Here is a 372,559-nt window from a genome sequence, read left to right on the forward strand (position 1 = left end):
TGCTGGCGCAGGGCGGCCAGCGGGTCGATGTCGGAGCCGTACTCCGGCCCGGTGCGCATCTCGAAGTGCAGGTGCGGGCCGGTGACGTTGCCGGTCGCGCCGGACAGGCCGATCTGCTGGCCGCCGGTCACGGTCTGGCCGGCGGAGACGGAGATCGAGGAGAGGTGGGCGTACTGCGAGAAGGTGCCGTCCGCGTGCTGGATGACGACCTGGTTGCCGTACGCACCGCCGTCGCCGGCCGAGTAGACGGTGCCGGGGCCGACCGCGTGGACGGTGGTCCCGGTGGAGGCGATGAAGTCGACACCGGTGTGGTAGCCGGAGGACCACATCGAGCCCGAGGCGCGGTACGGGGTAGAGATGCCGCCGCTGACCGGGGCGACCCAGCCGGAGGAGGAGGTGGTGGCCGCCGAGGAGGACGACGAAGAGGAGGAGGCGGAGGCCTCGGAGGAGGTGCTCGCGGCCGGGGCCGACGGGCGCTCGGCGCCGCGGGAGGCGCGGGCGGCGGCGTCGCCGGAGCCCTGCGCGTGGCTCTTGGCGGCCTTCGGCGCGTGGTCCGCCTTGGCGTGGTGCTTGCCGCCGAGGGTGAGCTTCATGCCGGGCAGGATCAGCGAGGGGTCGTCGCCGATGACCTGGCGGTTGTCGCGGTAGAGCTTGTGCCAGCCGCCGGCCAGGTGGTGCTCGGTGGCGATCTTGGACAGGTAGTCGCCGCGGACGACGGTGTACGTCTTCGCGGCGGCCGGGGCCTTGGCGGGAGCGGCGGCGGGGACCGCGGCGGCGACGGCCTGCTGCGGCAGGGCGGCCGGGGCGGCCTGCGCGCCGGTCGCGCCGATGAGCGGCAGGGCGACGACGGCGCCTCCGGCGCCGGCGGCGACGAACCCGCGGGTGATCGGGTTGGCCTTGGGACGGCGGTGCTTACCCTTCGCGGGCATGGCGAATTCCTCTCCGTCGCCTGCGAGGTGAGCTGTCGGGTTCGGACTGGAGATGTCCGGCCGCGCTCTCGCGCGACTTCACCCCGAGCCGTCCTTCGTCTTCTTCGAGGGATCGGCAAAGTACCTGGGTCCCCCGCTCCTGCCTGATACGGGTCGGTGCGGATTCTCCGGTCGGCGGCAGGATTAGGCGGTCCGTCCGGATTGAGCGCGACGCTAGACGAGCCGGGACGACGTAAACAAGCCATTGGTTCCCGTGGATAGCGGATCTCTTGTCCTCCGGCCGGAATTCCGGTGACCCTCCGTGGATGACGGCCTCTCGAATTCCCCTTGGCAAAGGGAATTTGAAAAAGACGATCAGCCACGGTCCGTCACGGTTATGACGCTGCTCACGCCCCGATTCCCATCTCGCCTTCAATCAGGGCGGGTTATACCCAACCATCCAATTCGGACAGATCACCCATTCCCGCTCGAGGGGCTGCGGGCGAGGTCGCGGACCCTCGATGATTGCCCCAGGAACCGATCTCGACAGCAGGAGCAACCGTGACGCAGATGACGACCGAGCCCGAGCTCACCGGCGTACGCAACTTCCGCGACCTGGGCGGACTGCCGACCGTGGACGGCCGGACCGTGCGTCCCGGACGGCTCTTCCGCAGCGGCCACCTGGCCCACGCCACGGCCGAGGACGCCGCCTTCCTCGCGACCCTGGGTCTGCACACGGTCTTCGACTTCCGCAACGAGGCCGACCGGCGCATCGAAGGACCGGACGTGGATCTTCCGGGCGTACGGAACGTGAACATCCCGCTCAACGACCCGGCCGACGGCAAGGAGTTCTGGAAGCTGGTGCGCTCGGGCGACCTGGCGCAGCTGCGCGGCATCCTGGGCGAGGGCAAGGCCGCGGCCAGAATGTCGGATTCGTACCGGAAGATGATTGTCGAGCGGACCGCCGAGCACGGCCGGATCCTGCACGCGATGGCCGAGGAGAGCGTCCCGGCCCTGATGCACTGCGCGGCCGGAAAGGACCGCGCCGGCGTGGCCATCGCGATCTCCCTGCTCGCCGTCGGCGTGGAGCGCGAGGCGATCGAGGCGGACTACGTGAAGTCCAACGCCCCGCACCGCCGCTACAAGGTGCAGCGCAGCTCCACCGCCCCGGACGCCATGTCGCCGGAGGTGATGGAGCTGCTGAGCCCGCTCTTCGACGCGCGGGTGGAGTATCTGCGGGCCGCCTTCGAGACGATGGAGCAGACCTGGGGCTCGGTCGACGCCTATCTCGCGGAGGGGCTGCGGCTCGCCCCGGAGACCCGCGAGCTGCTGCGGGAGCGGCTGCTCGCCGGCGCCTGAGGCCGCGCGCGACTGCCGTGCGGCGGGCGCGTCACCGCCGCCCCGGCGGACGGTTCGCTACTGGTTCTGCCCGCCCAGCATGAAGAGCAGGTAGAGGAAGCCGGCGAAGAGGTGCCCGGCGACCAGATAGGCGAAGAGGCGGAGCACCAGCCCCTTGGGGAACTTGCCGGCGCCGCGCTCCTCGCCGGTGACCGGTGCGGACTTCTCGGACATGTCGGTCCTTTCTGAGGTCGGGAGTCAGCGTCGGTGCGGCGTCCCGTCGCCGAGGCACAGCTCGGCGGCGGGGCTCTGCATCAGCGTGTGGACGAACAGCAGCTCGGCGCCGCCGCGGGTGGCCGCGCCGATGCGGTGCGGGGTGAGCGAGTCGAAGTGCGCGCTGTCCCCGGGATCGAGGACGTGCACGGCGTCGCCGAGCGCGAGCCGGACCCGGCCGTCGAGGACGTGGAGCCACTCCTCGCCGGCGTGGACCCGCACGATGTCGGCGCTGGTGGCGTACGGCACGTGGACGCGCAGGGCCTGCATGGCCCGGCCCGGGCCGCCGGCCGGGCGGTAGATCCAGCCGTCGGCCTCGACGGCCTCGGCCCGGCCGCCCCGGATCACCGGGTCGCGCTCGGGCGGCAGCTCGCCGAGCAGCTCGGAGACCGTCGTACCGTAGATACGGGCGAGGGCCAGCAGCATCGGCAGCGACGGCTGCCGGTTGCCCGTCTCCAGACGGGACAGGTGCGCCGGCGAGAGTCCGGCCCGCTGGGCGGCGGCCTCCAGGGTGAGGCCACGGCGGCGGCGCAGGGCCCGCAGCTGCGGGGCGACGTCCGGCAGGACGTCGGTGGCGGCCGCGCCGGCGGCGGCAGGGTCCGGGGCGGAGCCCCCGGGGACGTGGTCCATGCGTCCATTCCGCCAGGATCGTGCCTCTGAGGCAAGTTTCTTGCCTCAGAGGCAAAACCCGTGACCGGATCCGGTCAGCGCTGTGCCACGGCCTGCTTGACCAGCGTCCTGCCGAAGTCCCACATCAGTCCGCCGCCTGCGTGGGCGTCGTCCATCACCGCCGTGAAGGCGGTCACGAAGCGGTCCACGTCCGCCTCGTCGATGATCAGCGGCGGGATCAGCTTGATGACCTCCAGGTGGTCGCCCGACACCTGCGTCAGGATGCGGTGGCGCTGGAGCAGCGGCACCACGACCATCTGCGCGAAGAGTCCCTTGCGGGCCGCCTGGAGCATCGTCCAGCGGCTGCGCAGGCCCAGCGAGGTCGGCCGGCCGAACTCGATGCCGATCATCAGGCCCCGGCCCCGGATCTCGTGCAGCAGCTCGTAGCGCGGCACGAGCTCACGCAGCCGGGAGGCGAGCAGGTCGCCGATCCGGCGGACGTGCGCGACCGTGCCCTCCGACTCCATCACCGAGAGCACGGCGAGCCCGGCCGCCATGGCCTGCGCGTTGGAGCCGAAGCTGGCCGAGTGGACCAGGACCCGGTCCATCGAGGAGTAGACCTTCTTGAAGATCCAGTCCTTGCCGAGGGTGGCGCCGACCGGCACGTAACCACCGGAGAGCGCCTTGGCGACGCAGACCAGGTCAGGCTCGACGCCGTCCTCGTGCTGGTACGCGTAGAAGTCGCCGGTCCGGCCGAGGCCGGTCTGCACCTCGTCGGCGATCAGCAGGGCGCCGTGCCGGTGGAGCAGCTCCTGCGCGGCCCGCAGGAAGCCGGGCGGCGCCTCGTGGACGCCCTTGCCCTGGACGGGCTCGACGACGAAGCCGGCCACGTCGCCCTTGCGCAGCTCCCGCTCCAGCGCGTCGAGGTCGCCGAGGCCGATCGCGGTGTCGGGCAGGAGCGGGGCGAAGCCGTCCCGGAAGCCCTTCTCACCGTTGACGGAGAGCGAGCCGGTGGTCAGGCCGTGGAAGGCGTGGGAGCAGTAGACGATCCTCGGCCGTCCGGTGGCGTAGCGGGCGAACTTGAGGGCGGTCTCCACGGCCTCGGTGCCGCTGTTGCCGAAGAAGACCCGCTCGAGGTGCGGACTGTGGGCGAGCAGCCGCTCGGCGAGCAGCCCGGGCAGCGGCTGGCAGTCGAAGCGGGTGAGGTCGGCGAGCTGGGCGTCGAGGACGTCGTGCAGCGCCTTGCGGACGACCGGGTGGTGCCGGCCGAGCCCCATGACGCCGAAGCCGGCGAGCATGTCGAGGTAGTCGGCGCCGTCGGCGTCGAAGAAGTGGGCGCCCTCGGCCCGCTCGTAGACCTTGTCGAAGCCGATGGTGTGCAGCATGCGCGGGAGCTGGTGGTTGAGGTGGCGGGCGTGCAGCTCGTAGCGCTCGCCACCGCGCTCGGCGAGCAGCGCCCGCAGGTCGAACTCACCGGTCATGACGCGCTCGCTCACCCGTTGTTCCCGGACACGGTCTCGCGGACCGCGCGCAGCGACTCCTTGAGCGAGCCCATGGTGGCGAGGACGGCGGTCGGCTCGTAGCCGCAGTGCGCCATGCAGTTGGCGCAGCGCGGGTCCTTGCCGCGGCCGTACTTGTCCCAGTCCGTCTCTTCGACGAGCTCGCGGTACGTCGGGACGTAGCCGTCACTCATCAGATAGCAGGGGCGCTGCCACCCGAAGAGCGAGTAGTTCGGGATCGCCCACGCGGTGCACGGGAAGTCGGCCTTGCCCTCCAGGAAGTCGAGGAAGAGCGGCGAGTGGTTCAGCCGCCACCGCCGCCGGTTTCCACCCGCGAAGGCCTTCTTGAAGAGTTCCCTGGTCTGCTCGACGCCGAGGAAGTGCTCCTGGTCGGGAGCCTTTTCGTAGGCGTAGGCGGGCGAGATCATCATTTCGTCGACCTGCAGGTCGTCGTTGAGGAAGTTGAGCACCTCGATGATCGTCTGCGGGGTGTCGGTGTTGAAGAACGTGGAATTGGTGGTGACCCGGAAGCCGCGCCGCTTGGCCTCCTTGATCGCCGCCACCGCCTCGTCGAACACGCCCTCCTTGGCGACCGATTCGTCGTGCCGCTCGCGCAGGCCGTCGATGTGGACGGCGAACGCGAAGTACGGGGACGGGGTGAAGTCGTCCAGCTTCTTGCGCAGCAGCATGGCGTTGGTGCACAGGAAGACGTACTTCCGCCGGGCGACCAACTGGCGCACGATCTCGTGGATCTGAGGGTGCATCAACGGTTCGCCACCGGCGATGGAGACCATCGGCGCCCCGGACTCCAGGACGGCGCCGACCGCCTGGGCGACCGGCATGCGCTGCTTGAGCACGCCCGCCGGGTGCTGGATCTTCCCGCAGCCCTCGCACTTCAGGTTGCAGGCGAACAGCGGCTCCAGCTCGACGATCAAGGGGAACTTGTCCCGCTTGCGGAGCTTCTGTTCGAAGAGGTAGGTCCCGACCCGGACGGACTGACGGAGCGGCATGGCCATAACTCGCTCACCTCCTGGGGAGCAGCAAAGAACGGTGCCATTCGAAGAATGCGGGAAGGACGGCACGAAGGACGCGGAACGCCGATATTCCCCCGCGTACCGTGCCGATCCGGACCAGTTCATGTTCAGGAGCGTCCACGACCACTCGTACGGCCGCAACCGGACGCGGTCCGGCCGCGGTGGCGGTACGCAGCGTGGCCGCCGACTCCATGTCGACGGCGATCGCGCCGCCGGCCCGCAGCGCGGCCCGCTCGGGGCCGCGCACCACGTGGTCGGAGCCGGTCAGCGGGCCGGTGTGCACGGTGCGGCCGGGCAGGGCCCGGGTGAGTGCCTTCACCAGGAGCTCGGTGCCGACGCAGGCCGTGGCGCCCTCGGCGTCGCGGGTCTCCTCGGCGACGATCAGGTCACCCGGGTGCATGCCCGGCGCGAGGCCCGCGCAGAAGCCGGAGGCGATGACGGCCGCGTCGCGCCAGCCGTCCCGCTCCAGGGCCCGGGAGACGGCCCGCCGGGCGTGCTCCGGCCCCATCCCGCTCCGCACCACGGTCACGGGCGCGGGCGCCCCGCCGCGGTCGCCGCTGCGCAGGGCGAGCTTCTCGATGCCGAGCGCGCAGGCGACGAGCAGCGGCGGCACGGCGCCGGCCTCTCCCGCCGGCGCCGCGGCCCGCTCCCGAGCCGGGTCTGCGGCCGGGTCCGGTTCCCGGGCCGTCACGTGCGCTCCAGGCCGTGGAGGACCGGCTCGCCGTGCACGTAGCGCCCGAGCGCGGTGAGCGGGAAGACCTGCCGGTAGAGGTGGTAGTTGATGGAGAAGTCCCACGGGAAGCCGGTGCCGGTGAAGTACGGCTCGTCCCAGGAGCCGTCCTCCCGCTGCGTCTGTACGAGCCAGGCGACGCCCCGCCGGACCGCGGCGGACTCCCGCTCGCCGGCCGCGAGCAGGGCGAGCAGCGCCCAGGCGGTCTGGGAGGCGGTGGAGGCGCCGTGGCCGATCCACTCCGGCTCGTGGTAGGAGCGCAGGTCCTCGCCCCAGCCGCCGTCCTCGTTCTGCACGGACTCGAGCCAGGCGACGGCCCGCCGGATCGCCGGGTGGCCGCCCGGCAGGCCGGCCGCGACGAGGGCCGGGACGACCGAGCCGGTGCCGTACACGTGGTTGACGCCCCAGCGGCCGAACCAGGCGCCGCTCGGCTCCTGGGCGTTCAGCAGCCACTCGACGCCGCGGCGGGTGCGCGGGTGGTGGGCCTTGCCCTCGTAGGCGAGCATCTCCACCACATGGGCGGTGACGTCGGCCGAGGGCGGGTCGATGACCTCGCCGAAGTCGCAGAACGGCAGCCGGTTGGGAAGGCCGCTGGTGTTGTCGGCGTCGAAGGCGCCCCAGGCACCGTTCCTCGACTGCATGCCGGCGGTCCAGCGGGCGCCGCGGCGGACGGCTGCCTCGACCCGGGCCGGGTCGGGATGCCTGACCCGGCGCAGGGCGAGGACGACCTCGGCGGTGTCGTCGATGTCGGGGTAGTTGTCGTTGTGGAACTCGAAGGCCCAGCCGCCCGGCGCGAGTCCGGGCCGCCGCACGGCCCAGTCGCCCTTGCGCGTGATCTCCTCGCCGAGCATCCAGTCGGCGGCCTTCACCAGCGCCGGGTGGTCGGGGCGTACGCCGGCGTCGGCGAGCGCGATGGTGGCGAGACAGGTGTCCCAGACCGGTGACTGGCAGGCCTCGATCATGCGGGCGCCGTCCTCGCGCCACACGGCGAACCGGTCGAGGGACTCCAGCCCGGCCCGCATCACGGGATGCTCCAGGTCGTAGCCGAGGAGGTGGAGGGCGATGAGCGAGTAGACGGCGGGCGGCTGGATCCCGCCCCAGCAGCCGTCGTTCTCCTGCCGCTCGACGATCCAGCGGGCGGCCACGTTCATGGCGGTCTTCCGCAGCCGGCGCGGTGCGACCTTCCGGTAGAGGTGCAGTCCCTTGTCGAGGCGCTGGAAGAATCCGTCCCAACTGGCCGCGGGGGCAAGGGGTTTCGCCGGGCGGGGCCGGTCCGGGTCGGTGTGCAGCTCGTCCAGCGCGAACGGGGCGGGCCGCACCGGCCGCTTCGCGGAGACGACGGTGAGCGGCACGATGGTCTGCCGGGCCCAGCAGCCGAAGTCGTAGATGTTGAGCGGGAACCAGCTCGGCAGGAAGATCAGCTCGGGCGGCAGTTCGGGCAGGTCCTCCCAGCGCCACCAGCCGAACAGGGCGAGCCAGATCCGGGTGAAGACCCGCGCCTCGGCGATGCCGCCGTGCTCGCGGATCCAGGCCGAGGCGCGGGCCATGTGCGGGGCGTCGGGGAGGTCTCCGGCGAGCCGCAGGGCGACGTAGGCCTCGACGGTGGCGGAGAGTTCGCCGGGTCCGCCGTAGAAGGTGGACCAGGTGCCGTCGGCGCGCTGCTCGCCGCGGATGAAGAGGGCGGCGGCGCGGGTGGTGTCCGGGTCGAGGATGCCGAGGAACTGACGGAGCAGCAGGTCCTCGGCGTCCATGGTGACGTTGGTCTCCAGGTCGCCCTTCCACCAGCCCTCGGCGTCCTGGCGGCCGAGGAGGTGCTCGACGGCGCGTTCCGCCGCCTTGGCGGCGTCCTCCTCGAGGACGGCGGTGGGCGGCGCGCTCCCGGCCGGTGCGCTCCCGGCCGTCGTGGTGGCGGCCTTCGTGGCGGCCGTCGCGGCGGCGGCCGTCGTGCCGGCCGCGGTGGTCCCGGCCGTGGTGCTCGGCGCGGTGGTCGTGCTCGTCGTGGTGGTCGTGGTGGTCGTTTCGCTGGCCGCGGCTGCCCGGGGTCCCACGGCCCCGGCGCTTCCGTCGGTCGTCGCTGTCATGGCTTCCCCTTCGTGCAGGCGGTGTACTTCGTGAGTCAGTACTTCTGCTTCTTCGGGTCTGCCGTCGGCCGGCGCACGAGGGCACCGGCCGGCGACTGCGAACTCATATCAGAGCGATGGTGATCATCTCTTCCGAACGACGACGAAATCGGCCAGAGCGGTGAGCTGTTCGCGGACGTGGGCCGGCAGGTCCACCTCGTGCAGGGCCCGGACGGCGATCGCGTGCTGGCGGCGGGCCTCCTGGGACGTCCACTCGCGCCCGCCGGCCTCCTCGATGAGGGCGGCGCGGGCGGCGAACTCCTCCTCCGAGAAGGAGTCGAAGTCGGTGCTCTTGGCGTCGGCGGCGAGCAGTTCGCCGAGCCGCTCGGAGGCGGGGCCGCCGGCCGCGAGGGCGGCGACGACCGGCAGCGACTTCTTGCGCTGGCGCAGGTCGCTCCAGGTCTGCTTGCCGGTGGCCTCCGGGTCGCCCCAGATGCCGAGGAGGTCGTCGACGGCCTGGAAGGCGAGGCCGAGGTGGTAGCCGTACTCCTCCAGCTTGTCGGCGGTGCGGTCGTCGGCGCCGCCGAGCACCGCGCCGATGGACACGGCGCAGGCGAGCAGGGCACCCGTCTTGTTGCCCTCCATCTCCAGGCACTCCTCGACGGTGACCCGCTCGCGGTGCTCGTAGGAGATGTCCTGGGCCTGGCCGTCGATGAGCTTGCGGGTGGCGGTGGTCAGCCGGCGGGTGGCGCGGCCGGCCTCGACGGTGCCGAGCTCCAGCAGCAGCTCGTTGGCGAGGGCGAAGAGCGCGTCGCCGACCAGGATGGCCTGGGCGGGTCCGTGCACCTTCCACACCGTGTCGCGGTGGCGGCGCTGCTCGTCGCCGTCCATCAGGTCGTCGTGCAGCAGCGAGAAGTTGTGCACGAGCTCCACGGCGACGGCGCCCGGGATGCCGACCTCGGGCGCCTGGCCGGCGGCCTCGGCGGAGATCAGGGCGAGCGCGGGGCGGACGGCCTTTCCGCTGTCGCCCTCGGACGGGTTGCCCTGGGCGTCGATCCAGCCGAAGTGGTAGGCGGCCACGGTGTCCATGGGCGGTGCCAGGCGGTCGACGGCCGCCCGCATGACGGGCGTGGACAGGGCGCGGCCCCGTTCCAGCAGTGCGGCGACGTCCGCGGTGTCGACGGCCGGATTTCCCGGGGGCACAGTCGGCACGGTCTCTCCTCTAGTTCCGGTACTCACACTCATGCCGCCTCCTGCAGCGGATGTTCGTAGCGGCGGCCGAGTGAGGAGAGCGCCGCGCCCGCGGCGCTGAAGCCGCTGCGCACGGCGCCCTCCATGGTCGCGGGCCAGCCTGTGGCGGTCCATGCGCCGGCCAGGTACAGGCCGGGGGCGTGGGTGCGGGCGCCCGGGCGGAGCCGGCCGACGCCCGGGGTCGGGGCGAACGTGGCGGTCCGCTCGCGGGTCACGAAGAAGTCCCGGACGCCGGCGCCGCGGGTGGCGGGCAGCAGCCGCTCCAGCTCCGGAAGGTAGCGCTCGCGCAGGACGGAGACGGGCTCGTCGATGTCGTCGTGGGCGGCGGACTGGGAGAGGGCCAGGTACTGTCCGCCGCCGGTGAGGCCGGAGGAGTCGGTGCGGTCGAAGACCCACTGGACCGGCGTGCCGAGCGCGGCGAAGAACGGCTGCCGCAGCACCTTGCGGTCGTAGACGACGTGGACGTTGAGGATCGGGGCGGTGCCGATGTCGAGGAGCCGGTCGGGGTCGTCGAGGGCGCCGTCGGGCAGCAGCTCGTGGGTCTCGCGCTGCGGTACGGCGAGGACGACGGCGTCGGCCTCCAGCTGCTCGCCCGGCACCTCGACGGCCCAGCGGCCGTCGTCGGTGCGGGTGATCCGCTCGGCCTTGGCGCGCAGTTCGGTGCGCACGCCGACGGAGTCGAGGGCCTTGCGGGCGAGGGTGTCGTGGAGCTCGCCGAGCGGGACCCGGGCCCAGCCGATGTCGGCGGCGCCGTTCTCGGAGAGCAGGCCGGTCTTGAAGACCGTCGCGGCCAGGCCCATGGAGGCGTAGGGCGCGGTGGCGTTGAGGGTGGCGACGCCGACGAGGTCCCACAGGGCCTCGACGGCGCGGGCGGACTGGCCGTGGCGGCCGAGCCAGGTGGCGAAGTCGATGCCGTCGAGGGCCGGGTCGGCCGGGTCGAGCTTCTGCAGGGCGAGCGCGGCGCGGGCGACGGAGGCCCGCTCGGCGAGCGACAGGTGCGGATAGGTGGCGAGACTCTGGGCCAGGTGCAGCGGTACGGGCAGGGCGGTGCGCCGCAGCCGGCCGAGCCGGGGCCCGCGCGGGTGGGCGACGTCGAGCACCGGCACGTCGAGCCGCGGCTGCACGGGCGCGAGGTGGGCGCCCTCGATGCGGTCGAGGAACCAGCGGTAGGCGGTGCAGCAGCGCAGGTAGACGTGCTGTCCGTTGTCGACGGTGAGTTCGCCGCGGCGGAAGGAGAAGGCGAGGCCGCCGAGCCGCGGCCGTCCTTCGAGCAGCGTCACCCGCACGCCGGCCTCGGCGAGCTGCAGCGCGCTGGTCACGCCGGCGAGCCCGCCGCCGACGACGACGGCGTGCGGCGGCCGGCCGCCGTGGCCGGCCACCGGCCGGGAGGTGCCGCGCGGGCCGTCCGGGACGACGGTCTCGGCGGCGCGGTGTTCGTCGGCGGTCATGCGGTCTCCCTTCGGAGCGTCGTGCTCGGGGACGCCGGACCGGCGGCGCGGGTTGCGCGCGTCACGCGGGCCTCCTGGTGGTGCGGCGGGAGATGTGGCGGGCGTCGAGGCCGGAGAGGCCGCGGACGGCGACGTAGGCCTTCTCGCGGCCGGGGAGCGAGACCCGGCCGCGCAGCACGGCGGCCGGGTCGCGTTCGATCCGGTCGAGCAGGCGGCGGTAGATGCCGGCCATGGCGGCGACGCAGGCGCCGCTGCGGCGGTCGAGCATCGGCAGGAGCCGGTAGCCCTCGGCGAACAGGGCGCGGGCGCGGCGTACCTCGAAGTGGACCAGGCCGTCGAAGTCGGCGCCGGCCGGCGGGGTGTCGGTGCGGAAGCCGTCCGAGCAGCCGAACTTGGCGAGGTCGTCGGCCGGCAGGTAGGTGCGGCCGTTGCCGGCGTCCTCGCGGACGTCGCGGAGGATGTTGGTGAGCTGGAGGGCGAGGCCGAGGGTGTCGGCGTACTCGGCGGCGCGTTCGGCGCCCTGCGCGCCGGTCTGGGTGCCGAAGACGCCGAGCGAGAGCCGCCCGATGGCGCCGGCCACGCAGCGGCAGTAGACCTTGAGGTCGTCCCAGGTCTCGTAGGTCTCGCCGCGCACGTCCATGAGGACGCCGTCGATGAGTTCGTCGAGTCCGCCGAGCGGGATCGGGAAGCGGCGGGCGGAGTCGCTGAGGGCGACGGCGACCGGATCGGTGTCATCCTCCTCGACCTCGCCGGCCCGGACGCGGGCGAGGAGCGCGCGGGTGGCCTCCAGGCGGTCCTTCTTCTCGGCGGGCAGCAGCGGCCCGTCGCCGATGTCGTCGACCCGGCGCGAGAAGGCGTAGAGCGCCGACATGGCCTGCCGCTTCTCGGTCGGCAGGAGCCGGATCCCGTACGCGAAGTTGCGGGCCTGCTGCCCGGTCACGGCCTCGCAGTAGCTGTACGCGGCCTGGACCGGCGCGGACGGCTGCGACTGTTCCTCCACGGTGCGGCTCACCCCTCTCTCCGCGCCGTGAGCAGGACGGCGCCCGCCCGGCGCATCAGACTCGGTTTGGCCGCCTTGGGCGGCCCGGGCAGCACGTCGAAGCCGGCGGCGGCGATGGCGTCGAGCGCCGCGTGGCCGCCGGCGGTGAAGCCGGCGAGCAGCAGCCGGAGCCGGCCGTTGACGCTGCCGACGAGCGGGGTGCCGGCGTCGAGCAGGGTGCGGGCGCGCTCGGCCTCGAAGGCGATCAGCGCGCGCACCGAGGCGCCGGCGGTGGGCCGGGCGAGGTCGTCCTCGCCGACGTGGAAGCGCGCGAGGTCCTCGGCCGGGAGGTAGATCCGGTCGCGGGCGAGGTCCTCGGCGACGTCCTGGAGGTGCTCGACGATCTGCAGCGCGGTGCAGATCTCGTCGGAGCGGCGGATCCGCTCGGGCGTGAGGGTGCCGGTGATGCCGAGGACGAGCCGGCCGACGGGGTTGGCGGACAGCTCGCAGTACGCGAGGAGGTCGTCGTACGTCTCGTAGCGGCGGACCAGCTGGTCCTGGCGGTTGGCGGCGACCAGGCCGAGGAACGGCTCGGGGGTGAGCCGGCAGCGCTCGACGGTGGGGCCGAGGGCGCGGAGCAGCGGGTGGCGGGGCGGGCCGTCGGCCGGGTCGAAGACGCGCATGAGGTCGGTCTCGAAGGCGTCGAGGAGCGCGAGCCGGTCGTCGGCGTGCTCGGGCGCGACGCCGAGCCGGCGGGCGTCGGCGCCGCCGGGCGCGAGGTCGCCGTCGCCGATGTCGTCGACGAGGCGGGCGAAGCCGTAGACGGCCATGAGGTCGTCCCGCCAGGCGCGCGGCAGGAAGAAGGGGGCCACGGGGAAGTTCTCGTCCGCGGCCTTGCGGAGTGTGGTGTGCGAGGAGGCGTCGGGGCGCACCTGCCGGGTTCCCGTCACCGGCCGCTGCCCGACGCGGGGACGGCGACACCCTCGTGGAGCTGGAGATTCTGCGTCATGGCCGTCACATCTCCCGTTCTACACCGCGGATCGAATCCATCCTATTTCGGACACGCCGCCGAGCCCTGCCCGTGGCTCTCCGCCCGGTGGCCGGGCAGCGAGGCGTATCACCCCACTTGCCGCGAAACAGACCGGTACAGCTTACGTCGCAGGGGGCTCCGCGCCGCGCCGGGGGTGCGGGCGCCTGTGGACAACGCCGGGTGCGGCGTCAACCTTCCCGTAGGGGGCGGAAGTTCACACTTCCTTGACGGGGTTTTCGACCGTCACCGCGCGGCGCGGGTGCCGGAGACGACCATGGCGAGGGTGGATTCGACGACGTCGTCCCTGCGCTGGGCCGGCAGCCGGCGCAGCGGGCCTTCGAGCAGCAGCAGCGACAGCCCGTGCACGGCCGACCACGCGGCGGCCTCGGCGGCGGGCCGGGCGGTGCGCGGCGGTCGTGCGGTGGCGGCGACGGCCGCGAGGGCGTCGGTGAGCAGCGTGAACGCGCGCACCTCGACGCCGGCGGTGTCGGCCTCGGTGTCGGCGCCGCGGGCTCCGAAGGCGGACCGGTAGAGGCCGGGCTGCTCGACGGCGAAGGCGACGTAGCCGCGGCAGAGGGCGGCGAGCCGGGCCTCGGCGGCGCGGGCCGGGTCGTCGGCGCCGGGCGTACGGGCGGCGGCGCGCTCCATGGAGTCGGCGAGCGCGCGCCGGGCGTGGTCCCGGACGGCCGCGAGGAGCTCGCCACGGCCTTCGAAGTGCCGGTAGGCGGCGGTGGGCGAGACGCCGACCCGTCGGGCCGCCTCGCGCAGCACGACCCGCTCCGGGCCTCCTTCGGTGGCGAGGTCGACGGCCGCGCAGATGAGGGCGTTGCGCAGGTCGCCGTGATGGTAGGTCTTTCCGCCCGAAACCGCTGCCATGCGCACATCCTGCCCGATGTTGACCGCATGAACATTCCGCGTGCTCTCCCGACGCGCGAAAAACAGCCGCCTCTGCCGGTTTTCGTCGGCAAAGGCGGCTGGATACGGTCCGTGCGGGTCGGGCTACTTGCCGGTCTCGCGCTCGTAGGCGGCGATGACCTCGTCGGTCGGGCCGTCCATGAGCAGCTCGCCCTTCTCCAGCCAGAGCACGCGGTCGCAGGTGTCCCGGATCGACTTGTTGCTGTGGCTGACCAGGAAGACCGTGCCGGCCTCCTTGCGCAGCTCGCGGATCCGCTGCTCGGAGCGGATCTGGAACTTGCGGTCACCGGTCGCGAGCGCCTCGTCGATCATGAGGACGTCGTGCTGCTTGGCGGCGGCGATGGCGAAGCGGAGCCGGGCGCCCATGCCGGACGAGTAGGTCCGCATCGGCAGCGAGATGAAGTCGCCCTTCTCGTTGATCCCGGAGAAGTCGACGATGTCCTGATAGCGACCCTTGACCTCGTCGCGGCTCATGCCCATGGCCAGGCCGCCGAGGATCACGTTGCGCTCACCGGTCAGGTCGCTCATCAGCGCCGCGTTGACGCCGAGCAGCGAGGGCTGGCCGTCGGTGTAGACCTTGCCGCTCTCGGTGGGCAGCAGGCCGGCGATGGCGCGCAGCAGGGTCGACTTGCCGGACCCGTTGCTGCCGATGAGGCCGATGGCCTCGCCTCGGTACGCGGTGAAGGACACGCCGCGCACGGCGTGCACCTTGCGCACGCCGCGGTCGCTCTGGCCCTTGCGGCGGCGGACGATGCGGCTCAGCGCGGCGGTGGCGCTGCCCTTGCCGCCTCCGCCGCCGTTGACGCGGTACACGATGTGGACGTTGTCCGCGATGACGGTGGGCACCCGGCCCTCGGTGCGGTCAGCCACGGCCGTACCTCTCCTCGGCCTTCCAGAAGTAGACGAAGCCGCCGACGCCGATCACCACGGACCAGGCGAGCGCCACGAACCAGACGTGCGGCGGCAGGTTGGAGCCGCCGTAACCGTCGATGAGGGCGAACCGCATCAGGTCCATGTGCAGCGCCGCCGGGTTGTACTGGAGCAGGTCGGCGATCCAGGCCGGCTTGTCCTCCAGCATGACCGGGATGGAGAACATGACGCCCGACGCGTACATCCAGGTGCGCATGATGAACGGCATCAGCTGGGCGAGGTCGGGCGTCTTGGCACCCATCCGCGCCACGATCATGGCGAGGCCCGCGTTGAACACGAACTGCAGCAGCAGCACCGGGACGATCAGCAGCCAGCTGAGGGACGGGTAGCTGCCGAAGGCGACGGCGACGGCGAGGAGCACGACCATCGAGAACAGCAGCTGCTGGAGCTGCTGGAGCGCGAACGAGATCGGCAGCGAGGCCCGCGGGAAGTGCAGCGCGCGCACCAGGCCGAGGTTGCCGGAGATCGCGCGGACGCCGGCCATCACCGAGCTCTGGGTGAAGGTGAACACGAACACGCCGGTCACGAGGAACGGGATGTACACCGACCGTGTCATGCCCCGGTCCGCGCCGATGATCACGCCGAAGATCAGGAAGTAGACCATCGCGTTGAGCAGGGGCGTCACCACCTGCCACAGCTGGCCCAGCTTGGCCTGGCTGTACTGGGCGGTGAGCTTCGCCTGGGAGAAGGCCAGGATGAAGTGGCGCCGTCCCCACAGCTGGCGGATGTACTCCACGAGCCCCGGCCGGGCGCCGCTGACGGAGAGGCCGTACTTCGCGGCCAGCTCGGCCGGGCTCAGGCCGTCGTCGGCGGACGGTCGGGCGCTCGTCACGACCCCACCGTCCTGGGATGTGTCACTCACAAGTCGAAACTTTCGTGTTCAAGATGCGCGGCAAGTCGGGTTCCACGATGTCAGACGACGGGCGGGCGTCCCAGTCGGGTCAGCCGCCACACCGTACGCCACCTCATGGGATGCCGAGGCCCGCAGGGGGCCTTCCAGCCCTCCCGGAAACCGCCGAACCAGGCCTTGAGAGCGGGTACGGAGGGTCGCCGTGCCAGGGTGAGGAGCAGCCAGACGCCGAGATAGACCGGCACCAGGGGTGCGGGAAGATTGCGGCGAGCCAGCCACACCCGGTTGCGGGCCACGTTGAAGTGGTACGTCGCGTGCCGGGACGGCGGGGTGGTGGGGTGCAGCAGCACCATGTCGGAACGGTAGTCGATCATCCAGTCCGCGTCGAGGGCCCGCCAGGCGAGATCGGTCTCCTCGTGCGCGTAGAAGAACTCGTCCGGCAGTCCGCCGACCTCGGCGAACACCTTGGTGCGCACGGCGTTGGCGCCGCCGAGGAAGGTGGTCACGCGCGAGGAGCGCATCGGGTCCGAGGCGCGCAGCCGCGGCACGTGGCGGCGCTGGGTGAGCCCGGTCTCCGGGTCGGCGATCCGGAAGCTGATGATCCCGAGGCGCGGGTCGGCGGTGAAGGCCTGGCGCACGAGCTCCGCGGTGTCGCGGTTGGCGAGCAGGCCGTCGTCGTCGAGGAAGAGCAGCGCGTCGACGTCGGTGCCGCCGGGCCCGAAGGCCTCGATGCCGACGTTGCGGCCGGCGGGGATGCCGACGTTCTCCGGCAGCGTCACGGAGCGGACGCCCTCGGGCAGGTCGGTGATCTCGACGCCCTGGCCCACGACGACGACCTCGACCGGGTCGCCGTGCTGGGCCGCGACCGAGTCGAGCAGGGCGCGCAGGTCATCGGGCCGGTTGCCCATGGTGATGACGACGGCGCCCAGCTTCATGGGTCGGTGCATGGTGGACGTCCTCACTTCAGCCTGCTGGACGCGAGGATCGACACCAGGTGCAGCACGGTCTGCAGCAGCGCGATGCCGGCCAGCACGGCGACGCCGAGCCGGGAGAAGAACAGGTCGCCGCGGACCTGGTCCACGATCGCGAGCACCAGGATGAGCAGCGAGGCCTCGATGCCGAGGATCAGGCGGTGGAACTTGAGCGCGGCGGCGGCCCGGCGGGCCAGGGCCATGCCGGAGGAGCGCGGCTCGGCGGCGGCCTCCTGGACCGGCGGCAGACCGCCCTGGTGCCGGGCGACGCCGACGAGGTCGGTCTCGGCCTTGATCAGGATGGCGCCGAGCGCGGCGAGGGTGCCGAGGAAGGCCCACAGCCAGTCGATCCGGCCGCCGCCCCACAGGTCGGCGGCGCGCAGGCCGAAGCCGACCAGGACGGCCGCGTCGCACAGGTACGCGCCGACCCGGTCCAGATAGACGCCGCCGAGCGAGAACTGCTTCTTCCAGCGGGCCACCTCGCCGTCGACGCAGTCGAGCAGCAGGTAAAGCTGGACCATCAGCACGCCGAGGACGGCGCCGGGCACGCCCGGCACGAGCAGCGCGGGCGCGGCGAGGACGCCGAACACCGTCATCAGGTAGGTCAGCTGGTTGGGCGTGACGCGGGTGGTCACCAGCTGCCGGGTGATCCGCAGCGAGATCTCCCGCATGTACAGGCGGCCGCCCCAGTGTTCGCCGCTCCGCCGGTCCTTCACACCCGGCGGGTGGACGACCGGGCGGAGCTCAGCTACCGATGGCTTTTGCATAGTCGGCGTATGCGTCCCTGATCTCGTCGGTGGACAGGTCGAGGTGCTCGAGGATGGTGAAGCGGCCGGGCCGGGTCTGCGGGGCGAACTCGACGGCCCGTACGAACTCGTCGACGGTGAAGCCCATCTCCTCCGGCAGCACGGGCAGACCGTGCCGGCGCAGGGTGCCGACCATCTGGGCGGACTCCTCGCGGGCGCCGCGCAGGTGCATCGCGAAGGCCGCGCCGAGGCCGCACTGCTCGCCGTGGCTGGCGGCGCGGGTCGGGTAGAGCAGGTCGAAGGCGTGGCTGATCTCGTGGCAGGCGCCCGAGGACGGCCGGCTGTCGCCGCTGATCGACATGGCGATGCCGGACATCACCAGGCCCTCGGAGAGGGTGACGAGGAAGTCGTCGTCCCCGACGCCGCCGGGGTGGCGGAGCACGGCCTCGCCGGCGCTGCGGGCCATGGCGGCGGCCAGTCCGTCGACCTTCTCGCCGGTCTCGCGGTGGGACAGCTCCCAGTCGGCGATGGCGGAGAGGTTGGAGATGGCGTCGCCGATGCCGGAGCGGACGTAGCGGATCGGCGCGTCGCGGATCACGTCGAGGTCGATGACCAGCGCGATCGGCGTCGGCACACCGTAGGAGCCGCGTCCGTTGTCGTTGTCGAGGGTCGAGATCGGCGAGCAGATGCCGTCGTGCGACAGGTTGGTGGCGATGGCGACGAGCGGCAGGCCGACCCGGGCCGCCGCGTACTTGGTCACGTCGATGATCTTGCCGCCGCCGAGGGCCACGACCGCGTCGTACCGCTTGCCGCGCATGGCGTCGGCGAGGCGGACGGCCTCGTCGATGGTGCCGCCGGTGACCGGGTACCAGTCGGCGTCCGGCAGCTCGGAGGCGAAGCGGTCACGCAGCCGCAGGCCGGAGCCGCCGCTGATGGCGACGGCGATCCGGCCGTTGCTGGAGATCCGCCGGTCCGCGAGGAGCGCGGACAGGTCGTCCAGCGCTCCTCCGCGGATGTCGACGACGACCGGCGACGGAATGAGCCGGGTCAGTACTGGCACGCGATGTCACGGCCCTTCGCCAGGTCGTCGTGGTTGTCGATCTCCACCCACTTCACGTCGCCGATCGGGGCGACGTCGACGGTGAAGCCGCGGTTGACCAGCTCCTGGTAGCCGTCCTCGTAGTAGAGGTCGGGGTCGCGCTCGAAGGTGGCCTTCAGGGCGTCGGCGAGCTCCTCGGCGGCCTCGGCCTCGATGAGCGTGACACCGATGTACTCGCCGGTGGCGTCGGCCGGGTCCATCAGCTTGGTGATCTTCTGGACGCCCTTGCCCTCGGCGGTGACGACCTTCATCTCCTCGTCGGCGAGGTTCTTCACCGTGTCGAGGGCGAGGATGATCTTCTGGCCGTTGCCGCGGGCGGCGAGCAGCGTCTTCTCGACGGAGACCGGGTGGACGGTGTCGCCGTTGGCGAGGATCACGCCCTGCTTGATGACGTCACGCGCGCACCACAGGGAGTAGGCGTTGTTCCACTCCTCGGCCTTGTCGTTGTCGATGAGCGTCAGCTTGAGGCCGTACTTCGCCTCCAGCGCCTCCTTGCGCGCGTACACGGCCTCCTTGCGGTAGCCGACGACGATCGCGGCCTCGGTGAGGCCGACCTCGGCGAAGTTCTTCAGCGTGAGGTCGAGCACGGTCAGCGAACCGTCGCCGGCCGGGTCCACGGGCACGAGGGCCTTCGGAAGCGTGTCGGTGTAGGGGCGCAGACGCCGTCCGGCACCGGCTGCCAGTACGAGGCCAATCATGCTGTCTCTCCTTCGTCATGTACGGCGGGTGCTCCGGAGGAGACCCAGAAGCGGATGGACTCCACGAGCACCACGAGGCCCACGGCGACCGCGAGCGCGGTGAGGGCCGAGGTGAAGTCGTTGCCGCGGTTCGCCGTGAGAGCGGCGAGTACGGTCACCACGAGCGTGCGTCCCTCGTGGCCGCCGATGGTGCGCACCAGCCAGGCCGGCGGCGCGCCGGTGCCGCCGCGAATGCGGTACACCGTGTCGTAGTGATGGTAGGCGACCGCCGCGACCAGCCCGAATGCGGCGGGCAGCGCCTGGGCGGCGTCGGCCTTGGCGGCGAGGGCGAGAATCGTCACGTACTCGGCGGCCCGGAAGAAGGGCGGCACGAGCCAGTCGAGGGCGCCCTTGAGCGGGCGGGAGACGGCCAGCCCGGCGGTCATCGCGTAGATCACGGCGAGCGGGACCAGCCGGACGTCGCCGAAGGGCAGCGACAGCGCGCCCGCGATCATCACGGCGGCGCCGAGGGCGGCGACGAAGACGGGCGAGACGGCGCCGGAGCGGCCGCGCAGCAGGCGCGCCTGGAGCTCGGCGAGCGGTCCGGAGTCGGCGAGGTCGGCGAGCGCCCGGGCGGCGCGGTCGGTGCGGGTCGCGCGGCGGGTGAGCGAGCGCAGCACGCGTCCGGCGGTGGTGTAGCAGGCGCCGAAGGCGCAGCCGGCGATGAGCGCCCAGAAGACGATCCGCGGGCTGGTGGCGGCGGTGAGCACGGCGATCATGGCCCAGCGCTCGCCGATCGGCAGGATGATCATGCGCCGGACCCAGACGGTCCAGCCGACGCCGTCGAGCCGGCTGGAGAGGGCGGCGGTGGGGCTGGTGTTGGCGGTGGCGTCGTGGTTGGCCTCGTTGAAGGCGAAGTCCACCACGTGCCGGCAGGTCATGAGGACCATGGCGCCGAGCGCGAGCGCCCACACGTCGTCGCCGCCGCGCGCGGCGCCGAGGGCGAGCCCGGCGTAGAAGGAGTACTCCTTGGCGCGGTCGAAGGTGGCGTCGAGCCAGGCGCCCATCGTCGAGTACTGGAGCGAGTAGCGGGCGAGCTGCCCGTCGGTGCAGTCCAGGACGAAGGAGACCAGGAGCAGCAGGCCGGCCGCGACGTAGCCCGCGCGCTCGCCGGTGGCGGCGCAGCCGGCCGCGACCAGCGCGGTGAGCAGCGAGGCGGTGGTGACCTGGTTGGGCGTGAGGCCGCGGCGCGCGCACCAGCGGGCGATGTAGCGGGAGTACGGGCTGATGAAGAAGGTGGTGAAGAAGCCGTCGTGGGCCTTGACGGCGGAGCGCAGCCGGACGGCCTCCTCGTCGACGGCCTCGACGGCGCTGCGCGCCTGGTGGCGGGCCTCGGGCCCGGCCGGCACGGCGGCGACCAGGGTGCCGAGCTGCGGCCGGTGGACGGTCACGCCGTCGGCGTCGAGGGCCTCGGCCAGGGTGTCGGGAAGGCTGTCGACGACGGCCTCCGTGGCGCCGGCGGCGCCGTTCGCGGTGCCGCCCGCGGTGCCGTTCGCCGGGCCGCCGGTGGTGGTCGCGGCGCCGTTCGGGGCCGGTGCGGCGGTCGCGAGCGCGCGGGCCAGGGCCGGGCGGGCGTCGGGCTGCGCGGTGAGCGCGCCGGGCGCGGCGGCGGCCGGGAAGCGGGGGTCGGTGAGGGCGAGCCGCAGGGCGTGGCGGTGTCCGACGAAGCGCGGGTCCACGAGGGCGACGCGCTGTCCGGCGGGCACGGCGGCGAGCAGGGCGCCCGTCTCGTGGGGTCCGGAGGCGACCTCGACGTGGAAGCCGAGGGACCGCAGATCGGCGTCGAGCGACGATCCGGGTACCGGCGGACCGGTGAGGATGGCGGTCGACAGGACGAACTCACTCCTTGGAGCTGGCGGACGGGCCGGCGGAGCCCGCGGCCCGGCACCGGGCGGCGGCACGTCGGCTGAGGCTATCGGATGACGGAAGCGCGAGTTCACCGAGGTTTCGCGGCACGGACGCCCCCGGGCCCCCTCGCGTCCCCGCGGGTACGTCGCGTCCGGTGGAGATCATCATGGGCGATCGGCGGCCCGGCCGACAAACCGCGTCCGCGGGCTCTCGCGGGCGGGTTTCGGGCGTCGCCCGGAGCGGTCCGAATATCCGCAGGTCAGAGCATATGACAACGGTGTTCAGTACCGTGTTGCGCATACCCCCCACCCGTAGTTCACTGGCCACTCGGGGCACGGAAGACCACACGAGCGGGAGGCATCGGCATGGGGGCTGGACACGACCACGGGCACAGCCACGGCGGCCCGCCGCCGACCGGCACCGCCGCCCTGGCCCACCGGAACCGACTGCGGATCGCGCTCGGCATCACGCTCTGCGTGATGGTGGTCGAGATCGTCGGCGGCGTCCTGTCCGACTCCCTCGCGCTGATCGCCGACGCCGCCCACATGGCGACCGACGCCGTCGGCCTGGCCATGGCGCTGCTCGCCATCCACTTCGCCAACCGGCCGCCCGCGGGCAACCGCACCTTCGGTTACGCCCGCGCCGAGATCCTGGCCGCGCTCGCGAACTGTCTGCTGCTGCTCGGCGTCGGCGGCTACGTGCTCTTCGAGGCGGTCCAGCGCTTCCTCGAGCCCGCCGAGACCCGGGGCGGCCTCACCGTCGTCTTCGCCCTCGTCGGCCTGGTCGCCAACATCGTCTCCCTGACGCTCCTGATGCGCGGCCAGAAGGAGAGCCTGAACGTTCGCGGCGCCTATCTGGAGGTGCTCGCCGACGCGCTCGGCTCGGTGACCGTGCTCGTCGCCGCGGGCATCATCATGGCCACCGGCTGGACGTACGCCGACCCGATCGCCTCGATCCTGATCGGCCTGATGATCGTGCCGCGCACGGTGAAGCTGCTGCGGGAGACCCTGGACGTCCTCCTGGAGGCGGCGCCCAAGGGCGTCGACATGGCGGAGGTGCGCGCCCACATCCTGGCCCTGCCGGGCGTCGAGGACGTGCACGACCTGCACGCCTGGACGATCACCTCGGGCATGCCGGTGCTCTCCGCGCACGTGGTCGTGACCCAGGACACGCTGGACGCGGTGGGCCACGAGAAGCTGCTGCACGACCTCCAGGGCTGCCTGGGCTCCCACTTCGACGTGGAGCACTGCACCTTCCAGCTGGAGCCGGCCGGTCACGCCGAGCACGAGGCCAAGCTCTGCCTGTGACCTCGACTTGCTAGCCTGGTGGCGCACGGCGTGAGCGTGGACACCGGGGTGTGGCCACGGAGGCAGGGAGAGGAGCTGAGGTTGATGACCGTCGCGATGGAGGCTGCCCGCAGCGGCAGCGCCCGGTCGTCCTTCAGCTTCCGGGTCTCCGGCTGACCTGATCCCGGTTCTTCCACCGGTACGCCTTCTCGTCGGCCGGGACCCCTTTCACCCAAGGGTTTCCACGTTGTCCGACAACGACACCGCACCGCACGACGCCTTCTTCGCCCTGCACCACGGTCTGCCGCGGCAGGGCCCGGGCTCCGACACCACCACCCGCCGGCTGCTCGCCCTCGCCGGGCCGCTGCCGGAACGTCCGCGCGTCCTCGACCTGGGCTGCGGCCCGGGCCGCTCCGCGCTGCTGCTCGCCGCGGAGACGAACGCCGAGGTCACCGCGGTCGACCTGCACGAGCCGTTCCTGGCCGAACTGCGCCGGGCCGCCGACGCCCGCGGGCTCGGCGACCGCGTCCGCACCCTGCGCGCCGACATGGGCGCGCTGGGAGCCCCGCCGGCCGCTCAGGGCGGCCAGGGGCTGCCCGACGGCTCCTTCGACCTGGTCTGGGCCGAGAGCTCCGTCTTCGTCCTCGGCTTCGACCGGGCCCTGCGCGAGTGGCGCCGGCTGCTCGCGCCCGGCGGCACCCTCGTCCTCACCGAGTGCGTGTGGACCACCGACGCGCCGGGCCCCGAGGCCCGCGCCTTCTGGGAGGAGCACTACCGGCTCCGTACGGTCGCCGGAAACGCGGCGGCGGCCGTCGAGGCCGGCTATCACGTGCTCGGCACCTTCCCGCAGCCGGAGACCGACTGGGACGAGTACTACGGGCCGCTCGCCCGGCACGCCGACGCGGCGGACACCTCGGTGCCCGGCATGGCGGCGGCGGTCGCCGGGGCGCGTGCCGAGATCGCGCTGCGGCGCGAGCACGGCGGCGACTACGGCTACGCCGGATTCGCGCTCCGGCCCGCCGATCCGCGCTGGCGCACCCGCGAGGAGACCGCCGCCGACGTCCGGGCGGTCCGGGAGATCAACGCCGCCGCCTTCCCGACCGCCGCGGAGGCGGGCCTGGTCGACGCGCTGCGCGAGGACCCGGACGCCTGGCTGCCCGGCCTGTCGTACGTGGCCGAGGCCCCGGACGGCACGGTCGCCGCGTACGCGCTGATCACCCGCTGCCATGTGGACGGCGTCCCGGCGGCGGCGCTGGCGCCGGTCGCGGTGGCCCCGGCGTATCAGCGCACGGGCGCCGGGCAGGCCGTCGTACGGGCGGTGCTCGACGCCGCGCGGCTGCGCGGCGAGCGGCTCGTCCTGGTCCTCGGGCACCCGGAGTACTACCCACGGTTCGGATTCGTACGGGCGTCCGCGTACGGGATCAAGCCAGCCTTCGCGGTTCCGGACGAAGCGATGATGGCGCTCGATCTGGGCGGTTCCGGCGCCCTGACCAGGGGCACGATCTCGTATCCGGCGGCATTCGGCGTCTGAGGTGACGGCCGTTCCCACCGCGCCGGGTGTACTCCGGTGTGGTGGGAACGGTCATGTCCGGCCGCCGAAGTACGGACAAGCCGGTTTTGTACGGCAGACTGAGGTGGCCCCTCGAGGTGGCCCCTCAGGGCGAGGACCGAAGCGAAGGATGGGTATGCCGACCACATCAGCCACCGTGGACCACAGCACCTCGAACGGCAGTGCGCCGGCCGGGGCCGAGGCGCCGATCATGCTCGAGCTGGTCGACGAGAACGGTGTCACCATCGGTACGGCGGAGAAGCTGGCCGCGCACCAGGCGCCCGGGCAGCTGCACCGGGCCTTCTCGGTCTTCCTCTTCGACGAGGCCGGCCGGCTGCTGCTGCAGCAGCGGGCGCTCGGGAAGTACCACTCCCCCGGCGTGTGGTCGAACACCTGCTGCGGCCACCCGTACCCGGGCGAGGCGCCGTTCGCCGCGGCCGCCCGGCGCACCTTCGAGGAGCTGGGCGTCTCGCCCTCGCTGCTCGCGGAGGCCGGAACGGTCCGCTACAACCACCCCGACCCGGCCTCGGGCCTGGTGGAGCAGGAGTTCAACCACCTGTTCGTGGGCCTGGTGCAGGCCGGCCCGCGGCCGGATCCGGAGGAGGTCGGCGAGACCGCCTTCGTGACCGCGGCCGAGCTCGCCGAGCGCCACGCGTCCGCGCCGTTCTCCGCCTGGTTCATGACGGTGCTCGACGCGGCGCGTCCGGCGATCAGGGAGCTGACGGGTCCGGCCGGGGGCTGGTGAGCCCCGGCAGTCCCGGCGCGGCCGCCGGCATCGGTCCCGGCGCGGTCGCCGGTGGGGGCGCGGTCGCGGCTGCCGGCGGGGGCGCGGTCGCCGGCATCGGCCCCGGAACCGCGCCGGAGACGACCGGTCCGGTCGGCGCCTGACCCGGGACGAACGGGTTCAGGGGCAGCGCCGCCCAGATGATCTTGCCGCCGCTCGCGGTGTGCTCGACGTCGCAGGCGCCGCCGGCCTCCCGGGCGATCTCCTTGACCAGGTGCAGGCCCCGGCCTCCGGTCTGGCCCCAGTCCGCTTCCAGGGCCTTGGGGCGGTAGGGATGGTTGTCCTCGACGGACACCCGGATCCACTCCGCCCCGATCGCCACCTCCACCGCTATCTCCGGGGAGAGCAGCGCGGCGTGCTTGACCGCGTTGGTGACCAGTTCGGAGACGATGAGAAGCAGTCCCTGGACCGTGTCGTCGTGGACCGGGACGGCCTGCCGGATCAGAAGGTCACGTACGGCGTGCCGGGCCTGCGGCACGGAGACGTCGACCGCGGGAGCGGTGAAGCGCCAGACTCCTTCGTAGGACGGTGGCCGGGCGGGGACGCTCCCGCGACTCTCCATGGTCCGGCTCCCGCCCTCGTGCTCGATTGTCGCCACGAGTCGAGTCTTGGGAATCCGTAGGTGCACCTCTGGCTACTGACCAGAAGTCGACACTTATCGACCAACTTTTGATCGGGTGAGTATGCCAACGTCAGTTGTTCGACCGATCCTGACCTTCCGCTGACCCCTTCGGAGGCGCGGGCGTTGGTGTGACGATAGTGACGATACGGCGTCCGCCCGATCGTACGGAGCAGGCGCCCGGATAGCATCCGGCGCATGGAGCCGCAGCTGACCGTCAGCGTCGTCGACGAGGTCGCCACCGTCGTCATCGCCAACCCCGCCAAGCGCAACGCCATGACCGCCGGCATGTGGCGGTCCCTGCCGGGGCTGCTGGCACCGCTCGCCACCGACCCGGCCGTCCGCGCGCTGGTGCTGACCGGCGCGGGCGAGACCTTCTGCGCCGGGGCGGACATCTCCACGCTGCGCGAGCCGGGCGACGAGCAGCAGGCGCTCGCGGTGCGCGCCGAGGAGGCGCTCGCCGCCTTCCCCAAGCCGACCCTCGCCGCGATCCGCGGCTTCTGCGTCGGCGGCGGCAGCCAGCTCGCCGCCGCCTGCGACCTGCGCTTCGCCGAGGAGGGCGCGCGCTTCGGCGTCACCCCGGCCAAGCTCGGCATCGTCTACCCGGCCTCCTCCACCCGGCGCCTGACCGTGCTGGTCGGCCCTTCGGCCGCCAAGTACCTCCTGTTCTCCGGCGAGTTGATCGACAGCGAGCGGGCGCTGCGCACCGGCCTCGTGGACGAGGTCCACCCGGCCGGCGAACTGTCCAAGCGCGTCGAGGAGTTCACCCGCGTCCTCGTCTCCCGCTCGCTGCTCACCCAGGCCGCGGCCAAGGAGTTCGCCGACGGCCGCACCGACCGGGACGCCCACTGGGCGGAGCAGGCCCACGGCAGCGGCGACACCGCGGAGGGCGTCGCCGCCTTCCTGGAACGCCGCGCGCCCCGCTTCGGCTACGGACGCTGAGACCGCCGTGACGGCCTCACCCCTCGACCCGATCGGGGCACCCCCCGGCGACCGGCTCGCCGACATGTGGCGGGAGCACCTGCGCGCGCCCTACCCGGACGGCTTCCGCGGCCGGGACATCGCGGGCGTGGAGCTGATCCTGCTCGACGCCGACACCGCCGGCCTCGTCCTGCGCGAGCTGGAGCGCGGACTCGACGACGACGGCGTCGCCGCCCTCGCGAGCTGCCTCGCCGACCTCGACACGGTCGTGCCGCTGATCGACGAGGCGTACGGCGCCGCCTACTTCACCAAGCTGCGCGCGATGGCGGCCTTCGCGGCGGCGCGTCACCTCCCGCCGGCGGACTGAGGCCCGGTCGCGGTCAGCGGTCCTGGGCGAGGACCTTCTCGGCCTGGCCGCGCCAGTGGGCGACGATCGCGGCCGGGGCCTTGTCCGGGGAGCCCGCGTCGTACGGCGGCTGCGGGTCGTACTCGGTGAGCAACTGGACGGTCTGCGCGGTCTCGTGGCCCGCGATCCGGCCGAGCAGGTGCAGCGCCATGTCGATGCCGGAGGACACTCCCGCGGCCGTCACGTACTTGCCGTCGAAGACGACCCGCTCGCCGGTGGCCTCGGCGCCCAGCGGCGCCAGCTCGTCGAGCGAGAGCCAGTGGCTGGTGGCCCGCCGTCCCTTCAGCAGTCCGGCGCCGGCGAGGACCAGGGAACCGGTGCACACCGAGGTGGTCCAGGTGCTGGTGGCGTCGGCGGTCCGCAGCCAGTCGAGGATCCGCGGGTCGTGCATGGCCTGGCGCGAGCCGGGCCCGCCCGGCACCAGGACGATGTCGGGCCGCGGCACGTCGGCGAGGGCCCGGTCGGCGACGAGGGCGAGGCTGCCCTGGTCGCCGCGCACCGGGCCGGGCTCCTTGGCGACGAAGACGGTCTCGGCGCCGGGCAGGCGGCCGAGGAGTTCGTAGGGGCCGACGGCGTCGAGAGTGGTGAAGCGGTCGTAGAGCAGGACGGCGATCTGCATGCGAGGTGCTCCTCGGGTTTCATCGGGTGGCATCGGGTTTCAGCCGACAGGTGCGTGGAAGCGGCGCCGGTAGTCCGCGGGAGCGGTGCCGAACGCCTTGACGAAGGCCCGGCGCATGGTCTCCGGCGTGCCGTAGCCGGAGGCGCGGGCGACCTCCTCGATGCCGCGCGTGGACTCCTCCAGGAGCCTGCGGGCGTGTTCGAGCCGTACGCGGTCCACGTACCGGCCCGGAGTCGTACCGGTCTCGGCGTGGAAGGCGCGGGCGAAGTGCCGTGGCGAGAGCCGGGCGCGGGCGGCGAGCGCCTCCACGGAGAGGTCGCCGTCGGGATGCTCGGCGATCCAGGACTGGAGGTCCCGCAGCGGCTCCCGGCGGGCGGTCTGCGCGGCCAGCTGGGCGCTGAACTGCGCCTGGTTGCCGGGTCTGCGCAGGAAGACGACCAGGTGGCGGGCGACGGAGAGCGCGGCGTCCCGGCCCAGGTCCTCCTCGACCAGGGCGAGCGCGAGGTCGATGCCCGCGGTGACGCCGGCGGACGTGGCGAGCCGGCCGTCCCTGACGAAGATCGGCTCCGGGTCCACCGTCACCTCGGGATGACGGCGGGCCAAGTGGTCGCAGGCGACCCAGTGCGTCGTCACCCGGTGCCCGTCGAGCAGTCCGGCCTCGGCGAGCAGCAGCGCGCCGGTGCAGACCGAGACGAGGCGCCGGGCGTCCGGCGCGTGCGCCCGCAGCCAGGCGACCAGCGCCGGATCCGGCGCCCGCGTTCCCTCGCCGCCGGGAACGAGCAGGGTGTGCGGCGGCCCGTCGGCGACGGCGTCCGCGAGCGAACTGTCCGGGAGCAGCCGCAGCCCGCTCTGCGTACGGACCGGACCGCCGTCCAGCGAGGCGGTGCGGACCGGGTACGCGTCCGGCCGCCCGGCGGCGCGGGCGCCACCGGCGAACACCTCGACGGGTCCGGTGACGTCGAGGCTCTGCACGCCGTCGAAGAGGACGACGAGAACGGGTCGCTGCGTCATGCCTCCATCCTTCGGCGCGCCTCGGACGGCCGCAATGACGTACAACCCACCTTTCCTGCCATGGGCGGGAGGCCGGCGCGGCCGGGCGTTCACGTCGTACCGGCCAGTAGGTAAGGTGCGGGCATGACGAACCTGCCGCCCCTCGCGGGCCGCCGTTGCGCGCACCCGGTCAACCTGCTGCACGCGACCCTGTTCTTCTCGCCCGACCTGGACGTCGTCTTCAAGGACCTGGGAATCGAGGACGCCTCCGCGATACGGCTGGCCGCGCGCAGCGCGCCGCTCGGCGCGGTGGGTCCCGGAACGGTCGCCGCGAGCTTCTACAACTACAACCACACCTTCCTCGCCCGGCACCTGCCCGCCGTCTGGGAGGCCGCCTCGCCCGCCGCCGTCGTCGACGCCCGGCTCGAGGCCGTGGACCGCACCCTGCGCCGGCTGCTCGGCGAGGACGCCGTCGCCTCGCCCGAGATGGCCGAGGCCGCCGAACTCGCCCTGCGCGCCACCGAGGCCTGCACCCGGCCCGCCCGCCCGCTGTACGCCGGCAACGCCGACCTGCCGGTGCCCGACGCCCCGCACCTGCGGCTCTGGCACGCCACCACGCTGCTGCGCGAGCACCGCGGCGACGGCCACCTCGCCGCCCTGCTGACCGCCGGCCTCGACCCGGTCGAGGCCCTCGCCAGCCACACCGCCACCGGCAAGGGCATGGCGCCGCGCTGGGTCCTGCGCACCCGCGGCTGGGGCCGGGACGACTGGGACGCGGCCCGCGAGCGGCTGCGCGAACGCGGCCTGCTCGACGCCGAAGGCGAGCTCACCGAGGCGGGCGCGGCGCTGCGCGAGAACCTGGAGGCCGAGACCGACCGCCTGGACTCCACGCCGTACGAGCACCTCGGCGCGGACGGCGTGGCCCGGCTCACCGAACTCACCAAGAGCTTCCTGGTGGCGGCGGCCGGCGCGGGCGCCTTCCCGGCGGATCTCACCGGCAAGGCGTAGGTCCTGCACGGTCCGGGCCGTCCGGGCCGTGTCCGGGGCGGGTCCGGGCCGTTTCCGGGGCGGGTCGGTTGCCGCGTACGGGTGACCGACCCGGCAGAATGCTTCCGCAAGCTTGAGGCACGAGAAGGCGGGTCGGACATCGTGACGACGTCCATCGAAGCAAGGATCGCCGAGGAGCTCGGCGTACGCGAGCGACAGGTGAGGGCGGCCGTCGAACTGCTCGACGGCGGTTCGACCGTGCCGTTCATCGCGCGCTACCGCAAGGAAGCGACCGAGATGCTCGACGACGCGCAGCTGCGCACCCTGGAGGAGCGGCTGCGGTATCTGCGCGAGCTGGAGGACCGGCGGACCGCCGTTCTCGACTCCGTACGCGAACAGGGCAAGCTGACGCCCGAGCTGGAGGCGCAGATCCGGGCCGCCGACACCAAGGCGCGCCTGGAGGACATCTATCTGCCGTTCAAGCCGAAGCGGCGGACCAAGGCGCAGATCGCCCGCGAGGCCGGCCTCGAGCCGCTGGCCGACGGGCTGCTCGGCGACCCGACCGTCGAACCGCTCGCCGCGGCGGCCGCGTTCGTCGACGCCGGCAAGGGCGTCGCGGACCCGGCCGCGGCCCTGGAGGGCGCGCGGGCCATCCTCGCCGAGCGGTTCTCCGAGGACGCCGACCTGATCGGCGAACTGCGCGAACGCATGTGGGGCCGGGGCCGGCTGGTCGCCAAGGTCCGCGAGGGCAAGGAGGAGGCGGGCGCGAAGTTCGCCGACTACTTCGACTTCGCCGAGCCCTTCACCGCGCTGCCCTCGCACCGGATCCTCGCCATGCTGCGCGGCGAGAAGGAGGACGTCCTCAGCCTCGAACTGGAGCCGGAGGAGCCCGCCGACGGCCCCGCGGCGACCTCCTCGTACGAGCCGATCGTCGCCCACCGCTTCGGCATCGCCGACCGCGGCCGGCCCGCCGACAAGTGGCTCCTGGACACCGTCCGCTGGGCCTGGCGCACCCGCATCCTCGTCCACCTCGGCATCGACCTGCGGCTGCGGCTGCGTACGGCCGCCGAGGACGAGGCCGTCCGGGTCTTCGCGGCGAACCTGCGCGACCTGCTGCTCGCCGCGCCCGCCGGCACCCGCGCCACGCTCGGCCTCGACCCGGGCTTCCGCACCGGCGTGAAGGTGGCCGTGGTCGACGCGACCGGCAAGGTCGTCGCCACCGACACGATCTACCCGCACGTCCCGGCGAACAAGTGGGACGAGTCCCTCGCCAAGCTGGCCCGGCTCGCCAAGGAGCACGCGGTCGAGCTCGTCGCCATCGGCAACGGCACCGCGTCCCGCGAGACCGACAAGCTCGCCGGCGAACTCATCGCGAAGCACCCCGAGTTGAAGCTGACCAAGGTGATGGTCTCGGAGGCCGGCGCCTCCGTCTACTCGGCCTCCGCCTTCGCCTCGCAGGAACTGCCGGACCTGGACGTGTCGTTGCGCGGCGCGGTGTCGATCGCCCGGCGGCTCCAGGACCCGCTGGCCGAGCTCGTGAAGATCGACCCGAAGTCGATCGGCGTCGGCCAGTACCAGCACGACCTGTCCGAGGTGAAGCTGTCGCGTTCGCTCGACGCGGTCGTCGAGGACTGTGTGAACGGCGTCGGCGTCGACGTCAACACGGCCTCCGCGCCCCTGCTCTCACGCGTCTCGGGCATCGGCGCGGGCCTCGCCGAGAACATCGTCGCCCACCGCGACGCCAACGGGCCCTTCCGCTCCCGCCGGGCCCTGAAGGACGTCGCCCGGCTCGGCCCGAAGGCGTACGAGCAGTGCGCGGGCTTCCTGCGCATCCGCGGCGGCGACGACCCGCTGGACGCGTCGGCCGTGCACCCGGAGGCGTACCCGGTGGTGCGGCGGATGGTGAAGACGGCGGGCGGCGAGGTCGGCGCGCTGATCGGCAACACGGGCGTGCTGCGCTCGCTGCGCGCGGACGACTTCGTCGACGAGACCTTCGGTCTGCCGACGGTCACCGACATCCTGCGGGAACTCGAGAAGCCGGGCCGTGACCCGCGACCCGCCTTCAAGACGGCCACCTTCAAGGAGGGCGTGGAGAAGATCTCCGACCTGTCCTCCGGGATGGTCCTGGAAGGCGTCGTCACCAACGTCGCGGCCTTCGGCGCCTTCGTGGACGTCGGCGTCCACCAGGACGGCCTCGTCCACGTCTCCGCCATGTCGAAGACCTTCGTCAAGGACCCGCGTGACGTGGTGAAGCCGGGTGACGTGGTGCGGGTGAAGGTCCTGGACGTCGACATCCCGCGCAAGCGGATCTCACTGACCCTGCGGCTCGACGACGAGGCGTCGCCGGAGCCCGCGGGTGGCGACCGCGCGCCGAAGCGCGAGCGCGGCGGGCGGCCGCCGCAGCAGCGGCGGGGCGGTGGTGGCGGTGGCGGTGGCGGTGGGAACCGCGCCCAGGCGTCCCCGCCCCCTGCGAACAGCGCGATGGCGGACGCCCTGCGCAAGGCGGGCCTCCTGACCGAGGGATCGGGCACCCCGAAGCGGCGAGGACGCTGACACGGAGGGGCGCCGCCTCACGGGGCGGCGCCCACGGGCACGGCCTCGCGGCCTCGCGGCCCGGGGCGCACGACGCACGCCCCTCGCCCGCGAGGCCGTCCGGCCCTGGGCTCGCGCCTGCTTGCGCGGCGCCCCGGTCTACCTCCGTGTGGGCATTCGTCCCGCTGGGGCGGGACGGGTGGGCACACGGGACGGCGCCCTTGCGGGCGCGTTCCGCACTTGCGCCTGGACCCGCACCACCAGCGCGCCGCGCTCCGGGTGCGGGTCAGGGCGCGGGAGCCTAGGCCCGGCAAAGGGCGCCGTCCGTTGTGCCCACCCGTTCCGCCCCAGCGGAACGAATGCCCACAACGAGCGGGGCGGAGGGCACCGCCCGGCGGGCGGAGGGCCACAACGGCGGGCGGGGCGGCGGGCGCGGCCCTTGGCGGCGGGCGGCACAGGGCGGCGGCCCGCAGCGAGGGCTACGGGACGAAGCGGAGGGCCCAGTCGGCGCGGTTGGCGACGGAGAGGTCGTCGTCCTCCGTCAGCGGCCGCAGCAACCGCTCCGCCGCCCCCGGATCCGCCTGCACCAGGTCCACGATCTCCGCGGCGAGCCCGTCCTGGTCGTCGCCGAGATCGACCGCCGAGGCCCGCACCAGCACCGGCAGCGTCGCCGTACCGCCGAGCCCGGCGATCACCCCGCCCAGCAGCTCCCGCGCGTACGCGTTGCGCTCGGCGACCGCGCGTGCGAGTTCGGTCTCCAGGCGCGGGAGCACGTCCCGGTCGCCCGAGGCCGCGATCTCGTCGGCGAGGTCGATGGTCTCGTCGAGGTCGGCGTCGAGGTCGTCCAGCATCTCGAGGAGCCGGGTCACGCGGTCGTCGGTCATGGTGCCTCCTGGAATGCGCCGTCCACGAGGACGGGTACCACGGCCGACGAGTCGATCTCGGCGGCCACCTTCACGTCCTGCGGATGGCCGTACACGTACGGTTCACGGTCCGGGTCGCAGCCGTGCGGCGCGGCGAGCGTGGCCGCCGCGGTCGCCTCGGTCGCCTCGGTCGCCTCGGACGTCACAACGAGGCCGAGCCTCGCGCGCAGCGCGGCCGACGGGAGCGACCAGGGACGCACGGGGCCGTCCGCGCCGCGGGCGGGCACGGCGGCGGTCTCGTCCCGCCACCGGCACCGGTACCCGGCGGTGCCGGCCCCGATGGCGAGGGCCCGCGCCTCGACCGGCCGCCGGCCGCACGAGACGCCCGGGACGGCGTCGCTCACAGTTCGGTGACCTTGCCGTCCGCGACCTCGAGGCGCCGCGTGACGTGGACGGCGTCGAGCATGCGCCGGTCGTGGGTGACGAGGAGCAGCGTGCCCTCGTACGTGCCGAGCGCCGACTCGAGCTGTTCGATGGCGGGCAGGTCGAGGTGGTTGGTGGGCTCGTCGAGGACGAGCAGGTTGACGCCCCGGCCCTGGAGCAGGGCGAGCGCGGCGCGGGTGCGTTCGCCGGGCGAGAGGGTGGTGGCGGGCCGCAGCACGTGATCGGCCTTGAGGCCGAACTTGGCGAGCAGGGTGCGCACCTCGGCCGGTTCGGTGTCGGGGACGGCGGCGCAGAAGGCGTCGAGCAGGGTCTCCGTGCCGTGGAAGAGCTTGCGGGCCTGGTCGACCTCGCCGACGACGACGCCGGGGCCGAGGGCGGCGTCGCCGGAGTCCAGTGGGAGCCGGCCGAGGAGCGCGGCGAGCAGGGTGGACTTGCCGGCGCCGTTGGCGCCGGTGATGGCGACCCGGTCGGCCCAGTCGATCTGGAGGCTGACCGGCCCGAAGCGGAAGTCTCCGCGTCGGGTCTCGGCCTCGCGCAGGGTGGCCACGACGGCGCCGGAGCGCGGGGCCGCGGCGATCTCCATGCGCAGCTCCCACTCCTTGCGGGGTTCCTCGACGACGTCGAGGCGTTCGATCATGCGCTGGGTCTGGCGGGCCTTGGCGGCCTGCTTCTCGCTGGCCTCGCCGCGCAGCTTGCGGCCGATCTTGTCGTTGTCGCTGGCCTTGCGGCGGGCGTTGCGGACGCCCTTGTCCATCCAGTTGCGCTGCATGAGCGCGCGTGACTCCAGGGCGGACTTCTTGTCGGCGTACTCCTCGTACTCCTCGCGGGCGTGCCGGCGGGCGGTGTTCCGCTCCTCCAGGTAGGCGTCGTAGCCGCCGCCGTAGAGGGTGATCTGCTGCTGGGCGAGGTCGAGTTCGAGGACCTTGGTGACGGTGCGGGTGAGGAACTCGCGGTCGTGGCTGATGACGACGGTGCCGGCGCGCAGGCCCGTGACGAAGGCTTCGAGGCGTTCGAGGCCGTCGAGGTCGAGGTCGTTGGTGGGCTCGTCGAGGAGGAAGACGTCGTAGCGGGACAGCAGGAGGGAGGCGAGTCCGGCGCGGGCGGCCTGGCCGCCGGAGAGGGACGTCATGGGCTGGTCGAGGCCGACGGTGAGTCCGAGGGAGCCGGCGACCTCCTCGGCGCGCTCGTCGAGGTCGGCGCCGCCGAGGTCGAGCCAGCGTTCGAGGCTGACGGCGTACGCGTCGTCGGCGCCGGGCGTGCCGTCGACGAGGCCCTGGGTTGCCTCGTCCATGGCGGCCTGGGCGGCGGCGACGCCGGTGCGGCGGGCCAGGAACTCCCGCACGGTCTCGCCGGCGCGCCGCTCGGGCTCCTGCGGGAGGTGGCCGACGGTGGCGGTGGGCGGGGAGAGCCGCAGCTCGCCGTCCTCGGGTGTGTCGAGTCCGGCGAGGAGCCGGAGAAGGGTGGACTTGCCCGCTCCGTTCACGCCGACGAGGCCGATGACGTCTCCGGGGGCGACGACGAGGTCGAGCCCGGAGAAGAGGGAACGGTCGCCGTGGCCGGCGGCGAGGTTCTTGGCGACGAGGGTGGCAGTCATCAGGAGAGGAATTTTAGAGGAGGAATCCCGGGGGGCGGGGTACGGGCCGGTCCCGCCGGTCCGTGGGCGGGGGCGGCAGGGCTTCGCCGGTCAGTGGTGGCGAGGGCCGAGCACCGCGGCGGCCGCGGCGACGAAGGCCACCGAGGCTTCCTTGGCCTCGTGCCGCCGGGCGTCCAGTTCGGCACGGCCGGTGGCCTTGCGCAGGGCGTAGGTGGCGTCCGCGGCCTGCTGGGCGGGGCCGGCCAGCTCGGGGATCAGGACCTGCAGGCGGATGTGGGGCGCGGTGATCGCCGCCCGGGTCTCGTGGGACTTCGTCTGCGCCTCCAGCTGCTGCTCCGGTCCCGTCGGTGCCAGGGCCAGGCGTTCCCGGTGGAACATCGCCGAGCGGTGGGCGTCCAGGGCGGCCGCGAAGTCCGTGACGGCGTTGAGCTGGTCCTGGCGGTGGGCGTCGGCCCGCTGTTCGGCTCGCGCGGTGCGCGCCGCGCGAAGCTGGAGGAGTCCGGCGGTGAGGGCGCCGGCGAGGGTGCCGAGTACGGCGATGATCGAAGACCACATGGGGAACGGTTCCTCTCTGGTGGTGGGACGGCGGCGGCCAAGGGTGTCTCCTGGCTCCAGCGTGTGGCGGCTGGGGCCAGGGCACGGGAACTTGAGGTAGTTCAGAGGCTGTTCGGTGGATACGGAGGATACGGAGGGGGCGGTGGCCGTGGGTGAGGTGATCGTGGTGGGCGGCGGCGTCGTCGGTCTGACGACGGCGATCCGGCTGGCGGAGCGCGGGCGGCGGGTGCGGGTGTGGTCGCGTGACCCGGTGGAGGGGACGACGTCGGCGGTGGCGGGGGCGCTGTGGTGGCCGTACCGGATCGAGCCGGCGGAGCGGGTGGGCGGCTGGTCGCTGGCCTCGCTGCGGGTGTACGAGGAGCTGGCCGCGGATCCGGTGGCGACGGGCGTGCGGCTGGTGCCCGGGGTGCACGCGGACACGGTGCTCGCGGGTCTCGGCGACTGGGCGCGGGAGGTGCCGGGGCTGCGGCAGCTGGCGCCGGAGGAGGTGCCGGGGCCGTACGAGGTGGGTCTCGCCGCCCGGCTGCCGCTGGTCGACATGCCGGTCCATCTGGTGTGGCTGCGGGCACGGCTCGAAGCGCTGGGCGGTCGGGTGGAGCGGCGGGAGGTGACGGGTCTCGCGGAGGCGGCGGAGGCGGCCGGCTCCGGGCCCGGCTCCGGAGCCGGGGTGGTGGTGAACTGCACGGGTCTCGCCGCGCGGACGCTGGCCCCGGACGCCGGGATGCGGGCGGTGCGGGGGCAGTTGGTGCTGGTGGAGAACCCGGGCGTGGACAGCTGGTTCACGGCGGCCGACGGCGCGGCCGGCGAGACGACGTACTTCTTCCCGCAGCCGGGCCGGCTGGTCCTGGGCGGCACCGCGCAGGAGGACGACGAGCGCCTCGCGCCGGATCCGGCCACCGCCGCGGCCATCGTCGCCCGCTGCGCCCGCGTCCGCCCCGAGATCGCCCGGGCCCGTGTCCTGGCGCACCGGGTCGGTCTGCGTCCGACGCGCCGGGCGGGCGTCCGCCTCACCGCCGAACGCCTGCCGGACGGCGTCCTCCTGGTGCACCACTACGGCCACGGCGGCGCGGGCGTCACGGTGGCCTGGGGCTGTGCGGACGCGGCGGCGGACCTGGTCGACGCCGGCTGAAGGGCCGCGGAACGCGGGCGCCCGCCCGGCACCGTGGCGGTGCCGGGCGGGCGGGCGGCGGTGAAGGCCGGCGTCGTCAGGTGACGCCGGCCGGCACCGACGGTCAGCGGGGCCAGGGCTTGTGGTTCTCGTCCGCGTCGATGCAGTTCTGGATCCGGCGGTCGAGGGCGTCGGCCTGGGCCGAGACCTTCCGGGCCTCCTCGCGGGCGCCGAGCTGCTTCAGCTTGGCGGCCTTGACGCGCAGCTCGTGGGACTGCTGGCGCATCTTGGGGATGTCGCAGGTGATGGTGGCGGCGGTGGCGGCCCGGGCCGTCGGGGCCGTCACCGTCTGCCCGAGCAGCAGGCCCCCGGCCAGCAGCGTCGTGGCGGCGAGGGCCGAGAGGGCGCGGCGCAGCGGCGTCGCGTTCGTCATGGTGTCACTCCAAGTTCCGGGCCGTGACGGCCCGTTCAGGTATGGTCAATACCGGTGAGTAACCATAACCCGGAATGATCAAGACACTTCTCCCGGCCGACGCCGGTCACCAGGTCCTCAACACCTCTCCACAGGCTCTCCGCGAGTGATCGCGTACGCCGCCCGCGGGTCGAGCAGCAACGGCACGAGCGCCCGCAGCGACTGCCGCAGCGGTACGACCACCCCGTCGCCGTCCTCGCGTACGACGATCCCGTGCAACTCCAGTTCGTCGCCCACATCCGCGTACTGACCGCCCGTCAGCCGGTAGGCGCACGGCGGGTCCTGGAGGATTTCGGCGGGCTCGGCCGGATCGTTGTCGGCGCCGCCGAGCAGCACCGGGCCGTGGTCGGCGAAGCCGGCGACGCGGGCCCGGGCGACGGCCGCCGTGAGCGGTCCGCGCCGCTCGTCGAGATAGCGGAACGCGCCGTCGAGCGCCGCGTGCTGGGTGGCGACCCGGCGCCGGTGGTTGCGGGCCGGGTCGTCCTTCTCGGCGGGGTCGAGCGCGTCCTCGCGGGTCTCGACCAGCAGCCCCACGGAGTGCTTGACGCCCGCCGTGTTGCGCAGGATGCGCTCCTGGCCGTCGCCCGCGACCTGCTTGACCGGCTCGCCGGTGACGGGATCGGTCCAGATGCCGTAGATGCCGCTGCTGTGGCCGGCGCGTCCGGCGGCCGGCCGCACGTACGACTCCGACAGCGCGTGGGACTCGTCGTGGACGCGCCGGTCGGTGTTGAGGTTGCGCGGCCAGAGGGCGAGGAGGTCCTTGTCGTAGTACGGCGGTGTGGCGCCGTACTCGTGCAGGTCGTAGACGAGTTCGGGCCGCCGGTCGCGGATGACGGCGGCGAGCGCCCGGCCCTCGGCGGTGCGCAGCGCGATGTGGTCCCGGTTGATGTCGACGCCGTCGCTGTTGCCGCGCGTGTTCGCCTGCCGGCCGTCGGGGTTGGCGGTGGGGACGACGAGGACCGTGGTGCGGGCGAGGAAGCGGCGGGTGCCGGGATCCTGGGCGTAGGCGAGATCGCGCAGGGTGCTCAGACAGGCTTCCCGGCCGGACGGTTCGTCGCCGTGCTGGGAGCAGATGAGCAGCACGGTCGTCGCGCCGGTGCCGACGGTGGCGAGGCGGAGCGGGCGGCCCTGTGCGGTGGTGCCGATCGTGCGGACGGAGAGGCGCGCGCTGCCCCGGTCGACGGCGGCGAGGAAGGCGGTCTCCTCGGCCTCGCCGGTCCAGCGGGCGCCGTCGCTGGTCTCGAAGCCGGTGCGCGGGGCGGGCGGCGGGAGCGCGCTGCCGGCGGCCTGGGTGGGCATGGCGAGGAGCGGCAGCGTGAGGGCGGCGACGCCGGCCGCGACGGTGAGCGCGCGGCGGGAGTGACGGAGGGGCGCGCCGGCCGGTGTGCTCGGGGGCGTACGGCGGGAGGTTCGGGTCATCGGGCCTCTCCGGGGATCGGGGCGCCGGCGCGCGGCGGCACGGCGGCGGTGGGCGGGGCGGTGGTGGGCGGGGCGACGTGCTGCTGAACGGCGCCGGCGGCCGGAAGGTCACCGGCTCCCGCCGTGGCGCGGTCGAAGGCCCGCGGCCCGCCGACCACCGGCACGGCGGCCCGGGTGCGGGCCAGGTCGAGCGTGACGGTGGGCCGGGTGGACGGCGGGTCGAGCAGGTCCCTGTCGGTGCCGGCGACGATCAGCGCCAGCCGGTGGCCGGCGGGCACGACATGGTCCGTGGCGGCCAGCTTCAGCGTGATCGGGTACGCCCGTCCGGGGGTGAGCGGCCGGCCCACACGGCCGTCGGCCCAGGTGCCGAGGTCGGCCCAGCCGCGGCTGACGACCGTGAAACCGACGTCGGCCGTCCGCGCCTTCGTCTCCAGATAGCAGGCGCTGTCGCCCTCGGTGCTCGCGCCCCAGCAGGTGCGGTCGGTGAGGGTGGTGATGCCTTCGCCCGGCTCGGCGTAGGCGCGGATGGTGTCGGGTCCGAGGTCGACGAGGACGGCGGTGAGATGGGCGGTGGTGGTGCTCGGCGTGGCGGTGACGGTCACCTGGGAGGAGCCGGAGACGCGCAGGTCGCGGGCGAGCGGGCGGGTGGCGAAGCCGGCCTTGGCGGGCGTGGCCCGGTCGATGTCGGCGGCCCAGTCGAGTTCGCCGAGCGCCGGGTCGTCGGTGAAGGTCGCGGTGGCGCCGGGCGCCGCGGGCGTACGGCCGAGGCTGCCGGCGCCGGTCTCCGCGGCGGAGCCGGTCTCCGCGGTGGCGCCCTGAGCGGGGCGTGCGCCGGGAGCGGGCCGCCGGCCGTCGGCGGGGCCGGGGCGGAGCACGGTGGGTGCGGTGCCGCGCGGCGGCCAGCTGCGGTCGGTGGTCCAGCGGTCGGGCGCGCGCTCGATGTCGGCCACCGGTTCGCGGTCGATGCCGTTGTCGTAACCGAGGAGGTAGTGGTCGAACCAGCGGTGCAGGGTGCGGACCCAGTCGGCGCGGCGGTAGTCGAAGGGATCGACGTGTCCGGTCTGGGAGAGCCAGATCTTGCGCTCGACGCCGTGGGCGCCGAGCGCGTCCCACCACTGGCCGAACTGGTTGGCGCGCACGTTGAGGTCCTGCTGTCCGTGCACCACGAAGACGCTGGCCTTCACCTTCGCGGCGCCGGTGAGGTAGTTCCGCTCGCTCCAGGCGGGAGTCCAGTCGCCGCTGTACGGCGTGCCGGCGGCGATGCGCTCCTGGACGGCGCCGCAACGGGCGCGGGCGTCGGGATGGTCGACGTAGTCGGACAGCCAGGTCGGGTTGGCGTCGTAGAGCGGCGCGCCCTGGGAGTGGAAGTAGTCATACCAGGAGGAGATCGCGCCGATCGGGACGATGGTGCGCAGCCCGTCGACGCCGGTGGCGGCGACTCCGTTGGCGACGGTGCCGTCCCAGCTCTTGCCGATCATGCCGACGGCGCCGGTGGACCAGGTGGTGGCGAGCGCGGGCCGGGTGCCGGTGCGGGTGGTCCAGCCGCGGGCGCGGCCGTTCAGCCAGTCGACGACCGCCTTCGCGGACTGGATGTCGGAGCGTCCGCCGACGTCGTCGCAGCCGTCGGAGCGGCTGGTGCCGGCGAGGTCGACGGCGGCGAAGGCGTAGCCGCGCGGCACGAAGTAGTTGTCGTAGAAGAGCGGGAGGCGGACGGGGTTGCCGTCGGCGTCGTAGGTCTTCTTCTGGCCCTCGTTGCCGCGGCCGCAGCAGGCGTAGTAGGGGCTGGCGTCCATGACGACCGGGATCCGGCGGCCGGCCGCGGCGGTCTCGCGCGGGCGGACGATGTCGACGGCGACGCGGTCGGTGCGGCCGTCGGCGTCCGCGTCGAGTCCGGTGTCGACCCAGACGGACTCGCGGATCGCGTCGGCGTACGCGTACACGGGCCGCGACTCCCGTACGGACGGTACGGGTTGGGCGGGACGGGCGGCTTGCGCGGCGCCGGCCGGGGCGGGTTGGGCGGCTTGCGCGGCGCCGGCCGGGGCGGGTTGGGCGGCTTGCGCGGCGCCGGCCGGGGTGGGTTGGGCGGCTTGCGCGGCGCCGGCCGGGGTGGGCGCGAGGGCGGTCACCAGGGCGGCGGCGCCGGCCGTGACGGCGACGATCAGGGTTCTGCACGACGAACGAGCTCTACGGGATCTCCGCACACGTATCGGCATGGGCCGGAACGTACCCCGGTCGACCGGTGGGCAAAAGAGTGCCGCCGCGCCACGCCGTCACCCGTGCGCGGGCCGCCTTGTGTCGGCCGAATGGCGATCATGTGACAGGGGGTGCTCTGGACGTGACGGGCCGTCGGAGGCCTCAATAGTCTCGCTAAGGACCGACGACCACCCGCGCGTCTTACGACTCTCACGACTTTGGGGAGCACCTGTGCACCGCAGAATCATCGTTCCGAGCGCCCTCGCGGCCTCCCTGCTGCTGGCGATCCCGGCATCGGCGGCCGACTTCACCCCGGGCGCGTCGGGCATCGGCGACTCCTACTACCCGGCCAGCGGCAACGGAGGCTACGACGTCTCCCACTACGACCTGCGGCTGAAGTACCAGCCCGCGACGGACCTGTTGGAGGGCACGGCGACGATCCTCGCCACCACCAAGCAGAACCTGTCGCGGTTCAACCTGGACCTCGGCCTCCGGGTCAGCGAGGTGCGGGTGAACGGCCGCGTCGCGAAGTTCGCGGCGTCCGGCGACCACGAGCTGGAGGTCACCCCGGCCGTCCCGCTGGAGAAGAACAAGTCGATATCGGTGGTGGTCCGTTACGCGGGCAAGCCGTCCGAGCTGAAGATCGGCGGCTGGACCGCGTGGCACCGCACGCCGGACGGCGGTGTCGCGGCGCAGGAGCCGGACTCGGCCGTCTGGTGGTTCCCGTCCAACGACCACCCGCTGGACAAGGCGACCTTCGACGTCTCGGTCCTGGTGCCGGACGGCACCCAGGCGATCAGCAACGGCGTGCTGCAGTCGCAGTCGTCGAAGCTGGGCTGGACCCGCTACAACTGGCGTTCCAACAAGCCGCAGGCGACGTATCTGGCCACGCTGGCGGTCGGCAAGTTCGACATCACGACGGACCGGACCGCGAACGGTCTGCCGGTCCTCAACGCGTACAGCAAGGACCTGGGCGACAACGGCGGCGCGGCGCGCGCGTCGATCGAGCGGAGCACCGAGGTCGCGGAGTGGCTGGAGTCGGTCTTCGGGCCGTACCCGTTCAACTCGCTGGGCGGCTACGTGCCGAACGTGACCAGCGGATACGCGCTGGAGACGCAGACCCGGCCGTTCTACAGCCCGCGGCAGTTCGCCAACGGCGCGAACGTCTCGGTGGTCGTGCACGAGCTGGCCCACCAGTGGTACGGCGACAGCGTGTCGGTCGCCGACTGGAAGGACATCTGGATCAACGAGGGCTTCGCCCGCTACAGCCAGTGGCTGTGGTCGGAGAAGGAGGGCGAGGGCACGGCGCAGGAGCTGGCGGACTACGTCTACCAGACGCGGGCGGCGGACGACCCGTTCTGGACCGTGAAGCCGGGCGACCCGGGCGCCGACAACCAGTTCGACATCGCCGTGTACGACCGGGGCGCGCTGGCGCTGCAGGCGCTGCGCAACGAGGTCGGTGACGAGGACTTCTTCGCGATCCTCAAGGGCTGGCCGCAGGAGCACGCGTACGGCAACGCGAAGGTCTCGGACTTCGTGAAGTACGCGGAGCGGGTGTCGGGCAAGCCGCTGGCGGGCCTCTTCGACACCTGGCTCTACCAGCCGGTGAAGCCCGCGTCCCCGGCCGCCACGGCGGCGGGCCTGGCCCCGGCCCCGTCCGCCCGGACGTCGGCCGCGGCGAAGCCGGCGAAGCCGGTCCAGCCGAAGTCCTGGAAGAAGATCGCGGCGACGAACGAGATCCACGACCACGCCGGCCACTGACACCCCGACCGGCGCCCTCGTTCCGCGGTCGGGCGGAACGGGGGCGCCTCGGCGTGACCGGCGGCGGGGCGGGCGCCTTGGCGTGACCGCCGGCGGGGCGTGAGCCGGACGCGGTACTGGTGGTGACCCAGGTCAGAGGGTGGGCAGGGTGGCGCGGTGGGAGTGCCATTCGCGGGCGAGGACGGCCCAGATCTGCTTGTCGTGGCGGGCGCCCTCGCAGGGCCAGGCCTCGCGGCGGGTGCCTTCGAGGGTCATGCCGAGGCGCCGGGCGACCGCCGCGCTGCGGTCGTTGTCGGCCCGGCAGTGCCACTCGGCGCGGTGCAGGCCGCGCTCGACGAGGGCCCAGTCCAGGAGGGCGGCGCAGGCGGCGGTCACCAGGCCGTGGCCCTCGCCGGCCGGTTCGAGCCAGCAGCCCAGCTCGCAACTGCCGAAGGCCGTGTCGAAGGCGGTGAACATGACGCCGCCGACGAGCGTGCCGTCGCGCCAGATGCCGTAGAGCCGCGCGCCGTCCTGGGCCTGGCGCTCGCCGTACCGAACGAGCGTGCCGCGCGCGCCCTCGACGTCCGTGGTGACGAAGGCCGGTCCGACCCACGGCCGGATGTGCTCGCGCGCCCGGTCCAGGTGGGCGGCGAACTCCTCGGCGTGCCAGGTCTCGAGCGGACGCAGGACGGCGTCGTCCCGCAGCGGGAGGGCGAACATGCGGACCCCATTCACACAACAAGCGTTATGGCTATTACCGTAGCAGCATGCCACGTACCAAGGGCGATCATGAAGCCCGGCGCCGCGAGGTCTCGGAGGCGGTCTGGCGGGTGCTCGCCGCACAGGGCTTCCACGGGCTGACCCTGCGCGCCGTCGCCGCCGAACTCGGCGCCACGACCGGCCTGTTGACCCACTACTTTCCGGCCAAAAGAGACCTGCTCCGGCACGCCCTCGACCTGCTCGACGAACGCACCGCCGCCCGGCCGCGCCGCACCGCCGGGGCCGAGGGCCTCGCCGCGGTGCGCGCGGGCCTGCTCGACATCCTGCCGCTCACGGCCGAGGCCACCGCGAGCAACCGGATCTGGGTCTCCTCCTGGGACACCGCCCTGGCCGACCCGGTCCTCAGCGACGACCACGCCGGCCGGTACGCGCGCAGCCGGGTCCGGCTCGCCGGCCTGATCGCGGCGGCACAGGACCTCGGCGAGCTGCCCGCCGGCGATCCCGACCGGCTCGCGGCCGGCGCCCAGGCCTTCGTCCTCGGCCTGGTGGTCCAGTCCCTGCTCGACCCGGCGGCCTTCCCGCCCGACCGCCAGACCGCGCTCCTCGACGACTACCTGGCGTCCCTGGCGCGCGACGGCCGGGGCTCGGGTCCGGGCGGGGGCCGGGGCTCGGAGCCGGGTCCGGATCAAGGTCCGGCCCGGCAGGCCTGAGGAGCTGGCCCCGCTAGCGGTGCAGGCCGGCCCGGGCCGCGCGGCGGGCGTCGCGCGCCAGCGGGAGATAGCGCAGCCGCTCCGGGAGCACCGGCACCACGATCCGTACGATCCGGGCGAAACGGCGCAGCCGCCGCTCCTGGCCGGGCGTCCACTCCAGGCCGATGGCGGCGCGGGCGTCCGGCGGCATCAGGCCGACGGTGAGGAAGGCACGGGCGCGCAGGAACGGGCGGCGCAGCAGCGGCCACAGGAGCCTGAGGGCGAGCCGTACGGGCAGCGGGCCCCGGTCCGGAGCCGGCACGGGTGTGTCGGTGGCGATCAGTTCGCGGACGACGGGGCCGGCCTCCAGCTCCTCGTCGAGGACGCGGCGGTAGTACGGCCAGAACTCCTCGATCGTCTGCGGCATGTCCCGGTCGTGGATGCCGAGCACCCGGCCGACCTGGAGCCACTCGGCGTACAGCTGCCGCTCCTGGGCCTCGGTGAGGGGCCGGGCGAGCAGGCCGAGGCCGTGCCGGTAGACGGGATAGCCGGTGGCGTGGACCCAGGCGTAGTAGGCGGGCGTCAGGGCGTGGTAGCGGCGACCGTGCGCGTCGGTGCCCTGGATCTCCTTGTGGAGCGCGCGGAGCCGGCGCCCTTCCTCGGCGGCGGCCTCACCACCGTAGATCCACAGCTGGAGCGAGCGCAGGGAGCGCTCGCCGCGGCCCCACGGGTCGGCGCGGAAGACCGAGTGGTCGTCGACGCCGGCGCCGATGGCCGGGTGCGCGACCTGCATGGTGAGGGCGGCGGGCAGCATCAGCAGCGCGCGGATGTCCCCGGCGACCGTCCACAGCACACCGCCGACGGGCGGCGGCACGGGCTCGCCGCCGTCCCGGCCGCCCTGCCGGAGCCCAGGCCGGCCGGACCCGGCCGGAGGCGACCCGGCCGCAGGGGACCCGGCCTCGCGGGACCTGGCCGGAGCGCACCCGGCCGTGCGGAGCCCGGCTTCGGCCGGCCCGGCCTCGCGCGGCCCGGCCTCGATCGGCGCGCGGGACTCGCCGGCCGGGTCCGTGGTCCGGGACGCGTCCGGGGTCGGGTGCTGCTGCGGGCGGGGCATCTGCTCGTTCTCCCTCACGCGGTCCTTCTCATCTCAGGCTGCCCGGGCCCCGCCCGGCGGGCAAGGCACGCGCACGGCCGCGACCGGGCAGGGATACGACGCGGGGCCGCGGCCCGGGCCTGGTGCGGCCCGGGGCGCGGCCCCGTACGGGTGTGCGTGCTTCGTCAGGCGCGCTCGGCGCCGACCGGCTCGCCGACGATGCGGCCGGCCAGGGAGCGGGCCCAGGCGTCGACGTCACCGGAGAGCTCGCGCTCGGCGGCCTCGCGCTCGGCGGCGATCTTCTCGTGGCCGGCGGCGAGGATGGCCTCGCGCTCGCGCAGGCCCTCGGCGCGGGCGGCGGCGATGGCCGCGGCGCCCTCCTCCGTGGCCTGGGAGCGGATGCGGGCGGCGTCGTGGCGGGCCTCGGCCAGCTCGGCCTCGTACTGCTCACGGATGGCGGTGGCCTCGGCGCGCAGGTCGTCGGCGCGCTCGGTGCCGCCGTCGATGGCGTCCTCACGCTGCGCGAGCGTGCGGCTGATCTTCGGCAGGACACCCTTGGCCAGGATCAGGAAGGTCAGGCCGAAGAGGACGGCACCGAGGATGAGCTCGGCCCAGACCGGGTTCAGGGGGCCCAGGTCCGTGGGGAAGATCTGCTTGTTCTGCGCGAGGGTCATGCGCGCATCCTACCTGGTCGCAAAACCCGGAATTCAGGGCCTCGGCGGGACGGCGGCCGGAGAGTTGGCGCAGTTGTGCGAGCCGCGCAAGATTCGCGGCATCCAATGGCTACCGGAAGGTAACCACGCCTGATTTGATGTGCGGCGCCGCTCCAACCCCCCATCCTTTCACGGGAGTTCTCTGTGCCGTTCGCCGCGCTCCGCCGCATCCCCGGCGCCGCCCTGCCGCTCGCCCTCGCCGCCGCCACCCTGGCCGCGACCGCGCCCGCCGCCTCGGCCGCCCCGGCCGGCCCGCTCGCACCGGCCGCCGGGCAGGAGGCCACCGCCGCCGCCCCGCGCCTGAAGGTGCTGACGTACAACACCTTCCTCTTCTCGAAGAGCCTCTACCCGAACTGGGGACAGGACCACCGGGCCGCCACCATCCCGACCACGTCCTTCTTCCAGGGCAACGACGTCGTGGTGCTCCAGGAGGCCTTCGACAACTCCGCCTCCGACGCCCTCAAGGCGAAGGCGGCCGCGCAGTACCCGTACCAGACGCCGGTCGTCGGCCGCAGCAAGACGGGCTGGGACGCCACCGGCGGCGCCTACTCCGCGACGACGCCGGAGGACGGCGGCGTCACCCTGCTCAGCAAGTGGCCGGTCGTCCGCAAGGAGCAGTACGTCTACAAGGACGCGTGCGGCTCCGACTGGTACTCGAACAAGGGCTTCGTCTACGCCGTGCTCGACGTCAACGGCACCAAGGTGCACGTGGTCGGCACCCACGCCCAGTCCACCGACTCGGGCTGCGCGGCGGGCGAGGCGGCGCAGATGCGCAGCCGGCAGTTCAAGAACATCGACGCCTTCCTCGACGCCAAGAACATCCCGGCGGGCGAGCAGGTGATCGTCGCCGGCGACATGAACGTGGACTCGCGCTCGTCCGAGTACGCCTCGATGCTGGCCGACGCGGACCTGGCCGGCGCGGACAGCCGCACCGGTCACCCGTACTCCTTCGACACGGCGCTGAACTCGATCGCCCACGACCGCTACCCGACGGACCCGCGCGAGGACCTCGACTACGTGCTGTACCGGGCCGGAAACGCGCGGCCCGCGGGCTGGACGAACAACGTGATCCCGGAGCAGACCGCGCCGTGGACCGTCTCCAGCTGGGGCACGCAGTACACGTACACCAACCTTTCCGACCACTACCCGGTGATCGGCTTCTAGCCTGCCGGCCCTCGGACGCCGAAGGCGCCGCGGTGCTCCTGCCGAGCACCGCGGCGCCTTCGCGCGTGCGTCCGCGGCTAGTACGCGCCGCCGAAGGTGTCGTACGCCCAGAGGGCCACGATGCCGCCCACGCAGAGCAGCACCACCCACGAGGCGATACCGGTGTGCCGGCCCTTGCGCGGGCGCGGCACACTCGCCATGCCCTTCGCCTTGCCCTTCCCCTCGCCCTTGGTCTTCGCCCGGGCCGGGCGGCCGGGCCCGGCGGCGGACGGCGCGGCCTCGGCGGCCGTCTCGGCGAGCAGCCGGCGGCAGACCGCGGCCAGCTCGCTCGTCCCGGCCGTCAGGTCCACGACGGACTCCATACGGGCGGGCGCGGTCGTCCCGCCGTCCAGGATCCGCCCGGCCCGGACACGGGCCTGGTCCTTGCCCCCGGTCGGCGACAGGCTGATCCAGCGCCGTACGTGCTCGCCCCGGATGACCACACCGCCGTCGCGCTCGCGGTAGACGGTGTGTTCCTTCCACAGGACCGCGGCCAACTCGGTGGCTTTCTCCCTGAGTTGCGCCTGCATACCCCTCCCCTGGTCATGCCCCTGATTCGAACAGGCGCCTGACTCTAGCGCCAGCCGCGCCTGCGCCGTCTCCGGGGTGCCCTCCGTCCGGGGCCGGCCGGCTCAGGGGCGTCGCCGGGCCACCAGCGCGATGCCCGTTCCGACGCCCACGATCACCAGACCGATCCCGCCGAAGATCAGCGGCAGCAGCCACAGTGCGGCGAAGCCGTCGATCCGGGCGTCCTCGGGAGAATCCGGGCGGTACAGCACCTCGACGCGCTCACCCACCTCGTACGCCGGCGGATTGGAGCCCGTGAACTCCCGGAACCTCGTCGGCGAGCCACCGGCCGGCGTGAACGCGACCACCGGGTGCGCCACCGGCTCGTCGCCCGTCCGCCCCTTGCGGGAGCCGCCGCCGTGCTCCTCCCATTCCAGCGCCACCACCGTGCCCGGAGCGCGCTCCCCGTCCGTCAGATAGGAGACCGACACTCCCGCCAGGACGAGCCCGATGCCCGAGAACAGCGCCCCGAACGCGATCAACCCGCCCGCGACCCACCGCCGCGCCCGCCGCCCCCGCACCTCAACCTGCACGACATCCCTCTCACTCGTCCGAAGGAGAGGACGCTATCCCAGGCCGACAGCGCCGCCGGAGCGAGGTGCTCGGCGCCTCGCCCCGCCGCCCGTCACCCGACGTCGTACACCGTGACCGCTATCCCCCGCGCCACCAGCCTCTCCCGGACCAGCGGCTCCACCTTCGCCCACGTCCCACCCGCGAGCCCGCACCCGATCCGGGGCATGTGCACGGAGGCACCGAGCTCCTCGGCCTTGTCCGCGAGCCGGCCGAGAGCCGCGTCGATCGCCTCGTACCGCACCGGCACGCCGGTGCTGCGCCCCGTCCGTATCCCCCGCTGGCCCACCAGGTTGGCCACCCACACATACGGCTCCACCCGCACGAACTGCGCCGCGCCGAGCCCGAAGTCGTTGCCGGCACGCTCACGGTGCCAGCGCCGGTACGCCGCCTCGGGCTCGGGCCAGCGACGCGACACGGCGAGCACGAAGCCCTTGCCCCAGCCGCCCAGGTCGTTGCACACATGGGCCACGATCTTGACACCCTTCCCGCGCGGCGCGGTGGCGTCCCCCCGTACGTACTCGATCGCACTCATGACGCCACCCTACGAGCGGCCACTGACAACGCCTGGATCGTGGACCGGGCGTTCAGTCGACCTGTCCGGTGTGCCACGGGTGACCCTGTTCGACCATGGAGGGCGAGGCCCAGCAGAAGAGGTTGAAGCCAAGGGCCTTGAGGGCCTTGCGGGCGTCGGCGGTACTGTCCTCGCCGCCCGTGACCTGCCGGACGAGGTCGCGTACGTAGTGGAGTCCGCCGCCGACGAGGACGTACCACGAGGCGGTCACCGGATCGTTCTGCGTGAGCGGCGCGCGCTGGCGGGCGGCGTCCTCGATCTGCTCGCGGGTGACCTCGGCAAGGCGGGTGGGTGTGGCGGTCATTCGGGTCCTTCCGATGGTGAGGCCGGCGGACGGACCGGCAGGGGTGAGCCCCTGCCGGCGGTGGGGAAGCCAGGTGCCCGGTCGGGCAGCGCGGCCTGGTCAGATGCCGTTTCGCTGCTTCCGGCGGACGGGGTGGTCGCCGGGGGCGCCGGTGAGCCAGGAGCCGTCGCCCAGGGGCAGCAGTTCGTACGGGTTGTCCACATCGACAGGGAACTCGCCGCCGGGCGTGCCCGTGCGCACGTCGACCAGGTGGTAGCGGAACCACTCCTCCCCGTCCTGGTCCTCGCCGCCGAGGGTGACGATGGCCAGGTCCGGGGTCAGGTAGCCGCCGCTCCATTCCACGAACGTGTCGTCCGGGTCGTGTCCGAAGGCTTCCGTAGGAAGGGTGAAGAGGACGTCCCCGCTGGGGTGGTGGTGGAAGGCGACATCCGCCTGACCGTGGTCGACGGTCATGAACTGCTGCCCGTCCGGCGACAGGTCGATGAGGCAGCGGTCCGACCACGGATACGTCATGAAGTCCGGCTCGCCGGCAGCCCCGGCCGCGGCTCGGAGAATGACGGAGCCGTCCTGGCCCTCACCGACGTTGAGGAAGATGCTGCCGTCCACGGGGTGCACGTGGTGGAAGGCTCCGTGCCCGACCGTCTCCAGCTCTCTGCGGGCCAGGACCTCCCCGCTGCCGGCGTCGTGCGCGACCCACTGGTCCCCTCCCCCGCGTCCCGCCATCGCGTCCGGCCGATAGACCCACACCTGGCGACCGTCCCGGGACAGCACACAGCCAGGCCGGTGGCCGTGAGACCGGTCCGAGTGCGGCTCGAAGTCCGACCTCCACACAAGGTCACCGGCGCGGGTGAGGCACACGACGCTGTTCAGCGTCGTGTACACGACCCGCTGCAGGTCGGGCCGGACCGCCGACACCACGACCTCGTCGCCGGACCGCGGACGGAACACCGCGACAGGCTCCAGCGTGCCGAGCACGCCGGAGTCCGGCACGTACGCATGGATCGCCCCGTCACGATGGCGCGTGATCACCTGCGAAGGCCGCTCAGGAATCATGCGCCGAGGCTACGCGCAGCTCAGGCCGCCCCACAGCACGTGGGGAACCTGCCGCACGTCGGTGACGACGCAGGTCTTTTACATGCCTGGTGAGACAGCAATACTGTTGAACCATGCAGCGCGAGGACGAGCCCACCCAGGACATCGAGCCGGCCGGGCCCGCCGAGCCCGGCGAGCCCGCCCAGGACACCGAACCCGTCTACACCGTGGACGAGTTGGCCGCGCGGGCCGGGGTGACCGTGCGGACGGTGCGGTTCTACGGGACGCGGGGGTTGTTGCCGCCGCCCGTGATCGGGCCGCGGCGGGTGGGGCGGTACGGGGCCGCGCATCTGTCGCGGTTGGCGCTGATCGAGGAGTTGCAGCGGCAGGGCATGACGCTCGCGGCGATCGAACGGTACCTGGAGCAGCTGCCGCCCGATCTCAGTGCCCAGGATCTGGCGATCCACCGGGCGCTGGTGGCCTCCTGGGCGCCCGAGTCGGCCGAGGAGATCAGCCGGCAGGAGCTGGAGCGGCGGGCCGGGCGGGCGTTGGCGGACCGGGACGTGGACCGGCTGGCGGCGATGGGCGTGCTGGACAAGGGGTCGGGGCCGGAGGTGTTCCGGCTGGACGGCGCCCTGCTGCGGCTCGGCGTGGAGCTGCTCGACGTGCCCATCGAGCACGAGACGATCCTCGCCTCCCGGACCGTGCTCCTGGAGCACGCCCGGGCCGCCGCGCAGGAGCTGTCCCGGCTGTTCCAGGAGCAGGTGTGGAACCCGTACCGGGAGAGCGGCGAGGACCCGGACCACCTCGTCGCGATGAAGTCGCTGTCGGCGCACATGCAGCCGATGGTGATCCAGGCCCTCGTCACGGCCTTTCAGCGGTCCCTCAGCGAGGAGCTGAGGGCCGCTTTCAGGAGTCGGTGAAGACCTCGCCCCGCTCGGCCTTCTCCACCAGCAGCGCCGGCGGGTTGAAGCGCTCGCCGTAGGTGGCCGCCAGCTCGCGGGCCCGCTCGACGAAGCCGGCGACACCGCCCTCGTAACCGTTGACGTACTGCAGCACGCCGCCCGTCCAGGCCGGGAAGCCGATGCCCAGGATGGAGCCGATGTTGGCGTCGGCGACCGAGGTCAGGACGCCCTCCTCCACCAGGCGGACGGTGTCGAGGGCCTCGGCGAAGAGCATCCGCTCCTGCATGTCGCGGAACGGGATCTCGACCTCGGGCTTGGTGAAGTGCTCGCGCAGGCCGGGCCAGAGCTTGCCGCGCCGGCCGTCCTCGCCGTACTCGTAGAAGCCGGCGCCGCCGCTGCGGCCGGGGCGGCCGAACTCGTCGACCATGCGGTCGATGACGATCTCGCCCGGGTGGGAGATCCAGGTGCCGCCGGCCTCCTCGACCGCCTTCTTCGACTCGTTGCGGATCTTGCGCGGCAGGGTGAGGGTCAGCTCGTCCATGAGCGAGAGGACCTTCGCCGGGTAGCCGGCCTGGGCGGCGGCCTGCTCGACGGAGGCCGGCTCGGCGCCCTCGCCGATCATGGCGACGCCCTCGTTGATGAACTGGCCGATCACGCGGGAGGTGAAGAAGCCGCGCGAGTCGTTGACGACGATGGGCGTCTTGTTGATCTGGCGGACCAGGTCGAAGGCGCGGGCCAGGGCCTCGTCCCCGGTCCGCTCGCCCTTGATGATCTCGACCAGCGGCATCTTGTCGACCGGCGAGAAGAAGTGCAGGCCGATGAAGTCGGCCTGGCGCTCGACGCCCTCGGCGAGGACGGTGATCGGCAGGGTGGAGGTGTTGGAGCAGAGCAGCGCGTCGGGCGCGACGACGTCCTGGATCTCCTGGAACACCCGGTGCTTGAGGGCCGTGTCCTCGAAGACCGCCTCGATGACGGCGTCGCAGCCGGCCAGGTCGGCGACGTCGCCGGTCGGCGTGATCAGGGCGAGCAGCGCGTCGGCCTTCTCCTGGGTGGTGCGGCCCTTGGCGACGGCCTTGGCGCACAGCTTCTCGGAGTAGGCCTTGCCCTTGGCTGCGGACTCGGCCGAGACGTCCTTGAGGACGACCTCGATGCCGGCTCGGGCGCAGGAGTACGCGATGCCGGCGCCCATCATGCCGGCGCCGAGGACGGCGACCTTGGCCACCTTGCGGGGCTCGATGCCCTGCGGGCGGTTGGCGCCGGAGTTGACGGCCTGGAGGTCGAAGAAGAACGCCTGGATCATGTTCTTCGCGGTCTGGCCGGTGACCAGCTCGGTGAAGTAGCGGCTCTCGATGGTGAGGGCGGTCTCGAAGTCGACCTGGGAGCCCTCGACGGCCGCCGCCATGATGTTGCGCGGCGCCGGGTAGGGCGCGCCGTTCAGCTGCTTGCGCAGGTTGGCGGGGAAGGCCGGCAGGTTGGCGGCGAAGCGCGGGTTGGACGGCGTGCCGCCGGGGATCTTGTAGCCGGGCACGTCCCAGGGCTGGTGGGACTCGGGGTGGGCGTCGATGAAGGCGCGGGCCTTGGCGAGCATCTCCTCCGGCGTGGCGGCGAGCTCGTGCACGAGGCCGTTGTCGAGGGCGCGCTTCGGGTTGTACTGGGTGCCCTGAAGCAGCACCTTGAGCAGCGCGTCCGTGATGCCCATGAGGCGTACGGTGCGGGCGACGCCGCCGCCGCCGGGGAGCAGGCCGAGGGTGACCTCGGGCAGGCCGATCTTGGAGCCGGAGGCGTCGAGGGCGACGCGGTGGTGGGAGGCGAGCGCGATCTCGTAGCCGCCGCCGAGCGCGGCGCCGTTGATCGCGGCGACGACCGGCTTGCCGAGGGTCTCGATGCGGCGGAGCGCGTCCTTGATCTCCATGGCGGTGTCGAAGATCGCCTGGGCGTCCTCGGGACCGGCCTTGATCATGTCCTTGAGGTCGCCGCCGGCGAAGAAGGTCTTCTTCGCCGAGGTGTAGATGATGCCGCGGATGGAGTCCTTCTCGGCCACCGCGCGGTCGGCGATCGCCCGGATGGAGGCCCGGAAGGCCTGGTTCATGGTGTTCGCGGACTGGGCGGGGTCGTCGAGGACGAGGGTGACGACGCCGGTCTCGTCCTGCTCCCAGCGGATGGTGGTGCTCTCGCTCATGGCTGCTGCTTCTCCGTAAGAAGTCCGTCAGAAGGGGTTCGGACCGGCGCGTCAGACGCGCTCGACGATGGTGGCGATGCCCATGCCGCCGCCGACGCAGAGCGTGGCGAGGCCGTAGCGCTTGTCCTGGCGCTCCAGTTCGTCGACGAGGGTGCCGAGGATCATCGCGCCGGTGGCGCCGAGCGGGTGGCCGAGGGCGATGGCGCCGCCGTTGACGTTGACCTTGTCGAGGGAGACGCCCATGTCCTTGACGAAGCGCAGGACGACGGCGGCGAAGGCCTCGTTGATCTCGATCAGGTCGATGTCGTCGATGGTGAGTCCGGCCTTGGCGAGGGCCTTGCGGGTGGCCGGGGCCGGGCCGGTGAGCATGATGGTCGGCTCGGAGCCGGAGACGGCGGCGGCCACGATGCGGGCGCGGGGCGTGAGGCCGTAGCGCTCGCCGACCTCCTTGGAGCCGATGGCGACGAGGGAGGCGCCGTCGACGATGCCGGAGGAGTTGCCGGCGTGATGGACGTGGTCGATCTCCTCGACCCAGTGGTACCTCTGCAGTGCCACGGCGTCGAAGCCGCCGAGTTCGCCGATGTCGGCGAAGGAGGGCTTGAGCTTGGCGAGGGAGTCGGCGGTGGTGCCGGGGCGCAGGTGCTCGTCGTGGTCGAGGACGGTGAGTCCGGCGCGGTCCTTGACGGGCACGACGGAGCGGTCGAAGCGGCCGTCCTTCCAGGCGGCGGCGGCGCGCTCCTGGGAGAGGGCGGCGTATTCGTCGACGTCGCGGCGGGAGAAGCCCTCGATGGTGGCGATGAGGTCGGCGCCGATGCCCTGGGGCACGAAGTTGGTGGCGATGTTGGTCATCGGGTCGGCGAACCAGGCGCCGCCGTCGGAGGCCATGGGCACGCGGGACATGGACTCGACGCCGCCGGCGAGGACGAGGTCCTCCCAGCCGGAGCGGACCTTCATGGCGGCCATGTTGACGGCCTCGAGGCCGGAGGCGCAGAAGCGGTTCTCCTGGACTCCGGCGACGGTGTCGGGCAGGCCGGCGGCGATGGCGGCGATCCGGGCGATGTCGGAGCCCTGGTCGCCGACGGGGCCGACGACGCCGAGGACGATGTCGTCGACGGCGGCCGGGTCGAGGCCGGGGAAGCGGGAGCGGATCTCGTGGATGAGGCCGACGACGAGGTCGATCGGCTTGGTGCCGTGCAGGGCCCCGTTGGCCTTGCCGCGGCCGCGCGGGGTGCGGATCGCGTCGTAGACGTACGCTTCGGTGGTCACGGTGTTGCCTTTCGGGCGAGTCTGTCGGGGTGCGGGTCAGGCGGTCCTGAGGGGTCAGGCGAGCAGGAAGCGGCCGATGATCTCCTTCATGATCTCGGTCGTCCCCCCGTAGATGGTCTGGATACGGCCGTCGGTGTAGGCCCTGGCGACCGGGAATTCGCTCATGTAGCCGTATCCGCCGTGGAGTTGCAGGCAGCGGTCGGCGACCCGCTTCTGCAGTTCGGTGGACCACCACTTGGCCATGGAGGCGTGGACGGCGTCGAGCCCGCCGGTCGCGTGCTCCTCGACGCAGCGGTCGAGGAAGGTGCGGGTGACGGCGCACTCGGTGGCCATCTCGGCGATCTCGAAGCGGACGTGCTGGAGCTTGGCGAGCGGGCGGCCGAAGGCCTCGCGCTCCTTGACGTAGGCGGTGGTGAGCTCCAGGAGGTGTTCGGCGCCCGCGATGGCGGCGACGGCGATGGCGAGCCGCTCCTGGGCGAGGTTCGTCATGAGGTGGACGAAGGCGCCGTCGAGCTCGCCGAGGAGGTTCTCCTTGGGGACGCGGACGTCGTGGAAGAAGAGTTCGGCGGTGTCCTGGGACTTCTGGCCGATCTTGTCGAGGTTGCGGCCGCGTTCGAAGCCTTCCATGCCGCGTTCGACGACGAGGAGGGACAGGCCGTGGGCGCCGCCCTCGGGAGTGGTCCTGGCGACGACGATCACGAGGTCGGCGAGGATGCCGTTGGAGATGAAGGTCTTGGAGCCGTTGAGGATCCAGTGGTCGCCGTGGTCCTCGGCCGTGGTGCGGATGGCCTGGAGGTCGGAGCCGGCGCCGGGTTCGGTCATGGCGATGGCGGTGACGATCTCGCCGCTGCAGAAGCCGGGCAGCCAGCGCCGCTTCTGCTCGTCGGTGGCGAGCGAGGTGAGGTAGGGGCCGATGATGTCGTTGTGCAGGCCGATGGCGAGGCCGGGCGTGCCGGCCCGGGTGAACTCCTCGGCGAGGACGGCGCTGTAGCGGAAGTCGGGGTTCCCGCCACCGCCGTACTCCTCGTCGACGGCGAGACCGAGCAGGCCCTGCCGGCCGGCCGCCAGCCAGGCCTCGCGGGAGACGATGCCGTCCTTCTCCCACTGCTCGTAGTGGGGCAGCACCTCCTTGGCGAGGAAGGTGCGCACGGTCTGCCGGAAGGCCTCGTGGTCGGCGGTGTAGAGCTGGCGCTTCATGCCTGCTGCTCCTTGGTGGCGCGTGCGTCGGATACGAGTGCGGGTACGGCCCAGTCGCGGGCGACCTCGTCGGTGTCGGCGCCCGGCAGGGCGGGGCCGGTGCGGACGGCGCCGGGCGTGGCGGAGAAGCGGGGCGCGGGCGCGGGCTGGACGAGGCCGGAGTGCTCGACGAAGGTGCCGCGGGCGGCGAGGTGCGGGTGGCCGGGTGCCTCGCGCAGCGAGAGGACCGGGGCCACGCAGGCGTCGGTGCCCGCGAAGACGGCCGTCCACTCGTCTCGCGTACGGGTGCGGAAGCGGTCGGCGACGGCGGCGCGCAGGTCGGGCCAGCGGGCGATGTCGCGGCGTGCGGGTGCGGCGTCCTCGATGCCGAGGAGGCGGACGAACTCGTCGTAGAACTGCTGTTCCAGGGCGCCGACGGCCATGTGGCCGCCGTCGGCCGTCTCGTAGGTCCCGTAGAAGGGGCAGCCGCCGTCGAGCAGGTTGCTGGCGCGCCGGTCCTGCCAGCCGCCGGCGGCGAGCATGCCGTGGATCATGGTGGCGAGGTGGGCGGTGCCGTCGACGATGGCGGCGTCGACGACCTGGCCCTCGCCGTGCGCGCGGGCGTGCTGGAGGGCGGCGAGGACGCCGATGACGAGGTAGAGGGAGCCGCCCGCGTAGTCGCCGACGAGGTTGGCGGGGACGGTGGGCGGCCCGTCGGGGTCGGGGCCGATCATGCCGAGGGTGCCGGTGATCGCGATGTAGGCGATGTCGTGTCCGGCGGTGGGCGCGAGCGGGCCGTTCTGGCCCCAGCCGGTCATCCGGCCGTAGACGAGCCGTGGGTTGCGGGCGAGGCAGGGCTCGGGGCCGACGCCGAGGCGTTCGGCGACGCCGGGCCGGTAGCCCTCGATCAGGACGTCGGCGCGTTCGACCAGGTCGAGCACGGTGTCCGGGCCGCCGTCGGCCTTGAGGTCGACGAGGACGGAGCGCTTGTTGCGGTTGGTGAGGTCATGGGCGGGGTCGATGCCGAGGCCCGGGCCGCCGGGCCGGTCGACGCGCACGACGTCGGCGCCGAGATCGGCGAGGAGCATGGCGGCGAAGGGTCCGGGGCCGATGCCGGCGAGTTCGACCACGCGGACGCCGCTGAGCGGGCCGCGGGACGGGCGGGGTGTCGTCATCGGGGCCCCCAAGGACGCGCGAGATGGCTGCATGGGTGTGACAGTGATGATGTAACACCGAAGATGCTAGGAACGTGTTCCACTCGGCACAAGCCCCCGGGCCGAGCAAGCGCTTGGAAATTACCCTGGGGTACCACCCGGTCCGCCGGCGGGCCGGCGTCCGCTAGAGTCCGCCGACGACATGCGCGCCGGCGACGGCGCGGGCCGAGGCGGAGGGGCTGGGCGGGATGGAGACTGGGGCGGCTGTACGGCCGTACGACGTGGTTCTCTTCGGGGCGACCGGTTTCGTGGGCGAGCTCACCGCCCGCTATCTGGCCGAGCACGCCCCGGCGGACTGCCGCTGGGCCCTCGCCGGACGCAGCCGGGGCAAGCTCACCGCCCTGCGCGCCCGGCTCGCGCGGGAGTGGCCGAGCTGCGCCGAGGTGCCGCTGCTCGTCGCCGACTCCACCAACCCCGGTTCACTGCGGGAACTCGCCGGGTCCGCCCGGGTGGTGGCCAGCACGGTCGGCCCCTACGTCTGGTACGGGGAGGAGCTGGTCGCCGCCTGCGCGGAGGCCGGCACCGACTATCTGGACCTGACCGGCGAGGCGGAGTTCGTCGACCGGATGTACGTACGGTACGACGCCCGCGCCCGGGAGACCGGCGCCCGGCTGGTGCACGCCTGCGGCTTCGACTCGGTCCCGCACGACCTCGGCGTCTTCTTCACGGTCCAGCAGCTGCCGGAGGGCGTGCCGCTGCGCGTCGACGGCTTCGTGCGGGCCGGGGCGATCTTCTCGGGCGGCACCTTCGCCTCCGCGCTGACCGCCTTCGGGCGCGGCCGGGAGATCCTGCGGGCCGCGCACGAACGGCGGCTGCACGAACCGCGGTTGATGACCCGGCGGGCCCGGGCACCGCTCGGCGGTCCGCGCTTCAGCGGCGAGACCGGCACCTGGGCACTGCCGCTGCCCACGCTCGACCCGCAGGTGGTGGCGCGCTCGGCCCGGGCCCTGGAACGCTACGGCCCGGACTTCCGCTACCGCCACTACGCCTCGGTGAAGACCCTGCCGATGGCGCTCGGCGGCTCCGCGGTGGTGGGCGCGGGCGTCCTCGCGGCTCAACTGCCTTTCGTGCGCAGCTGGCTGATGGACCGTTACGAGCCGGGTCAGGGTCCCGACGCCGAGCGGCGGGCCCGCAGCTGGTTCTCCGTGCGGTTCGTCGGAGAGGGCGGCGGGCGGCGCGTCTTCACCGAGGTGTCGGGCGGCGACCCGGGCTACGACGAGACCGCGAAGATGCTCGCCGAGTCGGCGCTCTGCCTCGCCTTCGACACGCTGCCGAAGACCGCGGGACAGGTCACCACGGCGGTCGCGATGGGCGACGCGCTGCTCGGCCGGCTGCGGGCGGCGGGACTGCGCTTCCGGGTCGCGTACTCGGGCTGAGCGCCCGCGCCCGGCCAGGCGGGACGTCAGGGCCGGAACGGCCGGAACGCGTCCGTGCCCGACCGGCCGGAAGGTCAGGGCCTGACCAGGCGGAACGTGCGCGCCTGACCGGCCGGAACGTCAGTACCTGACCGGCCAGAACGTCCATGCCTGACCGTCCGGGACCTCAGTGCCTGACCAGGCAGAAGGGGTGGCCGGCCGGGTCCGCGTAGATGCGCCAGGACCGGTCGCCGCCCTCGGCGTCGAGGCGCCAGGCGCCGAGCGCGAGGACCGCCTCGTGGGCCGCCTCCAGGTCGGCGACACGTACGTCGATGTGGAACTGCTGCTCGGGCGAGCCCCAGACCGGCGGCCGGTGGTCGGCCACGCCCTGGAAGGCGAGCACGGGCGCCCCGGACGCGCCGTGGAGCGTGGCCCAGGCGTCGCCGACCGCCCACTGCGGATCCGGGCGGTTGATCTCGCCGCCGAGCAACCGCTGGTAGAACGTGGCCAGTTCGAGGACGTCGGGGCAGTCCAGGACGACGCACTGCAGCGAGCCGATCGGAGCGGGTCCGGCCGTGCCGGACGTTGTCGTGCCGGGGGAAGTCATGCGCTCCACTCTGCCGCGTGATGATCACGGTCGGATATCCGTACGGGTACTCAGTCGTCCCGGCCGTCACTCGGTGCTCGTGCTCAGGGCCTCCTGGAGCGCCCGGCGGCACAGGGAGTCGGCGTGGCGGGTGGTCTCGGGCAGCCGGAAGCGGGGAGTCAGGTGCAGGGTGTGCGCGCAGGCGCGGTCCAGCGACACCCGGTGGCCGACGGAGACGAAGACCGGCTTCACGCCGGTGCGGGTGCGCAGGGCGCGGCCGACGGTCTCGCCGTCGGCGACGAGCGCGCTGAACTCGCCGCGTTCGGCGCCGGGTTGCTCGTAGGAGAAGGTGAACGGGTTCTTGGCGACGCCGATCGAGGGGAGTCCGGTGAGCACGCCGAGGTGGCTCGCGAGGCCGAAGCGGCGCGGGTGGGCGAGGCCGTAGCCGTCGCAGACGAGCAGCCCCGGGTCGGCGTCGAGGCGCCCGAGCGCGGCCAGCACGGTCGGAACCTCCCGGAAGGCGAGGAGTCCCGGCACGTACGGGAAGGACACCCGCCCCACGGCGGTGGCCCGCGCCACCACCTCCAGGCTCCGCCCGTCGAGCACGACGGCCGCCGCGGCGACCAGGTCGCGTTCGTCGTCGTACGCCACGTCGACGCCGGTGACGTGTCCCGTCCCGGCCTCGGGTCCCTCCTCCGCCAGGACGAGCCGTCCGCGCAGTTCCTCCTGCACGGCGAGCGCCGCGCTCTCGTCGGCGGGCCATCCCTCGGGAATGTCGATGATCGTCATGGTGCGGCACCCTACGTCGGACCGGGCCGGGGCCGGTGGGTAGCCTGGCGGCCATGTTCGTGCTGGAGCTGAGTTACACCGCGCCCCTCGACCAGGTCGACGCCCTGCTGCCCGCGCATGTCGCGTGGCTGGAGGAGCAGTACGCCGCCGGGGTGTTCGTCGCCTCCGGGCGGAAGGAGCCTCGGGAGGGCGGGGTGATCCTGGCCGGCGGAGTGGGCCGCGCCGAGATCGAGCGGATCGCGGCGACCGACCCGTTCAGTGTGGCCGGGGTGTGCGCGTACCGGATCGTCGAGTTCCACGCCACCAAGACGGTGGACGAACTCGCGGGCTTCCGGGACGAGTTGCCGGCGTGAGGCGGGACGGCCGGGCAGCCTTCGGGAAGGCCGCCCGGCCGCGGACCGCCGGCCGACGACCGGTGGGACGGGATGCCGTCCGTGGTCAGCCGATGGTGCGGTCGGCGTCGACGACCACGCAGCGGGTGTACTCGGAGCCGTCACCGCTGCCGGTGTACGGGGTGCTCGCCTGGCCCTGCTTCGACGCGCCGCCCTCGACGCGGAGGTCCTCGACCTTCGCGAGCGCCAGGTTGACGGAGCTCGCGCCCTCGGCGCCCTTGAACTGCAGGGTGACGTCGTAGAGGTACGCCGCCGAGTCGCTGTTGGTGACGGTCACCTTGGCGACGAGGTTCTTGCGGTCGTCGCTGAGCGCGCACTCGTCGATGCGGACGTCCCGCTCCGCGCGGTGCTTCGACGAGCTGCCGGTGCCGCCCGAGGTGATGCCGCCGGAGCTGGAGCCGTTGCTGTCGGAACCACTGCTGGAGCCGCCGCTGGAGCTGCTGGAGCTGCCCGAACCGCTGGATCCGTGGCTGCCGCCGCAGCTTCCGCCGTGGGAACCACGAGCGCCGGTCAGGGCGACCACGGCGATTCCGAAGACGGCGACAGCACGGACATGACGAAGCTTCACGCTTCAACCCCCGTTGAGTGTTTGCAGATGCGCGTGTGCAGGATGAGCCCGCCTTGACGGGCGCACGTCACCCTACTGGATCTCGGGGGCGTGATCGGACACGCCTGGGCGCCGCGTCAGGACGGACGGCCCAGGGTGGCCCGTGCGATCCGGCCCTTCTCGCCCGAGGCCCAGCAGGCGCCGTCGCGGGTGCAGGTGACCGTGTCGTACGAGCCGGTGTCGACGGTGCGCCAGGTGCGGCCGCCGTCCGTGGTCAGGTCGGTGCCGGTGGGACCGACGGCGAGCGCCGCGGAGCTGGTGTGCGGGAGCCAGGCGACGCCCGAGCGGTAGGCCGGCGGCGGGGTCGCGGACGCGGTCCAGCTGCGGCCGGCGTCGCCGGTGACGGCAGCGGCTAGCGGCGAGGGCTGGTCCTTGCGGTAGTCGCCGCCCACCGCGATGCCGTGCCGGCGGTCGCGGAACGCGAGCCCGAAGACGCCCTTGGCGCCCTCTCCCGCCGGCACCGTGGTCGCGGTGGCGGTCCAGGTCAGGCCTCGGTCCGCGGAGTGCAGCACCCGCCCGGTCGCGCCGCCGCCGGTCGCCAGCCACACGTCCTTCGGGCCCGCCGACACCAGGCACTGCCCGCTCGCCGCGAAGCCGGCCTCGCCGGGCAGCGCGTCCGGCATGCCGTCGCTCGGCAGGACCTCCCAGGACCGGCCGCCGTCGTCCGTGGACAGGATGCGGTACCTGCCGTCCACCGGGTCGCTCATGGCGAGTCCGTGCCGGTGGTCGAAGAAGGTCATGCAGTCGTAGAAGGCGCGCGGGTCGGTGTTGCGGAAGGACTCCGTCCAGGTCGCGCCGCCGTCCTCGGTCCGCAGGACGCGGGAGGCCTCGCCCTCACCGATCGCGAGGACCACGGCCCGCCGGGCGTGGAAGGCCTCCACGTCCCGGAACTCCAGCTCGCCGGCCCCGGGCGGCGAGACGTCGCGCCAGCTCGCGCCGCCGTCGGTGGTCCGCAGCACCGTCCCCTTCGATCCGGCGGCCCAGGCGACGGACCGGCTCACCGCGGCCAGGCCGCGGAAGCGGGCGTCCGTGCCCGTCGGCGTCAGCCGCCACCCCGCGGTGGCGGAACCGGCGGCGGCCCCGGCCGCGGGCTCGGCGGCGGGCTCGGGCGCCGCCTGCGCCGGGGCCGTCAGGGCCAGGGCGAGGGCCGCCCCGGCCAGCACCGCCGTCATCACTCGTCTCGTCTTCCCCATGGACGTCATGGCGCCGGAAGCTAGCCCACCCCGAAGATCCCGTCCAGAGTGCCTGCCGGCGTGCGCACCGCTCGCGGACGCGGCTCACCGCCGCACCTCGGTGACACAGCTCACGTGACCTCCGGTGCACGTCCCACCGCCACTGTTCGTCTCTCCTGGTGCAGACAGATGCAGGAGCACGTATGCAGGAGCACGTAGCCGCGCGACAGGAGGCTGGCCCATGTCCACCGTCATCGAGCAGGCCGTACGGGCCCGCCTCGTCGCGGCAGCGCCCCGCACGGAGTCGGTCGCCGCGACCCTGCGGTACGACCGCGAGGACCCGTACGCGGTGAGCATGGCCTTCCCGCCGCCGGCGACGCTGGAGGGCGTCGAGGTCTCCTGGGCCTTCGCGCGGGAGCTGCTCGCGCAGGGAGTGGAGGGCCCGGCGGGCGTCGGCGACGTACGCCTGCGGCCCTACGGCTACGACCGCACCGTGGTCGAGTTCCACGCGCCCGAGGGCGTGGCCATGGTGCACATCCGCACCGCCGAGCTGCGCAGTTTCCTGGAGCGCTCGCAGCACCTGGTGCCGCCGGGCCGTGAGCACCAGTACCTGGACTGGGACCGGGACCTCGCGCACCTGCTGGAGGAGCACCCTTAATTCGATTGCGGCCCTCCGTCCCCCGGTCGTAACGTCTTTCCCGGCCCTGTTGTCGCCCGATCGGAGAAGGCCGTTGCTCGTCTGAGGTTTCGAGACACCGTGCCGCGCGTGCCGCCCCGCCGCCGCGTGTGCCGTCCTCGACCTCGGCGTACGAGCCTGCCTTTCCGCATGCCTGCCCGGTGTCTCACGCGATGCCCATGCCCACACCGCGCAACCGGGAGACACTCACTCATGGCGACTCGCCCCACCTTCATCACCTGCACCTCTCTTTCCTTCTCCTGGCCCGACGGGACCGCCGTCCTCGACGACTTCCGGCTCGCCGTCGGCCCCGGCAGGACCGGTCTCGTCGGCCTCAACGGCTCCGGGAAGTCCACCCTGCTCAAGCTGATCGCCGGCGAGCTGACGCCGACGGCCGGCACGGTCCGCGTCGCCGGCGAGGTCGGCTATCTGCCGCAGAACCTGGTGCTGCGCACCGGTCTGCGGGTCGACCAGGTCCTCGGGATCGACGCCACCCGGGCCGCCCTGCACGCCATCGAGTCGGGCGACACCGCGGAGGAGCACTTCACGGCCGTCGGCGACGACTGGGACGTGGAGGAACGGGCCCTCGCCGTGCTCGACCAGCTCGGGCTCGGCCATGTCGGCCTGGACCGCACCATCGGCGAGGTCTCGGGCGGCGAGTCGGTGCTGCTGCGGCTCGCCGCGCTGCTGCTCGCCCGGCCCGACGTGCTGCTGCTCGACGAGCCGACGAACAACCTCGACCTGCACGCCCGGCACCGGCTCTACGAGGCGGTGGACGCCTGGTCGGGCGTCCTGGTCGTGGTCAGCCACGACCGCGAACTCCTCGACCGCGTCGACCAGATCGCCGATCTGCGGGACGGCGAGGTCACCTGGTACGGAGGCGCCTGGTCGGACTATCAGGAGGCGCTGGCGGTCGAACAGGAGGCGGCCGAACGGATGGTGCGCGTCGCCGAGGCCGACGTACAGCGTCAGAAGCGCGAACTCCAGGACGCCCAGGTGAAGTTGGCGCGGCGCAAGCGCTACGGCCAGAAGAGCTACGAGAACAAGGTCGTGCCGAAGATCGTCGCCAACAACCGCAAGGCCGCCGCCGAGGTGTCCTCGGCCAAGCACCGCGCCCTGCACACCGAGCGGCTCGCCGAGGCGCGCTCGCGCCTCGACGCGGCGGTGGAGGCGGTCCGGGACGAGGACGAGATCCGCATCGAGCTGCCGCGCACGACGGTCCACCCGGGCCGGGGCGTGCTGCGGCTGAGCGATCTGGAGCTGCCGTACGGGGCCCGGGTCGACGGCGAGTTCGAGCTCCGGGGCCCGGAGCGGGTCGCGCTCGTCGGCCGCAACGGCGCGGGGAAGACGACCTTGCTGCGGACGATCGCGGGCGAACTCGCCCCGGTGGCGGGCGAGGTGGCGGTGCAGGTGCCGCTGCGTTTCCTGCCGCAGCGGCTCGACGTCCTCGACGACGAGCTGAGCGTGGTGCAGAACGTGGCCCGCTTCGCGCCGGAGGCCTCGGCCAACGAGATCCGGGCGCGGCTGGCCCGGTTCCTGTTCCGCGGCGCCCGGGCGGACCGTCCGGCCGGGACGCTGTCGGGCGGTGAGCGGTTCCGGGCGACGCTGGCGGCGCTGCTGCTCGCGGAGCCGGCGCCGCGGCTGCTGATGCTCGACGAGCCGACGAACAACCTCGACATGGCGTCGGTGCGGAGCCTGACCGCCGCCCTGGAGGCGTACGAGGGCGCGCTGATCGTGGCCAGCCACGACGTGCCGTTCCTGGAGTCCCTGGGGATCACCCGCTGGCTCCGGCTGGACGGCGGGCTGTCGCCGACGACGGCCGAGGAGGTACGGGCGTGGGGCCACGGCCCGGAGGAGGCCCGGGCCGTGGCCCGCGAGGCCGGGGCCTGACGGGGGCGCCGGTACGGCCGGGGCAGGTCCCCGGCCACCGCCGTGCGCGTCGACCGCCACGGCCCGCGGCCACGAGCTGCGCGGCCGCGGCGGTCGTGGCGCTCGTGGCGCTCGCGGCGGTCGTGGCATTCAGGGCGGTCGCGGCGCTCCTCGGCCGGGAAGGCGGGTGCGGGCGACGGTCCGCTCCGAAGGCGCCGCGCGGGCGCGGGCGCGTGAGGATACCCCGTGTGACCAGGGTCTCCCCCACCGAGACGGGCTTGGCCAGCCCCTTATGAGCCCTTTAACCTACGGTCTCGTAACCTACGAAGCCGTAGGTAATCCCGTATGCCCTTCTCCGTCCCCAGGAGTTCCCGTGACGCTCACCTCTCCCCACCTCGCCGATTCCGCCGGGTGGACCGACGCGCGGCTCCTCTACGCGCTGGAAGAGGTCGTGGCCAAGGAGCTCGACCGCCACCTGAAGGTCACCAAGGACTGGATGCCACACGACTACGTACCGTGGTCGGACGCCCGGAACTTCCCCGCCTTCTTCGAGGACGGCGAGGCCTGGGACAAGTCCCAGTCCAAGGTCACGGACGTCGGCCGGGTCGCGCTGGTGGTCAATCTGCTCACCGAGGACAACCTGCCGAGCTACCACCACGAGATCGCCACGCTCTTCGGCCGCGACGGCGCCTGGGGCACCTGGGTGCACCGCTGGACCGCCGAGGAGGGCCGGCACGGCATCGTGATGCGCGACTACCTGCTGGCCTCGCGGGCCGTCGACCCGGACGAGCTGGAACGATTCCGCATGGCACACATGAGCGAAGGGTTCGAGTCCGACAACCGGCACTCGATGCTGCACTCGATCGCGTACGTGGCCTTCCAGGAGCTCGCCACCCGCATCTCGCACCGCAACACCGGACACCACTCCGGCGACCCGGTCTGCGACCGGATGCTCGCGCGCATCGCGCTCGACGAGAACCTGCACATGATCTTCTACCGGAACCTGCTGAGCGCGGCCTTCGAGCTGGCGCCCGACCTCACGATGCAGGCGGTGCGTGACGTCGTGGTCCAGTTCCGGATGCCCGGTCACGGCATGCCCGGCTTCGAGCGCGCGGCGGCCCAGATGGCGATCGGCGAGATCTACAACCTGCGCATCCACCACGACGACGTGATCCAGCCGGTGCTCCGCTTCCTCAAGGTCCTCCAGATCGACGGCCTGGGCCCCGAGGGCCTGCAGGCGCAGGAGGAGCTCGGCCTCTACCTGGACGGCCTGGACAGCGAGGCGCGCAAGTTCGACGAGAAGCTCGCGGCGCGCAAGGCGCGGATGGCGGCCCGCGCGGCGGGCTGAGTACGGCCTGAGCGGATACGGCCTGAGCGGGTACGGCGAGGGCGGCCGGCGCCTCAGCCCCGGCGGCGCTTGAGCTTGATGCGCTCCTTCTCCGACAGGCCGCCCCACACCCCGAAGCGCTCGTCGTGCGCGAGCGCGTACTCCAGGCACGCCACCCGCCCCTCGCACGCCCCGCACAGCAGCTTGGCCTCGCGGGTCGAGGATCCGGGCGCCGGGAAGAAGAACTCCGGTCCCGCCTGGGCGCACAGCGCGTCCTGCTGCCAGGAGAGGTCGACGGTCGCGAGGGACTGCGGGGCGGAGGGCGCGGAGAGCGAGGAGAGCGCGGAGGGCATCGTGTCGGTCTGCATGGCTCCAGGCTGGTCCGACGCCGTAAACACGCCATCAACGTCCGCTCAACGCGGCGCACCGCCGCGCGTTCAACACGGCGCGCCGGGCGCGTGCGGCAGGGTTTCGGCCACGTGATGGCCTGCCGGTCACCGGCTCCCCGGGCGTCTCCCACGATGCGGGATCCGGCGTGAACGGCGTGTTTCCGACCTTCTCGGGCCCCTGATTCGGCTCCCGCGATGTGGGAGCGTGGACGGCGATCGGACGACCGCCGACGAGCTGTGACGGGGAGCGAACCACATGACCACCGAGGCCGCGACCGGGACCGTGTCCGCGCCCGCGGGGGCCCAGGCCGTCCGCCGGGCCCTGGATGTACTGCACTGTTTCCACGACAACGGACCCGACCTGAGCGCCTCCGACCTCGCGCGCCGGCTCGGTCTGTCGACCTCGACCGCCCACCGGCTGGCCCGGACGCTGCTCGCGGCCGGTTTCCTGGAGCAGGATCCGCGCACGGCCCGCTACCGGCTCGGCCCGGCCGTCACGGAGCTCGGCCGGCTCTCGTACCACCAGCGCGGGCTGCACCTGGCCGCGCCCGAGCTGCGCGACCTCGCCGAACGGACCGGGACCACCGTCGATCTGGCGCTGCGCAGCGGCGCGTACGCGGTGGTCGTGGCGGGCGGCCCGGTCACGCCGAAGGTGGGACTGCGCCGCCCGCTGCACTCGACGGCGCCCGGGAAGGTGCTCCTCGCCTTCGGCGACCGGCCGGGCGCCGCGGGCGCCGGAGCGCCCGGGCCGACGGGCCCGGTGGCGGACTGGGAGCGGGTACGGCAGCAGGGCCACGCCCTGACCGACGGCGAGTCCGCGCTCGGCGTGCGCACGCTCGCCGTGCCGGTCCTGGACCGGTCGGGCCACGCCCGGTTCGCCCTCGCCGTGCGGGCCGGCTCCGCCGTGATCACCGACGCGCGGCTCGACTGGTTCCTGGCCCAGGCCCGCACCTGCGCCCGGGCCCTGGAGGTGCTGCTGCTCCCGCCCGGCGAGCGCCGGTCCTCCGACGCGTAACAGGGCAGGCGGGGCGGGCCGGTCGCGCCGCACCCGGCGACGGGCCGACACCCGGCCCGGGCCCCGCCCGACGCACGCTCTCTCGCCTCCCGGGCCCGGCCCGCCGCGGCCTCACGCCTCTCCCGCGCCCGGCCCGCCGCGTGCTCACTCCTCTCCCGCCACCGTCTCCTCCTGGCCCTTCTTCGCCCGGCTCGGCTGCACCCGCTTCGGCTCGCCCGGCATCTTCGGGTACTCCGGCGGATAGGGCAGGTCGCCCAGGCCGTGCTCGGCCTCGTCGCGGCGGGCCAGTTCGAGCAGCGACTCCAGGCTGAAGCGCCGGTCGTCCATGTCCGCGTGCACGTCGCCGACTTCGGCGTACCGGGCCGGCATGGTGCGGATGTCGAAGTCCTGCGGCACCGCGTCGTCGACCTCCTCCCAGCGCAGCGGCGCGGAGACCGGCGCGTGCGGGCGGGGGCGTACGGAGTAGGCGGACGCGATGGTGCGGTCGCGGGCGGTCTGGTTGTAGTCCAGGAAGATCCGCTCGCCGCGCTCCTCCTTCCACCACTTGATGGTGACCCGCTCCGGCATCCGCCGCTCCAGCTCCCGGCCGCAGGCGATGGCCGCCCGGCGCACCTGCGTGAAGGTCCACCGGGGCAGGATCGGCACGAAGACGTGCAGGCCGCGCCCGCCGGACGTCTTGGGCCAGCCGCGCAGCCCGTGCTCGTCGAGCACCGCCCGCAGCTCGTGGGCGGCGCGGACGGCGTCGGCGTAGTCGGTGCCGGGCTGGGGATCGAGGTCGAGCCGGAGTTCGTCCGGGTGGTCGGTGTCCTCGCGGCGTACCGGCCAGGGATGGAAGGTGACGGCGCCCAGATTGGCGGCCCACAGCACGGCGGCCGGCTCGGTGGGGCACATCTCGTCGGCCGAACGGCCGCTGGGGAAGGTGATGTGCGCCGTCGGGATCCAGTCGGGCAGGTACTTGGGCGCGCGCTTCTGGAAGAAGGACTCGCCCGTCACGCCGTCGGGGTAGCGCTCGAGCGTCGTGGGCCGGTCGCGCAGGGCGCGGGTGATGCCGTCGCCGACGGCCAGGTAGTAGCTGACCATGTCGAGCTTGGTGTAGCCGGTCTCCGGGAAGTACACCTTGTCCGGGTTCGACACCCGTACGGTGCGGTCACCGGACTGGAGCTCCACCGCTGCGGTCTTGCCTGCCATGGCGGTCAGCCTAGGCCGGGCGCCCATAGCGCGCATATCGGCCGGAATCGTCTCTAGACTCACCGCATGGACCTGCCGGTGATGCCACCCGTCAAACCGATGCTGGCGAAGGCCGTCAAGAAGATCCCGCCGGGAATGCAGTACGAGGCCAAGTGGGACGGCTTTCGCGCCATCGTCCACCGCGACGGGCCCGAGCTGGTCATCGGCAGCCGCACCGGCAAGCCGCTGACCCGCTACTTCCCCGAGCTCGCCGAGGCGCTGCTCGCCCGGCTGCCCGAGCGCTGCGTGGTCGACGGGGAGATCGTCATCGAGCGCGACGGCCGGCTCGACTTCGACCGGCTGACCGAGCGGATCCATCCGGCCGCGTCGCGGGTGCGGATGCTGGCCGAGACCACACCGTCCCGGTTCATCGCCTTCGACCTGCTGGCCCTCGGCGACGAGTCCTTCCTCGACACGCCGCTCGCCGCGCGGCGGGCCACCCTCGAATCCGCGCTGGCCGGCGTCGACGCGCCAGTCCATCTCGCGCCCGCGACGAGGGACGCCGAGCTCGCCGCGCGCTGGTTCGAGCAGTACGAGGGCGCCGGCCTGGACGGTGTGATCGCCAAGCCGCTCGACCTGCCCTACCGGCCGGACGTCCGCCTCATGTACAAGGTCAAGCACGAGCGCACGGCCGACGTCGTCGTGGCCGGCTACCGCTTCCACAAGACCGGGCCGGTGGTCGGCTCGCTGCTGCTCGGCCTGTACGACGACCGGGGCACCCTGCAGCACGTGGGCGTGTGCGCGGCCTTCACCGCCAAGCGGCGCGCCGAGCTGATCGACGAGCTGGAGCCGCTGCGGATGGACCCGCCGACCGGCCACCCGTGGGCGGCCTGGGCCGACGAGGCGGCGCACGAGGCGTCCCGTCTGCCGGGCGCGCCGAGCCGCTGGTCGGGCAAGAAGGACCTGTCGTGGGTGGCGCTGCGGCCGGAGCGGGTCTGCGAGGTCGGGTACGACCACATGGAGGGCGACCGCTTCCGGCACACGGCGCAGTTCAAGCGCTGGCGGCCGGACCGTACGCCGGAGTCCTGCGGCTACGGGCAGTTGGAGGAGCCGGTCACGTACGACCTCGGCGAGATCCTGTCGTAGGAGCGGGGAGGCACGGCTGCGGGCCGCCGCTGATCGTCACGCTTCCGGCGCCGCTTTCGTGGCCGGTCTCGTCACGCCTCCGTCGCCGGTCCCGTCGCGCCTCCGTCGCCGGGTTCCTCGGGCCCCGTCGCGCCTCCGCAGGACGCGTCACGGCGTCGGGCGGGCGTGAGATGCCCCACATCAGGTTTGATCCACAACCCCTCCTTCTCGCCCTGAGGTTCGGTGAACTGACGGCCGATCGGACGGGCGCACCCGGGCGCACCTGCGGGAACCGTCCGGCGCCGGCTGCCCCCGGTCCGTACGCCTGGCCGAAGGCGGCACGCGGGTGTTGCCGGCCGGTGACGGTGCCGTCGTCGAACCGGCACCGGGATCCGGTACGTATGGAGGGGAGACACCCTTCCTTCGCCGCACCCACAGACCCACAAGGACCGACCGTGATCACCTCGCCCTCGCCCCTCGTCCCCGTGCCGATCCCCGACCGCGTCGCCGCGCTGATCGGCTCCTGCCTGCCGCTGCACGTGCTCCAGGCCGAGGTCGACGCCGACAGCGCGGCGCGCGAGGTGTACCGCTTCCGCGGACCGCTGTGCGCGGAGGACCGGGCGGACCGCGAGCACGCCCTCGCCGCCCTCGCCAAGGCCAACAAGATCCTGGCGAAGCACCACCCCAAGCTCCCGGTGCGCCCCGGCTACTAGGCCGTCTCGGGCGGACCGGGCGGCCGCACCGGTTCGGGCGTACTCCGCATGCGGGACACGGCCACCGGTGTGACGCTGCGAGAGTGACCACCACCAGCGAAGCTGCGCCCGCGCCCACCGCCGCCGAGCCTCCGGTGCTCGACCGACGCCGCCGCAACATCGTCTTCGGCACGATCATGCTCGGCGTGCTCCTCGCCGCCCTCGACCAGACGATCGTGGGCACCGCGCTGCCGACGATCGTCGCGGACCTCGGCGGCGCCGCCCACATGTCGTGGGTGGTCACCTCGTATCTGCTCGCGGAGACCGTCGCGACCGTCCTCGTCGGCAAGTTCGGCGACCTGTTCGGCCGCAAGGTGATCTTCCAGGTCTCGGCGGTCGTCTTCATCACCGGCTCGTTCCTGTGCGGTCTCGCGACCAACATGACGCTGCTCATCGTCTGGCGCGGACTGCAGGGCATCGGCGCCGGCGGGCTCATGGTCACCTCGATGGCGCTGATCGCCGACGTGATCCCGCTACGCGAACGCGGCAAGTACCAGGGCGCGATCGGCGCCGTCTTCGGCGTCTCGACCGTCATCGGCCCGCTGCTCGGCGGCCTGTTCACCGACCACCTGAGCTGGCGGTGGGCGTTCTACGTCAACGTGCCCGTCGCGATCCTGGTCGTCGTCGCCGCCGCCCGCACCATCCCGTCGGTACGCTCCGCGAGCCGTCCCGTCATCGACTACCTGGGCATCGCGCTCGTCGCGGTCGGGTCCAGCGCCCTGATCCTGGCGACCAGTTGGGGCGGCAACGAGTACGCGTGGGGATCCGCGGTCGTCATCGGGCTCTTCGTCGGCGGCCTCGTCGCGCTCGCGCTGTTCTGCTGGGTGGAGACCCGCGCGGCCGAACCCATGCTGCCCATGCGGCTGTTCCGCAACCCGGTCTTCACGGTGTGCTCGGTGCTCAGCTTCGTCGTCGGCTTCGCGATGCTCGGCGCGATGACCTTCCTGCCGACGTATCTGCAGTACGTCGACGGGGACTCGGCCACGGTCTCCGGGATCCGCACCCTGCCCATGGTCGTCGGCCTGCTCATCGCCTCGGTCTTCAGCGGCAACGTGGTCAGCAAGACGGGCCGGTACCGGATCTTCCCGATCGCCGGATGCCTCGTCATGGGCCTCGGGCTCTATCTGCTGTCGCTGATGGATCCCGAGACCGCCACCTGGCTCGCCTCGCTGTACATGTTCGTGCTGGGCGTCGGCATCGGCCTGTGCATGCAGGTCCTCACGATCGCGGTGCAGAACACCGTCGAGTACGCGGACCTGGGCACCGCCACGTCGGGCGTCACCTTCTTCCGTACGCTCGGCAGCTCCTTCGGCACCGCCGTCTTCGGCACGATCTACGCCAACTCGCTGAAGCCGAACCTCGCGGAGGGCGTCGCAGGGGCGTCGGTGCTCGGGGCGACCGCCGGCCTGGACCCGGCCGCCGTCGCCCGGGCGGCGCAGAGCCCGGCCGGGGTGCACCAGCTGCCCGACCGGGTGGCGGAGCCGATCGTGCAGGCGTACGCGGACACGCTGCACACCGTCTTCCTGTGGACGGTGCCGGTGGCGGCGGTCGGCTTCCTCGTGGCGCTCTTCCTCAAGCAGGTGCCGCTGCGCGACACGGCCCGCGCCTCCGCGCCGGACATGGGCGACGGCTTCGCCTCCCCCACCGCCACTGGCGACTCGGCCAAGCTCCTCGAACTCTCCGTCGGCCGGATCATCCGCCGTACCGACCTCGACACGGCCCGGCGGATCGTCGACGCCTCCGACACCCGGCTCGACATGGCCGGGGCATGGGCGGTCATGCAGGTGGAACTCTTCACCCGGCTGGTCGGCCACGCCAGCCTGGGCCTGATCTCGGCCGGCCGGCGGGTCCCGCCGGAAGTGCTGCTGCCGGTCTTCGACCGGATGGTCGACGAGGGCTTCCTCACGCGGGACGGCAGCCTGCTGTCGCACACCCAGGCCGGCAAGCGGGAGGCGGAGGTCATCACCAAGGCGTGGGGCGACTGGCTCAGCAGCCGCGTCGAGCAGGAACGCGGCCGCCCGAGCGGCCCGGAACTGCGCGCCGCGACCGACGCCATCGCGAAGAAGCTCATCGCGGAGGACCTGGCCCAGGGCCTGCCGCGCGGCGACCGGGAACCGGCGGGCGCGGCGGTGCGGTGACGGCCGCGGTGCGGTGACCCGGCCCCGGGCCTCAGTCCAGGAAGTCGCCGTCCACGTACACCCAGGCGCCCTCGTGGCGCGCGAAGCGGCTGCGCTCGTGGAGTTCGCCGGGCATGCCGGCGTGGGTGAAGCGGGCCCGGAAGGTCACGGTGCCGTGCTGGTGGAAGGCGGTGCCGTCGGTGGTGTCCTCGATGTCCAGGCCGGTCCAGCGCGTGCCCGGGTCGAAGTCGACCTCGCCGGGCCGGGTCCGCGGCGCCCAGGTGCGCAGGAGATAGGCCTCGTCGCGGACGACGAAGGCGCTGTAGCGGGAGCGCATGAGGAGTTCGGCGGTGGGCGCGGTGGCGGGGCCGGTGTGGAAGCGGCCGCAGCACGCGCCGTACGCGGCGTCGAGACCGCACGGGCAGGGCGACGCGGCGGTCACGGTCGGAAGGGCGGCGGCGGCCGGGCGGGTCTTGCGTCGGGACATGGCCCCATTGTCGCGTGCCCCGCCGCCCCGGACCGACGGGCCACCGCCCGCCCGGCACCCGCCCGGCCTCACCTCCCGGCCCGACCGCCCGCACCCGCCCGGCCCCAGCTCGCCGCCCGGCCGCCCGCACCGCCCGGCCTCAGCTCGCCGCCCGGCCGCCCGCGCTCACCCGCGCGCAGGATCAGCGCGCCTCGCGCCACATGCCCCAGAGCACCGGGCCGCCGCCCGGCAGTGCGAACTCCTCGCGCACGGTGAAGCCGAAGTGCTCGTAGACCGGCAGGTTGGCGGCCTTGGAGGACTCCAGATAGACCGGCAGCCCGGCCTCGTCGGCCTTGGCCAGTCCGGACCGCAGCAGCGCCGCACCTTGGCCTTGGCCCTGCGCCGCCGGGTCCGCGCCGATCAGCGCCAGGGACCAGTGGGGCTCCTGGGGCGTGTGCAGCGCGGCCGTCTCGACGGCCTCCTTGAACAGGCCGGCCCGCTCGCCGAGGATCCCGATCAGCTGCCGGATGGTCTCGTCGTCCGGCACGGCCTTCTCCTGCGCCTCCGCAGGCACCCAGAACGCGGCCGCCGCGTCGGTGCGCTCGCACACGCCGTCGCGGAGGTACTGCCGGGTGAAGAGGGTGGAGAAGTAGCGGCCGAGGGTCGCCTCGCGGGAGGCGTCCTCGGGGAAGAACCAGCGCATCATCGGGTCGTCGTCGAAGGCCCGGGCCAGCGTGCCGCTGATCGCCGGGGCGTCCTCGACCGCTGCCGCCTGGGGCATGCTCTTTGTCGCCATGGGCCCCATTCTGCCCCCAAACGATCTTGCTCCCCGCGCCGGGTCCGCACCACGCGACGGCCCGGCGGCTCCGCGCGGGTCAGATCGTCGGACGACTCCGTAGCGGATGATCCCGCGGCACCTCGATCACCGCGATCCGTACGCCGTCCGGGTCCGCGAGCCACATCTCGATCAGGCCCCACGGTTCGGTGACCGGCTCGCGCAGGATGCGGGCGTTCTTGGCGCGGAGCTCGTCGTGGGCCGCGTGGACGTCGGGGACCTGGAGCCAGAGGCGGAGGCGTTCGAGGTCGTGCTCGGGCGGCGGGGAGGGGGCGCGGCCGGAGAGTTCGAGGAAGCCGCCGCCGAGGAAGTAGACCGTGCCGCGGTCCGGGCCGGTGCCGAACTCCCGGTGGACGGCGAGGCCGAGCGTCTCGCCGTAGAAGCGGCGGGAGCGTTCCGGGTCCGTCGGGCGGAGCAGGATCCTGCTGCTCAGTACGTGCATCCGAGTAGCGTACGGGCATGAAACTGACGATTCTCGGAGGCGGCGGATTCCGGGTGCCGCTGGTGTACGGCGCCCTCCTCGACGACCACGCCGAGGGGCGGGTCACCCACGTCACCCTGCACGACCTCGACTCCGGGCGCCTCTCGGCGATCGCCCGGGTGCTCGCCGAGCAGGCCGAGGGTGTGGCGGACGCGCCGGTGGTGAGCGCGACCACGGATCTGGACGAGGCGCTGCGCGGCGCGGACTTCGTCTTCTCGGCCATCCGGGTGGGCGGGCTCGCGGGCCGGGCCGCCGACGAGCGGATCGCGCTGGCGGAGGGCGTGCTCGGCCAGGAGACGGTGGGCGCGGGCGGCATCGCGTACGGTCTGCGGACGCTGCCCGTGGTGACGCACATCGCCCGCCGGATCGCCGAACTCGCCCCGGACGCCTGGGTCATCAACTTCACCAACCCGGCCGGCCTGGTCACCGAGGCGATGTCGCGGATCCTCGGCGACCGCGTGGTGGGCATCTGCGACTCGCCCGTGGGGCTGGGCCGCCGGGTGGCGCGGGTGCTGGGCGCGGATCCGCGGGAGGCGTGGATCGACTACGTGGGCCTCAACCACCTGGGCTGGCTGCGGGGTCTGAGGGTCGGCGGACGTGACGTACTGCCGCGGCTCCTGGCGGACGACGCGCTGCTCGGCTCGTTCGAGGAGGGCAAGCTGTTCGGCACGGAGTGGCTGCGCTCGCTCGGCGCGATCCCGAACGAGTATCTGCACTACTACTACTTCAACCGCGAGGCGGTCCGGGCCTATCGGGAGGCGGAGAGGACGCGGGGCGCCTTCCTGCTGGAACAACAGGCTGGTTTCTACGAGGAGATGGGCAAGCCGGACACGCCGGCCCTCGCCGCCTGGCACCGTACGCTCGCCGACCGCGAGGCGACGTACATGGCGCACAACCGGGACGCGGCCGGCGTCGGCGAGCGCGACGAGGCGGACCTGGAGTCGGGCGGTTACGAGAAGGTGGCGCTGGCCCTGATGCGGGCCGTCGCACGCAACGAGCGGGCCACGCTGATCCTCAACGTCCGCAACGGGCACACCCTTTCGGTGCTCGACGCGGACGCGGTCGTCGAGGTGCCGTGCTTCGTGGACGCGGCCGGCGCCCATCCGGTGTCGGTGAGCCCGCTGCCGTACCACGCGGTGGGTCTGGTGACGGCGGTGAAGGCGGTGGAGCGGGAGGTGCTCGCCGCGGCCGAGAGCGGTTCGCGGACGACCGCGGTGAAGGCCTTCGCGCTGCATCCGCTGGTCGACTCGGTGACGACGGCCCGCCGGCTGGTCGAGGGCTACACCGCCGAGCACGCGGAGCTCGCCTATCTGCGTCGCTGAGATGGACGGCTGACGAACATCTTTACGCGGTCGGGGGCGCGGCCTAGGCTCGCGCCCCATGACTTCACAGCGACGTGAACGACGCTCCCGGTTCCGGGGCGGGACGGCCCGGCTCCTCGCGGGCTGTCTGCTGGCCGCGGGCCTGATGAGCACGGGCACCGCGGCCGTCGGCAGCCCGGCAGCCGCCGAGACGGGCGGGGCCACGGTCGTGCCCGTGCAGACCACCGGTCCGGCCGACCGGCGCTTCAACCTGGTGGTGATGGGCGACGGGTACACGGCCGCGGAGATGCCGGTGTTCCGGGCGGACCTGGAGCGGCATCTGAGCATGCTGTGGAGCGTGGAGCCGTTCGCCTCGTACCGCTCGTACGTCAACGTGTGGGCGGTGGAGGTGCCGTCGAGGGAATCGGGTGTGGACTGCGATCCCGGCCTCGACGCGCCGGCCCGTGACACCGCGCTCGACATGGGCTTCTGGGGCGGCTGCAACGCGGGCAGCGTGCAGCGGCTGCTCACCGTCGACAGCGGCAAGGCCGCCGGTTTCGCGGACCTGGTGCCCGGGACCACGCAGGCCAACCGGCAGATCGTCGCCCTCGCGCACAGCTCCACCTACGGCGGTGCGGGCGGGAGTTACGCCACCGCGTCCGGCGGCAACGCGCTGTCCGCGCTCATCACCCCGCACGAGATCGGGCACTCGCTCGGCGGCCTCCAGGACGAGTACGACTACTACGCGCGCGGCGTGCCGGGCGGAGCCTACGAGGGCACGGAGCCGACGTCCGTCCACCACACGCTCCTGACGGAGCGACAGATGCGTGAGCAGCGGGCCAAGTGGTGGCGCTGGCTGGGCGAGGAGAGCGAGTCGGGCGGTGTCATCGGCCGGCACGAGGGCGGTCTCTACAGCACGCGGGACGTGTGGCGGCCGAGCCGCCACTCCATGATGAAGACCCTCGGTTACGCCTTCGACCAGGTGGAGCGCGAGGTCATGGTGCGGGCGATCTCGGCCAAGGTGAACCTGGTGCAGGACCACACTCCGACCGCCGGGCCGATCGGCGCCGACCGGACGGTGTGGGTGGACACCCTGCACCCGCTGGGCGGTGAACTCGCCGTGGAGTGGCGTCTCGACGGCCGGTCGCTGCCGACCGGCGGCGCCCGCACGGTCGACCTGCGCGGGCTGGGTCTGGCCGCCGGCCGTACGTACGCGCTGACGGCGACGGTCACCGATCCGACGCCGTTCGTGCGTGACCCGGCGGTGCGCGGCTCGGCCGCCCTGACGCGTACGGTGCGCTGGACCGTGGACCCGGCGGTGCGGACGGCCGAGGACGGCACGGCGGCGGCGTTCACCGGGCACACGGCGACCACCGCCCCGGTCGGCGCGCGGTCCGTCGTGCACGCCGACACCACCCATCCGGTGCGGCGGATCCCGGGCGTGCGGTGGACGCTCGACGGGCGCGCGGTGGCGAACCCGGGCAACGACCGGGACCTGGACCTGGGCGCGCTGCGGCTGGCGCCCGGCGCCCACACGCTCACCGCCCGCATCCCGGGCACGCGCGAGACGCTGACGTGGACGGTGGACGCGCTGGCCGCCTCCGCCGCGTACGAGCTGTCGGCGCCGTTGCGTACGGTGCGGCGGCCGGGCCGGCCGGCCGAGTACGTGTACGACGGGGCGTTCACGATGCGGCTGACCGCGCGGGACGACCGGGCGGGCGCCGTGGTGAGCCAGTTCCGGGTGGACGGCGACGGCTGGTACACGTACTACGGCTGGCCGACGGACGCCTCGGCCCCGTTCCGCTTCTCGCCGTCGGGCACGGTGATCGACGACCTCGTCTACGGCAAGCTGGGCCGCAGCAGGGCCGTGCCGTGGGACGACGCGACGCCCGACTACGGCACGCACACCGTGGAGTACCGGACGGTCGACGCGGCCGGCAACGTGAGCGCCGCGCGGAGCTTCCTGGTGACGCTCGTGCGGCCGGACGAGGACAGGAACGGCGCCAGGGACTGACCCTGACCGCGTGCCAGAGGCCCAGCCTGACCGCACGTCAGGAGCCGCCCCTGACCGAGCGACCGGGCAGCGTGAAAGAGAAGGAGGCCCGCGGACAGGTCCGCGGGCCTCCTTCGCGTACGGGTGGGTGCTCCCTTGCGGGGCTCGTACGGGAGCGTCAGCGCTTGCGGCCGACCGCCGCCCAGCCCGGGATCGGGTCGTCGCCCTGGACCGGGACGGGCTCGCCGAGCTCCGGGTGCCACTCGGCGGTGAGGGACACGCCCGGCTCGACGAGGTCGAGGCCGTCGAAGAACGCGGCCAGCTCGTCGCGCGAGCGCGGCCGCAGGGTCAGTCCGCGTGCCTTGTACATGGCGGCGGCCTTCGCCGCGCCCTCGGGGTCGAAGTCGCCGGTGACGTGCGAGAGGACGAGATAGCTGCCCGGCGCGAGCTTGTCGACGAGCTTGCCGACCAGTTCGTAGGCGCCGTCCTCGTCGCCCACGAAGTGCAGCAGGGCGAGCATCGACAGCGCGATGGGCTGGTCGAAGTCAAGGACCTTTCCGGCCCTTTCGAGGATGAGTTCGGGGTCCCGGGCGTCCGCCTGGATGTACTCGGTGGCCCCTTGCGGGGTCGAGCGCAGCAGCGCGGCGGCGTGCGCGAGCACGATCGGGTCGTTGTCGCAGTAGACGATCCGGGACTCCGGCGCGACCTGCTGGGCGATCTGGTGCAGGTTGGGTTCGGTCGGGATCCCGGTGCCGATGTCCAGGTACTGGCGGACGCCTTCGGCGCTCAGCCAGCGGATGGCGCGGTGCATGAAGGCCCGGTTGACGCGTGCCATGTCACGGCCGCGGGCGTCGACGGTGAGGAGCTGGCGGGCCATCTCCTCGTCCACCGGATAGTTGTCCTTGCCGCCCAGGAACCAGTCGTACATCCGCGCGGGGTGCGGCTTGCTGGTGTCGATGCGTATGCCGCCCTGTGCGGATACGGGGTCCTGGGTCATCGGCTCTCCTCGGCGGACGAACGGTGGCGCTTACAGCAAGAGTTACGCGATGTGAGGGCTGGGACGGAAGGGTTCAGGTGAGGAGAAAGTCAGCCTGGCCTGATTTGGCTCCTTGGATGAACGCGGCGATCTCGCCGTGGGTGTAGATGAGCGCGGGTCCTTCAGGGTCTGCGGACTGTCGCACGGCGACCCTGCCGTCGGCCAGCTTCATGGCCTCCACGCAGTTGCCCCCGTTCCCGCCGCTCCACGGCTTGTGCCATCCCTCGGCACCGAGCTCGGCGGCGGGCATGCCGTTGTATATGCGATTCATTCACAGCTCCTTGCGGAGGTCCCGGAGGATCTCCTTCGTGCGTTGTGCAGTCGCGGCCTGGGCCGCCATGCGGTCCATGACCTCGAGGTGGGAGGCCACCTCGGGGCGCGCGTCGAGATAGACGGCGCCGGTCAGGTACTCGCTGTAGACCATGTCCGGGAGTTCGGGCATGGCGAAGCGGAACAGGACGAACGGTCCGTAGGTGCCGGGGTGGTGGCCGGACCGGAACTCCGCGATCTGCAGGGTGACGTTCGGCAGCTCCGACGCTTCGAGCAGCCGGTCGAGCTGGTCGCGCATCACTTCGGGCCCGTCGCCGACCGGTCGGCGGAAGACCGTCTCGTCCATGATCACCCAGAACTTGGGCGCGTCCTCCCTGGTCAGCAGGGACTGGCGCTCCATGCGGAGGGCTACATGGCGGTCGATCTCCTCGGCGTCATTGCTGCCGCCGACCGCCCCGCTGCGCAGAATGGCGCGGGCGTAGTCCGCGGTCTGCAGCAGACCGGGGACGAACTGGGGCTCGTAGGCCCGGATGAGGCTCGCGGCCCCTTCCAGGCTGACGTACATGGAGAACCAGCCGGGCAGCACGTCGTGGAACCGCTGCCACCAGCCGGGGAGGTTGGCCTCCTCCGCGAGGGCGACGAAGCCCTCCGCCTCGGAGTCCGTGATGCCGTACGCCTTCAGCAGCAGCTGCACGTACGGAATCTTCAGCGCGACCTCGGCCGTCTCCATGCGCCGGATCGTCGCCGGAGCGACCCGCAGGATCTTGGCGGCCTCTTCCCGCTTGAGGCCGGCCCGCTCGCGCAGATCCTGCAGACGCTTGCCGAGGACGACCTGTCCCACCGTGGGGGCGGACCGCGGCTCGCTCACTCTCAAGACCTCCCCGACGCGCTGATTTCGATGAGAGTGTGCCACGAACACGGCCAGAGAGAACACAGCACTCTGCATTTTTCAGAGTGCCACTTGCCAAGTGTCCGACTCGGGAGCAGAGTATTCCGGTGAACCAGTACGCATACCGCCGTGCGCAGCGCCACGGCGGGATGTGTACGGCACTCCTGCCCACAGTTGTGAGGATCGGTCGTGGCTTCTGGTAACGCGCACCCCTCAGGTCTCATGAGCCCCCGCGTCATGACCCAGCGCCCACGGCCCGACGTCCACGACCGCCGCTTCGCCTTCGAACTGCCCGCCCGCACCGAATCGGTGGCCCGGGCCCGCCGGCTCGCCGAGGAACGGCTCATCCTGTGGGGCTGCGGCCCGGAGATACGCGAGACGGTCGCGCTCGTCGTCTCCGAGCTGGTCACCAACGCCGTCGTGCACACCGCGAGCGCCCGGGTCGTCTGCGAACTGCGCGAGGGCGACGAACGGCTGCGGATAGCCGTACGCGACGAGGGCGGCCCCGCCGGGCCGCGCATCCGCGACTGCGGTGCGGAGGAGAGCGGCCGCGGGCTCATCCTGGTCGACGCCCTGTGCAGCGCCTGGGGCGCGGACCGCACGGGCCACGGCACCGCGCAGATCGTCTGGGCGGAGCTCGCGCACGGCATGGCGGAGCCGTGCTGAGGTCGGTGGCGACGTTGTTCGTCCCGCGCGCCCGCAAGAGCTCCGCGCCCTCCGCGACCGCCCTGCCCGCGCCCGTCGGCGTGACCCGACTGCCCGTTCCGCTCGACCTCCCGGCCACGCTGGGCTGCGACGCGGTCGGCGTCCCGGCCCGCTACGGCTTCCGGATCCTGTCCCGGCTGCCCGCCAAGGGCTGTGTCTACGCGGACACCGACTGGTGGTGGTGGCTGGTCCCGGCCGGCTCCGACCTCGACCTCACCTGGCCGCTGCCCGCCTGTTACGCGCCCGGCGCCGTGATCCCGGACCGCCGGCCCCGGCTGATCCACCACCCCGACGGCGGCTCCCCTTACACCCCGCCCATTCCCCTCTATCTGCTGACCTGCCAGCTGACCGGCATCGCACCGGGCTGGAGCGTGCCGCCGCAGGTGAGCAGCGCACTGTGACCCGCGGCGGCCGGGCGGGACTTCCCGGACGCGACCTAGGGCGGTGCGGGGCGTCGTAGGGTCGGAGCATGTTCTCTCCCGAGGGCCCCACCTTCCGTGAGCTGACCCGTCAGGCGCTGTCGTCCGTCGAGCACGGCTACGACCTGCTGGCCGGGAAGTTCGACGCCACTCCGTTCCGCACTCCCGACCGCGTGCTCGCGTCGGTCGCCGACGCCCTGGAGCCGCTCGGCCCCTTCGACGCCGGCCTGGACGTGTGCTGCGGCACCGGCGCGGGCCTCGACGTGCTGCGCTCGGTGTGCGCGGGCCGGATCGCGGGCGTCGACTTCAGCGCGGGCATGCTCGCCGAGGCCCGCCGCACCCATCCCGCCGCCACGCTCGTACGGGCCGACGCCCTGGCCCTGCCCTTCGCGCCGGTCTTCGACCTGGCGGTCAGCTTCGGCGCCTTCGGCCACTTCCTGCCGTACGAGCAGCGCATCCTCTTCGCCCAGGTGCACGCCGCCCTGCGCCGCGGCGGCACCTTCGCCTTCCCGCTCCCGGCCCCGCCCCGCGTCGGATCCGTCCCCTACTGGACGCTGTGGGCCTTCGACGCGGCGATGCGCCTGCGCAACGCCGTCTGGCGTCCGCCGTTCGTCATGTACTACCGCACCTTCCGCCTCGCCGACGTCCGCTCAGCGCTGCGGGCCGCCGGCTTCGAGGTGGAGCTGCGTGCGATGCCGGCGCTGGGCGTCCGGGATGACGGCAGTCCGCGGTGCCGCCTCGTGGTGGCGCGCAAGCCCTGACCGGCCCGGCCGGCGTCCGGGAAGGCCCGGTCCGGGACGACCTCGTCCGGGTAAACGAAGAAGACCCCAGCTCCGCTGGGGTCTTCCGCTGGTGTCCGAGGGGGGACTTGAACCCCCACGCCCGATAAAGGGCACTAGCACCTCAAGCTAGCGCGTCTGCCATTCCGCCACCCGGACAAGGTGTCTGTCGCTCTTCGTGGTGTTCCCCGCGGCGACATGGATAACTCTACCAGGGGTTCGAGGCGCCTTTCACCAGCGTTTTCCCTGGCCCGAGGGCCGTGGGGGCCGACGAACACGACGTGATCCCGCGGGCACGCCCGGTAGGCGCGGGCCGTACGCGACGGAGAGACCCGACGCCCCCCGACGCCGGCTCCGTAAGGCCACCCTTGGACCAGGGACCGGTCCGCGTCCAGCCGGGAGGGCGCGAGTCCGTCAGGTCAGCGGACCTCGGTGAGGCGGGCGGAGACGACCACGTTGCCCGTGTAGCCGCCGTCCCGGGCGTACGGGCCGCCGCAGGTGATCAGGCGGAGCTCGGGGCGGCCGGTGGAGCCGTAGACGCGTGCGGCCGGGAAGCGGTCCTTGGGGACGACCTCGGTCCCGTAGACGGTGAAGACCGCCGTCCGCCCGTCGGCGCGGGCGATCTCGACCCGCGCGCCGCGGGCGAGCGCGCCGAGGCGGTAGAAGACGGCGCGGCCGCCGCCCGGGGTGTCGACGTGGCCGACGACGACCGCGGTGCCGCGCTCGCCGGGGCTGACGGCGCCGGTGAACCAGCCGGCGAGATTGCGGTCGTACGGCGAGGGCGCCTCGATCCAGCCCTCGGCGTCCAGGCCCACCCGCGTCACCGGCGCGTCGACGCGGACGCCCGGCACCCGCACCCGGACGGGCTGCGAGGCGGGCAGCGGGGCGGGCGCGGCTCCGTTGGCGGCGGTGGCTCCGGGTGCGCGGCCGGGCGCGGCGGCGGCCAGGGGCTGCGGAGGGCTGTCGGCCGGCCACTCCCCCGCCCCGCCGCGTACGAGGTGGACACCGACGAGCAGGACGACGGCGACGACGCCCCAGGCGCCGCGCCGTCCGCTCGTCCCGTCCGCTGCCCGCACGCGCCTCCCGTCCTCTCCTCGCCTCTCGTGACTCGTGACTCGTGTGTCGGATGGCGCTCCTCCGCCCCGGTCCTCGTCACACCGGGGCGAAGGAGCCGTCTCAGGCCCCGGTGCGGTCGCGGTCGCGCTCGCGGCCACGTCGGCGGGTCAGCACCACGGCCGCGCCGAGCGCGCCGGCGATGAGCACACCGCCGGTGACCATCTCGGCGGTGCCGACGCCGCCCGAATCGCCGCCGAAGCCGGCCCTGACGCCCTTGTGGGCGCCGATGTCGGGTGCGGGCGAGTGCCCGGTGCCGTGCTCCGTGCCGTGCTCGGCGACGGTGAGGGTCGTGGTGCCGCGCTCGCCCTTGCAGACGAAGGTGACCTCGTACTGGGCGCCGGCCTTGGCCTCGAGGTCGACGGTGGCCGTGCCGTGGCGGCCCTCGGTCAGGGTGACGGTGTCGAAGACGCCGGACTCGACGGTCACCGAGGGCGCCTCGCAGCCCTCGGCCTTGAGCGTCACGGTGCCGCCCGGCGCGACGGTGCGGGGCGTGACGGAGAAGCCGAAGGACGTGATGCCGTGGCCCGTACCGTCCTTCGGGAAGCCCTCGCTCTGGAGGAGGGCGTCGGCCGCCGGGATGCCGCTGTCCTGGGGAACGTCGTCGTCCTTCGGAAGGCCGTCCTTCGGAAGCTCGTCCTTGGCGAGGCCGTCCTTGGGAAGCCCGCCGTCCGTGGGAAGCCCTTCCTTCGGAAGGCCGCCGTCCGTCGGAAGCGCGCCGCCCGTCGGCAGGACGGCGTCCAGCGGGAGGTCGTCGTCCCGCGCGAGACCGCTGCCCCGCGCCGCACCGCCCTCCTTCGGCACGCTGTCGTCCTCCGCCACGGCCGCCGGCGCGGTGAGTACGAGCGCGGCGGCGAGAGGAGCGAACAGGGCCGCGGAAGCGGCGGCACGGAGCGCGCGCATGGTGGTCCTCCCGGTCGGGACGAGGGTCATGGCCCCCTTACCTCGACCGAAGCTAGGCGCGCCCGGGACGCGCCGCCACCGGGCCCCGCCGAACGGGTCACCGGCCAAGGCGCCCGCTACGGCACCCGGACGACCTGGCCGGCGTAGGAGAGGTTGCCGCCGAAGCCGAAGAGCAGTACCGGGGCGCCGGAGGGGAGCTCGCCGCGCTCGACCAGCTTGGACAGGGCCAGCGGCACCGAGGCGGCGGAGGTGTTGCCGGAGTCGACGACGTCGCGGGCGACGACGGCGTTGACCGCGCCGATCTTCGCGGCGAGCGGTTCGACGATCCGCAGGTTGGCCTGGTGGAGGACGACGCCGGCGAGTTCCTCCGGGGCGGTGCCGGAGCGGGCGCAGACCTCGCGGGCGAGGGCGGGCAGCTGCTGGGTGGCCCAGCGGTAGACGGACTGGCCCTCCTGGGCGAAACGCGGCGGCGTGCCCTCGATGCGGACGGCGTGGCCCATCTCGGGGACCGAGCCCCACAGGACGGGGCCGATGGCGCCGGTGTCGGTCTCCGTCGCCTCGACGACCGCCGCGCCGGCGCCGTCGCCGACGAGGACGCAGGTGGTGCGGTCGGTCCAGTCCGTCACCTCGGTCATCTTGTCGGCGCCGATGACGAGGGCGCGGCGGGCGGCGCCGGCGCGGACCGCGTGGTCGGCGGTGGCGAGCGCGTGGGTGAAGCCGGCGCAGACCACGTTGAGGTCCATGGTGGCGGGCGAGGTCATGCCGAGGCGGGCGGCGACGCGGGCGGCGGTGTTCGGCGAGCGGTCGATCGCGGTGGAGGTGGCGACCAGGACGAGATCGATGTCCGCGGCGGTGAGGCCGGCGGCGGCGAGCGCCTTGCCGGCGGCCTGCGCGGCGAGTTCGTCGACGGGCTCCTCGGGGCCGGCGACGTGGCGGGTGCGGATGCCGACGCGGCTGGTGATCCATGCGTCGCTGGTGTCGACGAGGGCGGCCAGGTCGTCGTTGGTGAGTACCTTGGCGGGCTGGTAGTGCCCGAGCGCGGCGATTCGAGTGCCCGTCATGCCCGGGACCCCCTCCGTGGTTGGTTCCGTGGTGCGTTCCGTGGTGCGGCGCACGTGCGTGCGTGCGTCCGGCAGGACCACCCAGTCTCGCCAGCGACTGATGGGTAACAGGTGACGTAAACCACCAAGATTCACCCGAAGCGCCTGTCCGACCGCGACAAGAGGAGAATGGGCCGGTCAGGCCTCGCGGCATCCCCGCACGGACAGGAACGAGTGCAGCCTCATGGGACGGGTCACCGAGCGACGGCGTGTCGTGCGCATCAGGGGCGGGGCGGTGACCTCGCGTCCGGACACGCTCGTGGCGGAGGAACCGCTGGAGATCCGGCTGAACGGCCGGCCGATCGCGATCACCATGCGCACGCCCGGCGACGACTTCGCGCTCGCCGCCGGTTTCCTGGTCAGCGAGGGCGTGCTCGCCGCCGCGTCGGACGTGCGGAACATCGTGTACTGCGCGGGTGCGACGGCGGACGGCGCCAACACCTACAACGTGGTGGACGTCCAGCTGGCGCCCGGCGTGACCGTCCCCGACATCAGTCTGGAGCGGAACGTCTACACCACCTCGTCGTGCGGCCTGTGCGGCAAAGCGAGCCTGGACGCGGTCCGCACCACGGCCCGCTTCCCGATCGCCGACACTCCCCCGCTGCGGCTGACTCCGGAATTCCTCGCGGCGCTGCCGGACCGGCTGCGGGCGGCGCAGCGGGTCTTCGACCGGACCGGCGGGCTGCACGCGGCGGCGCTGTTCTCGGAGGACGGCGAGCTGCTCGACGTACGGGAGGACGTGGGCCGGCACAACGCCGTGGACAAGCTGGTGGGGCGGGCGCTGCGGGAGGGTCTGCTGCCGCTGGCGCGGGCGGTGCTGCTGGTGTCGGGCCGGGCCTCGTTCGAGCTGGCGCAGAAGGCGGTGATGGCGGGCGTGCCGGTGCTCGCGGCGGTGTCGGCGCCGTCCTCGCTGGCGGTGGACCTGGCCCTGGAGTCGGGGCTGACGCTGGTCGGTTTCCTGCGCGGGGACGACATGAACGTGTACGCGGGCGAGCACCGGCTCGTACTGGAGGCGGCCCGCTAGGACGCGGCCTCGGCGCCGGTCGCGGTGGCGGTGGGGGTCTCGGTGTCCCGGGTGGCGGGCCGGAGGATCAGGGCCGCTACGGTGCCGGCGACCGTGCCCCAGACCAGGGCGGCGGGAACGCCGTGCCCGAGGTTGCCGGAGACGTGGACCAGGCCCCAGCGCGGGCCCGCCCCGTCGGTGGCCATGCGCAGCAGCTGGCTCACGAGCAGCCCGAGCACCGTCGCGCAGACCGCGCCGGCCGCCATCGCCGGGACGGTGATCCGGGTGAGCAGTCCGGGCAGCAGCCGCAGCGCCCACCAGACGACGAGGAGCACGAGCGCGTCGACGAGACGCTGCAGGAGCCAGCCGCCGCCGGGCGCGCCGCCGGGGCCGGTCCAGCCGCCGAGCAGCAGCAACTGGCGCAGCAGGTCGCCCGGTTCGGCGAGCGGGCCGCCGTCCGGCGAGAAGGCCTGGATGGCGCCGGCGACCGACTCGTACGAGAGGACCACCAGGGACAGCGCGACGACCGCGGTGCCTGCGGTGGCGGCCAGCCGGGCGCGGCGGGCCGGGACGTCCGGGCGCGGGACCGGGCCGGCGCCCTTGGCGGTGACGCGGCCGAGGGCCACGGTGACCGCCGCCGCGAGCAGCGCGGTCGGCGTGAGGATCTGCCGCCCGGCGGCCATGACGCCCGCGAGCTGGGGCAGGAAGCGGTAACTGCCGTGCCCCTGGGCGGCGATGAGCCACGGCGCGGAGACGGTCACGGCGAGGGTCCCGGCCACCAGGCCCCACGTCCACAGCGCGAGCAGCGCGGCCGGCGTCCGGCCGCCGCCGCGCACCGGCGGCAGCCGGCGGAGCAGGAGGAGCGCGCCGGGCACGAAGAAGACGAAGACGGCGGCGAACCTGATCTGCATCCCGGTGGAGTGCAGCGAGAGGTACCGCTCGGCGTCGGGGCCTCCGGGTCCGTATCCGTCCGGCGCCGGCGGGTCGTACGACCAGGGCGCGAGCCAGTACTGGAGTTCGGCGACCATCCGGCCGCCGAGCGCGTCGCCGCTGCCCGGCAGGCGCAGCGCCTGTCCGCTGGCCCCGGCCCACCACAGCAGCGCGGTGAGCAGCAGTCCGCCGGCCACCGCCGGTATCGCCGCACGTCGGTATGTCATGTGTCCCCCGTTGTCATGGCGTTCGGCCGGCGCCGTCCGTCGTCGACCCGGGCCGGTCGGCCGGTGCGTCGACGGAGACACCTTAGGTGCGGGGCGGGTCGATCATCTGGAGTTCGAGGGTGGCGGGAGGCGGGGCGATGCCGGGGCCGCCGGCCTCGGTCCAGGCGAGGACCTCGTCGAGGCAGTCGGCGTCGGCGCTCCAGCCGATCCAGGCGGCCCGGCCGCCCTTGCGGCGGCCTTCGGTGGACGGCTGGACCACGAGCACGTTGGCCTGGGCGCAGGGTCCGAGGCAGTCGCTGGTACGGACGACGAGCCGGCCGCCCGAGGCCGCGGCGGCCTCGGTGAGCCGGGTCAGCTGTCCGGCGTGGTCCATGCCGGGGTTCTTGCGGGCGTCGCCGCAGCAGCAGCCGCGGCACACGACGAGGGAGCAGGGGCGGGCCCCGTACCGTATCGGCACGCGGGTCACTCGGCGCCGCCCAGGGTGATGGCGTCGGCCGGGGCGACGGTGCCGAGGCGCGGGAAGTCCAGCTGGACGGAGGCGCGGTGCTCGTCGGCGGTGAGGGCGGTCATGGCGTCCTCGGCGAAGACGAGGTCGTAGCCGAGGTCGGCGGCGGCCCGGGCGGTGGACTCGACGCCGAGGTTGGTGGCGATGCCGCCGAGGACGAGCGTGGAGACGCCGTGGCCGGCGAGGAGTTCGTGGAGTCCGGTGTCCTGGAATCCGCCGATCGTGCGCTTGACGACGACGTCGTCGCCGTCGTGGACGAGCCCGGCGACGAGTTCGCTGCCGGGCGGCTGGGTCTCGATGCCCGGCCGTTCGACCCGGATGTGGACGACGGGCGCGCCGGCGGCGCGGAAGGTGTCGGCGAGGCGGCCGGCGGCGGTGAGGACGTCGCTGCCGGGACGGGGTGCGAGGGGCAGCGCGACGATGCGTTCCATCAGGTCGACGAGGACGAGCGCGGTGCGGCCGGGATCGAGTGCGGGCATGGGAGCACCGTATCGGCCCGGATGATCACCGCGGGCGGGCCGGGGATGTGATCCCGCCAACGGAGCCGGCGGTCCGGTGGGGCCGGTGTGGCCCGAGGATCCGGCGGGGTCCGTGGATCCGGCGGGATCGCCGGGACCGACCGCGTCGGCCGGGGCGGCCGGCTCGGTCGGGTCTGCCTAGTTGGCCGGGTCGGTCGGGTTTGCCGGGCCTGCCGAGTTGGCCGGGTCGGTCGGGTCTGCCGGGCCTGCCGAGGTGGCCGGGGCGGCCGGGGCGGCCGGGCCTGCCGGGCCTGCCGAGTTGGCCGGGGCGGCCGGGCCTGCCGGGTCTGCCGAGTTGACCGGCGCGGCCGGGCCTGCCGGGTCCGCCGGGTCGAAGGCGATACGGCGGAGCATCGCGAGGAACGGGGCGCGCTCGGCGGGTTCGAGGGGCGCGAGGAGCTCCTCGTTGGCCAGGTCCGTCAGCCGGCGGCAGCGGTCGAGGAGGCGCAGGCCCTCGGGAGTGGCGGTGATGGCGTTCTTGCGCCGGTCGGCCGGGTCCGGGGCGCGGCTGACGCAGCCCTCGGCCTGAAGGTCGTTGAGGACGCCGACCATGTCCTTCGGGTCGATGGCGAGGCTGCGGCCGAGTTCGGCCTGGGCGACGGGCCCGCGTTCGGCGACGGCGGCGAGCACGGCGTGGTGCCACATCCGCATGCCCTCCTCGGCGAGGGCGGCGGCGACGAGCCCACGGCCGCGGACGGCGGCGCGGCCGAGCAGCCAGCTCGGCAGGTCGGCGAGGGCGCGGGGCGCGGGCGGGGTGTGGGCGGCCATGGCCGGAAGTCTACGACGGATCCCGAAAAACCATTGGGCTTCCCCACGATCTTCTAGTTATCGTTGGAGAACCCCATGAATGTCGGCTGTCGGAGGTGTCACCCATGCGTCGTGTCCGCCACACGGTCAACGGCGGTCCCGAGGTCCTCTTCGTCGAGGACGCGCCCGTCCCCGAGCCCGGCCCCGGCGAACTCCTCGTCCGCGTCGAGGCGATCGGCGTGAGCCTGCCGGGCGTGCGCCGGGTGCGCGGCGGAACCGGGCCGCAGCCGCTGGGCGGCGAGCTGGCCGGTGTCGTCGAGGCTCTCGGCCCCGAGGCCGCGGGCGCGGGCTTCGCGGTCGGCGACCGGATCACCGGCCTCTGCTTCGGTCACGGCTACGCGGAACGGGCCCTGGTGCACACCGCGACGGCCTCCCGCGTGCCCGACGGCGCGAGCGCCGTGGACGCCGTCGCGCTGGTCCGCAGCGGACTGGTGGCACGCGGGGCCCTGGACGCGGCGGGTCTGCGGCCGGGTGAGTCGGTCCTGGTCACGGCCGCCGCGAGCGGCGTGGGCCAGCTCGCCGTGCCGCTCGCGAAGCTGCTCGGCGCGGGCCGGGTCGTGGCGGCGGCCGGCTCGCCGGACAAGGCCGCGTTCCTGCGCGGGCTCGGCGCTGACGAGGTCGTCCGCTACGGCGAGGAGTCCTGGGGCGAGCCCGTCGACGTGGTCCTGGACGCCGTCGGCGGCGAGCTGCTCCCGCGCGCGGTGGCCGCGCTCGCCCCGGGCGGGCGGCTCGTCGCGTACAGCTCGGGCGGCGGCACGGTCGAGGCGTACGAGCTGCTGGCCGGCGCCAAGTCGGTCATCGGTTTCCAGATGGCCCACCTGGTGCGGACGCGGCCCGAGGACTACGCGGCCTGGCGCGACGAGCTCTGGGCGCTGCACGCGGCCGGCCGGCTGCGGCCCGCCGTCCACGCCCGCGTGCCGCTGGCGCGGGCCGCCGAGGCCCACGCGATCATCGAGCGCCGAGAGAACCTGGGCAAGGTCGTGCTGATCCCGTGACGGCTCCACGTACTCACGCCTCACCGCCTGACGGCCGGCGCCGCCCCCCAGGATCCGTGGCGGACCGGCTCAGCGGCCCGCCCGGCCTCCGGCGAGCTCGTCGGCGCCGGTCTCCGCGTCCTCCGCCCCCTCGACAGCGGCCGCGCCCCTCATGTCGGCGCCCCCGATAACCGCGCCCTCCGCCGGCGCCTCCACCCGTTCCGGCGTCTCCACCCTCTCCGCCGTCTCCGCCCCCGCCGCCTCCGGGTCGCGGGCCCGGCGGCGGGCGATCACCGCGCAGACCATGAGCTGCATCTGGTGGAAGAGCATCAGGGGCAGCACGGCGAGCGAGGCGTGCGCGCCGAAGAGCACGCTCGCCATCGGAAGTCCGGCCGCCAGGCTCTTCTTGGAGCCGGCGAACTGGATGGCGACGCGGTCCTCCCGGCCGAACCCGAGCCGCTTCGCCCCGTACCAGGTCAGCGCCAGCATCAGCGCGAGCAGCAGCGCCTCCACGGCGAGCAGGAGTCCCAGCCGGGCCGGCGTGACCAGCTGCCAGACGCCCTGGGTCATGCCCGCGCTGAAGGCGGTGTAGACGACGAGCAGGATCGAGCCGCGGTCGACGTAGCCGAGCACCTTCTTGTGCCGCACCAGGAAGCCGCCGACCCAGCGGCGGGTGAGCTGACCGGCCAGGAAGGGCACGAGGAGCTGGAGCACGATCTTGACGAGTGAGTCGGCGGACAGGCCGCCCGCGCTGTTGCCGAGCAGCAGCGCGGCGAGCAGCGGGGTGAGGACGATGCCGGCGAGGGAGGAGAAGGAGCCGGCGCAGATCGCGGCGGGCACGTTGCCGCGGGCGATCGAGGTGAAGGCGATCGAGGACTGGATGGTCGACGGCACCAGGCAGAGGAAGAGCAGACCGTGGTAGAGGTCGGGCGTGATGACCGTCGGCACCAGGCCCCGCGCCGCCAGCCCGAGCAGCGGGAAGAGCAGGAAGGTGCAGGCCAGGACGGTGAGGTGGAGCCGCCAGTGCCGCAGGCCGTCCATCGCCTCGCGGGTGGAGAGCCGTGCCCCGTAGAGGAAGAAGAGCAGCGCGACCGCGGCCGTGGAGGCGCCGTTCGCGACCGTCGACGCCGTCCCGGAGGCCGGCAGCAGCGCGGCGAGGCCGACGGTGCCGAGCAGCGCGAGGATGTACGGGTCGATCGGCAGCCAGGAGGGCAGCAGGGGCCTGCGGGGCGGACGGGAACTCATGCGTCCATCCTGCTGGACACCGGTGCGATCGGGAATCCCGCACAGCGCACTGACTGTCATCACGAATCGCGATAACGTCGAGGTCATGAGGGCCGGCCTGTACGAACCGAACCAGCTGCGCACCTTCCTCGCGGTCGCCCAGACGCTGAGCTTCACGCAGGCCGCCCGGCGTCTGGGAGTGCGCCAGTCGACCGTGAGCCAGCACGTGCGGCGCCTGGAGGAGGCGACGGGCCGGCCGCTGTTCGTCCGGGACACGCACGGTGTGGAGCTGACCGAGGACGGCGAGGCGATGCTCGGCTTCGCCCGGACGATCCTCGCGGCGCACGAGCGGGCGGCCGCCTTCTTCACCGGGACCCGGCTGCGCGGGCGGCTGCGCTTCGGCGCCTCCGAGGACTTCGTGACGACCCGGCTGCCGGAGATCCTGGAGGCCTTCCGGCGCGAGCACCCGGAGGTCGACCTGGAGCTCACGGTCGAGCTGTCCGGGACGCTCCAGGACCGTCTGGAGGCGGGCCGGCTCGATCTCATCCTGGCCAAGCGGCGGGGCGGCGGGCCGGAGGAGTCGGCGGGCGACGGCGAGCTGGTGTGGCAGGACGTCCTCGTCTGGATCGGCGCGCCGCGGCTGCGGCTCGATCCGGACCGTCCGGTGCCGTTGATCGTGTTCCCGCCGCCGGGCATCACCCGGCTTCGCGCCCTGGAGGCGCTCCGGGCGCAGGGCCGGCCGTGGCGGATCGCCTGCACGAGCACCAGCCTGAGCGCCAACGTGGCGGCGGCACGCGCCGGGCTCGGGGTGATGGCGCACACCCGCGGTCTGGTGCCGCCGGGCCTGGTGGAGCTGCCGGCCCGGGCGGGGCTGCCGGAACTCGGCGCGGTCGACTTCGTCCTGCGCAAGGGACGGCGGCCCGGGGCGACCGAGGAGGCGGCGAACGCGCTGGCCGCGGCGATCCTCGCGGGCGGTGACCGGCTGCACCGGCCCCGCTGACGCGGCGCCCCGGTGATCGCTCCGTACAGATTCCGTGGAGATTCCGGCCATGGCCACTTACCGACGGTTCGGCAACGGCGCCCACGACGCTGTCACTTGCCTGCTTTCTCTGCTCTGACCTGTGCATATGCCCAAGGTCCCGGCTTGGTGAAGGCCCTCCCGCCGGAATGCGCGGTGGGGTAGGTTCACCCGCGCCGTACGGAGCGCGACATCGAGCGGGCGAGGGAGCAGGTCAGTGCGCGAGTTCACCGTGCCGCCCGTCGAGGCGGCGCCTCAGGTCGGCGGTCTGGCGGACGCCGTGTTCGACCGCGCCGCGCGGGAACCGGAGCGGGTCGCCCTCGGCCGCAAGGACGCCGACGGACAGTGGCGGGACGTGACGTCCGCCGAGTTCCGCGACCAGGTGCTGGCGCTGGCGAAGGGCCTGATCGCACAGGGCGTGCGCTTCGGCGACCGGGTGGCGGTGATGTCGCGCACCCGTTACGAGTGGACGCTGTTCGACTTCGCGCTGTGGTCCCTGGGCGCCCAGCCGGTGCCGGTCTATCCGACCTCCTCCGCCGAGCAGGTCTTCTGGATGCTGCACGACGCCGAGGTGACGGCGTGCGTGGTGGAGCACGAGGACCACGCGATGACGATCGGTTCGGTGATCGACCGCCTGCCGCGGCTGCAGCGGCTGTGGCAGCTCGACGCGGGCGCGGTCGCCGAGCTGACGGCGGCGGGCGCGGACATCGACGAGGACGTGGTACACCGGCACCGGCGGGCGGTCACGCCCGAGTCGGTGGCGACGGTGATCTACACCTCGGGGACCACCGGCCGCCCCAAGGGCTGTGTGATCACCCACGCGAACTTCATGTTCGAGACGGACATGCTGATCGGCCGCTGGGAGCCGGTCTTCCATTCCAAGCCGGGCGACCAGGCCGCCACGCTGCTCTTCCTGCCGCTGGCGCACGTCTTCGGGCGGATGGTGGAGGTGGCGGCGATCCGGGGCGGGGTGAAGCTGGGGCACCAGCCGGTGCTCGCCGCCACCCAGCTGCTGCCGGACCTGCGGTCCTTCCGTCCGACGTTCGTGCTCGCCGTGCCGTACATCTTCGAGAAGATCTTCCAGGCCGCACGGCGGCGGGCCGAGTCGGAGGGGAAGCGGGGCCTCGACAAGGCCGTGGACGTGGCGGTCAAGTACGCGGAGGCGCTGGAGCACAAGGCCTTCGGCATCGGCCCGGGGCCGTCGGCGGCGCTGCGGATGCAGCACCAGTTCTTCGAGAAGACGGTGTACGGGAAGGTCCGCGAGGCCCTCGGCGGCCGGGTGCGGCACGCCATGTCGGGCGGGTCGGGCATGGACCGGCGGCTCGGGCTCTTCTTCGAGGGCGCGGGCGTCACGGTCTTCGAGGGTTACGGCCTGACGGAGTCCACCGCGGCGGCGACGGCCAACCCGCCGGAGCGCACCAAGTACGGGACGGTCGGCCAGCCGGTGCCGGGGACGACGGTGCACATCGCGGAGGACGGCGAGGTGTGGCTGCACGGCGCCCATGTCTTCTCCGGCTATCTGAACAACCCGCGGGCGACGGCCGCGGTGCTGAACGACGGCTGGCTGGCGACCGGCGACCTGGGCGCGCTCGACGAGGACGGCTATCTGACGATCACCGGGCGGAAGAAGGAGATCCTGGTGACGTCGGGCGGCAAGAGCGTGGCGCCGGCCGGCCTCGAGGAGCGGGTGCGGTCGCATCCGCTGGTGGCGCAGTGCATCGTGGTCGGCAACGACCGGCCGTACGTCGCCGCCCTGGTGACCTTGGACCACGAGGCGGTGGAGCACTGGCTCGCGATGCAGAACCGGCCGCCGCTGCCGCCGGCCGAGCTGGTGCGCGACGCCGCGCTGGAGACGGAGATCCGGCGGGCGGTCGTGACGGCGAACACGACGGTCTCGCAGGCGGAGTCGATCCGGACCTTCCGCATCCTGGCGCATCCGTTCAGCGAGGAGCACGGGCTGCTGACGCCGTCGCTGAAGCTGAAGCGGAAGGCGATCGAGCAGGCGTACGCGGCGGAGGTCGAGGCGCTGTACCGCTGAACGGCGGTCTCGAGGGCTGCGCGGTGCCAGGTGCGGGCCGATCCCCGGGTGCGGGCCGCCTCCCTGGGGACGCCGGGGACCACCTCGGGGACGACCTCGGAGAGGGCGGAATGCGAGCGGGACGGTGATCGTTGACCCTGGGAGGAGTAATCGACGACCGACGACGTAAGGAAAGACCGCTCGTGAGCACGGACAACAAGGTCCCCTTCCTCACCCTCAACAACGGCGTGCGGATGCCGCAGCTCGGTTTCGGCGTCTGGCAGGTGCCGGACGACGAGGCCGAGTCGGCCGTGACCACGGCCCTGGAGGCGGGCTACCGCTCCATCGACACCGCCGCCATCTACGAGAACGAGACCGGCACGGGCAAGGCCGTCGCCGCCTCGGGGCTCCCGCGTGAGGAGCTGTTCGTCACCACCAAGCTGTGGAACAGCGAGCAGGGTTACGACTCCACGCTGCGCGCCTTCGACGAGTCGCTGGCCAAGCTGGGCCTGGACTACGTCGACCTGTACCTGATCCACTGGCCGGTCCCGGCGAAGGACGCCTACGTCGACACCTACCGCGCCTTCGAGAAGATCCTGGCCGACGGCCGCGCCAAGGCCATCGGCGTGTCGAACTTCCTGCCCGAGCACCTGGAGCGGCTGATCGGCGAGACCTCGGTCGTGCCCGCCGTCAACCAGATCGAGCTGCACCCGCAGCTCCAGCAGGCCGCCTCGCGCGACGCGCACGCCCGGCACGGCATCGCGACCGAGGCCTGGTCGCCGCTCGGCCAGGGCCGGGGCCTGCTGGACGTGCCGGCGATCGTGGCCATCGCCCAGAAGCACGGCCGCACCCCGGCCCAGGTGGTGCTGCGCTGGCACCTCCAGACGGGCAACGTGGTGATCCCGAAGTCGGTGACGCCTTCCCGTATCCGGGAGAACATCGCCGTCTTCGACTTCGAGCTGGACGCCGAGGACCTGGCGGGCATCGCCGCGCTCGACGAGGGCCGCCGTCTGGGCCCGGACCCGGCCGAGTTCAACGTGGGCGCCTGAGCCGCGCCGTCCGGTCCTGCTCTTCCGGCCCAGCCTTCCAGCCCGGTTCCGCCGCGCGCGGGGCCGGGCCGGATGCGCTGTGCCGCCCGGCCGGGCTCAGCCGGCCTTGCGTGCCGTGTGGACGGTACGGGCGGACAGCACGAACACGTCGGGGCGCCGGTGCAGCGACAGCGGGTCGGCCGGGTCGAGCAGCCGGTCGACGGCGGCGAGGTCGTCGTCCGCGACCCGCTCGGCGAGGCCCTCCCGCAGCCGCGCGTAGTGCGCCACGACCTGCGCGCGGACGGCGTCCGGCAGCGGCGCCGGGACGTCCGACAGGAAGCTGCGGGTGCCGCTCGGGGTGAGCCCGGCGGCAGTGAGGAGGGCGGTCCAGTCGTCGATCTCCTCCTTGGTGCCGGGCAGCGCGGCCCGCATCTCGCCGAACCAGGCGGCGTGGGCCGCGTCGATGCGGGCCTCCAGGCCGGGACGGCCGACGCCCGCGTTCCAGGGCAGGTGCCGGGCCGGCAGACCGCCCTCGGCGAGGGCGATGACGCCGCCCGGGTTCAGGGCCTCCGCGAAGGACACGAGGGCGGCGCGCTGGTCGCCGATGTGGTGCAGCGAGTTGCTGGCCCAGATCAGGTCGGCGCGTCCCAACATGCCGAAGTCGTCGGGCAGTTCGGCGCGCAGGGTGGTGACCCGGTCGCCGAGGCCGCGGGCGTCGGCGCGCTCCCGGGCGAGGTCGAGGAGTCCTTCGGCCGCGTCGACGGCGACGACCTCGGCCTGCGGGAAGGCCTCGGCCAGCAGGGCGGTGACGACGCCGGGGCCGCTGCCGATGTCCAGGACCCGGCGCACGGAGGCGGCGGGCGCGAGCGAGGCGAGCCAGGCGGCCGCCTCCGCGTAGAGCGGGCTCTGGGTCTCCGCCTGCTGGGTGAGGAGCGGCGCGAGCTCGACCCAGTCCAGCTCGCCGCCGTGACGATGCCCGTGCCCCTGGCCGGCTCCGTGACCGTGGCCCTGTCCGTGGCCGTGCCCCTGGCCGTCCCCGTGGCTCTGTCCGTCCCCGTGGCTCTGTCCGTTGCCGTGACCGTGCCGGTGTCCCTGCCCGGAACCCTGTTCGGATCCGTGGCCGGTGTGGTGCTCGCCGTTCTCGCCGCCGCCGTGCTGGTGCCCCGGCCGGCGGCCGTGATCGATAGTGCTCATGGGAACAGCGTGCGCCGCCGCTGCCGTACGCGCGAGAAAACTTGCCGAAGCGGCAAGTCATGGCCCGGGCGTCACGCGGGGGCGCGGTGCTCCTGCGGGCTCACGCCGCGGACCCGCTTGAACGCGGCGCTGAGCGCGAACGCGCTGCTGTAGCCCACCTGACGGGCCACGGTCTCCACGGTGGCGTCCGTCTGCCGCAGCAGATCGGCGGCGCGCGCGATGCGCCAGCCGGTGAGATACGCCATCGGCGGCTCCCCGACCAGGTCGGCGAAGCGGCGGGCGAGCGCCGCCCGCGAGACGCCCGTCTCGCCGGCGAGGGCCGCCACGGTCCAGGGACGGGCCGGGTCGTTCTCCAGGAGCCGCAGCGCCCGGCCGACGACGGGGTCGCCCATCGCGCGGTACCAGGCGGGCGCGGCGGCGCCGGGCCGCGAGAACCAGGCGCGGACCGCGGCGATCAGGAGCAGGTCGAGCACCCGGTCGAGGACCACGCTCTGGCCGGGCTCGTCGCGGGAGATCTCCTCCTCCAGGAACGGCATGAGCGGGCAGTTCCACACCTCGGCCGACAGGTGGAGCAGGCCGGGCAGCGCGTCGAGCAGCCGGCGGCTGACCTCGCCGGCCAGCTGGTAGGTGCCGACGAGCACGGTGGTGCCGCCGTCGGGCGCGTTGCCCCAGGTCCGTACGCCCAGGCTCATCGACTCGGCGAGCGGCTCGCCGCTGAGGGTGCTGCAGTGGCCGCCCGGGCCGATGACCGCGGTCGCCGGGGCGTCGGCGGTGTGGGCGACGGTGTACGGCTCGGGGCCGCGGGCGATCGCGAGGTCGCCGGGCCGCAGCAGGACGGGCGCGCCGGTGTCGGGCACGATCCAGGCCTCCCCGTTCGTGACGCACATCAGGCACAGGGGCGCCCTGTCCTCGATCCGCACGGACCAGGGCGGGGCCATGACCATCCGCAGGACGAAGGCGCCCTTGGCCCGGGGCCCGTCGAGGAGACCGGCGAGTGCGTCCATGGCGGCAAGCGTAGACGGACGCGTATGCGGGTGAGCCGGTGGAGCATGGGAAACGAGGGCGCCCGCGACGAGTCTTGAGCCATGACGACGAACACGGACGACACCGACACCGGCCGCACGAACTCCGGCCACACCAGCACCTGTACCGGCCGCACGCAGACCGTTCTGGTGACGGGCGCGAGCGGCAAGACCGGGCGACGGGTCGCGGCCCGGCTCACGGGGCGCGGCGCCCGGGTGCGCGCCGGCTCCCGTACCGGCACCACCCGCTTCGACTGGGAGGACGTGTCCACCTGGGGTCCGGCCCTGGACGGCGCGGACGCGGCCTACGTCACCTATTACCCCGATCTCGCGGCACCGGGCGCCGAGGAGGCCCTGCGGACCTTCGGCGAGCTGGCGGCGGCGCGCGGGGTGCGGCGGCTGACGCTGCTGTCCGGGCGCGGCGAGCCGGAGGCGGCACGCGCGGAGGAGGCGCTGCGCGCCGCCGGCGTCGAACTGACCGTGGTGCGGGCCGCGTTCTTCGCGCAGAACTTCGACGAGGGCCTGCTCGCCGAGGGCGTGGCGGCCGGGACGATCGCCTTTCCCGCGGGCCGCACGGCCGAGCCGTTCGTCGACGCCGACGACCTGGCGGACGTGGTCGTGGAGACGCTGGTCCAGGACGGGCACGCGGGTCTGGTGCACGAGCTGACGGGCCCTCGGGCGCTGACCTTCGCGGAGGTGGCGGCGGAGCTGTCACGGGCCTCCGGCCGCGAGGTCGTCTACGTGCCCATGGGCGTGGCCGAATTCGCGGGCATGCTCGGCGAGTTCGGGATGCCGGAGCCGGACGCGTCCTGGCTGGCCGGGCTGTTCGCGACGCTGCTCGACGGTCACAACACTCCGGTGACGGACGGCGTGAAGCGGGTCCTGGGACGCGAGCCGCGCGACTTCTCGGCGTACGCGCGGCGGGCCTTCGCCTCGGCGGCGGCCCCGGTTCAGGAGTAGCGCGCGGCGAGGGCGCGGACGGTTGCGGCGATCCGCTCGCGGAGGTCCTCGGGCGCGAGGACCTCCACCTCCGCGCCGAGCGCGAGCAGGCTGTCGTGGGCGTGCTCGGGTCCCTCGACGGGCAGGGTGGCCAGGATCCAGCCGTCCGCCTGCGCGACGCCGTTCTCGGCGAGCGCCCGGGCCGCGGCCCCGGTCAGCCGGGCGGCGCCGCGCGGCGAGATGCGGACGACGGCGTCGCCTTGGTGCAGCCGGGCGTGGAAGTCCCGCTGGCCGGCCCGCCAGTGGGCGGCGAGGTCGAAGTCGTCCGGGACGACGGCCTCCTCGTCGGTGACGGTGAGGGCGAGGATCTGGTCGACCCGGTAGGTGCGCGGCCCGGGCCCGGCGACCAGGTACCAGCGGCCCGCCTTCAGGACCAGGCCGTACGGCTCGAGCCGCCGGTCGACGTCGGTGGGCTCCTTCCAGCGCCGGTAGCGGACGTCGAGGACGCGCCCGGCGCGTACGGCGTCGGCGACCAGGGGCAGGAACGGCGCCTCGGTGGGCTCCGCGTACCAGCCGGGCGCGTCGATGTGGAAGCGGGTCCGCATCCGGTCGACGTGCTCGCGCAGCGGGGCCGGCAGCGCGGCCCGCAGCTTCAGCTGGGCGTCGGCGAAGTGTCCGCCGAGGCCGAGTTCGTCGGCGGCGACCGGCAGGCCGGCGAGCACGAGCGCCTCCGCCTCGCGCGCGTAGAGCCCGCCGAGCCGCGAGCGGTGCCCGGCGAGCAGCCGGTAGCCGCCGCGGTGCCCGGCGTCGCCGTAGAGCGGCACTCCGGCGGCGTGCAGCGCCTCGACGTCGCGGTAGACGGTGCGGACGGAGACCTCCAGCTCGTCGGCGAGCTCGGCGGCGGTCATCCGGCCCCGGGTCTGCAGGAGCAGCGCGATGGTCAGAAGGCGACTGGACTTCACTGACACAAGGTGTCAGTGAAGCGTTCCTACAGTCCAGCCATGGCTTTCGCGGAGAAGAACATCGTCACGCTCGGGCCGGTCGAGATCGGTGGCCGGCACGTCAAGCGCTATCACGTCACCGCCGACCCGGCGGGCATCGAGCCGGAGGTGGAGAAGGCGGCGTACGCGCTGCTCCCGGAGCTCCTTCCGGAGCCGGACGGCACGCCGCCGGCGAGCTTCGTCGTGCTGCACCGCGGCGGCGACACCGGCGCGTACCTCAACGTCTACAGCTGGGTGTGGGACAACGTGCTCCACTTCTCGGGCGCGGCGGCGGGCCAGCCGGCCCTCGACTGCCCGGACCTGGACCCGACCCGTTTCGTACGGACGGCGCCGGGCGTGCGCAACTGGATCGGCTGCGTCTGGGAGCTGGCCCCGCTCGGCCACGAACGGGACGCCTGGGCGCGGCACGTGCTGGCCCCGGACGAGCCCGATCTGCCGGGCTACCTCGCGGACGCGCTGCGCTCCGGCACGACCGGCGGCCGCGGGTGAGCACGCCCAAGCTGCGGTCATCTCTCGGTCGGCACGGGGGCGTGGGGCAGGAGGGCGTGGCGCGGTTCAGCCGCGGCCGACGGGGCGCTTGACGAAGCGGGCGAGCCGGTAGACGGGATCGGCGCGGGGGCGGTCCTGGTCCGGCAGGGCGGCCAGGGCGGCGCAGAGGGCCTCGGTGTCGGCCGGAGTGCCGGCGTACCAGGAGGCGTAGTAGCCGGAGCGCAGCTTCTCGGCCGTGCGGCGCGGTGTGCTGCCCTGGCCGTGGCCGGTGAAGCCGGTGCCGGGCGCGGGCGTCAGACCGTGGGCGGCGGCGTACGCGGTGACATCGGCGGACCGGTCGGAGCCGGCCCCGGGCGCCCGGTACGGGCGGAGCACGGCGTCGATGTCGCTGCCGACGTCGTGGGCGGCGTCCTTGTCGACGGTGGTGACGAGCACTCCGCCGGGCCGGAGCACGCGGGCGGCCTCGGCGACGATCTCGTCGGCGAACGGCACGAGGTGCAGCAGCCAGACGGCGCTGACCGCGTCGACCGCGCCGTCCGCCAGCGGCAGCCGGCGGGCGTCGGCGCGCACCACGCCGCCCGGCACCCGGCCGGCGGCGGTGCGCAGCATCGCCTGGGCGGCGTCCGCGCCGTACACGGCGAGTCCGGGCCGGGCGAGGCGTTCGGTGACGAGGCCGGTGCCGCAGGCGAGGTCGAGCAGGGTGCGGATGCCGGGCGGCAGCAGCCGCAGCACCGCGGCCGCGGCGGCGGCCGCCCGCGGCACCCCGCCGCGGGTCTCGTCGTAGCGCGCGGCCTCGGCCTCGTAGTCGAGAATCGTCCGTCCGGTGCTGTCCCCCATGCGGGGATCGTACGACGGGGCTCAGCGCGCCCCGTGTCCGGGCGCCACCGCCTCGACGCGCTCGGCGAGTTCGAAGTCCTTGTCGGTGACGCCGCCCGCCGTGTGGGTGTTCACGGCCAGGGCCACGCTGTTGTAGCCGAGCGTCAGGTCGCTGTGGTGGTTCAGCTCCTGCTGGATCTGCGCCACGTGGACCACGAGCGCGGTCGCGGCGAAGTGGTCGGCGAGTTCGTAGCGGCGGGTGATGCGGTCGCCGTCGAGTGACCAGCCGGGGAGCTCCCGCAGACGGTCCTCGATCTCCTTCTGCGACAGCGGCTGTGTGGGCACGTGGTGCTCCCTCCGGTCGGGCTGCTGATGACGGTGCGGTGCGTGGTGACGGAGCGGTCCCGGGGGGAACGTACCCGGGTCCACCTCTGGGATACCGTCTGCCCATGACAACTGTCGTGACCGACACGGGTGTGGGCCCCCTGCTGCGTGGCTGGCGCGAGCAGCGCAGGCTCAGCCAGCTGGAGCTGGCGCTGCGGGCGGACTCCTCCGCCCGGCACATCTCCTTCATCGAGACCGGGCGTTCCCGGCCGAGCGAGGAGATGATCCTGAAGCTGGCCGAGCACCTGGACGTTCCGGTGCGGGAGCGCAACGCCCTGCTGCTGGCGGCCGGTTACGCGCCGCGGTTCGGCGAGTCGACGCTCGACGAGCCGATGCTGGAGACGCTGCGCGAGGGCATCGACCGGCTGCTCCAGGGCTACGAGCCGTTCCCGGCGCTCGTCGTGGACGGCTCGTACACGGTCGTGGCGGCCAATCAGGGGATCGGGATGCTCCTGGCGGGCCTGCCGGAGCATCTGCTGACGCCGCCGCTGAACGCCATGCGGATCACGCTCCACCCGGAGGGCCTCGCACCGCGCATCCGCAACCTGCGCGAATGGCGGGGCCATCTGCTGGCCCAGATGGAGCGTCAGATCGGGCTCGCCCGCTCCGAGGCGCTGCGCGCGCTGTACGAGGAGGTGGCGGCCTATCCGCTGCCGGAGGGCACGGCGGATCCGGAGGACCGGGAGGACCCGGAGCCGTACCCGTACTTCGCGCTGCCGCTGCGGATCGAGCACGACGGGCACGTGCTGTCGTTCGTGTCGTCGATCTCGACGTTCAACACGCCGCTGGACGTGACCGTCGCCGAGCTGGCCATCGAGACGTTCCTCCCGGCCGACCCGGCGACGGCCGCCTACCTCCAGTCGCTCACGGCGTAGCGGCCCGCAGGGCCGACCACTGGAGACCGGCGAAGCCGGCGACGGTGGCGGCCTGGAGGAGGGTCCACACCGCGCCGGCGGTGGTCGGCTCCAGCCAGGCGACGAGCGCGACGACGCTGAGGACCGTCCACAGCAGGTTGGCGTCCACGACGGCCTTGACGCCGAGGACGGCCGGCTGCGGGCGGCTCGCGAGCCAGGCGACGCCGGCCGCGTACACGGTGAGGAAGAGGCCGAGTGCGACGAGCAGTCCGCGCTCCACGCCGAGGAAGCTGCCGAGCGGGCCGGAGGCGGTGAGGTAGGCGAGGCCGTTGCCGCCGGTGACGACGGCGTCGAGGGCGAGGAACCGGCGCACCATGGACCGCGGCGAGGTGGTGCGGGAGAGACCGGCGAGCAGGGCCTGGGACATGGCGGATCACCCTCCTGGAAGGCGTGTCTGAGGATTCGGGGCCGGTGCCCGGGCGGAGTGCGCCGCCCGGGTCCCGGTGATTCGAGGATGCCGGGGGCCGGGGCGGGCGTCGATGACGTCCGAGGTAATGCGGCGGGGTGGCCGGCCCGGCGAGTCGGTGTGCCGTCCGGGCGGCGGACCGGCGGCGAGGCGCGGGAGGCGTGGCGGCGGGGGCCGGGGTAGGGTGCGCGGCTGGATGGCCGAAAGCGCGTGGTGGGCAAGGGGGATGCGGTGGCTGGCAGGGAACGGTCGCGGATGGTGGCGGCCGAGGGCGATCACAAGGTGACGCCCGCCGAACTCTTCTTCGACCTGGTCTTCGTCTATGCGATCACGCAGGTCACGGCGCTCATGGCGGCGGCCCCGTCGCCTGGCCGGGTGCTCGCGGCGATGACGGTGCTGGCGCTGCTGTGGTGGTGCTGGTGCTGTTTCGCCTGGCTGGGCAATGTCGTACGGGCCGACGCCGGTGCGCTGTTCGCGGTCCTGGTCACCGTGATGACGGTGGTGTTCGTGGTGTCGCTCGTGGTGCCGGAGGTGTTCGCGGACGCGCCGGGCGGGCTTCCGGCGCCGCTGGTGTTCGTGCTCTGCTACGGAGCGGTGCGGCTGCTGCACCTGATCTCGTACTGGATCTCCAGTCCCGGCGACACGGCGCTGCACGCCACGCTGCGGCGCACCGCGCTGCTGTCGGTGGGCCCGCCGCTGGCCCTGCTGCTCGTCGGCTGCGCGTACGACGGGACGCCGAGGCTGCTGATGTGGCTGGGCGCGGTGGCGATCGACTACGGCGGGATCTACCTCACCGGCGCGTCCGGCTGGCGGGTCAACTCTCCCGGGCACTTCGCCGAGCGGCACGGTCTGATCGTCATCATCGCCCTGGGCGAGTCGATCGTCGCGATGGGCGTGGGCGTGGCGCACTTCCCGCTGACGGGCGCGGTGATCGGGGCGTGCGCGGCAGGGATACTGCTCGCGGCGGGGCTGTGGGCGCTGTACTTCCGGCGGTTCGGGGAGCCGGCCGAGCACCGGCTCGGTGCGCTGGACGGCGACGAGCGGACCCGCTTCGCGCGCGACGTGTACACGTTCCTGCACCTGCCGCTGGTCGCGGGCGTGGTGCTGTGCGCGCTCGGCATGAAGAAGGTCCTCACCCAGGTCGCCGACACCGGCCACTACGACCTGGCGGATTCCCTGCACGGCACGGTGGCCTGGGCGTTGACCGGCGGCGTCGGCGTGTTCCTGCTCGGCGCGGCGGCGATCACCCGGCGTTCGACCGGGCGGCGGCCGGTGGCGCTGCTCGTGGGCGGTGTCTGCGGTCTCGCGGCGGGCCCGCTGGTGGAGCTGGTCCCGGCGCTGGCGGCGCTGGCGCTGCTGGCCGCCGCGGTGCTCGCCCTGGTGGTGGCCCTCGGCCGACGGACGGCTTCCGGGGCCGCCGGCGCCGCCGGCCCCGAGGAGTCGCCGGCGGCGTGACGCCGGGCCAGGCGGGAGTTTCCGGAGACCCCCGAGGGGCCGGCGGGCCGGGACCGGCCCGCCGGTGGTGGCGGATTCAGGCCGCCGGGCCTTCGGGTGCGGCCGGCCGGACCGGAGGGGCGGAGGCCGTCGTCGGCACGGCGGTGGGCGGGGCGGGCGGTTCCGCCTCGCCTTCCGGTCGGGTGCGGCGCCCGGCGCCGCGGTCGCGGGCGGCCTCGGCGCGCAGCAGTGCGTGGAGCACGGCGTAGGGGTCCACGGGCATGGTGAAGCTCCTTGCGGTGGAGGGGTGATGAGGAGTGCTGGGGAGGCCGGGCCTCTCAGCACCGCATCACCGCGGACCGGGGAGCGTGACCGTGCGGGGACGGTACGGGGACGGGCGCGGCGTCGCCGGCGGGCGCCGGGCGCCTGCCGGGCGGCCGGGGCGGCGCGGGACGCCGTACCGCGCGGACGGGCGCGACCGCCTCGCTCTCGGCGGCGTCGTGGGTCTCCGCGCCGGGGTCGGCCGCCGCGGACGCCGGCCGGGTCTCGGTCTCGGCGGCCGCGATCCCGGCGCCGGCTCCCGCGCCGAGCAGCGCGGCGAGCACGAGCAGCACCGCGAGGGCGAACCGGGCGAGGGGTCTCACGGAGATCCGTTCTGCCCCGCCGCGGCCGCCGGATTCCGGCCGGGCCGCGAGAACCGCCCGGGCGGCCTACGTCCGCGGCCCGGTTTTCACCCCTCGGGGTTCTCCGCCGGGGCCGCGGCCGCCCGGCTCCGGCGGGCCGCCAGCGCGGCGTGGACGAGGACGCCGACGAAGAGGAACAGCACGCCCTGGTAGACGGCCGCGTAGCCGGAGCCGGCGACCAGCCACAGCGAGAAGCCGAAGGCGGCGAGCGCGAGCACGCCGTCGCGGACGAGACGGGCACGGGAGACCTGGTCCGACCGGCCGGAGAGCAGGAAGTGGATCTGGGCGGCGGTGGACAGGAGGTAGGGCACGGTGGCGGTGAAGGTGGTGACGAGGACGAGGATCTCGAAGACGCCCTGGGTGCCGGCCGTGTAGTTGTAGACCGTCAGGCACGAGGCGAGGACGACGGTGACGAGGACGCCGGCGGTGGGGACGCCGCGCCGCTTGACCGTGAAGACCTTCGGGAAGAGCCCGTCGCGGGCGGCGGCGTACGGCGCCTGGGCGCTGAGCAGGGTCCAGCCGTTGAGCGCGCCGAGCATGGAGACCATGGCCATGCAGGCGACGGCGGCGCCGCCCCAGGAGCCGCCGAACATGGCGTTCACGGCGTCGGAGAAGGGCGCGGTGGAGGTGACCAGCTTGTCGTGGGCGACGGTGCCGAAGACGGCGAGCGTGCCGAGCAGGTAGACGGCGGCGGCGCCGAGGGTGCCGAGGACGGTGGCGCGGCCGACGTTGCGGCGCGGGTCGCGGACCTCGCCGGCGCTGACGGCGGCGGACTCCACGCCGAGGTAGCTGAAGAGCAGGATCGCGGCGGAGGCGGAGACCGCGCCGAGCGGGCTGCCGCCGCCCGCCTGGAAGGGCCCGAGGTTGGCGCTGTCGAAGAAGAACAGGCCGCCGACGGCGACGAGGATCAGCGGCACGAACTTGAGCACGGTCGCGACCATCTGCACCGCGCCGACGTAGCGGGTGCCGGCCAGGTTGGCGAGCGCGGGCAGCCACTGGAAGAGCAGGGCGGCGGCGATCGTGGCGGCCTTCGACTCGTGGACGGGGACGAGCACGTCGAGGTAGCCGACGGCGGCGACGGCGAGGGCCGCGTTGGAGACCCAGGCCGTGATCCAGTACGACCAGGCGGCCAGGAATCCGGCGAAGTCGCCGAAGGCGGCGCGGGCGTAGACGTAGGGGCCGCCGGTGCGCGGGAGGCGGTGGGCGAGCCGGCCGAAGACGAGGGCGAGGGCGATCGCGCCGAGGGTGAGGACGCCGAAGGCGACGAGGCTGATGGTGCCGAAGGGCGCGACGGAGGCGGGGAGCAGGAAGATGCCGCCGCCGATGATGTTGCCCATGACGAGGGCGGTCGCGATCGGGAGTCCGAAGCGGCGGGCGTGCCGGCCGGAGTCCTGGTCGTGCTCCTCGCTCGGCGGGGCCGCGGCGGGTGCGGTACCGGTGGGCGCCGCGGGCGGTGCGGGGTCGGCCGGTGCGGGGCTGGGCGGTGCGGTCGGGGCCGTGCTCATGGGGGTGGTGCGCCTCTCGTCGTACAAACGCACTCATGGTCCGGATATCGAGACGGCGCTCCAAATCACCCGTTTTTGTCCCGCGCGACGGGCTCCTCGACCGGAAGAAACGCTTCCGCATCGCGCGTGGACGGGGAAATCTCCAGCGGCACCTGCGGACCCGCGCTCTCCCGCAGCCAGCCGCGCAGCACCTGGTGCACCTGCTCGGCGCCCACCAGCCCGGCCGGCGGAGCGGGCAGCTCGCGCGGCCGCAGCAGGAACGCGCGCGACTGCTCACCGCCCAGACCGCCGTGCGAACCGATCTGCTCCTCGAAGGCGTGCACGGTGCCGGTCTCCGGGTCGTACATCGAGTTGACCATGATGTCGGCGACGTGCGGGAAGCCGTCGGTGCGCCGTACGGCCTCGGCCGCGCCCGGGCCGAACCCGGCGAGCGGCCCGTCGTCGCCGTCGGTCAGCTCGGCCACCGGCACCTCCAGCCCGTCGCGGGCGAGCACCACCGAGCCGTGCTCCTCGCTCGCGACCAGCAGGAAGCCGATCCCCGGGTGGTGGGCGAGGGTGCGCAGCAGCGCCGGGTGCAGGCGGTCGATCTCCTCGCGGGTCATCCGGTGCGGCACGCCGGGGAACGAGACCAGGCCGAGGTTGCCGGAGGCGAGCACGAGCGGCTCGGGAGCCCGGGCCGCGGCCACCGCAGCCGCCCGGGCCGCCTCGGCGCCCTCCTCGCCCTCCTCGTCGACGGGCCGGTGCAGCGCGCTGCGCAGCGCGTCCCGGGCGGCGTCCCGGGCCTCCGAACCTCCGCCGGACTCCGCCCTGAGGTGCCCCCAGCGGGTGCGCCGCACCCGGCGCGGCACGGGCAGTCCGCAGCCGACCCGGACCAGGTCGCGCAGCGTCAGCCCGTACGCGGACTCGAAGGTCTCGCCCGGGCTCTGGCCGTGGTCGGAGAGCAGCACGATCCGGTACGGCCGGGGCGCGTGCTCGGCGACCTTGGCGACCAGGGCGACCGCCCGGTCCAGCCGCGCCAGGACCTGGTCGGTGTCCCGGCCGCGCGGCCCCGAGTGGTGGGCGACCTCGTCGTAGGCGACCAGGTCGGCGTAGACGGCGGTCCGCCCGGCCAGCATGTCGCCGATCACCGCGGCGACCACCACGTCCCGCTCGACGACGGTGGCGAAGGCCCGGACGAAGGGATAGAGGCCGCCGCGCGAGACCCGCGGCGACGCGCGGCGCAGCCGGGCGCGGAGCGACTGGACCATCTCGCGCACGACCTCGGCGACGAAGGAGCCGGCGGTGCGGACGGCGTTGGCGGGATCGGAGAAGTACGCGAAGTAGCCGGCCCGCGAGCGGTTGCGCCGGCCGCGGCGGGCGGCCGCCGTCAGGACCAGCGCGAGCTGGTCGGCGCCGCCGCTGAACAGGTTGCCGCGGGAGGCGCCGTCGAAGGTGAGCAGCCCGCCGTCGCCGGTGCGTTCGACGGCGCGGCGCTGGAGTTCGACCGCGCTCGCCGGCCGGTTGGAGACCATGAGCCGGCCGGTGTCCTTCTCGTACCAGCGGAAGGCGGGCACGTCCTCGTTGGAGCCGTGCAGGATGCCGAGCTGGCTGGCGCCGGTCTGGCTGGACCAGTCGGTGCGCCAGGAGGTGAGCGTGTGCGTGGTGGCGAGCCAGCCGGCGAGCGTGGGCATCCGGCCGTCGGCGACGGCGTCCTTCAGCACCTGGTGGCCGACGCCGTCGAGCTGGAGGAAGACGGTGCCGGGCACGGGCTCGGCGCCGTCGGTGCGGGCGATCCGCGGGCGGGTTCGGTCGGCGAGCCGGTAGAGGCGGCGCCGGTAGGCCTCGTCGTCGCGGACGGCGAGCGCGGTGGAGGTGGCCGAGGCCACCGCCGACATCACCGCGGCGACGACGACGGCGGTCTCGGGAGCGGCGGCGCCGCGGCCGTCGGGGATCAGCCAGAGCGCGACGAGCAGCAGCGAGCCGTTGAGGAAGAACACCAACAGGCCGAGCACGAGCGCCGGTACGAGCAGCAGTGCCCGCACGATCAACGGCCAGACCAGCGCGCCGAGCAGTCCGAAGGCGCCGGCGCCCCAGGCGGCGGTGAGCGCGGTGCGGGTGACGCTGTCGCCGTCGGCGGACTGGAGCCGGAAGTCGGGGAGGAGGCCGGCCAGGGCGAGGAGGGTGAGCGTGGAGACCGCCCACACCGTGATCACCCGCAGCAGGGCGCTGCCGGCGCTCCGCCAGCGGCCGGGGCCGTGCCCTCGCCGTTCACCCACGCCTCGTTCACCTTTCACCCGTTTCCTGCCCCCAGCGTGGCACAACGGCCTCGGGGCGCGGCGCCGGCGGCCGTCGGACCTGTGGCCCGTCGGAGGCCGTCGTCGCCTGTCGCGGGCCGTCGTGGCGCGGTTAGCCGTCGTGGCGCGGGAGCCGTCGTGGCGCGGGAGCCGTCCTCCGCGAGAAGCCGTCCGGGAGAAGCCGTGGCTCAGCAGCCGTCGTAACCGGCGGTGGGCATGGAGAGCCTGCGGTGCACGCCGGCCTTCATCGGCGCGTCGTACGCCGGTTCGTCGAACCCGGCGGTTTCCAGCCGGACTCCGCGCCGCTCGCATTCGGCGAAGAACTCCGTCACGTCCGTCAACGCGCGGGCGAGCACGCGCTCGTTGGGAGCGACGAAGAGGTCCACGGCGCCCTCCTCGACATCGGCCCACAGCGCGTCGTGGTCGGGCCTGATGCCGTAGCAGAACAGCTGCCTTGTCACCACGTATCCCCGGGCGCGCGCCCAGCGGACGCACATGGCGTGCTGGCTTCGGGTGTCGACCAGGAAGGGGTCGTCGTCGAGCTCTTCGAGCGGGGTGAGGCTGGCGATCGCCGCCACCCGAACGTCGTCCATGGAGGGACCCTACTGCGTCGCGTGACGCCCGAGGAGAGGTTCGGTATACCAAGCACGCCGGTGCGGGGTCCGAGGGCGGCCGGCGGGGCGAGGACCGGCCCCTCCCGTGGTCCCGGACATCTACCCTCGTTACGGAGGGGGCCGGCCGGCGGGCACGGGCGGCCCGGGCCACGGACAGGAGAGGGCGGCGGCGCCGGTGGAGATCACCTGGTGGGGTCATGCCACGTGCACGGTCGAGGACTCCGGGATCCGCTTCCTGACCGACCCGCTCTTCGCGCGCCGGCTCGCGCACCTGCGGCGCCGGCGCGGCGCGCTGCCGCCGCCCGAGGCGGCGCGGGCCGAGGCCGTCCTCGTCTCGCACCTGCACGCCGACCACCTCCACCTGCCCTCGCTCGCCCGGCTCGCACCGGGCACCCGCGTGATCGTGCCGCGCGGCGCGCCCGCGGCCCTGCCCGCGCTGCGCCGGCTCGGCGCGGGCGGACTGCGGCTGACGGAGCTGGCGCCGGGCGAGGAGGCGAGCGTGGAGGGCGTGACCGTACGGGCCGTGCCCGCGCGGCACGACGGGCGCCGGCTGCCCGTGGGCCCGCACCGCTCGCCCGCGCTCGGTTACGTCCTGGAGGGCGAGGCCCGCACCTACTTCGCCGGTGACACCGGCCTGTTCGACGCCATGGCGGAAGCGGTCGGGCCGGTGGACGTGGCCCTGCTGCCGGTCGGCGGCTGGGGACCGTACCTCGGCCACGGTCACCTGGACGCGGCCCGCGCCGCCGAGGCCCTCGCGGCGCTGGCCCCGGCCGCCGCGGTGCCCGTGCACTACGGCACGTACTGGCCGATCGGGCTCGACGCGGTCCGGCCGCACGAGTTCCACTCCCCCGGCCACGAGTTCGTCCGCCACGCGGCCCGGCTGGCCCCGAAGGTGGCGGTCCACCTGCTGGGCCACGGTGAGCGCGTGCGGCCGGAGGTGGCCCGGTGAGGCACCCGAAGCCGCCGATGCGGGCGGCCGGGACAGGCCGTGCGGCAGCCGGTGCGGGCCCGGCGGGCGGAGCGGGCGGACCGGGCGAGACGCACCCGGCGGGCGGTGCCGGCGGCGCCGGCCTTGCGGCGGGCGGTGCCGGCGGGGCGGCGCAGGCAAGGTGCGGGCGGTGATCGAGCGGATGCTCGCGGCGGTGCGGGAGCTGCCGCCGGAGTCCACGCAGCAGGCGGTCGGCTATCCCTCCCTCTTCCTGCTCGTGGCGCTCGGCGCGCTGGTGCCGGTGGTGCCGACCGGCGCGATCGTGAGCTCGGCCGCGGTGGTCGCCTTCCACCAGACCGCGCCGCTCTCGCTGCTCTTCGTCTTCCTGGTGGCCTCCTTCGCCGCGTTCCTCGGCGATCTGGCGCTGTACTGGCTCGGGCAGCGCGGTGTCAGGTCCCGCAACGGCTCGCGCTGGCTGGCCGCCCTGCGCGGCCGGGTGACACCGGAGCGCCTCGCGCAGGCGCAGGAACAGCTGGAGAGCCACCAGGTGCCCGTGCTCGTCCTCTCGCGGCTGCTGCCGGCGGGCCGGATCCCGGTGATGCTGGCCTGTCTGCTCGCCGGGATGCCGCTGCGGCGGTTCGCGCGCGGTGATCTCCCGGCCTGTCTGGCGTGGGCGGCGACGTACCAGCTGATCGGCATCCTGGGCGGTTCGCTCTTCGCCGAGCCGTGGCAGGGCGTGGTGGCCGCGGTCGGGCTCACCGTGCTCGTCAGCGCCGTGCCCGCGCTGTGGCGCCGGCTGCGCCGCCCGCACCGGGGCGCGCGCTCACAACAGGCGGACCGCTCGGACCACTCAGGGAACGAGCACGCGTGAGGCGCCGACCGGGAGGTCCCACAGGTCCTCGCGGGGCAGTCCGGCCTTCTCCCAGGCGGCCCGGACCCGGCCGAGCGGTTCGAGCACGGGCTCGGAGGAGAGCACGAAGGTCGCCCAGTGCATGGGGGCCATCCGGCGCGCGCCGAGGTCCTGGAAGGCGCGCACGGCCTCCTCGGGATCGGTGTGGACGTCCCTGAGCCACCAGCGCGGGTCGTAGGCGCCGATCGGCAGCAGGGCGAGGTCGATGCCGGGCCTGCGGCGGCCGATCTCGGCGAACCAGTGGCCGTAGCCCGTGTCGCCCGCGAAGTAGACGCGCCGTCCCGCGCGGTCGGTGAGCACCCAGCCGCCCCACAGCGAGCGGCAGGTGTCGAGCAGGGTGCGCTTGGACCAGTGGTGGGCGGGGACGAAGTCGAAGCGCACGCCGTCGAGTTCGGCCGCCTCCCACCAGTCCAGCTCGGTGACGCGGCTGAAGCGGCGGCGGGTGAACCAGCGGCCGAGTCCGGCCGGCACGAAGACGGGCGTGTGGCGCGGCAGCCGTTTGAGCGTGGGCGCGTCGAGGTGGTCGAAGTGGTTGTGGCTGATGACGACGGCGTCCACCGGCGGCAGGTCCTCCCAGCGGACGCCCACCGGGGTGAGCCGGGCCGGGGTGCCGAGGATGCGGCGGGACCAGACCGGGTCGGTGAGGACGGTGAGGCCGCCGATCCGCAGCACCCAGCTGGCGTGTCCGGCCCAGGTGACGGCCACGTCGTCCGGACCGGCCTCGGGCAGCGGGCCGGGCTCGAACGGCAGCAGCGGGATGTCGCGGAGCCCTTCCGGCCCCGGGCGGACGGCGCCCTCCCGGGCGAGTCGCGCCATGGCGCGGACGCCGGGCAGCGGCGCGGTGAGGCGGTCGGTGAAGCTGCGCGGCCAGTCGCGGCGCAGCCGGCCGAGCGGCTGGAGCCCGTTCGCGGCGGGCCGCGGGTCGGCGTCCGGGGCCTGGGGCGTGCGGCCGGAGTGCGGGGCCCGGGATGGCCCGGCCGTCTGTTCCGTCATGTCGGCGGCCTCCGTCTGGTGCGTCAACCGTGGTGTCCGTCGGGCGTCGTCGTATCGGTCTTCCGGGCGGCGGCGAACCGCCGCCCCGGTCAGGTCAGTTCGTCGAGGGCGGCTCCGAAGGATTCCAACGCGGCCGCCACGTGGGGCAGTTCCTCGGGCCGCGGTGCGGTGAGGGCTTCCGTCCGTTCCTCCTCGGTCCTTCCCAGGAGGGCCGCGGTGTCGAACCGGACGCGCAGTGCGCCGAGTTCGTCGCCGAAGCGGTGGCCGCCGGGCACCGGGGTGCCGAGCCGGCCGGTGAGGTGGGTCTCGAGTTCGAGGGAGTCGGTGACGCCGCGGGCGCCGAGCCCGGCACGCAGCGGGCCGAGGTCGGCGTAGAGGTGCCGGCCGGCCTGCGGGGGCCGGGCGAGGGCGCCGGCCGTGAGCACCGCGTGGTGGGCGGCGGCGGCCACCCGCCCGTGCAGGTGGGCGGTGAGCCGGGCCCGTACGGTGACGTCCTCGGGTTCGTCGAGGGCGTGGGCGGCGGCCGGGGCGAAGGGGCCGGGGACTTGGGCGCCGAGCGCGGTGAGGATGTCGAGCGTACGGGCCCTGCGGTCGCCGTACCGGTCGCCGCGGGAGGCGGCGGTGGGCGGGAAGCGGGCGACGGCCAGGGGCCAGGCGGCGGGAGCGAGGGCGCCGGCCAGGTCGGTGAGCACGGTGACGTCGTCGGGGCACATCTCGGCGGGGCTGAGCAGCACGGTCTCCTGGGGCCGGTGCAGGGTGTCGCGCCAGGTCTCGTCGCTGATGATGTGCAGGCCCTCGGCGACGGCGGCCTCGCAGGCCTCGCGGACGATCTCGGGCGGGGCGACGGTGGCGGTCGGGTCGTCGGCGACGGACAGCAGCAGCAGCCGCGGGCTGCCGCCCTCGGCGCGCACCCGTCGCACGGTCTCCAGGAGCGCGTACGGGTCGGGCACGCCGCCGCACTCGGCCGGGGTGGGCACGTGGTAGGCGGGGCGGCCGAGGAGCCGGGCCTGCGGGGTCCACCAGGCGGGGCAGGGCCGGGGCAGCAGCAGGTCGCCGCCGTGGGCGGCGATCAGGGCGAGGAGCAGCGGTGGTGCGCCGGGCGCGGCGACGACGTCCTCGGCGTGGGTGCGCAGTCCGCGCCGCCACCAGTAGCCGGCGGCGGCCTCGCGCAGCACGGGGCCGCCGCCGGGTGGTTCGGGAGCGGCGCGGTCGGCCGCGGCGGCGAGCAGGGCGGCGAGGCCGGGCAGCACGGGCAGGCCGGGTTCCGGCGCCGGAGGCCCGTAGCGCACCGGGCCGCGGCCTTCCGGGACGGTCTGCCTCATGACCCGACTCCTCCTTGGCGCGCGCCTGCACCGGGGCGTCCGGGAGCGACGCCCCTGTGCCCTTTATACGGAGGTTCGGCGGGTTTCGCCGCTCATGCGACGGTGACGGGGTGCCGGACGATCCCGTTGAAGAGGTAGCCCTGCGTGTTGGGGACGGCTCGTTCGGGCTGGGTGTTGCCGGCCGCGTCGGTGGTGCGGGAGAGCAGGGTGGCGGGGCCGGTGCGGTGCGGGTGCCAGGGCGTGCTCCAGCGCACCCAGCCGTCGCGGCGCGGGGTGTCCAGGAGGCGGGCCGGGCGCCAGTGGGCGCCGCCGTCGGTGGAGACCTCGACCTGGCGCACGGGCGCGAGCGCGGACCAGGCGCGGCCGGTGAGCCGGTGGGTGCGGCCCGCCTCCAGGGTGGCGCCGAAGGGCAGCTCGTAGGCGCTCTTGAGGGTCTGGGTGGTGAGCGGCGCGCTGCCGCCGGGCGGGTGGGCGGCGCCGAAGAGCCGGTAGTAGTCGGTGGACCAGGGCGAGGCGAGCGGCGTGCGGGACACCTCGATGTCGCCCAGCCACTTGATCGACGCGATGCCGACCCAGGACGGCACGAGGAGTCTGACCGGGTGGCCGTGGTCGTACGGGAGCGGCTCGCCGTTCATCTCGTAGGCGAGGACGCAGTCGTCCAGGGCCTTGGCGACGGGCAGCGGGCGGCGGACCCGGCCCAGGTTGACGCCGCCGGTCACGTACTCGTCGTCCAGGCCGCGCGGCTGCACGTCGACGGCGTCGGCGGCGATCCCGGCGCGTCGCAGCACGTCGGAGAGCCGGGCGCCGCGCCAGCGGGCGGCGCCGACGGCGCCGAGGGTCCAGGAGGTGCCGGTGACGGTCTCGCCCTGCTGGGTGGTGTAGAGGCTGCGGCCGTTTCCGGCGCACTCGACCAGGGCCGTGCGGGTGACGGCGGGCAGGTCGCGCAGCTGTCCGTAGCTGAACTGGACCGGGCCGCGGCCGTGCAGTCCGTCGCCCCACACGGTGAGGCGCCAGGTGGCGGCGTCGAGGACCGGGGTGGAGGTGTGGTTGCGGACGAAGAAGCGGGCGGCGGGCGTGAGCGGTCCGGTGTCGGCGAAGCTCTCGAACCGCGCCTCGGCGTTCGTGCCGCGGATCGTGAAGTGCTCGGGCGGGAGCGGCTTGACGATTCCGGGCGCGGGCGACGCCGCGGGCGCGGCAGTGCCGGCGGCGGTTTCGGCGGCGGCGGCCTCCGCCGCCCTCGCGCCCGGGGCGGCGAGGGCGGACAGCACGGGAGCGGCGGCGAGCGACTTCAGGAGGGTGCGGCGGGCGGGCACGGGCTTCTCCTCGGCACGTCGAGTGCGGGTCGGGTGCGGATCAGCTGACGGTCGGGGCACACCCTAGGGGTGCGACGGGGGCCGGGACGGCCAGTTCACGGTCCTGTCACACGGAGATCCGTCAGGTCGGCCGGCACAACGACCGTGCGGGCGGGCGATGTTGGCCGGTGTCCACATGGTGAGAATGGGGTCTCACATATCGAATGACCGGCGTACGGTGATCACACCCACTCAGCCGAAGGAGTCCGGTCATGTCGCAGCCGAAGTCGCCGTCGCAGCCGAAGTCGCCGTCCACCACTCCGCACGAGACCGCCGTCTACACCCACGGGCACCACGAGTCCGTGCTGCGGTCCCACACCTGGCGCACCGTCGAGAACTCCGCCGCCTATCTGATCCCCGCGCTGCGGCCGGGCCTGGACGTCCTGGACGTGGGCTGCGGGCCGGGCACCATCAGCGCCGATCTGGCCGCGCGGGTCGCGCCCGGCCGGGTGACGGCGGTGGACGCGGCGGAGGACGTCCTGGCGAAGGCCCGGGCCGCGGCCGTCGAACAGGGCGTGGACAACGTGGAGTTCGCGGTCGCCGACGTCCACGCGCTGGACTTCCCGGACGACTCCTTCGACATCGTCCACGCCCACCAGGTGCTGCAGCACGTGGGCGATCCGGTGCAGGCGCTGCGCGAGATGCGCCGGGTGTGCCGGCCCGGCGGTGTGGTCGCCGCCCGGGACAGCGACTACGGCGCCTTCACCTGGTTCCCCGAGCAGCCGGGCCTGGACCGCTGGCAGGCGCTGTACCGGCGGGTGGCCGCCGCCAACGGCGGCGAACCCGACGCCGGCCGCCGCCTGCTGTCCTGGGCGCACGAGGCCGGCTTCACCGACGTCACCGCCTCGGCCGGCGTCTGGTGCTTCGCCACTCCGGAGGACCGCGCCTGGTGGAGCGGCCTGTGGGCCGACCGGACCGTCGAGTCGGTCTACGCCCGGCTGGCCGTCGAGAGCGGCCACGCCACCCCCGAGGACCTGACGGCGATCGCGGAGGCGTGGCGGGCCTGGGGCGAGGACGACGACGCCTGGTTCATGGTCCCGCACGGCGAGATCCTGTGCCGGGTGTGAGGCCCGGACCTCGGCGCGCGGGCCGGGCCACCGCCCCGGCCGCCCCGCCCGTCCCGCTCGCCCCGGCCGTCGCGCTCGCCTCGCCGGCGACCGGCCAGGGCGACCCTGCTCAGCTCGGGCGCATCCGGAACTCGTAGGCGTCGGGCAGCGGTTCGTCCGTGATGCGCGACCAGAGCTCGCCCAGTTCCTCGGCGCCCTCGCGCAGGTCGGCGACCTCGAAGCCCGCGTCGAAGACGGCGCGGGCCTCCGCCCTCCGGTCCTCCGCCAGGAGCAGCCGGGCCTCCAGGTAGCGGAAGGCGCCGCGGGAGCGGACCTCGTCCGGCAGGCGGGACAGAACCGTCCGCGCCTCGGCCGGGCGGCCCGCGTCGAGGAGGGCCGTGACCGCCTCGCGCCCGAGCGCGGCGGTGACGTGCGGGTCGCCGCCGTACTGCTCCTCGCAGGCCTCCGCGTACCGCTCGGCCGCCCGCTCCGGGTGACCGCCCTCCCGGTCGGCCACCGCCAGGCAGTAGAGCAGCGGCCAGCGCTCGGCCGCGTTCTTCAGGCCGCGCTCCCAGCTCCGTACCGCCTGGGCCTGATCGCCCGCCGCCCACTGGGCGACGCCCAGGTGGTATTCGGTCACCGGATCGGCCGGGGCCGTCTCCAGCATGTCCCGCCACGCGTCGGAGACCGGGGTCTGGGCGGGTGCGGCCGAGGGCTCCGGGCCCGGATCCGGGAGCGCGCCCGTACGCAGCAGGTGGAGCCACGGCCGCTGCTCCTCGCCGAGCAGCGACTCCTCGAAGGGCGTGCCGGGCAGGTCGTGACGCCCGCGCAGCACTTCGAGCGCGCCCCAGCCGGAACCGGTCGCAAGGCGCGGGCCGGGCGCGGCGTCGGCGGCGACGGCGCGCCACCGCTCGTACGCCGTGTCGACCTCCGCGCGCGGCAGCGCCCGGCCGAGCGCGTCCTCCACGCCGGCGCGGGCCGCGGCCCAGTCCGTCCCGTGCACGGCGGCCGGGTCGGCGGCCAGCGGCCCGTACGTCTCCAGCCAGGACACCTCCGCTCCCGCCTCCAGCTCCGGGTGCTCCAGCTGGGTGCGGGCGAGTCCGGCCTGGATCTCGGCGTAGCCCGGGCTGCCGGGCTCGCTGAGCCACTCCTGCCAGCGGCGGCCGCCACGTCCCGTGCCCCACAGGAACAGCTTCCGGCCGAGCAGGCCGTCCGTGGAGGTCTGCACGAGCCCGTGCCCGGCGTCGTCGAGCGCGGCGATCCAGCGCCGCTGCCCGTCCGGCAGCGCGTAGAAGTAGTCGGCGGCGTGCGTGCCGCGCAGCGGGTACGTGGTGTCGGCGCCGTCCTCGGTACGGGGCACGGTGACGCGGCGCAGGGCGTGCGCGTAGCCGAAGTGCCAGGCGGTGTCGGCGGGAACGAGGACGCGGCGGTCCTCGGGGACGGCCGCGTTGGACCACCAGGAGCAGGGCACGGCCCGCTCGTGCGGATTGCGGATCCGGACTCCGACGCGCAGGTGCTCCGCGCCGTCCGGCAGCCACAGGTCGACCTGGAACGGCAGGTCGCGCAGCCGTTCCCACTCCCACAGCCGCAGCATCTCGCCGCCGTCGGGCGCGGGGACGACCGCCGCGTGGAGCGGGGCGCAGGCCAGCGTCGTGTGGCCGCGGGCGCCGATGTTCCACTCGATGCCGCCGGAGAACCAGGCGCCGTTGAGCGCGAACGCGGCGGGCTGCAACACCGGGTTGCGGTAGAGCAGTTCGCGGCCGGTCGGCTTGTGCAGGAGCGAGTGGACGCGGCCGCCGAGGCCCGGGAGCACGGTGACGCGCAGCAGGTCGTTCTCGATCACGATCGTGTCGAGCGCGGTGGGTGTGCGCTCGCGTCCGTATCCGTCGCGGATCCGGACGGGCAGGAGGGTGCGCAGCGGGGCGTGGCCGAGCTGCCGTGCCATGTCGCGCGGCAGAGCGGACCGGTCGCGTCCGTCGACCGCGGGAGTTCCGGCCCCGCCGAGCAGGCGCAGCGCGGGCAGGGGGTTGTCCGGGCCCAGCGGCGCCGCGGGCAGGGTGAGTACGGCACGTCGTACGGTCGTCATGTCGACCATGGAACACGGCCGGACCACCGCTGGCCAGAGGGTGGACAACGGCCTGACGACCGCTTGACCGAGAAATTCCGTTGCGGGCCGCGGGGGCCTCCGTAGGCTCAGGTCATGAGCACGCAGCAGACGCAGCACACCTACCGGGTGATCGTCCGGGGCACGTTCGACGGACTGTCGGAGGAGAGCCGGCGCCGGCTGCTCGCCGAGGTCGACGCGCACGGCCTGACGGCCATGCAGTTCACCGAGGAGGGCTCCCTCGCCTACGACCGTACCCTGAAGCACTTCTCGTACCGGCTGGTCGTCGTGTCGGACGCGGCGGACGGCGAGGAGATGGCCGGGGCGATCGCGGAGGACCGGGTGGAGTCGGCGCTGAGGGAGCTGGGGCACGGCTTCAAGGGGCTGAGGTCGACGGTCACCGACCTGGACACCATGAAGATCAACTACAAGCGCTGAGCCGCGCGGGCGGTGGCCGGAGGAGCAGTGGGGCGCAGGAAGCGTCCGCGGGCTCAGGAAGCTTCCGCGAGAGCTCAGGCAGCGTCGGCGGTGACGGCCCAGCGCTCGTGGTCCCGCCAGGCGCCGTCGATGAACAGCATCGCGGGCGAGAAGCCCTCCAGCCGGAATCCGGCCCGCCGCACGAGCGCGCGGGAGGCGGTGTTGCCCGGCTGGATGTTCGCCTCCAGACGGTGCAGCCCGAGCGGCCCGAAGGCGTACGCGAGGACGAGCCCGAGGCCCTCCGACAGCAGCCCGCGCCCGGCGGCGTGCGCGAACGCGCCGTATCCGAGGGCGCCGGAGAGGAAGGCGCCCCGGACGATGTTGTTGATGTTGACGAAGCCGGCGATCCCGCCGCCCGCCCGCTCGCACACGAGCAGCCCGACCCGGGCCGGGTCGTCGATCAGCCGGCGGGCGTAGGAGTCGTACGCCTCCTCCGTCAGCGGCGGAAAGAGCCAGGGCTCGTGCAGCGCACGGCTCTCCCGGGCACGGGCCGTGAACTCCGGACCGTCAGCGAGCGTGAACCCGCGCAGCCCGACCCGCGGCCCCACACCGAGATACGGTCCGAGATCACCCGACATGCCCTCAGGCTAGCGGCCGAGGGAGCACCGGGGACGGTGGGGAGGACCTGGTGCGGCCGGGACCGCCGGCGCGCGGTCAGCGGCGGGCCGCCAGGACGCGGGCCGGGCAGGGTTCGTGGTTCTTGACGACGCCCACCACCACGCGGCGGCGGGGGCCACGGGCGGTGCCCGGGGCCGGGTGCTGGGTGCAGACGCGCCAGTTCGGCGGCCAGAGCACGCGGCGGTCGCCGCCGCCCACGTCGTGGACGTCCAGGCGGGTGCGCGGATCGAGGGCGGTGAGGACCCGCCACAGGCCCTTGCCGAGGAAGTCGGGCATGGGCTGCGGGGCCCGCTCCCGGGCCCGCTCCCGGACCCGTTCCTCCCGGCCCTCCAGGGCGGTGGCCGACTCCGACGAGCTGACCGCCACCGCGGCGAGCGCGAGAGCGGCGCCCGCGACGACGACGGTGGCCCGCCTCACTCGTACCTCCGGGCGACGGCGGTGCTCGACGTCTCCTTGCGACTCATGGCCGGCCCTCTCCTCCGTGATCGGTCCCCTCAGGATGGGCCGATTCGCACGCCGGGGCGGCGGCGGAGCGACCGTACGAGTGACTTGTCAGACAAGGCTCGGCGGATACGGTGGACGTGAGCACAGGTGCGGTACGAGCCCGAGGAGGATCCGTGGCAGCCGGCGGACAGCAGCGGCGACCGGTCGTCGCGCTCTACGAGCGGATCGCGGACGCCATCCACGACGGCACCTATCCGCCCGGCTCCACGCTGCCCTCCGAGCCCAAGCTCGCGGGCGAGCTGGGCGTGAGCCGCCCCGCGCTCCGGGAGGCGCTGCTGCTGCTCCAGGAGGACGGTCTCCTCACCGTACGGCGCGGGGTCGGCCGCACGGTCAACGCCCACCCGCCGCGGCGGGGCTTCGAGCAGATCCAGCCGCTGGAGGAGCTGCTCGGGACGGCGGACGGGCCGCTGCGGGTGCGCGGTCTGCTGCGGTCCGTGGAGGAGCCCACCGACTTCACCACCCAGCACCTGCTCGCGCCGGCCGGGGCCGAGCTGCGCTTCTGGGAGACCGTGTTCGCCGGCGAGGCGGGGCCGGCGGCCCTCAGTCACGAGTGGGCGGCGGCCGACGAGGTCCTGGAGCGGGCGCACCCGGCCTTCGCGCAGGCGCTGCGGACGACGGCCGCGCCCGAGCGGACCTCGCTGCTCGCGGTGCTCACGGGCGCCTCGCGGGGCGTGCCGCTGGCCGCGCACAGCGCGGTCACGGCCACGCTGCTCGGGCGCCGCCGCGGCGAGCAGCTGGGCCGTTCCGCCGACACGCCCGCGGTCCTGGTCACCCAGGTGGTCCGGGCCGACGGCGTGCCCGTGCTCGCGGCGAAGCACATGCTCCCGACGGGCGCGCCGGCGCTGCCGGTGCTCCAGTCGAACTGAGCCGCGGCGCCCGTCCCGAAGCCCGGCGCATCCATGACGGCGCCGAGGCCGTCCACGCCCGCCCACTCAGGGCGCACACGCCCTGCCGGGCCGCGGCGCCGGGTCCGGTGGCAGCCGTCACACCACCGCGCCCTCCGCGTGGCGTACACTTCCCCGCCATGCACTTGTCTGACAACCTCACCGCGTCCACCGCTCCCGCCTCCTCCCCCGCCGTCGCCGACTGGATCCGGCGGGCCCCGAAGGCCGTCCTGCACGACCACCTCGACGGCGGGCTGCGCCCCGCGACCATCGTCGAGCTGGCGCGGGCCTGCGGATACACCGGGCTGCCCACCGAGGACCCGGCCGAGCTGGCGGTGTGGTTCCGTGAGGCCGCCGACTCCGGTTCGCTGGAGCGGTATCTGGAGACCTTCGCCCACACCTGCGCGGTGATGCAGACCCGCGAGGCGCTGACGCGGATCGCGGCCGAGTGCGCCGAGGACCTGGCGGCCGACGGCGTCGTCTACGCCGAGGTCCGCTACGCCCCCGAGCAGCACCTCGAGGGCGGGCTGACGCTGGACGAGGTCGTCGAGGCCGTGAACGACGGCTTCCGCGAGGGCGAGGCCCGCACCGGCGGCCGGATCACCGTCCGGACGCTGCTCACCGGCATGCGGCACACCGACCGCTCGCTGGAGATAGCGCGGCTCACCGTCGCCCACCGGGACAACGGCGTGGCGGGCTTCGACATCGCGGGCGGCGAGATCGGCAACCCGCCGGCCCGCCACCTGCCGGCCTTCCAGCACCTGAAGCGCGAGAACTGCCACTTCACCATCCACGCCGGCGAGGCCGTCGGCGCGGAGTCGATCCACGAGGCCGTGCAGGTCTGCGGCACGGAGCGGATCGGCCACGGCGTGCGGATCACCGACGACATCGCCGAGGACGGCACGCTGGGCCGGCTCGCCGCCTACGTGCGGGACAACCGGATCGCGCTGGAGGTCTGCCCGACCTCCAACCTCCAGACGGGCGCGGCCAAGGACTACGCCTCGCACCCGATCGACGAGCTGCGCCGCCTGGGCTTCCGCATCACCCTGAACACCGACAACCGCCTGGTCTCCGGCACCACCATGAGCGAGGAGTTCCAGCACATGGCGGACGCGTTCGGCTACGGCCCGGAGGTCTTCGAGGAGTTCACGGTCGCCGCCCTGGAGTCCGCCTTCCTCCCGCTCCCGGACCGCACCCGTCTCGTCACCGAGGTGATCCGCCCGGCCTACGCGGCCCTCAAGGCCCAGGCCGTCTAGGGCTCGTCCGGCGACTCAGGGCCCGTCCGACCCCGAGTCGCCGGACCCACCCCGGCCGGACGGTCCGGCGGCCGGGTCGGCCTTGGCCTCGGCCCTGCGGATGGCGGGGCCGATGGCCCGCTCCACCGCGAGCCGCCCTTCGCCCGCGTCGCCGAGGCGGCGGACCATCAGCCGGACGATGGCGTGGAAGAAGAGGGCCGGTCCGCAGGCCGTCCACTCGTCGCGGTGCGCGGGATCCAGGAGGAAGTCCAGGACGGCGTCGGGCTCCGCCTCGACGAACCGGAACTCGGTGTGCTCCCACTTGTCGTCGACGCCCCGGCTCCAGCGGTCGCGCAGGTCCGCCTCGCTCAGATCGGGCAGGACGGCCAGGAAGAAGGCGGCCCACTGATGGCGGCCGACATCCATGCCGAAGGACAGCAACTCCAGCTCGCAGGCGTCGCTCTGATGCACCGCCAGTTCCTCGCGCAGGGCGCGCCGGGCGGCCCCGAAGAGGTCCGGGACGCCGTCCTTCAGGTCGTGCTTCCCCGAAAGTCCCTCGTTGGCCGAGGAGTTCCAGTTCCCGGCGTTGCCGCCGACGGTGGGACTGCGCCGGGAGAAGAGCATCCGGTTGTCCCTGCCGGTCACCACGGCCACGTTCGCGCCGAAGCTGCTGGACAGGAACCCGTTCACGGCCACCGGGTCCTTGCCCGCGAGATAGTGCTCGCGCAGGGTGAATCCGGCTCCCTCGCCCTCCTCCATCCTGCGGTCGAGCTGCTGGGCGGCGAGGAAGGTGAAGTAGTCCGCGGGTGAGAAGCGGATCTCGACGATCGGGTCCTCGACGTCGTCGCTGCGGGTGACGGCGATCGTCTCGACGGCGAACCGCGGGTGGTTCCAGCGCCGGTCGGCGCCGGCGACGGCCCGCGTGGCCTGCTCCTCCTCGATCTCCTGGCGCCAGCGGCGTACGTCCTCGGGCACGTGCACGGGCTCGTCGGCGTCGTAGTAGATCCTCAGGTTCTCCTCGACGATGGGACGGGTGCCGTCGCCCTCGTAGACGTAGCAGTCGGTCTGCAGCGGCCCGATGCGGACGGGATCGCGATCTTCTGTCACGACAGCCTTTCCCTTGATCCAACTACGTGCTCAGGAAGGACAGTTGCACAGCCCGTGAGAGGGTTGCAACACTCTCACCAGGGGCGGGGGAGGCGGGTGTGACGGTCACGGGGGTGCACGGCGAGGCGTTCGTCGTGTGTGTCGACGCGTACGACCAGGAACCGGACGCCGCGCTGGAATCGGCACGCCGTTGCGCGGAGGACTTCCGTGAACTGGCGCGGCGCCTGGGCTTCGACGCCTCCACTCCGGTGATCTCGGGGACGAAGCACGAGATCGAGGACGCGCTCGACAGGATCAGGGAGTCACCGGCCCCGCGCAAGCTGCTCTACTGGGTGGGGCACGGCGTGAAGACGGGCAGGGACGGCGGGGTGCTGCCCTGCCGTGACTACCGCCGCGCGGGAAACCGGAAGGTCTTCACGCCGGCCGAACTCGCCTCGGTCCTCACCGGTTCGAGCGGCGACCTCCTGCTGATCGTCGACACCTGCCATGCCGCGGACATCGCCTACGCCGTGTACCAGGAGTACGTCGACCAGGAGGTCTCGCGGGACGCGACGGTCCCCGGACCGGCCGGGGCCGACGTGCCCGGCCGCGGCATCGGCTGCCTGGGCACCGTCGGAGGAGAGGAGCTGGCGCAGGTCGGGCTCTGGCTGGGCGCCTGGAAGGAGCTCGTCGAGTCCCGGGCGTACGAGTTCCGGCAGGAGCCGCTGTGGAACGCCTACGCCCGGGCCGTGCACGGGATGGTGGTCCTCGAGGCCGTCCATCACGTCCTGGCCCGTTCACCTTCGGGCGACCTCGTCACGCCCCGGCCCCACGGCGGGACGCGGCTCCTCGGCTTCTTCCGGAACCCCTACTACGACCCGACCGCGCGCCCCGTCTCGGCCGCCGCGCCCACCCGGCGGCAGGAGCTGCTGGGCGAGCAGGTGCAGCGCATGCTGCGGAGCAGGTTCCGCGGCCTCTGGCTGGAGGAGGAGGGCGAGGCCCTCTTCGTCGGCCGGCGGCACTCGCTGGCCCGGATCACCGAGTGGCTCACCTCCTCCGCGCGCAGCGGCATCCTGGTCGTCACGGGCGCGCCGGGCTGCGGCAAGTCCGCGCTGCTGGGGCAGATCGCGATGATGACGATCAAGGACACGCCGCAGTACCTCGCGCTGCCCGCGGAGCGGCGCGTCGGTCTGGCGGGAGCGATCCTCGCGGGCATCCAGTGCCGTGGCCGCAGCGCCCTCGAGTGTGCGGCCGAACTGGCCCGGGGCATGCGGATCGAGGAGCCGTCGTCCGGCTGGAAGGACGTCGGCGAGGTGGTGCGGGCGCTGATCGCGGCGTGCCGGGCGGAGGGAGACGCCGCCTTCCTGGTCGACGGCCTCGACGAGACGGATCCCGCCCATCTCGACTCGCTCGTCACGGAGGTGCTCGGACCGCTGGGGCAGCAGCCCAACGTGCGGATCCTGGTGGGCACCCGGCCCACGGCGGGATCCGCGCTGTCGCTGCTCGACGCCTCGACCCATGAACTCGACACGGTGCACGACCGGTGGGACGACATCGCCGCCTACGTGCACCGCCGGCTGGGCGTGCCCGGCTCCGCGTACGCGGACGACGCCGCGCTGCGCGAGGCCGTGGCGCGGGAGCTGGTCCGGCGCAGCCAGGGAGTGTTCCTCGTCGCGCGCCTGCACTGCACCGCGCTGGTCCGGTCCGGAAAGGCGCTGGCCCCGGACGCCGAGGAGTTCCGAGGCCTGCTCGCCTCCGGGCTCGAGGAGGCGCTGGACCAGGAGATCCGCGATCTGGACCGGGTGGCCGCGGCCGGGCCGGGCGGCGCCGTGGCGCCGGGCTGGGCCCGCGGGCTGCTGCTGCCGCTCGCGCTGTCGTACGGTGCGGGGCTGCCGCACGCCGACGGCATCTGGCTCCAGGCGGCCCGGCGCCTCGCCGAACTGCGCGGGCAGGCCGTCTCGTACACCTCCGACGACGTCCGCCGGATCAGGAGCGTGGCCGGCGCGCACATCGTGGAGTACGGCGAGGCCGGCCAGCCGGTCTACCGGCTCAGCCACGAGGCCATGGGCCATCACCTCCTGGAGGGCGCCGGTGCGCCGGCGGAGCTGCACGCGGCCATGACCGACGTCCTGCTGGGCGCGCACCGCGCGACCTACCGGGGCCGCGGCGCCACCAACCCGTACATCGCCCGTCACGCCACCGCACACGCCGCGGCGGCCGGGCGCCTTGACGAGGTGGCGAAGGACGCCGAGTTCCTGGTCAACGCCGAGCCGGAACGCCTGCTGTCGCTGCTCGACCGGCCGGGCGCCGCGGCCGGCGCCGAGACGGCGCTGTACCGGCGGGTCGCCGAGGAACTCATCGGGAAGAGCCCGGCCGAGCGGTCCGCGCTGCTGCAGGCCACGGCGCTCTACCAGCAGCCGGAACTGCGGTCCTGGGCCCGGTCTCCCGGTCTGTCGTTCTGGTCGGACGAGTGGACGACGACTCCGCCGGTCCCGCCGTTCCGGACGCTCAAGGTCCCGCAGGGCGATGTGCGGGCGGTGGCGGCGGACAGCGACGGCGGCGGGCTGCTGGCGGCGGGCGAGCGCCTGTGGCACTGGCGCCGGCCCGGTGGCCGACCGGACTTCCTGCACCAGTGGCTGGGGAGCGGGGCGTTCCACGCGCTGTCGGCGGCGCCGTCGGGTGCCGGCCTGACGGCGGTCGCCGACGCCGAGCGGTTGGTGGTGTGGACGTCGGAGGCGGGGCCCGTCCTGGAGTACGGGTGGGGCGCCCGGATCGGCGACGTGGCGGCCGGCGCGCCCGGCGGAACGCCTCTCGTGGCCGCGGCGAGCGGCACCACGCTCTCCGTGTGGGCGTGGCGGGACGGCCGCCCGCGGCACCGCGGCTTCTGGCCCTGGCCCCGGCCGGGGCTGATCCAGGGCGTCGCGGTCGGCGCGCTGGACGACCGGGCCTGCGTCCTGGCGGGCGGTGACGGCGGGGTGGTCGTGTGGGACGCGCGGACGGGTGAGCAGGTGCTCGCGTTCGCGGCGGAGGGCGGCCGGGCCGACGCGCTCGCCGCCGCGGCCTGGCGCGACGGGCTGCACGTCGCCGTCCTCGGCACGGCACGGCCGCAGGTCCGGGTCTGGCGGGTCACCGGCGGGCCCCGGCCCGGCGCGGAGCTCGTCCACGCGGCGGCGCTGCGGCACGCCTCCGGTTCGGCCGTGGCCCTCAGCGATCATCCGGACGATCCGCTGGTGGCGGCCGTGGACGGCGGGACCGTACGGCTGTGGCGGGTCGAGGACGGCGAGGAGCTGCCGCGGCTGACCGGACACCGCACGCAGCCGCGCTCGGTGGCCTTCCTCCGCGACGAGGAACGGTCCGTGTGCGTGGCGGACGGGTCCGGGATCCGGATCTGGCAGTCGGCCTCGGGCCCGTCGGCCGGGGCGGCGCCGTCACGGCCCCGGACCGGCATGCCGGGATCGGGCAGCGCGCACACCGGCGCGATGGCCGGCGCGCGGCCGGGCGCGGGAGCCGTGGCGCTCGCCGCGGAGGACGCCGTCCGCGTCTGGGACCTGGGCGGGCGTCATCTGGCGGACGACCGGGCGCTGGAGCGCGTCTCGTCACTCGCGCTGCGTGCCACGCCGGACGGGACGGTCTGGCTCGCGGCCGGCGGGCGGCATCCCGTCCACGGTCCCTGTGTCCGGGTCAGGAGGCTGACGGCCGCCACCGGGGACTCGGGCGGAGGCGGAGGCAGGGACGGAGGCGCGGACGGCGGGGGCCCGGGCGGCGAGGACTTCGGGGGGCAGAGCTCCGGCGGGGACGGCTCGGGCGACGAGGACTTCGGCGGGCCCAGTTCCGGCGGCGACGGCTCCGGCCGCGACGGCTCCGACGGCGACGGCTTCGGTGAGGCGGACTTCGCCGTCGACCTGCACCGCGACAGCAGCGTGACCGCGGTGGGCCTGGTCGGCACGCGAGAGGCCGTGCACGTGCTGGCGGCGAAGGACCGCCACATCCTGCGCTGGGACCTCTCCACGCGGGAGCGGCTGGAGGGCATGCACGTCGGCGTCGGGCGGATCGAGCACCTGGCGGTCGTCGAGTCGCCAGGCGCCGAACCGTTCGTGGCCGCGACCGCCGGCGACTCCGTATGGATCTGGCAGCGGGCGGAATCCGGCCCGCCGCTGAGGTTCCGGCTGCCGAAGCCGCCGCCCGGCCGGGCCCTGGCCCCTGCCCGCGCGCTGGCCGGCACCCATGACGCCCGCGGCGGGCCCCTGGTGGCCGTCGCCACGTCCGACGGTGTCTTCACGGGCTCGCTCGACGACCGCCTGGAGGAAGGCACCGGCCGGCGCGAACTCCGGCTGTTCCGGGCGGCCGCCGACGTCCGGTCGCTGGCCTTCTGCCCGAGCGCGGGCGGACGGCTCGTGATGCTGGCCGCGAGCCGTACCCGGACCGTCCACGAGTGGGCTCTCGACGCGCGCGGCGAGGACCGTCTGCTGCCGGACCGGGGCTACGACGTGCACCAGGTGTTCGCGGCGCCCGGCGGCTCGGGACCGCTCCTCGCGGCGGTCGGTCGGGAACGGATGGACGTCCTGCGGCTCGAGGACCGCCGCGGGTGACACGAAGGAGAGAGATGGCGAACGACCTGGTCGTCTTCGTCCCCGGAATCCTGGGCAGCGAGCTGCGCGACGCGAACGGGAGGGACGTGTGGAACCTGACCCCCGGCGTGGTCGGCAGTGTGCTCTTCGACATGGAGCGCTACTTCGAGCGCCTGACGCTGCCGCCGGGCGCCGGGAACGAGGCGCCGGAGGGGCCGTACGCGCTGTCACCCGGCGGCCTGCTGCGCGAGCCGCGCGTCTGGCCCGGGCTGATGCCGCACGTCGCGTACAAGAAGCTGGCCCGGCACCTGGGTGACCTGGTGGCCGGCCGGACGGTCGTCTTCCCGTACGACTGGCGGCTGTCGAACCGCTGGTCCGCGGAGCTCCTGAAGGCGTTCGTGGAGCGGGAGCTGGCGCGCTGGACGGAGGAGTGCCGCGGCCGCGGCGAGACCGGTGAGCGGGCGCCCAAGGTCGTCTACATCTGCCATTCCATGGGCGGGCTCGTGACCCGCTACTACCTGGAGGTGCTGGGCGGCCGGGAGACGGCGCGGTCCCTGGTGACGCTCGGGACGCCGTACGCGGGCGCGGTCAAGGCCGTTCAGGCGCTGACCGGGACCTTCCCCGGCCGCAAGGTGCGCGCGGTGCCCGAGCGGCTGCGCACCCGGCTGGTGGAGGCGGCCCGGAGCATGCCGTCCGTGCACCAGCTGCTGCCCACGTACCAGTGCGTCGCCGGGCATCCGGACGGCACCCGGCTGGAGGACGTGTCCGTGCCCGGTCTGGACACGGCGATGGTGGACGACGCCTTCGCGTTCCGCAGGACGCTGGACGAGCACATCCGGAGCAACGCCGAGGCGGACCGGGCCGCCGGGCGGCCGGAGGCGTACCAGCTCTTCGCCTCCGGCGGCAACGGCGAGCCCACGGACGTGCTGCTGCGGCTGTCCGGCGGGCGGATCGCGTACGACGACCGCCTTCCCGGCGAGCCTCGCTGGCAGGGCGACGGCACGGTGCCGTGTCTGTCGGCCACCCCGCCGGACTGGCCGAACGGCGGCCGGATGGACTGGTTCCGGCTCGGTCACACCGCTCTGCCCAACGACGCCAAGCTGCAGCGGCAGTTGCTCGACCGCTACGAGGCCCTGGACCACCGGCCCTACCAGACGCTGGGCACGGGCTTCGGCGTCGACGTCCCGGAGGCCGTGGCCAAGGGCGAGCCGGTGGAGGTGACGGCCGTGTCGGAGGAGTCCGGGCTGTTCCTGGAAGGGCGCCTGGTCTCCCCCGCCGACGGGGAGGTCCTGGAGCGCCGGAGGCTGTTCCCGGCGGAGGACGGGCACTACCGCGCCACGTTCACGCCGCCGCCGGGCATCTGGCTCGTCGAGGTGTCGGCGCCGAGGGTGACGACCGCCTCGGTGCAGCAGGAGACCCTCGTCGTCCTGGACTGACCGTCACTCCACCCGGCCGCGCACCAGCGGCAGGTCCAGCGTCCCCGTGTCCTCGGGGGCGCTGACGACCGTGACCGGCTTGACGCCGCGGTTTCCGGCGTAGGCCGTGTCGCTCGCCGCGATCACGAACTCCAGGCGGTGGCCGGTCTCGTAGCGGTGGACGATGCCCGGGAGTTCGACGGTGAAGGGACGGGTGACGTCGGGGACGCGGACCGGGGCGACGAGGCGGTTGACCAGGGTCCTGGTGCCGTCGGGCGACACGTCGTAGAGCTTGGCGAACAGGACGAGCTTGTCGGCGGCGTCGCCGGAGTCCTGGACGCGTTCGGTGCGCGGCGAGACGACCTTGAGGGTGGCGCGCGGAGAGCCGACGAGGTCGGCGGGCTCGGTGAGCGGGGCGCTGGTCCAGCCGAGGTAGGTGCCGGCGGTGTCGTACGGGCGGGGATCGGGCAGGCCGATGAGGCCGGCCAGCGAGGACTCGGAGTGGCTGGTCGGGACGAGCCAGTTGGCGTAGGCGCGCGAGCCGCGGGCGACCTTGGCGCGGTTGTCGACGAGCTTGCCGTCGCCGGAGAGGTAGAGCCGCCGGCTCGGCGCGGGCACGCCGTCGGCGGTGCCGTAGCCGGTCTGCCAGTCACGGTAGTAGGCGAACGCGGGTCCGGCGTCGACCGTCCGGTCGCCACGCAGATGGCGGTCGAACCAGGCGAGGACGCGTCGGCCGACGTAGCTGGTCTCCAAATTCCCCTGGCCGAGGTCGAGTTCGCCGGGCCGCTGTCCGCCGCTGTGGCCCCAGGACTGCCAGATCATCCTGGTCTCGACGCCGTGGCGGCGGAGGGTGTCGTAGGTGTCCTGGGCTTCGTTGAGGTTGAACAGGCTGTCGCTCTGGCCCTGGACGATCAGCGTCGGTGCCTTGACCTTGTCGAGGTACGAGACCGGGGAGACGCTGCGGGCGAAGGCGAGCATCCGGTCCGTGGCGGCCCGCGGGTAGCTGCCGGAGTTGAGCAGCCGCACGGTGTCGCAGGCGTCGGTGACGAAGTGCAGGCAGCCGAGGCCGTTGACGCGGCTGGGATCGAGGGAGGGCACGAGCAGGGGCTGGCCCTCGCCCATGAGGTAGAAGCCGTTGGCCCACTGCCACTTGAAGACGCCGGGCGTGGCGCGGTCGGCAGCGTTGGGTGCGAGGGAGTAGGCGAGGTCGTTCCAGGTGATGAGCGGGACGAGGGCGTCGAGGCGGGGATCGGTGGCGGCGGTGGCGAGCTGGATGGCGCCGCCGTAGGAGCCGCCGATCATGCCGACGCGCGGATCGTCCGGGCCGTCGTGGGTGACGAAGTCGGCGCGGGTGCCGTCGTCGGCGGCGCGGGTGCCGGCGAGGAAGTCGACGAGGCGGGCGGCGGCCTGTCCGTCGATGCGCGGGTCGTCGAGGGATATGAGGCAGCCGCTCTTGCCGAAGCCGAGTCCGGAGTAGACGAGGCCGACGTAGCCGCGGGAGGCGACGGCCTTGCCGATGGCGTCGGTGGAGCCGTCGTTCTTGCTGCCGCCGAAGCCGTTGGTGGCGAGGACGGCGGGCGCGGGACGGTCGGCGTCGACGCCGTCGGGGCGGTAGAGGTCGGCGTCGATCACACAACTCCGGCCGCCGGCCTGGACGGTGAAGCGGAGCGGAGTGACGGTGTACGTGCCGGCCGTCGCGGCGGCGGCTTGTGCGGGGGCGGCGGTGGCGGCGAGCGGCGCGGCCAGCACCGCCCCGGCCACGAGCGCGCGGACGGCCTTGCGGGATCTGGGCAGGGCACGGGACACGGGGACCTCCACACCGAGGACGCACAAGAGACCTACCTACCGGTAGGTACGGGGCCGCGCCCATGGTGTGACACGTGTCATAAGGCCGTCAACGCGCGGGACGAAGGTTGTTGACGGAGATTCAGTGAAGGGCCGGCGTCCCCGGCCGCCCTCTCAGCTCAGCGCCGGGACGTCCAGGGTGAGCGTGCCCGCCTCCGCGTCCAGGACGCCCGGGATTCCCCACGGCACGGTCGGCGCGCTCTCCTGGTGCCCGAAGCCCATGCGCTCCACCACCGGCACACCGAGCCCGCCGAGCCGGTCCGCGAGCACGGCGCGCACCTGCTCGTACGGCCCGCACTCCTCCCACGAGCCGAGCCCGATCCCGGCGACGCCGTCCAGCCATCCGGCGCGCAGCAGTTGGGTGAGGATCCGGTCCAGGCGGTACGGCTCCTCCCCCACGTCCTCCAGGAACAGCAGCCCGCCGGCGGCGGAGGGCCGGGCGTGCGGGGTGCCGAGGTCGGCGGCGAGCAGGCTGACGCAGCCGCCGAGCGTGACGCCCCGGGCGCGGCCCGGGACCAGGGCGGCGGCGGTCTCCAGGCCGACGGTGCGCACCGACTCGGGCTCGAAGAGGGTGGCCCGCAGGGACTCCTGGGTGCGGGCGTTGTTGAGGAAGGCCGCGGCGGCGACCATCGGACCGTGCAGCGTGGCGAGGCCGAGGCGGACGGCGAAGGCCTCGTGGAGGGCGGTGACGTCGCTGTATCCGACGAGGACCTTGGGGCCGGCGGCGCGCAGGGCCCGCCAGTCGAGCAGGTCCACCATGCGCTGGGCGCCGTAGCCGCCGCGGGCGCAGAGCACCGCGGAGACGTCGGGGTCGCACCAGGCCTCCGTCAGGTCGCGGGCCCGGTCCTCGTCCGCGCCGGCGAGGTGACCGAGCGTGGGATGGGTGTCGAGGACGTGCGGGGCGACGACCGGGTCGAGGTCCCAGCCGCGCAGGATGTCGAGCCCGGCCCGCAGACGGTCCTCCGGTACGGGCCCGCTGGGCGCGACGACGGCGACACGGGCGCCGGGCCGCAGCCGAGGAGGGCGGACGAGCTCGGGGACGGGAGCCGGGGCGGGGGCCGCACGGGGCCTCTGGGTGGGCTTGGGGACCGGCTTCGGGGCGGTCGGCGGGGCGGGCTTCGGACCGGGCGTCGGGCCCGGCGTCGGGGCGGTCATGTCCTCAGCTCCAGGGCGGGGACGTCGGAGCGCTCGACGCCGAAGGTCCGTACGTACAGCGCGAGTTCCGCCTCCAGGGCGCGGATCATGGTGTCGGCCCTGCGGAAGCCGTGGCTCTCGCCCTCGAAGGCGAGGTAGGCGTGCGGGACGCCCCGGCCGGCGATCCGGGCGAGGAACCGCTCGGCCTGCGCGGGCGGGCAGATCACGTCGTCCAGTCCCTGCAGCAGCAGGAAGGGCACGGAGATCCGCTCGACGTGCTCGAGCGGGGAGCGTTCCCGGTAGCGGTCCGGGACCTCGGCGAGCGGGCCGATCAGCGAGTGCGGATACCGGGACTCGAAGTCGTGGGTCTCGCCGTCGGCCCAGGCCGCCGGGTCGAGGATGGGATAGATGATCGTCCCGCAGGCGTAGACCTCGCCGTGCTCGGCGTGCACGAGAGAGGCGGCGGTGGTCCAGCCGCCCGCGCTGCCGCCGCGCACGGCGATGCGGCGCGGGTCGGCGGTGCCCTCGGCGGCGAGCGCACGGGCCACGGCGGCGCAGTCCTCGACGTCGACCACGCCCCACTGTTCGCGCAGCCGTTCGCGGTACTCCCGGCCGTAGCCGGTGGAGCCGCCGTAGTTGACCTCGGCGACGCCGATGCCGCGGGAGGTGAAGTAGGCGATCTCCAGGTCGAGGACGAGCGGCGCGTGCCCGGTGGGGCCGCCGTGCGCCCAGACCACGTAGGGCGGCAGCTCGTCGGCGGGTCCGGTGCGGTCCGGGTGGTGCGGCGGGTAGAGGTGGGCGTGGATCTCCCGGCCGTCGGGCCCGGCGAAGACGCGGATCCGCGGTTCGGGGTAGTAGGCGGGGTCGACGGGGTCGTGGTGCGGGGAGCCGATGACCCGGGTGCGGCCGGTGCGGGTGTCGAGCTCCACCACCTCGTAGCCGCTGCGGGGTCCGGCGGCGACGCCGACGACCCGGCTGCCGTGGACGGCGAGGGTGGCGGCCCACTCGGTCCAGGGTCCGGCGGCGTCGACCAGGTCGCCGGTCCCGGGGTCCAGTATCCCGAGCGTGTGGGCGCCCTTTCCGTGGAGGACGGCGATCAGTCCGTCGTCCAGCGGCTGGAACCAGGCGAGGCCGATCTTCCACAGCGGACCGCCGAACTCCTCGGGCCGCGGGCAGAGCGCGACCGGCTCGCCGTGCCGGCCGTCCTCGGTGCCCGCACGGGTGCTGTAGAGGTTCCACCAGCCGGTGCGGTCGCTGAGGTGGAGCAGCCGCCCGTCGGCGGTCCAGGCGATCTGCGGCACCGACTCCTCGGGGCCGCCGGCGACGGTGCGGGCCGGCCCGAACGTGCCGTCCGGCGTGATCTCCGCGAGCTGCACCTCTGTGCCGTCCCAGGGCATCCGCGGATGGTCCCAGGCGATCCAGGCGGCCTGCCGGCCGTCGGGCGAGATCCGTGGGCCGGTGACGAAGCGGTGCCGTCCGTCGGAGAGTTCGCGCACCCGTGAGCGGTCCTCGGCGGCGGAGCCGTCCAGCGGCACCGCGGCGATCACCCGGCGCACGTCGGTCGGGCCGGGTCCGGTGAACTCCTCCAGGACGCACCACACCTCGCCCCGCTCGGGGCGGAGCACCGGGTCGACCCAGCGCAGTCCGTCGCCGGTCGTGGAGACGGGAGTGAGCGGCCGGGGCGCGGCGCCGTCCGCCGCGTCCGGCTCGTAGGCGTACAGCCGCTGGTCGGCGTGGTGGCAGAACACGACGACCGTGGAGCCGTCGGGCCGCACGGTGCCGGCCCAGGGCTGTCCGCCGTACTCGATGACGCGGCTGCGTACGTTCCACGGCGCCGGCAGGACCGACTCCTCGGTGCCGTCGGGACGGCGGCGCACCAAGGCGCGCCGGCCGCCCTCGGCGGGGCGCGGGGCCGTCCACCACACCTCGTCGCCGACGAACCCGACGTATTCGGGCCGTCCGTCGTGGGCGGCGGCGAGTGCGGCGTCGACGGGCGACGGCCAGCTGCCGTAGGCGGCCGTGGGTGCCATCCAGGTCCCCCTCTGGGTGCGGTGCGGGTCGGGTCCGTCAGGCGGACCGCAGATAGTGGTCGAGGACGCGGACTCCGAAGTGGAGGGCGTCGACGGGGACGCGTTCGTCCACGCCGTGGAAGAGCGCCCCGTAGTCGAGTCCGGGCGGCAGTCTCAGCGGCGAGAAGCCGTAGCCGGTGATGCCGAGCCGGGAGAACTGCTTGGCGTCGGTGCCGCCGGACATGGCGAAGGGGACGACGTGTCCTTCCGGGTCGAAGCGCTCGACGGCGGCCCGCAGCCGGGCGAAGGTCGGCGAGTCGACCGGCGCCTCCAGCGGCACCTCGCGGTGGTGGAACTCCCACGCCACGTCGGGACCGGTGAGCCGGTCCATGGTCTCGACGAACTCCTCCTCGCCGCCGGGCAGCATCCGCCCGTCCACGTACGCCACGGCCTCGCCCGGGATCACGTTCACCTTGTAACCGGCGGCCATCATCGTGGGGTTGGCACTGTTGCGGACGGTGGGCTGGACGAGGGCGGCGGCCGGGCCGAGCTTCTCCAGGAGCGCGTCGGTGTCGAAGCCGGGCGCGTCGACGTCGGTGTCGATGCCGTACAGCGCGGCCAGTTCGGTCAGGGCGGCCCGCACGGTGGAGGTGAGCCGGACGGGCCACTCGTGGTTCCCGATGCGGGCGACGGCCTCGGCGAGACGGGTGACCGCGTTGGCGGTGTTGACCTTGGAGCCGTGGCCGGCCCGGCCGCGGGCGGTGAGCTTGAGCCACGCGGTGCCGCGCTCGCCGGCCGCGATCGGATAGAGCGTCATGCCCGGCTGCGGGTGGAAGCTGAAGGCGCCGGACTCGCTGATGCCCTCCGTGCAGCCCTCGAAGAGGCCCGGATGGTGGTCGGCGAGGAAGCCGGAGCCGTCCTCGGCGCTCGCCTCCTCGTCCGCGGTGTACGCGAGGACGACGTCCCGTCGCGGCCGGACGCCCTGCCGGGCCCAGGCGCGGACGACGGCGAGCACCATCGCGTCCATGTTCTTCATGTCGACGGCGCCGCGGCCCCACACCACGCCGTCGCGGACCTCGCCCGAGAACGGGTGCACGGTCCAGTCGGCGGCCTCGGCGGGGACCACGTCGAGGTGTCCGTGGACGAGCAGCGCGTCGGCCGTGGGGTCGGTGCCGGGAATCCGGGCGACGACGTTGGTGCGGCCCGGCGTGCGCTCCAGGAGCACGGGCTCGACGCCCGCGTCGGCGAGGCGCTCCGCCACGTACTCGGCGGCGGGCCGCTCGCGGCAGTCGCCGCCGCCCCGGTTGGTGGTGTCGATCCTGATCAGGTCGGAGGTGAAGGCGACGACCTCGTCGAGTGCCGCCCCGTCCGGGCCCCGGTCCTCCTCAGCCATACTGCTCCTCCACGGCGGCGGACACGATCGTGGTGACCGCCTTGAATGTGCGAATCGCCTCGTACATCGTCTCGCTGGTGTAGGCGACCCGCCGCTCGCCACTCCGCTCGGCGCCCGGGACCACCGTCGCGGCGGCGGCCAGGTGTTCGGCGTCGAACTCCAGCTCCACGGTGAAGGGTCCGCCTCTGACCGGCTCGTGCCGCACGGCGAGCGAGGCGGCCGCCTTCGCGGCGGCGCGGATGTCGGCGGCGGTGCGGGCGGGTGTGCGGCAGACCGCCGCGTAGCGCGAGACGTGGTCCTTGACCGCGACCTTGTGCGCCTCCGGCGCGTAGCCGAGGGCGTCCTCGCAGGTCAGGTCGTCGCCGGTGACGAGGATGACGGGCACGCCGAACTCGGCCACCACGTGCGCGTTGAGCAGGCCCTCGCTCGCGCGCTCTCCGTTGAGCCAGACGCCGGTGATGGAGTTGGCGAGATAGGTGTGCGCGAGGACGCCTTCGGCGCCGGCGCCGGTGTGATAGCCGACGAACGCGATCCCGTCGACGTCGCCGTGCTGGACGCCCTCGACCATCGACAGCGACTTGTGGCGGCCGGTGAGCATCTCGGCCCGCTCGTCCAGCCGCTCGAGGAGCAGATTGCGCATGGACCAGTGCGCCTCGTTGATGAGCACCTCGTCGGCGCCGCCGTCGAAGAACCCGAGCACCGCCGCGTTGACGTCCGAGGTGAACATGGACCGGCACCGCTCCCACTGCGGCGTGCCGGGCAGCACGTCGGCGGGCCAGGTCACACCGGTGGCGCCTTCCATGTCGGCGCTGATCAGGATCTTCATGCCAGGCACCGTACGCGCCGACCGACGACGCCCACCACCCCTGTGGAAAAGTGTCGGAGGCGTGGACCGGTGGCGGTGATTCGGGCGAATCCTTTCATCCCGTACGTATAGGCTGACCGGCGCAGTTTTCGTCCTCCCGCGACCTCAGGAGACTCCTCGGTGACCACCTCGCTCGCCCCGTCCGGAATCCCCGTCCCCGCCGAAAGCGCCGACAACTCCGCGAGCGCCGAGAGCGGCGAGAGCGTCCACGGCATCGACAGCGTCCACGGCATCGACAGCGGCGAATGGGTCGAGCCCGCCGCCGAGACCGTAGCCGAGGCCGTGCTCCGCGACGCCCGTGACTTCGGCGTGTACGCGAGGACGGGCGGCTGGGCGTTCGCGCTCAAGGTGGCGCGCAGCGTGCGGCCCGGCGGCCAGCCGGCGGAGGGTTCGCGGAAGGTGTCGGCGAAGGCGTTCGCGGAGCTCGCCGGCTGCTCGGCCGAGCGGGTCATGCGCTACTACAAGGCCTGGGACATGGCGGCCGACGACGGTCTGGTGCCCCAGTTCGAGGCGCTGGTCCCCGGCGAGGACGTCGAGCTGCCCGAGGCCGACGTGTGGCTGTCGTACTACTCCTCGCGCTCCGGCGCCACGTCCGTCCGCGGCCAGGCGATCACCGCCGCGGCGGAGGCGGAGGGCATCAAGGCGACGAAGGCGCTGGAGGTCGCGGAGAACCCGACCGCGCTGCGCGCCGCGATCCTCGCCGACCCGGGCACCGCGGAGGCGGCGCGCAGCGCGCTGCTCGACCGGATGAAGGAGGACCCGGCGCTGCAGACCGAGATGGCCCGGGCCATCGCCCGCACCGGCGACCTGAAGAAGGCGGTGGCGCAGGAGGCGAAGGCGGCCGACCGGATCGACTTCGTCCGCCAGATCGCGGAGGGCGGCACGGTCCGGACGCCGGCGGGCCGGACCCTCGAGGCGCCGCCGGAGCTGCGCGCCGAGGCCGAGCGCCACCTGTCGCTGATCGACGAGCTGGACGACTCCGAGGAGGCCGGCGAGTGGGCGGGCGAGGCCTACGAAGCGGTCAGGTCCATGGTCGTCGAGACCGTCGAGGCGGACCCGGAACTGCGCGTCCAGGAACGCCGGACCAGGTTCTACAACAGCCTGCAGAAGGCGACGAAGGTCTTCGAGGAGCTGACCCTCGACGAGGTCCTGGAGGAGGACGTGGTCGAGGAGGACATGCTCCAGCGCCTGGAGGCCCTGCAGGAGGCGATCGGCGCCTGCATCACCGCCCTGCGCAGGGCGACGACCACCTCCTGACGGACGGCGCGGCCGGCCCTCAGTCCTCGTGCCCGAGCTGGAGGTCGCGTTCGGTGCGGCCGCCGCCGGCGACCTGGAGGACGGTGGCGACCGGCGGGTAGCCCGCGGCGATGACCGTGTACTCGCCGGACGACAGGTCCACGAAGCGGAAGGTGCCGTCGGGGCCGGTGGTGAGGGTGTCGACGACGTTCGCGGCCGCGTCGAGGAGGGTCACGCGGGCGTCCTCGACGGGACGCCCGCCGCCGGCCCGTACCGTTCCGCGCAGCACCGCGCCGCCCGCCAGCTCGATGTCCTGGCGGGTCTCGCGGGAGGACTGCACGCTGACGGGCAGGGCGGCCGGACGGAAGGCGGGCGCGCTGGCCGCGAGGGTGTACTCGCCGGCGACCAGCTCGCCGATCACGTAACCGCCCTCGCGCCCGCTGCGGGTGGAGGCGACGACGTCGCCGCGTACGTCGGTGAGGGTGACGGCCGCGTCCCGGACCGGCGTGCCGTCGGCGGTCAGGACGGTGCCGGCGAGCCGGCCGGCGCCGCCGAGGACGACGTCCAGCTCGACCGGGCGCTCCCCGACGGTGACGGAGACGGCCTGCGGCTGGTGGCCGCCGGCGGCCGCGATCAGGACGTACGAGCCGGTTCCCGGCACGCTCAGCGCGTAACGCCCGTCCTCGCCGCTCGCGCCGCGGCCGATCTGGCGGCCCTGGACGTCGATGAGGGTGAGTGCGGCGCGGGGCACGCAGCTGCCGTCGTGGTGCTGGACGGTGCCGCAGACGGGGACTCCGGCGAGCAGCGGGGCGGGGGCCTGGACGGTGGCGGCCGGGGTGCCGGCGCGGGCGTGCGGGACGGCGCCGGCGGGGGCCTCGGTGGCGGGGCTGTGGTGGGACACCAGCGGTTTCTCCTTGAGGAAGAAGGCGAGGACGAGGCCGAGCGCGAGGACCGGCACGAGGTAAAGGAAGATCCGGGGCATCGCGTCGGCGTACGCCTGGACGAAGGCGTCGCGCAGTGCGGGCGGCAGGGCGTGGACGGCCTGCGGCGTGATCGAGTCGGCGGGCGGCAGCGCGGCGGCGCCGTCCTTGGGCAGCCGCGCGGCGAGGGCGTCGTCGAGGCGGGCGGCGAACAGGGTGCCGAAGACCGCGGCGCCGACGCTGCCGCCGATCTGCCGGAAGTAGTTGTGGGCGCTGGTGGCGGTGCCGAGGTCGGCGGGGCGCACGGAGTTCTGCACGGCGAGCACGAGGACCGGCATGACCAGGCCGATGCCGACGCCGAGGACGGCCTGCCACAGGCTGTGCGTCAGGCGCGGGGTGCCGGTGTCCATGCGGGACAGCAGCCACATGCCGAGGGTCGCGACGGCGCCGCCGAGGACCGGGTAGACCTTGTAGCGGCCGGTGCGGCTGATGAGCTGTCCGGAGACGACGGAGGCGGCGACGATGCCGCCCATCAGCGGCAGCATCATCAGGCCGGACTCGGTGGCGGTGGCGCCCTCGACCATCTGCAGGAAGGTGGGCAGATAGCTGGCGGCGCCGAAGAGGGCGATGCCGACGACCGCGCCGACGAGGCCGGTGACGGTGAAGACGGAGTCGCGGAACAGCCGCAGCGGGATGAGCGGTTCGGGCGCGAAGCGCTCGACGACGAGGAAGAGGACGGTGGCGGCGACGGCGCCGCAGCCGAGGCCCAGGATCACCCGGGAGTTCCAGGCGTGTTCGGTGCCTCCCCAGCTGGTGAGCAGCACCAGACAGGTGGAGGCGGCGGCGAGCAGCAGGGCGCCGAGCACGTCGAAGCGGGCGCGGGCCGTGGGCTTGGGCAGTTTGAGGACGACGGCGACGACGGCGAGGGTGACGAGGCCGAAGGGCACGTTGAAGTAGAAGCACCAGCGCCAGGAGACGTGGTCGGTGAAGAAGCCGCCGAGCAGGGGCCCGGCGACGGAGGCGAGTCCGAAGGCGGCGCCGATGAGGCCCATGTAGCGGCCGCGTTCCCGGGCGGGGACGATGTCGGCGATGATCGCCTGGACGCCGATCATCAGTCCGCCGGCGCCGACGCCCTGGAGGGCGCGGAAGGCGATGAGCTGGTCCATGGTGCGTGACCAGCCGGCCAGGCCCGAGCCGATGACGAAGACGACGATGGCGAAGAGGAAGACGCCCTTGCGGCCGAGGAGGTCGCCGAGTTTGCCGTAGACCGGCAGGCCGACGGTGGCGGTGAGCAGATAGGCGGTGATCGCCCAGGACATCCGGTCGAGGCCCTGGAGTTCGCCGACGATCTTCGGCAGGGCGGTGGCGACGATCATCTGCTCGAGCGCGGCGAGGAGCAGTGCGAGCATCAGGCCGCAGAAGACGAGCCGGACGCGGCGCGGGTCGAGGCCGATCTCCGGTCCGGGTCCGCCCTCGGGTCCGCTCCCGGCTCCGTCCTCGGGTCCGCTCCCGGATCCGGTTCGGGTCTCCGCCGTGGCTCCGGTCGCGGCTTCGGCCGTGGCCCCGGGCGCGGCGCCGGTGGTGCCCGCGAGGAGCTTCTCTGTGCCCTCGGCGTCCCTGGCGTCCTCGGCCAGCGTGCTCGCACCCACGTGCTGCTCCCCTCGTCACGGCGTCTGCGCGCGCCATTCTTCGCATTGGGCGCGAAGCGGGAGCAAGTCGGGCGACGGGTGGGGAAAGTGGGACGACGGAGGTTGAACGTCCCTGCGGGGCGGCGCACTTGGGGCGCTCATCAGCGCGTTTACGGAGCGGCCCGCGACCCCCGAGTGCGCCGGGCACTCGTGCGGAGGTCGCGGGGAAACCACTCGAATCGGTGACGGATCCGGGCGTGACTTCCCGTTTCCGGTTTCCCGAGGCTACTTCCGGGCCGAGGCTACTTCTCGACCTCGGCGGCGAGCTTGGCGAGCACCGCGTCGTAGATGCGGCCGAGGCCCTTGGGGGCGAAGGTCTTCTCGAAGAAGCCGCCGATGCCGCCGGCACCGTTCCAGACCGTGGTCACCACGGCCTTGGACGCGCCCTCGCCGGCCGGGGTGACGGTCCAGGTGGTGACCATGGAGGAGTTGCGGTCCTTCTCGACGAGCTGGCCCTCGGTGGGCTCGGTGACGTCCAGGAGGCAGTCGCGGACGCGCTTGCTGGTGGCCTGGAGCTTCCAGTGGACCAGGGTGCCCTGGCCGTCGCCGCCCTCGCGCACCTCGTACTCGCTGAAGTGCTCGGGGAGCAGCTTCGCGCGGGTGCCCGCGTAGTCGGCGAGGGCGTCGAACACCGTCTCCGCGTCGGCGGCGATGATCCGCTCCGTCGTGGCCTCGACCTGCGCCATTGCACTTCCTCCAGCTTGTTCTCGGGGGCTCCCCTGGGGATACGGGCCAAGCCAACCACCTGGGCGCCGGGGCCCAAAATCCGGGTTGCGGCGATCAAGGGAACATGTGTTCTATTCTGGTACCCGTCCCGTCCACCGAGGAGGCGTCCATGCGCTGGGACCATCCGGCCGACCACCCCGCCACCGCCGCCACTCCCGCGAGCGGCGCCGAGATCGCGCTGTTCGGCGCGGACGCGGTCACCACTCGCACCTTCGACACGCCCGAGTTCCGCGGCATCACCTTCCACGAGGTGCGGGCCCGCTCCGTCCTCAACCGGGTGCCCGGAGCCTCCCGCATGCCGTTCGAGTGGACGGTCAACCCGTATCGCGGCTGCACCCACGCGTGTGTGTACTGCTTCGCCCGCAAGACGCACAGCTATCTGGACCTGGACACCGGCATCGGCTTCGACTCGCAGATCGTGGTCAAGGTGAACGCGCCGGAGCTGCTGCGCAAGCAGCTCTCCTCCCGGAGCTGGCAGGGCGCGCACGTCGCGATGGGCACCAACGTCGACTGCTACCAGCGCGCCGAGGGCCGCTACCGTCTGATGCCCGGCATCCTGGAGGCCCTGCGGGACCACGCCAACCCGTACTCGATCCTCACCAAGGGCACGCTGATCCTGCGCGACCTGGAGCTGATCCGGCAGGCCGCCGAGGTGACGGAGGTGGGCGTCTCCGTCTCCGTCGGCTTCACCGACCGCGAGCTGTGGCGCACCGTCGAGCCCGGCACGCCCTCTCCCGAGCGGCGCCTGGACGTCGTACGGACCCTCGGCGAGCACGGCATCGGCTGCGGTGTCCTGATGGCGCCGGTCATCCCGTTCCTCGGCGACCGGCCCGAGCAGCTGCGCGACACGGTCCGCGCCATCGCCGAGGCGGGCGCCACCTCCGTCACACCGCTCGTGCTGCATCTGCGGCCCGGCGCCCGTGAGTGGTTCTTCACCTGGCTGCACCGCCACCACCCCGGTCTCGTCGGCCGTTACGAGCGGCTGTACGCGGCCGGTGCCTACGCGCCCACCTGGTACCAGCGCCGGATCACCCGTCAGGTGCACGAGCTGGCCGCCGAGTTCGGTATCGGACCGGGCGGCCGCGGACGCACGTCGCCGCGCCGGATTCCCGTACCCGACCACCACGCTCACGTGCCGGAGGCCGAGCAGCTCACCCTGATGTGAGCGGCGGCGCGTGAGCAGGGACTGACACCGGGGCAACCTGACGACACGTCAAGTCCGCCGAACGGGTCAACTCTCGGTGGAGAAGGTCCCTCCTGGCCGTGTTCTGGGCACGGACGCCCTATGAACCCACGCGCAGGAATGCTGATGGCCGCGGGGGCGCTGGTCGCCGGGACGGTCACCGGCCTGCCCGCGTCCGCCTCCGCCTCTCCCGCTGCCGGACCCGGGCCGAGCACCCGGCCCGTCGCACCGCTCGTCTGGACCGACTGTCCCACCAAGGCTTATCCGAAGCTCCAGTGCGGCACCCTGCGGGTGCCGCTGAACCACGACGACCCGGGCGGCCGGAGCATCTCCCTCGCCCTCACCCGCGTCGCGCACACGGCCAGGACCTCGCAGGGACCGCTCCTGGTCAACCCCGGCGGCCCGGGCGGCAGCGGCCGCGGGATGGCCGGCTACGTGGCGGCCTCGCTGCCCGCGAAGGTGGCCGCCCAGTACGACGTGATCGGATTCGACCCGCGAGGCGTCGGCAGGAGCGAGCCCGCACTGGACTGCCGTCCCGGCCACTTCAAGCCGGTCCGCCCGGACTCCGTGCCCGGCGGGGCCGAGGCCGAACGGGCGGGCGTCGAGCGCGCCCGGGCCTTCGCCCAGGCCTGCGGCGACAAGTACGCCGACGTCCTGCCGTACATCGACACCGTCTCCACCGCCCGCGACATGGACGTGATCCGCGCGGCCGTCGGCGCGAAGAAGCTGAACTACCTCGGCTACTCGTACGGCACCTACCTCGGCGCCGTGTACGCCCGGCTGTTCCCCGAGCGGGTGCGCCGGATGGCGCTGGACTCCGTGGTCAACCCGCACGGCGTCTGGTACGAGGACAACATCGCCCAGGACTACGCCTTCGACAGCCGTCACAAGGACTTCGCCGCCTGGGTGGCCCGCAACGACGACGCCTACAGGCTCGGCACCGACCCGGCGGCGGTCGAGGCCGCCTGGTACCGGATGCGGGACGCGCTGCGGACCACGCCCGCCGGCGGCAAGGTCGGGCCGGGCGAGCTGGAGGACACCTTCCTGCCCGGCGGCTACTACGACGGCTACTGGCCGCGGCTCGCGACGGCGTTCGCCGCCTACGTGAACGACAAGGACAGCGCCCCGCTGGTGAAGGCCTACGAGGACTACGGCGCGGCCGGCCCCGCCGCCGACAACGGCTACTCGGTCTACACGAGCGTCCAGTGCCGGGACGCCGCCTGGCCGCGCGACTGGAACGTGTGGCGCGAGGACAGCTGGGACGCGCACGCCAAGGCGCCCTTCTCCAGCTGGAACAACGCCTGGTACAACGCGCCGTGCGCGTTCTGGCCGGTGGAGTCGCTGACGCCGCCCGACGTCACCAACGACCGGGTGCCGCCGGTGCTGATCCTCCAGGCCACCGAGGACGCGGCCACTCCGTTCGAGGGCGGTGTCGCGCTGCACCGCATGATGCGCGGCTCCAGCCTGGTCGTCGAGGACGGCGGCGGCAACCACGGCGTGACCCTGGCCGGCAACGACTGCCTGGACGGCCACCTCGCCGCCTACCTCTCCACCGGCGCCGTGCCGCGGGGCGGGGACGGGGCCGAGGCGGACGCGGTCTGCGCGGCGCTGCCCGAGCCGGAGCCGGCGAAGGCTCCCGCGAAGCGCGACGCCGCCCGGTCGTCGGGTGCCACGCTGCACGGGCTGCTCGGCCAGGTGCGCTGAGTTTTCCACAGATCGACAGGGGGCCGGCCCGGCTGTCAGTGGCATGGGTCAGGATGTGAGCCATGAGCACGCACCTGACCCATGTGTCCGCCCCCGAGGGCATCGCCCCGAGCCCGCAGTACAGCCATGTCGTGTGGGGCACCGGCCGGTTCGTGGCCGTGTCCGGCCAGGTCGCCCTGGACCACGAGGGCGCCGTCGTCGGCGCCGGTGACCCGGTGGCGCAGGCCCGCCAGGTCTTCGGCAATCTCGGCCGCTGTCTGACCGCCGCGGGCGCGGGCTTCGAGGACGTGGTCAAGCTCACGTACTTCGTGACGGACATGGCGCACCTGCCCGCCGTGCGGGAGGCCCGCGACACCGCCTTCGGGACGCTCCCGCTGCCCGCAAGCTCGGCGGTCCAGGTGACCTCGCTGGTGCGGCCCGAACTGCTTCTGGAGATCGAGGCGTTCGCGCTCATACCCGAGGACCGGGAGACGGTCTGAGGCCTACGGGCGGCGCGTCCGCCCGGCCGGCCGGGCGGACGGCGGCTCACGGAGTGCCCGGGGTGCCGGTGGGGGCGGCGGGTTTCGGGCAGGCGACGGTGCCGCGCCGCATCGCCAGGCCGAGCTTGGGCGTGGTGAGCAGTCCGGGGATCTGCATGTCCTGGGCGGTGCCGGTGATCGAGTCGAACTTGGCGTAGCGGGCCTGGATGCCGAAGCGGTGCTGAGGGCTGTCGAGCGGGTTGACCACGTAGGCGCCCGTCCCGTCCTTGACGGTCTTCACGTCGGCTCCGTTGACGTTGAGGTCGACGACGCCGTCCATGTCGAGTTCGCCGGTGGCGTTCCGGAGGTCGAGCACCGTGTTCCTGGTCCTGATCTCCCAGGTGCCCGGATCGGAGTCGCCGAGCGTCAGCAGCAGGGTGTAGGTGACGCCGGCGATCTGCTGCGGCCGGCTCAGGCACAGCCCGTTGACGACGCCGTCGGCGAAGCCCATGCGCAGCACGCGCAGGGTGCTCGTGGTTCCGTCGGGCCGGACGACGCTCTGGTCCACGACGGCCGCTCCGTACTGCGTGCCGTACAGGCTGCTGGTGGTGAAGTCGACGGGCCGGTCCTGGACGAGGAGGTCCACGGCGAGCGCGCCGCTCGTCATGGCGCCCGCGAGGGAGCCGGCCGCGAGCAGGGCGGGAACGGCGACGGCGAGCGAGCGCAGCCAGTGGGTGCGGCCCTCCTCCGGGACCGGGCGGCCGGCCGGTGGCGCGCTCATGGGCCGGTCACCGTGATCGTGCCGGGCAGGTGGACCGGGTTGTCGGTGGAGTCGAGCGCGGCGTGGTCGTCGACGGTGCGGATGGCGTAGATGGTGCCCTCGAACTCGGTGGCGCCGGCGGTGAGGGGGATGAACTGGCCGAACCAGTCGAGCAGGCCCTGGACGTCACAGGCGACGAGGAGGACGCAGATCCGGTCGATCCGGCCCCACATCACGGTGGTCTCGGCCTTGCCCGCGCTGTCGTAGCCGCCGAGCGAGCCCTCGCCGGGCACGTCGATGGTGAGCGTGTGACCGGCCGCGCGCTGGGTCACGTTCATGTGGCGGCGGATCTTCAGCCTGGAGAAGGTGTACTTGTTCGTCCGCACCTCGGTGCCGTCGGAGAGCCGGATCAGGACGTCCTTCTCGACGGTGAGGGAGACGGCGAGCAGGCTGTCGATCCGCACGGCCAGCGGGTACGGGGACGGCAGGAAGGGCACGCCCGCCGGGACGACGGCCGCCGCGGCCCGTGGTGCGGCGTTGCCGGTCCGGCCCGGCAGGACCGCCGTGGCCACGGCCGTCAGCAGGACGACGAGGACGGCGAGCGCCCGGTGCCGGGCGGTCCGTGCGGTGTTCACGGCGCCTCCCGCACGGCGCGGCGTGGGCGCTTCGGGCCCCAGCCGACCGTCATCGAGCCGCCGAGCACGCCGAGCGCCATGCCGGCCAGGAAGCCGCCCAGATTGGACACGACGAGCGAGACGACGGCGAGGACGGCGCCGAGGAGACCGAAGGTGTAGCGCTGGCGGGGCGCGGCGAGCGGGATGAGTCCGCACAGGATCATGCCGCCGCCCGTGAGATAGCCGGCCACTCCTCCGAAGCCCGTGGCGACGATCAACTGCACGGAGCTGAGCGAGAACTTGAGGACCGTCCAGCCGCCGAGCACCAGCCACACGCAGCCCCAGAAGGGCCGGGTGCGGCGGAAGGCGCGGAACCAGCGGTGGGCGGCGACAGCGTGGGCGGCCACCGAGCGGGCTCGTGCGGCGCTCAGCATGACGTCGCCGTTCCGCCGACGATCCGGATGTCGAGCTGGGGCAGTACGAGCGCGCCCGCGATCTCGGCGTCGTACGCGGTGGTGTCGAGCCCGTGCAGGGTGACGGAGCTGCCGCCGGGCCCGCCGGCCGAGCCGAGTCCGAAGCCGCCGGGCACGGCGCCGGTGAGCGGTTTGCCGCCGACGAGGACCTGGTCGGCGGACTGGCCGATGACGGCGTTCTGCAGGGTGGTCGGTCCGTACGAGCGCAGTTCGGTGGCCTGGATGAAGAGGTTGGAGGCGTCGATGTCGGTGGTGAAGGTGGCGGGTGGGGTGGCGGTCACCTTCTGGCCGGCCGTCAGGAGCAGGGAGTAGGGCAGTCCGGCGATCGACTGGTGGACGATGCCGCACAGTCCGGCGAGCCCGGCCTGGGCGAAGCCGACCCGGGCCATGCCGGTGTCGGCGCTGGTGGTGCCGTCCGCGTGCCCGACGGACGGGGTGTTCACGACGGCGCCGAAGCCGGTGCCGGAGACTCCGTTGGAGGTGAGGTCGAACGGCCGGCCGGTGACGCTGAAGTTGGCGGCGAGGGCGCCCTGCGCCAGGGCGGCGCCGAGCGCGCCGGCCACGAGCACGGAGGGCACGAAGGCGAGCGCGCCGCGGCCCCATCGGGTGCCGCGCCGGGTGCCGTCGGCGGCCTCGGCGAGCATCGCGGCGTTCCAGCGCCCGGCGGCACGGACGAGGGAACGGACGGCGGCGCGGAGACCGCGCGGGGAACCGGGAAGGGAACCCAGGGAGATCACGCGGCCACGCTCCCTTCCCGGCCCGGCCGGACGGCCTTGTCGCCCCGGACGGCCTTGTCGCCCCGGACGGCCTTGTTGCGCCAGGCCGTCCTGCCACGGCCACCCGTCTTCCCACGACCGGCCGGCTTCTCCGGCAGCCAGGAGAAGGCCATCGCGCCGCCGAGCACGGCGAGGAACATGCCGACGAACAGACCGCCGAGGTTGGACAGCGGGAAGGAAGCGACGCCGGCGATCACGGCGATGACACCGGCGGTGTGCCGCTGGCTCGGCAGCAGCAGGATGAGCAGGGCCATGGCCATGAGGGCGACACCGCCGGCCATGCCCGCGACGCCGCCGACGCCGATCTGGAGGATCTTGCCGAGCGGCGCCAGCGGCAGGAAGAAGATGACGAAGCCGCCGAGACCGGTCCACAGCGCCGCCCAGAAGGGCCGGGTGCGGCGCCAGCGCCGGAAGGCGAGCCGGCCCCGCCGCAGCGGGCCGGCGCCGGGGCCGGGAGCGGCGCCGGGCTCGGTCGGTTCGGATGCCGGGTCGTGGGTCATGAGCGCCTCGCAGCAGGTCGGACGGGCGGACGGAGGAGGGGAGCGCGGGAGGGCGGCCGGGCCTGACGGACGGTCCGGGGCGCCGCCTGACGTGCGGCGCCCCGGCCGGTGGTACGGGCAGCGCGTGGGTGCGCGCGGGAGGTGCGGAGGTACGTCCTCAGCAGCTCGAGTCGCCGTGCGCGATGCCGATCGAGAGGTCCGGCAGGGTGATCGCGCCGGCGATGGTGGCGCCGTTGGCGTCGGCCTTCAGGCTCTCGATGGTGGTGCGGCCGCCGGAGGCGTCGAGACCGAACTGGCCCGGCGTTCCGTCGTCGATGCCGGTGCCCTTGATGCCGTTGCCGTCGGCGGCGGCGCCGATCACGTTGGGCGTGGTGTCGCTCGCCTGGAGCGTGGCCTTGGAGGCCTTGAGTGCCTGGGCGTCCAGGATCAGCTTCCGCGCCTGCAGGCCCGCGCCCGCGGCGAGCTGGTCCGGGGTGAGCGGTGTCGCGGCGGCCGGCGAGGAGATGTTGAGCGACCAGGTGCCGAGGCCGCCGATCACCGGAAGGCTGACCGACTGGGTCGCGTGCACGCACAGCCCGTCCAGACCGGCCTGGGCGATGCCGACCTCGGCGGCGCCCTTCGCGCCGCCCGCGTCGACGGTGTGCATGACCGCGCCGATGCCGGTCGGCGCCGCGACCGTCCTGGAGCTGAGGGTGAAGGGGACGCTGGTCAGCGACAGGTTCGCCGCCAGCGCGCCCTGCACCATCGCCGTCGCCATTCCGGCGACGGCCGCGGCGGCCGGCACCGCCAGGAACAGGGATCTGCGCCAGCGGGTGACGCCTCTGGGCTCTTCGCTCATGTGCCTTCTCCAACCGTCGACCCGCGCGGTGCGCGGGTGGGATGCGGGGGAACGTGTCACGGCCGGCCGTCGCCGCCCGTGACACTGCGTGGCCACGTGTTCGAGAATTGGACACTATTAGAGGATGTGTCAACAGTCTGGACACAGAGGGCGGAAAATTCGTCTCCACTAGGCTGTGCCGATGGCCAGGTTCAGGGAGACGGTGCGCACGCTGCTGCGCGAGCGCCTGTTGGACACCGCGTACGAACTCGTCGCGGAGCGCGGGTTCGAGAAGCTCCGCATGGCACACATCGCGAGCGCCGTGGGCGTGAGCCGGCAGACGCTGTACTCGGAGTTCCCCTCGAAGGAGGCGGTCGGCGAGGCGCTGTTCCAGCGCGAGCTGGAGCGCTGCCTGGTCGGCATCCAGGCGGCGCTCGACGAGCACCGCGACGACCGGCGGGAGGCCGTCACCGCCGCCGTGGACTTCACCCTCACCCTGGCCGCCCGCAACCCGCTCGTGAAGGCGATGCTCACCAGCACCCGCGACGACGGTCTGCTGCCCTACCTCACGACCCGGTCCGCGGCGGCGTTCGCCACCGCGACGGCGATGGCCGACGCGTACGTGGCGGAGGCGTGGCCGGCCGTCGACCCGGCGGCGCGCGACCTGGCCGTCGACGCCGCCGTCCGTCTGACGGCCAGCCACATCGTCCAGGCGGCAGGCTCGCCGCAGGAATCGGCCCACCGGATCGCGGACACGTTCCTGCGCATCGCGCTCAGCACCGGCAAGGAAACCCTCTAGCCGTCGGCCCGTGAGCCGACGGCCTCAGGCCCGCGCTTCCCACCCCGTCCCCGCTCACGGTCCCGGTCCCGGTCCCGGGCGCGTCCCCGGCGCCTGTCCGGCCCCGCGGCCCTCCTCCAGGACCGGGCGTCCGCCCAGGTCCGAGGAGAGCGGCACCGGGCTGCCCCGCAGGCCGACCCGGCCCTCGACCCGGTCGATCTCGCCCCAGCCGTACGCACGGGAGTCGTCGGAGAGGTCGGGGTTGTCGCCGAGGTAGAAGAAGGACCCGGCCGGTACGGTCCGCAGCTCGGGCCGCGCCGAGCGGGTGCCGTCGGCGCCGCAGCAGTTCCCGGTCCGCCGCGCCTGGCCGGCCCACTGACGGGCGGTCACCCGGCGCACCGGGCCCCGCCCCTGCTCCTGCACGAGGACCTGGAAAGGGTCCTCGGGCGTGGACGCGATGGCGATCCGGTCGCCCGGCAGCGCGATCACCCGCTTCACCACGAGGGCGTTCTGGTGGCGCGAGCGCAGCAGCACGACGTCGAACCGGCGCACCTCGCCCGCCGACCCCGGCACGGCCAGGAGCCGGTCGCCGTCGTGGAGGGTGGGAGCCATGCTCGATCCCTCGACCTTCACGCCGAGGGCCGTGACCGCAACGGCCGCGAGGAGCAGGAGCAGGACGAGTCCGCCGAGGGCGGCGAGGCCCGCCCGGCGCGCCTTCATCTTCGGGAGCCCGGCGGCCGGGTGGCGCCGGGCCGGGAGATCGCTTCCATGGCGGGCACGGTAGGCCGGGCGCCGGGCGGGCCGCCGTGACCGTACCGCTCAGCCTGGCCCGCCCGGCGCGTACCGCTGGTACGCACGCGGCGTGGCTCCCGTCCAGCGCCGGAACGCCCGGTGGAAAGCGCTGGGTTCGGAGAATCCGAGTCCCTGGGAGAGTCCCTCGATCGACAGGGAGCCCCGGGTGAGCGCGGCGAGGGCGTGGTCGCGCCGCACCTGGTCGCGCAGCCGCTGGTACGAGGTGCCCTCGGCGGCCAGCCGGCGGCGCAGGGTCTGCGGGCTGACGGCCAGGCGGTGGGCGACCTCCTCGGGCGGCGGTACGGGGCCGGCCGGCAGGGCGGCGGCGATCAGCCGGCGCACCCGGGTGGTGAGCGTGGCGGGCTCGTCGTGGCAGACCAGGACGTCGAAGGTGATCCGGCGCAGCAGCGCGTGGAGGGCCACGGCGTCGCGGCGTACGGGCGCGTCGAGGTCGGCGCGGTCGAAGACGACGGCGGTGCGGGAGGCGCCGAAGACGCACGGGGCGCGGAAGAGGAGGGCGTACTCGGAGGCGTGCGCGGGCTCGGGATAGCCGAACTCGAGGCGGCGCACGCCGAGTCGGCGGCCGATGAGCCAGCCGGCGAACCGCTGGGCGACGAGCACGGTGGTCTCGGCGCCGAAGCGGAGAGGGTCGTCCCAGCCGGAGACGTCGAACTCCATCCGCGCCTCGTCCGGGCGCTCCGCCGCCGCCCCCGACCCTGCCGCCGCGTGGTCCGCCGCCGTCCCGGACCCGGGCGCCCGCGCCTCCGCGGGCTCGAGGAGGCGGACGTGGGGACCCGCCGGGCGGAGCTCGTAGAAGGCCTGGCCGCGGTGGAGTGCCACGCGGAGGTCTCGGCTGTCGCGGACGACGAGACCGGCCATGGCGGCGAAGGTGCCGAGGCGGCTGGGTGCCGGCCCGAAGCCGAGGAGTTCGTCGTCGAGGCGGCGCCAGAGGGTGCCGACGAGCCGCCCGAAGCTCCGGGCGGGCACGCGCGGCGGCAGCCCGGCGGGCAGGCCCGCGCGGGCGAGCAGCGGTGCGGCGGCGATTCCGTGGCGCCGGGCGCCGAGCAGGGCGGCGCGTACGTGGTGCGAACTGACCGTCGGTGCGGCCGGCGCGGCCGGGCTCGCTGGGGGCATGTCACGCCTCCGCTTGACAGGAACCTTGACAGGAACGGGGAGAGTGGACGCTGGCCCGCCACTGTAATAAAAACTGTCAACAACGGAAGAGGGTCCGCCAGGGCTCCTCCGCGCCGCACCCGGGGCGGCGTTACGCGAGCCGCGCCAGCGCCTCGCGCGCGGCGCCGCCCAGCCTGGGGTGCGGCAGGGCCGCCTCCAGGACGCCGCGCGCCTCCGGGTCACCGAGGGTGCCGAGCCCCTCGACGCAGGCGAGGCCGACCCTCCAGTGCGGGTCGTCGGGAGCGAGCCGGCGTCGCAGGACGGTGACGAGGGCGGGCACGCTCTCGGGCGCGCGCAGGGCGGCGAGCAGACGGACCGGCAGCAGGGCGTAGGCGACGCGGAGTTCGTTGGTGGCGAGCGCGGCGGCGGCGCGGGCGGTGCGCGGGTCGCCGAGACGGGTGAGGGCGTGGGCGGCGGAGACGCAGCGCTCGGGATCGCGGTGGTTGAGGAAGAGGACGAGGGCCTCGAAGGCGCGCGGGTCGCCGGCCAGGCCGAGCCGGAAGGCGGCGATCTCACGGGCCCAGAGCGGCTGTCCGGGAGCGGCGAGCACCCGGTGGAGTTCTTCGATTCCGGCCCCGCGAGCGAGTTCTTCGAATGCGGCGGGAACGGCTCCTTCTTCATTCTCGATCTCGTCTCGCAAACGATCGATCATCGAGCAGAATTCGGGATCCTCGGACGCTTCCTCGGAGATTTCCATGAATGCGAGCCTATCCGCGATCCAGATCACATTTTCCTCAACTTCCCGGGACTGGCGCGCTCGTTACCAGGCAGTTAATCTCAGGTGAGCGGGGAACCCCCGCACTTCTCACGACGGCCTGGTGACGCAGCCGCCGTGAGTGTTTCGTTCGGTTCGGCAGTTTCACGGCGCGACTCCGGGACAGAGTCCGTCACTCATTTCACGCGCTTCGTACGCAGCCTGCGCGTTTCCTCGATCCGCGCTCGTCGCGCACGCCGCGGACGTCGCGCGCGTCGCGCAGCAGCGCCCGTTCGTGCCCCTCGCGTACCCGCGCTCCTCGCGCACCCGGCGCACCGCGTTCCGCGACCGCGCCTCCTCGGCACCGTGCCGCGCGCACTGCCTTCAGTCGTCACTCTTCCTCCCAGGAGTCCCCTGATGGACACCCCTCTCTCCACCATCGCCGTCGTCGGCCTCGGCACCATGGGCACCGGTATCGCCGACGTCCTGGCCCGGTCGGGCCGCGAGGTCATCGGCATCGACATCAGCGAGAACGCGGCCGCCCAGGCCGTCGCAGCCCTGGAGGCCTCCACCGCCCGCGCGGTGGCCCGCGGGCGCATCACCGAGGAGGAGCGACAGGACGTCCTCGCCCGGTTCCGTACCTACTCCGACCTCCAGGCGGCCGCCGGCGCCGACCTCGTGATCGAGGTCGTGCCCGAGTCGTACGAGACGAAGCACGAGGTCTTCCGGGCCCTGGACGAGATCGTCCGCCCCGACACGATCCTGGCCACCGGCACCAACGCGCTCTCGGTCACCCGGCTCGCCGCCGACTCGGCGCGCCCCGAGCGCGTCCTCGGCCTGCACTTCTTCACGCCGGTCCAGGCGATGAAGCTGGTGGAGGTGGTCTCCTCGGTGCTGACCGCCCCGACGGCCGTGGACGCCGTCACGCGGCTCGCGCAGGAGCTCGGCAAGGAGCCCGTGGCGGTCGGCGACCGGCCCGGTTTCGTCGCCGACGGGCTGCTGTTCGGCTACCTCAACCAGGCCGCCGCCATGTACGAGGCGAAGTACGCCTCCCGCGAGGACATCGACGCCGCGATGCAGCTCGGCTGCGGCCTGCCGATGGGCCCGCTGGCGCTGCTCGACCTGATCGGCATCGACACCGCCCGTACCGTCCTGGAGGCGATGTACGCCTCCTCGCACGACCGGCTGCACGCCCCGGCCCCGATCCTCGGGCAGCTCAGCGCGGCGGGCCTGACCGGCCGCAAGTCGGGCCGCGGCTTCTACACGTACGAGGCGCCGGGCTCGGGCACGGTGGTCCGTGACGCCCTCACGCCGCTGGAGTCGGCGGCCGGCGGCGAGGGCCGCGAGGTCCGCTCGGTCGGCGTGGCCGGCTCCGGGACCATGGCCTCCGGCATCGCCGAGGTCTTCGCCAAGGCCGGTTACGAGGTCGTGCTCGCCGCCCGCTCGCAGGAGAAGGCCGAGGCCGCGAAGGCGGCCGTCGCCAAGTCGCTGGCCCGCTCCGTCGACAAGGGCCGGATGACCGGCGAGGCGCGCGACGAGACGCTGGCCCGGATCGTCCCGGCCGGTTCGCTCGACGCCTTCGCCGGCGTCGACCTGGCGGTGGAGGCGGTCGCCGAGGACCTGGCGGTCAAGCAGGAGCTGTTCGCCCGCCTGGACAAGATCTGCAAGCCGGGCGCGGTGCTCGCCACCACGACCTCCTCGCTGCCGGTCGTGGCCTGTGCGAGGGCCACGTCCCGACCGCAGGACGTCATCGGCATGCACTTCTTCAACCCGGCGCCCGCGATGAAGCTGGTGGAGATCGTCCGGACGGTCCTGACCGCCGACGACGTGCACGCCACCGTCCGCGAGGTCACCGCGAAGATCAGGAAGCACGGCGTGGACTGCGGCGACCGGGCCGGCTTCATCGTCAACGCGCTGCTGTTCCCGTACCTGAACAACGCGATCAAGATGGTCCAGGAGCACTACGCCTCGCTCGACGACATCGACGCCGCGATGAAGCTGGGCGGCGGCTACCCGATGGGCCCGTTCGAGCTGCTCGACGTGGTCGGCCTGGACGTCTCGCTGGCCATCGAGAAGGTGCTGCACCGCGAGTTCCGCGACCCGGGCCTGGCCCCGGCGCCGCTCCTGGAGCACCTGGTGGCCGCGGGCTGCCTGGGCCGCAAGACGGGGCGCGGCTTCCGCGAATATGCCCGCCGCTGAGGCCCACACCGAGCCGTACGAGGGATGGGGAGGGCTGCTGAGGCCGCCGGGCACCGCGGGTGCCGGGCCCGGCTCCCCTCCCCCACCTGGGCACACTCCCGCTCCGATGCAGTACGTTCGGGACATGTCCAAGGCCGCGAAGACACCCCGTGCCACGTCCACGCCCGACGCTCAGGAGAGCCCGGCGGGGACCCGCGCCGCCGCGCAGCGGCTGAAGATGCGACGGGAGCTCGCCGCCGCGGCCATGGAACTCTTCGCCACGAAGGGCTACGAGGCCACCACGGTCGACGAGATCGCGGCGGCCGCCGGAGTGGCCCGCCGGACCTTCTTCCGCCATTTCCGCTCCAAGGAAGAGGCGATCTTCCCGGACCACGACGACACCCTGGTGCGCGCCGAGGCGGTGCTGAACGCCGCACCGCCGCACGAGCACCCGCTCGACACGGTGTGCCGGGGCATCAAGGAGGTCATGAAGATGTACGCGGGTTCGCCCGCGGTCTCGGTGGAGCGCTACCGGCTCACCCGTGAGGTGCCGACGCTGCGGGAGCGGGAGATCGCCTCGGTGGCGCGTTACGAGCGCCTCTTCACCCGCTATCTGCTCGGCCACTTCGACGAGCGCGACCACCACGACGGCAACGACGACCCGCTGCTCGCCGAGGTGGCCGCCTCCGCGGTGGTCACCGCCCACAACCACGTGCTGCGGCGGTGGCTGCGCGCGGGCGGCCAGGGCGACGTGGAGGCCCAGCTCGACCACGCCTTCGCGATCGTGCGGGAGACCTTCGGCACGGGCATAGGCGCCCGGCCGGCCACGGCGGGTGCCCCGTCCGCCGCCGCCGTCGCGGAGCCGGCGCCGCCGGTCGCCGCGACCGCCTCCACGACGGGTGACGTGGTCGTCGCCGTGGCGCGGACGGACGCGCCGCTGGACGAGGTCATGCGGACGATCCAGCAGGCCCTGAAGAAGGGCTGAGACGAGGCGTACGCACGCGTAGCTCAGCCGTAGCTCGCTCCACGACGAGGGCCGCTCCCGGTTTCCGGGGGCGGCCCTCGTCGCATCCGCCCAGTTCAGGGGCATTTTCGATCGATCATCGCTCATCCGTGAGCAGCAGATTGCATCTGAGTGAAATTGTTGGCACGCAGTGCCTTGTCAGGTGACACGGCGTGCCATACGTTGATGTTGTCCGGGCGGCCGGCGCGCCGAGACCATCTCGTGCGCCGGCTGTCCCCGCAAGCGATCCTGCTCGTGCGCCCGGACGCCTGCGTCACAGGCACCCTCGCGCCGCACCAAGGCGCCGCCACAGCACCACCGCGCCGAACCGACGGCACACCTCCACAGCACCAACCCCGACGTAACCCTCAGCGCGTCACCCCTCAGACGCCGCACCGCCGGAGGCATCCCGTGAAGGACATCCTGGACGCGATCCAGTCGCCCGACTCCACCTCGGCCGACTTCGCCAACATCCAGCTCCCCGAGTCGTACCGCGCCGTCACCGTCCACAAGGACGAGACGGAGATGTTCGCCGGGCTCGCCAGCCGCGACAAGGACCCGCGCAAGTCGCTCCACCTGGACGAGGTCCCGCTGCCCGAGCTCGGCCCGGGCGAGGCGCTGGTCGCCGTCATGGCGTCCTCGGTGAACTACAACTCGGTCTGGACCTCGATCTTCGAGCCCGTCTCGACCTTCGGTTTCCTGGAGCGCTACGGCCGCCTGTCCGAGCTCACCAAGCGCCACGACCTGCCGTACCACATCATCGGCTCGGACCTCGCGGGCGTCGTCCTGCGCACCGGCCCGGGCGTCAACTCCTGGAAGCCCGGCGACGAGGTCGTCGCGCACTGCCTGAGCGTCGAGCTGGAGTCCTCGGACGGCCACAACGACACGATGCTCGACCCCGAGCAGCGCATCTGGGGCTTCGAGACCAACTTCGGCGGTCTGGCCGAGATCGCCCTGGTGAAGTCGAACCAGCTGATGCCGAAGCCCGACCACCTGAGCTGGGAGGAGGCCGCCTCCCCCGGTCTGGTCAACTCCACCGCCTACCGCCAGCTGGTCTCCCGCAACGGCGCCGGCATGAAGCAGGGCGACAACGTCCTGATCTGGGGCGCGAGCGGCGGCCTCGGCTCCTACGCCACCCAGTTCGCGCTGGCCGGCGGCGCCAACCCGATCTGTGTCGTCTCCTCGCCGGAGAAGGCCGACATCTGCCGGGCCATGGGCGCGGAGGCGGTCATCGACCGCAACGCCGAGGGCTACAAGTTCTGGAAGGACGAGAACACCCAGGACCCGCGCGAGTGGAAGCGCTTCGGCTCCAAGATCCGCGAGCTGACCGGCGGCGAGGACATCGACATCGTCTTCGAGCACCCGGGCCGCGAGACCTTCGGCGCCTCGGTGTACGTCACCCGCAAGGGCGGCACCATCACCACCTGCGCCTCCACCTCGGGCTACATGCACCAGTACGACAACCGCTACCTGTGGATGTCGCTGAAGCGCATCATCGGCTCGCACTTCGCCAACTACCGCGAGGCGTGGGAGGCCAACCGCCTGATCGCCAAGGGCAAGATCCACCCGACGCTCTCCAAGGTCTACTCCCTGGAGGACACCGGCCAGGCCGCCTACGACGTGCACCGCAACCTGCACCAGGGCAAGGTCGGCGTGCTCGCCCTCGCGCCCCAGGAGGGCCTCGGCGTCCGCAACCCGGAGATGCGCGAGAAGCACATCGACGCCATCAACCGCTTCCGTAACATCTGACCCCGGGACCACAGATGACAGAGCGTCAGACAGCATCGCGGGCGCGAAGGGAAAAGGACCGGCCGTGGCTCATGCGGACCTACGCCGGTCACTCCACCGCCGAGGCGTCGAACGAGCTCTACCGGCGGAACCTCGCCAAGGGCCAGACCGGCCTCTCGGTCGCGTTCGACCTGCCCACGCAGACCGGCTACGACCCCGACCACATCCTCGCCCGCGGCGAGGTCGGCCGGGTCGGGGTTCCCGTCTCGCACCTCGGTGACATGCGGCGGCTGTTCCAGGACATCCCCCTGGAGCAGATGAACACCTCCATGACCATCAACGCCACCGCCATGTGGCTCCTGGCGCTCTACCAGGTGGTCGCCGAGGAGCAGGGCGCGGACATCACCAAGCTCCAGGGCACCACCCAGAACGACATCGTGAAGGAGTACCTGTCGCGCGGGACGCACGTCTTCCCGCCCGGCCCCTCGCTCCGCCTCACGACGGACATGATCGCGTACACGGTCAACCACATCCCGAAGTGGAACCCGATCAACATCTGCAGCTACCACCTGCAGGAGGCGGGCGCGACCCCGGTCCAGGAGATCGCGTACGCCATGTCCACGGCCATCGCCGTCCTCGACGCCGTCCGCGACTCGGGGCAGGTCCCCGAGGAGCGGTTCGGCGAGGTCGTCGCCCGGATCTCGTTCTTCGTGAACGCCGGCGTCCGCTTCATCGAGGAGATGTGCAAGATGCGCGCCTTCGGCCGCATCTGGGACACCGTCACCCGCGAGCGGTACGGCATCGAGGACCCCAAGCAGCGCCGCTTCCGCTACGGCGTGCAGGTCAACTCGCTCGGCCTGACCGAGGCCCAGCCGGAGAACAACGTCCAGCGCATCGTCCTCGAGATGCTGGCCGTCACCCTCTCCAAGGACGCCCGCGCCCGCGCCGTCCAGCTGCCCGCCTGGAACGAGGCGCTCGGCCTGCCGCGGCCCTGGGACCAGCAGTGGTCGCTGCGCATCCAGCAGGTCCTGGCGCACGAGTCGGACCTCCTGGAGTACGAGGACATCTTCGCCGGCTCGCACGTCATCGAGGCCAAGGTCGAGGCCCTGGTCACCGAGTGCCTGGCCGAGATCGAGCGGATCCAGGAGATGGGCGGCGCCATGGCCGCCGTCGAGTCCGGCTACCTGAAGGCCCAGCTGGTCGCCTCGCACGCCGAGCGGCGGGCCCGTATCGAGTCCGGCGAGGAGAAGATCGTCGGCGTCAACATCTTCGAGACGACCGAGCCGAACCCGCTCACCGCCGACCTCGACACCGCGATCCAGACGGTCGACCCGGCCGTCGAGGCCCGGGTCGTCTCCGCCCTCGCCACCTGGCGCGACACCCGCTACCAGCCGCCGTTCAACCACCCGCGGCCCTGCAAGGCGCTGGAGCGCCTCAAGGAGGCCGCCAAGGGCACCGGCAACCTCATGGAGGCCACGCTGGAGTGCGCCCGCGCCGGCGTCACCACCGGCGAGTGGGCCGGGGCGCTGCGCGAGGTCTTCGGCGAGTTCCGCGCCCCGACCGGCGTCTCCTCCGCTCCGGTCGCCGTGCCGGCCGAGGAGGGCTCCCCGCTCGCCGAGGTGCGCCGCAAGGTGGACCGCACCGCCCAGGACATGGGCGTCGGCAAGCTCCGCTTCCTGGTCGGCAAGCCGGGCCTGGACGGGCACTCCAACGGCGCCGAGCAGATCGCCGTACGGGCCCGCGACGCCGGCTTCGAGGTGGTCTACCAGGGCATCCGGCTGACGCCCGAGCAGATCGTGGACGCGGCCCTCGAGGAGGACGTGCACGCGGTCGGCCTGTCGATCCTGTCCGGCTCGCACGCCCAGCTCGTACCGGACGTCCTCGACCGGCTCAAGGACGCCGGCGCCGCCGACATCCCGGTCGTCGTCGGCGGGATCATCCCGAACGCCGACGCCGAGGAGCTCAAGGCGGCGGGCGTGGCCGCCGTCTTCACCCCGAAGGACTTCGGCATCACCGGGATCATCGGCCGTATCGTCGACGAGATCCGGAAAGCGAACCAGCTCAGCCCCCTTGAAAGTACGGAGGTCCCCGCATGACCAGCACGCCCGTGAACCGGCTGCGTCCCCGCCGCTCCTGCCTCGCGGTGCCCGGCTCCAACCCGCGCTTCCTCGAGAAGGCCCAGGGTCTGGCCGCCGACCAGGTCTTCCTGGACCTCGAGGACGCGTGCGCTCCGCTGGCCAAGCCGGAGGCCCGGCACACCATCGTGAAGTTCCTCAACGAGGGCGACTGGACCGGCAAGACCCGGGTCGTGCGGGTCAACGACTGGACGACCCACTGGACCTACCGTGACGTCGTCACGGTCGTCGAGGGCGCCGGCCAGAACCTCGACTGCATCATGCTGCCGAAGGTGCAGAACGCCGAGCAGATCGTGGCGCTCGACCTGCTGCTCACCCAGATCGAGAAGACCATGGGCTTCGAGGTCGGCAAGATCGGCATCGAGGCGCAGATCGAGAACGCCCAGGGCCTGACCAACGTCAACGCGATCGCCCAGGCCTCGCAGCGCGTCGAGACGATCATCTTCGGCCCGGCCGACTTCATGGCCTCCATCAACATGAAGTCGCTGGTCGTCGGTGAGCAGCCGCCCGGCTACCCGGCGGACGCCTACCACCACATCCTGATGAGCATCCTGATGGCCGCCCGCGCCAACAACCTCCAGGCGATCGACGGCCCCTACCTCCAGATCCGCAACCAGGAGGGCTACAAGGCGGTCGCCCAGCGCGCCGCGGCCCTCGGCTTCGACGGCAAGTGGGTGCTGCACCCGGACCAGGTCGCCGCCGCGAACGAGATCTTCTCGCCCTCGCAGGAGGACTTCGACCACGCCGAGCTGATCCTCGACGCGTACGACTACTACACGTCCGAGGCCGGCGGGAAGAAGGGCTCCGCGATGCTCGGCGACGAGATGATCGACGAGGCCTCCCGCAAGATGGCCCTGGTCATCTCCGGAAAGGGCCGTGCCGCCGGCATGCAGCGCACCACCAAGTTCGAGATCCCGGAGGCCTGATCCCCGATGCAGTTCGGCCGCACCTACGAAGAGTTCGAGATCGGCGCCGTCTACAAGCACTGGCCCGGAAAGACGGTCACCGAGTACGACGATCATCTCTTCTGTCTGCTGACGATGAACCACCATCCGCTGCACATGGACGTGAATTACGCGGAGAACACGACGGACTTCAAGAAGAACGTCGTCGTCGGCAACTACATCTACTCGCTGCTGCTCGGCATGTCCGTGCCGGACGTCTCCGGCAAGGCGATCGCCAACCTGGAGATCGAGTCGCTGCGGCACGTGGCGCCGACCTTCCACGGCGACACCATCTACGGCGAGACGACCGTCCTGGACAAGACGCCGTCGAAGTCGAAGAGCGACCGCGGCATCGTCTACGTCGAGACCAAGGGCTACAAGCAGGACGGCACCCTGGTGTGCGTCTTCCGCCGCAAGGTGATGGTCCCGACCGCCGAGTACATCGACGCGCGCGGCGGCGAGCAGCCCGGCCGCCCCGAGCTGAAGGAACAGGGGAAGTAGTCATGGCGCGACTCGCCCAGACCCACGGTCTGACCGACGTCCAGCAGGAGATCCTCGCCACCGTCCGGGACTTCGTCGACAAGGAGATCATCCCGGTCGCCACGGAGCTCGAGCACCGGGACGAGTACCCGCAGCAGATCGTGGACGGGCTCAAGGAGCTCGGCGTCTTCGGCCTGATGATCCCCGAGGAGTACGGGGGCCTGGGTGAGTCGCTGCTCACCTACGCGCTGTGCGTGGAGGAGATCGCGCGCGGCTGGATGTCGGTGTCCGGCATCATCAACACCCACTTCATCGTGGCGTACATGCTCAAGCAGCACGGCACCCAGGAGCAGAAGGACTACTTCCTTCCGCGGATGGCGGCCGGCGAGACGCGTGGCGCGTTCTCGATGTCGGAGCCGGGCCTCGGCTCGGACGTGTCGGCGATCACGTCGAAGGCGGTCAAGGACGGCGACGAGTACGTCCTGAACGGCCAGAAGATGTGGCTGACGAACGGCGGCACGTCAACGCTGGTCGCGGTGCTCGTCCGAAGTGACGAAGGACACCCCGAGGGGACCGCCCCGCACAAGTCGATGACGACCTTCCTCGTCGAGAAGGAGCCCGGCTTCGGAGAGGTCCGGCCCGGCCTCACCATTCCCGGGAAGATCGACAAGATGGGTTACAAGGGCGTTGACACGACCGAACTCATCATGGACGGACTGCGCATTCCGGCCAATCGCGTCCTGGGCGGGGTCACCGGCCGAGGGTTTTACCAAATGATGGACGGCGTGGAGGTCGGCCGCGTGAACGTGGCGGCGCGTGGCTGCGGCGTCGCTCAGCGTGCCTTCGAGCTGGGCGTCCAGTATGCCCAGCAGCGTCACACTTTCGGTAAGCCGATCGCCCAGCACCAGGCGATTCAGTTCAAGCTGGCCGAGATGGCTACCAAGGTCGAGGCCGCTCATGCCATGATGGTGAACGCAGCACGCAAAAAGGACTCCGGGGAACGAAACGACCTCGAAGCAGGGATGGCGAAGTACCTCGCCTCCGAATACTGCAAGGAGGTCGTCGAGGATGCCTTCCGTATCCACGGCGGTTACGGCTTCTCGAAGGAGTACGAGATCGAGCGTCTCTACCGCGAGGCGCCGATGCTGCTCATCGGTGAAGGTACCGCCGAGATCCAGAAAATGATCATTGGTCGTCGGCTGCTCGAGGAGTACCGGTTCCAGGGTTGATTGTCGCTTTTGAGTCGGTTTGGCCGCGAAGAAGATCACACCCTGTGTTCGTCTTCCGGCCGCCGACTCGGCTGCTGGCTTGCCCAGTTGCGGCTCGCAACCGATAGCATCGCCGGAAAGCCGCCGTCCCCCGTTGCCAGCGCGGCATCATCCGCTACGAAGGTCATCCATGCCCCACAGCCAAACCTCTGCACACCGCGACAGCCTCAAGGGCGTACGCATCGCACGCGGAGCATCGCCGTGGCTTCTGCCGACCGTCGCCACCGCGGCGCTCAGCCTCGCGCGCTCCCGCAAGTCGACGCGCGCCAAGGCCATCGCCGTGCCGGTCACCGCTCTCGCGGCCGGCATGCTGTGGTTCTTCCGCGACCCCGAGCGCGAGATCGCTCAGGGCCGGGTCATCTCGCCCGCGGACGGTGTGGTGCAGAGCATCATGCCGTGGAAGGACGGACGCACCCGGGTCGCCATCTTCATGAGCCCGCTGAACGTCCACGTCAACCGCGCGCCGCTGGCCGGCACGGTGACGTCCGTGGAGCACGTGCCCGGTGGCTTCGTGCCGGCGTTCAACAAGGAGAGCGAGAACAACGAGCGCGTTGTCTGGCACTTCGACACGGAGCTCGGCGACATCGAGATGGTGCAGATCGCCGGTGCCGTCGCCCGGCGCATCGTGCCGTACATCCCGCAGGGGACGAAGGTCGAGCAGGGTGACCGGATCGGCCTGATCCGCTTCGGTTCGCGCGTCGACATCTACCTTCCGGAGGGTGTCGAGGTCGCCGTCGAGGTCGGACAGACCACGACCGCGGGGGTGACTCGCATTGACCGTGATTGATCCCGACACACGGGCGGCCGACTGGGCCGCCGACGCGCAGGCGGAGGCCGTGCCGGAAGCCGAGGAGATGCCGCTGTCGCTGAGGCTGTCCATAGCGGATGCCCTCACGCTCGGTAACGCCACGTGCGGCTTCATGGCGGTGTACTTCACCACCACCGGCATCCTCATCCCGCACCTCACCGGGAGCAGCGAGACCGGCATGGCGCGCAACAGCGCCGCCACCGCCGTGATCCTGATGCTGTGCGCGGCGATCTTCGACCTCTTCGACGGCATCGTGGCGCGCAAGCTGCGCTCGTCGCCGATGGGCGCGGAGCTCGACAACCTGTCGGACCTGATCAGCTTCGGTCTGGCGCCGGCGTACTTCGTGCTCGTGTACGGGATGGTCGCGGACGACGCCCAGCAGAAGGTCTCCGCGGTGGCCGCCATCGTGGTGCTGCTGGCGGTCGTGCTCAGACTCGCGCGGTTCTCCTGCGTGACGATGAAGGACGGCATGTTCCAGGGCATGCCGAGCCCCTTCGGCGCGCTGACGGTGGTCTCGATCATCCTGCTGGAGCTGCCGTTCATCCCGACGCTGTTCGCGATCATCGGTACGGCGTGGCTGATGGTGAGCCGCGTGGAGTACCCGAAGCCGCGGGGCGCCCTCGCGGTGGCGATGCTCAGCTGGATCGTCGGTGCGATGGCCATGCTGGCGGCCTGGGCGTTCGACGCCCCGGGCGGTCAGTTCCTGCTCCAGACCGGCTGCGCGCTGCAGGTGGTGCTGGGCGCCGTGATCCCCCTCTTCGCGACGGCCCGGCGAGTGAACACCTTCCGCGACAACCGGCGCGAGAGCCGGGAGGCGCGGCAGGCGCAGGCGGCGCAGCTGCCGTAAGGACGACGGAACGGCGAAGGGCCCCGGACGCGGATCGCGTCCGGGGCCCTTTCGTGTGCCCGGCCCTTTCGTGTGCGGCGGGGGCCGTCAGGCGGGCAGGCGCTTGTAGTAGAGGGTCGTGGGGCGCAGGGTGCCGGACGGGTCGGCGGCGAAGTCGGGGACGGTGCCGGCCGCGGTCCAGCCGGTGGCGCGGTAGAGGTGTTCGGCGGGGCTGCCGGTCTCGGTGTCGAGGACGAGCAGGCGCAGACCGAGGGCGGCGGCGTGGGCCTCGGCGGCGGCGAGGAGGCGGCGGGCGAGGCCCTGGCCGCGGGCGGCGCGGTGGACGGCGAGCTTGGCGATCTCGCCGCGGTGGCGGCCGTTTTCCTTGGTCTCGCGGACGAGCGTGACGGCGCCGAGCACGTGGCCGCGGGCGTCGTACGCCGCCCACACCTCCCGCTCCCCCGCGGCGGCCTCCCACCAGGCGGCGGCCTCCGAGGCCTCCAGCGGCCTCAGGAAGCCCAACGAGGCCCCGCCCTCGACCGCGTCCACCAGCAGGCCCGCAAGGCCGTCGGCGGCCTGCCCACGGACCTCCTCGGGCCCGAGCCGTCTGATGTCGGCCCTCGGCGGTGGCCCGTCGGGGCCGTCACCCTCACCGGCGGTCCGTCCGACGCCCGGCGTCCCGGACGGCCCCGACGGCAGGCCGGACTCTTCGCTCCGTACGTTCGCGTTCATGCGCCCGAGCCTCACACCCGCGTGTTACGCGGGTGTGTCCCGGCTCCGGGCGGCCGGCCGCGGCACCCGGGCGGCCTGCGCGGCCCGGGTCGCGGCGCGGACGGTCAGGACAGGAAGTCCCGGGCGATGTCCGCCGCCACCTGCTCCAGGAGCGGGCCCGCGTTGGCGATGGACTTCGCCGGGTCCGGCTCCAGGGCGGTGAGCGGGTAGGCGCGGCGGATGCCGGCGGCGCCGAGGGTTTCGGGGGCGAGGGCGAGCCGGCCGCAGACCGCGACGACGTCCTTGCCGGCGGCGCGGGCCGCCGCGGCGACGCCCGCCGGGGCCTTGCCGTGCAGGGTCTGCTCGTCGAGGGAGCCCTCGCCGGTGATGACCAGGTCGGCGCGCTCCAGGGCCGTGGCGAAGCCGAGGACCTCCAGCATCAGCTCGATGCCGGGCCGGAAGCTCGCGCCGAGCAGCAGGGCGCCGTAGCCGATGCCGCCCGCGCCGCCGGCGCCGGGAGACGCGGCGAGTTCGGCGGCCTTGGGGCCGATCGCCTTCTCCAGGATCCGGGCGTAGTGGGCGAGGGCCGCGTCGAGGGTCTCGACGTCCTCCGGGGAGGCGCCCTTCTGCGGGCCGTACACCGCCGCGCAGCCCTTCGGGCCGGTGAGCGGGTTGTCCACGTCGCTGGCCAGGACGAAGTCGACCTCGGCGAAGCGCGGGTCGACGCCGGACAGGTCGGCCGAGGCGAGCGAGGCCAGCGCGCCGCCGCCGGGGCCGACGGGCTTGCCGTCGGCGTCGAGGAAGCGGGCGCCGAGCGCGGCCAGCATGCCGGCGCCGCCGTCGGTCGTGGCGCTGCCGCCGACGCCGAAGACGATCGTGGTGGCGCCCGCGTCGAGCGCGGCGCGCAGCACCTCGCCGGAGCCGTAGGTGGTGGCGGTCAGCGCGGCGAAGACCCCGGCCGGCAGGAGCTGGAGGCCGGACGCCTCCGCCATCTCCACCACCGCCGTGGTCCCGCGCAGCGCGAACGCCGCCGTGACGGGCTCGCCGAGCGGCCCGGTGACGGAGACCTCGCGCCGTTCGAACCCGGCCGCGACGGCCGCCGCGACGGTGCCGTCACCGCCGTCCGCGACGGGCAGCGTCTCCACTTCGAGCTCCGGGACGACCCGTCGCAGTCCTGCTGTGACCCGCTCCGCGACCTGTACGGCCGTGAGCGAGCCCTTGAACTTGTCGGCCGCGACGAGCACGCGTGCGACCTCAGTTACTGCTCCGTCCGTCACCTTGCATCCCTTGCTTTCGAACAGGCAGTCGCGCCGAGGCCGACCCTATCCGTCCGGCCAGACGGCGTGCCACCCCCTGATAAGGCGATATTCCGCACCATAGTGGGGCCATATGAGCATGGAACCGATCGATCAAATCGAAGAACAAAGGCCCCGCCCCGACCCAAAGGTCATCGGAATCGGAATGGCGGCCGTGGTCGCGGTGGTGGGCTGGGCGGCGCTCGGCAAGGAATCCTTCGACGACGCCTCCTCCTCGGCCCTCGGCTGGGTGCTGTCCGATTTCGCCTGGCTGTTCGTGACCGCGGCGGACCTGTTCCTGGTGCTGTGCGTGGTGATCGCGCTGAGCCGCTTCGGCCGGGTCCGGCTCGGCGCGGACGACTCACGGCCGGAGTTCACGAACCTCGCGTGGATCGCGATGATGTTCAGCGCCGGCATGGGCATCGGCCTGATGTTCTACGGGGTCGGGGAACCGCTCCAGCACTATCTGGACCCGCCGCCGGCGAGCGGTGTCCCGCCCCGGTCGGGCGCCGCGGCCCGTACCGCCCTGGAGTACTCGTTCTTCCACTGGACGCTCACTCCCTGGGCGATCTACGGCATCGCCGGCCTCGCCCTCGCCTACGCGGGCTTCCGCAAGGGCCGCGGGAACACGCTCAGCGCCGCGTTCGTGCCCCTGCTGGGCGAGCGGCGGGCCCGGTCCTGGCCGGGCAGGGCGATCGACCTGCTCGCGGTGTTCGCGACCGTCTTCGGCACGGCGACGAGCCTGGGCCTCGGCGCGCTCCAGGTGGCGGAGGGCCTGAACCTCACCGTGGGCGTGCGGAACTCCACGCGACGCAGCTGGTCGTCATCACGGCGCTCTCGGCGGCGTTCGTCCTGTCGGCCTTCTCGGGCCTGCACAAGGGCGTGAAGTGGCTGTCCACGCTGAACATCGTGCTCGCGGCCGGCCTGATGCTGTTCGTGTTCCTGCTCGGCCCGACCGTCTACGTGCTCGACACGATCCCCGCCTCGGTCGGCGGCTATCTGCACCAGCTGCTGCCGATGGCGAGCCGGACCGGCGCCTTCACCGACCGGGCCTGGCTGGGCAGCTGGACGATCTTCTACTGGGCGTGGTGGCTGTCCTGGGCGCCGTTCGTCGGCACCTTCATCGCCCGGATCTCACGCGGCCGCACCGTCCGCGAGTTCCTGGTCGGGGTGCTGCTCGTGCCGTCGGGCGCCACCGTGATCTGGTTCTGCGTCATGGGCGGCACGGCGATCCGGCTCGACTCCACGGGCGCCGCCGACCTGGCGGGCGCGGTGCGGGACGGGGCGGAGGCCTCGCTGTTCGCGATGCTGGACGCGCTGCCGATCGGCACGGTCACCTCGTATCTGGCGATGCTCCTGGTCATGACGTACTTCGTGACGAGCGCGGACTCGGCCTCGCTCGTGATGGGCTCGCTCACCAGCCGCGGCGCGCTGCACCCGCCGACCTGGCTGGTGGTCGCCTGGGGCGTGCTGATGGCGGCGGTCGCGGCCGTGCTGCTGGTCGCCGGCGGCCTGAACTCGCTGCAGACGGCGACGATCCTGGTCGCGCTGCCGTTCGTGCTGGTGATGCTGGGACTGTGCTGGGCGCTGCTGAAGGAGCTGCGCGAGGACCCGGGCGCGGGCCCGGTCCGGTCTCCGGCGCCGCACGGCGTGCGGGACGCGGTGCGGGCGGCGGTCGGGGACGCGACGACCGGCCAGGCGCCCTCGCGCCACCACCGGCTGCGCCGGGCGGCGGCCAGGTCCCGGGCCGGGGCCGAGGACGACTGACGCGGGCCGGGGCCGAGGACGAGGACGACTGAGGGGGGCCGAGGGCGACGACGGAGGGGGCCGAGACCCGCGACGACCGACGGGCCGGGCCGCCCGGGGCCGGGCGGGCGCGTCACCGCGCGGCGCGGCCCCGCATTGGGTACACCGGAGGCATGGGCCTGCTCAAGCACAGTGAACTCGCGGACCGGATCCTCGGCGGCTGGACGGGGCGGATCGCCGGGAACATGCTCGGCAAGCCGGTCGAGAGCGGCGAGCACTGGACGCCCGCGCGGATCGACGACTATCTGCGGCTGACCGGCGCCCTGCCGCTCACCGACTATCTGCCGCCGCCGCCCGCCGCGGGCGCCGACGGCTTCGAGCTCCGCCCGGAGTGGCCGCAGTGCGTGCGCGGCCGGATCAACGGCAGCTGCCGGGACGACGACGTCGACTACTCGATCCTCGGCCTGCACGTGCTGGAGACCCGCGGTTTCGCGTTCACCACGGAGCAGGTCGGCGAGCAGTGGCTGCTGAGGCTGCCGTATCTGCAGACCTTCACGGCGGAGCGGGTGGCCTACCGGAATCTGGCCAACGGTCTGAAGCCGCCGCTGACCGCCACGTACGACAATCCGTACCAGGAGTGGATCGGCGCGCTGATCAGGGCGGACGTCTACGGCTGGACCTCGCCGGGTGATCCGCGCCGGGCCGCCTCGCTGGCCCGGCGCGACGCGGCGCTGTCCCACACGGGCAACGGCGTGTACGGGGCGATGTGGGCGGCGGCGCTGGTGGCGGCCGCGTTCACGGCGCCCGACGCGCGTACGGCGGTGGCGAGCGCCCTGGAGCGCATCCCGGCGAGCTGCCGGCTGGCCAGGACCGTGCGGCACACGACGGCGCTGTACGAGGCGGGTGTCGAGTGGTCCGAGGCGCTGGCCGAGCTGGCGAAGGAGACCGGCGCGCTGGGCTGGATCCACACGGTCCCGAACGCGGCGGTGCTGACCGCCGGTCTGCTGTACGGCGAGGGGGACTTCACCCGCACCGTCGCGCTGACCGTGCGCGGCGGCCTGGACACCGACTCCAACGGGGCGACGGCCGGCTCGGTCGCCGGCGTGATGTGCGGTGCCTCGAACATCCCGCCCCAGTGGTCGGAGCCGCTGAAGGACCGGGTGCGCAGCGCGATCATGGGCTTCGACGGGGCGCGGATCAGCGAACTGGCGGAGCGGACGGTGCGGCTCGCGGAACTGGCGCGCTGATCCAGGGGCGCCGCCCGGCCCCGCTCGGGCTCGGGCGGCACCGGAAAATCGGCTCGCGGGAGGGCTTCGGGCACGCCTACGCTCGCGTCATGACGATGGTCGCGATCCTCAGCGGTGCCGGTATCTCCACGGACTCGGGCATCCCCGACTACCGGGGACCCGACGGGCTGTGGCGCCGTGACCCGGGGGCCGAACGGCTCGTCACCTACGGGCCGTACATGGCGGACCCGGAGGTCCGCCGCCGGTCGTGGCGGATGCGGCTCGACGGGCCGGGGCTGCGAGTCGAGCCGAACGTGGCGCACCATGCCGTCGCCGCGTACGAGAAGAGCGGCAACGCGCTGCGGGTGATCACGCAGAACGTGGACGGGCTGCACCAGGCCGCCGGTGTGCCGGAGCGCAAGGTGCTCGAACTGCACGGCTCGGCGCGGTCGGTGGTGTGCACGGCGTGCCACGCCCGTTCGTCGATGGCCGAGGCCCTGGAGCGGGTGACCGCCGGCGAGGCCGATCCGGCGTGCCTGAAGTGCGGCGGGATCCTGAAGTCGGCGACCGTGATGTTCGGGCAGCGGCTCGATCCGCGGGTGCTGGCGCAGGCCATGTCGATCGCGAAGGCCGCCGAGGTGTTCATCGCCGTCGGCACGAGTCTGCAGGTGCAGCCGGCCGCCTCGCTGGCGGGCATCGCCGCCGAGCACGGGGCCCGGCTGATCATCGTCAACGCCGAGCCCACGCCGTACGACCCGCTCGCCGCCGAGGTGCTGCGCGAGCCGATCGGTACGGCGCTGCCCGCGCTCCTGGAGCGCCTGCGCTAGAAGAGGGCGTCGGGGGCCGCGCCCGACTCGAAGGCGAGCAGGCGCTTCTTGCGGTCGAGGCCGCCGCCGTAGCCGGTGAGGCTGCCGCCGGAGCCGATCACCCGGTGGCAGGGCACGATGATCGTGACCGGGTTCTTGCCGTTGGCGAGGCCGACCGCGCGGGAGGCCCCGGAACTGCCGAGGGCCTCCGCCAGTTCGCCGTACGTCCGGGTCTCGCCGTACGGGATCCGCCGGAGCTGCTCCCAGACGCGGAGCTGGAACTCCGTGCCGACCAGGTGCAACGGCAGGTCGAACTCGGTGAGTTCGCCGGCGAAGTACGCGTCGAGCTGGCGCACCGCCTCCGTGAAGGGACGCGGGTCGGGCGTGCCGAAGGTCTCCTCCGGCGGGCGGTGGCGCTGGTCGGTCATGTACATCCGGCTGAGGACGCCGTCGACGGCGACGAGGGTCAGCAGGTCGTAGGGGCTGTCCACGACCGTGTGCTGGACGGTGGGCATGGGCGGTCGGCTTCCTTAGGCGGGGAGGTGGTTGATCGGATGGGAGTCGGTGGCCCACAGGTACTGCACGGCGTAGGCGCGCCAGGGCCGCCAGCGCGCGGCGCGGGCCGTCAGCGCGGCGGGGGTGGCGGGCAGTCCGAGGCCCTGGGCCGCGCGCCGGACGCCGAGGTCGCCGGGCAGGAAGGCGTCGGGGTCGCCGAGCGCCCGCATGGCGATGACCTCGGTGGTCCAGGGGCCGAAGCCGGGCAGCGCGAGCAGCCGGGCCCGGGCCTCGGCCCAGTCGCTCTCGGGGCCGAGCGCGAGCGTGCCGTCGGCGAGCGCGGTGACGAGGGTGAGCAGGGTGGTGCGCCGGCTCTGCGGGAGGGCGAGGGTGCTCGGGTCGAGGCCGGCGAGCGCCGCGGGCGTCGGGAAGAGATGGGTGAGGCCGCCCTCGGGATCCTCGACGGGCTCGCCGTGGGCGGTGACCAGGCGGGCCGCGTGGGTGCGGGCGGCGGCCGTCGACACCTGCTGGCCGAGCACCGCCCGTACGGCGAACTCGGCGGCGTCGACGGTGCGCGGCACCCGCCGCCCGGGTGCGGCGTCGACGAGCGGCGCCAGCAGCGGGTCGGTGCGCAGCTGGTCGTCGACGGCGACGGGATCGGCGTCGAGGTCGAGCAGCCGGCGGCAGCGGCTGATGGCGTGGGTGAGGTCGCGCGGGTCGGTGAGGGACAGCCGGGCCTGGACGTGGTCGGGGCGCGGGGCGAGGGCGACGATGCCGTGTCCGTGGGGCAGGGCGAGGGTCCGCCGATAGGCGCCGTCGCGCCATTCCTCGACGCCGGGGACGGCGGTCGCGACGAGGTGCCCGAAGAGGTTGGAGGGGTTCAGCGGGGCGCGGAACGGCAGTCGAAGGGTGATCGCCCCGGGAGTGGCCGACAGGGCCTCACGGGAGCCGTCGGCGCGGGCGTCCGGTGTGCGGGAGCCCTGCGGGCGCGAGGCCTGGGCGACGCGGGAGCCGTGCGCGCGGGAGCCCTGGGCACGGGTGCGCAGCTCGCCGGGCGTGAGGGCGAACACCTCGCGGACGGTGTCGTTGAAGGTGCGGATCGAGGCGAAACCGGCCGCGAACGCGACCTGGGCCATGGGCAGCGGCGTCGTCTCGATCAGCACCCGGGCCGTCTGCGCGCGCTGGGCGCGGGCGAGGGCGAGCGGGCCGGCGCCCAGCTCGGCGTACAGCTGGCGCTCGATCTGCCGGGCGCTGTAGCCGAGCCGGGCGGCGAGGCCCGGGACGCCCTCCCGGTCGACGACGCCGTCCTGGATGAGCCGTACGGCGCGGGCGACGGAGTCGGCGCGGGCGTTCCACTCGGACGAGCCGGGGCTGGTGTCGGGCCGACAGCGCTTGCAGGCCCGGAAACCGGCCCGCTGACAGGAGGCGGCGGTGGGATGGAACTCCATGTTCTCGGGCTTGGGCGGCCGGGCGGGGCAGCTGGGCCGGCAGTAGATCCGAGTGGTGCGCACGGCGGTGAAGAACACGCCGTCGAAGCGGGCGTCCTTCGACTGGACGGCCCGTACGCAGCGCTCGGTGTCGGTGTGCATGCTTCAAGGATCGGCGATCGGCGACGACCGGGCTGGCGAGAAAACGACATCAACGTCCGGCGGGACCCGTGGCGCCGTCGGGGCCGCCGGGGCCCTCGGGTCCGGCGTCGGCGAGCGCCTTCGCGAAGGTGTCGTACGCGGCCTGGTCGAAGAGCACGAACCGGACCTCGCGGACGGGCGGAGCGGCCTCCTGCCGCACCGTACGGATCGCGACGCGGGCGCCGTCGTCCATGGGCCAGCCGTAGACACCGGTGGAGATCGCGGGGAAGGCGACCGTCGACGCGCCCAGTTCCGCGGCGACGCGCAGCGACTCGCGGTAGCAGGAGGCGAGGAGCGCCGTGCGGTCCTCCTCGCGGCTGTGCACCGGGCCGACGGTGTGGACGACCCAGCGGGCGGCGAGGTTCCCGGCGGTGGTGGCGACGGCCTGGCCCGTGGGCAGTCCGCGGCCGTAGTGCCCGGCGCGCAGCGTGCGGCAGGCGTCGAGGATCGCGGGGCCGCCCCGGCGGTGGATGGCGCCGTCGACCCCGCCGCCGCCGAGGAGCGAGGAGTTGGCGGCGTTGACGACGACGTCGGCGTCCTGGTCGGTGATGTCGCCGCGGACGAGGACGATCCGGGGCCGGGAGGTGCTCATCCCTCCATCCTCACGCCGCGGCCCGCGGCCCGCACGGCTTTTTCGCGCCGGGAGCGGCGTGGCGACGGCCTTCGGGTGTGTCGTTCGCCCGGGAGCCCCGCGGGGTCGCGTAGAACGGTCCCTCATGAGTGGTGCCATCAGCCTCGGTCAGGCCGTGGTCCTCGGAGTCGTCGAGGGTGTCACGGAGTTCCTGCCGGTCTCCTCCACCGGCCATCTGAAGATCACCGAAGGGATCATGGGCATCCCGGTCGCGGACGCGTCCGTGGTCGGCTTCACCGCCGTCATCCAGGTCGGCGCGATCGCCGCCGTGCTCGTCTACTTCCGCCGGGACATCGCCCGCATCACCACCGCCTGGGTGCGCGGTCTGACCGACAAGGAGGAGCGCTACCACCACGACTACCAGTTCGCCTGGTGGGTCGTGCTGGCCACGCTGCCGGTGGTGGCCGTCGGCCTGGCCGCGAAGTCCCTGATCGAGGGCCCGCTCGCCTCGCTGTGGGTGGTGGCGGGATCGCTGATCGCGGGCAGCGGTGTCATGTGGGCGGCCGACCGGATGGGCCGCCACAAGCGCGGCGAGGACGACACCGGCTTCAAGGACGCGATGCTGGTGGGCGGCTCGCAGATCCTGGCGCTGCTCTTCCCGGGCTTCTCCCGTTCCGGCGCGACCATGTCCACCGCTCTGATGCTGGACCTGGACCGGGTCGCCGCCACCCGGCTCTCCTTCTTCCTCGGCATCCCCGCCCTCACCGGCGCCGGACTGTACGAGCTCAAGGACGCCGTCGGCGCCGGCGTGGGCGCCGCACCGCTGGTGGTCGGCACGGCCGTGTCCTTCGTGGTGGCCTACGCGTCCATCGCCTGGCTGCTGCGGTTCGTCGCCGCGCACTCGTTCAACGCCTTCGTCGTCTACCGCGTGGCCGTCGGTCTGCTGCTGTTCGCCCTGCTGGGCACGGGCGTGCTCAACGCCTGACGGGGCCGCGCTCGCGGACCCGGTCGTCGAGGCGGCGCAGGGCGCGGTGGAGTTCGCCACGGGCGCCGAAGGGGACGAGGGCCGCCCGGCCCGGGAGGCGGACGCCGCCGGTGAGGGCGACCAGGGTGCCGTCGGGCGCGGGCACGGCGGCCATCCCGATGATCAGGAAGCGGCTCTGGAGCCAGCACCAGCCGGGCCTGAGCACGCCGTGGAAGTGGGCGCGCAGGCCGTAGCGGCTGACGGCGAGCGCCTCCACGCGGTCGCCGTCCGTCCGCAGCACGCGCACCCGGCGCATGTCGGGCTGGAAGCGGCCGAACTCGCCCTCCAGGTCGCCCATCACGGCCCACACGTCGGCGAGCGGCGCCGGGACGACGCCCTCGACGAGCCGGGCGCCACGGACCCCGGCGGCCATGGCGCGCAGCCGGCGCACGTCGTCGAGACCGTGGCGGGAGTCGGAACCGGAACCGGAGTGGAGGTCGGAGCCCGGGCCCGACGGATGCGCCGGGTGGGACGCGGCCGCCGGGCCGGAGGGAGTCGTCGGGCCGGAGGAAGTCGTCGGGTCGTCGGGGATCATGCGGACCACGCCTTTCGGAAGCTCACCCGGGCGCGGTGCAGCCGGGACTTGGCGGTGCCGGTGGAGACGCCGAGCAGCCGCGCCGCGGTCTGCTCGTCGAGCCCTTCGACGTCCCGCAGCACGAGGATCGCGCGGTGCCGCGGGGAAAGCCGGGCCAGGACGTCGTGGATGTCGGCGGCGAGCTGCGGGTCGCCGGGTGCCGGGAGTTCGGTCAGTTCGGCTGGGCGGGCACGGGCGGAGGAGCGGGCGACCCGGACCGCCTCGCGTACGGCGATCGTGCGCACCCAGCCGTAGAGCGTCTCCGGTTCGCGCAGGGTGCGCAGCGAGCGGAACACCGCGACCAGCGCCTCCTGCGTGGCGTCCGGCCCGTCGTCGAGCGCGATCGGGCCGCAGATGCGGCCGACGTAGGGCAGGAGGTGGTCGAGGAGGTCGTGCAGGGCGAGGGTGTCGCCGCGGCGGGCGGCGCGGGCGAGGGCGACGCCCCGGGCCCGGCCGTGGTCATCGAGCACGGAGGAACTCTTCCATGAGGCCGTTGACGGTGTCGGCGCAGTCCAGGGTCAACGCGTGGCCGCAGCCGTCGAGTTCGTGGACCTGGACGTCGGGCAGCAGGGCGCCGAAGCGGCGCGCCTGTGCCACCGGGAGCACGGTGTCCTGGCGGCCCCACACGAGGAGGACGGGAGTGCGGGTGCGGGGCAGCGCGGCCTCGGTCTCGCGCCAGTCGAGGCCGCGTTCGAGGCGGTAGACGGAGCGGCGGTTGTCGTCGAAGGTGCCGGGTGTCCACAGGGCGTCGACGGTCTCGTCGGTGGCGAGCTCCTGGTGGACGAGCAGTCCGCGCAGCGAGGACGCGGCGGCGGAGCGGCCGGAGCCGAGATTGGTCAGCAGCTCGCCGACGGCGGGGAGTTTGAGCGCCTCCCAGGCCGCCGGGTCGCGCTCGTCGAGGCCGGACGGTGCGAGGAGGACGAGGCCGTCGATCCGTTCGGGGTGCCGCTGGGCGTAGGCGAGGGCCCAGCCGCCGCTCCAGGAGTTGCCGGCGAGGGCGGTGCGTGGCAGCCGTACGGCGTCGAGGAAGCTGTCGACGGCCTCGGTCATCCCGTTCAGGTCCCAGGTGAAGTCCCTCGCGCGCAGCCGGGTGTAGCCCTGGCCCGGCAGGTCGACGGCGTAGACGGTGTGGTCGCGGGAGAGGGCGTCCAGCTGCCGCTGCCAGGCGAAGGTCCAGGAGGCGCCGGGCGAGAGCAGCACGACCGGCGAGCCGGTGCCGCGCCTGACGTAGTGGAAGCGGGCGAGCGGGGTGTCGACGAAGCGGGAGCCGGCGGCCGTGGCGGAGCGCGGTGGGCGGTCGGCGGGCTGTTCGGCGGGCCGGTATCCGTACGCGCCGTACAGCAGGGCTCCGGTGAGGGCGAGCGGCAGGGCGAGCGCGGTGCGCCGGAGCCACACCGCCTTGGCCGGGCCGCCGCGTGTCTTCTCGCCCCAGGCGCCCGCGGCCCGGGCGGCGGCCAGGCCGAAGGCGAGGCAGAGCGGCGTGTAGAGGAACAGGTTGAGCCGGTCGAAGGTCTCGCCCGCGCCGTCGCCGGCGCCCGCCGCCCAGGCGAGGCCGGCCGTGCCGCGGACGAGGAGCCCGGCCGCGACCGCGAGCGTGACGGCGCCGAGCAGCGGGCGCAGCCGGCGGCCGCCGCGCCCGTTCCCGTACGCGAGGACGGCCGCCGCAGCGGTGAACAGCAGGGCCGCCAGCGGCAGCAGCACGCGAGGCGTGAACGGCACGACGCCGCCGAGGACCGCGAGGGACAGCGCGCGCGCGTCCGGCGCGGGCCAGGTCGCCCCGGTCGTCCAGTACAGGTGCAGCAGGCCGTCGGCGGCCAGCAGTCCGGCGACCGCTCTCGCCGCCCGCCGCCTGGTGATGCCCTTCATGAGTGCCCCCTCCGTGGGTCGCGGATGAACCGACACCCCAAGGAGGAGGCGGAGGGCACGAACGTTCCCCGTGAGCCGCGTCACAGTGCGCGGGCGGGTAGCCGGTACGGGTCCGGTGCGGGCGCGGTGCGTCCGCGTACGGGCCCGGCGGCGGAGGGGCCGGGGCGGGGCGGGCTCGGTGCAGGCGCTGTCAGCGCGCGCCCGGGGCGCGCAGGCGGCGCCAGACGGCCTTGGCCGCGTTGTGGCCGGACATGCCGTGGACGCCGGGGCCGGGCGGGGTGGCGGAGGAGCAGAGGAAGACCGCGGGATGCGGGGTGGAGTAGGGGAACAGCGAGAGTTTGGGGCGCAGCAGGAGCTGGAGGCCGCGAGCGGCGCCGCAGGCGATGTCGCCGCCGACGTAGTTGGCGTTGCGCTCGGCGAGTTCGGGCGGGCCGGCGGTGGCGCGGGCGAGGATCAGGTCGCGGAAGCCGGGCGCGAAGCGCTCGATCTGCCGCTCGATCGCGTCGGTGAGGTCGCCGCGCCAGCCGTTGGGGACGTGGCCGTAGGCCCAGAAGACGTGCTTGCCGTCGGGCGCTCGGCCGGGGTCGACGAGGCTGGGCTGGGCGGTGATGAGGAACGGGGTGTCGGGCGCGGTGCCGGAGGACGCCTGGCGCAGGGCGGTGTCGATCTCGCCCCGGGTCGGGCCGACCTGGACGGTGCCCGCCCGGCGCGCGGCCTCCGCGGTCCACGGCACGGGGCCGCTCAGGGCGTAGTCGATCTTGAACGCGCTGGCGCCGTAGCGGTAGCGGTCGTAGGCGGCGCCCAGACCGGCGATCCGCGCGAGGGCGGTGGGCGAGGTGTCGAAGACGTAGGCGCGGGCCGGCGGCAGGTCGTCGAGGCGCTTGACCTCGTAGTCGGTGTGGACGGCGCCGCCGAGGTCCTTCAGGTACGCGGCGAGGGCGTCGGAGATCGACTGGGAGCCGCCGCGGGGCATGGGCCAGCCGGCGGTGTGCGCGGCGAGCGCGAAGACCAGCCCGACGGCGCCGGTCGCGAAGCCGTCGAGCGGTGCGATGACATGGCCGACGAGTCCGGCGAGCAGGGCCTGGGCCTTCTCGTCGCGGAAGCGTCTCAGCATCCAGGCGGCCGGCGGGAGTCCGGTGAGGCCGAAGCGGGCGAGGGTGACCGGGTCGCGGGGCAGCGCGGTGAGCGGCAGCTGCATGAAGTCCCGGACCAGCGTGTCCCAGTGCGGCAGGAAGGGAGTGACGAGCCGCCGGTAGGTGCCGGCGTCCCGCGGCCCGAAGGAGGCGGCGGTCTCGGCGACCGAGCGGGCGAGGACGGCCGCGGTGCCGTCGTCCCAGGGGTGGGCCATGGGCAGCTCGGGGTGGAGCCACTCCAGGCCGTAGCGCTTCAGCGGCATCGTGTTGAAGACCGGGGAGCCGACGCCGAGCGGGTGCACGGCGGAGCAGGGGTCGTGGCGGAAGCCGGGCAGGGTGAGTTCCTCGGTGCGGGCACCGCCGCCGACCGTGGACTTCGCCTCGAACACGGCGACGGAGAAACCGCGCCGCGCGAGCTCCACGGCGGCGGTCAGTCCGTTGGGCCCCGCTCCCACGACGACGGCATCGAGCATCGACGGCACCTCGGACTCCTTCGTCAGCCAGCCGGCGGCCGGCAGGCGGCCGGGAACCCAGCATATTCCCGCGCCTGTACGGGACTTACCCGGCCCCGGCCCCGGCCCCGGCCTGCCGGGCCGCGCCGCCCGGGCACGCGCCGGCCACGCACGGGCGGTGTCGGGGCCGGGTGCGGTGTCGTCGAGCCACGCACGGGCGTCGCCTGGCCCGGGCGCGGTGTCATCGGGCGGCGAGCAGGGCGCGGACGCGTTCGGCGGTGGCCGCGTCGCGGGCGGCGGTGAACGGCAGCGCGTTGCCGCCGGTGACGCGGAAGGGCTCGCCGGTGAGGGTCAGGTCGGCGCCGCCGGCCTCGGCGACGAGGAGCAGTCCCGCGGCGTGGTCCCAGGCGTACTCCCAGGAGAAGGCGACGGCGTCGAGCTCGCCCCGGGCGACGGCCAGGTATTCCAGGCCGGCGGAGCCGCAGGGCCGCGGGCCGACGCCCTCGGTGCGCAGGGCGAGCAGGGCGCGCTTCTGGTCCGGGGTGGTGTAGTCGGGGTGGGAGGTGGCGACCTCCAGGACCGCTCCGGCGGCGGGCGCGCCCGACCGTATCGGCTGCCCGTTCAGGGTGGCGCCGCGGCCGCGGACGGCGACCGCCATCTCCTCCAGGACCGGAGCGAAGGTCCAGGAGGCGAGGACCTCGCCGCGGCGGGCGAGGGCCACGAGGGTGCAGAAGCCGGCCTCGCCGCGGACGAACTGGCGTGTGCCGTCCACCGGGTCGACGATCCACACCGGCGCGTCGCCCTTGAGGGCCTCGTACACCGCGGGGTCGGCGTGCACGGCCTCCTCGCCGACCACGACGGAGCCGGGCAGCAGGGCCGTGAGGGATGCGGTGAGGTGGGCCTCGGCGGCCCGGTCGGCGACGGTGACCAGGTCGTGCGGCCCGTTCTTCTCGACGATGTCGTCCGCGCCGAGCTGCCGGAAGCGCGGCAGGATCTCGGCGGCGGCGGCCTTGCGGACGGCCTCCTCCACCTCGGTGGTGCCGCCCGCGAGGACATGGGCGAGGAAGTCGTCTTCTCCGGTCGTGCGTCGTTCCGTCATGCGTCCATCCCACCACACGCGTCTGACATCCCGGGGTCCTCACGGCGACCTGTGGACAACCGGCGGGCGGCCGGGCGGCCGCGAGTACGCTTTGATCGAGTTTCACCCGATGGATACGGTGCGACCTCCAGGGAGGGTTCCGTGCACGGCGAGTACAAGGTCCCGGGCGGCAAGCTGGTCGTGGTCGACCTCGACGTGGAGGACGGCGTGCTGCGCCGGGTGCGGGTCGCCGGTGACTTCTTCCTGGAGCCGGACGAGGCGATCGGGGCGATCGACCGGGCCCTGGAAGGCGCTCCCGCCGACACGGACGCCGCGGGCCTCGCGGCCCGTATCGACCAGGCGCTGCCGCCGGGCACGGAGATGTTCGGCCTGACGACGGAGGGCGTCGGGGTGGCGGTGCGCCGGGCGCTCGCGCACGCCACCGACTGGACGGACTACGACTGGCAGCTGGTCCACGAGCCGCCGCGGTCGCCGGCGCTGCACATGGCGCTCGACGAGGTCCTGACGGCCGAGGTCGCGGCCGGCCGGCGGCCGCCGACGCTGCGGGTGTGGGAGTGGGCCTCGCCCGCCGTGGTGATCGGCAGCTTCCAGTCGCTGCGCAACGAGGTGGATCCGGAGGCGGCCGGGCGGCACGGCATCGAGGTGGTGCGCCGGATCAGCGGTGGCGGGGCCATGTTCATCGAGCCCGGCAACACCATCACGTACTCGCTGTCGGTCCCCGACGCCCTGGTCCAGGGCCTGTCCTTCACCGACAGCTACGCGTATCTCGACGACTGGGTCCTCGGCGCCCTCGCCGACATGGGCGTCAAGGCCTGGTACCAGCCGCTGAACGACATCGCCACCGACGCCGGGAAGATCGCGGGCGCCGCCCAGAAGCGCGTGGTCGCGGGCGAGGGAGCGGTGCTGCACCACGTGACGATGGCGTACGACATCGACGCCGACAAGATGACGCAGGTGCTGCGGATCGGGCGCGAGAAGCTCTCCGACAAGGGCACCAGGAGCGCGAAGAAGCGGGTGGACCCGCTGCGCCGGCAGACCGGTCTGCCGCGCGAGGCGGTCATCGACCGCATGATCGCCTCCTTCCGCGGCCGGTACGGCCTGACGGAGGGCCGGGTCACCGAAGAGGAGCTGGCGCGGGCGAAGGAACTGGCGGAGAGGAAGTTCGCGTCGCCGGAGTGGACGGCGCGCGTGCCCTAGCCGGGGCCGGCTGCCGGCGGGGGACCTCGTAGGCTCCCGGCATGCGGATCGAACGACCGGTGCGGCCCGGGCTGCGGATGGAGTGCGCCGACGGCGGACGTCTCGTCCTGCTGCAGGACGGGCGGCCCGTGCTGTTCGCGCGCCAGCGGGCGAGTCGTCACGGCGTGCATTACGCGCGGACCGGCGCCTACGCGTCCCCGCTCCCCGCGTTGCGTGCCGCCACGGCCCGCGCCTTCGCCGACTTCGCGCCGCCCGGCTCGGAGGCCTGGTCGGAGCGCTGGGCCGCGTACGCGGAGGCGGAGCTGCGTGGGGCCGCGGACGGGCCGCTGCACGAGGGCGAGTGGAACCTGGGCCCGATGACTCCGGGCTGGTTCGTGGACGACAACTGGGCCAAGCTGCTGCCGTATGACACCGACCGAGGCCATCTCACCTGGTTCGGTCACGGCGACCCGGCCGAGGACGCCCGCGATCTGCTGCCGCTGCGGGCGCTGTCCGTGACAGAGGCGCCGCGGGTGAAGGCGTACCGGCGCCAGTACCGCGAGGGTGTGCTGCCGCCCGTTCTGCTGTGGTGGGTCAGCGGGCTGGCCTCTCCCGTCGTTCTCGACGGGCACGACCGGCTGGTGGCGGCACTCGCGGAGGGCGGGCGGCCGGCCGTGCTGCTGCTCTCGCGGGCGGTCGACGCCGCCTATGTGGCGGCGTGTGTCGAGCGGCCGGTCAAGGAGTACGAACAGCACATGGCCGCGCTCGGGGACGGTCCCTTCGCCGGGGTGAAGGCCGCCGCCGCGGGCCGGGAGCTCGCGGGCGCCCTGCGGGCGGTCGAGCGGGCCACGGAGATCACCCGAGCCTGGCCGCTGGCCGGAGGCGTGGCCGCCTGGGAGCGGGCCGCGGCGGCACATGTGCCCGGCTGGGGCCCGGAGCCCCTGCCCTGAGCGGAGAAGGTCAGGCGGCGGCGGGCGTGCGGGCGACGAGGACGAACTCGTTGTACGGGAAGGCCTTGCCGACCGAGCGCGCGAAGGGGAACGAGTAGGTGCGCTCGACGGTGAGGCCGACCTTCTCGGCGTGGGCGCGCATGCCGTCGAAGTCGACGAACCGCACGTGCGTCGCGTCGGTCTTGTAGCCGGCCTCCTGCGGACAGATCAGCACGACCGAGCCGCCGGGTTTCACCAGCGGCAGGTACTGCTCGAGGATCGTGTTCCCGAGCGCCTCGTCCATGTGCTCCAGAACGTGGGCGCACAGCATGCTGTCGAAGGAGCCGGGGCCGCAGTCGGGGGCCTCGGCGAGCTCGTCGGGCGTGTACGCGTTGAGGCCGCGCTCGCGGCAGGTGGCGACGGAGGTGGCGTTGTGGTCGACGCCGACGCTGTCGGGGCCGCAGTTCAGCAGATTGCGGCCGATGCCGCAGCCGACGTCGAGGACGCGCCCGAGGCCGAGCCGCTTCAGGTTCCACCGGTACGGGGCCTGGGTGGGCAGCAGCCGCTTGATCCCCGAGGTCTCCAGCCGGGCGAGCCGCTGGGTGTAGTCGGAGGACTCCGTGCCGGGCATTCGACGACCGCCTTCTGTTGCTTGGTGTGAACGGAAAACGACACCGTGGAGGGTGAGTTACGGATCGGGACACACGTCGGAACGCCGCCTGTGGGCGGTGCGGATCCACGCGACTCCGGGTGATCTGTGCCGACGAGGCTATGCCATGGCGCAGGCCCGGTAAAGCTCCGCGCGGCGGGCTCGGTCAGGGGTGCCGGCGCCCGAGAGGAGTTCGAAAAGGAAGGGCCGGAGGCGGCGGGAGACGGCTGCGGTGCGGGGCCGGCGCCGCGGGGCGACGCGTCTGCGCGTACGGCGGTGGCACCAGTCGGCTCGCTCACACCTGGCGCCACCATGACACCAAGCGGCGCCACCTGACGCCATGTGGCGCCAAAGGAGGTTGCGGTGGCGCCAAAGTGGTGCCACTATGGTTCGCATGGACCTGACCCCTTACGTCGACCACCTCCGCCGGGAGCTCGCGGTCGCCGCCGGCGCCGGCGGCGACGAGGCGCGTGCCCTGGCGGAGAGACTGACGACACCGCTGGAATCGGCCGTGCGGCTGACTCTCCTGAACGCGCTCTCGGCCGCCTCGGACGAGATCACCCGCGAGCTGGCGCCCGGCTCGGTGGACGTGCGGCTGCGCGGACTCGACCCCGAGTTCGTGGTGACGGCGCCACCGGCGCCCGACGCCGGCTACGAGAGCGCGCCCGCTCCTGCGACTCCGATGGCACCACCGGCGCCATCGATGGCGTCACTCGCCACCGACGGCGAGGAAGGTGCCACCGCCCGCATCAACTTCCGGCTGCCCGCGCCGCTCAAGGCCCGGGTCGAGGAGGCGGCCGGCCGGGAGGGCCTGTCGGTGAACGCCTGGCTCGTCCGCGCGGTCGCCCTCGCCCTGGAGCCGGCCGGCCCGCCTCCGTCGCAGCCCCGGCCGCCGCGCCACGGCCAGAGCTACCAGGGCTGGGTCCGCTAGCCGGCGGCGCCGCTCCTCCCCCACCAGTCACCCACCAGCCAGAGCCGCGAGGACGGGACCACCATGCCTTCTTTCGACACACCCGAGCCCATCATCGCCTCCCTCGACTTCGAGGTCGGCAACGTCCGGATCACCGCGGGCAAGCGCACCGACACGGTCGTCGAGGTCCTGCCGAGCAACGGCGCCGAGGAGGCCGACGTCAAGGCCGTCCAGCAGACCAAGATCACCTATGCCAACGGCACGCTGACCGTGAAGGGCGCCAAGAAGCGTTCTCCGTTCGGCCGGCACGGATCCATCGACATCACCGTGGAACTGCCCGAGGGATCGCGCCTCCACAGCACCTCTCCCATGGGCGACTACATCGGTGAGGGGACGCTCGGCGAATGCCGTGTGAAGACCTCGCTCGGCGACATCTCGCTCGGCGAGACCGGGCCGGCGAACCTGCGGACCGGTCACGGCGCCGTCCGCCTCGACCGGGCCACCGGCCCCGTCGAGATCAGCGCCGCCGGCCGGATCGACATCGGCGAGATCACCGGCACCGCGACGGTCAAGAACAGCAACGGCGAGACCGTGATCCGTGAGGTCACCGACGCCCTGGAGGTCACCTCCGCGAACGGCGGCGTCACCGTCGACACGGCGCACGCCTCGGTGGAGGTCAAGTCCTCCAACGGCCCCATCCGCGTCAACGACGTGGCCCGCGGTGTGGTCCGCCTGCAGGCCTCCGCCCACGACATCGAGGTCGGCATCCGCGCGTCCACCGCGGCCTGGCTCGACGTCAACACCAGGATCGGGACCGTACGCAACGCGCTCGACGCCGCCGAAGCCCCCGACACCTCCGACGACACCGTCGAGATCCACGCCCGCACCAGCGTCGGCGACATCGTCATCCGCCGCGCCTGAGACCGGCCCGGCCCCGCCCGGCGCGCGTCGCCGTCCTCGTGACGGCGACCGCGCGAGACCGGCATGCCATGTCACCCATGAAATGTCACATGACTCAAGGAGCGGACCGTATGACCATGACGGCCACCACCACCACGGCGATCTCCGCCGTCGGACTGCGCAAGTCCTACGGCGATAAGCTCGTCCTCGACGGCATCGACCTGAGCATCACCGAGGGAACGGTCTTCGCCCTGCTCGGCCCCAACGGCGCCGGGAAGACCACCACCGTCGAGATCCTCTCGACGCTCGTCGCGCCCGACGGCGGGCAGGCCCGGATCGCCGGCCACGACCTCGACGAGCGCCCCGAGGGCGTGCGCGCCGCCATCGGCGTCACCGGCCAGTTCGCCGCCGTCGACCAGCTCCTCACCGCCGAGGAGAACCTGATGCTGATGGCGGACCTGCGGCACCTGCCCCGGCCCGAGGGCCGGCGCCGGACGGCCGGGCTCCTGGAGCGGTTCGAACTCACCGAGGCCGCCCGCAAGCCCGTCAGCACCCTCTCCGGCGGCATGCGCCGCAAGCTCGACCTCGCGATGACACCCGTCGGCGAGCCGCGGATCATCTTCCTCGACGAGCCCACGACCGGTCTGGACCCGCGCAGCCGCCGCACCATGTGGGAGATCATCCGCCGGCTCGTCACCGACGAGGGCGTGACCGTCTTCCTCACCACGCAGTATCTGGAGGAGGCGGACCAGCTCGCCGACCGCATCGCCGTCCTCGACCGGGGCAGGCTCGTCGCCGAGGGCACCGCCGAGGAGCTCAAGCGCCTCATCCCCGGCGGCCACATCCTGCTGCGCTTCTCCGGAATCGCCGAACTCGACGCCGCGGCACGCCACTTCGGCGCCGCCGCCCGCGATCCCGAAGAGCTCGAGCTCCGCGTCCCCAGCGACGGCGGCATCCCCACCCTGCGGGCCGTGCTCGACGTCCTGGACGCCGCGGCGCTGCGCGCCGAGTCGCTGACCGTGCACACCCCCGACCTCGACGACGTGTTCCTGACCCTCACCGGTCGCGGCACCCCGGACACCACCACGGAGATGACCCGATGAGCACCCTCGCCCACGCCGTCAGCGACTCGACGACCATGCTGCGGCGCAACCTCAAGCACGCGCTGCGCTATCCGTCGATGACCGTCTCCGTCGTCGTCATGCCGGTGATGATGCTGCTGCTCTTCACCTACGCCTTCGGAGGCGCGCTCGGCGCCGGCATCGCCGGCGCGGGCGACGGGCAGTACATCGACTACGTCGCACCCGGCATCATCCTCATGACCGCGACCGCCGGCGCGGTGGCCACCGCGGTCAGCGTCTGCGTCGACATGACCGAGGGCATCGTCAACCGCTTCCGCACGATGTCGATCTCCCGCGCCGCCTTCCTGACCGGACACGTCCTCGGCAGTGTCCTCCAGACCCTGGCCGCCATCGCCCTGGTCATCGGCGTCGCGCTCGCCATCGGCTTCCGTCCCGACGCCTCCGCCGTCGAGTGGCTCGCCGCGATCGGCCTCCTCACCCTGCTCACGCTGGCCCTGACCTGGCTGTCCGCCGGCATGGGACTGGTGGCGAGGACGCCCGAGTCGGCGAGCAACGCGCCTCTGCCGCTGACCTTCCTGCCCTTCCTCGGCAGCGCCGTCGTGCCGACCGACTCGATGCCGACCGGGCTGCGCTGGTTCGCCGAGTACCAGCCCTTCACTCCCGCCATCGAGACGCTGCGCGGGCTGCTCATGGGCACCGCGATCGGCAACAGCGGCTATGTCGCGCTCACCTGGTGCGTCGGTCTCACCCTCGTCGGTTACCTCTGGGCGCGCGCCGCCTTCGGCCGTACGGCCAAGCGATAGCCCGCATGCCCACCGACACGCGAACTCTCCCGCACGACCGTCCGCTTCACCCCGTCTTACGGAGGAACTCCATGCGCCACGACGCGGAGCACACCGAGCCCGTCACCTTTCCCACGCAGCGCGCCGCCGGCTGCCCCTTCGACCCGCCCGCCGGCCTGAAGGCCGTGCGCGAGCGGCGGCCCCTGGCCCGGATGACGTACCCCGACGGGCACGTCGGCTGGCTGGCCACCGGCTACGCCACCGTCCGCTCGATCATGGGCGATCCCCGCTTCAGCTCGCGTTACGAGCTAATGCACTATCCCCTGCCCGGCGGCCCCGAGGGCCCGCTGCCGCCCGCCCCGGTCGGCGACATGACCGGCATGGACGCCCCCGAGCACACCCGCTTCCGGCGGCTCCTCATGGGCAAGTTCACCGTCCGCCGGATGCGGCAGCTGTCCGACCGCGTCGAGGAGATCACCGCGGAGCACCTGGACGCGATGGAGCGCCGGGGCCCCGGTGTCGACCTGGTGGAGGTGTACGCCCGCCCCGTGCCCGCGCTGATGATCTGCGAGCTGCTCGGGGTCCCGTACACGGATCGCGAGCGCTTCCAGCGGCACGCCCACACCCTCATGACCACGGACGTGACGCCCGAGGAGCGGTACGCCGCCGTCACCGGACTGCAGGAGTACATGGCCGAGCTGGTCGCCGCCAAGCGCGCCGAGCCCTCCGACGACCTGCTCGGCGACCTGGCCCGCGACTCCGACCTCACGGACGAGGAGCTGGTCGGCGTCGGCGGCTTCCTGCTCGCGGCCGGTCTCGACACCACCGCCAACATGATCGCCCACGGCACCTTCGCGCTGCTCGGCGACCCGGCCCAGGCCGAGGCCCTGCGCACCGACCCGGACCTCGCGCCGCAGGCCGTCGAGGAGCTGATGCGCTATCTGACGATCGCCCACACCAGCGTGAAGTCCGCGCTGGAGGACGTCGAGCTCGACGGAGAGCTGATCCGGGCGGGCGAGAGCGTGACCCTCTCCCTGGAGGCCGCCAACCGCGACCCGGACCGCTTCCCCGACCCCGACGTCCTCGACCTGAACCGCAAGGCCACGGGCCACCTCGGCTTCGGCCACGGAATCCACCAGTGCCTCGGCCAGCAGCTCGCCCGCGTCGAGCTGACCGTGGCCCTGCCGGCGCTGCTGAGGCGGTTTCCCACCCTGCGCCTGGCCGTGCCGGCCGAGGACGTGCCGCTGCGGACAGACATGAGCGTCTACGGCGTGCACCGGCTGCCCGTGACGTGGGACGAGGTCTGATCCCGTGGACGTCCGCGTCGACCGCGAGCGCTGCCTCGGCGCCGGCATGTGTGCCCTGACCGCCCCCGCGGTCTTCGACCAGGACGAGGACGAGGGTCTGGTCGTCCTCCTCGACCCTCGCCCGCCCCGGGAACACCGCACGGCGGCGGCCCTGGCCGCCGGCCTCTGCCCGGCCTCGGCCGTCACGGTCACCGCCGCCGCCGACGACGACGGCACCTGACGGCCGGACAGCGGGTCAGGTGCGCGGGTTGTCCACGTAGTTGCCCGTGTAGGAGGCCCGCAGGGTGAAGGAGCTGAACTTGTAGCCGATCACCCGGAAGCCGGCGATCTTCTTGCTGTCGTTCCAGGAGAGGTTGTACCAGGCGCGGTAGCCCCCGTGGCAGCCGCTGTCGTTCCAGCGCCGCGCACCGTACTCCCAGGTGCCGTCGGTGTGCTTGACCGCGAGCCGGATCGCGACCCGCTGCGCGTCGCAGCCGGTGTCCTTGACGGACAGCGAGCCGCGCGAGAGCGAGTAGGCGCCCCAGGTGAAGGTTCCGCTGCCGCAGACGCCGTGGGTGCAGACGTCACTGCGGCCGACCGCCTGGGCGTGCACGTCGGCCTGGGCCGGAGCCGCCAGGGCCATGGTTCCCGTGAGCGCCAGGGCGGCGGCGCCGAGGGCGGGTGAGAGCTTCATGGTCGAGATTCCCCCTTCGTCTCGACGGCCCACGACTGTCGGACCGTCGAGTCCGACCGTACGGCCGGCCGCCCGCCCGGGGCGTCCCACGAGCGGTGGACCGGAGGGGTAAACCTCCGCCTCAGGCGCGGGGCGGTCCGTCTCCACCCTGAGGTGGAGACGGACCGACCAGGCCGTGTCCTAACCGCGTCGGCCGCCGCGCTTCATCAGCGCGGTGTACAGCAGCAGGGAGGCGGCGAGGCCGACCGCCCAGCCGTAGTCGGCGAGCGGTTCGAGGAAGGGGATCAGTCCGTCCTCGGGGAACGGGCCGGTTCCCGGGGCCGAGTGGGATCCGCCGACGGCGAGGATCCCGCCGGCCACGAAGGCGAGGACGGCCGCCGGGTTCCATCCGCCGCGGTACCAGTAGGGCCCGTCGGAGCGGTACAGGCCGCCGAGGTCGAGGACGGTGCGGCGGACGAGCCAGTAGTCGGCGATGAGGATGCCGGCGACGGTGCCGAGGAGTCCGCCGACCAGGCCGAGCCAGGTGAAGATGTAGAGCTCGGGAGTGGCGGTCAGCTTCCACGGCATGATGAGCACGCCGACGACGCCGGTGATCAGGGCGCCGGTGCGGAAGTTGACCCGCTTCGGGGCGAGGTTGGCGAGGTCGTACGCCGGGGAGACGACGTTGGCGGCGATGTTCACCGAGAGGGTGGCGACGAGGACGGTGACGAGGGCGAAGAGCAGCCCGAAGACGTTGTCGGTCTTCGCGGCCAGGGCCACCGGGTCCCAGACGGGCGCCCCGTAGACGGCCTGCGATCCGGAGGTGACGAGCACCGAGAGCAGCGCGAAGAGCGTCATGGTGGTGGGCAGGCCGAGGGACTGGCCCCACACCTGGGCGCGCTGGCCGGCGCCGAAGCGGGTGAAGTCGGGGATGTTCAGCGACAGCGTCGCCCAGAAGGCGATCATGCCCATGAGGGCGGGGAAGAAGACCCGCCAGAAGTCGGCGCCCCAGCCCAGCTTCGACGGCTGGTCGAGGAGCGGCCCGAGCCCGCCGGCCTCGGTCGCGATCCAGACCAGGAGCACCAGCGCGCCGACGATGACGAAGGGCGCGGCCCAGTTCTCGAAGCGGCGCAGCGCGTCCATGCCCCGGTAGATGAGGGCGAGTTCGAGCGCCCAGAAGAGCAGGAAGCAGAGCCAGAGCGTCCAGGGCTGGCCGCCGATCCGGCCGGCCTCGGCCCAGCCGCCGAAGATCTTGCCGAGCAGCACGAAGATCCCCTGGCCGCCGATCCAGGTCTGGATGCCGAACCAGGCGCAGGCCACCGCGGCGCGGATCAGCGCGGGCAGGTTGGCGCCGCGCAGGCCGAAGGAGGCGCGGGCCAGGACCGGGAAGGGAATGCCGTACTTCGGTCCGGCGTGCCCGGTCAGCAGCATCGGCAGCAGCACGATGACGTTGGCGAGGGCGATGGTGACGACGGCCTGCAGCCAGTCCATGCCGAGGGCGACGAGGCCGGAGGCGAGCAGCCAGGAGGGGATGTTGTGGGCCATGCCGACCCACAGGGCGGCGAAGTTGTACGTGGTCCAGCGGCGTTCGGCGACGGGGACGGGCAGCAGGTCGTCGTTGGCGAAGCGGAGGTCGGCGGGGGCCGTGCCGGGCGTGAGCTCGACACGGCCGGGCGTGGATATGCCGGGTCTGTCGGAGGAGGCGGTCTCGGTCATGGCGGCGGGTCCTTCGTTCGGGGACGGAACGAGGCCGTGCGGGCGGCGTGGGGAGGGCCGGCGGGGCTCAGGCCCGGAGCGCGGGGATGACGTCGGAGCCGTAGGCGTCGATCGTGGCCTCGCGGGCGTCGTGCATCGCGTACACCGCGAACTGGTCGACGCCCAACTCCCGCAGCCGGCGCAGTTTGCCGACATGGGCCTCGGCGGGGCCCAGGAGGCAGAAGCGGTCGACGATCTCGTCGGGGACGAAGTCGGTGGACGGGTTTCCGGCCCGGCCGTGGTGGCTGTAGTCGTAGCCGTGCCGGTCCTTGATGTAGGCGGTGAGCTCGTCGGGGACCATGGCGGAGTGCTCGCCGTAGCGGGCGACCAGGTCGGCGACGTGGTTGCCGACCATGCCGCCGAACCAGCGGCACTGCTCGCGGGCGTGGGCGAGGTCGTCGCCGACGTAGGCCGGGGCGGCGACGCAGACGGTGACGGAGGCCGGGTCGCGGCCGGCGTCGGCGGCGGCCTGGCGGACGGCCTTGACCATCCACTCGGTGAGGAAGGGATCGGCGAGCTGGAGGATGAAGCCGTCGGCCTTCTGCCCGGCGAGGGCGAGCGCCTTCGGGCCGTACGCCGCCATCCACACCGGCAGCCTGCCCTCCTTCACCCACGGGATGCGGATCGGGTTGCCGTCAACGACCGCCTCGCGGCCCTCGGCGAGGTCGCGGATGACGTCGATGGCCTCGCCGAGCCGGGCGAGTGTGTTGGGCTTGCGGCCGGCGACGCGCATGGCGGAGTCGCCCCGGCCGATGCCGCAGACGGTGCGGTTGCCGTACATGTCGTTGAGGGTGGCGAAGGTGGAGGCGGTGACCTCCCAGGTCCGCGTCCCCGGGTTCGTCACCATGGGACCGACGTGCAGCTTCGTGGTGTGTTCGAGGATCTGGCTGTAGATGACGAAGGGTTCCTGCCACAGCACGGCGGAGTCGAAGGTCCAGCCGTAGCGGAAGCCGTTGCGCTCCGCCCGGCGCATCAGGCCGACGACCTGCGAGGCGGGTGGGTCGGTCTGCAGGACGAGTCCGAAGTCCAAGGGGGCGGCCTCCTAGTTCAGGTACTGGCAGGTGGAGCGGGGGACGAAGCTGCCGTGGCCGGCGCGCCCGGTGAACTTCCGCTGCTCGATGACGGGTTCGCCGCGGGAGAGGACGGTCTCGACCTGGCCGGTCACGGTCCTTCCTTCGTACGCGGAGTAGTCGACGTTCATGTGGTGGGTGGCCGCGGACAGGGTCTGGGTGGCGTGCGGGTCGTAGATCACGACGTCGGCGTCGGCGCCGGGCGCGATCGTGCCCTTCTGCGGGTAGAGGCCGAACATCCTCGCCGGGCTCGCGCAGGCGATCTCGATCCAGCGGCGGCGCGTGATGTGCCCGTCGACGACGGCCTGGTGCAGCAGGTCCATGCGGTTCTCGACGCCCGGCAGGCCGTTGGGGATCTTGGAGAAGTCGCCGCGGCCGAGGTCCTTCTGGCCCACGAAGCAGAAGGGGCAGTGGTCGGTGGAGACGACCTGGAGGTCGTCTCCGCGCAGGCCGCGCCAGAGCGCCGCCTGGTGCTCCTTGGGCCGCAGCGGTGTCGAGCAGACGTACTTGGCGCCCTCGAAGTCCGGCTCCGCCAGGTTGTCGGTCGACAGGAAGAGGTACTGCGGGCAGGTCTCGCCGAAGACGGGCAGGCCCTTGTCGCGGGCGGCGGTGATCTCGGCGACGGCCTCCTCGGCGGACACGTGGACGACGTAGAGCGGGGAGCCGGCGACCCGGGCGAGCTGGATGGCCCGGTGGGTGGCCTCCGCCTCGAGGAGGGCCTTGCGGACCTCGCCGTGGTAGCGGGGATCGGTCTCGCCGCGGGCGAGGGCCTGTTCGACCAGGACGTCGATCGCGATGCCGTTCTCCGCGTGCATCATGATCAGGCCGCCGTTGGCCGCGCCGCGCTGCATGGCGCGCAGGATCCGGCCGTCGTCGCTGTAGAAGACGCCGGGATAGGCCATGAACAGCTTGAAGGAGGTGATGCCCTCCTGGACGAGCTTGTCCATCTCCTTCAGCGAGTGCTCGTCCACGTCGGAGAGGATCATGTGGAAGCCGTAGTCGACGGCGCACTTGCCGTCGGCCTTGGCGTACCAGGTGTCGAGGCCTTCACGGAGCGAGTGGCCGACGGTCTGGACGGCGAAGTCGACGATGGTGGTGGTGCCACCCCAGGCGGCGGCACGGGTGCCAGTCTCGAAGGTGTCGGAGGCGAAGGTGCCGCCGAAGGGCAGCTCCATGTGGGTGTGCGCGTCGACGCCGCCCGGGATGACGTAGCGGTCGGTGGCGTCGAGGACGCGCTCGGCGGTCCAGCCGGCGGCGATGTCGGAGCCGTGGGCGGCGAGGGCGACGATCCGCCCGTCCTCGATCAGGACGTCGGCGTGGAGTTCGTCGGCGGCGGTGACGACCAGGCCGCCGCGGATGAGGGTGCGGGTGCTCACGGACTTCTCCCCTGCGAACTAGATGGATCCGAGGGCCTGTTCGAGGATCGCCGCGCCTTCCTCGGCCTCGGCGACGGTGAGCGAGAGCGGGGGCGCGATCCGCAGGGCGGTGGTGTTGTGGCCGCCGCCCTTGCCGATGAGCAGGCCGCCGGAGCGGGCGGCCTCCAGGGCGGTGGAGGCGGCGTCGGGTGCGGGGCGGTCGGTGCCGGGCTCGGTGAGCTCGATGCCGATCATCAGGCCGCGGCCGCGCACCTCGCGTACGGCGTCGACTCCGGCGGCGACGGCCCGGAGCCGTTCGAGGAGGAGGCCGCCGACGCGGCGGGCGTTGCCCTGGAGGTCGTGTTCGAGGAGGTACGCGAGGTTGGCGAGCCCGGCGGCCATGGTGACGGGCGAGCCGCCGAAGGTGGAGATGGAGTTGGCGTCGAGGCAGTTCATGATCTCGGCGCGGGCGACGACGCCGCCGATGGACATGCCGTTGCCGATGCCCTTGGCGAAGGTGAGGATGTCCGGCGGGCCGGCCTGGCCGTGTGCCTGCCAGCCCCAGAAGTGCTCGCCGGTGCGGCCCCAGCCGGTCTGCACCTCGTCGGCGATCCAGAGGATGCCGTGCCGGTCGAGGACCCGGCGGAAGGCGGCGTAGAGGCCGTCGGGCGGTGAGGTGAAGCCGCCGACGCCCTGGATGGGCTCGGCGATGAGGGCGGCGACGCCCGCCCGGGTCTGGCCGAGGAGGTCCTCGAGGTCGGCGACGCAGGCGTCGACGAACCGCTCGTCGGTGTACTGGGCGTAGGGGCCACGGGTGCGGACGCCGCCGTGCACGTAGAGGGTCTGGAGCGGGGACAGGCCGGTGGGCGACCAGGCGCGGTTGCCGGTGATGCCGACGGTGGAGAAGGAGCGCCCGTGGTAGCTGTTGCGCATCGCCAGGATCTGGTTCGAGCGGCGGTACGTGGTGGCCAGGAGCAGGGCCGTGTCGTTGGCCTCGGTGCCGGAGGTGGTGAAGAAGACCCGGGCGTCGGGGATGCCGGACAGGGCCGCGATCCGCTCGGCGAGCTCCACCATGGGGCGGTTGAGGTAGAGCGTGGAGGAGTGGATCATCCGCGCGGCCTGGTCGGCGATCGCCTTGGTGACCTCGGGCAGGGCGTGGGCGGTCATGGTGGTGAGGATGCCGCCGAAGAAGTCGAGGTAGCGGTTGCCCTCGGCGTCCCAGACGTGGCGGCCCTCGCCGTGGGTCAGCTCCAGCGGGTCCTTGTAGTAGAGGGTGATCCAGTCGGGGATGACGGCGCGGTGGCGGTCGTGGAGGCTGCTCACGGCTGCACCAGCCCGTCGTAGGCGTCGGGGCGGCGGTCGCGGTAGAAGGCCCACTGCTGCCGGACCTGCTCGATGAGGCCGAAGTCGAGGTCGCGGACGACGAGTTCCTCCTCCTTGTCGGAGGCGACGTCGCCGACGAACTGGCCGCGCGGGTCGACGAAGTAGCTCGTGCCGTAGAAGTCGTTGTCGCCGTACTCCTCGATGCCGACGCGGTTGATGGCGGCGACGAAGTACTCGTTGGCGACGGCGGCGGCGGGCTGCTCCAGCTGCCAGAGGTAGGAGGAGAGACCGCGGTGGGTGGCGGACGGGTTGTACACCAACTGTGCTCCGTTGAGGCCGAGTTGTCGCCAGCCCTCGGGGAAGTGCCGGTCGTAGCAGATGTAGACGCCGACCTTGCCGACGGCGGTGTCGAAGACGGGCCAGCCGGCGTTGCCCGGGCGGAAGTAGTACTTCTCCCAGAAGCCCTTGACCTGCGGGATGTGGTGCTTGCGGTACTTGCCGAGGTAGCTGCCGTCGGCGTCGATGACGGCGGCGGTGTTGTAGTAGAAACCGGCGCCCTCGACCTCGAAGACCGGCACGACGACCACCATCCCGGTCTCCCGGGCGAGGGCCTGCATCCGGCGCACGGTGGGTCCGTCCGGCACGGGTTCGGCCCAGCGGTAGTGCTCGGGCTCCTGCACCTGGCAGAAGTACGGGGCGTTGAACACCTCCTGGAAGCCGATGACCTTCGCGCCCTGCCGGGCGGCCTCGTGGGCGTGCTCCTCATGCTTGGCGATCATGGATTCGGTGTCGCCGGTCCAGGTCGCCTGGACGAGCGCGGCGCGTACGACGTCGGTCATGAGCTGCTCCTTCGGCACGGCGTCAGAGAGCCTCTACGCACGTAGACGCGATGCGTAGGAGGAGAACGTAAGCCCCGTCACACCCCGGAGCAAGACCACTGCCGCGAAGCAGCGGAGTCGATCATGTTTCATACCCGACTGGTCGACGTCGGACACGTACCGACACGTGGGGAGACATCCCAGTCGCCACGACCTGTCCGTACGCGACAGAGCGCCGATGCCTGCGTCCGGGCGCCCGGACCGCCACACCAGCCCGGCGATCCGCAGCGCGTGCAGCAGGTCCCGCTCGCGCGCGGGCGCGAGGGTGCGCGCGGCGGCGAGCAGCTCCCGGGTGAGGGCGCCCGGGTCCACGGCGGCGAGCCGGGCCGCGTCCTCGGGCGTACGGGTGCGGGTGAAGGCGGCCAGGAGGGCGTCGGCCTCCGGGTGCCGGGCCGCGGCGCGCAGGGCGGCGCGGATCTCGGCCACCTCCGCCACGGGGCGAGCGGCGCCCTGCCGCAGCAACTGGTCGCGGTCCTGCTCCCGCCCCGCGCCGGCGAGCGCCCCGGCGACACCGGCGAACCGCCCGGGCGGCAGCGCGGCCGCCTCCCACAGCACGGTCGCCCAGTCGGCACCGAGCCCGGCCCGGTGCAGTTCGCCGGCGAGTGCCGGAAGCCAGGCGGCGGGCCCGGCGAGCGCCTCGCACAACAGCGCGTGCGCCTCGCCGGTGCGGCCCTGGGCCCGCAGCCGCCGCAGCGCGTAGACGGCGTTCCCGGCGGCCCGGACGGCCTGCGGGTCGTCGACCACGGGCGCCGCCACGGGCCCGGCCTCGGCGGGTCCGCCTCCGAACCGCGCTCCTCGGGGCGCGGCCACCGGCCCGGCGGGCCCCGCGGGCGGCTCGACCACGGGCGGCGGCGCGGCCTGGTCCAGGTACGCGTAACGGGCGCCGCGAGGACGGCGCCTGGTGCCGGCGGCGGGCTGGGCGGGCGCCGCGAGCGATGTCGCAGACGGCTCGGCGGGCGGCGCGGGCGGAGACGGCGGGAGTGGAGACGGTGGGGCGGGCGTGGCGAGCCGGCCGAGCCGGCCGAGCTGGTCGAGCCGGGTCGTGAGTTCGGCGATCCGGGCGCGGGCGCGGGTCAGGTCGTCGCGCACCCAGGCCAGGTCGGCGCCGTCCGCGGCGAGGTCACGGAGCCGGGACTCGGCGGCGCGGGCCTCGTGGCGCATCAGGTCGCGGCGCCGGGCGAGGTCCTCGGCCGCGCCCGGCGAGCCGCGGTCGTGGGCGGCCGCGGCGGCCGCGTGCAGGGCCCTGCCCCGTACCGCCGGCGCGCCGTCCAACGGTTCGCCGAGGTCCTGAAGGAAGGACGCGGCGACGTCCCAGGGCAGGATGTCCACGCCGTCGAGGCAGGCCCGCAGGCCTTCCGGGTCGCGGGCGGCGAAGACGCCGTACCAGCCCGCGCCGGGATCGAGCCGGGCGGCCAGTTCGCGCAGCCAGCCGGTGAAGGCGGCGACCTCGGCCGTCAGTTGGTGCACCGTCATACCACTGCCTTTCGGTCCGACCGGCATTGGACCGCAGGCGTGTTACGGGACGGCTACGCAGAGTTTTCAGGGGGTGCGCGCGAAGCTCACCACGATGCCGGTGTGCGGGCGCCTGCCGAGGCGGGCGAGGGTCGCCGGCCAGTCGACGGCCCAGAACTGCCAGGTGTACTTGCGGGACAGCAGCCGCCGCACCCGGCGCAGTTCCTCGCCGGTGACGAGCCGGGCCGTGCCCTCCACCCGTATGGCGTCCTCCGCCACGTTCCCGCGCACGTCGCAGACGGCGGCGAGGACGCGATGGTCGCGGCGCAGGCGCTTGACCTTCCAGGAGTCGGTGCGCGTCCACGCGTACAGCTCGTCGCCCTCGACCGCGTACCAGACGGGCGTGGCGACGCCGGTGCCGTTCTTCCGGAAGGTGGTCAGACTGACGTAGCGGCCGCGCCGCAGCTCCTCGGGCATCATGACCGCCGAGGGTAACCGAGGCCGGCCGGCCACCCGGCCGGCCGGCCACGGCGAGGGACTAGAAGCCCTTCACCACCCAGTCCTGGGCGTCGGGCGTGGGGCTGCCCTGGGTCCACAGGGTCAGCCAGACGCCGTTGCCGAAGGAGTTGCCCTTCGGCGTGATGGCCTTGCCGTAGGCGTTGACGGCGCTGCCGTCGGCCGACGGCGAGAACCGCTGGACGTCACTGGAGGGGTTGCAGGTCCACAGGGTCAGCAGCGCGCCGTTGGTGTTCGCGCCGTTGGCCTCGGGGGTGATGCACTTGCCGCTCGCCTTGTGGACGATCAGGCCGTTCTCGTACTTCCACCGCTGGACGTCCGAGCCGGTGCAGGTCCACACCGTGATCGGGGTGCCGTTGGCGGTGCCGTTGCCCTGGGGCGTCGCGCAGACGGAGCCGGCCTGGTGGAAGTTGGTGAGCCAGCTCCAGCCGTCGACGGCCTTGCCGGCGTCGGGCTCGATGTTGAAGACGACCCTGCGCGGGCCGCTGGAGTCCACGAGCGCCTCGTTGGCGCCCCAGAGCCGCTTGGCGAGCGGGTCCCAGGACAGGCCCTGGGTCAGCTCGGGCGCCTGGGTGAGGACGTGCGGCGCCTCACCGGGCTTGGCCACGTGGACGCAGGAGTAGCCGGCCGGCCAGTACGCGGGACAGGTGCCGCTCATGTAGTAGCTGGTGCCGTCGGTGGCCGTGCCCTGGATGCCCCACACGGGAGAGGTGTAGCCCGTGGTCTCCGAGGCGACGGTGGTGGGAAGGCCGGTGCCGAGGGCCGAGAGCGGCCAGCGGACGATGCGGGCGCCCGCGCCCTGCCGGTTCTCCACCGAGACGAGGGCCGGCGTCGGGCCGGAGCGGTCGACGCTCAGGCTGCTCAGGCACAGCTCGTTGAAGACCTCCGCCCCGCAGGCACGGGGGCTGCTGTTGCGCCAGGCCGTGGCGGGGTCGTCGACCGTGGCGGTGCTGATCGTGCTGTAGCGGGCGACGAGCGGCATCGCCCACAGGTGGTAGCGGGCGGAGGTCTTGCCGGAGGCCATGCCGGTGACGGCGCTCGCGGTGTCGTTCATGCGCCACATGCGCGTGAGGTCGAAGACCTGGAGTTCCGCGCCGTTGGCGACGAACAGCCGGTTGCCGTACCAGGCGACGCCGTCCGCGTGCGAGGCGTACTTGAGCTGCATGAAGTTGCCGGCGATCGGCTCGACGAGCGCGATGTGCCCGTACTTGACCTGGCCGCCCGCCGACTCCGCGATCGTCACCCGCGCGTAGTCCTCGACCGTCGACGGCTTGCGGTCCTTGACCCACGTGCCGTGGTACCAGGAGGTGGCGGTCAGGGAGCGGCCCGCATACAGCCCGTCGGCGGTGGCGGCATGCGAACCCGCGAAGCCCTGCGGCATCCAGCCGCCTTCGGCGTCCGAGTAGTCCGACCGGTCGTCCTCGTCGTCCCAGCAGAAGCCCGCGGGCTTGAGGGCGCCGTTGAGCGCGGTGGCGTGACACAGTCCGGGACGTCCCGTACGGGTGCCCAGGACGTCGGTGACGGACGCCTTGGCGACTCCGGCGGCCTCGGCGGAGTCGATGAGGCCCGTCTTGTCGCCGTCGACGCGGGTCAGCTTGAAGTTCGCGGCGAACGGGTCGAGGCCCGAGGCGGCCTGGGCGGGCTGGGCGGGAAGCAGGACGGAGGCGGCCACGGCGGCGCCGAGCGCGAGCTGGGCGAGACGGCTTCTTCGTCCGAACATGAGTTTCATTGAGGGAGGTTAACCTGCGCAAATGCTTCATGATCATTTCTTCACGGGGTCTTCACGGGGACTCCGTGTCGTACGACTCGCGGGCGCGGGTGACCTCGGGGCCATGGGCGCGGGCCCAGCCGCAGGCGACGTCGAGCGGGCCGATCAGGGAGCGGCCGAGCGCGGTGAGCGCGTACTCGACGCGCGGCGGGTTCTCGTCGTACTCGGTACGGGAGAGCAGCCCGTCGCGCTCCATGGCGCGCAGCGTCTCGGTGAGGACCTTGGGAGTGATCCAGTGCAGCGGTACGCGCAGTTCGGTGAAGCGGCGCGACCTGCCGTCCTCCAGGCAGCGCAGGACGACGGCGGTCCACTTGCCTCCGAAGACGCGGACGGGCTGCGGGCGGGCGGCGCAGTCGGGGTCCTCGAAGAGGGCGGGGCTCAGGGGCGCGGGGCCGCCCGGCTCCGGCCGCTCCGACCGCTCTCGCCGCTGGTGTTCGACCATGCGGCCGACGCTAGCCCACCCCGCCGGTACCGTTGAAGTAACCGGCCGTCCCCGCCCTACCGTTCGCGCCATGAACACGAACACGAACACGAGCGCGAACACGCCTGCGAACGCACATGCGAACGGCGTCATCGTCTTCGGGGCCGGCGGCCGGGTGGGCCGGGCGGCGGTGGCGGAGGCCGTCTCCCGCGGCCACCGCGTCACGGCGGTGGTCCGCGACCCGGCGAAGTACCGCGACCTGGAAGCCGATGCGGTCACGGTGGTACGCGGCGACGTCACCGACCCGGCGTCGGTGGCCGCGCTCTCGGCCGGCCACCGGGCCGCGGTGAACGCCTCGGTGCGCCTCGACGTGCCGTCCGAGGAGTACTTCACCTCGGCCACGAAGGCGCTGGTCGCCGGACTCACGGAAGCGGGCGTCCCCCGGCTCGTCGTGCTGGGGATCGCCACCACGCTGGAGACCGCACCGGGTGTGCGGGTGATGGACGCGCCCGGCTTCCCCGAGGAGTACCGGGTCTTCTCCCGGGGCCATGTGGCCGAGTTCGCGTTGCTGACCGGCGAGGCGGGCGCCGGTCTCGACTGGCTGATGGTGGTCCCGGCGCTCGACCTCGACCCGGCGGCGCCGGTGACCGGCGGCTACCGCACGGCGGTCGGCACCGTCCTCGACGGCCCCGGCCGCATCGCCCACGCCGACCTCGCCCGCGCGATCCTGGACGAGATCGACCACCCGCGGCACAGCCGCGTCCAACTGGCCGTGTCCGTCTAGGACTTCCATCCGGTCACGCAGCGACGACGCCCAGGAGGGCGCAGCGTGTCACCAGGTCGTCCATCGACAGGTCGAGGACGCCGGCGAGGGCGGCGACGGTGAAGAAGGCGGGAGTCGGGGCCCGGCCGGTCTCGATCTTGCGGAGGGTCTCGGCGGAGAGGCCGGCCGCCGCGGCGACCTCGGCCATCGAGCGGTCGCCGCGCGCCTCGCGCAGCAGCCGGCCGAGCCGTTCGCCGCGCTCGCGCTCTTCCGGGGTCAAGGGTGTGCGCACCATGACACCCATTCTAATACCGGTATAGTAATTGGCATGGTGGAGATCAAGACGGATGCGAACCTGCTGCTCATGCGCGAGGCGGGAAGGGTGGTGGCCCGGGCGCTGGAGGCCGTACGGGAGAAGGCGGCGCCCGGTGTGACGACGGCCGAACTCGACCAAGTGGCCCGGGAGGTCCTGGCGGCGGCCGGGGCCGGGTCGCCGTTCCTGGGCTATCACCCGGACTGGGCGCCGGTGCCCTTCCCGGCGGTGCTCTGCCTCTCCGTGAACGATGCCGTCGTGCACGGCGTCCCGGACGGCACCCGGCTCGCCGACGGCGACCTGGTGAGCGCGGACTGCGGCGCGGTCCTCGGCGGCTGGGTCGGGGACTCGGCCGTCAGCTTCACGGTCGGCCGGGCCCGCCCGGAGGACACCCGGCTGATCGACACGGCCTACGAGGCCCTGGAGGCCGGCATCGCGGCGGCCGTGGTCGGCAACCGGATCGGGGACGTCGCGCACGCGATCGGCCGGGTCTGCCGCCGGGCCGGGTACGGCATCCCGGACGGCTTCGGCGGCCACGGCGTGGGCCGCACGATGCACGAGGACCCGGGCGTTCCCAACGAGGGACGCCCAGGCCGGGGCATGCCGCTGCGGCACGGCATGGTGATCGCGATCGAGCCGATGCTGATCGGAGGCGGCGACGACCACCACTACACGGCACGGGACGGCTGGACGGTCCGTACGGCCGACGGCTCGCGGGCGGCGCACACCGAGCACACGGTGGCGATCACGGACGACGGCCCGCGGATCCTCACCGCCCCGTAGGAACACCCGCCGCCTCCAGGCGCCGGCTCGGCCGGGAGCCGGCGCCGCGCGCTACGGCGTGAGCCAGCCGCGCAGGAGTCTGCTCACCGCCGGCATCGCCACGTACGTCATCAGCACGTTGAACACGCAGGCCGTGATCGCGCTGCTGACCACCAGCGGCAGCGCGGTCAGATGGGGCACCAGGAGGAGACCGCCGAACAGAGAGATCGGATAGATCGCCAGGGTCGCGCTGATCGCCATCTTCCAGCGCGGCGGCGCCGGCCGCGTGGAGCCCGGCTTGGCGAACCAGGTCTCCATGCCGGTCAGCCGCCGCCGGGCGATCTCGGTGTGGTGGTGCCCTTCGCAGTCGGCGAACCAGGCCGCCCGCTCGGGCGACTCCTGCCACGCCCGGCACGCCTCCGCGTCCCGGAAGCGGTGGACGAGGAACCACGGGGCGTCGCCGCCGGAGGAGCGGAAGAGGCCGTAGCCCAGGTGGCCGGGGAAGGCGGCGGCGCTGTCGAGGATGCCCCTCGCCCACCGCTCGAAGGCCGCTTCGTAGCCCGGCTCCACCCGGCGGGCTATCAGCAGGGTCACCTCACCGGTGTCGGCGGGGACGGTGGCGTGCTCAAGGCTGACCGCGGTCATCCGAACTCCTCGTCGTCACGCCGCGCCCGCCCCCACCTTACGCTGCCCCCGGGCGCCTAAGAGGCGGGGCGGACCACCATCGCCGAGCCGCCGCCCCGGCGCACCGTCTCGGCGGCGGCCAGCCAGCGCCCGTCGGGCAGGCGCTGGACGCCGGTCGCCGCGCCGATCTCCGGGTTCTGCCGGAAGCCGTGCCCGATCGCCTCCAGTTCGACCCTGAGCGGGCTGTTCCACAGCGCCGGTTCGAGTTCCGTGGTGGTCTGGTTGCGCTGGCTGGCGCGGGGCGCGGCGATGGCGTCCACGAGCGGCAGACCGCGGTCCACGACGCCGGTCAGGGTCTGCAGGACGGTGGTGATGATGGTGGCGCCGCCGGGCGAGCCGAGCGCGAGCACCGGCCGTCCGGCCTTGTCGAGGACGATCGTCGGCGAGATCGAGGAGCGCGGGCGCTTGCCGGGGCCGGGCAGGTTGGGGTCGTGGACGGCCGGGTTGGCCGGGGCGAAGGAGAAGTCGGTCAGCTCGTTGTTGAGCAGGAAGCCGCGGCCGGGCACGGTGATGCCGCTGCCGCCGGTGGACTCGATGGTGAGCGTGTAGGCGACGACGTTGCCCCACTTGTCGGCGACGGTGAGGTGGGTGGTGTTCTCGCCCTCGTACGTCGTCGGTGCGGCGGTGCCGCCGTTCGCGCAGCCGCCGGCCGCCGGATGCCGCGGGTCGCCGGGCGCGAGCGGGCTGGTCAGGGCGGCGTCGTCGCGGATCAGGCAGGCCCGGGAGTCGGCGTAGCGCTGGGAGAGCAGGCCGCGCGTCGGCACGTCCTCGAAGGCCGGGTCGCCGACCCAGCGGCCCCGGTCGGCGAAGGCGATGCGGCTGGCCTCGATGAAGCGGTGAAGGTAGCCGGCCTGGGAGGCGCGGGAGAGGTCGGTGCCCTCCAGGATGTTGAGGGCCTCGCCGACGCTGGTGCCGCCGGACGAGGAGGGCGCCATGCCGTAGACGTCCAGACCCCGGTAGGACACCTTGGTGGGCCGCCGCTCGACGGTGCGGTACGCGGCGAGGTCGCGCTCCGTCAGGTCGCCGGAGCGCACCACCCGGCCGGCGCCGGCGCGTACCGGCGGGTGCTGAACGGTGTTGACGACGTCCCGGGCGAGCGGGCCCTTGTAGAGCGCGCCGACGCCCTCGCGGCCGAGCTTCTCGTACGTACGGGCCAGGTCGGGGTTCTTGAAGGTGGAGCCGACGACGGGAAGTTGCCCGCCGGGCAGGAAGAGGTCGGCCGAGGCCGGGAAGTCGCGGAAGCGGGCCTCGTTGCCGGCGGTCTGGGAGCGGAAGGTGGCGTCGACGGTGAAGCCGTCGCGGGCCAGTCGCTCGGCCGGTTCGAGGAGCCTGCCGAGCGGCTTGCTGCCCCAGTTGTCGAGGGCGGTCTCCCAGGTGGCGGGCGTGCCGGGAACGCCGACGCCGCGGCCGCTGGTCATGCCCTCCTCGAACGGGATGGGCTTGCCGTTCTCGACGAACAGGTTCGCGTCGGCGGAGGCGGGCGCGGTCTCGCGGCCGTCGACGGTGTGGACCGTACGGGACTTGGCGTCGTAGTAGACGAAGAAGCCGCCTCCGCCGATGCCGGCCGAGTACGGCTCGGTGACGCCGAGGGCGGCGGCCACGGCGACGGCGGCGTCGACGGCGTTGCCGCCCTTGCGCAGCACCTCGACGCCGGCCGCCGAGGCGTCCGCGTCGACACTGGCCACGGCGCCGCCCCAGCCGGTGGCGACGGGCACCTTGGCGGGTGCGGGAGGGTGCGGCGCGGCCGTCGGCGGGGCGGCGGCGCCCACCGAGAGCACCGTCGCGGCGACGGCCACGAGCGACCCGTTGCGTACTGCAGAACCCCTCGACCGAAACCGCATGCGTACCTCCAGTCAACGACCGTCCGGGCAGCCTAACTTCTGCCCGTGCCTCCCGTCAGGACCGCGTGCGGCCGCCGTGTCGAACAGCGGACCGCTTGCCGCTAGCATGCGCGCCCATGAACGAAGACCTGCGCAACGTCGTCCTGGGCGTGCTCGCCACCGGCGTCAGCGGTTCGCTGGGCTGGCTGTCCCGCACCTACCTGTGGCGCCGTGACCGGCGGCGCAAGCAGGCGTTCTTCGGACTGCGCGAGGGAGCCGAGTGCCTCCTGGTGGTGAACCGCAAGGCGGGCAGCGAGCGGGCGGTGCACAACGTCGACGTGTCCGCGCTGCTCGAACTGTCCGCGCTGCTGAAGGACTGCGGGGCCCGGCCGGAGATGGTGCAGCACGACGCGATACGGCAGGGCCTCGGCGACCGCACGGAGTTCTGCGTCGGCGGGCCGTACTCGAACCGGCGCATGGCGGCGCATCTCGCGTCCCTGCTGCCGGGCTTCACCATGCGCGTGGAGTCGGACCCGGTGCCGGACCGGGGCATGTTCACGGTGGGCGGCGAGGTGTACCGGGGTGTGCCCGGGGCGACGGAGTACGTGCTGCTCGCGCGGCTCGTCGGCGGCGACGGCGGCCGTCCGGTGTTCCTCTTCTGCGGGCAGTACGCGGTCGCCAACCAGGCCGCCACGCGCTATCTGGCCCGGCATCACGAGCGGCTGGCGCGGAAGTACGGCTCCGGTCCCTTCGTGCTGCTGCTGAAGGTGGTCAACTCCGACGCGTACGGGCCGGACGTGGTCGAGCTGGTGGCGGACGTGACCCGGCAGGCGCGGACGCCGATCAGCCCCGCCAGTCCGCCCGCACCGGCAGCGACTTGATCCCGTTGATGAAGTTGGACACCAGTCGCCGGGGCGGCCCGGCGAGTTCCAGGTCCGCGCACGCCGCGCGCAACTCCTCGTGGAGGATGCGTAGTTGGAGCCGGGCGAAGTGGGCGCCGAGGCAGACGTGCGGGCCGTCGCCGAAGGAGACGTGCGGGTTGGGATCGCGGGCCAGGTCGAGCCGCAGCGGGTCGGCGAAGACGCGTTCGTCGTAGTTGGCGGAGGCGTGGAAGACGACGACCTTGTCGCCCGCGGCGACGGTCCGGCCAGCCAGTTCGGCGTCCCGGGTCGCGGTGCGCCGGAAGGACAGCACGGGCGGGTGGAAGCGCAGCAGCTCGTCGACCGCCGGGCCGACGCCGGCCTCGCCCCGCCACAGCCTGCCCCGCTCGTCCGGGTGGGTGGCGAGCGCGAGGACTCCGCCGGGCGCGGCGCTGCGGACGGTGTCGTTGCCCGCGACGGTCAGCAGGAAGAAGAACATCTCCAGTTCGGCGTCGTGCAGTGCGGACCGGGCGAGCACGGTCATGACGTCGTCGGCCGGGTGCGTGCGCTTGTGGGCGGCGAGCTCCTGCGCGTACGCGAACATCTCGGCGAGCATCGCCGGTGACCGGGGGTTGACCGGTCGTCCCTCGGCGTCGAGCACGGGCGGCTCGTCCGGGTCCTGGTACGCGATCACCCGCTCGGTCCAGGAGTGCAGCAGCCCGCGGTCGCTCGCGGGCACGCCGAGCAGGTCGGTGAGGTTGAGCAGGGCGTAGTCGTCGGTGACGGCGCGGACGAGATCGATCTCCTCGCCGCCCGACTCCCGTGCGGAGGCGAGGAGTTCACGTGCCCGGCCGCGCGCGGTGGCGGCGAACCGCTCGATCCTTCCGGGTGTGAAGGCGCGGCTGACGAGCCGGCGCAGCCGTCCGTGGTGGGGCGGGTCCTGGTTGAGCATCATCCGCCGGATGAAGGGCAGGTCGGCGGGGTCGGGGTCGCGGATCTGGGTGGCACCGGCGTACGAGGAGAAGCCGGTCGCGTCCTTGAGGACCCGTACGACGTCGGCGTGCCGCGTCACCGCCCAGAAGCCGGGCCCGGCGGGCCAGCCCAGGACCTCGTACTCCTCCTGGCGGGCGACCGGGTGGTGGTCGCGCAGGGCGCGGAAGCGGTCGTGCGGGATTCCCGAGGCGTAGATCCGCGGATCGAAGACGTCGGGCGCGCCGGCCGCGCCGTCGCCCTCGGCCTCGTCGTCGTGCGCGTTCCCCACCGGCCCTCCCGTCGGCGTGAACGGAGTGAAGACGTCACCATCATGACAGGTCAGAGGCGGTTTTCGTAGGACGGAACGCACAGTTCACGAGCCTTGTCCGGGGTGTCGGCCGACTCCCAGAATCTCCGTCGTGCATCACACCGAGACAGGGGGCACATGAGGAACTCGGAAGAGATCGATCAGGACGCGGTGCTGCGGGCGCGGGTGCTGCTGCTGGGGTCGGGGCGGCTGGACCTCGCGGAGGAGGTCGGCGCGTACCGGGTGCTGGCGCGGGTCAGCCCGAAGGCGTATCTGCCGAAGCTGGTCGACGCGGTGCTGCTGTGGAGCTACCGGACCCGGGACCGGGCGGCGGAACTGGCGCTGATCTCGGAGGCGGTCGAGGCCGCGCGGCGGATCGACGCCGATGTGACGGGCGGGACGGAGCGGCTGGGCCGGGCCCTGGCCGCCCGGGAGCGGGCGCTGTTCGCGAGCGGGCGGCGGGCCGAGGGGCGCGCGGTGTGCGAGGAGTTGGCGGCGATCGGCCGCTACGGGCGGCTCGCGAACGTGCTGTCCGAGGAGGGCCGTCACGCGGAGGCGGCCGGTCTGTACGACCGGCACGTCCCGGCCGTGCGGTCGGACGCGTCCGCCGGGTCCGGCGCGTCCGACGGGGCCCACGTGTCCCCCGTGTCCGACTGGACGGTGATCGAGTGGGCGGCCGCGCTCGACGCCGCCGGCCGGCAGGAGCGGGCGCTCGAGGTGTTCGGCGGGCTCGTGGCGGACCGGCGGCGCACGGCGTGGGAGAACAACTCCCCGCTGGCGTCCCTGGTGTGGGCGCTGGAGCAGTACGCCCGGATGGCCGCGGCCGCCGGGCGCGACGGCGAGGCGGCCGCCGCCCGACGGGAGACGCTGGACCTGCTGACCCGCCTCGCGCGCGAGGGCGAGCCCGTGAGCTGGAGCAACATCCAGGCGTCGTGGGTGACGCTCTTCGTCCTGTCGGGCCGTCAGGACGAACCGCCCGGCCGTCCCGACGCCCCGGTGCCGCCGTTCGGTACCTATCGCGGACACGGCTGGTCGGCCGACGCGCGCGAGGCCTTCGACGCCGCCGTGCCCGCCTTGGAGGAGCGGGCCGCCGCGTTGCGCGCGTCCGGGGACCTGGCCGGGCTGGTCACCGTGCACCGGCGGCTGACCGTCCGCGCGGCGCAGCGCTGGCAGACCTCCGGCCGCCGGGACCCGGAGACGCTCCTTCCGGCCTACGACGAAGGCGTCGCCCTGGCGCGGCGCCTCACCGGCGACGGCGGGTCCGCCGCGGCCCGGGCGCTGACCGACCGCGCGATGTTCCTCCTCGCCGTACGGCAATACGCGAAGGCCCGGGAGGACTTCGCGGAGGCGGCCGCTCTGCTCGACGGGCCCACCCGGCACGGTCCGCCGCGCGAGCCCGGGAAGAGCGTGCCGAGCTGACGGCGACGTTCCACCAATCGTTACCCATGCGTAACTTACCCAGCGGTTACCTAGGGTAAGTCCACGCGGTTACCGTCGGGTCACTTTCACTGCCCCCCATTCAGTGAACCAGTGAGGAGTGCCCCGTGCGCACAGCCCTGACCCTCGCCGTCTCGGCCGCCCTGGTGGCCGGGACGGCCCTCGGGCTCGCCCCCGCCGCCCAGGCCGCCGACACCGGCGCCTCCCTTCGCTTCGTCGACATCGCCGGTGACGGCGGCACGATCCTCAAGGCCAACGTCGCCACCCCGGCCGGCGCCGCCGACGGCGCCCGCTACCCGGTGATCGTGCTGCCCACCAGCTGGGCGATGCCCCAGATCGAATACCTCGCCCAGGCCCGTGAGCTCGCCGACTCCGGCTATGTCGTGGTGAGTTACAACTCGCGCGGCTTCTGGCAGTCCGGCGGCGAGATCGAGACCGCCGGCCCCAAGGACGTCGCCGACGCCTCCCGGGTCATCGACTGGGCCCTCGCGAACACGCCCGCCGACCCTGCCAAGGTCGGCATGGCGGGCGTCTCCTACGGCGCCGGCATCAGCCTCCTGACCGCCGCGCACGACAAGCGGGTCAGAGCCGTCGCCGCGCTCAGCGGCTGGGCCGACCTCATCGACTCCATCTACAGCGGCCGCACCCAGCACCTCCAGGCCGCCGCCCTGCTCGGCGGCGCCGGCTATCTCACCGGCCGTCCCGGCCCCGAACTGCGGCAGATCCTCGGCGACTTCCTCTCCTCGAACCTCGACAAGGAGGACGAGATGATCGCCTGGGGCCGGGTGCGCTCCGCCGCCACCTACCTCGACGCGATCAACACCAACCGTCCCGCGGTCATGCTCGGCAACGCCTGGGGCGACACCATCTTCCCGCCCAACCAGTTCGCGAGCTTCTACGAGAAGCTCACCGGCCCCAAGCGCCTGGAGTTCCGGCCCGGCGACCACGCCACCGCCGAGGCCACCGGCCTGCTCGGACTGCCCAACGACACCTGGACCAACGCCCACCGCTGGTTCGACCACTACCTCAAGGGCGCCGACAACGGCGTCGACCGCGAGCAACCCGTCCAGCTCAAGCCCCGCTCCGACGCCGGCTACGAGGGCTATCCCGACTGGAAGTCGGTGAACGCCGACCGGCGGAAGTTCGCGCTCGGCGGCTCCGAGCACGTCTGGGCCAACGTCGACTCCGGCGCCAACGGCGGTGTCGTGATGCTCTCCAACCTCCTCGACCAGTTCTTCCAGGCACCGCCCGTCGCCTCGATCCCGCTGCTGCCCCGCGCCTTCGCCGGCGTCTGGCAGTCCGAGCGGTACGACACCGCCCAGCGGGTGCGGGGCACGGCCCGGCTGCACACCACGCTCACGCCCACCGCGGAGAGCGGCACCTTCGTCGCGTACCTCTACGACGTCGGCCCGCTCGGCCTGGGCAAACTGGTCACGAACGCTCCGTACACCTTCCACGGCAAGACGCCCGGCAAGCCGTTCGCCGTCGATCTGGACCTGTTCTCCACGGCATACGACGTGCCGGCCGGACACCGGCTCGCCCTGGTCGTCGACACGGTCGACCCGCTCTACATCGAGCACAACCCGACCGGCGCGCAGCTGACCTTCTCCTCCCCCGCGGCCGACCCGTCGTACGTGTCGGTACCGCTGCGGACGGAGTGATCACCGGCTGCTGCCGGGCGGGCAGGGCCCGTGCGGGGCTCGCGCGACCCCGGGAGGCGCTCGCGCGGTCGTGCGAGACTACTCCCGGCCCGGCAGCGGCGTGACCGGTTCGGCCGGAGCGACGTCCACGGCCCGCGTGCGCGGTCAGTGCTGGATGATCCTGGACAGGAAGTGGTCCCTCGGTTCGGTCAACGGATCCGTGACGGCCATGTGCTGCCCTGCCCCCTGTGTCTTCCGGCTGTTGTCGAGTCAGCGCAAACTATCCACCGCAAAAAGGGACTTCACGCCCGACACGCATGAAAGCGGAATAAGCCGTATTTACTGCAGAAGGGGCTGCGGAAGGACGGGAAGGAGTCGCGCGCGGGCGCCGCGGACGGGTCAGAACTCGGCGGCCTCGGCATAGATCTGGGAGAGTTCCGGTACCCCGGTCACGGCCCAGTCCAGGCCCGCCGTCACCACGTCGATCTCCCGTCCGGACGGGAGCAGCACCACCGGCTGGCCGTCCGGGCGCAGCCGCCAGCCGGCCCCCGGCACCGTCCGTACGACCACCGTGCCCAGATAGAGTCCGGCGTCGTTGCCGACCCAGGGCAGCTCCTCCGGGTCGTCCCGCCAGCGCGGCGGAAGCTGGTCCAGCGCGACGAGGGACAGCGGGGTGTCGTCGAGCACCACCCCGGCCTCCTGGGCACGGGCGCGCAGCAGCTCGCACTCGGCAAGCAGCTCGGCCGCTCCTTCCGGGTCCCGGTCGAAGGCCGAGACCAGCGGAGAACGGTCGGCTTCGTGCCGCTTGCGCCAGTTGTCCAGGAACGGGATGTTCATCCGACCAGCGTCGCATCCAGCCTCCGCGGGCACCACCCGGCACGCGGAGATCATCAGACTTCGCGGCCGTCCGGCGCCGGGACCGTCCGGGCTCCGGCCCCGGCCCCGGCGTGCGTGAGACGTCGGGACCGTCAGACGTCGAGGTCGACCACGACGGGCGCGTGGTCCGAGGCGCCCTTGCCCTTGCGCTCCTCGCGGTCGACGAAGCTGTCCTTGACGGCGTCCGCGAAGGGCTTGTTGCCGTAGACCAGGTCGATGCGCATGCCCTTGTTCTTCGGGAAGCACAGCTGGCGGTAGTCCCAGTACGTGAACGGGTGGTCGTACTTCAGCGGGCGCGGCACCACGTCCGTGAGCCCGGCCTCCCGCAGCCCGGCGAGCGCGGCCCGCTCCGGCGCGGTGACATGGGTGGCGCCGTCGAAGACGGCGATGTCCCACACGTCGTCGTCGGTCGGGGCGATGTTGTAGTCGCCGAGCACGGCGAAGGGCCGCTCGCCGGCCGCGTCCTCGCCGACGGCCGCCTTCAGGGCCTCCAGCCAGCGCAGCTTGTAGGCGTAGTGGTCGTGGGCGACCTCCCGCCCGTTCGGCACGTACACCGACCAGACGCGGACCGGGCCGCAGGTCGCGGAGATCGCCCGCGGCTCCTCGACGCCCTCGTAGTCCGGGCCGCCGGGCAGGCCCATGACGACGTCGTCGAGGCCGACGCGGGACAGCAGGGCGACGCCGTTCCAGCGGCCGGTGGCGTTGACCACCGACTCGTACCCCAGCGCGCGCAGCTCCTCGGTGGGGAACTGCTCGGCGGTGCACTTGGTCTCCTGGATGCACAGCACGTCGGGGCCGCTGCTCTCCAGCCAGGCCAGGAGCCGGGGCAGCCGGGCGGTGATCGAATTGACGTTCCAGGTGGCGATGCGCATGAGCGCAAGCCTAACCGCGCGGTCCGACAGTCAGCGGAACGCGGCTCACAGCTCGGCGGAGCCGCCCGGGGCGAGCCGCCGGTGGTCGGTGCCGCCGAGTTCGCCGATCTGGCGGTCGTAGATCGGCCGGGCCAGGTCGGTGAGCAGCGCGTCGTGGACGTCGTAGGCGCGGCGCGGCCCGATCTCGCGGACGTAGTCGATGACCTCGGAGATCTTGTTCCAGGGCGCCATCACGGGCAGCAGCAGGGTGTCGACCGGCCGGCCGGGGACGGTGAGGGCGTCGCCGGGGTGGAAGACGGAGCCGTCGATCAGATAACCGACGTTGGTGATCCGCGGGATGTCCGGGTGGATCACGGCGTGCAGCTCGCCGTGCACCTGCACGTCGAATCCGGCCGCGGTGAACGCGTCCCCGTTCCCCACGGTGTGCACCCGTCCCGGGAACGCCGCGGCCATCCGCTCGGCGACGCTCCGCAGCGTCCACAGCTCGGCGGCCGGATCGGCCTCCAGGGCGGCCCGCAGCCGTCCCTCGTCGAAGTGGTCCGGGTGCTCGTGGGTGACGAGGAGGACGTCCGCGCCGAGCGCGGCGTCCTCCTCGGTGAACATCCCGGGATCGATGACGAGCGTCCGCCCGTCCTTCTCCAGGCGGACGCAGGCGTGGGTGTTCTTCGTCAGCTTCACGGGCGCAGACTACGCCTGGGGAGTGGTCTCCTCCGTGATGACCCGACTGACCACCCGCTGCGCGCTCTCGGCGGCGGGAAGCCCGCAGTAGACGGCGGTCTGGAGCAGGATCTCGCGCAGTTCGGCCGGGGTGAGGCCGTTGCGGAGGGCGGCGCGGGTGTGGTCGGCGACGGCGTCGTGGTGACCGCCGGCGATCAGCGCGGCGAGCGTGACGGCGCTGCGGGTGCGGCGGTCGAGGCCGTCGCGGCTCCACACCTCGCCCCAGGCGAAGCGGGTGACGAGCTGCTGCAGGTCGGTACCGAAGTCGTCCTCGAGGACCGCGTCCACGTACGCGTCGCCGAGCACCTCCCGGCGGAGCTTGAGACCGGTCTCGTACGGGTCGGGGCGCGGCTCCTCGGTCTCCTCCTCGGCGGCCGGCGCGGCCGGGTCGGCGGCGGCCGCGGGCGCGGGCTCGCCGGCCGGGACCACCGGCGCGGCGACCGGCGGCATGGGCGGCACGCGCAGCACGCCCTGGCCGCCCTGGGTGTCCTGGGCGAGGGCGGCGAAGTGGTCGGTGAGCAGTTCGGTGACGGCGGCCGGCTGCTCCACGGGCGCGAGGTGGGAGGCGCCGGGGACGACGGCGAGCCGCGCGTCGGCGATGCCGGCGACGAGGGTGCGGGCCTCGGCGGGGCCGGTGATCCGGTCGTCGGCGCCGACCAGGACGAGCGCGGGCACGCCGATGCTTCCGAGGGCCTCACGGACGTCGAAGACGGCGAGCGCCTCGCAGGCGGCGATGTAGCAGCCGGGGTCGGTGGTGCGGACCATCTGGACGGCCCAGTCGACGATGGCGGGCTGGGCGCCGGCGAAGGCCGGGGTGAACCACTGCTCGGGCGCGAGGCGCGCCATCGGTTCCAGGCCGTTGGCCCGGACGACCACCGCGCGCTGGCGGAACTCGTCGGCGGTGCCGAAGCGGGGCGAGGCGGCGACGAGCGCGAGGGAGGCGACCCGGTGCGGGGCGCGCAGCGCCAGGTCGAGGCCGACGGCGCCGCCGAGCGCGCAGCCCGCGTAGCCGAACCGCTGGATGCCGAGCTCGTCCAGGGTGGCGAGGAGCCGGTCGCCGAGCTCGGCGACGGAGGCCGCCGGCTGGACGGGCGCGCCGCCGTGCCCGGGCAGGTCGAAGCGGACCACCCGCCAGGTGCGGGTGAGTTCGGGTATCTGCCGGTCCCACATGTGCCAGGTGGTGCCCAGCGAGGGGCCGAGGACCAGGACCGGAGCGTCATCTCGGCCGTCGACGCGGTATTGCAGGGTGTTCGGTAGTGTCTCGCTCACCCGCTAGACCCTCTCATCTCTCACGACGTCACACATCGCCGGGTCGAATCTAGCGGGTTGCTCCTCTTCGGGAATCCGGGCGGGTGCCGGTGCTCAGCCGACGGGTTCGGTGCGGATCCGGATCGCCGCGGCGAGCCGCTCGCTGTGGGCGATCGCGTCGGTCACGTCGGAGCCGCGGGCGACGACGTAGCCGCCGATGTCCTCGTTCCAGGTCAGCGGGGACACCACGTCGCCGGGCCGCACCTTCAACTGGAGGTCCACGAAGGCCGGGTCCGCGCGCACCTCGTCGACGCCGGTCACCTCCACGACCCGGCCGGGCTCCGGCGTGAGGGCCCGCAGGGCCGCGCCACAACGGGGCCGCGGCGACTCGGTCAGCGGATCGAGCACGCCGAGGCCGGAGGCCAGCGCGTGGAGCTCCATGTCGACGCCGTAGACCAGCTCGGCCATCTCGTTGATCGCGTAGCCGCCGACGCGGTTGTGCGACTCGATGATCCGCGGTCCGCGCGGGGTCAGCTTGACCTCGGTGTGGCCGGGGCCGTTGCGCAGCCCCACCGCGTCGAGGAAGTCCTTCACCAGCTCGATGGCCTCGGCCACCTGCTCGGCCGGATGGGAGGTCGGCTGGGAGAGGGCGACCTCGGCGAAGCCGGTGCGGCCGAAGTCGGCGAAACCGGTGCCGCCGAGCCGGCGGTCGGTCGTGGCGACGACCACGTGCCGCCCGTCGAAGCTCACGGTCTCCACGCTGAACTCCGGTCCCTCCAGGTACTCCTCCATGAGGAACTCCTCGAAGGTGTCGGCGAAGCCCAGGTCGCCGGCGGCCCACTCCTTGTCGTTCAGGGACCGGTAGCGTTCGGCGACGGCGTCCACCTCGGCCTCGTCGTGGACGCAGAACACCGCGAGGCTGCCGGACTCGCGGACCGGCTTGACGATGATCGGCAGCCCGTTGGCCGCGACGAAGTCCCGTACGTCCTGGGTGGTGCGGCCGACCGCGGAGGCCACCGGGCTGACGCCCTTCGCGGCCAGGTGCCGGCGCATCAGCGCCTTGTCGAGGAGCAGTTCGACGGTGGCGACGGACTCGCCGTCGAGGCCGAGGGCCTCGTTGAGCTGCGCCGCCGGCAGCAGCCCGAACTCGGTCAGCGTCACGGCCGTGCGGAACGGATACACCTCGTGCAGCGCCCGGGCCAGGGGCAGGAGCCGGTCCACGTCGCTGTAGTCGAGCAGCAGCGCCTGGTCGACATGGGGCCAGTGCTCGCGGTCGTACGCGTTCGGGTACTGGGCGTACACCACGTCCAGGCCGAGTTCGCGGGCCTTGCGCACCTGCTTGACCTTGCCGCCGACGATCAGGACGCGGGGCCGTCCGGTGCCGGCCGCCGGGGGCCGCTGACCGGTGGATGCGGCGTTGTCGGACAACGTGGCTCCTTGTCTCAGCTGTCCTCCCGGCGGGCTCGCCGGGAGAGGGAAGGACGTGACGGCCGGGAGAGGACCGGCGAGCCGGCGCCCGTCCGAACGGGCGGGCGCCGGCCGGCGGTCGGCATCATCCCAGCACGTCGGCAATGGCGTCGACGGCCTGGTCGATCTCCTCGCGGGTGATCACCAGCGGCGGCGACACCCGGAGGTTCTCGCCGGCCACCTTGCACAGCAGGCCGCGCTCGAGCAGCGCCTCGGACACCTCGCGGCCGGTCGGGTGGCCCTCGGCGATCCGCACGTTGGCCCACAGGCCTCGGCCGCGGACCTCGGCGACGCCGGGCAGTTCGGCGAGCCGGCCGTGCACGTAGGCGCCGAGTTCGCGGGAGCGCTCCTGGAACTCGCCGGTGGCGAGCAGCCGTACCGCCGCGCGGCCGACGGCGGAGGCCAGCGGGTTGCCGCCGAAGGTCGAGCCGTGCTCGCCCGGCTTGAGCACGCCGATCACGTCGGCGCGGCCGGCCACCGCGGACACCGGCATGGTGCCGCCGCTCAGCGCCTTGCCCAGGGTGTAGAGGTCGGCGCGGACGCCCTCGTGGTCCAGCGCGAGGGTGGCGCCGGTACGGGCGAGGCCGGACTGGACCTCGTCGGCGACGAACAGGGTGCGGGTGTCGTCGCAGAGCTGGCGGACCTCGCTGAAGTAGCCCTTGGGCGGGACGACCACGCCGGCCTCGGCCTGGATCGGCTCGAGGAGGACCGCGGCCGTGTTCTCGGTGACCGCGGCGCGCAGCGCGTCGATGTCGCCGTACGGCACGACCTTGAAGCCCGGGGTGAACGGGCCGAAGCCGTCGTGGACGGTCGCGTCGGTGGAGAACGAGACGATGGTCGTGGTGCGGCCGTGGAAGTTGGAGCCCGCGACGACGATCTCGGCGGCGCCGTCCGGCACGCCCTTGACGCGGTAGGCCCACTTTCTGGCTATCTTCACGGCCGAGTCGACGGCCTCGCCGCCGGAGTTGGAGGGCAGGACGCGCTCGGTGCCGGTCAGTTCGGCCAGTTCACGGCAGAACAGGGCGAACTGGTCGTGGTGGAACATCCGGCTTGTGAGCGTGATGCGGTCGAGCTGCGCCTTGGCCGCGGCGACGATCTCGGGGTGCCGGTGGCCGAAGTTGAGCGCGGAGTACCCGGCGAGGAAGTCGAGATAGCGCCGGCCGTCCAGGTCGGTCACCCAGGCGCCCTCGCCGTGGGTGAGCACCACGGGCAGCGGGACGTAGTCGTTGGCGCCCCAGCGCTCGGCGAGGGCGATGTAGTCCTGAGCGGAGGTGACGTCCGTACTCATTGCGGCACTCCTTCGGCAGGTTACTGACCTGGTCTGTTGTCGTAGAGGTGGTCGAGCTCGATCTCGCGGAGCTTGCGGTAGTCGGCGAGCGTCTCGGCCGGGTCGTCGGCGATGAGGATCACGTAGCCCGGCCAGGTCGCGACGTCGACGGTGCGCGGGAGGACGTGCCCGGCCGGATGGGCCATGACGGTGTGGGCGTAGGACGGCAGCGCGCGGACCTCGGCCATCTGCTCGTGGGAGGGGACGACGCCCCGGTCCCGCGGGTTGATGAGGGCGACGAAGCGCGGGTGGCGCAGCATCCGGTACGCGGTGGTGGGTACGCGGTCGAACGCGTCCGGGTCCGCCACGGACAGCGCGAGGAGGTCCACCTGGTTGACGCCGAAGCAGCGCGTGGTGATCTCCGGGATCTGGCCGCCGCCGAGGCGGGCGCCGCTCTCGACGAGGACCGGCCCTCGGGCGGTCATCATGATCTCGGTGTGGGCGGCCCCGTTGCGCAGTTCCAGGGCGTCGAGCACCTGGTGCGCGTAGGTCTCCAGCTGCCGGGCGACCGGGTCGTCCGGCGCCAGCGGCTCGTCGTAGTCGTAGACGAAGTCGCCGCCGGGGACCCGGCATTTGTAGTAGCGCCAGATCTCGACGGTGCGGTGGGCGCCGTCGCGGCTGACCGTGTTGACGTAGTACTCGTCGCCGGCCAGGAACTCCTGCGCGAGCACCACCGTGTTCGGCATTCCGTGGCGGTCGGTGGCCGACATGATCCGCGCGTGGGCGGCGCGTACCTCCTCGGGCGACGCGCACGCCACGACGTTGTCGGTGCTGGAGCTGGAGACCGGCTTCAGGACGACCGGATAGCCGGCGGTGGCGTCGGCCCAGGCGACGATCTCGTCGGCGTCGGCCGAGACGATCGTGGCCGCGTGCGCGAGACCGGCGTCGCGCAGCGCCAGGACCATGTCGTACTTGTTGCGGCGGGCCGCCGGGCGGCTCATCCCGTTGCCGGGAGTGCCGAGTTCGGCGGAGAGCAGGTCGGCCAGCTCGACGCCGGACTCGGTGCCGGCGATCACATGGCCGACGCCGTACGTGCGCAGCGCGGCCGCGGTGGCCGCGAGGTCGCCGTCGTGCCGGATGTTGTCGACGAAGCCGTCGAGGTCGACCGCCATGTGGACATCGGGGTGCTGCGAATGGACCTGTACGCAGTCGATGCCGTGCCGGAGCAGGGCGGCCGGAAGGAGGCGCCCGGTCGAGCGGACGTCGACGATCGCCACTCGCGTCGTTTTCGCGCGGGAGCTGGTCACATTCCTCAGCTGCTTCCCTTGGTGAGTCGTGCGAGTCGAAATCTGGTGAGCCGTGCGGGTGCGGCGCGGGCCGTGCGGGTACGGCGCGGCGCGAGCCGTGCGCGTACGGGCCGACCGCTCCCGGCACGGCGCGGCCGGCCCGCCGCCGATGCGTGGGGCATCGGCGGCGAGCCGGCCGACCGGGCGTTCTAGCGGTAGGTGGCGAGCTCGCCCGTGCGGCGCACGTCGAGCGTCACGCAGTGGAAACCGCCGCCGAGCGAACGGGCGTGGGTGAGCTGCGCCGGGATGCACTCGACGCCGTGGCTCTCCAGCACCCGGATGAGGTCCACCTGGCGCTTGTCCACGATGACCTTGCTCGGGCCGACGGTCAGGAAGTTCATCCCGATCCACACCGAGCCGCGCGGGTGCGGGCCGACGAAGCCCTGGTCCACCAGCTCCGGGCACTCGATCTTGTCCCAGCCGCGCAGGAACTCGGGCATGTTGCTGTCGTTGACCCGGGACGGGTTGACGAGCACGAGTCCGGGTCGCAGCGGCGCGATGGTGGAGTCGATGTGCGTGGAGGTGTAGATGCCCGGGCACGCGTGCACCTTGTACTCGTCGCCCAGGGCCGCCTGCAGCCACTTGGCGCCGAGCATGTTGCCGCTGTCCGAGACCTGGTAGAGCACGTCCGTGCCGAACTTGAGCACGTTCGCCGCGTCGAAGACCGGCTCCAGGTTCTTCAGGCGCTCGCCGGGCGCCGCCGACGGCTCGTACATGTCGTCGGTGAGCTGCGGCTTGGGCGCGGAGATCCACCGCGCGCCGCTCTCCAGGTACTCGACGAACAGGTCCTTGTAGGCGAAGCCTTCGAGCCACCGGGAGCGCAGCACCATCGGCGACTCGATGAGGGTCTTGCCGACCGCGAGGAATCCGTCGCGCGGGCAGTAGTCGTGGAAGCCGTCGGTGCTCCAGTCCGGCGTGGACACCGTGGCCTTGTGGTCACGCCCGCCGGGCCGGCGGACCTTCACACCGAGGTCCTTCAGGATGTCGACCAGCTCTTCGAGCTCGGCTTCGGTCTGCTCGACCACATGGGCGGGATAGGGGCCGGGCACGACCTCCTCGGGATTGTCGATGTCGCCGTACTCCGCGGCGAGCAGACTCCGATCGGTGACCGGCACCCGCGCGCCCGCGATCGTCCCCACGACGATCTCCTCCAGCGGATCCCACTCGGTGTACACGTCCACCAGGCTCATCGGGTTGTCCCTCCCATGCGGGCGCCGCAAGAAGGCGGCGTCAGTCAGCCGTTCGAGTTCGGAATCGAGGCAAGATTCGCACGGACGGCGCCCGGGCCGGGTAAGCGACGTGCGCAACCGCGAGGGCGTGAGGTAAACGCGGTGAGTCGTCGCGGATGAGCTTGTCGCGGACGCGCCGACGGCGGGCGCGCCCGTAGCGTCACGGACCTGAGGCCCGCGCGCCGGGTCGGCTGTACGCCGGGTCGGAGAGACGCCGGGTTACGGAGACGTCGCCGAGACCACGTACACGCGCGGGAACGCCGGATCGCTGAGGCTGACCGTGATGTCGCTGGTCGGGCGGGGCTTCTCGCGGGCGACGGAGGTGCCGGACCAGGCGTGGCCGGTCGCGAAGTCCCAGCCGACGATGTCGGCGTCGCGGTCGCTGACGGTCACCTTGCCGGGCGTGAGGGCGGCGCGGCTGGTGCCGCTCTCGGCGAGATAGCTGTCGAGGCCGCTCGCGGTGGTCGTGAACTGGACGTAGAGCCGGCTGGTCTTCCAGTTGCTGGTCTCGTAGTAGGCGACGTGCCAGGCGTCGGACGGGACCGGGATCTCGAAGACCCGGCGCTTCATCTGGGACGGCCAGTTGTCCTGGAGGCCGACGGCGGAGGACTCGCGCTCCTTGTCGAGGCCGCTGTCGCGGCTCTGTCCCGCGGAGATGACGAGATAGCCCGCCGGGACGCCGACGAGCAGCACGATGGTGAGCAGGGTGAGGAAGCGCCGGCGCAGCATGTGCCGCCGGTCCTCGGGGAGCCTCGCCTCCGGCGACGCGGTGGGGTGCGGGACGGTGGGACGGTCCTGCGGCGTCGGGTGCGGCGGATGGGGCGGGAGGGGCGCGGTCATGACGTCGGGTCCTGGGGCGTGGGGCGGGTGCTCTTGTCGGCGGCGGAGACTCCGCGCAGCGCCTGGGCGTAGCGGCCGTAGCGCTCGTAGCGCTCGACCCGGCGCCGGTTGGCCCGGCGGAAGCGGCGGGCGACGAGCCGGGCGAGGTCGGCGGCGCCGACCATGCCGGCCTCGGGGCCGAGCTGGGCGCGGGCGATCCGGGCCTCGGGGCGGTAGCCGCGGCCGGTGAGGTGGCGGCGGAAGGCGTCCCGGGCGGGGCCGATGAGCAGGTCATCGGCGGCGGAGACGCCGCCGCCGATGACGAAGCAGGAGGGGTCGAGGGCGGCGGCCAGGTTGGCGAGGCCGACGCCGAGCCACTGGCCGATGTCTTGGAGGAGCTCGACGCACATGGCGTCGCCCTCGCGGGCCAGCTCGGTGATGAGCGGGCCGGTGATGTCGGGGACGCTGCCCTTGACCCGTTCGATGATCTCGTGGGCGACCGGGGAGTCGGCGGCGGCGAGCTCGCGGGCCTCGCGGACCAGGGCGTTGCCGGAGCTGTACTGCTCCCAGCAGCCGCGGTTGCCGCAGGGGCAGCGGTGGCCGCCGGGGACGACCTGCATGTGGCCGAACTCGCCGGCGACCCCGTACTTGCCTCGTTTGACCTGGCCGTCCTCCAGGATCGCGCCGCCGATGCCGGTGCCGAGGGTGATCATGACGAGGTGGTCCTCGCCGCGTCCGGCGCCGAAGCGCCATTCGGCCCAGGCGGCCGTGTTGGCGTCGTTGTCCACCATGACGGGGACGGCGAGCCGGTCCTGGAGGGCGTCGCGCAGCGGCTCGTTGCGCCAGGCGAGGTGGGGGGCGAAGAGCACCCGGGCCCGGTCGGCGTCGACCCAGCCGGCCGCGCCGATGCCGACGGCGTGCACGTCGTGCCGGTCGGAGAGGTCCAGGACGAGCTCGACGATGGTGTCCTCGACGACCTTGGGGCTCTTGGACTTGTCGGGGGTCTCGGTGCGGACCTTCTCCAGGATGTTGCCGTCCGCGTCGACGACGCCGGCCATCACCTTCGTACCGCCGATGTCGATGCCGACGGTCGGCACCCGGGGCGCGGTCAGGTGCGAGCGCCGCTCTCGGGTGCCGACGGTCCGCAGGACCGTGCCGCGGGCGGAGCCGCGGTGCGTCAGGTCACGGTAGGTACTCATCGGCTCGATTCTGCCAGGCGAGGTGTGAGAGGCGCGTTACGAACCGGACGGCCGCTCCAGTTCGTGGCGCAGGTCCTCCAGCTCGCTGCCGCCGGCCATCTGGCGGGTCAACTCGTCCAGGGTGACGGAGTCCTTGGTGTGGGAGGCCGCCATGACGCCGCGCTTGAGGAGGACGAAACGATCTCCGACGAGGTAGGCGTGGTGCGGGTTGTGGGTGATGAGGACCACGCCGAGGCCCTGGTCACGTGCGGCGGCCACGTACTTCAGGACGACGCCGGACTGCTTGACGCCGAGGGCCGCGGTCGGCTCGTCGAGGACGAGGACCTTGGCGCCGAAGTGGACGGCGCGGGCGATGGCCACGCACTGGCGCTCGCCGCCGGACAGGGTGCCGATGGGCTGGTCGACGTCGCGCAGGTCGATGCCCATCCGCAGCAGCGCCGTACGGGTGGTCTCGCGCATCAGCTCGACGTCGAGGCGCCGGAAGGGGCCCTTGCCGCGGGTCGGCTCGGAGCCGAGGAAGAAGTTGCGCCAGACGGGCATCAGCGGGACGACGGCGAGGTCCTGGTAGACGGTGGCGATGCCCCGGTCGAGGGCCTCGCGCGGGCTGGCGAGGGCGACGTCCTCGCCCTCGACGCGGAAGCTGCCGGCGTCGTGCCGGTGCAGACCGGCGACGATCTTGATGAGGGTGGACTTGCCGGCGCCGTTGTCGCCGAGGACGCAGGAGATCTCGCCCGCGTTCACCTCCAGGCTGACGCCCTCGAGGGCCCGGATGTTGCCGTAGTACTTGCTGACGGCGTCGAGCTCGACGAGCGGCACGGTCTCGGTGGTCACTTGGTGGCCTCCACGCGCTTGCGGATCCAGGCGTTCAGCAGGGTCGCGAGCAGCAGCATCGCGCCCAGGAAGAACTTGAACCAGTCCGGGTTCCACTCCGCGAACACGATGCCTTTGCTGGTCATGCCGAAGATCAGGGCGCCCACCGCGGAGCCGATGGCCGACCCGTATCCGCCGGTGATCAGACAGCCGCCGATGACGGCCGCGATGATGTAGATCAGCTCGTTGCCGACGCCCTCGCCGGACTGGACGACGTCGAAGGAGAGCAGCAGGTGCTGGCCGGAGATCCAGGCGCAGAAGGCCACGCCCATGTAGAGGCCGATCTTGGTGCGGTAGACCGGGACGCCGACCGCGCGGGCGGCGTCGGCGCCGCCGCCGACGGCGAAGATCCAGTTGCCGAAGCGGGTGCGCAGCAGGATCCAGGTGGCGAGCGCGACCAGCGCGAGCCACCACAGGATGGTGACCTTGAGCTCGACGCCGCCGACGGTCCAGGTGGAGGCGAAGAGCTTGCGGGCGGACGGGAAGCCCTCCATGTCGGCGATCGACTTGGTGGAGACGGTGCCGCTGATCAGCTTGGTGAAGCCGAGGTTCAGACCGGTCAGCATCAGGAAGGTGCCGAGCGTGATGATGAAGCTGGGCAGCTTGGTGCGGGTCAGCATGAGGCCGTTGAACGCGCCGATGGCGAGGGTGACGAGCAGCGAGACGCCGACGCCCACCCATACGTTGGCCGTCATCTGGTAGCTGAACATCGAGGAGACCAGCGCCGAGGTGGTGACCAGGACGCCGGCCGACAGGTCGAACTCGCCGCCGATCATCAGCAGCGCCACCGGCACGGCCATGATGCCGAGGGTGGAGGCCGCGTAGAGCACGGTGCCGAGGCTGGAGGCGCGCAGGAAGCTGTCTGCGGCCAGTGCGAAGAAGACGAAGACGGCGAGTGCGCCGACGACCGAGCCGAGCTCGGGGCGGGCGAGCAGCTTCTTCAGCGGCGAGGTGCGCAGCAGCCGTTCGTCGACGTGGTCGAGGCCGTCCGAGGGCGGGGAGGCGGCGCTCATCGGGTGCCCCGCTCGGTGTAGTCCGCGAGCGCGCCGGCCTGGTCCTTGGTGATGATCTGCGGGCCGGTGAGGACCGGCTTGCCGCCGCCGAGGACGTCGGCGTTGTACTTGTACAGCCACAGCAGGTCGACGGCCTCGTAGCCCTGGAGATAGGGCTGCTGGTCGACGGCGAAGCCGAGGGTGCCGGCCTCCAGCGCGGAGGCGACCTTGGCGTTGAGGTCGAAGGTGTCGACCTCGGCCTTGCTGCCGGCGGACTTCCTGGCCTGGACGGCGGCGTCGGCGAACGGGGCGCCGAGGGTGACGACCGCGTCGATCGACGGGTCGGACTGGAGCTTGGCCAGGATGGAGGCCTGGACGTCGGGCATGTTGGTGCCGTCGACGTAGAGGTTCTGCAGCTCGCCGCCGAAGGTCTCCTTCGCGCCGGCGCAGCGCTGCTCGTGGCCGACGTTGCCCTGCTCGTGCAGCACGCACAGGGCCTTCTTGCGGCCGCGCCGGCCGAGCTCCTCGCCGACGGCCTGACCGGCGACGGTCTCGTCCTGGCCGATGTGGGTGAGGGCGCCGAAGGCCTTGGACTGGTCGGCGCCGGAGTTCACCGTGATCACCGGGATGCCGGCCTTGACGGCCTTCTCGACGGCGGTCTTCATCGCGTCGGGCTTGGCGAGGGTGACGATGATGCCGTCGACCTTCTTGGCCACGTAGGAGTCGATGAGCTGGGCCTGCTGCTGCGCCTCGTCGCTGTGGGCGTAGAGGAAGGTGACGTTGTCCTTGACGGCGGCCTGCTTGGCTCCGTTCTGGACGATGTCCCAGAAGGTGTCGCCGTCACCCGAGTGGGTGACCATGGCGAAGGTCCAGCGGGGGGTGTTCACGGCCGCCCGTCCCTGGGCGGCGGCCGCCTTGCGGGCGTCCTCCGCGCGCTTGCCGCCGGTGCTGCTGCATCCGGCGAGCGCGGCGGTCAGCGCCACCGCGAGCACGGCGCCGACGGCCGCGCGTACCCCTCCTGTGCGAACCCTGGTCACGAGGCCGTGCCCTCCTTTGTGTCCTTCTGCGTGCATTGCAGTATCGGTCATGGGGGTCGCGCCGATCTTCAGCGGGGCCTGTGGTGACCTACCCGCGGGCGAGCAGCTGGAACTCGAAGACGTGGCGGGAGGCCCGGTGGAGGTGGGAGCCGTGCCGGCGGCGCACGACGCGTCCCTTGTCGACGAGCGTCCGGATCGCCTGCCGCACGGTCGGGCGGGAGAGCCCGGGCCGCCGCGCGAGGTCGATCTCGTACGGGTGCGGACGCGGGTGGTCGTGGGGGTGCGGACGCGGGTGCGGGGCCGGCTCGGACACGGTCGGGAGGTTAGCCCCGGGCGCGGGAGACGGGAAGCGGTGGCGTCCGGTCGTCCTGACCTTTCCTTGACAGCGGGTGCGTTCCGAACCACCTTGGGGCCATGCGGATCGGACTGGTCGGGACGGGACGGATCGGGGCGTTCCACGCGGGCGTGCTCGCGCGGCATCCGGAGGTCGGGGCGCTGGTCCTCGCCGATGCCGACGGGGCGCGCGCCGCGCGGGTGGCCGGCGCGCTGGGCGCCGAGGCCGCGCCGACGGTCGAGGCGCTGTTCGGGCACGCGCTCGACGCGGTGGTGATCGCCTCGGCGACGGCCGCGCACGCGGAGCTGATCGGGCGGGCCGCGGCTGCCGGGCTTCCGGCCTTCTGCGAGAAGCCGATCGCCCTGGACGTGCCCGGGACGCTGGGCGCGCTGCGGGCGGTGGCCGAGGCTGGGACCGAGCTGCAGCTGGGGTTCATGCGGCGCTTCGACGCCGGTTACCGGGCCGCGCGGGAGGCCGTCGCGTCGGGGCGGCTCGGCCGGCTGCACACCGTACGGGCGGCGACCTCCGACCCGGCGCCGCCGCCGGCCGCGTACCTGCCGCTGTCGGGCGGGCTGTTCCGGGACTGCCTGGTGCACGACTTCGACATCGTGCGCTGGGTGACGGGGCGCGAGGTGGTGGAGGTGTACGCGACCGGTTCGGACGCCGGGCCGGCGATGTTCCGGGAGGCCGGCGACGTGGACACGGCCGCCGCGCTGCTGACGCTGGACGACGGCACGCTGGTGACGGCGACCGCGACGCGCTGCAACGGCGCCGGGTACGACGTACGGATGGAGCTGGCCGGCGAGCGGGCGCAGCTCGCCGTCGGTCTGGACGAGCGGACGCCGCTGGAGTCGGTCGAGCCGCAGGGCCCGCCGCCGCCCGGGAAGCCGTGGACCGGTTTCCTGGAGCGGTTCGGACCGGCGTACGAGGCGGAGCTGGACGCGTTCGTGGGGCTGGTGCGCGGGGAGCGGGCCAACGCGTGCGACGGGGTCGAGGCGCTGGCGGCGCTGCGGGTCGCGGAGGCGTGCGAGCGGTCACGGCGGGAGCGGCGGCCGGTGCGGGTGGCGGAGGTCCCCGGAGAGTAAGGGGTCAGCGGGTCACCAGACCACCGGGAGGTGGCGGGTGCCGCGGATGAGCATGCCGGGCAGCCATTCCAGCGGGCCGGCGTCGGGGTCGAGTTCCAGCCGCGGGAAGCGCCGCAGGAGTGTCTGGATCGCCGTCCTGCCCTCCAGGCGGGCCAGCGGGGCGCCGAGGCAGTAGTGGATGCCGTGTCCGAAGGCGAGGTGGCCGCGCGGGTCGCGCCGGATGTCGAAGCGGCCGGGGTCCGGGAAGCGGCCCGGGTCGTGGGCCGCGGCGGCGAGACCGACGAGGACGACCGCACGGGCGGGTATCTCGGTGCCGCCGAGGACGACCGGCTCCCGGGTGAAGCGGAAGGTGGCGTTCTCGACCGGTCCGTCGTAGCGCAGGCCCTCCTCGACGGCGCCGTCGATCAGTCCGAAGTCGGCCCGGAGCGCGGCGAGTTGCTCGGGATGGGCGAGCAGGGCCCGGACCGTGTTGGCGATCAGGTTGACGGTGGTCTCGTGCCCTGCGATGAGCAGCAGATAGGCCAGGGCGCGCAGTTCGGCGAGGGAGAGCCGGTCGCCGTCCTCGGCGCGGGTGGTGAGGAGGGCGGAGAGGAGGTCGTCGCCGGGCCCGGCGGCCCGCTTGTCCTCGATGAGCGCGTCGAGGTACGTGGCGAAGCCCTCGGCGGCCTCCTGCTCGGTCATGGCGCCGCTCGGGGCGACGAGTTCGTTGGACCAGGCGCGGAAGGAGTCGCGGTCGGCGGCCGGGACGCCGAGGAGTTCGCAGATGACGGTGATGGGCAGCGGGAAGGCGAAGGAGTCGACGAGGTCGGCGCGGCCGGCCGGCTCGATGGCGTCGAGGAGTTCGTCGGTGAGCTGCTGGATCCGCGGACGCAGCGCCTCGACGCGGCGGCCGGTGAACTCGCCGGCGACGAGCTTGCGCAGCCGGGTGTGGTCGGGCGCGTCGATGCTGAGCAGGTGCGGCCCCATGATCTCTTCCCGCACCAGGACGAGGTCGATGACGGAGGTGGACTTGGACAGCCGCTGGTCGGCGAGGGCCGCGCGGCCCTCCTCGTGGCCGACGACCAGCCAGGCCGGGATGCCGTCCGGTGTCAGGACCTCGTGGACCGGACCGGCCTCGCGGAGCTTCGCGTAATACGGGTACGGGTCCGCGGTGAAGTCCGCGCCGTACTCCCCCAGATCGATGACGGACATCGGCCCAGGCTACGTTCCGTCCTCACGCTCCGGGAGGTCGAGGAGCCCGGCGTCGTGGACCAGGAGCGCGATCTGGACACGGTTGTTGAGGCCGAGTTTGGCCAGAATCCGCGAGACATGGGTCTTGACGGTCGGGACGCTCAGGTAGAGGGCGGCGGCGATCTCGGCGTTGGAGCGGCCGTGGCCGACGGCGACGGCGACCTCCCGCTCGCGGTCGGCGAGCAGGGCGAGGCGCGCGCCGGCGGCGGCACGGCGGGGCGGCTCCTGCGAACTCCGTCTGCCCTGCGGGCCGTTCGGGTCCTGGGCGCCCTGCGGGCCGGTCACGACGTGGGTCATCAGCTGGCGGGTGACGGCCGGGGACAGGACGGGATCGCCGGCGGCCACCCGTCGTACGGCGGTGACGATCTCGGCCGGCGGGGTGTCCTTGAGGACGAAGCCGGCGGCGCCGGCCCGCAGCGCCCGCAGCACCTGCTCGTCGGCGTGGAAGGTGGTGAGCACGACGACCTCCGGCGCGCCGGGCCGGGCGCGCAGCTCCTCGGTGGCGGTCAGGCCGTCGACCGTCGGCATCCGGATGTCCATGAGGACCACGTCGGGAGCGTGCCGTGCGACGAGCGCGGGGACCTCGGAACCGTCGGCGCCCTCGCCGACGATCTCGATGTCCTCGGCGCCGCCGAGCATGAGGGCGAGGCCCGCGCGGACCAGGGGGTCGTCGTCGACGATCAGCAGCCGGATGGTCATGCGGGCCACGGTAGCCAGGCGTGGAGGGAGAAGCCGCCGTCGGGGTCGGGGCCGTGCTCCATCCGGCCACCGGCGAGCGTGGCGCGCTCGGTGAGTCCGATGAGGCCCTGGCCGGAGCCGGGCACCGGCGGGACCGGCCCGGCGGGCGCGGGATTGCGGACGTCGACGGTGAGCCCTTCGCCGGGGCGGCCGCGCAGGGTGACGGTCACCTCGGCGCCGGGCGCGTGCTTGCGGGCGTTGGTCAGGGCCTCCTGGGCGATCCGGTAGACGGTGCGGCCGGTGGCGGCGGGAACGGCGTCGGGATCGGTGACGGTGGTGTCGAGGACGACCTTCATACCGGCCTCCCGCACCTCGTCGACGAGGCTGTCGAGGGTGGCGAGGGTGGGCTGCGGGCGGTCCTCCGCGCCCTCGCCCGGGGACCTGAGCACGCCGATGATCTCGCGCAGGTCCTGGAGCGCCTCGTGGGCGCTGTCGCGGATGACGCCCGCGGCGCGGGCGACCTGCTCCGGCGGGGCGTCGGGCCGGAACTCCAGGGCGCCGGCGTGCACGCTGAGCAGGGTGAGCCGGTGGGCGAGCACGTCGTGCATCTCGCGCGCGATGGCCTCGCGGGCCAGCCGCTGCGCCTGCTCGGCCCGCAGCTCGGCCTCGGCCTCGGCGCGCAGGGCCCGGTCGCGCAGCGCCTCGACGAGCCGGCGGCGGGAGCGCACCAGCATGCCCCAGGCGGTCACGAGGAGGACGAGGACGACGCCGAGGGCGAGGGAGAGGACGACGTTGGTCGTGGGGTCGGGGCGGACGAAGACCTGGACGGTGGAGGCGGCCATGGCGAGCAGGCCGATCCAGGCGACCTGACGGAAGGGGCGGCGGACGGCCACGCCGAACAGCGCGGCGAGAACGGCGCCGCCCGCGGTCGGGGCGACGACGCTGACGAGGGAGAGGGCGACGGCGAGCCCGGCCGGCCAGCGGCGGCGCAGCCACAGCGCGCAGCAGGCGAGGCCGCCGACGATCTGGTCGACGAGGGCGACGGCCTCGCTGTTGTAGGTGGCGCTGGTCTCGGCGGCGATCAGCCCGACGAACGCGGCGAGCAGGAACAGGACGGTGTCGACCACCCAGTCCCGCACGGTCCGCCGCGGCCGCCGCCCCTCCGTCCGGTCGGGACCGCCGCCGCGGGCGGCCTCGACCAGGTGGGAGGGCAGCAGCCAGGTGCGGTTCATACCGGAAAATGTATGCGGGCGAGGGCCCTGGCGCGGTGGTGGAGCCGGCGGCCGATACCAAAGTCGCGCGGGTCGAGACTTCGGTCGTACGGGGCGGACGGCGACCGGATACCGACGGCCGACGCGGACCGGCCCGCCCGGCGATCATGCTCGGGGCATGAAGAGGTTTCTTGAGGTCACGGGTTTCCTGGTGATGGTCGTCGGCGTGTGCGGAGTGATCCGTGAGCTGACCGACGGGTGGTTCCGGCTGTTCGGCGTGACCCGTTTCCTGACGGAGGGCGTCCCGTTCCTCCAGGGCCACGAGCTGTTCGCGAACATCGTGATCGCGGCCCTGGGTTTCGTGCTGCTGGTGATCTCGGACCGGGTGAGGACCTGACCGGCCCTCGAGCCCGGGCGCGCGTCTAGGCGGCGTCCGTCCCGGTGACGAGGGCGGCCAGGCGGTCGGTCACCGAGCCGCGGACGTAGACGATCGCGCCGGCGACCGCGAAGGGCAGCGAGGCGCCGAGCAGGCCGAGGAGTTCGGGCCAGTCGCGCGTCTCGTAGCAGGCCTGGTCGTGCACGTAGTCGTCGGTGAGGACGGTGCCGCAGCCGTTGCCCGCACTCGTCTCGTACGGCGTCAGCAGGAGGACCGCGAACCAGACCCACAGCAGCGCGGCGACGGTCAGCAGGCCCAGGCCCCAGCCCTGGGCGCGGACGGCCCGGGCCCGGATCGCGGTGACGGACTGCGGGGCGGCGGGACGGATCTGGGGCGTGGTCATGACAGGGCAGCCTAGCGGGCGTCCTGGTCGGCGGCCCGGCGGCCCCAGCCCGTACCCGCGAGGACGAGGACCGCGCCCGCGAGTCCCAGGACGCCGGGCCGGTCGCCGGCCAGGGCGATGCCCGCGGCGGCCGCCCACAGCGGCTCGGTGCCGAGCAGCAGGCTGACCCGGGACGGGGAGGTGCGGCGCACCGCCCACATCTGCACGAAGAAGGCGAAGAGGGTGCAGAAGACGGACAGGAAGAGCAGGCCCGCCCACGCGCGCGGCCCGAAGCCGGCCGCCACCGACCAGGGCGTGGCCCCGGTCCCGGGCACCGCCGCGAGGACCGCGAAGACGGCGACGGCGGAGCCGAGTTGGACGGTGGTCAGGGACAGCGAGTCGGCGTCGCGGACGGCCTTGATCCGGGACATCGCGAGGACGTGCACGGTACGGGCGACGGCGGCGAGCAGCATCAGGAGGTCGCCGGCCGACGGCGCGGTGAAACCGCCACCCTGGGTGAGCAGGACCACGCCGGCGACGGAGAGCGCGGCGGCGGCGAGGAAGGACCGGGACGGGCGGACTCCGGTGAGCGCGGCCTCGGCGAGCGGCGTGAGGATCATGGTGAGGCTGATGATCAGGCCCGCGTTGGTGGCGGAGGTGTGGACGACTCCGTACGTCTCCAGGAGGAAGATCCCGGCGAGGATCAGTCCGAGGACGCCGGCCCCGCGCCACTGGGCGGCGTTCAGGGCGCGCAGCCGGCGCCGTCCGGCGACGGCGAGGACCGGCAGCACCACCGCGAAGCGCAGCACCAGGACGGCCAGGACGGTCTGGCCGGTGGTGATGCCCTTCGCCGCGAGATAGCTGGCGCCCCAGACGACGGCGACGAGCAGCACGGGCAGATCGGTGAGCCAGGCGCGGCGCGGTGCGCCGAGTGGTACGGGTACGGCGGCGGACGTCATCTGCGGGCGGTCTCCCACTCGAGGGGCGGGGTGGAGACTTCGGCGGCTCACACGCGGGAACGATCACCGTATCCGCAGCGGACGGTGGTGGCTACACCTTTCTTCGGCGGCCGCCGTGCGAGCGTTCCGGCGACCGGCAGGTCCTCAGAAGCTGCCGTACGTGGGGCGGCCCGCCAGCTCGTAGGTGTGGATGGCGACGCCCGTGCCGGTGGTGCGGGTGTCCGTGAGCCGGAAGGCGCTGGGTGTGACGCCCTCGGCGAAGAGACGGCGGCCCTTGCCGAGGACGACCGGGTAGACGAGCAGGTGGAGCGTGTCGATCAGGTCGTGCGCGAAGAGGGTGCGGGCGAGGCCGGCGCTGCCGTGCATCTGGATCTCGCCCTGCAGGCCGCCCTTGAGGTCCGCGACCTCCTGCGCGACGTCGCCGCCGAGGACGGTGGTGGTGGGCCAGTCGGCGTGGGTGAGCGTGGTGGAGGCGACGTACTTGGGCAGGCCGTTGAGCTTGCTCGCGACCGGGTCGTCCGGGTCGGTCTGCTGCGGCCAGTAGCCCGCGAAGATCTCGTAGGTGCGGCGGCCGAGGAGGAAGGCGGTGGGCCGCCGGAAGACCTCGGTCATGAAGCGGCCGAAGTCCTCGTCGTCGTACGGGACGGACCAGCCGCCCTGGTCGAAGCCGTCGCCGGTGTCCTCCTCGGGACCGCCGGGTGCCTGGTGGACGCCGTCGAGGGTGAGGAACTGGGTGAGGCTGAGCGTGGCCATGACTGCCCTTCTCTCCTCCGGATCTTCCGGGACTCCGGCTTCCGGTCCATCGTGTCTCACCGGTACCGACCGCGCCGCCCGGCGGCGCGCGCCGCGGTGATCACGTCGGCGTCCGATTCCCGCCAGCGCGCACACCGCCGCCCGCGTTTGATTGAACTCGCAACGACAACCGACGTACGAGGAGTTCGAGATGTCCAGCATGAGCGGCAAGGCGGTTCTGATCACCGGCGGCAGCCGGGGCATGGGCGCGGCGACGGCCGTCCGGCTCGCCCAGGAGGGCGCGGACGTGGCCTTCACCTACGTCCAGGGCGAGGAGCGGGCCCGCGAGGTCGCCGCCCGCATCGAGGCGGCCGGCGGCAAGGCGCTGGCGCTGCGCGCGGACGCCGGGGACGCGGGCGACGCGGCCGGCGCCGTGGACTGGGCCGCGGACGCGCTCGGCCGGCTCGACGTGCTGGTCAACAACGTGGGCGTCGGCGTCCTCGGCCCGCTGGAGTCCCTCACCCTCGCCGACGTGGACCGCGTACTCGCGGTGAACGTCCGCGCCGCGTTCCTGGCCTCGCAGGCGGCGGCCGCGCGCATGGAGGCGGGCAGCCGGATCATCACCGTCGGCACCTGCATGACCCAGCGGGTGCCCGGCCCCGGCGGCACGCTGTACGCGACGAGCAAGGCCGCGCTGGTCGGCCTGACCAAGGCGCTCGCGCGGGAGCTGGGCGGTCGCGGCATCACCGCGAACATCGTCCACCCGGGCCCCACGGACACCGACATGAACCCGGCGGACGGTCCCTACGCGGAGGGCCAGGCGTCGATGACGGCCCTGGGCCGTTTCGGCACCGCCGACGAGGTCGCCTCCATGATCGCCTTCCTCGCGGGCCCGAACGCGGCCTACGTGACGGGCGCCGAGTTCTCGGTGGACGGCGGCCACGCGGCGTAGCTCCACCCCGATCACCCGGCGAGTGAGCCAAAGGGCGCGCCGGGGGAACGGACCCGAGCGCGCGGAGCCTCCCCGGCGAGTGAGCCGAAGGGCGCGCCGGGGGAACGGTCCCGAGCGCGCGGAGCCTTCCGAGGAACGAGGGAGGCGAGCACGTACGGGGCCGTGAGCCCGGCCAAAAGCGCCCGGAGGCGAACCGAGCCGCAAAAAAAGGGGCGAGTGAGCCGAAGGGCGCGCCGGGGGAACGGTCCCGAGCGCGCGGAGCCTTCCGAGGAACGAGGGAGGCGAGCACGGTCGGGTCCGTGAGCCCGGCTCACAGCGCCCGGAGGCGAACCGAGCCCCAAAAGAAGGGGGGCGAGGGCGCACCGGTGCTGTCGGGTCGGTGCGCCCTCGTGTGCCGGGCGGGGTGTCGTGCCCGCCCAGTCGGTGGGGAGCGGGTGGCGTCAGCCGCCCAGCTCCTGGTGGCGGGCCGTCAGCCGCGCCCTGCCCGCCTCGGTGAGGGAGCCGAAGAGACGGAGGCGGGAGATGCCGCCGTCGGGGAAGATGTCGATCCGGACCCGGGAGCCGACCGCCGGCGTGTCGAGCACGAAGCGGTGGTTGGTGTCGGGCTGGAGGCGGGTGCGGGGCAGGATCTCGGTCCAGTCCTCGGAGCCTTCGGCGGCCACGGAGAGCGCGGCCCAGCCGGCGCTGTTGCCCTTGAGGTACGCGGTGTCGATCTCGACGGCGCGGATCTCGGACTCGGCGGCGAGGCTGTAGCGGATCCAGTCGTTGCCCTTGTCGCGGCGGCGGCGGGTCTCCCAGCCGTCGTCCATCTTGCGGGAGCGGCCGGGCTGGATGGTGTTGGTGGCCGGGGAGTAGAAGCGGTCGGAGGCGTCCTCGACCTGGCCGCCGTTCTCGAGGGCCGCGAGGTCGAAGGTGCCGAGCACGCCGAGCCACTTCGGGTCGGGGGCGACCTCGCCGTACACGCGCAGGCGGGCGATGCCGCCGTCGGGGTGCTGGTTGACGCGGAGGTGGGTGAAGCGCTGCTCGACGTCGACGGCGAAGCCGTTGGCGGCGTGGCCGCCGATGGCGGTGCGCGGGACGAGGGTGGTCCACTTCACGTCGTCGGCGAGGAGGTCCTCGGGCGAGGGCGAGCCGGCGACGGAGGTGGCCTCGACGGAGACGGCCTGCGGGTAGTTGCCGCGGAAGTGGGCGGTGTCGACGACGATGCCGCGGATCACGCCGGGCGCGCCGAGGCGTACGAGGGCCCAGTCGTGGTCGTCCTCGGTGGGGTGCGGCACGTCGGCGGAGACGCCGCGGCGGCGGCGGGTCTCCCAGCCGTCCATGATCTTGCCCTTGTGGCCGAAGTGCTCGGGGTCGAACTCGGCGGCCTCGGGCTTCAGCAGGTTCTCGCGCTCGGCGAAGAACTCGTCGTTGGCGGCGATCACGCCCGCGCCCAGGCGGCGGTCGGCGAGGTCCGCGTACTGGGTGAAGGGGAAGTCGGCGGTGCGGTAGTCGGCGTACGGGTCACCGCCGCCGTAGGGGCTGGCGTCGCCGGTGAAGGAGGGTATGCCGGTCACGGTTCAGTTGTTCCTTTCGAGGAGGCGGCCGGAGGGCTCGGCGAGGGTGCCGCGGTCGACGATGCGCTCTCCGCGCAGCCAGGTGGAGGTGACGACGCCGTGGAGGGTTCGTCCGGCGTAGGCGGTGACGCGGTTGCGGTGTTCGAGCCCGGCCGGGTCGACGGTGAAGGTGGCGTCCGGGTCGATGACGGCGAAGTCGGCGTCGCGTCCGGCTTCGATGGCGCCCTTGCGGGTGAGGCCGGCGAGGCGGGCGGGGGCCTCGGACATCCAGCGGGCGACGTCGGTGAGGTCGTGGCCGCGGCGGCGGGCTTCGGTCCAGATGGCGGGCAGGCCGAGCTGGAGGGAGGAGATGCCGCCCCAGGCGGTCGCGAAGTCCGGGGTCTTGAGGTCGGCGGTGGACGGCGAGTGGTCCGAGACGATGCAGTCGATGGTGCCGTCGGCGAGGCCTTCCCAGAGCAGGTCCTGGTTGGCGGCTTCGCGGATGGGCGGACAGCACTTGAATTCGGTGGCGCCGTCCGGGACCTCCTCGGCCGTGAGGGTGAGGAAGTGCGGGCAGGACTCGACGGTGATCTTCACGCCCTCGGCCTTGGCGGCGGCGATGAGCGGCAGCGCGTCGGAGGAGGACAGGTGCAGGACGTGGACGCGGGCGCTGAGCCGCCGGGCCTGGTTGATCAGGTTCTCGATGGCGGTGTTCTCGGCGACGCGGGGCCGGGAGGCGAGGAAGTCGGCGTACTTCTCGCCGGCCTTCTGGGGCGCCGCGGCCAGTTCGTGCGGGTCCTCGGCGTGCACGATCATCAGGCCGTCGAAGCCGGCGATCTCGGCCAGCGAGGCGGCCAGCTGGTCCTGGTCGAGCTGCGGGAACTCGTCGACGCCGGAGGGCGACAGGAAGCACTTGAAGCCGAAGACGCCGGCGTCGTGCAGCGGGCGGAGGTCCTTGACGTTGTCCGGGAGGGCGCCGCCCCAGAAGCCGACGTCGATGTGGGCCTTGCTGCGGGCGACGTCCTGCTTGGTCCGCAGGTTGTCGACGGTCGTGGTGGGCGGCAGCGAGTTGAGCGGCATGTCGACGAGGGTGGTGATGCCGCCGGCGGCCGCGGCGCGGGTGGCGGTCCAGAAGCCCTCCCACTCGGTGCGGCCGGGGTCGTTCACATGGACGTGGGTGTCGACGAGTCCGGGCAGGACGACGTCGTCGCCGACGTCTTCCAGCCGGGCGCCGGCCGGTACCTCGGCGTCGTACGGCAGCACGGCGGCGATCGTGCCGCCGGAGACGGCGATGGCCGCGGGCCGCGTCCCCTCGGGGGTGATGACGCGTGTCGAGCGCAGTACCAGGTTGACGTCCACCCGTACCCCTTCCAGCAGAAATTCAACGAACTGTTGAAGGAGTCTGCGGCCGAGACGACATGTCGTCAAGGGCACACTTCCAGCATGAGACGCCGCGCAACCCCGCTTGGACGTTTCCATGAAGTGGAATGAGAATTTCGTACAGTAGAACGTAGCTCCGCACATGCGGGGCGGACCAGGACCCCTCAGGACAGCCGCCGACACCGGACAAACACCCCCTGACCGGCCCGGACGTCACGACCTGGGCCGTGTGCCCGGCCGGACGGCCCGGTAGGCTGCAGCCTTGCCCGCCTGCCCCGAAAGGACCGTTGACGTGCCGACGTCCAGCGCCAGCACCACCGACGCCGCCAAGCCCGCCGCCGCGAGCGGAGGCGTCCAGTCCCTCGAGCGTGCCTTCGACCTCCTGGAGCGGATGGCCGACGCCGGCGGCGAGGTCGGGCTGAGCGAGCTCTCCGCCAGCAGCGGACTGCCGCTGCCCACCATCCACCGCCTGATGCGCACCCTCGTGGCCTGCGGCTACGTCCGCCAGCAGCCCAACCGACGGTACGCCCTCGGGCCCCGCCTGATCCGGCTCGGCGAGTCCGCGTCCCGGCTGCTCGGCACCTGGGCCCGGCCGTACCTGGCCCGGCTGGTCGAGGAGACCGGCGAGACGGCGAACATGGCGCTGCTCGACGGCGACGAGATCGTCTACGTCGCCCAGGTGCCCTCCAAGCATTCCATGCGCATGTTCACCGAGGTCGGCCGGCGGGTCCTGCCGCACTCCACCGGCGTCGGCAAGGCGCTGCTCGCGCACACCCCGGCCGACGAGGTACGCGCGCTGCTCGCCCGCACCGGCATGCCGGCCGCGACCGAGAAGACCATCACCACGCCCGAGGGCTTCCTGGACGCGCTCGCGGCGGTGCGCGAGACGGGCTACGCGGTCGACGACAACGAGCAGGAGATAGGAGTCCGCTGCCTCGCGGTGCCGGTCCCCAACTCCCCCACCGCGGCGGCGATCTCCATCTCCGGCCCGGCGGGCCGCGTGACGGAGGCGGCGACGGAGAAGATCGTCCCGATCCTCCACCAGGTCGCGGAGGAGCTCTCGGCGGCCCTGGCGAACACGGCGGCCAACGGCCAGGCCTGACGGCCGGCACGGCCGGCACGTACGCGAGAGGGCGCCCGGAACCAGGTTCCGGGCGCCCTCTCGCGTATGTCAGGCCCTGACACGGGGCCGGCGGACCGTCCCGCGCCAGACCGCCGAGGTCGACCGTCCCGCGCCAACCGCGACATCGGCCCCGTCCCGCGTCGCACCGCCACATCGGACCGCCGCGTCGGACCGCCACATCAGACCGTCGCGTCGAGTCGCCGCGTCAGACCGCCCCGTCGGCTGGGCCCCGCCCAGCCGCCGCTCAGACCCTCACGTCCTGCGTCAGCCGCCCGTCCGTCACCGTCGCCACGCGGGCCGCCCGGCCCACGTGCGTGCGGTCGTGGGTGACCAGGACCGTCGCCGTGCCCCGGTCCGCCGTCAGGCGGCCGAGCAGGTCCATGACCGCGGCGCCCCGCTCGTGGTCCAGGGCGCTGGTCGGCTCGTCGACCAGCAGGATCGACGGCTCGTTCATCAGGGCGCGGGCGATGTTGACGCGCTGGCGTTGGCCCCCGGACAGCTGGTGGGGCCGGCGGTGCGCCTGCTCGGCGAGGCCGACCGCGTCGAGCAGCGCCAGGGCCCGGTCCCGTACGGTACGCGGCCCGCGCCCGGACAGGTGCGCCATGACCTGGAGCTGTTCGACGGCGCTGAGCGAGGGCAGCAGGTTCGGCTGCTGGAAGACGATGCCGATCCGCTCCCGCCGCAGCCGGGCCTTGGCGGCCGCGGCGAGCGGGCCCGTGTCCGTGCCGGCCACCACCACCCGGCCCCGGTCCGGCGTCACGAGCGTCGCGGCCACCGCGAGGAGGCTGGACTTGCCGGAGCCGGACGGTCCGACGACGGCGGTGAGGCAGCCCGCGGGCACCTCGAGCGAGACGGCGTCGAGGGCGGTGAGACGGCCGTCGCCGTCCGGGTAGGTCAGGGTCACGTCGTCCAGGACGAGGCTCATCGCGCGCTCCCGAGGGCGGTCAGCGGGTCGACGGCGGTGATCCGCCGGATGGACAGGGCGGCGCCGAGCACGCCGAGCACGATCATCACGGCGGCCGGGCCGAGGACGGTCAGCGGCTGGAGCACGAAGGGCACGTCGCCGCCGCTGATCAGCACGCCGAAGCCGACCGCGAGCCCGGTGCCCAGCAGCGTGCCCGCCGCGAGCATGACCACGGCCTGGCCGAGCGCGTCCTTGAGCAGATACGGCGTGGAGGCGCCGAGCGCCTTGAGGACGGCCACGTCACCGCTGCGCTGGATGGTCCAGACGGTGAAGAAGGCTCCTATGACGAGCGCGGAGATGACGAACAGGAAACCGCGCATGAGCTGCAGCGATCCGTTCTCGGCCTGGTAGGACCCTATGGCGGTGAGGGCCTCGTCGGGTGTCTTCGACGCCGTGCGGGCCGCGGCGTCGCCGGCCGCCCAGTCCACGCCGCTGCCGCGCAGCGCGATCACGGTGGCCTGTGCCTCCCGGGTGGTGCCGCCGTGGCCGAGCTGCTGCCAGTCGTCGAGCGAGGTCCACACGACGGGCGTGTGGCTGTACGACGCGTCGCCGGCGACCGCCGCGACCGTCACGTCCAGGGTGCCGAGCCGCACCGTGTCCCCGGCCCCGACGCCCAGCTCCTCGGCCGCCGACCGGGCGAGGACCACCCGCCCGGGTCCGGGCCGGGTGCCTTCCGGTGCGAGTCCCGAGCCCGGTTCCGTGCCGAAGGCGGAGAGCGCGGCGGTGCGGTCGCCCGCGGAGGCGTTCAGGGTGCGGATGCCGAGCGGCGCCGCGGACGTCACGCCGGGCCGGGCCGCCCAGTCGCGCCACTGGGACTCGGCGACGGCCGAGTTGGTGAACGAGACCGACTGCCCGGCGGGCGGGGCCGCGAAGGCCAGCCGGTCCGCCGGAAGGCCGGTGATCGCCGAGATGTTCTCGCGCGCCAGCCCGGCGGTCAGTCCCGACAGCAGTCCGACGAGCAGGGTGATCAGGACGATCACCGTGCCCATCAGCGTGAATCGCCCCTTGGCGAATCTCAGGTCTCTCCATGCCACGAACATGGGGCCAAGCCTGCTGGCCGGGGGCCGCCCGGGGCATCGCGCCACGGATGGCTCCGTAATCAAACTTTCGGTTGAGTCCGGATTGTCCGTACCGGCCGCGGGCCCCGCCTACCCTGGATCCATCATGGATCCCCGCTCGCTGACCCCTGCCCTGCGCGTGCTGCGCCTCTGTCTCCATCTGCTGACGGCGGGCCTGCTCGTCCTCGCGGCGCTGCGCGCGCACACGCACGCGGGCGTCGCGGCGGCGGCCGTCACCGGCGCGGTGTACGCGGCCGGGTCCGTGCTCCGGCCGGTGCGGGAGTCGCAGCGGGCGGCGGCCTGGTGGCTCGGTGCGCTGTGTCTGTCCTGGCTGGTGCTGCTGTGGCTGACGCCCGAGGGCCTGTGGGTCGCCTTCCCGCTGTACTTCCTCCAGCTGCACCTGCTGCCGGCGCGCTGGTCGCTGCCGGCCGTGGCGCTCACGGCGTGCGCGGCGATCCTGTCGTACGTCCGGCACGGCGCGGCGCTCAATCCGGGTGTGTTCATCGGGCCGCTGCTCGGCGCGGCGGTCGCGGTGGCCACCGTGCTCGGCTACCAGGCGCTGTACCGCGAGAGCGAGCGGCGCCGGCGGATGGTCGAGGAGCTGATCGCCACCCGGGCGGAGCTGGCGGCGGCCGAGCGGCACGCCGGAACGCTCGCCGAGCGGGAGCGGCTCGCCCGGGAGATCCACGACACCCTGGCCCAGGGCCTGTCGTCGATCCAGCTGCTGCTGCGGGCCGCCGAACGGGCCCTGCCGGCGGGCTCGCCGGCCGCCGGGCACATCGACGAGGCCCGGCGGGCCGCGCAGGACAATCTGGCGGAGGCCCGGCGCTTCGTCCGGGCGCTCGCGCCGCCCGACCTGGAGCACGGGTCGCTCGCCGGAGCGCTGGAGCGGCTGTGCGGGACGGCGGGACCGGACGGTCCGCGGGTGCGGTGCTCGGTGAGCGGGACGCCGGCCGAGCTGCCCACACCGTACGAGGTGGCGCTGCTGCGGATCGCCCAGTCGGCGCTCGCGAACACCGTGCGGCACGCCGCGGCCTCGCGGGCCGAGATCACCCTGTCGTTCATCGGCGGCTCGGTGACGCTGGACGTGGTGGACGACGGCAAGGGCTTTGAACCGGCTTCCGTACGGCCCTCCTCGGAGGGCGGCTTCGGGCTCACGGCGATGCGCTCGCGGGCCGAGTCGCTGGGCGGCTCCTTCACCGTCGAGTCGGCGCCGGGCCAGGGCACGGCCGTCGCCGTGTCCCTCCCGCTGCCCCACCCCCACACCCTTCCCCATCCCCTCCCCCGCGCCGTTCCCCGTCCCGTTCCTCGTCCCGTTCCTCTTCCCGCCGGTCCCGCTGGAGCTGACGCATGACCATCCGACTCCTGCTCGCCGACGACCATCCGGTGGTACGGGCCGGGCTGCGGGCCGTGCTCGACACGGAGCCCGACTTCGCCGTGGTCGGCGAGGCGGCGACGGCCGAGCGGGCGGTGGAGCTGGCCGCCGCCGGAGGCATGGACGTGGTCCTGATGGACCTCCAGTTCGGCGCCGGGATGCACGGCTCGGAGGCGACGGCCGCGATCACCGCCGTACGGGGCGGGCCGCGGGTGCTCGTGCTGACCACCTACGACACGGACGCGGACATCCTCGCGGCGGTGGAGGCCGGGGCGTCGGGCTATCTCCTGAAGGACGCGCCGCCGGAGGAGCTGGCGGCGGCGGTGCGCACGGCCGCGGCCGGCCAGTCGGCGCTCGCGCCGGCGGTGGCGCACCGGCTGATGGACCGGATGCGGACGCCGGCGGAGGCGCTGACCAAGCGGGAGCTCGAGGTGCTCCAGCTGGTGGGCGAGGGCCTGTCGAACCAGCAGATCAGCAAGGCGCTGTTCCTGAGCCAGGCGACGGTGAAGTCCCATCTGGTGCACATCTTCGCCAAGCTGGGCGTCGACTCCCGCACGGCGGCGGTCGCGGCGGCGACGGCCCGCCGCCTGATCAGACGCTAGGTGCGTCGGCCCGCGGCGTCACGCCCGCTTGGCGGACGTGCGCTTGGTGGCGGTGCGCTTCGTCGCGGGGCGCTTCGGCTTGGCGGAGCTCACCTTCCGGCTCCGGGGCGCGGAGCGAGCCGCCGGCTCCTCGGCGGACTCGGGCTCGGACTCGGGCTCGGACTCGGGCTCGTCGGCGGTCCGGGCATGGGCGGCGGAGGTGCCGGGCCCGCCGCCGGTCCGCCACTTCAGCTCGATCTCCAGCTCGATCTCACCGTCACCGACCTCGACCTCCACCTCGGTGCGGAACTTGTCGGGGATCCGCAGGCTCAGCGTTCCCGCGCCCAGCGCGAGGTCGGCCTCGCCGCCCTCCCGGAACGCTTCCGCGAGCGCGGCCAGCTGGTCCGCGGCCTCGTCGCGGGTCAGTGAGCGCTTCTGTTCGAACTTCAGGTCCTTCACGGCTGCCTCCTGAGGACTGACCGGGCCCCGGGCCGGGGCCGGGGCCCGGATCGGGCCGGGACGGGCGCGGTCAGCGCAGGTCGCTCCGGCCGCCGGCGGTGTCGTCCCTCATCCAGTTGACGCACAGGGCCCAGATGATGAATCCGGACATCGCGATCATGATCACGGACCACACCGGGTAGTACGGCAGCGAGAGGAAGTTGGCGATGATCACCAAGGCGGCGATGGCCACGCCGGAGACCCGCGCCCAGGTCGCCGTCCGGAACAGTCCGATGCTGACGAGCACGGCGACCACACCCAGCGCCAGGTGGACCCAGCCCCACCCGGTCAGGTCGAACTGGAACACGTAGTTCGGCGTGGTGACGAAGACGTCGTCCTCGGCGATCGCCATGATGCCGCGGAAGATGGCGAGCAACCCCGCGAGGGCGAGCATGACCGCGGCGAAGGCCGTCAGTCCCTCGGCCCACGCGTACTTGGCCGAATGCATCCGGGGAGTGTGTGTGGCGGTCATCTCGGTTTTCCTTTCCCTGTCCTCCCGTGCTCAGCCACGGGAGGCGGCACCGGTGCCGGAGGCCCCGGCGGATCCGGCGGATCCGGCGGACGAGGCGGACGAGGCGGACGAGGCGGCCGCGGACGGGCCGCTGTCGCTCAGGACCAGCTGCTTGGCCCGCTGGAACTCCTCTTCGGTGATGTCGCCGCGGGACCGGAGCTCGGACAGCCTGGTGAGTTCGTCGGCGCGGCCGGCGCCGCCGCTGCCGCCCGCGGTCTCGCGGACGTAGGCGTCGAACGCCTCACGCTGCTTGCGCGCGTGGGTGATCTCCCGGTTTCCCATGGACTTGCCGCGCGCGATGACGTAGACGAACACACCGAGGAACGGCAGCACGATGACGAACACCAGCCAGCCGGCCTTGCCCCAGCCGCTCATGGTGTCGTCGCGGAAGATGTCGACGATGATCCGGAAGAGCAGGACGAGCCACAGGATCCACAGGAAGAACCACAGCATGCTCCAGAACGCGCTCAGCAGCGGGAAGTCGTAGGCGAGATTGGTGCCCATCTCTGTGCTCCGTTCCGGATCGGTTCGGTTCGGGTCCCGGGTACGGTTCCGGGCTCTCCTCAGCGTGCGCGGCCCGGGCGGGTCAGGCGTCACCCGGGACGGGTGAGCGCGGTCGCGTGCGGGGCGTGCCCGGGGCCGCGCGATCCGCTCACTCCGGCAGGCGCCGCAGTTCCACCACCTGCAGTCCGAGCGACTGGAAGCGGGCCAGCAGTCCGTAGAGGTGCGCCTCGTCCACGACGGGGCCGTACAGCACCGTCTGGCCGGAGATCACCACGTGTTCGAGCTCGGGGAAGGCGCTGGTCAGCGTCTCCGACATGTGCCCGTCGACACGGATCTCGTACTGCATGCTCCGATGGTCCTTCCCCGGAGCCCCGGTCGGCCTCACCCTTCCGGGGTGCCTGTGGCGGCGGCCGGGCTCGTGGCCGGCAGCCCGCGCGTCACCAGGAAGCTCGCCAGGGTGATGCCTCCGGTCGCGAGGACGGCCGCCTTCAGTCCGGCGAGCTGGGCCGAGGCGTAGGAGTCGGTGACGGCGTCCACCTCGGCCGGCGGGAGCCCGGCCCGCTCGGCCGCCGAGCGGACCTGGCCGGTGGAGACGAAGCTGACGCCGGATTCCAGGGCGATGCTCGTCTCCTGGCGTGCCTGCTCGGAGAGGCGCGGGTCCTGTTCGACCTGCGTGGTGAAGGCATGGGCGAGGGCGCCGATCAGGATCGACCCGATGAGGGCCGTGCCCAGCGCGGATCCCAGGTTCTGGGCGGTGAACTGCAGGCCGCCGACCTCGCTGCGCTCCTGCTCCCCCGCGCTCGACTGCACGACGTTGCCGAGCTGCGAGGCCAGCATCCCCATGCCCAGGCCGAGCAGCGCCATGGCCCCGAAGAACTGGGCGTCGTCGATCGTCGGGTCGATGGTGGCGAGCAGCCAGGCGATCGCCGCCACCAGCAGCACCAGGCCGGCGCGCACGACCCGGCGCGGGCCCGCCCGGCGGCCGAGCCGGGCGCCGCCCAGGGAGGCCACAAGCATGGTGACGGAGACCGGCAGCAGCCGCAGCCCCGTCTGGAAGGCGTCGAAGCCCTGCACCACCTGCAGATACAGCGGGATGGCGAAGAACAGTCCCAGCAGGATGAGGTTCTGGCTCAGCAGCGTCGTCAGCCCCGAACGCAGCGCGGGCCGGTGGAGCAGCGACAGGTGGACCAGGGGCTCCTCGCCGCGCTCCTCCCGCCGCCGCTGCCAGATCCGGAAGAGGCAGAGCAGGGCCACGCCGGCCGCGACGACGAACAGGGTCGGGGCGAAGCCGAACACCGTGAACGGGGGATCGCGGGGCGCCACCCAGCCCCAGGTGGTGCTCTGCAGCACTCCGAGGACGGAGACGCCCAGTCCGGCCGCCGACAGGACGGCGCCGACGGTGTCCAGGCCGGGGGGCCGGTCCGTCCGGGGGCGTTCGGTGATCGCCCGGCGGAAGAGCAGCACGCCGAGGACCACCACGACCTCGCCGGCGAAGACCAGCCGCCAGGTGAGGTACGTGGTCACCCAGCCGCCGAGCAGCGGCCCGACGGCGATGCCGGCGCCGGCGAGGCCGCCGATGACGCCGTACGCCACCGAGCGCTCCCGGCCGCGGTAGGACTCGGCGACGAGGGCCGCCATCGACGGCAGCACGAGGGCCGCGCCGAGCCCTTCGACGACCGACCAGCCCACGGCGAGGACCCACAGGACGGGCGCGGCGGCGGTCAGGGCCGAGCCGGTGCCGTAGACGACCATGCCGATCAGGAACGTGCGTCGGCGTCCCAGGATGTCCCCGATCCGGCCGCCGATGATCATGAAGGCGGCCATGACCAGGGCGTACAGGGTGATGACGGCCTGGATCGAGGTCACCTCGGTGTCGAAGTCCTCCACCAGCTGGCTGATGGAGACGTTCATGACGGCGGTGTCCAGGACCATCAGGAACTGGGCCGCTCCCAGGACGATCAGAGCCCGCCAGTGCTTCACCGTGTCCACCTCATCGGGTCCGCCTTCGCCGTGGCCGCAGGTCGCCCGTGGCCGCCTTCGCCGTGGCCGTCTCGCCGCTGCCATCGCATCCGAATCTCCGGCCGGCCGCCTCACCCGCCGAGGGTGAGCGGGCCATGACGGGGGCGCCGAGCGGTCCGAGCGGTCAGAGCGGTCCGAGCGGATGCCGAGCGGTCAGAGCAGATCCAGGTCGCGCGCCCGTCGCACGGCGTCGTTGCGCCGGTGGACGGACAGCTTCCGGTAGGCGCTCTTGAGGTGGGTCTTCACCGTGTTGACCGACAGGTAGAGATCGGCGGCGATCTCCTCCGTCGACATCATCGCGGCGAGCCGGCGCAGCACGTCGCGCTCCCGTTCGCTCAGCGGCTCGAGCAGCGGCCCGGCGTCGTCCCCGGCCCTGGCCCCGGCCCCGGCCCCGGCCGCGGCGACGCCCGCGCGCCGTGCCTCGGCGCGCGGCGCGGCCGCCGGAACGAGCCAGCCCTCGGCCAGCGTCCTCAGGGGCGCCGCCGTCAGGAAGGGACCGAGCCAGGGACCGGCCTCCAGGAAGGGCCGCCGCAGGCCCTCGGGCCCGGCCTCCCGCAGGGCCCGGTCGAGCAGCCGGTGTACGGCTATGAGGTCGCCCTCCAGTCTCGCGGCCTGGGCCCGCACCAGGGCGGCGCGCACGGTCACCGCCGGGCCGATCCGTCCGCGACCGGGAAGGCCGTCGAGCAGGACGAGGGCCGCGGCGCGGTCGCCGGCCGCCAGACGGGCCCGCGCCGCCCCGACCAGGCCCATCGGCTGGTCACCGGCCACCGCCTCCAGCAGCTCGGCGGCGGCCTCCGGGTGGCCTTCGGCCAGGCGGGCGGCCGAGGCGTCCAGGAAGGCGTGGCCGCGCGCCCACGGGGAGTCCTCGTCGGCGGGGATGTGCTGTTCGGCGGTGGCCAGAGCGGCGCGGTGACGGCCCCGGGCCAGGAGGAGCCGGGCGGTGGCGACGCGGCGTACGGCGGCCGTCACCGGGTCCGGCGCCGGGGTGTCCGGCAGCCGTTCGAGCAGGGACTCGGCGTGGTCCAGTTCGTCCCGCTCGACCGCGACCGCGGCGAGGACCGGCTGTCCGGGCCCGGGGCCGGCGGGGAGGGCGAGGCCGAAGCGTTCCGTCTCGTCCGTCGCCGCCCGGACCTTGCGTTCCGCCGCGCCGGGCCAGCCGTGGAGGTAGTCGATGAGGGCCAGGTGCTCCAGGGCCTCCCTGCGCGGCAGCGCCGTGGCCGCGAGGCCTTCGCCGTGGGTCACACCGATGAGGGCCTCCCGCGCCTCGTCGAAGAGTCCGGCCCACAGCCGGGCCGCGCCCAGATGGGTCCGCAGCAGGGCGACGAGTTCGGGATGCTCGTCGAGCAGCGGGGCGGGCAGCGCCCTCAGCTGTTCGGCGGCGGCCCGGGCGGCGTCTTCCGTCCGGTGCACGGAGCCGGCCAGGCGGCCCGCCAGCGCTTCGAGCAGCGCGCAGCTGGCCAGGGCCGCGGCGGAGTCCTGGGCGTCGGCGGGGTCGCGGGCGTCCGCGGTCAGCTGTTCCTCGGCGTGCCGGAGGTGGGCCAGGCCCCGCTCGAGGTCGTGCCGGGACAGGTCGCGCGCGGCGCGGACGAGGTCCTCCGCCGGGCTCGGCTCCGCCCGGTGGGCGGCCCGGTTCGGCGACTCCGCCCGGCGGGTGGGGCGGTTCGGCGACTCCGCCCGGCGGGTGGGGCGGTTCGGCGGCGCCGCCTCCAGGTCCGCGAAGAGCTCCCGCAGCGCCTCGGCGCGCGGGCCGGAGAACAGCTGTCCGATCGCCAGGTCGTCCACCAGGGCCCCGGCGGCGAAGGCCCGGTCGCCGGCGGCGGAACCGTGGGCCAGGGTCTCGTGCAGCGCCCCGGAGTGGCGCAGCCAGCGGGCCGCCCGCCGGTGCAGGTGCCGTTCCAGGCCGGGAGAGCGGCTGCGCAGATGGGTGCGGAGGATCTCGCGGAACAGCGGATGGAGCCGGTACCAGCCGTGCCCGAAGTCCTCCACGAACGCGTTGTCGCGGAGCAGTCCGGCCAGGATCGGTTCGGCGTCGTGCCGCCCGGTCAGGGCGTCGGCGAGCTCGGGCCGGAAGCGGTCGAGGACGCTGACCCGGAGCAGCAGGTCCCGGGTCCGGGGCGGCTGGCGCTCGAGCACCTCGGCGAGCAGGAAGTCGGCGACGGTGCTGCGGCCGGCCTCGAACTCCTTCAGAAAGACCTCCGGGTCGGGACTGCCCCGCGCGGCCATGGCGCACAGCCGGAGGCCCGCCGCCCATCCCCGGGTGCGCTCCACCAGGGCCCCGGCCGCCGCGGCGGACAGGTGCAGGCCGTGCAGCTCCAGGAGGGTGACCGCCTCCTCGACGGTGAAGGCCAGGTCGGCGTCCCGGATCTCGGTGGTCTCGCCGGCCACCCGGTAGCGGTGCAGCGGGAGGAGCGGCTCGGTGCGGGTGACCAGGACCAGGCGCAGTCCGGGCCCGCCGTGGTGCAGGACGAACTCCAGCTGCCGTGCGATCTGCGGGTCGGTCGTCCGGTCGAACTCGTCGATCACGACGGTCACCGGCCGGTCGCGGCCGGCGAGCTCCGCGGCGAGCCGGGCCGGCAGCGCGTGGTCGACCCGGCCCGCGCGGGCGGGCGCGCCGACCGCGGCGGGCATCGGCACGCCGCCGGCCCGCAGGGCCTGGAGGAAGTGCGACCAGAACATGCCGGGGCCCTGGATCGCCGCGTCGACGGTCAGCCAGGCGACGGGCCCGTCGAGGCGGGAGGCCCAGTCGGCCGCCAGCAGCGTCTTGCCGGCACCGGCGCATCCTTCGACCAGCGTCAGCGGGGTCCGCGGCGCCTGCCCGAGCCGCTCGGTCAGCCGCGCGCGCCGCAGGAAGGTCGCGGGCCTCGCGGGCGGGACGAAGCGGGTGCGCAGGAAGGGATCACCCAGCGGGTCGACGCCGGCGCCGGCCGGTCCGTGCGGAGGCTCACCGCGCACTGCCCTCACGCTCGCCACCACCCTCCGATCGGAACCCGGGGCGGAGTCCGTCCAGCTCCAGTCTCGCCGCAACCCGGCTCTCCGGCCCGCCGTCGGCCCGGAGGCCGGACAGGGCCGGGACCGGGACCGGGCCGGGGTCAGGACCGCGACGGGGCCGGGACCGGGGCTCGGACCTGGCCGGGACCGGGCCGGAAGCCGGGACCGGAACGGGGCGGCCTCGAACGGTGCTCCCGACGCTCAGGCGCCCGGGTGGACGTCGCGGGGCGGGTGGCCGGGGGCAGGGGGGCCGAAGAGTTCGACGGCGCGGCGGACCTCCGCGAGGCCGTCGGCGAGGGCGCTGACGGAGCCGACCGCGCCCGCGATCAGGAGCAGGGAGCGGCGCAGCCGCCGTACCTCGGGCGCGCCGCCGGCCACCATCGCGTCCAGCGCGGCCAGCTCGTCGTCGGCGATCCCGCGGTCGGTGAAGTCGGCGCGGTGCCCGGCCAGCTCGCGCCGGAGCCGGGACACGGCGGCCCTCAGTTCGACCACCCTGGGGTCCCCGCGGTCCACGCCCTCGCCGGTCACTCGCCTCTGCCCCACGCTTCGCAACATGGCTCCGCCCCCTCGCACGACACCGTGCCGACCCGTCGGACGTTGGTCGGGCGCCGTGAGTCGCGGGCCAGTTAACTCCTTCGCGCGCCCGGCGCGCCAGCGGCATGACGGAACTTCAGGCGTCCGTGTGGTCCGGGCCTGATGCGGTATGCAGTCCCCATGACTCATGAGACACAGGAACCCCTCGTCGCCGGGCTGCTGCTCGCCGCGGGCGGCGGGCGGCGCCTCGGCGGCCGCCCGAAGGCCCTGCTCCCGCACCGCGGCCGGCCGCTGGTCGAGCACGCCGTGCGGGTGCTGCGGGAGGGCGGCTGCGAGGTGGTGCACGTGGTGCTGGGCGCGGCGGCCGAGCGGGTGCGGGCGGAGGCGAGCCTGCCGGGCTGCGTGCTGGTGGACAACCCGGACTGGGCGGAGGGCATGGGCTCCTCGCTGCGGGCGGGTCTCGCCTCGCTGCGGGCGGAGGCGCTGCCGGTGGACGCGGCGCTGGTGTCGCTGGTGGACCAGCCGGGGATCGGGCCGGCGGCGGTGGCCCGGGTCCGGGCCGCGTACCGCTCGCGCGAGGCGCTCGCGGCGGCCTCGTACGACGGGGAGCGGGGCCATCCTGTGCTGTTCGGGGCGGACCGCTGGGCGGGGATCGCGGCGGCCGCGCTCGGGGACCAGGGTGCGCGCGCGTATCTGCGGGAGCACCGGGGTGCGATCACGCTCGTGGACTGTTCGGATGTGGCCGAGCCGTACGACATCGACACCGAGGCGGACCTGGTGCACCTGGAGTGAAGACGGTGGCACCCAGCGCCACGTTGTGTCGACCCGAAGAATCTCGACATCAACAAACCATTGAACTTCCACCATGAGGAAACTAGTATCCACTGTTCAGAAGCGCCGGAACCTTTGTGACGGCGCTCCCGGCCGTATCCCGGCGCCTGTGGCACTGCGTGCCACACGACGACGCCCGGCGGCCGGCAGGCACCGCCCGTGAAGTCCGCTGAAGGAAGTGACAGTTCATGTCCGCACCAGCGCCGTCCTCCCTGGTCGTCGTCGAAGCCGAGCCCCTGCCGCGCCAGGAGGAGGTGCTCACCGACGCGGCCCTCGCCTTCGTGGCCGAACTGCACCGCCGGTTCACCCCGCGCCGCGACGAGCTGCTCGCCCGCCGGGCCGAGCGCCGCGCCGAGATCGCCCGTACGTCCACCCTGGACTTCCTGCCCGAGACCGCGGCCGTCCGCGCCGACGACTCCTGGAAGGTCGCGCCCGCCCCGGCGGCCCTGAACGACCGGCGCGTGGAGATCACCGGCCCGACCGACCGCAAGATGACGATCAACGCGCTGAACTCCGGCGCGAAGGTCTGGCTCGCGGACTTCGAGGACGCCTCGGCGCCCACCTGGGAGAACGTGGTCCTCGGTCAGGTCAACCTGATCGACGCCTACACGCGGAACATCGACTTCACGGACCCGAAGTCGGGCAAGTCGTACGCCCTGAAGCCGGCCGAGCAGCTCGCCACGGTCGTCATGCGCCCGCGCGGCTGGCACCTGGAGGAACGTCACCTGACCGTCGAGGGCCGCCCGGTTCCCGGCGCGCTCGTCGACTTCGGCCTCTACTTCTTCCACAACGCCCAGCGTCTGATCGACCTCGGCAAGGGCCCGTACTTCTACCTCCCGAAGACCGAGTCGCACCTGGAGGCCCGCCTCTGGAACGACATCTTCGTCTTCGCCCAGGACTACGTCGGCATCCCGCAGGGCACCGTCCGCGCCACGGTCCTCATCGAGACCATCACGGCCGCGTACGAGATGGAGGAGATCCTCTACGAACTGCGCGACCACGCCGCCGGGTTGAACGCCGGCCGCTGGGACTACCTGTTCTCCATCGTCAAGAACTTCCGTGACGGCGGCGCCAAGTTCGTCCTGCCGGACCGCAACGCGGTCACGATGACGGCCCCGTTCATGCGCGCGTACACCGAACTCCTCGTCCGCACCTGCCACAAGCGCGGCGCGCACGCGATCGGCGGCATGGCGGCCTTCATCCCGTCCCGCAAGGACGCCGAGGTCAACAAGGTCGCGTTCGAGAAGGTCAAGGCCGACAAGGACCGCGAGGCCGGCGACGGCTTCGACGGCTCCTGGGTCGCCCACCCGGACCTGGTGCCGATCGCCATGGCCTCCTTCGACGCGGTCCTCGGCGACAGGCCGAACCAGAAGGACCGGCTGCGCGAGGACGTGCACGTCGCGGGCCCCGAGCTGATCGACATCGCCTCCCTCGACGCCCAGCCCACCTACGAGGGCCTGCGCAACGCGGTCCAGGTCGGCATCCGTTACATCGAGGCCTGGCTCCGCGGCCTCGGCGCCGTCGCCATCTTCAACCTGATGGAGGACGCGGCCACCGCCGAGATCTCGCGCTCGCAGATCTGGCAGTGGATCAACGCGGGCGTCGAGTTCGAGCACGACGGCGAGACCGTGAAGGCCACGCCCGAGCTCGCCCGCGCCGTGGCCGCCGAGGAGCTGGCCGCGATCCGCGAGGAGATCGGCGAGGAGGCCTTCGCGGCCGGGAAGTGGCAGCAGGCGCACGACCTCCTGCTGCACGTCTCCCTGGACGCCGACTACGCGGACTTCCTGACCCTCCCCGCGTACGACCAGCTGGTCGGCTGACCGCACAGCGGCCGAACAGCTCGCCCGACGAGGCCCCGCCCCCGGTGTTCGCACAGCACCGGGGGCGGGGCCGTTTGCTGTTCGCGGCCTTATTCGATCCATGGCGTTTCACAAGTTCCGTAGCGCAACCGAAATATGCAGCTACCTAGCGGTAACAAGCCACGGCGTGCGAGATTCCGCCATGCCACCGGCCGGCGGCCTGCCCCCACGTCCCCGCGTACACCGTCTCGTACGCACACCGCAGGAGCACAGCCATGCCTTCGTACCGCCACCGCGCGCTGCGCGGACTGCTCCCCCTGTGCCTGGCCGCCGGACTCGTCTCGCTGGCCCCCTCCCCCGCCGTCGCCTCCCCCGGCTCCGGCCCCACCGCCGTCGTCTCCCTGGGCGACAGCTACATCTCCGGAGAGGCCGGCCGCTGGCAGGGCAACAGCCTCACCACCACCGGCAGCCGCAACGGCACCGACCGGGCCTGGACCGGCAGCGTCTACGACCCGAGCCGGGTCTACGGCACCACGGAGGCCAACGGCTGCCACCGCTCGGACTCGGCGGAGGTCAGGAGCGCGGGCGGCATCGCCACCGAGCTGATCAACCTCGCCTGCTCCGGCGCGACCACGCAGAACGTCTTCCGCGCCTCGCGCGGCGGCGTGGCGTTCAAGGGCGAGGCACCGCAGGCCGACCAGCTCGCGGCCGTGGCCGCGAGCAAGGACGTGAAGCTGATCGCGCTGTCGATCGGCGGCAACGACCTCGGCTTCGCCGACATCATCAGCACCTGCGCGACGGACTACATCGTCTGGTACTCCTACTGCCACGACGACCAGCAGGCCGTCGTCGACGCGAAGATCGACGGCGTGATGGCGAACGTCGGCAAGGCCGTCGACGAGGTCCGCGCGGTGATGTCCTCGGCCGGCTACGCGGCCTCCGACTACCGGATCGTGCTCCAGTCGTATCCCTCGCCCATCCCCCGCTCCGCCGAGAACCGTTACGGCGAGAGCGGCTGGAGCCGTACGAACACGGGCGGCTGCCCCTTCTGGAACGCCGACTCCGACTGGGCCCGCGACTCGCTCGTGCCGCAGATCGCCGACCGGCTGAAGGCGGTGGCGGCGGCGAAGGGCACGCAGTTCATGGATCTGCGCGACATGCTGCAGGGCCGCGAGGTGTGCGCCAAGACCAGCAAGCTCGTCAGCTCGACGGTCCCGGCGTCGGCCACGAGCAGCGAGTGGGCCCGCTGGATCGACCAGAACGAGACCCAGGGCCCGCTCCAGGAGGACATGCACCCGAACTACTACGGCCAGCAGGCCCTCGGCCGCTGTCTCGCCCTGGTCAACGCGCGGCCGACCGGCAACGTCAGCTGCAAGAACACGGCGGGCACGGGCGCCTCGGGGATGTACCTCACGGCGACGAACTGAACCGGAGGAGCGGGTCGGACCGGACCGGCGGCTGCCCTGGCGGTCCGGGCGGTCCGGCTCGCTCGGCCGGTCACGGCCGTCCGGGCGGTTGCGGTCCGGGCGGTCCGGCTCGCTCAGCTGGTCCGGGCGGTCCGGATGGCCCGCCCGGACCGATGGCCCCGCCCGGTCCGGAGGGCACGGCCGGTCACGGCAGGTTGATGCCGAGCGGGCCGAGGATCCGTTCCGTCTCCTGCGGATCGGCGGCCGCCATCGCGGCGACCAGGGCGGCCGAGCCGCCGGGCCAGCCGGCCGCCGCCGCGTCGAAGGCGCTACGGCGGGACTCCAGCGGGCCCTTCTTGCCGGGCAGCCCGTCGAGCACCCGCAGGGCCCGGGCCGAACGCGGCACGAGGTCCGGGTCCACCGGCTCGCCGCGGGCCCGGAGCGCCTCCTCCGCCCGGGCGCCGGCCACCGGGTCGGTGAGGGCCCCGCGCAGGGCCTCGGCGGGCGCGGCCGACCAGTCCAGGAGGCCGAGCAGCCCGCGGCAGGCGGCGGCCTCGAAGCTGCCGCCGTAGGCGGTGCCGGCGTGGACCGCGCCGGGCGCGGCGAGCAGCCGGCCCCAGGCCTCGTCGCCGTCACCGTGCGCGCGCAGCCACTCGGCGAGCACCCGGGCGGCGACGGCCGGCGGCCAGCCCTGGGCGGCGGCCACCAGCGACGGCGCGTCCCAGGCCGCCGTGTCGGCGGCGTCGGGCACGGCGACCCCGCGGACCGCGAGGAGGTAGCGGACCACGGCGCAGCCGCGCGGCGTGAGTCCGAAGGCGTCGCCGTGGCGGAAGACCAGGGCGGTGGCGGCGAGCCGGTCGACGACGGCGGCGAGTTCGCGGGCGGGTTTGTCGAGCCGGGCCCGGTCGGCGTCGCCGATGCCGGGCGCGCCGAGCAGCCGGGCGAGTTCGGCGGCGGTCGGCGTGGTGTAGCCGGGCGGGGCGGGCGGCGGTACGCGCACGGGCGCGTCCTCCAGGGCCGGGTCGACCGTCCAGTCCTCGAACTCGGCGGCCCGGCGGGCGACGGACTCGGCCGAGCAGCCGCGCTGGTAGAGGGTGTAGAGGAGGTGGGCGGCCTCGCCTCCGTACGGCCCCTGCTCGGCGAGTTCGTCGACGACGGCGGCCAGCAGGTCGGCGTCCCGTTCCGCCTCGTCCTCGGCCGCCTCCGTCTCGGGCGGGGGCAGCGGGACGGAGGCGTCCCCGTAGTAGTCGAGGTGTTCGTCGAGCAGCGCGTCGGCGAGGACGAGATGCGGCAGGTCGTCCGGGCCGGGCGCCAGGTGCGCGTACGCGCCGGCGAGTCCCTCGGCGAGGCCGGCGGCGGTCCACCGGTCGAGCAGCGCGGCGGCGACGGTGCCGATGCCCTGCGCGACGTCGTGGTCGCTCAGGACCGGTCCGGCGGCCGGCCGCTGCTCGGCGTCGCGTACGTACGCCCTGGTCAGGGCCTCGGCGAGGAGCAGGTCGGCGACGGCGGTGCGGCCCACCAGGTCGGCTCGCCGCATCCCGTCGGGCACCGGCGGTCCGTCGAGGCGGGCGAGCCAGGCCCGTACGGCGGCGGGGTCGTCGGGGTCGGTGCCGTCGGCCCGCAGCAGCCGGGCGTACCAGCGGGGCCAGGTGAGGTTTCCGGGGTCCGCCATGGCCTGCTCGAAGTCGCGGGTGGCCTCCCCGATCGCCTCCTCGACGCGGGCCCGCCGTTCCCCGTCGCCGCAACGGCCGGCCAGCGCACGCAGCACCGCCGGGTACAGCTCCAGCTCCTCCGGCGCCGCCCACACGAAGGCGGGCAGGTCCTCCAGGAGCAGTCGGCGCGCCAGGCCCGGTGTCGGCTCCGGCGTCCCGGTCCTCCGGTCCGCCCCGCGCAACGCCAGCAGACTGAGCACGGCGTCCACGGCCCTGACCGCTCCCGGCCCCCTGAACTCGGGGCTTTCCGCCAGGAACGTCTCAAGACCGGTGTTGGTGAGCACGATCTCGGCCACGCTTCCCAGCGTAGTTCGGGGCGGTGAAGTACGCCGGGTCAGCGGCGGAGGTCAGACGGTCACCACGGTGCACGGCGCGGAGAAGTCGCCCCAGGTGCCGTCGGGGAGCCGGGCGCGGAGGGTGAGGGCGTAGGGGACGCCGGGCGTGGCGGGGACGGTGAGGGTGTAGGTGACCGGGCCGGGCGGTGGTTCGGCGCCCCAGACGATGGTGGTGGCGAAGGTGCCGTTGAGGTAGAGCTGGTGCTCCTTGACGGGTGTGGCGCCGGTGCGGGGCGGTGTCCAGGTGAGGGTGACCGAGCCTCTGGCGGCCTTGGCGGAGACGGCGGTGGGGGCGGTGGCGGGGCGGGCGCCGGGGGCGTTCGGGGTGGTGAGGGCGGCGGGGCCGCTGTCCGGGGAGGAGTTCTCGGCGGCGTCGCGGGCGCGGACGGTGAAGGAGTAGGCGGTGGCGGGGCGCAGGCCGGTGACGCGGGCGGTGGTGGCGGTGCCGGGGACGGTGTGGACGCGGGCTCCGGACTGGTAGACGTCGTAGGCGGTGACGCGGGTGTCGTCGCGGGCCGGGCGCCAGCTGAGGGTGGCGGCGTCGGGGCCGGCGGGCGCGGCGCGCAGGGCGGTGGGGCGGGTCGGCGGCGTGTGGTCCTCGGCGGTGGCGGCGGGTGTGGTGGCCGTGACGGCGGCGCTGTCCGGGGAGACGTTGCCGGCGGCGTCGCGGGCGCGGACGGTGAAGGTGTGGGCGGTGGCGGGGCCGAGGCCGGTGACGTCGGTCATGAGGGTGCCGGCGGGGAGATCCTTCACCGGGTGGCCGTGGCGGTAGACGGTGTAGCCGGTGACGGCCCGGTCGTCGGTGGCGGCGCTCCACATGACGTGGACGCTGGTGGCGCTGCCGGCGAGGGCGGTGACGCCGGTGGGCGGGGTGGGTGCGCGGGTGTCCCTGGCGGCTTCGGCGGTGCCGGAGCAGGCGGTGAGGACGAGGGCGGCGGCGGATAACAGGGCTGCGGCGAGAGGGCGTTGCACGGGGGTGCCTCCGTCCGGCCGGGATCCGGTGAAAGGTCCAGACCTATATGACACAGCGGGCCGGCCGGCGGCAAGAGGGCGACGGGAGGGTCGTTGTCAGTGGCGTGCGCTTCACTGATTTCATCACTCTCCGTAGTCGATATTGGGGGAATCGTGACGGACCGTACGACATATGTGTCACTGGCCGGGCTGCGTGGACGCGGCTGGACCGACGCCATGGTCAGCGAGTTGCTCGGCCAGGCCGACGTCCAGGGCCGCGACCCGAGGCGCTGGTCGCTCGCGCCGGTGCGGCTGTATCTCCTCGCGCGGGTCGAGGCGGTGGAGCGCAGCCCGGAGTTCGGCGCCTCGGCGGGCGCGGCCGCGGGACGGGTCGCCGCCGAGCGCCGCCGGCGCGCCGTGCTCGCCGCGATCCGGGCCGAACCGATCGACGTGCCCCGCCTCCCGTCCGCCGAGCTGGAGCGCCGCGCCGTCCGTCATCGGCACCTCCTCGGCGCCCGCGGACCGGGCGGCGTCGCCGCCGGCGCGATGGTGCGCTGGCAGGTGGGCTATCTCCGGCACGCCCTCTCCCGGTACGAGACCCTCCTCGACGCCCTGCACGGCGACACCGGCCGCGCCGAGGCCGAACGCCTCCTGCGTCACCGCCTGTACGAGGCGATCGCGGCGGCCTATCCGCACCTGGCCCACGAGTGCCGGCGGCGGATGGCGGTGGAGCGGTGAGCGGGCGTCACTCCGCCGCGCCCAGCAGGCGGGCCACCCGGCGGCAGGCCGCCGGGACGGGAGCGATGACGGGTACGGCGAGGCGGCTGCGCAGGGCCTCGGCCGCCTGCGCGAGCGGGCCGCCGCCGATGACGACGGCCTCGGCGCCGTCCCGCCGCACACAGGCGCGGGCGGCGGCCATGAGGGCGGCGAGCTGTGCCTCGGGACGGGCGGCGAGCTGCTCGGGAGCGCCGAGCGTGAAGCGGGCGCCGGTGTACCGGGCGGCGAGTCCGAGGCGCTCCACGTGGGCGGCGATCTCCTCGCCCAGCCGCGGCGTGGTGGTGGCGATCCCGAACCGCCGTCCGCCGTCCGCGGCCTCGAGCAGCGCGGCTTCACCGATCCCGACGACGGGCAGGGAGGAGGCGACACTCGCGCCGACGCGGCGCACGGGCGACGCACCGAGCGCGGGCACGACACCAGGCGCGGGCAACTCACCAAGTGCGGGCACGACACCAGGCGCGAGCGACGCACCAGGCGCGGGCGGCGCGCCGGGCGCGAATCCGCCGTACGGGGCGGCTCCGCCCGGCGCCGGCGGCACGGACGCGTCGGTTGCGTCGGGCGCGTCGGTCAGGTCGGTCGCGCCGGGCGTGAGCCACGCCCGCAGTTCCGGCAGGCCGGGGTCGCCGAACGCCGCGACGACGACGGCCGCGCAGTCGCCCGTCGCCAGGGCCTGCCGGGCGGCGGCCACGACGTGGGGGGCCGCGGCCCGCAGTGCGGCCGGGTCGGTGAGCATCGGCGGGCCGTGGGCGACGGTCACGCCCCGGACGCGCAGACCGGAGCCGGCCAGCGCGCGGCGGGCGGCCGTCGTCATCATGCGGGTCGTCGCCGTGGAGGTGTTGGGGTTGACGAGCACCACCGCCCCGGGGGCCGGGGCGGTGGTGGGAGGACGGTGCGGCAGCGGACGGTTCAGTGGACGTGCGCCGCCTTCGCCGCGCGGGTGTCGGAGATCTCCTCGCCCGGTTCCATCGGTGCGGTCACGGTGTCCTCGTCCCGGCCCCGGCCCAGGTGGTTGAAGACCACGTTCAGCAGGACGGCCGCGACGCAGCCGGTCGAGATGCCCGAGTCCAGGATGATCTGCGCCGTCTCGGGGAAGGCGTGGTAGAACTCCGGCTTGGTGATCGGGATGATGCCGACCGCCAGCGAGACGGCCACGATCAGCACGTTGTTGTCCTTCTCCAGGCCGGCCTTGACCAGGGTCTGGATGCCGCTGGCGGCGACCGAGCCGAAGAGGACGACGCCCGCGCCGCCGAGGACCGGCCGCGGCACGACCGAGATCAGCGAGGCGGCCACCGGCGAGAGGCCCATCAGGACCAGGAAGCCGCCGCCGCAGGCGACCACGAAGCGGCTGCGGATTCGGGTCATGGCCACGAGCCCGATGTTCTGGGCGAAGGCGCTGCACATGAAGCCGTTGAAGAGCGGGCTGAGCGCGGAGCCGAGGGTGTCGGCGCGCAGTCCGGCCGCGATGGTCTTCTCGTCGGCGGGCCGCTCGACGATCTCGCCGAGCGCCAGCATGTCGGCGGTCGACTCGGTCATCGAGACCAGCATGACCACGCACATGGAGATGATCGCGGCGACGGCGAACTGCGGCGCGCCGAAGTGGAACGGCGTCGGGAAGCCGACGATGTCGGCCTCCTTCACCGGGCTGAAGTCTGCCACGCCGAACGGGATCGCGATCAGCGTGCCGAGGACGAGACCGACCAGGACGGCGACCTGCTTGAGGAAGCCGCGGGTGAAGCGGCGCAGCAGCAGCACGATCGCGAGCGTGATGCCGGCCAGCGACAGATAGGTCGTCGAGCCGTAGTCGGCGACCTTCGGGTTGGGTCCTTGGGCCCAGCCGAAGGCGACCGGCAGCAGCGAGACGCCGATGAGGGTGATGACGGAGCCGGTCACGACCGGCGGGAAGAACCGCACGAGGCGGGAGAACCAGGGGGCGGCTATGAAGCCGAGGAGTCCGGCGACGATGATCGCGCCGAAGATGACGGGAAGGGCGTCGGCCTTGTCCTTCGTCGTGTCGACGATGGCCAGCATGGGCGCGACGCCGGCGAAGGTGACGCCGTTGACGAACGGCAGCCGGGCGCCGATCTTCCAGACGCCGAGGGTCTGGAGGAAGGTGGCGAGCCCCGCGGTGAAGAGGCTGGCACCGGTGAGGAACGTCAGTTCGGTGCCGGAGAGGCCCACGGCCGCTCCGACGATCAGCGGCGGGGCGACGACTCCCGCGTACATGGCGGCCACGTGCTGCAGGCCGCTGGTGAGCATCTTGAGTGGGGGCAGGGTCTCGTCCACCGGATGTGTGGTCCGGTCTTCGTCGGGGATAGAGCCTGCTTCTGGTGCATTGCGAACCTGGGGCTTGGCGGCCACGGCGGTTCCTCCGGTCGGTTACACGTCGGCGGCGACGAGGGGTTCAAGGAGGTGGTGCGATGCGATGCGAGGTGCAGGAGGTGCGGCTCGGTGCGAGGGCCGTACAGGGGATGGTGCGGGGCGCCGGAGGAAGGGGTGCGGCGCGGGGACGGGGCGTCCGGTGGGGGAAGCTGACGCGGGTTCACCGTCCCGGGGGGTGCGGTACGACATGCGGTACGCACCCCCCGGACCGGCTGCCGCGGACCCCGCTCGGGTCCGCGGCGACCGACCGAGGGCCGTCCCCCTCGGTCGGACTCCTTGGGGAGGATCAGGCCTGGGCCGCGATGCGGGCCAGGCGCTGGGCCTCCGTGCGCGCGTCGCGCGCGATCTGGTCCTCGTCGGCGGTGAGCAGTCGGTTGTTCTCGACGATCTGCTTGCCGTTGACGAAGGAGGCGGTGACCGGGGCCGCGGCGCCGAAGACGATGGCGGTGACCGGGTCGGCGATCGACGAGTGGCCGAGGCCGTCGATCTTCCAGAGCACGAAGTCGGCGAGCTTGCCCGGCTCGAGCGAGCCGATGCTGTCGGCGCGGCCGAGGACCTGCGCACCGCCGAAGGTGCCGAGGCGCAGGGCCTGGCGGGCGTTGAGCGCGGCCTCGCGGTGGGCACCGAGGCGGTTGATGAGCAGCGCGTTGCGCAGCTCGGTGTGCAGCTCGCCGGACTCGTTGGAGGCGGTGCCGTCGACGCCGAGGCCGACCGGCACGCCCGCCTTCAGCATGTCCGGTACGCGGGCGATGCCGGCGGCGAGGCGCGCGTTGGAGGAGGGGCAGTGCGCCACACCGGTCTTGGTGCGGGCGAAGGCCTCGATGTCGGAGTCGTTCATGTGGACGCAGTGCGCCATCCACACGTCCTCACCGAGGAAGCCGGTGGACTCGAAGTAGTCGGTCGGGCCCATGCCGAACAGCTCGTGGCAGAACTTCTCCTCCTCCACGGTCTCCGAGCCGTGGGTGTGCATCCGCACGCCGAGCCGGCGGCCGAGGGCGGCGCCCTCGCGCAGCAGCTCGGTGGAGATGGAGAAGGGCGAACACGGGGCGACGGCGACCTGGGTCATCGCGTCGAAGGAGGCGTCGTGGTACTTCTTCACCGTCTCCTCGGTCGCGCTGAGCGCGCCCTCGGTGGTCTCGACGGCGAAGTCCGGCGGCAGGCCGCCGTCCTTCTCGCTGCGGTCCATGGAGCCGCGGGCGAGGGTGAAGCGGACGCCCATGTCGCTGGCGGCACCGATGATGGCGCCGGACAGGTCGCCCGAGCCCTGCGGGTAGACGTAGTGGTGGTCCATCGCGGTGGTCACACCACCGCGGGCCATCATGGCGAGGGAGCCCTGGGCGGCGGCCCGGACCATCTGCTCGTCGATCCGCGCCCACGTCGGGTAGAGCGCGACCAGCCAGTTGAAGAGGTTGTGGTCGGTCGCGAGGCCCCGGGTGATCCACTGGTAGAAGTGGTGGTGGGTGTTGATCAGACCCGGCGTGATCAGATGGCCGGTGGCGTCGATCCGCCGTACGACGTTCTCGAGGCCCTCGGGGGCCTTGCCGGCACCGATGGACTCGATCTTGTTGTCGGCGACGACGAGGTAGCCGGTGGCGTACTCGGTGTCGTTCGCGTCCACGGTCGCGATCGCCGCGTTCTCGATGACGATGCGCTGGGCTGCCGAAGGTGCTGCCATGGCGGTGCTTCCTTCATTCCAAGGGGGATTGGTGGGCACGGCAGGACCCTAGGAGGATTTGAGTGCCGGCGCCGTGTGACGGCTCCGGGTGCCGAGATGATGGAAGAACAGGTTCAGCAGGACGGCGACGAGCGCGCCGGCGCTGATGCCGGAGCCGAGCACGGTCTGCGCCCAGGCGGGGAATCCGGCGTAGAAGGTGGGAGCGGCGAGCGGGATGATGCCCGCTCCGAGCGCGACGGCCACCAGGATGATGTTGGAGCTGTCGTCGAGGCCCGCTTCGGACAGGGTACGGATGCCGCTGACGGCGATCGAGCCGAAGAGGACGATGCCCGCGCCGCCGAGGACCGGCATGGGGACCATCGAGACGACCGCGCCGAGCACCGGGAAGGCGCCGAGGACCAGGAGGGCGCAGCCGGCGACGGCGACCACGTAGCGGCTGCGGACCCGGGTCAGCGAGACGACGCCGACGTTCTGGGCGAAGGCCGAGGTGGGGAAGCCGCCGAAGACGGGGCCGAGGAGGGTGGCGATGCCGTCGGTGCGCAGGCCGCGGGTGATGGTCTTCCCGTCGCTGCGCCGCTCGCAGATCTCGCCGAGGGCGAGCATGCCGGCGCTGGACTCGGTCATCAGGACCAGCATCACGATGCACAGGGAGAGGATCGCGGCGGGCTGGAACTCGGGAGCGCCGAAGGCGAAGGGCGCGGGCAGCGCGGCGACCGGCGCCTCGCGCAGGGCGGTGAAGTCCGCCATGCCGAAGGGGATCGCGGCGAGCGTGCCGATGAGGAGGCCGAGGAGCAGGGCGATCTGCTTGACGAAGCCCTTGCCGAAGCGCTGGAAGAGCAGGATGACGACGAGGGTGAAGGCGGCGAGGGCCAGGTACTTCATGGCGCCGAAGTCGGCCGCGTTCCGGTTGCCGCCCTGGGCCCAGCCGACGGGGACGGGCATCAGGGTGACGCCGATCAGGGTGATGACGACGCCGGTGACGAGCGGCGGGAAGAACCGCAGGAGCCGCCCGAAGAAGGGGCCGACGGCCAGGCAGAAGACGCCGGCGACCATGACCGCGCCGTAGATGGCGGGCAGTTGGTGGCCGGGGGCGCTGGTCTCGGCGATGGCGAGCATGGGCGCGATGCCGGCGGAGGAGGCGGCGTTGACGAACGGCAGCCGGTTTCCGGCGAAGCGGCCGATGCCGAGGGTCTGCAGGATGGTGGCGCAGCCGGCGATCAGCAGGCTGGCGGCGATCAGCCGGGTCATTCCGGCGGCGTCCAGGCCGACGGCCTGGCCGATGATGAGCGGAGGGGTGACGACGCCTGCGTACATGGCGGCGATGTGCTGGAGTGCCGCGGGGACGAGCCGCGAGGCGGGGAGCTTTTCGTCCACCGGGTGGCAGTCGGCCGTGGCCGGGGCGGTGGTGGACGACGGGGTGGGACACGGGCCTTCGGCGGTTGCCGGCCCCTTTGCGGGCTGTGCCATGGAAGTTCCCTCCGGTCTGGTGGGGCCCCCGCCCGGCTGCGGGGCGGGCGGGGGGCCACTCAGTGCCGCTTAGAGGTTGGTCATGTCGACCGGGATCTGCGCCGTGGCGCCGTCACGAAGGACGGTGGCCTCGATGAGGCCGTACATGCGGTCGGCGGCGTAGTAGACCTCGTTGTCGTTCTTCAGACCGAAGGGCTCGAGGTCGACCAGGAAGTGGTGCTTGTTCGGGAGCGAGAAGCGCACCTCGTCGATCTCCGCGCGGTGGTTGATGATCCGCGTGGCCATCTGGTACAGCGTCTGCTGCAGCGAGTACGAGTACGTCTCGGCGAAGGCCTCGAGCATGTGCTTCTTGGTCTGCTCGTAGGACCGCTCCCAGTTCGGCATGCGCTGCTCGTCGTCGGTCCAGTTGAACCGCCAGCGGCCCGACACCTGGGTGGCGAGGATCCGGTCGTACGCCTCCTGCAGGGTGGTGTACTGGTCCTTGATGTAGCCCCAGAACTCCGAATTGGTGGAGTTCATGACGACGAGGTCCTTGAGGCCGGAGATGACCTCCCACTTCTCGCCGTCGTAGGTGATCTGGCTGACGCGGGTCTCCTGGCCCTTGCGGACGAAGGAGTGGTTGACCTCGTCCGAGCCGATGAACTTGGAGTTGGCGTCGGAGCTGGCGATCCGCTCCCAGGCGTACTCCTCGATCCGGATCCGGGCCCGCTTGATGGGCTCCTGGCTCGTCACGAAGTGGCGGGCGAGGTGGATGCCGAACTGCTCGGCGGACTCGATGCCGTACTCCTTGGCGAACGCGAAGACGGTGTTCTTCGTCGTGTCGGTGGGGAGGCAGTTGGCGTTGGAGCCGGTGAGGTGGACGTCGTCGAGGTCACCGGACAGGGCGACGGAGACGTTCAGGTCCTTGATGTGGTGCGTGCCGCCGTCGCGCGTGATCTTGACGACGCGGTTCTCTGCTTTGCCGTACTGGTTCTGGCCGAGAATCGTGGGCATGTCTGCTAGCTCCCTCGGTAAACGGAGTAGCCGAACGGGTTGAGCAGCAGCGGTACGTGGTAGTGCTCGCCCGGCACGACGGCGAACGTGATCGCCACCTCCGGGAAGAACACACCGGTCGCACCACTGTCCCGATTCGCGGGGGCGTCCTGCTGCGCCTCGGCTTGCTTGTTCTGCTTGCTCAGGAAGTACGCCTCGGTCCGGAAGTCCAGGCGTACGTGGGTCGTGCCCTCCGGCAGGGCCGGGAGGTCCTTGCAGCGCCCGTCCGCGTCGGTGGCGGAGCCGCCCAGGGCGGTCCACTCGGCGTCGGAGCCGGCGCGGGCCGCGAGGGTGATGGCCACGCCCTCGGCCGGCCGGCCGATGCTGGTGTCCAGGATGTGGGTGGACACCGAGGCGGTGGTGTCGGTGCTCATGCGTTCTCTTCCTCGGTCTCGACGAGACGGGTCAGACGGATGCGGTTGATCTTGCCCAGTTCGGTGCGGACGATCTCCCGCTCCTGCTCGGGCGAGTTCTCGATCCGCTCGCGGACGGCGTCGCGCATCTGCTCGCCGGTCTTGCCGGTGGCGCAGATGAGGAAGACATGACCGAACTTGTCCTGGTAGGCCAGGTTGAGTTCGAGCATCTCGGACTTGAGCTCCGCGGAGGCGCCGGCCATCCCGCTCTGCTCGCGGGAGGAGGTCGGGTCCCCTGCCTTCGGACGACCGATCGGCGGGTGGCCCGCCATCGCCTCGGCCAGGTCCTCGGCGGTCAGCTCGGCCATGGCGGCGTCGCTGGCGAGGAAGAGGGCTTCGGCGGTGGCGTACGGGCGCTGGGCGACGATCTTGCTCCCCCACGCCAAACTCGAGCACACCTCGTGGAGTGCGGCGAGGGCGTCGCCCTCCGCCGAGGTGTTGAACCGGGCGAGGCCCGGTGTCGTACCTGAAGTCACGGGAAGCCTCCGTGGCTGTTTTTCGCTGTGCGTCGGACGGGCTGCGGATAGCTAACGCCCTCCGCAACACCACGTCAACACTTTGTTGAAAAGTCGGCCACACAAAAGCCGCCGTCCCGACATCTGGACGACGGCTTCCGGTGCAGTGGTGATCAACTAGCTGTTCTTGGGGGCCTTTTCCCTGTTCAGGGCGGTTTCCCTGTTGAGGTAGTTGTACACGGTGAAGCGGCTGACCCCAAGCGCTCCGGCCACCGTCTCCACTCCATGGCGCACCGAGAAGGCACCCCGTGCCTCCAGGACCCGCACCACTTCCTGCTTGCTCTTGCGGTCGAGCTCCGCGAGCGGCATCCCGTGCCGCCTTTCCATCGCGGCCAGGATGTGGTCCAGGGAATCGGACAGCTGCGGCAGCCGCACCGCCAGCACGTCCTCGCCCTCCCAGGCGAGGACGACGTCGTCGGTGCCCGCCTGCTCCGGGCCGAGCAGCTCGGCCCCCATCGCGTCGACCAGCGGTTTCACCGCCGTGACCAAGGGGTGCTCGGTCACTTCGCCCCCTCACCGATCGCGTCACCGATCACATTGACCTGGAGCGAGACGCGGGTGGCCCCGGCCGCGAGGGACTTGCGCAACAGCTCGTCCACCGCGGTGAGCACCGCGTCCGCACCGCCTTCCGCCGTGTTGCCGAAGGGACCCACGTCGACCGCGTCCAGCTCGGCCGACTGGATGACCTCCCGGGCCACGACCGCGTGCGCCGGCGCCTCGTCGAGGTCGAACGGCTCGGTCGTGAACTCCACTCTCAAACGCACCATGCCCCCACGCTACGGCCCGTCCGGGCCCCGCGGGAGCCCCGGACCTGCGACTACCTCTTGACAAGTTGGGCGCCCTGATAGCAACCTTCCACCAGACAGAAACTTACTTCCGCAATACGGAAGGAGCGCCGCCCCTCATGGGATACACGGACCAGCGCTTCGATGTGAACCTGTCGATCCTCTTCACGGAACTCCCGCTTCTGGAGCGTCCCGCGGCCGCCGCCGCGGCGGGCTTCACCGCGGTCGAGCTGTGGTGGCCCTGGATCGACACCGCCACCCCCGAGCAGAGCGAGCTCGACGCCCTCAAGAAGGCCCTTGAGGACGCCGGCACCCAGCTGGTGGGCCTGAACTTCTACGCCGGCCAGCTCCCCGGCCCGGACCGCGGCGCGGTCTCGGTGCCCGGCGAGGAGTCGGACCGCTTCCGGGCCAACATCGACGTCGCCGCGGACTTCGCCGCCTCGGTGGGCTGCAAGGCGCTCAACGCGCTCTACGGCAACCGCGTCGAGGGCGTGGACCCGGCCGTCCAGGACGAACTCGCCCTGGAGAACCTGGTCGTGGCCGCCCGCGCGGCCGACCGGGTCGGCGCGATCCTCCTGATCGAGACCCTCAACAAGCCGGAGTCCCCGCTCTACCCGCTGGTGAGCGCGCCCTCCGCGATCGAGGTCGTCGACAAGGTCAACGCGGCCACCGGTCTCGGGAACGCCAAGTTCCTGCTGGACATCTACCACCTGGCCATGAACGGCGAGGACGTCGGCGCGGTCATCGCACAGTACGCCGACAGGACCGGCCACGTGCAGATCGCCGACATGCCGGGCCGCGGCGCTCCGGGCACCGGCGAGCTGCCGCTGGAGCAGCTGCTCGACGAGCTGAAGAAGGCCGGCTACGACGGCTGGGTCGGCCTGGAGTACAAGGCCGCCGACGCCGCCGCGTCCTTCGAGTGGCTCCCGGCCGAGGCCCGCGCCGCCCGCTGACGCCCGCCGCCCGGCGTCCCCCTCCCCGTACCACCAGTTTTCGAGAGGCACCCTCACCATGAGCACTCTTCCCAAGATCGCGTGGATCGGTCTCGGCATCATGGGCTCCCCCATGTCCGAGAACCTGATCAAGGCCGGCTACTCGGTCACCGGCTTCACCCTGGAGCAGGACAAGCTGGACCGCCTGGCGGCCGCCGGCGGCACCGCGGCCGGCTCGATCGCCGAGGCCGTCAAGGACGCCGACGTGGTCATCACGATGGTGCCCGCCTCCCCGCAGGTCGAGGCCATCTCCTACGGCCCCGACGGCATCCTGGAGAACGCCAAGTCCGGCGCGCTGATCATCGACATGTCGTCGATCACCCCGCAGACCTCGGTCGACCTCGCCAAGAACGCCGCCGAGAAGAGCCTGCGCGTCCTCGACGCCCCGGTCTCCGGCGGCGAGGCCGGCGCCATCGAGGCCGTCCTGTCGATCATGGTGGGTGGCGAGCAGGCCGACTTCGACGCGGCGCTGCCGATCCTCGAGGCCCTCGGCAAGACCATCGTCCTGTGCGGCCCGCACGGCTCCGGCCAGACGGTGAAGGCCGCCAACCAGCTCATCGTCGCCGTCAACATCCAGGCGTGCGCCGAGGCCGTGGTCTTCCTGGAGAAGTCCGGCGTGAACCTGCAGGCCGCGCTCGACGTCCTCAACGGCGGTCTGGCCGGCTCCACGGTCCTGACCCGCAAGAAGGACAACTTCCTGAACCGGGACTTCAAGCCCGGCTTCCGGATCGACCTGCACCACAAGGACATGGGCATCGTCACCGACGCCGCCCGCAACGTCGGCGCGGCCCTCCCGGTCGGCGCCGTGGTCGCCCAGCTCGTCGCCTCCCTGCGCGCCCAGGGTGACGGCGGCCTGGACCACTCGGCCCTGCTGCGCGCCGTCGAGCGCCTCTCCGGCCAGCAGGTCTGACCCGGCTCCCCGTCTGACGGGGCCCAGATTTCCGGGCGGCGGCGGCGCTGACACCTGTCCTGTCGCGCCCAGGCGCCGCCGCCGTCCGGAACACCACTCTTCATTTTCAACAAACTGTTGACGTTGTTCGGCGGGCGTACTTACGCTCCAGAGCACTCCACCCAGCAGTGCAGCTCCCGTACGGAAGGTCACGATGTCGAAGCGCGTGCTTACGACCGAGTCCGGCGCCCCCGTCGCCGACAACCAGAACTCCGCCACCGCCGGCGTCGGTGGCCCCCTCCTCCTCCAGGACCAGCACCTGCTGGAGAAGCTCGCCCGCTTCAACCGTGAGCGCATTCCGGAGCGCGTCGTGCACGCCCGTGGTTCCGGCGCGTACGGCTACTTCGAGGTGACCGACGACGTCACCGCCTGGACGAAGGCCGCCTTCCTCTCCGAGGTCGGCAAGAAGACGGAGCTGTTCCTGCGCTTCTCCACCGTGGCCGACTCGCTCGGCGGCGCGGACGCGGTCCGCGACCCGCGCGGCTTCGCGGTGAAGTTCTACACCGAGGAGGGCAACTACGACCTCGTCGGCAACAACACCCCGGTGTTCTTCATCAAGGACCCGATCAAGTTCCCCGACTTCATCCACTCCCAGAAGCGCGACCCGTTCACGGGCAAGCAGGAGCCGGACAACGTCTGGGACTTCTGGGCCCACGCCCCCGAGGCGACCCACCAGGTGACCTGGCTCATGGGCGACCGCGGCATCCCGGCCTCCTACCGGCACATGAACGGCTACGGCTCGCACACCTACCAGTGGACCAACGAGGCGGGCGAGGCCTTCTTCGTCAAGTACCACTTCAAGACGAACCAGGGCATCCGCAGCCTCTCCGCCGAGCAGGCCGCCGAGCTCGTCGGCAAGGACGCCAACTCGCACCAGACCGACCTGCTGCAGTCCATCGAGCGCGGTGTGAACCCGTCCTGGACCCTCTACGTCCAGGTCATGCCGGCCGCCGAGGCCGCGGACTACCGCTTCAACCCGTTCGACCTCACCAAGGTGTGGCCGCACGCCGACTACCCGCTGCAGCGCGTGGGCCGCCTGGTCCTCGACCGCAACCCGGACAACGTCTTCGCCGAGGTCGAGCAGGCCGCGTTCTCCCCGAACAACTTCGTCCCGGGCATCGGCCCGTCGCCGGACAAGATGCTCCAGGGCCGCCTCTTCGCCTACGCCGACGCCCACCGCTACCGCCTCGGTGTGAACCACACCCAGCTGCCGGTCAACGCGCCGAAGGCGAGCACCGCCGACAACTACGGCCGCGACGGCTTCATGGCCACCCGCAACGGCTCGCGCCACGACAAGAACTACGAGCCCAACTCGTACTCCGGTCCGCGCCAGACCGACGTGCCGCTGTCCGCGCCGCTCGCCATCCACGGCTGGACCGGCACCCACGAGGCGCCGCAGCACACCAAGGACGACGACTTCTTCCAGGCCGGTGAGCTCTACCGCCTGATGTCCGAGGACGAGAAGGCCCGCCTGATCGCCAACATCGCCGGCGGCCTGTCCCAGGTCTCCCGCGAGGACATCATCGAGAAGAACATCGCCCACTTCGCCGCCGCCGACCCCGAGTACGGCCGGCGCGTCGAGGAGGCCGTCCACGCCCTGCGCGAGGACTGATCTCCGACACCCCGACTGCGTACGGCACCTGACGGGAGGTCAGTGCCGTACGCGGTCCGGATCGCCGGCCCGGATGAGGGGTGGCCGGTGAACCGGACAGCGTGAGGACCGCGGTGGCGCCGAGCCAGTGCGGTGGTAAGGGCCCGAGGGCTCCCCTTCTTGACCTGAAGGAAGGGGCCGGCCTCGGTGCCCGTCGGTGCCGCCGCGGTCCCAACGCACCCCCTTCTCGCACGGAAGGGGGCACAGATTCCGCCCGGCGGCGCGAACGTCCTGTCGCGCCAGCCTCGCACCGTCGGGCGGTCACCAGACAGAGCGCGGAACCAGGTTTACGGTCCCTGGTTCCGCGCTCTTCTCGCGTTCCCGCCTCACCCGGCGCCCACGGCCGCACGGGCGGGCGCGCCCGGTCCGCGCGCCGAGCCGAGGGCCAGGGCGGCGGTGACCGCGAGCGAGGCGAGGGCCAGCAGCGTCATCGCCGTGGCGGGCGAGGTGAGCTGGGCGAGCGCCCCGGCGAGGGCCGCGCACAGGCCCTGGAGCGCGAGCATGCCGGAGGCGTGCAGGCCGAGCGCGTGGCCGCTCAGCTCGTCCGGCACCAGGGCCGTCAGACGCTCCTGGTGCAGCAGGCTCGCCGCGTAGCCGACCGCCGACACCGTGATCGCGGCCGTGGCGAGCGGCAGCCCGGGCCGGAACACGAAGAGCAGGTACGGCGCCGCCAGGAGGGCCTGGAGGGGCGCGGCCAGCCTGCTCCGCCACCGCGCCGGCACGAAGCGCCCGACGGCGGTGTCGCCGGCCAGCATGCCGGCCGCGGCGCAGACGAAGAGGAGTCCGGCGTGCCCCGGGTCGTACGGCACGAAGAGCGACTCGCAGCCGACGATCAGGCCGTTGGGCACCCACAGCGCGAGGTAGACGAGCCGGCGCGGCCGTGAGGACCACAGCCGGGCGTTGGTCCGCCAGGTCTCGGCGGCCGAGGCCCGCCCGGCGGCCCGCGGCGCGCGACGGGACAGCCCGAGCCGGGCGAGCACGGCCCCGGCGAGGTAGAGGGCGGCGCCGGTCAGCAGCGTGCCGCGCGGCGAGAGCACCGCGGTCAGCACCCCGCCGGCCGCGAAGCCGGCGATCTGGCAGACCCCGACGGACATGTTGAACACCGACCGGCCGATCAGATACCGCTCGCGCGGCAGGATCTCGTTGAGCAGCCCGTAGCGCACTCCGCCGGCCACGGAGCCGGCCAGGCCCTGGAGGAACAGCAGCGCGAAGACGGCGCCCACCGGCAGGCCGGGGACCGCCTGGGCCGCCGTGCCGGCCGCGAAGACCAGCGGGACGGCGGTGAGCGCGGCCCGCGGCGGCAGCCGGTCGGCCGCCGACAGGAGCGTCGTGGCGCCGACGAGCTGGGCGAGGGCCTGGCCGAACATGGCCAGCGCGGCGAGCAGCGGCGAGGCGGTGGCCCGGAAGACGAGCACGGCGAGACCGAGGCCGGCGAGGGTCTGGGCGGCGACCTGGGCGGAGCCGCAGAGGAAGAGCGGAGTGAACTCGGGCGTGCGGAAGAGGTCGCGGTAGCGGGGCATGCGCGGAGTCTCGGGGAGGCCCGGGCGCTGCCGTTATTGTTTCGCGCGGCGGCGAAAGGACGGGCGGGACCCATGGGCTGGTGGCGGATCGGTACGGACTCGCTGGCGGGCAGCCGGTTCGTCGTCTCGCCGCTGGCCGAGACCGTCGCGGCCCTCAAGACCCTGCACCGGGCCTCCGGCGCGCATCCCGGCGAGCGGGCCTGGCTCACCGCGCACCTGCCCGCCTACCGCCGGCGGCTCGCCGCCGAGCCGGTCGACGCGCTGCTCGTACGGGCCGCCCTCGGGCCCACCTGGAACGCGGACTTCCTGACGCCGACACCGCTGGGCGAGGGTGAGCGGACCTTCGAGGAGGAGGTCGTGGCGGTGCGCGAGGCCGAACCGGCCGACGCGGTGCCGCAGTTGGAGGTCGCGGTCGGCGGGCCGGTGCCGGAGCCGCTGCGCCGCGCGCCCGATCTGCCGGCCCGGATGGCCGGCGTGCTGGAGTGGGTGTGGCGCGAGACGGTGCTGCCCGACTGGCCGCGGCGGCGCCGGGTCCTGGAGGCCGATGTGCTGGCGCGGACGGCCCGGCTGGCCCGGGACGGCTGGGCGGCGGCGCTCGACGAGCTGTCGCCGGGGCGGACGCGCTGGCTGGGCGACGGGCGCCTGCAGGTCAACTCCCGCGACTACCCGCCGCGTTCGGTGGACGGCGGGCTGCTGCTCTTCGTCCCGGTGACGCCGGCGACGAGCTGGGTGTCCTGGGAGGGCTCGGAGCGCTACGCGGTGGTGTACCCGTGCGCGGGCGCGCTGGCGGACGGGGCGCTGCGGGCGGCTCCCGAGGCGCTGTCCGCGCTGCTGGGCCGGGCCCGCGCCGGTGTCCTCGTACGCCTCGAGTCGCCCACGTCCACCAGCCAGTTGGTGGCGCTGACCGGGCAGGGGCTCGGGTCGGTGGGCCGGCATCTGAAGGTGCTGCTCGACGCCGGTCTGGTACGGCGCAGGCGGGCCGGTCGGTCGGTGCTGTACGACTGGACGGAGGCGGGCGCGGTCCTCGTACGGGCGCAGGGCGGGAACGCGAGCGGCCCCCACTCCGGTGCTCGGCGGAGTGGGGGCCCGGTCACGGCTCCCTGATCAGACCTTGAGGGCCTTGATCGCGGTGGGCGCGTGGCCCGGCTCGGTGGCCAGGTCCTCGAACTCGGTGACGTCGCTCATGTCGACCGTCTTGCTCATCGCGATGTTGGTGATGCGCTCCAGGATCGCCTCGACGACGACCGGGACCTGGTGCTCGACGGCCAGCTTCTTGGCCTGCTCCAGCGCCTCGCCCAGCTTCTCCGGGTCGGTGACGCGGATCGCCTTGACGCCCAGGCCCTCGGCGACCTTGACGTGGTCGACGCCGTAGGCGCCGATCTCGGGGGTGTTGATGTTCTCGAACTCGAGGTTGACCTCGAAGTTGATGCCGAGGCCGCCCTGCGCCTGACGGATCAGACCGAGGTAGGCGTTGTTCACGAGGACGTGGACGTAGGGGACCTTGTGCTGGGCGGCGACCGCCAGCTCCTCGATCATGAACTGGAAGTCGTAGTCGCCGGAGAGCGCGACGACCGGGACGTCCGGCTGCGCGGTGGCGGCGCCGATGGCGGCCGGGATGGTCCAGCCGAGCGGGCCGGCCTGGCCGCAGTTGATCCAGTGGCGCGGCTTGTAGACGTGCAGGAACTGCGCGGCCGCGATCTGGGAGAGACCGATGGTGGTGACGTAGCGGGTCTCCGGGCCGAAGGCCTTGTTCATCTCCTCGTAGACGCGCTGCGGCTTCATCGGGATGTTGTCGAAGTGCGTGCGGCGCTGGAGGGTGGCCTTGCGCTCCTGCGCGGAGGCGGCCCAGGCGGTGAAGTCCGGGAGCTTGCCCGCGGCCTTCCACTCCTTGGCGATCTCGATGAAGAGCTCGAGGGCGACCTTGGCGTCGGAGGCGATGCCGTAGTCCGGGGCGAAGATCTTGCCGAGCTGGGTGGGCTCGATGTCGACGTGGACGAACTTGCGGCCCTTGGTGTACGCCTCCAGGTTGTAGCCCGTGTGGCGGTTGGCCCAGCGGTTGCCGATGCCGATGACGGTGTCGGACTCCAGGAAGGTCGCGTTGCCGTAGCGGTGCGCGGTCTGGACGCCCACCATGCCGGCGGCGAGCTCGTGGTCGTCCGGGATGGTGCCCCAGCCCATGAGGGTGGAGATGACCGGGATGCCGGTCAGCTCGGCGAACTCGACCAGCAGGTCGGAGGCGTCGGCGTTGATGATGCCGCCGCCGGCGACGATCAGCGGGCGCTCGGCCTCCAGGAGGAAGCCGAGGGCCTTCTCGGCCTGGGCGCGGGTCGCGGACGGCTTGTAGACCGGCAGCGGCTCGTAGGTCTCCGGGTCGAACTCGATCTCGGTGAGCTGGACGTCGATCGGCAGGTCGATGAGGACCGGGCCGGGACGGCCGGAGCGCATCAGGTGGAAGGCCTGCTGGAAGACGCCGGGGACCTGCGCGGCCTCGAGGACGGTCGTGGCGGCCTTGGTGACGGGCTTGGCGATCGAGGCGATGTCGACGGCCTGGAAGTCCTCCTTGTGGAGCTTCGAGACCGGGGCCTGGCCGGTAATGCACAGGATCGGGATCGAGTCGGCGATCGCCGAGTACAGGCCGGTGATCATGTCGGTGCCGGCGGGGCCGGAGGTGCCGATGCAGACGCCGATGTTCCCGGCCTTGGCGCGGGTGTAGCCCTCGGCCATGTGGGAGGCGCCTTCGACGTGGCGGGCCAGCGTGTGGCTGATGCCGCCGACGTTCTTGAGCTCGCGGTAGAAGGGGTTGATCGCCGCGCCGGGCACACCGAACGCGTTGGTGACGCCTTCGCGCTTGAGGATCTCAACGGCCGCTGCGGCGGCGGTCATACGAGGCATGGGAGTGCTCCTGCTTCGGGGCCTTGACGGCTTGTTTCCATAATGCGGAAGTACTGTTCTGCTATACGGAAGCAATGTAGGTGGGGCGGTGGAGAGGCGTCAAGAGACAACCGGCCGGGTGCCCGCGCGGCGGGCGCGCGTCGCGTGCGGGTGGCGTGCGCGAGGCGTCGGCGGGGGCGGCGCGCGCGAGGCGTCGGCGGGGGCGTCGGCGGGCCGGCCCGGGAGCGGTGTGCGCGGGATGGCCGAAGTCGCTCCCCCGGGCGGCCGGATTGGTGGACGATGGGACAGCACGTGGCGGAGGGGGTTCGGTGTGGCTGAGTCGGTACAAGTGCGCTGTCCGGAGTGCCTTCGCACGCTGCGGTACGCGGCGCCCGCCTTCCCCTGTTCCTGCGGCACCCCGGTCGCGCCTCCGGTGGTCCCCGGCGCCGCCGCCGTGCCCGTCACCCACCGCAACTGGTCCGACGAATGGGTCACCGTCCACTGCCCGGCCTGCGCCCGGGCCTCGGACTGGCCCCACCCGGAGGTGGGCTGCCCGTGCGGGGCGGTGCTGCGGGTGGCGGTACGGGGCGCGGACGAGCCGGTCGGCGCGGGGACCGGGACGCCCGAGGCGGGCGGCGGCACGGCGCCGCGCGTGGTGAGGCAGCGGCCGGCGACCGATCTGGCGGCGGGACCGGCCACCGACCCCACCACCGACCCGGCCACGGCCCCGAGCACGGAGCCGACCACCGGCCTCGCCGCCGGACCGCGCGGCCCGGCGACCGGACCCACGGCTGGTCCCACGACTGGTCCCACGGTCGGCCCGGCGGCCGGGGCACGCCCCGGGAGCGGGCCGGCGCCGGCGTCCCCGGGCGAGAGCGACCACGGCGCCGGCCCGGCGCCGGGCCCGGACTCCGCCCCGTACACCTCCTTCGCCCGCCGCCATCCCGCCCACGCGCTCCCCGACCGGGCCGCCGCCCCGGCCTCCGGCCCGGCGCCGGACCGCTCGCCCTTCCGCCCGGTCACGATCCGGACCGCGCGGGACGCCGTCGCCGCGTCCGCCGGATATCTGCGGTGGCTCGGCTTCCGGGACGTCGTCCAGCCCGAGGAGCGCTCGGCCTCGGCCGTGGACCTGCGCGGGCCCGGACTCGTCGCGCAGGTGGACCCGAGCACCCGGCCGACCGGACTGCGGGCGGTCGAGTGCCTGTGGCTGAACGGGCTCAGCAGCTCGGCGGTGGGCGTCTACTTCTCCCTCGCCGGCTACACGCCCGAGGCCCACGAACGCGCCGAGGGCCTCGGCATCCCGCTCTTCGTGCTCGACCTCACCGGCACTCCGCAGCCCGTCAACAGCTCCGCCGCCGACCTCCTCGCCACCGGAGCGCCCTGACGGATTCGGCCATTCGCGACGTGACGATCGCCTCTCCCCCGGGCACAACACCTTCGGGGGGTGAACACCATGACGACGGCGATGTGGTGGTTCCTGGGGACGGCGTCCGCTCAACTCGTCGCGGCGGCGCTGCTGTTGCGTACGCGCAGCCAGGAGCGTTCCGAACTGCCGCCGCAGGCACTGGCGTTGCTGCGCGGCGGGCCGCGGGCCGCGGTGGTCGTGGCGCTGGTCGCGCTGCACCAGCGGGGCGCGGTGGCGGCGGGACGGCGGGGCACGATTCGCGCCAACGGCGGGGCCGGCCGCACCCGTGACCCGCTCCAGCTCGGCGTGCACCGCTCGCTCCAGCGGGCGCTCGCGCTGCGGGTCCTGGCCACCCGGCCGAAGGCCCGGCAGGCGCTCGACGCCCTCGGGGCGGAGCTGGGCAGGACCGGGCTGCTGCGCCCGCCCGGGCGGCTCAGGGCGGCCCGGGCGCTGCTCGTCTGCGTGCCGGTCACGGTCGGCGCCGGCCTCGTCGCGGCCGGCGTGTCGGGCCCGGCGCTGGCGCTCGGCGGCGGCCTGGCGCTGGCCGCCGGGGCCCTGCTCACCGTCCCGCCCACCACCCGCGCGGCCCGCCGCCTGCTGGCCACGCTGCGCGCCGGCCATCCTCTGCCCGCCCACCGCAGCTCGGTGACCGACGGCCGCGACGTCCTGCTGTACGTGGCCCTGTACGGCGACCCGGCGCTGCGCCTCTTCCTGCCCCGCTTCTCCCGCGACGGCGGCCTCCTCGCCCACCACACCGGCCATGACGACGCCTACGCCACCGGCCGCGGCCGGTACCCCGACAACGGCCCGGCGTGCACCGGCGGAACACCGGATTGACGCGGCGCATACGCGGGGCGCGCCATACTGGCGTATGCGCATCCGAGCGGCCGTGACGGCCGAGCTTTCGCTGCTCCAGGACATCGAGCGCGCCGCGGGTGAGGCCTTCAGGCCCCTCGGCATGGACGAGATCGCGGACGACGAGCCGCTGCCGCTGGACGTCCTGGAGGGTTATCGCGGCGCCGGGCGGGCGTGGGTGGCGGTGGACGGCGCGGACCGTCCCGTCGCGTATCTGCTCACGGACACCGTCGACGGCGCCGCCCACATCGAGCAGGTGTCGGTGCACCCGGACGCCGCCCGCCAGGGCGTCGGGCGGGCGCTGATCGAGCATCTGGCCGAGGCAGCCCGCGCGCAGGGCCTGACGGCGCTGACGCTGACGACCTTCGCCGAGGTCCCGTGGAACGCGCCCTACTACGCGCGGCTGGGCTTCCGCCGCCTCGACGAGGGCGATCCGGCGCTGTCGGCGGGGCTGCGGGCGATCAGCCGGGCCGAGGCGGCCCACGGTCTGGCCGCCTGGCCGCGGGTCTGCATGCGCCGTGAGCTGGCCACGGCCCCGGTGCCCGTCGCCGCGCCCGCGCCGCGTGTCAGCCCGCCCCGGCCCCGTACCGCTCCCGCAGTTCCACCTTCCGCACCTTCCCGCTGACCGTCATCGGGAACTCGGCGAGGATCTCCACCCGTCTGGGGATCTTGTAGTGCGCGAGCCGGTCCCGGCAGAAGTCCGTGATGTCGTCGAGCGTGGGCGGGTCGGCCGGGTCGCGCGGGATCACGCAGGCCAGGATCTCCTCGCCGTAGCGCTCGTCGGGCACGCCGACGACCTGCACGTCGGCGACCTTGGCGTGCCCGTACAGGAACTCCTCGATCTCGCGCGGGTAGACGTTCTCGCCGCCCCGGATGATCATGTCCTTGATGCGACCGACGATCTGCACGTAGCCGTCCTCGCGCATCACCGCGAGGTCTCCGGTGTGCATCCAGCGGCCCGGGTCGATCGCCTCGGCGGTCTTCTCGGGCTCGTCCCAGTAGCCGAGCATCACGCTGTAGCCGCGGGTGCACAGCTCGCCCGCCGCGCCGCGCGGCACGGTCAGACCGGTCGCCGGGTCGACGATCTTGACCTCGACGTGCGGCATGACGCGCCCGACCGTTCCGGTGCGCCGCTCCAGGTCGTCGTCGCGGCGGGTCTGGGTGGAGACGGGCGAGGTCTCCGTCATGCCGTAACAGATCGACACCTCGGCCATGTTCATCTCGGCGACCACCCGCTTCATCACCTCCACCGGGCACGGCGAGCCCGCCATGATCCCGGTGCGCAGCGTGGAGAGGTCGTACGAGGCGAAGTCGGGCAGGTTCAGCTCGGCGATGAACATCGTCGGCACCCCGTAGAGCGAGGTGCAGCGCTCCTCTTGCACGGCGCGCAGCGTCGCGGCCGGGTCGAAGGACGCGGCCGGGATCACCATGCAGGCGCCGTGCGAGGTGGCGGCGAGATTGCCCATCACCATGCCGAAGCAGTGGTAGAAGGGCACCGGGATGCAGATCCGGTCCTGCTCGCTGTAGGCGATCATCTCGCCCACGAAGTAACCGTTGTTGAGGATGTTGTGGTGGGAGAGCGTGGCGCCCTTCGGGAAGCCCGTGGTCCCCGAGGTGTACTGGATGTTGACCGGCTCGTCGCAGGACAGCGCGGCCGGCATCACACCCTCCGGCGCCTCGCGGGCGAGGAGTTCGTCCCAGGTCGGGTCGTCGAAGTAGACCGTCTCGCGCAACGCCGGGCACCTGCCGCGCACTTCCTCGACCATCGCCCGGTAGTCGCTCGTCTTGTGGGTGAGCGAGGCGAAGAGCAGCGAGACGCCCGCCTGCCGCAGCACGTACTCCAACTCGTGGGCGCGGTAGGCCGGGTTGATGTTGACCATGACGGCGCCGATGCGCGCGGTGGCGTACTGGACGAGCACCCACTCGGCGCGGTTGACCGCCCAGATGCCGACCCGGTCGCCCTTGACGACTCCGCTGCCGAGCAGCGCGTCCGCAAGCCGGTCGACGTCGGCGCCGAACCGGGCGTAGGTCCAGCGCCGTCCGGTGGGCACGTCCACCAGCGCCTCGCGCTCCGGCCAGGCGGCGACGGCCCGGTCGAGGTTGGCGCCGATGGTGTCGCCGAGGAGCGCCGTCTCGGACACTCCGTGCGCGTACGAGAGGCGGTGCGCGGGCTCGCTCATGCCAGGTCTCCCTCGGTGTACTCGGTGCCGGTGTCGCCCTCGGCGGTCAGCTTGCGCAGCTCGACCCGGCGGATCTTGCCGGAGACGGTCTTCGGCAGCTCGGCGAACTCGATCCTGCGGATCCGCTTGTACGGGGCGAGGACCTCGCGCGAGTGCGCGAACAGCGCCTTCGCGGTGTCGGCGGTCGGCTCCCAGCCGGCGGCGAGGACGACGTACGCCTTGGGGACGGCGAGCCGCAGCGGGTCGGGCGCGGGGACGACGGCGGCCTCGGCCACGGCCTCGTGCTCGAGCAGCGCGCTCTCCAGCTCGAAGGGCGAGATCTTGTAGTCGCTCGCCTTGAAGACGTCGTCGGCGCGCCCGATGTAGGTGATGTAGCCGTCGGCGTCGCGGGAGCCGATGTCGCCGGTGCGGTAGTAGCCGCCGGCCATCGCCTCGGCCGTGCGCTCCGGGTCGCCGTGGTAGCCGGTCATCAGGCCCACCGGCGCGGCGGCGAGGTCCAGACAGATCTCGCCCTCCTCGACGTCCGGAGTGCCGGACACCGGGTCGACCAGGGTTACCCGGAAGCCGGGGCTCGGCCGGCCCATCGAGCCCTCCTTGAGCCGCTGGCCGGGGCTGTTGGAGACCTGCACGGCGGTCTCGGTCTGGCCGAAGCCGTCGCGGATGGTGACGCCCCAGGCGCGCCGGACGGACTCGATGACCTCGGGGTTGAGCGGCTCGCCGGCGGCGACGACCTCGCGGGGAGGGGTGCCGAGCTGGGCGAGGTCGGCCTGGATCAGCATCCGCCACACGGTGGGCGGGGCGCAGAAGCTGGTGACGCCGTGCCGGTCCATCTCGGCCATCAGGCGGGCCGGGTCGAAGCGCGTGTAGTTGTGGATGAAGACGGTCGCCTCGGCGTTCCAGGGCGCGAAGAGGTTGGACCAGGCGTGCTTGGCCCAGCCGGGCGAGGAGATGTTGAGGTGGACGTCGCCGGGCTTGAGGCCGATCCAGTACATGGTGGCGAGGTGCCCGACGGGATACGAGGTGTGGGTGTGCTCGACGAGCTTGGGGCGCGCGGTGGTGCCGGAGGTGAAGTAGAGCATCAGGGTGTCGTCGGCGGAGGTGACACCGTCCGGCTCGAAGGCCGCGGACTGCTCGTAGGCCCGCTCGTAGCCGAGCCAGCCCGCGCCGACGCCGCCGACCGCGATCCGGGTGTAGTCGCCGGGCACGTCGTCGAACTTGGCCGTGTCCTCGGCGCGTACGAGCACGTGCCGGGCCCGGCCGCGGTCCACCCGGTCGCGCAGGTCGGCGGGGCCGAGCAACGGGGTGGCGGGGATGACGACGGCGCGCAGCTTCATCGCGGCGAGCATGGTCTCCCACAGCTCGGCCTGGTTGCCGAGCATGACGATCATCCGGTCGCCGGCCCGGACGCCCTGCGCGCGCAGCCAGTTCGCGACCTGGTTGGAGCGCTCGGACATCTCGGCGAAGCTCAGCTTCGTCTCGGAGCCGTCCTCCTCGACGATGTGGAGGGCGGTGCGGTCGTTGCCCGCGGCGATGACGTCGAACCATTCGAGCGCCCAGTTGAACCGTTCGGGCCGGGGCCAGGTGAAGCCCGCGTAGGCCGTCTCGTAGTCCTCCCGGTGCCGGAGCAGGAAGTCGCGGGCGGCCCGGAACCGCTCCGTCGCCTCCATCGGCTCCGCCGCGCTGGTTGCCGTCATGTGTCCTCCTCGTTGCGGGACCCGTCCCGCACATCGTGTAATCAGTGACCCAGGTCTCACTACCCCCGTTCGGGGGGAGACCGCCCGTGTCGAGGAGGACGCCCGGTGCCCGAGCAGGTCCAGGTCGAATCGGTGGAGCTGCGCGGCGCGCTGCTCCGGCTGCGGCGCACCACCGGACTCTCGGTGGTGTTCGGAGGGCTGCTCCACGAGGGAGACGGGGCGGGTCAGACGTACGGCGGTGGGGGCGGGCCGGCGAACGGGAGCGGCGGCGGGCCGGCGCGCGGGAGCGGCGGCGGGCAGGGGCTCGCGCTGCGGATCGGGGAGCTGGACGGGGCGGTGACGCCCGCGCTGCGCGGCCTGTCGATCTCCGCGGGCTCCGGTCTCGGCGGCAAGTGCCTCGCGCTCTCCCGGCCGTGCGCGGTCACGGACTATCCCTCCGCCCGGCACATCACGCACGAGTACGACGGCCCGGTCTCCGCGGAAGGGCTGCGCTCGGTCATCGCGGTGCCCGTCGTCGTACGCCGCCAGGTGCGCGGAGTCCTGTACGGCGCGCTGCGCGAGGCCCTCCCTATCGGCGAACGCGTCTTCGACGCGGCCGTCGCGGCGGCCCGCGACGTGGAACAGGCCCTCGCCGTACGCGACGAGGTGCGCCGCCTCACGGCGGAACGCGAGGAGATGCGCCGGGCGTACGGCGAGCTGCGCGAGCTCGCGCCCCAGGTGACCGACCCGGCGGTGCGGGACCGCCTGCTCGCGGTCTGCGGCCGGCTCGAGACGGCCTCCGGCCGGCCGGGCCCCGGCGCCGCCCCGGCGGTGGCCCTCACCCCGCGCGAGACGGACGTCCTCGCGGCGGTGGCGCTCGGCGCCACGAACGCGACCGCGGCACACCGCCTGGGCCTGCGCCCCGAGACGGTCAAGGGCTATCTGCGCTCGGCCATGCGCAAACTCGGCGCGCACACCCGCCTGGAGGCGGTGGTGGCGGCCCGCAGGGCGGGCGCGCTGCCTTAGAGGGCGTCCGTGTGGACGATCTCGTACGGAAGGCCGTCGGCGGTCGTCAGGCGCAGCGTGCGCTCGGCCTCCTCGTCGAGCGCTGCGCGCTCGGCCCGGGTGGTGCGCCGGAACGGCTCGACGGTCAGGACCGTGCGGTCCTTCGCCTCCTCCAGGCGCCAGAGGCCCGCGAGGAAGCCGTCCAGGAGGAACACGCGGTGGGCCTGGTTGCCGGTCCAGGTGCGGGAGCGGTCCTCGGCGGCGACGACGCGGCCGCGGTCGGCGTGGGACAGCAGGAGGTTGTCGAACTCGGGCAGGAAGCGCGGCGGCGCGGGCGTGTCCGGGTCGGGGCGCGGCGCGTCGGGCAGGTCGAACAGCTCGGTGCCGTGCTCGTCGCGGAAGACGAGGAGGCGGGGCCGCAGCCGCTCGAAGGCGGGCCGGAGCCGGGTGAGACCGCACCAGGTCTGCATGTCCTGGACGGAGGCGGGCCCGAAGGCGCCGAGGTAGCGCAGGACGGTGTCGTCGAGGTCGGCGGCGGCCTGCTCGGTGGTGTGCCCGAACCAGCTCGTGGCCGTGGTGAGGGCGACCTGCCCGCTGCTGCCCCACAGCCCGCGGGGCGTGACCTGGACCATCGGGAGGAGGCAGCGGGCGGCGACGAAGAGGGACTGCGGGTCGGCGTCGGGCCATTCCTCGAGGAGGCGTTCGCGCAGCTGCTTGGGCGTGCGGGGCCGTTCCTCGACATGGGCGGCGCAGAGGGCGACGAGCCGGTCGAGATCGACGCCGGCGAGCCCCTTGCGGAACATCCTGAGCTCGCGGTCGACGGCCCCGGCCTGGACGAGGCGACGCAGCGGGACGGCGTCGGCGGCGGTGTGGGTGTGGACGGTGGAGCGCATCGAGACGATGCGGGCGACCCGGCGGGACTCCATGAGGGCGGAGAGGTCCTCGGTGCGGAAGTCCTGGAGGCGGGCGGCGAGCGCGTAGTAGGGCGGCTTGGTGTTCTGCGCCTGGAGCCCGACGAGGTGGTGGACCGCCTGCTCGGCGGAGAGCGGGGCGCGGCGGAGCAGGAGCTGGCGGTCGAGGGTGGCACGGTTGAGGGCGCGGGTGGAGAGGAGCATGGTCCGCACGCTAGTGAGGGTTGCGGACAGCGAGGGACCGCAATGCGGGCGGGGTTTGCCGCAACCTCCGAACCGGCGGCCGAGGGCATGGCCGGATGTGACAGAACATGGTCATTGCGGCCGTCCCGGCGGGGCGACATGATCGGCGCATGCTTCCACCGCACAGAGTCGTCGTCGTGGCCTTCCCCGGCGTCGAACTGCTCAACGTCACCGGTCCGGCCGAGGTGTTCTCGGTCGCGACGCGGGTCGCGGGCCCCGGCCGGGCCGGCTACGACGTGCGCATCGCGACGGCGCGGGGCGAGCCGGTGACCACCTCCAGCGGGATCCGGCTGCTGGCCGACATGAGCCTGGACGAGGTGTACGGCGACGTGGACACGCTGCTCGTGTCGGGCGCCGTCCGGGTGCGCGACCAGGAGGTGGAGCCGGTGCTCGACCGCGGGATCGTCGACTGGCTGCGCGAAGGGGCCGACGGGACGCACCGGCTGGGGTCCGTCTGCTCGGGCGCGCATCTGCTGGCCGCGGCGGGCCTGCTGGACGGCCGTTCCGCCACGACCCACTGGCGGACGGCCGCGCGGCTGGCCGCCGACCACCCGCTGGTCACCGTCGATCCGGACCCGATCTTCATCCGGGAGGGCCGGCTGTGGACCTGCGCGGGCATCGCCTCCGGGATGGACATGGCCCTGGCCATGGTCACGGAGGACCACGGTCCCGAACGCGCCCTGGCCACCGCCCGGACGATGGTGATGTACGTCAAACGCGCCGGCGGTCAGAGCCAGTTCAGCGCCCCGCTCGCTCCGCCCGCCGCGCCCGGTGACCGGCTGGACGAGCTGCGGAGGTGGATCGGCGAGCACCTCACCGAGGACCTGTCCGCCGACGCGCTGGCCGGCCGGATGCACCTGAGCGTGCGCCACTTCTCCCGGCTGTTCCGCGAACGTACGGGCACGACACCGGCCGCGTACGTCGAATCCGTCCGGCTGGACGCCGCCCGCCGGCTGCTCCAGGACAGCAGCCACGGCCTGCCCGAGATCGCCGCCCTGAGCGGCCTCGGTTCCGTGGAGAGCCTGCACCGTTCCTTCCGGCGCCGTCTCGGCACCACTCCCGCCCAGTACCGGCGCCGTTTCCGCTGAACCACCCCACGTCCCGTCCTCCGACCGCCGCGCACCACCGCGCGGCGGAGGACCGTCATGCCCAAGGAGAGCACCATGTCCCGCACCAAGGTCGTCCCCCTCCCGGTCATGGGCCGGCACCACATCAACGCCTATCTGCTGCTCGGCCGCCGTCCCGTCGTCGTCGACGCGGGAACGCCCGGCAGCGGCCGGAGGATCTACGAGCAGATCGCCGCCCAGGGGGTGGACCCGGGCGACGTGTCGCTGATCGTGCTCACGCACGGCCACATCGACCACTTCGGCTCCGCCGCCGAACTGCGCCGCCTGACCGGGGCTCCCGTCGCCGGGCACGTCGCCGACCTCGGCCCCTACCGCACCGGCCGGGCCCGCGAGCCCTATCTGCCCACCGGACCCTTGGGCCGCCTGATGGCCAGGAACAGGAAGCTGCACGCCCGGGTGGAGGCCGTGGAGCCCGACGTGCTCGTGACCGGCGAGACCGGCCTGGAGGACTTCGGCGTCGCCGCACGCATCATGCCCACGCCCGGGCACACCGCCGGATCGGTCTCCGTCCTCACCGGCGAAGGCGACCTCGTCGCGGGCGATCTGATCGCCAACTCCCTCTTCGGTCTCGTACGGGGCCGGCCCGCCAACCCGCCCTTCCACGACGACCCGCGGGAGAACCTCGCCAGCCTGCGGGAGATGCTCGCCCTGGACCCGGTCGCCCTCCATGTCGGCCACGGCACCGCGCTGGAGCCCGACCGGGTCCGGCGCTGGGCCGACCGGGAGCACCGGCGGCTGTCCCGGCTCGAGGCGGCGGGCCGGCTGCCGGCCCGTACGGAGCACGGCACGGTCTGACCGGCCGGCACGGTCCGGGCACCGTCGGCGGGCGGTGCGTTCAGGCGCGGGCGTCGAGCGCGGCCAGGATGTCGGCGGGCTCCGCACGGGTGGTGTAGTCGGCGTGGACGAAGGCCCAGCGGATGATGCCGTCGCGGTCGATGACGTAGGTCGCCGGCAGCGGAAGGGTGCGCGGGTGGCCGCCGTTGACCCGCTGGAGGTCGAAGCCGAGCTTGTCGTAGACGGCCGCGAGGTCGTCGGGCAGGTCGAAGGCGAGTCCGTACTGCTTGGCGGTGTCGGATCCGATGTCGCTGAGGACGTCGAAGGCGAGGCCGTGCTTCTCGGTGAGGGACATCGACTCGTCGGGGATCTGCGGCGAGACGGCGACCAGGCGGGCGCCGCGGGCCGAGATGTCCGCGTGGTGCTGCTGGAGCGAGCGCAGGGCGATGTTGCAGTACGGGCACCAGGCGCCGCGGTAGAAGGTCAGGACGACGGGCCCGTCGGCGAGCAGCGCGTCGAGGGAGACGGCCTCGCCGGTCGCGGACGCGAGGGTGAAGCGCGGGGCCCGGTCTCCGACGGCGAGGGCCCGTTCGGCCTGTCCGGACGCGGCGAGCTCCTCGCCCGCGCGGTCCATCACGGCCCGCACCTCGGCGGGGATCTGCTGCCGGCGGGCTTCGTAGAAGCTGCGCAGCTCGGCGTTGAGGGTCATGGCTGGTTCCTCCTGGACGGGCCGGGAAATAACTCGGAACGATCGTTTCAAGATAGCGGCGTGCGAGGGCGTACGCCAGCCGCGCCACGGCAGTTGGGGCGTCAGAGGGTCGTGAAGGGTGTGTGGTCGGCGAGCGCGAGCGCCCGGATGAAGGCGCCGGCCCGGACCAGGTGGCGCGCGACGAAGCGGAGCACGGAGGGCCGGCTCGATCCGTAGGCGGTGACCCACAGCTTCGGTATCCGATTCATGCGGCACAGAGTGAGGGCCGCCGGTCACGGACGGTCGGACCGTGGACGAACCTGGACGGCGGCGCCGCCGGCCGCCTCGACGGTGGGCCCGACGGGGGCCCGACGGTCCGGCCGGGCCTATGCGCGGCCGACCGGTCCCCGCTATCTTGGAATTTCTATTACAAGATAGCGGGGTGGAACATGCCGGACATCAAGCACTTCGATCCGGACGCGGCCCTGGAGACCGTGGTGCGGCTCTTCTGGCGCCAGGGCATGGCGTCGACCGGAATCCAGGACATCGTGAACGCCACCGGAGTCAACCGCTCCAGCCTCTACTCCACCTTCGGCGACAAGCAGGCGCTCTACCTCGCGGCCCTGCGCCGCTACCTCGAGTACCGCTCCCAGCCGGTGTTCGAGCGCCTCGCCGAGGACGACCGAGGACTTCCGGCCGTCAGCGAGTTCTTCACGGGGCTCGTCGCGGCGCGCTGCTCGGGCGAGTACGCCCGGTGGGGCTGCATGGTCTCGAACGCGCACGCCGGCGCCGAGAACGCCGACCCGCAGGTCCGCGCCGTCCTCGACCAGCACCACCAGCGGCTGCGGGACGCGATGCACGCCGCCCTGGTGACCGCGGAGGCGCGCGGACAGCTCGCGCCCGGCGTCGACGTGGGCTCCTCCGCCGATCTGCTGGCCCTGCTCGCGTACGGGGTCAACCTGAGGTCCCGCGCCGGAGCGCCCGAGCAGGCTCTCACGCAGACCGTGCAGGCCGCGCTCGGGGCGCTGAGCGCGGCTCGGTGACGACGCCGGTGTCGCCGGCGTCGGCGGTGTAGTCCTCGGGCGAGGTCTCGTCGACACCGTCGGGCGTGCCCACCGCGCGCAGGACGAGGGTGAGGGCGACGGTGACGAGGACGTTGAGGACGAAGGCGGTGAGGCCGATGTAGCCGATCTCGCCGATGCCGGGGATCTCGGCGGAGGAGCCGCCGAAGTGCTTCTGGGTGGGGCCGGCGACGCCGTAGGCGGCGGCGGTGCCGTAGACCATGCCGACGGCCCAGCCGGCGATGAGGGCCCAGCGGTGCATCCAGCGGGTGAACAGGCCGCCGACGAGGGCGGGGAAGGTCTGCAGGATCCAGATGCCGCCGAGGAGCTGGAAGTTGATGGCGACGGTCTTGTCCATGGTGAGGACGAAGACGAGGGCGCCGACCTTGACCAGGAGCGAGACGAGCTTGGAGACCTTGGTCTCCTGGGCGGCGGTGGCGTCGGGCTTGATGAAGTCCTTGTAGATGTTGCGGGTGAAGAGGTTGGCGGCGGCGATGGACATGATGGCGGCTGGGACGAGGGCGCCGATGCCGATGGCGGCGAAGGCGACGCCGGCGAACCAGGCCGGGAACATGTTCTCGAACAGCTGCGGGATGGCGAGCTGGCCGTTGGTCACCTTCACACCGGCCGCGATCGCCATGAACCCGAGCAGCGCCAGCAGACCCAGCATCAGGGTGTAGAGCGGCATCACCGTGGTGTTGCGTCGGATCACCTCGCGGCTCTTGGAGGAGAGCGTCGCGGTGATCGAGTGCGGGTACATGAACATGGCCATGGCGGAACCGAGGGCGAGGGTCGCATACGTCCACTGCGCGGCCGAGCCGCTGACGAGAGCGCCCTGGGGCTTGCCCGTGACCGGGTTGACCGTGGCGTACTTCGCACCGGCCTGGGCGAAGATCTCGTCGAAGCCGCCCAGCCTGATCGGGATGTAGACGATCGCCACCGCGATGACGAGGTAGATCAGGGTGTCCTTGACGAAGGCGATCATGGCCGGCGCCCGCAGGCCGGACGAGTAGGTGTAGGCCGCCAGCACGCCGAAGGCGATGAGCAGCGGCAGGTCCTTGACGAACCAGTGGGTGTTCCCGCCGCCGCCGACGCCCATCACGTCCAGGACGGCCTGGATGCCGACCAGTTGGAGCGCGATGTACGGCATGGTGGCGAGGATGCCGGTGAAGGCCACGGCCAGCGACAGGCCCTTGGAGCCGAAGCGGCCGCGGACGAAGTCCGCCGTCGTCACGTAACCGTGCTTGTGCGACACCGACCACAGGCGGGGCAGGAAGGTGAAGATCAGCGGATAGACCAGGATGGTGTACGGCACGGCGAAGAAGCCGGCCGCGCCCGCCGCGTAAACGGCCGCCGGGACGGCGACGAAGGTGTACGCGGTGTAGACGTCGCCGCCCAGCAGGAACCAAGTGATCCAGGCGCCGAACGAGCGGCCGCCCAGGCCCCATTCGTCCAGGCTGTGCTCGTTCTCGGCCTTCCGCCAGCGGGCGGCCCGGAAGCCCATGACCGTGACGGCCAGGAAGAAGAGGACGAAGACGCCGAGCGCGACGCCGTTCACGCCGTCGGTCATCTCGGTGTCCCTTCGCTGCGGGATACGGTGGTCTCGGCCATGGGGCGGCTCCAGGAACGCTGTGAGGTACGGATCCCTGCCGGGTGGACACGCGCGGCGTGTCCACCCGGCAGGGCGGGGAGAGGGAGGGGACGCGGGAGTCAGGCGCGGACGGGCTCGCGCTCCGCGGCCTGCTGCGCCGGGGCCGTCGCCGCCACCGGAGGGACGTCCAGCATCTGCTGCTCCATGCGGTCGGGGATCGCCCACCGGTAGAGCGGCACCGCGGCGGCCGTGGTGAGGACGGCGACCAGGACGAGCATCGAGAAGACCTCGGGCGTGATCATGCCCTGCGCGAGGCCGATGTTGATGAAGATGAGGATCATCAGCCCGCGGGCGTTCATCAGGCCGCCGACGGCCCACGACTCGCGCCAGGAGAAGCCGACGGTGCGCATCGCCGCCGCGCAGCCCAGGTACTTGCCGACGAAGCCGGCCACGAGGATCACCAGGAAGGGAAGGATCATCCCCCAGCCGGCGAGGCCGCCCAGCTCGGTGTTGAGCCCCGAGAAGGCGAAGAAGATGGGCAGCAGCAGGACACAGACGAGGTCCATCATCCGGCCGTGCAGGGCCGCCCGGAACGCCGGGTTCTCGGGCATGGCGAGTCCGGCGATGAAGCCTCCGAACACCGAGTAGATGCCGATGTAGTCGGTGAACAGGCCGGCGAGGAGCACGATGCCGACCACGACGTACATCTCCTCGAAGCCGAAGGACCCGGTGCGCTGGACCCGGTCGCCCAGCGGGCGCAGCAGCTTCTTGACGCCGAAGAGCATCACGGCGGCGAACACCGCGGTGAGCCCGATCGTCTTGAACACCTGCATGACGCCGGAGCCGGTGTGCATGGCGGAGAGAACGGCCAGGAAGCACCAGGCGGCGGCGTCGTCGATGGAGGCGCCGAGGAGCGTCATGCGGCCGAGGCGGGTGTTCTCCAGGCGCCGCTCGTAGAGGATGCGGGCGAGCATCGGGAAGGCGGTGATGGACAGCGCGCCGCCGGTGAAGAGGGCGAACTCGAAGGGCGTGACGTCGGGCTTGGAGAGCCGGTCGTAGAGGAGATAGCCCGCGCCGGCGCCGAGGAGCAGCGAGGGCAGGATGCCGGAGACGGCGAGGACCGCGGCGTTGCGGGTGTCGTTCGTGCCGCCGTCGGACCGGTGGTCGAGCCCGGCGCCGACGAGGAACATGAAGACGGTCAGGCCGATGGTGCTCAGGACGTAGAGGATCGGCTTCACCTCGGGCGCGAAGACCGCCTTCTGGGCCTCGGGGAAGAGGGCGCCGAACAGGGTCGGGCCGAGCAGGACGCCGGCGACCATCTCGCCCAGGACCCGCGGCTGCTTCACGAGGATCGCCAGCCGTCCGCACAGGGCGGAGACGGCGAGGATGACGACGATCGCCGGGAGCACCTTCAGGACGAGCTCGAGGTTCTTGTCGGTGGTGCCGGCGGCCAGTTGGTGGAGGGTGTGGTGCACAGCGACTCCCGTGGTCGTCAGGATCGTGCGGGGACGGTGGGGGCGGAACCGAGATCCGGTCCGGCCGCGCGCCCGGGCCGCCGGCGGCGGCTGTCCAGGGCGAGGACCGAGGGCCAGCGGGCGTCGTCGGGTGCGACGACGAGGCGCCGGGCGTACCAGCTGTCGAAGAACGACAGGACGAACATGGGCAGCAGGGTCCAGATCGCGACCTGCTCCAGCGGCCCGTTGCCGGTGAGGGCGGCGATGACGACGACCACGAAGATGTTGGGGTAGGTCATGGCGGTGTAGTCGTCGAGGGTCTGGACGTGGCCGCGGCGCTTGAACAGCGCGGCGACGAGCCGCAGTCCGACGGCGATGCCGAGCGCGGTGGGCGCGTACGCGGCGGCGTCGGCCAGGTCGAGCTCGAGCGTGACCAGGACGAGGAACGCGGTGAGCAGCAGGACGGCGACGTAGCCGTTGCGCTCGCCGTACTTGGCGGTGCGGATCGGCGAGCGCCGCCGGAGCTGCCGGACCAGGAGGTAGGCCGCCGCGACCACACCGGAGGAGGTGGCCGCGCTGATCGCGACGGCCGGCGCCACGTCCTCGTGGAGGGTGACGGCGAGGACCGCGGAGAAGGAGACCGCGGCGGCCAGCGACGACAGCAGCACCTGGGCGAAGGTCGGCATGATCATCCCGCCCAGGCAGCGGCTGACGGTCATCGCCACGACCGAACTCGGCGTGGCCAGGAAGATCGCGGCGAAGGCGACCGTGCCGGTGTCACCGACGTCCCACCAGCGCAGTGCCAGGGCCAGGGCCAGGGGCAGCGCGAGGTAGCGCAGGGCGACGGACCGCAGGATGCCCCGGTCGGTGACGAACGCCCGCGCGTTCTCGAGCTCGATGCGGCACATGGTGATCACGCTCGCCAGCACCAGGAGCAGCAGCAGGAGGTACGGCGAGGTGGTGAGGCGCAGGCCCGCGAGGTTCCCGAGGAGGCCGGCGGCGAGGCCGGCGCAGAAGACCGTCGGATGGTGGACGACGATCCAGTCGTAGACCATGTTCATGGTCTCGTTCTCGTTCTTGACGTACGAAGCGATGCGGTCGCCCCGCAGCATCTCGGAGTTCGGCAGCCGCAGGTCGTACGACTCGTCGGAGGGCCGGTCGAGGATGAAGCGGCAGATCAGCTCGACCACGTACTTGTGGGAGACGACGCAGACCGTCTCGCCCCGGCGCAGGGCCGGGAGCAGTTCCTGCTCGTAGAAGGCGCGGACCCGTTCCGTGAACCTGGCCGCGGTCTCGCCGCCCCGCATCGTGGGGCTGTCGGCGTTCATGGCGCGCTCGTACTCGGCGATGCCGTGGCGGCGCTGGAGGACGGACTTGCTCTCCAGCGTGTAGCTGCCGAAGTCGCGTTCCATGAGCCGGTCGTCGACCACGACCCGCGGCCCCGCCTCGCCGCGGTCGCCCAGGATGATGCCGGCGGTGTCGTGAGCCCGGCTGAGCGGGGAGACGAAGACGCGGTCGAACTCCTGGCCGCGGTGGCGCGCCGCGACCTTCTCGGCCTGGATGCGGCCGAGGAGGGTCAGCGGGGCGTCGCGCTGGCCGGCGATGCGGTGCACGGAGTTACACGTGGACTCACCGTGCCGCACCATGAAGAGTCTGCCGAGGAGTGCGCGCCGGTCCTCCTGCTCGGGTATGCCGCTCCTCATCAGTGGCCCTTCCTGGGCGCGTGCTTGACCTGGCCGGCGTAGTCGGAGTCCCAGGGCGCGAGCCGGGTGATGTCGCAGAGGTTGTGCACGGCGTGCTTCTCCACCAGCGTGGTCAGCATGGCCACCGTCCGCCGGGCCTGCTCGGCGGTGAGTCCGAACTCCCGGGCGAGGGCAGCGCCGAAGTCGGCCGTGTCGTCGGTGAGGAGGGTGCGGTACTTGTCGCGCTCGGGCCGGTCCTCGGCCCGCAGGTACGTCATGGTGTTCGGGTAGGCCGTGTCCCTGGCGTAGGCCAGCAGACGCTCGCGCAGGCGGGAGGTGTCCGGCTCGCCGGCGTCGAGACCGAGGTCGGCGACGATCCAGTCGCTGCTGCGGGCCAGGCAGTGGTGGATCCCGTCCGGAACGTTCATCGCTTCCCCGCTGCTCTCGCGGCCGGCCTGGCGCAGCACCTCCATGGCGGTGTCGAAGCACTGGTTGCGCAGGGTCCCGATGCTGAACACGAACGCGCCGAGCCGGCCCCGGCGGGTGGTCTCGTCGCCCTGGCGCATCGGCCCGACGGCGAACAGGTTCCTCGCCGTCTCGCCGTCGGCGGCCACGAGCTGTCCGTGCGGACCGACCTCGATGCCGCGGTGGGTCCTGGTCTGCGGCCGCGCGGCGCCCAGCCCGTGGACGAGACCGTGCCACAGCGGGTGGCCGGTGCGCTCGTAGTCGGTGCTGTTGCCGAGGCAGTTGACGACGCGGTCGACGACGACGTCCTCGCGGTCGGCGAAGACGACGCGGATCTTCGTGCCGTCCTCGGCCGGCCGCATGTCCTGGACGGTGGCGGCGATCACCTCGACGGTCCTCGGGGCTCCGTTGTAGCCCCGCATCCGGTCGCGGACCACGCCGCCGATCTCCCGCACGGTGCTGGTGCGGTGGGTGACGATGAGGCTCTTGTAGCGGTCGAGCAGCATCCGGACGTCGCCGGGATCCATCCGGGAGACGGCCTCGACGACGTACGGTTCCCACGCCTTCATGACGCGTTCGGCGAAGATGGCGTCGGGCGTGTCCGCGCCGTGCTCGGCGAGCAGGTGGGCGTACTCCGCCTTGACTCCCTCGACGACGGTGTCCGCGGTGAGCGTCTCGGCGTCCAGGAAGGGCGGCCTGCGCGCCTGCCAGATGTCGTGCTCGTGATCCGTCGGATAGGTGCCGTGCAGGTGTCCGCCGCGGGAGCAGATGAGGATCCGGCCCTTGTGGCCGGCATGGACGAGGGAGACGACGGTGTCGAAGGCGGACAGCGCGGATCCGGTCACGAGGACGGTCTCGTCGGGGCCGACCGCGCGGAAGCGTTCGTGCGCCCCGGGCGCGTACGGGTCGCCGATGAAGCGGTCGGAGGTACGGACGCGGTGGTAGAACGGCGCCTGCGCGGGAGCGAGGTGGCCGGTGGCGAGGACCACCTGGTCGGAGCGCAGCTCGTGGACGCCTCCGTCCGGGCCGGGAACGGCGTACTTGACGACGTGACCGTCGCCGTGCGGGCGTACGTCGATGGTCTCGCCGGTCAGTTCGCGCAGCGTCACGTCGGGGTGCGCGTCGGCGGCGACCCGGCGCAGCCGCTCGGCGAGGTACTGGCGGAAGACGAGGCGGGGCACGACGCAGGCGACACCGAAGGAGTGGTAGCGCCACCGGGCCGGCCAGTCGGTGCGGTCGGCCTCCTCGTTCGCCCACTCCAGGAAGTCCTCCGGGCGTTCGCGGCGCAGCGTGACGCGCCCCGCCTGGATGTTGAGCATGTGCTCCCAGTGCGTGGACGCCTCGCCGAAGGCGAGGCCGCCGTAGCGGTATCCCTCCTCCCGCTCCATCAGACATATCTCCAAGGGCGTCGTGGCGAATTGGAGCAGCCGGATGGCGGTGAGGGTGCCGGAGAAGCCGGCGCCGACGATCGTGACGCGCCGGAAGGATCCGGCGCGGTTCCCGGGGGACTCCTTCATGGCGTGGGCCGGGGCGGTGTCCCGCACGGCCTGGCGCACGGCGCCGTGCGGGACGCCCTGCGTGAGGCCCTGCGCTGCTTCCTGCATGTCCACGGTCCTTCTCCTTCGGTTCGTCAGAGCAAGGTGGGCGCTCGGCGGGCGGGCCGGGGCCGGGGCGCGGTCAGGCGTGCGGGCCGCCGGCCCACCGGAGCGGCATCAGCATCGAGAGCGGCCGGTCCGCCGCGGCGCGTTCGTGGACGATCCTGGACGCGACTGCGTCACTCCTCTCGACGCTTGGAATGCGCTTGACAGCGGGGAGTACCGAGGGACTAACTTGAAACGATCGTTCCGAGTTAGCGTTGTCCAGACCAGTCGTCCTTGGGGGAGGATGTTCGTGCCGCAGCTACTCGATCCGGGCCGGGCTCGCACGATGGACGAATTCATCGGGCAGCTCCGCATGTTGAAGGCCTGGGCCGGTCATCCCTCGATCACCGAGATCACCCGCCGGGTCCACACCACCTGGCGGCGCGCCGGACGCCCTCGGAGCGAATGGCCCGCGAGGTCCACGGTCGGGAACTGCTTCCAGGTGGGCCGCCGCCGCCCGAACACCGACCTGCTGCTCGCCGTCGTCCACGCGCTGGTCGACGGCGACACCGCGGCGCTCTCCGTGTGGCGGCAGGCCCTGCGTACCGTTCTCGGCGAGGTCGAGGCGTCCGGCCGCGTCACGGCGTACGACCGGCTGCCGCCCGCTCCCTCGCCGCTCGTCGGCCGGGACGACCTCCAGGAGCTGGCGCAGGCATGGCTCCGCGCGCAGGGCGCCGAAGGCGTCAGCCCCGTGGTCGCGTTCGAGGGAATGGCCGGTACGGGCAAGACCGCCCTCGCCGTCGCCGTCGCCCACCGGCTGCGGACCAAGGGCCGGTCCGAACGCCCGGTCCTCTTCGCCCATCTGCGGGGCGCCGGCGCCGGCGAACCACCGGTGGATCCCTCCGCGGTCCTGGAATGCTTCCTGCGGCTCCTCGGCGTGGCGGGCGAGCGCATTCCGCACAGCCTCGACGCCCGGGTCCAGCTCTATCGCCAGACCCTCGCCGGCACCTCGACCCTGGTCGTGCTCGACGACGCCGCCGACGAGGAACAGGCCCTTCCGCTGTTACCCGAGGCGCCCACCTGCCGCGCGGTGATCACCAGCCGCTCCGCCCTGCCCTGCCTCAAGGAGGCCAGACGACTGCCCGTCAGCTCCCTGGACACGGACGGAGCCGTCGAGCTGCTCCACCGTACGGCCGGCCGGGAACGCTTCGCGCCCGACGCCTCGGCGGCCCGCCGGATCGCCGGACTCCTCGGCCACCACCCGCAGGCGCTGACCATCATCGGCCGCCACCTGCGCGACCACCCCAACTGGGACCTCGCCGACTACTACCGCGAATCCCTCACCGTCCTCGCCATGGAGGGCGGTGTGCGCGCGTCCCTGGCGGCCTCCGACACCTCACTGCCCGCCGGGGCGCGGCGACTGCTGCGGCTGCTCGCCCTCCCGCCCCTCGACGACCTGGACACGCGCGCGATCGCCGCGCTGGCCGACGAGTCCGCCGACCGCGTCCGCACCCACCTGCGCGCCCTCGTCGCGGCCCACCTCGTCCAGGAGGTGGCACCGGACCGCTACCGCCTCCCGGACCTCGTCCACGCCTACGCCGAGGAACGCCTCTCGATCGACGAGCCGGCGAGCCGCATCCGCCAGGCCCTCGGCCGGGTCCTCGCGCACTACCGGACACGTGACGACGGCCCCGGCCGGAACAGGCCCGGCAGGCCCGGCGGAGCCACCGCGCGCACGCGCTTCCCGCACGCGGACGCCTGGGAGGAGATCACCCGCCCGCTCACCCGGGAGACGGCCGGCTCCGCCGCGGCATAGAGCCGCCGGTCTCAGCGCAGGGCGAGCGCGACGAACTGGGTGACCGCCTCCTGGTCGAAGTTGTCGTCGCTGACCAGGATCAGCGAGCGCTCGCCGGAGGGCAGGACCGGGCCCCAGGTCATGCCCTCGGTGTTGTCGACGGTGGACAGGCCGAGGGTGTGGAAGTCCGCGACGAGCCGCTTCCGCATCGGCACCACGGGCCGGTCGGCGAGGGAGTCCACGGCCCGTACGTCGGTGGCGCCGCGCGTGGTGGTGTCGTAGAGCCGGATCTTGTAGCCGGAGCCGGCGACCCAGGTGCGCTCGAGCACGAGGTAGCGCTCGGGGTCGTCCGGGAAGGCGAGGATCGACGGCACGCCGGTGTCGGGGCCCCACGGGCTGCTCGGGTCGGACTCGGCGAAGATCTTCTCGATCGGGTACGCGAACTGGCCGAGCACCCGCCCGTCGCGGGTCTGCCGCGTGACCCGCACGAGCGCGCCCTGGTGCACGTCCGGCACCGGGCCGTCCTGGACCAGCGGCCCCTCGACCGCGCTGGTCACCACGGTGCCGCGGGCGCCGAAGGTGAGCGCCTCGACGGCCTGGTTGCGGCGCGGACCACGGTCGGGCGTGATCGCGTAGTTCTCCGGGAGGCGGAACCGGCCGCGGTGCGCGCCGTCGGGGTCCGCGATCTCCACGGACGGCTGGATGACCGGCGCACCGGCGACGGCGGGCCGGTCGCCCTCCTGGCCCCACCAGTAACGGCACCTGAGCGGATCCACGCGGATCTCCTCCGGGTCGATCGCCTTGCCGTCGCCGAGGGCGGGCGACGGATAGACCGAGCCGTCCGGCTGGAGCAGCGGCCGGGTGCCGGTGAAGTCCACGGCGTGCACACCGCCGGCGTCGACGTCGAGCCGCGCGGTGTAGAAGCGCGCGGGCTGGAGGAAGGAGCGGTCGTCGCTGATGAGGACGTACTCGCCGGTGCACCGGTCGCGGTCGATGCCGGACAGACCGCCGACGGTCGTCCCCTGGAACGCGAGCTTGTACGGGACGGTCTTCTCGCCGAGCAGGCGGGCCTGAACGGCACGCCTCGGCTCCGGCCCGGGCGCGCCGGGCGGGGCCGCGGCGACGGCGGAGACCGCGGCGGGTGCGAGCGTGGAGGTGACGAGCAGGGCGACGGCGCAGGCGCGGCGGATCAGGGAGGAACTCATGCCGATGATCATGGCCTGAGGGACCTGCGCCGCAGCGGACATTCGCCGCGCAGTCACCCGTGTGGGTAAGCCGCTCCCCCGCTTCAGGGCGTGGTGCGGGCGGGAGTCCGGGCGTGCCTGAGGTTGACGGCCGCGGCCTTGGCCAGGGCCAGGGGGTTCAGGAACCGCAGCGGGCCGATCAGGCGGGAGACGAACAGGTACATGTGGCGCGCCATCGACGCGTCGCGCGCCGCCGCCGAGAAGACCAGGCGCTCGCCGGGGTTGAAGGGGCGGGCCTTGGCGAAGTCGGCGGCCAGGATCTGGTGGCCGCGCAGGCGGCGCCGGTGGGTGCGGGCGTAGGCCGCCAGTGCCGCATCGAGGTCGCCCCGGCCCGCGGCGGCCGGGGCGACCGCCTCGGCGAGCCAGTGCGCGGACTGCAGGGCCCAGCCGCAGCCCACGCCCCACAGGGGATCGCCGGTCATCGCGGCGTCGCCGACGAGGGCGAGGCCCGGTGCGGTCGGCTCGCGGCTGACGAGCGGGTAGTCGACCGTGCCGATGATCTTCGAGACGCGCTCGGCGGAGTCGACGGGCGGCGCCTCGGGCAGGGCGCGGACGAAGTCGAGGAAGCTGCCCTCCAGGTCCTCCCGGAAGGCCGGCAGCCGCTTCTTGTCCGGGAGCACCGCGAGGACCGTCACCCCGTCGTCGTTCGGGAACGCGTACGCCATGTCGGGCTCGAGGAACCAGGTCTGGCCGATCCCGCCGTGCAGCGGCAGGCCGCGGAAGTGCGCGAGATAGCCGAAGCGCGTGTTCTCGTGCCGCCGGGTGGGCACCTCGGCGAACGTCGCGACCGCCGAGTCCTTGCCGTCGGCGCCGACCACCAGGCGCGCCCGGATCTCCCGCTCGCCCTCGGGCGTCGACGCGCGCACCCCGACCGTGCGCCCGGCCTGCCTGACCAGCCCGGTCACCCGGTGCCCGAGGAGCAGGTCGACGCCGGGCGTGCCGGCCGCGTGGGACCTGATCAGCGGATCGAGGGTGCTGCGCCGGACGTTGTACGCGTACGGCAGCTCGGGTCCTCCGGGCGCGGCCCTCGGCTCGATCCAGCCCCAGCGGGTGTACCAGCGGGCCTCGTTGCGGACGGCTCCGGCCTTCTCCAGGGCGGGTACGAGGCCGAGTTCGTCGAGCACCGGGTAGGCGTTGGCGGTGAGGGCGTGGGTGCACAGCACCTTGTACGCGTCGGGGTCCGAGCGGCGTTCCAGCAGCGCGACGCGGACACCGCGCCGCGCCAGCAGGATCGCCGCGGCGCAGCCGGCGAGGCTGGCTCCGCTGATGACGACGTCGTAGTCGTGCTCCGTGCTCTCAGGCCTGGTCATGCGCTGATCGCCCCCGTGGTAGGTGTGCTGCCGCTCGTGGCAGTGGTGCAGAGCAACTGCAGTCAGGAGGCGGGCTGTTGTCAAGAGCCGGGGAGCGGGTGACCGGATCGGGCCGCGGGCGCGGCCGCCGTCCGCGGGTGGCCGGGACGACTGCCGCTCCGCGCGCCCGCGCCGTACCGCCTAGACGGGCTCGGGAGCCGGGTGCGGGTGGCCGAGGTAGGGGAAGTCGTCCAACAGGTCGGTGTGCGGGCCGATGTGGTCGCTGGTGATCTTCCCGCCGGAGATCATGTTCAGGCGGGCGGAGGTGACGTCGTCGGTGAGCGTGCGCCCGTTGGGATACGCGGCCGGCCGGGAGCGGTCGTAGCGCAGGATGTCCGGCAGGACGGTGCGCAGGGCCTCCTTCGCGGCCTCGGCGTCGTAGCCGCCCGTGTGGGCGAGGACAGCGGTCCAGGGCTCCAGGTAGGTGTCCCAGTCCTGCGCCGGTTCGCCCGCGTTGTACGCGTCCTTGGCGTCCTCCTGGTTGAAGTAGGCCGTCAGCGACGGGTGCGCGCCGCGGTCCACGGACGTGAGCTGTCCGTCCTGGCGCAGGCTGACCCGGCCCCACACGCCGATGACCGAGTCCGCGTCCGGGCCCAGCGCCGAGGACGGCATGTCGAGGACGATCCCGAAGACGTTCTTGTCCGCGCCCCAGTCGACGCCCGTCCACCGGAAGTCCTTGACGATCCCTTCCAGGTCGACGAAGAACGGGTCGCTGCGCAGTCCGGCCGACAGACGGTACGGCCCGGCCGTGACGACCTCGGGTTCGTTCGCGAAGGAAACGGGCGCGTCGTTGACGATCCGCTCCCCGCCCACGTCGTGCGAGCGCGCCTCCGGGCCGTCCGCCCGGTACACGCTCACGGTCTGCCGGCCGTCCCTGGGCTGGGAGAAGACGAAGCTGAAGGCGACGTCGGCCTGGTGGTCGCCGTCGGTGTCCACGTTGATGCGGTAGACGGCGTCGGGGTGGAAGGCGTCGCCGCCGGTCGGGGCGACGGGGTTCACGTCGAGGATGAGGACCGTGCGGTCGCCGGCGCCCGTGAAGGCGAAGAGGTCGGTCATGTCCAGCCGGGCGTCGCCCATCGGGGAGCGGAGGTCGGGTCCGCTGAGGTGGTGTGACATGGCCTCAGCCTCGGGCCGGCGGCCGGGCCGGGAACGGCGACACCGCAGCACGGCGGGCGAGAATCACCCGCCGAGCGGGACGGAGTCTTCCTGCCGGGCGGGGCGGTGAGCCGCCGTCGGCCGTTGTTCGCGCGCTCTCCACGAATCCCCACAGGAGCGCCACACCGGCTACGCACAGCCTTTCGAAACCTTCGTTAGCGTTGCAGGTCGCTCGAATCGTTCGCGGATGCGATCGAGCCGCGGCCCCACCGGGTCGACGGCATGTCAACTCAGGAAGACCGGAGATGGACTACTGCTCGTCGTGCCGCCGGCATCTCAACGGTGCCCTGGTGTGCCCCGGATGCGGCGCCTACGCCCCGGACATCGCTCCCACCACCGCCGACGGGCGGATCGTCCCGGCCACCGGTACGACCACGGGCCCGGCTACGGGTACGGCCACGGGTACGGGCACGGACCCGGCCGCGACCGTGACGGCGTTCGGAGCCGGGTTCGAGGACGGCCCGTACGGCGACTCGTCCGTGGAGGTCGTGGACGTCGTGGACGTCGCGGGTGCTCCGACGGCCCCCGACGGACGGGCGGCGCGGCGCCGGCAGCGTGCGCGGTGGAAGAAGAACCAGCGCCGTGCCGTGGTCGCCACCGCCGTCGCACTGGTCGGCGGCGGTCTGGCCATGAGCGCGACGGACCGGCAGGGCGGCGACCGGGCGATGGCGGCCACGGCGCCGGAGGACCCGGGCCCGGGCGCCGTGGAGGACCCGGCGTCGCAGGACGTCCGCCCGACCGTACGGCCCGAGCCCGCGCACTCCTCGGCCCCGCCGAAGACCGCATCGCCCGGCGCCGAGCCCGCGGCCGACCTGTCGCACCGGCAGTCCACGGCCGCCTCCCACCACGCCGCGGCGCCGGCCACCCGGTCGTACGCCGTCACATCGCAGCACCGGACGGTGGCGCCGGCCACGCGGACGACGAACACCTCGCCGGCCTCCTCGGGCACGGCGGGCTCGCCCGGCACGACCGGCACCACGGGCACGGCGGGCACCTCCCGTCCGGCGACGCCGCAGGACACGGCTCCCGCGCCGGCCCCTGCTCCGGCCCCGGGCTCGTCGCGGACGGACACCACGCCGACCAGCACCACGACCGCGCCGTCCGAGCTCTGCCTGCTGGTGGTGTGCCTGCCGCTCTCCTGACCGGCGCCCGGGCGTCGCGTGGCCGGCGCCCCGGGTACGTTCGCCCGCATCGCCGCGCGGGAACCTTCGCCCGCGTCGGTACGTTCTACAGGGTCGTAGAAGTAAGCAGACGTCACCGACCTCGGGAGAACCGCGACATGGCCCTGTGGGACCGCATCAAGGAGTCCGCATCGACGATGCAGACCCAGCTGCTCGCCAAGAAGAACGACCTCAAGAGCGGCGCCTTCCGCGACGCGAGCATGGCGATGTGCGCGCTCGTCGCCGCTGCCGACGGCACCGTCGACCCGTCCGAGCGGCGCCGGGTCGCCCAGCTCATCGCCACCAACGAAGTGCTGCAGAACTTCGACGCGACCGACCTCCAGCGCCGCTTCGACGCCAACCTCGACAAGCTCGCCGCCGACTTCGACTTCGGCAAGGTGAGCGTGCTCCAGGAGGTCGCCAAGGCCAAGAAGAAGCCGGCCGAGGCGCGGGCGGTCGTCCAGATCGGCATCGTCATCGGCGGCGCGGACGGCGACTTCGACAAGACCGAGCAGGCGGTCGTGCGGGAGGCGTGCTTCACGCTCGACCTGCCGCCGCACGAGTTCGACCTGTAGGCGACCGCGGCGCCCCGGCGCTACATCGGGGTGGCCGCGCGCAGGATCGCGAAGAGCGTGACGGCGGAGTTCGCGGAGGACAGCGCCGACACGGTCGCGCCCGCCGCGGCGCCCCACACCGCGAGCCCCACCGTCGTGAACGCCGACGGCCACGCGCGTCCCGCCGGGGCCGGCCGCAGCAGCGCCGCCACGCGGCGGGGCACCGGCCCGGCCGCGGCCAGGGCCGGCAGGGTGGCCGCGGCCGGTCCTCCGCGGGAGATCAGCGCCGCCTTGCCGATCGCCCGGGCGACCGTGCGGCGGCTGCCGGTCACGGCCGCCGCCTCCTCGTCCGCCCACCGCTCCGCGGTGTACGTCACGGCGGTGGTGAGCGGGCGCAGGAACGGATTGGCGCGGGCGGCGAGGTGCACCACCAGGAGATGCCGGTGGTGACGGGCGTTCAGATGGGCGCGCTCATGGGCGAACAGGGCCCGGCGTTCGGCGGACGTCAGACCCGCGAGCATCCCGGTGCTCGCCACGACCCGGTCACGGCGGCCGGGCAGGGCGTAGGCGTACGGCTCGGGGTCGGGCAGCACCGCCACCGAGGTGACCGGCAGGCCGGCGAGGGCGGCCAGCGCCCGGCGCCGCACCTGGACGTGCCGCCAGGCGGCCCGGCCGCACGAGACGAGGACCGCGAGCAGCGCCGGGATGGCCGCCCGGCCCGCGATCTCGTCGTACGGGAGGGCCGCCCGCACCTCGGGATCCGACCACCCGTCGGGCAGCGGGTTGCCGGGCAGCTGCGCGGTGCCCACGATCATCAGCAGTCCGAGGCAGAGCGTGCTGCACACGGCGAGGACGCCGGCGAAGGCGGTGAGCAGCCGGGTCGCGGTGCTCGGGTGCAGACGCTGCTCGGCGAGCCGCGCCACCGGCCACGCGGTCAGCGGAAGAACCAGCGGAAGGAAGACGAACACCCCCATGACGGTCAGTCTTCCCTCTCCTCCGGGGCCTCCTCCACCAGGCCGGTGAGGAGTTCACGCAGGAGTCGCTCGTCGTTCGGCGGGAGCGCGGTGACGAAGCTGGCGAGCACCGCCTCGCGGTCGGCCTCGGCGTCGAGGACCTTGCGCATCCGCAGCGCGGCGAGCCCGGCCTCGTCCGCGACCGCGGTCCAGACGAAGGACCGCCCGGCGCGCTCGCGGGTGACGGCGCCCTTCCCGTACAGCCTCGTCAGGATGGTGATGACAGTGGTGTACGCGAGGTCGCCGCCGAGCCGCTCCTGCACCCACGCCACGGGCACCGGCCCGGGCGCGTCCTTCAGGACGGCGAGCACCTGGCCCTCCAGCTCGCCCTGCCCGCGCCTGCGGGAGGCGGGCTCCGCCTCGCGCCTGTTCCGGTCCACCACGCCGTGCCCTCCCGTTCACCTGGCCTTCCGCCCACTTCTACAACATTGTAGATTGTCAACTTCGTACGGATGTCCCCGCGGACGTCCGTGCGGACGGGCCGTACGTACGGGATGTACGGACGAGCTGTACGGACGAGGAGAGGAATCGGCATGGGTGTGAGTCTGGCCAAGGGCGGCAACGTCTCGCTGAGCAAGGAGGCCCCGGGCCTGACCGCGGTCCTCGTCGGCCTGGGCTGGGACGTCCGCACCACCACCGGCGCCGACTACGACCTCGATGCCAGCGCGCTGCTCCTGTCCGACACCGGCAAGGTGCTCTCCGACCAGCACTTCGTCTTCTACAACAACCTCACGAGCCCCGACGGCTCCGTGGAGCACACCGGCGACAACCTCACCGGCGAGGGCGAAGGCGACGACGAGAGCATCAAGGTGAACCTGGCCGCCGTCCCGGCCGAGGTCGCCCGCATCGTCTTCCCGGTCTCCATCCACGACGCCGACAACCGCGGCCAGAGCTTCGGCCAGGTCCGCAACGCCTTCATCCGCGTGGTGAACCAGGCCAACGACGTCGAGCTCGCCCGCTACGACCTCTCCGAGGACGCCGCCACCGAGACCGCGATGATCTTCGGCGAGCTGTACCGGCACGGCGGCGAGTGGAAGTTCCGGGCGGTCGGCCAGGGGTACGCCTCGGGCCTGGCCGGCATCGCCGCCGACTTCGGCGTGAACGTCTGACGCCACCGCGCCCGACCGCCACCCTCACCATCGCCACCACCGTCGCCACCGACATCAGTTGCAGGGAGAACGGACCGTGTTCGGTATCAGCGAGATCGCGATCATCCTGATCGTCCTCATCCTGGTCCTCGGCGCCAAGAAGCTGCCCGAGCTGGCCCGCAGCGCGGGCAAGTCGGCCCGCATCCTCAAGAGCGAGGCGAAGGCGATGAAGGCCGACGACGCGCCGGAGCCCCGGGCGACGTACGAGGTCAAGCAGACCGCCGACGCCAGGCGGACCACGCCGGACGAGGACGGCGCCGCACGGTAGCGCGCCGCCGCGCCTCGTTCGCGCCTCGTTCGCGCCTCGCCGCGCCTCGCCGCGCCTCGCCGTGCCGATCGCGCCGGCGCACCGCAGGATGGTCGGGTGCCCACCGCGACCACGAGGAGGCCTCGGTGCCGGAAGGCGAGCGGAACCACGAAAGGAAGGGCGAGGAGACGCGGGGCGGCCTGAGCGAAGCCGTCCTGGACGCGGTGTTCACCCAGTCGGCCGTCGGGCTGCACGTCCTGGACACCGAGCTGCGGGTGGTGCGGGTCAATCCGGTGGCCCCCGGCCTGCGCGGCATGCCCGAAGGCAGCATCGTGGGGCGGCCGGCGGCGGAGGCGTACGCGCCGCTGGGCGTACGGATCGACGAGGACATGCTGCGTGACGTGCTGGCGACCGGGCGGCCGGTCAGGGACGTCCTCGTCCGCAGTCATCCGCTCGCCGACCCGAGCCACGAACACGTCATCTCCGTGTCGGTGTACCGCATGCACGACGAGGAGGCGGGCCGGGTCGCCGGCCTCGTGGCCACCACGGTGGACGTGACCGAACGGGAGCGCGCCAACGCCCGGCTGCGCCTGCTCCACGAGGCCCGGGAACGGATCGGCGGCACCCTGGACGTCGAGCGCACCGCCCGCGAGCTGGTCGACGTCGCGCTCGACGGCTTCGCCGACGTCGTCGTCGTGGCGCTCACGGACGCCGTGCTGCAGGGCAAGGCGCCGGAACTCGACCGCGGCGAGGGCATGGTGTTGCGCTGCGCCGCCGTCGGCGCGAGACCTCCCGAGGACGCCGACCGGTGCGGCGAGACCGCCGACGCCGGCAACACCGGCAGCGCCGGGGACGCCGACACCGCGAAGGACGAGAGAGCCGCCGGGAACGCGGGCGACGTCACGAACGCCGAGAGGTCCGGCGACGACGCGTGGCAGGTGCCGGCGGCCGGCTGTCTGCTGCTGCCGGATGTCTTCGGGTCGCCGCTGCCGGAGTCGCCGGCCCTGACGCCCTCGGAGCAGGGCGTACGGATGGTGGCGCCGCTGTCCGTGCGCGGCCAGGTCTTCGGGGCCGTGTCCTTCGAGCGCCGGCCCGGCTCGGAGCCGTATCTCCCCGCCGATCTCGACCTGGTCCAGGGCATCACGACGCGCGCCGCCGCGAGCCTGGAGAACGCCCTGCGCTTCACCCGCGAGCACATCGTCATGACGGCCCTGCAGAGCTGGCCGCTCCGGCAGGAGCGGGCGACCCAGCGGGCCGCCGGCATCGCCCAGCGGCGCCGGGCGGGCGGCACCGGGGCCGGGTCGTGGTTCGACGCGCTGCCGCTGCCCGGGGCGCGGGTGGCGCTGGTGGTGGGCCAGGTGGAGCACCCGGGGCTGAGCGCGGTCGCCACGATGAGCCGGCTGCGGACCGCCGTCCACAGCCTCACCACCCTCGACCTCGATCCGCACGAGCTGCTCGCCCGGCTGCACTCCACGGTGCTGCGGCTCGCCCGGGAGCAGGGCGACGCGGAGGGTCTGGACGAGCCGACGGCGCACTGCACCTTCGCCGTGCACGATCCCGTCGGCGGACGGCTCGACATCGCGCGGGCCGGGACCTCGCTCCTCGCGGTCGTCCGGCCGGACGGCTCGGTGGACACCGCGCCGCTGCCGGACGGCCCGCTGCTCGGCGAGGACGGGCCGCCGTTCGCCAGCACGAGCCTCGTGCTGCCCGAGGGCAGCACGATCTGCCTCGCCTCGCCCGCCGCGGCGCCGGACGAGGGACCGACGGCCGCGGAACTGGTGGCCGCGCTCGGCGGCGCCGACCGGAGCCCGGAGGAGATCGCCGACGACGTCGAACGGCTCCTCTCCGCCGACCGTGTCCTCCTCGTCGCCCGCACCCGGCGGCTGCCCGCCGCCGACCTGGCCGAATGGACGGTGCCCGCCGAGCTCCGGGCCGTCGGCCCCGCTCGCCGGCATGCCGGGGAACGCGTACGGGAATGGGGCCTCCCGGTCGACCCGTTCGCCGCGGAGCTCGTGGTCAGCGAACTGGTCACCAACGCCGTCCGCTACGGCGCCGCGCCGATCACCCTGCGCCTGATCCGCGGCGACACGGGCCTGATCTGCGAGGTGGACGACGCCGCCCTCACCGCGCCCCACCCGCGCCACGCCAAGGCCGGCGACGAGGGCGGCCGCGGCCTGCACATCTGCGCGACGCTCGCCACGGACTGGGGCGTGCGCTACCGGGAGGACGGCAAGACCGTGTGGGCCGAACTGGACCCGTAGCGCGGCGCCGCGGAGCCGGTCAGTCCACGGGCTGCCGGCCGAGGAGGCGCGGACGGCCTCGTCGGCGCGCGTGTCACCGACGTGGACGACTCACCGCCGGCCGGAGAACCGCAGTGTCAGTCCCTCATGCCATGCTTTCTAGGCCACGGCCGAGAGCCGACGCGCCCGGCACGACTCCGTAGCTGCCCCCGGGGCGCACAAGGCCGCCGTTCTCTCCCTGGTACGCCACGCCAAGGCAGGGTTCACGCGAGTGACGGCCACCGAGCGGCGGCCCACTCCGGCTATCCCGGCCAGCCGGGAGGCGGGCCTGCGATCTCATGGCCGGCGAGTGCGGTGCGCGAGCCAGGCGGCGATGCGCTTCTGCAGCTCCTTGTCGGCGAGGGGATAGTCCCACTGTGCGTACCACTCCAGGTACTGCAGGACGTTCTCGGAGCGGGCCGGGTGGGCCACCGCGCTCACGTCGACGCCGAGTTCGCCGGTCGAGCAGCTGATGTACACGCTGCTGTCGAGCGCCATCATGCCGAAGCCCGGGTGGCCCGCCCGTAGGCCGAGGAACGCCGTTGCCGCACCCCGGCCCATGACGTCCCAGCGGTCCAGGAGTCTCACCCGGGTCCAGACCGCGGGTGCGGGGCGGCGGCCGTAGGGCTGGCTCCGCTTCCGCAGGTCGGCTTGGTGCGTGTGGGTGCCGTGGGGAAGCAGGACGAGGAACTCGCGGCGGTGGTCGAGAAGGCCGGAGGAGACCGCCAGGTCGTACCAGTCCTCGTTGAGACGCTCGACGAGCCGTGGAGTTTCGTACCGGTGGGAGAAGCCGGCGGCAATGTCCTCGCGACCGTATCCGAGGACGACCGGCATCGTGCCGTCCGGCACGGCGTCCGGGATCACCTCGAGGCCGGCCCGCCGAAGCGGCCGGTACATCTTGCGCTCGCGCTCCTGGATGCCCATCGGTCACTTTTTACCAAGGCCGGCGCGCCGAGGATCAGCGGGTCCAGTACGACGCGAGCGCGCCCTCCTGGTACGGGGACGGGCTCACGCTGAGGTCGCCGGCGAAGGGGCGGTCGAGGACGAAGACGAGGAGCAGGCTGAAGCCGACCAGCGCCGCGACGGAGGCGACGAAGAGGAGCTGGATGCGCAGCTTGCGCATGCCGTAGAGGAAGGTGAGCGGGATCAGGACGACCGCGCCGCCGATGGCCAGGACCTGGAGGAGCGGCGGCAGTTCCTGCTGGGCCATGGTCAGGCGGGCCCGGCGCTGGGCGGCGACGTCGTTGAGGTGGCCGACGGCCTCCTCGTAGAAGACCTCTTCGCGCGGGCCCTTCGGGTCGTACGCCTGCAGGACCGTGAAGGCGTCCCGCAGGTGCGCCTCGGTGGCCCCGTAGGTCGGGTTTCCGGCGCGCATGCGGGGCCATTGGTCCTCGACGACCGCGTGGACGTAGCCGCTGAGGGCCGCGTCGAGGTCGGCGCGGACGGCGGGCGGGAAGGCGGCGGCGTCGCGGGCGATGAGGGCGGTGTCGGTGGCCTCGGTCGCGACGATGGTCTGGGTGTTGTCCAGCTGGGTCCAGAGGGTGACGATGACGAAGGCGAGGATGATCCCGTAGATCGCGCCGAACATCCCGAGCGTCACCCCGACCATGTCGTTGTGCTCACCTCGGGCCACCGACGGGTACCTGCGCCGGAGCAGCACGCTGCCGGCCACGGCGACGAGGACGGTCCCGCCGACGGTGATCACGGCCAGGGTGAAGGTGCTGAAGTGATTGAGCAGCCAGAGCGACATGTGCGGGGAGTCTAGGCAGCGAACGCGCCCCTCTCGCGCCCCGCGGACGCTCCAGGAGCGCCCCCGGGGCGCAAGTCCACCCCAACGAGTGAGCGGACGCCCGCGCCGATGACCGCGCCGGTGACGACCACGGTCCGTGCGGCCGTACGGAGGTCAGGCGGCGTCCAGCAGTGAGGCGAAGGCGGCGGGCAGCTCCTTCCAGGACTCGGGGCCGGACTGGTACTCGGCGTCCGTCAACAGGCAGGAGTCCAGGAGCTGTTCGAGTGCCTCCCGGTTCAGGCCGGGCGAGGTGAAGACGAGGTGCTGGCAGCGGTCGCCGTGGTCGGGGTGCCAGTCGAGGGCGGCCGCCGCCCGGCGCGCGGGCGGCACCAGCTCCCAGGCGGCGTCGGGCAGTGACGCCAGCCAGGGCCCCGCGCTCTCCACGCACAGCGCTCCGCCGGCCGCGTCCCAGGCGTACAGCGTGTCGGGCCGCTCGGCGAGCCAGAAGCGGCCGCGGCTGCGGGCGGCGGCGCAGCACAGGTCCTCGAGCGCACGGTGGAGGCGTTCGGGGTGGAAGGGGCGACGGCGGCGCCAGACGAAGGTGGTGACGCCGGACTCCTCGGCGTCCTGCGGCAGCAGGGCGCAGGCCGGGTGCTGGGCGGCCGCGGCGGCCTCGACGTCGAAGCCGGCGAACGCGGCCCGGGCGAGTTCGACGGATCCGGCCGGCACCTGACGGGCCGTCGGGTGCAGCTGGGCGAGCAGAGCCCGGTCCTCGTCGTCGGCGTCCGCGCTGTCGACGACGGCGAGGACGGGCGCGTACTCGAGCTGGCGGGCCCAGGTGTCGCCGACGGTCCGCCGGTCGGTGGGCGCCGCGGCGAGGCCGGCGTCGGCGAGGTCGTCGCCGTTGCCGAGGCAGGGCAGCACGAGCGCGGGATCGACGGCGGTGATGACGCCGGTCAGGGCGATGCGGGCGCCGCCGTGGGTGGCGACGACCTCGGCCATGGTCTTCGGTTCGACCGAGTCCCACAGTTCGACGACGGCGAGCCGGGTCAGGCCGCCGTCGGCCTGCCGTTCCAGTTCGGGCACCAGGTCTTCGCGCAGGGCGCAGCAGGCGCAGTCGTCGACGAGGGGCGTCTCGCCGCGGGAGATCTCGCCGGAGGCGTCGCGGACGGTGCGGAGCACGGTGCCGTTCGGCGCTCCGGCGAGGTCGTGGTGGAGGGCGACGCTGCCGCCGACGGTCCTCAGGAGGCGTTCGACGACCTCCTTGCGGGCGTCGGCGTGCAGTCCGGCGACGATCACGACCGGGAGCTGGTGGTCCTGGCTCATCGGCTGGCTCCGTTGCGGCGGTCGAAGGGCCCGATGCGGTCGACGGAGGCGCGGGAGGGAGGGATCGCGGGCTTCACGGCGGGAGCCTTTCGGTGGTGGTGGCAGGGGCTGCGGGTCTCGGCGGGGCGGCGGTCAGCGCTCTTCGCGGAAGTCGACGTGCCGGCCGGCGACGGGGTCGTACTTGCGCAGCACCAGCCGGTCGGGATCGTTGCGCCGGTTCTTGCGGGTGACGTAGGTGAACCCGGTGCCCGCGGTGGAGCGGAGCTTGATGACCGGGCGGATCTCGTTGCGTGCCATGGGGCTAGTATATGACAACGGTTTTCATTACCGACAAGCCGGGGCCACTCTGCCCAGGGAAGGACCACCCATGTCTGCTCACTGCCAACTCACCGGCTCCAAGCCGGGATTCGGCAACTCCGTCTCCCACTCGCACCGGCGCACCTCGCGGCGCTTCGACCCGAACATCCAGCGCAAGCGCTACTGGCTGCCCAGCGAGGGCCGGCACGTCCGCCTGACCCTGAGCGCCCGGGCCGTCAAAACCGTGGACGCGATCGGCATCGAGGCCGCGGTCGCGCGGATCCGCGCACGAAGAGGAAAGGTCTGATGGCGAAGAAGAGCAAGATCGCGCGGAACGAGCACCGCAAGCGGATCGTCGAGCGATACGCCGCCCGGCGGGCCGAGCTCAAGGAGATCATCCGCCGTCCGTCCTCCACCGAGGCCGAGCGGGTGGCGGCCGTCACGGAGCTGCGCCGGCAGCCGCGTGACGCGAGCGCCACCCGGGTCCGCAACCGCGACAGCGTGGACGGCCGCCCGCGCGGCCACGTACGGAAGTTCGGCCTGTCCCGGGTCCGGACGCGGCAGCAGGCACACGCGGGATTCCTGCCGGGCGTCACCAAGGCGTCCTGGTAGCCGCGGCCCGCCACTCTGTTTGATCATCAACGCGCCTGCTGCCAGGATCACCTGACGATGCGACAGCCCGTCGCGTCGACCACACGCAGGGGGAGCGGAGAATGCGCTTGAGGTACGGCAGGTCCGGCAGCTCCGGCAGGTCCGGCAGGTCCGGCAGGTCCGGCAGGTTGTTCGGTACGGCTTCGACGGCGGCGGTGCTCGTCGTGGTGGCCGCCCTGACCGCCGGGTGCGGCTCAGGCGCCGGCTCGGACGCCTCCGGCGGCACCGGCGGCACCAGCGGTGGAAAAGCACCGGCCACGGGCTCCGGGACCGCGTCCGGGTCCAGCTCCGGCTCCGGGACCGCGTCCGGCTCCGGGTCCGGCTCCGGTGAGGCGGCGGGCGGCGGGGCCGGGGACTTCGGCACCGTGTTCAAGACCGAGCAGCGGATCGAGCAGGGGCTTCCCGACCCGGCGTCGATGAAGGGCTGGACGCCGAAGAACGGCAGCGCGGAGGTCGAGGAGCAGCCCAAGTCGGCGGCGGAGTGCGCCGGATCGGCCGCCGACTGGGACTGCACGGCGATCGCGGACGGCTCGGCCGACTTCGACGCCTTCGGCGAGAACGCCGACTTCGACCTCACCGCCTTCGCCGACAAGGCCGCCGCCCGGGCCGCGTGCGCCAAGGAGAAGGCCTGGTTCGCCAAGTACACCAAGGCGCAGGTGGCCGCCGTACCGGGCGCGGAGAGTCACGCGTACTACCGCAACCACGGTGGTCTGGACGGTCTCAACGTGACGCTGTGCCTGGGCACGGTCGTCGCCCGGGTGCGGCTGGAGGGAGAGGGCAGCTCGCTGGACCCGGGCACCGCCCACACCCTGTCGCGGGTGTTCGTCGACCGCATCCAGAAGGCCGCCGCGGCCTCCTGAACCACGCGCGCCGACGCGCTCGCCGCGCGTCTGCTCGCCGCGCGCTCGCGCGCCCCGCGGCCGACCGGCTCAGGGGCTGATGCGGACCGGGAAGCTGAAGGTGTGGCCCTGCTCCTTGAGCCAGGGCAGCACCTGCTCGAGCGCCGCGGCCGTCTGGGCGCGGTCGCCGCCGCCGTCGTGGAAGAGGATCGTCGGGCCGTTGGACAGCTCGTGCTTGACGGTGTTGACGATGGCGGCGCTGCCCGGCCGCTCGAAGTCCTTGGTGTCGACGTTCCAGCCCAGCGGCCGCATGCCCGCCTCGGCGGCGATGCGCCGGCTCTGCGGGGTGAAGGCGCCGCCGGGCGCGCGGTAGTACTCGACCTTCGCTCCGCCGGCCGCGTCCTCGATCATCCTCTTCGCGTCGAGGATCTGCTGGCGCTGGTACGCGACGGACTTCTTGTCCATCGTCGTGTCGTGGGTCACGGTGTGGTCGCACAGCCGGTGGCCGTCGGCGACGATCCGCTTGACCAGGTCCGGGAACTCCTTGGCCCGCGGTCCCACCATGCAGAACACGGCCTTGACGTCGTTCTGCTTGAGGATGTCGAGGATCCGGGGCGTCCAGCGCGGGTCGGGGCCGTCGTCGATGGTGATGTTCACGGCCGTGCCGCCGGCCTCGGCGGCGTGCGCGATGCTCTCGGGCACCTTCACCGGCTTCACCTGCGCGGGTTCCTTCGCCTGGCCGCCCGCGCCCGCCGAGCCGCCGGCGCCGCCCGACTGCTGTCCCGCGCTCGCGCCGGAGTCCGCCCGGGCGGCGGCTTCGCCGTTCGTCAGCACGGTGGCGCCCCACGCCGCCAGACTGAGTGCGACCGCCGAAGCCGCCACGGCTATGTGCGCGGTGTACTTGCCCTGCAGCCCCATGAATGCCTTCTCCCCGCCGAGTCCCGATCATCTCCCGCAGGAGAGGACGGTCCAGACGCCGGGGAGGTTTCACCCAATTTCACTGACGGGTCGTCGGCAGGTCACCGAGCAGCTCCAGCGCCTCCTCCCAGCGGAAGTCTTCCGGCTCCCGGGCCCCGATCTGGACGCCCATCTGCCGCAGCCGGTAGAGGCTGCGGTCGTAGGCGGGATGGGCGGCCATGGCCGCGTTCACGCAGGGCAGGACGGCGGTCGGGATGCCGAGGCCGTACGCCTCGCAGAGGATGCCGAGGGCCAGGGTGTCGGCGATGCCGGCGGCCCACTTGTTGACGGTGTTGAAGGTGGCGGGTGCGACGGCGATGGCGTCGGCGGGCGGCAGCGGACGCGGCTCGCCGGGGCTGCGCCAGGCCGAGCGGATCGGGTAGCCGGTCTGCTGGACGATCGCCTCGGTGTCGAGGAAGCCGAGGGCCTGCGGCGTGGCGACGACACCGACGTCCCAGCCCCGCTCCTGCGCCACGGTGACCAGCTTGCCGGCGTCGCGTGCGATGCCGGCGGCACAGACGACGACGTACAGGAACGGCTTGGCCGGTGACGTGCCCGGCGTCCCGCTCGGCGGCGTGCTCATTCCGTCGGTCACTGCCCGATCCCCCTCAAGGCTCCCGATGCTCCGGCGTTCGATGCCTGGCGTTCGTTGCTCCGGTCTTCGTTGCTCCGGTGTTCGAACATAGCCGCTCCGGGAGAACTCCGAAGGGCTTCCGGACGGCCAGCACGGATCAACCGTCCTGATCAAGGGAACCTTGGAGAGGTCAAGGTCACAGCTGATCGCACTGCTGCTCCTTTGTGCCCTTGACCTAGCATCCGGGCATGACTGTGCTGCCTGACGACGGCCTCTCACTGGCCGCCGAGTTCCCCGCAGCGACCCATGCGCAGTGGCAGCGCCTCGTGGCGGGCGTGCTGAGCAGGTCGGGCAAGGACATCCCTGACACCGAGGCCGAGGACGCCCTGTCCACCGTGCTGGAGGACGGCCTGCGGGCCCGCCCCCTCTACACGGCGGACACCGCCGGCACCGCCGGCGACGGCGTACCCGATCCCGGTCTTCCCGGTTTCGCCCCGTTCGTCCGGTCCGGCCGGGCCGAGGGCAACACCGCCGGCGGATGGGACGTCCGCCAGCGGCACCGCTCGGCCGATCCCGAGGCGGTCCTGACGGACCTGGAGAACGGCGTCACCTCGCTGTGGCTGGCCGTGGGACCGGGCGGCATCCCGGTCGCGGAGCTCGACCGGGTCCTCGACGGCGTGTACCTCGACCTGGCCCCGGTCGTCCTGGACGCCGGGTCCGAGACCGCGGCCGCCGCGCAGGAGCTGCTCTCCCTGTACGCGCGCCGCGGCGTCGCTCCCGAGGCGGCCCGCGGCAACCTCGGCGCCGACCCGCTCGGCACCGAGGCCCGTACCGGCTCGGCCTACGACGGCGACGCCTTCGCCGCGACGGTCGCACTGGCGCGGCTGTGCGCCGAGTCGTACCCGGGACTGCGGGCCCTGACCGTGGACGCGCTGCCCTACCACGAGGCCGGCGGCTCGGCCGCGCAGGAGCTCGGCGCCTCGCTCGCCACCGGCGTCGCCTATCTGCGGGCGCTCGTCGACGGCGGCCTCTCGCTCGAACAGGCCCTGGGTCAGCTGGAGTTCCGCTACGCGGCCACCGCCGACCAGTTCCTGACCATCGCCAAGCTGCGCGCCGCGCGCCGGCTGTGGGCGCGGGTCGCCGAGGCGTCCGGCGCGCCCGCCGCCGGCGCCCAGGTCCAGCACGCGGTGACCTCGCCGGTGATGATGAGCGCCCGCGACCCGTGGGTGAACATGCTGCGCGCCACGGTCGCCACGCTCGCGGCCGGCGTGGGCGGCGCCGAGTCGGTCACCGTCCATCCCTTCGACCACTCGCTCGGCCTGCCGGACGCCTTCGCCCGCCGGATCGCCCGCAACACCTCCACGATCCTCGTCGAGGAGTCGCACCTGGCCCGGGTGATCGACCCGGCCGGCGGCTCCTGGTACGTGGAGCAGCTCACCGACGAACTCGCCCACGCCGCCTGGGACTTCTTCCAGCAGATCGAGCGGACGGGCGGCCAGACGGCCTGCCTGCGCTCCGGCTGGGTCGAGGAGCGGCTCTCCGCGACCTGGGCCGAGCGCTCCAAGGCCCTCGCCAAGCGCCGCGAACCGGTCACCGGTGTCAGCGAGTTCCCGCACCTGGCGGAGAAGCCGGTGGTCCGCGAGCCGGCGCCGGCCGAGCCCGGCGGCGGCCTGCCGCGGGTGCGGCGCGACGAGGCGTACGAGGCGCTGCGCGCCCGCTCCGACGCCCACCTGGCGGCGACCGGCGCCCGGCCGCGCGTCTATCTGGCGGCCCTCGGGCCCGCCGCCGCGCACACGGCCCGGCTCACCTTCGCCGCGAACCTCTTCCAGGCGGGCGGCATCGAGCCCGTCACCGAGGGCTCCTTCGAGGACAGCGGCGCCACCGAGGCGTGCCTGTGCTCCAGCGACGCCCTGTACGAGGAGCGGGCCGAGGCCGAGGCCGCCGCACTGCGCGCCGCCGGGGCCGCGCACGTCACGCTGGCCGGCCGGCCCGCCTCGTACGACGGCGTCGACGCGTACGTCTTCGCGGGGTGCGACGCCGTCGCCGTCCTCTCCGCCACCCTCGACCGTATGGGAGTGTCGTGATGGGTATCCCCGACTTCACCGGGATCGACCTCGGGTCCCCCACCCCGGCCGGCAGCGCCGAGGAGTGGCGCGCCGCCGTGAAGCGGGCCTCCGGCGGGGACGACCTGCTGTGGGAGACGCCGGAGGGCATCGCGGTCAAGCCGCTGTACACCGGCCGTGACCTGGAGGACCTCGACTTCCTCGGCACGTACCCGGGCATCGCGCCCTACCTGCGCGGCCCGTACCCGACGATGTACGTCAACCAGCCGTGGACGATCCGGCAGTACGCGGGCTTCTCCACCGCCGAGGAGTCCAACGCCTTCTACCGGCGCAACCTCGCGGCCGGACAGAAGGGCCTGTCGGTCGCCTTCGACCTGCCCACCCACCGCGGCTACGACAGCGACCACCCGCGGGTGACCGGCGACGTCGGCATGGCGGGCGTGGCCATCGACTCCATCTACGACATGCGGCAGCTGTTCGACGGCATCCCGCTGGACAAGATGTCGGTGTCGATGACGATGAACGGCGCGGTGCTGCCCGTGCTCGCGCTCTACATCGTCGCGGCCGAGGAGCAGGGCGTGCCGGCCGAGAAGCTGGCGGGGACCATCCAGAACGACATCCTCAAGGAGTTCATGGTCCGCAACACCTACATCTACCCGCCGAAGCCGTCGATGCGGATCATCTCCGACATCTTCGCCTTCACCTCGCGGAACATGCCCCGCTACAACTCCATCTCCATCTCCGGCTACCACATCCAGGAGGCGGGCGCGACGGCCGACCTGGAGCTGGCGTACACGCTCGCGGACGGCGTGGAGTACCTGCGGGCCGGCCGGGAGGCGGGCCTGGACGTGGACGCGTTCGCGCCGCGCCTGTCGTTCTTCTGGGCGATCGGCATGAACTTCTTCATGGAGATCGCCAAGCTGCGCGCGGCCCGCCTGCTGTGGGCCAAGCTGGTCAAGCAGTTCGACCCGAAGAACGCCAAGTCGCTGTCGCTGCGCACCCATTCGCAGACCTCCGGCTGGTCGCTCACCGCCCAGGACGTCTTCAACAACGTGACGCGCACCTGCGTCGAGGCCATGGCGGCGACCCAGGGCCACACCCAGTCGCTGCACACCAACGCCCTCGACGAGGCCCTCGCGCTGCCGACCGACTTCTCGGCGCGCATCGCCCGCAACACCCAGCTGCTCATCCAGCAGGAGTCGGGCACCACCCGGGTCATCGACCCGTGGGGCGGCAGCGCGTACGTGGAGCGGCTCACCTACGACCTGGCGCGCCGGGCGTGGCAGCACATCCAGGAGGTCGAGGCGGCCGGCGGCATGGCGCAGGCCATCGACGCCGGCATCCCGAAGCTGCGCGTCGAGGAGGCCGCGGCCCGTACCCAGGCGCGGATCGACTCCGGCCGGCAGCCGGTGATCGGCGTCAACAAGTACCGGGTCGACGGCGACGAGCAGATCGAGGTGCTCAAGGTCGACAACTCCTCCGTGCGCGCCCAGCAGATCGACAAGCTGCGGCGGCTGCGGGCGGAGCGGGACGAGCGGGCCTGCCAGGACGCGCTCGAGGACCTCACCCGGGCCGCCGGCGGCGAGGGCAACCTGCTCGAACTCGCCGTGCGCGCGGCCCGCGCCAAGGCCACCGTCGGCGAGATCTCGGACGCCCTGGAGAAGGTGTACGGGCGGCACGCGGGCCAGATCCGTACGATCTCCGGCGTGTACCGCAACGAAGCAGGCGAGTCCCCGTCCGTCGACAGCACGCGCGCGCTCGTGGACTCCTTCGAGGAGGCCGAGGGCCGGCGTCCGCGCATCCTGGTCGCCAAGATGGGCCAGGACGGGCACGACCGCGGCCAGAAGGTGATCGCCACCGCCTTCGCCGACCTGGGCTTCGACGTCGACGTCGGCCCGCTCTTCCAGACGCCGGCCGAGGTGGCCCGGCAGGCCGTCGAGGCGGACGTCCACATCGTGGGCGTCTCGTCCCTCGCGGCCGGTCACCTCACGCTCGTCCCGGCGCTGCGGGACGAGCTGGCGGCGGAGGGCCGCGAGGACATCATGATCGTGGTCGGCGGTGTCATCCCGCCCCAGGACGTGCCCACGCTCCTGGAGATGGGCGCCGCCGCGGTCTTCCCGCCGGGCACGGTCATCCCGGACGCGGCCGCGGACCTGGTCCGGCGGCTGGCCGGCGACCTGGGACACGACGCCTGATCCCATGGCCATCGACATCGACACGTACGAGAAGGGTGTACGGGACGGCAGGCGCGCCCTCGTGGCGCGCGCCATCACCCTCGTCGAGTCCACCAGGCCGGCGCACCGGGTGCTGGCGCAGGAGCTGCTGACGCGGCTGCTGCCGCACAGCGGCCGGGCCCGGCGGATCGGCATCAGCGGCGTGCCCGGCGTGGGCAAGTCGACCTTCATCGACGCCTTCGGCACGATGCTCACCGGGCTCGGGCACCGGGTGGCGGTGCTCGCCGTCGACCCGTCCTCGCAGCGCACCGGCGGCTCGATCCTCGGCGACAAGACGCGCATGGAACGCCTCGCGGTGGACCCGGCCGCCTTCGTGCGGCCGTCGCCCAGCGCCGGGACCCTCGGCGGCGTCGCGAAGGCGACCCGCGAGTCGATGGTGGTCATGGAGGCCGCCGGCTACGACGTGGTGCTGGTGGAGACGGTCGGCGTCGGGCAGTCGGAGACGGCCGTGGCCAACATGGTCGACTCCTTCCTGCTGCTCACCCTGGCCCGCACCGGTGACCAGCTCCAGGGCATCAAGAAGGGCGTCCTGGAGCTGGCGGACGTGGTGGCGGTGAACAAGGCGGACGGCGCGCACGCGCCCGACGCCCGCGCCGCCGCCCGCGAGCTGGCCGGCGCGCTGCGCCTGATGCACGGCAAGGAGGCCTTCTGGACGCCTCCGGTGCTGAGCTGCAGCGCACGCGAGTCGACCGGGCTCGACGAGGTGTGGGAGCGCCTCGAGAAGCACCGCTCGCTGCTCGACGCGACCGGGCGCCTGGACGCCCGGCGCCGCGAGCAGCAGGTCGACTGGGCGTGGACCATGGTCCGCGAGGAGCTGCTCGGCCGGCTGCGCTCGGATCCGGCGGTCAGGGCGCTCGCCCCGGACGTCGAACGGCAGGTGCGGGACGGGGAGTTGACGGCGACGCTCGCGGCCGAGCGGATCCTCGGCGCGTTCGGCGACGGGCGCCGCGCGGGCTCCTGAGCGGCGCGGAGGACGGGAAAAGAGAGAAGCGAGAAGTGATACCCACTCCTCGCCACTCTCAACATATAGCGCATGGGGGGCCTTGCCGCAAGGCCCCCTTCGTGCCGCACAATCGCCGCCATGAACCCCCTCACCACCAGCGCGTTCGCCCTGCCCGACAGCCTTTCCGCGAAGGCCGACCCGGCTCTCATCGCGGCCGACGAGAAGCATTTCGCGGCGATCGAGGAGAGCCTGCGGGAGGCGATCGACGAGCTGTCCGAGCGGCTCGACACCCTGCGCAGGGCGCCCGGCGGCCTCGGCCGGGAGGCGATGGACCGGGACACGGAGATCCACCGGCTCACCGGCCGGCTGCGGGCCCTGCGCCGCTTCGGCCTCGACCTGTGCCTCGGCCGGGTGGTCGGCGCCGACGACGCCGAGCCGGTGTACATCGGCCGGCTCGGGCTCACCGACAGCACCGGGCGCCGGCTGCTCGTCGACTGGCGCGCGCCGGCCGCCGAGCCGTTCTTCGCCGCGACCCACGCCCACCCCATGGGCCTGGCCAGCCGGCGCAGGTACCGCTGGACCGGCGGCCGGATCGGCGACTACTGGGACGAGGTGTTCACCGCCGACGCCCTCGACGGGCACGCCGCGCTCGACGACCAGTCCGCGTTCATCGCCAGCCTCGGCGGCAAGCGCTCGGCGCGCATGCGGAACGTGCTGTCCACGATCCAGGCCGACCAGGACGCCGTCATCCGGGCCGGCTCGCGCGGCGCGCTGGTCGTCGACGGCGGCCCCGGTACGGGCAAGACCGTCGTCGCCCTGCACCGCTCGGCGTATCTGCTCTACTCCGACCCGCGGCTCGGCCAGCGGCGCGGCGGCGTGCTGTTCGTCGGCCCGCACCAGCCCTACCTGGCGTACGTCGCGGACGTGCTGCCCAGCCTCGGCGAGGAGGGCGTACGGACCTGCACCGTGCGGGACCTGGTGGCGGAGGGCGCCACGGCCGGTGAGGAGACCGATCCGGAGGTGGCCCGGCTGAAGTCGGACGCGCGGATGGTGCACGCGATCGAGCCGGCCGTGCGCTTCTACGAGGAGCCGCCGACCGACGCGCTGACCGTCTCCACGCCGTGGGGCGACGCGCGGCTGAGCGCCGACGACTGGGCCGAGGCGTTCGACGCGGCGGGTCCTGGCACGCCTCACAACGAGGCGCGCGACCAGATCTGGGAGGAGCTGGTGTCGATGCTCCTGGACCGGGTGGTCGAGGGCGGCGCCGAGGACGTGCCCGAGAACCTGTTCCGCAGGGCGCTGCTGCACGACAAGGAGCTGGTCGGCGCCCTCGACCGGGCCTGGCCGCTGCTGGAGGCGGCCGACCTGGTCGGCGACCTGTGGACGGTGCCCGCCTATCTGCGGCTGTGCGCGCCGTGGCTCGACGCCGAGGACGTCAGGCGGCTGCGGCGCTCGGAGGCCGGCGCGCAGGCCTGGACGGTGTCCGACCTGCCGCTCCTCGACGCGGCGCGGCAGCGGCTCGGCGACCCGAAGGCGGCGCTGCGCAAGCGCCGGCAGGAGGCGGCGCTCGCCGCCCAGCGCGAGCAGATGCAGAAGGTCGTCGACAACCTGATCCACGCCGTGGCCGACTCCGGCGCCGACGGTGACGACGGCGAGGGCCTGGTGACCATGCTGCGCGGCGAGGACGCGAAGGTCAGCCTGGTCGACGAGAGCCAGCTGCCGAGCGCCGAACGCGACCTGTTCGCCGGCCCGTTCGCGCACATCGTGGTCGACGAGGCGCAGGAACTCACCGACGCGGAGTGGCAGATGCTGCTGCTGCGCTGTCCGTCCCGCAGCTTCACCGTGGTCGGCGACCGCGCCCAGGCGCGGCACGGCTTCACCGAGTCGTGGCGGGAGCGCCTGGAGCGGCTCGGCTTCGACCGGATCGAGGTGGCGTCCCTGAGCATCAACTACCGGACGCCGGAGGAGGTCATGGCGGAGGCCGAGCCGGCCATCCGGGCCGCGCTGCCGGACGCCAACGTGCCGACGTCGGTGCGCAGCAGCGGCATCCCGGTCGCGCACGGCCCGGTCGCCGACCTGGAGACGGTGCTCGACGGCTGGCTCGCGGAGCACGCGGAGGGCGTGGCGTGCGTCATCGGCGACGAGGCGTTCGTGGCGGCGTACGACGCGACGTACGGGGAGCGGGCGCGGGTGCGGGCGCTGACGCCGAGCCTTTCCAAGGGCCTGGAGTTCGACCTCGTCGTCCTGGTGGATCCCGAGGGCTTCGGCACCGGCGTCGAGGGCGCGGTCGACCGCTACGTCGCGATGACGCGGGCGACGCAGCGGCTCGTCGTGCTGACGAACGGCTGACCTGGGATCGGCCGGGCCCGGGCCCGGGGCCAGGCTCGGGGCCCGGCTACGGGCCCGGCTCCAGGCCCGGCCGTTCGTGGGGGTGGTTACGGGGCGGAGGGCGCCCACACCGTGCCCCGGGCCTCGTACTCCAGCATGGCCTCCAGGTCGGTCGCGGTCTGCGGGCCGAGTTCGCGGCGGACGAGCCAGAGCGCGAGTTCGAGGCCGGAGGTGACGCCGCCGGCGGTGACGAGGTCGCCGTCGTCGACGACGCGGGCGCTCTTGACGAGGCCGCCCTGCCGTTCGAGGTCCGGCTTGGCCTTGTGGTGGGTGGTGCATGGACGGCCCCGGGTGAGGCCGGCGGCGGACAGGAGCATCACGCCGGTGCAGAGCGCGGCGACGGTGAGGCCCGGGCGGGGCGCGGCGGCGAGCGCCCGGGGCAGGGCGCCGCGGTCGATCTCGGCCCACACGCCCGGGCTGTCGCGCCGGGCGTAGCCGCCGCCGGGCACGACGAGCAGGTCCGCCTCGTCCGGGGCCCACGGGCGGACGCCGCGGACGTTGGTGCCGTAGGCGGCGGTGACGGAGCGGGCGCCGGTGGCGGAGACGTAACGGACCTCGACCGGGCGCGTGGTGAAGAAGCCGGACGCGGAGAAGACCTCGTAGGGCGCGGCGAAGTCGAGTTCCTCGACGCCGTCGAAGAGCACGACGTGCACGCGGAGCGGGCGGGCGGCGGCCCCGGTGGCCGCACCGGCCGGCGCGGCGGCCGTGGCCGTGGTGGCCGTCGCCGTGCCGGCGAGCGCGCCGGTGGCGCCGAGGGCGGTGGAAGCGCGGAGTAACTGCCTGCGGTTCATGTGGGGCTCCTGGGGCGAAAGTGCCAGTCGGGTCGGTTGGGTCGTGTAGGTCGTCTAGGTCGGGTGGGGTGGCTGGGGCGGTCAGGTCACGTGGGCCGGGCGGACCGACAGGTCTCTTGGGCCGGCCGGGTCGGTCGGATCGCGTGCGTCGGCGGGTCGGTCGGATCGCGTGCGCCGGCCGGGCCCGGTGGGCCGCGAGCGCTGACCGGGGGTTGTGTGCGCCGGCCGGGTCGGCCGGGCCGCGTGCGTCGGCCGGGACAGGTCGGTCTCAGGATGTCGGCCGGGACGGGTGGGTCTCGGGGGGGGCGGCCGGGACAGGTCGGTCTCAGGATGTCGGCCGGGACGGGTGGGTCTCGGGGCGTCAGCAGGGACGGGCGCGTCTCGTGGTGTCGGCCAGGGAGTCGGACGGCGGCGGCGATCGGTTCCCGGCCGGGCCGGCCGGCGATCGGCGGGAACCCGCCGGGCCCGCCGTCCGACTCCTCTCCCGCACGGGCACGGCGGCGGCGAAGGGCGGCAGGATGGGCGGACTGGACATACGCATGCGCTCGGTCGCCTGCCGGCACGGCCGCAACGAGGCCGTGGCGGGTGTGGACCTGGAGATCGCCGCCGGTGAGCGCGTCGCCCTGACCGGCACGAACGGGTCCGGCAAGACGACGCTGCTGCGGGCCGTCCTCGGATTGCACGGGCGCACCAGCGGCACGATCGAGGTCGGCGGGCGGGCGGCGCGCTCGGCCGCCGAGTGGGCGTGGCGCCGCCGGTCGTGCGCGTGGATCCCGCAGAAGCCGGCCGCCGGGCGCTTCCCGCTGCGCGGCGACGAGCTGCTGGCGAGCAGCGGGGCGCCGGCCGAGGCGGCCGGCGCCGCCGAGCGGCTCGGTGTCGGCGCGCTGACCCGCCGGCCCGTGCACACGCTGTCCGGCGGGCAGTTGCAGCGGATGTACCTGGCCCGGGCGATCGGCTGCGTGGCCGCGGGCGCCCAGGTGCTGCTCGCCGACGAGCCGACCGCGGCGCTCGACTTCGCCGGCCAGGAGGAGGCGGCCGACGTGCTGGCCGCGCTGCCGGTGACGCTCGTCGTCGTCACCCACGACCGGGCGCTCGCCGAACGCTGCGACCGGGTCCTGGAGATGGCCGCCGGGCGGCTGCGGGAGGTGCGGTGAGCGCCCTCGCGACCGCCGACCTCGGCGCGATGCTCCAGCTGGTGCCCGTGCAGCGGGCGGGCGTGGCGCTGCTCCTCGCGGCCGTCGGCCTTCCCGTCATCGGTGTGGTGATCGTCGGGCTCGACATCATGCCGGTGCGGTTCGCGATGATGCACGTGGCCCTGCTCGGCATCGCCGTCGGCCTGCTGACCGGGCTCGACCCGATGCTGTGCGCGCTGGTCGCGTGCGCCTTGGCGGGCGCCGGAGTGGCGCCGCTGGCCCGTACGCCGGACGGACTGTCGGGCGCGATGGGCCTGTTGATGAGCCTGGCCGTCGCCGCCGCCCTGCTGGTGCTCGCCGTCTCCGGCGTCAACGCCTCCGGCGCCTTCGCCCTCCTGTGGGGCTCGATCCTCTCGGTCGGCACCGCCGACCTCGTGGTCCTCGCCGTCCTGGCCGTGGTGGTGCCGTCCCTGTTCTGGTGGCGGCGCCGGCAGGTGGCGCTGCTGCTGTACGACCGGGAGCTCGCCCAGTGCTCGGGCGTACCGGTCCGGTTCCTCACCGCGGCGCTGCTCGTGCTGGTCGCGGTGGCCGTCGCGGGGGCCATCAAGCTGACCGGCGCGCTGCTGGTCGACGCCCTGACGCTGCTGCCCGCACTGGCCGCGCGGCGGCTCGGCCGGTCGCTGTGGTCGATCACCCTCTGGGCGGTCGGGACCGGCGTCGCGGTGAACCTGACCGGTTTCCTGCTGGCCCTGTGGCTGGACTGGCCTCCCGGCCCGGTCCTCGTCCTGACGGCGGGGACGGTCGTCCTCGCCGCGCATCTCGTCCCCGAACGGAGAGACAGCTCATGGCGCGCACCCGCGTCCGCACCACCGTCCGTATCGCTCCCCTCGTCGCACTGAGCGCGGCGCTCCCGCTCCTCACCGGGTGCGGGAGCGAGGACGCCGGCCCGGCCGGCCCGTCCGGCCACGACCACGGGGCGGCCGGGCACAAGCCGGTGGTGGTCGCGACGACCACCTGGGAGGGCGCCTTCGCCAAGGCGGCGGGCGCCGAGGACGTCACGGTGATCGTGCCGCGATCGGTGCACCACGCGCCGGACTACGACCCGAAGCCCTCGGACCTGGCGGCGGTGGCGAAGGCCGACTTCGTGCTGTACGCGCCGTTCGAGCCGTACGCCGCGAAGATCAAGGAGGCGGCCGGCTCGAAGGCGAAGCTGGTGGAGGTGAACCTCGACAACGACCCGGCGAAGGCCGGTGCCGAAGTCGTGCGCCTGGGCGGCCTGTTCGGCACGAAGGAGGACGCCGGCCGCTGGAAGGCCCGTCTCGACGGCGAGGTCACGAAGCTCAACGGCGAGCTGAGGTCCGCCTGGCCGGGCGGCCGGAGCCCGGCCGTCGTCACCCAGGTCTTCACCGGCTGGGCGGCGGGCCTGGCCGGGGCCACCACGGTCGGCACGTACGGCCCCGAGCCGGTCACCCCGGCCCAGCTGGCCGCGCTCTCGGCGAAGAAGCCCGCCTTCGTCCTGGACAACGCGCACATGTCGACGGGCACGGTGCTGCCCGGCTCGGGCGCGAAGCAGGTGGCGATCGTCAACTATCCGGGCGACGACATGGACCTGCTGGCGGTGTACCGCGGCGCGGCGGCCGAGCTGAAGAAGGCCATGGGCGGGTCCTGAGGGCCGGCGGTACGGGGAAGGGGGCCGGGCGCCAGTTCGCGCGGCCCCCTCGCCATCACGCCCCCTCTCCCCGTCACGCCGTCACAGGCGCGGTGGTCCGTTCGGCGGCCTGTTCGGTGGTCCGTTCGGCGGTCCGTTCGGCGGCCTGTTCGGCGGTGCCCTCGGTGCCCTCGGTGGCCTTCCGGTCGGCGAGGACCCGGCTCCGCAGCGCCGCGCGGTCCGGTTTGCCGGCGGCGGTGAGCGGCAGCGCGTCGAGGACCAGCAGGAGTTCGGGGTGCTTGTGCCGGTCGAGTCCGCGCGAGGTCAGGTACGCGCCGAGCTCGGCCGTCGTCGGGGCGGGCGCGGAGCCCCTGGTCACCAGGCAGGCGGCGAGCCGCTCGCCCATCAGCGGGTCCGGCACGCCGACGCAGACGACGTCGCGCACCCGTGGGTGGCGCACGAGTTCGCGTTCGACCTCGGCCGGGCTGATGTTGGCGCCGCCGCGTATCACGATGTCCTTGAGGCGGCCGACGACGTGCAGGACGCCGTCGCCGTCGAGGAAGCCGAGGTCGCCCGTGCGCACCCAGCCCTCCGGTGTGCGGTGCCGGGCGTCGAGCTCCGGCGCCGCCACGTAGCAGAGCGGTGTCATGGGCCCGCGCGACACGATCTCGCCGATCCGCCCGTCGGGCAGCGGTTCGTGGGTGGCCGGGTCGGCGATGCGGATCTCGGCGACGCGCGGATCGGGGCGGCCGGCGACGACACCGGTGCGGTCGGTGGGCGGCACGGTGTGCTGGAGTCCGGTGTGGCAGTTGACGCCGTCGGCAGACCCGTACAGGTTGACGACCGGACAGCCGAAGACCTCGGCCGCCGCCCTGGCGGTGGGCTCGTCGAGCGGTGCGCCGCCCACGACAAGTGCGGTCGGGGCCGGCAGTGGCTCCGCCGGGCCCTCGGCGGTCTTCTCGCGGGCCTCCAGCATCATGCGGATCATGGTGGGCACGCCGAGGACGTGGGTCGGTGCGTGGGCGCGTACGGCGGCGAGCGCGGCCTGCGGCGTGAAGTGGTCGAGGAGCACGAGGGTGCCGCCGTGCCGGGCGAGTGTGACGGCCGTGCCGCTGGAGCCGAAGGCCGAGGCGAGCGGGACGAGGAAGAGGCAGCGGGGCCGGGTGTCGTCGGGCATGAGGGAGGCGAGGAAGTTGCCGCGGCCGCCGGCGAGGGCGTTGTGGGAGTACGCCACCATCTTCGGCTCCGCCTCCGAGCCGGAGGAGACGAGGATGCGCGCCGCGCTGTCGGGGTCGGGGCGGGCGGGCACGAACGCGGCCGGGTCGGAACGCATCAGCTGCGCGAGCGGAATCGTTCCTTCGGGAACGGCTCCCGGCCCGGCGGCGATCACGTGCTCCAGGGCGGGCAGCGCGGAGGAGAGGACCTGGAGGTCGGCCGCGGGCGTCCGGCCGCGGTGTTCCGCGGCGGCGAGGACCGCCACGGCCTCGGACCGGCGCAGCAGGCACTCGGCCTCGACGGCGCCGCGGCCCACGGGGAAGGGCAGGGCGACGGCGCCCAGGGCGGCGAGTGCCAGGTCGGCGACGACCGCGCCCCGGCCGTCGGGCAGCTGGACGGCGACGACGTCCCCGGCGCCGACGCCGAGCCCGCGCAGGCCCTCGGCCAGACATCGGACCTTGCGGTCCAGGGCCGTGTAGCAGAGCGCGCCCTTGGCGTCGACGACGGCCGTGCGGTGCGGGTCGGCGATCTGTCTGGCCCGGAAGAGGCTGTAGAGGTCGAGGTCGGGGCAGGTGCCGTCGACCGCCCAGGAGCGGCGCAGCCGGGCGGGCAGCAGATCGGTCAGGGTCACGGTCACGCGAGGCTCCAGGGGTCGGGAACGGCGGGGGCACCGTGCGCGTCCCGGCCGATCGGGCCGGACAGGCGCGGGTCGTGCGGCAGCGCGGAGAGGTCGGTGGTGACGGCGGTGGCCGTCAGGCCGTGGCAGCGCAGCTGGTCCAGGGCGTCCTCGGTGCACATCCCGCGCAGGTCGTACGCGGCGGCCGCCCGCGCGCAGGTGTCGCTCGGCGCGATCCAGCCGTCGGAGGTGGGCAGCGGGTGGCGGAACCCGGCGGGCCGGCGCGGGTCGGCGCCGGCGGCGGCCCGGCGCAGGGCGGGAGCGAGGAGCGTGTCGGCCGCGCCGAGCAGCGAGGAGTCGACGCGTACGCCGTGCCCGGTGCGCTCGCGCAGGAGCAGTCCGGCGAGGACGGCCTCGGCGCCGTGCAGACCGCCGAGCACGTCGAGGAGCGTCATCAGGGACGGTACGGGCGGCTCGCCGGCCGGGTGGACGGCCTCGCCCACGCCGGTGCGGGCCTGCGCCATGAAGTCGGTGCCCATGGGCGCGTCGGCGATCCGGTCCGCCCAGCCACCGGTGTAGGCGTAGACGAGCGCGGGGTTCACGGCGCTCAGGTGCCCGGCGTCGAGGGACAGCTCGGCGGCCTTGCCCGGGGCCCAGTTGTGCAGGAACACGTCGGCCTCGGCGGCGAGTTCGCGCAGAGCGCGCCGGCCGGCCGGGGACTTGATGTCGATCTCGACGGCGTCCTTGCCGCGGTTGAGCGCCAGCCAGCGGGCGGAGACGCCGGAACACGCGGGCGGCATTCCGCGCAGCGGGTCGCCGCCGGGCGGCTCGACGCGGATCACCCGGGCGCCGAGCAGGCCGAGGAGGTGCGCGGCGAGCGGCGCCTGGATGCGGCGGCCGGCTTCGAGGACGGTGAGACCGGCGAGTGGACGGCGCGGGTCGTCACCGCCGGGTGCGGCCGGTCCGGCCGGTGCGGCCGGTCCAGCCGGGAGACGGTGACCGGCGGTCGGGGCGCCTGGTGTGGTCGGGGCCGCATGGGTGCCTGGCGCGGTCGGTGTCAGCCGCCAGGGGTCGGCCGTGTGGTCCTCGCCGGCGCGCTCGGCGAGCGTGCGCAGGCGGCAGACGTCGGCGCCGGACCGCGCGGCCGCCTGCCGGATCCGTTCCCACGGGTGGCGCCGGGTCACGGCGTGCAGGGCGGCCGGGAAGGGCGCGACGGCGGTGGCGTACCGGAACTGGAAGGGCCGCCAGCCCGCCCGTAGCGCGTCACCGGGCGCGTCGAGGGAGCGCCAGAACGCGGCCCACGTGCCGGGGTCCAGGGTCTCCAGCTCGAAGAGGAGTCCCTCGGAGGAGGCGAACGGCGGTCCGCCCGGGGCGACTTCGACGGCCTCCGGCTCGTCGGCGCCGGCGGCCGCGAGGTACTGGGAGACGACGAGCAGACCGGTGCGGTCGGCCGTCGTGGTCACGTGTGACGCCGCACCGCCGCCCCGGGCCTGGCCGACCAGGGCGGCGAGCAGGCCCTGGACGGTGAGCACTCCGGTGGCGGTGGCGAGGTAGTCGACGCCGAGGCCGCGCGGGCCTCCGTGGCGACGGCCGTGGACGGCCATCACACCGGTGGCGGCCTGGGCGGTCGCCTCGTCCTCGATGCCGGAGCCGGGAGCGCCCCAGGCGATGCGGGCCGTGACGGGCGCGAAGTCGCCTCTCTCCAGGCGGACTTCGCCGACGTCCGTCGGCTCGTCGCGCCGTCCGCGCGCCGCGTGCCGCTCTCCGTGTCCGGCTCCGTACTCGTGCGGCCGCGCGCCGAGCCGCCGCAGATGGTCGGCGACGACTCCGGTCAGGGCCGCGGGGCCGGTGAGGTCGCAGCGCAGCGCGTCGAGCGGCCGGACGGCGACCGGCGCGCTGCTTGAGGTGTGCGCGGTGCGTGCTGTGCGTGCGGTGTGCGTGGTGCCCGCGGTGTGTGTGGTGCCTGCGGTGTCCGTGGTGCTCGCGGTGTGTGTGGTGCCTGCGGTGTCCGTGGTGCCCGCGGTGTGCGTGGTGCCTGCGGTGTCCGTGGTGCCTGCGGTGCCCGCGGTGTGCGTGGTGTGCGTGGTCGCTGGTGACGCCATGCCTCTCCTCGGTCGTGAGTCCCCGGTCGCGAAGGGAGTGCGGGAACCGGCGGACCGGTGGGCCCGACCACTTCCACGGGCAGACAGTCGGACGCGTGTTCTGTCGAGTTCCCGAGACGGAGGAAACAGTGACGGATCATGACGTAACGGATCGCCCGGCGACCGGTCGCGAGGTGGCCCTGCTGCGGAAGCGGGTGGCCGTCTTCGTCCACGACCGCGTGGTTCCGTACGAGTCCCGGCTCGACGAGGGCGGCCCGGCGGCCCGGGAGATCCGCGCCCGGCTCCGGACGGAGGCGCGGGCCGCCGGCCTGTGGGCGCTGCCGCTGCCCTCCGAACTCGGCGGCGGCGGGCTCCCGTTGACGGCATACGCGCAGGTCGCCGAGGCCGAGGGCGGCTGCGACCACGGCCCGGCCGCCCTCGGCTCCGCGTCCCTGCTCGACGTGACGATGCTGGCGCGGCACGCGTCGGAGCGGGTGCGTGCCGCGTATCTGCCCGGCCTGGTCTCGGGCGAGCAGCGCTCTTGTTACGCGATGACCGAGCCGGACACGCCGGGCACCGAGCCCGCGCTCACCGCCACCCGGGCCGAGCGCGCGCCGGGCGGCGGGTGGGTCGTCACCGGGCGCAAGCACTTCGTGTCCTCGGCGGCGGACGCCGACCTGGTGACCGTCCTCGCCCGCACGAGCGGCGCTCCGGGCGACCGTGACGGCCTGTCCCTGCTCCTGGTGCCCACCGGCTCGCCCGGTTTCCGGGTCGTGCGGGAACTGCCGGTGTTCGGTGCGACCGGACAGTACGAGATCGCCTTCGACCGGGTCGCCGTGCCCGCCGACCATCTCGTCGGCGAGGCGGGCGCGGCGCTCGCCGTGGCCGGCGAGCGCCTTCAACTCGGACGGGCACTGCGGGCGTTGCGGTGGGTGGGTCAAGCACAGCGGGCCTTCGACCTCATGTGCGAGCGCGCGGTGGGCCGGCAGGGCGCGCGGGGCCCGCTGGCCGACCGGCCGCTGGTGCGGCAGCACGTCTTCGAGGCGCTGCTCGCGCTGCGGACCACCAGGCCGCTCGTGTACGAGGCGATGGAGCGGGTGGCGGCCGGGCTCGACGCGCACGTGGAGGTCGGCCTCGCCAAGACGGCCGCGGCGCGCACCCTTCAGGACGTCGCCGACCGCGCCATCCAGGTCTTCGGCGCGGCGGGCCTCGGGCCGGACACGCCGCTGCCGGCGCTGTTCCGCACGGGACGGACGGCGAGGATCCTCGACGGCCCCGACGAGCTGCACGTCGCCTCGGTCGCCGGCCGGGTGCTGCGGAACCGGACGGCGGTCACACCCGGGTGAGGTCGGCCTGGCCGAGGAGCGCGGCGAGGCCGAGCGCCAGGAAGAAGTCGCCCCAGACGAGTTCGTGCCGGACGGCGGTGCCGGCGTGCGCGTCGTAGCAGCCGTCGAGCAGCATCCCGGGCGGGCCCGGACCGCCCGGGCGGGTGAGGTGGGCCCGCGCGAGGTGGCGTAGCACCGTCTCCGCGCGGTCGGTGTAGCCCAGTTTGAGCAGGGCGACAGCGCCGATGGCGGCGGCCGAGGTGTCCACAGGGCCGTCGGGACGGTCGGCGTGCGCGGACGGGACGGGCGGGCCGGTCAGGAAGCCGCCCTGGTGGAGCAGGACTTCGGCGGCTTCGGCGAGCCGCTTGGGGCGCCAGACCGGTGTACGGGCCCGGAGCAGGCCGTCGGCGACGGCGAGCAGCAACCACGCCTCGCCCCTGGCCCAGCCGGGTGCCGGGTCGTCGTCCGCCGCCCACTGCCTGGCGACGGCGTCGAACCGCCAGGCGGGCACGGGGCGTTCGGCGGCGTCCGGCAGGCACAGGTCGAGGTGGCGGTGCAGGTGGGCGGCCGCGGCCCGCTCGCCGTCCGGCCCGGCGGAGGCCAGCAACGGCACCGTCCCGGGCGCCCCGTCGGCCCGCACTCGCATGCGCGCTCCGCCGAGCGCCGCGCCCCAGGGCACGACGCCGGCGCCGGGCTCCCACGCGTCGAGCACGGCCCGCGCCGCCCGCTCCCGGAGCCGGCCGGCCGCGGGCTCGCCGTCGGCGAGCGCCGTCCCGTACCAGAGGATGAGCCCGCGAACGACGGTGTCGGCCTCGACCCAGGGCGCCAGCCGTGCGGTGACGGCGCGGGCGGAGTCGTAGGCGGAGTCGTAGGCGAAGTCGGCGCCGGTGGCGGAGTCGGAGTCGGAGTCGGCGCCGGTTTCGGGCGCGCGGGCGGAGTCGTAGGCGAAGTCGGCGCCGGTGGCGGAGTCGGAGTCGGCGCCGGTTTCGGGCGCGCGGGCGGAGCCGGCGGCGGTGGCGGCGGACTCGGGCGCGGTGGCGGAGTCGGCGGCGGTGGCGCCGGATACGGGCGCGGTGGCGGAGTCGGCGGCCGTGGCGGACTCGGCGGTGGCGGCGCCGGCTGCGGTGGCGGTTGTCCGGCGGGCGTGGAGCCAGAGGAGACCGGCCCAGAAGCCGCCGGTCCAGGAGCCGCGGGAGGTGGTGGTCCAGTGTCCGGTGCGGGGATCGGCGTGGAGCGGGAAGCGCGGGCCGACCTCGGCGTCGGTGCGGGCGACCCGGTCGAGGAGCAGGGTCAGGGCCTCCTCGGCCCAGTCGGAGGTGCTCACGGGCGCCGGTCCCGGGAGGCCCAGGTGACGGCGACCAGGGCCGCGAGCGCGAACTCCGCCGCGACCAGGAGCCAGCCGGGACCGTACCGGCCGCTCTCCGCGAGCGCGCCGAACAGCGGCGGCCCGACGGCGAACCCGGCGAAGAAGCCCGCGGCCACCAGCGCCGAGTCACGACCGGCCCGGCCGGGCGCGGACCGCTGCATCACGAGGACCATGGACACGGCGTTGCCGGCCACGGCGAAGATCCCGACCGCGACGGCCCCCGCCCACACGAGCGCCTCGATCCGCAGGGCGGCGGCCAGCAGCACCGCCGCGCCCACCGCCCCGGCCGCGAGGAGACCCGGCAGCCACGGCGCGCGGGCGGGCGTGGCGGCCCGGGACCACCCGATCCGCCCGCCGATCCCGGCGACACCGAGGACGGCGACCAGCGCGCCCGCCACCGTCGGCCCCATGCCGAGGCGTTGGGCGCCGAAGAGGGCGAGGTAGGTGTTGACGGACGCGATGCCGGCACCGAGGAAGAGCGAGAAGGCCGCAAGCCAGGGCACGGGATCACCGGAGCGGGAGGGCGGTGGGCCGGGCGCCGGACCGGTGACCGCGGTCTTCGCAGGTGCGGGTGGCGGCGCGGTGGCCGGGAGGGCGCGGTGGGCCCAGAGGCCGGCGAGGAGCGCCGCGCCGGCGGCCAGCCAGACCGCACCGCGCCAGCCGATCGCGCCCGCCGCCGCGGCCAGCGGCAGGCCGGCCGCGAAGGCGCCGAGCTGGACCCCGGACTGTTTGGTGCCGGTCACGGCGCCTCGCCCGGGCGGCGGGACGGCGGCCAGGATCGCCTTGTTCGTGGCCGGGTTGGCGAGCGCCTGCGGGACGCCGCCGAGCGCGACCGCGGCGAGGAGCACGGCGGGGCCGGGCGCCGCGCCGATCAGGCCGAGGGCGGCCGCGGACAGCGCGAGCAGCGCCACCAGCGCCCGGCGGGGCCCGATCCGGTCCACGATCCGCCCGCCGACGGGCGAGAGCACGGCCGCGGTGCCGAATCCCACGGTGGTGGTCAGGCCCAACTCCGTCTCGGTCACGCCGAGTCGGCCGACGATGCGCGGGCCGAGCGCCCCGAGCAGGAAGAGCTGCATCATCGAGAAGGCCATGGCGGTCGTCAGGAGCGCGGTCAGCCCGCGCGGCGGCCCTCCTCCGGTCCTCACCTGACGCCTCCTTCCGGCGCGCCGGGCCCGCCCCGGTCCCGCGCGCCTCAGGAGTCGTCCCGCACAACCGTCCAGTTCCCGAGGTGCTCTTGTGCGTGGTGCGGTTTGTCGCGTAGGCATGTTCCGCACAGGTCGAGGGGGCGGCCTCCAGCGGCCGCGCCCGCCCGCGACCCGCTCGGAGAGGGGTGCAAGGATGGCCGGGCCATGACACCAGGCCGAGGGGCGCGAGGGTTACGGGCCGCGATGTTCGCGGCCGTCTGCGTGCTGCTCTCGGCCACCGGCCACATCCTGATGGCGGGGCGCGGGGTGGCCGGCTGGGCGCTGGGCCTCGCGTTCGCCGGAACGTGTGCCACCGCCTGGGTCCTGGCGGACCGTGAGCGCGGCCTGGCGGCCGTGACCACGGCGGCCGTGGCCGTGCAGACGGTCCTGCACACCGTCTTCTCCTGGTCCGCGACGGGCATGGTGGGCACGACAGCCGGCGTCGGTCCGGCCCCGACGAGCCCCACGGACCACCTGGCGTCCATGGCGGACATGGCGCATATGGCGCACATGGACCACACGGCTCACATGAGCCACATGGGCCACCTGGGCCACTCCCCCATGGACATGGCCACCGACATGGGCCTGAGCATGGGTATGAGCGCGGGCATGGGCATGCCCGGGATGCCGGAGGCCGCCGTCGGCCACCACGTCATGACCGACACCTCCACCGGCCTCGGCATGCTCGCCGCCCACCTCCTGGCCGCGCTCCTCAGCGGCCTGTGGCTCGCGTACGGCGAGCGCGCGGCGTTCCGCGTCCTGCGCGCCCTGCCCGCCGCCCGCTTCTCTCCCGCGCGGTTCCTGCGCCTGCTCCTCGCCCTCGTCGCCGTACCGCCCGTGCCGGACCGGCCGCGCCCGCGGCCCGCCCGCGCCGCCGACGAACGGGCGCCGCGACGGCTCCTGTTCGCCCACGCCGTCATCTCCCGAGGTCCGCCACCGGCCCTCGCTGTCACCTGATCGGTCCGACAGCCGGCTCACGACCTCTCACCGGCGCCGTGCCGCGCCGCGGCTTCCGCGCGCGCTCCGCCGGATTCCCTTGCCTATGTCTTGTGAGGACCTGTGGCGATGACTCCTGCCCGCGAACTCCCCCACCAGCCCCAGCACCAGCTCCCGCTCCCGCACCTGCATCCCCTTCCCCGTCAACGCCCGCTTCCGGACGACGCCGACGCCGTGGCGACCCGGCTGGCGCTGGCCGCCCGCGACGGCGACCGGGCCAAGGCCGATCTCTTCGTCCGCGCGCTGCACCGCGACGTGTGGCGGTACGTGGCCCATCTCAGCGCCGACCGCCAGGCCGCCGACGACCTCACCCAGGAGGTGTTCCTGCGCGCGCTCGCCGCGCTGCCGCGTTTCGAAGGGCGGTCCTCCGCCCGTACCTGGCTGCTGTCCATAGCCCGCCGCACCGTCGTCGACAGCCTGCGGCACGCCGCCGCCCGGCCACGGCTCTCCGACCGCGACGACTGGCAGACGGCCGCCGAACGCGCCCAGCCCAGAGGACTGCCCGGCTTCGAGGACGGCATCGCGCTCGCCGAGATCATGGCCGCGATCCCCGCCGAACGGCGCGACGCCTTCGTCCTGACCCAACTCCTGGGCCTGCCCTACGCGGAGGCGGCGGCGGCCGTCGGCTGTCCCGTCGGCACCATCCGCTCCCGCGTGGCGCGCGCCCGTACGTCCCTGATCGCGCTGCTGCACGGCGACGAGCCGCTCCACCGGGCACCCGCCCTCGCCTGACGCGACGCGCACCCGCGCGCCCGCGCGTTTCCGCCGGACAGGCTCCCGCGTCCTGTCCGGCGGTGCGGCCATGCCAGGCGGACGCCAGGCGGACACACGGCAGACATGCGGCAGGCATACGGGCCGCGGATCGGGGCAATCGCCAGTCGGAGGTGGCTCATGATTTCCGCGCAGTTCGTCCCGCGGTCGCGCACGGTCACCGGGCCGCGCACGTACCGGGCCGCCTCGGGGACGGCACGGGTGGTGCGCGAGCCCGGGCCGGAGGGCGGCACGGTCGTGCTCGCGGCGATCGGAGAGTTCGACGTGGAGACGGTCGGCTGTCTGGCCCGGGCGCTGGCCGAGGCCCGGCACGAGGGCTGCCGGCGGACCGTTCTCGACGTCTCGCGGGTCGAATTCGGGGACTCCTCCTTCCTGCACGTCCTGGTGACCGCCCACTTCGCGGGCCGTCCGTTCGTGCTCATGGGGCCGGTGCCTCGGCAGTTGCGTCAGCTGTTCGCCATGACGGGAACGCTGCGCCTGTTCACGTTCACCGAGGACCGCGCCGGTCCCGGCTTCGCCTGATCATGGAGCACAGCACGAGAGGAGGGCCCGACCAGATGGGTGCGACGGAGGCGGCGGAGGACTTCGCCGGACGTCTCGATGTCCAGGTACGACAAGGGGCGCCGGACGGGACGGTGGTCCTGGCGGTGACGGGTGAGCTCGACCACGACACGGCGTCCCCGCTCAAGGAGGCGCTACGGGAGACGGCGCCGGACGAGCGGGTGGTGGTGGACTGCTCGGACCTGCGGTTCTGCGACTCGACGGGACTGAACGTGCTGCTCAGGGCAAGGCTGCGGTTGCTGGAGGGCGGCGGCCGGCTGGATCTGGCGGGACTTCGGCCGCCGGTGGACCGGATGTTCGAGATCACCGGGGCGCGGACGGTCTTCCGCGTGTACGAGGACGCCGGGGCGGCACTCGCGGACGCGTCCCCGGCGGAGGAGTCATGACCGGCCGGGGGGCCGAGGGCCCGCAGGACGTCGGAGCCGAGTCGGCGCGGCGGCAGGGGCCGGCCGATCCGCAGCAGGTGGAGACGCGGCCCGCGGGCGCGTGGGAGGCGCGGGAGATGGAAGAACAGCCGCAGGCGCAGGCGCAGGTCAGGCGACTGCCGCTGCGGGGCTCGGCGGGCGCCGTGACGCGGTGCCGTGACTTCACCAAGGCAGCCCTCGTCGACTGGGGCTGGCTGCCGGCCCGGACGACGGAGGGCCGGGAACGGGCGGAGGACGTGCTGCTGCTGGTCTCGGAGGTCGTCACCAACGCGTGCCTGCACGCCGGCGGACCGCAGGAGCTGGTCCTGCGGCAGTCCGGCTCGGACGGGCGGCTGCGGATCGAGGTGTCCGACGGGAGTCCCGACCGGCCCCGCGCGCACAGCCCCCGTTCGCCCGCGCAGCCCGGTGGCCACGGCCTGATGGTGCTGGACCGGCTGGCCGGCGCCTGGGGCTCGGCGGAGAAGAGCGACGGAAGCCCCGGAAAGGTGGTGTGGGTGGAGGTCGCCCGACCCTCCCGAGGCCCGTGGCTACGCCACCAGCGCCCCGGCACGCCCTGACGCCCGCCGCCCACGGGACGGCCGCCCCGCCCGGGCCCCCACCGGGGGCCCAAGCGCCGGGGCCACCCGCCCTGGGCCCCACCTGCCCGGGCTGTCCCGCCGAGGCCACCCACGCGGACCGCCACCTCGGGCGCACCCCGCCAGGGGCCATCCGCCCGGGCGGTCGCGCCGGGGGCCACCCCCCTGGGCCCCGCCCGATCGGGCGGACCCGCCGGGGACCACCCGCCCGGGCGCACCGACCTCAGCCACTCGCCCGCACCGCCCCGGGCACAGCCGCCAGGGGCCATCCGCCCTGGGCCCCTCCAGCCCGGGCGGACCCGCCAAGGGCAACCCGCCCGGACCGTCAACCGGGCGCACCCACCGGGGCCATCCGCCTCAGCCACTCGCCCGGCCTGCCCGCCGGGCCACCCGCCAGGGGCCACCCACGCGGACCGCCACCCCGGACGCCCCCGGGGCCACTCGCCTAGGCGGACCCGCCGAGGGCAACCCGCCCGGACCGCCAGCCGGGCGTTCCCGCCGGGGCTATCCGTCTGACCCACCTTCTAGGACCACAGCCCCGGGCGGACCCGCCTCAGCCACTCGCCCCGGCCTGCCCACCGGGCGTTCCCGCAAGCGGCCTCCGCCCGGAGTGCCACCCCGGACGCCCCCCGGGGCCGCCAACGCTGGGCCGCACCCGCCCGGGCGGACCCGCTGGGGACCACCCGTCCGGACCGCCACCCCGAACGCCCGCTCCGGGGGGCCGCCCACCCTGGGCCCCACTCGCGCAGGCGAACCCGCCGAGGGCCACCCGCCCGGGCAGCCAGCCGGGCGCACTCGCCGGGCCATCCGTCTGAGCCTGAGCCACCTGCTCGGACCACAACCGGGCGGACCCGCCTCAGCCACTCGCCCGGCCCGTGAGCCGGGCGCATCCGCCTCGGCCACTCGCCCGGACTGGCAGCCGGGGCCGCCACCTCGGACGCACCCGCCAGGGGCCACCCACGCGGACTGCCACTCCGAACGCCCCCGGGGCCGCCCACGCTGGGGCCCGCCCGTCCAGGCGGACCCCGCCCGGCCTGCCAGCCGGGGCCGCCGCCCCGGACGCGCCCGCCCGGAACCACCCACCCTGGGCCCACCCGCCTGCCCGGGCGGACCCGCCGGCAGCCACCCGCCTGAGCCCGCCCGCCCGGCGCCCCCTCCGCCGCGCGCCTCGCCGGCTCCGGCTCGCCCTCCTGGCCGCCGCCTCCCATGCGGGCGCCGCTCCGGCGCCGGCGTGCGCCTGCCCCGCGCCACCGGCCCCACGCACCGCCGCCCCGCCCGCCCGGACAGCACCCCGGGCGCACCCGCCTCAGACCTAGCCCACCCGCCCGGCGTCCCCCCGCCTCGCCCTCCCCGCCGCCGCCTCCCAGGCGGGCGCCGCTCCGGCGCGGGCCCTCCCGACGCGGGCGTGGCCTGCCGGCCACCGCACCGCCGGCCCGCGCGCCGCCGGCCCGCCCGCCGCCCGCGTGCGCCTGCCCTCGCGCCACCGGCACCCGCCCCACCAGCCCCACGACCCGCACCCTCGCCCCGCAAAGTCGCTCGTTTGCCCGGCGGCCGGAAAGGTAAGACGCCGTCCATGGCCGAGACGGGGAAGGAGAACACGGCGATCGACCACGCCCGGCGGTACGAGCTGACGACGGGCCCCGGGGTGGTGGCCGAGAGTCGCGTTCTCACGCTGAGAGCGTTGCGCGCCTGGTTCGGCGCGGCCGGCGCGCCGGACCGCGTGCCCGTGCAGGACGCGCTGCTGCTCGTGTCGGAGATCGTCACCAACGCCGGCAGGCACGGCGGGGTGCCGTACGAGCTGCGTCTGGAGCGCGACGAAAGGTCGCTGCGGGTGCAGGTCAGCGACACCAGCCCGACGCGGCCGCGCGCGGACGGCCCGCACCGGCCCGACCGGGCGTCCGGGCACGGCCTGTTCCTGCTGCAGCGGCTCGCGGCCCGTTGGGGCTGGGTGCCGCGGGGCCGTACGGGCAAGACGGTGTGGTTCGAGGTGGAGATGCTCCCGGAGGCCGCCGCACGGGGCCGGTCCTACAGTGGATCTGGAACGTGAAGCCGGAACGTGAAGCCGGTCGCCAGGAGTCCGTGCCCGTCTGAGCCCGCGTACGAGGTCCTACATGGCACAACGCCGAACTGCACCCCGCATCGCGGCGGTCCCGCCCGGTGAGGGCGGTCTGCGGCGGCTGCTGGCCGGACTCACCGCCGTACGGGACGGGGATCTGTCGGTCCGGCTGCCCGAGGGCCCCGGTGGCGTCCTCGGCGAGATCGCCACGGTCTACAACGACATGGTCGACCAGCTGTCCCTGCTCACCTCCGAGGTGACCCGCGTCGCCGGCGAGGTCGGCGGGCAGGGCCTGCTCGGCGGCCGGGTGCGCGAGCCGCGGGCGCGCGGGGTGTGGCAGGAGCTCACGACCGGCGTCAACACGATGGCCGACAACCTCACCTCGCAGGTCCGCTCCATCGCCCAGGTCGCGACCGCCGTCGCCCGCGGCGACCTCACCCAGAAGATCCGGGTGGACGCGCGCGGCGAGATCCTGGGCCTGAAGGAGACCATCAACACGATGGTCGACCGGCTGTCCTCGTTCGCCGAGGAGGTCACCCGGGTGGCCCGCGAGGTCGGTACGGAGGGCAAGCTGGGCGGCCAGGCCACGGTGCACGGCGTGTCCGGCACCTGGAAGGACCTCACCGACAACGTCAACTCCATGGCCGACAACCTGACCAACCAGGTGCGCAACATCGCCCAGGTCACCACCTCCGTGGCGCAGGGCGACCTGACCAGCCGGATCGACGTGTCGGCCCGCGGCGAGATCCTCGAACTCAAGACCACGATCAACACGATGGTCGACCAGCTGTCGTCCTTCGCGGCCGAGGTGACCCGGGTGGCCCGGGAAGTGGGCACGGAGGGCAAGCTGGGCGGCCAAGCCGAGGTCGAGGGCGTGTCCGGCACGTGGGCGCGGCTGACGGAGAACGTCAACGAACTGGCCGGGAACCTGACCCGGCAGGTGCGGGCGATCGCCGAGGTCACCAGCGCCGTCGCGGAGGGCGACCTCACCCGCTCGATCACCGTGGACGCGCCGGGCGAGGTCGGCGAGCTGCGCGACAACATCAACTCGATGGTCGAGTCGCTGCGGGCCACCACCCGGGCCAACGAGGAGCAGGACTGGCTGCAGACGAACCTGGCCCGGATCACGGCGCTGCTCCAGGGCACCCGCGGGGTGTCCGAGATCGCCGAGCTGATCATGGTGGAGGTGCCGCCGCTGGTCTCGGCGCAGTACGGCGCGTTCTTCGTGGTCGAGGAGGACGTCACGGGTCCCGTCCTGGTGCGGGCCGCCTCGTACGGCCTGCCGGTGGCGCTGGACGACGCCGCCGTGAGCGAGCCGACGCGGGTCGAGCCGACCGGTCCGCCGCGCCGCTTCGGGCTCGGCGAGGGCCTGGTCGGGCAGGCGGCCCGGGACCGGCGCACCCTGCTCGTGGACCCGGTGCCGGCCGGCTACGCCACGATCTCCTCGGCCGTGGGCACCGGCGACCCGGCCGCGCTGATCGTCCTGCCGATCGTGGTCGAGGACCAGGTCCTCGGCGCGGTCGAACTCGCCTCGCTCCAGCCGTTCGGCGCCCTGCAGCGCGACTTCCTCGACCGCTTCGTCACCAGCGCCGGCGCCGTGCTCAGCTCGCTGCTGGCCAATCTGCGCACCGACGACCTGCTCGCCCAGTCCCGCAGTCTCGCCGACGAACTGCGCTCGCGCACGCAGGAGTTGCAGGCCCGGCAGCGCGAGCTCCAGCGCTCCAACGCCGAACTCCAGGAGAAGGCGGCGCTGCTGGCCGAGCGCAACAAGGACATCGAGTCGAAGAACCGGGTCATCGAGCAGGCCCGGCAGGAACTGGAGGCGCGGGCCCAGCAGTTGTCGCGTACCTCCATGTACAAGTCCGAGTTCCTCGCCAACATGAGCCACGAGCTGCGCACTCCGCTCAACAGTCTGCTCATCCTGGCCCGGCTGCTCGCCCAGAACGCCGAGGGGAATCTGACGGAGAAGCAGGTCGACTACGCGGAGGTCATCCACTCGGCCGGATCCGACCTGCTCCAGCTGATCAACGACATCCTCGACCTGTCGAAGGTGGAGGCGGGCAAGATGGAGGTGCGGCGCGAGCCGTTCGCGCTGTCGCAGCTCCTGGAGTATCTGGACGCCACCTTCGGCCCGGTCGCCGACGAGCGGGGCCTGGACTTCACGGTCACGGTGGCCCCGGACGTACCGGCGTATCTCACCACCGACGAGGGCCGCCTGCGGCAGGTGCTGCGCAATCTGCTGTCGAACGCGCTGAAGTTCACCGGGCAGGGCGGGGTGACGCTGACGGTCGAGCACACACCGCAGGACGAGGTCCCGGCCACGCTGCGGGACGGCCGGCCCGTGCTCGCCTTCCGGGTCGCCGACACCGGTGTCGGCATCGCGGCCGACCGGCTGCGGAACATCTTCGACGCGTTCCAGCAGGGCGACGGCACCACCGCGCGCGAATACGGCGGCACCGGCCTCGGCCTGTCCATCAGCCGCGAGGTGGCCTCGCTCCTGGGCGGCACCATCGAGGTCCAGAGCACACCGGGCGAGGGCAGCCGCTTCACGTTCCTGCTGCCCGAACGGCCGACGCCGCGCGACGAGTCCGACGGCAGGACGACGGCCGAGAGAGCGGCGGACCTGGCGGCCGGGGAGGACGAGGCCGCCGGAGCGGGAGCGGGAGCCGGGGTGGTAGTGGGTACGGGCGCGGGCACCGGGGCGGTCGTGGAGGCGTCGTCCTACGGCGAGCCCGCCGCCGGGGCGCCGCGGCCGCCCACCACGGTCCTGGTCGTGGACGACGACGACCGGAACGTCTACGCCCTCACCGAGGTCCTGGAGAGCCACGGACTGCGGGTCCTGACGGCCGACGGCGGCAGCCGCGCCATCGAACTGCTCACCAGCCGCGACGACATCGGCCTCGTCCTGATGGACGTGATGATGGCGGGCATGGACGGCTACGCCACGATCGAGGAGATCCGGCGGCTGCCGGGCCTCGCCGCCCTGCCGGTGGTCGTCGTCACCGCGAAGGCCATGCCGGGCGACCGGGACCGGGCACTCGAGGCGGGCGCCGACGACTACCTCGCCAAGCCGGTGGACGAGAGGGAGCTCATGGTCAAGGTCCTCCGCAGACTGGCCAGTTGACCAAGACCGCTCCGGCCTCTCCACCTCTCCGACCCCTCCGGGCTCCGGCCACGCGCCGGGGGCCGGCCTGCGCCCCGGGGAAGTTGCCGGGCGCAGGCCGCGGGGCCGGTGCTCGTCGCCGCGGGGCCGCTGCTCGGCACCGACATGCGAGCCGGTCGCGGCACCGCACCGCCGCCCGGCGCAGGACGCGTCCTCGGCTCAGGCGTCCGGCCCGGCACCCGCTCCCTCGGAGCCCTCGGAGCCGGTCTCCGCGGCGTCCGCCCGTACCGGGTCGACGCGGACCGCCACGAGGCTCGTGTCGTCGTCCGTGTCGCCCATCGCCGTACCGAGCAGTCCGTCCACGAGCCGCTCCGGGCTCCCGGACCAGGCGAGCCGCCCCGCGGCCTCGACGAGCCGGGCGAGCCCCGCGCCCAGGCCCTCGTGGCGCCGCTCCACCAGGCCGTCGGTGTAGAGCAACAGCGTGTCACCCGGCCGGAGTTCGGTGCGCCGCTCCTCGTACGTGTACGAGGGCACCGCGCCGAGCAGCACGTCCTGCGGCGGTTCGAGCAGCCGGCCGCGGCCGTTGCGGATCAGCAGCAGCGGCAGGTGGCCGGCGCTCGACCAGACCAGCTCGCCGTTCCCGGGGTCGTACAACGCGCAGACGGCGGTGGCGGTGGACCCGCCGCCGGTGCGCAGGGTCACCTCGTTGAGCCAGCTCATCAGCTGCCGGGGCGGGCGTCCGGTGAAGGCGAGCGCCCGCTGCGCGTTGCGCAGGGCGACCATGCCGGTGACGGAGTCGATGCCGTGCCCGGCGATGTCGCCGACGGCCACCAGGACCTTGCCGCTCGGCAGCGGCAGCACGTCGTACCAGTCGCCGCCGACCTGGTACACCTCGGCCGCCGGCCGGTAGCGGGCGGCCACGGTGAGGCCGCCGGGCAGCTCGCGCAGGGCCGTCACCTCGGGGACGATGGCCTGCTGGAGCTGGAGGGCGGTCTGGTGGTGCAGCTGCGCCTGGCCCTGGATCGCGGTGAGGTGGTCGAAGGTCGCGGTCAGCGCGAGTTCGGTGCGCCGGGTCGCGGACACGTCCTGGTAGACACCGGCCAGGCCGGTGACCGTGTCTCCTTCGAGCAGCGGCTCGGCGGCCACCCGCACATGGCGCACGGACCCGTCGGGAAGCACGGTCCGCAGCACCGTCTGGGCGCCGCGCCGGCGTTCGGTGAGCGTCATCAGCAGCTCGGTCAGGGCCTCGCCGTCCTCCCGGTGGATCCGGCCGCGCAGCGCGAGCAGCGGGACCGGCGGCTCGTCGCGCGGCACACCGAAGATCCCGTACGCCTGCTCCGACCAGACCGTGTCGCCGCCGGTCAGGCTGTCCTGGAAGGTGGCGACGCTCTGGAGGCGTGAGACGGCGCGGGCGGCGGCGACGACGGGATCGCCGGTGGTGTGCCACAGGACCACGGCCCGGTCCGCTCCGGCGGGCACGACGCGTACGTCGAGGAGCGGCCCGGGCTCGCCGGCGGGCGGGCCGGTCGGCAGCCGGGCGGCGTGCTGCGGGTGATGGGTGTGCCGGGCGCGCCGTACGAGACGGGTGAGCTCCGCGTGGACGTGCGGGAAGACCCGGTGCAGGGACCGGTCCTCGGCGGGCAGGGCGCCGCCGAGGGCCGCGACGGCGGCCTCGTTGGCGTGTTCCAGGACCGGGGTGCCGGAGACGTGACTGGTGCGCAGCAGGGCCGCGGGATGGGCGAGCGCGTCTAGGACGTCGACGAGGACGGGCACGCCGGGCTCCTCGGCGTCCGGCAGGTCGAGGACCGCGACGGCCACCTCCGTCAGGCCGGCGACGGCGCGGCGCAGGACGAGGTCGAACTCCACGGGGCCGGGCCAGCCGACCAGCGCCACGCCGATCGTCCCGCCGCGCCGCCGCAGCGGCAGCACCGCGCGGGCGGCGCCGGGCCGGGAGCCCGGCAGTGACTCGGGGTCCTCCGGGCCGGCGCCCAGCCACACCGGGCCGTCGCCGTTCCGGGCCCCGCGGAGCGGCTCCGGGGCGCCCGGCGGGATCGACCACCAGGCCGCGGCCTCCGCCGCTCCGACGCCGGCGTGCCCGGCGAGGCGCAGACATCCGGCGTCGGCGCGCCGCCACAGCCACAGGCTGTCCGCGCCGAGCGGCGCGAGCCCGCCCTCCAGGAGCGTGCGGGCCGCCTCGCCCACGTCGTCCGCGGTCTCGGCGGCGGCGGCCGTACGGCGCAGCCGGCGGTCCAGGGCTGGCGCGAAGGCGTTCGTGGCGGCGGGAGCGGCGGGCGGGACCTGGTAGAGGGTGCCGTTGCGGTGGTTCTCGTACGGGATGTCGTCGCGGGCCGTGTCGGCGGCGTCGCCCGGTGAGAGGAACGGGTCGCCGGGCGTGACGATCGCGTTCACGACGTCGGCCGCGAGGTCCTCCTGGGACAGGCCGGTCGCCCGCGCGAGGGCGGTGAGGTGCTCGCTCGCGTCGGCGGTGGAGACGCCCAGCTGGGCGGCGAGCACACCGGTGGCGAGGTCGAGCAGATGCCGGCGGGCGAACTCGGCCCGCAGCCGTCTGTTCTCGGCCGCGAGCCCCGCGAATCCGGACTCGGGCCAGGCGGCGCCCACGGCGGACGTCTCTGCGGTGGCCTCGTTCGAAGACCCGGCGGGCGGACCGGCACGCGCGCCCGAGGGCTCTGCAGAACCGCTCAAGACGACCTCCGACCTCCGCCAGAACGCGGCCCCCGCCCCCACCGAATTTTACTCGCGCGCCTGCCCTGCGGCCCGGCACGCGACGGGGGCCGGCGGGAGGCCGGCGCTCCGGCCGGGGGCGCCGGGAGCGCCCGGGAACCGCGTGCATGGTGGTCGGCTTGCGGGCACGCGGTGGGCGTCGGCGGGGCGCTGGCCCGCGCGCCCAGGGCGCCGGGCGGGCCCGGGAAGCGCGTGCGTGGTGGTCCGCCTTGCGGGCACCCTGCGGGGGCGCCGGCGAGGCGCCGGCCCTCCCGCCAGGGGGCGCCGGGAGGGCCCAGGAATTGCGTACGTGGTGGACCACCCTGCGGGCAGCCGGCGGGGGCTGGCGGGGCGCTGGGAGCGCCCGGGAACCGCGGCCGTGGGGGTCCGCCCTGCGGGCACGCGGTGGGCGCCGGCGGGGCGCCGACCCTCCCGCCCGGGGGCGCCGGGAGGGCCCGGGAACCGCCCCCCGTGGGGGCGCGCTTCGCGGGCACGCGGTGGGCGCCGGCGGGGCGCCGGCCCTCCCGCCCGGGGGCGCCGGGAGAGCCCGGGTACCGCGTGCGTGGTGGTCCGCCCTGCGGGCACGCGGCCGGCGCCGGCGGGGCGCCGGCCCTCCCGCCCGGAGGCCCGGAGCGCCTGGGCCCCGCGGGCGGTGACGGTCCGCCCTTGCGGGCACGCCGCCGTGTCGCGGCGCCCAGGCGCGGAAGCGCCGTGAACGGGCCGCGCACTGTCGGGCTCGCCCGCGTCCGGCCCAGCCGCGGCACACCGGGCACCGCGCCGACTCGTCCACACCGGGCACGGCCCGGCCCCGCTACCGCGGGGGCGCAATCGGCCCGCCCGGCCGGCGCGCCAACCAGCCCCCGTCGCAGGTCGGCGATGGGGTCCACCGCCGACCCGCGACGGGGCTGGGTGCTGTCTGGGCGGCGAGCCCCCGGGGCTCGGCCATCGGCGCCCGGCCCGGGCGGCGCGGCCTTGCGCTGGCCGCAGCGCGCTGCCCGTCAGGTGCCGGCCGGCGCACGGCGGCGCGTGGAGGACACGCGTTGGCGCGTCCCTCGGCCAGATCGTACGGATCCGCCGGTCCGGTCGATGTGCCACCCGCGGTTCACCTGGACGGCTTCCGGGCGCCATCCGTGTCTCATCCAGGGCGATCAGCATCCCGGCCATGACCACCGCCACCGCCACCGCCCCTCGCGCGTTCCGCGCCGCGTCCGCCGCCTCGGCGGCCGTCGCCCTCGCCGCCTCCGTCGTGCTCCTCGCCCATGCCACGCCCGCGGTCGCGGCCGGCAACGCCGTCCCGACGTACGAGGTGAAGATCAACCTCACCTCGGCGGCCCTGGACGCCGGCCACGCGCCGAGCGCGGCCGTCCGCTCGGCGTTCGGCATCACCGGGTCGGCCAAGCCGCGCGCGTACGGCTTCTACGACACCGACGCGCGGGCGCTCGACGCCGAGGGCTGGAGCGTGCGGCTGCGGCACAAGGACGGCTCCTCGTTCGAGGAGACGTACAAGAAGCGCTTCCCCGTGGCGAACGGGGACATCGACGCGGCCCTGGACGCCGCCAACGACGCCGGCTTCGACAGCGGCGACACCAACTACGACGCCGAGGTCGACTGGGGCTACGCCAAGCAGACCCTCAGCTTCAGCAACGAGAAGAGCCACAGCTCCAAGGGCTACTCCGGCACCGCGATGCCGACGAGCGGCACCGGCCGCACCTGGCTGGTCAACGACGTGCCCGGCAAGCTGGCGGACTGGGGCTCCGCGGGCTGGGGCAGGAGCACGCTCCAGGCCTCGCGCCTGCACGGGCCGGTCAACGCCTCGGTGTACGGCGGCGCTTGGGGTGCCTCCGATGACGCGAGCATCGAGGTGCTGCCGGTCGTCGGTGCGGGCGGCACGGGCACCGAGTACGTGGTCGAGCTGTCCTTCAAGACCGACTCGTACGCGGACGCCGCCGACCTGCACCAGGACGCCGTCGCCGTCGCCGAGGCCAACGGCTGGCTGTACCACGGCGACATCCTCAAGACCCAGCTGATCCTCGACCGCTACTGACCGACGAACCGCCGGCGACCGAGCCCCGACCGCCCCCCGACAACGACCACCCCGCACCGCCGACCTCCCCAACCTGCTCTTCCCTCCCTGGAGTTCTCATGAACCCGCGCCTGTTCCGGCGCCCGGCCGCCGTCGTCCTGCCGCTGTCCGCCGCGCTCGCCCTGACCGCCGCCGCCTGGCCGGCGTCCGGCGCGCCCGCGCCCTCGCACGGCACCACACCCTCGCACGGCACCGCGCCCGGCCACTCCCCCACCCGCGTGGTCTCCACGGCCACCCTGCCCGACATCCCGCTCGCCGCGTTCAGCAACCGGCTGCTGCCGGGCAGCGTCGCCGACGACCGCGGGGTCGACCTGGGCGGCATCGGCAGCGACCTGTACCCGGCCGAGCGGCCCGGCGAGTACTGGACCGTCACCGACCGCGGCCCCAACGGCCAGATCGCCGTCGGCAAGGACAAGCGCCGCACCTTCCCCGTGCCCGGCTTCGACCCGGCGATCGTGAAGATCCGTGCCGTCGGCGGCCGCCTCGAGGTCCTCGACGCCGTTCCGATCACCACCGCCTCCGGCGCTCCGGTGACCGGGCTGCCCAACCAGCCGGGCCGCGACGAGGCCCCGTACACCTACGACGCCGCGACCCCGCTCCCGTACGATCCCAACGGCCTGGACACCGAGGGCCTGGTGCGCGACCGCGACGGCAGCTTCTGGCTCGTGGACGAGTACGGGCCGTCGCTGGTGCACGTCTCCGCGCGCGGCCGGGTGCTCGCCCGGCACGTGCCGAAGGGGCTGGGCCTGACCGGCGCCGACTATCCGGTGGTCGAGTCGCTGCCGGCGCTCTACCTCAAGCGGAAGGTCAACCGCGGCTTCGAGGGACTCGCGCTGCTGCCCGACGGCGACCTCGTCATGGCGCTGCAGAGCCCGCTGCTCCATCCCGACAAGCAGAGCGGCGAGGAGTCCCGTACCACCCGCCTGCTGCGTTTCTCGCCGCGCGCGGGGCGGGTGACCGCCGAGTACGCGTACCGCTTCGACCCGGTCGGTGTCGTCGAGCCGGGCCAGACGAAGACCTCCGAGCTGAAGATCTCGGCGCTCGTCGCGCTGGGCGGCGACCGGCTGCTCGTGGAGGAGCGCACCGACAAGGCGGCCCGGCTCTACGAGATCCGGCTGCGCCGCGGCTCGGACATCCTGGGCTCCGCCTGGGGCGACCCGGCCACGACTCCGTCCCTGGAGCAGCTGGCGGATCCGGCGGCCGCGGGCGTCCCGGTGCCGGCGAAGCGGCTGGTGGTCGACCTGGGCGCGGTCGAGGGCGTGCCCGGGAAGATCGAGGGCGTGACGGTCGAGGGCCGGCGGACCCTGGTGCTGCTCAACGACAACGACTTCGGGATGACCGACGGCAGCGGCGCCTTCGACGCGAGCGGCCGGCTCGTGGACAGCGGCATCGAGACCCGGCTGGTCCGGGTCCGTCTGGACCGTCCGGTGCGCTGACGGAAACCCGGCGGGTGAGGTGCGCGACGGCGCTCCGCCGCGCACCCTTCCCCTACCACCGGTAACTTCCTTGCTCGCCGCGGCCATTGACCGGCGCGGCGCTTGGGCCTACCTTCCTCGACAGTCCAGAAAGGACTATGGAGGGAAGCGGGGGCCGCCATGGGGCGCGCGACAGGAGCACGGACGCGGTGGGGCCGGATCGCCGCCGTCACCGTCACGGTGGTGGTCTGCCTCGGCTACGCCCCGATCGCGATGACCGAGCTGTGGCCGTACGCCCGCCCCGGCGCGCCGGCGCTCGGCGAGTGGCTGCTCGGCCGGGCGGTGTCGCCGGAGTTCGTGGCCGACGCCGTCCGCGACCGGACGGGACCGTACACCCGCAGCCTCGTCCCGCTGATCGTGCACTCGGTGCTCGGCGGGCTGCTGATGCTGCTCGGGCCGGCGCAGCTGCTGTCCGCGGTCCGGCGGAGGATCCGGCTGCACCGCGCCGCCGGGATCGCGTACGCCGCCGTCGTGTACGTGTCGATGGCCGGCGCCGCGGTCTATCTGGCCCGCACCCCGCCCGGCGAGGCCTTCAGCGGCGCCGCGTTCTGGATCGTTCTCGCCACCATCCTCACCGGCACCGTCCTCGCCGTGACCTTCGGCATCCTCACCGCCGTCACCGGCCTGCCCGACCTGCACCAGCGGTGGATGCTGCTCGGCTACGGCTACCTCATGACCGCGCCACTGCTGCGCCTCGAATGGGGCGCGCTGCCCGCCCTCTACCCGGGACTCGACCTCCAGGCCGTCAACCGGGTCGCCCTCATGCACCTCGGCGCCCTCGTCGTCCTCGGCGCGCTGCTCGCCTCCCGCGCCCTCGACCGGCGGGCCGACCACCCCTTCGTGACCGGCGGCTGGTGCCCGGCCCCGGTCCTGGCCGGCGCGCATCTCGCCGCCGTCGCGGGCCTCCTCTGGCTGGGCCGCGGCTTCCTGGAGCACGGCCCCGAGGGGCGCCGGCTGCTGCTCGCCCACCTCGTCCCGTACGTCGTGATCGCGGCCGTCCTGCACCTCGGCGCCGCGCGGGCGGCGCGGCGCGGCGCCGGCTGGGCGCGCGAGGAGTGGCGCACGCACCTGGTGGCGCTGTGCCTGGCGCCCGCGCTCGCGGCCGGCACGGAGGTGGTGTGCGAACGCGCCCTGGGCCTCGACCCGCTGACGGCGCTGGTCGCCGGGGCGGGCATCAGCTCCGGCTTCCTGGCCTTCGCCGCGAACGTCGTCCTCAGCCTGCGGGTGCTGCACGGGCGGGAGGCGGCGCGCCGCAGGTCGGCCCCGGCCGTCGCGACGACGAGCTCGACGGCCACCACCGCCGCTTCGACCGCCACCACCGCCCCGTAGCGATGCGTAGACCTGCGTAGACCTGCGTAGAGAGGGAGCCCTCATGGAGAGCACACCGGCCCCGGCCCCGGCTGGCGGCGGGCGCGAACTCGCCGCCGGCGTGGTCGTGTTGAGCACGGCCGTGGCCCTGATCAGCGTCGGCGTCGGCGCCCTGCTCGTGATCGCCGCCGTCACCGGCCACGCCGCCGGCCCCTGGGTCTCGCCGGAGGCGCTGAGCCCCGGCCTGCTCGGCGCGGCGATGGCCGGCACGGCGCCCGCGCTGCTCACCGTGGGCCGGGCCGGGACCTGGGAGGAGGTCCGCTCCCTGGTCTGGCCGCTCGTCGTGGTCCTCGTCGGGTTGTTCACGGTGTCGCTGGTCAACGGCGGCGAACTGCGGATCGCGACCGGCGGGCCGATCTTCCTCGTCCTGTTCAGCCTGGGCTGGGTGGCGACGCTCGGACTGCTGGCGGCCGGGGCGGTGGTGTGCGTGGCGCTGCAGTACCGCCGGCCGGCCGGGCCACGCACCGACGCGGGAGCCGGAGTCGCAGCGGGGGCGGGAACGGGGGCCGGTCCCGGAGCCGGGGCGGGCCCCAGGGCCGGAGTCGGAGCGGCGGCCGGAGTCGGGGCCGTCGGGCGCACGGCGCCGCTGCCCGGCTGGGCGAAGCCCCTCCTCGCGCTGCTCGGCGCGGGCTGGTTCGGCGTCGGCGCGGGACTGCTGGCCGCCCCGGACTTCTGGGGCCCGCTCGTGCCGTGGGAGGTGAGCCGGGCCGACGCGCAGGGCCTCGGCGTATGGGCGCTCGCCCTGGGCGTCGGCGTCCTCGGCGCGCTCGCCGAGGACGACCTGGCCCGGATCCGGCCCGCACTGCTCGCCGTACCGGTGGTCTCGCTCGCCGTCGCCGTCCTCCTCGCCGTCCACGCCTCGGCCGTCGACTGGTCCTCCGGACCAGCGCTGTGCCTGGTCGGGCTCGTCACCGGACTCCTGGCGACCGGCGTCTCGGGCCGGCTCCTGTGGGCCCGGCACCGCTCCGCGGCGGCCGCCGCCGACGCGTCATGAGGGGCTGACGATCAGCCCCACCGCCGCCAGGACGCCCGCCGCCAAGGACAGCAGCGCCATCCGTCGCATGTTGCGCAGGTAGCTCTTGCGGCGCCGGAGCTCCTTGCGGACGGTCGCCAGCGTCCCCATGTGCACGCGCCGGGTGTTCTCGGGGTCGTGGACCAGCGGATACCGGTGGCCGACCACATGGGCCGGGCCCCGTATCGCCCCCTTCTCATGCCGGGCGATCCCGCCGCCCGGCGTCGTGAACTCGTACGCCACATGCGCGTAGCCCCGGTTGCCGAACGGCACCAGCGTCACCAGCCGCGCCTGCACCTCGACGCCGGATTCACTCAGCTCCTTCATCTCCTTCAGTCCACGCCGGTCACCGGACATCAGCATCAGGCCGAAGAGGCAGCCGGGCACGGACGCGAGGAGGAAACAGACGAGCACTGCGGTCACCAGATTCACAGGCGGACGGTACGACACCGCCCGCCCCGGCCGAAACCCCATGGCCCCTTCACACACCTGAAGTTCACGCCTTACGATCACGCGCATGCCGATCCCTTCGCCCGTACCTGTCCTCCAGGGTGAACGGGGCACCGAACTCCGCTCCACCGGCGAGGAACTGCTGCTGCGCCGCCCGGATGCCGAGCTGCGCATCCCGTACGCCGCGATCGCGCGCGTCCACGCGGAGCGGCGTCGCGTCTCGGTCGAGCTGACCGCCCCGGCGGCGGCCCGGCCGACCGTGTACCGGATCGCGGACGTGAGCGCGGCCGCCGCCGTGGTCTTCGCCGACGCCGTGAACGCCGAGCTGCCCGAGCGCGCCGCGGGCGAGACGGTGGACGGCGCCACGCTCGTCGTCACCCGGAATCTGGTCGTCGATGACGACGCGGCTGAGGAAACGGACAACGAGGACGACGTACCCGTCGGACTGCCGTCCTGGAACGCGGGGCCGACATACGCCTGCTACGGCGTGGTTGCCGCCCTTGCCGTCGTCGTCGGGCTGGCCGACGGCAACTGGGCCCGGGGCATCGCGACGCTGCTGCTCGGAGAGTTCGGCGTGGGTGCCACCCTGTTCGCCCTGGCGCTGGCCGTCCTGGTGGGGAAAGACCTGTACCTGCCCCGCTACGGCATCGTCGTCGCCGCGCAGCAGGTCTTCCGGGACGGCGACACCACCAACGCCTTCACTGCCACCGACGGCGTGACCCGTCACATCATCGGCCACGACAAGGGCAGGCCCGTCCGCGTCGCCTATCATCCGCGGAACCCGATGAACGCCGTCGTCCTCAGCACCGGAACGCGCGGCAAGGTGGGCGAAGTGGTGCTTCTCGTGGTCGTGTTGGCCCTCACGGGGCTGGTCGACTACGGGGTGTACCGGCTCGCGGTCCCCGCGTTCCTCTGACGGCGTTCCCGGCACTCACCCAGGCGTACGCGCTGCCCCTGGCGTGTACGGTCGCGGCATGTCTGAAGTCCGGTTGACCACGCCCTCGTTCCTGGTGCTCGGCATCATCGGCACACTGGGCGAGGCCAGTCCGTACGACGTGAAGGTCGAGGCGGCCCGTACCGTCGCGCCGTTCTGGTCGATGCCGCACGCCCAGGTGTACGCGCAGTGCGACCGGCTCCTGGAGGCCGGTCTGCTGGCCGAGGTGCGGCGCGAGGGCGGCCGCGGCCGGCGGCTCCTACGGGTCACGGAGGAGGGCTCGCGGGCGCTGCGCGGCTGGCTGGAGGATCCCGCCTTCGTGCCCGTCGAGGCCCGCGAACGCAGCATCCTCAAGCTCTGGTTCGGCGCCAGCCCCGGCGTCCACGCGCCGGTCCAGATCGCCGAGCACGGCCGCACCCTGGAGGAGTACGAGGGCCTCGCGGCCACGGTCGGCGAACTCCTCACCCGCGGCCAGCGCGAGGCGCTGGAGTTCGGCATCCGCTACGAGCGGATGATGGTCGACTTCTGGCGGTGGGTGGCCGAGCGGGAGCCGGACGGGACGCGCGAGGGCGCCTGACGAACCGGGCCGGTCGGGTCCGGTCCCGTCCGGTCAGGTCCGGTCCGGTCCGGTCAGGTGCTGTCCGTGAGGTGGCCGGACGGCGCGGGAGACATAACCGTTCGACAGCGCGCCCCGGCACCGGCAGAGTGGCCGACGTGACGAGCAGTGAGTTGTGGAGCCGCGCGACCGCCGACCGCTACGACGCCGAGGAGACCGAGATGTCCTCGGCCGCCGTCCTCGGGCCGACCCTCGCCTTCCTCGCCGAGCTCGCCGGAGACGGCCGGGCCCTGGAGTTCGCCGTCGGGACCGGGCGCGTGGGCGTCCCGCTCCGGGAGCGCGGCGTGCCGGTCGTGGGCATCGAACTGTCCGAGCACATGGCAGCCGTGCTGCGGCGTAAGGTCGACGCGCACACACTGCCCGTGACCATCGGGGACATGGCCACCACCGTCGTCCCCGGCGCCTTCAGCCTGGTCTATCTCGTCTACAACACGCTCTCGAACCTGCTCACGCAGGACGAGCAGGTCGAGTGCTTCCGCAACGCCGCGCGCCACCTGGAGCCCGGTGGCCGGTTCGTCGTCGAGCTGGGCGTGCCGCCGCTGCGGTTCCTGCCGCCCGGCCAGGTCGCGGTGCCGTTCGACGTCTCCGAGCGGCATCTCGGCTTCGACACCTTCGACCTCGTCGAGCAGATCCTCGTCTCCCACCACCTGACCCGCGACGGGGACGGCACCGGCGACGCCCACACCGATGCCGGCCGCTACCGCCGGACCTGCTCCCGGCACCGGTACGCCTGGCCGGCCGAACTCGACCTGATGGCACGGATCGCCGGCCTCGAGCTCGAGCGCCGGGTCGCGGACTGGGACGGGACGCCGTTCACCGAGGACTCCGGCAAGCACATCTCCGTGTGGCGCAAGCCGGCCTGAGCCGCAGCCGTCCGCCCGCCGTCCGCCCCGACCCCCGGCCGTCGAGCCGTCGAGCCGTCGGAACTCCGGTCTCAGGCGCCGGCCGCCGCCTCGGCCAGGACGCGGGCGAGTGCGCGGGGCCGCGTGCTCATCGGCCAATGGCCCGAGTCGAGGTCCACGTAGTCGAGGTGCTTCGCCCGGGCGAGCTCCGGGCTCTCGCCGCCTGCGATCCACTCCTTCGCCTGGGCCGGTGTGAACTCCGGGCACACGAGCAGCACGGGGACGTCGAAGCGGCGCTCGTCGGTCAGCCGTACGGTCCCCCGGGCGACGCCCTCCGGGACCGCGATCGCGGCGGAGGCGAAGCGCTGACGGGCCTCCTCGTCCAGGTCCGCGGCGTCCGGGCCCTCGAACGGGCCCCAGCCCGGGAAGGGCATGACGCCGTCCTCGATCGCGAAGAAGTCGGCGTAGGCGCGCCCGTCGTGCGCCGGGAAACCGCCGACCAGCGCCACACCGGCGACCTTCTCGGGCCGGGCGTCGGCGGCCAGCCAGGCCAGCGTGGCCGCGGCGGAGTGCCCGACGACGAGCGTCCGGCCGGGCGCCGCGTCCACGGCCTCGAGCACGGCCTTCACCTGGTCGTCGAGGGTGGCGGAGACGTCTCCGTCGCCCTGACCTGGGAGGGCGACCGGCACGGGCCGGTGGCCGAGGGAACGGAGTTCAGTCCCGACGTCGTCCCACGCGGACGCGTCGAGCCACAGCCCGGCGATGAGCAGGATGTCCACGGTCGGTCCTCCCGGAGATGGTGCGAGGTGGTGTCCAGGCTCACGCACGCTATCGGGAGGGTCTGACAACGGCCGCCCGCCGCCCGGGCGTCGAAGGGCGCGGGCGCGCCACGGCGGTTCAGCGGCCGGTGCGGCGGCTGAGCGGCCGGCGCGGGCGGTGCGGCGCCCGGCGGGTCGGTTCAGGCGCCGGCCGCCCTCGCCGCGGCGACGAAGGCGCGGACACGCTCGTGGTCCTTGACTCCGGGCGCCGACTCGACGCCGCTGGAGACGTCGACGCCCCAGGGCCTGGCCTGTTCGACGGCCTCGGCGACGTTGTCGGGAGCGAGGCCGCCGGCGAGGAGCCACTTCCCGTCGGGGCGGGCCGCGTCGAGCAGGGACAGGTCCCAGCGGGCACCCGAGCCCGCACGCGGCGAGTCGAGGAGCAGGACCTCCTCGCCGTGGGCACCGACGCGGGTGTCGGGACGCTCCTTGAGGGAGGTGGCCCGCCACAGGCGCGGAAAGACGCGGGCGGCGGCGGCGAACTCGGCCGCCCCGTAGGCGCCGCCGTGCAGCTGGAGCGCGTCGACGTCCAGATCACGGGCGAGCGCGGCGGCCTCGGCTGCCGGGGTGTCGTTGACGACGAGGACCGACAGCACGTGGGCGGGCGTGTGGGCGCGGGCGTGGGCGGCGAGCCGTACGGCCACGTCCCGGTCGAGACCGCGGACGCTGGTCCCGCTGACGACCAGGCCGACCGCGTCGGCCCCGGCCTGGGCGGCCACGTCGATGTCGGCGGGCGTGGCGAGCCCACACACCTTGACGAACACTGTCTCTCCTCGCCTCTCCTCGGGCCCCGGCTCACCCGGCCGTCCGACCGCTGCTCCCCTGGTCCCCGTGCTGCCGTGGGCCCCGTCGACCCCGTGGTCCTGGCCCCGTGGTCCTGGCCTGATCCTATGCGGCGGCGCACGTAGGCTGTCCGGATGCGTGGATTGCTGTCGCGCCTGTCCGAACTGGACGCGGGCATGGGTGACGCCGTGCGGATCATCGCCTTCTTCGACGAGCTGGTGAGCCGCGGGGCCTCGCCCGACATGCTCGTACGGTCCGCGGCGGCGCTCGCCGAGTGTCCCGTCGGGCTTGTGGACCTGCGCGGCGGGCCACGGCTGCGGTACGGGCCGGACGGCGAGGTTCCGCCGGAGGACGACCGGCCCGATCCGGCGCCGACCGGACTGCCGGCGGCATCGGCGGTGTGCGTGGACGGCCGGCTGGTCGGGCCGGTGCTGCGGGACGGCGCCGTGACGGGGCTGGTCTGGCTGGAGCGCACGGCGATGAGCGCGGGCACGGGCGAGGACGCGGGCTGGAACGGGGACGCGGGCGGGAACGGAGGCGCGGGCGGGGACGCGTACGGTCCGGACGAGGAGCTGCTCGTGGAGCGGCTCGCCCACGCCGCCGCCGTCGTCCTGGAACGCGTACGGCCCCGGACGGCTGCTCCTGCCGGGCCCGCGTCCCTGGCGGCGCTGGTCGCGCGGAGCACCGGCGACGAGGAGCGGGCGACGACCCTGCGCGGGCTCGGTCTTGCCGCGGAGCGCACGGTGACGCTGCTCGCGGTGCGGTCGGCGGGGCCGCTGCCCGAGACCCTGACCCGCCTGGCCGGGCCGGGCGGCCTGGCCGGTTCGTCGGCGCCGTGTCGTAGCACCGTCCTGGGAGACGTGGGCCTGCTGCTCGTCACCGGCGCCGCCCCGGCCGGCCTCGGGCCCGACGCGGATCCGGGCTGCGTCGATCCGGCCTTGGCCGGCGTACGGATCGGGGTCGGGCCGGCGGTCCCGGCCCTGCGGGCGCACGAGTCGTGGGCGGCGGCCCGGCTCGCGCTGCGGTTCGCGGGCCCGCCGGAGGCGTCGGGTCCCCCGGTCGTCGTGCGTCACGACGGCCTGGGGGCGCTGGCGCTGCTGGCCAGGGTCCCGGCCGGGCTCGTGGCGGCGGACGCGGACGTCGCGGCGGTGGCCCGGCTCGCGGACACGGCGGGCGCGCCGAGCGATCTGACCGTGCTCGCGGCGGTGTGCGGGGCGGCTTCACTGCGGGAGGCGGCGGCCGGGCTGCATCTGCACCACAGTTCGGTCGCGCACCGCGTCCGGCGGATCGAGCGGTCCCTCGGTTACGCGCTCGACTCCCCCGACGGCCGCACCCGGGCGCGGGTGGCCCTGCTGCTGCACCGGCTGCACGGGACCTCCTGAGCGGCCGGGCCGCCCACCCGCCAGGTGGCGGACGGCGGGCCCGGATTCCGCGACGGCGGGCGGATGACGGCCCGCCGGGACCCCGGTGATGATCGACGGGCACGAAGAACCCGGGGCCGCGCGCCCCGACCGAAGAGAGCGACACCGTATGTACATGGACCCGGAACTCGCCGCCGTGGCGACCCTGTTGAGCGATCCGGCGGACCTGGCCGCACCCGAGAAGCGCCGCCGTCTGATGCGGGAGAAGCTGGCCGGTCTCGCGCCCTCCCCGCTGCTCGACCGGGTGTCGGTCGGCGAGCACGGCGCGCCCGGCTTCGCCGGCGGTCCCGACGTGCTGCTGCGGGTCTACCGGCCGAAGGCGGCCGAGGAGCCGCTGCCGGTGCTGCTGTGGTTCCACGACGGGGCGTTCATCGTGGGCGGGGTGGCGTACGAGGACGCGCTGGCCGCCCGGCTCGCCCTGGAGGCGGAGTGCGTGGTGGTGGCCGTGGAGTACCGGCTGGCGCCCGAACACCCGTATCCGGCCGCGGTGCACGACGGCTGGGCGGCGCTGCTGTGGACCCGCGCCCACGCGGACGCCCTGGGCGGCGATCCGGAGCGGATCGGGGTGGGCGGCACGAGCGCCGGCGGCTGCCTGGCGGCGGTGACGGCGCTGCGGGCGCGGCGGCTCGGCGGGCCGCGGCTGGTCCATCAGTTCCTGATCACACCGGTGGTGGACGACCGCCGGGAGACCGGGTCGATGCGGCGGTTCACGGACACGCCGGTCTTCACCGGGCCGGCGGCCGACATCATGTGGGCGAGCTATCTGCCGGAAGGCGCGGACGACGGCTCGGAGGACGTCGCTCCGGCGCGGGCCGAGGACCTGAGCGGGCTGCCGCCGGCGTTCGTCCTGACCGCCGAGCTCGATCCGCTGCGCGACGAGGCGCTCGCGTACGGGCTTCGGCTGCTGCGGGCGGGAGTGAGCACGGAGCTGCACCAAGTGCCGGGCGTCTACCACGCGTTCGACATGGCGGCCCCGCACAGCGCGGTCGCGCGGCGGGCGAGCGGCAATTACGTCGCGGCGCTGAGGGCCGGCCTGCGCGCGTGCCCGGGCGGGGTGCCGGCCTCGTAGGCGTCGTAGGCGTCGTAGTCCTCCTCGGCTGTAGGCCTCCGCGTCCTCTTCGGGGCGTCGGACTAGTCGGCAGCGTCGGTCAGTTCAGGAGGTTTCGGGCGAGGACGTCGAGGGCGGCGGTGACCTCGCGGAGGCGGGCGGGGTCGTCGGCGCCGAGGGCGGCGGCGAGGGCCTGCTCGATGCTCGTGGCGCGGACCTCCGCGACGCGGGCGGACACCTCACCGGCCTGTCGTACGAGGGTGCGGCGGCGGTCGGCCGGGTCCGGGGCGGTCACGACGGAGCCGGCCTCCTTGAGGCGGGCGACCGCGGTGGACACCTGGCTCTGCGGGAGGCCGGTGCGGGCCGCGATCTCGCCGACGGTGGTGTCGGGATGGGCCGCGACGTCACTGGCGACGACCAGGACGAGGCGGGTACCGCCGGCCTGGCGGCCCGCGTCGCCGGGCGGCTCGGGCAGCGCGTCCTCGCCGAGTTTCATCAGCGCGCGGCCCAGCAGGAACAGTTCGACTCCGTTCATGGCGGGAGCATAGACCGAGTCCCATCGAGTCAGATACATCGCAGCCAATGCATCTCGCTCGATACATTTTCTTCGATGCATCTAGACAGATGCATCGGATTGGATGCATCATAGATGTGCAAGGGATCGGCGGAGGGACCGCCGGTCACATCGCGAGGGGGAATCGCCATGTCCGTCACCACCCGTGCCCACGCCCTGACCGTTCCGGGCGCCGTCCTGCACTACCAGGTCAGCGGCTCCGGCCCGCTGCTCCTCGTGTCGCAGAGCGGCGAGGGCGACGCCGACCGCGGCGTCGACCTGGTGGAGCGGCTGACCGACAGCTACACCGTCGTCACCTACGACCGGCGCGGGCTCTCCCGCAGCCGTCTCACCGATCCCGGGCGCGGTGCGAGCATGGCCGATCACGCCGACGACGTGGCCCGGCTGCTCGCCGAACTCACCGACGCGCCGGCCCTGATGCTCGGCTGCAGCATCGGCGCCGTCATCGGCCTGCACACGGCCGTGCGGCACCCCGGGGCCGTCGGCACCCTGATCGCCCACGAGCCGGTCGCTCCCCGTCTGCTGGCGCCCGCCGAGCGGGCTCTCCACCAGGCCGAACTCACGGACATCCAGGAGCTGTACGGCCGCGAGGGCCTGCGCGTCGCGCTGCCGGAGATCGCCCGCTCGCTCGGTATCGACACCTCCGGCCGGAACAGCGAGCCGGATCTGACGCCGGAGCCCTTCGACGCCCGACGCGTGGCCAACTTCGACCGGTTCATACGCCACGACCTCACCGCCCTGGTCGAGGACACCCTCGACCCGGCCGGCCTGCGCGACACCGCCACCCGCATCCTGCCGGCCGTGGGCGGCACCACCCCGCCCGGCGTCTTCGACGTGCGGTGCGCGCACGCGCTCGCCGGCCTCCTCGGCACCGGGACGTACGCCATGCCGGGCGGCCACAACGGCAACACCAGCCACCCTCGCGCCTGGGCCGCCCGCCTGCGCGAACTCCTCGCCGACGCCTAGCGGATGCGCCGCGGAGGTCTCGCCCCGGATGCCCCGCGCGCGGTCTGCGGACGCCCCGCGGGCGCCTCGCGCCGGGCGCGACGCCGGCCGGTTCAGCGGCAGACGACCGTCCGGCGGTCGATCCGCGCCAGCTTCTCCGGGTTGCGGACGACGTAGAGGCCGGTGACGAGGCCGTCGTCGACCCGGAGGGCGAGGACGGAGTCGACCACGCCGTCGAGCCGGACGAGGAGGGCGGGGCGGCCGTTGGCCTCGGCCGGGTGGAGGGTCGCGGTGGCGGCGATGCGGCCGAGGACCTCGGCGACGCGCTCGGCGCCGACGACCGGTTCGAGCGCGGCCCGGACGACACCGCCGCCGTCCGTCAGCAGGACGACGTCCGGTGCGATCAGGTCGAGCAGCCGACGCAGGTCGCCCGTCTCGACGGCCTGCCGGAAGGCCTCCAGGACGTAGCGGGTCTCGGCCGGAGTCACCGACCCGCGCGGGCGGCGGGCGGCGACGTGGGCCCGGGCGCGGTGGGCGATCTGACGGACGGCGGCAGGGCTCTTGCCGACGGCCTCGGCGATCTCGTCGTAGTCCACGGCGAACACCTCGCGCAGCACGAACACCGCCCGCTCGGTGGGCGCGAGGGTCTCCAGGACCAGCATCATCGCCATCGAGACGCTGTCCGCGAGTTCGACGTCCTCCGCGACGTCGGGCGCGGTGAGCAGCGGCTCGGGCAGCCACGGGCCCACATAGGCCTCCTTGCGCCGGGCCAGTGTGCGCAGCCGGGTCAGGGCCTGCCGGGTGGTGATCCGCACCAGATAGGCGCGGGGTTCGCGGACGGCGGCGTGGTCGGAGCCCACCCAGCGCAGCCAGGTCTCCTGGAGCACGTCCTCCGCGTCGGCGGCCGAACCCAGCATCTCGTAGGCGACGGTGAACAGCAGATTGCGATGGGCGACGAACGCCTCGGTCGCCGCCTCGGTGTCCTCTGCCCGCTCTCGGCGTTCGCCGGTCATGGCCCGCTCCTGACTCTTCGCTCCCGGTCGTGTCACGCGCACAGGACACCGCCCGGGCCCGGGGTGTGACAGTCGCGGCCGGTGGTCCTCGTCACACGGGTCCGGCTGTCACGGGAGCCGGGGCGGCGGCGTCTCGTGGTCGTCAGACGCCGGGGGAACGGCCGGGAAGGCCCGGGCGGCGGCGTGCCGGGCTCCGGCCCGGTCCCACCACACAGCTGAGGACACTGTCATGGCATCCCGTTTCAACCTGATGGAGAACGAGCTCGGTGCCCGGTTCGGCAAGCGGTTCGGGGCGGCCTCCATGGTCATCCTGCAGTCGTCGCTGCCGAAGGTCACCCAGGAGCTGGTGTCCCTGCGCGCCAGCCAGATCAACGGCTGCGGCTTCTGCACCGACCTGCACGTCAAGGAGCTGCTGACGGCCGGCGAGACGCCGGAGCGCGTGGGTCTGGTCGCGGCCTGGCGCGAGACCACGGTGTTCACCGCCGCGGAGCGGGCGGCGCTGGCACTGTCCGAGGAGGGCACCCGGCTCGCCGACGCCCACCAGGGCGTGTCGGACGAGACCTGGGCCGAGGTGCGCGAGCACTACGCCGACGACGAGGTCGCCGCGCTGGTCGGCCTGGTCGCCCAGATCAACGCCGCCAACCGGCTGGGCGTGATCCTGCGCAGCCAGGGCGGCTCGTACCGGCCGGGCGTGCACGGCGACCTGTCCGAGTGACGGAGGGCCGCTCGCCAGGCGCCGGCCCCGGGCGTCGCGGGCCCGGCGAGATCGGCGGGTCCTAGGCGCCCTCGGTCTCCTCGGTCTCCTCGGTGAAGTCCGGGGTCCGCTCGTCGTCGAAGGAGTCGGCGGCGTACGGGTGGACGTAGCCGTCGCCGGTGGACGGCGTGAACCAGGTGCCGAAGGCGGGCGCCGCGGTCTCCGTTCCTCGGTCCTCGCCGGTGTCGTCGCCGATGTCGTCGACCGGCGCCCCGCGGACGTGGGCGAGGAAGCGGTCCAGGGCCGCCGAGACGTCGGCGCTCAGGAGTCCGTAGAGGTCGAGGGCCACGTGGGCCTGCTCCATCAGGAAGCGGAGCACGAGGTCCTCGGCCGGGCAGCCGAGCCGGCGGAAGCCACCGTCGGTGAAGCGGGTGGTGAGCGCCACGGCGGTCACCAGGAAGCGGCGGGCGAAGAGTTCGTCGTAGCGGGTGGCGTGGCGGGCGGGGAGCCGGTCGAGGTGCCAGAGGTGGCTCTGGCAGGCGGCGACGTCGGTGTCCTCCTCGGCGAGCGCCTGCACGTCGTCGTACAGCTCGTCGATGAGCACCTCGGAGGCGTGCACGAGGGCGCCGGCGGCGAGTTCGGCGGTGTCGGCGTCCGTGCCGAACACGGCCGGGTCGAAGGAGCGCAGACGTGCGGCCATCGCCCGGATCTCGGCCTCCGGGTCCGGCGCCTCCTCGACGACTCCGGCCGGCAGCTCCCCGGCCGCGCCGTCGGGTCCCCCGTCCGCGCCGCCGCCGGCGCCGGGGCCGGCGGCGTGCCGGGCACGGCGGGCCGCCGGGTCGCTGGGCGGGACGTCCGGCCCGTCGGCGGCGGCCAGGCTCTCCCGGGCGAGGTCGGTGTGGAGTCTGACCTCGCTGCTGAGCACGGTCCATTCGGCGAGGGCGGGCGTCCGGTCCAGGACTTCCTGGGTTACGGCGCCCACCGCGTCCTCGGCGACCTCCAGGGCGGGCGCCGCCACGCTCACCGTCAGTTCGGCGCCGCGCCGGCGGGCGGAGACGGCCACGTCGAAGACGTCGACCTCCACACCGTCGGGCCCTTCGACCCCGGCCACGGAGCCGAAGCCCCGTTCCAGCAGGACGACGGCCCCGACCCGGCCCAGCTCGTCGAGGTCGGGGGCGCCGTCGGGTATGCACGTTTCCACGGTCACGACGTACGTCACGACGGCAAGGGTGCCAGGCCGGGCGGGACGGTTCGAAGGGATTGGGGAATCCGGCGCGTGCGGGCGGCGCCGACCGATCGCATCGCGTCAAGTCCCTGTCAGAGGCGCGTCAGGGGCCTCCCGGGCCGGGCGACGGCGGGCTTAGCGTCGACGACGGCCCCGGCGCGAACGGCGCCGGGCGCGTGTTCCCGGGAGGAACCCATGAACCCCACGCCTTACGGAGACGATCCCGAGCCCTGCGAACAGGTGCCGGCCGGACGGCTCTGCGTGCCCGTCCGGCCGGTCGCCCACGGCTTCGCGGCCCGGCTGTTCCGTACTCCGGTGGGCGGCCGCACGGCGGTCGCCTTCACCACGCCCGAGCGGCTCAGGGCCGTCCTGGGCGCCGACCAGGCCTGGACGGCGCTCGCCGAACCCGCGCTGCGGGCCCTGGTCCACCCGCTGGGCGTCCGGCTGCTCACCGTCGACCCGGCCCTGACCGCCGTGCCGCCGGCACCCGGCCGGCGCCCGCCGCTCCCGCCGAGCCGCCCGCGGCCGGCCACGCTCACCGCCGCCGCGCGGTGACGGGAGCCGCCGCGATGACCGTCTCACCGATCCGGCCGGTCCCGCCCGCCGCCTCCACCGCCGCCCCCAGCGGCTCCTTGTCCGAGGACGGCCCGTCCGTCTGGCCCGCCTCCGCCGTCGAGCGGTCCCGCGGACGGCTGTTCGTCGGCGGCGTCGCCCTCGACGAGCTCGCCGAACGCCACGGCACCCCGCTGTACGTCCTCGACGAGGACGAGGTCCGCCGGCGCTGCCGCGCGTACCGCGAGGCCTTTCCCGGGGCCGAGGTGCACTACGCGGCCAAGGCGTTCCTGTGCCGCGCCCTCGCCCGCTGGGTCGAGGAGGAGGGACTCGGCCTGGACGTGTGCTCGGCCGGCGAGCTGGAGCTCGCCGTCACCACCGGTTTCCCGCCCGAGCGGATCCTGCTGCACGGCAACGCCAAGTCGCCCGAGGACCTGCGGGCCGCGCTGCGGCTCGGCGTCGGCCGGATCGTCATCGACAGTCCGGCCGAGATCGCCCGGATCGCGGCGGCCGTCGGCCCCGGCGCGCAGCAGAAGGTGATGCTGCGGGTCACTCCCGGCATCGGCGCGGGCGGCCACGCCAAGATCCGCACCGGTTCGGACGACCAGAAGTTCGGGCTCTCGCTGCGCGACGGGCACGCCCAGCACGCCCTCGCCCGCATCCTGGACCAGCCACGGCTGCGGCTCACCGGACTGCACTGCCACCTGGGCTCGCAGATCACCGATGTGAAGCCCTATCTGGTGGCGGTGCGCCGGCTGGTCGGGCTGATTGCCCGCACCCGTGACGCGCACGGCGTGGTGCTGACCGAGCTCGACCTGGGCGGCGGCCACGGCATCGCCTACCGGCCCGGCGACCCGGCCCTCGACCCGGCCGTGCTGGCCCGCCGGGTGCGCGCCGAGCTGGCCGAGAGCTGCGCCGGTGCCGGGCTTCCGGTGCCGCGTCTGATCGTGGAACCGGGCCGGGCGGTCGTCGGCCCGGCCGGGATCGCCGTCTATCGCGTCCTCGCGGTCAAGACCACGCCGGAGCGGGTGTTCGTCGCCGTCGACGGCGGCATGAGCGACAACCCGCGCCCGGCGCTGTACGGGGTGCGGTACGCGCCCCGGCTCGTCGGCCGTCACTCCACGGCGGCGCCGATGCGGGCGACGGTCGTGGGCCGTCACTGCGAGGCCGGCGACGTCCTCACCGAGGACGCCCCGCTCCCTTCCGACGTCCGTCCCGGCGACCTGCTCGCCCTGCCGGCCGCCGGCGCCTACCACCTGTCGATGGCCTCCACCTACAACCTGGTCGGCCGGCCTCCGGTCGTCGCCGTCCGCGCCGGTACGAGCCGGGTGCTGGTGCGCCGGGAGACGTTGGACGACCTGCGGGCGCGGGACGTGGGGCTCTGACGGAGGGCCGCGGTCCGGGCCCGGCCCGGCCCGGACCGCCGGTGCGTCAGTGCCTCACTGCCTCCGCGCCTCAGTGCCTCAGTGCCTCAGTGCGTCATGATCTCGGCCGTGCCGCCGAGTTCGACGCGCGGAGCCGGGCCGGGAGTCGTCGTGGCCGTGACGGTGGCCGGGCTGCCGAGGCTGTCGCCCATGTCGACGGCGAGCGAGGTCAGGCCCCGGCCGGCCAGGTGGGCGGCGAGGCAGGCCGTGCTGTTGGCGTTGGCGATGTCCTCGGGCACGCCGATCGACGGGGCGAACATCCGGGCTGCCAGGGCCCCTTCGGGCGACGGCGCGGAGTGGACGTACGCGCCGAGCAGACCGAACCGGTCGCAGGCCGCCCGGAGCCGGGCGAGGTCCGGGGCCAGGGCGGCGAGCGCCGCCCGGGTGGGCACGGGCACGAGCGCGCGTTCCCGCCCCACCCCGGCGATCCGCACGTCCAGCCCTGCCCCGTCCGGCCCGGCGGACCCGGCCACCCCCGGCCCGTAAGTCCCCGGTGAGAGGCCGAGGGCCGGGAGGATCAGGGCGCGTTCCTCGGCGGTCGGGGCGCGCAGGGTGACCGGGCCGGGGTCGAAGGCGACGGTGAACAGCTCTCCGTACCGCTCGGCGCGGCCGGCGAAGACGCGCCGTCCGGTGCGCAGGGTGGCCCGATAGGGCCCGGCGGCGCCGGTGCGCGCGGCGAGCAGGGCGAGGGCGGCGACGGTGCCGTGTCCGCAGGCCGGCAGTTCGCCTTCGGCGGTGAAGAAGCGCAGGGCGACGGTGCCGTCGCCGTCCCGCCGTACGTACACGGCGTGCGAGGTGCCCCGCTCGAGCGGCACGCGCCGCCGCTGTTCGTCCGAGAGCGGCGGCCGCCCCGCCTCGCCGTCGTCCTCGACGACGACGGCCGTGGGACTGCCGCCCGCCCCGTCCCGGAGGCAGGCCCGGACCAGCGTCACGTCCATCTCAGCCGCCCAGGAAGGCGAGCACGCCCTGGCCGACGCCCGCGTCGCCGAGCAGGGCGTTGTGGTCGAGGCAGCCGGCCGGGTGGTTGGCGGCGCCGGTGAGCGGGACGCTGTCGTCGGGGTTGACGACCTCGTCGCAGTTCGACCAGAAGGTGGCGTAGGCGACGGTGCCCGGCGTTTCGTCGCCCTCGGCGAGTTTCCGCTGCACGTAGCTGCCGGGCGTCATGTCGCGGCAGGCCTGGTCCCACAGGGCGCAGGCCCAGGCGACGCTCGTGCCGTGGTTCGGGCCGGCCAGCGAGATCCAGTGGGCTACGGTGGAGGCGCCGCCGCCGTACTTCACGTACCAGCGGGTGGGCAGGCTGCCGAAGGAGTGGCCGACGATGTCGACCTTGGTGGCGCCGGTCTGCCGGCGGACGTCGTCGACGTAGGCGGCGAAGCGGCCGGCGAGCACCTCGTTGACCGACTGGTGGGTGTCGTAGCCCCAGCGGAAGATCTCGCCGTCGCCGTAGCCGGCGGCCCGCAGGCGGGCGTCGAGGCCGCCCCAGACGCCCGGGTCGGCGTTGTAGCCGTGGACGAGGATCACGGGGCGGTGGCCGGTCGCCGTCCGGGCCTCGGCCGGTCCGGCCGCGGGGCCCGCGAGGACGGCGGCCAGGGCGGCGAGGACCGCGAGGAAGGCGAGCGGGGCGTGCGGTCGAGCGGCGGGGCGAACCATCGGCGGGCCTCCCGGGCGTGTGACGGACTGTCAGATGTCCGCCGGGATGTTACCGCCGGAAACCCGCCACCACACCCCCGTGTCGGGAACCACACGAGGGCCCCCTGCCGACCGCCCGAGCGGTCGGGTTAGCATATGAGCACTGCCTAGCTCGAAAGATGCACTGTGACTGTCAACGAGGACTCGTTCACAAACTGGAAGAACCGCGAGGAAATCGCGGAGTCCATGATTCCGATCATCGGGAAGCTGCACCGAGAGCAGGACGTCACGGTCCTCGTTCACAGCCGCTCCCTGGTGAACAAGTCGGTGGTCAGCATTCTCAAGACCCACCGATTCGCCCGCCAGATCGTCGGCGAGGAGCTCTCGGTCACCGAGACCCTGCCGTTCCTGCAGGCACTGACGACGCTCGACCTGGGTCCGTCCCAGATCGACATCGGCCTCCTGGCCGAGTCGTTCCGGACCGACGACCGCGGCCTGTCGGTGGCGGAGTTCACCGCCGAGGCCGTCGCCGGTGCCACCGGGGCCAACAAGATCGAGCGCCGTGACGGCCGCGACGTCGTCCTGTACGGCTTCGGCCGCATCGGCCGGCTCGTCGCCCGCCTGCTCATCGAGAAGGCCGGCTCCGGCAACGGTCTGCGGCTGCGTGCCATCGTCGTCCGCGGCGGCGGCGACCAGGACCTGGTGAAGCGCGCCTCGCTGCTGCGCCGTGACTCCATCCACGGCCAGTTCCAGGGCACCATCACCGTGGACGAGGCGAACAGCACCATCGTCGCCAACGGCAACTCGATCCGCGTGATCTACGCCAACGACCCGTCCGAGGTCGACTACACGGCGTACGGCATCGACAACGCCATCCTGATCGACAACACCGGCAAGTGGCGCGACCGCGAGGGTCTGTCGAAGCACCTGCGTCCGGGCATCGACAAGGTCGTCCTGACCGCGCCCGGCAAGGGCGACGTGCCGAACATCGTGCACGGCGTCAACCACGACACGATCAAGCCGGACGAGCAGATCCTGTCCTGCGCGTCCTGCACCACGAACGCGATCGTGCCGCCGCTGAAGGCCATGGACGACGAGTACGGCGTCCTGCGCGGTCACGTGGAGACCGTCCACTCGTTCACGAACGACCAGAACCTGCTGGACAACTACCACAAGGCCGACCGCCGTGGCCGGTCCGCGCCGCTCAACATGGTCATCACGGAGACGGGTGCCGCCTCCGCCGTGGCCAAGGCGCTGCCCGACCTGAAGGCGCCGATCACCGGCAGCTCGATCCGCGTCCCCGTCCCGGACGTCTCGATCGCCATCCTGAGCCTGCGCCTGGGCCGCGAGACCACCCGCGACGAGGTCCTCGAGTACCTCCGCGACGTCTCGCTGCACTCGCCGCTGAAGCGCCAGATCGACTTCACCACGGCACCCGACGCCGTCTCCATGGACTTCGTCGGTTCGCGCCACGCCTCGATCGTCGACGCCGGCGCGACCAAGGTCGACGGCGACAACGCGATCCTGTACCTGTGGTACGACAACGAGTTCGGCTACTCCTGCCAGGTCATCCGGGTCGTCCAGCACGTCTCGGGCGTCGAGTACCCGACCTTCCCGGCCCCGGCGGCCTGACCGACGCCGAGCCGCTGAGGTTCACGCACGACACCGGACGGCGGTGGGGCAAGTGCCCTGCCGCCGTTCGGCGTTGTGCTTGACTGACGCCGACAAGTCTGCCGCTCACACGGAGGAGCGAAGTGCCGGAGTCAGCCGCACCCCGTACGCACCCCACCGCCACGGACGCCTCCGCGGCACCCGACGCCCCGGCCGCGCCGCCCGCGCTGAAGGTCGGCCAGGTGCTGCGCGCCCGGCGCACGATCACCGACGAGGACATCGTGGCCTTCGCCGAACTCGCCGGGGACCGCGGCCGGCACCATCTGCCCGAGCACGGACGGCCGATGGCGCACGGACTGCTCACGGCGTCGCTCGCGACCGAGATCGGCGGCCGCTTCCACTTCATCGCCCGGCGCATGTCCTGGGAGTTCCTGCGGCCGGTCTGGTCCGGCGACACCATCACCGCCGAGGTGACCGTGCGCGCGCTCGGCGAGACCCGCTCGGGCACCGCCGTGGAGCTGGACGTCGAGATCGACAACCAGGACGGCGAGACGGTGCTGCGCGGCGAGAGCACGGGCGTGATCCGCCACTGAGGGCCCAGGACTCCTCTCTTGGGGCGGTGCCGCAACGGGCGTACCGCTTCGGTCATCAGCTGACGCGGCTAGGGTCGGCCGGATAGTCGGGCAGTGCCACGGTGCTGCTGACTTTCTCGCCCAGCTTGAGCATGCCGTTCAGCAACAGGCGCCGGGACAGCAGGGTGTTGCGGAGACGAATGCCGGTGGCGGTGGCGGGGGCCAGGAACTTCCCGGTGCGGTCGCCGCCTGCCTGGCAGCCCTCGGCGTACGCGCGGACCCTGCTCTCGTAGCGGGCGAAGGCCGCCCGGTGATCGCCCTGGGCCCGCGCGAGTTCGCCGGCCAGGACGTACGCGGCGACCACCGCGGTTCCGGTGCCCATGCCGCCGATGGTGGCCCCGCAGGCGGCGTCGCCGACGAGGCACACGCGCCCGGTGGACCAGGTGTCCACGTCCGCTCGGCTGATCGAGTCGAAGTACAGGTCGGGTGCCTGGTGCAGCGAGTCGAGCAGGCGGGGCACCTCCCAGCCGAGGCCGGAGAACGCGCCTGCGATCAGACGCTTCTGCTGTTCCGGGTCGTGGCGGTCGTACGACAGCTCCGGCGCGGCGAAGACGAAGAACGCCCCCGCCCGTGCCGGGTCCCGGTGGTCGGCGCCTACGGACGCCAGCCGCCCCGGCACGTTGTACCCGACCGAACCCTTTCCCACTCCCAGGTCGTTCGCCAGCTGCCAGGTCGCGGCGTAGTAGCCGAGGTGGCGCACGTAGTCCTCCTCCGGCCCGAACGCGAGGCGACGGACCTGGGAGTGCAGCCCGTCCGCACCGATGACCAGGTCGAAGTCGCGCGAGATTCCGCTTCGGAAGTCGGCCCGCACGCCGGACGAGGTCTCGGCGAGGCTGACGATCGAGTCGCCGAAGATGTACTCGGTGCAGGGGGCGCTGTGCTCGTGGAGCACGCGCGCCAGGTCTCCGCGGAGCACCTCTATCTCACCGCCGGCGAACTCGGCCGGCAGGTCCAGCAGCGTGCGGCCGCGCTCGTCGACGAAGCGCATCGGGCTGCCGCCGGTCTGGATGCGGCGCAGTTCGGGAAGCAGGCCCATGCGTTCCAGCACGGTCAGATGCGCCTCTCCACGGAAGTCGACGGCCTGACCGCCCTGGCGCAGCGCCGGGGCCAGTTCGACGACGGTGGGCCGGAAGCCGTGGCGTCCCAGCCAGTAGGCCAGCGCGGGGCCGGCGATGCTCGCGCCGGAGATGAGGACGTTCCTGTTCACGGGGCTTCCCTCCGCTCGAAAACTGTGTCCTGTGGACACTGTTATTTACTGTGTACCGTAGACACAGTTGATTCGGCAAGGCAGGGCAGGACAGGACAGGACTGGAGGGCGACGGACATGGGTGGCGAGCACGCCGAGGTGGTGCGACTGCTGTGGGGTCCGCACCCCAAGCCCGCGCGAGGCCCCAGGCCGGCACTCGACCTGGACCGCATCGCGCGGGCCGGGATCGAGATCGCCGACGCGGAGGGGCTGGCCGGTGTGTCCATGCAGCGGGTCGCCGCGCAACTGGATGTGACCAAGATGGCGCTGTACCGGTACGTGCCGGGCAAAGCCGAGCTGGTGGCCCTGATGGTGGACACCGCGATCGGCCCCTGCCCGGCGACGAAGGCGCGACATGGCGGCTGGCGTGAGCAGCTGGAGGAATGGGCCGGCCGGCTGCTCGACGTCTTTCGTCAGCACCCCTGGGCACTGGACGCCACGGTCGGGCCGCGGGTCATGGGGCCTGGGGAGCTGTCCTGGCTGGAGCATGCCGTGTCGGCCCTGGACAGCACCGGTTTGAGCGGTGCCGAGCGGATGGACGCGGCTGTCCTGCTGGTCGGTCACGTACGCGGCATCACCCAGCAGACCCGTGCGGCAGGCCCGGCAGGCAACCCCGAAGCCCAACTGGGCTCCATCCTCGGCGACCTGATGCAGGCGCACGGCGAGCGGTTCCCCGCGCTCACCGCGGCCCTCGCTTCAGCCGCCCGGTCCGACGAGCAGGATCAGGCATGGGACTTCGGCCTGCAGCGGATCCTGGACGGCTTGGCCGTACTCGTCGACCAGCGCCGCTGAGGGCGCGCCGGACATGACGGAAGGTGCCACGGCGCACCCGTCGTCTCTGTGGGCCCGGTCGGGGGTGTGGGTCCGGGGAGAGACGGATGTGCCGTGGCACCGGTCTGGGGAGGCGGGACAGCCCGCCGCCGTGGTCGGCTCAGCGCCGTCGTCGGCCGGCTCGCGGCCGTCGTGGGCTTCAGTGCCGTCGTCAGCTCACGGCCGCGGTCGGCCGGCGCACCGCCGTGGTCAGCTCACCGCCGCCGTCAGCTCACCGCCGTCGCGTCGGCGCCCGCGCCCTCGCGGCCGCCCTGCGGGACGGCGCAGGCCAGGGCGGTGGCCTGGCGCAGGGTCTCGGTGAGGTTCTCCCAGTCGATGGCGGGGCGGTCGTCGCCGCGCGCGGAGACGAGGGAGGCGTTCCAGCGCATCCGGGGCACGCCCGGCAGCGGGCGCAGTCCGGTGGCCTCGTTCGGGGAGGCGGCGAGGGCCATCGGCAGCATGGCGCAGCCGAGTCCGGACTGGGCGGCGGCGCGGACGCCGGCCATGGAGCCGAGTTCGTGGATCTCGGGCGGCCCGTCGGAGCGGAGCCGGAGGAATTCGGGCAGCCAGCGCTGCGAGGGACAGTCGGGGTCGGCGATGACGACCTGGCGTCCGGCGGCCGGTCCGCGCGGCCGGGAGACGCCGGTGACGGGCACGAACTCGACCTCCTGGAGGCGGGTTTCGTGCAGGTCGTCGGGCCGGTCGGCGGCGCGCAGCGGGTCGGGCAGGGAGCCGGGCAGTACGGCCGGGTCGTCGGCGTCGACGACGGTGAGCACCAGGGCGCCGTCGATGCTGCCGGCCCGGAAGGCGTCGTGGATCTCGGCGGTGCCCATGACCCGCAGGGCGAGCTGGACTCCGGAGAGCAGCCGGCGCCCGATGTGGGTGAGCCGGGCGAGCTGCTGGCCGTACGCGAGGGCCGGCACGACGCCCACGGTCATCCGCGGCGGGTTGGCGGCCGGGCGGCGCAGGGCGACCTCCATCTCGCCGACGAGCGTGAGGATCTGACGGGCGTACTCGCACAGCACGGTCCCCGTCCGGGTGAGCCGTACGCCGCTGGGCAGCCGCTCGAAGACCGGCTCGCCCACCTGCCGTTCCAGGGCCCGCATCTGCGCCGTGACGCTGGACTGCGAGTACCCGAGGCGGCGGGCCGCCTGCGTGAAGGACCCGGTGAGGGTCACCTCGCGGAAGGTTCTCAGGGTTCTTGCGTCGATGTCCACGTGTTCAACCCCCTTGCCGCCCCCCGGCGGCGGATGGCACTCGGGCAGCTGGTCGCGCCGCCCGCTCGATCGCCCCACTCGGTCTGTCACACCACAGGGGTGCCGGACGCTCCTCTCGCACCCGGCACCCCTGGTCGGCCGCGAAGGACTCTACTCGGCGAGCTGCGCGGGAACCAACGGAAAGTCCAGTTCCGGTTGCGCAACGTGATTGAAGAAGTTCGACAGCACGTTGAGCGCCACATGACCGACGATTTCGGCCAGTTCGCCGTCGGTGACGCCGGCGGCGCGGGCGTCGGCGAGGGCGGCGTCGGTCACCCGGCCACCGCTCTCCATGATCGCGCCGGTGATGCGGAGGACCTGGTCCATGTGCGGGTCGCCGTGGTCCTGGCCGTGGCGGGTGTCGAGCAGTTCCTGCTCGCTGAGGCCGACCTTGCCGCCGCGCAGGGTGTGCGCGGAGACGCAGTAGGTGCAGTCGTTGCGCTGGGCGATGTAGAGCGCCAGCTGCTCGCGCTGCCGGGCGCTGAAGCTGCCGCCGACCAGGGCCTCGCGCATGGCGAGGTAACCGCGCAGGGCGGCGGGGCCGTTGGCGAGGGCGGCGTAGAGGTTGGGCAGCTTGCCGAGCTGCTTGAGGGTGCCTTCGAGCAGCTCGCGCTGCTCCTCGTTGGCGGTCTCGACGGTCAGTTGGGGCAGGCGGGACATGGAGCTCTCCTTGAGCCGGACCAAAAGATGGAACTGATCGGTACCACCCAGACGGTACTGATCGGTTCCGTCTGGCGCAACGGGAGGGGCACACTCCGTTCCGGCGATCGGAACCGAGTGGTACCGTTTGGTATGGCCACGAACGCGAAAGAACGACTCCTCACCGCCGCGGAGCGTCTTTTCTACGAAGAGGGCATCCGGGCCGTCGGCATCGAGCGCATCCTGTCCGAGTCCGGAGTGGGCCGCGCCTCCTTCTACCGGCACTTCCCCAGCAAGGACGACGTGGTCGTCGAGGTGCTGCGGCGCCGCGACGGCATGTGGCGGGCCTGGCTGGAGAGCCGGATCGAGGCGAGCGACCGCGCCCCGGAGGAACTGCCGCTCGCCCTCTTCGACGGACTCGCCGAGCGCTTCGCCGCGGCGGACTTCCGCGGCTGCGCCTTCATCAACACCATGGTGGAGACCGCCGATCCCGAGAGTCCGGCGCACCACGTGGCCGCCGAGCACAAGGAAAAGGTCATCGCCCGCCTCGACAGCCTGCTCACCGAGGGCGGCTACCACGACCACGAGACCCTCGCCCGCCAGCTCGCCCTGCTCGGCGACGGCGCCATCGTCACGGCCCTGCGCGAGGGCACCACGGAGGCGGCGGTCCGCGCCCGCGCGGTGGCGACGGTGCTGCTGCGGACCGCCGAGCGCGAGCCGGCGCCGGCCGCCCGGGCGGCACGGACGCCGCAGACCGCCCAGGCGTCGTAGCCGACGCAGGCAGCCCAGGCGTCACGGACGGCTCTGTCCGTACGAGCGCGCTGACGGGCACGGAAGACGCGAAGGGGGACGGCGTGAGCGCCGTCCCCCTCTTCCCGGACCTCCTCCGAAACCGACCGCGAGCCGCCCTAAGGGCGCGCGCCGGGCCGGAGTTCGCCGCGGCGGACCTTGCCCGAGCGGGTGCGCGGCAGACGGGCGACCAGGTCGACACCGCGCGGCACGAACACCGGCGCGAGACGCCGCTCCGCCAGGGCGATCAACTCCCGTACGAGCAGCTCCGGTTCACCCGGACCGGCGTGGGTCTCGACCACGGCGTACGGGGCGAGGCCGCCCTGCTCGTCGGGGCACGGGATCACGGCGGCGTCGGCGACCGCCGGATGGGTGCGCAGCACGGCCTCGATCTCCATCGGCGAGACCCGGTGGCCGTACGACTTGAAGACCTCGTCCATCCGGCCGAGCAGTCGGATCGACCCGTCGGCGCACCGCTCGCCCCGGTCCCCGGTCCGGTAGAGGCCGTCCGCGAAGGCCTCCGCGGTGCGGTCCGGCCGGTCGGCGTAGCCGCGCATGAGGCCCGGCGGGCGCTCCGTCAGGTCGACGCACACCTCGCCGGCGTCGCCGAGCTCACCGGTCTCCGGGTCGCGCAGCACGATCCGGTATCCCGGCAGCGGGTGTCCCAGCGGCGACAGCGCGGCCGGCGTGTCGGGCGCCCGGCCGATCAGGGCGGTGGCCTCGGTCTGGCCGTAGCCGTCGCGGACCCGTACGCCCCAGGCCGCCTCGATGCGGTCCGTCACCTCCGCCGTCAGCGGCTCCCCGGCCGCCGTCGCCTCCCGCAGCCGCGGTACGCCCCGGCCCGCGGCCCCGTCACCCGTCACGTACGGCAGCATCGCCCGCCACGCGCTCGGCGGCGCGCAGAGGCTGGTGATCCGCTGCGCGGCCAGCACGCCGGGCAGCAGCTCGGCCGGCAGACCGCCGTCGGGCGGCGCGACGACCGTGGCGCCGGCCGTCCAGGGCACGAAGAAGCTGGACCAGGAGTGCTTGGCCCAGCCCGGCGCGGACAGGTTGAGGTGCCGGTCGCCGGGCCGCAGTCCGCTCCAGTACAGGCTGGAGAGGTGGCCGACGGCGTAGCCGGCGTGCGTGTGCTCGACGAGCTTGGGCAGCGAGGTGGTGCCCGAGGTGAAGTAGCAGAAGGACGGGTCCGCGGCGCGCGTCGGCCCGGCCGGCACGAACGGCCGGCGCCGCCCGGTGTCGCGGGTGTCCGGGTACGGCAGCCAGCCGGGCAGGTCCGTGGCGCCGGGCGCCATGCGGACACCCGGCACGCCCGACTCGCCGAGCAGGCCGACGAGTTCGGGCGCGCACACGACGTGCCGGATGCCGCCGCGGCCGATCCGGTCGGCGGCCTCGTCGCGGGTGAGGTCCTGATAGCCCGGGACCACCACCGCGCCGAGCTTGATGCAGCCGAGGAGGGTCTCCCACAGTTCGGCGCGGGTGCCGAGCAGGATGAGCACCCGGTCGCCGGGCGCCACCCCGGCCTCGGCGAGACTGACCGCCAACTCGTCCGACCGGGCGGCGAGTTCGGCGAAGGTGACCCGGTCCACGACCGGCACCGTGCCGTCCTCGCCGGGGCGGCCGAGGATCTCCAGGGCGGTCCGTTCGTTGCCCTCGGCCACCACGTCGAACCACTCCAGGGCCCAGTTGAAGTGCCGGGCCCGCGGCCACCGGAAGGCGGCCGTGGCCGCCTCCCGGTCGCCGCGCAGCCGCAGCAGCAGGTCCCGGGCGGCCCGGTACTCCTCGTGCGCGGCGGTGACCCGGTGCTCCGCGTGTCCCGGCGGCCGCCGGTGCGCGTGCGCCGCCGCGGTCATCCGGTGCCTCCCGCGGCCAGTGCCTCGGCGATCGCGTCGGCGTCGCGGGTGAACGAGCCCCACGGGCCCGGCCGGCCGCTGCCGACCTGGGTGAACCAGCGGGTGTGCTCGCTCGGGATGCCGATGACGTGCGCCGTCACGTCCGGCGTGCCGTCCGCCCCGATCGGGTGGAACGGCGCGTCGGTGCAGTCCACGCCTCCGGTCCTGAACTCCCCCACGCCGTCAGCGGTGTTCGCCGTGTTCACGAAGGGCCGCACCCTTCCGTCGGCGAGCAGACCGCGGATCAGCGGATCGCGGTCCACGGTCACGTCCGTGGTCGGCTGCCGGGCGTCCACGAGGACGTCGAGCGCCGTCCAGGAGTTCTCCACCTGCGCCGACTCGACCGTGAACCGGCCCTCGACCGGGTCCGTGCCGAACCGGGCGCCGGGGCCCACCGGCTCGAGCACACCGGCGGCCAGCAGCGCGAGGAACTGCTCGGAGCGCAGCTGCGGCGGCCCGGTCGACACCAGCGCGGCCAGCGGGCCGAACTCGGCGAGGAACCAGCGGTGCGAGTCCGGCGTGAGGCCGGCGAAGTCGACCACGTTCCGGATGGTCTGCCGCACGTCCCGTAAGACGTCCGCGGCGGCCTTCATCGGCCCTTCCGCGTTGCCGAGCCGGGCGTCGCCGAGGTCCGCGCGCAGCCACTCGGTGAGCACCTTGTGGAACTCGGCCGGCGAACCGAAGCGCCGGCCGTCGAACGGCCGCGCCAGGGTGGCGAGTCCGGTCAGCGGGCGCGGGTCGATCCGGTATCCGGCGGCCAGGCCCTGGAGCACGTCGAGGTCGGGGTCGAGCGCCAGCGCCTCCTCGGCCCGCTCGGTGAACTCCGTCGCCGCGTCGGGGCCGTGAACCTGGCGGATCCGGGTCGCGAGCAGCACGAGGTTGATCTCGGCGAGCAGCCAGGGCTGCACCGTCCGCTCGAAGTCGAGCGGTGCGTGCTCCTCGCGCAGCCGGGCCATCCGGGCGGGCGTGAACAGCACCGGCCGGTAGCGGTGCTCGGGGCCCTTCTGGTTGACGCCGCGGGTCAGCAGCGGCACCCCGCCGCGCGAGGCCGGCAGGATCCGGGGCTCCTTGCCGCTCGGCAGGTAGAGCAGCCCGTCGCCGCCCTCGGTGAAGCTGCCGCCGCGCCCGAGGGTGAGCTCGGCGAGCACGTCGTAGAAGGTCAGGCCCATGCCGATGACGCCGACGCGGGCCCCGGCCGGGATGTCGGACAGCGGCATCTCGTTGGCCGAGCCGCCCGCCACGTACTTCAGCGGCCGGGCCGGGGTGGAGTTGGCGCGGGCGAAGCGCCGCCACTCCTCCTGCTGCCGGTCGAGCTCGTTCACCGGGTGGCCGGTGGCCAGCACCAGCCGGTCCGCGGTGAGCACGTCACCGCGGTCCAGGCGCAGCCGGTACGGGGCCTCGCGGTCGGCGCGGTCGGCGCAGATGACCCGCGCGCCGATCCGGTGCACGGTCAGGCACGGCGGCAGCGTCTCCTCGATGCGCTCCATCACGTAGGAGAGGTACCGGCCGTAGACCACGCGCGGGGCGTAGCCGCCCGGGTCGGCGTGGGCCGGGTCGTGCTCCGCCCACCACTCGCCGAGCGTGGGCCCGGCGCCGGGCCGGTGCGGCCCGTCGTCGGCCGGCCCGGAGAACATGGTGACCTCCTGGGCCGGGGTGTTCATCAGGAACAGCGGCGACTGGTCCGTACGCCAGATCCGACCGGCCCCCGCCTCGTACGGATCGATCGCGTACACCTCCAGCCGGCGTGCCGGCGGCTGCTCGGCGCAGCGGGCCGCGAGCCGCTCCAGGACGGACAGGCCGCGCGGGCCCATGCCGGCGAAGGCGATCCGCAGCGGCTCGGCGACCGGGTCGGCCAGGCACTGCGGGGTGGACAGCGGTGCCGGTTCCGGCGGCGGAGCGGTCTCCGCCGCCAGGTCGTGCTCGCGGGCGACCCGGCCGAGCATGCCGGCGAGCTGACGCGAGGTCATCGGGGTGGTCCTCCGGCTGGTGGTGAGCAGCGGCAGCGAGCCCAGATCGGTCCACTGCAGGCGGCCGTCGGGCGCCACCGTGGACCGGACCTCGCCCCGGTTGTCCGGATGCAGACAGAACGGCACGTCGAGCAGGCCCCGGTCGAACGCCTTCAGGAGCGCGGTGCCGAGGTCGTCCGAGAGCGCGAGGACGGCGCCGACCAGGGCGCGGGCCTCGGCCAGGATCTCCTCGGTGTCGCCGGCCGGCGAGCCCGCCGGGCGCGGCCTGGCACGGGCCGAACGGGCCGCGTCGGCGGCCACGCTCAGCGCCGTCAGGTTCTCCGCCACCGTCGGGATGCGGTGCGCCTCGGTCTCGGTCTTCACGATGAGCCGCTGCGCACCGCCGCGGACCGCGAGCTCGGCGCTGCGGCGCAGCAGCAGGCGGGCGCCGAGCACGGTCCGCGGATAGACGCCCATGTACGTGTAGAGCACGATGTGCCGGTCCACGCCGGCCGGCAGCAGCTCGTCGGCGAGCGTGCGCAGTGCGGCGAGCGCGCCGGCGTCCTGCGCGGCGTGGGTCTGCTGGGCGTAGGACAGGGACACGCTGGTGGCGCCGTTCTGCACGAAGAACAGGCACTCGAGGAGCGAGACGGCGACCAGCATGGAGGGCGGGCAGAGCTGGCCGAGCAGACATCCGCCGAACGACTCCAGATGGGCGCGGCGGCCGTGGGACCGGCTCTCCTCGGTGAGGAACTGGACGGAGTCCCGCCAGGCGGCGACGGACTCGGCGAGCGGTGTACGGCCGTAGGGCAGGCAGTACGAGACGGGGCCGCCCTCGCTGGCGGACAGGCCGGCGGCGGTCATGGTGCGGAAGATGGCCATCGGGTCGGCGGAACCGTGCCGGACCTGGACCGGAGTGCGTCGCCCGGCGGCCGCGGCCACCCGGGCGGCGGTCTTCGGCCCGTGGCTCACGATCGGGAAGCCGTTGAGGGGCCGGCCGGTGCGCAGGGCGGCGGTGGCGGCGGCGTGGTCGCCGACGCGGGTGTAGCTGTCGATGGTGAGGGTGGAGACGGTGCGCTCGGGCAGGGCGGCGACGGCGGCGACGCCGGCGGCCATCTCCTCCGGGGCGACCATGCCCATCCGGGGCTGGACGACGAGCTCGCCGGCCGCGGCGGACTCCTGGACGAACGCGCCGAGGTCGCCCGCGGGCTGGTGCGGGTGCGGCGGATGCGAGTGCGGGTGCGGGTGCGGGGACTGGCCGGGAAGGGTCACGCCGCGGCCCGCCCGGTACACACGTCTCTCATCTCCTCGCGTTCGCCGAGCCGGCCGAGCTGCTCCAGGAGCGCGGTGGGCGCGGTGCCGTCCGTGTACACCTCGGCGTACCCGGCGGCGAGCAGTTCGGCGCGCCGCTCCTCGGCGCCCTCGGGCGAGATGCCGAGCAGTCCGCCGATCACCATCGGGATCCCGCGGGTGTCCTCGTCCTCCCGCAGCGCGCGGGCGGCCCGCAGCCCGTCCTGGTGTCCGTGCCCGTTGACGGAGGACAGCACGACGAGGTCCGGGCTGGTCATCCTGGCGGTGTCCACGAGCAGCCGCTCCGGCACGCACGGCCCGAGGTTGAGCACCGAGTGGCCGTGCTCCTCCAGGAACAGCTGAAGGTGCACCAGGTTCCAGGTGTGCGCGTCCGACGACCCGGTGGTGAGCAGCACCCGACGGGACGGCTCGGTACTGTGCAAGGTTGGCATGGCGTGTCTCCAGTGACGGTGCGGATGCGGAGGCGGTCGCGGCGAGCCGCACGGGGCCGCGGTGCCGGCGGCCCGGTGCGGACGGTGCGGCCGCGGCCGCGGTGGGCCCGGCGGGTCCCTGTGCCGCTCCGAGGCCCTGGACCCGCCGGGTGTTCATGGCCGGGCGCGAAGGCCGACGGCGGCGTGCGACACCGGACGAACCGCGCGGGACGGCGGTCCTTCCGGGTGAGCGCCCCGGGGGTGATCCCGGGGTCGGGTGCGGGGGCCGCGCGCGGCCCGGAGACCGGGTCGCGCCCGGAGGTCGGGCGCGACCCGGGGACCCGGGCGAGCGCGGCCGTCGGGCCGGGTGCGGCCCAGGGTCTGGTGCGGCCCTGGGCCCGGGTGCGGCCCGGGGTCTGGTACGGCCCTGGGCCCGGGTGCGTCCTCAGGCCGGGTGCGGCTCGGGGGCGGCCCCGGGGCCGGGTACGGCCCTCGGGGCGAAGGCCGGGAAGGAGGGGCCGGCGCCCGGTTTCCGCAGCGGCGCCCCGTGGTCGGGGCGAGGACCGGGCCCCGGGCCGGGGCGCGGGGACCGGCCCCGGGCCGAGGTCGGGACCGGGTCCGGTCGGCCGCCGAGCCCGCGGCGCCCGCCGGGCGGCCGAGGTCCCGGCGGGTCAGGCCGCGCCGGCGCCGACGCCTGTGGTGATCTCGCCCTCGTGCGGAGTACGCGGAGAGGCCGGGCGGGCGCGGACGGCGAGGACCGTGCAGCCGGTGGCGCTGGACATCTGGTGGCGGGTGCCCGGCTCCTCGATCACCAGGTCGCCGCGCTCGAAGCGGCGCCCGTCGCTGTGGTCGAGGGTTCCGTCGAGGACCAGCATCAGCTCGTGGCCGAGGTGCTCGTGGAAGTCGCCGTGGGCGCCGGGCGGGAAGCGCAGGAGGAGGGACGCCGAGTCCTCCTCGCCCGCGTGGCCCGGGCCCCACAGGACGACGAACTCGACGCCCTCGCGGCCCGGTTCGGTCCACGGGACCCACGGCAGGTCGGTCTGGTCGAATCCGTTGCGCAGCACATCGCGGTAGACGGTGACGTCAGGCACGGGCGGTGACCTCCGGGGCGGAAGGGGACGGGGCCGCGGTGCGCTGCGGCACGACGGACGGGATGGGATCGGGGCCCCACTGCTGCGGGCCCTTGACGATCGGCGCGCCGATGAGGGAGCCGAACTCCCGCCAGGCGCCGTCGTAGTTGCGGACGTCGGTCATGCCGAGCAGCTCGTGCAGCACGAACCAGCTGTGCGCCGAACGCCAGCCGACCCGGCAGTAGACGACGGTCGGGACCTCGGTGTTCAGGCCGCCGTACGCGGCCTTCAGCTCCGCGTCGTCGCGGAACGTGCCGTCCGCGTGGATGGCGGTGTGCCACGGGATGTGCTCGGCGGACAGCGCGTGTCCGCAGCGGACGCCGAGGTCGTCGGGAACACCGGGCGGCGTGTTGGTGTGGCCGAGGTACTCCTCGATCGACCGGACGTCCAGGAGCGTGCGGTAGCCGATGTGGTCGAGCATGTCCTCGCGCCGGGCCCGGATCGACTCGTCCACCGCGGGCACCGGGTAGACGACCTCCTCCCGCTGCGGCGCCTCGGCGGTCAGCGCCCCGCCGATCGCCTCCCAGCGGGCGCGCCCGCCGTCGAGGAGGCGCAGCTCGCGGTGGCCGTAGAGGCGGAACTGCCAGTAGCCCGCCGCCGCCCACCAGTTGTTGTTGCCGCTGTAGAAGACGACGGTGTCGTCGGCGGAGATGCCGTGCCGGCCGAGGAGCGCCGCGAAGGCCTCCGGGCCGATGACGTCCCGGCGTACCGCGTCCTGGAGGTCTCCGCTCCAGTCGAGGCGTACGGCTCCGGGGATGCGGCCGGGCCGGCCGCCGCCGTCGTTGCCGCCGTCGGTGATCTCGACGAGGACCAGGCCGTCGTCGCCGCTCGCGAGCCGGCGCTGCAGCTCGTCCGTGCTGACGAGCAGGGAGTGTCGGGTCATCGGGTTCACCACCAGTACGTCGGGTATTTGGCGATCACGCCGAGCTTCGAGGCGACGATGCCCACGAGGACGAGCAGCGCGCTGCCGATGGCCAGCAGGACGAGGAAGCGGACCGGCTGCGGGTCCTGGAGGACCGCGAGGACGGCGGTGGCGGCGGCCGGGGCGTGCACGGCCCGCAGCAGCAGCATGAGTCCGACGCTCAGGCCGGCGGCGACGGCCGCGACCCACAGCGAGTGGCCGAGGAGGGCCACGGCGGCGAGGCCGAGGACGCCGGAGCCGATCTGGCCGAGGACCACGCCGCGGGGCTGGGCGGGCGGCAGGGCCGGCGTGCTGCAGATGATCATCGCGGTGGCGGCGAGCGGGGCGATCATCAGCAGATGGCCGGTGGCCTCGCCGAGTGCCACGAGGATCACCAGGGACACGACGGTGGCGAGGGTGCCGAGGACGGCCGGCTTGGCCCCGGGGAAGGGCGGTGCTCCGCTGCCCGTCTTGGGCGCGTTCCGCGCCGGGGTCTGGGTCTGGTTGCTCACGGGTCGGCTCCTCAGTGCGCGCCGTTGAAGTAACACATGGCCTTGCGGTAGACGACCTGGCCGATCTGGTGGCCCATCTCGATGCCGGGCTCGTTGTCGAAGCTCCAGTGCATGCCGCCGTAGACGCGGGAGATGCCCGCCTGGTGGGCGGCGTCGCTGAAGGTGGGCCAGGTGAGGACGACGTCGGTGCGCGGGGTGAGGCCCGGCTCGACGGTGGACGTGCCGGCCTTGAAGCGGAAGGAGTCGCCGAACTGGTCGCTGCCGGTGAAGCGGCGCAGGAACTCGGAGGCCGCGCCGGAGAAGGTGCTGTGGCCGGAGACGGTGGCCGGGAACGGCGGCACCGCCACGTACGCCTGCCAGTTGACGCCGTCCATGGTGACGGTGCCCTTGCCGGGGCCGCCCCAGGAGGTGACCTGCTGGCCGCGGCGGTCGTACGGGATGAGCGTGGACGGGCGGGCGAAGTCGTACTGGAGCTTGACCGCCCAGGAGCCGATCGCCGCGTCGCACTCGGCCATGTTGAGGCCGAAGAACAGCTTGGCGTCCTCGTCGACGCCGTGGCCGTCGCGGGCGGAGACGAAACGGCCCCACATCTGCTGGGCGCCGGGCGGGGTGACGTCGTCGTTGAGCCAGAACTCGGCGATCGACTTCTGCTCGTCCGTCAGACGGGCGCTGATGTCGAGGAGTTCCTCGATGGCGGCGGTCATGCGGACGGAGGGGTACGCGGGCGGGGCGGGGATCGTGAACTGGTCGGGGCGGCTGAGCGCGAACGGCTTCATCACCGCGAACTGCGGCGTGAGGTACTTCTGCAGCTTGCCGCCGACGATCAGCGGGGTCCAGTGCTCGGGCGCGACGACGACGGACGGGTCGAAGGCGCCGGCGGTCTGCGGCGGGTTCTTCGGCTGGTAGCCGGTCGTGTCCGCGTACGGCGGGGTGGCGAGCTGGTTGGCGCCGTCGCCGTGACGGTAGTCGAGGACGGCCTGGGCGGTGCGCAGACCTATCCAGGCGGGGCTGTAGCGGCGCGGGTCGGTGAGCTCGGGGTCGTAGCCGAGGCTGCTCAGCATCGAGTCGATGGCGACCTTGTACTCGGGGAAGAAGTCGAGCAGCGCGTGGTGGGCGGCGTAGCTGATGGCCTCGTTCTTGTTGTCGAGGGTGCGCTCGGAGCGGGGGCGGCGCAGGGCGCCGCCGAAGCGGGTGCCGGAGGCGACCCGGTCGTAGCAGGCCCAGGCGTCGTAGATGCAGTTGTGGACGATCGCGAGGATGCGGGCGTTGACCGTGGCGGGGCCGAAGCGGTTGCCGGCGGCCTGGTAGCGGCCGAGGATCGCGTCCATGGTGGCCTGGTTCCAGCGGACCACGACGGTGGGCTCGGTGAGCAGGCCGGGAGCCCGGCGGCCGGTGCGGGTCTCCGCCTCGAACCGCTCGACCGGGGCGGCCCAGGCCGTACCGCCGGTGGCCAGCGCGAAGGCGCCGGCCGCGGCGGCGGAGGCGGTGAGCACCCGGCGCCGGGTGAGCGGTGCCGGGGTGGTGGGGGCGGTGGACACGGGTCGCTGAGACATCCCTGGGTTTCCTTCGCGTGTGGTGCCTGGCGGGATCGGATCAAACACAAGCTCGAACTGCCCTCACACTGGCGAGAATTGATCGCGCGGGGCAACGGCCGATCGGCTTCTTCCATCGGAGGCATGCAAGGAAGCGATGGGCATCGCCGTCGCCCCGGCGAGTGGCTAGCGTGGGACGGCGCCAGGCGTTGTCGGCCCCACCGTCGGACGGGTACGCCGTGCCCTCCGGGGACGGCACCCGGTCCCGGCCCCCGGGGCGGCGGCACGCCCTCGGGGGCCGCGTGCCGTGACCGAATCCGGCCCCGGGACGGCGCGGCGGTCCGCCTCGTCCGGCACCGCACCTCCCGACCCGGAGCTCCGGGTCCACCCGGTCATCCCGGCCACCCCGGTCGTCGTCCCGTTCACGGGCGCGAGCGCCGCGGGCCGCCGGCCGCCGGACCGCCCGCCCGGACGCGAGACCGGAATCGGCCCGCGGCCGGACCGGCCCGAGGCGCCGGCGCCCCGGCGCCCCTCGTCCGCCAAGAACTCGACCGATCCCGCACCGATCCGTTTGGAGTGGCCGCGCATGACCGTTTCCTCGCAGCTGAGAGCGCCGACGCGTACGAACTCGAACCCGACCTCGCCGGGGCCCGGGCAGCGCCCCGGGCGCGCGCGCCTCCTCGACCGGCTCTTCGACCGGCTGGCGCCGCGCCTGCACCGCTACGGCATGCGGATGCTGCGCGGCGGGCTCGGCGGGGTCTTCGTGTGGTTCGGCGTCCTGAAGATGATCGGGCTCAGCCCGGCGGCGCAGCTCGTCGTGGACGTGATGCCGTTCGACACGGGCGACTGGTTCGTCCCGGCCCTGGGCTGGGCCGAGGTCGCGCTCGGCGTGTGGCTCCTCACCGGCCGGGCCCAGCGCCTCCTCCTGCCGATCCTCGGCGGGCATCTGCTCGGCACGTTCGCGGTGCTGCTTCTGACGCCGGGGGCGGCGTTCGACCACGCGAATCCGCTGCTGCTGACGATGACGGGCGAGTTCGTGGTCAAGAACGTGGTGCTCCTCGCGGCCGCGGTCGTCCTCACGACGACCCCCCACCACCCGGACCCCTCCGCCTGATCCCCGGGCCCGGGCCCGGCCCCGCGCGGGCTGCCCCCCTCACCGGGACGGCACCCGTCGCCCCGCCCGCGCGGGCTGCCCTTCGCCGGGACGGCAACCTCCGCCGCCGCACCCGCGCGGGCTGCCGCTCGCCAGGACGGCAACCTCCGTCGTCCCGCCGCCCGCGCGTGCTGCGCGTACGGCCCGGTGGGACGGTCCGCCCTACCGGCCGAAACCTCCGCCCCGACGGGGGCTTCGCCCTCCCGCGCCCGCACCCCCGGGGCCTTCGCCCCACCTCGTGCGGGTGGCGCCTGCTCGCGCGGCGCCACCCGCCACCTCCGTGTGGGCCCGCGCCCGCTTCCGTGCGGGCTTCGCCCCGCGCCCGTGTGGGTGGCGCCTGCTTGCGCGGCGCGCCTTGTCACCTCCGTGTGGGCATTCGTCCCGCTGGGGCGGGACGGGTGGGCACACGGGACGGCGCCCTTGCGGGCGCGTTCCGCACCTGCGCCTGAACCCGCACCACGACCGCGCCGCACCAGTGGTGCGGGTCAAGGCCCGGAAGCCTAGGCCCGGCAAAGGGCGCCGTCCGTTGTGCCCACCCGTTCCGCCCCAGCGGAACGAATGCCCACAACGGAGGTGGCGACGGGCGCCAGCCCGGGGGCGGGTGGGCACCGCACCAGCGGGACGAAGGCCCACCACGCGGTGGGCGGCGGGCGACACCCCGGCGGGACAACGGCCACAACGCGGGCGGCGACGGGCGCCGGCCCGTCGAGGGGGGCGCCACACCGGCGGGACGAAGGGTCGCACCGGAGGGGGCGGAGGGCGCCGGCCCCGTGAGGAGGCGCGCAACGACAGCGGCGAGCGGGCAGCTGGACCGCGGGTTCGGCGTGCCAGGGGCCTGGCGGAGGGCCGGGAGGGCACTGCACGGCGCCGTGCGCGGGGGGCTTCGGGACCATGGGCGGGCCCTAGCTACTAGCATCGTGGCACTGAGTGTGTTTTGCTGAGGGTACTCAGTGCCAGGACAGTGCCACACGTGCCACAAGCATTGCTAGGGGAGCCCCAGACCATGGCCAAGGACGCCCAGGAATTCGACCTGTATCGCCCGTCGGAGGAGCACGAGATGCTCCGGGAGACGGTCCGTGCGCTGGCGGAGGCGAAGATCACGCCGTTCGCCGCGGCGGT

The 372,559-nt window shown here is 73.6% G+C and carries 343 protein-coding genes, 1 tRNA gene, 3 pseudogenes and 1 riboswitch (1 of these 348 only partly in view); of the genes and pseudogenes, 138 read left to right on the forward strand and 209 right to left on the reverse strand.

Features of this window, described 5'->3' with window-relative positions; translation table 11 throughout:
• Positions 1-929, reverse strand: the 5' portion of a protein-coding gene (locus ACIGO8_RS08400) for a peptidoglycan DD-metalloendopeptidase family protein (protein WP_399725856.1). The gene continues 16 nt to the left of window position 1, outside the view; only the first 929 of its 945 coding nucleotides appear in the window; it begins with the start codon at positions 927-929; its stop codon lies off the left edge, out of view.
• Between the two features lie 4 nt (positions 930-933).
• Positions 934-1,098, reverse strand: a riboswitch (cyclic di-AMP (ydaO/yuaA leader).
• Positions 1,099-1,478: 380 nt separating this feature from the next.
• On the opposite strand from ACIGO8_RS08400, the gene ACIGO8_RS08405 reads away from it, so the two are divergent.
• The gene (locus ACIGO8_RS08405) at positions 1,479-2,267 is read left to right on the forward strand and encodes a tyrosine-protein phosphatase (RefSeq protein ID WP_399726782.1); all 789 of its coding nucleotides are present in this window, start codon (positions 1,479-1,481) and stop codon (positions 2,265-2,267) included.
• A 57-nt stretch (positions 2,268-2,324) separates the two neighbouring features.
• Here ACIGO8_RS08405 and ACIGO8_RS08410 read toward each other — a convergent pair whose 3' ends face one another.
• The 18 genes from ACIGO8_RS08410 to ACIGO8_RS08495 form a co-directional block, all read right to left on the reverse strand.
• On the reverse strand, positions 2,325-2,480 hold the full coding sequence (locus ACIGO8_RS08410; protein ID WP_382482696.1) for a DUF6126 family protein: 156 nt from the start codon (positions 2,478-2,480) through the stop codon (positions 2,325-2,327).
• Positions 2,481-2,504: 24 nt separating this feature from the next.
• A complete protein-coding gene (locus tag ACIGO8_RS08415) occupies positions 2,505-3,149 on the reverse strand; it encodes a helix-turn-helix domain-containing protein (RefSeq protein WP_399725861.1) in 645 nt (214 codons plus the stop codon).
• Positions 3,150-3,223: 74 nt separating this feature from the next.
• Complete coding sequence (locus tag ACIGO8_RS08420; protein ID WP_399726784.1) at positions 3,224-4,609, reverse strand: aspartate aminotransferase family protein; 1,386 nt, start codon at positions 4,607-4,609, stop codon at positions 3,224-3,226.
• Between the two features lie 11 nt (positions 4,610-4,620).
• Entirely contained in the window at positions 4,621-5,643 is a 1,023-nt protein-coding gene (hpnH, locus tag ACIGO8_RS08425) for an adenosyl-hopene transferase HpnH (RefSeq protein ID WP_399725864.1), read from the reverse strand.
• Between the two features lie 7 nt (positions 5,644-5,650).
• Positions 5,651-6,274, reverse strand: coding sequence for a 1-hydroxy-2-methyl-2-butenyl 4-diphosphate reductase (locus ACIGO8_RS08430; protein WP_399726787.1), 624 nt, complete (start codon positions 6,272-6,274; stop codon positions 5,651-5,653).
• A 74-nt stretch (positions 6,275-6,348) separates the two neighbouring features.
• Entirely contained in the window at positions 6,349-8,472 is a 2,124-nt protein-coding gene (shc, locus tag ACIGO8_RS08435) for a squalene--hopene cyclase (protein ID WP_399725866.1), read from the reverse strand.
• A 123-nt stretch (positions 8,473-8,595) separates the two neighbouring features.
• Positions 8,596-9,696 (reverse strand): polyprenyl synthetase family protein, encoded by a 1,101-nt coding sequence (locus ACIGO8_RS08440; RefSeq protein WP_399725869.1) that lies wholly within the window; start codon positions 9,694-9,696, stop codon positions 8,596-8,598.
• Entirely contained in the window at positions 9,693-11,150 is a 1,458-nt protein-coding gene (hpnE, locus tag ACIGO8_RS08445) for a hydroxysqualene dehydroxylase HpnE (protein WP_399725872.1), read from the reverse strand. The genes ACIGO8_RS08440 and hpnE overlap by 4 nt, the downstream gene beginning before the upstream one ends.
• Before the next feature lie 61 nt (positions 11,151-11,211).
• Positions 11,212-12,162 (reverse strand): presqualene diphosphate synthase HpnD, encoded by a 951-nt coding sequence (gene hpnD / locus ACIGO8_RS08450; RefSeq protein ID WP_399725874.1) that lies wholly within the window; start codon positions 12,160-12,162, stop codon positions 11,212-11,214.
• Complete coding sequence (gene hpnC, locus ACIGO8_RS08455; RefSeq protein WP_399725877.1) at positions 12,159-13,079, reverse strand: squalene synthase HpnC; 921 nt, start codon at positions 13,077-13,079, stop codon at positions 12,159-12,161. The genes hpnD and hpnC overlap by 4 nt, the downstream gene beginning before the upstream one ends.
• A 323-nt stretch (positions 13,080-13,402) precedes the next feature.
• Positions 13,403-14,035, reverse strand: a complete 633-nt coding sequence (locus tag ACIGO8_RS08460) for a TetR/AcrR family transcriptional regulator (RefSeq protein WP_399725880.1) — start codon at positions 14,033-14,035, stop codon at positions 13,403-13,405.
• A gap of 123 nt (positions 14,036-14,158) precedes the next feature.
• Positions 14,159-14,944: an ABC transporter ATP-binding protein gene (locus ACIGO8_RS08465; protein ID WP_399725882.1), complete on the reverse strand. Its 786-nt coding sequence runs from the start codon at positions 14,942-14,944 to the stop codon at positions 14,159-14,161.
• Positions 14,937-15,866: an ABC transporter permease gene (locus ACIGO8_RS08470; protein WP_399725885.1), complete on the reverse strand. Its 930-nt coding sequence runs from the start codon at positions 15,864-15,866 to the stop codon at positions 14,937-14,939. The genes ACIGO8_RS08465 and ACIGO8_RS08470 overlap by 8 nt, the downstream gene beginning before the upstream one ends.
• Positions 15,867-15,916: 50 nt before the next feature.
• Positions 15,917-16,801 (reverse strand): glycosyltransferase family 2 protein, encoded by an 885-nt coding sequence (locus ACIGO8_RS08475; protein ID WP_399725888.1) that lies wholly within the window; start codon positions 16,799-16,801, stop codon positions 15,917-15,919.
• 11 nt (positions 16,802-16,812) lie between these two features.
• A complete protein-coding gene (locus ACIGO8_RS08480) occupies positions 16,813-17,592 on the reverse strand; it encodes a CDP-alcohol phosphatidyltransferase family protein (protein WP_399725891.1) in 780 nt (259 codons plus the stop codon).
• Positions 17,570-18,631: an iron-containing alcohol dehydrogenase family protein gene (locus tag ACIGO8_RS08485; RefSeq protein ID WP_399725894.1), complete on the reverse strand. Its 1,062-nt coding sequence runs from the start codon at positions 18,629-18,631 to the stop codon at positions 17,570-17,572. Before ACIGO8_RS08485 ends, ACIGO8_RS08480 begins: the two co-directional genes overlap by 23 nt.
• The gene (locus ACIGO8_RS08490; RefSeq protein ID WP_399725898.1) at positions 18,619-19,368 is read right to left on the reverse strand and encodes a sugar phosphate nucleotidyltransferase; all 750 of its coding nucleotides are present in this window, start codon (positions 19,366-19,368) and stop codon (positions 18,619-18,621) included. Before ACIGO8_RS08490 ends, ACIGO8_RS08485 begins: the two co-directional genes overlap by 13 nt.
• On the reverse strand, positions 19,365-21,239 hold the full coding sequence (locus ACIGO8_RS08495; RefSeq protein ID WP_399726790.1) for a DUF5941 domain-containing protein: 1,875 nt from the start codon (positions 21,237-21,239) through the stop codon (positions 19,365-19,367). Before ACIGO8_RS08495 ends, ACIGO8_RS08490 begins: the two co-directional genes overlap by 4 nt.
• 381 nt (positions 21,240-21,620) lie before the next feature.
• On the opposite strand from ACIGO8_RS08495, the gene ACIGO8_RS08500 reads away from it, so the two are divergent.
• From ACIGO8_RS08500 to idi, 3 genes are all read left to right on the forward strand, one after another.
• Positions 21,621-22,562 (forward strand): cation diffusion facilitator family transporter, encoded by a 942-nt coding sequence (locus ACIGO8_RS08500; protein WP_399725901.1) that lies wholly within the window; start codon positions 21,621-21,623, stop codon positions 22,560-22,562.
• Positions 22,563-22,788: 226 nt separating this feature from the next.
• On the forward strand, positions 22,789-24,072 hold the full coding sequence (locus ACIGO8_RS08505; RefSeq protein ID WP_399725904.1) for a GNAT family N-acetyltransferase: 1,284 nt from the start codon (positions 22,789-22,791) through the stop codon (positions 24,070-24,072).
• 154 nt (positions 24,073-24,226) lie between these two features.
• The gene (gene idi / locus ACIGO8_RS08510) at positions 24,227-24,835 is read left to right on the forward strand and encodes an isopentenyl-diphosphate Delta-isomerase (RefSeq protein ID WP_399725907.1); all 609 of its coding nucleotides are present in this window, start codon (positions 24,227-24,229) and stop codon (positions 24,833-24,835) included.
• A gap of 157 nt (positions 24,836-24,992) precedes the next feature.
• On the opposite strand, the pseudogene ACIGO8_RS08515 reads toward idi, so the two are convergent.
• Positions 24,993-25,436: pseudogene (locus ACIGO8_RS08515) on the reverse strand (ATP-binding protein); the annotation flags it as partial.
• Positions 25,437-25,691: 255 nt separating this feature from the next.
• On the opposite strand from ACIGO8_RS08515, the gene ACIGO8_RS08520 reads away from it, so the two are divergent.
• Entirely contained in the window at positions 25,692-26,435 is a 744-nt protein-coding gene (locus tag ACIGO8_RS08520) for an enoyl-CoA hydratase/isomerase family protein (protein WP_399725910.1), read from the forward strand.
• Between the two features lie 7 nt (positions 26,436-26,442).
• Positions 26,443-26,781 (forward strand): hypothetical protein, encoded by a 339-nt coding sequence (locus tag ACIGO8_RS08525; RefSeq protein WP_399725913.1) that lies wholly within the window; start codon positions 26,443-26,445, stop codon positions 26,779-26,781.
• A gap of 13 nt (positions 26,782-26,794) precedes the next feature.
• Here ACIGO8_RS08525 and ACIGO8_RS08530 read toward each other — a convergent pair whose 3' ends face one another.
• Positions 26,795-27,439 (reverse strand): DJ-1/PfpI family protein, encoded by a 645-nt coding sequence (locus ACIGO8_RS08530; RefSeq protein ID WP_399725915.1) that lies wholly within the window; start codon positions 27,437-27,439, stop codon positions 26,795-26,797.
• A gap of 39 nt (positions 27,440-27,478) precedes the next feature.
• Positions 27,479-28,450: a GlxA family transcriptional regulator gene (locus ACIGO8_RS08535; protein ID WP_399725918.1), complete on the reverse strand. Its 972-nt coding sequence runs from the start codon at positions 28,448-28,450 to the stop codon at positions 27,479-27,481.
• Positions 28,451-28,573: 123 nt separating this feature from the next.
• Between ACIGO8_RS08535 and ACIGO8_RS08540 the strand changes: the two genes are divergently transcribed.
• On the forward strand, positions 28,574-29,437 hold the full coding sequence (locus tag ACIGO8_RS08540; RefSeq protein WP_399725922.1) for a hypothetical protein: 864 nt from the start codon (positions 28,574-28,576) through the stop codon (positions 29,435-29,437).
• Between the two features lie 141 nt (positions 29,438-29,578).
• On the forward strand, positions 29,579-31,969 hold the full coding sequence (locus ACIGO8_RS08545) for a Tex family protein (RefSeq protein ID WP_399725925.1): 2,391 nt from the start codon (positions 29,579-29,581) through the stop codon (positions 31,967-31,969).
• 458 nt (positions 31,970-32,427) lie between these two features.
• Here the strand turns inward: ACIGO8_RS08545 and ACIGO8_RS08550 are convergent, their stop codons facing one another.
• From ACIGO8_RS08550 to ACIGO8_RS08565, 4 genes are all read right to left on the reverse strand, one after another.
• The gene (locus ACIGO8_RS08550) at positions 32,428-32,832 is read right to left on the reverse strand and encodes a hypothetical protein (protein ID WP_399725928.1); all 405 of its coding nucleotides are present in this window, start codon (positions 32,830-32,832) and stop codon (positions 32,428-32,430) included.
• Positions 32,829-33,215, reverse strand: a complete 387-nt coding sequence (locus ACIGO8_RS08555) for a hypothetical protein (protein ID WP_399725931.1) — start codon at positions 33,213-33,215, stop codon at positions 32,829-32,831. The genes ACIGO8_RS08550 and ACIGO8_RS08555 overlap by 4 nt, the downstream gene beginning before the upstream one ends.
• A complete protein-coding gene (locus ACIGO8_RS08560; RefSeq protein ID WP_399725934.1) occupies positions 33,212-34,849 on the reverse strand; it encodes an ABC-F family ATP-binding cassette domain-containing protein in 1,638 nt (545 codons plus the stop codon). The genes ACIGO8_RS08555 and ACIGO8_RS08560 overlap by 4 nt, the downstream gene beginning before the upstream one ends.
• Positions 34,850-34,939: 90 nt before the next feature.
• Positions 34,940-35,404, reverse strand: coding sequence for a protein kilB (locus ACIGO8_RS08565; protein ID WP_399725937.1), 465 nt, complete (start codon positions 35,402-35,404; stop codon positions 34,940-34,942).
• A 148-nt stretch (positions 35,405-35,552) separates the two neighbouring features.
• Between ACIGO8_RS08565 and ACIGO8_RS08570 the strand changes: the two genes are divergently transcribed.
• Entirely contained in the window at positions 35,553-36,533 is a 981-nt protein-coding gene (locus tag ACIGO8_RS08570) for an FAD-dependent oxidoreductase (protein ID WP_399726793.1), read from the forward strand.
• Between the two features lie 103 nt (positions 36,534-36,636).
• Here the strand turns inward: ACIGO8_RS08570 and ACIGO8_RS08575 are convergent, their stop codons facing one another.
• The 3 genes from ACIGO8_RS08575 to ACIGO8_RS08585 form a co-directional block, all read right to left on the reverse strand.
• Positions 36,637-36,945: a hypothetical protein gene (locus ACIGO8_RS08575; RefSeq protein ID WP_399725940.1), complete on the reverse strand. Its 309-nt coding sequence runs from the start codon at positions 36,943-36,945 to the stop codon at positions 36,637-36,639.
• Positions 36,946-37,062: 117 nt separating this feature from the next.
• Positions 37,063-38,403 carry a M14 family metallocarboxypeptidase gene (locus ACIGO8_RS08580; RefSeq protein ID WP_399725943.1) on the reverse strand — a complete coding sequence of 447 codons (1,341 nt, stop codon included), beginning with the start codon at positions 38,401-38,403 and terminating at the stop codon, positions 37,063-37,065.
• Positions 38,400-40,616 carry a Xaa-Pro dipeptidyl-peptidase gene (locus ACIGO8_RS08585; RefSeq protein WP_399725946.1) on the reverse strand — a complete coding sequence of 739 codons (2,217 nt, stop codon included), beginning with the start codon at positions 40,614-40,616 and terminating at the stop codon, positions 38,400-38,402. Before ACIGO8_RS08585 ends, ACIGO8_RS08580 begins: the two co-directional genes overlap by 4 nt.
• 211 nt (positions 40,617-40,827) lie before the next feature.
• On the opposite strand from ACIGO8_RS08585, the gene ACIGO8_RS08590 reads away from it, so the two are divergent.
• Complete coding sequence (locus ACIGO8_RS08590; RefSeq protein ID WP_399725949.1) at positions 40,828-42,357, forward strand: M1 family metallopeptidase; 1,530 nt, start codon at positions 40,828-40,830, stop codon at positions 42,355-42,357.
• Positions 42,358-42,489: 132 nt separating this feature from the next.
• On the opposite strand, the gene ACIGO8_RS08595 is transcribed toward ACIGO8_RS08590, so the two are convergent.
• Complete coding sequence (locus ACIGO8_RS08595) at positions 42,490-43,056, reverse strand: GNAT family N-acetyltransferase (RefSeq protein ID WP_399725952.1); 567 nt, start codon at positions 43,054-43,056, stop codon at positions 42,490-42,492.
• A gap of 47 nt (positions 43,057-43,103) precedes the next feature.
• Between ACIGO8_RS08595 and ACIGO8_RS08600 the strand changes: the two genes are divergently transcribed.
• A complete protein-coding gene (locus ACIGO8_RS08600; RefSeq protein ID WP_399725955.1) occupies positions 43,104-43,766 on the forward strand; it encodes a TetR/AcrR family transcriptional regulator in 663 nt (220 codons plus the stop codon).
• Between the two features lie 13 nt (positions 43,767-43,779).
• On the opposite strand, the gene ACIGO8_RS08605 is transcribed toward ACIGO8_RS08600, so the two are convergent.
• Together ACIGO8_RS08605 and ACIGO8_RS08610 are read right to left on the reverse strand one after the other, a co-directional pair.
• The gene (locus ACIGO8_RS08605; protein WP_399726795.1) at positions 43,780-44,619 is read right to left on the reverse strand and encodes an oxygenase MpaB family protein; all 840 of its coding nucleotides are present in this window, start codon (positions 44,617-44,619) and stop codon (positions 43,780-43,782) included.
• 404 nt (positions 44,620-45,023) lie between these two features.
• Positions 45,024-45,512, reverse strand: a complete 489-nt coding sequence (locus ACIGO8_RS08610; protein WP_399725957.1) for a hypothetical protein — start codon at positions 45,510-45,512, stop codon at positions 45,024-45,026.
• Positions 45,513-45,695: 183 nt separating this feature from the next.
• On the opposite strand from ACIGO8_RS08610, the gene sph reads away from it, so the two are divergent.
• The gene (sph, locus tag ACIGO8_RS08615) at positions 45,696-46,715 is read left to right on the forward strand and encodes a sphingomyelin phosphodiesterase (RefSeq protein WP_399725960.1); all 1,020 of its coding nucleotides are present in this window, start codon (positions 45,696-45,698) and stop codon (positions 46,713-46,715) included.
• A 77-nt stretch (positions 46,716-46,792) separates the two neighbouring features.
• On the opposite strand, the gene ACIGO8_RS08620 is transcribed toward sph, so the two are convergent.
• The 5 genes from ACIGO8_RS08620 to ACIGO8_RS08640 form a co-directional block, all read right to left on the reverse strand.
• Entirely contained in the window at positions 46,793-47,284 is a 492-nt protein-coding gene (locus ACIGO8_RS08620) for a hypothetical protein (RefSeq protein ID WP_399725962.1), read from the reverse strand.
• A gap of 102 nt (positions 47,285-47,386) precedes the next feature.
• A complete protein-coding gene (locus ACIGO8_RS08625; RefSeq protein ID WP_399725965.1) occupies positions 47,387-47,854 on the reverse strand; it encodes a DUF3592 domain-containing protein in 468 nt (155 codons plus the stop codon).
• Positions 47,855-47,946: 92 nt separating this feature from the next.
• Positions 47,947-48,426, reverse strand: a complete 480-nt coding sequence (locus ACIGO8_RS08630) for a macro domain-containing protein (protein ID WP_399725968.1) — start codon at positions 48,424-48,426, stop codon at positions 47,947-47,949.
• Positions 48,427-48,478: 52 nt separating this feature from the next.
• Positions 48,479-48,769, reverse strand: a complete 291-nt coding sequence (locus tag ACIGO8_RS08635; RefSeq protein WP_399725970.1) for a hypothetical protein — start codon at positions 48,767-48,769, stop codon at positions 48,479-48,481.
• A 99-nt stretch (positions 48,770-48,868) separates the two neighbouring features.
• Entirely contained in the window at positions 48,869-49,822 is a 954-nt protein-coding gene (locus ACIGO8_RS08640) for a hypothetical protein (RefSeq protein ID WP_399725973.1), read from the reverse strand.
• A gap of 113 nt (positions 49,823-49,935) precedes the next feature.
• Here ACIGO8_RS08640 and ACIGO8_RS08645 point away from each other — a divergent pair, with 113 nt between their 5' ends.
• Positions 49,936-50,724: a MerR family transcriptional regulator gene (locus tag ACIGO8_RS08645; RefSeq protein WP_399725975.1), complete on the forward strand. Its 789-nt coding sequence runs from the start codon at positions 49,936-49,938 to the stop codon at positions 50,722-50,724.
• Here ACIGO8_RS08645 and ACIGO8_RS08650 read toward each other — a convergent pair.
• From ACIGO8_RS08650 to ACIGO8_RS08665, 4 genes are read right to left on the reverse strand one after another with little or no spacing between them, the layout of a single operon-like run.
• On the reverse strand, positions 50,711-52,885 hold the full coding sequence (locus tag ACIGO8_RS08650) for a 3-hydroxyacyl-CoA dehydrogenase NAD-binding domain-containing protein (protein WP_399725978.1): 2,175 nt from the start codon (positions 52,883-52,885) through the stop codon (positions 50,711-50,713). The two genes, ACIGO8_RS08645 and ACIGO8_RS08650, sit on opposite strands and share 14 nt — an antisense overlap.
• Positions 52,886-52,936: 51 nt before the next feature.
• Positions 52,937-54,151, reverse strand: coding sequence for an acetyl-CoA C-acetyltransferase (locus tag ACIGO8_RS08655; protein WP_399725981.1), 1,215 nt, complete (start codon positions 54,149-54,151; stop codon positions 52,937-52,939).
• 54 nt (positions 54,152-54,205) lie between these two features.
• Complete coding sequence (locus ACIGO8_RS08660) at positions 54,206-55,348, reverse strand: acyl-CoA dehydrogenase family protein (protein ID WP_399725984.1); 1,143 nt, start codon at positions 55,346-55,348, stop codon at positions 54,206-54,208.
• Positions 55,345-56,502: a CaiB/BaiF CoA transferase family protein gene (locus ACIGO8_RS08665; RefSeq protein WP_399725988.1), complete on the reverse strand. Its 1,158-nt coding sequence runs from the start codon at positions 56,500-56,502 to the stop codon at positions 55,345-55,347. Before ACIGO8_RS08665 ends, ACIGO8_RS08660 begins: the two co-directional genes overlap by 4 nt.
• Before the next feature lie 227 nt (positions 56,503-56,729).
• On the opposite strand from ACIGO8_RS08665, the gene ACIGO8_RS08670 reads away from it, so the two are divergent.
• Positions 56,730-57,917, forward strand: coding sequence for a saccharopine dehydrogenase family protein (locus ACIGO8_RS08670; protein ID WP_399725990.1), 1,188 nt, complete (start codon positions 56,730-56,732; stop codon positions 57,915-57,917).
• A gap of 166 nt (positions 57,918-58,083) precedes the next feature.
• On the opposite strand, the gene ACIGO8_RS08675 is transcribed toward ACIGO8_RS08670, so the two are convergent.
• Both ACIGO8_RS08675 and ACIGO8_RS08680 read right to left on the reverse strand, forming a co-directional pair.
• On the reverse strand, positions 58,084-58,503 hold the full coding sequence (locus ACIGO8_RS08675) for a VOC family protein (RefSeq protein WP_399725993.1): 420 nt from the start codon (positions 58,501-58,503) through the stop codon (positions 58,084-58,086).
• A 66-nt stretch (positions 58,504-58,569) separates the two neighbouring features.
• Positions 58,570-59,271 (reverse strand): endonuclease V, encoded by a 702-nt coding sequence (locus tag ACIGO8_RS08680; RefSeq protein WP_399725996.1) that lies wholly within the window; start codon positions 59,269-59,271, stop codon positions 58,570-58,572.
• A gap of 53 nt (positions 59,272-59,324) precedes the next feature.
• Between ACIGO8_RS08680 and ACIGO8_RS08685 the strand changes: the two genes are divergently transcribed.
• Positions 59,325-59,624 (forward strand): YciI family protein, encoded by a 300-nt coding sequence (locus ACIGO8_RS08685; protein WP_399725999.1) that lies wholly within the window; start codon positions 59,325-59,327, stop codon positions 59,622-59,624.
• A gap of 85 nt (positions 59,625-59,709) precedes the next feature.
• Here the strand turns inward: ACIGO8_RS08685 and ACIGO8_RS08690 are convergent, their stop codons facing one another.
• Positions 59,710-60,231 (reverse strand): hypothetical protein, encoded by a 522-nt coding sequence (locus tag ACIGO8_RS08690; RefSeq protein ID WP_399726002.1) that lies wholly within the window; start codon positions 60,229-60,231, stop codon positions 59,710-59,712.
• A gap of 116 nt (positions 60,232-60,347) precedes the next feature.
• Positions 60,348-61,442, reverse strand: coding sequence for a WD40/YVTN/BNR-like repeat-containing protein (locus tag ACIGO8_RS08695; RefSeq protein ID WP_399726798.1), 1,095 nt, complete (start codon positions 61,440-61,442; stop codon positions 60,348-60,350).
• A 241-nt stretch (positions 61,443-61,683) separates the two neighbouring features.
• Here ACIGO8_RS08695 and ACIGO8_RS08700 point away from each other — a divergent pair, with 241 nt between their 5' ends.
• From ACIGO8_RS08700 to ACIGO8_RS08710, 3 genes are all read left to right on the forward strand, one after another.
• Entirely contained in the window at positions 61,684-62,100 is a 417-nt protein-coding gene (locus ACIGO8_RS08700; RefSeq protein WP_399726005.1) for an SsgA family sporulation/cell division regulator, read from the forward strand.
• 231 nt (positions 62,101-62,331) lie between these two features.
• On the forward strand, positions 62,332-64,008 hold the full coding sequence (locus ACIGO8_RS08705) for an ABC-F family ATP-binding cassette domain-containing protein (protein WP_399726008.1): 1,677 nt from the start codon (positions 62,332-62,334) through the stop codon (positions 64,006-64,008).
• 352 nt (positions 64,009-64,360) lie between these two features.
• The gene (locus ACIGO8_RS08710) at positions 64,361-65,335 is read left to right on the forward strand and encodes an acyl-ACP desaturase (protein ID WP_399726011.1); all 975 of its coding nucleotides are present in this window, start codon (positions 64,361-64,363) and stop codon (positions 65,333-65,335) included.
• A gap of 53 nt (positions 65,336-65,388) precedes the next feature.
• Here the strand turns inward: ACIGO8_RS08710 and ACIGO8_RS08715 are convergent, their stop codons facing one another.
• The gene (locus ACIGO8_RS08715) at positions 65,389-65,667 is read right to left on the reverse strand and encodes a WhiB family transcriptional regulator (RefSeq protein WP_399726801.1); all 279 of its coding nucleotides are present in this window, start codon (positions 65,665-65,667) and stop codon (positions 65,389-65,391) included.
• 292 nt (positions 65,668-65,959) lie between these two features.
• On the opposite strand from ACIGO8_RS08715, the gene ACIGO8_RS08720 reads away from it, so the two are divergent.
• A complete protein-coding gene (locus ACIGO8_RS08720) occupies positions 65,960-66,718 on the forward strand; it encodes an IclR family transcriptional regulator (RefSeq protein WP_399726014.1) in 759 nt (252 codons plus the stop codon).
• Positions 66,719-66,862: 144 nt separating this feature from the next.
• On the opposite strand, the gene ligD is transcribed toward ACIGO8_RS08720, so the two are convergent.
• Positions 66,863-67,906: a non-homologous end-joining DNA ligase gene (gene ligD, locus ACIGO8_RS08725; protein ID WP_399726017.1), complete on the reverse strand. Its 1,044-nt coding sequence runs from the start codon at positions 67,904-67,906 to the stop codon at positions 66,863-66,865.
• Between the two features lie 66 nt (positions 67,907-67,972).
• Between ligD and ACIGO8_RS08730 the strand changes: the two genes are divergently transcribed.
• The 3 genes from ACIGO8_RS08730 (at position 67,973) to ACIGO8_RS08740 (ending at position 71,900) form a co-directional block, all read left to right on the forward strand.
• Entirely contained in the window at positions 67,973-69,031 is a 1,059-nt protein-coding gene (locus tag ACIGO8_RS08730) for an ATP-dependent DNA ligase (RefSeq protein ID WP_399726020.1), read from the forward strand.
• 434 nt (positions 69,032-69,465) lie between these two features.
• Complete coding sequence (locus ACIGO8_RS08735) at positions 69,466-69,723, forward strand: hypothetical protein (RefSeq protein WP_399726023.1); 258 nt, start codon at positions 69,466-69,468, stop codon at positions 69,721-69,723.
• Between the two features lie 83 nt (positions 69,724-69,806).
• Complete coding sequence (locus ACIGO8_RS08740) at positions 69,807-71,900, forward strand: MDR family MFS transporter (RefSeq protein WP_399726025.1); 2,094 nt, start codon at positions 69,807-69,809, stop codon at positions 71,898-71,900.
• Positions 71,901-71,931: 31 nt separating this feature from the next.
• On the opposite strand, the gene ACIGO8_RS08745 is transcribed toward ACIGO8_RS08740, so the two are convergent.
• From ACIGO8_RS08745 to ACIGO8_RS08755, 3 genes are all read right to left on the reverse strand, one after another.
• The gene (locus ACIGO8_RS08745) at positions 71,932-72,366 is read right to left on the reverse strand and encodes a YchJ family protein (RefSeq protein WP_399726028.1); all 435 of its coding nucleotides are present in this window, start codon (positions 72,364-72,366) and stop codon (positions 71,932-71,934) included.
• 181 nt (positions 72,367-72,547) lie between these two features.
• Positions 72,548-73,141: a GNAT family N-acetyltransferase gene (locus ACIGO8_RS08750; RefSeq protein ID WP_399726031.1), complete on the reverse strand. Its 594-nt coding sequence runs from the start codon at positions 73,139-73,141 to the stop codon at positions 72,548-72,550.
• Between the two features lie 79 nt (positions 73,142-73,220).
• Positions 73,221-73,622, reverse strand: a complete 402-nt coding sequence (locus ACIGO8_RS08755; RefSeq protein ID WP_399726034.1) for a VOC family protein — start codon at positions 73,620-73,622, stop codon at positions 73,221-73,223.
• Between the two features lie 17 nt (positions 73,623-73,639).
• Here ACIGO8_RS08755 and ACIGO8_RS08760 point away from each other — a divergent pair, with 17 nt between their 5' ends.
• Positions 73,640-74,983 (forward strand): 6-phospho-beta-glucosidase, encoded by a 1,344-nt coding sequence (locus ACIGO8_RS08760; RefSeq protein WP_399726037.1) that lies wholly within the window; start codon positions 73,640-73,642, stop codon positions 74,981-74,983.
• 58 nt (positions 74,984-75,041) lie between these two features.
• Positions 75,042-76,976 carry a M64 family metallopeptidase gene (locus tag ACIGO8_RS08765; RefSeq protein ID WP_399726040.1) on the forward strand — a complete coding sequence of 645 codons (1,935 nt, stop codon included), beginning with the start codon at positions 75,042-75,044 and terminating at the stop codon, positions 76,974-76,976.
• A 157-nt stretch (positions 76,977-77,133) separates the two neighbouring features.
• On the opposite strand, the gene ACIGO8_RS08770 is transcribed toward ACIGO8_RS08765, so the two are convergent.
• From ACIGO8_RS08770 to ACIGO8_RS08780, 3 genes are all read right to left on the reverse strand, one after another.
• Positions 77,134-77,952 carry an SAM-dependent methyltransferase gene (locus ACIGO8_RS08770; protein ID WP_399726043.1) on the reverse strand — a complete coding sequence of 273 codons (819 nt, stop codon included), beginning with the start codon at positions 77,950-77,952 and terminating at the stop codon, positions 77,134-77,136.
• A 73-nt stretch (positions 77,953-78,025) separates the two neighbouring features.
• Complete coding sequence (locus ACIGO8_RS08775) at positions 78,026-78,262, reverse strand: DUF397 domain-containing protein (RefSeq protein ID WP_399726047.1); 237 nt, start codon at positions 78,260-78,262, stop codon at positions 78,026-78,028.
• The gene (locus ACIGO8_RS08780) at positions 78,263-79,129 is read right to left on the reverse strand and encodes a helix-turn-helix domain-containing protein (RefSeq protein WP_399726050.1); all 867 of its coding nucleotides are present in this window, start codon (positions 79,127-79,129) and stop codon (positions 78,263-78,265) included.
• Positions 79,130-79,387: 258 nt separating this feature from the next.
• Between ACIGO8_RS08780 and ACIGO8_RS08785 the strand changes: the two genes are divergently transcribed.
• From ACIGO8_RS08785 to ACIGO8_RS08795, 3 genes are all read left to right on the forward strand, one after another.
• Positions 79,388-79,816, forward strand: coding sequence for an ATP-binding protein (locus ACIGO8_RS08785; RefSeq protein WP_399726053.1), 429 nt, complete (start codon positions 79,388-79,390; stop codon positions 79,814-79,816).
• 62 nt (positions 79,817-79,878) lie between these two features.
• Positions 79,879-80,256: a hypothetical protein gene (locus ACIGO8_RS08790; protein ID WP_399726804.1), complete on the forward strand. Its 378-nt coding sequence runs from the start codon at positions 79,879-79,881 to the stop codon at positions 80,254-80,256.
• Between the two features lie 68 nt (positions 80,257-80,324).
• Entirely contained in the window at positions 80,325-81,035 is a 711-nt protein-coding gene (locus tag ACIGO8_RS08795) for a class I SAM-dependent DNA methyltransferase (protein ID WP_399726056.1), read from the forward strand.
• Positions 81,036-81,124: 89 nt separating this feature from the next.
• On the opposite strand, the gene ACIGO8_RS08800 is transcribed toward ACIGO8_RS08795, so the two are convergent.
• The 4 genes from ACIGO8_RS08800 to ACIGO8_RS08815 all read right to left on the reverse strand — a co-directional run bounded on the left by ACIGO8_RS08800 (position 81,125) and on the right by ACIGO8_RS08815 (position 84,130).
• Positions 81,125-81,212, reverse strand: a tRNA-Leu gene (locus ACIGO8_RS08800).
• A 260-nt stretch (positions 81,213-81,472) separates the two neighbouring features.
• A complete protein-coding gene (locus ACIGO8_RS08805) occupies positions 81,473-82,129 on the reverse strand; it encodes a class F sortase (RefSeq protein WP_399726059.1) in 657 nt (218 codons plus the stop codon).
• Positions 82,130-82,229: 100 nt separating this feature from the next.
• Positions 82,230-83,069 carry a hypothetical protein gene (locus tag ACIGO8_RS08810; protein ID WP_399726061.1) on the reverse strand — a complete coding sequence of 280 codons (840 nt, stop codon included), beginning with the start codon at positions 83,067-83,069 and terminating at the stop codon, positions 82,230-82,232.
• 116 nt (positions 83,070-83,185) lie between these two features.
• Positions 83,186-84,130, reverse strand: a complete 945-nt coding sequence (locus ACIGO8_RS08815) for a beta-ketoacyl-ACP synthase III (protein WP_399726062.1) — start codon at positions 84,128-84,130, stop codon at positions 83,186-83,188.
• 223 nt (positions 84,131-84,353) lie between these two features.
• On the opposite strand from ACIGO8_RS08815, the gene fdhD reads away from it, so the two are divergent.
• Entirely contained in the window at positions 84,354-85,193 is an 840-nt protein-coding gene (fdhD, locus tag ACIGO8_RS08820; RefSeq protein WP_399726064.1) for a formate dehydrogenase accessory sulfurtransferase FdhD, read from the forward strand.
• On the opposite strand, the gene ACIGO8_RS08825 is transcribed toward fdhD, so the two are convergent.
• The 4 genes and pseudogenes from ACIGO8_RS08825 to ACIGO8_RS08840 form a co-directional block, all read right to left on the reverse strand.
• Positions 85,190-86,329 (reverse strand): hypothetical protein, encoded by a 1,140-nt coding sequence (locus tag ACIGO8_RS08825; RefSeq protein ID WP_399726067.1) that lies wholly within the window; start codon positions 86,327-86,329, stop codon positions 85,190-85,192. The genes fdhD and ACIGO8_RS08825 overlap by 4 nt on opposite strands.
• A gap of 82 nt (positions 86,330-86,411) precedes the next feature.
• Positions 86,412-86,795 carry a (2Fe-2S) ferredoxin domain-containing protein gene (locus tag ACIGO8_RS08830; protein WP_399726070.1) on the reverse strand — a complete coding sequence of 128 codons (384 nt, stop codon included), beginning with the start codon at positions 86,793-86,795 and terminating at the stop codon, positions 86,412-86,414.
• Positions 86,792-87,313 carry an isochorismatase family protein gene (locus ACIGO8_RS08835; RefSeq protein WP_399726072.1) on the reverse strand — a complete coding sequence of 174 codons (522 nt, stop codon included), beginning with the start codon at positions 87,311-87,313 and terminating at the stop codon, positions 86,792-86,794. The genes ACIGO8_RS08830 and ACIGO8_RS08835 overlap by 4 nt, the downstream gene beginning before the upstream one ends.
• 375 nt (positions 87,314-87,688) lie before the next feature.
• Positions 87,689-88,120 (reverse strand): annotated as a pseudogene (locus tag ACIGO8_RS08840) (MarR family winged helix-turn-helix transcriptional regulator); the annotation flags it as partial.
• A 104-nt stretch (positions 88,121-88,224) separates the two neighbouring features.
• Here ACIGO8_RS08840 and ACIGO8_RS08845 point away from each other — a divergent pair.
• Complete coding sequence (locus tag ACIGO8_RS08845) at positions 88,225-89,154, forward strand: zinc-binding alcohol dehydrogenase family protein (protein WP_399726075.1); 930 nt, start codon at positions 88,225-88,227, stop codon at positions 89,152-89,154.
• A gap of 69 nt (positions 89,155-89,223) precedes the next feature.
• On the opposite strand, the gene ACIGO8_RS08850 is transcribed toward ACIGO8_RS08845, so the two are convergent.
• Complete coding sequence (locus ACIGO8_RS08850) at positions 89,224-90,378, reverse strand: bile acid:sodium symporter family protein (RefSeq protein WP_399726078.1); 1,155 nt, start codon at positions 90,376-90,378, stop codon at positions 89,224-89,226.
• 85 nt (positions 90,379-90,463) lie between these two features.
• On the opposite strand from ACIGO8_RS08850, the gene ACIGO8_RS08855 reads away from it, so the two are divergent.
• The 3 genes from ACIGO8_RS08855 to ACIGO8_RS08865 all read left to right on the forward strand — a co-directional run bounded on the left by ACIGO8_RS08855 (position 90,464) and on the right by ACIGO8_RS08865 (position 94,441).
• Entirely contained in the window at positions 90,464-91,357 is an 894-nt protein-coding gene (locus ACIGO8_RS08855; protein ID WP_399726081.1) for a LysR substrate-binding domain-containing protein, read from the forward strand.
• A gap of 235 nt (positions 91,358-91,592) precedes the next feature.
• A complete protein-coding gene (locus ACIGO8_RS08860) occupies positions 91,593-93,413 on the forward strand; it encodes an AMP-dependent synthetase/ligase (protein ID WP_399726083.1) in 1,821 nt (606 codons plus the stop codon).
• A 233-nt stretch (positions 93,414-93,646) separates the two neighbouring features.
• On the forward strand, positions 93,647-94,441 hold the full coding sequence (locus ACIGO8_RS08865) for an aldo/keto reductase (RefSeq protein WP_399726807.1): 795 nt from the start codon (positions 93,647-93,649) through the stop codon (positions 94,439-94,441).
• A 96-nt stretch (positions 94,442-94,537) separates the two neighbouring features.
• On the opposite strand, the gene ACIGO8_RS08870 is transcribed toward ACIGO8_RS08865, so the two are convergent.
• Positions 94,538-95,614: a class I SAM-dependent methyltransferase gene (locus ACIGO8_RS08870; protein WP_399726085.1), complete on the reverse strand. Its 1,077-nt coding sequence runs from the start codon at positions 95,612-95,614 to the stop codon at positions 94,538-94,540.
• A 71-nt stretch (positions 95,615-95,685) separates the two neighbouring features.
• Positions 95,686-96,618, reverse strand: a complete 933-nt coding sequence (locus ACIGO8_RS08875; RefSeq protein ID WP_399726088.1) for an AraC family transcriptional regulator — start codon at positions 96,616-96,618, stop codon at positions 95,686-95,688.
• Between the two features lie 81 nt (positions 96,619-96,699).
• Here ACIGO8_RS08875 and ACIGO8_RS08880 point away from each other — a divergent pair, with 81 nt between their 5' ends.
• On the forward strand, positions 96,700-97,596 hold the full coding sequence (locus tag ACIGO8_RS08880; protein WP_399726091.1) for an NmrA family NAD(P)-binding protein: 897 nt from the start codon (positions 96,700-96,702) through the stop codon (positions 97,594-97,596).
• Here ACIGO8_RS08880 and ACIGO8_RS08885 read toward each other — a convergent pair.
• Positions 97,587-98,537 (reverse strand): helix-turn-helix transcriptional regulator, encoded by a 951-nt coding sequence (locus ACIGO8_RS08885; RefSeq protein WP_399726094.1) that lies wholly within the window; start codon positions 98,535-98,537, stop codon positions 97,587-97,589. The two genes, ACIGO8_RS08880 and ACIGO8_RS08885, sit on opposite strands and share 10 nt — an antisense overlap.
• Before the next feature lie 39 nt (positions 98,538-98,576).
• Between ACIGO8_RS08885 and ACIGO8_RS08890 the strand changes: the two genes are divergently transcribed.
• Positions 98,577-99,065 (forward strand): hypothetical protein, encoded by a 489-nt coding sequence (locus ACIGO8_RS08890; protein WP_399726097.1) that lies wholly within the window; start codon positions 98,577-98,579, stop codon positions 99,063-99,065.
• Between the two features lie 66 nt (positions 99,066-99,131).
• Here ACIGO8_RS08890 and ACIGO8_RS08895 read toward each other — a convergent pair whose 3' ends face one another.
• The gene (locus tag ACIGO8_RS08895) at positions 99,132-99,878 is read right to left on the reverse strand and encodes a class I SAM-dependent methyltransferase (RefSeq protein ID WP_399726810.1); all 747 of its coding nucleotides are present in this window, start codon (positions 99,876-99,878) and stop codon (positions 99,132-99,134) included.
• Positions 99,879-99,923: 45 nt separating this feature from the next.
• Entirely contained in the window at positions 99,924-100,226 is a 303-nt protein-coding gene (locus ACIGO8_RS08900) for a 4a-hydroxytetrahydrobiopterin dehydratase (RefSeq protein ID WP_399726100.1), read from the reverse strand.
• A 104-nt stretch (positions 100,227-100,330) separates the two neighbouring features.
• Here ACIGO8_RS08900 and ACIGO8_RS08905 point away from each other — a divergent pair, with 104 nt between their 5' ends.
• Complete coding sequence (locus tag ACIGO8_RS08905; RefSeq protein ID WP_399726102.1) at positions 100,331-101,140, forward strand: helix-turn-helix domain-containing protein; 810 nt, start codon at positions 100,331-100,333, stop codon at positions 101,138-101,140.
• Here ACIGO8_RS08905 and ACIGO8_RS08910 read toward each other — a convergent pair.
• Positions 101,130-101,546, reverse strand: coding sequence for a hypothetical protein (locus ACIGO8_RS08910; protein ID WP_399726105.1), 417 nt, complete (start codon positions 101,544-101,546; stop codon positions 101,130-101,132). The genes ACIGO8_RS08905 and ACIGO8_RS08910 overlap by 11 nt on opposite strands.
• 270 nt (positions 101,547-101,816) lie before the next feature.
• Here ACIGO8_RS08910 and ACIGO8_RS08915 point away from each other — a divergent pair, with 270 nt between their 5' ends.
• On the forward strand, positions 101,817-103,040 hold the full coding sequence (locus ACIGO8_RS08915; protein WP_399726108.1) for a low temperature requirement protein A: 1,224 nt from the start codon (positions 101,817-101,819) through the stop codon (positions 103,038-103,040).
• Positions 103,041-103,116: 76 nt separating this feature from the next.
• On the opposite strand, the gene ACIGO8_RS08920 is transcribed toward ACIGO8_RS08915, so the two are convergent.
• From ACIGO8_RS08920 to ACIGO8_RS08940, 5 genes are all read right to left on the reverse strand, one after another.
• Positions 103,117-103,302: a hypothetical protein gene (locus ACIGO8_RS08920; protein ID WP_399726111.1), complete on the reverse strand. Its 186-nt coding sequence runs from the start codon at positions 103,300-103,302 to the stop codon at positions 103,117-103,119.
• A 55-nt stretch (positions 103,303-103,357) separates the two neighbouring features.
• Positions 103,358-103,663 carry a hypothetical protein gene (locus ACIGO8_RS08925; RefSeq protein WP_399726114.1) on the reverse strand — a complete coding sequence of 102 codons (306 nt, stop codon included), beginning with the start codon at positions 103,661-103,663 and terminating at the stop codon, positions 103,358-103,360.
• A gap of 86 nt (positions 103,664-103,749) precedes the next feature.
• Entirely contained in the window at positions 103,750-105,207 is a 1,458-nt protein-coding gene (locus ACIGO8_RS08930; RefSeq protein ID WP_399726117.1) for an amino acid permease, read from the reverse strand.
• Between the two features lie 65 nt (positions 105,208-105,272).
• Positions 105,273-107,462, reverse strand: coding sequence for a phage holin family protein (locus ACIGO8_RS08935; protein WP_399726119.1), 2,190 nt, complete (start codon positions 107,460-107,462; stop codon positions 105,273-105,275).
• A gap of 206 nt (positions 107,463-107,668) precedes the next feature.
• A complete protein-coding gene (locus tag ACIGO8_RS08940) occupies positions 107,669-108,073 on the reverse strand; it encodes a recombinase family protein (protein ID WP_399726122.1) in 405 nt (134 codons plus the stop codon).
• Between the two features lie 196 nt (positions 108,074-108,269).
• On the opposite strand from ACIGO8_RS08940, the gene ACIGO8_RS08945 reads away from it, so the two are divergent.
• Positions 108,270-109,043 carry an MBL fold metallo-hydrolase gene (locus tag ACIGO8_RS08945; RefSeq protein WP_399726125.1) on the forward strand — a complete coding sequence of 258 codons (774 nt, stop codon included), beginning with the start codon at positions 108,270-108,272 and terminating at the stop codon, positions 109,041-109,043.
• A gap of 181 nt (positions 109,044-109,224) precedes the next feature.
• Positions 109,225-109,893 carry a DedA family protein gene (locus tag ACIGO8_RS08950; protein WP_399726812.1) on the forward strand — a complete coding sequence of 223 codons (669 nt, stop codon included), beginning with the start codon at positions 109,225-109,227 and terminating at the stop codon, positions 109,891-109,893.
• Here the strand turns inward: ACIGO8_RS08950 and ACIGO8_RS08955 are convergent.
• The 3 genes from ACIGO8_RS08955 to ACIGO8_RS08965 all read right to left on the reverse strand — a co-directional run bounded on the left by ACIGO8_RS08955 (position 109,873) and on the right by ACIGO8_RS08965 (position 113,560).
• Positions 109,873-110,925 carry an MBL fold metallo-hydrolase gene (locus ACIGO8_RS08955; protein WP_399726127.1) on the reverse strand — a complete coding sequence of 351 codons (1,053 nt, stop codon included), beginning with the start codon at positions 110,923-110,925 and terminating at the stop codon, positions 109,873-109,875. The genes ACIGO8_RS08950 and ACIGO8_RS08955 overlap by 21 nt on opposite strands.
• An 89-nt stretch (positions 110,926-111,014) precedes the next feature.
• A complete protein-coding gene (locus ACIGO8_RS08960) occupies positions 111,015-112,247 on the reverse strand; it encodes an aminotransferase class I/II-fold pyridoxal phosphate-dependent enzyme (protein ID WP_399726129.1) in 1,233 nt (410 codons plus the stop codon).
• Between the two features lie 92 nt (positions 112,248-112,339).
• Positions 112,340-113,560, reverse strand: coding sequence for a sulfite oxidase (locus tag ACIGO8_RS08965; protein ID WP_399726132.1), 1,221 nt, complete (start codon positions 113,558-113,560; stop codon positions 112,340-112,342).
• 251 nt (positions 113,561-113,811) lie between these two features.
• On the opposite strand from ACIGO8_RS08965, the gene ACIGO8_RS08970 reads away from it, so the two are divergent.
• Positions 113,812-114,666, forward strand: coding sequence for a methyltransferase domain-containing protein (locus tag ACIGO8_RS08970; protein WP_399726135.1), 855 nt, complete (start codon positions 113,812-113,814; stop codon positions 114,664-114,666).
• 109 nt (positions 114,667-114,775) lie between these two features.
• Here the strand turns inward: ACIGO8_RS08970 and ACIGO8_RS08975 are convergent, their stop codons facing one another.
• Positions 114,776-116,731, reverse strand: coding sequence for a DUF5107 domain-containing protein (locus ACIGO8_RS08975; RefSeq protein WP_399726138.1), 1,956 nt, complete (start codon positions 116,729-116,731; stop codon positions 114,776-114,778).
• 114 nt (positions 116,732-116,845) lie between these two features.
• Between ACIGO8_RS08975 and ACIGO8_RS08980 the strand changes: the two genes are divergently transcribed.
• Entirely contained in the window at positions 116,846-117,187 is a 342-nt protein-coding gene (locus ACIGO8_RS08980; protein ID WP_399726140.1) for a DUF6204 family protein, read from the forward strand.
• Between the two features lie 74 nt (positions 117,188-117,261).
• Here the strand turns inward: ACIGO8_RS08980 and ACIGO8_RS08985 are convergent, their stop codons facing one another.
• Together ACIGO8_RS08985 and ACIGO8_RS08990 are read right to left on the reverse strand one after the other, a co-directional pair.
• Complete coding sequence (locus tag ACIGO8_RS08985; RefSeq protein ID WP_399726143.1) at positions 117,262-117,804, reverse strand: GNAT family N-acetyltransferase; 543 nt, start codon at positions 117,802-117,804, stop codon at positions 117,262-117,264.
• 76 nt (positions 117,805-117,880) lie between these two features.
• Entirely contained in the window at positions 117,881-118,261 is a 381-nt protein-coding gene (locus tag ACIGO8_RS08990; protein ID WP_399726145.1) for a hypothetical protein, read from the reverse strand.
• Between the two features lie 200 nt (positions 118,262-118,461).
• On the opposite strand from ACIGO8_RS08990, the gene ACIGO8_RS08995 reads away from it, so the two are divergent.
• Together ACIGO8_RS08995 and ACIGO8_RS09000 are read left to right on the forward strand one after the other, a co-directional pair.
• The gene (locus tag ACIGO8_RS08995; RefSeq protein WP_399726148.1) at positions 118,462-119,214 is read left to right on the forward strand and encodes a GntR family transcriptional regulator; all 753 of its coding nucleotides are present in this window, start codon (positions 118,462-118,464) and stop codon (positions 119,212-119,214) included.
• 158 nt (positions 119,215-119,372) lie between these two features.
• Positions 119,373-120,488 (forward strand): adenosine deaminase, encoded by a 1,116-nt coding sequence (locus ACIGO8_RS09000; RefSeq protein ID WP_399726151.1) that lies wholly within the window; start codon positions 119,373-119,375, stop codon positions 120,486-120,488.
• A gap of 15 nt (positions 120,489-120,503) precedes the next feature.
• Here the strand turns inward: ACIGO8_RS09000 and ACIGO8_RS09005 are convergent, their stop codons facing one another.
• Positions 120,504-121,574, reverse strand: a complete 1,071-nt coding sequence (locus tag ACIGO8_RS09005) for a translation initiation factor 2 (protein ID WP_399726154.1) — start codon at positions 121,572-121,574, stop codon at positions 120,504-120,506.
• 98 nt (positions 121,575-121,672) lie between these two features.
• On the opposite strand from ACIGO8_RS09005, the gene ACIGO8_RS09010 reads away from it, so the two are divergent.
• Both ACIGO8_RS09010 and ACIGO8_RS09015 read left to right on the forward strand, forming a co-directional pair.
• Complete coding sequence (locus ACIGO8_RS09010) at positions 121,673-126,142, forward strand: hypothetical protein (RefSeq protein ID WP_399726156.1); 4,470 nt, start codon at positions 121,673-121,675, stop codon at positions 126,140-126,142.
• Between the two features lie 14 nt (positions 126,143-126,156).
• Positions 126,157-127,557: an esterase/lipase family protein gene (locus ACIGO8_RS09015; protein ID WP_399726159.1), complete on the forward strand. Its 1,401-nt coding sequence runs from the start codon at positions 126,157-126,159 to the stop codon at positions 127,555-127,557.
• A gap of 3 nt (positions 127,558-127,560) precedes the next feature.
• Here ACIGO8_RS09015 and ACIGO8_RS09020 read toward each other — a convergent pair whose 3' ends face one another.
• The 5 genes from ACIGO8_RS09020 to ACIGO8_RS09040 form a co-directional block, all read right to left on the reverse strand.
• Positions 127,561-129,342, reverse strand: a complete 1,782-nt coding sequence (locus ACIGO8_RS09020) for a CocE/NonD family hydrolase (protein ID WP_399726161.1) — start codon at positions 129,340-129,342, stop codon at positions 127,561-127,563.
• A 153-nt stretch (positions 129,343-129,495) separates the two neighbouring features.
• On the reverse strand, positions 129,496-130,536 hold the full coding sequence (locus tag ACIGO8_RS09025) for an LD-carboxypeptidase (RefSeq protein ID WP_399726164.1): 1,041 nt from the start codon (positions 130,534-130,536) through the stop codon (positions 129,496-129,498).
• Positions 130,533-132,545 (reverse strand): prolyl oligopeptidase family serine peptidase, encoded by a 2,013-nt coding sequence (locus ACIGO8_RS09030; RefSeq protein ID WP_399726167.1) that lies wholly within the window; start codon positions 132,543-132,545, stop codon positions 130,533-130,535. Before ACIGO8_RS09030 ends, ACIGO8_RS09025 begins: the two co-directional genes overlap by 4 nt.
• Before the next feature lie 37 nt (positions 132,546-132,582).
• The gene (locus tag ACIGO8_RS09035; RefSeq protein ID WP_399726169.1) at positions 132,583-133,917 is read right to left on the reverse strand and encodes a M20/M25/M40 family metallo-hydrolase; all 1,335 of its coding nucleotides are present in this window, start codon (positions 133,915-133,917) and stop codon (positions 132,583-132,585) included.
• Positions 133,910-134,743: a M55 family metallopeptidase gene (locus tag ACIGO8_RS09040; RefSeq protein ID WP_399726172.1), complete on the reverse strand. Its 834-nt coding sequence runs from the start codon at positions 134,741-134,743 to the stop codon at positions 133,910-133,912. Before ACIGO8_RS09040 ends, ACIGO8_RS09035 begins: the two co-directional genes overlap by 8 nt.
• Positions 134,744-135,013: 270 nt before the next feature.
• Between ACIGO8_RS09040 and ACIGO8_RS09045 the strand changes: the two genes are divergently transcribed.
• Positions 135,014-136,039 (forward strand): hypothetical protein, encoded by a 1,026-nt coding sequence (locus tag ACIGO8_RS09045; protein ID WP_399726815.1) that lies wholly within the window; start codon positions 135,014-135,016, stop codon positions 136,037-136,039.
• Between the two features lie 19 nt (positions 136,040-136,058).
• Here the strand turns inward: ACIGO8_RS09045 and ACIGO8_RS09050 are convergent, their stop codons facing one another.
• On the reverse strand, positions 136,059-138,587 hold the full coding sequence (locus ACIGO8_RS09050) for an MFS transporter (protein WP_399726174.1): 2,529 nt from the start codon (positions 138,585-138,587) through the stop codon (positions 136,059-136,061).
• Positions 138,588-138,868: 281 nt separating this feature from the next.
• Entirely contained in the window at positions 138,869-139,312 is a 444-nt protein-coding gene (locus ACIGO8_RS09055; protein WP_399726176.1) for an SRPBCC family protein, read from the reverse strand.
• Positions 139,313-139,461: 149 nt separating this feature from the next.
• Here ACIGO8_RS09055 and ACIGO8_RS09060 point away from each other — a divergent pair, with 149 nt between their 5' ends.
• The 3 genes from ACIGO8_RS09060 to ACIGO8_RS09070 all read left to right on the forward strand — a co-directional run bounded on the left by ACIGO8_RS09060 (position 139,462) and on the right by ACIGO8_RS09070 (position 142,718).
• The gene (locus ACIGO8_RS09060) at positions 139,462-140,517 is read left to right on the forward strand and encodes an Rv2578c family radical SAM protein (RefSeq protein ID WP_399726818.1); all 1,056 of its coding nucleotides are present in this window, start codon (positions 139,462-139,464) and stop codon (positions 140,515-140,517) included.
• Positions 140,518-140,637: 120 nt separating this feature from the next.
• Positions 140,638-142,239 (forward strand): alpha/beta hydrolase, encoded by a 1,602-nt coding sequence (locus tag ACIGO8_RS09065; protein ID WP_399726179.1) that lies wholly within the window; start codon positions 140,638-140,640, stop codon positions 142,237-142,239.
• 62 nt (positions 142,240-142,301) lie between these two features.
• A complete protein-coding gene (locus tag ACIGO8_RS09070; RefSeq protein WP_399726182.1) occupies positions 142,302-142,718 on the forward strand; it encodes a RidA family protein in 417 nt (138 codons plus the stop codon).
• Between the two features lie 46 nt (positions 142,719-142,764).
• On the opposite strand, the gene ACIGO8_RS09075 is transcribed toward ACIGO8_RS09070, so the two are convergent.
• The 6 genes from ACIGO8_RS09075 to ACIGO8_RS09100 all read right to left on the reverse strand — a co-directional run bounded on the left by ACIGO8_RS09075 (position 142,765) and on the right by ACIGO8_RS09100 (position 146,658).
• Positions 142,765-143,478: a DUF6230 family protein gene (locus tag ACIGO8_RS09075; RefSeq protein WP_399726185.1), complete on the reverse strand. Its 714-nt coding sequence runs from the start codon at positions 143,476-143,478 to the stop codon at positions 142,765-142,767.
• Positions 143,475-144,092, reverse strand: coding sequence for a hypothetical protein (locus ACIGO8_RS09080; protein ID WP_399726188.1), 618 nt, complete (start codon positions 144,090-144,092; stop codon positions 143,475-143,477). The genes ACIGO8_RS09075 and ACIGO8_RS09080 overlap by 4 nt, the downstream gene beginning before the upstream one ends.
• The gene (locus ACIGO8_RS09085) at positions 144,089-144,478 is read right to left on the reverse strand and encodes a DUF6114 domain-containing protein (protein WP_399726191.1); all 390 of its coding nucleotides are present in this window, start codon (positions 144,476-144,478) and stop codon (positions 144,089-144,091) included. The genes ACIGO8_RS09080 and ACIGO8_RS09085 overlap by 4 nt, the downstream gene beginning before the upstream one ends.
• A 20-nt stretch (positions 144,479-144,498) precedes the next feature.
• The gene (locus ACIGO8_RS09090) at positions 144,499-145,281 is read right to left on the reverse strand and encodes a DUF6230 family protein (protein ID WP_399726194.1); all 783 of its coding nucleotides are present in this window, start codon (positions 145,279-145,281) and stop codon (positions 144,499-144,501) included.
• A complete protein-coding gene (locus ACIGO8_RS09095; protein ID WP_399726196.1) occupies positions 145,278-145,820 on the reverse strand; it encodes a DUF6114 domain-containing protein in 543 nt (180 codons plus the stop codon). Before ACIGO8_RS09095 ends, ACIGO8_RS09090 begins: the two co-directional genes overlap by 4 nt.
• 157 nt (positions 145,821-145,977) lie before the next feature.
• Positions 145,978-146,658 carry a DUF6230 family protein gene (locus tag ACIGO8_RS09100; RefSeq protein WP_399726199.1) on the reverse strand — a complete coding sequence of 227 codons (681 nt, stop codon included), beginning with the start codon at positions 146,656-146,658 and terminating at the stop codon, positions 145,978-145,980.
• A gap of 181 nt (positions 146,659-146,839) precedes the next feature.
• On the opposite strand from ACIGO8_RS09100, the gene ACIGO8_RS09105 reads away from it, so the two are divergent.
• Positions 146,840-147,436, forward strand: coding sequence for a TetR family transcriptional regulator (locus tag ACIGO8_RS09105; protein ID WP_399726202.1), 597 nt, complete (start codon positions 146,840-146,842; stop codon positions 147,434-147,436).
• 54 nt (positions 147,437-147,490) lie between these two features.
• On the opposite strand, the gene lepB is transcribed toward ACIGO8_RS09105, so the two are convergent.
• From lepB to ACIGO8_RS09120, 3 genes are all read right to left on the reverse strand, one after another.
• Positions 147,491-148,135 carry a signal peptidase I gene (gene lepB / locus ACIGO8_RS09110; RefSeq protein WP_399726205.1) on the reverse strand — a complete coding sequence of 215 codons (645 nt, stop codon included), beginning with the start codon at positions 148,133-148,135 and terminating at the stop codon, positions 147,491-147,493.
• 99 nt (positions 148,136-148,234) lie between these two features.
• Positions 148,235-149,341, reverse strand: coding sequence for an AraC family transcriptional regulator ligand-binding domain-containing protein (locus ACIGO8_RS09115; protein WP_399726208.1), 1,107 nt, complete (start codon positions 149,339-149,341; stop codon positions 148,235-148,237).
• A gap of 130 nt (positions 149,342-149,471) precedes the next feature.
• Entirely contained in the window at positions 149,472-150,077 is a 606-nt protein-coding gene (locus tag ACIGO8_RS09120) for a HEAT repeat domain-containing protein (protein WP_399726211.1), read from the reverse strand.
• Between the two features lie 414 nt (positions 150,078-150,491).
• Here ACIGO8_RS09120 and ACIGO8_RS09125 point away from each other — a divergent pair, with 414 nt between their 5' ends.
• From ACIGO8_RS09125 to pssA, 9 genes are all read left to right on the forward strand, one after another.
• The gene (locus tag ACIGO8_RS09125; protein WP_399726214.1) at positions 150,492-152,273 is read left to right on the forward strand and encodes a 3-hydroxyacyl-CoA dehydrogenase family protein; all 1,782 of its coding nucleotides are present in this window, start codon (positions 150,492-150,494) and stop codon (positions 152,271-152,273) included.
• 124 nt (positions 152,274-152,397) lie between these two features.
• Positions 152,398-153,237, forward strand: a complete 840-nt coding sequence (locus ACIGO8_RS09130; RefSeq protein WP_399726217.1) for a TetR family transcriptional regulator — start codon at positions 152,398-152,400, stop codon at positions 153,235-153,237.
• Between the two features lie 429 nt (positions 153,238-153,666).
• Positions 153,667-155,004 (forward strand): crotonyl-CoA carboxylase/reductase, encoded by a 1,338-nt coding sequence (gene ccrA, locus ACIGO8_RS09135; protein WP_399726220.1) that lies wholly within the window; start codon positions 153,667-153,669, stop codon positions 155,002-155,004.
• 14 nt (positions 155,005-155,018) lie between these two features.
• Positions 155,019-157,079 carry a protein meaA gene (locus ACIGO8_RS09140; protein ID WP_399726223.1) on the forward strand — a complete coding sequence of 687 codons (2,061 nt, stop codon included), beginning with the start codon at positions 155,019-155,021 and terminating at the stop codon, positions 157,077-157,079.
• On the forward strand, positions 157,076-158,044 hold the full coding sequence (locus ACIGO8_RS09145) for an HpcH/HpaI aldolase/citrate lyase family protein (RefSeq protein WP_376633379.1): 969 nt from the start codon (positions 157,076-157,078) through the stop codon (positions 158,042-158,044). The genes ACIGO8_RS09140 and ACIGO8_RS09145 overlap by 4 nt, the downstream gene beginning before the upstream one ends.
• Positions 158,045-158,050: 6 nt before the next feature.
• Positions 158,051-158,563: a MaoC family dehydratase gene (locus ACIGO8_RS09150; protein WP_128981445.1), complete on the forward strand. Its 513-nt coding sequence runs from the start codon at positions 158,051-158,053 to the stop codon at positions 158,561-158,563.
• A 2-nt stretch (positions 158,564-158,565) separates the two neighbouring features.
• Entirely contained in the window at positions 158,566-159,771 is a 1,206-nt protein-coding gene (locus ACIGO8_RS09155; RefSeq protein ID WP_365345121.1) for an acyl-CoA dehydrogenase family protein, read from the forward strand.
• A gap of 169 nt (positions 159,772-159,940) precedes the next feature.
• The gene (locus tag ACIGO8_RS09160; protein WP_399726228.1) at positions 159,941-160,597 is read left to right on the forward strand and encodes a phosphatidylserine decarboxylase; all 657 of its coding nucleotides are present in this window, start codon (positions 159,941-159,943) and stop codon (positions 160,595-160,597) included.
• Positions 160,590-161,465: a CDP-diacylglycerol--serine O-phosphatidyltransferase gene (gene pssA / locus ACIGO8_RS09165; RefSeq protein ID WP_399726821.1), complete on the forward strand. Its 876-nt coding sequence runs from the start codon at positions 160,590-160,592 to the stop codon at positions 161,463-161,465. Before ACIGO8_RS09160 ends, pssA begins: the two co-directional genes overlap by 8 nt.
• A gap of 87 nt (positions 161,466-161,552) precedes the next feature.
• On the opposite strand, the gene ACIGO8_RS09170 is transcribed toward pssA, so the two are convergent.
• Together ACIGO8_RS09170 and ACIGO8_RS09175 are read right to left on the reverse strand one after the other, a co-directional pair.
• Positions 161,553-162,176: a GNAT family N-acetyltransferase gene (locus tag ACIGO8_RS09170; protein WP_399726230.1), complete on the reverse strand. Its 624-nt coding sequence runs from the start codon at positions 162,174-162,176 to the stop codon at positions 161,553-161,555.
• 104 nt (positions 162,177-162,280) lie between these two features.
• On the reverse strand, positions 162,281-163,432 hold the full coding sequence (locus ACIGO8_RS09175) for a glycerate kinase (protein WP_399726233.1): 1,152 nt from the start codon (positions 163,430-163,432) through the stop codon (positions 162,281-162,283).
• Between the two features lie 112 nt (positions 163,433-163,544).
• Between ACIGO8_RS09175 and ACIGO8_RS09180 the strand changes: the two are divergent.
• The 3 genes and pseudogenes from ACIGO8_RS09180 to ACIGO8_RS09190 all read left to right on the forward strand — a co-directional run bounded on the left by ACIGO8_RS09180 (position 163,545) and on the right by ACIGO8_RS09190 (position 167,249).
• A pseudogene (locus ACIGO8_RS09180) lies at positions 163,545-165,217 on the forward strand (BCCT family transporter).
• Positions 165,218-165,369: 152 nt separating this feature from the next.
• Positions 165,370-166,443, forward strand: a complete 1,074-nt coding sequence (locus tag ACIGO8_RS09185) for an ADP-ribosylglycohydrolase family protein (RefSeq protein ID WP_399726236.1) — start codon at positions 165,370-165,372, stop codon at positions 166,441-166,443.
• Between the two features lie 89 nt (positions 166,444-166,532).
• A complete protein-coding gene (locus ACIGO8_RS09190; RefSeq protein ID WP_399726239.1) occupies positions 166,533-167,249 on the forward strand; it encodes an SIR2 family NAD-dependent protein deacylase in 717 nt (238 codons plus the stop codon).
• Here the strand turns inward: ACIGO8_RS09190 and ACIGO8_RS09195 are convergent.
• The 3 genes from ACIGO8_RS09195 to ACIGO8_RS09205 are packed head-to-tail and all read right to left on the reverse strand — an operon-like array spanning position 167,246 to position 169,943.
• Positions 167,246-167,743 carry a methylated-DNA--[protein]-cysteine S-methyltransferase gene (locus ACIGO8_RS09195; protein WP_399726241.1) on the reverse strand — a complete coding sequence of 166 codons (498 nt, stop codon included), beginning with the start codon at positions 167,741-167,743 and terminating at the stop codon, positions 167,246-167,248. The two genes, ACIGO8_RS09190 and ACIGO8_RS09195, sit on opposite strands and share 4 nt — an antisense overlap.
• Positions 167,744-167,758: 15 nt before the next feature.
• A complete protein-coding gene (locus tag ACIGO8_RS09200) occupies positions 167,759-169,312 on the reverse strand; it encodes an AlkA N-terminal domain-containing protein (RefSeq protein ID WP_399726244.1) in 1,554 nt (517 codons plus the stop codon).
• Positions 169,313-169,361: 49 nt separating this feature from the next.
• Positions 169,362-169,943, reverse strand: coding sequence for an O-acetyl-ADP-ribose deacetylase (locus ACIGO8_RS09205; protein ID WP_399726247.1), 582 nt, complete (start codon positions 169,941-169,943; stop codon positions 169,362-169,364).
• A gap of 124 nt (positions 169,944-170,067) precedes the next feature.
• Between ACIGO8_RS09205 and ACIGO8_RS09210 the strand changes: the two genes are divergently transcribed.
• Positions 170,068-170,907, forward strand: a complete 840-nt coding sequence (locus ACIGO8_RS09210; protein ID WP_399726250.1) for an undecaprenyl-diphosphate phosphatase — start codon at positions 170,068-170,070, stop codon at positions 170,905-170,907.
• On the opposite strand, the gene ACIGO8_RS09215 is transcribed toward ACIGO8_RS09210, so the two are convergent.
• The 5 genes from ACIGO8_RS09215 to ACIGO8_RS09235 all read right to left on the reverse strand — a co-directional run bounded on the left by ACIGO8_RS09215 (position 170,897) and on the right by ACIGO8_RS09235 (position 176,070).
• Positions 170,897-171,481 (reverse strand): SRPBCC family protein, encoded by a 585-nt coding sequence (locus ACIGO8_RS09215; RefSeq protein WP_399726253.1) that lies wholly within the window; start codon positions 171,479-171,481, stop codon positions 170,897-170,899. The genes ACIGO8_RS09210 and ACIGO8_RS09215 overlap by 11 nt on opposite strands.
• On the reverse strand, positions 171,478-171,990 hold the full coding sequence (locus tag ACIGO8_RS09220) for an RNA polymerase sigma factor (RefSeq protein ID WP_399726257.1): 513 nt from the start codon (positions 171,988-171,990) through the stop codon (positions 171,478-171,480). Before ACIGO8_RS09220 ends, ACIGO8_RS09215 begins: the two co-directional genes overlap by 4 nt.
• Positions 171,980-173,386: an alpha/beta fold hydrolase gene (locus ACIGO8_RS09225; protein ID WP_399726260.1), complete on the reverse strand. Its 1,407-nt coding sequence runs from the start codon at positions 173,384-173,386 to the stop codon at positions 171,980-171,982. Before ACIGO8_RS09225 ends, ACIGO8_RS09220 begins: the two co-directional genes overlap by 11 nt.
• Before the next feature lie 190 nt (positions 173,387-173,576).
• Entirely contained in the window at positions 173,577-175,001 is a 1,425-nt protein-coding gene (locus ACIGO8_RS09230) for a phytoene desaturase family protein (RefSeq protein WP_399726263.1), read from the reverse strand.
• 211 nt (positions 175,002-175,212) lie between these two features.
• Entirely contained in the window at positions 175,213-176,070 is an 858-nt protein-coding gene (locus ACIGO8_RS09235) for an inositol monophosphatase family protein (RefSeq protein ID WP_399726265.1), read from the reverse strand.
• A gap of 141 nt (positions 176,071-176,211) precedes the next feature.
• Here ACIGO8_RS09235 and ACIGO8_RS09240 point away from each other — a divergent pair, with 141 nt between their 5' ends.
• Together ACIGO8_RS09240 and ACIGO8_RS09245 are read left to right on the forward strand one after the other, a co-directional pair.
• Positions 176,212-177,267, forward strand: a complete 1,056-nt coding sequence (locus tag ACIGO8_RS09240; protein ID WP_399726268.1) for a biotin/lipoate A/B protein ligase family protein — start codon at positions 176,212-176,214, stop codon at positions 177,265-177,267.
• A 41-nt stretch (positions 177,268-177,308) separates the two neighbouring features.
• Complete coding sequence (locus ACIGO8_RS09245) at positions 177,309-178,196, forward strand: hypothetical protein (protein WP_399726271.1); 888 nt, start codon at positions 177,309-177,311, stop codon at positions 178,194-178,196.
• 10 nt (positions 178,197-178,206) lie between these two features.
• Here ACIGO8_RS09245 and ACIGO8_RS09250 read toward each other — a convergent pair whose 3' ends face one another.
• Positions 178,207-178,806 carry a class I SAM-dependent methyltransferase gene (locus tag ACIGO8_RS09250; protein WP_399726274.1) on the reverse strand — a complete coding sequence of 200 codons (600 nt, stop codon included), beginning with the start codon at positions 178,804-178,806 and terminating at the stop codon, positions 178,207-178,209.
• A 412-nt stretch (positions 178,807-179,218) separates the two neighbouring features.
• Between ACIGO8_RS09250 and ACIGO8_RS09255 the strand changes: the two genes are divergently transcribed.
• From ACIGO8_RS09255 to ACIGO8_RS09280, 6 genes are all read left to right on the forward strand, one after another.
• Entirely contained in the window at positions 179,219-179,755 is a 537-nt protein-coding gene (locus ACIGO8_RS09255) for a hypothetical protein (RefSeq protein ID WP_399726277.1), read from the forward strand.
• Between the two features lie 63 nt (positions 179,756-179,818).
• Complete coding sequence (locus ACIGO8_RS09260) at positions 179,819-180,655, forward strand: DUF4097 family beta strand repeat-containing protein (protein ID WP_399726279.1); 837 nt, start codon at positions 179,819-179,821, stop codon at positions 180,653-180,655.
• Positions 180,656-180,765: 110 nt separating this feature from the next.
• Positions 180,766-181,737 (forward strand): ATP-binding cassette domain-containing protein, encoded by a 972-nt coding sequence (locus tag ACIGO8_RS09265; RefSeq protein ID WP_399726283.1) that lies wholly within the window; start codon positions 180,766-180,768, stop codon positions 181,735-181,737.
• Positions 181,734-182,519: an ABC transporter permease gene (locus tag ACIGO8_RS09270; protein WP_399726285.1), complete on the forward strand. Its 786-nt coding sequence runs from the start codon at positions 181,734-181,736 to the stop codon at positions 182,517-182,519. The genes ACIGO8_RS09265 and ACIGO8_RS09270 overlap by 4 nt, the downstream gene beginning before the upstream one ends.
• Before the next feature lie 71 nt (positions 182,520-182,590).
• Entirely contained in the window at positions 182,591-183,805 is a 1,215-nt protein-coding gene (locus ACIGO8_RS09275) for a cytochrome P450 (RefSeq protein WP_399726288.1), read from the forward strand.
• Between the two features lie 4 nt (positions 183,806-183,809).
• On the forward strand, positions 183,810-184,025 hold the full coding sequence (locus ACIGO8_RS09280) for a ferredoxin (RefSeq protein WP_399726291.1): 216 nt from the start codon (positions 183,810-183,812) through the stop codon (positions 184,023-184,025).
• Between the two features lie 15 nt (positions 184,026-184,040).
• Here ACIGO8_RS09280 and ACIGO8_RS09285 read toward each other — a convergent pair whose 3' ends face one another.
• The 10 genes from ACIGO8_RS09285 to ACIGO8_RS09330 all read right to left on the reverse strand — a co-directional run bounded on the left by ACIGO8_RS09285 (position 184,041) and on the right by ACIGO8_RS09330 (position 195,016).
• Positions 184,041-184,478 (reverse strand): hypothetical protein, encoded by a 438-nt coding sequence (locus tag ACIGO8_RS09285; RefSeq protein WP_399726294.1) that lies wholly within the window; start codon positions 184,476-184,478, stop codon positions 184,041-184,043.
• 180 nt (positions 184,479-184,658) lie between these two features.
• Positions 184,659-186,173, reverse strand: a complete 1,515-nt coding sequence (locus ACIGO8_RS09290) for an NCS1 family nucleobase:cation symporter-1 (RefSeq protein WP_399726297.1) — start codon at positions 186,171-186,173, stop codon at positions 184,659-184,661.
• Between the two features lie 67 nt (positions 186,174-186,240).
• On the reverse strand, positions 186,241-187,242 hold the full coding sequence (locus tag ACIGO8_RS09295; RefSeq protein WP_399726299.1) for a TIGR03842 family LLM class F420-dependent oxidoreductase: 1,002 nt from the start codon (positions 187,240-187,242) through the stop codon (positions 186,241-186,243).
• Positions 187,243-187,254: 12 nt separating this feature from the next.
• Positions 187,255-188,658, reverse strand: a complete 1,404-nt coding sequence (gene hydA / locus ACIGO8_RS09300; protein WP_399726300.1) for a dihydropyrimidinase — start codon at positions 188,656-188,658, stop codon at positions 187,255-187,257.
• 18 nt (positions 188,659-188,676) lie between these two features.
• Positions 188,677-189,960 carry an aspartate aminotransferase family protein gene (locus ACIGO8_RS09305; protein ID WP_399726303.1) on the reverse strand — a complete coding sequence of 428 codons (1,284 nt, stop codon included), beginning with the start codon at positions 189,958-189,960 and terminating at the stop codon, positions 188,677-188,679.
• On the reverse strand, positions 189,957-190,799 hold the full coding sequence (locus ACIGO8_RS09310; protein WP_399726305.1) for a nitrilase-related carbon-nitrogen hydrolase: 843 nt from the start codon (positions 190,797-190,799) through the stop codon (positions 189,957-189,959). Before ACIGO8_RS09310 ends, ACIGO8_RS09305 begins: the two co-directional genes overlap by 4 nt.
• Before the next feature lie 33 nt (positions 190,800-190,832).
• Positions 190,833-192,311: a UL36 very large tegument protein gene (locus tag ACIGO8_RS09315; RefSeq protein ID WP_399726308.1), complete on the reverse strand. Its 1,479-nt coding sequence runs from the start codon at positions 192,309-192,311 to the stop codon at positions 190,833-190,835.
• 66 nt (positions 192,312-192,377) lie between these two features.
• Positions 192,378-192,770: a PPOX class F420-dependent oxidoreductase gene (locus ACIGO8_RS09320; RefSeq protein WP_399726311.1), complete on the reverse strand. Its 393-nt coding sequence runs from the start codon at positions 192,768-192,770 to the stop codon at positions 192,378-192,380.
• Positions 192,771-192,828: 58 nt separating this feature from the next.
• The gene (locus ACIGO8_RS09325; RefSeq protein WP_399726313.1) at positions 192,829-194,535 is read right to left on the reverse strand and encodes an RICIN domain-containing protein; all 1,707 of its coding nucleotides are present in this window, start codon (positions 194,533-194,535) and stop codon (positions 192,829-192,831) included.
• A 52-nt stretch (positions 194,536-194,587) separates the two neighbouring features.
• On the reverse strand, positions 194,588-195,016 hold the full coding sequence (locus tag ACIGO8_RS09330) for a winged helix-turn-helix transcriptional regulator (protein ID WP_399726315.1): 429 nt from the start codon (positions 195,014-195,016) through the stop codon (positions 194,588-194,590).
• 70 nt (positions 195,017-195,086) lie between these two features.
• On the opposite strand from ACIGO8_RS09330, the gene ACIGO8_RS09335 reads away from it, so the two are divergent.
• Positions 195,087-195,779, forward strand: a complete 693-nt coding sequence (locus ACIGO8_RS09335; protein WP_399726317.1) for an NAD(P)-dependent oxidoreductase — start codon at positions 195,087-195,089, stop codon at positions 195,777-195,779.
• 13 nt (positions 195,780-195,792) lie between these two features.
• Here ACIGO8_RS09335 and ACIGO8_RS09340 read toward each other — a convergent pair whose 3' ends face one another.
• Positions 195,793-196,053: a helix-turn-helix domain-containing protein gene (locus ACIGO8_RS09340; RefSeq protein WP_399726320.1), complete on the reverse strand. Its 261-nt coding sequence runs from the start codon at positions 196,051-196,053 to the stop codon at positions 195,793-195,795.
• Positions 196,054-196,086: 33 nt separating this feature from the next.
• Between ACIGO8_RS09340 and map the strand changes: the two genes are divergently transcribed.
• On the forward strand, positions 196,087-196,854 hold the full coding sequence (gene map, locus ACIGO8_RS09345) for a type I methionyl aminopeptidase (RefSeq protein WP_399726323.1): 768 nt from the start codon (positions 196,087-196,089) through the stop codon (positions 196,852-196,854).
• A 51-nt stretch (positions 196,855-196,905) separates the two neighbouring features.
• On the opposite strand, the gene ACIGO8_RS09350 is transcribed toward map, so the two are convergent.
• Together ACIGO8_RS09350 and ggt are read right to left on the reverse strand one after the other, a co-directional pair.
• Positions 196,906-197,478 (reverse strand): antibiotic biosynthesis monooxygenase, encoded by a 573-nt coding sequence (locus ACIGO8_RS09350; protein ID WP_399726326.1) that lies wholly within the window; start codon positions 197,476-197,478, stop codon positions 196,906-196,908.
• Between the two features lie 56 nt (positions 197,479-197,534).
• On the reverse strand, positions 197,535-199,358 hold the full coding sequence (gene ggt / locus ACIGO8_RS09355) for a gamma-glutamyltransferase (RefSeq protein WP_399726329.1): 1,824 nt from the start codon (positions 199,356-199,358) through the stop codon (positions 197,535-197,537).
• Between the two features lie 116 nt (positions 199,359-199,474).
• Between ggt and ACIGO8_RS09360 the strand changes: the two genes are divergently transcribed.
• A complete protein-coding gene (locus tag ACIGO8_RS09360) occupies positions 199,475-200,218 on the forward strand; it encodes a hypothetical protein (RefSeq protein WP_399726331.1) in 744 nt (247 codons plus the stop codon).
• Here ACIGO8_RS09360 and ACIGO8_RS09365 read toward each other — a convergent pair.
• Positions 200,181-201,458, reverse strand: a complete 1,278-nt coding sequence (locus ACIGO8_RS09365; protein ID WP_399726334.1) for a cytochrome P450 — start codon at positions 201,456-201,458, stop codon at positions 200,181-200,183. The two genes, ACIGO8_RS09360 and ACIGO8_RS09365, sit on opposite strands and share 38 nt — an antisense overlap.
• Positions 201,459-201,614: 156 nt before the next feature.
• Here ACIGO8_RS09365 and ACIGO8_RS09370 point away from each other — a divergent pair, with 156 nt between their 5' ends.
• Positions 201,615-202,895: a hypothetical protein gene (locus ACIGO8_RS09370; protein ID WP_399726337.1), complete on the forward strand. Its 1,281-nt coding sequence runs from the start codon at positions 201,615-201,617 to the stop codon at positions 202,893-202,895.
• A 125-nt stretch (positions 202,896-203,020) separates the two neighbouring features.
• Positions 203,021-204,574, forward strand: a complete 1,554-nt coding sequence (locus ACIGO8_RS09375) for an alpha/beta fold hydrolase (RefSeq protein ID WP_399726340.1) — start codon at positions 203,021-203,023, stop codon at positions 204,572-204,574.
• Between the two features lie 378 nt (positions 204,575-204,952).
• Here the strand turns inward: ACIGO8_RS09375 and ACIGO8_RS09380 are convergent, their stop codons facing one another.
• From ACIGO8_RS09380 to ACIGO8_RS09445, 14 genes are all read right to left on the reverse strand, one after another.
• On the reverse strand, positions 204,953-205,390 hold the full coding sequence (locus ACIGO8_RS09380; protein ID WP_399726343.1) for a DUF6278 family protein: 438 nt from the start codon (positions 205,388-205,390) through the stop codon (positions 204,953-204,955).
• Positions 205,391-205,521: 131 nt separating this feature from the next.
• Positions 205,522-206,301, reverse strand: coding sequence for an exodeoxyribonuclease III (locus tag ACIGO8_RS09385; RefSeq protein ID WP_399726345.1), 780 nt, complete (start codon positions 206,299-206,301; stop codon positions 205,522-205,524).
• Positions 206,302-206,346: 45 nt separating this feature from the next.
• On the reverse strand, positions 206,347-206,979 hold the full coding sequence (locus ACIGO8_RS09390) for an MBL fold metallo-hydrolase (RefSeq protein ID WP_399726347.1): 633 nt from the start codon (positions 206,977-206,979) through the stop codon (positions 206,347-206,349).
• A gap of 9 nt (positions 206,980-206,988) precedes the next feature.
• Complete coding sequence (locus ACIGO8_RS09395) at positions 206,989-208,287, reverse strand: alpha/beta fold hydrolase (protein ID WP_399726350.1); 1,299 nt, start codon at positions 208,285-208,287, stop codon at positions 206,989-206,991.
• A gap of 93 nt (positions 208,288-208,380) precedes the next feature.
• Positions 208,381-209,694 (reverse strand): ATP-grasp domain-containing protein, encoded by a 1,314-nt coding sequence (locus ACIGO8_RS09400; RefSeq protein ID WP_399726353.1) that lies wholly within the window; start codon positions 209,692-209,694, stop codon positions 208,381-208,383.
• A 124-nt stretch (positions 209,695-209,818) separates the two neighbouring features.
• Positions 209,819-211,021, reverse strand: coding sequence for an ornithine--oxo-acid transaminase (rocD, locus tag ACIGO8_RS09405; RefSeq protein ID WP_399726354.1), 1,203 nt, complete (start codon positions 211,019-211,021; stop codon positions 209,819-209,821).
• A gap of 20 nt (positions 211,022-211,041) precedes the next feature.
• Complete coding sequence (locus ACIGO8_RS09410; RefSeq protein ID WP_399726357.1) at positions 211,042-212,277, reverse strand: ATP-grasp domain-containing protein; 1,236 nt, start codon at positions 212,275-212,277, stop codon at positions 211,042-211,044.
• A 218-nt stretch (positions 212,278-212,495) separates the two neighbouring features.
• Positions 212,496-213,536, reverse strand: coding sequence for an inosamine-phosphate amidinotransferase 1 (locus ACIGO8_RS09415; RefSeq protein ID WP_399726360.1), 1,041 nt, complete (start codon positions 213,534-213,536; stop codon positions 212,496-212,498).
• 258 nt (positions 213,537-213,794) lie between these two features.
• Positions 213,795-214,415 (reverse strand): hypothetical protein, encoded by a 621-nt coding sequence (locus ACIGO8_RS09420; protein ID WP_399726363.1) that lies wholly within the window; start codon positions 214,413-214,415, stop codon positions 213,795-213,797.
• A complete protein-coding gene (locus ACIGO8_RS09425) occupies positions 214,412-215,593 on the reverse strand; it encodes an ROK family glucokinase (protein ID WP_399726366.1) in 1,182 nt (393 codons plus the stop codon). The genes ACIGO8_RS09420 and ACIGO8_RS09425 overlap by 4 nt, the downstream gene beginning before the upstream one ends.
• Positions 215,594-215,629: 36 nt before the next feature.
• Positions 215,630-216,424, reverse strand: a complete 795-nt coding sequence (locus tag ACIGO8_RS09430; protein WP_399726368.1) for an ATP-binding cassette domain-containing protein — start codon at positions 216,422-216,424, stop codon at positions 215,630-215,632.
• Positions 216,421-217,476: an ABC transporter permease gene (locus ACIGO8_RS09435; protein ID WP_399726371.1), complete on the reverse strand. Its 1,056-nt coding sequence runs from the start codon at positions 217,474-217,476 to the stop codon at positions 216,421-216,423. The genes ACIGO8_RS09430 and ACIGO8_RS09435 overlap by 4 nt, the downstream gene beginning before the upstream one ends.
• Entirely contained in the window at positions 217,473-218,492 is a 1,020-nt protein-coding gene (locus ACIGO8_RS09440; protein ID WP_399726373.1) for a sugar ABC transporter substrate-binding protein, read from the reverse strand. The genes ACIGO8_RS09435 and ACIGO8_RS09440 overlap by 4 nt, the downstream gene beginning before the upstream one ends.
• A gap of 88 nt (positions 218,493-218,580) precedes the next feature.
• Positions 218,581-218,805 (reverse strand): hypothetical protein, encoded by a 225-nt coding sequence (locus ACIGO8_RS09445; protein WP_399726376.1) that lies wholly within the window; start codon positions 218,803-218,805, stop codon positions 218,581-218,583.
• 101 nt (positions 218,806-218,906) lie between these two features.
• On the opposite strand from ACIGO8_RS09445, the gene ACIGO8_RS09450 reads away from it, so the two are divergent.
• Positions 218,907-219,911 carry a Gfo/Idh/MocA family oxidoreductase gene (locus tag ACIGO8_RS09450; RefSeq protein ID WP_399726378.1) on the forward strand — a complete coding sequence of 335 codons (1,005 nt, stop codon included), beginning with the start codon at positions 218,907-218,909 and terminating at the stop codon, positions 219,909-219,911.
• Positions 219,912-219,923: 12 nt separating this feature from the next.
• Here the strand turns inward: ACIGO8_RS09450 and ACIGO8_RS09455 are convergent, their stop codons facing one another.
• The 3 genes from ACIGO8_RS09455 to ACIGO8_RS09465 are packed head-to-tail and all read right to left on the reverse strand — an operon-like array spanning position 219,924 to position 223,051.
• Positions 219,924-221,102: a cytochrome P450 gene (locus ACIGO8_RS09455; protein WP_399726381.1), complete on the reverse strand. Its 1,179-nt coding sequence runs from the start codon at positions 221,100-221,102 to the stop codon at positions 219,924-219,926.
• 9 nt (positions 221,103-221,111) lie between these two features.
• The gene (locus ACIGO8_RS09460) at positions 221,112-221,840 is read right to left on the reverse strand and encodes a response regulator (protein WP_399726384.1); all 729 of its coding nucleotides are present in this window, start codon (positions 221,838-221,840) and stop codon (positions 221,112-221,114) included.
• Entirely contained in the window at positions 221,837-223,051 is a 1,215-nt protein-coding gene (locus ACIGO8_RS09465; RefSeq protein WP_399726386.1) for a histidine kinase, read from the reverse strand. Before ACIGO8_RS09465 ends, ACIGO8_RS09460 begins: the two co-directional genes overlap by 4 nt.
• Positions 223,052-223,208: 157 nt before the next feature.
• Here ACIGO8_RS09465 and ACIGO8_RS09470 point away from each other — a divergent pair, with 157 nt between their 5' ends.
• Positions 223,209-223,427: a hypothetical protein gene (locus ACIGO8_RS09470; RefSeq protein ID WP_399726388.1), complete on the forward strand. Its 219-nt coding sequence runs from the start codon at positions 223,209-223,211 to the stop codon at positions 223,425-223,427.
• 25 nt (positions 223,428-223,452) lie between these two features.
• Here the strand turns inward: ACIGO8_RS09470 and ACIGO8_RS09475 are convergent, their stop codons facing one another.
• From ACIGO8_RS09475 to ACIGO8_RS09485, 3 genes are all read right to left on the reverse strand, one after another.
• A complete protein-coding gene (locus tag ACIGO8_RS09475) occupies positions 223,453-223,809 on the reverse strand; it encodes a hypothetical protein (protein WP_399726391.1) in 357 nt (118 codons plus the stop codon).
• Positions 223,810-223,820: 11 nt separating this feature from the next.
• Complete coding sequence (locus ACIGO8_RS09480; RefSeq protein ID WP_399726393.1) at positions 223,821-224,747, reverse strand: DMT family transporter; 927 nt, start codon at positions 224,745-224,747, stop codon at positions 223,821-223,823.
• Positions 224,748-224,891: 144 nt separating this feature from the next.
• The gene (locus tag ACIGO8_RS09485) at positions 224,892-225,500 is read right to left on the reverse strand and encodes a dihydrofolate reductase family protein (RefSeq protein WP_399726396.1); all 609 of its coding nucleotides are present in this window, start codon (positions 225,498-225,500) and stop codon (positions 224,892-224,894) included.
• Between the two features lie 190 nt (positions 225,501-225,690).
• Here ACIGO8_RS09485 and ACIGO8_RS09490 point away from each other — a divergent pair, with 190 nt between their 5' ends.
• The gene (locus tag ACIGO8_RS09490) at positions 225,691-226,431 is read left to right on the forward strand and encodes an SDR family NAD(P)-dependent oxidoreductase (protein ID WP_399726398.1); all 741 of its coding nucleotides are present in this window, start codon (positions 225,691-225,693) and stop codon (positions 226,429-226,431) included.
• Positions 226,432-226,871: 440 nt separating this feature from the next.
• Here ACIGO8_RS09490 and alc read toward each other — a convergent pair whose 3' ends face one another.
• Together alc and allB are read right to left on the reverse strand one after the other, a co-directional pair.
• The gene (alc, locus tag ACIGO8_RS09495) at positions 226,872-227,987 is read right to left on the reverse strand and encodes an allantoicase (protein ID WP_399726401.1); all 1,116 of its coding nucleotides are present in this window, start codon (positions 227,985-227,987) and stop codon (positions 226,872-226,874) included.
• A 3-nt stretch (positions 227,988-227,990) separates the two neighbouring features.
• Entirely contained in the window at positions 227,991-229,325 is a 1,335-nt protein-coding gene (gene allB, locus ACIGO8_RS09500) for an allantoinase AllB (RefSeq protein ID WP_399726404.1), read from the reverse strand.
• Positions 229,326-229,638: 313 nt separating this feature from the next.
• Between allB and ACIGO8_RS09505 the strand changes: the two genes are divergently transcribed.
• Positions 229,639-230,448, forward strand: coding sequence for an IclR family transcriptional regulator (locus ACIGO8_RS09505; RefSeq protein ID WP_399726407.1), 810 nt, complete (start codon positions 229,639-229,641; stop codon positions 230,446-230,448).
• Between the two features lie 265 nt (positions 230,449-230,713).
• Here ACIGO8_RS09505 and ACIGO8_RS09510 read toward each other — a convergent pair whose 3' ends face one another.
• Positions 230,714-231,394, reverse strand: a complete 681-nt coding sequence (locus tag ACIGO8_RS09510; protein ID WP_399726410.1) for an ABC transporter ATP-binding protein — start codon at positions 231,392-231,394, stop codon at positions 230,714-230,716.
• The gene (locus ACIGO8_RS09515) at positions 231,391-232,473 is read right to left on the reverse strand and encodes an ABC transporter permease (RefSeq protein ID WP_399726413.1); all 1,083 of its coding nucleotides are present in this window, start codon (positions 232,471-232,473) and stop codon (positions 231,391-231,393) included. The genes ACIGO8_RS09510 and ACIGO8_RS09515 overlap by 4 nt, the downstream gene beginning before the upstream one ends.
• A 124-nt stretch (positions 232,474-232,597) precedes the next feature.
• On the opposite strand from ACIGO8_RS09515, the gene ACIGO8_RS09520 reads away from it, so the two are divergent.
• Both ACIGO8_RS09520 and ACIGO8_RS09525 read left to right on the forward strand, forming a co-directional pair.
• Positions 232,598-233,845, forward strand: coding sequence for a histidine kinase (locus ACIGO8_RS09520; protein ID WP_399726415.1), 1,248 nt, complete (start codon positions 232,598-232,600; stop codon positions 233,843-233,845).
• Positions 233,842-234,468, forward strand: a complete 627-nt coding sequence (locus ACIGO8_RS09525) for a response regulator (protein ID WP_399726418.1) — start codon at positions 233,842-233,844, stop codon at positions 234,466-234,468. Before ACIGO8_RS09520 ends, ACIGO8_RS09525 begins: the two co-directional genes overlap by 4 nt.
• 18 nt (positions 234,469-234,486) lie before the next feature.
• On the opposite strand, the gene ACIGO8_RS09530 is transcribed toward ACIGO8_RS09525, so the two are convergent.
• From ACIGO8_RS09530 to ACIGO8_RS09560, 7 genes are all read right to left on the reverse strand, one after another.
• Entirely contained in the window at positions 234,487-234,906 is a 420-nt protein-coding gene (locus ACIGO8_RS09530; RefSeq protein ID WP_399726421.1) for an amphi-Trp domain-containing protein, read from the reverse strand.
• Positions 234,907-234,976: 70 nt separating this feature from the next.
• On the reverse strand, positions 234,977-235,417 hold the full coding sequence (locus ACIGO8_RS09535; protein WP_399726424.1) for a hypothetical protein: 441 nt from the start codon (positions 235,415-235,417) through the stop codon (positions 234,977-234,979).
• A 30-nt stretch (positions 235,418-235,447) separates the two neighbouring features.
• The gene (locus tag ACIGO8_RS09540) at positions 235,448-235,960 is read right to left on the reverse strand and encodes an SHOCT domain-containing protein (protein WP_399726427.1); all 513 of its coding nucleotides are present in this window, start codon (positions 235,958-235,960) and stop codon (positions 235,448-235,450) included.
• 148 nt (positions 235,961-236,108) lie between these two features.
• The gene (locus ACIGO8_RS09545; protein WP_399726431.1) at positions 236,109-236,306 is read right to left on the reverse strand and encodes a hypothetical protein; all 198 of its coding nucleotides are present in this window, start codon (positions 236,304-236,306) and stop codon (positions 236,109-236,111) included.
• 35 nt (positions 236,307-236,341) lie between these two features.
• Positions 236,342-237,940 carry an MFS transporter gene (locus tag ACIGO8_RS09550; protein WP_399726824.1) on the reverse strand — a complete coding sequence of 533 codons (1,599 nt, stop codon included), beginning with the start codon at positions 237,938-237,940 and terminating at the stop codon, positions 236,342-236,344.
• 192 nt (positions 237,941-238,132) lie between these two features.
• Positions 238,133-240,931 (reverse strand): LuxR C-terminal-related transcriptional regulator, encoded by a 2,799-nt coding sequence (locus ACIGO8_RS09555; protein WP_399726434.1) that lies wholly within the window; start codon positions 240,929-240,931, stop codon positions 238,133-238,135.
• Between the two features lie 237 nt (positions 240,932-241,168).
• The gene (locus ACIGO8_RS09560) at positions 241,169-241,522 is read right to left on the reverse strand and encodes a DUF5955 family protein (protein WP_399726437.1); all 354 of its coding nucleotides are present in this window, start codon (positions 241,520-241,522) and stop codon (positions 241,169-241,171) included.
• Positions 241,523-241,681: 159 nt separating this feature from the next.
• Between ACIGO8_RS09560 and ACIGO8_RS09565 the strand changes: the two genes are divergently transcribed.
• The 3 genes from ACIGO8_RS09565 to ACIGO8_RS09575 all read left to right on the forward strand — a co-directional run bounded on the left by ACIGO8_RS09565 (position 241,682) and on the right by ACIGO8_RS09575 (position 245,558).
• On the forward strand, positions 241,682-242,293 hold the full coding sequence (locus ACIGO8_RS09565) for an NTP transferase domain-containing protein (protein WP_399726440.1): 612 nt from the start codon (positions 241,682-241,684) through the stop codon (positions 242,291-242,293).
• 227 nt (positions 242,294-242,520) lie between these two features.
• Positions 242,521-244,152 carry a malate synthase A gene (gene aceB / locus ACIGO8_RS09570; protein WP_399726443.1) on the forward strand — a complete coding sequence of 544 codons (1,632 nt, stop codon included), beginning with the start codon at positions 242,521-242,523 and terminating at the stop codon, positions 244,150-244,152.
• Between the two features lie 254 nt (positions 244,153-244,406).
• On the forward strand, positions 244,407-245,558 hold the full coding sequence (locus ACIGO8_RS09575) for a GDSL-type esterase/lipase family protein (protein ID WP_399726446.1): 1,152 nt from the start codon (positions 244,407-244,409) through the stop codon (positions 245,556-245,558).
• A gap of 184 nt (positions 245,559-245,742) precedes the next feature.
• Here the strand turns inward: ACIGO8_RS09575 and ACIGO8_RS09580 are convergent, their stop codons facing one another.
• Both ACIGO8_RS09580 and ACIGO8_RS09585 read right to left on the reverse strand, forming a co-directional pair.
• On the reverse strand, positions 245,743-247,545 hold the full coding sequence (locus ACIGO8_RS09580; protein WP_399726449.1) for a hypothetical protein: 1,803 nt from the start codon (positions 247,543-247,545) through the stop codon (positions 245,743-245,745).
• Positions 247,546-247,596: 51 nt separating this feature from the next.
• Positions 247,597-248,556: a fibronectin type III domain-containing protein gene (locus ACIGO8_RS09585; protein ID WP_399726452.1), complete on the reverse strand. Its 960-nt coding sequence runs from the start codon at positions 248,554-248,556 to the stop codon at positions 247,597-247,599.
• A 216-nt stretch (positions 248,557-248,772) separates the two neighbouring features.
• Between ACIGO8_RS09585 and ACIGO8_RS09590 the strand changes: the two genes are divergently transcribed.
• Entirely contained in the window at positions 248,773-249,273 is a 501-nt protein-coding gene (locus tag ACIGO8_RS09590; RefSeq protein WP_399726455.1) for a hypothetical protein, read from the forward strand.
• 7 nt (positions 249,274-249,280) lie between these two features.
• Here the strand turns inward: ACIGO8_RS09590 and ACIGO8_RS09595 are convergent, their stop codons facing one another.
• The 9 genes from ACIGO8_RS09595 to ACIGO8_RS09635 form a co-directional block, all read right to left on the reverse strand.
• On the reverse strand, positions 249,281-250,165 hold the full coding sequence (locus ACIGO8_RS09595; protein ID WP_399726457.1) for an aspartate/glutamate racemase family protein: 885 nt from the start codon (positions 250,163-250,165) through the stop codon (positions 249,281-249,283).
• A gap of 53 nt (positions 250,166-250,218) precedes the next feature.
• Positions 250,219-251,568, reverse strand: a complete 1,350-nt coding sequence (locus ACIGO8_RS09600) for a nucleobase:cation symporter-2 family protein (protein WP_399726827.1) — start codon at positions 251,566-251,568, stop codon at positions 250,219-250,221.
• 409 nt (positions 251,569-251,977) lie between these two features.
• A complete protein-coding gene (locus ACIGO8_RS09605; RefSeq protein WP_399726460.1) occupies positions 251,978-253,366 on the reverse strand; it encodes an 8-oxoguanine deaminase in 1,389 nt (462 codons plus the stop codon).
• 48 nt (positions 253,367-253,414) lie between these two features.
• A complete protein-coding gene (locus tag ACIGO8_RS09610; protein ID WP_399726463.1) occupies positions 253,415-254,833 on the reverse strand; it encodes a nucleobase:cation symporter-2 family protein in 1,419 nt (472 codons plus the stop codon).
• Positions 254,834-254,902: 69 nt separating this feature from the next.
• Entirely contained in the window at positions 254,903-255,826 is a 924-nt protein-coding gene (pucL, locus tag ACIGO8_RS09615) for a factor-independent urate hydroxylase (protein WP_399726466.1), read from the reverse strand.
• A 5-nt stretch (positions 255,827-255,831) separates the two neighbouring features.
• On the reverse strand, positions 255,832-256,239 hold the full coding sequence (gene uraH, locus ACIGO8_RS09620) for a hydroxyisourate hydrolase (protein ID WP_399726470.1): 408 nt from the start codon (positions 256,237-256,239) through the stop codon (positions 255,832-255,834).
• Complete coding sequence (gene uraD, locus ACIGO8_RS09625) at positions 256,236-256,754, reverse strand: 2-oxo-4-hydroxy-4-carboxy-5-ureidoimidazoline decarboxylase (protein ID WP_399726473.1); 519 nt, start codon at positions 256,752-256,754, stop codon at positions 256,236-256,238. The genes uraH and uraD overlap by 4 nt, the downstream gene beginning before the upstream one ends.
• Before the next feature lie 156 nt (positions 256,755-256,910).
• On the reverse strand, positions 256,911-257,249 hold the full coding sequence (locus tag ACIGO8_RS09630; RefSeq protein ID WP_399726830.1) for a helix-turn-helix domain-containing protein: 339 nt from the start codon (positions 257,247-257,249) through the stop codon (positions 256,911-256,913).
• Between the two features lie 44 nt (positions 257,250-257,293).
• Positions 257,294-257,557: a hypothetical protein gene (locus ACIGO8_RS09635; protein WP_399726833.1), complete on the reverse strand. Its 264-nt coding sequence runs from the start codon at positions 257,555-257,557 to the stop codon at positions 257,294-257,296.
• A gap of 140 nt (positions 257,558-257,697) precedes the next feature.
• On the opposite strand from ACIGO8_RS09635, the gene ACIGO8_RS09640 reads away from it, so the two are divergent.
• The 3 genes from ACIGO8_RS09640 to ACIGO8_RS09650 all read left to right on the forward strand — a co-directional run bounded on the left by ACIGO8_RS09640 (position 257,698) and on the right by ACIGO8_RS09650 (position 261,131).
• A complete protein-coding gene (locus ACIGO8_RS09640) occupies positions 257,698-258,531 on the forward strand; it encodes a TIM barrel protein (protein WP_399726476.1) in 834 nt (277 codons plus the stop codon).
• A 58-nt stretch (positions 258,532-258,589) separates the two neighbouring features.
• On the forward strand, positions 258,590-259,480 hold the full coding sequence (locus tag ACIGO8_RS09645; protein ID WP_399726478.1) for a 2-hydroxy-3-oxopropionate reductase: 891 nt from the start codon (positions 258,590-258,592) through the stop codon (positions 259,478-259,480).
• Between the two features lie 193 nt (positions 259,481-259,673).
• On the forward strand, positions 259,674-261,131 hold the full coding sequence (locus ACIGO8_RS09650) for a catalase (RefSeq protein WP_399726481.1): 1,458 nt from the start codon (positions 259,674-259,676) through the stop codon (positions 261,129-261,131).
• 365 nt (positions 261,132-261,496) lie between these two features.
• Here ACIGO8_RS09650 and ACIGO8_RS09655 read toward each other — a convergent pair whose 3' ends face one another.
• On the reverse strand, positions 261,497-262,690 hold the full coding sequence (locus ACIGO8_RS09655; RefSeq protein WP_399726484.1) for an MFS transporter: 1,194 nt from the start codon (positions 262,688-262,690) through the stop codon (positions 261,497-261,499).
• A 72-nt stretch (positions 262,691-262,762) separates the two neighbouring features.
• On the opposite strand from ACIGO8_RS09655, the gene ACIGO8_RS09660 reads away from it, so the two are divergent.
• On the forward strand, positions 262,763-263,794 hold the full coding sequence (locus tag ACIGO8_RS09660; RefSeq protein WP_399726486.1) for an ArsR family transcriptional regulator: 1,032 nt from the start codon (positions 262,763-262,765) through the stop codon (positions 263,792-263,794).
• On the opposite strand, the gene gcl is transcribed toward ACIGO8_RS09660, so the two are convergent.
• On the reverse strand, positions 263,795-265,582 hold the full coding sequence (gene gcl, locus ACIGO8_RS09665) for a glyoxylate carboligase (protein WP_399726488.1): 1,788 nt from the start codon (positions 265,580-265,582) through the stop codon (positions 263,795-263,797). It lies immediately after the preceding gene.
• A gap of 310 nt (positions 265,583-265,892) precedes the next feature.
• Between gcl and ACIGO8_RS09670 the strand changes: the two genes are divergently transcribed.
• The 3 genes from ACIGO8_RS09670 to ACIGO8_RS09680 all read left to right on the forward strand — a co-directional run bounded on the left by ACIGO8_RS09670 (position 265,893) and on the right by ACIGO8_RS09680 (position 268,446).
• On the forward strand, positions 265,893-266,945 hold the full coding sequence (locus ACIGO8_RS09670; RefSeq protein WP_399726491.1) for a hypothetical protein: 1,053 nt from the start codon (positions 265,893-265,895) through the stop codon (positions 266,943-266,945).
• 69 nt (positions 266,946-267,014) lie between these two features.
• Positions 267,015-267,803: a TIGR04222 domain-containing membrane protein gene (locus ACIGO8_RS09675; RefSeq protein ID WP_399726835.1), complete on the forward strand. Its 789-nt coding sequence runs from the start codon at positions 267,015-267,017 to the stop codon at positions 267,801-267,803.
• A gap of 52 nt (positions 267,804-267,855) precedes the next feature.
• A complete protein-coding gene (locus ACIGO8_RS09680; RefSeq protein ID WP_399726494.1) occupies positions 267,856-268,446 on the forward strand; it encodes a GNAT family N-acetyltransferase in 591 nt (196 codons plus the stop codon).
• On the opposite strand, the gene ACIGO8_RS09685 is transcribed toward ACIGO8_RS09680, so the two are convergent.
• Positions 268,388-270,001, reverse strand: a complete 1,614-nt coding sequence (locus ACIGO8_RS09685) for an AMP-binding protein (protein WP_399726496.1) — start codon at positions 269,999-270,001, stop codon at positions 268,388-268,390. The two genes, ACIGO8_RS09680 and ACIGO8_RS09685, sit on opposite strands and share 59 nt — an antisense overlap.
• The gene (locus ACIGO8_RS09690; protein ID WP_399726499.1) at positions 269,998-271,695 is read right to left on the reverse strand and encodes an AMP-binding protein; all 1,698 of its coding nucleotides are present in this window, start codon (positions 271,693-271,695) and stop codon (positions 269,998-270,000) included. Before ACIGO8_RS09690 ends, ACIGO8_RS09685 begins: the two co-directional genes overlap by 4 nt.
• Before the next feature lie 105 nt (positions 271,696-271,800).
• On the opposite strand from ACIGO8_RS09690, the gene ACIGO8_RS09695 reads away from it, so the two are divergent.
• On the forward strand, positions 271,801-272,700 hold the full coding sequence (locus ACIGO8_RS09695) for a response regulator transcription factor (protein ID WP_399726502.1): 900 nt from the start codon (positions 271,801-271,803) through the stop codon (positions 272,698-272,700).
• Here the strand turns inward: ACIGO8_RS09695 and ACIGO8_RS09700 are convergent.
• Positions 272,697-273,794, reverse strand: a complete 1,098-nt coding sequence (locus ACIGO8_RS09700) for a winged helix DNA-binding domain-containing protein (protein ID WP_399726505.1) — start codon at positions 273,792-273,794, stop codon at positions 272,697-272,699. The genes ACIGO8_RS09695 and ACIGO8_RS09700 overlap by 4 nt on opposite strands.
• Before the next feature lie 149 nt (positions 273,795-273,943).
• On the opposite strand from ACIGO8_RS09700, the gene ACIGO8_RS09705 reads away from it, so the two are divergent.
• Together ACIGO8_RS09705 and ACIGO8_RS09710 are read left to right on the forward strand one after the other, a co-directional pair.
• The gene (locus ACIGO8_RS09705) at positions 273,944-274,921 is read left to right on the forward strand and encodes a GlxA family transcriptional regulator (protein WP_399726507.1); all 978 of its coding nucleotides are present in this window, start codon (positions 273,944-273,946) and stop codon (positions 274,919-274,921) included.
• Between the two features lie 75 nt (positions 274,922-274,996).
• Positions 274,997-275,755, forward strand: coding sequence for an MBL fold metallo-hydrolase (locus ACIGO8_RS09710; RefSeq protein ID WP_399726510.1), 759 nt, complete (start codon positions 274,997-274,999; stop codon positions 275,753-275,755).
• A gap of 40 nt (positions 275,756-275,795) precedes the next feature.
• Here the strand turns inward: ACIGO8_RS09710 and ACIGO8_RS09715 are convergent, their stop codons facing one another.
• Both ACIGO8_RS09715 and ACIGO8_RS09720 read right to left on the reverse strand, forming a co-directional pair.
• Positions 275,796-276,443: a peroxiredoxin-like family protein gene (locus ACIGO8_RS09715; RefSeq protein ID WP_399726514.1), complete on the reverse strand. Its 648-nt coding sequence runs from the start codon at positions 276,441-276,443 to the stop codon at positions 275,796-275,798.
• Between the two features lie 101 nt (positions 276,444-276,544).
• A complete protein-coding gene (locus ACIGO8_RS09720; RefSeq protein ID WP_399726516.1) occupies positions 276,545-276,691 on the reverse strand; it encodes a hypothetical protein in 147 nt (48 codons plus the stop codon).
• Positions 276,692-276,871: 180 nt separating this feature from the next.
• On the opposite strand from ACIGO8_RS09720, the gene ACIGO8_RS09725 reads away from it, so the two are divergent.
• Positions 276,872-277,465: a TetR/AcrR family transcriptional regulator gene (locus ACIGO8_RS09725; RefSeq protein WP_399726519.1), complete on the forward strand. Its 594-nt coding sequence runs from the start codon at positions 276,872-276,874 to the stop codon at positions 277,463-277,465.
• Here ACIGO8_RS09725 and mctP read toward each other — a convergent pair.
• The 4 genes from mctP to ACIGO8_RS09745 form a co-directional block, all read right to left on the reverse strand.
• On the reverse strand, positions 277,416-279,053 hold the full coding sequence (gene mctP, locus ACIGO8_RS09730; protein ID WP_399726522.1) for a monocarboxylate uptake permease MctP: 1,638 nt from the start codon (positions 279,051-279,053) through the stop codon (positions 277,416-277,418). The two genes, ACIGO8_RS09725 and mctP, sit on opposite strands and share 50 nt — an antisense overlap.
• 140 nt (positions 279,054-279,193) lie before the next feature.
• Positions 279,194-280,549 carry a cation:proton antiporter gene (locus tag ACIGO8_RS09735; protein ID WP_399726525.1) on the reverse strand — a complete coding sequence of 452 codons (1,356 nt, stop codon included), beginning with the start codon at positions 280,547-280,549 and terminating at the stop codon, positions 279,194-279,196.
• A gap of 17 nt (positions 280,550-280,566) precedes the next feature.
• A complete protein-coding gene (locus tag ACIGO8_RS09740) occupies positions 280,567-282,231 on the reverse strand; it encodes a histidine phosphatase family protein (protein WP_399726528.1) in 1,665 nt (554 codons plus the stop codon).
• Entirely contained in the window at positions 282,231-284,279 is a 2,049-nt protein-coding gene (locus tag ACIGO8_RS09745; protein ID WP_399726531.1) for an FAD/NAD(P)-binding protein, read from the reverse strand. The genes ACIGO8_RS09740 and ACIGO8_RS09745 overlap by 1 nt, the downstream gene beginning before the upstream one ends.
• Positions 284,280-284,601: 322 nt before the next feature.
• Between ACIGO8_RS09745 and ACIGO8_RS09750 the strand changes: the two genes are divergently transcribed.
• The gene (locus tag ACIGO8_RS09750) at positions 284,602-286,071 is read left to right on the forward strand and encodes an NB-ARC domain-containing protein (protein WP_399726533.1); all 1,470 of its coding nucleotides are present in this window, start codon (positions 284,602-284,604) and stop codon (positions 286,069-286,071) included.
• Positions 286,072-286,082: 11 nt separating this feature from the next.
• Here ACIGO8_RS09750 and ACIGO8_RS09755 read toward each other — a convergent pair whose 3' ends face one another.
• The 3 genes from ACIGO8_RS09755 to ACIGO8_RS09765 form a co-directional block, all read right to left on the reverse strand.
• On the reverse strand, positions 286,083-287,255 hold the full coding sequence (locus ACIGO8_RS09755; RefSeq protein ID WP_399726536.1) for an esterase-like activity of phytase family protein: 1,173 nt from the start codon (positions 287,253-287,255) through the stop codon (positions 286,083-286,085).
• 83 nt (positions 287,256-287,338) lie between these two features.
• On the reverse strand, positions 287,339-288,604 hold the full coding sequence (locus ACIGO8_RS09760; RefSeq protein ID WP_399726539.1) for an NAD(P)/FAD-dependent oxidoreductase: 1,266 nt from the start codon (positions 288,602-288,604) through the stop codon (positions 287,339-287,341).
• 180 nt (positions 288,605-288,784) lie between these two features.
• Positions 288,785-289,759 carry a DUF4331 family protein gene (locus ACIGO8_RS09765; RefSeq protein WP_399726542.1) on the reverse strand — a complete coding sequence of 325 codons (975 nt, stop codon included), beginning with the start codon at positions 289,757-289,759 and terminating at the stop codon, positions 288,785-288,787.
• A gap of 284 nt (positions 289,760-290,043) precedes the next feature.
• On the opposite strand from ACIGO8_RS09765, the gene ACIGO8_RS09770 reads away from it, so the two are divergent.
• Positions 290,044-290,940, forward strand: coding sequence for a hypothetical protein (locus ACIGO8_RS09770; protein WP_399726544.1), 897 nt, complete (start codon positions 290,044-290,046; stop codon positions 290,938-290,940).
• 137 nt (positions 290,941-291,077) lie between these two features.
• Positions 291,078-291,533 (forward strand): tellurite resistance TerB family protein, encoded by a 456-nt coding sequence (locus ACIGO8_RS09775; protein WP_399726546.1) that lies wholly within the window; start codon positions 291,078-291,080, stop codon positions 291,531-291,533.
• A gap of 20 nt (positions 291,534-291,553) precedes the next feature.
• On the opposite strand, the gene ACIGO8_RS09780 is transcribed toward ACIGO8_RS09775, so the two are convergent.
• Together ACIGO8_RS09780 and ACIGO8_RS09785 are read right to left on the reverse strand one after the other, a co-directional pair.
• Positions 291,554-292,486, reverse strand: coding sequence for a M56 family metallopeptidase (locus ACIGO8_RS09780; protein ID WP_399726549.1), 933 nt, complete (start codon positions 292,484-292,486; stop codon positions 291,554-291,556).
• Positions 292,487-292,491: 5 nt separating this feature from the next.
• Positions 292,492-292,908, reverse strand: a complete 417-nt coding sequence (locus tag ACIGO8_RS09785) for a BlaI/MecI/CopY family transcriptional regulator (protein ID WP_399726552.1) — start codon at positions 292,906-292,908, stop codon at positions 292,492-292,494.
• A 150-nt stretch (positions 292,909-293,058) separates the two neighbouring features.
• Here ACIGO8_RS09785 and ACIGO8_RS09790 point away from each other — a divergent pair, with 150 nt between their 5' ends.
• The 3 genes from ACIGO8_RS09790 to ACIGO8_RS09800 all read left to right on the forward strand — a co-directional run bounded on the left by ACIGO8_RS09790 (position 293,059) and on the right by ACIGO8_RS09800 (position 296,181).
• Entirely contained in the window at positions 293,059-293,634 is a 576-nt protein-coding gene (locus tag ACIGO8_RS09790) for a TerD family protein (RefSeq protein ID WP_399726555.1), read from the forward strand.
• Positions 293,635-293,710: 76 nt separating this feature from the next.
• Complete coding sequence (locus ACIGO8_RS09795) at positions 293,711-293,941, forward strand: twin-arginine translocase TatA/TatE family subunit (protein WP_399726558.1); 231 nt, start codon at positions 293,711-293,713, stop codon at positions 293,939-293,941.
• 125 nt (positions 293,942-294,066) lie between these two features.
• Positions 294,067-296,181, forward strand: a complete 2,115-nt coding sequence (locus tag ACIGO8_RS09800) for a SpoIIE family protein phosphatase (protein WP_399726561.1) — start codon at positions 294,067-294,069, stop codon at positions 296,179-296,181.
• 315 nt (positions 296,182-296,496) lie between these two features.
• On the opposite strand, the gene ACIGO8_RS09805 is transcribed toward ACIGO8_RS09800, so the two are convergent.
• The 4 genes from ACIGO8_RS09805 to rpmG form a co-directional block, all read right to left on the reverse strand.
• A complete protein-coding gene (locus ACIGO8_RS09805) occupies positions 296,497-297,123 on the reverse strand; it encodes a hypothetical protein (protein WP_399726564.1) in 627 nt (208 codons plus the stop codon).
• A 34-nt stretch (positions 297,124-297,157) separates the two neighbouring features.
• Positions 297,158-297,949 carry a DUF4239 domain-containing protein gene (locus ACIGO8_RS09810; protein WP_399726566.1) on the reverse strand — a complete coding sequence of 264 codons (792 nt, stop codon included), beginning with the start codon at positions 297,947-297,949 and terminating at the stop codon, positions 297,158-297,160.
• Between the two features lie 153 nt (positions 297,950-298,102).
• Positions 298,103-299,254 (reverse strand): CobW family GTP-binding protein, encoded by a 1,152-nt coding sequence (locus ACIGO8_RS09815; protein WP_399726569.1) that lies wholly within the window; start codon positions 299,252-299,254, stop codon positions 298,103-298,105.
• A gap of 132 nt (positions 299,255-299,386) precedes the next feature.
• Positions 299,387-299,551, reverse strand: coding sequence for a 50S ribosomal protein L33 (gene rpmG / locus ACIGO8_RS09820; protein WP_123456582.1), 165 nt, complete (start codon positions 299,549-299,551; stop codon positions 299,387-299,389).
• 70 nt (positions 299,552-299,621) lie between these two features.
• Between rpmG and rpmB the strand changes: the two genes are divergently transcribed.
• The 3 genes from rpmB (at position 299,622) to ACIGO8_RS09835 (ending at position 301,062) form a co-directional block, all read left to right on the forward strand.
• On the forward strand, positions 299,622-299,858 hold the full coding sequence (rpmB, locus tag ACIGO8_RS09825) for a 50S ribosomal protein L28 (RefSeq protein ID WP_399726571.1): 237 nt from the start codon (positions 299,622-299,624) through the stop codon (positions 299,856-299,858).
• Positions 299,858-300,163: a 30S ribosomal protein S14 gene (gene rpsN / locus ACIGO8_RS09830; RefSeq protein WP_399726574.1), complete on the forward strand. Its 306-nt coding sequence runs from the start codon at positions 299,858-299,860 to the stop codon at positions 300,161-300,163. Before rpmB ends, rpsN begins: the two co-directional genes overlap by 1 nt.
• A 167-nt stretch (positions 300,164-300,330) precedes the next feature.
• Positions 300,331-301,062, forward strand: a complete 732-nt coding sequence (locus ACIGO8_RS09835) for a hypothetical protein (protein WP_399726577.1) — start codon at positions 300,331-300,333, stop codon at positions 301,060-301,062.
• 69 nt (positions 301,063-301,131) lie between these two features.
• On the opposite strand, the gene ACIGO8_RS09840 is transcribed toward ACIGO8_RS09835, so the two are convergent.
• Positions 301,132-301,959 (reverse strand): polysaccharide deacetylase family protein, encoded by an 828-nt coding sequence (locus ACIGO8_RS09840; protein ID WP_399726580.1) that lies wholly within the window; start codon positions 301,957-301,959, stop codon positions 301,132-301,134.
• A 79-nt stretch (positions 301,960-302,038) separates the two neighbouring features.
• Positions 302,039-302,581 carry a flavoprotein gene (locus tag ACIGO8_RS09845; protein ID WP_399726838.1) on the reverse strand — a complete coding sequence of 181 codons (543 nt, stop codon included), beginning with the start codon at positions 302,579-302,581 and terminating at the stop codon, positions 302,039-302,041.
• A gap of 239 nt (positions 302,582-302,820) precedes the next feature.
• On the opposite strand from ACIGO8_RS09845, the gene ACIGO8_RS09850 reads away from it, so the two are divergent.
• From ACIGO8_RS09850 to helR, 4 genes are all read left to right on the forward strand, one after another.
• Entirely contained in the window at positions 302,821-304,656 is a 1,836-nt protein-coding gene (locus ACIGO8_RS09850) for a methylmalonyl-CoA mutase family protein (protein ID WP_399726582.1), read from the forward strand.
• On the forward strand, positions 304,656-306,830 hold the full coding sequence (gene scpA, locus ACIGO8_RS09855) for a methylmalonyl-CoA mutase (protein WP_399726585.1): 2,175 nt from the start codon (positions 304,656-304,658) through the stop codon (positions 306,828-306,830). Before ACIGO8_RS09850 ends, scpA begins: the two co-directional genes overlap by 1 nt.
• A gap of 4 nt (positions 306,831-306,834) precedes the next feature.
• Positions 306,835-307,830 carry a methylmalonyl Co-A mutase-associated GTPase MeaB gene (gene meaB / locus ACIGO8_RS09860; protein WP_399726587.1) on the forward strand — a complete coding sequence of 332 codons (996 nt, stop codon included), beginning with the start codon at positions 306,835-306,837 and terminating at the stop codon, positions 307,828-307,830.
• A 120-nt stretch (positions 307,831-307,950) separates the two neighbouring features.
• The gene (gene helR, locus ACIGO8_RS09865; protein WP_399726590.1) at positions 307,951-310,161 is read left to right on the forward strand and encodes an RNA polymerase recycling motor ATPase HelR; all 2,211 of its coding nucleotides are present in this window, start codon (positions 307,951-307,953) and stop codon (positions 310,159-310,161) included.
• A gap of 86 nt (positions 310,162-310,247) precedes the next feature.
• On the opposite strand, the gene ACIGO8_RS09870 is transcribed toward helR, so the two are convergent.
• Complete coding sequence (locus ACIGO8_RS09870) at positions 310,248-310,991, reverse strand: DJ-1/PfpI family protein (RefSeq protein WP_399726593.1); 744 nt, start codon at positions 310,989-310,991, stop codon at positions 310,248-310,250.
• Positions 310,992-311,509: 518 nt separating this feature from the next.
• Between ACIGO8_RS09870 and ACIGO8_RS09875 the strand changes: the two genes are divergently transcribed.
• From ACIGO8_RS09875 to ACIGO8_RS09885, 3 genes are read left to right on the forward strand one after another with little or no spacing between them, the layout of a single operon-like run.
• Positions 311,510-312,145 (forward strand): metal ABC transporter ATP-binding protein, encoded by a 636-nt coding sequence (locus ACIGO8_RS09875; RefSeq protein ID WP_399726596.1) that lies wholly within the window; start codon positions 311,510-311,512, stop codon positions 312,143-312,145.
• Positions 312,142-313,023 carry a metal ABC transporter permease gene (locus ACIGO8_RS09880; RefSeq protein WP_399726599.1) on the forward strand — a complete coding sequence of 294 codons (882 nt, stop codon included), beginning with the start codon at positions 312,142-312,144 and terminating at the stop codon, positions 313,021-313,023. Before ACIGO8_RS09875 ends, ACIGO8_RS09880 begins: the two co-directional genes overlap by 4 nt.
• The gene (locus ACIGO8_RS09885; protein ID WP_399726601.1) at positions 312,969-313,793 is read left to right on the forward strand and encodes a metal ABC transporter solute-binding protein, Zn/Mn family; all 825 of its coding nucleotides are present in this window, start codon (positions 312,969-312,971) and stop codon (positions 313,791-313,793) included. The genes ACIGO8_RS09880 and ACIGO8_RS09885 overlap by 55 nt, the downstream gene beginning before the upstream one ends.
• Positions 313,794-313,866: 73 nt before the next feature.
• Here ACIGO8_RS09885 and ACIGO8_RS09890 read toward each other — a convergent pair whose 3' ends face one another.
• A complete protein-coding gene (locus ACIGO8_RS09890) occupies positions 313,867-315,624 on the reverse strand; it encodes a class I adenylate-forming enzyme family protein (protein WP_399726604.1) in 1,758 nt (585 codons plus the stop codon).
• On the reverse strand, positions 315,621-317,705 hold the full coding sequence (locus ACIGO8_RS09895) for a CoA transferase (protein WP_399726607.1): 2,085 nt from the start codon (positions 317,703-317,705) through the stop codon (positions 315,621-315,623). Before ACIGO8_RS09895 ends, ACIGO8_RS09890 begins: the two co-directional genes overlap by 4 nt.
• 173 nt (positions 317,706-317,878) lie before the next feature.
• Between ACIGO8_RS09895 and ACIGO8_RS09900 the strand changes: the two genes are divergently transcribed.
• Positions 317,879-319,030: an acyl-CoA dehydrogenase family protein gene (locus ACIGO8_RS09900; protein WP_399726610.1), complete on the forward strand. Its 1,152-nt coding sequence runs from the start codon at positions 317,879-317,881 to the stop codon at positions 319,028-319,030.
• On the opposite strand, the gene ACIGO8_RS09905 is transcribed toward ACIGO8_RS09900, so the two are convergent.
• Positions 319,017-320,333, reverse strand: a complete 1,317-nt coding sequence (locus ACIGO8_RS09905) for a sugar ABC transporter permease (protein ID WP_399726613.1) — start codon at positions 320,331-320,333, stop codon at positions 319,017-319,019. The two genes, ACIGO8_RS09900 and ACIGO8_RS09905, sit on opposite strands and share 14 nt — an antisense overlap.
• On the reverse strand, positions 320,330-321,520 hold the full coding sequence (locus ACIGO8_RS09910; RefSeq protein WP_399726616.1) for an MFS transporter: 1,191 nt from the start codon (positions 321,518-321,520) through the stop codon (positions 320,330-320,332). Before ACIGO8_RS09910 ends, ACIGO8_RS09905 begins: the two co-directional genes overlap by 4 nt.
• A 243-nt stretch (positions 321,521-321,763) precedes the next feature.
• On the opposite strand from ACIGO8_RS09910, the gene ACIGO8_RS09915 reads away from it, so the two are divergent.
• From ACIGO8_RS09915 to ACIGO8_RS09945, 7 genes are all read left to right on the forward strand, one after another.
• Positions 321,764-322,516 (forward strand): hypothetical protein, encoded by a 753-nt coding sequence (locus tag ACIGO8_RS09915; RefSeq protein WP_399726619.1) that lies wholly within the window; start codon positions 321,764-321,766, stop codon positions 322,514-322,516.
• 108 nt (positions 322,517-322,624) lie between these two features.
• Entirely contained in the window at positions 322,625-323,287 is a 663-nt protein-coding gene (locus ACIGO8_RS09920) for a sigma-70 family RNA polymerase sigma factor (RefSeq protein WP_399726622.1), read from the forward strand.
• Positions 323,288-323,446: 159 nt separating this feature from the next.
• On the forward strand, positions 323,447-323,848 hold the full coding sequence (locus ACIGO8_RS09925) for an STAS domain-containing protein (protein ID WP_399726625.1): 402 nt from the start codon (positions 323,447-323,449) through the stop codon (positions 323,846-323,848).
• A 35-nt stretch (positions 323,849-323,883) separates the two neighbouring features.
• Positions 323,884-324,273, forward strand: coding sequence for an STAS domain-containing protein (locus tag ACIGO8_RS09930; RefSeq protein ID WP_399726628.1), 390 nt, complete (start codon positions 323,884-323,886; stop codon positions 324,271-324,273).
• The gene (locus tag ACIGO8_RS09935) at positions 324,270-324,869 is read left to right on the forward strand and encodes an ATP-binding protein (protein ID WP_399726631.1); all 600 of its coding nucleotides are present in this window, start codon (positions 324,270-324,272) and stop codon (positions 324,867-324,869) included. The genes ACIGO8_RS09930 and ACIGO8_RS09935 overlap by 4 nt, the downstream gene beginning before the upstream one ends.
• Positions 324,870-326,460: 1,591 nt before the next feature.
• Positions 326,461-326,934 (forward strand): ATP-binding protein, encoded by a 474-nt coding sequence (locus ACIGO8_RS09940; protein ID WP_399726634.1) that lies wholly within the window; start codon positions 326,461-326,463, stop codon positions 326,932-326,934.
• Positions 326,935-326,998: 64 nt separating this feature from the next.
• On the forward strand, positions 326,999-330,067 hold the full coding sequence (locus ACIGO8_RS09945; RefSeq protein WP_399726637.1) for a HAMP domain-containing protein: 3,069 nt from the start codon (positions 326,999-327,001) through the stop codon (positions 330,065-330,067).
• Between the two features lie 198 nt (positions 330,068-330,265).
• Here ACIGO8_RS09945 and ACIGO8_RS09950 read toward each other — a convergent pair whose 3' ends face one another.
• Positions 330,266-332,749, reverse strand: a complete 2,484-nt coding sequence (locus tag ACIGO8_RS09950; protein ID WP_399726640.1) for a SpoIIE family protein phosphatase — start codon at positions 332,747-332,749, stop codon at positions 330,266-330,268.
• A 1,180-nt stretch (positions 332,750-333,929) separates the two neighbouring features.
• Here ACIGO8_RS09950 and ACIGO8_RS09955 point away from each other — a divergent pair.
• From ACIGO8_RS09955 to ACIGO8_RS09970, 4 genes are all read left to right on the forward strand, one after another.
• Positions 333,930-334,811 carry a hypothetical protein gene (locus tag ACIGO8_RS09955; protein ID WP_399726643.1) on the forward strand — a complete coding sequence of 294 codons (882 nt, stop codon included), beginning with the start codon at positions 333,930-333,932 and terminating at the stop codon, positions 334,809-334,811.
• Between the two features lie 98 nt (positions 334,812-334,909).
• Positions 334,910-336,286 carry an esterase-like activity of phytase family protein gene (locus ACIGO8_RS09960; RefSeq protein WP_399726646.1) on the forward strand — a complete coding sequence of 459 codons (1,377 nt, stop codon included), beginning with the start codon at positions 334,910-334,912 and terminating at the stop codon, positions 336,284-336,286.
• A gap of 159 nt (positions 336,287-336,445) precedes the next feature.
• On the forward strand, positions 336,446-337,654 hold the full coding sequence (locus ACIGO8_RS09965) for a DUF2306 domain-containing protein (RefSeq protein WP_399726649.1): 1,209 nt from the start codon (positions 336,446-336,448) through the stop codon (positions 337,652-337,654).
• Between the two features lie 43 nt (positions 337,655-337,697).
• The gene (locus tag ACIGO8_RS09970; protein ID WP_399726652.1) at positions 337,698-338,687 is read left to right on the forward strand and encodes a hypothetical protein; all 990 of its coding nucleotides are present in this window, start codon (positions 337,698-337,700) and stop codon (positions 338,685-338,687) included.
• On the opposite strand, the gene ACIGO8_RS09975 is transcribed toward ACIGO8_RS09970, so the two are convergent.
• Positions 338,682-339,137, reverse strand: a complete 456-nt coding sequence (locus ACIGO8_RS09975; RefSeq protein WP_399726655.1) for a DUF3592 domain-containing protein — start codon at positions 339,135-339,137, stop codon at positions 338,682-338,684. The genes ACIGO8_RS09970 and ACIGO8_RS09975 overlap by 6 nt on opposite strands.
• An 85-nt stretch (positions 339,138-339,222) precedes the next feature.
• On the opposite strand from ACIGO8_RS09975, the gene ACIGO8_RS09980 reads away from it, so the two are divergent.
• The 3 genes from ACIGO8_RS09980 to ACIGO8_RS09990 all read left to right on the forward strand — a co-directional run bounded on the left by ACIGO8_RS09980 (position 339,223) and on the right by ACIGO8_RS09990 (position 341,568).
• Entirely contained in the window at positions 339,223-340,071 is an 849-nt protein-coding gene (locus tag ACIGO8_RS09980; RefSeq protein WP_399726657.1) for a hypothetical protein, read from the forward strand.
• Positions 340,072-340,129: 58 nt separating this feature from the next.
• The gene (locus ACIGO8_RS09985; protein WP_399726660.1) at positions 340,130-340,666 is read left to right on the forward strand and encodes a PadR family transcriptional regulator; all 537 of its coding nucleotides are present in this window, start codon (positions 340,130-340,132) and stop codon (positions 340,664-340,666) included.
• Positions 340,667-340,803: 137 nt separating this feature from the next.
• Positions 340,804-341,568, forward strand: a complete 765-nt coding sequence (locus ACIGO8_RS09990) for a class I SAM-dependent DNA methyltransferase (protein WP_399726662.1) — start codon at positions 340,804-340,806, stop codon at positions 341,566-341,568.
• 71 nt (positions 341,569-341,639) lie between these two features.
• On the opposite strand, the gene ACIGO8_RS09995 is transcribed toward ACIGO8_RS09990, so the two are convergent.
• Positions 341,640-342,326, reverse strand: coding sequence for an alpha/beta fold hydrolase (locus ACIGO8_RS09995; protein WP_399726665.1), 687 nt, complete (start codon positions 342,324-342,326; stop codon positions 341,640-341,642).
• 179 nt (positions 342,327-342,505) lie between these two features.
• Positions 342,506-343,129: a phosphoribosylanthranilate isomerase gene (locus tag ACIGO8_RS10000; protein ID WP_399726668.1), complete on the reverse strand. Its 624-nt coding sequence runs from the start codon at positions 343,127-343,129 to the stop codon at positions 342,506-342,508.
• 153 nt (positions 343,130-343,282) lie between these two features.
• Here ACIGO8_RS10000 and ACIGO8_RS10005 point away from each other — a divergent pair, with 153 nt between their 5' ends.
• On the forward strand, positions 343,283-344,530 hold the full coding sequence (locus tag ACIGO8_RS10005) for a helix-turn-helix domain-containing protein (protein WP_399726670.1): 1,248 nt from the start codon (positions 343,283-343,285) through the stop codon (positions 344,528-344,530).
• A gap of 154 nt (positions 344,531-344,684) precedes the next feature.
• Entirely contained in the window at positions 344,685-345,638 is a 954-nt protein-coding gene (locus ACIGO8_RS10010) for an alpha/beta hydrolase (protein WP_399726673.1), read from the forward strand.
• 79 nt (positions 345,639-345,717) lie between these two features.
• Here the strand turns inward: ACIGO8_RS10010 and ACIGO8_RS10015 are convergent, their stop codons facing one another.
• Positions 345,718-346,152 carry a MarR family transcriptional regulator gene (locus ACIGO8_RS10015; protein WP_399726676.1) on the reverse strand — a complete coding sequence of 145 codons (435 nt, stop codon included), beginning with the start codon at positions 346,150-346,152 and terminating at the stop codon, positions 345,718-345,720.
• A gap of 168 nt (positions 346,153-346,320) precedes the next feature.
• On the opposite strand from ACIGO8_RS10015, the gene ACIGO8_RS10020 reads away from it, so the two are divergent.
• Complete coding sequence (locus ACIGO8_RS10020; protein WP_399726678.1) at positions 346,321-347,157, forward strand: alpha/beta fold hydrolase; 837 nt, start codon at positions 346,321-346,323, stop codon at positions 347,155-347,157.
• Between the two features lie 92 nt (positions 347,158-347,249).
• On the opposite strand, the gene ACIGO8_RS10025 is transcribed toward ACIGO8_RS10020, so the two are convergent.
• A complete protein-coding gene (locus ACIGO8_RS10025) occupies positions 347,250-348,149 on the reverse strand; it encodes an RNA polymerase sigma-70 factor (protein ID WP_399726681.1) in 900 nt (299 codons plus the stop codon).
• Between the two features lie 229 nt (positions 348,150-348,378).
• On the opposite strand from ACIGO8_RS10025, the gene ACIGO8_RS10030 reads away from it, so the two are divergent.
• Entirely contained in the window at positions 348,379-348,864 is a 486-nt protein-coding gene (locus ACIGO8_RS10030; protein WP_399726685.1) for a carboxymuconolactone decarboxylase family protein, read from the forward strand.
• Between the two features lie 61 nt (positions 348,865-348,925).
• Here ACIGO8_RS10030 and ACIGO8_RS10035 read toward each other — a convergent pair whose 3' ends face one another.
• Positions 348,926-350,062 (reverse strand): hypothetical protein, encoded by a 1,137-nt coding sequence (locus ACIGO8_RS10035; RefSeq protein ID WP_399726688.1) that lies wholly within the window; start codon positions 350,060-350,062, stop codon positions 348,926-348,928.
• Between the two features lie 201 nt (positions 350,063-350,263).
• On the opposite strand from ACIGO8_RS10035, the gene ACIGO8_RS10040 reads away from it, so the two are divergent.
• Entirely contained in the window at positions 350,264-350,623 is a 360-nt protein-coding gene (locus ACIGO8_RS10040; protein ID WP_399726690.1) for an SAV_915 family protein, read from the forward strand.
• 14 nt (positions 350,624-350,637) lie between these two features.
• Positions 350,638-352,005, forward strand: coding sequence for a diaminopimelate decarboxylase (gene lysA, locus ACIGO8_RS10045; RefSeq protein WP_399726693.1), 1,368 nt, complete (start codon positions 350,638-350,640; stop codon positions 352,003-352,005).
• An 86-nt stretch (positions 352,006-352,091) separates the two neighbouring features.
• Here lysA and ACIGO8_RS10050 read toward each other — a convergent pair whose 3' ends face one another.
• Positions 352,092-352,982, reverse strand: a complete 891-nt coding sequence (locus ACIGO8_RS10050; protein WP_399726696.1) for a PhzF family phenazine biosynthesis protein — start codon at positions 352,980-352,982, stop codon at positions 352,092-352,094.
• Between the two features lies 1 nt (position 352,983).
• Positions 352,984-353,694, reverse strand: a complete 711-nt coding sequence (locus ACIGO8_RS10055; RefSeq protein ID WP_399726699.1) for an esterase/lipase family protein — start codon at positions 353,692-353,694, stop codon at positions 352,984-352,986.
• Positions 353,695-353,859: 165 nt separating this feature from the next.
• On the opposite strand from ACIGO8_RS10055, the gene ACIGO8_RS10060 reads away from it, so the two are divergent.
• A complete protein-coding gene (locus tag ACIGO8_RS10060; protein ID WP_399726701.1) occupies positions 353,860-355,305 on the forward strand; it encodes a glyceraldehyde-3-phosphate dehydrogenase in 1,446 nt (481 codons plus the stop codon).
• Between the two features lie 122 nt (positions 355,306-355,427).
• The gene (locus ACIGO8_RS10065; RefSeq protein WP_399726704.1) at positions 355,428-355,877 is read left to right on the forward strand and encodes a hotdog domain-containing protein; all 450 of its coding nucleotides are present in this window, start codon (positions 355,428-355,430) and stop codon (positions 355,875-355,877) included.
• 55 nt (positions 355,878-355,932) lie between these two features.
• On the opposite strand, the gene ACIGO8_RS10070 is transcribed toward ACIGO8_RS10065, so the two are convergent.
• Positions 355,933-357,123, reverse strand: a complete 1,191-nt coding sequence (locus tag ACIGO8_RS10070; RefSeq protein ID WP_399726706.1) for an FAD-dependent monooxygenase — start codon at positions 357,121-357,123, stop codon at positions 355,933-355,935.
• 117 nt (positions 357,124-357,240) lie between these two features.
• Here ACIGO8_RS10070 and ACIGO8_RS10075 point away from each other — a divergent pair, with 117 nt between their 5' ends.
• On the forward strand, positions 357,241-357,954 hold the full coding sequence (locus ACIGO8_RS10075) for a TetR/AcrR family transcriptional regulator (RefSeq protein ID WP_399726709.1): 714 nt from the start codon (positions 357,241-357,243) through the stop codon (positions 357,952-357,954).
• 245 nt (positions 357,955-358,199) lie between these two features.
• Here the strand turns inward: ACIGO8_RS10075 and ACIGO8_RS10080 are convergent, their stop codons facing one another.
• Together ACIGO8_RS10080 and ACIGO8_RS10085 are read right to left on the reverse strand one after the other, a co-directional pair.
• Positions 358,200-359,189: a LysR family transcriptional regulator gene (locus ACIGO8_RS10080; protein WP_399726711.1), complete on the reverse strand. Its 990-nt coding sequence runs from the start codon at positions 359,187-359,189 to the stop codon at positions 358,200-358,202.
• Positions 359,190-359,339: 150 nt separating this feature from the next.
• Entirely contained in the window at positions 359,340-359,888 is a 549-nt protein-coding gene (locus ACIGO8_RS10085; protein WP_399726714.1) for a carboxymuconolactone decarboxylase family protein, read from the reverse strand.
• A 132-nt stretch (positions 359,889-360,020) separates the two neighbouring features.
• Between ACIGO8_RS10085 and ACIGO8_RS10090 the strand changes: the two genes are divergently transcribed.
• On the forward strand, positions 360,021-360,638 hold the full coding sequence (locus ACIGO8_RS10090; protein WP_399726716.1) for a TetR/AcrR family transcriptional regulator: 618 nt from the start codon (positions 360,021-360,023) through the stop codon (positions 360,636-360,638).
• A 137-nt stretch (positions 360,639-360,775) separates the two neighbouring features.
• On the opposite strand, the gene ACIGO8_RS10095 is transcribed toward ACIGO8_RS10090, so the two are convergent.
• From ACIGO8_RS10095 to ACIGO8_RS10125, 7 genes are all read right to left on the reverse strand, one after another.
• The gene (locus ACIGO8_RS10095) at positions 360,776-362,506 is read right to left on the reverse strand and encodes an acyl-CoA synthetase (protein ID WP_399726719.1); all 1,731 of its coding nucleotides are present in this window, start codon (positions 362,504-362,506) and stop codon (positions 360,776-360,778) included.
• Positions 362,503-365,784, reverse strand: a complete 3,282-nt coding sequence (locus ACIGO8_RS10100) for an FAD/NAD(P)-binding protein (protein ID WP_399726721.1) — start codon at positions 365,782-365,784, stop codon at positions 362,503-362,505. The genes ACIGO8_RS10095 and ACIGO8_RS10100 overlap by 4 nt, the downstream gene beginning before the upstream one ends.
• A complete protein-coding gene (locus ACIGO8_RS10105) occupies positions 365,760-366,233 on the reverse strand; it encodes a cobalamin B12-binding domain-containing protein (RefSeq protein ID WP_399726723.1) in 474 nt (157 codons plus the stop codon). The genes ACIGO8_RS10100 and ACIGO8_RS10105 overlap by 25 nt, the downstream gene beginning before the upstream one ends.
• A gap of 650 nt (positions 366,234-366,883) precedes the next feature.
• On the reverse strand, positions 366,884-367,303 hold the full coding sequence (locus ACIGO8_RS10110) for a cupin domain-containing protein (protein ID WP_399726726.1): 420 nt from the start codon (positions 367,301-367,303) through the stop codon (positions 366,884-366,886).
• The gene (locus ACIGO8_RS10115; protein WP_399726729.1) at positions 367,296-368,225 is read right to left on the reverse strand and encodes a sulfurtransferase; all 930 of its coding nucleotides are present in this window, start codon (positions 368,223-368,225) and stop codon (positions 367,296-367,298) included. Before ACIGO8_RS10115 ends, ACIGO8_RS10110 begins: the two co-directional genes overlap by 8 nt.
• Before the next feature lie 5 nt (positions 368,226-368,230).
• On the reverse strand, positions 368,231-368,755 hold the full coding sequence (locus ACIGO8_RS10120; RefSeq protein WP_399726731.1) for an HPP family protein: 525 nt from the start codon (positions 368,753-368,755) through the stop codon (positions 368,231-368,233).
• Between the two features lie 11 nt (positions 368,756-368,766).
• On the reverse strand, positions 368,767-370,308 hold the full coding sequence (locus ACIGO8_RS10125) for a vanadium-dependent haloperoxidase (RefSeq protein ID WP_399726733.1): 1,542 nt from the start codon (positions 370,306-370,308) through the stop codon (positions 368,767-368,769).
• 286 nt (positions 370,309-370,594) lie between these two features.
• Between ACIGO8_RS10125 and ACIGO8_RS10130 the strand changes: the two genes are divergently transcribed.
• Positions 370,595-371,401: a hypothetical protein gene (locus tag ACIGO8_RS10130; protein WP_399726736.1), complete on the forward strand. Its 807-nt coding sequence runs from the start codon at positions 370,595-370,597 to the stop codon at positions 371,399-371,401.
• The last annotated feature ends 1,158 nt before the right edge of the window (positions 371,402-372,559 follow it).

This window comes from Streptomyces sp. NPDC053493, assembly GCF_044544825.1.
Lineage (GTDB): Bacteria > Actinomycetota > Actinomycetes > Streptomycetales > Streptomycetaceae > Streptomyces.

Coding starts and splice junctions, on each gene's coding strand:
- ACIGO8_RS08405 (WP_399726782.1), top strand. CDS start 1,479: ATGACGACCGAGCCCGAGCTCACCGGCGTACGCAACTTCCGCGACCTG.
- ACIGO8_RS08410 (WP_382482696.1), bottom strand. CDS start 2,480: ATGTCCGAGAAGTCCGCACCGGTCACCGGCGAGGAGCGCGGCGCCGGC.
- ACIGO8_RS08415 (WP_399725861.1), bottom strand. CDS start 3,149: ATGGACCACGTCCCCGGGGGCTCCGCCCCGGACCCTGCCGCCGCCGGC.
- ACIGO8_RS08420 (WP_399726784.1), bottom strand. CDS start 4,609: ATGACCGGTGAGTTCGACCTGCGGGCGCTGCTCGCCGAGCGCGGTGGC.
- hpnH (WP_399725864.1), bottom strand. CDS start 5,643: ATGGCCATGCCGCTCCGTCAGTCCGTCCGGGTCGGGACCTACCTCTTC.
- shc (WP_399725866.1), bottom strand. CDS start 8,472: ATGACAGCGACGACCGACGGAAGCGCCGGGGCCGTGGGACCCCGGGCA.
- ACIGO8_RS08440 (WP_399725869.1), bottom strand. CDS start 9,696: ATGAGTGTGAGTACCGGAACTAGAGGAGAGACCGTGCCGACTGTGCCC.
- hpnE (WP_399725872.1), bottom strand. CDS start 11,150: ATGACCGCCGACGAACACCGCGCCGCCGAGACCGTCGTCCCGGACGGC.
- ACIGO8_RS08460 (WP_399725880.1), bottom strand. CDS start 14,035: ATGGCAGCGGTTTCGGGCGGAAAGACCTACCATCACGGCGACCTGCGC.
- ACIGO8_RS08475 (WP_399725888.1), bottom strand. CDS start 16,801: ATGCACCGACCCATGAAGCTGGGCGCCGTCGTCATCACCATGGGCAAC.
- ACIGO8_RS08480 (WP_399725891.1), bottom strand. CDS start 17,592: ATGCAAAAGCCATCGGTAGCTGAGCTCCGCCCGGTCGTCCACCCGCCG.
- ACIGO8_RS08490 (WP_399725898.1), bottom strand. CDS start 19,368: ATGATTGGCCTCGTACTGGCAGCCGGTGCCGGACGGCGTCTGCGCCCC.
- ACIGO8_RS08500 (WP_399725901.1), top strand. CDS start 21,621: ATGGGGGCTGGACACGACCACGGGCACAGCCACGGCGGCCCGCCGCCG.
- idi (WP_399725907.1), top strand. CDS start 24,227: ATGCCGACCACATCAGCCACCGTGGACCACAGCACCTCGAACGGCAGT.
- ACIGO8_RS08520 (WP_399725910.1), top strand. CDS start 25,692: ATGGAGCCGCAGCTGACCGTCAGCGTCGTCGACGAGGTCGCCACCGTC.
- ACIGO8_RS08530 (WP_399725915.1), bottom strand. CDS start 27,439: ATGCAGATCGCCGTCCTGCTCTACGACCGCTTCACCACTCTCGACGCC.
- ACIGO8_RS08535 (WP_399725918.1), bottom strand. CDS start 28,450: ATGACGCAGCGACCCGTTCTCGTCGTCCTCTTCGACGGCGTGCAGAGC.
- ACIGO8_RS08540 (WP_399725922.1), top strand. CDS start 28,574: ATGACGAACCTGCCGCCCCTCGCGGGCCGCCGTTGCGCGCACCCGGTC.
- ACIGO8_RS08550 (WP_399725928.1), bottom strand. CDS start 32,832: ATGACCGACGACCGCGTGACCCGGCTCCTCGAGATGCTGGACGACCTC.
- ACIGO8_RS08560 (WP_399725934.1), bottom strand. CDS start 34,849: ATGACTGCCACCCTCGTCGCCAAGAACCTCGCCGCCGGCCACGGCGAC.
- ACIGO8_RS08565 (WP_399725937.1), bottom strand. CDS start 35,404: ATGTGGTCTTCGATCATCGCCGTACTCGGCACCCTCGCCGGCGCCCTC.
- ACIGO8_RS08575 (WP_399725940.1), bottom strand. CDS start 36,945: ATGACGAACGCGACGCCGCTGCGCCGCGCCCTCTCGGCCCTCGCCGCC.
- ACIGO8_RS08580 (WP_399725943.1), bottom strand. CDS start 38,403: ATGACCCGAACCTCCCGCCGTACGCCCCCGAGCACACCGGCCGGCGCG.
- ACIGO8_RS08585 (WP_399725946.1), bottom strand. CDS start 40,616: ATGCCGATACGTGTGCGGAGATCCCGTAGAGCTCGTTCGTCGTGCAGA.
- ACIGO8_RS08595 (WP_399725952.1), bottom strand. CDS start 43,056: ATGTTCGCCCTCCCGCTGCGGGACGACGCCGTCCTGCGTCCGCTCGAG.
- ACIGO8_RS08600 (WP_399725955.1), top strand. CDS start 43,104: ATGCCACGTACCAAGGGCGATCATGAAGCCCGGCGCCGCGAGGTCTCG.
- ACIGO8_RS08610 (WP_399725957.1), bottom strand. CDS start 45,512: ATGACCCTCGCGCAGAACAAGCAGATCTTCCCCACGGACCTGGGCCCC.
- ACIGO8_RS08620 (WP_399725962.1), bottom strand. CDS start 47,284: ATGCAGGCGCAACTCAGGGAGAAAGCCACCGAGTTGGCCGCGGTCCTG.
- ACIGO8_RS08630 (WP_399725968.1), bottom strand. CDS start 48,426: ATGAGTGCGATCGAGTACGTACGGGGGGACGCCACCGCGCCGCGCGGG.
- ACIGO8_RS08635 (WP_399725970.1), bottom strand. CDS start 48,769: ATGACCGCCACACCCACCCGCCTTGCCGAGGTCACCCGCGAGCAGATC.
- ACIGO8_RS08640 (WP_399725973.1), bottom strand. CDS start 49,822: ATGATTCCTGAGCGGCCTTCGCAGGTGATCACGCGCCATCGTGACGGG.
- ACIGO8_RS08645 (WP_399725975.1), top strand. CDS start 49,936: ATGCAGCGCGAGGACGAGCCCACCCAGGACATCGAGCCGGCCGGGCCC.
- ACIGO8_RS08650 (WP_399725978.1), bottom strand. CDS start 52,885: ATGAGCGAGAGCACCACCATCCGCTGGGAGCAGGACGAGACCGGCGTC.
- ACIGO8_RS08660 (WP_399725984.1), bottom strand. CDS start 55,348: ATGAAGCGCCAGCTCTACACCGCCGACCACGAGGCCTTCCGGCAGACC.
- ACIGO8_RS08665 (WP_399725988.1), bottom strand. CDS start 56,502: ATGACGACACCCCGCCCGTCCCGCGGCCCGCTCAGCGGCGTCCGCGTG.
- ACIGO8_RS08670 (WP_399725990.1), top strand. CDS start 56,730: ATGGAGACTGGGGCGGCTGTACGGCCGTACGACGTGGTTCTCTTCGGG.
- ACIGO8_RS08675 (WP_399725993.1), bottom strand. CDS start 58,503: ATGACTTCCCCCGGCACGACAACGTCCGGCACGGCCGGACCCGCTCCG.
- ACIGO8_RS08680 (WP_399725996.1), bottom strand. CDS start 59,271: ATGACGATCATCGACATTCCCGAGGGATGGCCCGCCGACGAGAGCGCG.
- ACIGO8_RS08685 (WP_399725999.1), top strand. CDS start 59,325: ATGTTCGTGCTGGAGCTGAGTTACACCGCGCCCCTCGACCAGGTCGAC.
- ACIGO8_RS08695 (WP_399726798.1), bottom strand. CDS start 61,442: ATGACGGCGGTGCTGGCCGGGGCGGCCCTCGCCCTGGCCCTGACGGCC.
- ACIGO8_RS08700 (WP_399726005.1), top strand. CDS start 61,684: ATGTCCACCGTCATCGAGCAGGCCGTACGGGCCCGCCTCGTCGCGGCA.
- ACIGO8_RS08705 (WP_399726008.1), top strand. CDS start 62,332: ATGGCGACTCGCCCCACCTTCATCACCTGCACCTCTCTTTCCTTCTCC.
- ACIGO8_RS08715 (WP_399726801.1), bottom strand. CDS start 65,667: ATGCCCTCCGCGCTCTCCTCGCTCTCCGCGCCCTCCGCCCCGCAGTCC.
- ACIGO8_RS08720 (WP_399726014.1), top strand. CDS start 65,960: ATGACCACCGAGGCCGCGACCGGGACCGTGTCCGCGCCCGCGGGGGCC.
- ligD (WP_399726017.1), bottom strand. CDS start 67,906: ATGGCAGGCAAGACCGCAGCGGTGGAGCTCCAGTCCGGTGACCGCACC.
- ACIGO8_RS08730 (WP_399726020.1), top strand. CDS start 67,973: ATGGACCTGCCGGTGATGCCACCCGTCAAACCGATGCTGGCGAAGGCC.
- ACIGO8_RS08745 (WP_399726028.1), bottom strand. CDS start 72,366: ATGTCCCGACGCAAGACCCGCCCGGCCGCCGCCGCCCTTCCGACCGTG.
- ACIGO8_RS08750 (WP_399726031.1), bottom strand. CDS start 73,141: ATGGCGACAAAGAGCATGCCCCAGGCGGCAGCGGTCGAGGACGCCCCG.
- ACIGO8_RS08755 (WP_399726034.1), bottom strand. CDS start 73,622: ATGCACGTACTGAGCAGCAGGATCCTGCTCCGCCCGACGGACCCGGAA.
- ACIGO8_RS08760 (WP_399726037.1), top strand. CDS start 73,640: ATGAAACTGACGATTCTCGGAGGCGGCGGATTCCGGGTGCCGCTGGTG.
- ACIGO8_RS08765 (WP_399726040.1), top strand. CDS start 75,042: ATGACTTCACAGCGACGTGAACGACGCTCCCGGTTCCGGGGCGGGACG.
- ACIGO8_RS08770 (WP_399726043.1), bottom strand. CDS start 77,952: ATGACCCAGGACCCCGTATCCGCACAGGGCGGCATACGCATCGACACC.
- ACIGO8_RS08775 (WP_399726047.1), bottom strand. CDS start 78,262: ATGAATCGCATATACAACGGCATGCCCGCCGCCGAGCTCGGTGCCGAG.
- ACIGO8_RS08785 (WP_399726053.1), top strand. CDS start 79,388: ATGACCCAGCGCCCACGGCCCGACGTCCACGACCGCCGCTTCGCCTTC.
- ACIGO8_RS08795 (WP_399726056.1), top strand. CDS start 80,325: ATGTTCTCTCCCGAGGGCCCCACCTTCCGTGAGCTGACCCGTCAGGCG.
- ACIGO8_RS08810 (WP_399726061.1), bottom strand. CDS start 83,069: ATGCGCGCGCTCCGTGCCGCCGCTTCCGCGGCCCTGTTCGCTCCTCTC.
- ACIGO8_RS08815 (WP_399726062.1), bottom strand. CDS start 84,130: ATGACGGGCACTCGAATCGCCGCGCTCGGGCACTACCAGCCCGCCAAG.
- fdhD (WP_399726064.1), top strand. CDS start 84,354: ATGGGACGGGTCACCGAGCGACGGCGTGTCGTGCGCATCAGGGGCGGG.
- ACIGO8_RS08825 (WP_399726067.1), bottom strand. CDS start 86,329: ATGACATACCGACGTGCGGCGATACCGGCGGTGGCCGGCGGACTGCTG.
- ACIGO8_RS08835 (WP_399726072.1), bottom strand. CDS start 87,313: ATGCCCGCACTCGATCCCGGCCGCACCGCGCTCGTCCTCGTCGACCTG.
- ACIGO8_RS08845 (WP_399726075.1), top strand. CDS start 88,225: ATGCGTCGTGTCCGCCACACGGTCAACGGCGGTCCCGAGGTCCTCTTC.
- ACIGO8_RS08850 (WP_399726078.1), bottom strand. CDS start 90,378: ATGAGTTCCCGTCCGCCCCGCAGGCCCCTGCTGCCCTCCTGGCTGCCG.
- ACIGO8_RS08855 (WP_399726081.1), top strand. CDS start 90,464: ATGAGGGCCGGCCTGTACGAACCGAACCAGCTGCGCACCTTCCTCGCG.
- ACIGO8_RS08865 (WP_399726807.1), top strand. CDS start 93,647: ATGCCGCAGCTCGGTTTCGGCGTCTGGCAGGTGCCGGACGACGAGGCC.
- ACIGO8_RS08870 (WP_399726085.1), bottom strand. CDS start 95,614: ATGAGCACTATCGATCACGGCCGCCGGCCGGGGCACCAGCACGGCGGC.
- ACIGO8_RS08875 (WP_399726088.1), bottom strand. CDS start 96,618: ATGGACGCACTCGCCGGTCTCCTCGACGGGCCCCGGGCCAAGGGCGCC.
- ACIGO8_RS08880 (WP_399726091.1), top strand. CDS start 96,700: ATGACGACGAACACGGACGACACCGACACCGGCCGCACGAACTCCGGC.
- ACIGO8_RS08890 (WP_399726097.1), top strand. CDS start 98,577: ATGGCTTTCGCGGAGAAGAACATCGTCACGCTCGGGCCGGTCGAGATC.
- ACIGO8_RS08905 (WP_399726102.1), top strand. CDS start 100,331: ATGACAACTGTCGTGACCGACACGGGTGTGGGCCCCCTGCTGCGTGGC.
- ACIGO8_RS08910 (WP_399726105.1), bottom strand. CDS start 101,546: ATGTCCCAGGCCCTGCTCGCCGGTCTCTCCCGCACCACCTCGCCGCGG.
- ACIGO8_RS08920 (WP_399726111.1), bottom strand. CDS start 103,302: ATGCCCGTGGACCCCTACGCCGTGCTCCACGCACTGCTGCGCGCCGAG.
- ACIGO8_RS08930 (WP_399726117.1), bottom strand. CDS start 105,207: ATGAGCACGGCCCCGACCGCACCGCCCAGCCCCGCACCGGCCGACCCC.
- ACIGO8_RS08940 (WP_399726122.1), bottom strand. CDS start 108,073: ATGGACGACGTTCGGGTGGCGGCGATCGCCAGCCTCACCCCGCTCGAA.
- ACIGO8_RS08950 (WP_399726812.1), top strand. CDS start 109,225: ATGCTCGCGGCGGTGCGGGAGCTGCCGCCGGAGTCCACGCAGCAGGCG.
- ACIGO8_RS08955 (WP_399726127.1), bottom strand. CDS start 110,925: ATGACGGAACAGACGGCCGGGCCATCCCGGGCCCCGCACTCCGGCCGC.
- ACIGO8_RS08960 (WP_399726129.1), bottom strand. CDS start 112,247: ATGAGGCAGACCGTCCCGGAAGGCCGCGGCCCGGTGCGCTACGGGCCT.
- ACIGO8_RS08970 (WP_399726135.1), top strand. CDS start 113,812: ATGTCGCAGCCGAAGTCGCCGTCGCAGCCGAAGTCGCCGTCCACCACT.
- ACIGO8_RS08975 (WP_399726138.1), bottom strand. CDS start 116,731: ATGACGACCGTACGACGTGCCGTACTCACCCTGCCCGCGGCGCCGCTG.
- ACIGO8_RS08980 (WP_399726140.1), top strand. CDS start 116,846: ATGAGCACGCAGCAGACGCAGCACACCTACCGGGTGATCGTCCGGGGC.
- ACIGO8_RS08985 (WP_399726143.1), bottom strand. CDS start 117,804: ATGTCGGGTGATCTCGGACCGTATCTCGGTGTGGGGCCGCGGGTCGGG.
- ACIGO8_RS09000 (WP_399726151.1), top strand. CDS start 119,373: ATGCACTTGTCTGACAACCTCACCGCGTCCACCGCTCCCGCCTCCTCC.
- ACIGO8_RS09015 (WP_399726159.1), top strand. CDS start 126,157: ATGGCGAACGACCTGGTCGTCTTCGTCCCCGGAATCCTGGGCAGCGAG.
- ACIGO8_RS09025 (WP_399726164.1), bottom strand. CDS start 130,536: ATGACCGCCCCGACGCCGGGCCCGACGCCCGGTCCGAAGCCCGCCCCG.
- ACIGO8_RS09030 (WP_399726167.1), bottom strand. CDS start 132,545: ATGGCACCCACGGCCGCCTACGGCAGCTGGCCGTCGCCCGTCGACGCC.
- ACIGO8_RS09035 (WP_399726169.1), bottom strand. CDS start 133,917: ATGGCTGAGGAGGACCGGGGCCCGGACGGGGCGGCACTCGACGAGGTC.
- ACIGO8_RS09040 (WP_399726172.1), bottom strand. CDS start 134,743: ATGAAGATCCTGATCAGCGCCGACATGGAAGGCGCCACCGGTGTGACC.
- ACIGO8_RS09055 (WP_399726176.1), bottom strand. CDS start 139,312: ATGGCGCAGGTCGAGGCCACGACGGAGCGGATCATCGCCGCCGACGCG.
- ACIGO8_RS09060 (WP_399726818.1), top strand. CDS start 139,462: ATGCGCTGGGACCATCCGGCCGACCACCCCGCCACCGCCGCCACTCCC.
- ACIGO8_RS09065 (WP_399726179.1), top strand. CDS start 140,638: ATGAACCCACGCGCAGGAATGCTGATGGCCGCGGGGGCGCTGGTCGCC.
- ACIGO8_RS09070 (WP_399726182.1), top strand. CDS start 142,302: ATGAGCACGCACCTGACCCATGTGTCCGCCCCCGAGGGCATCGCCCCG.
- ACIGO8_RS09075 (WP_399726185.1), bottom strand. CDS start 143,478: ATGAGCGCGCCACCGGCCGGCCGCCCGGTCCCGGAGGAGGGCCGCACC.
- ACIGO8_RS09095 (WP_399726196.1), bottom strand. CDS start 145,820: ATGACCCACGACCCGGCATCCGAACCGACCGAGCCCGGCGCCGCTCCC.
- ACIGO8_RS09100 (WP_399726199.1), bottom strand. CDS start 146,658: ATGAGCGAAGAGCCCAGAGGCGTCACCCGCTGGCGCAGATCCCTGTTC.
- ACIGO8_RS09105 (WP_399726202.1), top strand. CDS start 146,840: ATGGCCAGGTTCAGGGAGACGGTGCGCACGCTGCTGCGCGAGCGCCTG.
- lepB (WP_399726205.1), bottom strand. CDS start 148,135: ATGAAGGCGCGCCGGGCGGGCCTCGCCGCCCTCGGCGGACTCGTCCTG.
- ACIGO8_RS09115 (WP_399726208.1), bottom strand. CDS start 149,341: ATGCCCCCAGCGAGCCCGGCCGCGCCGGCCGCACCGACGGTCAGTTCG.
- ACIGO8_RS09120 (WP_399726211.1), bottom strand. CDS start 150,077: ATGGAAATCTCCGAGGAAGCGTCCGAGGATCCCGAATTCTGCTCGATG.
- ACIGO8_RS09125 (WP_399726214.1), top strand. CDS start 150,492: ATGGACACCCCTCTCTCCACCATCGCCGTCGTCGGCCTCGGCACCATG.
- ACIGO8_RS09130 (WP_399726217.1), top strand. CDS start 152,398: ATGTCCAAGGCCGCGAAGACACCCCGTGCCACGTCCACGCCCGACGCT.
- ACIGO8_RS09140 (WP_399726223.1), top strand. CDS start 155,019: ATGACAGAGCGTCAGACAGCATCGCGGGCGCGAAGGGAAAAGGACCGG.
- ACIGO8_RS09145 (WP_376633379.1), top strand. CDS start 157,076: ATGACCAGCACGCCCGTGAACCGGCTGCGTCCCCGCCGCTCCTGCCTC.
- ACIGO8_RS09150 (WP_128981445.1), top strand. CDS start 158,051: ATGCAGTTCGGCCGCACCTACGAAGAGTTCGAGATCGGCGCCGTCTAC.
- ACIGO8_RS09155 (WP_365345121.1), top strand. CDS start 158,566: ATGGCGCGACTCGCCCAGACCCACGGTCTGACCGACGTCCAGCAGGAG.
- ACIGO8_RS09160 (WP_399726228.1), top strand. CDS start 159,941: ATGCCCCACAGCCAAACCTCTGCACACCGCGACAGCCTCAAGGGCGTA.
- ACIGO8_RS09170 (WP_399726230.1), bottom strand. CDS start 162,176: ATGAACGCGAACGTACGGAGCGAAGAGTCCGGCCTGCCGTCGGGGCCG.
- ACIGO8_RS09185 (WP_399726236.1), top strand. CDS start 165,370: ATGGGCCTGCTCAAGCACAGTGAACTCGCGGACCGGATCCTCGGCGGC.
- ACIGO8_RS09190 (WP_399726239.1), top strand. CDS start 166,533: ATGACGATGGTCGCGATCCTCAGCGGTGCCGGTATCTCCACGGACTCG.
- ACIGO8_RS09195 (WP_399726241.1), bottom strand. CDS start 167,743: ATGCCCACCGTCCAGCACACGGTCGTGGACAGCCCCTACGACCTGCTG.
- ACIGO8_RS09200 (WP_399726244.1), bottom strand. CDS start 169,312: ATGCACACCGACACCGAGCGCTGCGTACGGGCCGTCCAGTCGAAGGAC.
- ACIGO8_RS09205 (WP_399726247.1), bottom strand. CDS start 169,943: ATGAGCACCTCCCGGCCCCGGATCGTCCTCGTCCGCGGCGACATCACC.
- ACIGO8_RS09210 (WP_399726250.1), top strand. CDS start 170,068: ATGAGTGGTGCCATCAGCCTCGGTCAGGCCGTGGTCCTCGGAGTCGTC.
- ACIGO8_RS09215 (WP_399726253.1), bottom strand. CDS start 171,481: ATGATCCCCGACGACCCGACGACTTCCTCCGGCCCGACGACTCCCTCC.
- ACIGO8_RS09225 (WP_399726260.1), bottom strand. CDS start 173,386: ATGAAGGGCATCACCAGGCGGCGGGCGGCGAGAGCGGTCGCCGGACTG.
- ACIGO8_RS09235 (WP_399726265.1), bottom strand. CDS start 176,070: ATGACGGAACGACGCACGACCGGAGAAGACGACTTCCTCGCCCATGTC.
- ACIGO8_RS09245 (WP_399726271.1), top strand. CDS start 177,309: ATGCGGATCGAACGACCGGTGCGGCCCGGGCTGCGGATGGAGTGCGCC.
- ACIGO8_RS09250 (WP_399726274.1), bottom strand. CDS start 178,806: ATGCCCGGCACGGAGTCCTCCGACTACACCCAGCGGCTCGCCCGGCTG.
- ACIGO8_RS09255 (WP_399726277.1), top strand. CDS start 179,219: ATGGACCTGACCCCTTACGTCGACCACCTCCGCCGGGAGCTCGCGGTC.
- ACIGO8_RS09260 (WP_399726279.1), top strand. CDS start 179,819: ATGCCTTCTTTCGACACACCCGAGCCCATCATCGCCTCCCTCGACTTC.
- ACIGO8_RS09265 (WP_399726283.1), top strand. CDS start 180,766: ATGACCATGACGGCCACCACCACCACGGCGATCTCCGCCGTCGGACTG.
- ACIGO8_RS09270 (WP_399726285.1), top strand. CDS start 181,734: ATGAGCACCCTCGCCCACGCCGTCAGCGACTCGACGACCATGCTGCGG.
- ACIGO8_RS09275 (WP_399726288.1), top strand. CDS start 182,591: ATGCGCCACGACGCGGAGCACACCGAGCCCGTCACCTTTCCCACGCAG.
- ACIGO8_RS09285 (WP_399726294.1), bottom strand. CDS start 184,478: ATGAAGCTCTCACCCGCCCTCGGCGCCGCCGCCCTGGCGCTCACGGGA.
- ACIGO8_RS09290 (WP_399726297.1), bottom strand. CDS start 186,173: ATGACCGAGACCGCCTCCTCCGACAGACCCGGCATATCCACGCCCGGC.
- ACIGO8_RS09310 (WP_399726305.1), bottom strand. CDS start 190,799: ATGACCGACGTCGTACGCGCCGCGCTCGTCCAGGCGACCTGGACCGGC.
- ACIGO8_RS09315 (WP_399726308.1), bottom strand. CDS start 192,311: ATGACGGTGCACCAACTGACGGCCGAGGTCGCCGCCTTCACCGGCTGG.
- ACIGO8_RS09320 (WP_399726311.1), bottom strand. CDS start 192,770: ATGATGCCCGAGGAGCTGCGGCGCGGCCGCTACGTCAGTCTGACCACC.
- ACIGO8_RS09325 (WP_399726313.1), bottom strand. CDS start 194,535: ATGAAACTCATGTTCGGACGAAGAAGCCGTCTCGCCCAGCTCGCGCTC.
- ACIGO8_RS09330 (WP_399726315.1), bottom strand. CDS start 195,016: ATGGTCGAACACCAGCGGCGAGAGCGGTCGGAGCGGCCGGAGCCGGGC.
- ACIGO8_RS09335 (WP_399726317.1), top strand. CDS start 195,087: ATGAACACGAACACGAACACGAGCGCGAACACGCCTGCGAACGCACAT.
- ACIGO8_RS09340 (WP_399726320.1), bottom strand. CDS start 196,053: ATGGTGCGCACACCCTTGACCCCGGAAGAGCGCGAGCGCGGCGAACGG.
- map (WP_399726323.1), top strand. CDS start 196,087: ATGGTGGAGATCAAGACGGATGCGAACCTGCTGCTCATGCGCGAGGCG.
- ACIGO8_RS09350 (WP_399726326.1), bottom strand. CDS start 197,478: ATGACCGCGGTCAGCCTTGAGCACGCCACCGTCCCCGCCGACACCGGT.
- ggt (WP_399726329.1), bottom strand. CDS start 199,358: ATGCGGTTTCGGTCGAGGGGTTCTGCAGTACGCAACGGGTCGCTCGTG.
- ACIGO8_RS09360 (WP_399726331.1), top strand. CDS start 199,475: ATGAACGAAGACCTGCGCAACGTCGTCCTGGGCGTGCTCGCCACCGGC.
- ACIGO8_RS09370 (WP_399726337.1), top strand. CDS start 201,615: ATGAGGAACTCGGAAGAGATCGATCAGGACGCGGTGCTGCGGGCGCGG.
- ACIGO8_RS09380 (WP_399726343.1), bottom strand. CDS start 205,390: ATGAACATCCCGTTCCTGGACAACTGGCGCAAGCGGCACGAAGCCGAC.
- ACIGO8_RS09385 (WP_399726345.1), bottom strand. CDS start 206,301: ATGCGCATCGCCACCTGGAACGTCAATTCGATCACCGCCCGGCTGCCC.
- rocD (WP_399726354.1), bottom strand. CDS start 211,021: ATGAGTACGGACGTCACCTCCGCTCAGGACTACATCGCCCTCGCCGAG.
- ACIGO8_RS09415 (WP_399726360.1), bottom strand. CDS start 213,536: ATGAGCCTGGTGGACGTGTACACCGAGTGGGATCCGCTGGAGGAGATC.
- ACIGO8_RS09420 (WP_399726363.1), bottom strand. CDS start 214,415: ATGACCGCGCCCCTCCCGCCCCATCCGCCGCACCCGACGCCGCAGGAC.
- ACIGO8_RS09425 (WP_399726366.1), bottom strand. CDS start 215,593: ATGAGTACCTACCGTGACCTGACGCACCGCGGCTCCGCCCGCGGCACG.
- ACIGO8_RS09435 (WP_399726371.1), bottom strand. CDS start 217,476: ATGAGCGCCGCCTCCCCGCCCTCGGACGGCCTCGACCACGTCGACGAA.
- ACIGO8_RS09450 (WP_399726378.1), top strand. CDS start 218,907: ATGCGGATCGGACTGGTCGGGACGGGACGGATCGGGGCGTTCCACGCG.
- ACIGO8_RS09455 (WP_399726381.1), bottom strand. CDS start 221,102: ATGTCCGTCATCGATCTGGGGGAGTACGGCGCGGACTTCACCGCGGAC.
- ACIGO8_RS09460 (WP_399726384.1), bottom strand. CDS start 221,840: ATGACCATCCGGCTGCTGATCGTCGACGACGACCCCCTGGTCCGCGCG.
- ACIGO8_RS09465 (WP_399726386.1), bottom strand. CDS start 223,051: ATGAACCGCACCTGGCTGCTGCCCTCCCACCTGGTCGAGGCCGCCCGC.
- ACIGO8_RS09470 (WP_399726388.1), top strand. CDS start 223,209: ATGAAGAGGTTTCTTGAGGTCACGGGTTTCCTGGTGATGGTCGTCGGC.
- ACIGO8_RS09475 (WP_399726391.1), bottom strand. CDS start 223,809: ATGACCACGCCCCAGATCCGTCCCGCCGCCCCGCAGTCCGTCACCGCG.
- ACIGO8_RS09480 (WP_399726393.1), bottom strand. CDS start 224,747: ATGACGTCCGCCGCCGTACCCGTACCACTCGGCGCACCGCGCCGCGCC.
- ACIGO8_RS09485 (WP_399726396.1), bottom strand. CDS start 225,500: ATGGCCACGCTCAGCCTCACCCAGTTCCTCACCCTCGACGGCGTCCAC.
- ACIGO8_RS09490 (WP_399726398.1), top strand. CDS start 225,691: ATGTCCAGCATGAGCGGCAAGGCGGTTCTGATCACCGGCGGCAGCCGG.
- ACIGO8_RS09510 (WP_399726410.1), bottom strand. CDS start 231,394: ATGAGCCTCGTCCTGGACGACGTGACCCTGACCTACCCGGACGGCGAC.
- ACIGO8_RS09515 (WP_399726413.1), bottom strand. CDS start 232,473: ATGTTCGTGGCATGGAGAGACCTGAGATTCGCCAAGGGGCGATTCACG.
- ACIGO8_RS09520 (WP_399726415.1), top strand. CDS start 232,598: ATGGATCCCCGCTCGCTGACCCCTGCCCTGCGCGTGCTGCGCCTCTGT.
- ACIGO8_RS09525 (WP_399726418.1), top strand. CDS start 233,842: ATGACCATCCGACTCCTGCTCGCCGACGACCATCCGGTGGTACGGGCC.
- ACIGO8_RS09535 (WP_399726424.1), bottom strand. CDS start 235,417: ATGACCGCCACACACACTCCCCGGATGCATTCGGCCAAGTACGCGTGG.
- ACIGO8_RS09540 (WP_399726427.1), bottom strand. CDS start 235,960: ATGGGCACCAATCTCGCCTACGACTTCCCGCTGCTGAGCGCGTTCTGG.
- ACIGO8_RS09545 (WP_399726431.1), bottom strand. CDS start 236,306: ATGCAGTACGAGATCCGTGTCGACGGGCACATGTCGGAGACGCTGACC.
- ACIGO8_RS09560 (WP_399726437.1), bottom strand. CDS start 241,522: ATGTTGCGAAGCGTGGGGCAGAGGCGAGTGACCGGCGAGGGCGTGGAC.
- ACIGO8_RS09565 (WP_399726440.1), top strand. CDS start 241,682: ATGACTCATGAGACACAGGAACCCCTCGTCGCCGGGCTGCTGCTCGCC.
- aceB (WP_399726443.1), top strand. CDS start 242,521: ATGTCCGCACCAGCGCCGTCCTCCCTGGTCGTCGTCGAAGCCGAGCCC.
- ACIGO8_RS09575 (WP_399726446.1), top strand. CDS start 244,407: ATGCCTTCGTACCGCCACCGCGCGCTGCGCGGACTGCTCCCCCTGTGC.
- ACIGO8_RS09590 (WP_399726455.1), top strand. CDS start 248,773: ATGGTCAGCGAGTTGCTCGGCCAGGCCGACGTCCAGGGCCGCGACCCG.
- ACIGO8_RS09600 (WP_399726827.1), bottom strand. CDS start 251,568: ATGCTCACCAGCGGCCTGCAGCACGTGGCCGCCATGTACGCGGGAGTC.
- ACIGO8_RS09605 (WP_399726460.1), bottom strand. CDS start 253,366: ATGGCAGCACCTTCGGCAGCCCAGCGCATCGTCATCGAGAACGCGGCG.
- ACIGO8_RS09610 (WP_399726463.1), bottom strand. CDS start 254,833: ATGGCACAGCCCGCAAAGGGGCCGGCAACCGCCGAAGGCCCGTGTCCC.
- pucL (WP_399726466.1), bottom strand. CDS start 255,826: ATGCCCACGATTCTCGGCCAGAACCAGTACGGCAAAGCAGAGAACCGC.
- uraH (WP_399726470.1), bottom strand. CDS start 256,239: ATGAGCACCGACACCACCGCCTCGGTGTCCACCCACATCCTGGACACC.
- ACIGO8_RS09630 (WP_399726830.1), bottom strand. CDS start 257,249: ATGGGGGCCGAGCTGCTCGGCCCGGAGCAGGCGGGCACCGACGACGTC.
- ACIGO8_RS09640 (WP_399726476.1), top strand. CDS start 257,698: ATGGGATACACGGACCAGCGCTTCGATGTGAACCTGTCGATCCTCTTC.
- ACIGO8_RS09645 (WP_399726478.1), top strand. CDS start 258,590: ATGAGCACTCTTCCCAAGATCGCGTGGATCGGTCTCGGCATCATGGGC.
- ACIGO8_RS09650 (WP_399726481.1), top strand. CDS start 259,674: ATGTCGAAGCGCGTGCTTACGACCGAGTCCGGCGCCCCCGTCGCCGAC.
- ACIGO8_RS09655 (WP_399726484.1), bottom strand. CDS start 262,690: ATGCCCCGCTACCGCGACCTCTTCCGCACGCCCGAGTTCACTCCGCTC.
- ACIGO8_RS09660 (WP_399726486.1), top strand. CDS start 262,763: ATGGGCTGGTGGCGGATCGGTACGGACTCGCTGGCGGGCAGCCGGTTC.
- gcl (WP_399726488.1), bottom strand. CDS start 265,582: ATGCCTCGTATGACCGCCGCCGCAGCGGCCGTTGAGATCCTCAAGCGC.
- ACIGO8_RS09675 (WP_399726835.1), top strand. CDS start 267,015: ATGACGACGGCGATGTGGTGGTTCCTGGGGACGGCGTCCGCTCAACTC.
- ACIGO8_RS09685 (WP_399726496.1), bottom strand. CDS start 270,001: ATGAGCGAGCCCGCGCACCGCCTCTCGTACGCGCACGGAGTGTCCGAG.
- ACIGO8_RS09690 (WP_399726499.1), bottom strand. CDS start 271,695: ATGACGGCAACCAGCGCGGCGGAGCCGATGGAGGCGACGGAGCGGTTC.
- ACIGO8_RS09700 (WP_399726505.1), bottom strand. CDS start 273,794: ATGCTCCTCTCCACCCGCGCCCTCAACCGTGCCACCCTCGACCGCCAG.
- ACIGO8_RS09705 (WP_399726507.1), top strand. CDS start 273,944: ATGCTTCCACCGCACAGAGTCGTCGTCGTGGCCTTCCCCGGCGTCGAA.
- ACIGO8_RS09710 (WP_399726510.1), top strand. CDS start 274,997: ATGTCCCGCACCAAGGTCGTCCCCCTCCCGGTCATGGGCCGGCACCAC.
- ACIGO8_RS09715 (WP_399726514.1), bottom strand. CDS start 276,443: ATGACCCTCAACGCCGAGCTGCGCAGCTTCTACGAAGCCCGCCGGCAG.
- ACIGO8_RS09720 (WP_399726516.1), bottom strand. CDS start 276,691: ATGAATCGGATACCGAAGCTGTGGGTCACCGCCTACGGATCGAGCCGG.
- ACIGO8_RS09725 (WP_399726519.1), top strand. CDS start 276,872: ATGCCGGACATCAAGCACTTCGATCCGGACGCGGCCCTGGAGACCGTG.
- mctP (WP_399726522.1), bottom strand. CDS start 279,053: ATGACCGACGGCGTGAACGGCGTCGCGCTCGGCGTCTTCGTCCTCTTC.
- ACIGO8_RS09740 (WP_399726528.1), bottom strand. CDS start 282,231: ATGAGGAGCGGCATACCCGAGCAGGAGGACCGGCGCGCACTCCTCGGC.
- ACIGO8_RS09745 (WP_399726531.1), bottom strand. CDS start 284,279: ATGCAGGAAGCAGCGCAGGGCCTCACGCAGGGCGTCCCGCACGGCGCC.
- ACIGO8_RS09750 (WP_399726533.1), top strand. CDS start 284,602: ATGGACGAATTCATCGGGCAGCTCCGCATGTTGAAGGCCTGGGCCGGT.
- ACIGO8_RS09755 (WP_399726536.1), bottom strand. CDS start 287,255: ATGAGTTCCTCCCTGATCCGCCGCGCCTGCGCCGTCGCCCTGCTCGTC.
- ACIGO8_RS09760 (WP_399726539.1), bottom strand. CDS start 288,604: ATGACCAGGCCTGAGAGCACGGAGCACGACTACGACGTCGTCATCAGC.
- ACIGO8_RS09765 (WP_399726542.1), bottom strand. CDS start 289,759: ATGTCACACCACCTCAGCGGACCCGACCTCCGCTCCCCGATGGGCGAC.
- ACIGO8_RS09770 (WP_399726544.1), top strand. CDS start 290,044: ATGGACTACTGCTCGTCGTGCCGCCGGCATCTCAACGGTGCCCTGGTG.
- ACIGO8_RS09775 (WP_399726546.1), top strand. CDS start 291,078: ATGGCCCTGTGGGACCGCATCAAGGAGTCCGCATCGACGATGCAGACC.
- ACIGO8_RS09780 (WP_399726549.1), bottom strand. CDS start 292,486: ATGGGGGTGTTCGTCTTCCTTCCGCTGGTTCTTCCGCTGACCGCGTGG.
- ACIGO8_RS09790 (WP_399726555.1), top strand. CDS start 293,059: ATGGGTGTGAGTCTGGCCAAGGGCGGCAACGTCTCGCTGAGCAAGGAG.
- ACIGO8_RS09805 (WP_399726564.1), bottom strand. CDS start 297,123: ATGGGCATCCAGGAGCGCGAGCGCAAGATGTACCGGCCGCTTCGGCGG.
- ACIGO8_RS09810 (WP_399726566.1), bottom strand. CDS start 297,949: ATGTCGCTCTGGCTGCTCAATCACTTCAGCACCTTCACCCTGGCCGTG.
- ACIGO8_RS09815 (WP_399726569.1), bottom strand. CDS start 299,254: ATGAGCCAGGACCACCAGCTCCCGGTCGTGATCGTCGCCGGACTGCAC.
- rpmG (WP_123456582.1), bottom strand. CDS start 299,551: ATGGCACGCAACGAGATCCGCCCGGTCATCAAGCTCCGCTCCACCGCG.
- rpmB (WP_399726571.1), top strand. CDS start 299,622: ATGTCTGCTCACTGCCAACTCACCGGCTCCAAGCCGGGATTCGGCAAC.
- rpsN (WP_399726574.1), top strand. CDS start 299,858: ATGGCGAAGAAGAGCAAGATCGCGCGGAACGAGCACCGCAAGCGGATC.
- ACIGO8_RS09840 (WP_399726580.1), bottom strand. CDS start 301,959: ATGGGGCTGCAGGGCAAGTACACCGCGCACATAGCCGTGGCGGCTTCG.
- ACIGO8_RS09845 (WP_399726838.1), bottom strand. CDS start 302,581: ATGAGCACGCCGCCGAGCGGGACGCCGGGCACGTCACCGGCCAAGCCG.
- ACIGO8_RS09850 (WP_399726582.1), top strand. CDS start 302,821: ATGACTGTGCTGCCTGACGACGGCCTCTCACTGGCCGCCGAGTTCCCC.
- scpA (WP_399726585.1), top strand. CDS start 304,656: ATGGGTATCCCCGACTTCACCGGGATCGACCTCGGGTCCCCCACCCCG.
- meaB (WP_399726587.1), top strand. CDS start 306,835: ATGGCCATCGACATCGACACGTACGAGAAGGGTGTACGGGACGGCAGG.
- helR (WP_399726590.1), top strand. CDS start 307,951: ATGAACCCCCTCACCACCAGCGCGTTCGCCCTGCCCGACAGCCTTTCC.
- ACIGO8_RS09870 (WP_399726593.1), bottom strand. CDS start 310,991: ATGAACCGCAGGCAGTTACTCCGCGCTTCCACCGCCCTCGGCGCCACC.
- ACIGO8_RS09875 (WP_399726596.1), top strand. CDS start 311,510: ATGGGCGGACTGGACATACGCATGCGCTCGGTCGCCTGCCGGCACGGC.
- ACIGO8_RS09885 (WP_399726601.1), top strand. CDS start 312,969: ATGGCGCGCACCCGCGTCCGCACCACCGTCCGTATCGCTCCCCTCGTC.
- ACIGO8_RS09895 (WP_399726607.1), bottom strand. CDS start 317,705: ATGGCGTCACCAGCGACCACGCACACCACGCACACCGCGGGCACCGCA.
- ACIGO8_RS09915 (WP_399726619.1), top strand. CDS start 321,764: ATGTTCGCGGCCGTCTGCGTGCTGCTCTCGGCCACCGGCCACATCCTG.
- ACIGO8_RS09920 (WP_399726622.1), top strand. CDS start 322,625: ATGACTCCTGCCCGCGAACTCCCCCACCAGCCCCAGCACCAGCTCCCG.
- ACIGO8_RS09925 (WP_399726625.1), top strand. CDS start 323,447: ATGATTTCCGCGCAGTTCGTCCCGCGGTCGCGCACGGTCACCGGGCCG.
- ACIGO8_RS09930 (WP_399726628.1), top strand. CDS start 323,884: ATGGGTGCGACGGAGGCGGCGGAGGACTTCGCCGGACGTCTCGATGTC.
- ACIGO8_RS09935 (WP_399726631.1), top strand. CDS start 324,270: ATGACCGGCCGGGGGGCCGAGGGCCCGCAGGACGTCGGAGCCGAGTCG.
- ACIGO8_RS09940 (WP_399726634.1), top strand. CDS start 326,461: ATGGCCGAGACGGGGAAGGAGAACACGGCGATCGACCACGCCCGGCGG.
- ACIGO8_RS09945 (WP_399726637.1), top strand. CDS start 326,999: ATGGCACAACGCCGAACTGCACCCCGCATCGCGGCGGTCCCGCCCGGT.
- ACIGO8_RS09955 (WP_399726643.1), top strand. CDS start 333,930: ATGACCACCGCCACCGCCACCGCCCCTCGCGCGTTCCGCGCCGCGTCC.
- ACIGO8_RS09960 (WP_399726646.1), top strand. CDS start 334,910: ATGAACCCGCGCCTGTTCCGGCGCCCGGCCGCCGTCGTCCTGCCGCTG.
- ACIGO8_RS09965 (WP_399726649.1), top strand. CDS start 336,446: ATGGGGCGCGCGACAGGAGCACGGACGCGGTGGGGCCGGATCGCCGCC.
- ACIGO8_RS09970 (WP_399726652.1), top strand. CDS start 337,698: ATGGAGAGCACACCGGCCCCGGCCCCGGCTGGCGGCGGGCGCGAACTC.
- ACIGO8_RS09980 (WP_399726657.1), top strand. CDS start 339,223: ATGCCGATCCCTTCGCCCGTACCTGTCCTCCAGGGTGAACGGGGCACC.
- ACIGO8_RS09985 (WP_399726660.1), top strand. CDS start 340,130: ATGTCTGAAGTCCGGTTGACCACGCCCTCGTTCCTGGTGCTCGGCATC.
- ACIGO8_RS10005 (WP_399726670.1), top strand. CDS start 343,283: ATGCGTGGATTGCTGTCGCGCCTGTCCGAACTGGACGCGGGCATGGGT.
- ACIGO8_RS10010 (WP_399726673.1), top strand. CDS start 344,685: ATGGACCCGGAACTCGCCGCCGTGGCGACCCTGTTGAGCGATCCGGCG.
- ACIGO8_RS10015 (WP_399726676.1), bottom strand. CDS start 346,152: ATGAACGGAGTCGAACTGTTCCTGCTGGGCCGCGCGCTGATGAAACTC.
- ACIGO8_RS10020 (WP_399726678.1), top strand. CDS start 346,321: ATGTCCGTCACCACCCGTGCCCACGCCCTGACCGTTCCGGGCGCCGTC.
- ACIGO8_RS10025 (WP_399726681.1), bottom strand. CDS start 348,149: ATGACCGGCGAACGCCGAGAGCGGGCAGAGGACACCGAGGCGGCGACC.
- ACIGO8_RS10030 (WP_399726685.1), top strand. CDS start 348,379: ATGGCATCCCGTTTCAACCTGATGGAGAACGAGCTCGGTGCCCGGTTC.
- ACIGO8_RS10040 (WP_399726690.1), top strand. CDS start 350,264: ATGAACCCCACGCCTTACGGAGACGATCCCGAGCCCTGCGAACAGGTG.
- lysA (WP_399726693.1), top strand. CDS start 350,638: ATGACCGTCTCACCGATCCGGCCGGTCCCGCCCGCCGCCTCCACCGCC.
- ACIGO8_RS10050 (WP_399726696.1), bottom strand. CDS start 352,982: ATGGACGTGACGCTGGTCCGGGCCTGCCTCCGGGACGGGGCGGGCGGC.
- ACIGO8_RS10055 (WP_399726699.1), bottom strand. CDS start 353,694: ATGGTTCGCCCCGCCGCTCGACCGCACGCCCCGCTCGCCTTCCTCGCG.
- ACIGO8_RS10075 (WP_399726709.1), top strand. CDS start 357,241: ATGGGTGGCGAGCACGCCGAGGTGGTGCGACTGCTGTGGGGTCCGCAC.
- ACIGO8_RS10085 (WP_399726714.1), bottom strand. CDS start 359,888: ATGTCCCGCCTGCCCCAACTGACCGTCGAGACCGCCAACGAGGAGCAG.
- ACIGO8_RS10090 (WP_399726716.1), top strand. CDS start 360,021: ATGGCCACGAACGCGAAAGAACGACTCCTCACCGCCGCGGAGCGTCTT.
- ACIGO8_RS10095 (WP_399726719.1), bottom strand. CDS start 362,506: ATGACCGCGGCGGCGCACGCGCACCGGCGGCCGCCGGGACACGCGGAG.
- ACIGO8_RS10105 (WP_399726723.1), bottom strand. CDS start 366,233: ATGCCAACCTTGCACAGTACCGAGCCGTCCCGTCGGGTGCTGCTCACC.
- ACIGO8_RS10115 (WP_399726729.1), bottom strand. CDS start 368,225: ATGACCCGACACTCCCTGCTCGTCAGCACGGACGAGCTGCAGCGCCGG.
- ACIGO8_RS10125 (WP_399726733.1), bottom strand. CDS start 370,308: ATGTCTCAGCGACCCGTGTCCACCGCCCCCACCACCCCGGCACCGCTC.